Source organism: Bacillus sp. DX4.1 (assembly GCF_030348195.1).
Classification (GTDB): domain Bacteria; phylum Bacillota; class Bacilli; order Bacillales; family Bacillaceae_G; genus Bacillus_A.
In genome coordinates, this window is sequence record NZ_JAUCFT010000008.1 from 2,232,832 (window position 1) to 2,694,204 (window position 461,373).

Annotated in this window: 448 protein-coding genes, 32 pseudogenes, 2 riboswitches and 5 other annotated features (2 of these 487 cut by a window edge); of the genes and pseudogenes, 337 read left to right on the forward strand and 143 right to left on the reverse strand. The window is 35.6% G+C overall.

The window, feature by feature from the left end; genetic code table 11:
* From QUF99_RS14275 to QUF99_RS14295, 5 genes and pseudogenes are all read left to right on the forward strand, one after another.
* Window positions 1–196: the end of a hypothetical protein gene (locus QUF99_RS14275; RefSeq protein ID WP_289370878.1), read on the forward strand. The gene continues 443 nt to the left of window position 1, outside the view; 196 of the gene's 639 nt are visible here — the last part of the coding sequence; the start codon falls outside the window, past its left edge; it ends in the stop codon at window positions 194–196.
* Between the two features lie 136 nt (window positions 197–332).
* Window positions 333–501: pseudogene (locus QUF99_RS14280) on the forward strand (pre-toxin TG domain-containing protein); the annotation flags it as partial.
* Window positions 480–851: a hypothetical protein gene (locus tag QUF99_RS14285; RefSeq protein WP_289370879.1), complete on the forward strand. Its 372-nt coding sequence runs from the start codon at window positions 480–482 to the stop codon at window positions 849–851. The pseudogene QUF99_RS14280 and the gene QUF99_RS14285, both read left to right, overlap by 22 nt.
* A 74-nt stretch (window positions 852–925) precedes the next feature.
* Window positions 926–1,175: a binding site (T-box leader), on the forward strand.
* A 117-nt stretch (window positions 1,176–1,292) separates the two neighbouring features.
* Window positions 1,293–2,633 carry a sodium-dependent transporter gene (locus tag QUF99_RS14290; RefSeq protein ID WP_289370880.1) on the forward strand — a complete coding sequence of 447 codons (1,341 nt, stop codon included), beginning with the start codon at window positions 1,293–1,295 and terminating at the stop codon, window positions 2,631–2,633.
* A 126-nt stretch (window positions 2,634–2,759) separates the two neighbouring features.
* Complete coding sequence (locus QUF99_RS14295; RefSeq protein WP_289370881.1) at window positions 2,760–3,689, forward strand: alpha/beta fold hydrolase; 930 nt, start codon at window positions 2,760–2,762, stop codon at window positions 3,687–3,689.
* A 71-nt stretch (window positions 3,690–3,760) separates the two neighbouring features.
* Here QUF99_RS14295 and QUF99_RS14300 read toward each other — a convergent pair whose 3' ends face one another.
* Genes QUF99_RS14300 through QUF99_RS14310 form a run of 3 tightly spaced genes read right to left on the reverse strand, consistent with a single transcriptional unit; the run spans window position 3,761 to window position 5,484 of the window.
* Window positions 3,761–4,336, reverse strand: coding sequence for a nucleotidyltransferase family protein (locus tag QUF99_RS14300; RefSeq protein WP_289370882.1), 576 nt, complete (start codon window positions 4,334–4,336; stop codon window positions 3,761–3,763).
* 2 nt (window positions 4,337–4,338) lie between these two features.
* Window positions 4,339–4,626, reverse strand: coding sequence for a hypothetical protein (locus tag QUF99_RS14305; protein WP_289370883.1), 288 nt, complete (start codon window positions 4,624–4,626; stop codon window positions 4,339–4,341).
* A 60-nt stretch (window positions 4,627–4,686) separates the two neighbouring features.
* On the reverse strand, window positions 4,687–5,484 hold the full coding sequence (locus QUF99_RS14310) for a lipid II flippase Amj family protein (protein ID WP_289370884.1): 798 nt from the start codon (window positions 5,482–5,484) through the stop codon (window positions 4,687–4,689).
* Between the two features lie 574 nt (window positions 5,485–6,058).
* Between QUF99_RS14310 and QUF99_RS14315 the strand changes: the two genes are divergently transcribed.
* The 5 genes from QUF99_RS14315 to QUF99_RS14335 all read left to right on the forward strand — a co-directional run bounded on the left by QUF99_RS14315 (window position 6,059) and on the right by QUF99_RS14335 (window position 11,442).
* Window positions 6,059–7,498: a GntP family permease gene (locus QUF99_RS14315; RefSeq protein ID WP_289370885.1), complete on the forward strand. Its 1,440-nt coding sequence runs from the start codon at window positions 6,059–6,061 to the stop codon at window positions 7,496–7,498.
* 126 nt (window positions 7,499–7,624) lie between these two features.
* Window positions 7,625–8,821: an iron-containing alcohol dehydrogenase gene (locus QUF99_RS14320; RefSeq protein WP_289370886.1), complete on the forward strand. Its 1,197-nt coding sequence runs from the start codon at window positions 7,625–7,627 to the stop codon at window positions 8,819–8,821.
* Between the two features lie 133 nt (window positions 8,822–8,954).
* The gene (locus QUF99_RS14325) at window positions 8,955–10,394 is read left to right on the forward strand and encodes a GntP family permease (protein WP_289370888.1); all 1,440 of its coding nucleotides are present in this window, start codon (window positions 8,955–8,957) and stop codon (window positions 10,392–10,394) included.
* Window positions 10,395–10,531: 137 nt separating this feature from the next.
* Window positions 10,532–11,005: an SAM-dependent methyltransferase gene (locus tag QUF99_RS14330; RefSeq protein WP_289370890.1), complete on the forward strand. Its 474-nt coding sequence runs from the start codon at window positions 10,532–10,534 to the stop codon at window positions 11,003–11,005.
* The gene (locus QUF99_RS14335) at window positions 11,002–11,442 is read left to right on the forward strand and encodes a GNAT family N-acetyltransferase (RefSeq protein WP_289370892.1); all 441 of its coding nucleotides are present in this window, start codon (window positions 11,002–11,004) and stop codon (window positions 11,440–11,442) included. The genes QUF99_RS14330 and QUF99_RS14335 overlap by 4 nt, the downstream gene beginning before the upstream one ends.
* Window positions 11,443–11,829: 387 nt before the next feature.
* Here the strand turns inward: QUF99_RS14335 and QUF99_RS14340 are convergent, their stop codons facing one another.
* Window positions 11,830–12,369 carry an HAD-IIIA family hydrolase gene (locus QUF99_RS14340; RefSeq protein ID WP_289374647.1) on the reverse strand — a complete coding sequence of 180 codons (540 nt, stop codon included), beginning with the start codon at window positions 12,367–12,369 and terminating at the stop codon, window positions 11,830–11,832.
* 35 nt (window positions 12,370–12,404) lie between these two features.
* Complete coding sequence (locus tag QUF99_RS14345; RefSeq protein WP_289370893.1) at window positions 12,405–12,836, reverse strand: GNAT family N-acetyltransferase; 432 nt, start codon at window positions 12,834–12,836, stop codon at window positions 12,405–12,407.
* Window positions 12,837–13,221: 385 nt separating this feature from the next.
* On the opposite strand from QUF99_RS14345, the gene QUF99_RS14350 reads away from it, so the two are divergent.
* From QUF99_RS14350 to QUF99_RS14365, 4 genes and pseudogenes are all read left to right on the forward strand, one after another.
* Window positions 13,222–13,947, forward strand: a complete 726-nt coding sequence (locus QUF99_RS14350; RefSeq protein ID WP_289370896.1) for an ABC transporter ATP-binding protein — start codon at window positions 13,222–13,224, stop codon at window positions 13,945–13,947.
* Window positions 13,925–15,121 carry an ABC transporter permease gene (locus tag QUF99_RS14355; protein ID WP_289370897.1) on the forward strand — a complete coding sequence of 399 codons (1,197 nt, stop codon included), beginning with the start codon at window positions 13,925–13,927 and terminating at the stop codon, window positions 15,119–15,121. The genes QUF99_RS14350 and QUF99_RS14355 overlap by 23 nt, the downstream gene beginning before the upstream one ends.
* Window positions 15,122–15,400: 279 nt before the next feature.
* Window positions 15,401–15,976: a YpjP family protein gene (locus QUF99_RS14360; protein WP_289370898.1), complete on the forward strand. Its 576-nt coding sequence runs from the start codon at window positions 15,401–15,403 to the stop codon at window positions 15,974–15,976.
* A gap of 110 nt (window positions 15,977–16,086) precedes the next feature.
* A pseudogene (locus QUF99_RS14365) lies at window positions 16,087–16,203 on the forward strand (aminoglycoside phosphotransferase family protein); the annotation flags it as partial.
* A 131-nt stretch (window positions 16,204–16,334) separates the two neighbouring features.
* Here the strand turns inward: QUF99_RS14365 and QUF99_RS14370 are convergent.
* On the reverse strand, window positions 16,335–17,792 hold the full coding sequence (locus tag QUF99_RS14370) for a serine hydrolase (protein ID WP_289370899.1): 1,458 nt from the start codon (window positions 17,790–17,792) through the stop codon (window positions 16,335–16,337).
* A gap of 409 nt (window positions 17,793–18,201) precedes the next feature.
* On the opposite strand from QUF99_RS14370, the gene QUF99_RS14375 reads away from it, so the two are divergent.
* From QUF99_RS14375 to QUF99_RS14395, 5 genes are all read left to right on the forward strand, one after another.
* The gene (locus QUF99_RS14375) at window positions 18,202–19,158 is read left to right on the forward strand and encodes a thymidylate synthase (protein ID WP_286124865.1); all 957 of its coding nucleotides are present in this window, start codon (window positions 18,202–18,204) and stop codon (window positions 19,156–19,158) included.
* A gap of 20 nt (window positions 19,159–19,178) precedes the next feature.
* Complete coding sequence (locus QUF99_RS14380; RefSeq protein WP_289370900.1) at window positions 19,179–19,667, forward strand: dihydrofolate reductase; 489 nt, start codon at window positions 19,179–19,181, stop codon at window positions 19,665–19,667.
* Window positions 19,668–19,845: 178 nt separating this feature from the next.
* Window positions 19,846–21,831 carry a penicillin-binding transpeptidase domain-containing protein gene (locus tag QUF99_RS14385; protein WP_289370901.1) on the forward strand — a complete coding sequence of 662 codons (1,986 nt, stop codon included), beginning with the start codon at window positions 19,846–19,848 and terminating at the stop codon, window positions 21,829–21,831.
* Between the two features lie 234 nt (window positions 21,832–22,065).
* Window positions 22,066–22,701, forward strand: a complete 636-nt coding sequence (locus QUF99_RS14390) for an FMN-dependent NADH-azoreductase (RefSeq protein ID WP_289370902.1) — start codon at window positions 22,066–22,068, stop codon at window positions 22,699–22,701.
* Between the two features lie 111 nt (window positions 22,702–22,812).
* Window positions 22,813–23,532 carry a lysophospholipid acyltransferase family protein gene (locus QUF99_RS14395; protein ID WP_289370904.1) on the forward strand — a complete coding sequence of 240 codons (720 nt, stop codon included), beginning with the start codon at window positions 22,813–22,815 and terminating at the stop codon, window positions 23,530–23,532.
* A gap of 37 nt (window positions 23,533–23,569) precedes the next feature.
* Here the strand turns inward: QUF99_RS14395 and trhA are convergent, their stop codons facing one another.
* Window positions 23,570–24,226 carry a PAQR family membrane homeostasis protein TrhA gene (gene trhA, locus QUF99_RS14400; RefSeq protein WP_289370906.1) on the reverse strand — a complete coding sequence of 219 codons (657 nt, stop codon included), beginning with the start codon at window positions 24,224–24,226 and terminating at the stop codon, window positions 23,570–23,572.
* A 192-nt stretch (window positions 24,227–24,418) separates the two neighbouring features.
* Here trhA and tatA point away from each other — a divergent pair, with 192 nt between their 5' ends.
* From tatA to QUF99_RS14420, 4 genes are all read left to right on the forward strand, one after another.
* Window positions 24,419–24,583, forward strand: a complete 165-nt coding sequence (gene tatA / locus QUF99_RS14405) for a twin-arginine translocase TatA/TatE family subunit (protein WP_289370907.1) — start codon at window positions 24,419–24,421, stop codon at window positions 24,581–24,583.
* 74 nt (window positions 24,584–24,657) lie between these two features.
* Window positions 24,658–25,386: a twin-arginine translocase subunit TatC gene (gene tatC, locus QUF99_RS14410; RefSeq protein WP_286125254.1), complete on the forward strand. Its 729-nt coding sequence runs from the start codon at window positions 24,658–24,660 to the stop codon at window positions 25,384–25,386.
* Window positions 25,387–25,540: 154 nt separating this feature from the next.
* On the forward strand, window positions 25,541–25,792 hold the full coding sequence (locus tag QUF99_RS14415; protein ID WP_289370908.1) for a DUF2535 family protein: 252 nt from the start codon (window positions 25,541–25,543) through the stop codon (window positions 25,790–25,792).
* 152 nt (window positions 25,793–25,944) lie between these two features.
* On the forward strand, window positions 25,945–26,787 hold the full coding sequence (locus QUF99_RS14420) for a DegV family protein (protein ID WP_289370909.1): 843 nt from the start codon (window positions 25,945–25,947) through the stop codon (window positions 26,785–26,787).
* A 68-nt stretch (window positions 26,788–26,855) separates the two neighbouring features.
* On the opposite strand, the gene QUF99_RS14425 is transcribed toward QUF99_RS14420, so the two are convergent.
* Entirely contained in the window at window positions 26,856–27,827 is a 972-nt protein-coding gene (locus QUF99_RS14425; protein ID WP_289370910.1) for an MBL fold metallo-hydrolase, read from the reverse strand.
* Between the two features lie 385 nt (window positions 27,828–28,212).
* On the opposite strand from QUF99_RS14425, the gene QUF99_RS14430 reads away from it, so the two are divergent.
* The gene (locus QUF99_RS14430; protein ID WP_289370911.1) at window positions 28,213–28,800 is read left to right on the forward strand and encodes an SCO family protein; all 588 of its coding nucleotides are present in this window, start codon (window positions 28,213–28,215) and stop codon (window positions 28,798–28,800) included.
* 401 nt (window positions 28,801–29,201) lie between these two features.
* Here QUF99_RS14430 and QUF99_RS14435 read toward each other — a convergent pair whose 3' ends face one another.
* Window positions 29,202–29,669, reverse strand: a complete 468-nt coding sequence (locus QUF99_RS14435) for an Hsp20/alpha crystallin family protein (RefSeq protein ID WP_289370912.1) — start codon at window positions 29,667–29,669, stop codon at window positions 29,202–29,204.
* Between the two features lie 217 nt (window positions 29,670–29,886).
* Between QUF99_RS14435 and asnB the strand changes: the two genes are divergently transcribed.
* The 15 genes and pseudogenes from asnB to QUF99_RS14510 all read left to right on the forward strand — a co-directional run.
* Window positions 29,887–31,788, forward strand: coding sequence for an asparagine synthase (glutamine-hydrolyzing) (asnB, locus tag QUF99_RS14440; protein WP_289370913.1), 1,902 nt, complete (start codon window positions 29,887–29,889; stop codon window positions 31,786–31,788).
* 93 nt (window positions 31,789–31,881) lie between these two features.
* Entirely contained in the window at window positions 31,882–32,241 is a 360-nt protein-coding gene (locus QUF99_RS14445; RefSeq protein ID WP_289370916.1) for a GNAT family N-acetyltransferase, read from the forward strand.
* A gap of 79 nt (window positions 32,242–32,320) precedes the next feature.
* A complete protein-coding gene (locus QUF99_RS14450; protein WP_289374648.1) occupies window positions 32,321–32,650 on the forward strand; it encodes a hypothetical protein in 330 nt (109 codons plus the stop codon).
* 102 nt (window positions 32,651–32,752) lie between these two features.
* Window positions 32,753–33,748, forward strand: a complete 996-nt coding sequence (locus tag QUF99_RS14455) for an N-acetylmuramoyl-L-alanine amidase (protein WP_289370917.1) — start codon at window positions 32,753–32,755, stop codon at window positions 33,746–33,748.
* Between the two features lie 384 nt (window positions 33,749–34,132).
* Window positions 34,133–35,095 (forward strand): ABC transporter substrate-binding protein, encoded by a 963-nt coding sequence (locus QUF99_RS14460; protein WP_289370918.1) that lies wholly within the window; start codon window positions 34,133–34,135, stop codon window positions 35,093–35,095.
* Window positions 35,096–35,395: 300 nt separating this feature from the next.
* Window positions 35,396–36,556: an RNA-guided endonuclease InsQ/TnpB family protein gene (locus tag QUF99_RS14465; protein WP_289370919.1), complete on the forward strand. Its 1,161-nt coding sequence runs from the start codon at window positions 35,396–35,398 to the stop codon at window positions 36,554–36,556.
* 167 nt (window positions 36,557–36,723) lie between these two features.
* Window positions 36,724–37,602, forward strand: coding sequence for a D-amino-acid transaminase (dat, locus tag QUF99_RS14470; protein WP_289370920.1), 879 nt, complete (start codon window positions 36,724–36,726; stop codon window positions 37,600–37,602).
* 102 nt (window positions 37,603–37,704) lie between these two features.
* Window positions 37,705–38,352 carry a nitroreductase family protein gene (locus QUF99_RS14475; RefSeq protein ID WP_289370921.1) on the forward strand — a complete coding sequence of 216 codons (648 nt, stop codon included), beginning with the start codon at window positions 37,705–37,707 and terminating at the stop codon, window positions 38,350–38,352.
* 388 nt (window positions 38,353–38,740) lie between these two features.
* Entirely contained in the window at window positions 38,741–39,229 is a 489-nt protein-coding gene (locus QUF99_RS14480; protein ID WP_289370923.1) for a hypothetical protein, read from the forward strand.
* 129 nt (window positions 39,230–39,358) lie between these two features.
* Complete coding sequence (locus tag QUF99_RS14485) at window positions 39,359–39,907, forward strand: cysteine hydrolase family protein (RefSeq protein ID WP_289370924.1); 549 nt, start codon at window positions 39,359–39,361, stop codon at window positions 39,905–39,907.
* Between the two features lie 753 nt (window positions 39,908–40,660).
* Window positions 40,661–40,900, forward strand: coding sequence for a D-alanine--poly(phosphoribitol) ligase subunit DltC (gene dltC / locus QUF99_RS14490; protein WP_289370925.1), 240 nt, complete (start codon window positions 40,661–40,663; stop codon window positions 40,898–40,900).
* 244 nt (window positions 40,901–41,144) lie between these two features.
* Window positions 41,145–41,756 carry a DedA family protein gene (locus QUF99_RS14495; protein ID WP_289374650.1) on the forward strand — a complete coding sequence of 204 codons (612 nt, stop codon included), beginning with the start codon at window positions 41,145–41,147 and terminating at the stop codon, window positions 41,754–41,756.
* A 192-nt stretch (window positions 41,757–41,948) separates the two neighbouring features.
* Window positions 41,949–42,092, forward strand: a pseudogene (locus tag QUF99_RS14500) (MFS transporter); the annotation flags it as partial.
* 300 nt (window positions 42,093–42,392) lie between these two features.
* Window positions 42,393–42,881, forward strand: a complete 489-nt coding sequence (locus tag QUF99_RS14505) for a DedA family protein (protein ID WP_289370926.1) — start codon at window positions 42,393–42,395, stop codon at window positions 42,879–42,881.
* A gap of 190 nt (window positions 42,882–43,071) precedes the next feature.
* Window positions 43,072–43,152, forward strand: a pseudogene (locus tag QUF99_RS14510) (SAM-dependent methyltransferase); the annotation flags it as partial.
* On the opposite strand, the pseudogene QUF99_RS14515 reads toward QUF99_RS14510, so the two are convergent.
* Both QUF99_RS14515 and QUF99_RS14520 read right to left on the reverse strand, forming a co-directional pair.
* Window positions 43,114–43,284 (reverse strand): annotated as a pseudogene (locus tag QUF99_RS14515) (DDE-type integrase/transposase/recombinase); the annotation flags it as partial. The pseudogenes QUF99_RS14510 and QUF99_RS14515 overlap by 39 nt on opposite strands.
* Before the next feature lie 161 nt (window positions 43,285–43,445).
* Window positions 43,446–44,678, reverse strand: a complete 1,233-nt coding sequence (locus QUF99_RS14520; protein WP_289370927.1) for a MerR family transcriptional regulator — start codon at window positions 44,676–44,678, stop codon at window positions 43,446–43,448.
* Between the two features lie 186 nt (window positions 44,679–44,864).
* Between QUF99_RS14520 and QUF99_RS14525 the strand changes: the two genes are divergently transcribed.
* The 17 genes from QUF99_RS14525 (at window position 44,865) to QUF99_RS14605 (ending at window position 62,579) form a co-directional block, all read left to right on the forward strand.
* Window positions 44,865–46,151 (forward strand): NAD(P)/FAD-dependent oxidoreductase, encoded by a 1,287-nt coding sequence (locus QUF99_RS14525; RefSeq protein WP_289370929.1) that lies wholly within the window; start codon window positions 44,865–44,867, stop codon window positions 46,149–46,151.
* Window positions 46,152–46,164: 13 nt separating this feature from the next.
* Window positions 46,165–47,637: an aldehyde dehydrogenase family protein gene (locus tag QUF99_RS14530; protein WP_289370931.1), complete on the forward strand. Its 1,473-nt coding sequence runs from the start codon at window positions 46,165–46,167 to the stop codon at window positions 47,635–47,637.
* Window positions 47,638–47,682: 45 nt separating this feature from the next.
* Window positions 47,683–49,101, forward strand: a complete 1,419-nt coding sequence (locus QUF99_RS14535; protein ID WP_289370932.1) for an MATE family efflux transporter — start codon at window positions 47,683–47,685, stop codon at window positions 49,099–49,101.
* Window positions 49,102–49,146: 45 nt separating this feature from the next.
* Window positions 49,147–49,428: a cupin domain-containing protein gene (locus tag QUF99_RS14540; RefSeq protein ID WP_289370934.1), complete on the forward strand. Its 282-nt coding sequence runs from the start codon at window positions 49,147–49,149 to the stop codon at window positions 49,426–49,428.
* A 219-nt stretch (window positions 49,429–49,647) separates the two neighbouring features.
* Entirely contained in the window at window positions 49,648–51,003 is a 1,356-nt protein-coding gene (locus tag QUF99_RS14545; RefSeq protein WP_289370935.1) for an aspartate aminotransferase family protein, read from the forward strand.
* Window positions 51,004–51,110: 107 nt separating this feature from the next.
* Window positions 51,111–52,730 (forward strand): amidohydrolase, encoded by a 1,620-nt coding sequence (locus tag QUF99_RS14550; RefSeq protein ID WP_289370937.1) that lies wholly within the window; start codon window positions 51,111–51,113, stop codon window positions 52,728–52,730.
* A gap of 392 nt (window positions 52,731–53,122) precedes the next feature.
* Window positions 53,123–53,560 (forward strand): Hsp20/alpha crystallin family protein, encoded by a 438-nt coding sequence (locus QUF99_RS14555; RefSeq protein WP_289370938.1) that lies wholly within the window; start codon window positions 53,123–53,125, stop codon window positions 53,558–53,560.
* 80 nt (window positions 53,561–53,640) lie between these two features.
* A complete protein-coding gene (locus tag QUF99_RS14560; RefSeq protein WP_483298632.1) occupies window positions 53,641–54,759 on the forward strand; it encodes a GAF domain-containing sensor histidine kinase in 1,119 nt (372 codons plus the stop codon).
* A 14-nt stretch (window positions 54,760–54,773) separates the two neighbouring features.
* Complete coding sequence (locus QUF99_RS14565) at window positions 54,774–55,415, forward strand: response regulator (protein WP_289370939.1); 642 nt, start codon at window positions 54,774–54,776, stop codon at window positions 55,413–55,415.
* 88 nt (window positions 55,416–55,503) lie between these two features.
* Window positions 55,504–56,358 (forward strand): MurR/RpiR family transcriptional regulator, encoded by an 855-nt coding sequence (locus tag QUF99_RS14570; RefSeq protein WP_289370940.1) that lies wholly within the window; start codon window positions 55,504–55,506, stop codon window positions 56,356–56,358.
* A 34-nt stretch (window positions 56,359–56,392) separates the two neighbouring features.
* A complete protein-coding gene (locus QUF99_RS14575; RefSeq protein WP_289374791.1) occupies window positions 56,393–56,626 on the forward strand; it encodes a hypothetical protein in 234 nt (77 codons plus the stop codon).
* A 152-nt stretch (window positions 56,627–56,778) separates the two neighbouring features.
* The gene (gntK, locus tag QUF99_RS14580) at window positions 56,779–58,317 is read left to right on the forward strand and encodes a gluconokinase (protein WP_289370941.1); all 1,539 of its coding nucleotides are present in this window, start codon (window positions 56,779–56,781) and stop codon (window positions 58,315–58,317) included.
* A 14-nt stretch (window positions 58,318–58,331) separates the two neighbouring features.
* Window positions 58,332–59,681, forward strand: a complete 1,350-nt coding sequence (locus tag QUF99_RS14585) for a GntP family permease (RefSeq protein WP_289370942.1) — start codon at window positions 58,332–58,334, stop codon at window positions 59,679–59,681.
* An 18-nt stretch (window positions 59,682–59,699) separates the two neighbouring features.
* The gene (gene gnd / locus QUF99_RS14590; protein ID WP_289370943.1) at window positions 59,700–60,599 is read left to right on the forward strand and encodes a phosphogluconate dehydrogenase (NAD(+)-dependent, decarboxylating); all 900 of its coding nucleotides are present in this window, start codon (window positions 59,700–59,702) and stop codon (window positions 60,597–60,599) included.
* 151 nt (window positions 60,600–60,750) lie between these two features.
* Window positions 60,751–61,287: an NADPH-dependent FMN reductase gene (locus QUF99_RS14595; protein WP_289370945.1), complete on the forward strand. Its 537-nt coding sequence runs from the start codon at window positions 60,751–60,753 to the stop codon at window positions 61,285–61,287.
* Between the two features lie 336 nt (window positions 61,288–61,623).
* On the forward strand, window positions 61,624–62,103 hold the full coding sequence (locus QUF99_RS14600) for an SRPBCC family protein (protein WP_483298601.1): 480 nt from the start codon (window positions 61,624–61,626) through the stop codon (window positions 62,101–62,103).
* Between the two features lie 41 nt (window positions 62,104–62,144).
* Window positions 62,145–62,579 (forward strand): SRPBCC family protein, encoded by a 435-nt coding sequence (locus QUF99_RS14605; RefSeq protein ID WP_289370946.1) that lies wholly within the window; start codon window positions 62,145–62,147, stop codon window positions 62,577–62,579.
* Window positions 62,580–62,704: 125 nt separating this feature from the next.
* Here QUF99_RS14605 and QUF99_RS14610 read toward each other — a convergent pair whose 3' ends face one another.
* Both QUF99_RS14610 and QUF99_RS14615 read right to left on the reverse strand, forming a co-directional pair.
* Window positions 62,705–63,127 (reverse strand): DUF1801 domain-containing protein, encoded by a 423-nt coding sequence (locus tag QUF99_RS14610; protein ID WP_289370947.1) that lies wholly within the window; start codon window positions 63,125–63,127, stop codon window positions 62,705–62,707.
* A 271-nt stretch (window positions 63,128–63,398) separates the two neighbouring features.
* On the reverse strand, window positions 63,399–64,172 hold the full coding sequence (locus QUF99_RS14615) for a Cof-type HAD-IIB family hydrolase (RefSeq protein WP_289370949.1): 774 nt from the start codon (window positions 64,170–64,172) through the stop codon (window positions 63,399–63,401).
* Window positions 64,173–64,817: 645 nt separating this feature from the next.
* Between QUF99_RS14615 and QUF99_RS14620 the strand changes: the two genes are divergently transcribed.
* The 3 genes from QUF99_RS14620 (at window position 64,818) to QUF99_RS14630 (ending at window position 66,940) form a co-directional block, all read left to right on the forward strand.
* On the forward strand, window positions 64,818–65,165 hold the full coding sequence (locus QUF99_RS14620; RefSeq protein ID WP_289370950.1) for a PadR family transcriptional regulator: 348 nt from the start codon (window positions 64,818–64,820) through the stop codon (window positions 65,163–65,165).
* Window positions 65,152–66,150: an HAAS signaling domain-containing protein gene (locus QUF99_RS14625; protein ID WP_289370951.1), complete on the forward strand. Its 999-nt coding sequence runs from the start codon at window positions 65,152–65,154 to the stop codon at window positions 66,148–66,150. The genes QUF99_RS14620 and QUF99_RS14625 overlap by 14 nt, the downstream gene beginning before the upstream one ends.
* 469 nt (window positions 66,151–66,619) lie before the next feature.
* On the forward strand, window positions 66,620–66,940 hold the full coding sequence (locus tag QUF99_RS14630; RefSeq protein ID WP_289370952.1) for a hypothetical protein: 321 nt from the start codon (window positions 66,620–66,622) through the stop codon (window positions 66,938–66,940).
* A gap of 92 nt (window positions 66,941–67,032) precedes the next feature.
* Here the strand turns inward: QUF99_RS14630 and QUF99_RS14635 are convergent, their stop codons facing one another.
* Window positions 67,033–67,308, reverse strand: coding sequence for a hypothetical protein (locus QUF99_RS14635; RefSeq protein WP_289370954.1), 276 nt, complete (start codon window positions 67,306–67,308; stop codon window positions 67,033–67,035).
* Between the two features lie 216 nt (window positions 67,309–67,524).
* Window positions 67,525–69,000, reverse strand: coding sequence for a protein adenylyltransferase SelO (locus QUF99_RS14640; protein WP_289370955.1), 1,476 nt, complete (start codon window positions 68,998–69,000; stop codon window positions 67,525–67,527).
* A 586-nt stretch (window positions 69,001–69,586) separates the two neighbouring features.
* On the opposite strand from QUF99_RS14640, the gene QUF99_RS14645 reads away from it, so the two are divergent.
* The 12 genes from QUF99_RS14645 to hcp all read left to right on the forward strand — a co-directional run bounded on the left by QUF99_RS14645 (window position 69,587) and on the right by hcp (window position 83,160).
* Window positions 69,587–70,009 (forward strand): YfmQ family protein, encoded by a 423-nt coding sequence (locus tag QUF99_RS14645; protein WP_289370956.1) that lies wholly within the window; start codon window positions 69,587–69,589, stop codon window positions 70,007–70,009.
* A gap of 223 nt (window positions 70,010–70,232) precedes the next feature.
* Window positions 70,233–70,367, forward strand: a complete 135-nt coding sequence (locus tag QUF99_RS14650) for a hypothetical protein (protein ID WP_289370957.1) — start codon at window positions 70,233–70,235, stop codon at window positions 70,365–70,367.
* Between the two features lie 13 nt (window positions 70,368–70,380).
* Complete coding sequence (locus tag QUF99_RS14655; protein ID WP_289370959.1) at window positions 70,381–70,602, forward strand: YdbC family protein; 222 nt, start codon at window positions 70,381–70,383, stop codon at window positions 70,600–70,602.
* A 502-nt stretch (window positions 70,603–71,104) separates the two neighbouring features.
* Window positions 71,105–71,662: a YdcF family protein gene (locus QUF99_RS14660; RefSeq protein ID WP_289370960.1), complete on the forward strand. Its 558-nt coding sequence runs from the start codon at window positions 71,105–71,107 to the stop codon at window positions 71,660–71,662.
* 298 nt (window positions 71,663–71,960) lie between these two features.
* Complete coding sequence (locus QUF99_RS14665; RefSeq protein WP_289370961.1) at window positions 71,961–72,914, forward strand: ABC transporter ATP-binding protein; 954 nt, start codon at window positions 71,961–71,963, stop codon at window positions 72,912–72,914.
* 3 nt (window positions 72,915–72,917) lie between these two features.
* A complete protein-coding gene (locus tag QUF99_RS14670; RefSeq protein ID WP_289370962.1) occupies window positions 72,918–74,429 on the forward strand; it encodes an ABC transporter permease/substrate-binding protein in 1,512 nt (503 codons plus the stop codon).
* 217 nt (window positions 74,430–74,646) lie between these two features.
* On the forward strand, window positions 74,647–76,074 hold the full coding sequence (arcD, locus tag QUF99_RS14675) for an arginine-ornithine antiporter (protein ID WP_289374654.1): 1,428 nt from the start codon (window positions 74,647–74,649) through the stop codon (window positions 76,072–76,074).
* A 207-nt stretch (window positions 76,075–76,281) separates the two neighbouring features.
* Window positions 76,282–76,542, forward strand: a complete 261-nt coding sequence (locus QUF99_RS14680; protein WP_289370964.1) for a LemA domain protein — start codon at window positions 76,282–76,284, stop codon at window positions 76,540–76,542.
* 249 nt (window positions 76,543–76,791) lie between these two features.
* Window positions 76,792–78,603 (forward strand): AAA family ATPase, encoded by a 1,812-nt coding sequence (locus QUF99_RS14685; RefSeq protein ID WP_289370965.1) that lies wholly within the window; start codon window positions 76,792–76,794, stop codon window positions 78,601–78,603.
* Window positions 78,593–80,443, forward strand: a complete 1,851-nt coding sequence (locus tag QUF99_RS14690; protein WP_289370967.1) for a hypothetical protein — start codon at window positions 78,593–78,595, stop codon at window positions 80,441–80,443. The genes QUF99_RS14685 and QUF99_RS14690 overlap by 11 nt, the downstream gene beginning before the upstream one ends.
* Before the next feature lie 728 nt (window positions 80,444–81,171).
* A complete protein-coding gene (locus tag QUF99_RS14695) occupies window positions 81,172–81,786 on the forward strand; it encodes a hypothetical protein (RefSeq protein ID WP_289370968.1) in 615 nt (204 codons plus the stop codon).
* An 87-nt stretch (window positions 81,787–81,873) separates the two neighbouring features.
* Window positions 81,874–83,160 (forward strand): hydroxylamine reductase, encoded by a 1,287-nt coding sequence (hcp, locus tag QUF99_RS14700; RefSeq protein ID WP_289370970.1) that lies wholly within the window; start codon window positions 81,874–81,876, stop codon window positions 83,158–83,160.
* A gap of 213 nt (window positions 83,161–83,373) precedes the next feature.
* On the opposite strand, the gene racA is transcribed toward hcp, so the two are convergent.
* Window positions 83,374–83,868 carry a chromosome-anchoring protein RacA gene (gene racA / locus QUF99_RS14705; protein ID WP_289370971.1) on the reverse strand — a complete coding sequence of 165 codons (495 nt, stop codon included), beginning with the start codon at window positions 83,866–83,868 and terminating at the stop codon, window positions 83,374–83,376.
* Between the two features lie 355 nt (window positions 83,869–84,223).
* Here racA and QUF99_RS14710 point away from each other — a divergent pair, with 355 nt between their 5' ends.
* Both QUF99_RS14710 and QUF99_RS14715 read left to right on the forward strand, forming a co-directional pair.
* Complete coding sequence (locus QUF99_RS14710) at window positions 84,224–85,579, forward strand: hemolysin family protein (protein ID WP_289370972.1); 1,356 nt, start codon at window positions 84,224–84,226, stop codon at window positions 85,577–85,579.
* A gap of 350 nt (window positions 85,580–85,929) precedes the next feature.
* Window positions 85,930–87,354: an aldehyde dehydrogenase family protein gene (locus QUF99_RS14715; protein ID WP_289370974.1), complete on the forward strand. Its 1,425-nt coding sequence runs from the start codon at window positions 85,930–85,932 to the stop codon at window positions 87,352–87,354.
* 49 nt (window positions 87,355–87,403) lie between these two features.
* On the opposite strand, the gene QUF99_RS14720 is transcribed toward QUF99_RS14715, so the two are convergent.
* The gene (locus QUF99_RS14720) at window positions 87,404–87,796 is read right to left on the reverse strand and encodes a YueI family protein (RefSeq protein ID WP_289370975.1); all 393 of its coding nucleotides are present in this window, start codon (window positions 87,794–87,796) and stop codon (window positions 87,404–87,406) included.
* 178 nt (window positions 87,797–87,974) lie between these two features.
* On the opposite strand from QUF99_RS14720, the gene QUF99_RS14725 reads away from it, so the two are divergent.
* Window positions 87,975–89,108: a BA2291 family sporulation histidine kinase gene (locus tag QUF99_RS14725; protein WP_353958400.1), complete on the forward strand. Its 1,134-nt coding sequence runs from the start codon at window positions 87,975–87,977 to the stop codon at window positions 89,106–89,108.
* A gap of 43 nt (window positions 89,109–89,151) precedes the next feature.
* Here QUF99_RS14725 and QUF99_RS14730 read toward each other — a convergent pair whose 3' ends face one another.
* Window positions 89,152–89,901, reverse strand: a complete 750-nt coding sequence (locus tag QUF99_RS14730; RefSeq protein WP_289370976.1) for a DUF4397 domain-containing protein — start codon at window positions 89,899–89,901, stop codon at window positions 89,152–89,154.
* Window positions 89,902–90,186: 285 nt separating this feature from the next.
* Between QUF99_RS14730 and QUF99_RS28540 the strand changes: the two genes are divergently transcribed.
* The 12 genes from QUF99_RS28540 to QUF99_RS14785 all read left to right on the forward strand — a co-directional run bounded on the left by QUF99_RS28540 (window position 90,187) and on the right by QUF99_RS14785 (window position 101,076).
* Window positions 90,187–90,651, forward strand: a complete 465-nt coding sequence (locus QUF99_RS28540) for an adenine deaminase C-terminal domain-containing protein (protein WP_483298633.1) — start codon at window positions 90,187–90,189, stop codon at window positions 90,649–90,651.
* A gap of 15 nt (window positions 90,652–90,666) precedes the next feature.
* Complete coding sequence (locus tag QUF99_RS14735) at window positions 90,667–90,810, forward strand: YjcZ family sporulation protein (RefSeq protein ID WP_289370977.1); 144 nt, start codon at window positions 90,667–90,669, stop codon at window positions 90,808–90,810.
* Window positions 90,811–91,561: 751 nt separating this feature from the next.
* Window positions 91,562–92,872 carry an aspartate aminotransferase family protein gene (locus QUF99_RS14740; protein ID WP_289370978.1) on the forward strand — a complete coding sequence of 437 codons (1,311 nt, stop codon included), beginning with the start codon at window positions 91,562–91,564 and terminating at the stop codon, window positions 92,870–92,872.
* Window positions 92,869–93,567 (forward strand): 3-oxoacid CoA-transferase subunit A, encoded by a 699-nt coding sequence (locus QUF99_RS14745; RefSeq protein ID WP_289370980.1) that lies wholly within the window; start codon window positions 92,869–92,871, stop codon window positions 93,565–93,567. The genes QUF99_RS14740 and QUF99_RS14745 overlap by 4 nt, the downstream gene beginning before the upstream one ends.
* The gene (locus QUF99_RS14750; protein WP_289370982.1) at window positions 93,552–94,214 is read left to right on the forward strand and encodes a CoA transferase subunit B; all 663 of its coding nucleotides are present in this window, start codon (window positions 93,552–93,554) and stop codon (window positions 94,212–94,214) included. The genes QUF99_RS14745 and QUF99_RS14750 overlap by 16 nt, the downstream gene beginning before the upstream one ends.
* Before the next feature lie 15 nt (window positions 94,215–94,229).
* Complete coding sequence (locus QUF99_RS14755; protein ID WP_289370983.1) at window positions 94,230–95,498, forward strand: peptidase; 1,269 nt, start codon at window positions 94,230–94,232, stop codon at window positions 95,496–95,498.
* Window positions 95,495–96,343, forward strand: a complete 849-nt coding sequence (ablB, locus tag QUF99_RS14760; RefSeq protein ID WP_289370984.1) for a putative beta-lysine N-acetyltransferase — start codon at window positions 95,495–95,497, stop codon at window positions 96,341–96,343. Before QUF99_RS14755 ends, ablB begins: the two co-directional genes overlap by 4 nt.
* A gap of 323 nt (window positions 96,344–96,666) precedes the next feature.
* Window positions 96,667–98,052 (forward strand): sigma-54 interaction domain-containing protein, encoded by a 1,386-nt coding sequence (locus QUF99_RS14765; protein WP_289370985.1) that lies wholly within the window; start codon window positions 96,667–96,669, stop codon window positions 98,050–98,052.
* Window positions 98,053–98,273: 221 nt separating this feature from the next.
* Entirely contained in the window at window positions 98,274–99,692 is a 1,419-nt protein-coding gene (gene kamA, locus QUF99_RS14770; RefSeq protein WP_289370986.1) for a lysine 2,3-aminomutase, read from the forward strand.
* Window positions 99,689–99,961 (forward strand): YokU family protein, encoded by a 273-nt coding sequence (locus QUF99_RS14775; protein ID WP_289370987.1) that lies wholly within the window; start codon window positions 99,689–99,691, stop codon window positions 99,959–99,961. Before kamA ends, QUF99_RS14775 begins: the two co-directional genes overlap by 4 nt.
* Window positions 99,962–100,033: 72 nt before the next feature.
* On the forward strand, window positions 100,034–100,249 hold the full coding sequence (locus QUF99_RS14780; protein ID WP_289370989.1) for a YozE family protein: 216 nt from the start codon (window positions 100,034–100,036) through the stop codon (window positions 100,247–100,249).
* Window positions 100,250–100,413: 164 nt separating this feature from the next.
* On the forward strand, window positions 100,414–101,076 hold the full coding sequence (locus tag QUF99_RS14785) for a hypothetical protein (protein ID WP_289370990.1): 663 nt from the start codon (window positions 100,414–100,416) through the stop codon (window positions 101,074–101,076).
* On the opposite strand, the gene QUF99_RS14790 is transcribed toward QUF99_RS14785, so the two are convergent.
* On the reverse strand, window positions 101,077–101,232 hold the full coding sequence (locus QUF99_RS14790) for a DUF3930 family protein (protein WP_289370991.1): 156 nt from the start codon (window positions 101,230–101,232) through the stop codon (window positions 101,077–101,079). It lies immediately after the preceding gene.
* 158 nt (window positions 101,233–101,390) lie between these two features.
* Here QUF99_RS14790 and QUF99_RS14795 point away from each other — a divergent pair, with 158 nt between their 5' ends.
* From QUF99_RS14795 to QUF99_RS14815, 5 genes are all read left to right on the forward strand, one after another.
* A complete protein-coding gene (locus QUF99_RS14795; protein ID WP_286124922.1) occupies window positions 101,391–101,570 on the forward strand; it encodes a YozD family protein in 180 nt (59 codons plus the stop codon).
* A gap of 129 nt (window positions 101,571–101,699) precedes the next feature.
* On the forward strand, window positions 101,700–101,891 hold the full coding sequence (locus tag QUF99_RS14800; RefSeq protein WP_289370994.1) for a hypothetical protein: 192 nt from the start codon (window positions 101,700–101,702) through the stop codon (window positions 101,889–101,891).
* Window positions 101,891–102,712: a serine/threonine protein kinase gene (locus QUF99_RS14805; RefSeq protein ID WP_289370995.1), complete on the forward strand. Its 822-nt coding sequence runs from the start codon at window positions 101,891–101,893 to the stop codon at window positions 102,710–102,712. Before QUF99_RS14800 ends, QUF99_RS14805 begins: the two co-directional genes overlap by 1 nt.
* Window positions 102,694–103,452, forward strand: a complete 759-nt coding sequence (locus QUF99_RS14810) for a sporulation protein (protein WP_289370996.1) — start codon at window positions 102,694–102,696, stop codon at window positions 103,450–103,452. The genes QUF99_RS14805 and QUF99_RS14810 overlap by 19 nt, the downstream gene beginning before the upstream one ends.
* A 74-nt stretch (window positions 103,453–103,526) precedes the next feature.
* Window positions 103,527–104,165 (forward strand): phosphatase PAP2 family protein, encoded by a 639-nt coding sequence (locus tag QUF99_RS14815; protein ID WP_289370998.1) that lies wholly within the window; start codon window positions 103,527–103,529, stop codon window positions 104,163–104,165.
* Here the strand turns inward: QUF99_RS14815 and QUF99_RS14820 are convergent.
* The 3 genes from QUF99_RS14820 to QUF99_RS14830 all read right to left on the reverse strand — a co-directional run bounded on the left by QUF99_RS14820 (window position 104,152) and on the right by QUF99_RS14830 (window position 106,220).
* On the reverse strand, window positions 104,152–105,033 hold the full coding sequence (locus tag QUF99_RS14820) for a cation diffusion facilitator family transporter (RefSeq protein ID WP_289370999.1): 882 nt from the start codon (window positions 105,031–105,033) through the stop codon (window positions 104,152–104,154). The genes QUF99_RS14815 and QUF99_RS14820 overlap by 14 nt on opposite strands.
* A gap of 227 nt (window positions 105,034–105,260) precedes the next feature.
* The gene (locus QUF99_RS14825; protein ID WP_289371000.1) at window positions 105,261–105,575 is read right to left on the reverse strand and encodes a thioredoxin family protein; all 315 of its coding nucleotides are present in this window, start codon (window positions 105,573–105,575) and stop codon (window positions 105,261–105,263) included.
* 42 nt (window positions 105,576–105,617) lie between these two features.
* The gene (locus QUF99_RS14830) at window positions 105,618–106,220 is read right to left on the reverse strand and encodes a site-specific integrase (protein WP_289374657.1); all 603 of its coding nucleotides are present in this window, start codon (window positions 106,218–106,220) and stop codon (window positions 105,618–105,620) included.
* A gap of 104 nt (window positions 106,221–106,324) precedes the next feature.
* On the opposite strand from QUF99_RS14830, the pseudogene QUF99_RS14835 reads away from it, so the two are divergent.
* Window positions 106,325–106,540 (forward strand): annotated as a pseudogene (locus tag QUF99_RS14835) (hypothetical protein).
* 16 nt (window positions 106,541–106,556) lie between these two features.
* Window positions 106,557–106,874, forward strand: coding sequence for a hypothetical protein (locus QUF99_RS14840; protein WP_289371001.1), 318 nt, complete (start codon window positions 106,557–106,559; stop codon window positions 106,872–106,874).
* Between the two features lie 253 nt (window positions 106,875–107,127).
* Here the strand turns inward: QUF99_RS14840 and QUF99_RS14845 are convergent, their stop codons facing one another.
* Both QUF99_RS14845 and QUF99_RS14850 read right to left on the reverse strand, forming a co-directional pair.
* Window positions 107,128–107,298 (reverse strand): flagellin, encoded by a 171-nt coding sequence (locus QUF99_RS14845; RefSeq protein WP_289371002.1) that lies wholly within the window; start codon window positions 107,296–107,298, stop codon window positions 107,128–107,130.
* Between the two features lie 278 nt (window positions 107,299–107,576).
* Window positions 107,577–107,771: a hypothetical protein gene (locus QUF99_RS14850; RefSeq protein ID WP_289371003.1), complete on the reverse strand. Its 195-nt coding sequence runs from the start codon at window positions 107,769–107,771 to the stop codon at window positions 107,577–107,579.
* Between the two features lie 430 nt (window positions 107,772–108,201).
* Here QUF99_RS14850 and QUF99_RS14855 point away from each other — a divergent pair, with 430 nt between their 5' ends.
* The 3 genes and pseudogenes from QUF99_RS14855 to QUF99_RS14865 all read left to right on the forward strand — a co-directional run bounded on the left by QUF99_RS14855 (window position 108,202) and on the right by QUF99_RS14865 (window position 109,898).
* A complete protein-coding gene (locus QUF99_RS14855; protein WP_289371004.1) occupies window positions 108,202–108,582 on the forward strand; it encodes a hypothetical protein in 381 nt (126 codons plus the stop codon).
* 311 nt (window positions 108,583–108,893) lie between these two features.
* On the forward strand, window positions 108,894–109,379 hold the full coding sequence (locus tag QUF99_RS14860) for an ArpU family phage packaging/lysis transcriptional regulator (RefSeq protein WP_289371005.1): 486 nt from the start codon (window positions 108,894–108,896) through the stop codon (window positions 109,377–109,379).
* Window positions 109,376–109,898 (forward strand): annotated as a pseudogene (locus QUF99_RS14865) (site-specific integrase). The gene QUF99_RS14860 and the pseudogene QUF99_RS14865 overlap by 4 nt, the downstream one beginning before the upstream one ends.
* A 248-nt stretch (window positions 109,899–110,146) precedes the next feature.
* On the opposite strand, the gene QUF99_RS14870 reads toward QUF99_RS14865, so the two are convergent.
* Complete coding sequence (locus tag QUF99_RS14870) at window positions 110,147–110,398, reverse strand: hypothetical protein (RefSeq protein ID WP_289371006.1); 252 nt, start codon at window positions 110,396–110,398, stop codon at window positions 110,147–110,149.
* A 489-nt stretch (window positions 110,399–110,887) separates the two neighbouring features.
* Entirely contained in the window at window positions 110,888–111,760 is an 873-nt protein-coding gene (locus QUF99_RS14875) for an excalibur calcium-binding domain-containing protein (protein WP_289371008.1), read from the reverse strand.
* A 701-nt stretch (window positions 111,761–112,461) separates the two neighbouring features.
* Here QUF99_RS14875 and QUF99_RS14880 point away from each other — a divergent pair.
* The gene (locus QUF99_RS14880) at window positions 112,462–114,549 is read left to right on the forward strand and encodes a right-handed parallel beta-helix repeat-containing protein (RefSeq protein WP_289371009.1); all 2,088 of its coding nucleotides are present in this window, start codon (window positions 112,462–112,464) and stop codon (window positions 114,547–114,549) included.
* 213 nt (window positions 114,550–114,762) lie between these two features.
* Here the strand turns inward: QUF99_RS14880 and QUF99_RS14885 are convergent, their stop codons facing one another.
* The 3 genes and pseudogenes from QUF99_RS14885 to QUF99_RS14895 all read right to left on the reverse strand — a co-directional run bounded on the left by QUF99_RS14885 (window position 114,763) and on the right by QUF99_RS14895 (window position 116,107).
* Window positions 114,763–114,978 carry a spore germination protein gene (locus QUF99_RS14885; protein WP_286124940.1) on the reverse strand — a complete coding sequence of 72 codons (216 nt, stop codon included), beginning with the start codon at window positions 114,976–114,978 and terminating at the stop codon, window positions 114,763–114,765.
* A 207-nt stretch (window positions 114,979–115,185) separates the two neighbouring features.
* Window positions 115,186–115,557: pseudogene (locus QUF99_RS14890) on the reverse strand (exosporium protein C); the annotation flags it as partial.
* A gap of 274 nt (window positions 115,558–115,831) precedes the next feature.
* Window positions 115,832–116,107, reverse strand: coding sequence for a stage V sporulation protein S (locus QUF99_RS14895; protein WP_289371011.1), 276 nt, complete (start codon window positions 116,105–116,107; stop codon window positions 115,832–115,834).
* Between the two features lie 512 nt (window positions 116,108–116,619).
* Here QUF99_RS14895 and QUF99_RS14900 point away from each other — a divergent pair.
* Complete coding sequence (locus tag QUF99_RS14900) at window positions 116,620–116,937, forward strand: hypothetical protein (RefSeq protein WP_289371012.1); 318 nt, start codon at window positions 116,620–116,622, stop codon at window positions 116,935–116,937.
* Between the two features lie 320 nt (window positions 116,938–117,257).
* Here QUF99_RS14900 and QUF99_RS14905 read toward each other — a convergent pair whose 3' ends face one another.
* A complete protein-coding gene (locus QUF99_RS14905) occupies window positions 117,258–117,461 on the reverse strand; it encodes a KTSC domain-containing protein (RefSeq protein ID WP_289374659.1) in 204 nt (67 codons plus the stop codon).
* Between the two features lie 102 nt (window positions 117,462–117,563).
* Between QUF99_RS14905 and QUF99_RS14910 the strand changes: the two genes are divergently transcribed.
* A complete protein-coding gene (locus QUF99_RS14910) occupies window positions 117,564–117,749 on the forward strand; it encodes a hypothetical protein (protein ID WP_289371013.1) in 186 nt (61 codons plus the stop codon).
* A 711-nt stretch (window positions 117,750–118,460) separates the two neighbouring features.
* Window positions 118,461–120,992: a transglycosylase domain-containing protein gene (locus tag QUF99_RS14915; RefSeq protein ID WP_289371014.1), complete on the forward strand. Its 2,532-nt coding sequence runs from the start codon at window positions 118,461–118,463 to the stop codon at window positions 120,990–120,992.
* A 486-nt stretch (window positions 120,993–121,478) separates the two neighbouring features.
* On the opposite strand, the gene QUF99_RS14920 is transcribed toward QUF99_RS14915, so the two are convergent.
* Entirely contained in the window at window positions 121,479–121,766 is a 288-nt protein-coding gene (locus QUF99_RS14920; protein WP_289371015.1) for a hypothetical protein, read from the reverse strand.
* A 761-nt stretch (window positions 121,767–122,527) separates the two neighbouring features.
* On the opposite strand from QUF99_RS14920, the gene mmgD reads away from it, so the two are divergent.
* From mmgD to QUF99_RS14955, 7 genes are all read left to right on the forward strand, one after another.
* The gene (gene mmgD, locus QUF99_RS14925; RefSeq protein ID WP_289371016.1) at window positions 122,528–123,646 is read left to right on the forward strand and encodes a citrate synthase; all 1,119 of its coding nucleotides are present in this window, start codon (window positions 122,528–122,530) and stop codon (window positions 123,644–123,646) included.
* 98 nt (window positions 123,647–123,744) lie between these two features.
* Window positions 123,745–125,181 (forward strand): 2-methylcitrate dehydratase, encoded by a 1,437-nt coding sequence (prpD, locus tag QUF99_RS14930; RefSeq protein ID WP_289371017.1) that lies wholly within the window; start codon window positions 123,745–123,747, stop codon window positions 125,179–125,181.
* A gap of 16 nt (window positions 125,182–125,197) precedes the next feature.
* Window positions 125,198–126,106: a methylisocitrate lyase gene (prpB, locus tag QUF99_RS14935; RefSeq protein ID WP_289371019.1), complete on the forward strand. Its 909-nt coding sequence runs from the start codon at window positions 125,198–125,200 to the stop codon at window positions 126,104–126,106.
* Between the two features lie 109 nt (window positions 126,107–126,215).
* Window positions 126,216–127,982 carry a sigma 54-interacting transcriptional regulator gene (locus QUF99_RS14940; protein WP_289371021.1) on the forward strand — a complete coding sequence of 589 codons (1,767 nt, stop codon included), beginning with the start codon at window positions 126,216–126,218 and terminating at the stop codon, window positions 127,980–127,982.
* 139 nt (window positions 127,983–128,121) lie between these two features.
* A complete protein-coding gene (locus QUF99_RS14945; protein ID WP_289371022.1) occupies window positions 128,122–129,837 on the forward strand; it encodes an acyl-CoA dehydrogenase family protein in 1,716 nt (571 codons plus the stop codon).
* 16 nt (window positions 129,838–129,853) lie between these two features.
* Window positions 129,854–130,744, forward strand: coding sequence for an NAD(P)-dependent oxidoreductase (locus tag QUF99_RS14950; protein WP_289371024.1), 891 nt, complete (start codon window positions 129,854–129,856; stop codon window positions 130,742–130,744).
* A gap of 45 nt (window positions 130,745–130,789) precedes the next feature.
* On the forward strand, window positions 130,790–132,250 hold the full coding sequence (locus QUF99_RS14955) for a CoA-acylating methylmalonate-semialdehyde dehydrogenase (protein ID WP_289371026.1): 1,461 nt from the start codon (window positions 130,790–130,792) through the stop codon (window positions 132,248–132,250).
* Between the two features lie 236 nt (window positions 132,251–132,486).
* Here QUF99_RS14955 and QUF99_RS14960 read toward each other — a convergent pair whose 3' ends face one another.
* A complete protein-coding gene (locus tag QUF99_RS14960) occupies window positions 132,487–133,089 on the reverse strand; it encodes a LysE family translocator (RefSeq protein ID WP_289374661.1) in 603 nt (200 codons plus the stop codon).
* A gap of 266 nt (window positions 133,090–133,355) precedes the next feature.
* On the opposite strand from QUF99_RS14960, the pseudogene QUF99_RS14965 reads away from it, so the two are divergent.
* Together QUF99_RS14965 and QUF99_RS14970 are read left to right on the forward strand one after the other, a co-directional pair.
* Window positions 133,356–133,592 (forward strand): annotated as a pseudogene (locus QUF99_RS14965) (IS1595 family transposase); the annotation flags it as partial.
* 123 nt (window positions 133,593–133,715) lie between these two features.
* Window positions 133,716–134,261, forward strand: coding sequence for a GNAT family N-acetyltransferase (locus QUF99_RS14970; RefSeq protein ID WP_289371027.1), 546 nt, complete (start codon window positions 133,716–133,718; stop codon window positions 134,259–134,261).
* Between the two features lie 220 nt (window positions 134,262–134,481).
* Here the strand turns inward: QUF99_RS14970 and QUF99_RS14975 are convergent, their stop codons facing one another.
* On the reverse strand, window positions 134,482–135,534 hold the full coding sequence (locus QUF99_RS14975; RefSeq protein WP_289371028.1) for an enoyl-CoA hydratase/isomerase family protein: 1,053 nt from the start codon (window positions 135,532–135,534) through the stop codon (window positions 134,482–134,484).
* A gap of 448 nt (window positions 135,535–135,982) precedes the next feature.
* Between QUF99_RS14975 and QUF99_RS14980 the strand changes: the two genes are divergently transcribed.
* The 4 genes from QUF99_RS14980 (at window position 135,983) to QUF99_RS14995 (ending at window position 140,941) form a co-directional block, all read left to right on the forward strand.
* Window positions 135,983–136,240 carry a hypothetical protein gene (locus tag QUF99_RS14980; RefSeq protein WP_289371030.1) on the forward strand — a complete coding sequence of 86 codons (258 nt, stop codon included), beginning with the start codon at window positions 135,983–135,985 and terminating at the stop codon, window positions 136,238–136,240.
* Between the two features lie 196 nt (window positions 136,241–136,436).
* Window positions 136,437–136,676, forward strand: coding sequence for a DUF2584 family protein (locus QUF99_RS14985; protein WP_289371031.1), 240 nt, complete (start codon window positions 136,437–136,439; stop codon window positions 136,674–136,676).
* A gap of 21 nt (window positions 136,677–136,697) precedes the next feature.
* Complete coding sequence (locus QUF99_RS14990) at window positions 136,698–137,855, forward strand: exonuclease SbcCD subunit D (protein ID WP_289371032.1); 1,158 nt, start codon at window positions 136,698–136,700, stop codon at window positions 137,853–137,855.
* A complete protein-coding gene (locus QUF99_RS14995) occupies window positions 137,852–140,941 on the forward strand; it encodes an AAA family ATPase (protein ID WP_289371034.1) in 3,090 nt (1,029 codons plus the stop codon). The genes QUF99_RS14990 and QUF99_RS14995 overlap by 4 nt, the downstream gene beginning before the upstream one ends.
* 58 nt (window positions 140,942–140,999) lie before the next feature.
* On the opposite strand, the gene QUF99_RS15000 is transcribed toward QUF99_RS14995, so the two are convergent.
* Complete coding sequence (locus QUF99_RS15000; RefSeq protein WP_289371035.1) at window positions 141,000–142,136, reverse strand: site-specific integrase; 1,137 nt, start codon at window positions 142,134–142,136, stop codon at window positions 141,000–141,002.
* 678 nt (window positions 142,137–142,814) lie between these two features.
* On the opposite strand from QUF99_RS15000, the gene QUF99_RS15005 reads away from it, so the two are divergent.
* The 5 genes and pseudogenes from QUF99_RS15005 to QUF99_RS15025 all read left to right on the forward strand — a co-directional run bounded on the left by QUF99_RS15005 (window position 142,815) and on the right by QUF99_RS15025 (window position 147,075).
* Window positions 142,815–143,009, forward strand: a complete 195-nt coding sequence (locus tag QUF99_RS15005) for a hypothetical protein (protein WP_289371036.1) — start codon at window positions 142,815–142,817, stop codon at window positions 143,007–143,009.
* A gap of 359 nt (window positions 143,010–143,368) precedes the next feature.
* Window positions 143,369–145,084, forward strand: a complete 1,716-nt coding sequence (locus QUF99_RS15010; protein ID WP_289371037.1) for a hypothetical protein — start codon at window positions 143,369–143,371, stop codon at window positions 145,082–145,084.
* Window positions 145,050–145,382: a hypothetical protein gene (locus QUF99_RS15015; protein ID WP_289371038.1), complete on the forward strand. Its 333-nt coding sequence runs from the start codon at window positions 145,050–145,052 to the stop codon at window positions 145,380–145,382. The genes QUF99_RS15010 and QUF99_RS15015 overlap by 35 nt, the downstream gene beginning before the upstream one ends.
* Window positions 145,383–145,459: 77 nt before the next feature.
* Window positions 145,460–146,607: pseudogene (locus tag QUF99_RS15020) on the forward strand (site-specific integrase).
* Between the two features lie 219 nt (window positions 146,608–146,826).
* Window positions 146,827–147,075, forward strand: a complete 249-nt coding sequence (locus QUF99_RS15025) for a hypothetical protein (RefSeq protein WP_289371039.1) — start codon at window positions 146,827–146,829, stop codon at window positions 147,073–147,075.
* Window positions 147,076–147,143: 68 nt separating this feature from the next.
* On the opposite strand, the gene QUF99_RS15030 is transcribed toward QUF99_RS15025, so the two are convergent.
* Genes QUF99_RS15030 through QUF99_RS15040 form a run of 3 tightly spaced genes read right to left on the reverse strand, consistent with a single transcriptional unit; the run spans window position 147,144 to window position 148,006 of the window.
* Window positions 147,144–147,401, reverse strand: coding sequence for a hypothetical protein (locus QUF99_RS15030; protein ID WP_289371040.1), 258 nt, complete (start codon window positions 147,399–147,401; stop codon window positions 147,144–147,146).
* Between the two features lie 33 nt (window positions 147,402–147,434).
* Window positions 147,435–147,692: a hypothetical protein gene (locus QUF99_RS15035; protein WP_289371041.1), complete on the reverse strand. Its 258-nt coding sequence runs from the start codon at window positions 147,690–147,692 to the stop codon at window positions 147,435–147,437.
* 41 nt (window positions 147,693–147,733) lie between these two features.
* The gene (locus QUF99_RS15040; RefSeq protein ID WP_289371042.1) at window positions 147,734–148,006 is read right to left on the reverse strand and encodes a hypothetical protein; all 273 of its coding nucleotides are present in this window, start codon (window positions 148,004–148,006) and stop codon (window positions 147,734–147,736) included.
* A 580-nt stretch (window positions 148,007–148,586) separates the two neighbouring features.
* Between QUF99_RS15040 and QUF99_RS15045 the strand changes: the two genes are divergently transcribed.
* On the forward strand, window positions 148,587–148,952 hold the full coding sequence (locus QUF99_RS15045; RefSeq protein WP_289371044.1) for a hypothetical protein: 366 nt from the start codon (window positions 148,587–148,589) through the stop codon (window positions 148,950–148,952).
* Window positions 148,953–149,002: 50 nt separating this feature from the next.
* On the opposite strand, the gene QUF99_RS15050 is transcribed toward QUF99_RS15045, so the two are convergent.
* A complete protein-coding gene (locus QUF99_RS15050) occupies window positions 149,003–149,470 on the reverse strand; it encodes a stress protein (RefSeq protein ID WP_289371046.1) in 468 nt (155 codons plus the stop codon).
* Window positions 149,471–149,674: 204 nt separating this feature from the next.
* On the reverse strand, window positions 149,675–149,905 hold the full coding sequence (locus QUF99_RS15055) for a helix-turn-helix domain-containing protein (RefSeq protein ID WP_289371047.1): 231 nt from the start codon (window positions 149,903–149,905) through the stop codon (window positions 149,675–149,677).
* Window positions 149,906–150,039: 134 nt separating this feature from the next.
* Here QUF99_RS15055 and QUF99_RS15060 point away from each other — a divergent pair, with 134 nt between their 5' ends.
* The 41 genes from QUF99_RS15060 (at window position 150,040) to QUF99_RS15255 (ending at window position 181,256) form a co-directional block, all read left to right on the forward strand.
* Window positions 150,040–150,345 (forward strand): hypothetical protein, encoded by a 306-nt coding sequence (locus QUF99_RS15060; RefSeq protein WP_289371048.1) that lies wholly within the window; start codon window positions 150,040–150,042, stop codon window positions 150,343–150,345.
* A 20-nt stretch (window positions 150,346–150,365) separates the two neighbouring features.
* Window positions 150,366–150,731 (forward strand): hypothetical protein, encoded by a 366-nt coding sequence (locus QUF99_RS15065; protein ID WP_289374793.1) that lies wholly within the window; start codon window positions 150,366–150,368, stop codon window positions 150,729–150,731.
* A 237-nt stretch (window positions 150,732–150,968) separates the two neighbouring features.
* Window positions 150,969–151,265: a hypothetical protein gene (locus QUF99_RS15070; protein ID WP_289371049.1), complete on the forward strand. Its 297-nt coding sequence runs from the start codon at window positions 150,969–150,971 to the stop codon at window positions 151,263–151,265.
* 698 nt (window positions 151,266–151,963) lie between these two features.
* Window positions 151,964–152,293 carry a helix-turn-helix domain-containing protein gene (locus tag QUF99_RS15075; RefSeq protein ID WP_289371050.1) on the forward strand — a complete coding sequence of 110 codons (330 nt, stop codon included), beginning with the start codon at window positions 151,964–151,966 and terminating at the stop codon, window positions 152,291–152,293.
* A complete protein-coding gene (locus QUF99_RS28545; protein ID WP_353958401.1) occupies window positions 152,290–152,661 on the forward strand; it encodes a helix-turn-helix domain-containing protein in 372 nt (123 codons plus the stop codon). The genes QUF99_RS15075 and QUF99_RS28545 overlap by 4 nt, the downstream gene beginning before the upstream one ends.
* A gap of 264 nt (window positions 152,662–152,925) precedes the next feature.
* Window positions 152,926–153,720, forward strand: coding sequence for a DUF3102 domain-containing protein (locus QUF99_RS15080; protein ID WP_289371051.1), 795 nt, complete (start codon window positions 152,926–152,928; stop codon window positions 153,718–153,720).
* 15 nt (window positions 153,721–153,735) lie between these two features.
* Entirely contained in the window at window positions 153,736–154,239 is a 504-nt protein-coding gene (locus QUF99_RS15085; protein ID WP_289371053.1) for a hypothetical protein, read from the forward strand.
* A gap of 96 nt (window positions 154,240–154,335) precedes the next feature.
* Window positions 154,336–154,503 (forward strand): hypothetical protein, encoded by a 168-nt coding sequence (locus QUF99_RS15090; RefSeq protein WP_289371054.1) that lies wholly within the window; start codon window positions 154,336–154,338, stop codon window positions 154,501–154,503.
* A gap of 429 nt (window positions 154,504–154,932) precedes the next feature.
* Window positions 154,933–155,052 carry a Fur-regulated basic protein FbpA gene (fbpA, locus tag QUF99_RS15095; protein WP_289371056.1) on the forward strand — a complete coding sequence of 40 codons (120 nt, stop codon included), beginning with the start codon at window positions 154,933–154,935 and terminating at the stop codon, window positions 155,050–155,052.
* A 146-nt stretch (window positions 155,053–155,198) separates the two neighbouring features.
* A complete protein-coding gene (locus QUF99_RS15100; RefSeq protein WP_289371057.1) occupies window positions 155,199–155,963 on the forward strand; it encodes a phage antirepressor in 765 nt (254 codons plus the stop codon).
* An 81-nt stretch (window positions 155,964–156,044) separates the two neighbouring features.
* Window positions 156,045–156,548, forward strand: a complete 504-nt coding sequence (locus QUF99_RS15105; protein ID WP_289371059.1) for a hypothetical protein — start codon at window positions 156,045–156,047, stop codon at window positions 156,546–156,548.
* Window positions 156,549–156,994: 446 nt separating this feature from the next.
* The gene (locus tag QUF99_RS15110; RefSeq protein ID WP_289371060.1) at window positions 156,995–157,327 is read left to right on the forward strand and encodes a hypothetical protein; all 333 of its coding nucleotides are present in this window, start codon (window positions 156,995–156,997) and stop codon (window positions 157,325–157,327) included.
* 64 nt (window positions 157,328–157,391) lie between these two features.
* Window positions 157,392–157,676, forward strand: coding sequence for a hypothetical protein (locus QUF99_RS15115; protein WP_289371061.1), 285 nt, complete (start codon window positions 157,392–157,394; stop codon window positions 157,674–157,676).
* 2 nt (window positions 157,677–157,678) lie between these two features.
* A complete protein-coding gene (locus QUF99_RS15120) occupies window positions 157,679–157,864 on the forward strand; it encodes a hypothetical protein (RefSeq protein ID WP_289371062.1) in 186 nt (61 codons plus the stop codon).
* A gap of 52 nt (window positions 157,865–157,916) precedes the next feature.
* A complete protein-coding gene (locus QUF99_RS15125; RefSeq protein WP_289371063.1) occupies window positions 157,917–158,402 on the forward strand; it encodes a hypothetical protein in 486 nt (161 codons plus the stop codon).
* Between the two features lie 719 nt (window positions 158,403–159,121).
* Window positions 159,122–159,685, forward strand: a complete 564-nt coding sequence (locus QUF99_RS15130) for a recombinase family protein (protein WP_289371064.1) — start codon at window positions 159,122–159,124, stop codon at window positions 159,683–159,685.
* A gap of 125 nt (window positions 159,686–159,810) precedes the next feature.
* Window positions 159,811–160,290 carry a phBC6A51 family helix-turn-helix protein gene (locus QUF99_RS15135; protein WP_289371065.1) on the forward strand — a complete coding sequence of 160 codons (480 nt, stop codon included), beginning with the start codon at window positions 159,811–159,813 and terminating at the stop codon, window positions 160,288–160,290.
* Window positions 160,290–161,996, forward strand: coding sequence for a phage terminase large subunit (gene terL / locus QUF99_RS15140; RefSeq protein ID WP_289371066.1), 1,707 nt, complete (start codon window positions 160,290–160,292; stop codon window positions 161,994–161,996). The genes QUF99_RS15135 and terL overlap by 1 nt, the downstream gene beginning before the upstream one ends.
* A 16-nt stretch (window positions 161,997–162,012) precedes the next feature.
* A complete protein-coding gene (locus QUF99_RS15145) occupies window positions 162,013–163,527 on the forward strand; it encodes a phage portal protein (RefSeq protein WP_289371067.1) in 1,515 nt (504 codons plus the stop codon).
* A gap of 85 nt (window positions 163,528–163,612) precedes the next feature.
* A complete protein-coding gene (locus QUF99_RS15150; protein ID WP_289371068.1) occupies window positions 163,613–164,266 on the forward strand; it encodes a phage scaffolding protein in 654 nt (217 codons plus the stop codon).
* 70 nt (window positions 164,267–164,336) lie between these two features.
* A complete protein-coding gene (locus QUF99_RS15155) occupies window positions 164,337–165,461 on the forward strand; it encodes an SU10 major capsid protein (RefSeq protein WP_289371069.1) in 1,125 nt (374 codons plus the stop codon).
* Between the two features lie 51 nt (window positions 165,462–165,512).
* Window positions 165,513–165,851, forward strand: coding sequence for a head fiber protein (locus QUF99_RS15160; protein WP_289371070.1), 339 nt, complete (start codon window positions 165,513–165,515; stop codon window positions 165,849–165,851).
* Window positions 165,851–166,060, forward strand: a complete 210-nt coding sequence (locus QUF99_RS15165) for a hypothetical protein (protein ID WP_289371071.1) — start codon at window positions 165,851–165,853, stop codon at window positions 166,058–166,060. The genes QUF99_RS15160 and QUF99_RS15165 overlap by 1 nt, the downstream gene beginning before the upstream one ends.
* Window positions 166,061–166,075: 15 nt before the next feature.
* The gene (locus tag QUF99_RS15170) at window positions 166,076–166,417 is read left to right on the forward strand and encodes a hypothetical protein (protein WP_289371072.1); all 342 of its coding nucleotides are present in this window, start codon (window positions 166,076–166,078) and stop codon (window positions 166,415–166,417) included.
* Window positions 166,418–166,421: 4 nt separating this feature from the next.
* Entirely contained in the window at window positions 166,422–167,228 is an 807-nt protein-coding gene (locus QUF99_RS15175) for a hypothetical protein (RefSeq protein WP_289371073.1), read from the forward strand.
* A 3-nt stretch (window positions 167,229–167,231) separates the two neighbouring features.
* The gene (locus tag QUF99_RS15180) at window positions 167,232–167,606 is read left to right on the forward strand and encodes a hypothetical protein (protein WP_289371074.1); all 375 of its coding nucleotides are present in this window, start codon (window positions 167,232–167,234) and stop codon (window positions 167,604–167,606) included.
* Window positions 167,606–167,965, forward strand: a complete 360-nt coding sequence (locus QUF99_RS15185; protein ID WP_289371075.1) for a hypothetical protein — start codon at window positions 167,606–167,608, stop codon at window positions 167,963–167,965. The genes QUF99_RS15180 and QUF99_RS15185 overlap by 1 nt, the downstream gene beginning before the upstream one ends.
* A gap of 2 nt (window positions 167,966–167,967) precedes the next feature.
* Complete coding sequence (locus tag QUF99_RS15190) at window positions 167,968–168,381, forward strand: hypothetical protein (RefSeq protein WP_289371076.1); 414 nt, start codon at window positions 167,968–167,970, stop codon at window positions 168,379–168,381.
* A 15-nt stretch (window positions 168,382–168,396) separates the two neighbouring features.
* Window positions 168,397–168,885: a phage major tail protein, TP901-1 family gene (locus tag QUF99_RS15195; RefSeq protein ID WP_289371077.1), complete on the forward strand. Its 489-nt coding sequence runs from the start codon at window positions 168,397–168,399 to the stop codon at window positions 168,883–168,885.
* Window positions 168,886–168,958: 73 nt separating this feature from the next.
* Window positions 168,959–169,333 (forward strand): tail assembly chaperone, encoded by a 375-nt coding sequence (locus tag QUF99_RS15200; RefSeq protein WP_289371078.1) that lies wholly within the window; start codon window positions 168,959–168,961, stop codon window positions 169,331–169,333.
* An 89-nt stretch (window positions 169,334–169,422) separates the two neighbouring features.
* Entirely contained in the window at window positions 169,423–169,677 is a 255-nt protein-coding gene (locus QUF99_RS15205; protein ID WP_289371079.1) for a hypothetical protein, read from the forward strand.
* 2 nt (window positions 169,678–169,679) lie between these two features.
* Window positions 169,680–173,081 carry a phage tail tape measure protein gene (locus tag QUF99_RS15210; protein WP_483298634.1) on the forward strand — a complete coding sequence of 1,134 codons (3,402 nt, stop codon included), beginning with the start codon at window positions 169,680–169,682 and terminating at the stop codon, window positions 173,079–173,081.
* The gene (locus QUF99_RS15215) at window positions 173,081–173,899 is read left to right on the forward strand and encodes a phage tail family protein (RefSeq protein ID WP_289371081.1); all 819 of its coding nucleotides are present in this window, start codon (window positions 173,081–173,083) and stop codon (window positions 173,897–173,899) included. The genes QUF99_RS15210 and QUF99_RS15215 overlap by 1 nt, the downstream gene beginning before the upstream one ends.
* Before the next feature lie 5 nt (window positions 173,900–173,904).
* Window positions 173,905–175,956, forward strand: a complete 2,052-nt coding sequence (locus QUF99_RS15220) for a phage tail protein (RefSeq protein ID WP_483298602.1) — start codon at window positions 173,905–173,907, stop codon at window positions 175,954–175,956.
* A 44-nt stretch (window positions 175,957–176,000) separates the two neighbouring features.
* Window positions 176,001–177,179 carry a BppU family phage baseplate upper protein gene (locus QUF99_RS15225; protein ID WP_289371082.1) on the forward strand — a complete coding sequence of 393 codons (1,179 nt, stop codon included), beginning with the start codon at window positions 176,001–176,003 and terminating at the stop codon, window positions 177,177–177,179.
* A gap of 22 nt (window positions 177,180–177,201) precedes the next feature.
* Window positions 177,202–177,510 carry a hypothetical protein gene (locus QUF99_RS15230; RefSeq protein ID WP_289371083.1) on the forward strand — a complete coding sequence of 103 codons (309 nt, stop codon included), beginning with the start codon at window positions 177,202–177,204 and terminating at the stop codon, window positions 177,508–177,510.
* Window positions 177,511–177,519: 9 nt separating this feature from the next.
* Window positions 177,520–177,699 (forward strand): XkdX family protein, encoded by a 180-nt coding sequence (locus QUF99_RS15235; RefSeq protein ID WP_289371084.1) that lies wholly within the window; start codon window positions 177,520–177,522, stop codon window positions 177,697–177,699.
* Between the two features lie 64 nt (window positions 177,700–177,763).
* The gene (locus QUF99_RS15240) at window positions 177,764–177,994 is read left to right on the forward strand and encodes a BhlA/UviB family holin-like peptide (protein WP_289374663.1); all 231 of its coding nucleotides are present in this window, start codon (window positions 177,764–177,766) and stop codon (window positions 177,992–177,994) included.
* Window positions 177,995–178,009: 15 nt separating this feature from the next.
* Window positions 178,010–179,875 carry a BppU family phage baseplate upper protein gene (locus QUF99_RS15245; protein ID WP_289371085.1) on the forward strand — a complete coding sequence of 622 codons (1,866 nt, stop codon included), beginning with the start codon at window positions 178,010–178,012 and terminating at the stop codon, window positions 179,873–179,875.
* An 80-nt stretch (window positions 179,876–179,955) separates the two neighbouring features.
* On the forward strand, window positions 179,956–180,171 hold the full coding sequence (locus tag QUF99_RS15250) for a phage holin (protein WP_289371086.1): 216 nt from the start codon (window positions 179,956–179,958) through the stop codon (window positions 180,169–180,171).
* Window positions 180,168–181,256 (forward strand): N-acetylmuramoyl-L-alanine amidase, encoded by a 1,089-nt coding sequence (locus tag QUF99_RS15255; RefSeq protein ID WP_289371087.1) that lies wholly within the window; start codon window positions 180,168–180,170, stop codon window positions 181,254–181,256. The genes QUF99_RS15250 and QUF99_RS15255 overlap by 4 nt, the downstream gene beginning before the upstream one ends.
* Before the next feature lie 134 nt (window positions 181,257–181,390).
* Here QUF99_RS15255 and QUF99_RS15260 read toward each other — a convergent pair whose 3' ends face one another.
* The gene (locus tag QUF99_RS15260; protein ID WP_289371088.1) at window positions 181,391–181,603 is read right to left on the reverse strand and encodes a helix-turn-helix domain-containing protein; all 213 of its coding nucleotides are present in this window, start codon (window positions 181,601–181,603) and stop codon (window positions 181,391–181,393) included.
* A gap of 1,138 nt (window positions 181,604–182,741) precedes the next feature.
* Here QUF99_RS15260 and QUF99_RS15265 point away from each other — a divergent pair.
* Window positions 182,742–183,092 (forward strand): annotated as a pseudogene (locus QUF99_RS15265) (SbcC/MukB-like Walker B domain-containing protein); the annotation flags it as partial.
* An 11-nt stretch (window positions 183,093–183,103) separates the two neighbouring features.
* Window positions 183,104–183,592: an amidase gene (locus tag QUF99_RS15270; RefSeq protein ID WP_289371089.1), complete on the forward strand. Its 489-nt coding sequence runs from the start codon at window positions 183,104–183,106 to the stop codon at window positions 183,590–183,592.
* A gap of 172 nt (window positions 183,593–183,764) precedes the next feature.
* Here the strand turns inward: QUF99_RS15270 and QUF99_RS15275 are convergent, their stop codons facing one another.
* The gene (locus tag QUF99_RS15275) at window positions 183,765–184,109 is read right to left on the reverse strand and encodes a hypothetical protein (protein WP_289371090.1); all 345 of its coding nucleotides are present in this window, start codon (window positions 184,107–184,109) and stop codon (window positions 183,765–183,767) included.
* 6 nt (window positions 184,110–184,115) lie between these two features.
* Window positions 184,116–185,267, reverse strand: a complete 1,152-nt coding sequence (locus tag QUF99_RS15280) for an SH3 domain-containing protein (protein WP_289371091.1) — start codon at window positions 185,265–185,267, stop codon at window positions 184,116–184,118.
* A 754-nt stretch (window positions 185,268–186,021) separates the two neighbouring features.
* Here QUF99_RS15280 and QUF99_RS15285 point away from each other — a divergent pair.
* The 8 genes from QUF99_RS15285 (at window position 186,022) to QUF99_RS15325 (ending at window position 197,706) form a co-directional block, all read left to right on the forward strand.
* A complete protein-coding gene (locus tag QUF99_RS15285; protein WP_289371092.1) occupies window positions 186,022–189,528 on the forward strand; it encodes a S8 family serine peptidase in 3,507 nt (1,168 codons plus the stop codon).
* Between the two features lie 508 nt (window positions 189,529–190,036).
* On the forward strand, window positions 190,037–191,035 hold the full coding sequence (locus tag QUF99_RS15295; protein WP_289371094.1) for a thiamine pyrophosphate-dependent dehydrogenase E1 component subunit alpha: 999 nt from the start codon (window positions 190,037–190,039) through the stop codon (window positions 191,033–191,035).
* Between the two features lie 17 nt (window positions 191,036–191,052).
* On the forward strand, window positions 191,053–192,087 hold the full coding sequence (locus QUF99_RS15300) for an alpha-ketoacid dehydrogenase subunit beta (RefSeq protein ID WP_289371095.1): 1,035 nt from the start codon (window positions 191,053–191,055) through the stop codon (window positions 192,085–192,087).
* 24 nt (window positions 192,088–192,111) lie between these two features.
* On the forward strand, window positions 192,112–193,317 hold the full coding sequence (locus QUF99_RS15305) for a dihydrolipoamide acetyltransferase family protein (RefSeq protein ID WP_289371096.1): 1,206 nt from the start codon (window positions 192,112–192,114) through the stop codon (window positions 193,315–193,317).
* A gap of 16 nt (window positions 193,318–193,333) precedes the next feature.
* Window positions 193,334–194,710, forward strand: coding sequence for a dihydrolipoyl dehydrogenase (lpdA, locus tag QUF99_RS15310; RefSeq protein WP_289371097.1), 1,377 nt, complete (start codon window positions 193,334–193,336; stop codon window positions 194,708–194,710).
* A gap of 153 nt (window positions 194,711–194,863) precedes the next feature.
* Window positions 194,864–195,043 (forward strand): hypothetical protein, encoded by a 180-nt coding sequence (locus tag QUF99_RS15315; RefSeq protein WP_289371098.1) that lies wholly within the window; start codon window positions 194,864–194,866, stop codon window positions 195,041–195,043.
* A 268-nt stretch (window positions 195,044–195,311) separates the two neighbouring features.
* Window positions 195,312–197,174 (forward strand): sigma-54-dependent Fis family transcriptional regulator, encoded by a 1,863-nt coding sequence (locus QUF99_RS15320; protein ID WP_289371099.1) that lies wholly within the window; start codon window positions 195,312–195,314, stop codon window positions 197,172–197,174.
* 292 nt (window positions 197,175–197,466) lie between these two features.
* Entirely contained in the window at window positions 197,467–197,706 is a 240-nt protein-coding gene (locus QUF99_RS15325) for a DUF3977 family protein (RefSeq protein ID WP_289371100.1), read from the forward strand.
* Between the two features lie 267 nt (window positions 197,707–197,973).
* Here the strand turns inward: QUF99_RS15325 and QUF99_RS15330 are convergent, their stop codons facing one another.
* Window positions 197,974–198,591: a TetR/AcrR family transcriptional regulator gene (locus QUF99_RS15330; RefSeq protein WP_289371101.1), complete on the reverse strand. Its 618-nt coding sequence runs from the start codon at window positions 198,589–198,591 to the stop codon at window positions 197,974–197,976.
* 160 nt (window positions 198,592–198,751) lie between these two features.
* On the opposite strand from QUF99_RS15330, the gene kynU reads away from it, so the two are divergent.
* The 5 genes from kynU to QUF99_RS15355 all read left to right on the forward strand — a co-directional run bounded on the left by kynU (window position 198,752) and on the right by QUF99_RS15355 (window position 203,559).
* On the forward strand, window positions 198,752–200,038 hold the full coding sequence (kynU, locus tag QUF99_RS15335; protein WP_289371102.1) for a kynureninase: 1,287 nt from the start codon (window positions 198,752–198,754) through the stop codon (window positions 200,036–200,038).
* A 3-nt stretch (window positions 200,039–200,041) separates the two neighbouring features.
* Entirely contained in the window at window positions 200,042–200,671 is a 630-nt protein-coding gene (gene kynB, locus QUF99_RS15340; protein ID WP_289371103.1) for an arylformamidase, read from the forward strand.
* A gap of 34 nt (window positions 200,672–200,705) precedes the next feature.
* Entirely contained in the window at window positions 200,706–201,545 is an 840-nt protein-coding gene (gene kynA, locus QUF99_RS15345) for a tryptophan 2,3-dioxygenase (RefSeq protein ID WP_289371104.1), read from the forward strand.
* A 104-nt stretch (window positions 201,546–201,649) separates the two neighbouring features.
* Window positions 201,650–202,558, forward strand: a complete 909-nt coding sequence (locus QUF99_RS15350; RefSeq protein ID WP_289371105.1) for a serine hydrolase domain-containing protein — start codon at window positions 201,650–201,652, stop codon at window positions 202,556–202,558.
* A 275-nt stretch (window positions 202,559–202,833) separates the two neighbouring features.
* The gene (locus QUF99_RS15355) at window positions 202,834–203,559 is read left to right on the forward strand and encodes a hypothetical protein (RefSeq protein WP_289371106.1); all 726 of its coding nucleotides are present in this window, start codon (window positions 202,834–202,836) and stop codon (window positions 203,557–203,559) included.
* A gap of 316 nt (window positions 203,560–203,875) precedes the next feature.
* Here QUF99_RS15355 and QUF99_RS15360 read toward each other — a convergent pair whose 3' ends face one another.
* Window positions 203,876–204,208 carry a DUF3889 domain-containing protein gene (locus QUF99_RS15360; protein WP_289371107.1) on the reverse strand — a complete coding sequence of 111 codons (333 nt, stop codon included), beginning with the start codon at window positions 204,206–204,208 and terminating at the stop codon, window positions 203,876–203,878.
* A 145-nt stretch (window positions 204,209–204,353) separates the two neighbouring features.
* On the opposite strand from QUF99_RS15360, the gene sleB reads away from it, so the two are divergent.
* The 8 genes from sleB (at window position 204,354) to QUF99_RS15400 (ending at window position 211,067) form a co-directional block, all read left to right on the forward strand.
* Window positions 204,354–205,091, forward strand: coding sequence for a spore cortex-lytic enzyme (gene sleB / locus QUF99_RS15365; RefSeq protein ID WP_289371108.1), 738 nt, complete (start codon window positions 204,354–204,356; stop codon window positions 205,089–205,091).
* A gap of 15 nt (window positions 205,092–205,106) precedes the next feature.
* Window positions 205,107–206,447, forward strand: a complete 1,341-nt coding sequence (gene ypeB, locus QUF99_RS15370; protein WP_289371109.1) for a germination protein YpeB — start codon at window positions 205,107–205,109, stop codon at window positions 206,445–206,447.
* Window positions 206,448–206,472: 25 nt separating this feature from the next.
* Window positions 206,473–207,069: a YhcN/YlaJ family sporulation lipoprotein gene (locus tag QUF99_RS15375; protein ID WP_289371110.1), complete on the forward strand. Its 597-nt coding sequence runs from the start codon at window positions 206,473–206,475 to the stop codon at window positions 207,067–207,069.
* 109 nt (window positions 207,070–207,178) lie between these two features.
* Window positions 207,179–207,544 (forward strand): DUF3862 domain-containing protein, encoded by a 366-nt coding sequence (locus QUF99_RS15380; protein WP_289371111.1) that lies wholly within the window; start codon window positions 207,179–207,181, stop codon window positions 207,542–207,544.
* A gap of 23 nt (window positions 207,545–207,567) precedes the next feature.
* Window positions 207,568–208,071, forward strand: coding sequence for a GNAT family N-acetyltransferase (locus tag QUF99_RS15385; RefSeq protein ID WP_289371112.1), 504 nt, complete (start codon window positions 207,568–207,570; stop codon window positions 208,069–208,071).
* 464 nt (window positions 208,072–208,535) lie between these two features.
* Complete coding sequence (locus QUF99_RS15390; protein WP_289371113.1) at window positions 208,536–209,078, forward strand: DUF1697 domain-containing protein; 543 nt, start codon at window positions 208,536–208,538, stop codon at window positions 209,076–209,078.
* 472 nt (window positions 209,079–209,550) lie between these two features.
* The gene (locus QUF99_RS15395; protein ID WP_289371114.1) at window positions 209,551–210,720 is read left to right on the forward strand and encodes a ParM/StbA family protein; all 1,170 of its coding nucleotides are present in this window, start codon (window positions 209,551–209,553) and stop codon (window positions 210,718–210,720) included.
* Window positions 210,721–210,731: 11 nt separating this feature from the next.
* Window positions 210,732–211,067 carry a hypothetical protein gene (locus tag QUF99_RS15400; RefSeq protein WP_289371115.1) on the forward strand — a complete coding sequence of 112 codons (336 nt, stop codon included), beginning with the start codon at window positions 210,732–210,734 and terminating at the stop codon, window positions 211,065–211,067.
* Window positions 211,068–211,806: 739 nt separating this feature from the next.
* Here QUF99_RS15400 and QUF99_RS15405 read toward each other — a convergent pair.
* A complete protein-coding gene (locus QUF99_RS15405; RefSeq protein ID WP_289371116.1) occupies window positions 211,807–212,364 on the reverse strand; it encodes a class I SAM-dependent methyltransferase in 558 nt (185 codons plus the stop codon).
* Between the two features lie 782 nt (window positions 212,365–213,146).
* The gene (locus tag QUF99_RS15410; protein ID WP_289371117.1) at window positions 213,147–213,575 is read right to left on the reverse strand and encodes a cell wall hydrolase; all 429 of its coding nucleotides are present in this window, start codon (window positions 213,573–213,575) and stop codon (window positions 213,147–213,149) included.
* A gap of 518 nt (window positions 213,576–214,093) precedes the next feature.
* Between QUF99_RS15410 and recQ the strand changes: the two genes are divergently transcribed.
* From recQ to QUF99_RS15470, 12 genes are all read left to right on the forward strand, one after another.
* Window positions 214,094–216,211 carry a DNA helicase RecQ gene (gene recQ / locus QUF99_RS15415; protein WP_289371118.1) on the forward strand — a complete coding sequence of 706 codons (2,118 nt, stop codon included), beginning with the start codon at window positions 214,094–214,096 and terminating at the stop codon, window positions 216,209–216,211.
* A 24-nt stretch (window positions 216,212–216,235) separates the two neighbouring features.
* Window positions 216,236–216,622, forward strand: coding sequence for a gamma-glutamylcyclotransferase family protein (locus tag QUF99_RS15420; protein WP_289371119.1), 387 nt, complete (start codon window positions 216,236–216,238; stop codon window positions 216,620–216,622).
* A 311-nt stretch (window positions 216,623–216,933) separates the two neighbouring features.
* Window positions 216,934–217,197: a CD3324 family protein gene (locus QUF99_RS15425; RefSeq protein ID WP_289371120.1), complete on the forward strand. Its 264-nt coding sequence runs from the start codon at window positions 216,934–216,936 to the stop codon at window positions 217,195–217,197.
* A 104-nt stretch (window positions 217,198–217,301) separates the two neighbouring features.
* Window positions 217,302–218,482 (forward strand): IS3 family transposase gene (locus QUF99_RS15430; protein ID WP_289368472.1). Its coding sequence is split into 2 segments (ribosomal slippage): window positions 217,302–217,593 and window positions 217,593–218,482, totalling 1,182 coding nucleotides; the frame shifts between segments, so codons are not numbered across the junction.
* Window positions 218,483–218,822: 340 nt separating this feature from the next.
* Window positions 218,823–219,461 (forward strand): FusB/FusC family EF-G-binding protein, encoded by a 639-nt coding sequence (locus tag QUF99_RS15435; protein WP_289371121.1) that lies wholly within the window; start codon window positions 218,823–218,825, stop codon window positions 219,459–219,461.
* Window positions 219,462–219,815: 354 nt separating this feature from the next.
* A complete protein-coding gene (locus QUF99_RS15440) occupies window positions 219,816–221,915 on the forward strand; it encodes a HelD family protein (protein ID WP_289371122.1) in 2,100 nt (699 codons plus the stop codon).
* Window positions 221,916–222,040: 125 nt separating this feature from the next.
* Entirely contained in the window at window positions 222,041–222,379 is a 339-nt protein-coding gene (locus QUF99_RS15445; RefSeq protein ID WP_289374665.1) for a DUF952 domain-containing protein, read from the forward strand.
* 381 nt (window positions 222,380–222,760) lie between these two features.
* On the forward strand, window positions 222,761–223,117 hold the full coding sequence (locus QUF99_RS15450) for an MmcQ/YjbR family DNA-binding protein (protein WP_289371123.1): 357 nt from the start codon (window positions 222,761–222,763) through the stop codon (window positions 223,115–223,117).
* Between the two features lie 68 nt (window positions 223,118–223,185).
* Window positions 223,186–223,815, forward strand: coding sequence for a DUF4241 domain-containing protein (locus QUF99_RS15455; RefSeq protein WP_289371124.1), 630 nt, complete (start codon window positions 223,186–223,188; stop codon window positions 223,813–223,815).
* 43 nt (window positions 223,816–223,858) lie between these two features.
* Entirely contained in the window at window positions 223,859–224,155 is a 297-nt protein-coding gene (locus QUF99_RS15460; protein ID WP_289371125.1) for a GNAT family N-acetyltransferase, read from the forward strand.
* A 25-nt stretch (window positions 224,156–224,180) separates the two neighbouring features.
* Window positions 224,181–224,573 (forward strand): ribosomal maturation YjgA family protein, encoded by a 393-nt coding sequence (locus QUF99_RS15465; RefSeq protein ID WP_289371126.1) that lies wholly within the window; start codon window positions 224,181–224,183, stop codon window positions 224,571–224,573.
* A gap of 38 nt (window positions 224,574–224,611) precedes the next feature.
* Window positions 224,612–225,013, forward strand: coding sequence for a hypothetical protein (locus QUF99_RS15470; RefSeq protein ID WP_289371127.1), 402 nt, complete (start codon window positions 224,612–224,614; stop codon window positions 225,011–225,013).
* A 102-nt stretch (window positions 225,014–225,115) separates the two neighbouring features.
* Here the strand turns inward: QUF99_RS15470 and rpiA are convergent, their stop codons facing one another.
* Both rpiA and QUF99_RS15480 read right to left on the reverse strand, forming a co-directional pair.
* Window positions 225,116–225,787, reverse strand: a complete 672-nt coding sequence (gene rpiA, locus QUF99_RS15475) for a ribose 5-phosphate isomerase A (RefSeq protein ID WP_289371128.1) — start codon at window positions 225,785–225,787, stop codon at window positions 225,116–225,118.
* 12 nt (window positions 225,788–225,799) lie between these two features.
* Window positions 225,800–226,123: a 2Fe-2S iron-sulfur cluster-binding protein gene (locus QUF99_RS15480; RefSeq protein WP_286120607.1), complete on the reverse strand. Its 324-nt coding sequence runs from the start codon at window positions 226,121–226,123 to the stop codon at window positions 225,800–225,802.
* Between the two features lie 295 nt (window positions 226,124–226,418).
* On the opposite strand from QUF99_RS15480, the gene QUF99_RS15485 reads away from it, so the two are divergent.
* Window positions 226,419–227,117, forward strand: coding sequence for an RNA polymerase subunit sigma-70 (locus QUF99_RS15485; RefSeq protein ID WP_289371129.1), 699 nt, complete (start codon window positions 226,419–226,421; stop codon window positions 227,115–227,117).
* 172 nt (window positions 227,118–227,289) lie between these two features.
* Complete coding sequence (clpP, locus tag QUF99_RS15490) at window positions 227,290–227,874, forward strand: ATP-dependent Clp endopeptidase proteolytic subunit ClpP (RefSeq protein WP_289371130.1); 585 nt, start codon at window positions 227,290–227,292, stop codon at window positions 227,872–227,874.
* Window positions 227,875–227,931: 57 nt separating this feature from the next.
* Here clpP and QUF99_RS15495 read toward each other — a convergent pair whose 3' ends face one another.
* Entirely contained in the window at window positions 227,932–228,789 is an 858-nt protein-coding gene (locus QUF99_RS15495; protein WP_289371131.1) for a glycine betaine ABC transporter substrate-binding protein, read from the reverse strand.
* A 266-nt stretch (window positions 228,790–229,055) separates the two neighbouring features.
* Between QUF99_RS15495 and QUF99_RS15500 the strand changes: the two genes are divergently transcribed.
* The 7 genes from QUF99_RS15500 (at window position 229,056) to QUF99_RS15530 (ending at window position 236,166) form a co-directional block, all read left to right on the forward strand.
* Window positions 229,056–230,261: a quaternary amine ABC transporter ATP-binding protein gene (locus tag QUF99_RS15500; protein WP_289371132.1), complete on the forward strand. Its 1,206-nt coding sequence runs from the start codon at window positions 229,056–229,058 to the stop codon at window positions 230,259–230,261.
* Complete coding sequence (locus QUF99_RS15505) at window positions 230,254–231,087, forward strand: ABC transporter permease (protein WP_289374666.1); 834 nt, start codon at window positions 230,254–230,256, stop codon at window positions 231,085–231,087. Before QUF99_RS15500 ends, QUF99_RS15505 begins: the two co-directional genes overlap by 8 nt.
* A 168-nt stretch (window positions 231,088–231,255) precedes the next feature.
* On the forward strand, window positions 231,256–233,466 hold the full coding sequence (locus QUF99_RS15510) for a bacteriocin-associated integral membrane family protein (RefSeq protein ID WP_289371133.1): 2,211 nt from the start codon (window positions 231,256–231,258) through the stop codon (window positions 233,464–233,466).
* A gap of 9 nt (window positions 233,467–233,475) precedes the next feature.
* Window positions 233,476–234,114, forward strand: coding sequence for an ABC transporter ATP-binding protein (locus tag QUF99_RS15515; RefSeq protein ID WP_289371134.1), 639 nt, complete (start codon window positions 233,476–233,478; stop codon window positions 234,112–234,114).
* A 361-nt stretch (window positions 234,115–234,475) separates the two neighbouring features.
* Entirely contained in the window at window positions 234,476–234,955 is a 480-nt protein-coding gene (locus QUF99_RS15520) for an HIT family protein (protein WP_289371135.1), read from the forward strand.
* The gene (locus tag QUF99_RS15525) at window positions 234,939–235,778 is read left to right on the forward strand and encodes a PP2C family serine/threonine-protein phosphatase (protein ID WP_289371136.1); all 840 of its coding nucleotides are present in this window, start codon (window positions 234,939–234,941) and stop codon (window positions 235,776–235,778) included. Before QUF99_RS15520 ends, QUF99_RS15525 begins: the two co-directional genes overlap by 17 nt.
* A 22-nt stretch (window positions 235,779–235,800) precedes the next feature.
* The gene (locus QUF99_RS15530; protein WP_289371137.1) at window positions 235,801–236,166 is read left to right on the forward strand and encodes a DUF4181 domain-containing protein; all 366 of its coding nucleotides are present in this window, start codon (window positions 235,801–235,803) and stop codon (window positions 236,164–236,166) included.
* 93 nt (window positions 236,167–236,259) lie between these two features.
* Here QUF99_RS15530 and QUF99_RS15535 read toward each other — a convergent pair whose 3' ends face one another.
* Window positions 236,260–237,105, reverse strand: a complete 846-nt coding sequence (locus tag QUF99_RS15535) for an oxidoreductase (RefSeq protein WP_289371138.1) — start codon at window positions 237,103–237,105, stop codon at window positions 236,260–236,262.
* A gap of 118 nt (window positions 237,106–237,223) precedes the next feature.
* Window positions 237,224–237,370: pseudogene (locus QUF99_RS28730) on the reverse strand (SF0329 family protein); the annotation flags it as partial.
* 340 nt (window positions 237,371–237,710) lie between these two features.
* Here QUF99_RS28730 and QUF99_RS15540 point away from each other — a divergent pair.
* From QUF99_RS15540 to QUF99_RS15545, 3 genes and pseudogenes are all read left to right on the forward strand, one after another.
* Window positions 237,711–238,256, forward strand: a complete 546-nt coding sequence (locus QUF99_RS15540; protein ID WP_289371139.1) for an NADPH-dependent FMN reductase — start codon at window positions 237,711–237,713, stop codon at window positions 238,254–238,256.
* A gap of 243 nt (window positions 238,257–238,499) precedes the next feature.
* Window positions 238,500–238,700, forward strand: a complete 201-nt coding sequence (locus QUF99_RS28735) for a transposase (protein WP_483298603.1) — start codon at window positions 238,500–238,502, stop codon at window positions 238,698–238,700.
* A pseudogene (locus tag QUF99_RS15545) lies at window positions 238,637–239,165 on the forward strand (IS3 family transposase); the annotation flags it as partial. The gene QUF99_RS28735 and the pseudogene QUF99_RS15545, both read left to right, overlap by 64 nt.
* A gap of 89 nt (window positions 239,166–239,254) precedes the next feature.
* On the opposite strand, the gene QUF99_RS15550 reads toward QUF99_RS15545, so the two are convergent.
* On the reverse strand, window positions 239,255–239,527 hold the full coding sequence (locus tag QUF99_RS15550) for an HU family DNA-binding protein (RefSeq protein ID WP_286124971.1): 273 nt from the start codon (window positions 239,525–239,527) through the stop codon (window positions 239,255–239,257).
* A 581-nt stretch (window positions 239,528–240,108) separates the two neighbouring features.
* Here QUF99_RS15550 and QUF99_RS15555 point away from each other — a divergent pair.
* Entirely contained in the window at window positions 240,109–240,873 is a 765-nt protein-coding gene (locus tag QUF99_RS15555; RefSeq protein WP_289371140.1) for a DUF3891 family protein, read from the forward strand.
* A gap of 141 nt (window positions 240,874–241,014) precedes the next feature.
* Here the strand turns inward: QUF99_RS15555 and QUF99_RS15560 are convergent, their stop codons facing one another.
* Entirely contained in the window at window positions 241,015–242,382 is a 1,368-nt protein-coding gene (locus QUF99_RS15560; RefSeq protein WP_289371141.1) for an alanine/glycine:cation symporter family protein, read from the reverse strand.
* A gap of 105 nt (window positions 242,383–242,487) precedes the next feature.
* Window positions 242,488–242,608: riboswitch (glycine riboswitch) on the reverse strand.
* Window positions 242,609–242,934: 326 nt separating this feature from the next.
* On the opposite strand from QUF99_RS15560, the gene tnpA reads away from it, so the two are divergent.
* From tnpA to QUF99_RS15590, 6 genes and pseudogenes are all read left to right on the forward strand, one after another.
* On the forward strand, window positions 242,935–243,255 hold the full coding sequence (gene tnpA, locus QUF99_RS15565) for an IS66 family insertion sequence element accessory protein TnpA (protein WP_289371142.1): 321 nt from the start codon (window positions 242,935–242,937) through the stop codon (window positions 243,253–243,255).
* Complete coding sequence (tnpB, locus tag QUF99_RS15570) at window positions 243,252–243,608, forward strand: IS66 family insertion sequence element accessory protein TnpB (protein WP_289371143.1); 357 nt, start codon at window positions 243,252–243,254, stop codon at window positions 243,606–243,608. The genes tnpA and tnpB overlap by 4 nt, the downstream gene beginning before the upstream one ends.
* Window positions 243,609–243,658: 50 nt before the next feature.
* Window positions 243,659–243,889: pseudogene (locus tag QUF99_RS15575) on the forward strand (transposase domain-containing protein); the annotation flags it as partial.
* Between the two features lie 187 nt (window positions 243,890–244,076).
* Window positions 244,077–244,349, forward strand: a complete 273-nt coding sequence (locus tag QUF99_RS15580; RefSeq protein WP_289371144.1) for a hypothetical protein — start codon at window positions 244,077–244,079, stop codon at window positions 244,347–244,349.
* 131 nt (window positions 244,350–244,480) lie between these two features.
* Window positions 244,481–245,178 (forward strand): annotated as a pseudogene (gene tnpC / locus QUF99_RS15585) (IS66 family transposase); the annotation flags it as partial.
* Window positions 245,171–245,603, forward strand: a pseudogene (locus tag QUF99_RS15590) (transposase); the annotation flags it as partial. The pseudogenes tnpC and QUF99_RS15590, both read left to right, overlap by 8 nt.
* Window positions 245,604–246,186: 583 nt before the next feature.
* Here QUF99_RS15590 and pssA read toward each other — a convergent pair.
* Complete coding sequence (gene pssA / locus QUF99_RS15595; protein ID WP_289371146.1) at window positions 246,187–246,678, reverse strand: CDP-diacylglycerol--serine O-phosphatidyltransferase; 492 nt, start codon at window positions 246,676–246,678, stop codon at window positions 246,187–246,189.
* Between the two features lie 255 nt (window positions 246,679–246,933).
* Window positions 246,934–247,074, reverse strand: a complete 141-nt coding sequence (locus tag QUF99_RS15600) for a hypothetical protein (RefSeq protein WP_289371147.1) — start codon at window positions 247,072–247,074, stop codon at window positions 246,934–246,936.
* Between the two features lie 67 nt (window positions 247,075–247,141).
* On the opposite strand from QUF99_RS15600, the gene QUF99_RS15605 reads away from it, so the two are divergent.
* From QUF99_RS15605 to thrS, 8 genes and pseudogenes are all read left to right on the forward strand, one after another.
* Window positions 247,142–247,609, forward strand: a complete 468-nt coding sequence (locus tag QUF99_RS15605) for a YxeA family protein (protein WP_289371148.1) — start codon at window positions 247,142–247,144, stop codon at window positions 247,607–247,609.
* Between the two features lie 947 nt (window positions 247,610–248,556).
* Window positions 248,557–249,102 (forward strand): GNAT family N-acetyltransferase, encoded by a 546-nt coding sequence (locus tag QUF99_RS15610; protein WP_289371149.1) that lies wholly within the window; start codon window positions 248,557–248,559, stop codon window positions 249,100–249,102.
* A gap of 331 nt (window positions 249,103–249,433) precedes the next feature.
* Window positions 249,434–250,375: an MBL fold metallo-hydrolase gene (locus QUF99_RS15615; RefSeq protein WP_289371150.1), complete on the forward strand. Its 942-nt coding sequence runs from the start codon at window positions 249,434–249,436 to the stop codon at window positions 250,373–250,375.
* Window positions 250,376–250,715: 340 nt separating this feature from the next.
* Complete coding sequence (locus QUF99_RS15620; RefSeq protein ID WP_289371152.1) at window positions 250,716–251,543, forward strand: nucleotidyltransferase; 828 nt, start codon at window positions 250,716–250,718, stop codon at window positions 251,541–251,543.
* A 71-nt stretch (window positions 251,544–251,614) separates the two neighbouring features.
* Window positions 251,615–252,489, forward strand: a pseudogene (locus QUF99_RS15625) (PhzF family phenazine biosynthesis protein).
* A gap of 21 nt (window positions 252,490–252,510) precedes the next feature.
* Window positions 252,511–253,143 carry a YdbC family protein gene (locus tag QUF99_RS15630; RefSeq protein ID WP_289371154.1) on the forward strand — a complete coding sequence of 211 codons (633 nt, stop codon included), beginning with the start codon at window positions 252,511–252,513 and terminating at the stop codon, window positions 253,141–253,143.
* Window positions 253,144–253,258: 115 nt separating this feature from the next.
* Window positions 253,259–253,363: pseudogene (locus QUF99_RS28555) on the forward strand (NUDIX hydrolase); the annotation flags it as partial.
* Between the two features lie 61 nt (window positions 253,364–253,424).
* Window positions 253,425–253,658, forward strand: a binding site (T-box leader).
* A 41-nt stretch (window positions 253,659–253,699) separates the two neighbouring features.
* Window positions 253,700–253,933, forward strand: a binding site (T-box leader).
* A 43-nt stretch (window positions 253,934–253,976) separates the two neighbouring features.
* Window positions 253,977–255,896 carry a threonine--tRNA ligase gene (thrS, locus tag QUF99_RS15635; protein WP_289371155.1) on the forward strand — a complete coding sequence of 640 codons (1,920 nt, stop codon included), beginning with the start codon at window positions 253,977–253,979 and terminating at the stop codon, window positions 255,894–255,896.
* Window positions 255,897–256,128: 232 nt separating this feature from the next.
* Here thrS and QUF99_RS15640 read toward each other — a convergent pair whose 3' ends face one another.
* Both QUF99_RS15640 and QUF99_RS15645 read right to left on the reverse strand, forming a co-directional pair.
* The gene (locus QUF99_RS15640; RefSeq protein ID WP_289371157.1) at window positions 256,129–257,829 is read right to left on the reverse strand and encodes a pyruvate oxidase; all 1,701 of its coding nucleotides are present in this window, start codon (window positions 257,827–257,829) and stop codon (window positions 256,129–256,131) included.
* A gap of 85 nt (window positions 257,830–257,914) precedes the next feature.
* A complete protein-coding gene (locus QUF99_RS15645; protein ID WP_289371158.1) occupies window positions 257,915–258,652 on the reverse strand; it encodes a ZIP family metal transporter in 738 nt (245 codons plus the stop codon).
* 169 nt (window positions 258,653–258,821) lie between these two features.
* Between QUF99_RS15645 and QUF99_RS15650 the strand changes: the two genes are divergently transcribed.
* Window positions 258,822–259,307 (forward strand): GNAT family N-acetyltransferase, encoded by a 486-nt coding sequence (locus QUF99_RS15650; protein WP_289371160.1) that lies wholly within the window; start codon window positions 258,822–258,824, stop codon window positions 259,305–259,307.
* A 103-nt stretch (window positions 259,308–259,410) separates the two neighbouring features.
* Here the strand turns inward: QUF99_RS15650 and QUF99_RS15655 are convergent, their stop codons facing one another.
* The gene (locus QUF99_RS15655) at window positions 259,411–260,040 is read right to left on the reverse strand and encodes a hypothetical protein (protein WP_289371162.1); all 630 of its coding nucleotides are present in this window, start codon (window positions 260,038–260,040) and stop codon (window positions 259,411–259,413) included.
* A 244-nt stretch (window positions 260,041–260,284) separates the two neighbouring features.
* Window positions 260,285–261,487, reverse strand: a complete 1,203-nt coding sequence (locus QUF99_RS15660; RefSeq protein ID WP_289371163.1) for a serine hydrolase domain-containing protein — start codon at window positions 261,485–261,487, stop codon at window positions 260,285–260,287.
* A 682-nt stretch (window positions 261,488–262,169) separates the two neighbouring features.
* Between QUF99_RS15660 and QUF99_RS15665 the strand changes: the two are divergent.
* The 7 genes and pseudogenes from QUF99_RS15665 to QUF99_RS15690 all read left to right on the forward strand — a co-directional run bounded on the left by QUF99_RS15665 (window position 262,170) and on the right by QUF99_RS15690 (window position 267,500).
* Window positions 262,170–262,685: pseudogene (locus tag QUF99_RS15665) on the forward strand (GNAT family N-acetyltransferase).
* A gap of 161 nt (window positions 262,686–262,846) precedes the next feature.
* Window positions 262,847–263,011, forward strand: a pseudogene (locus QUF99_RS28740) (IS110 family transposase); the annotation flags it as partial.
* 81 nt (window positions 263,012–263,092) lie between these two features.
* A complete protein-coding gene (locus tag QUF99_RS15670; protein ID WP_289371164.1) occupies window positions 263,093–263,974 on the forward strand; it encodes an aminoglycoside 6-adenylyltransferase in 882 nt (293 codons plus the stop codon).
* A 413-nt stretch (window positions 263,975–264,387) separates the two neighbouring features.
* Window positions 264,388–265,113 carry a MerR family transcriptional regulator gene (locus QUF99_RS15675; RefSeq protein WP_289371165.1) on the forward strand — a complete coding sequence of 242 codons (726 nt, stop codon included), beginning with the start codon at window positions 264,388–264,390 and terminating at the stop codon, window positions 265,111–265,113.
* Window positions 265,114–265,628: 515 nt separating this feature from the next.
* Entirely contained in the window at window positions 265,629–266,036 is a 408-nt protein-coding gene (locus tag QUF99_RS15680; RefSeq protein WP_289371166.1) for a VOC family protein, read from the forward strand.
* Between the two features lie 41 nt (window positions 266,037–266,077).
* On the forward strand, window positions 266,078–266,596 hold the full coding sequence (locus tag QUF99_RS15685; protein ID WP_289371168.1) for a hypothetical protein: 519 nt from the start codon (window positions 266,078–266,080) through the stop codon (window positions 266,594–266,596).
* A gap of 514 nt (window positions 266,597–267,110) precedes the next feature.
* Complete coding sequence (locus tag QUF99_RS15690) at window positions 267,111–267,500, forward strand: VOC family protein (protein ID WP_289371170.1); 390 nt, start codon at window positions 267,111–267,113, stop codon at window positions 267,498–267,500.
* A 194-nt stretch (window positions 267,501–267,694) separates the two neighbouring features.
* On the opposite strand, the gene QUF99_RS15695 is transcribed toward QUF99_RS15690, so the two are convergent.
* Both QUF99_RS15695 and QUF99_RS15700 read right to left on the reverse strand, forming a co-directional pair.
* Entirely contained in the window at window positions 267,695–268,252 is a 558-nt protein-coding gene (locus QUF99_RS15695; RefSeq protein WP_289371172.1) for a hypothetical protein, read from the reverse strand.
* 208 nt (window positions 268,253–268,460) lie between these two features.
* A complete protein-coding gene (locus tag QUF99_RS15700) occupies window positions 268,461–268,982 on the reverse strand; it encodes a hypothetical protein (RefSeq protein WP_289371173.1) in 522 nt (173 codons plus the stop codon).
* 279 nt (window positions 268,983–269,261) lie between these two features.
* On the opposite strand from QUF99_RS15700, the gene QUF99_RS15705 reads away from it, so the two are divergent.
* Complete coding sequence (locus QUF99_RS15705; protein WP_289371174.1) at window positions 269,262–269,816, forward strand: GNAT family N-acetyltransferase; 555 nt, start codon at window positions 269,262–269,264, stop codon at window positions 269,814–269,816.
* A gap of 90 nt (window positions 269,817–269,906) precedes the next feature.
* Here QUF99_RS15705 and QUF99_RS15710 read toward each other — a convergent pair whose 3' ends face one another.
* The gene (locus QUF99_RS15710; RefSeq protein ID WP_289371175.1) at window positions 269,907–270,092 is read right to left on the reverse strand and encodes a cold-shock protein; all 186 of its coding nucleotides are present in this window, start codon (window positions 270,090–270,092) and stop codon (window positions 269,907–269,909) included.
* Window positions 270,093–270,181: 89 nt separating this feature from the next.
* Complete coding sequence (cspD, locus tag QUF99_RS15715) at window positions 270,182–270,385, reverse strand: cold-shock protein CspD (RefSeq protein WP_000176365.1); 204 nt, start codon at window positions 270,383–270,385, stop codon at window positions 270,182–270,184.
* A 356-nt stretch (window positions 270,386–270,741) separates the two neighbouring features.
* Here cspD and QUF99_RS15720 point away from each other — a divergent pair, with 356 nt between their 5' ends.
* The 5 genes and pseudogenes from QUF99_RS15720 (at window position 270,742) to gnd (QUF99_RS15740) (ending at window position 274,743) form a co-directional block, all read left to right on the forward strand.
* Complete coding sequence (locus QUF99_RS15720) at window positions 270,742–271,617, forward strand: CPBP family intramembrane glutamic endopeptidase (RefSeq protein WP_289374668.1); 876 nt, start codon at window positions 270,742–270,744, stop codon at window positions 271,615–271,617.
* Window positions 271,618–272,185: 568 nt separating this feature from the next.
* Window positions 272,186–272,611 (forward strand): thiol-disulfide oxidoreductase DCC family protein, encoded by a 426-nt coding sequence (locus tag QUF99_RS15725; RefSeq protein ID WP_289371177.1) that lies wholly within the window; start codon window positions 272,186–272,188, stop codon window positions 272,609–272,611.
* Window positions 272,612–273,109 carry a hypothetical protein gene (locus QUF99_RS15730; protein WP_289371179.1) on the forward strand — a complete coding sequence of 166 codons (498 nt, stop codon included), beginning with the start codon at window positions 272,612–272,614 and terminating at the stop codon, window positions 273,107–273,109.
* Window positions 273,110–273,208: 99 nt separating this feature from the next.
* Window positions 273,209–273,466 (forward strand): annotated as a pseudogene (locus QUF99_RS15735) (3-alpha domain-containing protein); the annotation flags it as partial.
* 374 nt (window positions 273,467–273,840) lie between these two features.
* The gene (gene gnd, locus QUF99_RS15740; RefSeq protein ID WP_289371180.1) at window positions 273,841–274,743 is read left to right on the forward strand and encodes a phosphogluconate dehydrogenase (NAD(+)-dependent, decarboxylating); all 903 of its coding nucleotides are present in this window, start codon (window positions 273,841–273,843) and stop codon (window positions 274,741–274,743) included.
* A 96-nt stretch (window positions 274,744–274,839) separates the two neighbouring features.
* Here the strand turns inward: gnd (QUF99_RS15740) and QUF99_RS15745 are convergent.
* Both QUF99_RS15745 and zwf read right to left on the reverse strand, forming a co-directional pair.
* Window positions 274,840–275,170, reverse strand: a pseudogene (locus tag QUF99_RS15745) (cyclase family protein); the annotation flags it as partial.
* On the reverse strand, window positions 275,157–276,674 hold the full coding sequence (gene zwf / locus QUF99_RS15750) for a glucose-6-phosphate dehydrogenase (RefSeq protein ID WP_289371181.1): 1,518 nt from the start codon (window positions 276,672–276,674) through the stop codon (window positions 275,157–275,159). The gene zwf and the pseudogene QUF99_RS15745, both read right to left, overlap by 14 nt.
* 287 nt (window positions 276,675–276,961) lie before the next feature.
* Between zwf and QUF99_RS15755 the strand changes: the two genes are divergently transcribed.
* The 4 genes from QUF99_RS15755 to QUF99_RS15770 all read left to right on the forward strand — a co-directional run bounded on the left by QUF99_RS15755 (window position 276,962) and on the right by QUF99_RS15770 (window position 282,402).
* Window positions 276,962–277,846 carry a GNAT family N-acetyltransferase gene (locus QUF99_RS15755; protein ID WP_289371183.1) on the forward strand — a complete coding sequence of 295 codons (885 nt, stop codon included), beginning with the start codon at window positions 276,962–276,964 and terminating at the stop codon, window positions 277,844–277,846.
* Between the two features lie 136 nt (window positions 277,847–277,982).
* Window positions 277,983–278,585, forward strand: coding sequence for a DUF1349 domain-containing protein (locus QUF99_RS15760; protein WP_289371184.1), 603 nt, complete (start codon window positions 277,983–277,985; stop codon window positions 278,583–278,585).
* Window positions 278,586–278,858: 273 nt separating this feature from the next.
* Window positions 278,859–280,613 carry an ABC transporter ATP-binding protein gene (locus QUF99_RS15765; RefSeq protein WP_289371185.1) on the forward strand — a complete coding sequence of 585 codons (1,755 nt, stop codon included), beginning with the start codon at window positions 278,859–278,861 and terminating at the stop codon, window positions 280,611–280,613.
* Window positions 280,606–282,402: an ABC transporter ATP-binding protein gene (locus QUF99_RS15770; protein ID WP_289371186.1), complete on the forward strand. Its 1,797-nt coding sequence runs from the start codon at window positions 280,606–280,608 to the stop codon at window positions 282,400–282,402. Before QUF99_RS15765 ends, QUF99_RS15770 begins: the two co-directional genes overlap by 8 nt.
* Before the next feature lie 121 nt (window positions 282,403–282,523).
* Here QUF99_RS15770 and QUF99_RS15775 read toward each other — a convergent pair whose 3' ends face one another.
* Window positions 282,524–283,021, reverse strand: coding sequence for a YndM family protein (locus QUF99_RS15775; RefSeq protein WP_289371188.1), 498 nt, complete (start codon window positions 283,019–283,021; stop codon window positions 282,524–282,526).
* A 282-nt stretch (window positions 283,022–283,303) separates the two neighbouring features.
* Here QUF99_RS15775 and QUF99_RS15780 point away from each other — a divergent pair, with 282 nt between their 5' ends.
* From QUF99_RS15780 to QUF99_RS15800, 5 genes are all read left to right on the forward strand, one after another.
* Window positions 283,304–283,624, forward strand: a complete 321-nt coding sequence (locus tag QUF99_RS15780) for a luciferase domain-containing protein (protein ID WP_286125010.1) — start codon at window positions 283,304–283,306, stop codon at window positions 283,622–283,624.
* 760 nt (window positions 283,625–284,384) lie between these two features.
* On the forward strand, window positions 284,385–284,888 hold the full coding sequence (locus QUF99_RS15785) for a GNAT family N-acetyltransferase (protein WP_289371189.1): 504 nt from the start codon (window positions 284,385–284,387) through the stop codon (window positions 284,886–284,888).
* 251 nt (window positions 284,889–285,139) lie between these two features.
* Window positions 285,140–286,780: a family 14 glycosylhydrolase gene (locus QUF99_RS15790; protein ID WP_289371191.1), complete on the forward strand. Its 1,641-nt coding sequence runs from the start codon at window positions 285,140–285,142 to the stop codon at window positions 286,778–286,780.
* A 202-nt stretch (window positions 286,781–286,982) separates the two neighbouring features.
* The gene (locus QUF99_RS15795) at window positions 286,983–288,266 is read left to right on the forward strand and encodes a protoporphyrinogen/coproporphyrinogen oxidase (RefSeq protein ID WP_289371193.1); all 1,284 of its coding nucleotides are present in this window, start codon (window positions 286,983–286,985) and stop codon (window positions 288,264–288,266) included.
* A gap of 17 nt (window positions 288,267–288,283) precedes the next feature.
* Window positions 288,284–289,162 (forward strand): RNA polymerase sigma-70 factor, encoded by an 879-nt coding sequence (locus QUF99_RS15800; RefSeq protein WP_289371195.1) that lies wholly within the window; start codon window positions 288,284–288,286, stop codon window positions 289,160–289,162.
* A 320-nt stretch (window positions 289,163–289,482) separates the two neighbouring features.
* On the opposite strand, the gene QUF99_RS15805 is transcribed toward QUF99_RS15800, so the two are convergent.
* A complete protein-coding gene (locus tag QUF99_RS15805; RefSeq protein WP_289371197.1) occupies window positions 289,483–289,641 on the reverse strand; it encodes a hypothetical protein in 159 nt (52 codons plus the stop codon).
* Between the two features lie 360 nt (window positions 289,642–290,001).
* On the opposite strand from QUF99_RS15805, the gene QUF99_RS15810 reads away from it, so the two are divergent.
* The 3 genes from QUF99_RS15810 (at window position 290,002) to QUF99_RS15820 (ending at window position 292,792) form a co-directional block, all read left to right on the forward strand.
* The gene (locus QUF99_RS15810; protein WP_483298604.1) at window positions 290,002–290,604 is read left to right on the forward strand and encodes an O-methyltransferase; all 603 of its coding nucleotides are present in this window, start codon (window positions 290,002–290,004) and stop codon (window positions 290,602–290,604) included.
* A gap of 223 nt (window positions 290,605–290,827) precedes the next feature.
* Window positions 290,828–291,937: a toxic anion resistance protein gene (locus tag QUF99_RS15815; RefSeq protein ID WP_289371202.1), complete on the forward strand. Its 1,110-nt coding sequence runs from the start codon at window positions 290,828–290,830 to the stop codon at window positions 291,935–291,937.
* A gap of 24 nt (window positions 291,938–291,961) precedes the next feature.
* A complete protein-coding gene (locus tag QUF99_RS15820) occupies window positions 291,962–292,792 on the forward strand; it encodes a DUF3974 domain-containing protein (RefSeq protein WP_289371204.1) in 831 nt (276 codons plus the stop codon).
* Between the two features lie 274 nt (window positions 292,793–293,066).
* Here QUF99_RS15820 and QUF99_RS15825 read toward each other — a convergent pair whose 3' ends face one another.
* Window positions 293,067–294,626, reverse strand: coding sequence for a glycoside hydrolase family 10-like protein (locus QUF99_RS15825; protein ID WP_289371206.1), 1,560 nt, complete (start codon window positions 294,624–294,626; stop codon window positions 293,067–293,069).
* 247 nt (window positions 294,627–294,873) lie between these two features.
* On the opposite strand from QUF99_RS15825, the gene QUF99_RS15830 reads away from it, so the two are divergent.
* The 8 genes from QUF99_RS15830 to QUF99_RS15860 all read left to right on the forward strand — a co-directional run bounded on the left by QUF99_RS15830 (window position 294,874) and on the right by QUF99_RS15860 (window position 302,805).
* Window positions 294,874–295,179: a PTS sugar transporter subunit IIB gene (locus tag QUF99_RS15830; RefSeq protein WP_289371208.1), complete on the forward strand. Its 306-nt coding sequence runs from the start codon at window positions 294,874–294,876 to the stop codon at window positions 295,177–295,179.
* Window positions 295,180–295,190: 11 nt separating this feature from the next.
* Complete coding sequence (locus QUF99_RS15835) at window positions 295,191–296,480, forward strand: PTS sugar transporter subunit IIC (protein ID WP_289371209.1); 1,290 nt, start codon at window positions 295,191–295,193, stop codon at window positions 296,478–296,480.
* Between the two features lie 65 nt (window positions 296,481–296,545).
* Window positions 296,546–296,767, forward strand: coding sequence for a hypothetical protein (locus QUF99_RS28745; RefSeq protein ID WP_483298605.1), 222 nt, complete (start codon window positions 296,546–296,548; stop codon window positions 296,765–296,767).
* Between the two features lie 399 nt (window positions 296,768–297,166).
* Complete coding sequence (plsY, locus tag QUF99_RS15840; protein WP_289371210.1) at window positions 297,167–297,715, forward strand: glycerol-3-phosphate 1-O-acyltransferase PlsY; 549 nt, start codon at window positions 297,167–297,169, stop codon at window positions 297,713–297,715.
* A gap of 13 nt (window positions 297,716–297,728) precedes the next feature.
* Window positions 297,729–299,309, forward strand: a complete 1,581-nt coding sequence (locus tag QUF99_RS15845) for an aminotransferase class V-fold PLP-dependent enzyme (RefSeq protein ID WP_289371211.1) — start codon at window positions 297,729–297,731, stop codon at window positions 299,307–299,309.
* A gap of 102 nt (window positions 299,310–299,411) precedes the next feature.
* Window positions 299,412–299,681, forward strand: coding sequence for a hypothetical protein (locus QUF99_RS15850; RefSeq protein WP_289371212.1), 270 nt, complete (start codon window positions 299,412–299,414; stop codon window positions 299,679–299,681).
* Between the two features lie 74 nt (window positions 299,682–299,755).
* Window positions 299,756–301,054, forward strand: a complete 1,299-nt coding sequence (locus QUF99_RS15855) for a DEAD/DEAH box helicase (protein ID WP_289371214.1) — start codon at window positions 299,756–299,758, stop codon at window positions 301,052–301,054.
* A gap of 359 nt (window positions 301,055–301,413) precedes the next feature.
* Window positions 301,414–302,805: an FAD-binding oxidoreductase gene (locus QUF99_RS15860; protein WP_289371216.1), complete on the forward strand. Its 1,392-nt coding sequence runs from the start codon at window positions 301,414–301,416 to the stop codon at window positions 302,803–302,805.
* A gap of 120 nt (window positions 302,806–302,925) precedes the next feature.
* On the opposite strand, the gene QUF99_RS15865 is transcribed toward QUF99_RS15860, so the two are convergent.
* Window positions 302,926–304,605 (reverse strand): alpha-keto acid decarboxylase family protein, encoded by a 1,680-nt coding sequence (locus tag QUF99_RS15865; RefSeq protein ID WP_289371218.1) that lies wholly within the window; start codon window positions 304,603–304,605, stop codon window positions 302,926–302,928.
* Between the two features lie 110 nt (window positions 304,606–304,715).
* Between QUF99_RS15865 and QUF99_RS15870 the strand changes: the two genes are divergently transcribed.
* From QUF99_RS15870 to QUF99_RS15990, 25 genes are all read left to right on the forward strand, one after another.
* Window positions 304,716–305,198: a MarR family winged helix-turn-helix transcriptional regulator gene (locus QUF99_RS15870; RefSeq protein WP_289371220.1), complete on the forward strand. Its 483-nt coding sequence runs from the start codon at window positions 304,716–304,718 to the stop codon at window positions 305,196–305,198.
* A gap of 94 nt (window positions 305,199–305,292) precedes the next feature.
* Window positions 305,293–306,030 (forward strand): 2,3-diphosphoglycerate-dependent phosphoglycerate mutase, encoded by a 738-nt coding sequence (gpmA, locus tag QUF99_RS15875; RefSeq protein ID WP_289371222.1) that lies wholly within the window; start codon window positions 305,293–305,295, stop codon window positions 306,028–306,030.
* A gap of 199 nt (window positions 306,031–306,229) precedes the next feature.
* Entirely contained in the window at window positions 306,230–306,970 is a 741-nt protein-coding gene (locus QUF99_RS15880; RefSeq protein ID WP_289371223.1) for a type II toxin-antitoxin system SpoIISA family toxin, read from the forward strand.
* A gap of 124 nt (window positions 306,971–307,094) precedes the next feature.
* The gene (locus QUF99_RS15885) at window positions 307,095–307,223 is read left to right on the forward strand and encodes a D-alanyl-D-alanine carboxypeptidase (RefSeq protein ID WP_286125029.1); all 129 of its coding nucleotides are present in this window, start codon (window positions 307,095–307,097) and stop codon (window positions 307,221–307,223) included.
* A gap of 81 nt (window positions 307,224–307,304) precedes the next feature.
* Complete coding sequence (gene spoIISB, locus QUF99_RS15890; protein WP_289371224.1) at window positions 307,305–307,481, forward strand: stage II sporulation protein SB; 177 nt, start codon at window positions 307,305–307,307, stop codon at window positions 307,479–307,481.
* Window positions 307,482–307,673: 192 nt separating this feature from the next.
* Window positions 307,674–309,140, forward strand: coding sequence for an aminoacyl-histidine dipeptidase (locus QUF99_RS15895; protein ID WP_289371225.1), 1,467 nt, complete (start codon window positions 307,674–307,676; stop codon window positions 309,138–309,140).
* Window positions 309,141–309,607: 467 nt separating this feature from the next.
* Window positions 309,608–310,360: a sugar phosphate nucleotidyltransferase gene (locus QUF99_RS15900; RefSeq protein WP_289371227.1), complete on the forward strand. Its 753-nt coding sequence runs from the start codon at window positions 309,608–309,610 to the stop codon at window positions 310,358–310,360.
* Window positions 310,361–310,380: 20 nt separating this feature from the next.
* On the forward strand, window positions 310,381–312,477 hold the full coding sequence (locus QUF99_RS15905; RefSeq protein ID WP_289371229.1) for a glycosyltransferase family protein: 2,097 nt from the start codon (window positions 310,381–310,383) through the stop codon (window positions 312,475–312,477).
* 272 nt (window positions 312,478–312,749) lie between these two features.
* The gene (locus QUF99_RS15910; RefSeq protein ID WP_289371231.1) at window positions 312,750–313,715 is read left to right on the forward strand and encodes an NAD-dependent epimerase/dehydratase family protein; all 966 of its coding nucleotides are present in this window, start codon (window positions 312,750–312,752) and stop codon (window positions 313,713–313,715) included.
* 34 nt (window positions 313,716–313,749) lie between these two features.
* Complete coding sequence (rfbG, locus tag QUF99_RS15915; protein WP_289371233.1) at window positions 313,750–314,832, forward strand: CDP-glucose 4,6-dehydratase; 1,083 nt, start codon at window positions 313,750–313,752, stop codon at window positions 314,830–314,832.
* 301 nt (window positions 314,833–315,133) lie between these two features.
* The gene (locus QUF99_RS15920) at window positions 315,134–315,385 is read left to right on the forward strand and encodes a hypothetical protein (protein WP_289371234.1); all 252 of its coding nucleotides are present in this window, start codon (window positions 315,134–315,136) and stop codon (window positions 315,383–315,385) included.
* A gap of 349 nt (window positions 315,386–315,734) precedes the next feature.
* Window positions 315,735–316,982, forward strand: a complete 1,248-nt coding sequence (gene iscB, locus QUF99_RS15925) for an RNA-guided endonuclease IscB (RefSeq protein WP_289371236.1) — start codon at window positions 315,735–315,737, stop codon at window positions 316,980–316,982.
* Window positions 316,983–317,668: 686 nt separating this feature from the next.
* The gene (locus tag QUF99_RS15930) at window positions 317,669–318,394 is read left to right on the forward strand and encodes an ABC transporter ATP-binding protein (protein ID WP_289371239.1); all 726 of its coding nucleotides are present in this window, start codon (window positions 317,669–317,671) and stop codon (window positions 318,392–318,394) included.
* On the forward strand, window positions 318,391–319,410 hold the full coding sequence (locus QUF99_RS15935; RefSeq protein ID WP_289371240.1) for an ABC transporter permease: 1,020 nt from the start codon (window positions 318,391–318,393) through the stop codon (window positions 319,408–319,410). Before QUF99_RS15930 ends, QUF99_RS15935 begins: the two co-directional genes overlap by 4 nt.
* A gap of 24 nt (window positions 319,411–319,434) precedes the next feature.
* On the forward strand, window positions 319,435–320,088 hold the full coding sequence (locus QUF99_RS15940) for a TetR/AcrR family transcriptional regulator (RefSeq protein ID WP_289371241.1): 654 nt from the start codon (window positions 319,435–319,437) through the stop codon (window positions 320,086–320,088).
* A gap of 4 nt (window positions 320,089–320,092) precedes the next feature.
* Window positions 320,093–321,061: a YbgA family protein gene (locus QUF99_RS15945; RefSeq protein WP_289371242.1), complete on the forward strand. Its 969-nt coding sequence runs from the start codon at window positions 320,093–320,095 to the stop codon at window positions 321,059–321,061.
* 213 nt (window positions 321,062–321,274) lie between these two features.
* Window positions 321,275–322,420 carry an acyl-CoA dehydrogenase gene (locus QUF99_RS15950; RefSeq protein ID WP_286125043.1) on the forward strand — a complete coding sequence of 382 codons (1,146 nt, stop codon included), beginning with the start codon at window positions 321,275–321,277 and terminating at the stop codon, window positions 322,418–322,420.
* A gap of 14 nt (window positions 322,421–322,434) precedes the next feature.
* The gene (locus QUF99_RS15955; RefSeq protein ID WP_289371244.1) at window positions 322,435–323,772 is read left to right on the forward strand and encodes an acetyl-CoA carboxylase biotin carboxylase subunit; all 1,338 of its coding nucleotides are present in this window, start codon (window positions 322,435–322,437) and stop codon (window positions 323,770–323,772) included.
* 27 nt (window positions 323,773–323,799) lie between these two features.
* Window positions 323,800–324,015, forward strand: a complete 216-nt coding sequence (locus tag QUF99_RS15960) for an acetyl-CoA carboxylase biotin carboxyl carrier protein subunit (protein WP_286125045.1) — start codon at window positions 323,800–323,802, stop codon at window positions 324,013–324,015.
* Window positions 324,016–324,037: 22 nt separating this feature from the next.
* The gene (locus QUF99_RS15965; protein ID WP_289371246.1) at window positions 324,038–324,949 is read left to right on the forward strand and encodes a hydroxymethylglutaryl-CoA lyase; all 912 of its coding nucleotides are present in this window, start codon (window positions 324,038–324,040) and stop codon (window positions 324,947–324,949) included.
* A gap of 4 nt (window positions 324,950–324,953) precedes the next feature.
* Entirely contained in the window at window positions 324,954–325,742 is a 789-nt protein-coding gene (locus QUF99_RS15970) for an enoyl-CoA hydratase (protein WP_289371247.1), read from the forward strand.
* 2 nt (window positions 325,743–325,744) lie between these two features.
* Window positions 325,745–327,286, forward strand: a complete 1,542-nt coding sequence (locus QUF99_RS15975; RefSeq protein WP_286125048.1) for an acyl-CoA carboxylase subunit beta — start codon at window positions 325,745–325,747, stop codon at window positions 327,284–327,286.
* 48 nt (window positions 327,287–327,334) lie between these two features.
* Window positions 327,335–329,275, forward strand: coding sequence for an AMP-binding protein (locus tag QUF99_RS15980; protein ID WP_289371248.1), 1,941 nt, complete (start codon window positions 327,335–327,337; stop codon window positions 329,273–329,275).
* A 512-nt stretch (window positions 329,276–329,787) separates the two neighbouring features.
* A complete protein-coding gene (locus QUF99_RS15985; protein WP_289371249.1) occupies window positions 329,788–330,996 on the forward strand; it encodes an MFS transporter in 1,209 nt (402 codons plus the stop codon).
* 398 nt (window positions 330,997–331,394) lie between these two features.
* Window positions 331,395–331,775, forward strand: a complete 381-nt coding sequence (locus tag QUF99_RS15990) for a VOC family protein (RefSeq protein WP_289371252.1) — start codon at window positions 331,395–331,397, stop codon at window positions 331,773–331,775.
* A gap of 377 nt (window positions 331,776–332,152) precedes the next feature.
* On the opposite strand, the gene QUF99_RS15995 is transcribed toward QUF99_RS15990, so the two are convergent.
* Window positions 332,153–332,380 (reverse strand): hypothetical protein, encoded by a 228-nt coding sequence (locus tag QUF99_RS15995; protein WP_289371254.1) that lies wholly within the window; start codon window positions 332,378–332,380, stop codon window positions 332,153–332,155.
* A gap of 465 nt (window positions 332,381–332,845) precedes the next feature.
* Between QUF99_RS15995 and QUF99_RS16000 the strand changes: the two genes are divergently transcribed.
* Both QUF99_RS16000 and QUF99_RS16005 read left to right on the forward strand, forming a co-directional pair.
* A complete protein-coding gene (locus QUF99_RS16000; protein ID WP_289371255.1) occupies window positions 332,846–333,304 on the forward strand; it encodes a DinB family protein in 459 nt (152 codons plus the stop codon).
* Between the two features lie 115 nt (window positions 333,305–333,419).
* On the forward strand, window positions 333,420–333,956 hold the full coding sequence (locus tag QUF99_RS16005) for a GNAT family N-acetyltransferase (RefSeq protein ID WP_289371256.1): 537 nt from the start codon (window positions 333,420–333,422) through the stop codon (window positions 333,954–333,956).
* A gap of 130 nt (window positions 333,957–334,086) precedes the next feature.
* Here QUF99_RS16005 and QUF99_RS16010 read toward each other — a convergent pair whose 3' ends face one another.
* A complete protein-coding gene (locus tag QUF99_RS16010; RefSeq protein ID WP_289371257.1) occupies window positions 334,087–334,902 on the reverse strand; it encodes an alpha/beta fold hydrolase in 816 nt (271 codons plus the stop codon).
* A gap of 379 nt (window positions 334,903–335,281) precedes the next feature.
* Between QUF99_RS16010 and QUF99_RS16015 the strand changes: the two genes are divergently transcribed.
* Complete coding sequence (locus tag QUF99_RS16015) at window positions 335,282–336,067, forward strand: glycosyltransferase (protein ID WP_289371258.1); 786 nt, start codon at window positions 335,282–335,284, stop codon at window positions 336,065–336,067.
* A 63-nt stretch (window positions 336,068–336,130) separates the two neighbouring features.
* On the opposite strand, the gene QUF99_RS16020 is transcribed toward QUF99_RS16015, so the two are convergent.
* Window positions 336,131–337,144, reverse strand: coding sequence for a D-alanyl-D-alanine carboxypeptidase family protein (locus QUF99_RS16020; RefSeq protein ID WP_289371259.1), 1,014 nt, complete (start codon window positions 337,142–337,144; stop codon window positions 336,131–336,133).
* Window positions 337,145–337,587: 443 nt separating this feature from the next.
* Between QUF99_RS16020 and QUF99_RS16025 the strand changes: the two genes are divergently transcribed.
* The 4 genes and pseudogenes from QUF99_RS16025 to QUF99_RS16040 form a co-directional block, all read left to right on the forward strand.
* A complete protein-coding gene (locus QUF99_RS16025; RefSeq protein WP_289371260.1) occupies window positions 337,588–337,866 on the forward strand; it encodes an AbrB/MazE/SpoVT family DNA-binding domain-containing protein in 279 nt (92 codons plus the stop codon).
* 250 nt (window positions 337,867–338,116) lie between these two features.
* Window positions 338,117–338,218 (forward strand): annotated as a pseudogene (locus QUF99_RS16030) (LSm family protein); the annotation flags it as partial.
* Between the two features lie 996 nt (window positions 338,219–339,214).
* Entirely contained in the window at window positions 339,215–339,355 is a 141-nt protein-coding gene (locus QUF99_RS16035; protein ID WP_289371261.1) for a hypothetical protein, read from the forward strand.
* Between the two features lie 81 nt (window positions 339,356–339,436).
* Window positions 339,437–339,655, forward strand: a pseudogene (locus QUF99_RS16040) (LysR substrate-binding domain-containing protein); the annotation flags it as partial.
* Between the two features lie 123 nt (window positions 339,656–339,778).
* Here QUF99_RS16040 and QUF99_RS16045 read toward each other — a convergent pair.
* Complete coding sequence (locus QUF99_RS16045) at window positions 339,779–340,768, reverse strand: aldo/keto reductase family protein (protein WP_289371262.1); 990 nt, start codon at window positions 340,766–340,768, stop codon at window positions 339,779–339,781.
* A 549-nt stretch (window positions 340,769–341,317) separates the two neighbouring features.
* Between QUF99_RS16045 and QUF99_RS16050 the strand changes: the two genes are divergently transcribed.
* Window positions 341,318–341,620 carry a hypothetical protein gene (locus QUF99_RS16050; protein ID WP_289371263.1) on the forward strand — a complete coding sequence of 101 codons (303 nt, stop codon included), beginning with the start codon at window positions 341,318–341,320 and terminating at the stop codon, window positions 341,618–341,620.
* Between the two features lie 228 nt (window positions 341,621–341,848).
* Here QUF99_RS16050 and QUF99_RS16055 read toward each other — a convergent pair whose 3' ends face one another.
* Entirely contained in the window at window positions 341,849–342,064 is a 216-nt protein-coding gene (locus QUF99_RS16055) for an alpha/beta-type small acid-soluble spore protein (RefSeq protein ID WP_289371265.1), read from the reverse strand.
* Window positions 342,065–342,222: 158 nt separating this feature from the next.
* On the opposite strand from QUF99_RS16055, the pseudogene QUF99_RS16060 reads away from it, so the two are divergent.
* The 10 genes and pseudogenes from QUF99_RS16060 to QUF99_RS16105 form a co-directional block, all read left to right on the forward strand.
* Window positions 342,223–342,879: pseudogene (locus tag QUF99_RS16060) on the forward strand (MFS transporter); the annotation flags it as partial.
* Between the two features lie 114 nt (window positions 342,880–342,993).
* A pseudogene (locus QUF99_RS16065) lies at window positions 342,994–343,365 on the forward strand (IS4 family transposase); the annotation flags it as partial.
* A gap of 334 nt (window positions 343,366–343,699) precedes the next feature.
* The gene (locus QUF99_RS16070; protein WP_289371266.1) at window positions 343,700–344,548 is read left to right on the forward strand and encodes a HesA/MoeB/ThiF family protein; all 849 of its coding nucleotides are present in this window, start codon (window positions 343,700–343,702) and stop codon (window positions 344,546–344,548) included.
* Between the two features lie 13 nt (window positions 344,549–344,561).
* Window positions 344,562–345,428 carry a HesA/MoeB/ThiF family protein gene (locus QUF99_RS16075; RefSeq protein WP_289371268.1) on the forward strand — a complete coding sequence of 289 codons (867 nt, stop codon included), beginning with the start codon at window positions 344,562–344,564 and terminating at the stop codon, window positions 345,426–345,428.
* 15 nt (window positions 345,429–345,443) lie between these two features.
* Window positions 345,444–345,881 (forward strand): DUF441 family protein, encoded by a 438-nt coding sequence (locus QUF99_RS16080; protein WP_289371269.1) that lies wholly within the window; start codon window positions 345,444–345,446, stop codon window positions 345,879–345,881.
* 14 nt (window positions 345,882–345,895) lie between these two features.
* Window positions 345,896–346,960: an alpha/beta hydrolase gene (locus tag QUF99_RS16085; RefSeq protein WP_289371270.1), complete on the forward strand. Its 1,065-nt coding sequence runs from the start codon at window positions 345,896–345,898 to the stop codon at window positions 346,958–346,960.
* A complete protein-coding gene (locus QUF99_RS16090) occupies window positions 346,957–348,375 on the forward strand; it encodes a homocitrate synthase/isopropylmalate synthase family protein (RefSeq protein WP_289371271.1) in 1,419 nt (472 codons plus the stop codon). The genes QUF99_RS16085 and QUF99_RS16090 overlap by 4 nt, the downstream gene beginning before the upstream one ends.
* 610 nt (window positions 348,376–348,985) lie before the next feature.
* A complete protein-coding gene (locus QUF99_RS16095; protein ID WP_289371273.1) occupies window positions 348,986–349,915 on the forward strand; it encodes a GNAT family N-acetyltransferase in 930 nt (309 codons plus the stop codon).
* Between the two features lie 340 nt (window positions 349,916–350,255).
* On the forward strand, window positions 350,256–353,426 hold the full coding sequence (locus tag QUF99_RS16100; protein WP_289371275.1) for an ATP-binding cassette domain-containing protein: 3,171 nt from the start codon (window positions 350,256–350,258) through the stop codon (window positions 353,424–353,426).
* 677 nt (window positions 353,427–354,103) lie between these two features.
* Window positions 354,104–354,259 carry a hypothetical protein gene (locus QUF99_RS16105; protein WP_289371277.1) on the forward strand — a complete coding sequence of 52 codons (156 nt, stop codon included), beginning with the start codon at window positions 354,104–354,106 and terminating at the stop codon, window positions 354,257–354,259.
* 103 nt (window positions 354,260–354,362) lie between these two features.
* On the opposite strand, the gene QUF99_RS16110 is transcribed toward QUF99_RS16105, so the two are convergent.
* The 4 genes from QUF99_RS16110 to QUF99_RS16125 all read right to left on the reverse strand — a co-directional run bounded on the left by QUF99_RS16110 (window position 354,363) and on the right by QUF99_RS16125 (window position 357,987).
* Window positions 354,363–354,491: a Phr family secreted Rap phosphatase inhibitor gene (locus QUF99_RS16110; protein ID WP_289371279.1), complete on the reverse strand. Its 129-nt coding sequence runs from the start codon at window positions 354,489–354,491 to the stop codon at window positions 354,363–354,365.
* Entirely contained in the window at window positions 354,488–355,585 is a 1,098-nt protein-coding gene (locus QUF99_RS16115; protein WP_289371280.1) for a Rap family tetratricopeptide repeat protein, read from the reverse strand. Before QUF99_RS16115 ends, QUF99_RS16110 begins: the two co-directional genes overlap by 4 nt.
* A 559-nt stretch (window positions 355,586–356,144) precedes the next feature.
* Complete coding sequence (locus QUF99_RS16120) at window positions 356,145–357,302, reverse strand: sensor histidine kinase (protein WP_289371281.1); 1,158 nt, start codon at window positions 357,300–357,302, stop codon at window positions 356,145–356,147.
* Window positions 357,292–357,987: a response regulator transcription factor gene (locus tag QUF99_RS16125; protein ID WP_289371283.1), complete on the reverse strand. Its 696-nt coding sequence runs from the start codon at window positions 357,985–357,987 to the stop codon at window positions 357,292–357,294. Before QUF99_RS16125 ends, QUF99_RS16120 begins: the two co-directional genes overlap by 11 nt.
* A 331-nt stretch (window positions 357,988–358,318) precedes the next feature.
* Between QUF99_RS16125 and mtnN the strand changes: the two genes are divergently transcribed.
* The 8 genes and pseudogenes from mtnN to QUF99_RS28565 form a co-directional block, all read left to right on the forward strand.
* Window positions 358,319–359,026 (forward strand): 5'-methylthioadenosine/S-adenosylhomocysteine nucleosidase, encoded by a 708-nt coding sequence (mtnN, locus tag QUF99_RS16135; protein ID WP_289371285.1) that lies wholly within the window; start codon window positions 358,319–358,321, stop codon window positions 359,024–359,026.
* Window positions 359,027–359,072: 46 nt separating this feature from the next.
* Complete coding sequence (locus QUF99_RS16140; protein ID WP_289371286.1) at window positions 359,073–359,708, forward strand: NAD(P)-dependent oxidoreductase; 636 nt, start codon at window positions 359,073–359,075, stop codon at window positions 359,706–359,708.
* 88 nt (window positions 359,709–359,796) lie between these two features.
* Window positions 359,797–360,492 (forward strand): annotated as a pseudogene (locus QUF99_RS16145) (GNAT family N-acetyltransferase); the annotation flags it as partial.
* Between the two features lie 302 nt (window positions 360,493–360,794).
* Entirely contained in the window at window positions 360,795–361,283 is a 489-nt protein-coding gene (locus QUF99_RS16150) for an SRPBCC family protein (RefSeq protein WP_289371289.1), read from the forward strand.
* 120 nt (window positions 361,284–361,403) lie between these two features.
* Entirely contained in the window at window positions 361,404–361,913 is a 510-nt protein-coding gene (locus tag QUF99_RS16155; RefSeq protein ID WP_289371291.1) for an SRPBCC family protein, read from the forward strand.
* Window positions 361,914–361,961: 48 nt separating this feature from the next.
* The gene (locus QUF99_RS16160) at window positions 361,962–362,180 is read left to right on the forward strand and encodes a hypothetical protein (RefSeq protein ID WP_289371292.1); all 219 of its coding nucleotides are present in this window, start codon (window positions 361,962–361,964) and stop codon (window positions 362,178–362,180) included.
* Window positions 362,181–362,200: 20 nt separating this feature from the next.
* Complete coding sequence (locus tag QUF99_RS16165; protein WP_289371294.1) at window positions 362,201–362,362, forward strand: hypothetical protein; 162 nt, start codon at window positions 362,201–362,203, stop codon at window positions 362,360–362,362.
* Between the two features lie 216 nt (window positions 362,363–362,578).
* Window positions 362,579–362,767: pseudogene (locus tag QUF99_RS28565) on the forward strand (tyrosine-type recombinase/integrase); the annotation flags it as partial.
* 222 nt (window positions 362,768–362,989) lie between these two features.
* Here the strand turns inward: QUF99_RS28565 and QUF99_RS16170 are convergent.
* Window positions 362,990–363,376: a hypothetical protein gene (locus tag QUF99_RS16170; protein ID WP_289374670.1), complete on the reverse strand. Its 387-nt coding sequence runs from the start codon at window positions 363,374–363,376 to the stop codon at window positions 362,990–362,992.
* A 567-nt stretch (window positions 363,377–363,943) separates the two neighbouring features.
* Complete coding sequence (locus QUF99_RS16175; RefSeq protein ID WP_289371295.1) at window positions 363,944–364,720, reverse strand: hypothetical protein; 777 nt, start codon at window positions 364,718–364,720, stop codon at window positions 363,944–363,946.
* A 138-nt stretch (window positions 364,721–364,858) separates the two neighbouring features.
* Here QUF99_RS16175 and QUF99_RS16180 point away from each other — a divergent pair, with 138 nt between their 5' ends.
* Complete coding sequence (locus tag QUF99_RS16180) at window positions 364,859–365,386, forward strand: matrixin family metalloprotease (protein ID WP_289371296.1); 528 nt, start codon at window positions 364,859–364,861, stop codon at window positions 365,384–365,386.
* A gap of 23 nt (window positions 365,387–365,409) precedes the next feature.
* Window positions 365,410–366,183: a cardiolipin synthase gene (locus QUF99_RS16185; protein ID WP_289371297.1), complete on the forward strand. Its 774-nt coding sequence runs from the start codon at window positions 365,410–365,412 to the stop codon at window positions 366,181–366,183.
* Between the two features lie 436 nt (window positions 366,184–366,619).
* Here the strand turns inward: QUF99_RS16185 and QUF99_RS16190 are convergent, their stop codons facing one another.
* The 3 genes from QUF99_RS16190 to QUF99_RS16200 form a co-directional block, all read right to left on the reverse strand.
* Window positions 366,620–367,006 (reverse strand): DinB family protein, encoded by a 387-nt coding sequence (locus QUF99_RS16190; RefSeq protein ID WP_289374672.1) that lies wholly within the window; start codon window positions 367,004–367,006, stop codon window positions 366,620–366,622.
* 118 nt (window positions 367,007–367,124) lie between these two features.
* Window positions 367,125–367,556: an SRPBCC family protein gene (locus tag QUF99_RS16195; protein ID WP_289371298.1), complete on the reverse strand. Its 432-nt coding sequence runs from the start codon at window positions 367,554–367,556 to the stop codon at window positions 367,125–367,127.
* A 709-nt stretch (window positions 367,557–368,265) separates the two neighbouring features.
* On the reverse strand, window positions 368,266–369,216 hold the full coding sequence (locus tag QUF99_RS16200; protein ID WP_289371299.1) for a DMT family transporter: 951 nt from the start codon (window positions 369,214–369,216) through the stop codon (window positions 368,266–368,268).
* Between the two features lie 125 nt (window positions 369,217–369,341).
* Here QUF99_RS16200 and QUF99_RS16205 point away from each other — a divergent pair, with 125 nt between their 5' ends.
* Genes QUF99_RS16205 through QUF99_RS16215 form a run of 3 tightly spaced genes read left to right on the forward strand, consistent with a single transcriptional unit; the run spans window position 369,342 to window position 371,916 of the window.
* The gene (locus QUF99_RS16205) at window positions 369,342–370,715 is read left to right on the forward strand and encodes an aminotransferase-like domain-containing protein (protein ID WP_289371300.1); all 1,374 of its coding nucleotides are present in this window, start codon (window positions 369,342–369,344) and stop codon (window positions 370,713–370,715) included.
* A 16-nt stretch (window positions 370,716–370,731) separates the two neighbouring features.
* Entirely contained in the window at window positions 370,732–370,992 is a 261-nt protein-coding gene (locus QUF99_RS16210; protein ID WP_289374674.1) for a hypothetical protein, read from the forward strand.
* A gap of 45 nt (window positions 370,993–371,037) precedes the next feature.
* Window positions 371,038–371,916: an SDR family oxidoreductase gene (locus QUF99_RS16215; RefSeq protein ID WP_289371301.1), complete on the forward strand. Its 879-nt coding sequence runs from the start codon at window positions 371,038–371,040 to the stop codon at window positions 371,914–371,916.
* Between the two features lie 112 nt (window positions 371,917–372,028).
* Here QUF99_RS16215 and QUF99_RS16220 read toward each other — a convergent pair whose 3' ends face one another.
* Window positions 372,029–372,283: a GNAT family N-acetyltransferase gene (locus QUF99_RS16220; RefSeq protein WP_353958427.1), complete on the reverse strand. Its 255-nt coding sequence runs from the start codon at window positions 372,281–372,283 to the stop codon at window positions 372,029–372,031.
* A 254-nt stretch (window positions 372,284–372,537) separates the two neighbouring features.
* On the opposite strand from QUF99_RS16220, the gene QUF99_RS16225 reads away from it, so the two are divergent.
* Window positions 372,538–372,978 carry a CHRD domain-containing protein gene (locus QUF99_RS16225; RefSeq protein WP_289371303.1) on the forward strand — a complete coding sequence of 147 codons (441 nt, stop codon included), beginning with the start codon at window positions 372,538–372,540 and terminating at the stop codon, window positions 372,976–372,978.
* A 581-nt stretch (window positions 372,979–373,559) separates the two neighbouring features.
* On the forward strand, window positions 373,560–374,057 hold the full coding sequence (locus tag QUF99_RS16230; protein ID WP_289371305.1) for a DUF421 domain-containing protein: 498 nt from the start codon (window positions 373,560–373,562) through the stop codon (window positions 374,055–374,057).
* 33 nt (window positions 374,058–374,090) lie between these two features.
* On the opposite strand, the gene pdxR is transcribed toward QUF99_RS16230, so the two are convergent.
* Complete coding sequence (gene pdxR, locus QUF99_RS16235) at window positions 374,091–375,527, reverse strand: MocR-like pyridoxine biosynthesis transcription factor PdxR (protein WP_289371307.1); 1,437 nt, start codon at window positions 375,525–375,527, stop codon at window positions 374,091–374,093.
* Window positions 375,528–375,675: 148 nt separating this feature from the next.
* On the opposite strand from pdxR, the gene QUF99_RS16240 reads away from it, so the two are divergent.
* Entirely contained in the window at window positions 375,676–376,593 is a 918-nt protein-coding gene (locus tag QUF99_RS16240) for a DMT family transporter (protein ID WP_289371308.1), read from the forward strand.
* A 155-nt stretch (window positions 376,594–376,748) separates the two neighbouring features.
* Here QUF99_RS16240 and secY read toward each other — a convergent pair whose 3' ends face one another.
* The gene (gene secY / locus QUF99_RS16245) at window positions 376,749–378,053 is read right to left on the reverse strand and encodes a preprotein translocase subunit SecY (protein ID WP_289371309.1); all 1,305 of its coding nucleotides are present in this window, start codon (window positions 378,051–378,053) and stop codon (window positions 376,749–376,751) included.
* A gap of 418 nt (window positions 378,054–378,471) precedes the next feature.
* On the opposite strand from secY, the gene QUF99_RS16250 reads away from it, so the two are divergent.
* From QUF99_RS16250 to QUF99_RS16280, 7 genes are all read left to right on the forward strand, one after another.
* Window positions 378,472–379,125 (forward strand): YdeI/OmpD-associated family protein, encoded by a 654-nt coding sequence (locus QUF99_RS16250; protein WP_289371310.1) that lies wholly within the window; start codon window positions 378,472–378,474, stop codon window positions 379,123–379,125.
* A gap of 170 nt (window positions 379,126–379,295) precedes the next feature.
* Window positions 379,296–380,411, forward strand: coding sequence for an NAD(P)/FAD-dependent oxidoreductase (locus QUF99_RS16255; RefSeq protein WP_289371311.1), 1,116 nt, complete (start codon window positions 379,296–379,298; stop codon window positions 380,409–380,411).
* A gap of 66 nt (window positions 380,412–380,477) precedes the next feature.
* Window positions 380,478–380,852 (forward strand): nucleotide excision repair endonuclease, encoded by a 375-nt coding sequence (locus tag QUF99_RS16260; RefSeq protein ID WP_289371312.1) that lies wholly within the window; start codon window positions 380,478–380,480, stop codon window positions 380,850–380,852.
* Between the two features lie 257 nt (window positions 380,853–381,109).
* Complete coding sequence (locus QUF99_RS16265; protein WP_289371313.1) at window positions 381,110–381,889, forward strand: undecaprenyl-diphosphate phosphatase; 780 nt, start codon at window positions 381,110–381,112, stop codon at window positions 381,887–381,889.
* Between the two features lie 312 nt (window positions 381,890–382,201).
* Window positions 382,202–383,524, forward strand: a complete 1,323-nt coding sequence (locus tag QUF99_RS16270; protein WP_289371314.1) for an NAD(P)/FAD-dependent oxidoreductase — start codon at window positions 382,202–382,204, stop codon at window positions 383,522–383,524.
* Window positions 383,525–383,600: 76 nt separating this feature from the next.
* Window positions 383,601–384,116: a GNAT family N-acetyltransferase gene (locus QUF99_RS16275; RefSeq protein WP_289371315.1), complete on the forward strand. Its 516-nt coding sequence runs from the start codon at window positions 383,601–383,603 to the stop codon at window positions 384,114–384,116.
* A 22-nt stretch (window positions 384,117–384,138) separates the two neighbouring features.
* Window positions 384,139–384,660, forward strand: coding sequence for a YfiT family bacillithiol transferase (locus QUF99_RS16280; RefSeq protein WP_289374676.1), 522 nt, complete (start codon window positions 384,139–384,141; stop codon window positions 384,658–384,660).
* 133 nt (window positions 384,661–384,793) lie between these two features.
* Here QUF99_RS16280 and QUF99_RS16285 read toward each other — a convergent pair whose 3' ends face one another.
* Window positions 384,794–385,171, reverse strand: a complete 378-nt coding sequence (locus tag QUF99_RS16285; RefSeq protein WP_289371316.1) for a PH domain-containing protein — start codon at window positions 385,169–385,171, stop codon at window positions 384,794–384,796.
* 191 nt (window positions 385,172–385,362) lie between these two features.
* On the opposite strand from QUF99_RS16285, the gene QUF99_RS16290 reads away from it, so the two are divergent.
* From QUF99_RS16290 to QUF99_RS16310, 5 genes are all read left to right on the forward strand, one after another.
* A complete protein-coding gene (locus QUF99_RS16290; RefSeq protein WP_289371317.1) occupies window positions 385,363–386,214 on the forward strand; it encodes a patatin-like phospholipase family protein in 852 nt (283 codons plus the stop codon).
* An 11-nt stretch (window positions 386,215–386,225) separates the two neighbouring features.
* A complete protein-coding gene (locus tag QUF99_RS16295; RefSeq protein ID WP_289371318.1) occupies window positions 386,226–386,594 on the forward strand; it encodes a YxiJ family protein in 369 nt (122 codons plus the stop codon).
* Window positions 386,595–386,745: 151 nt separating this feature from the next.
* The gene (locus tag QUF99_RS16300) at window positions 386,746–387,939 is read left to right on the forward strand and encodes an alpha/beta hydrolase (protein WP_289371319.1); all 1,194 of its coding nucleotides are present in this window, start codon (window positions 386,746–386,748) and stop codon (window positions 387,937–387,939) included.
* Between the two features lie 21 nt (window positions 387,940–387,960).
* A complete protein-coding gene (locus tag QUF99_RS16305; protein ID WP_289371320.1) occupies window positions 387,961–388,368 on the forward strand; it encodes a DnaJ family domain-containing protein in 408 nt (135 codons plus the stop codon).
* Between the two features lie 72 nt (window positions 388,369–388,440).
* Window positions 388,441–389,247, forward strand: a complete 807-nt coding sequence (locus tag QUF99_RS16310; RefSeq protein WP_289371321.1) for a YwqG family protein — start codon at window positions 388,441–388,443, stop codon at window positions 389,245–389,247.
* Window positions 389,248–389,964: 717 nt separating this feature from the next.
* Here the strand turns inward: QUF99_RS16310 and QUF99_RS16315 are convergent.
* From QUF99_RS16315 to QUF99_RS16330, 4 genes and pseudogenes are all read right to left on the reverse strand, one after another.
* Window positions 389,965–390,111, reverse strand: a complete 147-nt coding sequence (locus QUF99_RS16315) for a hypothetical protein (RefSeq protein ID WP_289371322.1) — start codon at window positions 390,109–390,111, stop codon at window positions 389,965–389,967.
* 128 nt (window positions 390,112–390,239) lie between these two features.
* On the reverse strand, window positions 390,240–391,061 hold the full coding sequence (locus QUF99_RS16320; RefSeq protein WP_289371323.1) for a DUF2785 domain-containing protein: 822 nt from the start codon (window positions 391,059–391,061) through the stop codon (window positions 390,240–390,242).
* Between the two features lie 37 nt (window positions 391,062–391,098).
* A pseudogene (locus QUF99_RS16325) lies at window positions 391,099–391,325 on the reverse strand (DUF4158 domain-containing protein); the annotation flags it as partial.
* A gap of 180 nt (window positions 391,326–391,505) precedes the next feature.
* Entirely contained in the window at window positions 391,506–392,645 is a 1,140-nt protein-coding gene (locus QUF99_RS16330) for a YheC/YheD family protein (protein ID WP_289371324.1), read from the reverse strand.
* A gap of 412 nt (window positions 392,646–393,057) precedes the next feature.
* Here QUF99_RS16330 and QUF99_RS16335 point away from each other — a divergent pair, with 412 nt between their 5' ends.
* A complete protein-coding gene (locus QUF99_RS16335; protein WP_289371325.1) occupies window positions 393,058–394,194 on the forward strand; it encodes a YheC/YheD family endospore coat-associated protein in 1,137 nt (378 codons plus the stop codon).
* A 571-nt stretch (window positions 394,195–394,765) separates the two neighbouring features.
* On the opposite strand, the gene QUF99_RS16345 is transcribed toward QUF99_RS16335, so the two are convergent.
* Window positions 394,766–394,891, reverse strand: coding sequence for a hypothetical protein (locus QUF99_RS16345; RefSeq protein ID WP_289371326.1), 126 nt, complete (start codon window positions 394,889–394,891; stop codon window positions 394,766–394,768).
* Between the two features lie 210 nt (window positions 394,892–395,101).
* Here QUF99_RS16345 and QUF99_RS16350 point away from each other — a divergent pair, with 210 nt between their 5' ends.
* The gene (locus QUF99_RS16350) at window positions 395,102–395,257 is read left to right on the forward strand and encodes a hypothetical protein (protein WP_289371327.1); all 156 of its coding nucleotides are present in this window, start codon (window positions 395,102–395,104) and stop codon (window positions 395,255–395,257) included.
* Between the two features lie 440 nt (window positions 395,258–395,697).
* A complete protein-coding gene (locus QUF99_RS16355; protein ID WP_289371329.1) occupies window positions 395,698–396,021 on the forward strand; it encodes a hypothetical protein in 324 nt (107 codons plus the stop codon).
* A 526-nt stretch (window positions 396,022–396,547) separates the two neighbouring features.
* Here the strand turns inward: QUF99_RS16355 and QUF99_RS16360 are convergent.
* Window positions 396,548–397,051, reverse strand: coding sequence for a DinB family protein (locus tag QUF99_RS16360; protein WP_289371331.1), 504 nt, complete (start codon window positions 397,049–397,051; stop codon window positions 396,548–396,550).
* A 185-nt stretch (window positions 397,052–397,236) separates the two neighbouring features.
* Between QUF99_RS16360 and QUF99_RS16365 the strand changes: the two are divergent.
* A pseudogene (locus QUF99_RS16365) lies at window positions 397,237–397,440 on the forward strand (multidrug effflux MFS transporter); the annotation flags it as partial.
* A gap of 69 nt (window positions 397,441–397,509) precedes the next feature.
* On the opposite strand, the gene QUF99_RS16370 reads toward QUF99_RS16365, so the two are convergent.
* On the reverse strand, window positions 397,510–398,712 hold the full coding sequence (locus tag QUF99_RS16370; RefSeq protein WP_289371333.1) for an L-lactate MFS transporter: 1,203 nt from the start codon (window positions 398,710–398,712) through the stop codon (window positions 397,510–397,512).
* Window positions 398,713–398,978: 266 nt separating this feature from the next.
* Between QUF99_RS16370 and QUF99_RS16375 the strand changes: the two genes are divergently transcribed.
* The gene (locus tag QUF99_RS16375) at window positions 398,979–399,158 is read left to right on the forward strand and encodes a DUF4021 domain-containing protein (RefSeq protein WP_289371334.1); all 180 of its coding nucleotides are present in this window, start codon (window positions 398,979–398,981) and stop codon (window positions 399,156–399,158) included.
* Window positions 399,159–399,487: 329 nt separating this feature from the next.
* Here the strand turns inward: QUF99_RS16375 and QUF99_RS16380 are convergent, their stop codons facing one another.
* The 14 genes and pseudogenes from QUF99_RS16380 to QUF99_RS16445 all read right to left on the reverse strand — a co-directional run bounded on the left by QUF99_RS16380 (window position 399,488) and on the right by QUF99_RS16445 (window position 413,505).
* The gene (locus QUF99_RS16380; protein WP_286125139.1) at window positions 399,488–399,631 is read right to left on the reverse strand and encodes a hypothetical protein; all 144 of its coding nucleotides are present in this window, start codon (window positions 399,629–399,631) and stop codon (window positions 399,488–399,490) included.
* An 87-nt stretch (window positions 399,632–399,718) separates the two neighbouring features.
* The gene (locus QUF99_RS16385; RefSeq protein WP_289371335.1) at window positions 399,719–400,723 is read right to left on the reverse strand and encodes a serine hydrolase domain-containing protein; all 1,005 of its coding nucleotides are present in this window, start codon (window positions 400,721–400,723) and stop codon (window positions 399,719–399,721) included.
* 176 nt (window positions 400,724–400,899) lie between these two features.
* Window positions 400,900–401,721 (reverse strand): adenosylmethionine decarboxylase, encoded by an 822-nt coding sequence (gene speD, locus QUF99_RS16390; protein ID WP_289371336.1) that lies wholly within the window; start codon window positions 401,719–401,721, stop codon window positions 400,900–400,902.
* A gap of 326 nt (window positions 401,722–402,047) precedes the next feature.
* The gene (locus QUF99_RS16395; protein WP_289371337.1) at window positions 402,048–403,631 is read right to left on the reverse strand and encodes a SagB family peptide dehydrogenase; all 1,584 of its coding nucleotides are present in this window, start codon (window positions 403,629–403,631) and stop codon (window positions 402,048–402,050) included.
* 69 nt (window positions 403,632–403,700) lie between these two features.
* On the reverse strand, window positions 403,701–405,626 hold the full coding sequence (locus QUF99_RS16400; RefSeq protein ID WP_289371338.1) for a TOMM precursor leader peptide-binding protein: 1,926 nt from the start codon (window positions 405,624–405,626) through the stop codon (window positions 403,701–403,703).
* Window positions 405,623–407,569, reverse strand: coding sequence for a putative thiazole-containing bacteriocin maturation protein (locus QUF99_RS16405; RefSeq protein ID WP_289371339.1), 1,947 nt, complete (start codon window positions 407,567–407,569; stop codon window positions 405,623–405,625). Before QUF99_RS16405 ends, QUF99_RS16400 begins: the two co-directional genes overlap by 4 nt.
* A gap of 201 nt (window positions 407,570–407,770) precedes the next feature.
* On the reverse strand, window positions 407,771–408,022 hold the full coding sequence (locus QUF99_RS16410) for a heterocycloanthracin/sonorensin family bacteriocin (protein WP_289371341.1): 252 nt from the start codon (window positions 408,020–408,022) through the stop codon (window positions 407,771–407,773).
* Between the two features lie 287 nt (window positions 408,023–408,309).
* Window positions 408,310–408,522, reverse strand: a complete 213-nt coding sequence (locus QUF99_RS16415; protein ID WP_289371343.1) for a hypothetical protein — start codon at window positions 408,520–408,522, stop codon at window positions 408,310–408,312.
* Between the two features lie 92 nt (window positions 408,523–408,614).
* Window positions 408,615–409,073, reverse strand: a complete 459-nt coding sequence (locus tag QUF99_RS16420) for a GNAT family N-acetyltransferase (protein ID WP_289371344.1) — start codon at window positions 409,071–409,073, stop codon at window positions 408,615–408,617.
* Window positions 409,074–409,320: 247 nt separating this feature from the next.
* Window positions 409,321–410,136 (reverse strand): annotated as a pseudogene (locus QUF99_RS16425) (DMT family transporter); the annotation flags it as partial.
* 60 nt (window positions 410,137–410,196) lie between these two features.
* Window positions 410,197–410,721, reverse strand: coding sequence for a GrpB family protein (locus tag QUF99_RS16430; protein ID WP_289371346.1), 525 nt, complete (start codon window positions 410,719–410,721; stop codon window positions 410,197–410,199).
* 16 nt (window positions 410,722–410,737) lie between these two features.
* Window positions 410,738–410,968 (reverse strand): annotated as a pseudogene (locus QUF99_RS16435) (DUF4269 domain-containing protein); the annotation flags it as partial.
* 283 nt (window positions 410,969–411,251) lie between these two features.
* Window positions 411,252–412,160, reverse strand: a complete 909-nt coding sequence (locus tag QUF99_RS16440) for a glycerophosphodiester phosphodiesterase (RefSeq protein ID WP_289371347.1) — start codon at window positions 412,158–412,160, stop codon at window positions 411,252–411,254.
* Window positions 412,161–412,302: 142 nt separating this feature from the next.
* Window positions 412,303–413,505, reverse strand: a complete 1,203-nt coding sequence (locus QUF99_RS16445) for an MFS transporter (RefSeq protein WP_289371348.1) — start codon at window positions 413,503–413,505, stop codon at window positions 412,303–412,305.
* Between the two features lie 583 nt (window positions 413,506–414,088).
* Between QUF99_RS16445 and QUF99_RS16450 the strand changes: the two genes are divergently transcribed.
* Window positions 414,089–414,787, forward strand: a complete 699-nt coding sequence (locus QUF99_RS16450; protein ID WP_289371349.1) for a hypothetical protein — start codon at window positions 414,089–414,091, stop codon at window positions 414,785–414,787.
* Between the two features lie 34 nt (window positions 414,788–414,821).
* On the opposite strand, the gene QUF99_RS16455 is transcribed toward QUF99_RS16450, so the two are convergent.
* The 13 genes from QUF99_RS16455 to QUF99_RS16510 form a co-directional block, all read right to left on the reverse strand.
* Window positions 414,822–415,328, reverse strand: a complete 507-nt coding sequence (locus tag QUF99_RS16455) for a DUF3189 family protein (protein ID WP_289371350.1) — start codon at window positions 415,326–415,328, stop codon at window positions 414,822–414,824.
* A 342-nt stretch (window positions 415,329–415,670) separates the two neighbouring features.
* Window positions 415,671–416,462, reverse strand: coding sequence for a YrrS family protein (locus tag QUF99_RS16460; RefSeq protein WP_289371351.1), 792 nt, complete (start codon window positions 416,460–416,462; stop codon window positions 415,671–415,673).
* Window positions 416,463–417,042: 580 nt separating this feature from the next.
* Window positions 417,043–418,074 carry a serine hydrolase domain-containing protein gene (locus QUF99_RS16465; protein WP_289371352.1) on the reverse strand — a complete coding sequence of 344 codons (1,032 nt, stop codon included), beginning with the start codon at window positions 418,072–418,074 and terminating at the stop codon, window positions 417,043–417,045.
* Window positions 418,075–418,204: 130 nt separating this feature from the next.
* Window positions 418,205–419,455 (reverse strand): MFS transporter, encoded by a 1,251-nt coding sequence (locus tag QUF99_RS16470; protein WP_289371353.1) that lies wholly within the window; start codon window positions 419,453–419,455, stop codon window positions 418,205–418,207.
* A gap of 96 nt (window positions 419,456–419,551) precedes the next feature.
* Window positions 419,552–419,809: a binding site (T-box leader), on the reverse strand.
* A 324-nt stretch (window positions 419,810–420,133) separates the two neighbouring features.
* Complete coding sequence (locus QUF99_RS16475; RefSeq protein ID WP_289371355.1) at window positions 420,134–420,733, reverse strand: undecaprenyl-diphosphatase; 600 nt, start codon at window positions 420,731–420,733, stop codon at window positions 420,134–420,136.
* A 342-nt stretch (window positions 420,734–421,075) separates the two neighbouring features.
* Complete coding sequence (locus tag QUF99_RS16480) at window positions 421,076–422,065, reverse strand: zinc-binding dehydrogenase (protein WP_289371357.1); 990 nt, start codon at window positions 422,063–422,065, stop codon at window positions 421,076–421,078.
* Window positions 422,066–422,218: 153 nt separating this feature from the next.
* On the reverse strand, window positions 422,219–423,646 hold the full coding sequence (locus tag QUF99_RS16485) for a HAMP domain-containing sensor histidine kinase (protein WP_289371359.1): 1,428 nt from the start codon (window positions 423,644–423,646) through the stop codon (window positions 422,219–422,221).
* A complete protein-coding gene (locus QUF99_RS16490) occupies window positions 423,643–424,317 on the reverse strand; it encodes a response regulator transcription factor (protein ID WP_289371360.1) in 675 nt (224 codons plus the stop codon). The genes QUF99_RS16485 and QUF99_RS16490 overlap by 4 nt, the downstream gene beginning before the upstream one ends.
* Before the next feature lie 12 nt (window positions 424,318–424,329).
* Entirely contained in the window at window positions 424,330–424,860 is a 531-nt protein-coding gene (locus QUF99_RS16495) for a hypothetical protein (protein ID WP_289371361.1), read from the reverse strand.
* A 147-nt stretch (window positions 424,861–425,007) separates the two neighbouring features.
* The gene (locus QUF99_RS16500; RefSeq protein WP_289371363.1) at window positions 425,008–425,526 is read right to left on the reverse strand and encodes a GrpB family protein; all 519 of its coding nucleotides are present in this window, start codon (window positions 425,524–425,526) and stop codon (window positions 425,008–425,010) included.
* A 33-nt stretch (window positions 425,527–425,559) separates the two neighbouring features.
* Window positions 425,560–425,673, reverse strand: coding sequence for a DUF3238 domain-containing protein (locus QUF99_RS28570; RefSeq protein ID WP_353958402.1), 114 nt, complete (start codon window positions 425,671–425,673; stop codon window positions 425,560–425,562).
* A 100-nt stretch (window positions 425,674–425,773) separates the two neighbouring features.
* Window positions 425,774–427,048, reverse strand: a complete 1,275-nt coding sequence (locus QUF99_RS16505) for an MFS transporter (protein WP_289371365.1) — start codon at window positions 427,046–427,048, stop codon at window positions 425,774–425,776.
* A 732-nt stretch (window positions 427,049–427,780) separates the two neighbouring features.
* Window positions 427,781–431,962, reverse strand: a complete 4,182-nt coding sequence (locus QUF99_RS16510; protein WP_289371366.1) for a S8 family serine peptidase — start codon at window positions 431,960–431,962, stop codon at window positions 427,781–427,783.
* A 953-nt stretch (window positions 431,963–432,915) separates the two neighbouring features.
* Between QUF99_RS16510 and QUF99_RS16515 the strand changes: the two genes are divergently transcribed.
* On the forward strand, window positions 432,916–433,803 hold the full coding sequence (locus QUF99_RS16515) for an inosine/xanthosine triphosphatase (protein WP_289371367.1): 888 nt from the start codon (window positions 432,916–432,918) through the stop codon (window positions 433,801–433,803).
* Window positions 433,804–433,904: 101 nt separating this feature from the next.
* Window positions 433,905–435,161, forward strand: a complete 1,257-nt coding sequence (locus tag QUF99_RS16520; protein ID WP_289371368.1) for a sensor histidine kinase — start codon at window positions 433,905–433,907, stop codon at window positions 435,159–435,161.
* Between the two features lie 115 nt (window positions 435,162–435,276).
* Here the strand turns inward: QUF99_RS16520 and QUF99_RS16525 are convergent, their stop codons facing one another.
* The 4 genes from QUF99_RS16525 to QUF99_RS16540 all read right to left on the reverse strand — a co-directional run bounded on the left by QUF99_RS16525 (window position 435,277) and on the right by QUF99_RS16540 (window position 439,055).
* The gene (locus tag QUF99_RS16525; protein ID WP_289371369.1) at window positions 435,277–435,369 is read right to left on the reverse strand and encodes a YjcZ family sporulation protein; all 93 of its coding nucleotides are present in this window, start codon (window positions 435,367–435,369) and stop codon (window positions 435,277–435,279) included.
* Window positions 435,370–435,975: 606 nt separating this feature from the next.
* A complete protein-coding gene (locus QUF99_RS16530; RefSeq protein ID WP_289371370.1) occupies window positions 435,976–436,803 on the reverse strand; it encodes an energy-coupling factor transporter transmembrane component T family protein in 828 nt (275 codons plus the stop codon).
* Window positions 436,796–438,496, reverse strand: coding sequence for an energy-coupling factor transporter ATPase (locus QUF99_RS16535; protein WP_289371371.1), 1,701 nt, complete (start codon window positions 438,494–438,496; stop codon window positions 436,796–436,798). The genes QUF99_RS16530 and QUF99_RS16535 overlap by 8 nt, the downstream gene beginning before the upstream one ends.
* A 10-nt stretch (window positions 438,497–438,506) precedes the next feature.
* Window positions 438,507–439,055 carry an ECF-type riboflavin transporter substrate-binding protein gene (locus QUF99_RS16540; RefSeq protein WP_289371373.1) on the reverse strand — a complete coding sequence of 183 codons (549 nt, stop codon included), beginning with the start codon at window positions 439,053–439,055 and terminating at the stop codon, window positions 438,507–438,509.
* A 283-nt stretch (window positions 439,056–439,338) separates the two neighbouring features.
* Window positions 439,339–439,452, reverse strand: a riboswitch (SAM riboswitch).
* A gap of 160 nt (window positions 439,453–439,612) precedes the next feature.
* Between QUF99_RS16540 and QUF99_RS16545 the strand changes: the two genes are divergently transcribed.
* On the forward strand, window positions 439,613–440,293 hold the full coding sequence (locus QUF99_RS16545; RefSeq protein ID WP_289371374.1) for an aspartate/glutamate racemase family protein: 681 nt from the start codon (window positions 439,613–439,615) through the stop codon (window positions 440,291–440,293).
* A 350-nt stretch (window positions 440,294–440,643) separates the two neighbouring features.
* Here the strand turns inward: QUF99_RS16545 and QUF99_RS16550 are convergent, their stop codons facing one another.
* From QUF99_RS16550 to QUF99_RS16560, 3 genes are all read right to left on the reverse strand, one after another.
* Window positions 440,644–442,371: an ATP-binding protein gene (locus QUF99_RS16550; protein ID WP_289371376.1), complete on the reverse strand. Its 1,728-nt coding sequence runs from the start codon at window positions 442,369–442,371 to the stop codon at window positions 440,644–440,646.
* 310 nt (window positions 442,372–442,681) lie between these two features.
* The gene (locus QUF99_RS16555; RefSeq protein ID WP_289374679.1) at window positions 442,682–443,536 is read right to left on the reverse strand and encodes an HAD family hydrolase; all 855 of its coding nucleotides are present in this window, start codon (window positions 443,534–443,536) and stop codon (window positions 442,682–442,684) included.
* Between the two features lie 483 nt (window positions 443,537–444,019).
* Window positions 444,020–444,175, reverse strand: a complete 156-nt coding sequence (locus QUF99_RS16560) for a DUF1540 domain-containing protein (RefSeq protein ID WP_286120557.1) — start codon at window positions 444,173–444,175, stop codon at window positions 444,020–444,022.
* A gap of 189 nt (window positions 444,176–444,364) precedes the next feature.
* Here QUF99_RS16560 and QUF99_RS16565 point away from each other — a divergent pair, with 189 nt between their 5' ends.
* Complete coding sequence (locus QUF99_RS16565; protein WP_289371377.1) at window positions 444,365–444,751, forward strand: hypothetical protein; 387 nt, start codon at window positions 444,365–444,367, stop codon at window positions 444,749–444,751.
* Window positions 444,752–444,806: 55 nt separating this feature from the next.
* Here QUF99_RS16565 and QUF99_RS16570 read toward each other — a convergent pair whose 3' ends face one another.
* The 15 genes from QUF99_RS16570 to QUF99_RS16640 all read right to left on the reverse strand — a co-directional run.
* A complete protein-coding gene (locus QUF99_RS16570) occupies window positions 444,807–445,439 on the reverse strand; it encodes a Vat family streptogramin A O-acetyltransferase (protein WP_289371379.1) in 633 nt (210 codons plus the stop codon).
* Complete coding sequence (locus QUF99_RS16575; protein ID WP_289371380.1) at window positions 445,429–446,703, reverse strand: MFS transporter; 1,275 nt, start codon at window positions 446,701–446,703, stop codon at window positions 445,429–445,431. The genes QUF99_RS16570 and QUF99_RS16575 overlap by 11 nt, the downstream gene beginning before the upstream one ends.
* Before the next feature lie 268 nt (window positions 446,704–446,971).
* Window positions 446,972–448,207 (reverse strand): cytochrome P450 family protein, encoded by a 1,236-nt coding sequence (locus tag QUF99_RS16580; protein WP_289371381.1) that lies wholly within the window; start codon window positions 448,205–448,207, stop codon window positions 446,972–446,974.
* Between the two features lie 244 nt (window positions 448,208–448,451).
* Window positions 448,452–448,865: a hypothetical protein gene (locus QUF99_RS16585; protein ID WP_289371382.1), complete on the reverse strand. Its 414-nt coding sequence runs from the start codon at window positions 448,863–448,865 to the stop codon at window positions 448,452–448,454.
* Between the two features lie 484 nt (window positions 448,866–449,349).
* Window positions 449,350–450,363 (reverse strand): DUF1835 domain-containing protein, encoded by a 1,014-nt coding sequence (locus tag QUF99_RS16590; protein WP_289371383.1) that lies wholly within the window; start codon window positions 450,361–450,363, stop codon window positions 449,350–449,352.
* Window positions 450,364–450,654: 291 nt separating this feature from the next.
* On the reverse strand, window positions 450,655–451,845 hold the full coding sequence (trpB, locus tag QUF99_RS16595) for a tryptophan synthase subunit beta (protein ID WP_289371385.1): 1,191 nt from the start codon (window positions 451,843–451,845) through the stop codon (window positions 450,655–450,657).
* Between the two features lie 80 nt (window positions 451,846–451,925).
* Window positions 451,926–452,190 (reverse strand) — a binding site (T-box leader).
* A 408-nt stretch (window positions 452,191–452,598) separates the two neighbouring features.
* A complete protein-coding gene (locus QUF99_RS16600) occupies window positions 452,599–453,870 on the reverse strand; it encodes an RNA-guided endonuclease InsQ/TnpB family protein (protein ID WP_289371387.1) in 1,272 nt (423 codons plus the stop codon).
* Between the two features lie 394 nt (window positions 453,871–454,264).
* Window positions 454,265–454,447, reverse strand: coding sequence for a hypothetical protein (locus QUF99_RS16605; RefSeq protein ID WP_289371388.1), 183 nt, complete (start codon window positions 454,445–454,447; stop codon window positions 454,265–454,267).
* 277 nt (window positions 454,448–454,724) lie between these two features.
* On the reverse strand, window positions 454,725–455,495 hold the full coding sequence (locus QUF99_RS16610) for a CAP domain-containing protein (protein WP_289371389.1): 771 nt from the start codon (window positions 455,493–455,495) through the stop codon (window positions 454,725–454,727).
* A gap of 298 nt (window positions 455,496–455,793) precedes the next feature.
* Window positions 455,794–456,969 carry an McrC family protein gene (locus QUF99_RS16615; protein ID WP_353958428.1) on the reverse strand — a complete coding sequence of 392 codons (1,176 nt, stop codon included), beginning with the start codon at window positions 456,967–456,969 and terminating at the stop codon, window positions 455,794–455,796.
* Complete coding sequence (locus QUF99_RS16620; protein WP_289371390.1) at window positions 456,939–457,556, reverse strand: helix-turn-helix transcriptional regulator; 618 nt, start codon at window positions 457,554–457,556, stop codon at window positions 456,939–456,941. Before QUF99_RS16620 ends, QUF99_RS16615 begins: the two co-directional genes overlap by 31 nt.
* Before the next feature lie 161 nt (window positions 457,557–457,717).
* Window positions 457,718–458,473: a DUF3959 family protein gene (locus QUF99_RS16625; protein WP_289371391.1), complete on the reverse strand. Its 756-nt coding sequence runs from the start codon at window positions 458,471–458,473 to the stop codon at window positions 457,718–457,720.
* A 308-nt stretch (window positions 458,474–458,781) separates the two neighbouring features.
* A complete protein-coding gene (locus QUF99_RS16630; protein WP_289371392.1) occupies window positions 458,782–459,522 on the reverse strand; it encodes an MBL fold metallo-hydrolase in 741 nt (246 codons plus the stop codon).
* 242 nt (window positions 459,523–459,764) lie between these two features.
* Window positions 459,765–460,790, reverse strand: a complete 1,026-nt coding sequence (locus QUF99_RS16635) for a homoserine dehydrogenase (protein ID WP_289371394.1) — start codon at window positions 460,788–460,790, stop codon at window positions 459,765–459,767.
* A 188-nt stretch (window positions 460,791–460,978) separates the two neighbouring features.
* On the reverse strand, window positions 460,979–461,373 hold the 3' portion of the coding sequence (locus QUF99_RS16640; RefSeq protein WP_289374681.1) for an esterase/lipase family protein. 793 nt of this gene lie beyond the right edge of the window; only the last 395 of its 1,188 coding nucleotides appear in the window; the start codon falls outside the window, past its right edge — the gene reads right to left on this strand; the stop codon is at window positions 460,979–460,981.

Consider the following 461,373-nt stretch of genomic DNA (forward strand, 5'->3'; position numbering starts at 1 on the left):
AGCACACATTGATGCTGACAAGTATTGGGAAGAGGATTTAAAAGAAAATATTGAATTAGGGTTAAGCACCAAAGATGAGATAAGTGAGATTATAAGTAAATCTTACAAAACCGAAAAAATCAAACTTAACTATGGATATGACGTTCTTTATAAAGTAAACGTTGGGGATGTTTGGGTCGGAACGCTAAAAAGATGATAACCTAAAAAGGGAATGCCCTTAAAAGGGATGTTCCCAATTTTTTAATTAAATATCAACATTGAAATTTAACACAGCCATTATTTAAATAACTTAGAGGGGAAATTTACGGTGTATTACCCAAAAATTTCATCGAGCAGTTGAGTTCATCGGTATAAACGACGCTATCAGAGTATTTACAGGAAAAGACCCTGTCACAGGTAAAGAGCTATCCAAAAAAGAAAGACTCATTGCGGCAGGCTGGACGCTTCTAAACGTTATTCCAGTTGGGAAAGTCGTCAGTGTGATTGGCAAAGCAATTAAGCATGCCGGAAAAATGGAGAAGAAAGATTTAATTGACATTGACTGTACTATAGCTGAAGAAGGAATTCCTTTTTGGGCTGAATCTAAACTTCAGTATTTTCTGGATTCTATTAAAATTAATCGTTGGGAGCCAACTTATGTATCAAACCACGGAAAACATTGGATAACTTATATGGAGGTGGTATGGAGTGAATTAGAAGATTGGAAGTATTCTAATTTTGAATTGTATGATGAAAATGGTGAAGAGATTAATGAAGAATTGGAACAAGAGATCAATGACTTGTTTTATGAATTAATAAAATCATACTCGTATAAAATATACTATGCGAGGGTTTTACGAACTTTAAAATAAATATCTTGCTTGACAGTCATAAATATAACCTATATAATTCGTAGTAATTTCAAAAGAAGTTATATTCAGAATATTAGATTGCGTTGAATAGGAGTAGTAAGGTCATGTGTTTGTACAGAGAGCTATGGGTTGGTGTGACATAGTCAAATGACATCCTGAACTCGCCTAGGAGCAGTAAGATGGAACAGAAGTCTAATTCTTAGTAAATCTTAACGATTAACCTTCGATATCAGGTTTGTAATCAAACGATTACTACTAAGGTGGATTCGTAATGGAATCAATAAGGGTGGTACCGCGTTAAGTAAATGGCTTAGCGTCTCTTTATATAAAGAGATGCTAGGCCATTTTTTATTATATATAGGAAGAAATGGAGGTTTTATTTGGATTGGTCAATAATATTTGTTTATTAATATAAAATGATTTAATTAGGAGGAGAATACGATGAAACAGACAGAGCAATGGACTTCGAAATTAGGTTTTATAATGGCCGCAGCAGGATCAGCAATTGGACTTGGAGCAATATGGAAATTCCCTTATATTGCTGGGAAAAGCGGTGGGGGAGCATTCTTTTTAATCTTTTTACTATTTACTGTATTAATCGGACTTCCGTTATTGCTGGCCGAGTTTATGATCGGGCGTAGCACACAAAAGCAAGCAATTGGGGCATTTAAGAGCATTGCACCAAATACAGGCTGGCATTGGATTGGGCGTCTTGGTGTCGGAACCTGTTTTATATTACTATCGTTTTATAGCGTTGTTGGTGGTTGGGTATTAATTTATTTATTCCGAGGTGTAACAGGACAACTTATTACACCACATCAAAACTATAGTTCTCTATTTACAGAAACAATTGGAGATCCAGTTTGGGCAATTGTTGGACATTTTGCTTTTATGTTTATTACGATTTGGGTTGTATCAAAAGGGGTACAAAATGGAATTGAAAAAGCAAGTAAATATATGTTACCAGCACTGTTCGTTTTGTTTGTTGCACTAATTATTCGTTCGTTAACACTTGATGGTGCGATGCAAGGTGTGAAGTTTTTCTTACAGCCTGATTTCTCAAAAATTACATCAGAAAGTATTTTGTTTGCAATGGGGCAATCATTCTTTGCTATTAGCATTGGGATTTCTATCATGGTCACTTATAGTTCTTACTTAAATAAAAAAGAAAGTTTACCACGTTCAGCGGTAACAATTGTTGGACTAAACCTATTTGTTTCTCTATTTGCAGGACTTGCTATTTTTCCAGCAGTATTTTCACTAGGAATGGAGCCAACAGAAGGGCCAGGATTACTATTTATCGTCTTGCCAGCAGTCTTTAGTCAAATTCCATTTGGAAGTCTCTTCTTAACAGTATTTCTTGCACTATTCACTTTTGCGACTTTAACATCTGCATTTTCTCTACTTGAAACGGTTGTTTCAGCGCTAGCGAACGGCCAGCCAGAAAAAAGAAAGAAATTATCATGGGTGATTGGATTCTTAATTTTCATTATTGGTATTCCATCTGCTCTTTCATTTGGGGTATGGAGTGATATAACAATCTTCGGTAAAAATATCTTTGATGCAGTAGACTTCTTATCTAGTAATATCTTAATGCCACTTGGAGCACTATTTATTAGTATTTTCGTATCCTTTAAAATGGAGAGAAAAGTACTAGAAGCTGAATTCTTTGTAGGTGGTAACTACGGAAAATCATTATTTACTTGTTGGATTTTCTTGCTTCGGTTTGTTGCTCCAATTGCGATTATTATCGTCTTTTTGAATGTGATTGGGATTATTTAACTTAAAATGTTATAATATTCAGAAATAAGAGGTGTGGAAAATATACCATTTTATTACGGATATGTAACATGTTCTTATTCGTTCTCCTCCTATTTTAAAAATATAGATAGGATAAGGAGGAGACGAATGGAAACAAAACAAGATCTGTTATTACAGGGACAAATGATGAACATAAGAGGAAAAGAATTGTACGTTGAACTTCATGGTTCACCTGAAAATCCACCAGTACTGTATTTACATGGAGGGCCCGGAGAAAGTTGCTATGATTTTTCTTTTCATCAAGCCGAGCGATTAAGAGATTCCTTTTATCTTATTACACTAGATCAACGAGGGGTATGCCACTCAGAGGAAATTGCTGAGACAGAACCTTTTGGATTACAGGATCTTATTGAAGACTGCGAAGCCTTAAGAGAGAAATTGCAAGTTGATAGATGGTCAATTATTGGACATTCATTTGGTGGATTTCTCGCTTTGTTATATGCAACAACGTATCCGCAATCAATTCATAAGATCATTTTTGAAGGTCCTACATTTGATTTTGAGTTAACAACGAGGTCATTGTTGAAGAAAACGGGAGCATTATTGAAGAAGTATGGAAAAGAAGAACTTAGTAACCAATGTGTAATATTATCAGAAAGTAATGCTTCATCAAAAGAACTTCTTGAGGGATATTTAAAATTAAGCGATGAATTAGAAGAACAACGAATGGAAATTTATTGCCCTCCTCATGTTAGCGATGAAACGGATTATAATTTGTATAGTGAAGAAGAATGGGAAGTGTTTTATCATCGTTCAGGCATTCATTTCACAAGATTGCGAGAGGAAGGGAAGGTCTATCAATCTTTATTAGCAAAATTACAACAAGCGTCACAGCAAATGTTATTACTAATTGGCAAATATGATGCAGTAACCTGCGAAAAACAAATTGAAACGTTTTTACGAGATGTGAGAAATGGAAAAATAATCGTGTTTGAAGAGAGTGGTCATACGCCGCACTATGAAGCAGCGGATCAATTTGCCGAGACTGTAATTAGCTTTTTGAAAAGAAATAAGTAAAAGGAAAGGTTCTTCTTGAAAATAAGAAGAACCTTTTTGTGATATACTCTACTCGTCGCGGAAGTGATTTTTTACATCGTGGTATGGACAATTGTAATGTTAGGCCAAATATTCTTCCAATTCTTATTTCGTACTCGTTCCTCGTACAGATTAGCGCGTTCCATTGTTTCTGTAAAATGTGGCGATGGTTTTACTTGTAAAGTAAGAACATCCTCTATTCCACAAGGAGCTGTTAAAACGACATTGTTCATTTCATCTAACGTAACCCCAAGAGCAGTTGCTGTTTCGGGAAATTTGGAAATCGCATCTACTGAGGAAAAATAGGAAGGCATGTTATTAATGATATGCATTCTTGCCTGATTTTTTACTGACCATGGGATATTAGGATTCAATTTTTTTAGTAGCTCTTCTAGTTTTTTCTCTTCTAGTTCATTAATATTTGAACTGTCAAAATAAATGATGTCTATATCGGGCAAAGTTGTTCGTGCTTTAAAGTTATGAAGCACATCCCAAATCTTTGAACGAATAAACCCAGCGCAAACCCACCAATCAGGTAGATGTAATGATTTTGCTGTCTGTAATATTTCCATCATCCATGTATCATTTTGTATGAGTTGAATGATATCTTGTTCTGTTTTGATATGCATACCTATCCCGCCCTATTAAATGTACACTTTAACTTAGACATTCTTTGCTTAGTTAATTTAAAGTTAAAGTAGTTTAAGAATTTCTGAATATAATTTCTATTTTTTAGTGAAATCTTTTCTTTTACTTGTGGAGCGTGTAAACCAAGTTGATAAACTTCTTGACTAGTTTTAAATTCGTTATGTATGAAAGATTCATATATATAGGAATAAAATAATTTTAAAATGTGTTTTTCACCCCATATATACACTTCTGCAGTATTTCCTTCACCAATTTTTTCTTCTAGTACCATTTTAATGTCCCTACTTTCAAGAATACTATGCCTAGATCTATCACATGTAAAAAAAATGAATTAATTCATAACCTCAATAATCCATAAAATCCATTGTGCACCTGGTACAAACAATAACTGCGCCAGTAGTGTCCCGAGAAATCTTGAAATCATAAGCCATCCAAACATTTTACTCATTGTTTCAGATCCGTTTTCTGATTGCAGGGCACGCTCTGTTAATAAAGCGATACGTGGATCTAATAGTACAGTTAGTAAAATTGTTGCAAACCCGTTAACGAGACCAGAGGCTGTACTTGCATTCGTTGCATAAGTTGGATTTAAAAAAGACGCGTATAAAGCGGAGAGGACGCCTGCTGTATAGATTGCAGTAGCAAACATGTTAATGAGCATAATTCGCTTCGGGATGCCACCAATCCGCATCCGGTGGATCATTTCAAATTTAGGGAAACGTACATACTTTTTTGTGTATTTTAGTTTTTGTATGTTATTTGTTTTCATCATTTGAATGAAAGAACCATCTGTTTCAAAATTTTGAATGACATAGCCAAATAGTTTTGTGAGAGTTGGATATAAAAAGATTGCAAGTAATGTGCCGATAGAAGCCGCTAATAAAATAAGCCGAATGGTTCCTTCCATATCAATAGTAGTGTCTTGTTTGGCACGATCGACAATGCCGCCAAGTAAAAAAGCTTGTAGTAAGTTTGATGTTCTCGCAACGAGCAACACCATTCCAACTACGGATAACGCAACAGCGATCTTTTTTAAACGAACACCAGCAAGCCGAATACTATAAGAGCTTGTTTCGACTGCGTGAATTACAATTGTAAAAATCATAATGAAAATTAACTTTGTCGTCATAGTAAGTCACCATTTCTACCTTGTGGATGACCCCTCCTTAACATTCTAACGAGCTGTTTGAAGTTGGGGATTTTTGTTGGAGTACTGTTAAATTATTTCCATAATACATCATGAATAGATTTTTGTGTATAGGAATCTTTTGTACGAGTTCATATGAAGAACTAAAAAAGCAGCAACTACGTATATTGTGAAACATGTCGAAGATTTAAGATCTTTTTATACACGGAAAAATGAATGGAAACATGTGAAGTGAAAATGAAGATATTCTTTTGAAAATCCCTTGTTAACGAACATGATTTAAATACTGTTCGTTAACAAGGGATTTTTATGATGTAATAGAATATTAATAAATATGCTTTTTTTATTATTCATATTTTGTTAGAAAAGGAGGGAATCTGTCAGGATTTGAATGTAATGTGTACGCAAGAAACATATATTTCATTCGTTCGACAAATATTGTACATATGCAAGTTTGTTTATAAGAATGTATTAGAGATGAAGGGAAGAACAAAAAAGTTACGCTATAAAAAGATTGAATATTCAATAAAAATAAGCGCGAAAAGGGGGAAGACAATTGGAGTTAATCATTATTTTATTAGCACTGAGTATGCTCATGTTCGTTGCATACAGAGGGTTTTCCGTTATTCTATTTGCACCGATTTTTGCACTTTTCGCTGTGTTCTTAACAGAACCTAGTTTTGTGCTACCGTTCTTTTCAAATATTTTTATGGAGAAGATGGTAGGATTTATTAAGTTATATTTCCCTGTTTTCTTGCTCGGGGCGATTTTTGGTAAAGTAGTAGAAATGTCAGGTATTGCGGATTCAATTGCGAAAACAATTATTGAATTGGTGGGTGAAAAACGGACGATTTTGGCAATTGTATTGATGGGTGCTGTTTTAACGTATAGTGGTGTAAGTGTTTATGTTGTTGTGTTCGCTATTTATCCGTTTGCGGCAAAGCTGTTTCGCCAGGCGAATATTCCAAAACGTTTAATACCAGGAACTATTGTCCTTGGAGCTGTTACTTTTACGATGGATGCACTCCCTGGATCGCCGCAAATTCAAAATGTTATTCCGACAACGTTTTTTAAGACAGATATATATGCGGCGCCAATACTTGGGATACTAGGGGCGATTTTTGTTCTTACACTTGGTTTATTATATTTAGAAAGTCGTCGTAAGAAGGCGGAAGCGGCTGGGGAAGGATATTATGGATTTCAAGATGGAAATTCTGAAATGGCTGCAAGTATGGAGTTACAGCAAAACATAAAGTCCGAACGTCCAGCTGTTGAAATTACAAGAATACAGCAGGTTATAGCTTTTGTACCACTTATTTTAGTTGGAGTCATGAATAAATTTTTTACAATGGCAATTCCAACATGGTATCCAAATGGTTTTGATTTTTCTTTAATTGGAATGGAGGCATTTGGGAAGGTTGAACTGTCTGGAGTACTTGGTATATGGTCTGTAGAATTAGCGCTTATTATTGGTATTTTTACGACACTTTTATTATATTGGAAGCGGGTTGTGACAGGATTCCAAGCAGGGTTAAATACAAGTATTGGAGGAGCTTTGCTTGCAACAATGAATACAGGAGCAGAATTTGGATTTGGTGGAGTAATTGCAGCACTTCCAGGATTTGCGATTATCCGAGATAGTATTTCTACGACGTTTACAAATCCACTTGTGAACGGTGCTGTAACGACAAATATTCTTGCAGGTATTACAGGTTCAGCTTCAGGTGGGATGGGAATTGTTTTAAGTGCAATGGGAGATAAATTTATCGCTGCTGCAGACCAATATAATATTCCACTCGAAGTGATGCATCGCATTGTTTCTATGGCATCAGGAGGAATGGATACGTTGCCCCATAACGGAGCAATTATTACCATACTTACAGTTACAGGGCTAACGCATAAACAATCGTACCGTGACATATTTGCAGTTACGGTTTTAAAAACAATTGCTGTATTTTTAGTTATTGCATTTTATAGTATGACAGGAATTTATTAATAGGTTCCCCACATTTATTTTTTATGTAGAGAGGAAATTCCCGGTTAAAGTGGAATATTTATTGATAATTTATGATGTAAAATGTATACATCATAAAGGAGCATTAATATAGAAGGAGGGAATGTCTTGCAAGAAATAGCAGAGTTTCGTATGCCAAAGGTCGTATTATATGGAAGGAACTCACTTGAGAAATTAGGAGAACAAGCAATCCAGTATGGAAAGAAAGCTTTTATAATAAGCGATTCTATCATGGAGAAGCATGGTTATGTTGAAGCATGTGTGCAACAATTAAAAGCGAAGAAAATAGATGTCATCATATATGCAAATGTAAATGCAGAACCAACAAACATCCATATTTCGGAAGCGCTATCACTGTGTTTAAAAGGAGAATGTGATCTCATCATTGGCCTTGGCGGAGGAAGTTGTATTGATGCCGCAAAAGCTGTTGCTATGCTGTATACAAATGGGGGGGAGATTGAAGATTATACTCAAAATCAGATTATAGTAGAAAAATCTCCATTACCGCTTATTGCTATCCCAACAACTTCTGGTACAGGTTCAGAAGTTACAAGTGTCACTGTCATTACAAATACAGTGACAAATATAAAAATGATGATGAAACATCCATGTTTTACTCCACAAGTAGCGATTATCGATCCATTACTTACACGCTCTGTTCCACCTCATATGACTGCAGCAACAGGAATAGACGCATTATGTCATGCGATTGAAGCATATATTTCGCGGTTTGCACAGCCGCTTACGGATGTACTCGCACTTGCAGCAATTGGAACAATTATGAAATATCTTCGCATCGCATATGAAGATGGAGATCATATGGAAGCACGGGAAGCGATGATGATTGCTTCTTTGCAAGCAGGTGTAGCATTTACGAATGCATCCGTCACATTAGTTCACGGTATGTCTCGCCCGATTGGAGCGATGTTTCATGTTCCACATGGAATTTCAAATGCGATGTTACTACCTGCTATATTGGAATTTACGAAAGATTGTACAGTGAAGAGACTTGCAGAAATTGGTCGGGTGATCTGTCAAGATTTGAAAGCGTTGTCAGAAGAGGAGCTTGCAAATCTTGCGGTAAAAGAGGTAAAGCAACTCTGTTTCGATCTTCATATTCCTAATTTACGGGAATATGGGATACAGCAAACGGAATTTGAACATGTCATTTCGAAAATGGCAAAAGATGCACTTGCTAGTGGTAGTCCAAGTAATAACCCGCGGATTCCATCGTATCACGAAGTTATAAAGTTATATCGTATTTGTTATGATTATCGCTATGAAGATTCTACAAGCACTGTATAAGGAAGGAGGACAGTAAACAAAAAGATAGTGGCGTAGGGGGAGTTGCTTTGTTTCATGAACAAAGGGAAATAAGTTTGATTAAAATCAGAAAATTCTTTAAATATTTCCATGGAAATGAAAGGAGATAGAAAAGATGGAATTAGTCATCATTTTATTGGCACTTAGTATGCTTATGTTCGTTGCGTACAGAGGGTTTTCTGTTATTTTATTTGCTCCGATTTGCGCGCTGTTTGCCGTTTTATTAACAGAACCGAGTCATGTATTACCATTTTTCTCAAATATTTTTATGGAAAAAATGGTCGGCTTTATTAAATTATATTTTCCGGTTTTCTTGCTCGGTGCAATTTTTGGTAAAGTAGTAGAAATGTCAGGCATTGCAGAATCAATTGCGAAAACAATTATTCAAGTTGTTGGTGCGAAACGTTCTATGTTAGCGATTGTTCTGATGGGTGCAATTTTAACATATAGCGGTGTTAGCTTATTCGTTGTTGCCTTTGCAGTGTATCCATTTGCAGCTAATCTATTTCGGGAAGCAAATATTCCGAAGCGTCTTATTCCAGGAACAATTGCCCTTGGAGCGATGACGTTTACGATGGATGCACTTCCTGGAACACCACAAATTCAAAATGTTATTCCAACGCCATTTTTTAAAACAGATATTTATGCTGCTCCCTTTCTTGGAATTATTGGAGCAATCTTTGTTTTTCTTGTTGGTATATTGTACTTAGAAAGTCGTCGCCGAAAAGCGGAAGCAAGTGGAGAAGGGTATTACAGTTTTGAAGATGAAAATCCAGAAATGGCAGCATCAATTGAGTCAGAGCAACAAGTAAAGCAGTCTATTCAAGCTGCTGAAATTACGCCACTTCGTCAAGTGCTTGCTTTCGTACCGCTCGTTTTAGTAGGCGTTATGAATAAGGTGTTTACAGTGGCCATTCCAACGTGGTATCCAAATGGATTTGACTTTTCATCTATTGGATTAAAAACTTTTGGAAAAGTGGAACTGTCAGGTGTACTTGGTGTATGGTCTGTAGAACTAGCACTTTTAATGGGAATTATAACGACAATTATATTAAATTGGAAACGTTTATTCACAGGGTTTCAAGCGGGTTTAAATGCAAGCATTGGTGGTGCTCTGTTAGCAGCGATGAATACAGGAGCAGAATATGGTTTTGGTGGAGTAATCTCAGCACTTCCAGGATTTGGAGTGATTCGAGACAGTATTTCTACAACGTTTACAAATCCACTTGTAAACGGGGCTGTTACGACAAACGTTCTTGCGGGAATAACTGGATCAGCCTCAGGGGGGATGGGCATTGCGTTGAGTGCAATGTCAGAGAAGTATATTGCTGCAGCTGAGCAGTATAATATTCCATTTGAAGTCATGCATAGGGTTATTGCAATGGCATCTGGGGGAATGGATACATTACCGCATAACGGTGCAGTTATTACATTATTAGCGGTAACAGGATTAACACACAAACAATCGTATCGTGATATTTTTGCGATTACGATTATTAAAACAGTAGCTGTTTTCGTTGTGATTGGCGTGTATAGTTTGACAGGGCTTGTATAGAAAGTAAAAAGAAGAGAGAAAACTCTCTTCTTTTTTATGTTTACATAATATTATTATGTAAACAACGAAGGGTTATAGATAGAAAATGTTCAGAAAATATTTTATAATGTAAGTGGTTACAAAAAAGGGGGAGTATTATGTTTTCACTACAACCTATCGCCTTTGTACATAATGAAAGAATTACGCTAGAAGATGATTTATGGGGAGAGGTGCAATCTGTTATTGAGTTAACGGATTCTTTTGCAGAAGAAAGTATAGCTGGGATTGAAGGCTTTTCTCATATTGAAGTGATTTTTTATTTTCATAAAGTTACAGAGGAACAAATTCAATATATTGCTAGACATCCTCGAAATAATAATATGTATCCGAAAGTTGGTATTTTTGCACAAAGAGGAAAAAATCGTCCAAATAGATTAGGAGCGACGATTGTGAAAGTAGTAAGGCGAGAAGGAAAATGTATTGTGGTAGAAGGACTAGATGCAATTAATGGAACCCCTATTTTAGATATAAAGCCAGTTATGAAAGAATTTGTACCAACTGAAGAAATTATACAACCAGATTGGGCGACAGATCTTATGAAACAGTATTGGAAAGGGAGCGAAGAAAAGTGAAAATATATGAAGCAACGATTGAAGATTTAGAAGGAGTAGCATCCGCATTCAATAATTATCGTACATTTTATAGACAAGAATCGAATGTTGAAGCAGCAAAAACATTTTTACGTAAGCGTATAGAGCATAATGAATCAGTGATTTTTGTAGCCGTAGAAGATGGAGAGTACCTTGGATTTACGCAATTATATCCTTCTTTTTCTTCTATTTCAATGAAAGAACTATGGATATTGAATGATTTATTTGTACAAGAAGGTAATCGGGGATCAGGTATTGGAAAGAAACTATTAGAAGCAGCTAGGAATTTCGCCTTAGAAAATGGTGCAAAAGGATTGAAATTGCAGACAGAAATAGATAATATTGCAGCACAACGCTTATATGCTGAGAATGGTTATATGAGAGACAATCATTATTTTCATTATGAACTAACTTTCTAAAATCTATATAAATACAAATTAAAAAACCGACATAAAACCCTTCTTTTTAGGTGGGAGAGAGCATCTGGCCATGCATAGAAGCGGTCAGATCCTTTTCCTGCCCATGCCAAGTGAAAACAAAGAGAGAAAACGAGTGCAGGTCACCTATCCATAGCCACGGCTATATGTCGAAAAATCAAAATGGATTTATATATATCATATAAATAGAGGGAAGTATACAAACTGAACCCCATCATTCTTCATATAGGACTAGCGTGTAAGGCGAGGTATTTGCAATCTATTCATGTGAACCATTTAGATTTCTTCCGGTTATTGTACCGATTTCGAAAAATACGATGTACAATATTATTTGTGATTGCTAGTAGTAGAGAAAAAGCAATGCTATTTTTATAGCATTGCTTTTTCTTGTCGCAGTATCCAAGTAACAGCATCTTGAAAGTTCTCTGCGATATAATTTGGTTCAATATGTGCCCACTTGTCGCGATATGTATGTAATGCATCATGGCCAGCGCCAGTTTGAACTAATATTGTTGTCGCTTTAACATTGGCGCCAGCGACAATATCAGTCCACCGATCACCGATAACGATACAGTTTGTTAAGTCTAGATTATATTTTTCTGCTGCTTGCAAAAGCATACTAGTACTTGGTTTACGGCACTGACAGCCATCTCCATGTCGATGTGGGCAAAGATATATATCATCAAAACCAAATGTTTGTAACTCTTGTATAAAATCTTCTGCACTTGCTTTTCCATCGGCAATACCTGGTTGATTTGTAAAGGAGAAGAGCTTTATGTTCTGCTCTTTTAATGCATCTAACGCACCTTTTGTATAAGAGAACAGCTCGAATTCTCCTGGATAATGCACAGTTGCGTCTCCTCCAATTGTTCCATCACGGTCAATAAAAATAGCTTCTATGTTTTGTATATTTGTCATAGGGGAAGTTCCTTTCAGTGGGTCTGTTAAAAGTATTTTACAAATCGATATCCGTTTACTTCATAGCCTAATTTTTGATAGAAGGGATGAGCTTCTTTGCGTTGTGTACCACTAACAAGCCATGTCCCAATACAGCTTTGTTCCTTTGCTAATTGTTCTGCATAGTCCATTAAAATTTGTCCAATGCCTTTTCGGCGAGCTGTAGAATCAACGCTAATAATAGAAATCTCTCCATACCGCGTCACATCTTCGAGATTTTCACGTATTCGGAATCCAAGTAATCCAAATATAGAAGAATCTTCTTCATATACATAGAGGAAATCAAAAGGGCTAATTGCGACAAACTGCAAACGATTTTGCATATCAGCTTGTGAAATGTTTGAGCCTTTTAGCTCTTTTGTAAGGGAACATAGTGCTTCTATATCCTTTTCGGTTGCTGTTCGGATGTGTGGTGTCATAAAATCATCTCCATATGTAAAGGTATGTTTTCAATAACTCCAAACATTAAATATTCTGTTAAAATATATATTTTCCTGCAAATAAATAGTAATATTTATATAAATACAAATTAAAAAACCGGCATAAAACCCTTCTTTTTAGGTGGGAGAGAGCATCCGGCCATGCATAGAAGCGGTCAGATCCTTTTCCTGCTCCAGACATAGTGAAAACAAAGAGAGAAAACGAGTGCAGGTCACCTTTTGTTATCCATAGCCGCGGCTTATATGTCGAAAAATCAAAATGGATTTATATATTTAGCTGGATGTAAAAATGTTATTTTAGAAGAAAAATATGTTATGATTTTCCTGGTGATTATTGTAAGTGTTTAGAAAGCGAGGAATGAATTTGCTAGAAATAAATATTCGCTCAGCAGGCTATGACTCTGGTCAAACAACGATACAAAACATAGCATTTTCGGTTGGAAAAGGTGAGCTCGTTGCCCTTATAGGTGCGAATGGAGCAGGAAAGAGTACGACTATAAAATCCATATTAGGTCTGCTTGCTCATATGGATGGGACCGTTTCTTTCGGTGATAAAGAAAATCCGTATGCTTATGTGCCGGAAAATCCAACGTATTATGATTATTTAACGTTATGGGAGCATATTGAATTATTAATGGCTGCACGTGGTTGTGAAATAGGAACTTGGGAAGAGCGGGCAAGGGAGCTATTACATACATTTCGAATGGAAAAACATAAGCACGAATACTTATCGAAGTTTTCAAAAGGTATGAAACAAAAATCGATGTTAATTTTAGCTTTTTTAACAGAACCAGACTTTTATATTATTGATGAGCCGTTTATTGGATTAGATCCAGTTGCAACGCGGGAATTTTTAACTTTCCTATATAAAGAGAGGGAACGCGGGGCAGGTATTTTACTTTGTACGCACGTATTAGATACAGCAGAAAGAATATGTGAACGATTTTTACTCATTTCCGGAGGTGCGTTATTAGCAAACGGTAATTTACAGACGATTCAATCGTTAGCGGAAATGCCAGAAAGTTCATTATTAGATTGTTTTGATGCAATCGTAAGGCGGGAACAACATGATGAAACAACAATTTTATAAACGGTTATTTCACGAACTGCAAGGGAAGTGGAAATCGATTCGCTCCGTTACAGATTGGACAGTAGCATTATACTTTATTGTTCCTGCACTCGTATTTAGCGGCATATATTATCGTTCACTATGGATAAACGAGTTGTTTATTCAAGAAACGACATATTTTTTACTTGGCTTACTCGCTTTTTATTTTATTACATTTTCCAGAGGAACGCGCTCATTTTTTGAACAAGCAGATAGTTTGTTTTTAATTCAGCATCCTTCTCATATGAAAAAACTGATGAGGTATGGGACAATGTATACATTTGTTCGCATTAGCATAACAAATGTAATTGTGACAATGGCTATGCTACCTGTTTTTCTAAAAAACATGGATGCATCTATACTTCAAGTATTGTTATTTTGGCTATTTTTCACTGTTTTTCGATGTATGGTATCCCTATTGGTACGATATGCCGATGTGCGAATAGGGAAGCGCTGGGTGTTATGGATTGTAAAGAATGTATTATTTTTTAGCGGTTTAATTTGTTTTGGAAGTGGTATGTTATTTGTTTTCAAAAAGCCATTCTATACGATTCTATTTTTAATCGTTTTCGTTCTCATAAGTTTGCTACTGATAAAAGAAAAAATGAATTATCAGCGTTTCTTTTTCAAGGAAATTGAAAAGGAAAAGGCAGAAAGTATGCGTTGGACGATGGATATCATGAAGTTCAGTGGTCAAGTAACGAAACCGAGTAACAGTTCAAAGCCATGGCTTTTTCCGCGTTCGAAATATATACTTAGGAAAAATCCGGATTCACGTATCATTGAATCATTTTTAAAAGAATATTTTCGCTCAGGGTCTTCTTTAAGTTTTTATATCAAAATTATTTTTATTAGTGCAGCATCTGTAAAAATAGCTCCATGGTGGATTGCGCTTATTATCGTTGTTTTTTCTTGTGTCGCAATTGCTCGTTACTCTGGCGATCAGTGGAATGAGTTTGCGAAAAAAATGTTCCTTCAATTATATTGTGAACAAGGAAAGTTGTTATGGCTAAAAGGGAAAGCAGAGATGTATTTGTTTCTGCCGGCCCTTTTAACATATGGTACGGTTATACTTGCACAGTTTTATTTACTTCCGGCAATAATCATTGGGATCATATTGGTGATTCTAGTAGGATGGATTGTATTTATGCCCTAAAAAAAGAGCCATTGGGCTCTTTTTAGTCCGTAATCGATTGATGAATAAAATATAAGAGAACAACAATGCTCACGATGGAGTAAATAACATCAAGGCTCAACGAAATTCCTCCTCACTATACGTATGTTCCTATTATATGAAATCTTACTACTACGTATTCAAATGAAAAAAATGTGAACGTTAACAAATTTGTAAAGTGCAAAAATTAACATCATTTTGTATAATAGAAGAAACAACAACGGTTATGAAAATATAAGTAGTGAAAGAGGAGAGAATAAAATGCCAAATTGGTTTAAAAAGACGTTAGTCACATTAATTACCGTATTTACGTTTGGCTTAGTGACGCCTCCTTCTATTTTGCTTGATAATGCAAAAGCGGACAAGCCTACAAGACAGCAAAATCTAGAGCAGACGTCATATACGTATGAAGACAAAAACGAAGAGCTAACAGCGAATGATTTTCTCACCTATGCAATGCAGGAAGCTGAGAGACAATCGATGCAGAAATTTGGAACTAAAATCGGACCTGTAATTGAAGATGAATTTAAAGATATTATTTTACCCAAAATAGAAGAGGCAATTGAAGAACTTGCAACTGATGTACCAGAAGGTTCGTTACAATCATTAGCAATTTCACAAAGGCCAGCAGGTGGAAACAACGAAAAGATTTTTCACGTTTATGATACAAAAACAGGAAGCGACTTACTTCGTTTCCATGTAAGACGAGATCACCCACCGCAAGATGGATATTATTTTAATTTCCATTATCATCGTTACGATGATGGATATACAGGACATCACGAACTAGGAAATATTTATTGGAATACAAATATGCCGCCGCAATGGCTGTCTTAATGAAAAAGAACAAGGGAATTTTCCTTGTTCTTTTTTTGTAAAATACAGCACTTACTTAAGAGGTTATATGGGAAAGGACAAGAATGTGTAAAGCCTGTTTAGTTGTCATAGCAGCGCCACAAATATTGGGTGAAATGATAGAACGACTTTATGTTGTTTTAGAGGATCACAAAAATTTTGAATTACTCAAGCCGAAGTGGTTTCAACCAGAAATGGTGTTAGATTAATAGGGGAATGATGTTTTGTAAATGACCTTCAATAAACATTTATATAGCAGAAAGAGCACCAATTTGGTGCTCTTTCTTTGTAATAAGGATGCTATTCTTTCTTAGCGTATCTCAGATTGAAGATACGTTCCCTATTTAATCTTTGTAAATGTAAGAGGCTGTGTACTCAACATGACAGGTAAGTGTAATTGCACCTTTTCTAAGCTACCGTCTGTGCTCATTTCGTATGCAAGCATTACCTTTGGTTCATTTTGAAAGGCGTTCCAAGTTGTGCTGAACATATCATAGTGATAGTGATTCATTACAACATCAAACGATTCAAACCGTAAATGTAAATTATCATTTTGTTTATATACTTCAAGCGTTCCATATGCAGGATGTTGAAATGTCCCAGTGTAGTCTTCTAAGGAATGAGAAGGTTTTGTCTCCTTAATTTGCTCTGGAAGTGATTGGGTTATTCCTTTCATCATCTCTTTCATTTTAGCAGTGTCTTCTAGAGCGCGCTTATGCCAGTCAATGGTTTCTAATCCGAGGAGTTCGTCATAGATTTGATTTGCGAGATAACTAGGGAGTAATGTAGTTCCAGAGTTAGTTAATATGACAAGTCCTATATTTTCTTTTGGAATGAATGAGACAAATGCAGAAAATCCATCGATACCTCCGCTGTGATGAATCACTTTATAACCACGGTAGGCACTAATGAACCAACCAAGACCATAACTATTCAATGGTGATTCAGGTGTTGATAAAAGTGGCTGGTCAGGAATTGTGTTGTGTGGCGTATACATTTGTTGTAGTAATTCGGGAGATAGTAATTCATGCTCTCCGTTTTTTCCTTGATTAAGATGGAAAAGTACCCAATTTGCCATATCTTCAATTGTAGAATTAATGCATCCAGCAGCTCCTACTGTATCAAGGTTACGGAATGGTACTTCTTTTATTTTTCCATCGTTCTCAACGTAAGGCAATGCATAGTCATTCGTATTTTGTGAGTCTGTCACAGAGAAGTTTGTTTGTTCCATTTGAAGTGGTTCTAAAATATGTTCTTTTGCATATTGCTCCCATGTTTGATTTGTAATGTTTTCTACAATATAGCTAATTGTTGCATACATTAAGTTGTTATATAAGAAAGCCGTGCGAAATGGTGCATCAAGTGGTAAATGTTTTATTTTTTCAACAAGTTCTTTTCGAGTTAAGGAAGAATTATACCAAAGAGCATCATGGCGATTTACTCCAGAGCGGTGAGAAGCTAAATCCCGCGCTGTAATTTGCGAGCTTGCAAATACATCGGATAAAGAGAAGGAAGGGATATAAGATTGAACAGGAGTATCCCAATCAAACTTTTTTTGTTGTGCTAATAAGCTTAAAGAAAGTGTACCAAATGCTTTTGTGGCAGAGCCGATTGCAAAACGTGTTTGAGGTGTAACAAGTTCTTTCTTTTCTAAATTACGATAGCCAAATCCTTCTGAAACAATGACTTTTCCATCCTTTATAATTGCTACAGCAGCACCTGGAACGTGTAAATCTTCCATCATTTTTTCAATTGTTGTTTGGAATGTACTGACAAGGGGAGTTTCAATTTTAGACATGTTTCTAACCTCCAGATATGATTTATACTTCCGCACTATACTTTCTTGGAGAGGGAATGAAAAACCTTTCAAAGTATGAAAAGTTAAGAATTTTGTAAGGTTTATCCCGCATTAACGGGCAGTAATACCCTCGCCTCAAGATTCTAAGGAAACCAAAGAAGATAGGCGGGGGATAAACTGCCTGTAAAAGCCCGATTGGTGAAGGCTAATAATCAGTGGGGAATGAAGAAAACCCCCGCTGATTAAAGTTTCACTTTATTAATATTGATATTCCGCATTAGATTTTTGTTAATACTTACTATATTGAAATGTTTTTTAATAAAAGATATCAGGGATTTTGAATGCAGAATTATTTTTTGTATGATAAACTCCATATAGGAAAAAGATGCGAAAGAGGGTTTTCTTACATATGAAACATGCAGAATATGAATACTTAAATATGTGTCGTCACGTTATGGAACATGGTACAAAAAAGGAAGATCGTACAGGAACAGGTACTGTGTCTGTATTTGGATATCAAATGCGTTTTGATCTTAGCAAAGGGTTTCCGTTACTTACGACAAAACGTGTACCTTTTCGCCTTGTAGCGAGTGAATTGCTTTGGTTTATGAAAGGTGATACAAATATCCGCTATTTACTTCAAAATAACAATAATATTTGGAATGAATGGGCGTTTAAAAGCTGGGTAGAAAGCGATGCATATACAGGTCCGGATATGACAGACTTTGGACTTCGCTCTCAGCAAGATGAAGAATTTAAGAAGCAGTATGAAGAGCAAATGGAATTGTTTAAAAAGAGCGTATTAGAAGATGATGATTTTGCGAAGCAATATGGTTATTTAGGAGATGTGTACGGAAAACAGTGGCGTGCATGGAAAACGACAGCAGGAGAAACAATCGATCAGTTAAAAGATGTAATTGATATGATTAAGAAAACACCAGATTCTCGTCGTTTACTTGTATCCGCATGGAATCCTGAAGATGTACCAAGTATGGCTCTGCCTCCTTGTCATACATTATTCCAATTTTACGTAGCAGATGGAAAACTATCATGTCAGCTCTATCAACGTAGTGGTGACATTTTCCTTGGCATTCCTTTTAACATTGCAAGCTATTCGTTATTAACACATTTAATTGCACATGAATGTGGTTTAGAAGTTGGAGAATTTGTTCATACGATCGGAGACGCTCACATTTACACAAATCATTTTGAACAAGTGGAAAAGCAATTAGCGCGTGAACCACGTTCATTTCCAACGTTAACATTAAATCCAGATGTGAAATCTGTTTTTGATTTTGAAATGGATGACTTAGTATTAGAAGGATATGATCCGCATCCGGCAATTAAAGCGCCTGTTGCAGTATAATCGTAGAAGGAGGAGAAAAAATGATTATTTCATTTATGGTCGCAATGGATGAAAATCGTGTTATTGGTAAAGATAATGCGTTACCTTGGCGTTTACCAAGTGAGTTACAGTATGTTAAGAAAATAACAATGGGACACCCGCTTATTATGGGAAGAAAAAACTATGAGTCGATTGGAAGACCATTACCTGGTAGACGTAATATTATTGTAACGCGTGATACGAATTATCATGTGGAAGGCTGTGAAATTGCACATTCAGTCCAAGAAGTATTCGAGCTCTGTAAAAATGAAGAAGAAATTTTCATTTTTGGTGGGGAGCAAATTTATCAATTATTTTTACCGTATGCGGAACGGTTATATATTACAAAGATTCATTATGCGTTTGAAGGAGATACATTCTTCCCAGAAATCAATATGGAAGAGTGGAAGGAAGTATTTGTGGAAAAAGGAATTACCGATGAAAAGAATCCGTATACATACTACTACCACATATACGAAAAACAACAATAAATGAGAAGATTGGTATGCATTCATACCAATCTTTTTTTTGTTAGAAACTGTATATTAGGAACATGGGATGTTATACTGAGAAATGAATGTTGTAATGTGTTGAGTCGCTTTATAAACAATTCCACAAAAAAGAAAACTGTATTATAATTTCTTTGATAAGGTGAAGGAGGAGAATCAGTTGAAAAAAATATGGGGACTACTGCTTCTTTGTATCGCACTCGTTTTAGTCGGCTGCGGTAAAGAAGAAACGCCAGAGCAAGCATTTGATACATACACGAAAGCATGGAATAAACAAAAATTTGCAGAGATGTATAATCAGCTGTCAGAAAATGCGAAAAAATCTATTTCAAAGAAAGAGTTTACTGAGAAATATGAAAAGATTTATGCAGGAATTGAAGTCAAAAATTTGAAAGTCGAAGCAGAAAAAGTAAAAGAGGATACAAAAGAAAAAGGGCCAATCCCTTTTAAAGTTAGTATGGATACAGTAGGTGGGAAAATTTCATTTGCACAGGAAGCGAAGCTTGTGAAAGAAAAAGATGGAGATAAAGAATCTTGGAAAATAGATTGGACTCCTGAATTTATTTTCCCAGGTATGACAAAAGATAGTAAAATCCGTATGCAAACGTTCCAAGCAAAACGCGGTGAACTATATGATCGCAACGGAAATGGTTTAGCGACAAACGGAAAAGCATCTGAAATTGGAATTATTCCTGGTAAATTAGGAGATGCAGCGCCGCAAACGAAAGAAACAGTTGCTAAACTGCTCAATATGTCTGTAGAAGAGATTGATCAAAAACTTGCAGCAAAATGGGTGAAACCAGATTATTTCGTACCAATTGGGATTCTGCAAGATGGTGCAGCACAAAATGATTATCTTGCCATGGAGGGTGTTTCGACTCGACCAGTAACAGTGCGTACCTATCCATTAGGAGAAGCCGCAGCGCATTTAACAGGTTATGTTGGTAAAGTAAATGCGGAAGATTTGAAAACGCTCCAGAAAAAAGGTTATCAAGCAGATGATCCAGTTGGAAAAGCTGGTTTAGAGCAAGTGTTTGAAGACAAGCTACGCGGTGAAAAGGGTGGCCGTGTCTTTATGGAAGATGAAAAAGGGAGAGAAATAAAAAATTTAGCGAAAACAGAAGAGAAAGATGGAGAAAACATTACGCTAACAATTGATGGTACTCTACAAGAAAGAATCTTTAACGAAATGAAGGGTGAAGCAGGTTCAAGTGCAGCGATAAATCCACAAACAGGTGAAACATTAGCACTTGTAAGCAGCCCGGCCTATAATCCAAATGTGATAGTAAGGGGTGCTTCGAAAGCACAGCGTGAAGCATGGAGTAATGATCTGAAAAAACCAATGACGAACCGTTTTACACAAGCAACTGCTCCAGGATCTGTTTTCAAACCAATTACAGGTGCAATTGGTCTTGAAACGAAAGTAATTAATCCGAAAGAAGAATTGAAAATTGAAGGATTACAGTGGACAAAAGATTCTTCTTGGGGTAACTACTATGTGACACGGGTAAAAGATGCCAGCCCAATTGATTTTGATAAAGCAATGAAGTATTCAGATAATATTTACTTTGCACAAGAAGCATTAAAAATTGGAAAAGATAAATTTACAAGCGAAGCGAAGAAATTCGGATTTGATGAAAAATTACCAATCGAATATGGATTCCCTGTTTCAAAAATTGCAACAGATGGTATTAAAAATGATATTCAACTTGCTGATACGGGATATGGACAAGGTCAAGTTTTAATGACACCTCTTCATTTAGCTTTAACATATGCGCCGATTGTAAATGAAGGGAATATCCCTTCTCCTCATCTCCTAAAAGAGGAGAAACAAGCGAAACCTTGGAAAGAAAATGTCGTTTCTAAAGACAATCAAGATATATTAAAAAATGCGTTAATAAAGGTAATCAATGATCCAGAGGGTACAGGGAAAATTGCGAAGATTGATGGAATGACTCTTGCCGGTAAAACTGGAACCGCTGAATTAAAAGAATCAAAAGAAGCGAATGGAAAAGAGCTTGGTTGGTTTGCTGCTTTTGATGCGAATGCACCGAATATGGTTGTTACGATGATGATTGAAGATGTGAAAGGTAGAGGTGGAAGTAACATCCCTGCTGAAAAAGTAAAACATGTATTTCAAAAGTAATATTAAATAAGGAAGCTATCTCTATTAAAAAGAGATAGCTTTTTTCTATTATTAATAAAGGATAGAAACATATAACGTACATTTTTATTTACTTACGAAAAAAAAAGTAGCTATTTTTTATTGACAAAAAATAATTATTTTTATATCATTACTTACGTAAGGTAAGTAATTTACTTTTTAATAAATAATCTCAAAACAAAGATATTAACAACAAGAAAAAAGGGAGCGAATATAATGACTAAAGTACTATTTATTACAGCAAATCCAAATTCAGCAGAAGCATCATTCAGCGTAGCGGTAGGAGAAGCTTTTATCGAAGCTTACAAACAAGGAAATCCAACAGATGAAGTTGTAACAATTGATCTATTCAATACAACTGTACCAGCAATTGACGCTGAAGTACTTGCAGCATGGGGCAAATTTGCAGCAGGTGAAGGCTTTGAAACATTAAGTGAAAGCCAACAACAAAAAATTGCAGCAATGAACACAAACTTAGAAACATTTATGCATGCAGATCGTTATGTTTTCGTAACACCAATGTGGAACTTCAGCTACCCACCAGTAGTAAAAGCATACTTAGATAACTTATCTATCGCAGGTAAAACATTTAAATATACTGAAAATGGACCGGTTGGTTTACTAGAAGGCAAAAAAGCATTTCACATTCAAGCTACAGGCGGCGTTTACTCTGAAGGACCATACGCAGCGATGGACTTCGGCCGTAACCACTTAAAAGCATTACTAGGCTTTATGGGTGTATCTGATGTAGACTACCTTGCAATTGAAGGTATGAGCGCAAACCCTGAAAAAGCACCAGAAATTAAAGAAGCAGCAATTGAAAAAGCACGCGAACTAGCAAAACGCTTCTAATATAGAAAACTCAAAAATATCCAAACGTTTGTCGTTTGGATATTTTTTCTTTTTTTTCCTTCGCTTGTTTAGTATAATGAAGGACGGAATGAGAATAGGTGGGGGTTCTATATGATTCAAACATTTTTTAAAATCTTTTATTTAATCTTAATTGTAATTGGTATTACACCGCGGTTACGGCGTATAAAACGTAAAGCACATACAATTTCGCCACAAGAAAAAGATCGTCTTGTGTATAAAACAACGAACTGGTTTGGAAAGAAAATGGTTCGTGTAGCAGGCTCAACAGTACAAGTGAATGGACTTGAAAATGTACCACAAGATAAGCCAGTACTTGTTGTAAGTAACCACCAAAGTAATATGGATATTCCGGTCTTACTAGGTTATTTAAATAAGCCAATCGGATTCGTTTCGAAAGCGGAAATTAAAAAGTTTCCACTTGTACCAACGTGGATGGAATTGATGAATTGCGTGTTTATGGAGCGCAACAATCGCCGTCAATCCTTGCAAGCTATTAAAGATGGAATTGAATTACTCAAGAATGGTCATTCTATCGTTATTTTCCCAGAAGGAACCCGTAGCAAGGGTAATGAAATGGGAGAATTTAAAGCTGGAAGTTTTCACCTTGCTGTAAAAGCAGGTGTAGCAATTTTACCAGTAACAGTGAACGGGACATACAACATGTTTGAAGCGAACGGTAATCGAATGAAACCAGCTAATGCAACGGTAACGATTTCGAAACCAATTACAGCTGAGCAATATGAAAGTATGGATATTAAAGAATTAACAAAGTATACACAAGATGTTATTGCAGCTCAGTTACATAAGTAATAAAAAGGTCTCAGCTATGAAAAGCTGAGACCTTTTTTTATGCGACTGGTAATACGTAAAATAATACGCAGAAAAACAGCATAGTACTACCGCCTAGTACAAATAGATGCCAAATCGCATGGTTAAACGGAAGTTTCTCCCAAAGAAAGAAGATCGCTCCGACCGAGTATAAAATTCCACCGATTAAGAGGAGGGAAAATCCATGCCCTGCTAAATTTGCATACAGTGGTTTAATTGCAACGATAATAAGCCAGCCCATCAGGAGATAGAACAGTGTCGATAGTTTAATGAATCTGCGTACAAAAAATATTTTAAAGATAATTCCTGCAATTGCCAGCGTCCAAATAATTGCAAGTAATGTCCAGCCAAGAGGGCCGCGCAGTGTGATCAGTAAGAATGGTGTATATGTGCCAGCGATTAATAAATAAATGGCAGAATGATCTAAAATCGTAAATAACTTTTCTACTTTTGGATGATGAATGCTATGCAATAGCGTCGAAAATAAATAGAGTAGGAACATGCTAACACCGTACACTGTAAAGGCGACAATGGCTGATGCTGTCCCATGTTTTGAAGCATGAATAATTAAGATAATTAAAGCGGGAATACTTAAAATGGCACCAATGCCATGTGTAATCGCATTTGCAATTTCTTCTTTTACGAATTGTGTCATTCGTGTTAGTTTTTGAGTCATGATTCGACTCCCTTCTTGTTTGATGAAATAAGGCTCATTTTTCTTTTACCATATCATATTAAGAAGGGATAGAAAATGAAAATTGTTTAAATAGCATATTTTCTAATTTTTTCGATAAAAGATAACGGATACATTGACGTTTACAAACTTTTTTGACAAAATGAAATTAAGTGAGATTAAGGGGGAAGTCATATGCCAAACATTGGGGTTCCAGGTTTAATATTAATTTTAGTACTCGCTTTAATTATTTTCGGTCCTAAAAAGTTACCTGAAATCGGACGAGCATTGGGAGAAACGTTAAAAGAATTTAAAAAGTCTGCAAAAGGTTTACATGATGATACGGATGAAAAGAAATAAATTTCACTAGATTATTGTGTGTTTATGGCTTGTAGTGAGTAGGAAATGTGGTGATATGAGTGAACAATCAAGAAATGAGTGTAACAGAGCATCTTGGTGAGTTAAGAAAACGACTCATTATAACAGCACTGACGTTTCTGTTTTTTATTATCATTGGCTTTTCATTTACGAAAGAGATTTATAATTTTATCGTAAAAGATTTAACTATGAAATTAACAGTTTTAGGCCCGAGTGATATTTTATGGATTTATTTTGTAATTGCGGCGGTTTTTTCGATCGTATGCACAATACCAATTGCAGCATTGCAAATTTGGTTATTTGTAAAACCAGCACTACATCCGCATGAACGAAAAATGACGATTCTTTATATACCGGCATTATTTCTATTGTTTATTGGAGGGCTTTGCTTCGGTTATTTTCTAATTTTGCCATTTGTTTTACAATTTTTAATTAGTCTTGGTGATGAAATGTTTCAAACAATGTTTACGACGGAGAAGTATTTTTCATTTGTTATGAATATGACGGTGCCGTTTGCAGTGATTTTTGAACTCCCAGTCGTTGCAATGTTTTTAACAAGCATAGGTGTTCTTAATCCAATTGCACTACAAAAGGTGAGAAGGTATGCGTATTTTATTTTAATTGTTATCGCTGTTTGTATTACACCGCCAGACTTTATCTCTGATTTTTCAGTAGCAATTCCACTTCTTGTAATTTATGAATTAAGTATTACAGCTTCGAAGATCGTATATAAACGAAAAATGAAACGAGAAATGGAAACAGAATCAAAAAGTGCCTCATTATGAAGGCGCTTTTTTTATTTATTTGTTATACTATGCTTGTAAACGTATACAATATAAAGAAGAAAAAAATTATACAATCTCCAAAATTTAGACAAACTTTTCACCTTTGTCGGTTTATACTAATTTTATAAATCCAATAAAAAAGAGGATTGATATCGTGATTATGAAAAGTTTTTACTTCACTCATTCAACGGGGGCATGTGTCAAAATATTTGAGATCCCCGTCCTACAAACACAGCATCCATTAGCGTTTCTGATTCAGTCACGTCTTCAGCTATTCATTGCCAAAATTCAAAAACAAAAACAACCGAGATTTGCATATTCATTTCGAGAATATTTGCAAAGTTGCTTAAAGTGGAATGATTATTCGAATGTGTATAAAACAAATACGCTTGAAAAAAATGCGTAGTGGGAAATATGGACAGAGCAATGTGCTCTGTCATTTTCTTTTTTGACATAAAAACAAAAGATTTTTTCCGAAAATAGCGTCAAACTGTTGAAAGCGGTGTGAATACTAGTATAATAGCAGGGAGAGCGTATTGGAAAGGGAAGAAGTAAAATATGCAAAAAATTAAAATTGTTACAGACTCAACAGTGGATTTATCACAAGATGTGATTGAAAAATATGATATTCATGTTATCCCATTATCCATTTCTGTAAATGGAAGCACGTACTTAGATCGTGTTGATTTACAACCAGATGAATTTATTGAAGAAATGCAAAAGTCAGAAGAATTACCAAAAACATCACAACCAGCAGTCGGATCGTTTGTTGAAATGTATAATCGTTTAGGAGAGGACGGTAGTCAAGTCCTTTCAATCCACTTAACAAATGGTTTAAGCGGTTCGGTTGCAACAGCAAACACTGCAGCAACAATGACAGATACAAAAGTTACAGTAGTAGATTCATTGTTCATCTCGCATGCTTTAGCATACCAAGTAATCGAAGCAGCAAAGATGGCACACGAAGGAAGAGCTTTAGAGGATATTTTAAATCGTGTTGAAGAAGTACGAAAAAATACTCGTCTATTTGTAGTTGTTGATACGTTGGAAAATCTTGTAAAGGGTGGCCGGATCGGAAAAGGAAAAGCGATGATTGGTTCTTTACTAAATATTAAGCCAATTGCAGCTATTGAAGACGGTGTCTATAATCCAGTTGCAAAAGTACGTAGCCAAGGTCAAATTGTAAAAACATTAATGAAAATGTTTGAGGAAGATACGGCTGGTAAAACAGTAAAGGCAGTAGCTGTGCCACATGCAAAAGCGTTGCCATTAGCACAAAAAATGAAGGAAGCCGTTGAAAAAATAAGTGGTTTTACACAAACAGAAATTTTCTTTACAACACCTGTTATTAGTACACATACTGGTGTAGGCGCAATTGGATTTTCTTATTTTGCTGAATAATTGATTCATACAGATAACACCTTTCCCCTTTTGGTTTGATATATATCACGCACAAAAGGGGAAAGGTGTTATGCGTTTACGTGCTCTTTTTTCAACTCTTTTTTTTCAGAATGTGTATTGACCGGAATATATGTTTGACCAAGAAACAAAACATGAAGTTGTTCCCATGGTAACATGCGCAAATTCCAATTGTTGCGAAGGCGTGTAATCGCTTCTTTTGGCGTTTCATCTGCGAGTGCAAATGTACCGTAATGCATTGGAATAAAATGTGTTGCCTTTACATCTAGAAATGCTTGCACAGCTTCTTCTGGTGAAACATGAGATACTTTCATAAACCATTCCGGTTCATATGCACCGATGGGCATTAAAGCGATATCAATAGAAAAACGTTCTCCGATTTCTTTAAATCCTTTAAAATAGCCGCTATCACCACAGAAATAAATCGTTTCATTTGTTGTTTTATTATCAATAACCCATCCTCCCCAGTGGGAAGAATTCATATCAAATAACGATCTTCTCGTCCAATGCTGAGAAGGTACAAAGTGAAAGTGTACATCATCTATTTTTGTTGACTCCCACCAATTATATTCTTCTACTCGTATAAATTTTTTTCGTAAAAATAATTTTTTCAACCCAGCGGGTACTAAATATAAAACATCAGAACCGAGCTGACGGAGTGTAGAAAAGTCTAAATGGTCATAGTGACCGTGTGAAATGAGGACGACATCAATGTTGGGTAAATCTTGTAGTGTAAGCCCGGGCTCAGTAAGTCGTGGAACGAGCTTTATTTTCTTTGACCAAACTGGGTCTGTTAATATATTCAGTCCATTTGTTTGTATGAAAAAAGTTGAATGTCCTACCCATGTAACGGTTGTCTTATTATCATTATTTCGTAAAAAATCAGCTTGTTTGACAGGTGATTGTTCTACTAGGAAAGAAAAATCTTTCTGGTTTTGTTTTCGTTCTTTACGCCATCGTAAAAATGCACGAAGTGTTTTTTTTGTACTAACATTATCCATGTTCTCATAACGCTTTGCCATGAATATCACCCCACTTAAAATCTCTGTATTTGTATTGTACCGAAATGTTGTAAAGGAAAAAAGCGAGAAAAATTGATTAACTATTAAAAAAATGTAAAAAATAGCACGTATGTCTTTACAAAGTTAGATAAGGATTAATAATGGTTCGTGTGAGGAGAAACCATTCTTACCATCATGTAAAAAAGGTGAAGGAAATGAGTGAGGAGACTATATAATTATGAAGCATTGACTCGTTTGTCTAGTTATTGGCTCATCAGAACTGAGAAGGAGTCCTGAATTCGTACGATTTGGTGAACAAATGGGATAAACAATTTTCTCGTAGTGTTTACTTTTGTTATGATAAACATAAATCACATATTTAGAGAAAGAGAAAAGAGGTTTGAAAATGAAGCGTTATCAAAAGTTAATGGGTCTCTTAGTTATTTTTTGTTTTGTTGTATTAGCGGGATGTACTTCAGGTCCAAAATTACGAGATGCATTGAATTGGGATTTAGAAAGTTTTCAATACATAAATCAAGATGGTAAAAAATTTGGAACAAAAGATTTGAAAGGAAAAGTATGGGTCGCTAATTTTATGTTTACAAATTGCAAAACAGTATGTCCACCGATGACGGCAAATATGGCGCAATTGCAAAAAAGGGCGAAAGAACAAAAATTAGATGTTCAATTTGTTTCATTTAGCGTTGATCCAGAAGTTGATAAGCCAGAGAATTTAAAAGCTTTCATACAAAAATTCACAGAAGATACGAGTAATTGGAACTTGCTAACAGGATACTCATTGGAAGATATTAAAAAGTTTTCAAAGGAAAATTTCCAAGCGCTTGTTGATAAGCCTGATAATACGGATCAAGTTATGCATGGCACGTCATTTTATTTAATAGATCAAGATGGAAAAGTAATGAAGAAGTATAGCGGAATTAGTAATACACCATATGATGATATTCTGCGTGATATAAAACGATTAGAGCGATAAAAAGAAGGATGCCGGCAGCATCCTTCTTTTTGTTTCCTACAAATTTTAGGGTTTATTTTATTGTTGACGTATGTTCACTAAATTTATCCCGCATTAACGGGCTGTAAAACTCCCACCTCAAAACTTGAGGATTACAAAGAAGTTTAGGTGGGAGATAAACAGCCCGTAAAAGCCCGATTGGTTCAACTAATAATCAGTGGGGGATGAAGAAAACCCCCACTGATTAAAGTTTCACTTTATCCCGCTATTTGTGGGCAGTAATACTCCCACTTTAAAGTGCTGCAAGAAGCAAAGAAGTTAGGTGGGAGGGAACTGCCCGTAAAAGCCCGATTCGTTTAACTAATGGTCAGTGAGGATGAAGCCAAGCCCCCACTGATCAAAGTTTCACTTTATAAGAACCGTTAATCTATGGATAAAATATCATGTTGCTGTGGAAGTTTTGGTGCGCGAATTTCTAAAATGCCATTTTCATAGGAAGCTTTTGCAACTTTTTTATTAATTAAATACGGTAATTTGATCATACGAGAAGCTTCTGACATGGAGCGCTCACGACGATAGTAATTAGGGGATTCTTCCTCTTTTGCTTCTTCTAATATGTCTTCTTTTACCGAGATTTTTAAGTATTCGCTTTGTATTTCAATTTGAATTTGTTCTTTATGAATGCCTGGGAGTTCAGCTTTTATGACAAGGTCTTCATCCACTTCATATAAATCTACAGGGAATGTTAATAAACGATTCCCTTTTTGGAAAAAGTGATTCATATCAGCAATTACATCCCGAAGTGGTGTTTGCTCAAAAAAATCATCAATTTGTTTCAAGTAACTGCGGATGGGTGGACGCGATGAGGATTCTTTCTTTTCATCACTCATGATTTTTCCTCCTAGAAATCAATTTGAAATATCATATGACAAAAGTGTCTAAATGTGAGTGCCTATTTTTCTGGTTCAAAAGAAATTTCTGAGAGAAATGTGCGGGAGAGCGTTTTTTTTATTGTTTTTGTCGCCATATTGAGCTGATTATGCTAGTATAAATAGGGTTGATATAGTAGTATAGAATCAGAATGAGAACTGAAAGAGGGTAAGAAGTATGTGTGGTTTTGTAGGATGTTTATGTGAAAACCCTAGAGAGTTTTCAGCAGAAGAAAAACATCAATTTGAAAATATGAATACGATTATCTTTCACCGTGGTCCGGATGACGAAGGATATTTTCGTGATGAACATGTACAATTAGGCTTCCGCCGTTTAAGTATCATTGACTTAGAGGCAGGACATCAGCCGCTAACTTATGAAAATGATCGATATGTAATTATTTTTAATGGTGAAATTTACAACTATGTAGAATTACGTGAAATGTTACTTGAAAAAGGAGCAACGTTTGCAACGCAATCAGATACAGAAGTAATTATTGCTTTGTATGCTCATATGAAAGAAAAATGTGTAGATTATCTTCGTGGTATGTTTGCATTTATGATTTGGGACCGTGAAGAGAAGAAACTTTTCGGTGCACGTGACCATTTTGGTATTAAACCACTGTACATTGCACAGCAAGGTGATACAACATTCTTTGCATCTGAAAAGAAAAGTATTATGCACGTGATGCAAGATAAAGGAGTAAATCCAACTTCTCTGCAACATTACTTTACGTATCAATATGGGCCAGAACCTGAAACATTAACAGTTGATATTAACAAAATTGAGCCGGGTCATTATTTCGTAAAAGAAATCGGTAAAGAGATGGAAATTCATCGCTACTGGCAACCGTATTTCAATGCTTCAAGTGCAACGAAAGAAGAGCACATTCAAGCGATTCGCGACGTATTATATGATTCTGTAAAAGTGCATATGCGTAGTGACGTACCAGTAGGTTCATTCTTATCTGGTGGTATTGATTCTTCGATTATCGCGTCTATCGCAAGAGAGATGAATCCAAATCTTCTAACATTCTCTGTTGGTTTCGAGCGCCGCGGCTTCAGCGAAGTTGATGTAGCAAAAGAAACAGCAGAAAAACTAGGTGTAACAAACCATAGTGTCTTCATTACAGCGAAAGAATTCATGAATGAATTCCCGAAAATTATGTGGCATATGGATGATCCTTTAGCTGATCCAGCTGCTGTGCCATTATACTTTGTTGCGAAAGAAGCACGTAAGCATGTAACAGTTGTTCTTTCAGGTGAAGGTGCGGACGAGCTGTTTGGTGGATATAATATTTATCGTGAGCCAAACTCTCTAAAAATGTTCTCTTACATTCCTACGCCAGGAAAGAGCGTTTTAAAAGCATTAAGCGGTGCTTTAAAAGAAGGATTTAAAGGAAAAAGCTTCTTAGAGCGTGGATGTACGCCAATTGAAGAACGTTACTATGGAAATGCGAAAATCTTCCGCGAAGAAGAAAAAGCAGAATTAATGAAATACTACAATGAAAGTGTTAACTATATGGATATCACGAAGCCATTGTATAATGAAATTAAAGATTACGATGATGTAAGCAAGATGCAATACATCGATATGTTCACATGGCTGCGCGGCGACATTTTATTAAAAGCTGATAAAATGACGATGGCGAACTCATTAGAACTTCGTGTACCGTTCTTAGATAAAGAAGTGTTCGATGTTGCGTCTAAAATTCCAACAGAATTAAAAATCGCAAATGGAACAACAAAAGCAATTTTACGTGAAGCTGTGCGCGGAATCGTTCCAGATCACGTGTTAGACCGCAAAAAGCTTGGATTCCCAGTACCAATTCGTCATTGGTTAAAAGATGAAATGCATGATTGGGCTACTAACATTATTAAAGAAAGCAAAACAGAGCATTTAATCGACAAACAGTACGTATTAGACTTACTGGAAGCACATTGTGCAGATAAAGGCGATTATAGCCGTAAAATTTGGACAGTACTTGCATTTATGGTATGGCACCAAATTTATGTTGAGCATAAATACGACACAAATGAGTTTCATGAAGAAACAAAACGTGCTTATAGCTTAGTGTAAATAAGGAAACCTTAAGATCATATACGATCTTAAGGTTTTTTTCATAAATATGTATTGTGCTCGATACAATGATAATAAGAAGGTGGACAAAATATGATTACGTTTGAAAAAGTAACGGAAGAAACGAAAGCAGTTGTCGAAGAAATGTTTTCTTCCAATTGTTTAGAAGTGCAAGCAATTCAATATTGTATAAAAGTTGATGATACATATATTGGTTTAATCGACTATATGGTACAAGAAGAGAAAGCTAGATTATCTGTTTTAATTGTTCATAATGATTATCAAGGCTATGGTTATGGGACAAATGCTTATTTTACATTTGAAGAGATGATGAAACATAGAAATGTAACGCGTATAGAAATACTACAAAAGGATCTTACTGTACATGCAAAAGCTTTTATAGAAGGTCTCGGTTTTGAAGATAACAATGAAGTTTATATGAAGCACTTGTAAAAAAATAGATAGATAGAAATTCACAATATATATGAAATATAGGACTGAAAACGAAAGTGAGGCAGGTGGATGTATGGGGATGACGTCGGGACTTTTATTAGTGGGAGGCTGTTTTTTAGTAGCAGAGCTATGTCAAATACTCATCCGAAAAATAATGTATAAAAAACGCAAACCATATGAATGGCAATATGTACCAGTGTTTTCCATTTTGTTTATCACTTTGTATATGTTACAACGCGTGACACATTTCCCGCCCATGTTAAGTATCTTTTTGAAGTTTGGTTTACTATATAGCAGTTTTGGAATTTCTATTCTATTGTGTTTGTTTTGTATGCGACATGTTCATTACCAGTCGTATATATATATTCTAAATTGGTTAAAACGAGATGATGGAAACCGCCTTACATAAGGTGGTTTTTGTCTGTTCTTGTCACCAATCCTTTCTTTTTCACATAAAATAGGACGAGCATAAAAATACGTGCTCTAATTCAATAAAGAAAGGAAATGACAGATGAAGCTCGTTATAGATGCAGGTCACGGCGGAAATGATTCCGGTGCTGTTGGAAACGGTTTACTTGAAAAAAATCTAACACTTCAAATTGCACAGCGTGTTCGTAATATTTTACTGGCGAATTATGCAATAAATATAAAAATGACACGTGATAGTGACGTCTTTATCTTATTATCGGAACGTGCAAATATTGCTAATTCTTTTGGTGCAGATTATTTTATCTCATTTCATATTAACAGTGGCGGTGGAACAGGTTACGAAGATTATATTTATAATGGACTGTCAGATAGCAGTTCTGCAGCAGGCAAACAACAAAAGATGCATGCAGCGGTCAATCCAGTATTAACAAAGTATGGATTACGTGATCGCGGTGCAAAGAAAGCCAATTATGCAGTACTAAGAGAAGCAGCAATGAATGCATTATTAATAGAAACCGCTTTTATTGATACAACCTTCGATGCAAATTTATTAAAAAATCAGCAGTTTATAGAAGAGTTATGCCAAGCGTATGTAAGAGGGATTGCTGCTATATTAGGATTGGCGCCAAGCCCAAACTCGAATCCAGACCCAAATCTAAATCCAGCACCTCAAAAGAAAGGTGTGGCTTATATTCGCGGGACAAACGTGAATTTAAGAAGCGGTCCATCCATATCATCTTCGGTTATTCGAAAATTAAATGCACCAGAGTCATACGTTGTATATCAAGAGCGTAATGGCTGGCTAGATTTAGGGGCTGGTCAGTGGGTGTATAATGATCCATCTTATATACAGTATATCAAGTCTGAAAATAGTAATGGCAGTCCGATTGGGGTTGCAAATATTCGCGGGACGAACGTGAATTTAAGAAGTGGACCCTCCGCATCATCTTCGGTCATTCGTAAGTTAAATGCACCAGAGTCATACGTTGTATATAAAGAGAGTAATGGCTGGCTAAACTTAGGTGGTAGTCAATGGATTTACTATGATCCATCTTATATTCAGTATAATCAGTACTAACATACAATTGAAACTCCATTGTGTATTAGGCGCCAACGTACAGTGTGATATCCCCGCCTCGAAGTTCTGAAAATAAAGAAGGGAGAGGGGGGAGCTTTCTATAAAAATTTGATTGATGTGTCCTCAGTGTATGAAGATTCACTTTATTATCTTGATATTGTATTGGTGTGTATGTAAGAGAAAAGTATTTCATTTGATTGTTATGCTGTGTTTCTTTAAATACATTGTTATCCTTATAAAGGAGTATTTCAAAATTCCGCGACTGTTTACATATGATGATGTACATTCTATTTCAAAAAAGTTTTCTAAAATATGTTGACAATATATATCATATACATTAATCTTTTAAGTGATAATGATAACCGTTTTCAACGAGGAGGAAATATGTTTCAAAATAAAAAGATGTTTATGCTCTGCTTCTTACTTATCATTGCTATGATTGCAGGGTGTAGTAAAGAAGAAAAGAAAGATACAAATAAAACTGTGAAGGGGAAAGACTCGTATGTAATTAAACATGCGATGGGGGAAACGACAATAAATGGTACACCTAAAAAAGTTGTAGTATTAACAAATGAAGGAGCTGAAGCTCTTTTAGCGGTAGGTATTACACCAGTAGGTGCAACAAAGCCACGTGCTGGTGATTCATGGTATCCACACTTAAAAAAGGAATTAAAAGATACACAAGTAGTAGGAACAGAACGAGATGTAAACTTAGAGGCAATTATAAAATTAAAACCGGATTTAATTATCGGGAATAAAATGCGTCATGAAAAAGTATATGAACAGCTAAAAGCAATTGCACCAACTGTTTATGCTGAAACGTTGCGCGGGGATTGGAAAGAAAACTTTACGTTATATACAAAGGCAGTTAATAAAGAAAAAGAAGGGCAAGTAGCTCTTGATAACTATAAAAAACGTGTTGATGAATTAAAAGGAAAACTTGGAGATAAGGTAGAATCTAAAGTTTCGATGATTCGTTTCGTTCCAGGTGATGTTCGTATTTATCAAAAAAATTCATTCTCTGGCGCTGTTTTAGAAGATATCGGTTTTAAACGTCCACCACTTCAAGATAAAGATGGATTTGCAATACAAGGTATTACAAAAGAGCAAATTCCAAATATGGATGGAGATGTGTTATTCTATTTCACATCTGATAAAGATGCGGATAAAAATAATGAAGGACAAACAGTAGCGGAAGAATGGATTCAAGATCCACTATTCAAGCAACTACAAGCTTCTAAAAACAATAAAGTGCTTCGGGTAGATGAAGTGATTTGGAATACTGCAGGTGGTATAAAGGCTGCGAATCTTATGTTAGATGATATTGAAAAATACTTTTTAAAATAAAGTATTGAGTTATACCGATATGTGCGAAAAAACGAAGGCTTAGCCTTTGTTTTTTTTATGTGAATAAATATTTGAAAATTCTTTATTTTAACGGTACTCCAACAGAAGTTCCCTTCCTCAAGCACGTGCAGGGCATAGCCCAGGTGGTAGGGAGGGGAGGAATGTTGGTCGTGCATAGCACGAAATTTCTATTTCCTTTTTATGTCACATCATGTATGATAGTACTAGAAATAGGTGCGAACGTGCATTCTGTTTTGTGTTTAGGTATCTGAAACACTACAACGAAAAAAGAGGAAGGTGATGACAATGTTGCTGAGTCAAAAATACGAAATTTTCCCAACCAAAGAACAAAAAGAAATGTTAGAGCGTTGGCTACAATATTGTCGTCAAACCTATAATTCTGCTCTTTTAGACAAACAGAGAAAATATAAAGAAAACAAACAATCCTATACACGTTCTGATATGCAAAAGCAACAAACAATAGATAAGAAGACCTATCCTTTTCTAAAAGAAGTGCCATCACAGCCTTTACAAGAAGTATTTTTACGACTGAAAAAGGCATATGATGGCTTTTTTCGTGGGGATTCCAAATATCCAAAATTGAAAAAGTATAAAGAATATAACAGTCTCACTTTCACGCAATTTGGATTCAAACCGAATGGAAAACACCGTTTTGCAATGTCATTTGCGGATAACCGAAAATTATATAACAAACGACTAGGAGAAATCGATATCCTTCTTCATCGTCCGATAGAAGGAACCATCAAACAACTGATTATTAAACGCCAATCCAAGAGGTGGTACGCTATTTTTAGTGTCGAAAGACAAGCCACACCTTCTTCTATTGATATAGAACAGACAGTCGGTATAGATGTAGGGATAAACAAATACGCTGTTCTTTCAAATGAAACGGCATTTGAAAATCCAAGATTTCTCTGCCGAAAAGAAAAGCAACTTAAAAAAGCACAGCGTAATCTTTCAAAGAAAAAGAAAGGCTCTGCGAACTATATCAAACAAGTAGAACGGATTCGACACCTTCACGAAAAGGTAGCGAACCAAAGAAAAGATTTTTTACACAAATTAAGTTATTACCTTACCCAAGAATATTCGGTAATTTGTATGGAAAATCTCAATATCCGAAATATGGTGCGGAATCGAAAGGTAGCGAAGTCAATTTCTGATGCGGGGTGGGGTGCTTTTCGTAATATGCTGCTGTATAAGTGCGAGAAATTTGGAGGTCTACTTGTGAAAGTAGACCCAGCATACACATCGCAAGATTGTTCTAGCTGTGGGAATCGTGTGAAAAAATCGCTTTCGATTCGGACACATGTTTGTACAAAGTGTGGAACGGTATTAGACAGGGATTATAATGCGAGTCTAAATATTTTGCGAAAAGGGTTAGAGCAATTACTTGTGAGAACGACTGAAACTGTAGGGCAAGATTGTGTCCAAACAGTATAAATGACGCCTGTGGAGAGTATGTAAGACTGCTTGGGTACTCCCAAGCAGCAACGCTCTATGAAACAGGAAGCCCCTTCTTCAAACAACTCGTAAGAGTGTTAAGGAGGGGTCATTCACGTGCCGATGAGCTGTACAATGAAAGTAGTCATGTGGGAAGGAGTGGTAAAATGTCTCAAGGTACTCATAAAGGTTGGATTTTATTTAATGGACGTCTTGTAAATTCACAGGAAGAACAAGCAATGGTTCCGCTAGAAGAAAGAGGTTTACAGTTTGGTGATGGGATATATGAAGTATTCCGTCTATATAATGGAAAACCGCATTTACTAGATTTACATTTAGATCGCTTCTTTAAATCTATGAAGGAAATTGACCTTAACCCACCGTTTACAAAAGAAGAATTGATTGAACAGCTACAGCAATTAATTGAAAAAAATCAATTTCAAGAAGATGGAAATGTTTATATTCAAATTTCAAGGGGCGTACAACCAAGAAATCATGTGTATGAACCAAATCTTGAGCCGACTTATTTTGCAAATATCGTATCGTTTCCTAGACCGCTTTCTCTTATGAAAAAAGGGATAAAAGTAACAGTAGCAGAGGATATTCGCTGGAAGTTTTGTCATATAAAATCCCTTAATCTTCTCCCGAATATTATGATTAAGAACAAAATTAACAAAGAAGGATATACTGAAGCCATTTTAGTTCGTGATGGTATTGTAACAGAGGGATGTCATTCAAATTTCTTTATTATAAAAGATGATAAATTAATTACGCATCCAGCTGATCATTTCATTTTACATGGGATTACACGTCACTACGTAATTTCTTTAGCAAAAGTTTTACATATAGAAGTAGAAGAGCGAGAATTTTCGTTAGAAGAGGTATATGAGGCAGACGAATGCTTCTTTACAGCAACACCACTAGAAATTTTACCGGTTATTCAAATTGGAGAAAAACCTTTCGGTAAGGGAGAAATTGGACTAGTTACGAAGAATTTGCAAGCGGCGTATGAAGAAAGTATTGCAATGTTTAAAGTGACAACTTGAGCTAATGCATGAAGAAAATCTGGTATTCCTCCAGCTTCTCTTCATGTTATAATCAACTATATAAAGATTTTTGAAAACGCTGTAAAAGGGGATTTTGTTTATATGAATTATGATGCATTGAAAGAAGTGATTCACGGACGTCGTAGTGTTCGGAAATTTACAGAACAAGCGGTACCTGTAAATGAAATAGAAGAAATTATAGATTGTGCTCGCTATGCACCAAGTGATACAAATTCACAAACGTGGGAATTTCTCGTTATTATGAATCGTGATAAAATTAAAGAAGTAGAACAAATGACGTGGGATGCCCTGTATAAACAAGCGGAAGAAGCGAAAGAAAAAGGGGAAGAAAAGGCAAGTAAATTATTAACGCGTTCTTTTGGACCATATGCAACAGCTTTTTCTGATGCACCCGTATTGATCGTTTGTTTAGCAACACCATATCAATCAAAGTTTCGTGAAAAAATATTTGATCCAATTAACTTTGTTCCGGATGCAGTTTGGGAAGAAGAAGGGATTAAAAGCAGCTGCTTAGCAGCACAAAATTTAATGTTGGCAGCACATGCGCGCGGTCTTGGGACTTGTCCAATGACAGGACCTGTTTTATTAGCGCAGGATCAATTGCGACAATATCTACAAATTGAACCTGAAAAACAAATTAATATGGTTATTTCTCTAGGTTATCCGAAAGACAAGCCGAAAAAACTTGCTCGCAAAGAAGTAGCAGAAATTACGAAATTTATTTATTAATATGTTTATGAAAAAAATGAAAGAAACAAAAAGACATTGAATTTATCAATGTCTTTTTGTTATCTATTTTTGTATAGTAGAATGCATAAGAGGAATTTTTTGAGTGAAGTGAGTAGATTATTTATCATTAGTAAAAAAGAATATATATGAGTATTACAATAATATTTCCTGAAATGGAATATTTTTAACTAGAAATGGGTCAAAATGGTGAGGAAGAAGGATTTTTTAGTGATTACTATAAAAAATAATGGTGATAAAAAAGAAGAAAATATGTTACAGTTATGGTGAGCAGATACAATTGTTCACGGAAGTGTTAAAACGTGAATATAGAATGAAATGTTATTTCTGTATAATAAATTAAGAAATCAATTCACAGGGGGAATGAATTTTGAAAAAATTCATAATCGCTGGTTTGTCTGTTATGTTATTAGTAGGATGCGGTACACTGAAAGAAAAACAAGAAGTAGAGCCAAAGAAAGAAGAACAGGTTGTAAATGCAGGGCAAAAAAGTAAATATCTTTTTCCAGAGGGAGCAAATCCAATTGGGGAAGGAAAAGTAAAGGTAGTTACACCTGATGGTACTTCTGAAAATGGTAATGTGCCAACCGTATTTGTAAGAAAAGATACTCTTATTCAAAAAGTTGAAATAGAACTTGCAAATTTTCAAGGTGATAAAGAAACGTTTGTGTACGTGGATCACATATTTGAAGATACGTATCAAGTGAGTAGATCGACACAGACAACTGTCGAGTTAAAACAAGAAACGTTAGAACAAGGGAATCACACAGTAACAGCAATTCAGTTTGAAAATAATGATCCAAATGGGAAAGTCGTTAACTTTGTCCAGGCAAAGTTTGAAAATAAACCTGCATTGTAAAAAGAAATCTGCTTCCAAAGCAGATTTCTTTTTTGTAGGTATTTTGTTCGGAAGTGTCGAATAAGGTAAAGGGCGTCGTAATAACACGTTTTCTTTTGTTTAGTGTGAAACAAATAAGGAGGAGAGGCAATGAAACGTGCTCTTATTAATATTGATTATACATATGATTTCGTAGCTGAAGATGGTGCTTTAACATGCGGGAAACCAGGCCAAGATATTGAAGGACATCTTGTTGAAATAACAAAACAGTATATGGAAAATGGGGATTATGTTGTGTTTGCGATTGATAAACATGAAGAAAATGATTCCCATCATCCAGAAACAAAATTATTTCCTCCGCACAATTTAGCTGGAACGAAAGGAAGAGACTTGTACGGGGAATTACAAACCTTATACGAAAAACATGAAAATCACGAGAATGTATATTATATGGACAAAACGCGTTATAGTGCCTTTGCTGGGACGGATTTAGAAATGAAGCTACGTGAAAGGGGGATACAAGAAGTACATCTTGTCGGTGTTTGTACGGATATTTGCGTTCTCCATACAGCGGTGGATGCTTACAACAAAGGGTTTCATATCGTTGTACATGAGAAAGCAGTGGCCTCTTTTAATGAGAAAGGGCATGAGTTTGCACTGGGGCACTTTAAGTCTTGTTTGCATGCAGAAGTGCTGTAAAGATAATTGCCCCCACCTATCTTTACACGAGCTTGGGATGGGGAACTCTACTATTTCTGTCGAAATAAAAACATTTCCTCTCGATAAATTCGCACCAAAAACGCCATCCTTTCTGTATATTTCTACAAAAAGAATAGCGTTTTTTTCGTTATATGGATACAAATTTATATATTAGCTTCATAGCAATGTATTTCTACCTCTTTAGAAGAATCGTTTTTTGTATGATTAAAAAAGTTTGAGTATATCAAGAATGATATACTTTTGTGTAATTGTAAGAAAATTCCGCCCCGAAAGTATAACCACCAATTGATATATCCTTGATGGAAGACTATCACTATTAGATGTAATAGTGCTTAGTTTACTGAATTTCTTACAGATAATGATCCTGTGTAGGAATAAGAGAAAACTTTTCCTTTTTTATGTGTTCATAGATTTCTTATACCAGAACCGAATAATTTTTATATGGAAGCTTTTTTAGGATTCACATCCGTGTTTCCTATTGTGATACTCACTTCTCTTTAGTCAACTTCCTCATTATTTTCTATAAACATTTGAAATCGACAACGATAGGATTCTGTATTAAAGAAATCATGAAATAAATCCAATTCAATGCAACTCTTAATTTTTAAATTACTTTCTTGTTGACTCTCCCCTTAGAGGAGACAGTATTATCATAATAAGCCATTTATAATAATATATATCCATTTTAATTTTTTGAACTATAAATCGCTGGATATAAAGGAGATTTTAAAAATGGCTGAATTTAAAGATCAAGTATTAGATATTTTAGAAGAAGTATGTGAAAACAATACTGTAAAAGAAAAACCAGATGTACAATTATTTGAAGAAGGTATCCTTGATTCTTTCAGTACAGTATCTTTATTAGTGGGATTCCAAGAGGGTTTAGATATTGAAGTATTGATTTTTAATTTCGACTGTGATGAATGGGCAACACCAAATATGATTGTTAAGAAATTGGAAGACCTACGATGAAAAAGGAATCTTTGGACCAATGCTCTTAGCATTGGCCCTTTTTGCTGTATTCTTACTTATCCCAACACGCTTTCTACTTCCCCTTGTAAGTGATAAGAAAGTAGAACAAGCTGCAAGTTCTTTACAAGAAGAAAAAATGCAAAGTGTGATTTTACAGCAAAAAATATTAGATGATCCGATATACCTTCCGATGTATAGTGCATCCATATTTGTGTTTTCAGGAAAAGAGAGAAGGAGAAATGACATGGAATGGATTTATGAATTATTTCAACAATATGGATACTACGTTGTATTAATTGGATTACTGTTAGAATATATTGCTCTTCCATTTCCAGGGGAGCCAACATTAGTTTATGCAGGGTATTTAGCACATGCAGGAGACCTAAACTTACCGATATTAATTATACTATCGTTTATTGGGACAAGTGTTGGGATGACGATTCAGTACTTTCTAGGTAATAAACTTGGTATGCCGTTTGTACAAAAGTATGGAAAGTATGTGTTTTTAACACAGAGAAAAATCGATTTAACGAAAATGTGGTTTGATAAATATGGATACTTCCTGCTTTTTATTGGGTTCTTCATTCCAGGTGTACGTCATTTTACTGGATATTTTGTAGGAATAGTCAATTTATCATTTCGCCGTTTTGCAATACTAATTTATTCTGGTGCTTTGTTTTGGGTATCGTTCTTCTTAATTGGTGGTTACTGGTTAGGAGGGGGATTGCCTGATGTTTTTAGTATGATGGGGCAACACATCGGGAAAATCGTTTTTGGAGTTATTGTAATTGCAGCCATTACGTTAGGTGTTCGTTTCCGTAAACAATTGAAACGTTTATTCCACATTAACAGGTAGTAATACTGCCTGTTAATGTGGGATTGATGAGGGCTAATAATCAGCAGGGGAAGAAAATCCCCACTGATTAAAGTTTCACTTTATTTGTACAAAACACAAATTAATTTGGAATCCATTCTATGTGAAAAAATTAGAAGCCCCTTGGACAGTATTTTGGAGAGGTATTTCACATCAATGAAGGAGTGTTGATACATGAAGAAAACAATAAAAGAACAAAAGTCGATATTAATTATTCTCCTAAGTAATATATTCATTGCATTTCTCGGAATTGGTCTCATCATCCCCGTTATGCCATCTTTTATGAATATCATGCATTTATCAGGAAAAACGATGGGCGGAATACTATTTGACGTAAATGTCCACTATCCTTATCTTTTCGCTGCTGTTATTATGATCATTGGCCTCGGTATTACAGTCGTATGGAAAGAAAAACAATTGGCAGAAAACTTAGTGGGATAATTAGAAAAGTACGGGAAGCCTTCGAAACAATCAAAAAATAAAATTGTTCCTGTGATTATTCAAAGTAGCTTTTTTGTGGAGTTAGATAGTTCTCTACCTCGAAAAGTTGTACCTAGCATTATCGTTTACTTAAATACTTTTTAAAAGACTTATGGTTGAAAATTTAGGGGTGAGAAGATGGAAATAATTCAGGAATTAATTGCATGTTATGGGTATCCAGCGATTTTTTTAATGTTGGTTCTTGGAATTGTTGGATTGCCGATACCCGATGAAGTCATAATGACAATTGTCGGGTATTTTACAAATATTCATGTGCTGAATTATGAACTTGCTATTTTTATTAGTTTTGCAGGAGCGCTTATAGGGATGATGATCAGTTATCTGATTGGAAGAAAAGCGGGTCGTCCTTTAATAGACAAATATGGAAAATGGATTGGATTGAAAGAAAAGAGAGTGATGAAAGTAGAAAGGTGGATGAAGAAATATGGGTCGTATTCACTTATTTTTGGGTACTTCATTCCCGGCTTCAGACATGTAACCTGTTACTTTGCGGGAATCGGCAAAATGGAATTTAAAACATATATTACGTTTGCTGCGATTGGTGCTTTTTTATGGTGTTTTACTTTTATTACAATTGGAAAGGTCATTGGGATTATACATGACTAATTGAGCGTTCGACTGGGGTACTATTATCTACTAATGATAAAAAGAAAGAGAGTATCTGGCGCTATGATAATTGTTATAAAATGATCTTTTCAATAAACGGGTCTATGGATTATCAGATGAGAAGAAATGACTTGACTTGACTCTTTCTAAGGAACAATTCATGATTTTAAAGTGTTGCATTGGGGTTATTGTGAAAGAAATAATTAGTAGTTATGAAGATATGTTAGATTCATTATTGCGTGAACCAACTCAATTTTGGGATGATTTTTACCATATACATAGCTTCTATTCCAGAAATAATGAATGTAGCTGTGCGAAAGGATTTCAATCCTAACATCGAACGAACTCGCTTTTTAATAAACCGATGATCTTGTTCCACTATGTTATTGCGATATTTCACTTGCCCATAATTTGCTTAAGTAATAGCAAATAGATTAAATCGAAAATGGTAGCGCGGGTGCTTATGCCTGCGCTACCATTTTTCAGATTAACCATGATTTTAGCTACAAGGGAGCTGTCTCATCCGTGAACTAGCCTACTTTTCGGACAGCCTCTTTTTGTGTGCTATTTTTTCGTACTAGCCAAATACATTAGCATGTGGAATTTTTCGTCTATTACATGATAATCAAAATAAGGTCCTGGATCTGTACAGTAACCGATATTTTCACTTTGCGTGATTTGAAATCCGTTGACTGATAAATTTTCTTCTAAGTATTTTGGATATAAAATATGCTCGTGGGAATTTGGATATAAGGCTGAAATATTTTTCAAGGATTTGGCCGAGCTATCATAATAGGAGTACCCGCCGACAATTGTTGAACTGCTATGGAAATAGTTTTTTAGAACATGAATTGGAAACTGCGGATTGAGCAGTGAAAAATCAGTTGCTGTAAAACTATCCACAAAAATATCGATGCTAAGCGGTTTCAATGGCAGATTTAAATCAGAATTCAAAATATAAAGGACGTTTGGCTTCGGATTCATACGCTCAATTCTTTTTCTAACCTTCTTGAGCATCGCAAGCGAATAGCCACTGAATACATAGGACGCGCTCGTTTCAAGAACATCGATATATTTGGGTAGTGACACAAAAGCGTCAACGTTTGTTTCCACGATTAATTTGTTTTTCATATCTACATTTTGTAGAACTTTTTGAAACCAAAAATTACTTTTTTCAAATAAGTTAATCATTTTGGGATTGATCTCTTTAATCGTTTCTTTATCGTAAAAATAAGATGGATAAGGAGACGTCTCGTACAAGTTCGCGGTAATGATAATACCTTCCTCGATAGCTGCCTCGTATCCACAAGTACAAGTTAAACTCCCCGTTTGAATGTAGACTTTTTTAATCGTTACATCTTTCATTTCAAGTGGAATGTGGCACTTCGGACAATAGAGCAGATTTACAAAGGAAAGTGGGATCCCTGTAAGATTCTCTTCTTTGGATGAAGGCGAACTGGTTTGAACCGCTTTTTCAATCAATTGGATAGCTTTTGATATGTCTTCTTTTTTGTTGGTCAGCTGGTTCTTTTTATCAATGAGCAAGTTGTTGTAGTAGTCGATATCCTCATGGTCCGAGAAGTTTGTGACACGCTGATACGATAAAATTTGTTGAATTTCTAGCAGTGAAAAATGAAGTTTTTTCAGCTCAGTAATAAAAGCCATGTCGTCGAGGCACAATTGGTTCATTTGATACTGGGTGTTTTTTTTGTCTGGTATTAATAATCCCAGTTCAATGTAATAACGAACGGTATCAGTCGTAACATGAAAAAGCTTTGCAAATGTACCAATTTTCATAGATGCCCCCCAACGAAAAAAGTGGAGTTACTCCACTTTTTTCACAAAAATGAATTCAAAAAACTCTCAAATTGCTATTGACCTGGAGGAAACTCCACGTCATATGATGGACTTAAGAAGTGTGAATATTTCGAATAATTGTGACTGTATTGTAACATACATGTCACAAAAGGAGAAGGATTAGCTATGGATAAGATGGATCGAATGGATACTCTCTCACTGTGGACAGCGACTGCAACGAGCTATGAAAAAGGAAAACTTCTTGAAGGAAATGAAGAGGCGGATGTTGTCATTATTGGCGCAGGTTTCACAGGTCTTTCTTCTGCATATCATTTGCAAAAATTAGGGAAGAGTGTCATTGTCCTTGAGCAAGAAACAATCGGATATGGCGCAAGCGGTCGTAACGGAGGAATGGTATTGCCAGGCTATAAGCCAACGATGCAGGAGCTTGCCAAAAAGTATGGTGCCGACGAGGCGAGACAGCTTAACAATCTTTCTCTGCTTAGTGTTGAACTGGTTAAAAACATCATCGACGAGCATCAAATCAACTGTAACTTTAGAAAGACAGGTCACATTGTGGCGGCTTACAAAGCCAAGCATTTTGAAGGACTGAAACATGAAAGCGAATACTTAAACGAAAATTTCGGATACGAATCAAGCGTGCTTGATCGAAGTCAGTTGCATCAAGAGATCGATTCTCCACATTATTATGGCTGCTTAGTCGACAACTCGAGTTACTCGTTCCAGCCACTGAACTATGCAATTGGTTTGGGAGAAGCAGCTAAATCGATTGGTGCAAAAATCTTTGAGCATTCGAAAGCACTATCTATTGAGTACGGTCGAAACAGTGTGAAAGTTGTAACAGAAAAAGGTGCTGTTACTGCGAAAGACATTATTGTGGCTACAGATGGTTACTCTGGAAAAATCATGAATGAACTAAACAAAGGCGTACTGCCAATTTCGGCACGTATTATTGCTACTGAACAGCTTCCAGAATCACTGGTGAGTACCGTCATTCCTAAAGATCGCATGGTTTTTGATACAAGCAGTTTCCTTTACTATTTCCGACGTACACCAGATAATCGGATCGTATTTGGCGGTGGCGATGTTCGTCCAAACTTAGGCGATGCTGTTTATCAAAGTGTTTACGATGCCATGGTTAAAATAATGCCAAAACTAGCAGGAAGCAAGATTGATTTCCGTTGGGGTGGATTTATCGGGGTTACAATTGATACGTTCCCGGTTATCGGCAGATCCAAAGAAGGCGCATATTTCGCAACGGGTTATACGGGCCACGGCGCGTCTCTCTCGACATTGTTTGGTAAGTTATTGGCACAATGGATCGTTACGGGGAGTGCAGGTGGATATCGATTTGAAAAGGAACGCCTCAAATCATTCCCGTTCTATAATCAGAAAACGATGCTGGTCAATCTAGCACATATTGGTTTCAAACTGTTAGATATTATTGCGTAAAGGAGAGTTGTTTATGAAAATTAACATGTTCATTGACGGGAAATGGGTAGAAGCGTTATCCGGTGCTAGACGAAACATTATCAATCCTGCAACCGGAGAGGTGATTGCAACGTCTGCTTATGGATCAGCAGACGATGCGAAGGTAGCAATCAAGGCGGCTCGTAAAGCGTTTGACAGCGGGATCTGGTCGAATTTATCGGCTGATGAAAGAGCTGACTATCTATATAAGATTGCAGACCATCTTGAGGAGAAGACAGCTGAAATTGCACGTTTGGAAACTGCAAATAACGGTAAGGTTATTCGTGCAACCGCCTATGTGGATATTCCGGTATCGATTCAATGCTTCCGCTATTATGCTGACTTGATCAAAGGTATGAAAAAGGAATCTTACACTCGTGCTGATTCTTCGGAAACAATTATTATTCATGAACCGATTGGTGTTTGTGGACTTATTGTACCTTGGAACTTCCCGCTTATGTTAGCCGTTTGGCAAATTGCTCCTGCACTCGCCGCAGGGAATACAATTGTAATTAAGCCTGCTGATGTCACTCCTGTAAGCGTATTCAAATTATTTGAAATTATCGAAGAGGTTGGACTTCCGGACGGAGTGGCAAACTTGGTATTGGGACCTGGCTCAAAGGTTGGGAATGAGCTTGCCGAGAGCCATGATGTTGACAAAATTGCCTTTACCGGTGGAACAAAAACAGGTCAAAGCATTATGCGCGCAGCTGCGGGCAATATGAAAAAAATCACACTTGAACTGGGTGGTAAATCTCCACTTATTGTGTTCGACGATGTGGATTTTGAAACTGCAGTCGAGAATGCGATGTTTGGTATTTTCCACAATGCTGGGCAAGTTTGTTCAGCTGCATCTCGTTTGCTTGTACAAGAGACCATTTACGATAAGTTTGTTGAAAGATTGGCCGAGCGTGCGAGCAAAATTGTAGTTGGCAACGGGGAAAGCGAGAACATTGAAATGGGAGCCCTCACAAACGAGCCTCATATGAATGAAGTTTTACATTACATCAAGAGCGGAATCGAAGAAGGTGCAAAATTAGTTTGTGGTGGTAAGCGCTTAACAGAAAATGGGCTTGATCGAGGATTTTTTATTGCGCCAACGATCTTTGCTGATGTAAATGAGGATATGTGTATTGTTAAGGAAGAGATTTTTGGTCCAGTCCTTGTTGTACAGAAATTTATAGATGAGGAAGATGCCATCCAAAAAGCGAATGATTCCATTTATGGATTAGCCGGTGCTGTATTTACTGAAGATATGGATCGAGCAAAACGTGTCATTAGTAAATTGCGTGCGGGAATTACTTGGATTAATAGTTATCATCTCGCTTATGTTGAAGGTCCTTGGGGAGGATATAAGCAAAGTGGAATCGGCAGAGCGTTAGGTGCTGTTGGGCTGGAGCACTTTATGGAAACGAAGCAAATCAATATCCACCAGCATGCCAAGCCTGTAGGTTGGTATGCGAATTAATTGAGCTTAACTTGCTATATAAATTATTTATAGGGGGACATGCTCATGAAAATAGCAGACAACCGTCCGTCATCGAAGATAGAGCAACTAGAAGTAATGAATAAGCCGGCGTATGATTCAGTGCTGGGAACCAAAAGTATTCCGTTACTATATTTACGGTTTGCTTTGGCTGGAATTATGGCTAACGTGATTCTAGGAATTGTAGCGGTTGTCGATGGGTATTTCGTCAGTGGCTTTCAGGAGCTGGAAATCGAAGGAATCGGAATTGGATTTACGGTCATGGTTATTACCCGTATGCTTGGCATTCTTTTGGGTGTGGGAGCCGGAGCGGTCATTTCACTTCGACTTGGAAAAGGGAAGATCGAAGAAGCTAGAGGTATTATGGGACAAACTTTATGGTTTACTCTTTTCCTCTCCATTTTGTTAGCTGTACTTGGAGTGGTCTTTGAAAATAATATTATGACCTTATTCGGAGCAAGTGATGAAGCGCTTCCATATGCGGTACAATATAGCCGTCTGCTATGGATTTCATTGCCATTAACGATATTGGCTGTTGTATTAAGCATTTTAACCAATATCGATGAAAAACCTGTATTATCAATGAACAGTTGGTTAGTCGCAGCAGTTGTTGCTGGGATTATAGAATGGATTATGGTAACGAAGTATGACATGGGGATGATGGGTTCCTCATGGGCCAATACGATTTCGCAATCGATCCCTGTTTTCCTAATCTTTTATTTCTGGTTTGGTAAAACAAAACTTAAGCCAAAAATGAAAGATATGATGATTAATCTCAAGACGATCGGTGAAGTGGCTTGGACGGGCTTTGCATCTTTCTCGAGTCAGTTCATGATGTTTATTGCAATTATTTTTTTCAACAACTTACTGCAAAGCTACGGTGGTGGTCTGCACGTTGCCGCTTACACGATTCAAAACGGTTACATTACAAATCTGCTCGCCTTAGCAGCGCTCGGTGGGATGACAGGACTTCAACCGATCATTAGTTATAATTACGGTGCGGGCAACCTTGATCGTGTTAAACAAGCAATTAAGATGGGACTCATTTTTACGGTTGCCTTCTTTGTGATTGTGACAGCCATACTAATCATTTTTGCAGATCCAATTGTGTCATTTTTTTCCGGTGGTAATCCTGAATTGCAGAAACTGGGCATTTGGACGACAGTTGTATTCAATTCTTTGTTTACGCTTAATGCAGTCAGCTTGCTTATCTCCGGTTATTTCGAATCACAAGAGAGAAACTGGTCCGCAACGTTTATTAGTGTTAGCAAAATACTGTTGTTCATGTTACCGTTTCTATTTATTTTCCCGAAATTTTGGGGTGTAGAAGGTATATGGTACGCAGGTCCTGCTGCAGAACTTCCAGGCGTTCTCATTGCCATATACTTTATGAAAAAAGAGCTCAAACGTTTAAAAGATACAAATGTTAAGACAGTACGTTTATAGAACCTATTCCTTCAAAATTACCAATAAGAAAGAGAGAGGATCATCATGTTTTTTGCGAAAAAAATTACAGCAGAAGAAGCACAACAACTAGGTGTTGACACGTGGGAACCATGGGTAGGCGAACCGGATAAAGGAACGTGGCATCTAGAAGAACAGGAAGTTTTCTATGTGACAGACGGTGAAGTGTTTATTACTGCTGATGGAAAAAAGTATCATATTACAAAGGACTGGGTCGTTTCCTTGGCTAAGGACCTTGTCTGTGAATGGGATTGTCCAGTATTTTTGAAAAAGAATTATAAAATGAACCATGAGATCAATCTGAAATAATGTGAAATGGGGAGTGGGCAAATGCTAAGCAGATGACTGCTCCTGCGTATTTAATGGATAAGAAATTCAGAATAGTAAAGCGAAATGGAGATAAAGCCTAATGAAGCAAAAAGCCGACATTGTTCTCTCAAGTAATGTTGACGAAATGTTGTGCATGGTGCACATGACGTCGTTAATGGCATTCTTGATAATGAGAATGTGAAATTATAAAAGGATAGAATGGAGTTGGTGATTGTGAAAGCGACAGAACAAACACAAGATTTGAAAAAAGTAGATGAAAAGTACCTTTGGCATGCAATGAGAGGAGCAGCCCCTAGTCCAACGAATTTAATTATCACAAAAGCAGAAGGTGCATGGGTGACGGATATTGATGGAAACCGTTATTTAGACGGTATGTCCGGTCTTTGGTGCGTGAATGTTGGGTATGGTCGAAAAGAGCTTGCAAGAGCGGCTTTTGAACAGCTTGAAGAAATGCCGTACTTCCCTCTGACACAAAGTCATGTTCCTGCCATTAAATTAGCAGAAAAACTGAATGAATGGCTTGGTGACGAATACGTCATTTTCTTTTCTAACAGTGGATCGGAAGCGAATGAAACAGCGTTTAAAATTGCTCGTCAATATCATCAGCAAAAAGGTGATCATGGACGCTATAAGTTTATTTCACGCTATCGCGCTTACCACGGTAATTCAATGGGGGCTCTTGCAGCAACAGGTCAAGCACAACGAAAGTACAAATATGAACCATTGGGGCAAGGATTTCTGCATGTAGCACCGCCTGATACGTATCGCAATCCAGATGATGTTCATACACTGGCAAGTGCTGATGAAATCGATCGTGTCATGACATGGGAGTTAAGCCAAACAGTAGCCGGCGTGATTATGGAGCCGATTATTACCGGGGGCGGAATTTTAATGCCTCCTGATGGATATATGGCAAAAGTAAAAGAAATTTGCGAGAAGCACGGTGCGTTGCTCATTTGTGATGAAGTTATATGTGGATTTGGCCGGACAGGGAAGCCGTTTGGATTTATGAACTATGGCGTCAAACCAGATATCATTACAATGGCAAAAGGTATTACAAGTGCGTATCTTCCTTTGTCAGCAACAGCAGTCAGACGAGAGGTTTATGAGGCATACATAGGCAGTGAAGATTATGATCGCTTCCGCCATGTGAATACGTTCGGAGGAAATCCTGCTGCTTGCGCCCTGGCTTTGAAGAATTTGGAAATTATGGAGAATGAGAAACTCATTGAACGTTCCAAAGAATTGGGTGAACGACTGTTATATGAACTAGTGGATGTAAAAGAGCATCCAAACGTAGGAGATGTTCGCGGAAAAGGCCTTCTTTTAGGTATTGAACTAGTGGAAGATAAGCAAATAAAAGAACCGGCTGCCATTGAAAAGGTGAACAAAGTCATCAATGCTTGTAAAGAAAAAGGTCTAATTATTGGTAAAAATGGTGACACTGTTGCAGGTTACAATAATATTTTGCAGCTTGCTCCTCCATTAAGCATCACAGAAGAAGACTTTACTTTTATTGTTAAAACAATAAAAGAATGTTTATCTCAACTTTAACTAATTATTGATAAATCTTGTTAAAAAGCGGAATAGCATATCGAGAGATATAGCTTTAAATACTGAACTAATCACTCTAAAAGAGTAATTCCGAAAGGGCTGAGTTTATGAAAGCTGATGTTGTATTGATAAATGGAGAAGTTATTACAGTAGACCAAAAGAATACAGTAGTCGAAGCTGTAGCAATAAAAGATAATCGTATCGCAGTTGTTGGTTCAAATCAGGAGGTTAAGAGTTTTATAGGAGAAAAAACGGATGTAATTGACCTGCAAGGAAAAACGCTTCTTCCTGGATTCATTGATTCTCATATTCACCTCATTTCTCATGGGGTGAATCAGTTGGCGGTAAGTTGTAAAGCTGAACATATTGATTCTATCGAGGCTTTGTTAGATGACTTGAAAAAGAAAGCCTTAGAAACTCCTAAAGGTGAATGGATACGTGCTTGGGGCTTTAATGAAACCGCTGTGAAGGAAAAGCGTTATCCAACAATCGCTGAGCTGGATGAAATTTCAGTTGAACACCCCATTATTGTATCCCGTACTTGCAGCCATATAAGCGTGGTGAACAGCAAAGCATTAGAAATTGCGCAAATTAACGAGAACACACCGGATTCTAATGGGGGAGTTATTGAAAAGAATCAGGCAGGAAGGCTTACAGGAAAGTTAATTGAGACAGCAAATATGGGGATGAGCGAGGTTGCAAGTTATACAGAAAGTGAACTGATGAAGGCTGTGAAAATTGCATCAGATCATTTCGTTGCAGCGGGCATAACAAGTATACATGAGGCAGGTGGATATGGCCCTGAGAGTTACCGTTTACTGCAACAAGCTGTGAAGAGTAAGGATATTCGTGTCCGAATATATGCAATGATATGTCAGTTAAATAACTCCCATGAATTTGTTAATAAAATGGTCGAAGCTGGTGTGGTAACTGGTACCGGAGATGAGAGATTCAAAGTTGGACCAGCTAAATTGTTTACAGATGGAAGTAGCACCGGGCCTACAATTGCAACCCGTGAGTCGTACTCCAGTGACTCTAACAATTATGGCATTCTTTATTATAGTGAGGAAGAAATCTACCAGGTTTTAGGTGAAGCACATAAAAAAGGCTATCAAATCACTGTACATGCACAAGGTGATAAAGCCATTGAAATGTATTTAAATTGTGTAGAAAAGGCGTTGGAGGAATCACCAAGAAAAAACCACCGTCATCGGATTGAGCACGCGGGAATTTCTTCACCAGATTTACAAGAGAGAATGAAAAAACTCGAGGTGGTTCCTATTCCAAATCCTCCATTTCCATATGAATTCGGAGAGATATATGTCCAACACTATGGTGATCGTGTTAATCACATGTACGCTGTTCGTGATTTTATTGATCGTGGCATCATGGCAGCAGGTGGATCGGACGCGCCAGTTACTGACTATAATCCTTTATTAGGAATTCATGTTGCTGTCAATAGAAAAAGCCAGTCTGGAATGGAGTTTGGTGCTAATCAATCTATAAGCGTAATGGAAGCTATTAAACTATACACCTGGAATGGCGCTTATGCGAGTTTTGAAGAAGAGATAAAAGGAAGCATAGAGGTCGGAAAGTTGGCGGATTTAGTTATATTAAATGACAGCATTTTAAGTGTCAACCCAAACCAAATTAAAGATTTAAAAGTAGAAACAACTATTATTGATGGTGAAATTATCTATCAAGAAGAACAATCAGTGAAAATTTAATATATCATAGTTTGCATACCACGTAACCCTTGTAATGTTACGTGGTGTTTTATCCAAATAGGTACCCAAAATTAGTTGAAAGGAAGGTTCTGGTGCAAAAACTTTAAAATTGATGCAAGTAATCTCTAAAACTTAGACATACTAAAGTTCCAAATTATGTATTCGAGAATATATATGTAAAGGCATTCCTTCAGATAATTAGATTTTTTAGCACTTTGAAGAGGGAACAGTTCTGTAAATTTTTAAAATTTCACATACCATATTGGATTTATAGTGGAAAAAAATACATCATCAAAACATAAAACAAAAACTTTGACTTTTTTTGACCATTGGATATAATAGAGACAGAAAGAGATAATCTTTCATTCATATCTAATAAGGAGGAATAAAACATGCGTAATTTATTTCCAGAAAAAACAAATCGTCAAAATGGTGTTGCTCGGTTTGGACCTTCTTTATTTGAGGTGATGACAGATGCTTTCTTTACACCAATGAACATGAACAGTTTTAAGGTAGATGTTCAAGAGGATACTGATAAATATGTGGTACAAGTAGATTTACCAGGATTTCAAAAAGAAAACATTCAAGTCGACTTTGAAAAAGAGGTATTAACAATTCAAGCGACTCAAAATAATGAGGTAGAAGGAAAAAATGAAAATGGCACATATATTCGAAAAGAACGTTCTACAGGCTCATTCATCCGTCGTTTTACATTTGAACGTGTAGAAGAAGAGAACGTAAAGGCAAGTTTCAAAGATGGTGTTCTAACAATCATGTTACCGAAATCTGGAGAAGAAAAAGAAAATAGAAGAATAATTGATATAGAGTAAAGAAGCTGATATATTCAGCTTCTTTTTTGTTTATAGTATTTAGAAATTTCTTAATGTTATAATGGTAGTTGGTGATGAAGATGAATTATGATGAAAAGGAAATGCGGCGCCTAGAAGCATTAAAAGAAATTGCAGAATTATTAAATGAAGCAACAGATTTACAGGAAATGTTGGAGAAAGTATTACATACATTATTGCAAGTTATGAATTTACAAACAGGATGGGTGTTTTTTATTGACGAAAAAGGAACGCATCGTATGCTTGTTGATACCAATTTACCTCCAGCACTCACATGGCAGGAAAAGAAACCGATGTGTGAAGGAGATTGTTGGTGTGTGAATCGATTCGTGAATGGACGTTTAGAAAAGGCAACAAATATCATTGAGTGTAAACGGATTGAAGATGCGATTGAATATAACTGGGGAGAGACCGAGGAGATTACGCATCACGCGACGATTCCTCTTCGGGCTGGAGCAGAGAAGTTTGGATTGTTAAATGTTGCTTCACCTCATAAAACGCATTTTTCAGAGGAAGAACTGGCATTATTAGAAGCGATAGCATTCCAAATCGGAACAACAATACAACGAATTAGGTTAGTTGAGAAAGAACGCAAATATGTAGTTGTAGCGGAAAGGAATCGACTCGCACGTGATTTACATGATTCTGTGAAACAATTGCTATTTTCAATTATGTTAACTGCTAGAGGGACTCTTGATATGACGAAGAACAAAGAATTACAAGAAATGTTAAGTTACATAGGTGAATTATCACAAGAAGCATTGCAAGAGATGACGTTATTAATTTGGCAATTACGTCCGGAAGGATTAGAAAAAGGGCTTGCAGAAGCAGTGCAGAATTACGGGAAGCTATTAGGTATTCAAGTGGCAATTCGAATTGAAGGAGTTATTTCAATTGGCGATGAAATAGAAGAGGTTTTATGGCGTGTAAGCCAGGAAGCATTACATAATTGTAAAAAGCATGCTTCTTGTGAGAGGGTGTCTGTTAACTTAAAAATAGAAAATAGTAAGTTACGCTTTCAAATTGAAGATGACGGTATTGGGTTTGTGAAAGAGAAAGTAAGAGATTCAGCACTTGGTTTAACAAGTATGAAAGAACGAATTGAACTGATGAAAGGAACATTTCGAATAAGAACGGAGCCGGGGCAGGGGACAAAGATTGAGATTCAATTACCGGTTTGAAAGGGAGAAACGCGTTGAAAATTAAACTATTGCTTGTAGAAGATCATCATATTGTTCGGAGGGGGCTCGTATTCTTCTTAAACACGAAAGAGGAATTTGAAATTATAGGGGAAGCAGAGAATGGGGAAGAAGCGTTAGCGTTTGTTCAAAAAGAAAGACCAGATGTAGTATTAATAGATGTATCAATGCCGAAAATGGATGGGATTGAAGCGACAAAACGGTTGAAGCAATATGACGCTACAATTAAGATCCTTATGTTAAGTAGTTTTTCAGAACAAGATTACGTCTTGCCAGCACTGGAAGCTGGTGCGGATGGCTATCAACTAAAAGAAGTACAACCAGATCAACTTGTTGCTTCTATTATTGCGGTGTATCAAGGTAATACAAACTTTCATCCGAAAGTAACACCTACTTTATTAGGTCGATCAGTAGTGAAAGAGGAAAAGCAAGATAGTTTTTCTATGCTGACAAAAAGAGAAAAAGAAGTCCTTCGTGAAATTGCGAAAGGAAGAAGCAATAAAGAAATTGCAGCAGAACTTCATATTACAGAACAGACGGTGAAAACACATGTCTCAAATGTACTTGCTAAACTAGAAGTAGATGATCGGACGCAAGCGGCATTGTATGCTGTGAAGCATGGTATTGTAGAAAAATGAACGAAAATACATAACAATACCAAATAAAGGTTTTTCTTCTTTCAATAATTAGGTACAATAAAGCTACTATGGAAGGGGAAGATACATCATGCCTGGTACAAAAGCTGGAATAGGGAAGATTCAGGCTTCATTAAATGGTTTATCGCCGAAGCTTCGAAGTATTGCTGAACATATTATTAAGCATCCGCAAGATGTTGTACATAAATCGATTACGGAATTAGCTGAAGTCACGAGTAGTTCAGAAGCAACGATTTTTCGCTTATGTAAGCACCTTGGTTTTCAAGGCTTTCAAGATTTAAAAATTACATTAGCTCGTGAAATTGTGCACACACCCATGCAAAATATTCATGAGGAAGTGTCTGCAGAAGATGATATGGTAACCGTTGCTAAAAAAGTTTTTCATTCGCATATTACAGGGTTACAAGATACATTACATTTATTGAATGGTGCAGGGTTAGAAGAAGCAATAAGCCTACTACAAGCAGCTGAACGCATTGAGTTTTATGGAAATGGTGGCTCAGGTATTATCGCGATGGATGCTTATCATAAGTTTATGAGAACAGGGATTTCATGTATTGCTCATGTCGATTCGCATTTTCAAATTATGGGGGCAGGCTTGCTTACAAAGGATGCTGTCGTGATTGCGATTTCACATTCTGGTAGTAATAAAGGGTTACTGGAAGCCTTAGAAGTAGCAAAATCAAGAGGAGCATGTATCATTGCGATTACAAGTTATCAAAAATCAGCGCTGAGCCAATTAGCTGACATTACATTATACACTTCAACGCGTGAAACAGAATTCCGTACAGAAGCAAGTTCATCGCGGTTAGCGCAGCTCAGTTTATTAGATACTTTATATGTGGGATTGTCATTACAACGACAAGAGGAAACACTGCAAAATTTACAAAGTATACGAGAAACTATTTCAATGAAGCGAATATAAAGTGAAAGCAAATAATCCATGGGAATGAAGTCTCATGGATTATTTGCTTTCACCAATCGTTTTTTTTACGAACAGTGTAACTTCACATCATTTCCATGCTTTGTTACATATAGCTATTTTTTTATTTATTTTAGACACTTCAATCGCAATACCGATTCCTAAAGCAAGATTATCCGTAAGTAAACCGAAAGATACTCCTAACGCTGTTCCTATACCTATCCCAAGACTCATTGCGTCATTGTTCTTTTTATCATTAGCAATGTTTTAGTTTTTTAAAATCTCTGGATTTAGGATAGATGATGATAATAATGAAAAAAATTTTCTTTATATAACTTGATTTAAGGAAAAAAATTTTATATACTAATTCATGTAAACGGTTTACTAGATTATATTTTGCTAGAAACGAAGGGAAGATTCAGTATGAAAACAAGGGGGAGAGTTATCGGGATTGATATCGGCACAACAAGCACAAAAGCGGTTGTTTTTACAGAGAGAGGAAAGGTTGTTGCATCTCATGCAATTGATTATCCGATTATCCAACCGAATGTAGGATGGGCTGAGCAAGATCCTAATGTAATATGTTCTGCTGTATACAAAAGTGTAAGCGTTGCCATCGAAAAGGGTAATGTATTACAAAAAGACATTTCTTCAATTGGTATTAGTACAGCAATGCATTCGTTAATTGCTGTAGATAGAAATGGTGTCCCGCTTACTCGCTCTATTATTTGGGCTGACAATAGAAGTGTTGGGCAAGCAGAAAAATTACTGCAAGAGATGAATGGACATGATATTTATAAACGAACTGGGACCCCGATTCATCCAATGTCACCACTGTCTAAATTATTGTGGATGAAAGAAGAAGAACCGGAATTATTTTCAAGAACGTATAAATTCATTTCTATTAAAGAATATGTAATCTATCAGTTATTTTCGCAATATGTAGTTGATTACTCTATTGCGTCTGCTACCGGATTGTTTTGTTTAGAAACACTAGACTGGGATCAAGATGTATTAAAACTATTAAATCTGTCGTCAGAACAATTATCGAAGCCAGTACCAACGACTTACATATTAGAAGGTATGAAACCAGAATTAGCAAAAAGAATGGGGATTCATAATGAAACACCTGTTGTCATTGGAGCCAGTGATGGTGTTCTTGCAAATGTCGGTGTTGGGGCAGTTTCACCTGGAGAAGCGGCAATCACAATTGGAACAAGTGGTGCTGTTCGAACGATTTCTTCGAATGTAAACACAGATGAAAAAGGCAGAACGTTTTGTTATGCGCTTACGGATCAGCATTGGGTAATTGGTGGACCAACGAATAATGGTGGCATTCTACTGAGATGGTTACGTGATGAATTTGGAAGCCCGGAGCAAGAAGTGGCAAGGAAATTAGGTATTGATCCGTACGATTTATTAATTCAATATGCTGAACGTGTACCGGCTGGAGCAAATGGGTTGCTGTTTTTACCTTTCTTATCTGGAGAACGTGCTCCGTATTGGAATGCGAATGCTCGCGGGACATTTTTCGGTATCAATCTTCAGCATAAGCGAGAACATTTTATTCGAGCTGTAATGGAAGGGGTTTGCATGAGTGTCTTTTCAGTAGCACTCGCGATTCGAGATTCAACAGGTCCACTTTCTGAAATTCGTGTTTCAGGGGGCTTTGCGAAGTCAGCATTTTGGAGACAAATGTTGTCCGATATGATGGGGAAAGAATTACTTGTTCCTGAAAGTCATGAAGCATCTGCATTGGGAGCCGCAGTACTTGCTTTATACGCAACAGGAAAAATAGATTCGCTTGAAGAGGTAAAAGAATGGATTGAAATTGTACATCATCATGTACCAAATAAAGAAAATACGGCTTTGTATTTAGAGATGTTTTATATGTATGAACGGCTTTACACTCGTTTGAAAGATGAATTCGATGTAATTGCTGATTTCCAACGTAAACATTAGGGGGAATGGGAGAAATGGAAGTTGGAATAGTCTTAGCGGCTGTTGTCATATTACTCTTGCTTATTACAGTGGTAAAATGGCATCCGTTTGTCGCGTTAATTGTAACAGCAATCGGTGTAGGGCTAGCAATGGGGATGCCGCTTATTGCTACTTCACAAAAAGATCCTGGAATTATTGATTCCATTAAATTGGGTCTTGGAAATACATTAGGCTTTTTAGCAATCGTCTTAGCGTTAGGAACAATGCTTGGGAAAATGATGGCAGAGTCTGGCGGCGCAGAAAGAATTGCGAATACATTACTAGCACGTTTTGGAAAAAAACGCGTGCATTGGGCTATGATGGTTGTCGCATTTTTAGTTGGGATTCCAGTCTTTTTCCAAGTGGGCTTTGTTTTATTAATACCATTAGTTTTTACAATTGCGTTAGAAACAGGAGTTTCACTCATTACAATTGGGATACCACTTGTAGCAGGTCTTTCTGTTGTACATGGTCTTGTTCCACCGCATCCAGCTGCAATGGCTGCAGTTGGAATCTTTAAAGCAGACGTAGGGAAAACCATCTTATACGCTTTAATCGTCGGTCTTCCGACAGCTATCATTGCAGGACCACTCTATGGAAAATGGATTGGCGCCCGCATACATAAGAAGGTACCATTAGAGGTAGCAGAGCAGCTTGGAGAGCGTGATACAAAGAAAGAACTTCCGGGTTTTGGAAACACATTATTTACAATTTTACTGCCGGTATTATTAATGTTAAGTGCATCAATTGCTGAGGTGGCATTAGAAAAAACAAGTCAGCTTGCACAAATATTACATTTTATTGGAGATCCTGTCGTTGCATTATTAATTGCAACAATCTATTCATTCTTTAGTCTTGGATATGCAAAAGGATTTTCAAAAGATAAAGTTTTACAATTTACAAATGATTGTTTAGGACCAATTGCAAATATTTTACTAGTCATTGGTGCAGGTGGTGCATTCAATAAAGTGCTTCTTGATTCGGGAATTGGTACCACGATTGCTGAAATGGCAAAAGAATCTCACATTTCACCGATATTATTAGGGTGGGGGATTGCGGCACTGATTCGTATTGCAACAGGATCAGCCACTGTTTCGATGATGACAGCAGCAGGCATTGTAGCTCCAATTGCGGCAAGTATTCCTGGGGTAAATGTAGAATTGTTAGCACTTGCGACAGGAGCAGGATCACTCATTTTATCTCATGTGAATGATTCTGGATTTTGGATGATTAAAGAATACTTCGGAATGACGATTAAAGAAACATTATTAACATGGACGGCAATGGAGACGATTCTTTCTGTTGTTGCTCTTGGACTTATTTCGTTATTAAATCTCATTGTATAGAATAGGAGTTTGATGGATATGAAACTAGGTTTAGTAGGATTAGGAAAAATGGGCTTTCCATTAGCAGAGCACTTACACGAAGATCAGCATGAGGTTGTTGTATATGATGTAAACAAAGAGCTTGTTGAAAAAGCGCAGCAAACGGGCATATCTGCTCATTATACACTAAAAGACATGGTGTCAGCACTAGAGGCACCGCGTGCGATTTGGGTTATGGTACCAGCTGGAGAAATTGTGGATTCGGTACTAAGTGACTTATATCCACTGCTCGATCAAGGTGATATCGTAATTGAAGGAGGTAACTCTTTCTATAAAGATACACTGCGCCGTGCTGAAGATGCGAAAAGTTTCGGTCTTCACTATATGGACATTGGAACATCAGGTGGTGTAGAAGGTGCACGTCATGGTGCCTGTTTAATGATTGGTGGAGAAAAAGAAATCTTTGATAGATTAGAACCACTGTTTAAAGATTTATCGGTTGAAAATGGATATTCATACGCAGGGCGCGTTGGAAGTGGGCATTTCTTGAAAATGGTTCACAATGGTATTGAATATGGTATGATGCAAGCAATTGCAGAAGGGTTTGAAGTGCTAGATAAAAGTGATTTTGATTTTAATTATAAAGATGTAGCAAATGTATGGGCAAACGGATCTGTTATCCGAGGCTGGCTAATGGATTTAACAGAAAAAGCATTCTCTGAAGATCCAAAGCTAGAAGGCATTAAAGGTGTAATGAATTCTTCAGGAGAAGGAAAATGGACAGTGGAAACAGCGCTTGAATTGCAAGCTTCCGCTCCAGTTATTGCAATGTCATTGTTTATGCGCTACCGTTCTCAAGAAGAAGATACATTCCACGGGAAAGTTGTATCAGCCCTTCGTAATCAGTTTGGCGGACACGCTGTTGTGAAGAATGACTAATGGATATAAAAAGGAACTCATACGAAAGTATGAGTTTCTTTTTAATATTTTCATACTATTTTCTTAAAGCTTTTCCGACTTTTTATTGTTTTATATATAGAATTTTCTGGTAATATAGAAATTGAACTTAAAACAAAGGGGAGAAAATAACATGAAATTAGTTGTAATTAATGGAACACCACGTAAATTTGGTAGAACGCGTGTCATTGCAAAATATATTGCAGAGCAATTTCAGGGGGAATTATATGATTTAGCTGCGGAAGCACTACCTCTATATAATGGAGAAGAATCACAACGCGAATTAGAAGCGGTGACAAAATTAAAAACATTAGTAAAAGAAGCTGATGGTGTAGTTCTTTGCACACCTGAATATCATAATGCAATGAGTGGTGCACTTAAAAATGCGTTAGATTTCTTGAGTAGCAGTGAATTTGTTCATAAACCAGTAGCTCTATTAGCAGTTGCAGGTGGCGGAAAAGGCGGTATAAACGCGCTTAATAGCATGCGTATTGTCGCAAGGGGCGTATATGCGAATGCGATTCCAAAACAAGTTGTATTAGACGGTTTATACGTGCAAGATGGTGAGCTTAGTGAGGATGCAAAACCATTAATTCATGATCTTCTAAAAGAGTTAAAGGTTTATATGAGCGTATATAAAGAAGTGAAAAAGCAATTAGTGGTTGAGTGATAAGCATTCGTTTTGCTGTGAACCGGAGGATGAACTTTCAAGAGCTAATGGTCTATTATCCATTGGCTCTAAGATTAATATGAAAACGATTCCATCTGATGTAGTTCACAGAGTAGTAATGTGAACTAGCGAGAGGTTTTGAGAAAAATTATCGTGCTTATCGAAAATAAGGTGGGGAATGAAGATGATCACACATTTTACAGAGGTAAAAAACGATGAGGGTAAACAAAGTATTAAAATGTTCATTTAAACAAACGTACGTTCTTGTTTTTCATTTGAGTTTCGTTGATAATAATACATATAGAAAACGATTTGTATGAAATGGAGGGATTTATAATGATACCTATTACAATACCTGATCTTTCGTCAAGGCCGTTTCATCTGAAGGTTGAACGCCTGATGGATGCATCGCCAGGCGTGCTTTTCCGAGCTTGGACGAAACAATTTGACCATTGGTTTGCAGAACCTGGAACGATGTTAATGAAGGGGGAAGTCAATACGGTCTTCTTTTTTGAGACAGTTTACAAACCCGAAACGCATAGTGAGGCACAGCGTCATCCCCATTACGGACGATTTCTGAGACTTAAGCAAGACTGTCTCGTCGAAATGACGTGGGTTACTGGTGCTGGGGGAACAAAGGGAGCTGAGACCGTTGTCACAGTTGAACTTGGACCTTTTGGCAATGGCACAAAACTACACCTTACGCACGCAGGATTTCCAGACGAGGAGTCAAAGAACCAGCACGAACAGGCATGGCCAATTGTGCTTGAACAGCTAGACAGGTGTATGAGAGAACGGGCCAAATTTCATAAATAATAAGAGATTCATTACATACATCGAAAGGGAGTAATTTAGGTATGAATAACCTTACGAAATTTAAAATATTAAAGCCAGCTAATGAAGTATTTGAAGCCTTCGTAGATCCTGCAAAAATCGGGAACTTTTGGTTCTCTTCGAGTTCTGAAAGATGGGAACAAGGTAAAACCGTTACCCTGAAATATGATGAATACAATGCTCAAATAGATATAGAAGTAATGGAAGTCGAGATGAACAAGAAAATCGTGTTTAAGTGGGGTGCAAATGGGGACGGACATATTGTTACGATTTCGCTAAAAGAGTTGGAAAATTCGATTACACTTATTGAAGTTAATGAAGAAGGTTTCAATGAAAATGATGATAATTTAATAAATCAATTGCTAGATAACAAAGAAGGTTGGGTTTTCATGTTGACCTGTTTGAAGTGTTATTTGGAGAATGGCATTAATAATTTAAGAATAGGGTTAGTTAAATAACATGTTGTCTAAAAGGAGCCTTTGGGCTCTTTTTATTATATCTTTGCACCAGAACCCTAAAAACAGGTATTTTGACATGTATTCAAAATACCTGTTGCTTCATTCATTCGATTGCTGTACACACATTATTGATTTGGATACGTTTCTTTTAAAAAACTTATAGATTGTTTGATTAGTGCTTTTAGAACGTCAATATCAATGTCTTCCACTTTATTGATGTATACACACGATTTTCCAGACGTATATTTTCCAAAGTCCTTTAATAGTTCTTCACGTTTAGGGTCACCAGTTGCAAAATATAAGCTAATTTTGGCTTTTCGGGGTGAAAAGCCTACTAATGGTGCATCACCTTCATGACCGGATGCATATTTATAATGGTATGTACCAAATCCAATAATACTCGGTCCCCACATCTTTGCTGTATAACCTGTTGTTTCAGTAAATATATCTAATAATTGATATGCGTCTTCCCGTTTTTTAAGGCTGTCAACATTTTCAATAAACTCAATTACACTATTGTTGGTTTCTGTTGTTTTGAGTTTGTACATAATAGAGTCGCTCCTTTTTAGATACAAGTTTATCACATACGTAATTATAATACAGAGTGTGAATCAAAGTCACAGAACCTCAGGCAGGGTTTGAAAAATGAATGTAAACTTTTACATATTAGTTTACATTCAAATCCCCTTAATCATTGACTTTATCTCGATACCCCTAATATCCTCAAAATTAGCAAGAAAAATATACATTCAAACCACTATAGTTATAGAATTAATTAAAATGAAAAGAGTTCCTTATAAAAAACTCCTTAGGTAATGGTTAAATTATCCCATACCTTTTTAATGCAAACTCGATTCCGTCTTCACTTGACTTTTTAGTTACGAAATCTGCTACTATTTTTAATTTTTCATTCCCATTCCCCATGGCTACACCAAGTCCTACTAATTCCAACATGTCTATGTCATTCTCTCCATCACCAAATGCAATAGCCTCTGATTTATCAATGTCAAAATACTGTAAAACTTTTATTATAGCTAAAGATTTAGATACCTCTTCTTGTAATACATTCAATACAAAAGGATGCCATCTTTTAAATGTTAGATGCGGAAATTTATGAATGTATTTCTCAACCGTTTCGTCAGTAGCATACAAACACATTAAGTATACCTCTTGATTATAAATCAGTTGATTTATTGCAGGATAATCATTCAATGACAATGTTTCCTTCAATGCATTTAATATTTTAGTATCTTTTACACCGTTCATGCTAAAATCTTCAGTGAAAAATGATAGGCCGTGATTCTCTGTGTACGCAAACTCAAACACTTCTTGAATTATATTTGTATCTATCGGCACTTTATGAATCACCTTTTGATTATGTTTCACGTACGCTCCATTTGCTGTGATGAAAGTATCTACTCCTAATTTTCTTATTTCTTCGCACATAGATAACGGTCTTCCTGTTGCTGCTACCACTCTTAGACCTTTGTTTTTTAATGCTTTTATTGCTTCTTTGGTATTATTTGAAATACTACCATCTTCATGGTGCGTAATAGTTCCATCAACATCGAAAAATACAATTTTGTAATCCATAAAAATCCTCCTTAGAAAAATCGGATGAAAAACGATTATAGGAAAGTTTGCACCTTAAAATAATGCCCATTAACAAAATTCTAGTTTATTTACTGGTATAATCATCAAAACAAGAAAAATATTCCTATATTTTAATACTTTAAACTTGAATATAATATCACGCAATACTTCTAAAGATTATCCCAGTAAAGTACCTGAATAGAACTACTTCTGGACTATAAGTAGTTTTCCTTAACTAGTGGGTAGGCGACGACAAGAAGGAGGTCTTCCCATGAGAATTATAAGGACAGTCAGGTAGACAGAGTTAGCGTATTCTATGATCTTATGGACAACTAAGTTAAGTCAGTAAAATGTGCTTACAGAGGATTGTCCGTAATGAAACAAAATTTTAATGAAGAATTTAAAACAATGGAACAAAGTAAATGAAATATAGCCTTCTGAAAAGGTAAAACAAAATAATGAAATGATAGAAAAAACAACGTATGAATACAAACGTTGTTTTTTTGTGTACTTTCTTACTAATTTTCCTGTTATTTCTTAAAAGATTATTTAATTTCAAATGATGTTGTAACAATAATGGTGTATGATGCATAGTATAAGTTGTATACTGTATGACATATAGCAAATGAAAAATGAGGTGGGTGAATGAGTACATTATTGAATTCATTAACGACAGAGCTTAGGAGAGGAACGTTGACACTAGCTGTTTTAAGTCAATTACGAACACCCCAGTATGGATATTCACTTGTTCAGTTATTGGAGGAATCGGGCATAATCATTGATCAAAGTACCTTATATCCATTACTTCGCCGATTAGAAAAACAGGAGTTAGTGACGAGTAGTTGGGATACATCTGAGAGTAGACCACGTAAGTATTATATTTTAAGTGAATACGGGTTAGATATTTTTTTGCAGTTAAAAAGGGAATGGATTACGAATTCAAAAAAGCTCTATAGCTTATTAAAAGGGGAGGAAGACGATGAATCTGATTGAGATTTATATTCAAGAAGTTACTCGGAGGCTGCCTGAAAAAAATCGTGAGGATATTGCTCTTGAGTTACGGTCAACAATAGAGGATATGCTACCTGATAATTACAGCGAAGAAGATGTAAAGACGGTCCTTGAAAAATTAGGGAATCCAGCAACGTTAGCTAGTGAATATCGAGATCAGCCAATGCACCTCATTGGTCCTCGCTATTTTGATGTATATGTTACGTTATTAAAGATGATTTTACCCATTGCCGCTGTTATTTCATTGATATCGATGATTGCTGAATATTTGATTGGGTATGGTGGAGAGGAAGCATTAATTAATGTTGTATTGACTATTATGGGCGAAGGAATCGGGAGAATCATTGAAGCAGGGATCCAAGTCTTTTTTTGGCTAACACTTGTTTTTGCCATTATGGAACGAACAGATAAAGGGAAAGATGGTAAACCATATAATATAAAGTTTACCAAATGGACACCTGATGATTTGAAAAACATCCTTTATATTCCTAAGAAAAAAGCTATTACGAAGTTTGAAGTATTTGGAAGTTTAATGTGGACTGCGATATGGGCAACTCTTTATTTTTATGCGAATCATCTCGTAGGTGTATATGAGGGAGGCGGAAACAGACTTGAATTCGTGACTCCAGCTTTAAATCCGGAAGTTTTACTTTGGTATTGGCCAATCGTTCTTGTTGTGATCGGTTTCGAAATAGCATTAGCTCTTTATAAATTAATAAAGGGACAATGGACGAAAAGAATGGCAATATGTAATACTGCCCTCCAGCTAATTGGAACCATTGTATTCATTGTCATATTAAAAAATCCGAATGTAATGAACCAGGATTTTATTACGTATATGACTGATTTATTTACTATTACCGCGAAGCAATTTGAAACGCGGATAGTTGGCGGTGGAATTTTTATCTTTATGTTTTCTGCAGCCATCAATATATTTGATGGCTTCCGCAAGGCTAGAATTCGTTAATTGGTACTTGCTTATTAAAGTAACGGGGGCATTATTGGAATAAGAAAGAAAAAATAATCGAAATTTTTTATAAAAAAATTATTCAATTGAAAACAGAGCATGTTTTAATCCAGCTTTTTTCTAAAACATGCTCTTTCTGTTTGCTCTTATATCAAGGTTATTAGCGTTAATTTAATCAAACTTTATTTCAAAGCTACAGCAACGTCAAAAATGTTTTTTCATATCATTGATACAGTTGCTGAATGGGAACGTACGATAAAGCAAATTTGCAATATTACACAAGTGAGTCGTTCAGTGTTATATTGTGAGATTAATAAGAGGAATTTGAAAATGAATAAATAATGTGTCTATGAATTAATTAACGAATAAAATTTATAAAACAGTGGAGCATGTCACACTATAAAAAATTACTTGGGTGAATATTGATGATGATTTTTGATGAACATTCTTGAAAAGGGAGTAATTTTATATGAATTCGATAAATGTAAATGGAAATATCTATTATATTGAATGTGTTCCTTTCGAAGATAAGAGTGAGCAGGACAAGGAGGGATACTATGAATATTTTTACAAAGGAATCCATATATCGTTTCACTCCGACAAAGAAATAATAAAAGCCACAATCTATGACGGAGAAGACGAAATATATTTCTTAAGAAACCCGATTCTTGCTTTTGGTGAAGATTTTGAAGCGATAAAAGTATATGTAATTAAAAAATTTGGTGTAAATAGATTTAAGTTTCTGGGTGGGGAAAAAGGCTATACGGAGTTATACAAATTTAATTTATAATAAACACACCAAATAAGTTGGTTCATAATTTTATGAGCCAACTTATTTTAAATATTATTAATAGAAATTTTTCTCTTCTTGCATTCTTCAATCTATGGCTTATTCCATAACAATGGCATTACCATGTAAAAAACTACAATTAAACCAAGTAAAGAACCACAACTAAAAAGAGTTATTTGTCCAAACTTATTATTTCTACTAAAGAAAGCCAAGATAAAAGATAAAATAAACGTAATTCCAAAAGCAAATATCAGAATCTCATCATTTATAACACTATTTCCAGCAAAAAGATAAACTCCTAAAGTAACTATACTCATTACAAATATTGTAAATGACAATATACCAAAATCACTTCTTTTTTCTTTCAAAATAACACACTCTTGAAGTACTTCTAAAAATTTATATAACTTTTGAATCATAGGGCATTTAAATGTTAGTTATGCTTGAAGATGGGGACTTCTTTCGGGAAGTACGTTAAACTATGTTCTTAAAATGTATCTATAAACTAAAATAATGCTACCTCCAGTAAAGGAGTAGCATTATCTTGTACTGAAGCAGAAAGAACCATCCCTAATGCCTTTATATCATGTACCGCAAAAGGTTCGGTAAGGACGGGTTGATTGCACAGGCAGTGTGGCGTAATCAGCCTGTTCGGGGGAATGCGCGTAGGGGCTTGAAAGAACATCAAGAAGCCGCTCCATCACGCTGTAATCTCCTTGTTTCACTGCGGCTTCTAGAGCAGCTTCTACCCGGTGGTTCCGAGGGATTAGCGCAGGATTGCTGTTTCGCATCAACTGATGCGAGGAGGCTTTCGATTCCTGCTGCCTGCCTAGTCTCGCATGCCACTGCTCATGCCACTGAGCAAATTCTGGGGTCCCAAACAGGACCGTATCATCCGGCGTATCGAAAGTTAATGCGCGGAAGGTATTGGTATAGTCCGCACGATACTTCTGCATCATACTGAGAAGGTCTTCAATAAGGGATTCATCCTGCACTTCTTCGTTAAATATTCCTAATTTGGCTCTCATTCCCGCGAGCCAATTAGAGTGATACAACTTAGTGAAGTCTGAAATCGCATCTTGGGCCCGTTTGACAGCTTGCGTCTGATCTACATGTAGCAGCGGCAATAGGGTTTCAGCAAATCGCGCGAGATTCCACCCGGCAATATGCGGCTGATTGCCATAGGCATAGCGGCCTTGAATGTCAATGGAACTGAATACCGTTGCCGGATCATAGGTATCCATGAAGGCGCAAGGACCATAATCAATGGTTTCTCCACTAATGGCCACGTTGTCGGTGTTCATCACTCCGTGAATAAAGCCAACAAGTTGCCATTTGGCAATCAGCACGGCCTGACGCTTAATCACTTCCTGAAGTAGGAAAAGATAGCGGTTCGGGGCAGCGTCAACATCTGGGTAATGTCGTTGCAATGTATAATCAGCCAGGACCCGGAGATCCTGAACGGTGCCCCATTTTGAAACATATTGAAAGGTGCCGACGCGCAAATGACTTGCAGCTACACGGGTCAGAATTGCACCAGGCTGGTCAGTTTCACGGATAATTGATTCACCGGTTGTCACTACCGCTAGGCTACGGGTAGTAGCAATACCAAGCGCATGCATTGCTTCGCTGATGATGTATTCGCGCAGCATCGGTCCAAGTGCCGCTCGACCATCACCCCGGCGGGAGTATGGAGTTTTACCAGAACCTTTGAGCTGAATATCAACTCTCTCATCTAGGGGAGTGATCTGCTCGCCAAGTAGCAGAGCCCGGCCGTCCCCTAACAAGTTAAAACGCCCAAATTGATGCCCCGCGTAAGCTTGAGCAAGAGGCAAAGCACCTTCGGGAATCTGGTTGCCAGCAAGCACTGCTACGCCATCTTCGCTTTGCAGCGCCTGGACGTTCAACCCCAGGGATGTTGCCAACGGATAATTGAGAATGATCAACTTGGGTGAGCGTACAGGGGTTGGGCTCTGGCTGGTAAAAAATGATTTCGGCAGACGGGCATAACTGTTGTCTAAGTTCCATCCTGTTTCTATTATTTCTTTTCTCTTTGTCATCGTATCTCCTTTTCTTCTTTTGTCTTTTTATCCCGCTATTTGCGGGCAGTAATACCTCCATCTCAAACTTCGGTGAAAACAAAGAAGATAGGTGGAGGATAAAACTGCCTGTAAAAATCCGATTCGTTCAACTAATAATCAGTGGGGGATGAAAAAATCACTGATTAAAGTTTCACTTTATACCCTTGTTTTTTCTTTTACATAAAACAAAATTTGTTATGAAAAGATCTTAAAACAGGTCCTCTTCTCTTGTCTCTTAGCCATATTTTAAGGAAAAAGATCAAAATTATACTCAAATCGCTTAGAGTAGTAAAATCAATTTTTTACCATGCCGAATTTTTCTTAGCATATGTTTTTGTTAAAATGATATTAATTCTCATAATTTAATATGAAAAATGTATACTTTTGTTTTGGAGCACTTGCTTAACCTTAGCTTGATGGATGTGTGGCGGGACCCCGATTTACCGTTGACACTTCCTTATAACTTTACCAAATTTCACATAATGTTCAAAAATTAACTAATTGCACTATGATAATATGAGTTATGTAATAATATTATTTTAGAACGGAATGGAGATGATAAAATATGACGACCTGGTTAATACTTTCGTTGATTCTTATGGGTTGTATTAAAATAATAGTGACGTGTCTTCCAACCTCTGTTGTGAACTCGTTTGTCAGCAAATTTGAATTGCATCCAAAACTTAATGACGCGACTGTCACCGTAACTATCGACGGAAAACGCTTGGAAGGTGAAGATAAAATTCAAGTTATTAATCATTTTAACCAAGCGATATTTTTAGAGAGACATTATTTTCCTCCAAAGAGCAGTGGGACTCCATTGGTTATTGATACTAAGAGGGGCAAAAACGATGTTAGGTTTTCTGTGTACAGTTACAACGATCACGTTGATGTAGTCAAACAGTACAAGAAGAAAGTAGTCGCGTATAGTCTGCGTTCCAATAGCCTTCAAAAACGTTCTATGTTAGTAACGGGAGATTTAGTTTAAAAGGATCGTCAAAGAGACGGTCTTTTTTTACAAACTCATTATAAATACTGATAACTGGTACTCTTTTTCCATAGAAATGTAATGTTTGTGAACATAGAAAAAAGTAAACAAAAGCCAGCTCGCATGAATTGACTTTTGTTAGTTTATAGGGCTTCTTGAAAACATTATTGAACAGTGACAAACTTTTTGAAGAATGCTGTACGCGCAGATTTGTTGTATACGTATGGATTGGAGGTATTTACTCTACCTGGCGGGGAAGTATGTTATTGAACGAACGGATACTTTAATTGAAGAAGAACTACATCTCGATGTAAACTTAGAGAATGTAGCAGAACAAAATGGTCAATATATACTGTAAGGGGGTAATAAAAGTGGCGGAAATCAAATTTGATATAAAAGAAACCTTAGGTGCTTTATCACAGTCCCCTAAAGGCTGGAATAAAGAACTTAACTTAATTAGCTGGAATGGTAAAGAGCCAAAATATGATCTACGTGATTGGGCACCGGAGCATGACAAAATGGGAAAAGGTGTAACATTGACGGCTGAAGAGTTAAAAGTGTTAAGGGATATCTTAAACGGTATGGAACTATAAAAGTATATCGGCACTTAAGGTACAGTCATAGTCTGTGCCTTTTTTAGTACATATTATCCATTGATTTGTTGGAAATTCACCTTTTCAATAAATTCAATGACTTTCTCATTTGGGCTATAAAAGAAAAAATCATTATTATTATGTAACGAAAAGTTTGCTGCAATACGCTTATTTTTAAGTATAGATTTAATTTTGGTAACATGGCCGCTTTTTATGTGAAACAAAATGTAAAAAAGGCGGAGAAACTTCCAGTAAATCCATCGTATGACGAGAGCCAAAATACAAAATCTATAAGGGAATCATATAAAAGAGGGTGTGAAACAATATGGGAAAAACGAAAGCGTTAGGATCAGCGAAACATAAAGGAAATCAGACGCAGTGCCATACGTCTTCTAAAAAAGCACGTAATCCTCAAAACGCAGGACAACGTAGTCACTAAAAAGTACTTCTGACTCCCTTTCTTTTTCTATATAATATAAAGAAAGGGAGTGTAAACTTATATATGAACAAATGGATTCTACTTTTTATTTTATTATTACCACCATTATACATTCTGTATATGACATATCGCATGAAAAAAGTTGCTTATGAGAAAGTAAGTAATTGCGCTCCGTATGTATTAATTTTAGGTGCAAAATTATTTGGAGATAAACCTTCTTTATCTCTTAAAAATCGATTGGACGTAGCTTTAATGTATTTGAATTCTCATCCAGAAACAAAAGTAATTGTATCAGGAGGACAAGGGGAAGATGAGGATATTCCAGAAGCTCACAGCATGCGAAAGTACTTAATGAACCATGACATTAAAGAGAGTCGTATTTTAATTGAGGATCGTTCGACAAGTACATATGAAAATATAAGGTTTAGCATGGATTTATATAACGTAACGCACGCAGTAGTTGTGAGTAATACATATCATCTATATCGAACAAAAATTATTGCTAAGCGTTTAGGAATGCAAATGGAGCCGCTCGCTGCCCCAACGCCAAGGCGCTCAAAGAAAAAAGCGTATATACGCGAATATGCAGCAATTATAAAATCAATAGTATTCGATCATTAGAGCTCAAGCACGGGCTCTTTTTTCATATATATAAATACAAATTAAAAAAACAACATAAAACCCTTCTTTTTAGGTGGGAGAGAGCATCCATTCATGCATAGAAGCGGTCAGATCCTTTTCCTGCCCCAGACACAGTGAAAACAAAGAGAGAAACCGAGTGCAGGTCACCTTTTGTTATCCATAGCCGCGGCTTATATGTCGGAAAATCAAAATGGATTTATATAGAACAAGCGTATCATTTGAAAATAAGACACGTTTCCATCAGAATGGAAGAAACAACAGTAAGGGAGTTGTATTTGTGATTCGATTTGAACACGTTTCAAAGAAGTATGATGATGGAACGAAGGCGGTAGACTCGTTACATTTAGAAATAAAAAAAGGAGAGTTTTTTGTTCTCATTGGACCGAGTGGTTGCGGAAAAACAACAACGATGAAAATGATTAATCGTTTAATTGAAACGACGGAAGGGTCCATTTCCATTGACGGAAAAGATATTAAAGATTATAACATTCATGAACTGCGCTGGGATATCGGTTACGTATTGCAACAAATTGCGTTGTTTCCTCATATGACAATTGCTGAAAATATTGCGGTGGTACCTGAGATGAGAAAATGGGACAAAGAGAAAATCCGAAAACGCGTCGATGAATTGCTGGATATGGTAGGGTTAGAGCCGAAGGTATATCGCGACCGTATGCCCGATGAATTATCAGGTGGACAAAAGCAACGTGTTGGAGTTGTAAGAGCATTAGCGGCCAATCCAAAGATTGTATTAATGGATGAACCATTCAGTGCGTTAGATCCATTAAGCCGTGAACAACTGCAACAAGATATTGTAAAACTTCAGAAAAAAATTCAAAAGACGATTGTTTTTGTAACACATGATATGCAAGAAGCGTTATCACTTGGTGATCGCATTTGTATGATGAGACAAGGGAAAATTGTGCAGCTCGATACACCAGAAGCAATCTTACATAATCCGGAAAATGATTTCGTAGAAGAGTTTATCGGAAATCGGGGCCGTCCATGGTATGAGGGGAAAATCATAAAAGATATATTGCCGCTTGAAAAAATAGAAGATGAACCAATAGGTGTTACTCCTCTTTCCTCACAATCATCGTTACAGGAGGCCCTGCTTCGTTTACAGACAGATAGGGCTGTGCCAATTGAACAGGATGGAAGTTATGTTGGAACATTAACAAGCCACCATATTGTCGCGTACATAGTCGGGGAAATGAAGGAGAGGGGCTAAACAGTGTCAGCATTATTACAAACTTTTCAAGAACGAAAACAAGAACTACTAAACGCACTTTTTGAGCACCTTCAAATTTCACTAATCTCTTTATTTTTGGCGGTGATTATTGCAGTGCCGCTTGGAATTATTTTAACAAGGCGTGAGCGAATTGCTGAATTTATTATTGGAACATCAGCTGTCATGCAAACCATTCCTTCGTTAGCATTACTCGGTCTTTTAATACCACTAGTTGGAATTGGAAAAATACCAGCAATTATCGCGTTAGTTGTGTATGCTTTATTACCGATTTTACGAAATACATATACGGGAATCCATAAGTTAGACGCATCGCTGATAGAAGCAGCAAGGGCGATGGGAATGAACGGGTGGAAACGGTTATGGAAAGTAGAGCTTCCGCTCGCACTACCAATTATTATGGCAGGTATTCGTACAGCGATGGTATTAATTGTCGGCACAGCAACTTTAGCCGCTTTAATCGGGGCTGGGGGACTTGGAAAACTCATTTTACTTGGTATTGATCGGAATGATCATGCTCTCATCGTGTTAGGGGCTGTACCAGCCGCATTGTTAGCTTTATTCTTTGATGGGGTACTTCGCACGTTTGAAAGCACGAGACGCTCTCCTAAGCGTGCCGTATTGGCAATTGGTATCGCAGTAGTTATTATCGCAGCACCATTTCTGTGGAATACGCAAAAGAAAGATATCGTGATTGCAGGAAAGCTTGGATCTGAGCCTGAAATTTTAATCCAAATGTATAAGCAGCTTATTGAACAAGATACCGATTTAGAAGTTGAGTTGAAACCAGGACTTGGGAAAACGGCTTTCGTATTTGAAGCATTAAAAGCAGGAGAAATTGACATCTATCCCGAATTTTCAGGAACTGCTTTATCTACCTTTGTGAAAGAAGAGCCGAAAAGCACAGACGGGAAAGCCGTATATGAACAAGCTCGCAAAGGCATGGAACAAAAATATAATATGTCCATGTTAAAGCCGATGGAATATAACAATACGTATGCGCTCGCAATGCCGAAAAAAGTTGCAGAACAATATAACGTGAAAACAATTTCGGATTTACGAAATGTTGCTGCAAGTGTAAAGACTGGATTTACATTAGAGTTTGCGGACAGGGAAGATGGCTATAAAGGGATACAAAAGCTGTATAATTTCCAATTTGCAAACGTAAAAACGATGGAACCAAAGTTACGCTATAGTGCAATAGAGTCAGGAGATGTCAATGTAATTGATGCGTATTCAACTGACAGTGAATTAGAGCAATACGGACTCCAAGTGCTTGAAGATGATAAAGGACTATTCCCACCTTATCAAGGAGCTCCCTTGCTGAAAAAAGAGACGCTACAAAAATATCCTGAGCTTGAAAAAATATTAAATAAACTGGCTGGGAAAATTTCGGATGAAGAAATGAGAAAAATGAATTATGAAGTTAATGTAAATGGTAAAAGTGCAGAAAAAGTAGCACAACAATATTTACAAAAAGAAAAGCTTATACGTTGAATTTTGCAAAAAATATACAAATAAATGGCTGAAAAAAAACCGTTCATCATAAAATGAATGGTTTTTTGTGCATACTTATACATTTTTTCAAAAAAGTATTCCCTTTTTGCTCATTTTCTTTTAGAATAAGTAATGTTTTCCTGAAAAAATATAATAGAAGCGTCTATTAGAGAAAAAGGTGACTTTAATAGTTGAACGGATGAACATAACACCTAGAATGACAGATGGGGTGATACCAATAGAAAAGAAATTAGGATTTTTTCCATTAATCGCACTGGTAGTAGGAACAATGGTTGGCGGTGGTGTTTTTAGTTTACCGCATGATTTAGCAGTAGGAGCAAATAGTGGTGCGACATTACTAGGTTGGTGTGTTACAGCGCTAGGGATGATTCCGCTTGCACTTGTATATCAATCGTTAGCACAGCAAAAGCCAGAGCTTGAAGGCGGCATTTATAGCTATGCGCGCGCAGGGTTTGGTGAATATATTGGTTTTAATAGCGCGTGGGGATATTGGCTTGCAGGTATTTTAGGGAACGTAGCAACGATTATGCTATTATTTAGTACGCTTGGATATTTCTTCCCTATTTTCAAAGGAGGAAATAACGTTGCTTCTATCGTAGGCGCATCTCTTTTATTATGGACACTGCATTTTCTTATATTAATTGGGATTCGTGAAGCATCCATTATGAACTTTATTGCGACAATCGGAAAGCTTGTTCCGATTTTATTATTTATTGTAATGATGGTTACTGCGTTTCGCTGGGATACATTTACACATGATTTTTGGGGAGAGGGAACAGTCACTGTTTCTTCTGTACTCGATCAAGTGAAAAATACGATGCTTGTTACACTTTGGGTATTTATTGGTGTGGAAGGGGCAGTCGTGTTATCTGGGAGAGCAAAAAATAGCCGTGATGTAGGAAAAGCAACAGTTTTTGGCTTAATTTCAGTTATGTCCATTTATATTTTAATTTCTGTCCTTTCAATGGGAGCTATGACAAGACAAGAACTTTCTGTTTTAGAAACGCCTTCGATGGGACATGTATTAGAGCATGCTGTTGGATCTTGGGGCGCATTTGCCATTAACATTGGACTAGTTGCTTCACTTATTGGAACATTAATTGGTTGGTTTTTACTCGTATCGGAAATTTCTCACGTAGCAGGAAAAGACGGTGTGTTCCCGAAAGTCTTTACGAAGACAAATAAAAAGCAGACACCACATGCTGCATTATGGATTTCGAATGGTGTCGCACAAACATTGTTTATTATCGTTCTATTTTCTGAATCAACGTATCAAATCATGTATTTTATCGCGTCTACATCGATTTTACTTCCGTACTTATTATCAGCTCTTTATCAGCTGAAATTAGTTGTGACGAAGGAACTGAAACATGCGAGGCTGAAAAATGGAATACTTGCTTTAATCGCATCTCTATATTCCGTTTGGCTTATCTACGCAGCAGGTTTAAAAAATTTATTGCTCGTTTCCATCGTGTATGGCATCGGACTTCTTGTTTATATGTTTGCTCGAAAGGAAAAGGGGAATCGATGCTTTACTGGTATGGAGAGATATGTCATGGTCGTGATTGTGATTGCAGCGATAGTGTCTCTATATATGCTTTTAACAGGTTATATAAAAATGTAAAAAAGTCCTTTAAAAAGGACTTTTTTATTTTGTAATGGATTTGAAAAGTGTCATCATATCAAATGTAGCGAGTAGTAATGAAAAAATAAATAGAATTGCTAATATTGTGTATGAAATGATATGTGGAGCATATTTCTTATGGTACTACAAGGAGTTTTGCTTCATTTGCAGAATATCTAATATATAAGATATTCAGGAGGGATGAGCATGGAAGAAAAAGAGCAGTTGTTACGAGTTATCGAACTGGCAAGTGATGTGCGGAAGGTATTAGTACAAGAATCGTTTTTTAACCATCATCCCGAATTAAGAGGGGCCATTGAAAACTTAGCTTGTTCTGTGGAGACGTTAGCAAATTTGCAATATAATCAAGATGAAAGCGCTGAGGATACGCTGCGCTATGTATTAGCTAAGATGAAAATTGCTCATAATGCCATTATGAAAGAGAGAAAAGCGTTCCCCTCGTACTAATGTGAATTTCGCTTTATCCCGCATTAACGGATAGTAAAATCACCATCTTAAGGTTCTGTAGGTTAGGTGCGGGATAAACTACTGATGAGTGCTTGATTGTTTCAACTAATTTTCAGTAGGGATGAAGGGAACCCCGACTGAGAAAAGTTTCACTTTATGTAACCTGACGGAGAACGTCAGGTTTTTTGTTTCTAGTTTTCTTTTGCGGTTCATACAATAAGAATAGTATGAAAAAAGAAGGTGAGTTAGTTGAAGCTACATAAAGCTCTTCATCCAAGTTTTATGAAACGAATGCACCATATGAGATTTATTGGAAAGTTTGTTGAAGGTGAGCAGAAGAAAGAAGCAGATACTTTTTTTGTTCAGTGTCTTTCCCCAGTGCCTTCTATATTGGCATCATTATTTGAAGGGGAACCATTTTTGTTTCAAGGGTTATATAACAATAAAAAAAACGAGAAAATTTTTGCGGATATGAAGAAAAGGAAGTTAGAAAAACAATTAGTTTTGTTTCGACTTTATTATGAGAGAGGGAGTCTGTACGTTGAAGTAATTTGTGCACAGCAGGGAGAAATTGCTGATGCATATAAAATTATCCCATCCCCGAGAATACCTGAATTAAAAAAGAGAGAAGCGTTTGAACGTAAACTTGGCAAAGGATATTTGTCTTTCCTTCTTCCAAAATTTCCGCATGATTTTGAAGTGCCAGAGTTGTTATGGTGTGAAGGAAGATTGTATGGGAATTTATCATTAAAATCTTCTATCAGTGCAATTGCCTATTGTGAGAACAAAAAAGAGAGTAAATATATAGAAATCGATAATTGGTCTAAGTATATCGAAACGGATGTAGATCATCATTTGTATTTTGTGCGTACAAATGTATATGAGCAACTAGTCAAGCGAATTGCAGAAGAGGGAAAGCAAATTGAAGTGATGGAGATAAGGAATCAGAAGGAAGATCAGGAATGGAATGAACGAGAATCTTCTTTTTTAAAGTATGTGCAGCAATTGGTTCATGAGAAAGGCTTATACTTAGATGAAACAGATATCTTTAATTTTCATATTAGTGTCAAAACAAATATGTTAACAATCATCGGCGGGATTCCGGGGATTGGAAAATCTCGTTTCGTGCAAGCGTATGCAGAAGCGCTAGGATTAACATTCGGGGAAGAGCTTGTATGGATTCCAATTTCACCATCTTATCAAGAACCACATGATATACTTGGATATCTTCATCCGAACGGAACATACATTGAAAGCGAAACAAAATTGATACGAACGCTACTAAAAGCAAAAGAGAATCCAAATCAGCTGTATATGATTGTTTTTGATGAAATGAACATGTCACATATTGAACATTGGTTTACACCATTTTTATCAATTCTTCAATTAGAGAAGAAGCATCGTGTTCTTTCCTTATACGAGACGGTTGCTGAAACGGAACAACACATTCCAGCAAAGATTGAAATTGGCGAAAATGTTATATTTGTTGGCACAGTGAATTTTGATGAGACAACGAAAGAGCTATCTGATCGCCTATTAGATCGAACAAACTTAATTACACTTCAAAAAATTCCATTTTGTGAAATCAATATGGAGCGGGGAAAAAATGTACAGAGTCCTTTTCCTATTACTACAGCAGAGTTCCGCAATCATTGGCTTCGTCATAAACCAATGATTGATGTTTTTTCTGAAGAAGAACTAGAGCTGTTAGATAAACTGCATGGAGTACTATATTCATACGATGCCTCAAAAGGAGTCTCATTTCGGTGCGCGACTGCGATTGCTACTTATTTACAAAATATACCTCTTCAAGACAATCAGTCCTATATGATAAGTCGAGAAGAAGGGTTTGACTTGCAGGTAAAGCAACGTATATTAACGAGGTTACGTGGAACAGAAATGACAATCGGTCCACTTCTTCGTGAAGATGGGAAGAAAGGAGCAGAGCTTGTCACATTGTTGAAATCACCACTTGCAAATTGTGTCTCTGCATTTGAACATTCCCTTGCGTATATAAAACAAAAGCGGCGTGAATTGGAGTTGTATGGGTATGCGAAATGAGGAGCAGTATGAGACGGAAATAATAGGGGCAAATGAGAATCTTCCATTTGTATTGAAATTAATCGTAGGTACAGAAGCAAAAGGAGATTTTATTTTCTTGAATCATCTTTGTACATCAACAAATGAAATGTCACAGTGTGTATATAAAGTACAGGAATTAAAACCTCTACGCCTTCATTTACATTGTCAGAAACCAGTTCGCGTCACATTTGTATGGAATAAAGTGTATGAGAGACAAAAAGACACGAAAGAATGGAAATATGAATTACATGAAAAACAGTATAGGGTATTACTATATGAACATGGAAAAACAGATCTTTTTTATCCATGGCGCTGTGGACTCTATCATTTTGAAGTACAAGTGGAAGAAGACATATATTATGGTGCTTTTCAAATCGTTCCGAAAAACTTTTTTGATGATCAGTTTGAAGCCATTCAAAATTCTGTGAAGTCGATTCTAAATGAAATCATTTTAGATCGAGGCTACTATAAAAAGACATTCTCAGCACTCACTGATATTGAAGATTCCTCTTATTTAGTATTACTTCGAATGCTCCCGCAAAAAATGAAAAAAATAAAGCAGTTATTTGATGAGGTTGAGGAGAGGACAAAATATAACTATGTATATCAATGGGAGATAAGAGAACGGAAAACAACGAGAAAAAGTGTGATGATGAGTGAGAAGAAGCCGTATGAAAAACATTATAATCGCAGATTTATGGAACAAAAGGATACCTTGGAGAATGCCTTTTTAAAATATAAAATGAGAAAATTTCATGACACATTACTAGAAGTACACTCTTTTTTACAAAAAACGATTGAAAAATTAGAGGGTGCTAGAGATACAAAGAAAGAGGAACACCAAGCTGTAAAAACGATTATGCAAACCATTGAAAAAAATGGGTCTGTAACGGATCGAGATAAACAAAAATATCGGAATATACATTTGTTGAAAGAAGCCGATTTGCGAAAAATCTCTGTGAAAATACAAGAGTATAAAATACTTTATAGTATTTTATATCAAGCACTGCAGTATTTTCAAAGTCTATTATATTCACCATTTTGGAGAGATATCTCCGAAAAGACATATATAACTGCATATGCTTTACATGCTCCACATCGGCAATTGTTACATCACTTAGAAATTTTGCCGCATCATAATCCACAATCTCCATCTTTTTTATTTGTATATAAACCAACGTTTTTAGTCTATGAATATTACGCATTTTTTACTGTCATTTCCGTATTGCAGAAATTAGGGTTTAAAGATGAAATCCCGCTATCTGAGCAAATTCAAACGTACTTTTATTTAGATGGTTTACAAGATGGCACGACGGTTACTTTAGATCGTGAAAATATTAGGATACACGTTGCGTTTAATGAGCTCATTGAAACGCATCCCCTAATTGCACTTAGTAAAGGCAGTCATTTTTATAACGGGGAAGATACAAAGAAACCTGATATCCGCTTAGACTGCTATGTGAAAACGGGGGAGAAATACAAATATCAATCATCTATCATTATCGAAGTAAAATATAGTCCCATGTATAATATTTTTCAGTCAATTGGCAATACGAAAGCAACAGAACAGATGTACAAATATTGGTCAATCAAATATGTAGAAGAACAAGATGGAAAACGAATTTTTTACCGAAGGGCGATTTATGAAGTGATATGTGTATATCCAGGTAGTCATATGCACGGGAAAAAGATTGAAGCTGGCTGCGGTGTCTTTTTGCAATTATATCCATATAAAACAAAGCAAGGAGAAGAAAAATTGGCTGGAAAGCACGGACTTGTACAAATATTTGAGAGATGGTTAAAAAGTACAATGTTATAGTGCTTATTCAAAAAGGAGGAGAAAGAGAGCAGAGTAGTTCGAGGCGCGGAAGCCAGGAGGATATGGAGTGTAGATTGAACTACATGAGTACCGGAGTGGCCGACATAACGAAGAAATAGGGCAGCTATCTTTACCAGACTTTTTAAATATTTCCTTATAACAAAGAAAGCCAGCTCATATGATTTCTTCTCCAAATAAAATTTTATTCGGAAGTAAAATTCAGAAAAAATTAAACTTTCTCTCTTGTGTACTACTTATATAAAAGTAGACATATACTCTTTTGGTAAAGAGGAAGTTAGACCAATGTGAGGTACTACATAAAAGTAGAGCTCCTTAAAACGAGGTAAATTCTTGTTTGTCCCGCTATTCGCGGGCAGTAATACCCCCATCTCAGAATTCGACAAGAAGCAAAGAAGTTAGATGGGTGATAAACTGTCTGTAAAAGCCTAATTGGTGAGGGCTAATGATCAGTGGGGGATGAAGAAGACCCCCGCTGATCAAAGTTTTACTTTGTAAAGGAATACTTCATATAGAAAATGGAAGAGAATTTGAATTTCTACTAGCTATTATAAAACTTTATATAAATATAAAAATAGAATAGGAATTTGTTTCCTTTTATAGAATGTATAGATAGTAAATAGTTTTAGTTGCATACCAAGATTTGTTTTTATATGATAGATGGTGAAAGCGTTATCAAAAAAGAACGGCGATGGGAAAGGCGGGGAAATATGTTCCAGCGTGTTCAAACGAAGGAAGAACATTTTTGGTTCGAGCAACTTTGGGGAGATTTTTGTGAAGAACGAGATTTAATGTTTGTAGAGCGAAATTTAAATCCATCACGATTTTTATTAATAGAAGATCAAAACTACATCGGCACGGTTGAATGTATACGATATACGACACCTGAGCAATCTAATTCTGAGTTTTTCTATCCGTTTTCTAAAAATGAATTGGTGAAGGATCTGAAAAATGTATATGAAATAGGAAAGTTAAGCATTGTGAAAACATCTCGTGGTCGGGGCCATTTTAAAAGATTGACGGCTATTTTATTTATGCACGCTTTGGAAACGAAAGCGGAATGGTATATAGCTGTCGTAACGAAACGGATGTATATGTATTTGCTTACACTAGGCTTTCCGATTGAGCCAATTGATGAGGCATTTGCTTTTCATGATACACTGCAAGGGGTACCTGTCCGAATTCATGCTCGAAAAGGGTTGACGCATTTGTATTCTTTAAAAGAATTTCGCGATATTATTCAAGGAAATGCTCATGCACAGTCGCTCATTAAAGGGAACAGTAAAAATATTATGTTAACAAAACGACATGTCACAAAGTTTTAAAAATTATTGTGATAGACATCACATCTCTTTTTCACAATGTATATTACACTTAATTGGTAATGATTGCTTGAGAAGGGACGGGATGATATGTTTTGCTATCAATGTGAACAAACGCCAACTGGTGGATGTAAAGTAATCGGTGTTTGTGGAAAGAATGAAACAATTGCAAGTTTACAAGATACAATCGTGTTTGGGCTGAAAGGAATTGCTGCTTATCGTACACATGCTGCACAGCTCGGTTATACGGATTCTTTTGTAGATGCTACAACTCATGAAGCATTATATATGACACTAACTAATTCTAACTTTAATGAGCAAGAACATATTGATATGGCTATGAAAGTAGGGAAATCTGCTTTACGCGTGATGGAGCTGTTGGATAAGGCACATACGGACCATTTTGGTGTTCCTGAGCCGGTCCGCATTACACAAAATCGTGTAGAAGGAAAGGCAATTGTTGTTACAGGTCATAACTTATTTGCATTAGAAGAATTATTGAAGCAAACAGAAGGAAAAGGAATCAATATTTATACACATTCTGAAATGCTACCAGCACACGGCTATCCGCAATTGAAAAAATATAAACATTTAAAAGGGAACATCGGGAAGGCATGGTATGATCAACGACGTCTCTTTGAAAAGTTTACAGGAACGATTTTAGCCACAACGAACTGTGTGATGCCTATTAAAGGAACGTACTCTGATCGCTTCTTTTCATATGATATTGCCGGACTAGAGGGTGTAGAAAAAATTGAAAACAATGATTTTACACCGCTGATTGAAAAAACATTAGAGCTTTCAGATGTACATATGGAGTCAGATGAACAACTTGTAACTGGTTTTCATCACAATACAGTATTATCACTAGCCCCTGAAATAATCGAGGCAGTACGAGCGGGGAAAATCAAGAGATTTTTCGTCATTGCAGGGTGTGATGCCCCTGGAAAAGGCGGAGAGTATTATCGAGAATTAGCAACTTCACTTCCACCAGAAGCAGTTATTTTAACGACTTCTTGCGGGAAATTCCGCTTTAATGATGTGGATTATGGGGTTGTACCAGGTACCGAGATTCCGCGTTATATAGATTTAGGTCAGTGCAATAACTCGATTTCAACGGTGAAAATAGCTGCGGCTTTAGCGGATGCATTTCAGTGCGAAGTGAATGAATTACCAGTCAGTATCGTTTTATCTTGGTTTGAACAAAAGGCGGTTGCCATATTACTTGGATTATTTAGTCTTGGTATTCAAGATATTCGCATCGGTCCAAAAGCACCAGAATTCATTTCCCCTGGTGTACTTGAAGTATTACAAGAAACATTCGGTTTAAAATTGATTACAACTGCAGCTGAAGATATGAATACAATGTTATCATAAAGAAAAGGATGTCTCGAAACGAGACATCCTTTTGTATAAGTAAAAAGTGTATAACAATTGGCCAGGGGGAGTCAATTGCTATACACGGAACACACGATAGGATAAAGTGACACTTTGATCAGTGGGGGGCTTCATCCACCACCTAACATCTTTGCTTCCCACCGAACTTTGAGGTAGGGGTATTACTGCCCGCGAATAGCGGGATAAAAAGAACTAAAAACCAAATATACTTAAAATCATTTTACGGCGTTTTGGTTTTTCTTCTCGTTCATATATTGGTGGAGAATCTGGTGTAATGTAAAGAGGTTCTTTTTTCTCGAGAGCGACTTCTAATTTTTGAATTCTTTCCAGCATTTCTTCCATTTCTCTACGATGTTGCAGCAATTGATAGCTGACAACATCATCTGCCTTATCTTGCATCTTTTCTTCCATACGATCTAGACGTTGTGTGATGGCATTCAATTGTTTGGCAAATTGTTCGAATTCAGATGATGACTTAGCTTCAGAATTTTGTGATGAAGGTGGTGCTGGAGTTTGTTCTAAACTAGAGCGTTGAAATTCTAGCATTTGATCTAAGTCTTTTTGGGTAAAGATAAAATGGCCGTATTTATTTTTTTCTATGTTCAATTCTAATTGTTGAGCAATCCGGACAACAGCCTTTGGGCTAACACCTAATTTTTTTGCCATAAAGGGTGTTTTATATTCCAAGGTAATCCCTCCTATATATATCCTGTTGAATAATTTCGTGAGATATAGCTCGTTCCCTCCAAGGGTGACAAAAGAAGTGGGAAATCGGCAAAGAAAGTGTATTTTCACGAAAAGCAGTTTTTTAGTATATAAATCTTTCGAAAAAGAGAAAAAAATGTCTGATTTTTACAAAACATCCTATTTGACGGAAATAATCTAATTCGATTATCATAAGTATAAATATCTTCTTTATGTATGCATATAATGTATAAAAAAGGTGATTACGAATGTAGAAACTTGTAAGTGTACTTATTTCGATAGAATAAAATAATTAGGAGGTGGCTTCCTTACTTACAGCGTGAGTAAGGAAACGTATTTGGACATATATAGTATAAGTATGGTGATTGTTTTAATTGCCTTAACTGCATTTTTCGTTGCGTCAGAATTTGCAATTGTGAAAGTGAGAAGTTCACGCATCGATTTTCTTATTGCAGAAGGGAATAAACGTGCAATTCCTGTGAAAACAGTCATTACAAACTTAGACGAGTATTTATCAGCTTGTCAATTAGGAATTACAGTGACAGCTCTTGGACTTGGGTGGTTAGGAAAACCAGCGATTAAGCACATGTTTGATTCACTTTTCGCAAGATGGGAAGTGCCTCCCTCGCTCGCTGACGTCTTATCTGTTATTCTAGTGTTTATGTTCATTACCTTTTTCCACGTTGTCGTGGGAGAATTAGCACCAAAAACATTAGCAATTCAAAAAGCAGAACAAGTTAGTTTACTTGTGGCAAGACCACTTATTTTCTTTTATCGTTTTGCTTTTCCATTTATTTGGATGTTAAATGGATCAGCTCGGTTTGTAACGAGAATGTTTGGTTTACAACCGGCAAAAGAGCATGAAGAAGTACACTCAGAAGAAGAATTACGAATGCTTGTTTCAGAAAGTTATAAAAATGGTGAAATTAATCAGTCTGAGTTTAAATATGTAAATAAAATTTTTGAATTTGATGATCGTATTGCAAAAGAAATTATGGTACCCCGGACAGAGATGTATATTTTAGATAAGGATATTCCTGTAAGGGAAGCATTGCAAAGAATGGCAAATGAGAGATATACAAGATACCCAATTATTGATGGAGACAAAGATCATGTTATTGGTTTTGTAAACTTTAAAGATATTTTCACAGATTTTGTGAACCATGACGGTGTTAGTAAAGAAACAGTTCAGCAGTATATACGTCCTATTATTCTCGTAATTGAATCCATTGCGATTCATGATTTGTTTTTAAAAATGCAACGAGAACGGACGCATATTGCAATTTTAATTGATGAATATGGCGGGACATCAGGCATTGTAACGGTTGAAGATATATTAGAAGAAATCGTCGGTGATATTCAGGATGAGTTTGATACAGACGAACAGCCGGAAATCCAACATATCAGTGAAACGAAAACGATTCTAGAAGGAAAAGTGCTTGTTAATGAAGTAAATGCGTTATTAGGTTTGTCAATCGATGATGAAGACGTTGATACGATTGGCGGCTGGATTTTAACAAAGCATCTGGAAATTGAAGAGGGTGATATTGTTGAAATTGAAAATTATAAGTTTTGTATCAAGGAACTGGATGGTCACTATATAAAGCATATAGAAGTGACGAAGCAACCAGCACCCATTCGGTTTTCAGAGACTGAAAAGCCAATCTCATTGCAAGAACAAGTAAGCTCGTAAACTCTGCATATAGCAGAGTTTTTTTCGTTGGCAAGCAAAATGGTTTTTGATGTAATGAGACCATGTTACAATAAAAAGGTCATACCTTTAACTAGGTGAATTATTTATCCCGCATTAACGGGCAGTAAATACCCCCACCTCAAAGTTCTGCAAGAAGCAAAGAAGTTAGATGGGGGATAAACTGCCCGTAAAAGCCCGATTCGTTCAACTAATGATCAGTAGGGGATGAAGAAAACCCCCACTGATCAAAGTTTCACTTTATAAAAAAAGAATATGTGTATCATTGAAGGGATTAGAAATTGCTTCATGAAAGTTTGTAAGTAGTGCAAAAATGAGAGAGGGGAAAGAAAATGAAGAAGGATTTATACATAAATGGAGTATGGCAAGAGGCACCAGCGTATAAGACGTTGCATGCACCATATTCGGAGGAAGTGCTGGCAGAAATTGCACAGGGAACAGAAAAGGAAGCCCGGGAAGCTATTGCTGCAGCAAAGAAGGCAACGAAAGAAATGGCAGCGTTGTCTGCATTTGACAGGGCGTCTATTTTAGAAATAGTTGCTAAAAAAATGGACGAACGTAGAGAAGAATTTGCTCAAATTATAGCGAAAGAAGCTGCGAAACCTATTCGTGCAGCGAGAGGAGAAGTCGATCGTACGGTGCAAACATATAAGTTTGCAGCGGAAGAGGCAAAGCGTATTTATGGGGAGACATTGCCATTAGATGCAGCACCAGGAGCGGCTGGACGTATTGCGTATACAGTTCGTAAACCAATCGGTGTAATTGGAGCGATTACTCCGTTCAATTTTCCACTGAACTTAGTTGCACATAAAGTAGGTCCTGCAATTGCGGCTGGTAACACGATTGTATTAAAACCAGCTGATCAAACACCGCTATCTTCCTATGCACTTGTTGAATTATTTGAAGAAGCTGGTTTGCCAAAAGGTGCCTTCAATATTGTATCGGGGCGTGGCTCGATTGTTGGAGAAGCATTGGTAAAAGATGACCGTGTTGCTTCTATTACGTTCACAGGAAGTCCGCAAGTTGGCATTGGTATTAAAGCCAAGGCTGGATTAAAACGTGTTACATTAGAACTCGGTTCAAACGCTGCAGTTGTCATTGATGAAAATGTAGAATTAACGGATGAAATCATCGAACGTGTGAAATGGGGAGCATTCGTTAATAACGGACAAGTTTGTATTTCTGTACAACGCGTATTTGTCCATGAAAATAAAATAGAAGAATTCGTTGAAAAATTAACAAAGGCAATGGATAAAGTAGTAGTGGGGGATCCGCTTGATGAAGAGACAGACGTTTCTGCCCTTATTTCAAAAGGTGATGTGGATCGTATTGATACGTGGGTACAAGAAGCAGTGAAAGAGGGAGCGAAAGTTGTGTATGGTGGTAAAAAACGCGATGCACGTATTTTTGAACCTACTGTATTAACAAATGTTCCAGATCACGTTTCTGTGCAGTGTCAGGAAGTGTTTGGACCAGTTGTTACTGTAAATGCATTTCGAACATTTGATGAAGCGTTAGAAAAGGTAAATAACTCACGCTATGGCTTGCAAGCCGGTGTGTTTACAAATGATTTAATGAAAGCAATGCGGGCGATTGATGAATTAGAAGTAGGTGGCGTGATGATTAATGACATTCCAACGTTCCGAGTTGATCATATGCCTTACGGTGGTGTAAAAGAAAGCGGTACGGGCCGTGAAGGAATTAAATATGCAATTGAAGAAATGACAGAGATGAAACTTGTTTGTATTAAAAAATAACGATAAAAACGTACACCTGGTTCGAAATTAGGTGTACGCTTTTTGTACTTTAATTCATTTCTTGTTTATAAATAGCATCTTCGACATATATTTGTTCTTTATCTACCGCTACACTATGTGCAAGAACTAAACCAATCGGTGTATGGATACCTTTATTTTGAACAATTGTAAATGGTACTTGTTTTTCATTTGCTAATTTAATGTATTTTGATAAATGTGAGTAAGTGATGCTGCCATTTACATATAAGTGTAAGGATTGAGAAGGGCGCATGCTATTTGCTACTTCTGTATAAGTATTGCTTTTCATCACTTGACCGATTGTTAAAGCGACTTCTACACGTTCACGCAATGTACTTAAAAACATATTACGTTCTTCTGGTTTGTTTTGTTTTTGGCCATGAATGCCTTCCTGTAGATAATCTTCCACATTTTTATTTGCCATATTTTTCACACCTTTCCTTCTTCTATTGTACGCAAGAAATAAAAAGGATGCAAAATAATAATTTCACATACTGTATTAAAATTAATTTTATCAACATAAATTAACAAAATGTGACAAAAACATCTTAACGAAACATCTTTTTTGTGTTAATATTCAAAATATAGATGGTGTTTGTCGCATGGATATGGAGGGAATGGGGGTTTTTCCAATCGATAAGGATATTAAAGAAGTATTTTGTTCGCACTTGAAAAACAATGGGCACCAATTCGTAGAGAACTGGAAAAACAAAATGATAGTTTCCGAAAAAGATCCATTTAAGCAAGAAATCGCTCAGAATGGAGAGAATTTATTAGAACTAATCATTGAACTTACTATGGGGGAAAAGGATATAGCCCACCTACAACCGCTATGCGAGAAAATTGCAATCGAACGTGCAGGGGCAGATGCGAACATTGGAGATTTTGTCTATAACGCGAATGTAGGAAGAAATGAATTATTTGAAGCAATGTGCGAATTAGATGTTAGTGCTCGTGAATTAAAACCAATTATGACACAAATACATACTTTCTTTGACAAATTAATTTATTATACGGTTTTAAAGTATTCGGAAATTATATCGAGAAATTTAGAAGAAAAACAACAATATATCAATGAAACACATAAAGAAAGATTAACGATTTTAGGCCAAATGTCAGCTAGTTTCGTTCATGAGTTTAGAAATCCATTAACGTCAATTATGGGATTTGTTAAATTATTAAAAGCGGATCATCCCAATTTGTCTTATTTGGATATCATTTCACATGAACTGGATCAATTAAACTTTCGTATTTCGCAATTTTTACTTGTTTCAAAAAAAGAAATGTGGAATGAATCAGAACATTTTTGGCTAAATGATTTGTTTCAGGATATTATTCATTTCTTATATCCGAGTTTAGTAAATACAAATGTTTCTATTGAAAAAAACTTACCGCACCCTATACCATTTGTTGGATATCGTAGTGAAGTAAGACAAGTTTTTTTAAATGTTTTAATGAACTCAATTGATGCCCTAGAAGTGGTGAAAGAAAGTCGTAAAATTATTATCGATGCATGTGAAGATGAAGAACTCATTCATATTAAAATTAAAAATAATGGACCAATGATTCCTCCAGAAAGTATTGAAACGATTTTCGAACCATTCGTCACTACTAAAAAATTAGGAACAGGAATTGGTTTATTTGTGTGTAAACAAATTGTTGAAAAGCATAATGGATCTATCATGTGCCGATCTAATTCAGAATGGACAGAATTTCATATGTCTTTTCAAAAATGAAGATGAAGAAAGTCTACACCTTCCGTTAAGGTGTAGACTTTCTTTAGTTTGTCAGAACTAACGCTTCTAATTTTGGTGATTGATTAGAATAGCCGATTACTGTAATTGTATAAATTGTATTTGGTTCAACTTTTAGACTTGGAATGGTTGCAAGTACTTTTTTGGTATCAGCTAGTGAAATATCAATATCAGCTGTTCCAGGACTTACTTGTAAGTAGTCTGTAGTTTTTTTAAATGGGACATTTTCAAATAAATGATCGCCATTCTTTAATGAAACAGAAACAGCTGGTGTATCGGACGACAGGTGTACAAATCTTATCTTGGCTTGACCCGATTGTAGAGGAGTGTTATCAAGAATCGGTAACAATTGCATTTGTGTATCATTACCAATCGCTGCAAGTGTATAAGAATGATTTCCCATCATGGGAACAAGTGCTGAAAATATCGATGTTTCACTATCAACAGGTATGATGTCAACACGATATTGTCCTTGCGTTAAAGATAAGTAGGGGCTATATTGTTTAAACGAAATGTTTTTCACTACTTTTTGTCCGTTAATTAAAATATCAACTGGTCGTGTATGAGGAGATGCGTGAAAAATCCTCACGTAGGATGGTTGTGTTGCTTCTTGTGAGACACGTTCTTCATAAGCATGTGCAAGCTTAGTAATTGCATGGTGATGCTTAATATATAATTCCATATATTTTTGCGGATTACTATATTTATAATAGTGCGCAAGCTGTTCGTACATGGCAGCTTCTTGTCCATATTTTTCAATTTCAGACTGAGACAAATAAATTCCTCCTTTCCCATCACTACAACTATATGCATATGTGAAAAGGGGTTATGCAAAAAAACTTACTTTTCCAAAAGTAAAGCGTTAAACTATTAAAAAATTAATCTGAAAACATCTCGTATAATATATAAATACAATTAAAAAACCGACATAAAATCCTTCTTTTTAGGTGGGAGAGAGCATCCGGCCATCCATAGCTGCGGCTTATATGTCGAAAAATCAAAATAGATTTATACAATTGGAGTTGGAATTGTAAAGGGCTTTGGTTTTCAGACTGGCGCCATCGCAACAACGGTAGCGCACGATTCACATAATTTAATCGCTGTCGGAACAAATGATGATGACATGTTAACTGCAATTGAAACGATTCAAAGGGTACAGGGCGGCATGGTAATAATCAATAATGGTGAAGTGCTTGCAGAAATATCACTGAACATTGCAGGATTAATATTAGAACAATGTTCGGAATTGGTTTATAAACAAATAACAAAAATCAATATAGGTTTACAAAGTATTAGTTCGAATACTACATTTAATCCGTTTTTAACATTATCTTTTTTATTTTTACCAGTTATTCCGAATATCAAAATGACTTATTTGATGTTACGAATTTCACACATATTCCAGTTCCACTTTTTCAAAATCTCTAGCATAGCTAGGGATTTTTTTATTTCTAGGCAAACACACATACAAAGTGATAGTTGTCCTACATATTTTATAAATGTAAACCAATTTCAAGAGATGTAGGGAGTGGAACAAACCATGTGGGGTTACGGATATTCTGGTAGTGATTGTGGTTACGGGTATGGTGGATACGGCGGGGGGGGTGGTTTTGGTTCTGGATTTGCGTTAATAGTTGTATTGTTTATTTTGCTAATTATTATTGGGGCTTGCTGGGTGGGTTAATAATTGAAAAAGAGCGTCATGCTGAACTGGTTAATTATAGTTAATCGGTTCTTTCTTTTTCTCATGGATGTTTCACAAACTGAAAGAAATGACATGGTTGTAAAAAGGGATAAAAAGAATAGAAACCATGTGATTTTTTTCTTGCAGGTGTTGGGAGAATGAAGGTGCTGTGTAAGAGATACAATCTCGCATAGAGAATTAACATAATTCGTGGGATATTAAATCATTCGATCATCTGATGTACGAGAAAAATATGATTGTGCAATGTGACACAATCATATCCAATTCATGGCAATAAATAGATATAGAGGGTCTAAAAACAAATATTTGAAAGTAAAATTTCTATGGTCACTCGATCATAGGAGTTTTACTTTGTGAGAAATTTGTCTAATTTTGTTTAAAAATATGACGGATAAAGTGGATAAATAGGAAGGGAATTGACGGGAGTTTCGTCGAAGTTTACTCACTATCAGCAATTTAGAGAGGCTGATATTATGTTAGGAAAAAGAATCGTCTTTTTTTGTTTAGAGTTCATTTATGATGGAGAGGAGGATTGTTTGAAAGAAGAGGAGATTCAGTTTAAGTTTTTATTTCTAAATTTTCCTTTTTAAATTTTGGTTTTTAGCACTTATTTGTATATTTTATAATAGTTTTTTCATAGATTCACTGTATCTGCAGAGAATTCTTTTTTATGAAAGAAACGTCAATTTTCTTCATATATATATACAAATTGGAGAAATGGGGGAGCGCTATGCGCGATTACTTAATTAAGCCACTTGTTGGTCAGCCGTATCCAATGATTTCACATGGAAAAGGTGTGTATTTATATGACCAAAATGGAAATAAATATTTTGATGGTTCGTCTGGCGCGATTACGGCAGGTATTGGCCATGGTGTAACGGAGATTGCGGATGTGATCAAAAGGCAGGCGGAGGAGATTGCCTTTGTCTATCGCTCACAGTTTACGAGTGAGCCAGCTGAGAATTTGGCAAAGAAGTTGAGTGATTTAACTACAGGAGATTTGAACTGGAGTTTTTTCGTGAATAGTGGTACAGAAGCGAATGAAACGGCTATGAAAATTGCAATTCAACATTTTCAAGAGCGTGGCATTCAAGGGAAACACAAAATTTTATCGCGCTGGATGAGTTATCATGGCATTACGATGGGGGCTTTATCGATGTCTGGGCATCCACTTCGCCGGCAACGATTTGTTTCTATTTTGGAAGATTATCCAACTGTTCCAGCTCCGTATTGTTTCCGTTGTCCTGTGCAAAAAGTATATCCGACATGTCAGCTTTCTTGTGCGACAGAATTAGAACGGGCAATTGAACGAATTGGTGCCGAACATATTGCAGCTTTTATTGCAGAGCCAATTATTGGAGCAGCTGGCGGAGCGATTGTGCCGCCAAAAGATTACTATAAAGTCATTAAAGATATATGCAGTCATTACGATATTCTATTTATTGCGGATGAAGTAATGACGGGTTTAGGGCGCACTGGTTCTTGGTTTGCCATGGATCACTGGGGGGTGGAACCTGATATAATGACGCTTGGCAAAGGGCTAGGCGCTGGCTATACTCCGATGGCGGCAACTATTGTAAGTGACCGTGTGATGGAGCCGATTTTACGTGGATCTCGGTCTGTGATGAGTGGGCATACACTAAGTGCGAATCCACTGTCTGCCGCAACAGCTTTAGCGGTTATTGAATATATGGAGAAGCATCATTTACCAGAGAAAACGGCAGAAAAAGGGGAGTATTTAATAAAAGGATTACAAAAAGTTCAACAACAATCGACAATTATTGCCGATGTGCGGGGAAAAGGATTCCTGATTGGAGTAGAATTGCAACCGTTTACAAAAGCATCTGAACTCATTTCGGTTGCGTCAAAAAATGGGCTTCTTTTATATCAAGCCGTATCAGGCCAAGCGGGGAAAGAGGATAGTGCACTGCTTGTCGCACCTCCGCTGACAACTACATATTCGGAGTTAGATGAATTACTTTCTATTTTTACGAAAAGTGTAGAAGAGATGATGCAAAAAGGGGGGCATAGTATCGCATGAAAACTGTTACAAATACATTCGGTAAATTAAAAGCAGTAGAAGAAATTATGTCGTATTTTCATGATGATATGACGTTAATGTTTGGTGGATTTGGTGGCATTGGATCTCCGCCATCATTGATACAGGCAATTGTAGAAAAAGAGATTAGTGGTTTACACTTAATTGGAAATGATACAGGTTTTCCGGACGTAGGGATTGGGCGTCTTGTGACAAATGAACGAGTGAAATCACTTATTACATCACATATCGGTTCAAATCCGAATGCAGGAAGACAGTTAAACGAGGGGAGATTACATATTGAATTTTCTCCGCAAGGCACGTTAGCAGAACGGATTCGTGCTGGAGGAGTTGGTTTAGGTGGAATACTTGTTGATGTCGGGGTCGATACCATTGTGGAAGAAGGAAAACAAACAGTTGAAATGAACGGGAAAACATTTTTAGTAGAGACAGCTTTAACAGCAGAAGTGGCAATTGTATATGCAAAAAAGGCAGATCCGTTTGGAAACCTTGTGTTTGATAAAAGCGCGCGCAATATGAATCCTCATGTTGCTATGGCTGGAGACGTCACGATTGTTGAAGCAGAAGAAATTGTACCGCTTGGAAGTTTAGATCCGGAAGAAATTGTTGTTCCAGGAGTTTTTGTAGATTATATCGTGCAATCAGAAGGGGTGAATTGGAAATGGGTATGGGAGTAGAAATACGAGATAAGATTGCGAAACGGGCCGCAAAAGAAATTCAAAATGGGATGATTGTCAATCTAGGAATTGGTATTCCATCCCTTGTTCCGAATCACTTACCAGAGGATATGCATGTTATGTTTCATGCGGAAAATGGTATCGTTGGTATGGGACCAACACCGAATAAAGGAAGTGAAGATGAAAACTTATGTAATGCGGCGGGATTACCGACGTCTCTTATTACAGGAGCAAGCTATTTTGATAGCTGTACAGCGTTTGGGATCATTCGGAAAGGTTTACTAGATTTAACGATACTTGGTTCTTTGCAAGTGAGCGAGCATGGTGACTTAGCGAACTGGATTGTTCCCGGAAAACGAGTTCCTGGTATTGGCGGAGCGATGGACTTAGCGCAAAAAGCAAAGCGTGTTGTCGTTGTAATGAATCACGTTGATAAATATGGAAATGCAAAAATTGTTTCAGCATGTACACTGCCTTTAACATCAAAAAAATGTGTGGATGTCATTATTACAGATATGGCTGTAATGGAAGTAACACCTGAAGGTTTAGTACTTCAAGAGTTAATGAGTCCTTATACAGTAGAAGATGTAAAACAACATACGGAGGCATCTTTCCGTGTAAGTTCTTCTTTACTAGTAATTGACTGAGAGGAGTTGCAAAATATGGAGCAATTAAAAAAACAAGTATGTGATTATATTGAAAGTCATGAAGTAGAAAGTGTGAAGCTACTAAAGAGATTAATCCAAGAAAAGAGTGTATCTGGGGATGAAAGTGGTGCACAAGCCATTGTCATTGAAAAACTACGTGAATTAGGTTTAGACCTTGATATTTGGGAGCCATCTTTTACGAAAATGAAAGATCATCCTTGCTTTGTTTCACCGAGAACCAATTTTTCTGATAGCCCGAACATTGTTGCTACGTTAAAAGGGAGCGGCGATGGAAAATCGATGATTTTAAACGGGCATATTGATGTTGTGCCAGAAGGTGATGTGAATCAGTGGGAACATCATCCATATAGTGGTGAAAAGATAGGGAATCGTATATACGGCCGGGGTACAACGGATATGAAGGGCGGCAACGTTGCACTTATGCTGGCGATGGAAGCGATTGTGGAACTGGACATCTCATTAAAAGGAGATGTTCATTTTCAAAGTGTTATAGAAGAAGAAAGCGGCGGTGCTGGAACGCTTGCGGCGATTTTACGAGGCTACAAGGCAGATGGAGTTATTATTCCAGAACCGACAAATATGAAATTTTTCCCGAAACAACAAGGTTCTATGTGGTTTCGCTTGCATGTGAAAGGAAAGGCAGCACATGGTGGTACACGTTATGAAGGTGTTAGTGCAATTGAGAAAAGTATGTTTGTCGTTGATCATGTAAGCAAGCTAGAAGAAAAGAGAAACGCTCGAATTACGGATCCATTATATAAAGGAATTCCAATCCCAATTCCGATTAATATCGGGAGAATTGAAGGAGGCAGCTGGCCGAGTTCTGTTCCGGATTCATTAATTTTAGAAGGAAGATGCGGAGTTGCGCCGAATGAGACTATAGAGGCGGCTAAAGAAGAGTTTGAAAATTGGATGCTACAATTAAAGACAGTAGACCCATGGTTTGAGGAACACCCAGTAGAAGTGGAATGGTTTGGAGCAAGGTGGGTACCTGGCGAATTGGATGAGAATCACGCACTTATTTCAACATTACAAGATAATTTTGTTGAAATTGAAGGGAGAAAGCCAATTGTTGAAGCGTCACCTTGGGGAACTGATGGAGGCTTATTTACACAAATCATAGGCGTACCAACAATTGTTTTTGGACCAGGTGAAACGAAAGTTGCTCATTATCCAAATGAGTACATTGAAGTTGATAAAATGATTGCTGCAGCAAAAATTATTGCATGTACATTACTAGACTGGTGTGAGGTGAAGAAATGAAATATTATGAAGAATTTGCAGAACAGACGAACCAATATACAGTAGAAGGGGCTTTAGATTATTTTAATAAGCGTATCAGGGTAGATCATTATACTGGGAATGTACAAAGTATTGTACAAAAAATAGAAGAATTAGCAGAGAAACATTCTTTCACCAAATGTATTATAAAAGGAAAGGGAGAGCATGTTTCGACATGGCTCTCTTTTGGTTTTTTATTAGAAGCAACTATTCCTCATTATTTTCAAGGTCATGATGCGTATTTTATGGTGAAATATCGCAATGACGAGCGACGAAACAGTGTACAATGGGCGAATGAAGATAGTGCCGTTAGCGGTGTGAAAGCAAAAGAAGTGAAAGAAAAACATATTCCAGAGAGGTTCGTATTGCGAAAAGCGACAGAGGAAGATGCAGAAGAGCTTGCGAGTGTATTTGGGAAAGTGTTTGAAATTTATCCAACGCCGTTAAATGAAAAAGACTATATTGTAAAAACAATGCAAGAGGATACGATTTATTACGTGTATGAATCAGAAGGACATATTATTAGTACTGCTTCTGCAGAGATGAACGTGAAAGAAGGAAATGCTGAACTAACAAATTGTGCAACCCTTCCTGAATACCGAACACATGGTTTTATGAAAAGTTTACTCACTAAATTAGAAGAAGAGCTGCAAGGACGCTCCATTTTTTGTTCTTACACAATTGCTCGTGCTCTTTCGTTTGGTATGAATGCAGCTTTTCATCAGCTTGGGTATACATATACAGGTAGGCTCGCAAATAATTGCTATATTTTTGATAAGTTAGAAGATATGAATGTGTGGGTAAAAGATTTATCAAAATCTATATAAATACAAATTAAAAAACCGACATAAACCCCTTCTTTTTAGGTGGGAGAGAGCATCCGGCCATGCATAGAAGCGGTTAGATCCTTTTCCTGCCCCAGACATGGTGAAAACAAAGAGAGAAAACGAGTGCAGGTCACCTTTTGTTATCCATAGCCGCGGCTATATGTCGAAAAATCAAAATGGATTTATATAATGCATAGTAATACCGTGTGTAAAGAAGATTCTATCTTATGAAAAAGAGAGTTTGGTATGAAAGTGCTTACAATCGCATGCAGAGATGCCGAAAATTCGGCATGTAATTTGCTGGATTTTCGGCAAGAGGGGGGATGACATTGCTGGCAGTTTCTACACAAGAAGTCATTGAAGCGATTTTGGGCAGTATTGATGAAGCCATTCATGCAGTGGATGAGAATGGAATTACTATTTTTTATAATACAGTTGCTGCAAAACATGATGGATCAAAAATAGAACATGTACTAGGTAAACACTTATTAGAGGCATTCCCTTCTTTATCAAGAGAGACAAGTACACTTATGAACGTATTAGATACAAAGAAGCCAATTTTACATCAAGTACAACGTTATCAAAATTTAAACGGTGAAGATGTTTGTACTGTAAATACGACGTTACCTATTTTAATAGAAGGAAAAATTGCGGGAGCTGTTGAAATCGCCAAAGATTATTCAACGATTCAAAAATTAACGGATACAATTGTTGATTTGCAATCACAAATGAAGCGTTCATCCAGTAAGAAAACGGCGAAAAAACATGTCGCGTTTAATACAATCGTGACGAATGACTCACGTTTTTTACAAACAAAAGAATTGGCGCAAAAAGTAGCCCCTACAGATGCAAATGTATTGATATATGGGGAAACTGGAACAGGGAAAGAACTATTTGTACAAGCGATTCATGAGGCTTCGAAGCGGAAAAATAAACCGTTTATTGCACAAAACTGTGCAGCGCTGCCAGAGTCTCTTTTAGAGAGCTTGTTGTTTGGTACGACAAAAGGAAGTTACACAGGGGCGATTGAACGTGCAGGATTATTTGAGCTTGCAGATGGCGGGACATTATTTTTAGATGAATTAAATTCGATGCCCCTTGACCTGCAAGCAAAGATGCTACGCGCGTTAGAAGATGGGGTGATTCGCCGCATTGGTGATAGTAAGACACGAAAGGTTGATGTTCGTGTAATTACTGCGATGAATCAGCCACCAGAGATATGTTTACGTGAAAATAAAATCCGAACCGATTTATATTATCGGCTAAATGTATTTTCGTTATATATTCCACCGCTTCGTGAACGGAAAGAAGATGTATTACTGTTGGCCCCTTATTTTTTAAAGGGTTATAATAAAGAATATAAAAAACATGTTCTGCATATAGATAGTGAAACAAAAGAACGGCTCATGCAGTACCATTGGCCTGGCAATGTAAGAGAACTGAAACATACAATTGAACACGCTATGATTGTTGCAGAAGGAAATTCGTTAACGGTAGCTTGTTTACCAAGTACATTTCGAAAGGTATCAGCTCCAAAAAAGAAAGCAATTATACCACTGCGTGAAGCATTGCATCAAACAGAACAAGAATTTATTGATCGAGCGATGACGGAGACAAAAGGAAATATCCTACAAGCTGCTAAATTACTAGGAATTCCAAGGCAGACACTACAGTATAAATTGAATAAGTATGACAAAACCGCCGAATAATTGGCGGTTTTTGTGTGTTTGCACCAATAAAAGAGCGGTTACATATATAAGAAGTAGTGAAATGCTCCTCTTTATCATGCTGATAATCTCCAAGAAAAATATTTTTTGACGGACACCTTCCTTATATACGGAGGTTTTTCTGCATTTGTTATATATAGAAAGATAAAGTTGGCACAGAGTTTGCTTATATAAAGGATGAGCGTACAAAAGGGGGAATGGCAATGTTACACGATGTATATAAACCAAGTCGTCATTGGAAAGAGATTGAGTTATGGGAAAATGTAACTGATGAGCAATGGAATGATTGGGTTTGGCAATTAACGAATACGATTAAAACGTTAGATGATTTGAAGAAAGTTATCAATTTAACACCGGAAGAAGAAGCAGGTGTTAAAATTTCAACGAAAACGATTCCGTTAAATATTACACCGTACTATGCTTCTCTTATGAATCCAGATGATCCGCGCTGTCCGATTCGGATGCAATCTGTACCGATTTCGGAAGAATTATATAAAACAAAATATGATTTAGAAGACCCGCTCCATGAAGATGAAGATTCACCAGTTCCTGGCTTAACACATCGTTATCCTGACCGCGTATTATTTTTAGTAACGAACCAATGTTCAATGTATTGTAGATACTGTACAAGACGTCGTTTTAGTGGACAGATTGGAATGGGCGTACCGAAAAAACAATTAGACGATGCAATTTCGTATATTCGTGAAACACCACAGGTGCGTGATGTTTTAATCTCTGGTGGTGATGGTCTTCTAATTAATGATACGATTTTAGAATATGTTTTAAAGAACTTACGAGCAATTCCGCATGTGGAAATTATCCGCATCGGAACGAGAGCCCCAGTTGTGTTTCCACAACGTATTACAGAAAACCTATGCAATATTATTAAAAAATATCACCCAGTGTGGTTAAATACACACTTTAACACTTCAATTGAAATTACAGAAGAATCAAAACTAGCTTGTGAAATGCTTGCAAATGCAGGTGTTCCAATTGGAAACCAAGCGGTTATTTTAGCTGGCATTAATGACAGTGTCCCAATTATGAAAAAACTGATGCACGATTTAGTAAAAATTCGTGTTCGCCCGTACTATATTTATCAATGTGATTTATCCGAAGGTATCGGTCATTTCCGTGCCCCAGTTTCTAAAGGGCTTGAAATTATTGAAGGATTACGCGGACATACGTCTGGTTATGCAGTGCCAACATTTGTTGTTGATGCACCAGGCGGAGGTGGGAAAATTGCGCTTCAGCCAAACTATTTAATTTCGCAAAGTGCGGATAAAGTTGTTCTTCGTAACTTTGAAGGCGTTATCACAACGTATCCAGAGCCAGAAAATTATGTGCCAGGTAGAGCAGAAGGCTACTTTAAGGAAATTTATCCAACATACGAAGAAAAGCGTTCTGACATTGGTGTAGCGGGATTAATGAGCGATAAGAAGTTTAATCTTGTTCCAGATGACCTGCAGCGCATGAACCGCCGGAAAGATTATGAAACAAATGAAACACATGCTTCACTGAAAGATAAGCGTGATAAACGTGATCAATTGAAAGATAAAAAATATCAAGCGCAAATGAAGAAGTTGGAAGAAGATAAAAAGCCTGAGGATGACGCGGTATGAAGTGTGTCTGGTGTGACAGTGCAGAAGCGAAAGAAAGTATAAATACAGTATACTGGGAATTACCAGATGGAACAAAGGCAATTGAAATTCAAAAGACGCCTTGCATTACATGTTCAGCATGTGGAATTGACTATCAGCCAGATCATATTGTAAAAGAAATTGAAGATCAATTGTTTCTTATTTATACGAAAGACTTACCAAAACAAGTTACGTATGAAGAGTTAATGGAACGCCCGCGTCTATTAAAACGAAATTATTTTGACTTTTAACCAGCAATTATGCTGGTTTTTTTCTTTCCTCCCTTGTATAATGTAGCCAAGTTAGAAAGGTAGGGAATATGTTTGAAAAAGTCATTTTACCATTATATGATGAAGCATCGTGCTTCTTTAAAACAAAATAAAATATCCGACTTAGCTGAAGCGATGTATGAAGATTTAAGTTTTCCAAAGCAATCAGAGGATTATGATGCAATTAGTTCTTATTTAGAATTAAGTGGATTACTGGCAAGTATGTCTATTTTTGATGAGGCATGGGAGTTATACATACAAGAAAGATAATAAGTGTAAGCATTTATGCGGACAAAAAGCACACCCATTTCGGTGTGTTTTTTTTATGGAAAAAAATTTTGATTATGTGCACATGTGATAAGCGTTTTCGTATCGGCCGCATATACTGTTAGCGTCACATACTTAAAATCACGACTTCAAAAGGAGAGAGGAATATGTCGAGAAAAAACCAACCTAAATATAATGTAGGAGATATAGTCGTGATTACGTTATATGGAACTGTAGGTAAAATTACAAACATGAAAATATTAGATGGTGTGTATGTATATGAAGTGAATAATCACGATGGATTTTATGTTGAACAAACGCTGCAGCACGTTACAGAACAAGAAATGAAAAATGGTGAAACAGAATGGATTGAGCTGCGTTATAAATTTACATTTGGTGATCTTGTGCAAGTTACGGGGTATGACAAAGATGTATTTCGTATTGTTGGTTTTCGTACGGAAGTGTGGCGTTATAAAAATGATGCATGGGAAGATACAATTTACGAGTTATCGAGAATTACAGATGGTGAATGGTTAGAAGCGGATGAATCAGATTTAACACTACTTGCGAATGCCCAAACAGCAAATGCAATTTTAAAGAAATTGAAACAAGATAAAGCCGGGATGAATAAATTAGATTTAGGAAAATTAAAGTCTATTAACAATTCAAAAAAAGTAAGCATAAAAACAAATCGACAAGAAATTATTGATGGGTTACTAGATATTTATAACGACTATCAATTACTATTTGAAACATTTCAAGATGAAGAATACAAAATTGTGATGGATGTTGTTCATAATTATTTGGTGAAATTAACTGAGAAAAAATAGCTAGAAAGAGAGAAGAAATTGAACGAAAATATACGCTGTGTAGGGTATGCCTACAATTGTTAAAAAAACAATAAGCCATTTAATGATAGAGTCTGCCCATTTATCCTCATGCATGAACTCTTCTTTTCTCTGCTCTGTTTCATAATGATATGCCATTTCCATTTCCCCCTTTATATAGCTTGTACTACATCGTATGCCGGGATATTAGGCAATATGACTAGCATGTTTTTTAAGAAAAAGAAAAAATGTTTTTCTAATCTCATATACATAATTTTGAAATTCCTTCATAAAACAGAATTAAAGGAGTGATGCTCATGAAGGAAATAGAAGTCGTAATTGATACGGAAGAAATTGCGGAGTTTTTTTATGAGCAACTGATTGCGAGAGGTTATGTACCAAAGAGAGAAGAGATTGAGGATCTCGCTGACATTACGTTTGAGTATTTACTAGAAAAATGTATGATTGATGAAGTATTTGACGAAGATGAAGAGTGAAAGTAACGGCGGGATAGACTCGTCGTTTTTTGCACTCCAAAAGGTTATCTCTCTTTACAAACTTGCCACAAATAGAGAAGGCAATTGTTGGTATAATAAAAGAAAAAATTTCAAACAAGAGGTGAAGGGATGTTCAAAAAAATTATTGATTCTTTATTAGGAAAAAAAAGTAGACATCGTTCCTATTCAAGTAGTGATTATCGTCATAGAAATCGCTCTTATTCAAGTAGCGACTATAAAAGGGATCGATCCTCGCATGGTTATGGCCATCAGCACTATAAACGTAAACGTAAAAGTCGTAGCTTCTTTTCAAGTAGTTGATGAAATGGCGAGATATCCTTGCTTGGTTTGATAGACCGCTGCGCTTAGGAACAATAGTCGCACAGCGCTATAGAATTGAATCAGTAATTGGTATGGGCAGCTATGGATTTACATACATCGTTAACGACTTGCAACTGCAAGAGAAGAAAGTCTTGAAACAATTAAGACAAAGCAAACAAAGGTATTCATCAGGAAGGAAATCATTTGCGTATGAACAAATGATTTTAAAGCAGCTAGAGCATAGGGAAATACCGAGCCTATATGATCAATTTATCTGGAAGAAACAGCCGTTTTTTGTGATGGAGCATATGCCAGGAAAGAATTTTGAAGATTTTATTTTCATAGAGGGACATGTTTATGAAGAACGAGAGGTTTTTCGTATTTTATATAAAGTACTTGAGCTTGTTGGCTATTTTCATAGTAAAGGCATCATCCATCGGGACTTACGTATTCCGAACATATTAATGCAGGATGATCGTATCTTTATTATTGATTTTGGCTTAGCAAGGCCTATGGGTGAAAAAGATGAACGAGCCTCGTTCTATGAAGGTGAACAAGCACATATGCGAGAAATTCATTATCGCAGTGATTTTTATGCACTTGGTCACTTCGTTCTCTTTTTATTGTATTCTGGTTATGATTCTGCTGAAATAGAAGAAAAGCCATGGTATGAAGAGTTACAGTTAGAGGAATATAGCTGCGAAGTGATTTTGCGAATGTTACAGATGAAGCAGCCATATTATGAGAATGTACAAGATGTTATGAAAGACGTTCGTCATGTACTAGAAAAGGTGGGGGATCCATGTTTCAAAAGTTTTTAGCAAGCGTAGGAATTGGAAATGCAAAAGTTGATACTGTACTTGAAAAAGAAGACTATTTAGTTGGAGAAGAAATAGCAGGCATCGTTCATATTACAGGCGGATCAGTTGCACAGCAAATTGAAAGCATTTACTTAACATTATCGACAACATATATCCGAGAAGTAGACGATAAAAAAACAAGTGCAACATATGACTTAGAACGAATGCGTTTAACGGAGCCAGTTACAGTCCAGCCGAATGAAAAGTTGGAAATCTCATTTTCATTCCCGATGCCAATTGAAGCACCGCTCACATTTGGCATGAAAACCGTCTGGATTCATACAGGGCTTGATATTAAACGAAGCATTGATCCAAGTGATCGAGATTATATTCAAGTATTACCAAACGCATTATTAAACAGTGTGTTAGATGGAGTAAAACAATTAGGATTTAGACTCCGCCAAGCAGAGTGTGAAGAATTACCACGTCGTTTGCGTACCAATATCCCATTTGCGCAAGAATTTGAGTTTATCCCAGTTTCCGGACAGTATTATGGTAAATTGGATGAGTTAGAATTATTGATTTTACCACGTGCTTATGATCGATTGGATATTGTTATGGAAGTGGATAGAAAAGCACGTGGGTTAGCAGGGTTATTTTCAGAAGTCTTAGACTTGGACGAAAAAGTCATTCGCTTTACTGTAACACGTGAAGATATCCCAACAATGCAGCAAAAAATTAACAGTTATATTTCTCGATAAATAATGCATAAAAAAAGAAATGGAGAGGGAAACTAAAACACCCGCTCCATTTTTTGTATAGTGAGGTTATGTATGTGAAACGATATCGACATTTATACATGTTAAGTTGTACGTTACTCATTTGTTTTGTCGTATTATCACTTTCGTATCATACCGCTTGTGTTGAGAAATTTGATGATGTTATTAGCGAATTCATTCAAAGCTTTCGGAACGATTATTTGACATCATACTTCGTGTGGATGTCTTACATCGGTTCAAAAAAAATATATTTTCCATTACTGCTCATAGTCGCAATGTACTATTTCGTTCGAACGAAGCTGTTAAGTGCGTTATTTTTACTGATTAATTATTACGGATCACGTTATCTCAACAGTATGCTAAAACTATGGTATGAACGACCAAGACCGGATGTATCGCAGCTTGTAACAGCGACTGGATATAGCTTTCCAAGCGGTCATACAATGAATGCAACGGCGTTTCTAGGGTTTATTGCGTATGTAACAATTACTGAGCACCGTATTTCGTTGCACAAAAAGGTGTTGCTCATTTTTATCACATGCTTCATTATTTTCTCTATCTCTGTTAGCCGTGTTTATCTCGGTGTTCATTATCCATCCGATATTTTAGCGGGTTGGGCAGCGGGTGGAAGTTGGCTCATTTTATGTATTATATTTCACCGAGCATTCATTAAAAAAGAACCTATGTCATCATAGGTTCTTTTTGCATGGGTTCCACATGAATATGTGTATGCAAAATCCCAAATTTTTGTTCCAGCATATCTTCAATTGTATCGGTAATATGATGGCTTTTACTCACATCCATATGAGCATCTACTTCAATTGTAATATCTACATATGTTTGGTTCCCATACATGCGTGCACGAATATCGACGATATGTTCTACACCTGAAACCAATTGAACTGCTTGCGCGTATTCTTCCATCTTATCCGGATCAATGCCGTCTGTTAACATATGAGAAGCTTCTGAGAAAATGTCCCATGCTGTTTTACAAATAATAAAACCAACTAGCAAAGCGGCAATTGGATCGAGAATCGGCATATGAAACTGTGCTGCCAAAATACCAACAACCGTACCGATACTAACAAGTGCATCCGATAAATTATCCTTCGCAGCCGCCTCTAGCGCTTTGCTTTTTGTGCGTTTGGCAATCCCATTATTATATACATACACGCCATACATGACGACAGCACAAAATAAAGCAACCCAAGCTGCCATTACGTTTGGCGCAGTTTGCTGAGGATTGAGGAAGGAACGAACCGCACTTACGATAACCTCTAAACCAACTGTTGCCATAATAAAAGAGGCAACAAGTGAAGCGATTTGTTCTGCGCGAGAATGACCATATGGATGATCAGGATCACGAGGTTTGCGAGAAATTTTAAGCCCGATCAAAATGGCTACCGAAGCACCAATATCGGTTAAGTTATTTAAACCATCCGCACGTAACGCACTGGAAAGGGCGATATAGCTAATCACAATTTTCAGTGTTGCTAAAAATATGTAGGCGATAATGCTGACAATGGCTCCTTTATCAGCTTCTTTATTAGAAAGTGAATTCATAACGATCACTCACCTTTCTGTTAGGAATTTCTTTCTATACATAGAGTATCAAATACAAGTCGAGTGGGTCTATACAAACATTGTTGACGTTTTATAGCTTTTTAAGTAGGGGATAACAATGTTTCGCAAAGGAAAAATATGTTGAAAAGTACAAAGTGAAAACAGGATAAAATCACCATTAAAAAAGCTGCCCTGAAAGTTTATACTTCAAGGGCAGCTTTTCTATTTTAATATGCTTCTAAAAACTCAGTAACTTGCTCTTCTGTTTTTGCGTTGGCACTATGTAAATGACCTAGTTTTTCACTATTTTGATACACTAATAAGCTTGGAATTCCCATTACTTGATACTCTTCAGCAATGTGTGGAAACTCATCTTTATTAATAGAGTACCATTCAAATTTATTGAACTCTTCCATTACATCTCCAATGAAGTTATCCATACGCACGCAATCTGGGCACCATGTTGTGAAGAACTTTATAACTACGGGCTCCTCGCTTGCGATAATGTCTTTAAACTCTTGCTCTGTTTTGATTTCTTTCATGTTTTTTGCTCCTTTCAATGTCATACGAATTTGCTAGTATTTTTATACAAAATCCTCAACCGCTTTTTCTTGTAGGCCTGGAACAACATGGGAGTAGGTGTCTAATGTGATGCCTATTCTTTTATGTCCTAAACGCTCACTTACAATCTTCGGATGAATACCTTGTTTCAACATTAAAGTTGTATAGGTATGCCTTAGATCGTGGAAGCGAATATCAGGAACCCCACTTTTCTTTATAAGCTTTTTCCAGAGCTGTGTCAAACTTCTGAAATTGCAAGGATTACCGTTAAAGGTAGGGCAAACTAAATCATAGTTGTTATATTCACTACCGTATCGTTCTTTTTCTATATTTATTCGTTCATGATGTACTTCCAAAGCATGTAACGTAATTTCCGGAAGTACAATTAATCGTTTTCCTGAAGAAGTTTTAGGTTCATGAAATTCTTTTGTAATATGAGAAAGGGAACGGTTGACTGAGATGGTTCTTCTTTCAAAATCAATATCTTTCCATTGCAATCCTAAAATTTCTCCTTTACGCATAACACACGTAATAGCAAGTAAATACACAATATAATAACGACTTTCTTTAGCGTGTTCTAAGAATCGTAGTACTTCCTCTTCAGTCCATGTATTAACTGTTTTGATTTTAGATTGAGCAGATAAATATAAGATTTAAATGCGCTTTATGGGATTAGCAAAAACGAATGTTAATCTAATAAAATAACAGAAGCAACGTGGATTACCTTTGAATATATATAGCATTAGAGTAAGTAAACTTTCTTTGGGATGAAAGAGACGTGATTCGCTTTCATGAAATGTGGAACAGTGGTGCTAGCTTTACAGAAATAGTAAGGAATTTAAGAAGGTATCATATTGAAATTGCTGTGCTAATACTGAATCAATCAATCGGATTTGGAAAATATGTCGAGTGGAATATTGAAAAAATAAACGGAAAAGTACCATAACGAAAGGGGGAAAACGATGAGGATATTTAGAATGTTGGGCATTGATTTTGTTTGCGCAGAGACAGTCGAACAAGCGATTAAATTTTATGCGAAGGATACTGGGCTTGAAATAGAAGAAATAGAAACTGAACTTTTAGAAGTTAGTTTACAAAATAGAATGCTTATACCTGTTGAGGATTTACCACCTGAAGAACAGACACAGAGACAAGCAGTGAAAAGTATTGGGGGAACTTTATTTACTATGATGCCGTTTGAATGGGTGATTAAGCATGAAAATATTAAAAACCCTTGCATCATTGCTTCAACGGAAGTTTTAACAAAAGCGTTATTTTAATACAAATTGAATTTTATTAAGAAATGGAGAATTGAAAATGAGAAAACGTGAAGATTGGGATGTATTATGAGGTTCGACCAAGGTTTATGTAGATTTGGAACGTAGTCTTCAGTATTTTTAGTTATGACTAATTTTACAATTATCTTGGCTGAACCTTTTATAAGGACGAAAGTGGTTTTAAGGATTTTTAAGAAAAATAAAAGGACAGCCGATATTTGCGACTGACCCTTTTTTATAAAAATCTTTATTTATCTTAAAGAGATTTCAGAACGCTAGATGGAAGCTGATTAGTTGGAGCTAATACAGATTCTTCACTTGCTGGTTGAAGCGATTGTAGTTTTAGGATCACACCTGCCTCTGTAGCAATTTCGTCCTCTTTTGCTCGACGGCTTGATTTAGATGCATTTTCATTCACTTTCTCCACTTTACATCCCTCCTTATTACATGTAGGTATACAAGCAACATAATTATTAAAAATTACTAAAGTGTTTTTTAGTATTGTACTGATTATGCATAAAATGTATTGAAAAATATTTTAGTAATAAATGCTGTTGTAACAATAGTATGGGGTAGATTTGAAATATTATGCTGGATAGGAAGAGAGAGGGAAATTAAACAAAATCGTTATTTGGATAAGAAACGCCAGCTGAAATGTTCAGTAGATATACCTAGCATTTCAGCTGGTACTAAATGTTTTAAGTTTTAGAAACCTATTTTTTTAAACATCTTAGTATATGTTATTACAAGTACAGCTTGTGCAATTACGAATAGTGAACCAGTCAATAATTTTAGGTTATGATCTAATGCACCTAATATTGCCATAATTAATCCGATTAAGATAAAAAGTACGCTTAGGAAAGGTGTAATTTTCATTAATATCTTAAGTCTTTTATTCATATATTGACCTCCTATTTTCAATGTATTGTAATTATTAAATACATTTTACTACATTTGATTTTTAAAATATAGAGGAGAAGCAAAGGATTAACAGTATAAAACTAAACAAAAACGCTATTTTAGTAGGAAGTGAGGATGAAAGATGACAGATTATGATTGAGGTTTTACGAGAATTAGAACTTCACCCTTCTCCGCATTAACGGCTTTGAATAACGCTTTTTACAATCAAGGAAATGACATGTATGTAGTAAACACGTTAGCCGAAGCGATCGGACGTATGGAGGAAATTGAAGATGATAACGAGGGTTTAGAATAAAAACTTTTTTTGTATTAAAAAGAGCAGACTTTAGCCTATACATAAAGGTTCTGGAATTGTTCTAAAGGGGGGGATATCTGAAATATAAATATAATTGAGGGGAGTGAACTAATAATGGAAACTAGTACTTTTTTAGGACTGTTTTGGGGATGGATGACGGTTATCGTATCGGGAATACTTTTCGTCCGTCCGTCGGTACTACGTGAATTGAAAAAATTAGTGGTTGAAGATAGAGGATTTGGTATTATGTATGGTTTTCTATCGATTTTCCTAGGGTTAGGTACTGTTATCCTACATAATGTATGGGTATTTAACTGGCGGGGGTTCGTAACGGTTATTGCATGGCTTGCATTATTAAAGGGAATTTACGTAATTGCATATCCTGAACCCTCCAAGAAAATAGACTTTGAAGTAAGGGTACTATCTACGCGTATAGCGCTCGCTATCGTTGGCGCCTTGGCTTTATGGATGCTTATAGTAATCTATATAAAATAATCCTTTGAATATAGTCCGGCTAGAAAACTAGAGGACATCAATTCATTAGAGCAGTAACAATTGCTGCACTATTGATTGGTGTCCTTTTTATTTTATAAAAGGGAGATGTGGGGAATGAAAGCATTAAAAGATCAATTACGTGAATGGAAAAAACAATCTAAATAAGCAAAAAAGAAACATAAGAAAAAATGAAAAGAGAAGTTGAGCACACGTGATATCGAGGATTTAATGGGGACTCGTGGACCACGTTATGAACGTAGACGCGGTGCAATTAGACAAAAGTAATTAATCATAAAAAGGAGTGGTCTTACATGACTAAACAATTAACTTTCTTATCAAAAATTGACCGTAAAGCAACACAAGAGGAATTAGAAAAGGTTCTTGAAGAAGTACGTATTTATAGACAGTTTGGAATGATTCGCCAAGAAATGAAAGTCACTCCTTCTTATGAAGTTAGATATCATGGCCCTACAAATGTAGTTGGTAATCCTTTAGAAGATGTAGCCTTAGAAAATGTAAAACGAAGTGAACGTGAAGGGTTTCTTAAGGATATGTCTTTTCGAATTGATCAAACGTTAATTCGTTTTGGGAACGGTCGTGCAGGGAAGATTCAAAGAGACATTATTAAAAAGCGTTATTTAGAAGAAGAGGATATGTGTGACTATATGGTTTATAACGAAATCGGTATGAGCGAACGTACTTATCGTCGTTGGAAGTCTAAGGCATTTTATACTCTTGCTTTTGCTCTTAGATTAGAAGTTTACGAGCAAGAACAATCTGGAGGTGATGAGCAATGAATTTTGTTCAACCTATTCGTGATACAGAGCAAATACAGCAAATAAAAGAGTATTTAAAAGAAAAGAATGAGCGTAATTATCTTTTGTTCATCATGGGAATTAATACAGGTTTACGAATCAGTGATATTTTAAAATTGAAGGTAGGTGATGTGAAAGGGAGCCATATATCTATGCGAGAAAAGAAAACAGGTAAACAGAAACGGATTCAAATCACTGCAGCACTAAAGAGGGAGCTCCGCTGGTTCAATGAAGATAGAGAAGATGATGAGTACTTATTACAAAGTAGACAAGGAAAGAATCGTCCGATTGGTCGAAGTATGGCATATAAGATATTGAGTGGAACCGCAGCAGAGTACACATACTTTAAGAAAGACCTACGGATACCATATGTACATGCAAACAAAGAACATTGCTTTACTTATGGAGATATTTAATCATTCATCGGAGAAGGTAACGCTTCGTTATATAGGTGTAAATCAAGATGCAATGGATAAAGCGATGAAAAGATTTAAAATCTAATCATTGCTTTTTCTTTTTTTATTTGGCTCTGTTAAAGAATATTGTTGATTTTCTTGTTAAACTAAAAGGGCAATTTAGTTTAATTTTTAGATTTAAATCCTGTGATACGATTAGAATTGGAATTTATCAGAACTTGGACCCAAAGAATATTAACTACGATGATTTTTAGAGTATGTAGATTTAGGCAAGCCCATATTTTAAACATAACTAACATGGGCTTGTCTTTCTAAAGTATTAGGATCACTTAGTTAGTTTTCGTCATCGTCAGCATAAACCAATGTAAATCTTTCAAATCCTGGAAACGAAGGAACTAGTTTATGACATTCTCCACAGTTAGCAACAAGAGGAGTAACCACTGGAATAATAGGAAGGATTTCTTGACCATGTTGAATCTCGGTTGTACATATTTCATTAGCCTTACCACATTTTACAACAATATGACCGTTGGAAGTAGGGCCGTAGAAGCAGCATATTGTATCATCCAACTTAACTTTTGCCATAATTTTCACCTCCTAAATCAATCTCAATAATATAAGATTCAAGGAAGGATAAAACTGCTTGGACACCGGCCTTTTAAAAGCCACTTTTGGTAGCTTTTTTTTCGGTTGAAAGAATTGACAACGACGCTTTTCATAGTAACAGGACAATCTTATTCTTCACAAAAGGCAGCTTTTATTAAGGCAGAAGGATTGTGAATAAATGTACTTAAAGTAACGGGTGCGTTAGTACAATAAGATGTACAAGAAGACCGAGCTAAATCGGTCTTTTTATTTGGCTAAAAATCAACAATAAAATTTAACAGAGCCTTTTATTTTATACAGTTACTCATATTTTTCGTGTTGTGTAACTCAAAATAAAAAGTCTTATGAAATTAAGCACAGCAAGGGATTCAGAGTTTCCGTCAGTTACACACAATATAAGATATGGGTAAGCGGTGAAAAAGCATAGGTAAGTATAGAAAAAAAGGAACCTATGTAGGCTCCTTACTATTATTTATCACAAGCTAGTCCGTCACCGTCTCTATCTAACTTAGAGGAATACGCAGGGTGGTCTTTTGTGATATTTGAGAATCCAGCAGCTTTGGCTTCTTTACAGCTTTTAAAATTATAGTTTCCTTGAGGGAGATCATTGTTTGGTTGTTGCTGTACGCTTTGTTTTTGCTGAGCTTGTTGTTCTTGCTGTTTTTGCATCTCCTCTTGCTTCTTTTTTTCTTCTTGTTGCCTTTTTAATTCTTCCTGCTTACGTTGCTCCTCTTGTTTCTTTTGTTCTTCTTGTTTACGCTGCTCGTCAAGCTTCTGTTGCTCTTCATCTTTTTTAGCAGCATCTGTATTTACAACTTTTGTTGCTGGGGCTGCTTCTTTTTCATTTTTATTATCTATCATTCCGCTAATTCCAGCTGTGAGAATAAATAAATATATTATACATGCCACAACCATTTTCCATTTTGTATTAGAACGGAAACCAAGAATTTTACTATACCATTTACGATGTACCTTATGTATTTCAATGGATGTGTTATTTTCAATAAAGCGCTCGATGTCTTTTCCTTGCTCCGTTGGGATAAAACGAAACGGCGTTCCCAATCCTTCAAACTCGAATACGGACTTAATAGCAAAATAATCTACTAGAACAGTGGAATAATCACTAAAATAGTATTTAGCAATGCTGACAACATCATTTACATCTTTATTGTACTTGAATAGCTGAATATGGTCTGGTGCTACAGCGGCATAACCAGTTTGCATCTTTTCTATGTTTGTAGAAACGATAATGGGTGTACTTCCATATTCTTTTTGATACTTTTTAGCAATTGCTTGTTTAGCAAGAGCAGATTCACTAGGTTTTTTCTTTTTCTTACTCATAATTTAGATCTCCTCTCGCATTTTACATAATAGCTAATATATGTATTATCAAAATGTAAGATTAATTTCAGTATAAATAATAGTAATCTCAAAATTAAAAAGACACCTAAATGAGTGTCTTTTTGTTGTTTTTACCGATAAAAAGGGAGAGGTTTTCGGGGTTTTTCAAAACAGAATTGATGCTTCTCAGTAAAAAAGGAAGACGTTTCTTAGTTTATATATAAGGTGCATAATTAACTATATTTATTGTGTTTTCTACCTGTATTTTTACGTTCTATCAGGACACATCCTTTCAAAGTACATTTTAGTAACTTAACTTAGATGTGTCCACAGAACTATACTAACGCCAGTTTTTGTTTTACTTGGCTTTGTTCTTGAAGTGTCTCAATTACATTACAAATGTGTTTTTTAAATTTAATAATATCTTGATCTTGCAAAATCATTTTAACGCCTCCTATTTTAAAATTATAGAGGAAAGGGAAAATTTGTGAATATAAAAATATACAAATGAAAATAAAAATTATGTTCTGTGAAATAACTATTGAGTGAAAGTACTGTAGATTAAGTATAGCGAAATTCTGTGTTACAGGTAACGAAGCCTATGTACATGTGAAGTAATGTTAAAAGTTGTGTCCTTTGCGGAGACGACTTTTTATGTTAATGAATATACTATTTTAAGAAAATGAAGAGGTGATAGAAACATGGATTATTTACTCGAATTAAATCGTTGGGGAATAACAGAAGGATTACCCCAAAAACCTTATGTAGATGCAGATTATATACAAGCTGATAAGAATATCCAAGGGATAAACAGCGCATTACAATATGCATCAGCTAACAATTATTCTGGAGTTGTTCTTCCAGCAGGTAATTATGCTATATGTTACCCTCGTGAAATTACTATGGTTTCAAATTTGGACTTAAATTTAAATGGATCAACACTAAAAGTAATATACGATTCTAATAAAAAATCACCATTTGATAATAGAACAACAACAGATTATTACAACTTCAAAGGGAACAGTATCATATTTAGCAAAGTCACCAATTCTCATTTATTTGGTGGAACTATTATTGGATGTAGGGATGACAGAAGCTTTTCCAATCCTTTAGAAGTGGCGATGGAGCATACGTATGGAGTCCTTTTTCAGAAAAGCTCTAGCTACTGCTCAATAGATCATTGTATTGTTAGAGATTATATGGGTGATAACATTTCGTTCAGCTCAGATAGTATTTTTAACTACAGTGAGTTTGACCAAGGATTAACCCTAAATGCATTAGATTACAATACAGGACAACCAATCCCCTCAACTAATACACTCACAACTAAACTACTAAACATACCTCAAAATTTAACTCCAAAGATAAATTCCCTACTTATATCTGGTTCAGGATATGCTAGGATAACTAATTTAAACAACAAAGATTTCGATATCTTCTTTTATGACAATAACAACAAATTCATTGGAGCTATGAAGAAGAGAAGAATCTATACAGACATTTCAATTCCTATAAACGCAACGAAATTTAGACTACAGTTTTATAATGAAAATAATCCAAGTAAGAATATGCAAATAACGATTATGTTTGGTGGTATACCTCATCATAATGTCGTTGAGTACAATGAAATTTTCAATGGGCATAGGGGAGGAATCACTTTAGGCGGTAACTATAATGTTATTCAACACAATACAATCCGTGATAATGGAAAAGGATTAGTTAGGTTTTTGGATGGAAAGCCTATCTTCAATGATCCAACAAGGTATTCTATTAACATGGAAGATTCTTATGGTGCGAATTGTAAAATTAGAGACAATCATATATACGGTAGCTATCATGGTATTTTAACTGGATGCTTTGACGTTGCGATTGAAAATAACCATATATACAATATAGACTTCATAGCTATTAATCTGTATTCTTTAACACATGCTACAATTAAAGGTAACTTTTTATATAACTGTCAGAACAATATTGGGTTAATGACATCAAATTTCAGTTCTGCTTTCGTTAACATTACAGACAATCATTTCTCTGGCGGGAAAATGGACTTGAATAGCCTATACTATAGAGTAATGTTGTCAAACAACCATTACGTGAACCCAGAGTTTGTTGTAGGTGGTGATAATTGTACATTCAAGGATAACTACGTTATTTATACTGATGATCCACCTTCTGCTCCTAGAATGCAACTTAATAAGATGTCTGGATGTACGTTTAAGTCTGTAGGATTACAAAGAGAGGTTACTTTCAAAGTACGTGAGTATAACAACTGTACTTTTGATAATTTGAAAGTACGTTCCGAAAATCCAACTCCAACAGTACCAGTAAATTGTGAGTTCAATCGTTCTGAGTTTATCGGTTGCGAGTTGAGAAACCATATCTACAACTACATTCCTATGAATATAGTTATATCCAAATCGAAGTTAACTGATACAACCGTTGAAGTAGGGATAACGAACGTGGATAATCAAAACCCTAACACCTCACTAGAAGATTGTATTGTAAATATTAATACAAAAAATAACTTATTCCTATCTGATACCAACAGACCATACACAACTTATAAAGCGGAAAGATGTAGAGTTACTATAAGTAATCCGGCGTTTGCTTCACTTTTGGCTTCTGGTTCAGCTGCTGTAGCAAATGAATTAATCTTAAAGGATAGCGATTTTGTTTATACAGGAACAACACCACTTTCTCTGAAGTATTACACAAATAAGAATCACATTCGCAATTTCACTTCTTCAGATAACACTTTTGTAAATATTAACTTACCAACAAATTAATGATGGGACATTAAAGTAGAAATGAAATTGAAAGCCGGCTCTTATGAGTCGGCTTTTTATATTGCAAAGAAGTATATAAGAACTAAGCAATGTATGAAAGGAATTCTTTGTGTAATTCACTTTCTTTGTGCCCTCTAAATTGTATTGTTTTATCTCGCTATTCGTGAGTAATAAGGCAATAGAGAATTAATATGTCAGGCTGAAAACGGCAATTTAGGCTGTTCCGACTTGATTTTGGTCTGCAACATCAGAATCGAATGTGTTTGTTGCACTAACGCCGTTAAAGGTATTGGTAACAAAAGCAACATTGGATGATCCTGAACCATTATAAGCTTTCGTATTCTCTTTTGGAGAAACGTTGTAAAAATCACCTAAGTTGAAAGAACCGTTACTATTTTGTACGACAAGATTTGCGACAACAGATGGCATAATCTTCACCTACTTTGTCAGGGATTGTTTACATCACTATATGATTCATTTTTCAAAAGGTTCAGCTGTAATTTATGTAAAAGTAAAAAATCAAACAAAAAGTGCACTTTAGTAGAAAGTAGAGAAGGACGTAAATCATATGAAATGATGAGCAAGAACCTAGAAATTAGTTCTTGCTTATCTCAAGCGTACTACAAAAAGCTAGTCCTAATAATCGCAATCATGATTTTGTCCAATAGCTAGGCCACTAAAAGAAATAGGTCCAACAACGTCTGCGCGTGCATTAGGAGTAAGGTTCTCGACAGTTAATGTATAAACATGAGATCCAGATCTTAAATTTGTATCTATGGCTTGAAATGTTATAGCGTAGAACTGCTCAGAATCAGTAGATTCAATTCCTACTTGTGTGTTGAAAATTTCTCTGTCATCACGAAAAATCCTAAACAAAATTTGTGATATTTCACTTATTCCTTTAACACCAACTGTAGCGATTAATTTTACTTTATTATCACGTGAATTTCTTCTAGGGATTCTTAATTGAATGGATGCTAGATCTCTTTTTGTTGGAGAGTGCGAAATAATCCTTTTTTAAGATCTAGTGATACGTATTTGATGTAAATAAAGATCTTTATTTGACATATAGTTTTTTTTATTAGGCGCTGTTAATCTGTAGTGTTGATTTAGTACAAAAAGAAAAAGACCGATTTTTATCGGTCCCTCCATATATCTTATTCAACTATCGCCACCTGTTAGTTCAAAAAACTAATGTAACCATGAAAGAATGGTTTTCAAATAATTCTTATATCGATGGTCTCAACGAAAATCTACCATTTTGTTCTAGGACCTAATTTTTCTAGGACCTAATTTTTCTAGGACCTATAATTAATTTGATTGCTGTGCTTTTCTCATTATTGATTAAAATATCTGTAAATGCCGGAACAAGCACCAAATCAACACCGCTAGGAGCTACGAATCCTCTTGCAATAGCAATGGCTTTAATCGCTTGATTTAAAGCGCCAGCTCCAATCACTTGAATTTCTGTATTACCCTTTTCTCTTAATACGCCTGCAATTGCACCTGCAACTGAATTGGGATTCGATTTTGATGATACTTTTAATATATTATCCATATAAGTTGCTCCTCCTATTATTTAATTGTCTTGTTCGGTTACTGAAAAGGAATGTAATTACCGTATCTTTAACTAATATTCATATCCAAATCAAACAGAACTATTGAACTTATTCATTCGATACTTTTTGAGCTATTCCTGCCCGTTAGCGTAAATAAAGAAGTGATTGCCTTATGAAACAAGCGTCGCCCGTTAATTGAAGGAGGGCATAATTCATAAAAAATCAACATTTAAATTTAATGTTTTCATTCGTTTTTCTTACTTTTACTGAAGTGGTTGATTTGTACATCATTTATGAACTAACCACATAATGAGCATTGTTCAACAAATGAACGGTGCTTATTTATTATAAAAACATTAAAAGCCTTTATTGTTAATGATCAATAATCCTCAATATATTTTTTCTATTGAAAGAATCCCATAACCACAAAAGCGCACGAATGAATGCTTTTGATTTTGTAGGGTTTCCCGTCTTTATGTCGAATATCTAAGGTAAATAAGGAGGGAATCATATGGCACAGTTTGAACTAGAGAAAATCACTTATTTAGGGGATATGAAAGAAGAAATTGAATTTAGTGTAGCTTATGTAAGGATTGATAACTATTTAGACTGGGAAGTCATTATCCGTGGATTTAATAGTAAAGATCAGCTTTTTATTGAAATCATGAAGAGAAACGAGCAACCAAAATTTGAATTTTTGACTACTGGAGGAGAAGTTCTACAAGGGACAGCAAAAATAGTAAAATTCACTCCTAGTTTGGTCGATACAGAAGTGGATTTATCTGGTATTGGAAAATTAAATGGTTATGAAGCCTTAAGCATCCAATAGGATGCTTTTTTTTTAGATCGTGAACGATAAAAAGCTCATAAGCGGCATTGGAATCAAGAAGAGATTGTAGGTGTGTTTTTAAAGGGGGCATTTTTGTAGAATTGCGTTTAGTGATTATTCTGTTCTTATCGGTATTTATTTTAGTCTATGGTGGGTTGTGACAGGGATTAGTGACATGTAAGATTGATGTTAAGACTACCTTGTATGTATTTGACTATTGTTGGTGGATTGTAGCCTATGTTTTGCGCCATAGGTGAATGAATTACACGAATAAAAAAATAAGAGAAGCATACAACAACTTCTCTAGAATAGTTATACTTTTATCCAATTTTAGTATAGCGATAAGAATTTTTTATGTGTGTTGCATGATAGGTGCCTTTCGATGGTGCACTCATTAAGCTACTGTAAATACTTTCTGGTACATTGTAGTAGTCATATGTACCATTTTTAAATTGAATGCGTAATATCATAGATGGCGAATTATAACCTACTGCGACTAAATGTTTAGAAATTACCGGATACATTGTCAAATGAATTCATCTCCTTACTTTAATATATTTATATATTGACGAAGGGAAAAATTCCTATTTTGTCGAAGTATGAGTATTGGAAAGGAGGGATAGATTATGAACGAACAAGAGTTTATTGATATTGTACTTGAAGAGAATGATTCTCTTGCATTTGTTTTAAAGCAAATTGTTGAACAAAAAAAAGAGGAAACGGGTTCTTATAACATAGCTGTTCAAAACGTTATTCCTGTAAGGAAAAATCATTTCACAGTTATTCTACATAAGGTTGTATCAAATTTTTAAGCTTAATGAAGAAAGAAGTTGCTAAGAGCACAAAATAAAAACATCCAAATGGGTGTTTTTTTATTTGATATATAATGTACTCACCTTCAAACTATACGGGAAGTAAAGGGAAAGGTGCTGTAGGGACCCGATTAGCGCAGAAATTCTTAAAGCGGAATGGTATAAAATTTCAGGATAATGTAGTATATTAAATTTTGTTAGAGAACTTCTGCTTATTTTTGTTTATATGAGAGGAATTAGAAAAAATTCGTCTGACTTTGATAAACGGAGGATATATATGCATTCACCTATTTTTATACGACGTGAATGGAACATTTTTATTATTATTTTAAGATGATGAGGCACACTGGTTTAACTTTACTTTGCTGATTGGCAGGGCTTTTTGGCAAGTTCACACGAAATTAACATAAATGTGATATTTTTATTGAATCATAGGAAAGTTTTTTACGGTGTGGTTTCATTTTGAAGAGGAAAGAAGGTAAAAAAACAGTAGGGAAATTATCTATCTATTAACAAATTAAATAAGGTGTGAGTTGTATGATTATTGAGTAATAAGAGATTGCAAATTTGCTGTGCTGTGTATATTATGAAAATTCAGGTGAATGGGCATAAGTTAACACGATACTGATCAATTTCTTTTCTTGTAATCGTGTTAATAAGAAGGCACATGAATCGATTTTTTCGGAGAAATGAAAGGCAGGAGAAAGCAACATGTCAGAAAACTATCGTTCTCGAGAAGAGCGAAGACAAGTTCAAAAGAAGAAACAACCAAGCACAACTAAAGAAAAAACGAAGGGGAAAAAGTCCCTTTTTCGTAAATTTTTAATAGGATGCTTAATACTTGGAATCGTGACACTCGTAGCTGGAATTACTACTTTTTTCATTATGATAAAGGATGCTCCAAAACTTGATAAAGCAAAACTTGTTAACCCTTTATCGGCAAAAATCTATGATAAAGATGAAAAATTGATATATGAATACGGTAAAGAAAAACGAACAAATATCACTTATGATCAAGTTCCAAAATTAGTAGAAAATGCATTTTTAGCAACAGAAGATGCCCGTTTTTATGAGCATAATGGGATTGACTTTAAAGGGACTTCACGTGCAGTTTTAGTCAGTCTTACGGGGGAATATGGTTCACAAGGTGGTAGTACAATTACGCAACAGGTTATCAAAAACTACTTTCTTTCGATGGAAAAAACATCAAAGCGTAAAGTACAAGAAATATATTTAGCGTATAAACTAGAGCAACAATATTCAAAACATGAAATACTAGAAATGTATTTAAACAAGATTAATCTAGGTAATCGCTCTTACGGTATTGCAACAGCAGCAGAAAATTACTATGGAAAAGAGTTAAAAGACTTAACTTTACCAGAGGCGGCGATGCTTGCAGGACTACCAAAAGGACCTAGTATTTATGATCCAACAAAACAACAAAATGTAGAGCGAGCAAAAGAACGTCGTGATGTTGTGTTGCATTTAATGAATCGACATGGATATATTTCTAAAAAACAAATGGAAGAAGCGCAAAAAGTGCCTGTAACAGAAGGGCTCCTTCCACCTAAAGAAGTAACAGAGATGCCATATCCTGCCTTTTTAGATGCTGTGGTGAAAGAAATTGAAACAGAAATGCCGGATGTGAATATCGGTGCTGATGGATTATCAATTTACACAACATTAGATACAAAGGCACAACAATTTGCAGATAATCTTCTAAACGAGAATATTATTGATTATCCAAACGATAAATTCCAAGGTGCATTTACATTTATGGATACAAAAACGGGAGAAGTTCGTGCGATCGGTAGTGGTCGTGGTGAAAGTAAAGCAACATTTAAAGGGTATAATATGGCTATTGAACTGGAACGTCCAGTAGGTTCAACAATGAAACCAATCTTTGATTATGGTCCAGCAATTGAATACTTAAAATGGTCAACGAATCATCAAGTTGATGATTCTGCATATAAATATTCATCAGGACAACAGGTTCAAAATGCTGATAAAACATACAAAGGTGCTATGACGATGCGCGATGCTCTTAAAATGTCTCGTAACGTACCAGCTATCAAAACAGCGAAAGAAGTAGGACTAAGTAAATCGCAAAGCTTCGCAGAAAGTCTTGGTCTTACATTCGGTAAAGACGGTGCAGTAGAATCAAGTGCAATTGGTACTAATGAGGCTTCGCCATTAGATGTTGCAGGCGCTTATGCTGCTTTTGGTAATGATGGTAAATACAATAAACCACACTTTGTAAGAAAAGTAGTTTTTTCTGATGGAAAAGAAAAAAGTTTTAAACCAAAACAAAAACGAGTAATGGAAGATTATACAGCTTATATGGTTACAGATATGCTGCGATCGGTTGTCAATTCTGGTACAGGTACGAAGGCAAATGTGAGTTCATTAGACGTTGCCGGTAAAACTGGAACCACAAACTATGACGCTAAAGACTTAGCGAAATATGATATACCTGCATCGGCATCTCCTGATAGTTGGTTTGCTGGTTATACACCGCAATATACAATGGCAGTATGGACAGGATATAATAACAAAGGGGACGGTTATCTTAATGCCAACTCAACCCCTATCGCACAACGTATGTTTAAAGAGATGATGAGTGAGTTTGGAACAAGTACAGCACGTTTTAAACAACCAAGTAGCGTTATTCAAGAAGGTGATGAATTACGTGTGAAAGGTGCAAAACGCGATTCTTCTTCCAGTGTGAAAGTTCCAAGTACGAACTCAACTGAGAAAAAGAAAACGGATGACCAAAACAAACAGCAAGAAGAGCAACAACAAACGGAAGATAGTAATAAACAACAAGAGCAAAATCAACAGGGTAATAATCAAGATAACAATGCAAACAATCAAAATGGCCAAGGAAACACACCGAACACCGGAAACGGAAATGGCCAAGGAAACACACCAAACACCGGAAACGGAAATGGCCAAGGAAGCACTCCAGGCACTGGAAACGGAGATGGTCAAGGAAGCACCCCAGGAACTGGAAACGGAAATGGTCAAGGAAGCACCCCGGGAACTGGAAACGGAAATGGTCAAGGAAGCACCCCAGGCACTGGAAACGGGGACGGTCAAGGAAGCACCCCAGGCACTGGAAACGGAAATGGCCAAGGAAGCACCCCAGGCACTGGAAACGGAAGTGGTCAAGGTAGTACCCCGGGAACTGGAAATGGGGATGGTCAAGGTAATACAAACTCTAATCAAAATGGTGGTCAATAATAGAGGTGGTACCCAGCATTTATATTAGTAAAAATAGTATAGATAAAAACACTTATGATATCGTATTTAATTCGGTATCATAAGTGTTTTTTTACATTATCTCAACACATTTGTTATACAAAAACAGTCGCTATTTCATGTTGTAGTAATGAGAGTGCAGCTTGTCCTCTACTCGGATATGAAAATAAAGTATAAGAGAGGGAAGTTTATGGGATCTGGATGTAAAAAGAAGCATAAGTCTTCTTTTGATAGTTGGAAATGGAGAAGTGTTTGTGGTTGTTGCAAACCAATATATTTTATACCTTGTCCTTCAATGCAATCATCAAAACATAATCATTATAGTTGTAAGTCTAGTTGTAATAGTCATAAATGCTGTTAGAATAATTGCTCAAGCTGTTAAAAGGAAAGGTACAGTGATAAAAGTCCATTTTTTAAATCGGCTTTTATTAGATTTAAAGATTTCCTATTCAAGTTGTTATTCAGATTTTAGATATTAAAAGTCCCATAAAAATTTTGAAAATAAATGGATGGGAAATGATAAAAAAATTGAGGAGCAGCATATGTGGGATAGTGGGGATAAGTATGAGAAGGATAGGTGCTTCCAGGGGGCGTTCCGTGATGCCAAAAAGAAGGAGTCTGACCAGATAATTGATATGGTTGCCACACAGCAGGGAGTTGGACCCCGACATCAGAGCTTGCGGTATGGACAGGGGCAATATGGACTGAAGGAGCAGCGGGAGCTACAACAGCAATCCTTGAGAAGAATGGATACATAATAGAATCACTCCTAAATCGATTGATACAGCAGTATATTCTTGTACGTGCTATATATGTGCATACATGTTTTCTATAGGATGGTGTGTCGATTGTGAATGTTGTAATATGCTTAAAAAACTAAGAAATCAGGTTATTCTTTAGGATTAGCCCTTGAGCAGCCAGAAGATGTAGCAGCATTTATTGAAAAAGATGGTATCTTATTTTTCGTAGATTTCGATGACATTTGGTACTTTCAAGAATATGATTTAGGTGTGGGTTATAATACCACTATCGATGAAATTGAATTTAACTATGTAAAATAATCACTTTATTACTAGCAGAAATATTTTATAGAACAATTGTATTTCAATAATAGTAGAATATGAATCGTTTAAGCGAATTGCATATGTATGCAACTCGCTTTTTCTTGTGAATTGAGAAAAATACAGACCATATGGCACCTAAATAAAATGGTTCAATGGATTGTGAAATAAAGGGACATATAAGTTTTAACAAATAAAAAATCCTTAAAGGTACAGGTAGAAAAGCTTTTGGAGTGAGAGGTGTATAAATCTCACTCCTTTTTTGATAGGAAAATTAAATTGCTATTCTCAAAAAATAGTAAAGTTTGGGTGAGAAAAGTATAGCAAACTTATAAATATAAAATAAATTGAAATCTTCTAAAAACTCTGATACATTGAAATGGAGATATATTTTCATAATCTTGAAAAGGCTTACAAGCATGTGCACGAAGATCGATTAGGATTGGAGGAAACAAAATGAAAGCTGAAGAAAAATTTTCCCCAGGATTAGATGGTGTAGTCGCAGCGGAGACGAAGATTTCGTTTCTAGATACGGTAAAAGGTGAAATTGTTATTCAAGGATATGACTTAATTGAGTTATCAAAGACAAAAAGTTATTTAGAAATTGTGCACCTTTTATTAGAGGAACGTCTACCGAATGAGGATGAAAAAGCAACACTTGAAAAGAAATTAAAGCAAGAGTATGAGGTGCCAGAAGGTGTTTTCGATGTTTTAAAAGCATTGCCAAAACAGACGCATCCAATGGATGGGTTACGTACGGGCGTATCTGCATTAGCTGGATACGATGATGACATTGAGAATCGTTCACTAGAAGTGAACAAAAGCCGTGGTTATAAACTGTTAAGTAAGGTGCCTAACATTGTGGCGAACAGTTATCATATTTTAAATAATGAAGAGCCGGTTCATCCACTGCAAGAGTTATCATATAGTGCAAACTTCTTCTATATGTTGACAGGTAAAAAGCCGTCTGAACTTGAAGAAAAGATCTTTGACCGCTCTCTCGTTTTATATAGCGAACACGAAATGCCAAACTCTACATTTACGGCTCGCGTTATCGCATCCACGCAATCTGATTTATATGGTGCTTTAACAGGAGCAGTTGCTTCTTTAAAAGGAAGTCTACACGGCGGTGCCAATGAAGCAGTTATGTACATGCTTTTGGAAGCAGGTAGCGTTGAAAAGTTTGAAGAGTTATTACAAAAGAAACTATATAACAAAGAAAAAATCATGGGATTTGGTCATCGTGTTTATATGAAGAAGATCGATCCAAGAGCACTTATGATGAAAGAAGCTTTAAAGCAACTATGTGAGGTAAAAGGTGATCATACGTTATATGAAATGTGTGAAGCTGGGGAAAAAATTATGGAGAAGGAAAAAGGAATTTATCCGAATCTAGATTACTATGCAGCTCCAGTATATTGGATGCTAGGTATTCCAATTCAATTGTACACACCAATCTTTTTCAGCTCAAGAACAGTCGGATTGTGCGCACATGTTATTGAACAACATGCAAACAATCGCTTGTTCCGCCCACGTGTAAATTATATCGGCGAGCGACATGCATTTAGTAAATAAAAACAACTGGGGAGTTGTTAAGGCCGCCCGCCAGATGGGTGTTTGACCGACACCCATCCTTAATAATAACGAAATTTCGACAGAAAGGGAAGGATAGCATGATAAAAACAAACGAAATCAAAAAAAGAGATGCATTATTAGAGGAAATTACGGATTATGTACTAGATAAAGAGGTGACAAGTTCAGAAGCATTTAGCACAGCTCGCTATGTGTTATTAGATACACTTGGATGTGGTATTTTAGCATTACAATATCCAGAATGTACGAAGTTACTTGGACCGATTGTACCAGGAACTGTTGTGCCAAATGGTACACGTGTACCAGGGACTTCATTTGTTCTCGATCCAGTTCGCGGTGCTTTTAATATTGGCTGTATGATCCGTTGGCTTGATTATAACGATACATGGCTTGCAGCAGAATGGGGCCATCCGTCCGATAACTTAGGTGGTATTTTAGCAGTTGCTGATTACGTGAGCCGTGTTCGTATTTCGGAAGGAAAAGAGCCATTAAAGGTGCGCGATGTATTAGAAATGATGATTAAAGCTCATGAAATTCAAGGTGTACTTGCGTTAGAAAATAGTTTAAACCGCGTTGGTCTTGACCATGTGTTATATGTAAAAGTAGCAACAACAGCAGTTGTTACAAAAATGTTAGGTGGTACGCGAGAAGAAATTAATAATGCATTGTCTCATGCATGGATTGATAATTCTAGTTTACGTACATATCGTCATGCTCCAAATACAGGGTCTCGTAAATCATGGGCCGCTGGAGATGCAACGAGCCGTGGTGTTCATCTTGCACTTATGGCACTAAAAGGTGAAATGGGTTATCCAACAGCATTATCTGCGCCAGGTTGGGGATTCCAAGACGTATTATTTAATAAACAAGAGCTGAAGTTAGCAAGATCTTTAGATTCTTATGTAATGGAAAACGTGTTGTTTAAAGTATCATACCCAGCAGAATTCCATGCACAAACAGCTGCAGAATGTGCTGTGAAACTGCATCCAGTAATCAAAGATCGTTTAGACGAAATTGACCGTATTACAATTACGACGCATGAATCAGCAGTTCGTATTATTGATAAAGAAGGCCCGCTTAACAATCCGGCTGACCGTGATCATTGCTTACAATATATTACTGCAATTGGTCTATTAAAAGGCGATATCGTTGCGGATGACTATGAAAACGAAGTGGCACTTGATCCTCGAGTAGACGACTTACGGGATAAGATGGTTGTTGTAGAAAATAAACAGTACAGTCTTGATTATCTTGATCCGAACAAGCGCTCAATCGCCAACGCAGTTCAAGTTCATTTTAAAGATGGTACAGTAACAGAAAATGTAGAGTGTGAGTATCCACTTGGTCATCGTTTCCGCAGAGAAGAAGCGATTCCGAAAGTCGTACAAAAGTTTACAGCGAACATTGCTGTTCATTATTCAAATAAACAACAGGAACAGATTCATGAAGCTTGTTTGAATGAAGAAAAATTAGAAAATATGAATGTAAACGAATTTGTAGATCTTTTCTTAATTTAAGTGAGGAGGAATAGGCATGGCTTGGATTGTGAAACAACAGTCAACGCAAGAAGAGTTGGCTAATCGCTTTCGAACTTTAGTAGAAGCACCTGAAATTTTACAAATTCCTGGTGCACATGATGCAATGGCTGCCCTTGTTGCGAAAAATGCTGGTTTTTCAGCTCTCTATTTATCGGGAGCTGCTTATACAGCGAGCAAGGGTTTACCAGACTTAGGAATTGTGACGTCTACTGAAGTGGCTGAAAGAGCAAGAGACCTTGTACGAGCAACAGATTTACCTGTTCTCGTTGACATTGATACAGGATTTGGCGGGGTGCTAAATGTAGCACGTACTGCGATGGAAATGTTAGAAGCAAATGTAGCAGCCGTTCAAATTGAAGATCAACAATTGCCGAAGAAATGCGGCCATTTAAATGGGAAAAAACTCGTCTCTACTGAAGAGCTGGTACAAAAGATTAAAGCGATTAAAGAAGTTGCGCCAACATTGGTTGTTGTTGCACGTACCGATGCTCGCGGGGTAGAAGGTTTAGATGCAGCGATTGAAAGAGCGGTTGCTTACGTAAACGCAGGTGCAGATGCTGTATTCCCAGAAGCACTTCAATCTGAAGAAGAATTTCGTTTATTTACAAATAAAGTAAATGTTCCACTGCTTGCAAATATGACCGAATTTGGGAAAACACCATATTATAGTGCAGAAGAATTTGCAAATATGGGATTCCAAATGGTCATCTATCCAGTAACATCACTTCGCGTAGCCGCGAAAGCATATGAGCGTGTATTCCAATTAATTAAGGAGACAGGCTCTCAAAAAGAAGGACTTTCCAATATGCAAACGAGAAGTGAATTATATGAAACAATTTCATATCATGATTTCGAGGAATTAGATAACGGAATTGCAAAAACAGTTTTATCTGACGATCAATAGAACAAAGAAGAAAGGCGATGATGATACATCTTTGGCGAATACAGCTGCTTGATGTGGAAATTCATCGTCTTTTTATATCAGTGAAGTGTTTTGCTTAAGGGGTGAAAATATGATTTCAACAGAAGATTACTCCGTAAGAAAGTGGATGAATCAAGATTTTCAGTTTGTGGGAATAAACGATACGATTTCTGACGCAGTCCGACTGTCTATTGCATCAGAAAGAAATGAACTTCCTGTGCTAGAAGGGAAGCGAATGGTTGGAATTGTGAAATTACTAGATTGTGTTCAGTGGCAAGAAAAACATGGAAATGGGGATGCACCAGTCAAGATGATAGTGAATCATCTTTTTGAACGGGGCAGTGTATCTGTTTCTATGCAAGAGTTAGAGCGTATCCCGTTCTATGTAAGGAACGAACATGATGGGATACTGGAAGGAATAATAGAACAGCATGAACTTTTTTCCTTTCAAAGATATATAGAACAACAATTAAATGAGGCACAACATATGATTGAATGGTTAAAGTTATCTTTTGACACTGCCTATGAAGGGATTACGATTGTTGACGAACATGGCGTCATTCAAATGTTTAATGAAACGTATAGTCGCTTTGTTGGGGTGACAAAAGAAGAAGCAATTGGTCAGCTCGTTGAAAATGTAATTGATAATACGCGGCTTCCAGTTGTATTGAAAACAGGTGTTCCAGAGCGAAATCAAGTGCACCGTTTGCAAGGACAAAACTTAGTTGTGCATCGCATGCCAATATGGAAGAAAGGAAGAGTGATTGGTGCTGTTGGGATGCTCATACATGAAGGGATTTCGGATATTTATAAAATATTAGAGCGTTTTGATCAAAATGATAGTGCAATAAAACCATTGTTTGCTAAACCGAAAAAGAAACAACGTCTTGTTCGATTTGAAGATATTCTTGGAGAAAGTCCGGCCATTTCAGAAACGAAAAAAATTGCTCGGAAAGCAGCACAATCAAAAGCATCTGTTTTGATTACAGGTGAAAGTGGTGTTGGGAAAGAGCAATTTGCACGGGCTATTCATGATACTGGGGTAACAAAGGATGGTCCATTCGTCAGTGTAAACTGTGCGGCAATTCCAGATAATTTATTAGAATCTGAGTTGTTTGGTTATGCTGAAGGAGCCTTTACAGGTGCAAAAAAGAATGGAAAAACAGGGAAATTTGAACTTGCACATAATGGAACGTTATTTTTAGATGAGATTGGCGATATGTCCTTATTAACACAAGTGAAGATTTTGCGTGTTTTACAAGAACGAGAAATTGAAAGAATTGGTGGTACACATCCGATTCATGTTGATTTTCGGTTGATTGCAGCGACGAATAAAGATTTAAAACAGATGGTGAGAGATGGAGAATTTCGAGAGGATTTATACCATCGTCTCCATGTGATTCCAATTGATATTCCACCGCTTCGTTATCGTAAGCAAGATATTCCGCTTATTGTTGAAGAATATATACAAAAACTTTGTCAAATTTACGGTGCCGAAGAGAAAACACTCGATAAGGAAGTATTAAGGCTTATGTTTCATTACAATTGGCCTGGCAATGTGCGTGAATTGATCAATGTGTTAGAAAGACTATATGCTCTATCAGATGATACGCATATACGAGCTAAGGATTTGCCAGAAGAGTTCTTTTACCGAGACATGGAACAGAAAAAGTTAGTACCAATGATTCACTCTTTACCAGAGCGGAAACAAGCAATGAAAGTGGTTCGCGAAGAAGAAGAGCGTGGATTAATCGAACGTATTTTAAAAGAAGCGAATGGAAATAAATCGAAAGCTGCGGCATTGTTAGGAATTTCTAGAGCTACTCTTTATAACAAACTGTCGCGTTTCAAAATCTAAACAGATTGTTTTGAAAGGTGTAAAACTGTCTAGACAGTTTTACGTTTTGTTCTCAATTCGACTTATTTCTATCAAGGTTTTAGTTTGGCACAGATTTTGCATATAAAGAAATGAAGACCGAATAGATAGGAGGATACATATGGGGAAAACAAAATTGCAATGGAATGAATTTTTTTCGCTGAACACGGTTGTAAATACAAGTCTTTTTACACCTGAAGATTTTTCAGGTGATGAAGATTTAATTGCAAAAACGACAGAGCAATTTGTAAAGCAGGAGATTGTCCCACAAATCGAAAATATTGAACAGCACAATTATCCGGTTTCTCGTCAATTATTTCAAAAAGCTGGAGAGCTCGGGCTACTAAGTATTGAGGTTCCAGAAGAATATGGTGGATTTGAATTAGGAAAAACCGTTTCCGGACTTGTTGCGGAAAAGATGGGATATGCAGGAGCATTCAGTGTTTCATTTAATATTCATGCTGGCGTAGGGACGTTGCCGTATGTTTATTTTGGAACAGAGGAGCAAAAGGAAAAGTACTTACCTAAACTTGCATCAGGTGAGTGGATTGGTGCCTATGCTTTAACAGAGCCTAACGCTGGTTCAGACGCTTTGAGTGCAAAAACGAGTGCTGTATTAAACGAAGATGGAACCGCGTGGAAATTAAATGGGGAAAAGCAATGGATCACAAATGCTCACATGGCCGATGTATATGTCGTTTTTGCGAAAACAAATAAAGGAATGACAGCATTTATTGTCGAAAGAACATGTGAGGGCGTTTCGATTGGCTTAGAGGAAAAGAAGATGGGGATTAAAGGATCTTCGACTGCAACTCTTATTTTAGAGGATGTTATGATTCCTGCTGAGAATGTATTAGGTGAAGTGGGGAAAGGTCATCACGTCGCACTCAACATTCTCAACTTTGCCCGTTTGAAACTCGCTTTCGGAAATATTGGAACAGCAAAGCAAGCAATTGGTTTGTCCGTTCAATACGGAAAAGAGCGAAGACAGTTCCAAACAGAATTGGTTGATTTTACGATGATTCAAGAAAAGATTGCAAATATGATCATCGCTACATATGGTGCAGAAAGTGCTGCTTACCGAACAGCGGGGGTGATTGATGAGGCGATTCATGAAACAGCCAAAGATGATAGCAGCATTCAAAAGATGTCCCAATATGCAATGGAATGTGCAATTAATAAAGTGAATGCTTCAGAAATGCTTGGGAATATTGTTGATGAAGCTGTACAAATTCATGGTGGTTATGGATATATGCAAGAGTATGAGGTAGAACGATTATATCGCGATGCTAGAATTAGTCGTATTTTTGAAGGAACGAATGAAATTAATCGATTAACAGTTGCAAAAATGTTATTGAAACAAATGCAGCAATTAGAACCGCAGGCCGATGAAATGATCGGTGAAAATGTAGAAAGAAATCATCGCTACCTTTTATTATCGAAACAATTATTAAAGCAATCTTTGAAAACGCTATCTCAATCTCCTGATCTAAAAATTGAACAAGAGCAAGAATACTCACGTGTATTAGCTGACATGATGAAAGATGTATACGTAATGGAATCGGCATTTTTACGTACGAAAAAAGCAGTAAGTAAAAATGGTGAGGAAAAAGAACGTACAAAGCAATTCGTAACAGATGTCATTTGTGAAGAAGGGTATCGTCAAATAGAAGCAGCGGCAATTAGTCTTTTATCTGCGGCTGAACAAGACGAACAAAATAGAAGCGTTTTATTAGACGAAATTCGCAATCTATCCGTACCGCTTTATACGAATTTGTTCACGAAAAAGAGAGAAATTGCAAAAGCTATTATAAACCGTGCTAAGTATATTGTTTAAATAGGAGGAGAAGGGTATGAAAAAGGTTGGTTTTATCGGTTTGGGGAATATGGGTCTTCCGATGTCTAAAAATTTAGTAGATTCTAATTTCAGTGTATATGGAGTCGATTTGAATACAGAAGCTGAAGCTTCTTTTGAGCAAGCAGGCGGCATCATCGGTTTGTCGATTGCGAAATTAGCAGAAACATGTGACTTGATTTTTACAAGTTTACCATCTTCACGAGCAGTTGAAGCTGTCTATTTTGGGGAAGAAGGACTGATTGAAAATAGTCATCCGAATGTTGTTTTAATTGATACAAGTACAGTAGCGCCGCAGCTCAATAAAAAACTTGCTGAAGCTGCAAGTGATAAGAAAATTGACTTTTTAGCAGCTCCAGTAAGCGGCGGGGTTATCGGGGCTGAAAATCGCACACTTACTTTTATGGTTGGTGGTCAAAAAGAAGTGTTTGAAAAAGGATTACCAGCTATGAAGGTGCTCGGCGCAAATGTTTTTCATGTGAGTGAGCAAATTGACAGTGGAACAACTGTGAAACTGATTAACAACTTGTTAATCGGCTTCTATACAGCAGGGGTCAGTGAAGCGCTTACGTTAGCAAAGAAAAACAATATGGACCTAGACAAAATGTTTGATATATTAAACGTTAGTTATGGCCAAAGCCGAATTTATGAGCGCAATTATAAAAGCTTTATCGCGCCTGAAAACTATGAGCCTGGTTTTACAGTGAATCTTTTAAAGAAAGATTTAGGATTTGCGATTGATTTAGCAAAAGAGAACGAACTTCATCTACCAATTAGTGAAATGCTATTGAATTTGTATGATGAAGCAGGAAAAGCTGGATATGGAGAAAAAGATATGTCTGCATTATATAAGAAGGTAAGTGAACAATTGATATCTAGTCATGAATAATGGGTGATGATAGCATTTTTATAAAATGAAAAAGGAGCGAATACAATGATTACAACAGATATTAAACGAGTGAAAAATCATATTAATGGTGAATGGGTAGAATCTACTGGTACAGAAGTGGAAGCAGTTCCGAATCCTGCGACTGGGAAAATTATCGCTTACGTTCCACTATCTCCAAAAGAAGATGTCGATCGCGCTGTTGAAGCAGCAAAAGCTGCTTATGAAACATGGTCTCAAGTACCGGTTCCAAACCGAGCTAGACAACTCTATAAATATTTACAGCTTCTACAAGAAAACAAAGATGAATTAGCGAAAATTATTACGTTAGAAAATGGAAAGACATTAAAAGATGCAAGCGGAGAAGTACAGCGCGGTATTGAGGCTGTGGAACTTGCAACATCCACACCGAATTTAATGATGGGACAAGCACTTCCAAATATTGCTGGTGGTATTGACGGTTCAATTTGGCGTTATCCAATTGGGGTTGTTGCAGGAATTACACCATTCAACTTCCCAATGATGATTCCACTTTGGATGTTCCCACTTGCGATTGCTTGCGGTAATACATTCGTTTTAAAAACATCTGAAAGAACACCACTTTTAGCAGAGAGACTTGTAGAGTTATTCTATGAAGCTGGTTTCCCAAAAGGTGTTTTAAATTTAGTACAAGGCGGAAAAGACGTTGTAAATAGCATTCTAGAAAACAAAGACATTCAAGCAGTTTCTTTCGTTGGATCTGAGCCAGTTGCGAAATACGTATATGAAACAGGAACGAAACATGGCAAACGCGTACAAGCACTTGCTGGAGCGAAAAACCATGCGATTGTTATGCCTGACTGCAACCTTGAAAAAACAGTGCAAGGCATAATTGGTTCGGCATTTGCGAGTAGTGGAGAGCGCTGCATGGCATGCTCTGTTGTAGCGGTAGTGGATGAGATTGCTGATGAATTGATTGATGTTCTTGTCTCAGAAACACGCAAGTTAAAAGTAGGCGATGGTTTTCATGAAGACAATTATGTAGGACCATTAATTCGTGATACGCATAAAGAACGTGTACTCGGCTATATTAATAGCGGTGTAGCGGAAGGGGCTACATTATTAGTAGATGGTCGTAAAATTAAAGAAGATGTTGGAGAAGGGTATTTTGTAGGAGCGACAATCTTTGATGGAGTAAATCAAGATATGAAGATTTGGCAAGATGAGATCTTTGCTCCAGTGTTAAGTATTGTAAGAGTAAAAGATCTTGAAGAGGGAATTAAACTTACAAATCAATCGAAATTTGCAAATGGTGCCGTTATTTATACTTCAAGCGGTAAACATGCGCAAACGTTCCGCGATAACATCGATGCAGGCATGATCGGTGTGAACGTAAACGTTCCTGCACCAATGGCGTTCTTCGCATTTGCTGGAAATAAAGCTTCCTTCTACGGCGATCTTGGAACGAATGGAACAGATGGTGTTCAATTTTATACACGTAAAAAAGTTGTGACAGAGCGCTGGTTTTAATCAAAAGAATAAATGAAACATATGTGTAACATGTTACACATATAGTATTATCGGTACATCACTTTTTGAAGAGTGGTGTACTTTTTTATTAATTTGTTTGATAGCTTTATATAAAGGTAAAGTCATCGCAATCTATAGGTAAAATAAAACAGCCCCAATACTTCGAATACGAATGAGTGGGGCTGTTTTATTTTGTAGATTCGCTGTACATATCATCTATATGTTTTTACTAGTGTTTAGCTATGTTTTTCGAAAGCTAACTTTATTCCAAATCCTATAAGAATAAACCCGGTAATTCCTTGAATATATCGATGTGTAGAAGGCTTTTTCATAAAAATACTAATTTTATCAATTAATACTATATAAAAAGCAAACCATATTGCGGTTAATACGAGATAGGTAAGACCCATGATTAGGAATTGAATAAGTGTATTATGGTTAGGAGTTAAAAATTGCGGTAAAAAGGTCAAAAAGAATACAGCAACTTTTGGATTTAAAAGATTAGTAAGAAACCCTTGTCGAAAGCAAGACGTGTTTTCGTATGCATTTTTTGTCGGCAAATCATTAGCAGTTGCGGTGTTTTTGTTTTTTAAAGATAAAAGTGCTTTTATGCCTAGGTAGACCAGATAAATGGCACCAACATATTTAAAAATAGAAAATAAAAAGGCAGATTTAACAATAATAGCTGAAAGACCAATTACAGCAGCAAAAGTATGAATAAGAAGAGCGGTACATGTGCCTAAAACGGTTTTAAGGCCTCCGATTTTTCCTTGGGCGAGGGTATTTTTCGTAGCCATAGCGGTGTCAGGCCCAGGTAAAATAATAAGACAAATAGACATGATAACAAAAAGAAAATAGTTTCCCACTTTATTCTCCACCTTTCTAGATTTAGTTGTATTTGAGTGAATTAAAGATATTTTAACACAATTTCACTTTGTATATAGGGAATAGTGTGAAAATTCTTTTATGTATGAAACATAAATAGGAGAATCTATATATAACCAAGATACTATTATGTAATAAGCTCTATATAAATACAAATTAAAAAACCGACATAAAGCCTTTCTTTTTAGGTGGGAGAGAGCATCCGGCCATGCATAGAAGCGGTCTATATCGTATTCAAAACGTAAATAACTATCACAGTCGTCTTAAAGGCTGGATTGACCGTTTCAATGGAGTGGTAAATAAATACCTTGACTACTATTTGAGTTGGTTTCAATTCTTAGATGTTATCAAACACCAAAATAACGATACAACAGTAAGTAAGATGGTTGTAGATAGCTGCTTATTCACAACTGATGCGATCTATGATAGGTTAAGATTATCAATATTTACCATTTAGGAAAATATCTTATTGAACAAACGGGGACAGGTTATTTGATTGGGACTGCAGAAAATTATAATATTACAACGCCTTTCCCTTGTTTTATTTTTCTAAATCAACTTAATAGGAATGGAGTATATCATGATAATTAACAAACAAGAATTTTATGTTAATGGGCTAAATTATACTGTTAGATCTGCAATCGATAAAGATGCAAAAGATTTGTCTGAATTAAGATTACAGATTGATGGAGAGACGGAAAATTTGGACAGAGAAAAAGGGGAGGCGTTCATAGATATACCAGGATTTGAACAGATTATAAAAACGGACACTGTGAATCCAAGAAACTTATTTTTAGTTGCTGTAGTTCATGGTCGAATCGTCGGGTTTTCAAGATGCGAAGGAATTTATTTAAATAGATTCTCTCATAAAGTAGAATTTGGAGTATGCGTATTAAAGGACTTTTGGGGATATGGTATTGGGAAAAATCTTTTAAAAGAATCTATTTCTTGGGCTGACTCCAATGGCATTAAAAAAATTTCTTTGAATGTTTTAGAAACAAACGATAAAGCCATTAAACTGTATAAAAGGCTTGGCTTTGAAATCGAAGGTGTATTAAAAAACGACAAAATTCTTGCCGACGATAAATACTATAACACCATTATTATGGGAAGATTTAACGAATGATATCTTATAAAACTGTATGTTCATAAATTCGCATGCAAGTAAGATAATTTAAATATATGAATCTCCTATGCTATATCCTAAAATCAATATAGATGTTTAATATAGCCTAAAAAATAAAAGGGTTGGCAGAATAATAGAGGTTAGCAACAAAGAGTTAAAATACTAGTAAAGAGGGACTTTCGTATTTGGAAGTCCCTCTTTGTTAATACGATTCTTTACATTATGCATTAAGAAGATTAAAGAAGCGATTTACAGCTTCATCTGAAACGTCATCTAATTGTTTATATTTATATTGAGGATTTTGATCTTTATCAACCACAACGGAACGTACACCTTCAAAGAAATCTTCATGTCTCATGAAGTTTTTTGCAAGGACGAGATCTGTCGCAAAACATTGTTCCAATGATTTTTCTTCTCCGTCCATGAGTTGTTTTAATGTTACTTTTAAAGAAAATGGTGATTTTGATAAGAGTGTTTCTTTTGTTTTCAGCGCGAAAGGACTACTATCTTTTTCTAAAGAAGTGATGATTTCTTCTAGTGTATGAAGAGAAAAATGTGTATCAATTTCTTCTTGCACAGAAGCAAGTTCACTTTCTGTAGAAGGAGATGTTGCAAATGTATCAAGTAGCTCTTTTAAAGACGTATGTATGTTTTGCTGATGCCAATTTACTTTTTCAATTTCAGCAAGAAAAGTAGGTAATGTTTCAGATGACATATAACGATCTGCAGCATTTATATACAATACATCAGAGGCTTTCAGGACAGATGCTGTTAAAGCTACATAACGACCTGTATGCCCAGGAGCTTTATTTAGGAAATAAGCTGCTCCGACATCTGGGAAAAATCCAATGTTCATCTCAGGCATCGCCCATTTGGTCCGTTCCGTTACAATTCTATGACTTGCTCCGTTTGTGAGGCCAACTCCTCCGCCCATTACAATCCCATCTAAACATGCGATAATTGGTTTTGAGAATTTGTAAATAAAAGTATCTATTTCGTATTCTTCTTCAAAAAATTGCTCTGCTTTTTGTAATGCAGTTTCATTTGAACGTGCTTCATATAATGTTTTAATATCACCACCAGCACAAAATCCTTTTGTACCAGCACCCTCCATAATTACGATTGCAATACGATCATCGTTTTCCCATTCTTTTAGTTTTTGACCAATAGGTTGTAACATATCATAAGATAATGAGTTAAGCGCCTTCGGACGGTTTAATGTAATTGAAGCGATGCCATTTTCGCTCACAGAAAATAAAACATGATCAGTCATTTTGAATCCTCCTTATATATATCGTTCAGTTCTTATTTCTCGATAATAGTTGAAATGTCCTTTATAATATTCATCTAATACTTATGCAAGTATTATGCCAGGTTAAGAGATGGCTTATTTACAAGGAATACTCGTAAAAAGGTGTCTAACTGTCTAAACATATTGACATATAGAAACGATACATGAGGGGGTGTTTTTCAATACCTTCGCATTTTTTGGCGAGTTATTTTTGCAGGATTTCAATAATGGAAAAGGAATATTAAAACATCAGTTACTCGAAAAAAATGATTTCTATTGTTTTAAAATTGAAAAATCAGGAAATGATATTTTGATGATTAGTAAGATTCGATTGGAACCTTGATAAGTGTTTTTTCTTTTATCGAATTGTCTAACTTTTAACAGTGTGAGAGTTTGTATATAATAAGAAATAGAGAAAGGGGAGATCGGAATGCCAGGGCCTTTACTATTATCGGCTATTATTTTGTTTGCTCTCATGATAGGAATAACGCAGTATTTTCATCAAAAAGATACGACAGAAGAAATCAAAGATAAAGTACGTCTCGTGTTTCCGGTTTTTATATTATCTATTTCACTTTGTTTTGTGTTAAATAAAGACGGATATGCTGCAGTAGTATTCTCCTTTTTTATAGCAAGTGTGTTAGTGACGGTCTTGTATTTCGTTATGAAAGATTATTTACAAAAATGAAAGTGCTGAAGAGGCATTTTTATTTTTGTAAGAGATTAACAATTTCACATACCGTATTATAATAAAAAAAGTAAATCAAACATTTTAAAAAATATAGCGAATCTAAAAGTAGATTCTTCATCATGTATTCACTTGTCAATCTAGAATAGTCGCTATACTATTAAAGTATAGAGAATAAAAAAGGGGTTGTAGTCATATGAAATTTGAAATGCATACAAAGATTATTTCAAATGAAAAAGAAACGAGATTACATATAGAAGAAAATGTTTTTCAATTAATACTAGATGGCTATCATTTATTTGCAATTCATGAAATATTGCCTTTATATAAAACGGAACAAGAAAAGACAGGAAGTGCGATGGTACATAAAATAGAGTGGGAAAATGAAAAAACTACATTACACTATCAACTTGTATCGTTACACTCGGTAAATTAAAGGAGAGAAAGGAAGGAAAAGATGAAGTTTTTTCATACAGCGGATTGGCACTTAGGAAAACTCGTTCACGGCGTATATATGACTGAAGATCAACGGATTGTTTTAGATCAGTTTGTGCAAGCAGTGCAAGAAGAAAAGCCAGATGCCGTAATCATTGCGGGAGATTTATATGATCGTGCAATTCCCCCAACAGAAGCAGTAGATTTATTAAATGATGTATTAAAAAAAATAGTAATTGATTTACAAACACCAGTGCTTGCGGTGGCAGGAAATCATGATAGCCCAGATCGCATTCATTTTGGCAGTAGTTTAATGAAGAAACAAGGTTTGCATATTGTAGGACAATTTCAATATCCATACGAACCAGTTGTGTTACATGATGAGCACGGGTCAGTACATTTTCACTTAATCCCATATGCAGATCCTAGTATTGTAAGACATGTTATCCAAAATGAAGACATCCGTTCGCATGATGATGCGATGCGTATCTTTATGAATGAACTATCGGAAACGATGGATCAAGAAGCACGACACGTTTTTGTGGGACATGCATTTATCACATCTTCAGGAGAAGCTGAAGAGAATACAAGTGACGCGGAGCGTCCACTTTCAATTGGTGGTGCGGAATATGTGAACAGCCATTATTTTGATAAGTTTCATTACACAGCGCTTGGGCATTTACATCAAGCTCATTTTGTGCGAAATGAAACAATTCGCTATTCTGGATCACCACTTGCTTACTCGATTTCTGAAGAGCATCATAAAAAAGGGTATTATGTGGTTGAATTGGATGAAGAAGGACAAACAACAATTGAAAAACGATTGTTTACACCACGTCGTAACATGCGAACAGTAGAAGCAAAAATAGATGAGTTACTGCAGTATTCAACAAGTGAGGATTATGTATTCGTAAAGCTGTTAGATGAAAATCCAGTACTGCAGCCAATGGAAAAAATTCGTTCTGTTTACCCAAATGCTATGCACGTGGAGCGTTCTATCCAAAGACGTGAATTTACAGATGCAAATGAATCGGTTATTTCTAGACATAAAACTGATGATCTATCTCTTTTGAAAGCTTTTTATAAAGAAATGAAGGGTTCGGACTTATCAGAAGAGAAAGAACGTCTTTTCTTAGAAGTATTACAAACAGTGCATGAACGGGAAGGTGAACAAGGATGAGACCGCTTCAGCTTACAATGACCGCATTTGGTCCTTACAAGCAACGTGAAATCATAAATTTCAACGATCTTGGCGACCATCGTATTTTTGCTATTTCAGGAAATACAGGTGCAGGGAAAACGACGATATTTGATGCGATTTGTTATGCGTTATATGGAGAAGCAAGTGGAGAAGAACGAAGTGACACGAGTATGCTCCGCAGCCAATTTGCTGACGATAATGTATATACAAGTGTAGAGCTGCAATTTCAATTAAAGGGAAAAATATATGAAATAAAAAGGCAGCTCGGTCATAAAAAACAAGGAAATAAAACAGTTACAGGACACGCTGTCGAATTCTATGAAATTGTAGATGATCAGCAAATTCCTTGTGTCGATCGCTTTCATGTAACGGATGTGAATAAGAAAGCGGAAGATTTAATTGGGCTCAGCAAGCACCAATTTAGTCAAATTGTTATGCTTCCACAAGGGGAGTTTCGAAAGCTATTAACATCTGAAACAGAAAATAAAGAAGAAATTTTACGACGTATCTTTAAAACTGATCGTTATAAGTTAATGCGTGAATTGTTAGATCAAAAGCGTAAACAGTGGAAAAATGTGCTACAAGAAAAGCAAAAAGAGAGAGAATTATATTTCCGCAATGTCTTTAAGTTGCCAGTTCGTGATGGTTCATTACTAGAAGGATTAGCCCAGCAAGAGCATGTGAATACACATCAAGTTGTAGAAGCGCTAGAGCAAGAAACATCGTGCTATGAGGCTGAGGTAAAACAATTAGAAACGCAGCAAGTCCTGCAAACAAAACAATTAAAAGAAGCAGATACTCGCTTTCATGAAGCGAAGTCTATTAATGATAAGCTGCAAGACTTACAGCGAAAAGAGCAGCAACAAGCAGCTTTGCAAGCAGAAAGGCCGTTAATAGAGACACAAGAGCAACAATTTAAACGTGCGGAACAAGCAAGCCGATTATTGCCATTTGAACAATGGCACGAAGAAGCATTGCAAAGTGAACAAAAGGCTGAACAATTTTTGCAACAACTATCCTTTAAGAAAGAACAAACAGTACGTGCATTTGGGCTGGCTCAGGAACAATATGAAGAAATAAAAGGCAAGGAATCCGTGCGTGAAGAAGCGAAACGAAACGTACAGAAGTTAGAAGAATTGCAACCGATTATTGCTTCATTAGCAGAGAAGAAGACAAAATTGCAAGAGGCAGAGCAACAGAGTGCGAAGCTGAAATTAGAAGTTACCAAGCTAGAACAACAACAAGGAATGCATCAAGTTCAAAAGCAAGAGATAGCTGGAGAATTAAAACAGTTGGAAGAGGATCTCACGCAGTATGTAACAAAATTAGAAGAATTAAGTGGTATGCGAGATGATGCAAAAGTATTAAAACAAGCATATGATGTTTGGCAAGAAGTACAAAAATATGAACAGGGCAAAGAAGCTGCACTTGAAAAGATGAGAGTAGCTCTTCAAGCTTATGAAGAAGTAGAGCAGCGCTGGTTAAATGAACAAGCAGGAGTGCTGGCCCTTCATTTACACGATGGAGAATCTTGTCCGGTATGTGGTAGTATGTCTCATCCGAATAAGGCAACTGAACGAGGAACTTCTATTGATGAAAAGCAACTTAATGCACTTCGGGAAAGCAAAATAGCAGCAGAAAAGGTTCATTTCCAAATAGAAGAAAAGTGGAATTTCTATCGCTCGCAATATGAACAAGCTATAGCAGAAGTAATGAATCGTGGATATCGTGCAGAAGGATTGGCTGAAGCATATCGAACATTAGTACAAAGTGGAAAGCAATTAGCTGCTGAAGTCAATGAGTTAAAAGCAAGTGAAGAAAAGCGTAAAAGGCTAGCACCACAGTTGAAGCAGTTGGAAGAGCAAGTAGACAGATTAGAAAAACAAAAACGTGAAGTTGAAATGACGCAACACCGCACCGAAATGGAATGCATGCAGTTACGTACGTCATATGAGTATGATCAGCAAAAAATTCCAGACAACTTACAAACGTTAGAAGCGTGGACACAACAATTTGAAACAGCTGTTTCTACACTTCGTCACATGGAGGAGGCATGGAAGAAAGTACAAGAAGCGTATCAGCATTGGCAAAATGAAAATGTTCGTATGCAAGCAGAGTACGACGGTGCAGTGAAACAAGTTACAGGGGCGAAGGAGAAGAAAGAAGAAGCTTTCGCACGCTTTATGACAGAGCTGGAGCAAAGTGGTTTTGCAGATCAACAAACATATAAAGAAGCAAAATTATCTGAAGCAGAAAAAATAAATCTACAGCATAAAATTCAAAACTATTATTCGTCCCTTGAAGTGTTAACAAAACAAATCGAAGAGTTAGCAAATCAATTGAACGGGAAAGAATGGGCGGATATTACGGCGTTAGAAGAGCAGTTAAAAGAATTAGAAATTCAGCTTGATATTATAAAAGAAAAACGTCAGCGTGCGAACAATGCTGCCGAGTACATTTCAGATTTACACGAAAATATTAGACGGATTGATGAACAAATTCATGAAGAAGAAACTGCCTACCAAGAACTTGTTGATTTATATGAAGTCATGAAAGGTGATAATGAAAGTCGCATCTCCTTTGAACGCTACATTTTAATTGAATATCTAGAACAAATCGTTCAAATTGCAAATGAACGCCTTCGTAAATTATCAAACGGACAATTTTATTTAAAACGAAGTGAACGAGTGGAAAAACGCAATCGCCAAAGTGGATTAGGTTTGGATGTGTATGATGCGTATACTGGTCAAACACGTGATGTGAAAACATTATCTGGCGGCGAAAAATTCAATGCGTCACTTTGTTTAGCGCTTGGTATGGCTGATGTGATTCAGTCCTATGAAGGCGGTATTTCCATTGAAACGATGTTTATTGATGAAGGCTTTGGCTCACTAGATGAAGAGTCATTAACAAAAGCAGTTGATGCTTTAATTGATTTACAAAAATCAGGTCGCTTCATCGGTGTGATTTCACACGTACAGGAATTAAAAATTGCGATGCCAGCAGTGTTAGAAGTAACGAAGCAAAAAGATGGTTGTAGTCAAACTCGATTTGTGGTGAAATAACCTATCGAAAAGGTCCAAGTCATCCATCGTTTCGAACGTTTTTTAGGTCCGAGTCACACTAGCGGTCACACTTTTCGAATACTTCGTCTAGTTTTTCTGCTACTGAGCGTTGCATATCAGGTAACACGTGACTGTACGTATTTAGCGTAGTACCTATATCAGAGTGACCTAATCGTTCTGAGATTAATTTTACATTAACGTTTTGTTGAATTAATAGAGTAGCATGCGTATGGCGTAAATCATGGAATCGTATTTTCGGTAATTCGAGTTTTTCGGTTACATTATAAAACGATCTACGTATGCTACGAGAATCCAACGGTTTCCCATATTTTGAAGGAAGAACTAAGTCTAAGTCGGTGTATTTATCGCCGGCTTTTTCTTTTTCGTATTCAACAAACTTACAATGAGATTTTAACTCCTCTACTAAAATATTCGGAATATGAATCGTACGTATACTCGTTTTATTCTTCGCTCCATATTTTAATTCCCCGCGCTCAGATAACGTTTGTCTGATATAAATTAAGTTATTCTCCAAATCAATATCTTTCCATCGCAACCCCAAAATTTCACCTTGGCGCATACCGGTTAATATTGCTATTGAAAAGCTAATGTGAAATCTTGTAGTGTTCTTCATTTTCTTGCTTTCTCTTAGAAAATAATTTACCTGATTTAAAGTCCACACTTCCATTTCGGTTTTAGCTATTCTAGGTAATACAACATCCACTGCTGGGTTATTCTTTATAAGTTTAAGTATTTTCGCTCTCTTTAATGATGTTCTTATAAAGCTAAATGTTAAATTGATTGTTCCTTTAGAGTAATGACCTTCCTCAATCAATGTATTAATATAGTATTGGAGATGCATAGTTGTGATTTCTTGCATTTTTAAATGACCAAGACGAGGTTTTATGATATTTAAGTAATGCGTGTAATTTGCTCGAAATGTAGATTTCTGGAGTTGATTTTCCCTTTCCTTAAACCACTGTTCCATAAATACTTCGTATGACATGTGTGATAGTTTAAGAAAATCATCGTTAAGATACTCTGCTTTCAACAATGTCATTTCTTCATTTGCTTCACGTCTAGAAGCGAAACCTCTACGGCGTATCTGTTTACGCTTTCCTGTCATTGGGTCTTTAATAGCGAAGACAAAATCCCATTTACCTGTATCCTTATTTTTACTTACTGTACCACTCAATCTTATGTCCTCCTTTAAAAAGTCACAAGAAAGAGGTTGTATCTTCCATTAACTGTATTCTAAAGCTAAAGTCACAAATTGTATAGGGGTATAAAAAGTAGAAAGCGTGAATTAGGTCATTTTGTCTTTGAGAAAGTACACAGCAATGGGAGAATACGGTTTATACGATTCTACCGATTAGCCAGCTAGTGATATTTAATAACGAACCGGAGACATTAGAGCCAAGTGACGTCTAACCACACATGGCGACTTCCACACATGGTTGTAGTTCACACTAACAAGAACTAACTCTTAACAAGAACTATCTTTTAACAAGAAAAAGATTAAGAGACCAAACCTTGAAGTCTATTTCTAACGAAATACCCTTCCATCATTAATGTATTCGGCGGTAATTACTTATATAAAAGAACGCCGCTAATAGATGATGAGATACGATGAACGAAGTAAAATCCGTTAGGGGTTACCTGAATTAGGAACTGAAAGTAAATAGTCGCCCTATCAATTATGTATCTAATACCTATGTATTATTGCGGTATGTTACGGAGTGGTGCGGTGGTATACAAATTATTTCCGTACTAATAACCTTACGTATTTATAGGTCTTAAAAAGTAACAGAATCGTGCGGGTAAAAACGAAGAAATATAAATTTAATTGCGGAGACACAGCGGAGAGGTTTCGATGAAGGTAGCGGAGGAATACGGTGTTGACCGTCGCAACTATAAGCCTCCAGTGCGGAGGAAGCGTACGATTAATGAAATGCTACGAAGTGATACTACAAAGTCAAGGAATAAGGAACGTGTGGCGAAGTACAGGGAGTTTATACGGGTACAGCCTATTATGAATTATGTTGTTAGGGAGGAAATTGTAAAATAGTCTTAGGTACGGCCACAGAAAAGATGCACAGGACCGCTTATATTGCGGTCTTTTTTGATTACATCAGCTTATATGGACAAACGACAAAATAAGACTTAAAATAAAAAATACAATATTATCCTAATTAAATAATATGATAGATTCTAGGTGAACATTGGATTTGAATATCAGATCAAGTGTTTTTCTATAAAGAGAGAGAGGGATATAAACTGGGGAAGTATCAAAAAATAAAGCGCAAGATGAGAGACATAAAAAACTTTTTCCGAAAAGTATATTTTAAGGTAGAAGGGAAGATAAGATACCCAATAACCTATTCTTTGTTTACCTTTGTCAGGTATATAGAAATAGGAATAGTCTTATTGATAATTTTGACATTGTTACAAAAAATTAGGATTTTGAATTGGGGATGGTTAGAGGGGATTTTGAGTCCAATCCCTACTATATCTGATGAAACACTAAATCGACAATTTTTGTTTTCACAAATAAGTACCACCTTTCTTATTTTGTCTTTGTTTTCATTAATAACAAATTTAAAAAAAGAAAAAGTTTTTGGAATTTCTATTTATAAAATTGCCTTTGCTAAGTCTGTTTTAGGGAATATTATATTTATAAGTATTTCTGTGTTTTGCCTTTTGTTTACTAATATTTGGATATATATTACCGACAGTTCTTCTAGTATAATTTTTTATGTGTTTCTAATAACTTTGTTTTTGTTAACTTTGTTTGTTATCAAAATTATTCTTTATTCCAATAGCCAAACGTTAAGTGTTAATAAGGTTGCTAGTATGTATTACACGGAAAATATAAAGATAGTACGTAAACCGAGAATAAAGATAGGGGCACAGGGGGATTTTTCAGAGTATCTATTTGATTTAAATGAAGATGCTATAGAAAAAATTCTAAAGGGAGATATAGAATATCGAAGGAATTTTTACATATACGAGAGAATAGCGAATTTATCGTTGGTAAATTATAAAAATAAAGTTCAAGAAAATTATACTGAAATTTCAAGCAAACCTGATATCATATTAATGTGGGTTTCAGCTATTGAAGAGTTGGTTAAAAATGAGCTATATACAGAAGCCCTTACTCAATACAATAGAATGATTAGTTTGTTCGTTATACACGAAGTTTATTTATCTTCATTTCGAATCAACAAATTTCTAGAACAAATATTGATAAGTATTTCTGCGACAGATAGTAAAGTAATCATTGAACAGAATGAAGAATTAATATTAAATTCCATAGAAGTTACAATGAAATATGGTTACTTCGGATTTAACAATGATTTCTCCTACACACGATTAGGAAAAACGAGAAACTTGCTTTATTTACAACCTTTATACGGTAATTTTATGTTGGATTGTTATAACCTGATTGATAAAAATAAAAATTTTAATGACTTAGAAAAATCAAGAAAAATTTATGAGTATTTCGAAGAACTTAGAATGATGCCGTGGAGTATAACAAAATATATAACAGTTGAGATAAAATATTTAGAAGTGAGTAGAGAGCTTAAAAAATATAATGAAGATGTATATTTAGCAGGGATTCCACTAAGTAATTTGTTGCTATTATTGATACAGGAAGATAAGAAAGGGAGATTACTGTATTTTTTAAATGATTATAGAGATAATTCGATATACCTGGCTTGTTTGATAGTTGCTTCTAAGTTGGCAACCTTATATGTAAGAACTAAGGACGATGAGAGAGAGAAAAAACTTATCGGAGAATATTTAGTATGGGTATTGTCTAAGATAGTCGAATTAGACGAGCAGAAAATAAAATATTATTGTTACATTATAAAGCGGACAATGGGGATAGGAACGACTAACTTATATAGTGAAGTTTACTTAACAACGAGAAATGAAGAAATTTTAAACAGCGTTAAACAAACTATTATGCTTAAGAAGAAAGGAATTGATGTGGAGGATATAGTTTTTTCTAATCAGGAGTTGAGTGAAATAGTAAAGCTATTTTTCGCTAAATATGATAAAAATCTTTTGAAAGATAAACAAGTGGAAGCAGATCAGAAAATTAATGAAAAATTTGGTTTGTTGGTCAATTTATTATAGTCCACGTATGTTTATCTATCGTTTAACTACTCATTTTTATACGTTCTGTATCCTATTAAATGACGTCCATCAAGGGCGTCTTTTTACGTACTATAATCGAAGAGAAGACGATAATATGGTATGTAACTACGCGATTGAAATTAAGGATAATTTGGAAGATAAAACGTATTTACTTTGCGAAGAAGGTAAATACGAAGTATTAACGTTCGCTACATACGAAGAAGCAGGCGATTACAATTACGAATTTGAAGATGCATTATCCGACGCCCCTAATATAGAGGCGTTTTATTTTGCGTAAAAAGGAGGACCTGGTCTTTTCTCTAAGAGGAAAAAACGGTAAAATAATGCGAAAGTAATATAGGGGAGGGATATTAGATGGGACGTAGACAGACGAATGGTACAGTAAGTAAAGATAAAGAAACAGGTAAATGGATGTTTGTTTTCAATATCGCAAAAGATTCAATAACGGGGAAGCGAAGGCAAATACGGCGCAGGGGATTTAAAACAAAACGAGAGGCACACGATGCCTTGTTAAAATTAAAAGCGGAAATGTTAGGCGGTGAGCATTCAGATTTATCGAAACTATCGTACGCTACATTTGTTGAAGAGTGGATGAAAGAGCGATCGTTTTACTTACAAGAGTCCACTTTTGAAATACATAAAATGTACTTAGAGAACGTGATTAAACCGAGGATAGGTCATTTTCAATTGCGGCAGATTGAACCAATACATATGCAAAAGTTTGTTAATGACTTAGTTATCGATATAGGTTACGCGCCAACTACAGTTCATCTTATTTATAGAGTGATAAGTGCTTCGTTGAAAAAAGCTAAAGTTTTAAAACTAATTAACGAGAATCCTACGATAGGAATTACATTACCGAAGATAAGAAAATCGGAAATAAATATATGGACGTCAGAGCAAGTGAATCATTTTCTAAGCGAGGGGAAAAGTGTTTACCGGCCTACTCGTTTTTATATAGCCTGTGTAATTGCGGTTCTAACAGGTATGCGACAAGGTGAGATCATGGGTTTGCGATGGAGCGATATCGATTTTAATGAACGAATTATTTACATAAGGCAAACGTTAACTCAAGCGGGAGAAATTAAAGTAGGCGCTAAAAACAATGCGAGTATACGCAATGTACATATTCCGGTGAAATTAATCGAAGAGTTAAAGTTACACTATGAAACGATAATGAAAGAACGTCAGTATTACGGTAAAAACTACGATGGTCACGATTTAGTAATATGTGCACGTAAAGGTAATCCGTTGATACCGAGGAATTGCCGTAGAGAATTCTACCAATTAACGGAGAAACTCGGCTTACCTAAAATCCGTTTCCACGACCTACGTCACACACACACGCGACTATGTTGATACAGCAGAACGTCAATGTAAAGCTGATATCAGAACGATTAGGGCATACGGATATACAGACGACGCTTAATACGTATAGTCATGTGCTTCCGACTATGCAGCGGTCGGTGGCGGATAAATTGGACGAGATTTTTGGAGAATAGGAGAGTACGGAGTGATTGAACGGAAAGAAACGATCCGTACAGAAGGTAAATTACGGGGCGGAATAATCGTTGCTTGCTCCCGTATATTTAGAAGTCGAATAATATTCCACGATGGGGTTCATTACGTATAAGTGACTGAGCGAGCAATTTAGTAGTATTTACGATAAATGCTATAATTAACGCATACATATAAATCTATTTAAACGCGAGGTATCTGCCATGAATAACCAAGAAATCGCCCATATCAGAAAGTTGTACGAAGAATTTGAAGCTAAATGTAACGATGAAAACGTAAAAGTAGTAGAATTGACGCTGTTAGCGACTACTTTAGCGAAACATGTACCTAATTTATTAGCTCAATTAGAAGCAAGTCAAGAACTGTTACAAATGACGATTGATACTTTTCCAGATGTTAAAAAGGGCTATGGCCAGATCATCGAGCATTTCGAAGGAAAAAATAAAGCATAGAAATAGCCACCATCCGTATATTACTCGTCCTTCTGCGTCGTAATATACGGATGGTGCTTCTCTCGTAATCATTTGTATAAATTAAGTGCCCTAAGAATGTCTTCCTTTTTTAAAATTAATTCGCACAACTTTCTTTCCTTACCGTCTATATTCTCAGTCATTACATCTACTGGAATTAACTCTAAATCTTCAACAATATCATGGAACTGTAACCACCTATTAGATACTTCACACTCTACATAGCCTTCCCCACGCTCATTAATTCTTCTCTGCTTCCTACTAATTGGTATACGTATCACTTTTTCTTCTGTATTATCTGACTTCACGATTTCATAACTCCTTTGTATGAAATATTCACCTTATTTTACTTCATTAATAATTTTTTCTAATTTAGATAAAGACGCTTCTAATTCACGGATACGTTTGTTTAATCGTTCAATTGTTTCTGTATCTTCTATTCTAAAATTTACTTTCACACCGTTTTCCAGGCCTCGCTGAATAAGACGTTTTACATATGTAGAGAAGGCACTATGCTTCATTGCATGATTAAGGTATTGCATTTCAATCTTATCTGCTTTGGAAAAAGCAACAGATTTAACGATTTTATTACTAGACATGGGTTCCCTCCATCTTTAAAACTTATTTATATCTTCAAATTTTAAAATCCTATGTATTCAAATGGTTCCACTTTTAAGTAAACAATCTCATTTACCTTAACGGCCTCATTACCAACTAACAGAAACTCATCTTTATTTACTTCGTTTTCTATAAATGTAACTAATTCTTTTTGAATTTGTTCTTCTATATTAGAATCTATTAAATCAATATGGGATTTTAATTCAATGTTTCTTTTGCTATGTATATAGATGTAATATTGGATCTTCGGATTATCCGCTTGTTTGAATGATATTATATCTGCTAACTTTTTCATTTTACATACCCCTTTATATAAATATAGTTTTTATTAATTGCTTCATTTGTATCTAGGTTTAAGAATATACATTTATATTATTACATAATTATACCATGTGAGTAATATACAGGAAAGAGAGCCTTCCAGACAAATGTCCTTTCGGTCCTCCTCTACATTGTAGACTTTTATAGCTTGCATCCTCGTAAACTCTCGCTAAATAGAATGACGTTATACGGTTATCAGCCGACCGCTTGTGACGGACATCCACTTGTCGAAAACATGCGCACAGTATTTTTTATACACGGGGCTTGAAATCGCCAGTATATTCGTTGTGTTTCCCACGTTCTACTCCTTCCCTATGTATTACTACTATTCCGCATACATACCGCTAAATTCCTAGACAATTCCCTCAAAAAATAGCCTTAAAATGGATGTTAGCGCTTCGGAAAGGTTCAGTTTAGGCCGCATATTCCTTATTCGTGGACGCTAATTCGTAAATTCATAACGAAAATTCACCCTAGCTTTACACCACGTTAATATTTCGATGTTAAAATTTTACACGTAGTAACTAAATTAACGTAAAGGGGACGAAGCAAAAATGGTACAGGCACAGTCAAACTTATACGAAATTTCGATGTCGGGCGGTCAAGAGTTAATGTGGTACCATGCGGACGTAAAGCGAGGCAATAACGTATTTATCTTCGAAATCTATCAAGCAAGCGATACGGTGTCAGTGTTCTTTGTCGATAAAGGTGAACGACTACTATCAATTGCAAGTACCGAAGAGATGATGACAATGCTAGCGTTCGACGAGGACAAGCGACGGTATAGAAACATCGTAAAAGATGCGGAGTGGGTATTACTCGATGGCATTGCTTCACAACGAGGAATGACGAAGGAAGAGGAATCGGCGTTTCTTTACTTGAAGGAGAACGTATTAGAAGAAATGGCAGCGAGTTTATAGGTATAAAAGCGTAAACTAAAACCGCCCTTGTAGGCGGCTTCTTTTTTCGTTTATTTCACTAGTTTATCCATTACGTCTTTATATTTTACGAACTCCTCGTCCTTCATATCGCCGTTCATTTGTAACAGGAAGTTACCTTTTGCGTATGTATGCGAAAAGAACATCGGACCAGAGTTCCCTAATTTATCGTAGTATTTCTTCGCTTTTTCTAACTCTTCTTTTTTAGTAAATTCGTATAGTCTACCGCCTTTATCTTCGCCAAGTGCTGGTATCACGATACGCTTACCTTCCTTACGGATGTTACCGAACTCTTTTTGCGGTAGATCAGTAGGATTTTCGGCTTGTAACCCTGCGTTCTTAAATTCGGTAATAAGTGAATCTACTGTTATCTTCGTTTCTTTCTTTTCTTTTTTGGCTTCTTGTTTAGGCTCAGCGGATGATTTTTCGCCACCATTACCGCACGCAGCTAAAGAAGCGAGAGATAAACATAACGCCCCAACAATTAATGTCTTTTTCAAATTGACCCCTCCCTAAAATACATTACGCATTTAATTATAACAATAAATGTCTATATTTACCTGGGAATATTCGGTGTTTTTCACGGAGTTAGTTTAGGTAAGGTATTTAGATTACTTCGTAAATGCGAAACTGATTACGCTGATTCTTCTCTCGAAAATTGACCGTAGAATGCACGTTATCACCGTAAATAAAAAAGAACGCCATTATTCAGCGTCCTGTTGATCCGTTTCCTCTAAAATTATGAGTTCGTTAATATCTACTATACGTAATTCAGCGACGATTTTCTCGATAGCCTTTATAGGTAGTTGTTTACTTTTATTGTGGTAAAGGTCATGGATAGTTGCCGCTCTAATTCCAGTAGCTTCTGAAAGTTCCTTTTGTGTCAGTCCTCGTTTCTCTAGTTGTTCCTTTAGTAATACCTTAATTCCCATCATTTGAAAAACTCCTTTTTATTTTAAGTATAAATTAAATTACGAAAATCGTAAAATAACACTTGTAAATTACGAAAATCGGAATTATACTAAGGTTGTGATTACGAAAATCGGAATTATAAAAGGGGATAAACGAAATGAACTTAAAAAATGTTGAACAAGTAAACGTAAAAATCGTACTAGAAGCCGGCAACGGTACAACTGTCGAATGCATCGAAAAAGGCGTAAAAATTAGCAATTCATTAATTCTAAGCGTATATGAAAACGGCGTTGCACTCAACGAATTTCATCATGATCAAACAGGCAGTATCGTACTAGACGATGAAATCCTGGACTTACAAGGCGTAGTAAATGACTCCTCAATTGACCTTGAAGAAATCGGTAACATGAGCGCTCTAGGCTTCTTGTTAAAAATCGCAGCTATCAAACGGGACTTACATTAATTCGAAAGGGGATAACGAAAATGAGATATTCACCAAGTGTTATACAAATGCAGGGGTTACCGGTTAAATTGCAATCGGCAATTACAAACGAATTCATTGATGAACCAATTACCGCATTTAACGTGAGAAAATCGCATTCTATATATACGGCAGTGATTGAAACTAAAAATTGGCGAAATACTATCGAATTTGACGGTAGGGCAAACGAAGTAAAACAAAGAGACATTGAACCACTTGGCAAGTGCGTTGATTTCTACATCGTTTTTACAAAGCTAGATGATTTCTTCGGATTAGGTAGCGTATCGGACCGCAGATGGTTCTTCGGAACATTCGTTATTGGTTTTACGTTATTTCTTATTAATATGTTTATTGCATTCGTACTGTAATCGGAAGAGAGCAGTAACGAAGGATAAGCTGGCGCCTTATCTAGTGAGTTCAAAATAGTTTGATTAGAAACAAAAGGTAAAACGTTGCGTTCGCGCGCTTTAGGCAGGCGTGTGAGCCTCGTTTTGAAATGATGACACGAGGTGGTATGAAGCCGTATGTGTTGGCAGCACTTACGTTTGTGTACTATTTCGGCACAAGCTCATCGGCCTATTAAATTAAGGGGGAGGAAACGAATTATGGAATTAAAAGCAGGCGATGTATTTCGCATGGAAAGACGATTTCCAATCGATGATCGGTACGAAACTTGTACGTTAGAGGGCATGATGCTAAACGATGAACTGTTCTTAACGGCAGAGGACTACATTATAGGCGTATATGACCTTCAAACGTTTTTAGAAACGAAAGACTTGAGTGATAACTATTTGCAGATTCACGTTTTTAGTAAGCGTCCATTATCTATTAAAGATGTCAGTCAGTTTAAGGACGAAAGTTTAATTGATTTCCTATTATATTACGTGAAACAGAATAATTAATTGAAGTGAGCATCGTTTTTGGCGGACGGTGTTCTTTTTTTTGTTTTTTTTTTTCATGAACTTGTCGTTTTTGAGACCTGGGCGACGCTATTTAAAGTAGAGAGATAATTTTTCTGTAAAGTGTCCGATTTAATATGTGAGCAGCATTATATAAGTGAGGACATAAAAAGTTTCTGTAAACATGTCGTTTTTGATACTTCTTCGGAACTATTACAAGTGAGGAGGTAATTTTTTACGGAAAAAGTGTCGTTTTCTAATAAAATTCACCATTATTTAAGTGAAGGCGTTAAAAGTTTCATTGAAAAGTGTGCGAAAAGGAAAACTGATGCATTACATATAGCATGGGACGAAAAAATTTTGCGGAAAAGTGCGCGGTTTTCCAATCTCACGCATCATACATAGTAGGAACGAAAAAAAATTGCGAAATATGTGCGCGAGTTTGACAGCTCGTGCGACTTAGTAAGTGTGAGCGAAAAAAAATTTCGAGATTTCTGCGCGAAAAGGGAAAGTCATGCGTCCTATATAGTAGGGGGTTAAAAAGTCATAAAAAAATTTGCGGAAAAAGTGCGCGAGGTTACAATGTGACACGTCAAACGTTGTGTAAGACGAAAATATTTTAAAAAGTTTCCGCAAAAGTGTCGTTTTTGAAAGGTTAGCGGCATTATGTAAGTGAAGGCGTTATTCCAGGAGGTGTTACCTTGTTACATTTCAAAGTAGTAATCGATGATACTCGTCATATAACGAAGCCAATCGATAAATTAATCTATACGATTTTATATACCGGTACAAGCAACGATACAAACTCACTTAGTCCAAGCGTATCTGAAATCGCAGAGAAAGCGAGATGCTCCGAACGTACGGTACGCAGATCCCTACGAACATTACAATCTCTTAAACTTATCGATATTAAACCACGCTTTGATAATTACGGGCAGTCTACGAATCTCTATACGATACTAGACATTCCGAATTATTTCATAGACGGGTTGCCAAATCGTAATAAGGATTCAAAGGAGGGCGTAGCATGAGCGACAATAGAGACCGCGTAGTTAACCTTAATAGCCGAAAATACGTAAATATCGATTACGGCGTATTGCATGATACGAAAGTCTTCAGAAAGGTCTACGAGAAAATAGTCTACGTCATTCTATGTAAATACGCAGACTATGAAACGAAAACTTCGTATCCAAGCGTAAGTCGAATCGCTAAAGAGTGTATGTGCTCGGAAAATACGGTTAGGACAGCGATTAGGAAATTGGAAGAGTTACGGTTAGTGAAAGTGGAAAAACGCGTCAGAGACGACGGTAAGGGGCAGACATCGAATCTGTATACGTTGTTACCAATACCGGAGGAGTTCCCGAAATTATACCGCCCATCGATGCTTATAGAGGACTAAACTCATGACATGAAGGGGGACTACTTCAAGCTATGAAGAGGGGTACTTCATGAGCTGAAGACGAATTACTAGTTACTTATATATCAGTTATTTTATATATCAATTGTAAGACCAAAACCTTGAAGTCTATTTCTAACAAAATATCCTTCCGTCATTAATATATCGACGGTAATCTCTTATAAAAAGAGCGCCGCTAATAGATGATGAGATACAACGAGCGGTAGCGAAGTTGTAAGGTTTTAGATAAATAAGGAGGTGTTATTAATGAGTAATAATTTAGTAGAGTTATCCAACGATATTAATGTAATCACCGCAGAAATAAACACATACCAGCAAGTAGCGGGCGAAGCTATTTTCGAAATAGGTAGAAGGTTAAAGCACGTTAGAGAAACGATCTTTACAGAAATTGGGCATTTGTCAGGGGAGTGGTCTCGGTGGTGTGAGCGCGTAAATTTAGATGTGACAACAGCGAAGCGTTTTATACGTATTTATGAAGAGCTAAACGGAAAGCGTGACACGTGTCACGGGTTGAGTATGCGTGTTTTATATGAAATTTCAACTATAAAGCCTGAACAACGAGATAAACCGCACACAATCCCATCAACCGGAGTTACAAAAACGGTAGATGAAATGACGGTACGTGAATTACGCGAAGTAAAAAAAGCACTACGCCAAGCAAACGAAGATAAACAAGTTCTCGGTCAACTATTAACGGAAGAACGCAACAAACAACCGGAAGTCGAATACGTTATTGATCCCGCTACTGAAACGAAATTAAAACGGTATGAGGAGTTATTCGGCGACCAAGGTATTTATGACGGTGACACAACTAGAGTAACGGATGGGGACGCAATTACTTATGCGGTATTTGAATTTTCGGAAGATATGCGAAAGGTAATTGAAAAATACAGTTATTTAACTAACTATGCACACGAATTTAATCAAATGATTGACGAAGGTAAGGAAAAGTACATGCAGTCTATACACGCGATGTTCTCTTTTCTTAATTCGATAGAACGAAATATTAACAGCCAAGACGCTGTGATAATAAACGGATAATAGGGGGAATTAACTATGTTAAGTATGAGAGTCGAAGGCAACAGTATAATTTACGTTTTTGAGAAAGAGTTGGCGGAACAAGCAAAACAATTATACCCATTAGTAGCAGCAAAAATACTAAATGTTTCTCCAAGTGACTTCGGATTTATAGGGACGGAAAAACAAAATAAGAAACCAACTAAAACATTAGATAGTATTCAGAAAAAAGTAGGAGGAAAAGAAGTCAAGCTTACGTTAAATACTCCTCGAACGTCAAGAGTAGGTATAGAGGATTTATATCGACAAAAAGAAGAGATAAGAAGTTTAGTTGCAGAGATGTGCTCTAGATACGGATTGCAATACGGGAATGCGTGGAAGAAGGCTTATAGGATATTACGTTTAGAAGATGGGTATGACGTGAAAAAACTAGGTGAATGTAGATTAACAGGTAAAGATAGTAAATCATTATTAGCTCGGGTTTTACTTGATGGAAAAGGTAACCGATTGATTCAGTTACTTTCGGATGTTGTAGATAGATGATTACTCAATAAATAACCTCGATTGGTATAGGCAGTCAATCGAAAAAGGGTAACAATTTATATAAATAAAACGAATTAATAAACGGAGGTGTCTACGATGAAAGATATAACGGCAGGTAGATTACAGCGACTTCTAGCGAATCTCAACAAGGAGATAGCACCGTTAGAAGCGGTATTTAACGAAGTCGACCGTAAGTATCATATCAGAAAACTAGACGGAGACTTCGAAGTGCTCGCGGATTGTATCGTCAGCAAAAAGAAGTAGATAACGTAAGTCACTAACGTAAGTTCTACACTCAAATAACGAGATTATTGTCTAGGAATATACGGATGTAATTAGCGGTGAGTGTTATCGGTATGGCAAGCGTTATGTAGTGAAAAAGCATAGAAAAAAGAACCCCTGTAGCAACAGAGATTCATACGGGAAGAAAGTATATGTCTTGTGTGATTAGACATATCGAGTAATGTCGGCTCGATAAACAAATGATAACACGAATCTTCCGAAACTATTAGCGGTAAATGTACCCAAATAAGATAAGCCCTAGCTAGGTGTAAAGCTAGAGCCTGTGAGGTGTTAGAGTTTCGAATACATCCTTACTGCTACGATAACATACAGTTTTGAGAATTTTAATAAATAAATTTTACAAAATAATGAACGATTACAAACGCAATATTGAGGAGGACTAACAAACAAATGCAGCTACACGATTTATTACTGAAAGAAATCTACATCGAGGCGCTAATCCGGCGCAACGTATTCAAAACGGAAGACGGTCGTGACTTATGGCAGGCGTCTAACGAGGAATTACATTAATATGTCATTTCTAAAAGAGATTTATAACATAGGAAGAAAGAACCCACCCTGAATTGTCTTTTGAAACCGAATCGTTTCTTGGGTAAAAGTTTTTCTGAGGTAGTGATTTATAAAAAAGAACAATAAATTAAACTGGAGGCGTTAAAATGAATACTTTACAAGTATTTAGTAACGAAGAATTCGGACAAGTTCGTACAGTGATACGAGGTGAAGATGTTTGGTTCGTAGCGAAAGACGTTTGTGAAGCACTGGAAATCAGAAATACGACACAAGCGATGCAGAAGTTAGAAGAAGACGAGCGGGCTATGTTTAACATAGGGCGTCAAAGTAATATAAATATCATTAATGAAAGCGGCCTTTACACATTAATCATGACAAGCCGTAAACCACAAGCGAGAGTATTCAAAAAATGGGTAACAAGCGAAGTTCTCCCAACAATTCGCAAACACGGGGCATATATGACAGATCAAATACTGGAGCAAGCAGTAAGTAACCCAGACTTTGCAATCGGGCTTCTTACTAAATTAAAGGTAGAAAAAGAAAAGCTTACAGCGGTGCAACAACAACTTGTACAGCAACAACCGCTCGTTACGTTCGCAGAAGCGTGTATGCAATCAGATCAATCGTTGAAAGTTAGCGAAGTTGCAAAGCTAGCAACAAAGCAAGGAATCAAGATTGGCCAAAAACGATTATTCGAAAAAATTCGAGAATGGGGATTCATGTTTAAACAATCTACAGAGCCAACACAAAAAGGTGCAGAGAGAGGATTCTTTGAGGTAGTTCAAAGTGTTAAGCAAAGACCGGGTAAGGACCCATTCACATGGACAACAACTTACGTAACCCCAAAAGGACAAGCATACATTATTAATAGATTAATAGAGGATATGGATAAAGAGACTGTGACTACGTAAGTTCATTAATGTAGATGTATATAAGGAATTTAAATAAATGGAATTCGATGGATAATTATAATTGATAAAAGGAGTGGGCAAATGCAAATGTTAAATTACCGACAACCTGGCGATGGAGCAATCGAGTTTACCGAACAATTTACGGAGGGTTTGACGAGAGAACGTGCAGTACATGTAGTTAAACGTCTCTTAAAGGGAAAGTTACACGACAGAACGGACCAGCGAATTAAACGGTGTGCGTATTGTAAATATTACTACCGAGATAAGACGAGACCTAACAATAGTAATACCTGTTGCCGTGAATGTAAAATCGCATACGATACGATGAACAGAGCGAAGAAACGAAGTACTGTATCGAGACCGAAAAAGGAAACAAAACGTGACCAATACTACGTCTGGTGGCTTGAGTATCCGTTTTGGATTAAGGAGTACGAAATGATAAAGAAAGGATGGAAAACTGACGCTCCTTATTCGCCTGAAAAACTAGAGTTAATCAGAGCGGCAAAACGACGAGATGAAATGATGGGAGGCAAGCGGGAACCTAGACGGGCAGTACCGTATTCGGGTAGAGACGATGAAAGTTAGCTGCAGTGCTGAAGTATATAGGGAAGATAAATTTCCGAAAAAAAGTTGACTATAATACTAGCACAAAATGGTGTTTTAGACGCCTATAGTGTGGTAGAGAATTTTTTTCCGAATAACTACAAACTTATTATCAATTTTGTATCTGGATATATGAGAAGTATACTACTGATTTGACGGGTCTGACTTTCATCAAGAGTGGAAAATATGAAGAAATTTATCAAAAGTAGCGATAATTTATGTCTTTAGTTATCTATGCATTATAAGGAAGTCCAAATAAACAGTTTTATTATATAAATTTTATCGAAGACTACTGTATTTTACCCCTTTAGTTACCTATACCTTATAGAGGGGCATTTTACTTAATGTCTGTTTTTCAAGGGAAACGAATGAGACGGTTAAGCAATTATCACCGTCCACCCTTCGTATTTATTTTATTTTGAAAGGAATTGTTTATATTGCTAAAAGAGAAAATAACTTACAAGTATAGTAATGGAAATCACTATAACTGGGAAGTTACTAGTGGGTTATTTATTATTGCTAAGTCGCTGTATAAGAAGGTCAAATTTTATCCATTTGTATTTGATATTTATGGGGAAATTAATGAAATTGAGAATCACGCCATTGAAAGACTATGTGGTACGCACAGTAGGGCGAATGGGTGTATACTGGCTTACTATAACGATGAGATTAGTGTTGATGAACTATTAGACGTACTTACAGTACCTTCTGAATATGCAGACGAAGTTAGCGCACAGGAATTATTAAACAAATACAAATAACTATAGCAGGCGGACTAAAAAGTCCGTTTTTTATTTACTTTAATTTAACGGAGGTTTTAATTTAATGAAGTTTACAGAGCGAGAACGACATTTAACTAAGATGCTATTACTTATGGATAAATCATGCAGCAAGCTTTCGGACAAGTTAACTAGCTTATTTGGCGGTGATTCGTACGTATCTATTGAGTTAGTAAACGATGATTTTATCTTTGAAGCATTAGAGATAGGGACGTCTGATGCAGCGGTAAATATCGTAATGGACTACACAAATGGAAAACTAACATTAGATCAAGCTGTCGACGAAATCGAAGAGCTACTAACACAATTCGAAGAAGAGGACGTGATTTAACCATGAGTAAACAAAACGAATTTTTCTATTGCTATTCACCTGTGTTACACGTCTTCCTAAAGGAACGGGGACAACGGTATATATGTGCGGGACTTAATGAAAATACGTTACGTAAGTTCTGGCAGTATTACCGTACAGAGGAGTTAGATGGTCTGTTAACGGAATGGCAAGCGAATAAGCCTAAGTAATTTAACTTTACGTTTACTTTATGTTGAATACCTATAAGCGGAGGACGATATTATGGAAGAATTAACAAAACTACCTAGTGATAAACAAGCGTTACTAGACGTAAAGAATTACGAAGTGTACAACCGTGATGTAATACGTAAGGTATTTCCACGAATCATTAAAGATATACGTGAACTAAAACCGAAACTTAAGATAGGTGATATAATACCTTTCTATATCGTATTACTGACGTACATTGATGGTAATGTATATCGAAAAGATGGAACGCCTAACAATAGATTTGGCGCCTGTTTTCTAAGTCGGGATGCAATCGCTGATCATACGGGAATAGATAAGAAACGGCACGCATTTCTATCGAAAATATTAGAGGTTAACGGACTAATTACTACGAAATCCCATTACGAAGGTACGAATCGATACAAATGGTATTTTCCTTCGTTTTGTCCACAGGTTACAGACGAAGGTTATGTCGTTAACACTGACGGTGAAGTTATCGTACCTAATTATAGTGACGTTAAATTCCCTTCGTACCGATAACGGAACGACCGTAAGTACCGATAACGGAACGATGGATAGGTGCTATAACGGTACTGTAAAAATAGAAAGTAATAAAATAGCAAGTTGTAAAATAGAAACAAAAGACTAAGAGATTAAAACGTTAAAAAATATTCGGTAAGTATTCACAAACGTTCATACTTACCGGTAATCCTTTTCTTCGAAAAGAATTACTATCTTATATATTATCGACTAAATAAATATATAAAAGATACTCCGCTAAATAGTAATAAAGATAAAACATAAGTGTATTGGTGGGACGTTTACGGCGTATTCTCCGACGTCAATGTGAGGTAAAGACGCTTTCTACTTTATGGAGTATCTACGGTGTATTATTACATTTTCGGAAGTCATCGCAACATCAATGAATCATTGCCTATATAATAGAAAAAACTCGGTTGAGATACCGTTATCTAAGCGCAATTTACTGCCGATACACTACGTCATTTACCAGTCCGTCCGCTCATGGGACGTGCGCCTCGAAAACATCGGGTCTAACTTTTATTTGTAGACAATGATCTGGTAAATTGACGCTTATAAACCGTCTATAAAACGAAGGAATAAATGAACGATATTTTACTAGGTTATTTACCGCTTAAACATAGGTAAAACCGTTTATAAACTCGTCTATAAATTAAAGTTGACAATGACATACGTTTTGTATACTATTTAAGTAACGAATATAAAAAGGGGCGTTACTTATGAAAATAGGATATGCAAGGGTGTCGACGAAAGACCAACGTTTGGATTCACAGTTAGATAAGCTAAATGAAGCGGGTGTAGAACGTATATATCAAGAGAAAGAGTCAGGCGGTAAATGGGACAGAGTAGAGTTAGATCGTTGTTTAGACGCATTACGTGAAGGGGATACGCTAGTCGTCTATAAACTAGACCGATTAGCACGTAGCGCAAAACAGCTATATGAGATTGCGGATAGATTGAGTTCTATCGGCGTTGAGTTAGTTAGTATTAAAGAACAGATAGATACATCGACACCGATGGGACGTGCAATGTTTGGTATGATCGGAGTAATGGCGGAGCTAGAGCGCGATATGATAAGAGAGCGTACGGTAGCTGGGCTTGAGGCAGCACGAGCAAGAGGACGTAAAGGTGGACGCAAGCCAGCCGATCAAGGCAAGATACGTAAAGCATTAGCGTTATATGATAGTAAGCAATATAGTATCGCTGAGATAACGAAGGAAACAGGCGTTAAGAAAGCAACGATATACAAATATTTGAAAGAACGCAAGGAGTCGGATAAATAAACCGGCTCTTTTTTGCGTTTAAAAAGGGGCGCGGGCATATTTTTAATTATTTCGTACACCAAGTGCCCAACGATTTCTTACAAAATTTAAAACCTCAAGTCTATTAATCGAAAGGAGGACGTAAAATGAGTGATAAAAAACGGAGTCTTGAAGCGCAGTTAACCCGCGAGCAAGTAATGTCGGCTACATTATTATCGATAAATAAATTCTTACCAAAAGCCAGTACGTTTACTACACCCGGAGCATTAGAAGAAGCAAAAGAAAACGGACAAGTACGACTGTCCCTCGAAGAAATTGCCGAGCAATCGGGAATTAGTGTAAGACAGCTTTATACTTGGCGCCATCACGAGAGTAATTTCATTGATTACGTAAACTTACTATCGTCCGATGCATTTATGTCGCATTTACCTGACGTTATGCAAAAACACCTCGATATGATGCTAAAAGGGCAAGGGTCAATGAAGGGTATTGAGTTATTCTACAAATTCGGTGGCTTATTAGTCGATAAACAAGAAGTTAAAACGGAAAATGTAGATGGAAACTTGTCAATGGAAGATCGAATTAAACGTTTACGCGCTCGTACTCGTAATGAGGATATAGAGTAATGGCCTGGTTAAACGGAAAATGGTTAAATCGTAAAGAACGTGAACAGGCGATAGAAGATCGTTTACTACTTCGTCGAGAGTACGAGACCTTAGAAGTAAAAGGCGAGTTATTAGAGTTCGATTTAACTCAGTGGGAGATGCTAGAAGACGAATTAGAAAAATTACAGCGAGTACATGCCTGTGAGCACGACGTACTCCGTTTTACTTATGAATATTTCTCAACGGAAGGTAATCCTGTTAATGAATCTAACTTAATTCCTAAAGGACAGGCTTACGAAAATGCAGCCGACTTTCACGTCACTCTTTGTTCGTTACTGGACGATATCACCGAAGGAACGACGAAGAGTAACGTAGGATGGTCGGTAGGGAGACGCCATGCAAAAACAGCATATCTCTCTAACTCGTACCTATGCCACCAAGTCGTCTATCGATTACAGAAATATATCGTAGAGGTTTCGGAAACGACGGACGTAGCAGGCGATTTTATTAAATGGACGGTAAATCAACTGAAATTTAATGAAAAGCTACGTGAGGATTTCGGACCGTTGTTACACCCAAAACCATCAATGAATGAAGTCGATAATAAATACGAATTTATTACGTCCTTTGGTACGAAGGTCGAGGCGAAAGGTATCGGAACACAGATGCGTGGGTTACGTCATTTATCTGATCGTCCTGGCTTATTTATCCTCGACGATTTAGAAAGTGGCGAAAATACTAATACGCCTGAGTTACGAGCTAAGAACTTACATTGGTTCCGTTCTGAGATGCTTGAAGCATTAGGGTTCGGTGGTATTTGTGTTTACATGGGTACTATCGTTCACTACGATTCGTTACTAAACCACGTGTTAACTAAACGTAAGGATTTTATATCACGTAAGTTCCCGGCAATACTATCGTGGTCAGAACGTGAGGATTTATGGGAAGAATGGCGCAAGATATATAGCGCTGATGAAAAGGACGCAAAAGAGAAATCAGATGCGTTTTATGAAGCAAACAAAGACGAAATGTTACGCGGTACTAAAGTATTGTGGCCGCAAGCATACGACTATAAATACTTCATGGAAAAGCGAGAGACAATGGGGGCGAAAGCCTTCAACCAAGAGTATCTCGGAAATCCTGTCGATGAGGAATCTCAGGTATTCAAACTTGAAGATTTCACATACTGGACTGAAAGTGAACTAAAAGATAAAGAACTAGATTACTATTGCGGAATTGACTTCGCAATGGGTAAAGAAAAAGGGGACTATTCCGTAATCATGACCGTTGGGCGCTCACCTAACGGTATTTTTTATGTCATTGATGCTTTTATAGAGCGTGTACATCCTGACATTTTACTAAAAAAAGCGGTAGAAAAGTCGCTTGAATATCAATATTCAGGTATCGCAGTAGAGGCGCAACAAGCACAAGAATGGTTCGCCGATAAGTTATCTGAAGCGTTACGAAAAGCGGGTTATCCGGCTCTTACACGTATGAAGCAAATAAAACAAAGAACTCGTAAAGCATTACGTATTGAATCATTATTGCCGGATATCCAAGCCGGTCGTATCCGATTTAAACGAGATCAGCGTTTATTGTTAGAAATGCTCGAAATGTACCCAAACCATAATCATGATGACGGACCCGATGCTTTGCATATGGCGTTTTCAGCAGGAGGTTCACGTACTAAGCGTAAAGCTGGAAACGCAGGTAACTATCGATACTAAAGAAAGGAGGTAACTTATGCGAATTTTCCCTGATAGGAATCTAATGAATCCAGTCGAATATGTCGTCCCTATACGTACAGCACTAGGGGATAGCGAATGGCAAAGAATCCTTGATGAAATTAGGCTATATCGACGATATGATGGCGATTTAAATGTTTGGTCTGATTATACGAAACCATCACAACTCGACTATGAGCCTACGAAATTAGAACTAAACTATCCACGTAAGATAGTCGATACAATCGCGGCATGGCAATTTGAGAAAGAGCCGAAAGTAACGGTCCCACCTGATATTATTGATGATCCAGCGTTAATGATTCAACCGGGGTATGCTCCAAGTGAAGAACAGCACGTGGAGAATAGTCGAGCGAAAGCAAAAGAGAGATTATTAACGTGGGTTTGGGACGATAATCGAATGCATGAAAAGTTACTAGCCGCAGCGAAAGATCGTTCAATTTCGAGAACAGGTGTGTATGCACGTATTCATTACGATAACCGACGTGGTGAGTTGAAAATCATCTGGCACCCATCAACTGAAGTAATTGCGGTACACAACGAATGGAATAAGGATCAGTTAGACGCAGTACATTTTATCGCATGGCTTGACGATGAGCAAACTCGTCTATGGAAACTCTCGTATTACCTAGTTTGGCATGAAGAAGCTGGGAAATACGATTGTGAAATTGAAGAGGCTGTTCATGACGGAGACTTAAGTGTGCGGGAATCAAGAGTTGAACGATCGTCTATGGGACTAGATTTTATTCCGGTAGTACACGTTCCTACTGAGAAACTAAGTGGTCGAACTACCGGTTACAGTGAGTTGGAGAAAACGATTGAGTTATCGGATGAAATTGACCGTAAGATGTCGGATTACTCGGATGCAATTCGTTTTGAGATGTTCGCTATCAATCTACTTGTTAACGTGGATGAGGACCCGAAAAATCCGTTGCAAATTGCTCCAGGTGCGAAATGGAATCTCGGTGATGGAGACAAAGAAAATGGAGTACCTAACGCAAGTAAGTTAGAAAGCGGCTTTAAGTTTAAAGAAACGATTGAAGCGTACCTTGACCGCTTGCAAAAACGATTACACGAAAAAGCGGAAGTGCCAATCGTAAATACAGCCGACATGAACACTGGAGGTATCAACGATATGGCCGTTCAGCTTATGTTTAGCGCGATTATATCGAAAACTCAACGTTCTTGGGTAATATGGCAATCGCGTTTGCAAACTTTAAACGAGTACATTCTTCGATATATGAAGGCGAGACAAGAGCACCCAAGATTTAAGTACGATAAGGAAATGCTTGCGAAGGTAGATAACTATTATTCTAGCGAGATTATTTTCGGATTACCTTTACCGCAAGATCAAAAAGCGTTAATAGAACAGTTAGGTGAAGAAATATCTAACGAGATTGAATCTATTAAAGGCGCAATTACGCGAAGTGGTAAAGAGAACGCGGAGCAGAAGTTTATGGAGATTATTCAAGAACGTCAATTAAAAAGACAGACACAAGACCCTTATAAAGAATGACATAATTATGCCTTACGAAATGGCATTAAACTTTCGGATAGATTAAATTACAGCCGACGGGCTTAAAACGGTTGGAGGCAATCGCATGAGTGAAGTAGTAAAAGAAGATGTTGTGGTAACTGACCCAAAAGACGAAACGAAAATTCTTACTCAAGAACAAGTCGACGAAGTAGTTGCTAAACGACTTGAGCGTGAGCGCAAAAAATACGAAGACTATGATGACATTAAAGCGAAATTAGTCGAGTTTCAAAAAGCGGAAGAAGAGCGAAAGAAACAAGAAATGTCGGAAGTTGAACGCTTGCAAGCCGAAAAAGAGGAAGAAGCTAAGAAGGCGCTAGAAGCTTCGGAATTAGCACAAAAAGCGCATGAACAAGCGAATACACGTATTTTAAATACGGAAATCAAAAGCGTTGCCCGTGCTTTAAATGCGAATGACCCTAACGATGTTTTAGCGTTATTGGACAAGTCAGATATTAAAATCGATGAAGAAGGCAGCGTACAAGGTGTGGAATCAGCAGTTGAAGCGCTAAAAGCGAGCAAGCCGTGGATGTTTAAGCAAGTTATCGGTGTAGACGCATCAGGTGGGTCTAATCCAAAGACTAATCCTAAAGCTAACGAATTAACAGCGTTAGAGAAAGAGTTAGCAGAAACGAAAACCGAAGCATTAAGAAACCCTAAACTCGCTGGAAAGGTTACACAATTATATAACAAGATACTCGAATTAAGATCAAGGAATTAAATCAGTCGCTTATTAATGTAAGCGGCTTTTTTATATGAAAAAATTTAAAACACATAGGAGGCTATTTAATATGGCAGTAGCAAATACTTATAATTTCCAACAACAAGTACGTCAGATGGCGGCAAACGTAGACTTAATCCTTCAGAAAGCACCAGTATTATTCAGTTTAATTGGCGAAGGAGATACGCTTACACAAACGAAATTTGAATGGCAGAATGATTATTTAAATAGCGACACAGGTATCGTCAAGACAGCAGCGGCCGCAGACGCAACGGAAGTAGTATTAGCAGACGGTGAAGCGCGCAAATTTACGGAAAACGCGTTAGTACAAAACGGTCTTGAGGTGTTACGCGTTGTATCAGTTGATGAGTTAGCGAATAAAATCACTATCCAACGTGGGTATGACGCAACAACTCCGGAAGCAATTACAGCAGGAGCAGAGTTAAAAGTAATCGCGAGACCACGCCCTGAGGGTGAGGATGTTTTTCGTAAGAATGAGATTAATGACCGTCTAGTGTCATTTAACTTCTCTCAAATCTTCTCTCGATACGCGTCTGTATCTCGTACACAACAACAAGTTAACACTTACGGCGTAGAGGATGAACTAGATCACCAAGTCAACCTACGCTTACAAGAATTGATTCGTGAAGCCAATAACTCATTAATTTATGGCCGCAAATATATCGGATCAGGACAACAACCACGTTCAACAGGCGGTTTATTCGCATTTGCTAGTGAACATGGTTCGCACGTCCAAAACTTTGGGAACAAAGAAATTGACGCTAAATCGTTAAATGACGCAGTTGAGCAGGTATTTGTTCGAGGTGGTTCAGTGAATACGATTCTTTGTGCGCCGAATGTCGCTCGTCAAATCACGAAATTAGGCGGCGATACTATTCGTACAACTCGCCAAGATACAGCGGCTGGTTACCAAATCTTATCGTTCGTATCTGATTTACCAGGTGGAGCAATTACTAGTGTAGTAGTTGACCAAAATATGCCGAAAGATCGTGCTTTGCTATTAAATACTGATAATATCAAAGCTCGTTACTTAACACCTATTTACGATCAAGATGCAACATTACCTGGCGGAGACTATTTCTCACGTGTAATTCGCGGTGAGCTTGGATTCGAAATCAAAAACGCGAAAGAGTCCATCGCAGTTCTTAGCGGTATTTCTAAGACAGTTGCTTAATTACGGGTGGTTTATAACCGCCTTTTTATTTACTTGAAAGGAGTACAATAAATGCCTATTTCAGAAAGCGAAGTGAAGCGTCTAAATGTATCGATGCCAGTCGCTAATGACGTTAAGTTGGGTGAAATCATAAAGGCTTTACAAGAGTCTTCGGGTGGTACAATAACTGTCGCGTGGTCAGATATCGACGGTAAACCGAGTACATTTTCACCTTCTACTCATACTCACACAATCGCTAACGTGACGAATCTACAGACTTCACTTGACGCAAAACTAACAGCAATTAAAGCAGCACCTCAAGCGAATAGTACCGCAACGGATATAGCTGGTCTTGTAACGGATTTTAACGCGTTACTTGCGAAACTTAAAACTGCGGGGGTGATGAGTTAATGGCTAAATACAAGACGTTACCAAACTATGAAGTGATTCGTCCGAAACTTCATATTCAGTTCGACTCACAGGGATTTTACGTAACATACGACGAATCAGAGATCGAATACTTGGACGAAAAAACTCCTTTTATCGAACGTGTGGATGTACAGGTAGAAAACTCAAAACCTAAACCACGAGGTAAGTCGACAGTTAAAAAGTCAGAATAACGGAGGTGACGCCAAATGACGGTGTCAGAACGATTACAGTCTCGTTTATCAAAGGTTCCAGGCGTTACGTCGGCTGACATCTACGATTGGCTAGCCGAAGCTATAACTGAATCGGATTTTACGGAAGAAGAAAATGCTAATGCGATATTTTATCTTGCACTTACATTCGCCTATGAAGCTATCGCGGCAGACGCAGCACGTTACTTCTCATACACTGACGGAGAAGAAGCTGTCGACAAATCTATGATCTTCGCAAATTATCAAAGACTAGCAGCAGACGCACGTAAACAATATCGAAAATATAGACGGGGCAAAGGCGCTAGTCAAACATTTGCTAAGAGAGCGGATTGGAGGTAGTTTCATGAGTGAATTACAGAACGAGTTTGACGACGCACTCGATAAGATTTCGCATCAATACGAAAAAGAAAACGAAAAACAAGTAGAAGAGACGGTTAAGGAAATCCTCCTAATCCGTCTTTTTCTTATGGACTTAATTAACGACTATCAAAAAGACGATGTAATTAAACGAGGAAGATTAAACGCTTTATTACGAGATTTAGAGCATTATGAAAAGGTATTTCGCAAGCAGGCGGAGGCGTCATTCGAAAAAGTAATCGATGATACCGCGAAATGGACAACTTCGAAGCTTGCAGAAACTAGCCTTGGCGTAACGGCTTTAGATTCCGTAAATAAACACGTTGTGCAATACAGGCTTAAACAAGCAGGAACGGACGGTTTAATACTGTCTGACCGAGTGTGGAATCTAGCGGGTGATGTACGTGCCGAGTTAACGAAGGTAATACGTTCCTCCGTTATTAAAGGCGAAAGTGTCAGTAAAATCTCTCAGAAAATACGTGAAGTACACGATAACGAGAAATGGAAAATCGAACGTGTAGCGGTAAGTGAGAGCAATAATACGCACAGAGCAGCCACTATCTATAACGGAGACGAAAGCGATATTGTTACAGGTTACAAAATTATCGATAACGGACATCGCCACCGATACCACTCGAAGCATATGTGTTACAAATTGGCGAGACGTGATGCTTACGGACTAGGTCCCGGTAGATATCCGAAAAAGATTCCGGAAAGTCTAATGGCACAATTAATCAGCCCGCATCCGTCTTGTTCTTCTCGTTTAAATTACATTATTGGTGAGGAGGTGTAACGAGTGTTAACCGAAAAAGACGTTGAACAAATCCGAGCTAATCGAGAGTTAATCGAACAAATGAGACGTGAGCCTATTATGATATGGCGTAAAGGTGTTTCGGAGGATGATCCGATTACAGGCGAAGTAATTGGCGGTGAAAGTACGAAAGAAACGGTACAAGTCGTTTGGAAGAAATTCACGCTTGAAGATAATGTGAAATTCGCAGGTACTGACGTAAAGGAAGGTGAAGCGCTCGTTACTTTTCGCCTTGACATCGATTTGAACAACGTCGAATACCTCGAAAGAAACGACATTAAATACGTAATTATGTTAATTGACGAACGAGGATTAGGTGGAATCAACCGTCGAGAAGTAGTCGTGAAGAGGGTGATTTAATGAAGGTCAGCGTAAGAATTAAGGGAATGGACGGTATCCAACGAATGAATAATTCGGATCGATACAAAACCCCGATTGCAAATACAGTAGAAAAACACGCAAGACTACAAGCGAATACGGCTTCGAATAGAGCGCCAGTAGACACAGGACTTTTAGCAGGCAGTATTCCGCCAAGTGTAAAACCGATTAAGGAAGATAAAACGGGATGGTCTTACGGATCACCTGTCGAATACGCAGCCGTTCAAGAATATACGCACAAAACGAAAAAAGGTTTCATGCGTAAAACAGCGTTTGAAGGCGAACAACCATTAGTATCCGATTTAGAAAAAACGGTACAACGAACAGCGAGAGGTTTATAACGATGTATACGGTAAATGACGTAATGTATTCGTTAAGAAAAGCGTTAGAGGAATTCGCACCTACTACATGGGTATATGATGGTGTTTCATTAACTGGAAAAGCAAAGCCGTTTCTTACGATTGAATCTCTAACGGGGACAGTCGACAGATACTCGAAAGACAATTACGCACGCAATCACTTAATCCAAATCGGAGTCTATTCCGATACGGTATCTAACCGAAATGAAATACAAGATAGAATTATCGACCGACTAGAAAGGCGCTCTATCGACTTGTACGACACAAGTTCGAAAATGCCTAATCTAGTCGGTTTTTTATATGCGGAAGTTTCATCGTTCGAATCTGTTCCGCAGGAAGACATAACGCAACTAACGGCGAAATATCGCAGTTTCATCACGATAACGATACGAAAATAACGAGGAGGAATACGGATGGCAGGAACAGCGGCAGCACCGGAATTTAAAGGGAAAGAGACGTTGTATTTAATTGACATTCCACAAGCAGCAGGCGAAAGTAAAACAGTTCGTTTGTATAACCAAACTTCGGGATCACGCTCTATTGAAGCGGGTGAAATCGAATTAAAGACAAAGGATAAGAGCGGTAGCGACTACGGAGATGTAACGCAATCAGTTTCTATCGAGGGCGTAAATACGGAAGGTGACGAAGGTTTAGATTACATCGAAGAAGCGATCACGAATAAGGTACTCGTTAAAATCCACGAGGTTTCATTACGTAGTGCTACAACGACGTCATTTAAGACGAAAAGCGGAACGTTTATGTTAAGTAGCGTTGAGCTTTCGCATGAAAACGAAGAGTTCTCGAAATACTCTATCGAAGCGAAATTAAACGGTGGTTTAACAGTAGGTACGATTACAACGATTCCTGCAGGAGCGCCAGACGGTGATATTGTTCAACCTTAACTATAGTGGTTTGTGGGCGGGGGGAAACCTCGCCTTTTTAATTTCGAAAATAAAAATAACGGAGGTTTTATAAATGGCTAAATCATTTACACGTTTTGAAGTAAAGGGAAAAGAGTACGAACTTAAATACGGTTTCGAGGCGATTAAATTAATCGATGGAAACGGTGGGCCATTCGAGTTTGTTCAGAAAGCGATGCAAGGCGGCATCTCTGATTTCATTGATGTCGTTTATTATGCACTAATTCATACAGAAGAAGGAATTACTCGTAAGGATGTCGAGGCAGAGATTGAGCGCCAATTATCCTCCGAAGAATTATCCTTCGACGACATTTTAAAGGTGAATAAGGCGGTCGTTCTCAACAGTTTTTTCTTCAAGAAGACAGTGAACAAGTTACTAGTGGGGATGGAAGAGAGTCAGAAGAAAGCGTTCGAGAGTCTGTACGAATAAACGTCGATGACTTACAAGCTGATTGCTTTCGTTATTTCGGAATGACAACGCTAGAGTCCAAACGTTTAAGTATCAAGGAGTACCACATCATGCTTACCGGCTATCGCGAACGGAAGCTCGATACTTACGAAGATGCTAGTATTCAAGCGTTGTTTAATCGAAATGCTCAAAGCGAAAAGGTTAAGTCATTAGACGATATATATAAACGTCCTGAAAATGCTCGAATGGTCGAGGCGAAAGCAAAAGAACGTGAACGAATCGTAGACAAACTCCAAACTAATGAAGCGTTCTTCGACAATATCGAACGAGCATTACGAAGTCAAAACGGAAATGGCGGTGAGTAACAATTAGTCAAAACAAAGTGGAAGTACAGTTACTTGCGGACATAACAAATTTACAACGGAATTTGCAACAGGCGACACGTGCGTGGGACGAATTTTTCCGTCATATTAGTAGACCACCGCCACCACCACCGCCTCCTCCTGTTCCGCCAGGTCCACCGCCACCACCGCCACCACCACCGCCAGATTATTCGAGTTGGCAACGGAGTTTTCAAAACGTAGGTAACGGAGTGCAGGAGATGGGACGTAGGGTTCAAGCGGTAGGACAGGGTATGACGACGGCATTTGCCCCAGCAGCCGCCGCTTCGGGATTTTTCCTTGGCAAGATGATCCAAGATGCGAGGGAGTTCGAAAGCCAAACTCGTAGGGCAGCCGTACTCACAGGCGGATCATATAACCAAGTAAAATCCGACATTCTAGCTATGGCGAAAAGCTCCGTGTACTCAACCAGTCAAGTAGCCGCCGCCTTCGCAGAAATGGGCGCAAAAGGTTTCGACGCAGCTCAAGCGACTGACGCATTACCAGGCGTATTAAGTGCCGCCGCAGCATCAGGCGAAGACTTAGGTTTAGTTGCCGATACAATCACAAGTGCGCTTAATGCCTTCGGAATGGAAGCATCGAAAAGTGGACATGTAGCTGACGTGCTCGCCCAGGCGGCGAATCAGAGTGCGGCGGGTGTAATAGATCTCCAGTATGCCTTTAAGTACGCTTCAGGACCAGCGGCACAACTAGGAATTTCGATGGAAGAATTAGCGGCTTCCGTTGGGATCATGAGTGATTCTGGTATCCGTGGAGAAACGGCTGGTACAGCTTTAAGATCGGCAATGCTACGTTTAGTTAAACCACCGAAAGCAGCCGCTAACATGTTGAAAGAGCTTGGAGTTACTACAACTGATAGTAGCGGTAACATGAAGTCGCTCTCCCAAATTGTCGGTGAGCTTTCGAAAGGTATGGAAGGCATGACAAACGCTCAAAAAGGTGCGGCGTTAGCTACCATTTTCGGTACGGAAGCAGTCTCCGGTATGATGGCGCTTGTTTCAGCTGGACCGGAAAAGATTAATGAAATGACAAAAGCGCTCGAAAACTCCGGTGGTGCTAGTAAAAAGGCAGCCGACGAAATGCTCAAAGGATGGGCTGGCGCATTAAAGATGATGGAATCTGCTATAGATTCTACCTCTAAGGAGTTTGTAGACGCCCTCGGGCCTGCTATAGAAGCGGTCGCCAATTCCGTAATTGGATTGGTAAATTGGTTCTCTAACTTATCAAAACCGATGCAAAGTGTAGTTGCTATTACGGCGGCCTCTGTAACAGCGTTTTTAGTTCTCGGAACAGTTGTAGGTATAATGGCAAGCGCGATTGGTACTACGCTTATTCCTCTTGGCATGTTTATCGGATGGCTCGGGAAAAGCGCTGCGGTTGCGAAATTAGCAAGCGTGTCAATGATTGCTCTTCGAGCCGCCTTCGCATTCCTAACGGGTCCTATCGGTATAGTAATTATGGCATTAACAGCGATGGGCGTAGCGTTAGTTCAGTTATACCAACGTAATGAAGCGTTCCGAAACGGAGTTAATAGCGCCTGGGATTCTATTAAATCGAAAGTCACCGAATTAGCTTCGGCGTTTATGAACTTTGCAGGTCCGGCAATCGACGCAGTAGTCGCAGGTTTCAATCGTTTAAAAACGGCTATTATGTCAGCGTTTAGTGGAGACTTTAGTCAATTAGGTGAGATATTTAAAACGATTGGACCATCTATCGCGGCTGCTATTATCGGGGGTATTCCAGGGGTAATTATCTCAGTATCGCGTTTCTTACCTGCGATTGCAGAGTACCTTAACGCTAACAAAGGGATTATCGTAGAGGCGATTACGAATGTATTTAATTCAGTAGCGAGTTTCTTAACGGGTACATTACCGCAGTTAATCGAAACTGGATCGCAAATTATTACGTCTCTCGTAAACGGACTAGTCCAAGCCGCACCTTTAATACTAGAAGCGATGGTCGGCGTAATCAATACGGTGATGCAGTCGATTGCAACGAATCTACCGATTCTTATAGAAGCCGGTATGCAAATCATCCAATCGTTAGTTACCGGAATTACACAGGTACTACCTACGATTATTGAAACCGGATTACAGCTTATCATGACGTTGATTACGGGAATCGTTCAAATGATTCCGCAATTGATTCCTGTAGCCGTAACGATTATCCAGACTATCATCGAAGGGATAATGACGGTATTACCTACGCTAATTGAGATGGGAATTAACCTACTAATCTCGTTAATAACAGGTATAACACAAGCGCTTCCAATGGTTGCATTAGCTATTATTACGGTTATCACTACGTTGATTGACGCAATCACTGCGAATTTACCTGCGATTATTACAGCTGGTATTTCGATATTGACGACGCTGATTGACGGTATTGTACAGATGCTACCGCAATTAATCGACTTAGCGGTTAATTTGATAATGAAAGTTGCTGATACGATTCTAGCGAATTTACCTGCGATTATAGAAGCGGGGGTTAAGATACTGATGGCGTTAATCGACGGTATCGTTAAGATACTGCCTCAGTTAATTAATGCAGCGTTAGACCTCATCACCAAAATAGTTGCTACTCTAGACCAAAACTTACCGAAAATTATTGACGCTGGTGTGAAAATCTTAATGGCTCTAATCGCCGGTATCGTCAAGATAATTCCTCAATTGATTATGGCGGCATTGAATTTAATTGTCACAATCGTAGGTGAGTTAATTAAGAATCTACCGAAAATACTCGAAGCAGGTGTTAAGTTAATTGAAGCGTTAATCAAAGGTATCCTATCGCTTTTAGGACAGTTAGGAAGTGCCGCGCTAGAAATAGGCGGAAAGATAATAGATACGCTTAAAGATGTCGACTTATTAGGAATAGGTAAAGATATTATCCAAGGTCTTATTAACGGTATCGGTTCGATGGCAGGCGCGGTATGGAACAAGGTAAAAGAGATAGCGGGCGGGATTAAAGAGTCGATAATGGGCGCGATGCAGATGCACTCACCTTCGCGTTGGATGCGCGATATGGCAGGTAAAAATATCGGTAAGGGTTTAATAATCGGTATGGATAGCATGAAATCTTCCGTTCAATCCGCAGCGGCTAATATGGCTGACTGGGTAAAGCCGGAAATGCTTGCGGTTGATACTGACTACAGTAACGTGAACTTAGCTAAAGCTGTTTCACCTTCGGCGTATGCGACGGATAGCGGGCGTAAAGGTACCGTAGATAATACGCAGTCAAATCGTAATCTTGTAATTGAAAACGTAATGGTTATGGATGGGTACGAAGTTGCAAGAGTGACTCAACCATACATTGACGATATGCAAAGCGATAAAATATCAATTAAATCTTATATGAGAGGGGGGCGCTGATGAATACGATTGTCGAAAGACTGAGTGGAGAAAGATACGATCTCGAAGAACTAGGCATTGTCACAAGAGACTTCCTTGTATCTGCCCCCTCTTATCGTCATACAACTGAATCGATGGAATCAAGACCAGGAGCGATTGATCTAGGCACAACTTACGACGTGCGAAAAATCAGTTGCTCTTTTTATTTAAAGGCGCAGGATATGGATACTTACGCTATAGAGCGTGGTGAAGTATTCAATATATTCCGAAGTGAAGAAGAGTTTTATATAACCGATACCAGGCTGCCATATAAACGTTGGAAGGTCAAATGTAACAATGCATACGATATGGATCAACAACGATATTACGGTTTCTTTGATGTTGAATTTACAGCTTCATTGCCGTTCTCAATCTCAACATTAAATACATTAATGCCAGACTTCGAAGTGTATGCGCAAGATGCCTATTATGGTTTGGGTTTAGATTGGAGCAATGAATTGAAATACATTCATAACACTACCTCATTTAAGATTCTGAACGCAGGTAAGGTTGCTGTGAATCCAAGGTATATACCCTTAACAATTCAATATAAAGGGGCTTCGAATAGCTTATCTATAAAGAATAAAACGACTGGCGATGTTTGGTCATATACGAAGACAACAAGTGCGAATGACACCTTATTACTTTCTTCTGTGAGAAGCACAAAGAACAGCTTAAGTATTTTCAGAGATACAAATAGAAAGCTAATCACATTAGCACCTGGATGGAATGAATTCGAACTAACAGGAGCTACAGTCCCATTCGAAATACAATTCGATTTCAATTTTTATTATCTATAAGGCAGGTGATATGTATCTTAACAGTAACTGATTTGGCAGGTAATTCAGAGCCCCTGGTAGGTTTTAAAGGGCTAACAAGACAGCGAACAATTAATGGCGAGAAGATATTGAGTTTCTCGCTTTTTCCATGCAAAGAAAACGAGTTTTCATTTTCGATGGTAGAAGAAGAAAGTAAAGTTGAGTTCGATGGAGAAACGTACGTTATCAAATCGTTGAAGGAAAGAAACGTCGGGCTTACTTACTACAAGCAAGTCGAGTGTATTCATGAATTTTTCGTTAAAATGACTGAAAAACAAAAGTACGAATCGCATTCCGGCAGCATGACTTTCCTAGCTGCACTTGATTTCATTTTCGATGGCACAGGATATCAAACGGCAGCAATAGACGCTTTTTATTCAAGAGACTTTGAAAATTTCGGTGAAGATAACCGCTTATCTTTATTGAAGAAAGCACTCGAACGGTATAAAGCTGAGATGTCACTTAGCGGCAACTTAGTTAAGTTCAGAACACGGATTGGTGAAGATACAGATTTTCAGTTTCGGTATAACTTCAATGTTAAAACATTTGAGCGTAATGTCGATACGAAGTCACTTCGCACTTATATTCGTGGATATGGTAAAGACGGATTGATGAGGGAGTACACGAGTCCAAACGTAAACGTATTCGGTTTTAAGGAAGCTCCAGCTGTCAGAGATGACCGTTACACGACAGTCGAAGGATTAGACGAGCGGTTAAAAAGCGATTTGCAAGATGTTCCGTTCATTAGTATTTCACTAGATTTCGTTGATTTACGGAAGGCTGGATATCCTTACATTATTCCATCTGAGGGAGATCGAGTCTTTCTTATTTATGAACCAATGGGTGTCGATATCGAAACGAGAATACTAGAAATCGTAGAAGAATTCGATGCGAATTTGGATCCGATAGCGACTAAAGTAACATTATCGAATAGAAAAGAGGATTTTGCTGGTACATTCTTTTCCTATATTGATAATTCGTTTTCGCAAATCGTAAACGAAGACGGAAAAGTTAGATACAACGTGCTTGATGATGGTGTGAAACGTGCTACAGAGGCGATAACATCAGCAGAAACGGAATTAACTTTCGAAAATGGTATTTTAGCAGTAGATCCGAATAATCCGAATAACCTCGTTGCATTTAATAGTGCTGGTATTGGGATAAGTCGAGACGGTGGTCACACCTTCAAAAATGCTCTCACTTATGAAGGTTTAGTAGCAGATGCAGGTTTTGTTGGTTTTCTTAGCGCTAATAACATTCGTGCCGGCATTTTGAAGGCAATTAACAACCGTTTCGGCATCAATCTTGATGAATCATCGATTGAATTTTATAGCTTAAATGGTTCTCCGGCTTCTACGATTTCACAAGCAATAGGTCCAGATGGGCGGGAAATCACATATTGGACAATCGAGAGAGTCAGGAACCCGAAGGCATCATTATCAATAGGTGTTAGAAACAGCGATGGCTCAGTAGGTAACAACATCTTTATAGACGGGCAGACCGGTAACGTAGCGATTAATGGACCGTTTTTCGAAGTGCATGCATATGGGAAATTCTTCGGTTGGGTTGATTTTTCAGGACCGATTAACTTTACGCCGTCGTCTTACTTTAACTCGCAGTTACAAGGAACAAGCTGGACGATTGATAATATCGGTGGTCATAACGGGGCTATTTTTGCTCCTAAGACTTCCGGAACAGGATCGCTTGGAACGACTACTTGGACATGGGCTGAAATATGGGCAGCTAAATGGAACGGGGTAGCTTTCAGTGATTTTACCACTAAGGGAGTTTTTGATGCGCGGGTAAAAGTAGTTGATGCTGCTCTACAAAAGATACGAGATGACCTAGCAGCAACGGACACTGTTGCAAAAGCAGCAGTAACGACAGGGACGTTTAATACTCGTGTGACAGCAGTGGATAGAGCGTTTGATGATGTCCGGAAAACTCATAACGATAGAGTTACGGTTGTAGACGGTGCATTTGATGATGTTCGAAGACGTTTAGATGCTTTAGAGGCACGACCTCTGCCACCAGTATAAAAATAGGATGATCAAAACTATACATCATGAAAGGAGAGGATACATTGAGAAACGAAACGATAATAATTGATTTAGCGAATCCTGTTTCTACAAAGACGATCTACTCTCGTCAAAATGATAAAAGTGGATTAAAAGTAACTGTGTACTTAAAAGAGAAAGGACAAGCGATTAACCTTACGGGATACGTTGTAAAATACGAAGCAGCAAACAAAGACGGGAACTTCATTCGAGATGATGCAATAGTCATCGATGCTTTAAAGGGAGTATTCGAGTACACTTTTTCAGCAGAAGCTGTTTCTACTCCTAACGTATGGGCAGCGTATTTCGTGTGGGAAAAAGGTACGACAGAACGAGTCAGTACGCAAGATTTAAAAGTCATCTTAGGTCGTGATGTGAAGCAAGGGAAGATACAGGTTGAAAATTATCTTTCTGATTTTGACAAAGCTCTTGAAATTGTACAAGGATATCAACAAGAAATAACCGCTACGAAACAAAAAATCGATGAGTTAACGACGTTGATTAACGCGAAGAACGTGCAGATACCAAAAATAACAAAAGATGATGGTTCGCAAACTATATCCGTTAGTGATACAAGTAAAAATATCCTCGATGAGATTTTAGCTAAAGGCGCAGGCATGAACACTATTTATTGTGCTGCGGCTGTGCAGGGAACTACACCTGAAAATATTGCTTGGCGCGGAATTTCTTATTTTACCCAAACTAACATTGGCTTTATCATGGCAAAAGATTATCGGGGTAAATTTTGGACGAACTATATGAATGGCGTAAACGGTTGGATAGGTTGGGCAGAACATGTCAACTCTACTCAAGTCGTCCTGAAGACAGGTGGAAATTTTACAGGTGACGTCACTTTTGATAAACCTGTAAAACTCCCTAACGACACCGATTGGACAACCATCACTCCACTGAATGGGGTTACAAACCAAACAGGTAAGACATCAAAAGTGAAACGAACAAACAATACAGTGTGTCTTAATATGAATGTAATTGGTGTGAAGAACAATCACATTATCGCTACACTTCCGGCTAACTTCCGTCCGGTTAGTGACCTAGGCTTTTCAGCAACATATATTCTCAATGATCTGAATGCAAGCAACGGTATTATTACAATCCGTGCAGATGGTTCTGTCCACTGCGAATGGATCGCTGAAGGAACAAATCCTCTGAAATTTTGGTCGTTCACTTTGACTTACATGATTTAAAGAAATCTAAGGAGATGGGCTTATGAAACTAGTACACTTATATAGCAAAGAAACAGGAGCTTATCTGGAGGATATCCTTGTGTTTCCTCGTTATGAAGAATCAGAAGAAGTCTATGACATCCCTGAAAACTCTACAGAAATCCCTTTATATCAGCCGAACTGGAAGCCTGTTTTTGGAAATGAGAAGTGGGTAGAAACAATCACGCAAGAAGAACTGGATGAATGGAACAAACCAAAACCACAAGAACCATCTGAATTCGAAGAGTTACAAGAAAGAGTTGAGTTTTTAGCAAAACAAGTAGCTGATCTAGAACTAGAAAAGTTAGAGTAGGTGAATAAGATGCCAAGTAAGTATTATGAAAAATGGAGAATGTTTTGGCTTTGTGGTGTTACTGTAAATCAAATGTTAAGAGCTGTAAGAGTTAAATATATTACGATTGCGGAATTCGAAGAGATTACAAGTTTGAATTTCCAAGAAGAATTAGAAAAGGATGGGACAGTCATTATCGACTGGCTATAAAGAAACGTAAAGACTTAACTGATAAGTCTTTTTTATTTTGCCTAAAAGGAGATGAGCGATGTTTATGACGGAAGAAATCTTTAAATTAGCGTTATCACAAGGACTCTTAGCAGTCCTTTTTGTTTGGCTATTTTTCGATTCACGTAAGGAGAGTAAGGAGCGCGAAGGTAAATACCAGTTTGTTATCGAGAAGAACCAAGAGGTAATCGAAGAACAGGCGAAAGCCTTCGGTTCGTTATCGAAAGATGTAACGGAGATTAAGCAAATTCTTCATATTAAGGAAGACGGAAAGTAATAGGAGGGCGATAGCATGGCCGAAATACAAGAGCGATTTAAGCCGTTCCATCTAAGCGTAGATACGAAAAAAGAGCTTATCTCCGAGAAGATTAAAGTTTCACAGAATGATTTGAACTCCGCTAAGTTATTTATCGATGTTACGCAAGACGGAAATCCGTTACCGCTAACAAATGCGAGCGTTAAAGCCGCGTTTAAAAAGCCGGACGGCAAACTAGTATTCCAAGATCAAAAAGTCGAAGTAGTAGACGCAACAACAGGACGTATTTCTATCGTCCTTACTACGCAAACCGTAGCGGTTGTCGGTGACGTAATCGGCGAGATTCATATCGAAGAGTTAGACAAACGAATCGTAACATCGAAGTTTAGATTCTACGTTGAGGAATCGTTTATGTCGGATAGCTCGCTAGAGTCAACGAATGAGTTTCCGATGTTTGAAAAAGTTATGGATGCCGCGGAACAACTTGACGGAGTAGACGTTCCGGCTTTAGTTGCGTCTAAAGAGACGGCGGAAACAGCACTAGCTAAAACAACGGAAAATACCACTCAAATTGGGATTTTGTCTGAAAATCTAAATGATAAGACAACTTTTGCTAAACCTAAAAGTATTGTTTTTAACAATTCCGTAAAGAAAAAACCATTCGCAACGATTATCGACGACGATGGACGTATTGAGGCTCTTACAAAGTTAAAACCTCTTCTAGATTCTAAAGGGGTAAAAGGAAATGCCGCGATCGTTACAAGTTACATGTTGGGTGCGAGTAGTCTTTACATGCGCAAAACAGAAGTAGACCAATTAAAGGGCGCAGGTTGGGATATCATGTCACACACTGTTTCCCATCAACATTTATCGACTCTTACAGACGCGCAAATCCTAAGTGAAATTAAGGATTCAAAAACAATCTTAGAATCAAACGGATATGATGTAGACGCGATTGTTTACCCATACGGGGACGCTAATAAACCATATATTCACGCATTAGCAAAGGAAAACTATAAATACGGTTTTTCTGATTTCGGGGTCCAGGATATACCGATGCGCAGCACGGGGATAAAAAGAATTACGCTAGGTTCCGATGAGGCGTTGACATTGGACTATTTCAAAGGTCATGTAAACACCGCAAAAGCCAATAACAGTTGGTTAGTTATTTGTACACATATCGGAACGACAAGCGCAGCGCAGTTTCAGATACTATCTGATTTGATTGATTACATCCAATCGCAAGGAATCGAAATTGTAACGGCATCAGAAGCGATAAAAACATTTGGAAACGTTCTTGAAAATTATAACGACGAGACAGGCGAAAACTTGACAGTTCCAATTATTGGCGGCGTCTATTCTGATAAAATAAACAATGCGTTCCAAACGAAAATAAACACAGGGTTCACGGCATCCACTCCTATTACATCATTTGAAAAAGGGAAATTAACGAGCACTAGATTTTTAGTGGCCGACAATTCCGGATTTCCGTCGTCAAATGGTACGGGTACACTAGAAACGTATCGAGACATAGAGAAGGAAGAATTTTCGTTTCAAAAGTTTTACTCATTAAATTTGCGTACTGTATATTATAGGGCGTGGGATAAAACTAATAGTATTTGGGCAGCGTGGAACACATTCACGACACGAGACACAGTAAAAACCACTGTAAATGTAGTAGCAAAAACTATTCCCGCACATAGTACGATAGATGTGTTATTGCCGGTGGCATCATTAAGCACAACGCGCGAAATGAATGTGTATCCTTTTTCACCTTTAGAGGCGGGAGTAGGTTTTTGTTATTTTTACGGAAATAGTACCAACGTAAAGTTAAGACTCATGAATTTGACAGCTGCCGATATAACAACAGCGGCGAGAGATTGGACGGTTATCATTTCTTAATTTTGAATAAAATACGGCATTGATAGATAGAGAGGTTAACCGCCTCTCTTTTTATTTTGCCTTGAAAGGAGGCGAACACAATGCGTAAATACGACGTAGCAACAATCGGACGATATGTTCTACTAATAATCGCTGTAATTAACAGCGTTCTGAATCTCGTAGGCTATCAAACGATAAGCAATGAATTAGCAAACGATATCGTCGCAGCAATCACTGGTATCTACACGCTATACGTCGGTGGTAAAGGGTTCGAAGGATTACGGAAAGCACGTAAAATAAAGGAGGACGTAAAATGAAACGTTTAACTAAATTATTTATTTCGATGGCTACCGTAATGGTAGTCTTTTTTTCGTTCATGGGCGGCGCTTTAGCGGATTCAATTAACCGCATGCTTATTCCGGATTTACCGAAGATTCAATATCGTTACGGCGCATACGAAGGCGTCGTAGCTCACTCGACCGCTACGCCCGAAGCGCCCGCTATTAATATCCGAAACTATGAAGCGAGAACTTGGCGTAATGCATTCGTCCACTTCGCAACGGACTGGAACGAAACGATTCAAATAGCGGACACTAGATACATTGCTTACGGGGCAGGTCCAGCGGCAAATAAACGGTTCGTTCACGTTGAATTATCCGAAACTAGCAATCCGGCTAAGTTTAAGTCATCGTACGAACGCTACGTTAAATTACTAGCGAAGATTCTAAAGGACGGTAACTTATCCGTTGAAAAAGGCCTATGGACGCACAGTGATGTAACGCATACTTTAGGCGGTACAGATCACGAAGACCCACGCACATACTTAGCTTCTCATGGCATATCTATCGCTCAGTTCCGTGCAGATGTTAAGAGAGCATATGATAACGGTGAAGGTCCTTCTGTAGTGAATCCTTCGAACCCTACACCAAGTAAGCCGGAAGAACCTAGCGAAGTAACGCCAGTAAACGGTGTCGCATACATCGAAGGAACTAACGTTAACTTACGTAAAGGTCCAGGTGCTGACTACTCTAAAATCCGTAAGTTAAATAAGCCGGAAGCGTACAAAGTATTCGCTGAAAAAGACAACTGGCTTAACTTAGGTGGCGACCAATGGGTTAAAAACGATCCGTCTTACATTCGTTATGATAAGGGTAATACGAATGTAGGGAACGAGAATAGTAACGTAGTAGGTAAACGTGTAGTATCGAAAGTAAATAATTTAAACTTCTATACGAAAGCAACGTGGGACAAGTCGTATTTAGCCGGTACTGTCGATCCTGATTTCGGATTTACTATCGATGCTAAAGTTGACGTGAATGGTTCTCCGCAGTATAAAGTACACAATTCGAAAGGAACTACGTTCTACATTACGGCTAGTAAAGCGTATGTGGATGTACGTTAGTTAGACGAAGAAAAGACCGCCTTTTACGGGCGGTCGATTTTTTTTTGCGTTATTTCCATTCGATTAGAGTTAGCTTCTTACAACTTCCGCATACAAACTGCCCCGCGCCTTGCTTTCGATTGTAGTTTGGACATTCAATCATTTACAATCGTAATTAACTCATTTATATCAGTTATATTTAATGCCGTTATTATTTTATCGATATGCTCTCTATTTAGAGATTTTCGTTGATTATTATATAACTCGCTAATAGCAGCAGGTCTAATACCTGTTAACTCCGCAAGTTCTTTTTGAGTTTTGCCTTTCTTTTTTAAAACGTCATCTAAAGTAACATGCACTTTCGGCATAGTTATCCTCCTCGTTAAAGTTCAAACAAATGTAATAACAAAAGTAATTACTATAATTATAAGTTTTCATAAGAAATTACGCAATAACGGAAAAATTAATTGTTGACAATTACGAAATAACGTAATTATAATATAGTTATAAATTACGCAATAACGGAATTGCGAAAGGGAGAGATGTTAATAGAAACATAGTTAACGAAGTATCAGTATTTAAAATACGCAAATTAAACAATTTATACGTGAATCACGTATTTGGTCGACAAATGAATAACGGAAATTAACCGTCTAGTCTCCTGCGAATATTCGTTTTAAAAAGCGGATTTCAAGAGGCTTAGTTTCCTATTGTCTTTTTTAGGGAAGGGCGTGGGGATTTCCGAACGAGGAACGACCTAACACTCGTTAAACTTGAACAGGTGAGCCTAGCCAATGTCGGAAAGTAAGGCGTTACACAACCAACGCATAACCCTTCCGTGCGTGTGTAAGTCTAGGTGGTCGCTACCATAAAAGGCGAGGAGTGGACGAGCTTTGTTACTGCGGTAACAGGGTTCTCGGTAAGATACGTATTGTGGGAAGCTCTGCGATATAGAAAGACCGAGAGGCGAGAGATCGCCGAAGTCGGAAGGGGCATACTCGGAAACCTCAGCCAACGACTGACGCTAGTATTGTACTTTACCTCTTACGCGCTTTACTAATCTTAGTATCGCGCCGTAGGGGTAAACTCTGCGCCACGTTTCCTAGACCGTCCTCCTTCTGCTAGCAAAAAGCGTCAAGACCGTCAAGTAGACGGGTATGACGATTAATTTAGGCGGGGAAGAGAACGGAAGAAAGAGATAACGTCGATTCTAAGCGTAAATAATGAGACAGTACGTTGATAAATCGGAGGGGGATGGGTGAATGGGAGTTACGGTAATGGGACGAAAGTTAACGTGGATTAATGAGAGTACAATCGGTAAATAAGAAGGAGGGGACTTCGGTGACCAAAATAAAAAGCGCAGGAAGCCCTACGCTAAGTTAATGGGAGGTATAAACCCTTGTCTTGTAACAGTTTATTATATAAATTTTACTGTGCTAGCGGTCACACTATCGGTCACACTTTGTGCGAAAATCCTTACGAAATACCCTTCCTAAAGCCTTTTATATAGCAGTTTCCGTGTATGATGCGTATACTGGTCAAACACGTGATGTGAAAACATTATCTGGCGGCGAAAAATTCAATGCGTCACTTTGTTTAGCGCTTGGTATGGCTGATGTGATTCAGTCCTATGAAGGCGGTATTTCCATTGAAACGATGTTTATTGATGAAGGCTTTGGCTCACTAGATGAAGAGTCATTAACAAAAGCAGTTGATGCTTTAATTGATTTACAAAAATCAGGTCGCTTCATCGGTGTGATTTCACACGTACAGGAATTAAAAATTGCGATGCCAGCAGTGTTAGAAGTAACGAAGCAAAAAGATGGTTGTAGTCAAACTCGATTTGTGGTGAAATAGTAGATGCCCAATTGGATTTTTCTCCAGGGGATTATTTTACAGTTTCTATCTATGAGTTTAAAGCTGGTATAAACTATTATCTCTCTACTGTTAGAGGGCATACTAAAATAAATACACTAAGTGATATTATCGAGTTTAATAAAAGCAATCCTGAAACTTGCTTAAGGTATGGGCAAGAAATGTTAGAAATGGCAGAAGCAACATCGGGTACTCTAACGGAAGATAAATATTTACTTGCTAGAAAAGAAAATCTGTATCTAACAAGAACGTTAGGGTTAGACAAAACTCTGAATGATTGGAATTTAGATGGAATTATGACAACAGAAATTTTAAGCCTCTCTGCAGTTGCAGGTTATCCAAGTATAACTGTTCCGGCAGGTAATAATTCCGAAATACCTGAAAGTATAATTTTTATGGGGAAACCATTTTCAGAAGATACATTGTTATCATTTACCTATACCTATGAACAGGAAATCAAGTGGAGAAAAGCCCCTTTTTAGATAAGAATTTTTTATTCTAAAGCAACAGTAAAAACTAAATACGTTGTGAAGTAAAAAACCAATTTTGAATAGTTATTTCAAAATTGGTTTTTTATATTATATATGATGTGGATTTCAGCGTACTTCCCTTTACCACTTGATGTATGTATATGTAAGAATGGGTCTATAAACATCATCCGACCTTTATTGCTCCATCTTCTTTTTTCTGATATTTTGGCTTATAAATATATTGAGATACGATAAGTAAAACAGCAATAAAAAATACTGGAAATATACTCGATACATCTAGACCGTTATACATCAGAGTTGTAATGAAACTACTTAGGATAAATAGTGCTGTATACACATGAGAAACTTGTTTTTTTAATCGAATTTTGAATACTTCCATCAATGTTTCGCATGTTACAAATAGGATAAGAATACTTAAAAATATCACATTTGTATCATAAATGATTAAACAACAGATTAGGCCGAAAAAAGCTAGATATTCAATGAGTAATGGAATATTGCGTGGCATAAGATATTACCGCACTAAGTAAGGCAGTGGATCAACTGCATTTGTTTTTTCAAAATTCCATTCTCCATTATGTAATTCAAAATGAAGATGTTGCCCAGTTGAGTGTCCTGTATTTCCCATTTGACCTAAAACTTGTCCAGTTTGAACACGATCTCCCACTTGTACAGCACGATTTTTCATATGTGCATACACAGTTGTATATAATTTCCCTTTTATAGAATGGGTGACAAATACGACGTTCCCATAGCTGCTAGAATAGTAGGATTTAATAACCTTTCCTGCAGCTACAGCATGAATAGAAATATCCCCAGTTGCTGTAAAATCGACACCATAATGCATTTGGCCCCATCTGATTTCAAAGGGCGAGCTAACTCGTCCTTGTGTTGGAAATGTAAAAACGGCAGGTATAGAAGGGGGAGTAGACGTTTCTTGTGGTTTATTTTGTACTACATAATGCTGTGCTACATATCCATACCCCGAGCCAAAACGAATTTTATACCATGTACCTACTGTACCTACAACTTGTATTTGCGTCCCGTTTTGCAATGAACCAATAACAGCAGTATTTGTTCCCGCCCCGCTGCGTACTCTTAATGTAGGGGCTGCAACATGATAAGAAGCATTACCTTGTATGGTGATTCCTTTGACTAATGGTTGTGAGCCATTCGATACAAATTCTTTTTTTACATATCCCACTTTTCCGTTGTGAGAGATGAGATACCAGTCATCATGTGTTTCTTGAACAGAAATAAATGTTCCATTTGGTAATACGTCAAGGATTGAGGATTGTATATTTGGTTCTGAACGAACATTTAAAGCACTTGCATGTACAATATGTTGGTTATGGAGCTGATTTAATTTTGTTAAAGATAGATCTGATTTATGTATGTAACCAATTTTATTTTGGGCGTTTACCTTATACCAGTCACTTGTTGTTTCAAGAATGATAACAGGTGTGTTGTATGAAATACTTCCAATGGAATCACTATTCGTTGTCGTACTTTGGTACAGCTGTACAGTATCAAGCTTTACGTATCCAATTTTTGTGTTGTTTTTTTGCTCCGCGGCAGCTGTTTGCAAGCCTTCTTCAGCTATGGATGGGAGAAGGGTAGCGACTGCGACAGTTGCTGCTGTCAATGCTGTAGCTTTCATATTCATCGTATAATAGGCCTCCTTGTAGTGTTTGTTACAAAATTTAGAATTATATTAAAATGATAACAGATTTATCAATATTATGGAAATAAATGAGAGGTAATTTTATTTTTCTCAACATATGAGTTGTTTGTACAAAGGATCAGTAATATTGACAAATAAGAGATAACAGTTAACTATATTTCTCTGAAAGAAGCTGCTTTTTTCATTCGGGGATAGGCAATAACACTTACGGTAGGAGTGTAATAAATTGGGGATAAGTGTTTTTTTAAGTAAGACTTGCGCTATTAACAGATAAAGTGAATGAAAAAACATAGCTTTTTAGTATTTGGTGATACCCGTATTTTCAGTCAGAGGGATCTTTCTTTAATATTTCAATGTTCGCTAATACTTATGAGAGTCCTTGGTTTCATTACTACAAAATCCCTTAATCCTTTTGAAAATAAAATGTCATCATTAATTTATCCTCTATGTAATTCAAATAAACTTCTATATGTGAAAGGGATTTTCCAAAGTTTAAAAACATACAATATTCGCGAGTTTTGCGTGTGTTTGTTAGTTTTGTAGAGAAGATTAACTTGCAAAGTACAAAATCCAGCTCTAAATAATCTTTATTTTCCCAATTAACATATTTTTCCGCCTTTCGTATAATTAGATTACAAAAAAAGAACAGATTACCCGCGGTACTATGGGTAGAAAGTTCGTTACTTGTAGAAGCATTCTTTTTTGATTGTACTCTAACAAACATGGGGGGAAGAAGATGAAAAGAAAATCAAAAGTTCCACACAAGGTAATAGCAACGGCAGTAATGTCTGCAATGTTGTTTACGACAACAGCATTTGCCGAAAACGAGACGAACAGTAAGGAACAGCAAGAAAATGTAGAACAAATTGTAAAGCAGGGGCAACAAATCTTCTTGGACGAGAAAAAGAAAGAAGCACAAGAAGTAAAGGACAAACTTGGATATGAAAAGGCAAAGAAGGAAATTCCGCCATACGCACCTTCAGAAAAAGTGAGAGTTATTGTGGAGGTTCAACAACCTTCAGATGTAAAGTCAAAGTCTATTGGAGACAAGAAATCAAGCTACAAGGCGGTTCAAGATCGAGTAATTGCTCAAATCCAAAAAGCAAAATCTAATGTAAAAGTGAAGCACCGTTTTTATGAAGGGTTCAATGGTTTCAGTATGGATACAGAATTCCAAAATGTAAAAAATATGAAAGATATTCCTGGTGTCACAAATGTACATATTGCAAAAACCTTCCAGCCTTCTATGGGATCAAGTAAAGAATTGGTCCAAGCGCAAAAGGTTTGGGAACAGTATGGATATGAAGGGGAAGGATTGCTTGTAGCAGTTGTGGACTCTGGCATTGATCATACTCATCAGGATATGAAGCTAACAGAAAAAGGACAACAAAAAGAGAAATGGAAACAAGAAAATATTCAAGAAAAATTTGCCGAAACAACAGTCAATGACGTTTGGTACAGTGATAAGGTTCCAACGGGATACGATTGGGCAGATGAAGATACAGACGTTATTCCGCATAGAGATCCGCATGGTATGCATGTTGCTGGTACAGTAGGCGCAAATGGAAATGAAGAAGCTGATGGAGTAAAGGGCATTGCGCCTGGGGTACAGTTGCTTGCTGAAAAAGTATTTTCAGATAAGGGCGGCGGTGCTTATGAGGATGACATCATTGCAGGTATTGAACATGCAGTGACAATGGAAGCAGATGTCATCAACATGAGCCTAGGTTCGGATGCAGGGTTTGTTGGAGAAGAAAATGATCCGATTCAAAAAACAATTCGTCAAGCGACGGAACAAGGTACATTAGTAGTTGTTGCCGGAGGAAATTCAGCGTACAGCACAAAGAATAGTCTTTTGCCTACCTCCAAACAACCGTATGCGGAAAACGCTGATATAGGAACAGTAGGAGAACCAGGTGTAAGTCCGTATGCTTTATCAGTCGCTTCCTATGAAAATCCGAAAATACATATGGGATCCATGAAGAGCGAAGATGGATTTGAGCTCCCGTATAAAGATCAAACGCAGTATAATTCCAAACTTTCAAAGACTTTATCAGAGAATGAAAGCTATGAAATGGTGTATGTGGGCGAAGGGAGAGCGGAAGACTTTTCTGGTAAAGATGTAAACGGAAAAATCGTCGTTGCAAAACCGAAGCAGCCTTATGCGTTTTATTCGTACATTCAAAACGAAGCAAAAAAGAAAGGGGCAAAAGCGGTTATCGTAGTACCGCCTTCAATGATAGAAGATTATCCGTATTTAAATTTTAGTCCTATCTTTATTCCAGCAGTAACAACTAGTAAAGCGGTAGGAGATGAGTTAATTGCAAAGCTTACAAGCGGAAAAGTTGTCAAGATGAAGCTGACAGGGAGTACTTGGGTAGAAAATGCAGATAAGAATACAATATCTGATTTTTCGTCATTCGGAGCACCACATACATTAGATTTTAAACCAGAGCTTTCTGCACCGGGCGGCAATATTTATTCTACTGTGCCTGGTAACGAATATGAAGTGATGAGTGGAACATCGATGGCGGCTCCGCACGTAGCTGGTGGTTCAACGTTGCTACTACAAGCTCTTTACGAAAAAGGACTTTCTCATTCTAAAGACACAGCGTTAAAAGCGAAACTCGCATTGATGAATACGACGGCGATTGTTATGGACCCGAAAACGAATGGACAAGTTCCTTATTCACCGCGTATACAAGGATCCGGATTAATGCAAATTCAAAATGCGATCAATACGCCTGTACTTGTATCCAACAAGGGTGCTTCGCTTGAACAAGCAGGAGCGGTGGCATTGAAGGAAATAAAAGGACAAACAGCACGTTTTGATTTGAATCTAGAGGCTTTAAGTGAAAACGTGCCTGAAGAAATGGAATATACCGTATATGTAGATGTGCTGACTGACGATATAGAAACGAAAGAGTTTGATTTAAATAATGATAATAAGACAGATGTTTCTAAGAAATATTTAACACTAACAAGCAAGAGAGTGAAAGGCGCATATTCACTTATTAACGGAAAAAAAGTCACAGAATCAAAAGGAACTACTATCAAAATAAAACGCGGTCAAACGAGTAGTTTACAAGTGAATCTACTGCTTCCGAAAGAGTTGCAGAAAAATACTTTTGTAGAAGGGTATGTTCGACTTATTCCTACAGGTGCGAACAAAGATAAGAGCGTGCCGCTAACTGTACCATATATGGGTTTTTATGGGGAATGGGATTCTATGAAAAACCTTGATCCAGTTGCATGGGATGAAAATGTATTCTTAGGATATACAGTGTTATGGGATGATGTGTCAGATCTTCCATTGGGATATGATCCGAAAACTGGTAAATTTAACGAGGAGCGAATAGCTGTCTCAACTCGTTCGATTCCGCCTGGTATTTTTTCAAGCTTTACAACGCTTCGTAATTTAGCAAAAACAGAGATGTATGTAGAAAATTCAAAAGGAGAACGTATTAAATGGCTAGGAGATTTTAGCGAGTACACAGGAGAACCATGGAAATTCCGAAAGAATATTATGGCGTATAGAAACTTCAGCAACCAAGGCTATTTATGGGAAGTTAAGGATGAAAATGGACAGCCAGTACCAGATGGAACTTACAATTATGTTATTAAAACAACATTAGATTACCAAAATGCTAAGCCACAAGAAGTAAAGATTCCGGTTAACGTGGATTCAGTTGCACCTGTAGTATCAGACATTCAAGTACAACCTAAAAATAATGGAGAATACGAAATTTCCTTTAAAGCAGAAGATAATGAAAGAGGAAGTGGCTATAATGGTGCCATCGTTTGGTATAACGGGAAATACAAATCATTACAACCTGGGCAAAAATCGTTAACTGTTAAAGAAGAAGTGAAGGGTGTAGTCGTAATGTCAGCGGATTACGCATACAATCAAGGTTACACTGTATGGGGAGACCCTTCTTATATCAATAGTGAAATGCTCATAAGCTTTTTCAACGTATATCCAAACAAAGATGTAAATGCAAACACCCCTGTTCAAATTACGGGATATACCTCCAATCGTGTGGATTGGAAAGTGTATATCAAAGATGAAAAGGGTAATATAGTTGATACAATTACAAAAGAAGATGAGCATACTTTACGCATTTCTTGGACACCGAAACCGGAGCTTCCAAACGGTACGTATACGGTTGTGGCTGATGCTGTGAATGATGGTGGTTTTAAGGTTACGACAGAACCAAAAACATTTACGGTTCTACAGCAATAATTGGGATGAGAATTTTCTTATATTAGTGGAAGAGGGAGGGGGGTCCCAAAAGTGGAGCGGCTACACTTAGTTGGACAGAAAACTTAAGGTCAAGTAGACTACAGATCATAACACTTGAGGAGAATCTACGATGACTAAAAGAGAACGTCGAACATTTACTGATGAATTTAAAAATCAAATCGTTCAATTATATCAAAACGGTAAAAATATATTATTTTCATAATTAAAATCACCAATTATATCTTGAATTTTACAGATTACCCTGGTGTTTTTTGTTTCTTTCTTTATTAGCTTATGTATTGGAATGAGTTTGAAAAAGAGGTTAAAGAAAGTTCAGTATCTGTAGAACAGTAAATGGCATGAACAAAAGTGGACACAATGAGACAACCGTCTCGTTATGTCCACTTTTGTTTGTATGAAAAAGAAACAAACCGCTTCATGACAAGGGATCTATTTTGGCACGTTACTTGCATTATAAAAGACGTACAAAAAAATGGGAGGGCTGAACATGTTAAAAACAACTGAAAATAAAGGGAATGAAATTACAAAAGAACAAGCTAGTTGGATGTACGAAAAAATGTTAGAGATTCGTAAATTTGAAGATAAGGTGCACGAATTATTTGCACAAGGTGTTTTACCAGGTTTCGTTCATTTATATGCAGGGGAAGAAGCAGTCGCAGTTGGTGTATGTGCCCATTTAACAGATAGTGATAGTATTACAAGTACACATAGAGGACATGGACATTGTATCGCGAAAGGCTGCGATTTAGATGGCATGATGGCCGAGCTTTTTGGAAAAGCAACTGGATTATGTAAAGGAAAAGGCGGTTCTATGCATATTGCCGATTTAGATAAAGGAATGCTTGGTGCGAACGGAATTGTATGCGGAGGATTTCCACTTGTATGCGGTTCGGCCTTAACAGCTAAGTATAGAAAGACAAAAGATGTAAGCGTTTGTTTCTTTGGGGATGGTGCAAATAATGAAGGCACGTTCCATGAAGGAGTGAACTTAGCAGCTATTTGGAAGTTACCAGTTATCTTTATAGCTGAAAATAATGGATACGGTGAAGCAACTACATTCGAATATGCTTCTAGCTGTGATTCAATTGCGGATCGTGCGAAAGCTTACAATATTCCTGGTGTTCGTGTAGACGGAAAAGATCTGTTAGCGGTGTATAAAGCAGCAGAGGAAGCAATAGAGCGAGCAAGAAACGGCGAAGGACCAACAATAATTGAATGTATGACATATCGAAATTACGGACATTTTGAAGGCGAAGCACAAACATATAAAACAGCAGATGAACGAGAAGAGCATTTAAATGAGAAAGATGCGATTGTGAATTTCAGAAAACATTTAATTAACAAAGGATTACTTTCAGAATCAGAGCTTGTGGAAATGGAAAATGCAGTGGATGAAGCAGTACAAAAAGCAATCGAGTTTAGTGAAAATAGTCCGTATCCAAAGGATGAAGAACTATTAACAGACGTATATGTTTCTTATAAATAAGAGGAGGGTGAAAGAAAATGACTAGAAATATTAGTATGTCCAGTTCAATTAATGAAGCGATGAAGTTGGCAATGCGCCGTGATGAAGATGTAATTTTAATAGGCGAAGATGTTGCTGGCGGTGCACAAGTTGATCACCTGCAAGATGATGAAGCGTGGGGCGGTGTACTTGGTGTTACAAAAGGGCTCGTACAAGAATTTGGTCGTGATCGAATTTTGGATACACCGATTTCAGAGGCTGGTTATATGGGAGCAGCAATGGCTGCAGCTGCGACTGGTTTACGTCCAATTGCTGAATTAATGTTTAATGACTTTATTGGTAGCTGTCTTGACCAAGTGTTGAACCAAGGTGCGAAATTCCGTTATATGTTTGGTGGAAAAGCAAAAGTACCAGTAACGATTCGTACAACACACGGAGCAGGATTTAGCGCAGCAGCTCAGCATTCACAAAGTTTATATGCATTGTTTACAAGTATTCCTGGGATTAAAGTGGTAGTCCCATCAACACCATATGATGCAAAAGGTTTACTTTTAGCATCCATCGAAGATGATGATCCGGTTATCTTTTTTGAAGATAAGACGCTCTACAATATGAAAGGTGAAGTTCCTGAAGACTATTACACAATTCCATTAGGAAAAGCAGATGTAAAACGTGAAGGATCGGATGTAACAATCGTAGCAATTGGTAAACAAGTGCATACAGCACTGCAAGCGGCAGAAAAGCTGGCGAAAAAAGGATTTGAAGTAGAAGTAATTGACCCACGTTGCTTATCACCACTTGATGAAGAGACGATTCTTGCATCTGTTGAAAAAACAAATCGTCTTATCGTCATTGATGAAGCAAATCCAAGATGTAGCATCGCAACTGATATTGCAGCAATTGTTGCGGATAAAGGCTTTGATTTACTAGATGCACCAATTAAACGAATTACAGCACCGCATACGCCTGTGCCGTTCTCACCGCCACTTGAAAAGTTATACTTACCAACACCTGAAAAAGTAATTGAAACAGTTTCTGAACTTATTGGAGACCGCTCATTATTAAACGTTTAACGATACAAGAAGGGAGAGAGAAGCATGGCTGTTGAAGTTGTAATGCCAAAACTAGGGATGGCGATGAAAGAAGGAATCGTAACAGCTTGGAATATAAAAGCAGGAGACAGTGTGACGAAAGGTGAATCACTCGCTAGCATTAACTCAGAAAAAATTGAAATGGAAATTGAAGCGCCAGCTGATGGAACTGTTTTAGATATTGCAGTAGCGGAAGATCAAGGTGTTCCGCCAGGTACTATTATTTGTTATATCGGAAAGCCAAATGAAGCTGTGCCGATCCATGAGGAGCAACCTAAACCTCAAGATTCGGCTCCAAAAGTAGAAGTGTCAACAGAGGAAGTACAACATACAGAACCAATTGCGAAAGAAACAACAAAACATCGAATTAAAATTTCTCCTGTTGCTAGAAAAATAGCAAAAGCTGAAAATGTTGATATTTCAAAATTGGAGGGAACAGGACCAGGAGGAAGAATTACGAAAGCAGATGTTTTAAAGGCGTTAGAAACAAAGGTAGCAATACCAGAAGTAGCAGCACAAGAACAAAGTAAGCAGATCCCTGTTTCCGGTATGCGTAAAGCAATCGCGACTCGTATGTATGCAAGCTTACAAAATAGTGCGCAGTTAACGTTAACGATGAAAGTAGATGTAACAGATTTATTGGCGCTCCATAAACAAATGGCGGATGTCGTACAAAAACGATATGAAAATAAGCTAACTATTCCCGATTTTGTTTCCCGTGCTGTCGTATTAGCACTACAAGAGCATCAACAAATGAATAGTGCTTATATTGATGAAACGATTTATCAATTTGAACATGTTCATTTAGGAATGGCAGTCGCTTTAGAAAACGGATTAGTTGTACCAGCAATTCGTTTTGCAAACAATTTATCACTTGTTCAATTATCAAAGGAAATTAAGTCTGTTGCGGCAAAAGCGAGAGAGGGCAGCTTAAGCGGTGATGATATGCAAGGTACAACATTCACAATTAGTAATTTAGGCTCTTATGGAATCGAACATTTTACACCAGTATTAAATACGCCTGAAGCTGGAATTCTTGGTGTAGGGGCAATTGAACATGCGCCTGTGTACCGAGGAGAAGAATTACAAAAAGGAAGCATTTTACCATTAAGTTTAACATTCGATCATCGTGTATTAGACGGTGCACCTGCAGGAGCATTTTTACGTACCATTAAACAATATTTAGAAGAGCCCGTAACAATTCTTTTATAAAAGAAGGTGAGATAGAATGAGTAAATTAGTCATAATCGGCGGTGGACCAGCTGGATATGTAGCGGCAATTACTACTGCTCAGCAGGGGGAAGAGGTCGTTCTAATTGACGAGAATGAACTTGGTGGTACGTGTTTAAATGTAGGGTGTATGCCGACAAAATCGTTATTAGAAAGTGCGGAAGTGCACGATATTGTGAAACAAGCGAAGGACTTTGGTGTAAAACTTCCGCAAGATGAAGTTGTCATTGACTGGGAACAAATGCAGGGCCGGAAAAATAAAATTGTGACCCAGCTTGTGGAAGGGATTCAATATTTAATGAAGAAAAATAAAATTAAAGTGATAAAAGGAAAAGCGAGTTTTCTAACAGACCATCGCTTGCGCATCGTGGGTGGTAAAGAAGAAACAGTAGACGGGGATCAAATTATTATCGCTTCAGGGTCAGAACCTGATGAGTTGCCTTTCGCACCGTTTGATGGAGAATGGATTTTAAATAGTAGTCATGCGATGGCACTTAAAAAAATCCCATCTTCTTTATTAATCGTTGGTGGTGGAGTCATTGGGTGCGAGTTTGCTAGTATTTATAGTCGTTTAGGAACGAAAGTCACAATCGTGGAAATGGCACCGCAGCTTCTTCCTGGTGAAGATGAAGATATCGCTACTATTTTACAAAAGAAATTGGAAAGCGATGGTGTTCAAATCCATACTGGAACAGCTTTAAAAGGTTTAAATATTGATAAAAAGCAAGCGTTGTTTGAAAATAAAAGTGAAACGCATCAGCTAAAGCCAGATCATGTACTCGTTTCCATTGGCAGAAAACCACGTGTAAACGAATTAGGTCTTGAAAAGGCTGGAATTGAGTTTTCGAACAAAGGAATTTCTGTAAATGAACATATGCAGACGAACGTACCACATATTTATGCTGCAGGCGATATTATTGGGGGAATTCAACTAGCTCATGTTGCATTTCATGAAGGTGCCACCGCAGCTCTTCATGCATGTGGTGAAGAAGTAAAAGTAAATTATCATGCGGTTCCGCGTTGTATTTATACATCTCCAGAAATTGCAAGTGTTGGTTTGACAGAGAAGGACGCACGTGAACAATATGGGGATGTTCTCATTGGTGAATTTCCTTTTGCTGCAAATGGAAAGGCGCTTATTTTAGGAGAACAAATTGGGAAAGTAAAAGTAATTGTAGAACCTAAATATCAAGAAATTGTCGGGATTTCAATTATTGGCCCGCGTGCAACAGAACTAATTGGACAAGGAACAGTCATGCTGCATACAGAAGTAACGGCCGATGTAATGAGAGATTTTATCGCAGCTCATCCAACATTATCAGAAGCAATTCATGAAGCGCTGTTGCAAACGATAGGACACGCGGTACATGTTTAAAAAAGGACAAGTTGCTATGCAACTTGTCCTTTTTTATTGTAATTTAGTAGAAGGGGTTATGAATGTCATTGAAGAAAAATGATATAAGTATCGTTATAATGATATTTAAATAAATAATAAAAGAGATAAATTACTTCGTTTTAAAAGGAGCGGATGACTTTGCAAATCAAAACAAAATTATTCATCAGTATTATTTCATCGATTCTATTAATTATTGGAAGTACAATGTTGTATATGGAAGATCATTCAATGAAATGGTTATGGATTTTTATTGCTGCTTCATGTATAGTACAAAGCTTCATGTTATATAAGAAACGAAAAGAAGTGAATTAATAACAGATTGTGTCATCTTTCTGATTATATTGAAAACGATTTTATTGCGTTTTATAATAGAAATACATTTTCTTTTTGAGACTCTTAAGCATAAAGTAAATTAGGAGTTTTATCCCGCATTAACGGGCAGTAATATCCCCACCTCAAAATTTTGCAAGAAAGAAGTTAGGTGGGGGATAAAGAAACTCCTACTGCCACTGATCAAAGTTTCACTTTATAGTACGTTAGAGAGAAATATCTCCAAAATGAGAAAAAGGGAGATGATACGATGTTAACTTCACCGTTTTACTTACATACTTGGAAAAAGTTTGTGGATGAGGGTGTACTTGATTCTACACGTATGAATAAAAGAATTTCAGAATCGTGGCATCGGAGTAAACAAGCCCATGTCAATCCCCATATGAACAAGGGTCAGAAAATTCTAACATTAGATGAATTTCATGAACAAAAACAGAAAAGTGCAATCTTCCTTGATATAGCATTACCACATCTTCAAAATATGCAAAAAACAATTGATGAATTACAAATGATGGCGCTTTTAATAGATCCAGATGGATATGTACTTTCTTTAACAGGAAATAAACAGACGTTACAGCAAGCAAAACATATTAATTTTATTGAAGGTGTGAAATGGACGGAGGCAGCAGTCGGTACAAATGCGATTGGTACGGCACTTGCAATTGAAGAAGCGATCATGATAAGTGGTACAGAACATTATTCCGTCGCATCTCACAGTTGGAGCTGTGCAGCAGCACCAATTCATAATGACGATGGAAAATTAATTGGTATCCTTGATATGTCATGTCCGATGGAATTCTCTCATCCGTATATGCTTGGAATGGTAACATCAATTGCACATGCGATTGAACGTGAATGCAGTATACGTGTACACCAGCATGAATTGGAGTTAATTCATCGTTTTTTAGAGGTGATTGATAGCGAGGAACCATTGTTAATTTGTAATCACAGGCAAGTTGTTATTTCTGCGAGTAAGCCTGTCAGGGAACAAGTGCCCAATTGGTCACGTATGAAAGTCAGTAATCTAATGCAATATGGATTTCTTAGCCGAATGGAAATCCCCGTGTATTCGAATGAGCGCCTAATTGGAAAATGTATTTATTTATTAAAAAATGTATTGGATCATCCAAAGGTTTACGGTGCTATACAAATGTCTCAGCCTGTACATTTTCCTGGCGTTGTTGGAACAAGTTCTACTTTTCAGCACACATTAGAAGAAATTAAGCTCGTTTCACCGACTGATGCAAGTGTTTATGTTTGCGGAGAAACTGGGGTTGGAAAAGAGTACGTGGCCCGGGCAATTCATGAAAATAGTCCAAGAAAGAATGGCCCGTTTATTGCGGTTAATTGCGGGGCACTTCCAAAAGAATTAATGGAAAGTGAATTATTCGGTTATGTAGAAGGGGCTTTTACTGGAGCGCGTCGCCAAGGATATAAAGGGAAGTTTGAACAAGCAAGTGGCGGAACCATCTTTCTTGATGAAATAGGAGAAGTACCGCCAGAAATGCAAGTAGCACTTTTGCGTGTCCTACAGGAACGTAAGGTTACACCAATTGGGAGTGCGAAGGAAGTACCTGTAGATATTCGAGTCATTACCGCAACGCATCGAGATTTATTGCAGCTTGTTGACGAAGGAGAGTTCCGCCAAGACTTATATTATCGGTTGCCCGTTTATCCAATTTATGTGCCCTCTTTGTGTGAACGGAAAGAGGATATTCCATATTTTATTCAAGATTTTTGTGCAAGAAAAAATTGGGATGTTCAGTTTCCTTCGAATATATGTGATCAACTTCTTCAACACGAATGGCCAGGAAATATTCGTGAATTGTTAAACGTGCTAGAGCGTATATATATACTCTCACAAGGTAGGGAAATATGTGATAAGCAAATTTCATTCTTACTACATACGATGAATGTAAAAAGTAAACAGCTCAAATTAGAAGGAAAAGAAAAGAAGAATCATGAGCATACATTAACATTTAGAGAAAAGGTTCAGCGAGATGGAATGATAGAAGCGTTGCAAAAAACAAATGGAAATGTCTCACTAGCGGCAAAACTATTAGATGTACCGCGTAGTACATTTTATAAAAGAATGCAGCGATTTGAGCTGTAGTAAGCAGGTGTTTCATAGCCTGCTTATTTGTATTCCAGCGCATGAAATGTCGGAACCTGCGCTTGCCGGGGAAATAAAAAAACATGGGGAAAGAATCATTTCCTAATAGGAGAGATAATCCTTTCCCCATGTTTTTATAAAGCGAAACTTTAATCAGAGGGGGCTTTCCCCCCTCTGATTATTAGCCCTCACCAATCGGGCGTTTAAGGGCAGTTTATCCTCCACCTAACCTTGAGGTGGGGGGTACTGCGCATTAATGCGAGATAAAAGTACTATAAAAGGAGAGTCGTAATTGAAATACATAGAAATTGGATTAGGAAATAGATGGCTGATCCGGACTGAAACGGAACGTGAAGATCGAACTGAATTTGAGCAAAAAGGGATTGTTAAACCCATTATTTTGGAGTCTGTTTATTTACGAGTTTGGATAAGGAAAACTTGTTTTATTTTAGATTCAAAAGAAGGGTTTAAGAAAACAAGGAAGCGCCGTAATAAGTATAAGTTTATTTTGGGGATTGTTAGTAAGTTATAGTAAATAAAGTGATTTTTATATCCGGGAGGGGAACATTGGAGTCTTCCGGTTGAAGCAATTGGTCCTGGTGAAATGCCAGAAGAAGCTGTTATTCACGAGCTTTGTGAAAAAAACAGGTTTACAAGCAATAACCAAAACAAATACATGGTTGTGGTGTAAAAGGAATTTTAAATAAAACGATTCGAAAGTCATAGCAAAAAGAAATGAAAATGCATATAGCACGCATCCGTTATAACCCAAATCATGATGCTTGAGGGGAAAAGCGTGCTATTCATTTTTATATAACCCTGTGGTATACATTTCTGTTAGTGTATATACAACTTCGTCTAAAGATATTTCCCTTTTGTTCCGAACAATTTCCCATAGGAACATTTCATTCATGTAAAACCAACCACGTGCTACAATCGTTTTGTCTATATCATTTTTTGCCAAACCATTTTGTTGAGAATAGGCTATATCTTGAATAATTCGATTTATAAAGCGTTCACGAATATCACTCCATTTTTGACGAACTTCGATTGAAGTACCAATTGCTTCTTCAAAAATTTGCAACATCGTTCTTTCTTTTTCAGCCATTTGTAAAAAAGCTCGTACTTGATTTTGGATCATCATGTGAGCTTCTTTTTTTGTTTTAGGACAAAAGGAACGTTCAGCAATACTGTAAAACTGATTCATTACATCTTCCATAAGAACAATTAAAATATCATCTTTATTTTTAAAGTATACGTATGCAGTACCATAGCCGGTTGCTGCTTTTTTTATAATTTGTGAGATTGTTGTTTTTTGAAAACTGTGTTCTATAAAAACTTCCCGGCCAGCTTCTAATAATTTTTTTCTTGTTTCTACTGATCGTTTTTGTCTTGTTGAAAGAAGACTTTTTTCCAAACATACCACCTCTTTATACTGAAAAATCTGAAAATATAACTTTATTTTAGGTGAAGGTAGCGTAAAATGTCAACTGACATAATATCATTGACGTTATGTCAGTTTTGATGATATATTTCAATTAATTAGAATTAAAAGAAAATTAAGAGAAGGTGAGAGAATGTATCAAAAACCATTTGAACCATCTTATGAATATGCAATTGAATGTGATAAACATGATGAACTTGCATCATTTCAACAAGAATTTTATAAGAAAGAAGGAACAATCTATTTAGACGGCAATTCACTTGGACTTCTATCAAAACGAGCGGAACAATCTTTACTTACTATGTTAGATTCATGGAAACAATACGGGATTGATGGATGGACAGAAGGGAAACACCCTTGGTTTTTTCTATCAGAACAATTAGGAGAGTTAACAGCTCCACTTGTGGGAGCTTTACCCGAAGAAGTAATTGTAACCGGTTCCACGACGACGAATATTCATCAAGTGATTGCAACATTTTATGAACCGAAAGGAGCACGTACAAAGATTCTTGCGGATGATCTTACTTTCCCATCTGATATTTATGCACTGCAAAGCCAACTTCGTTTAAAGGGACTCGATCCAAATGAACATCTTGTTCAAGTCAAGAGCCATGATGGCCGAACGTTACTGGAAGAAGATATCATTGCAGCGATGACTGATGATATTGCTTTAATTTTGTTACCTGCAGTGTTGTATCGAAGTGGACAAATTCTTGATATGAAGCGACTAACTGCAGAAGCCCATAAACGAGGCATTCATATCGGTTTTGATTTATGTCATTCGATTGGATCGATACCACATGATTTCCAAGGATGGGATGTTGATTTCGCTGTATGGTGTAATTATAAATATTTAAATGCAGGACCTGGTGGTGTTGCCGGATTATATGTAAACAAAAAGTATTTCGATCGTCTTCCGGGACTGTCCGGTTGGTTTAGCTCACGAAAAGATAAGCAGTTTGATATGGAGCATGAATTAACAGTAGCTGAACATGCAGGTGCGTATCAAATTGGTACACCGCACGTATTAAGTACTGCACCATTAATTGGATCACTTGAGATTTTTAAAGAAGCAGGACTGGAACGATTACGAAAAAAATCATTACATATTACGCGCTATATGCTTGATTTAATCGATTATGAACTGAAAGATATGGGGTTTACGATTGGTAATCCGCTAGAAGATGAAAAACGTGGGGGACATATTTATTTAGAACACCCAGAAGCGGCACGGATCTGTAAGGCGTTAAAAGCAAATGGTGTCATTCCGGATTTTCGTGCACCAAATGGAGTTCGTCTTGCACCTGTGGCTTTATATAACACGTACGAAGAAGTATGGAAGTCTGTACAAATTTTGAAAAAGATTATGACCGAAGAGCAATATAAACAATTTGAAAATACACGAGAGGTTGTGGCATAAAACATGAAAGAAAGCAACTGGATTGACATCTCACAACCATTAAATAATGATATTGCAACTTGGCCAGGAGATACACCATTTTCGTATGAAGTTTCATGGTCCAAAGAACAAAGTGGATCTGTGAATGTTGGGAAGCTGACGATGAGTATTCATACTGGCACGCATATCGATGCACCGTTTCATTTTGATAATGATGGAAAAAAGGTACTAGATTTAGACGTTGAAGTTTATATTGGTCCAGCTCGTATTATTGATGTATCAGGTATGGAGAGTATTGGTGCGGAAGAATTAGAAAGATTTCATTTAGAAGGTGTAGAGCGGGTATTATTGCGAACTTCTTCGCATGGGAATCCGCTTGCATTTCCAGAAAAAATCCCATATTTACGTGCTGATATTGCACCGTTTCTTTCAGAAAAGGGAATCCGTTTAATCGGTGTGGACGTACCTTCTGTAGACCCACTTGATGATAAAGAGTTAGCAGCACATCATAAATTATTTAAACATGGTATTCACATTTTAGAAAATATCGTATTAGACAGAGTACAAGACGGAGATTATGAACTCATTGCCTTACCGCTAGCGTTAGTGGATGGGGATGGAAGTCCTGTACGTGCTGTAATTAGACCGCTATAAGAGAAGACATAGGGATAGAAGGGGTGTTCCATTTATGAAAGAGAATGAAAAAGTAATTATGGAAAAGGGTATTCATACTGATTTTAGAGAGAATATGACGTACGGTGAGTACTTACAGTTAGATAGTTTGCTAGGCAGTCAGAAGAGACTATCAGATCATCATGATGAAATGTTATTTATTGTGATTCATCAAGCAAGTGAGCTTTGGATGAAACTGATTTTACATGAGTTGAATGCTGCGATTGAATCAATTAAAAATGATAAATTAGCACCAGCTTTTAAAATGCTTGCGCGCGTTTCAAAAATCCAATCCCAAATTATTCAATCGTGGGATATTCTTGCGACGCTTACACCAGCTGAATATATTGAGTTTCGTGATTCGCTCGGTCAAGCATCAGGATTTCAATCCTATCAATACCGTATGATAGAGTACGCACTTGGCTACAAAACGCCTCACGCTTTAAAAATTTATGAAAAAGATCCAGAATTACATGCCCGTTTGCTTAAAGCACTACATGCACCAAGCCTTTATGATGTGGCGATTCAAGCGCTTGTAAAAGAAGGTTTCCCAATCAATCCAAATCTTCTCCAGCGCGATTTAACGCAGCCTTATGAAGAAGATGCAACAGTTGAAGCGGCATGGGTGGAAGTGTATTCAGATGTTAAGAAATATTGGGATTTATATCAGCTCGCTGAAAAGCTTATTGATATTGAAGACTGGCTACAACAGTGGCGTTTCCGTCATATGAAAACGGTTGAACGTATTATCGGACATAAAATGGGCACAGGTGGTTCATCAGGCGTGTCTTATTTAAAACGTGTCCTCGATCAATGCTTTTTCCCAGAGCTTTGGAATGTGCGGACGAAATTATAAAAAAAGTCAGTAGCTCTTTCAGCTACTGGCTTTTTCTTTTGGATTGGTATTTCGTGATATAGTAAAGACTACTAGTAAAAAGTAATTTTTTGGAGGAACATACATTGGATTTTTATGCTTTAGAAAATATCTTTAAAAAGAAGAAAATAAATTCATTTCTCATATTTCAACATGGTGAACTTACTACAAATTACTACAAAACAGAAGAATGTGCACAGACTTTATACAAAATTAATTCTATCACAAAAAGTATCGTATCAATTTTAATCGGTATTGCCATTGATAAAGAGTATATAAATGATATACATACACCTATAACAAAATGGATTCCGAATGTACCAAAGGAAAAGGCGGAACTGACCATATATCATTTGTTAACGATGACAACTGGTGAAGATTGGAAGGAGTTTGGAAACGGAGTTGTATTTCCAAATGATTTTGTGGAGTCAAGAAATTGGATGGACTATATTTTAAGGACACCAGTGATTGACGAACCAGGAACAAAAATGAACTATAATTCAGGTTCTTCGCATCTGTTAAGTTATATTTTACAAGCTGCCACAGGGATGACGACAGAACAATTTGCAAAAACATATCTATTTGAACCATTACATATTTTCGATTATGAATGGCAACAAGATCCACAAGGAATTTACGTTGGCGGGTTTGGTATGAAAATGAAGTCAGAAGACCTGTTGAAATTAGGCCTATTATGTTTGCAAAATGGAGACTGGGATGGAAAACAACTTGTATCTTCAAGTTGGATTGAGCAATCTCATTTGCCTCGATTTACAACCTATGAACACGTAGGATCATATGGTTTTCACTGGTGGGTGTTAGATCAACAAACATGTAACATGCCATACCATACATATTTTGCGATGGGGTATGGGGGACAGTATATTTTGATTGTGCCACAATTAGAGCTTGTTGCAGTAATAAGTAGTCAAATGCCGAAGCGTGGGTTAGTACCGTTAAAGTTATTTATTCAGCACTTACAAGAGTTTGCATAAACTCTTGTTTTTTTATATGAATATAAAGTTAAATGAATATAAGGAGAGGAAATTGTAGAAGTGAAACCTCCATATTTCTTTATCCTGCTATTCGCGGGCAGTAATACCCCCACCTCAGAATTCAGCAAAAAGCAAAGAGGCTTGATGGGGGGAAAACGGCCCATAAAATCCTGATTGGTTCAACTAATAATTAGCGGCGGATGCCCCCGCTTTTATTTAATGTTGGGGATTTGGCTCGAAAATAAAGTCAGAATATTTATTGAAAGAGGTGTGATATGAAGAAATTGAAATATTTGATAGGGTTACTTTCCATCTTACTATTAACATCATGTGACATATCAAATGAAGAAATTGAAAAGAAAGCGCAAGCATATATGAAGTCTCAATATGGAATCCCTATTAAACTAGTAGATGTTGAAATAGTAGGGGATGTAAAAGAGATGTTTGGTCCAAGTTTAAGGGAAGCGACAGTTCAACAAACAGAAGCGCCGCATATTCAGTTTAAACTTTTTGTTGAAGGAGAATTTTCTCCTGCAGTAACAAATGATAATTATAAAATTAAAAAAGATGCTTATGAAATACAAGAACAATTTAAAGAATATGCAGCGAAAAATGTAAATAGTAGTTTATTTACATTTGAAAAAATAGACTCTAGTGATGTTCTGTTGGACAAAGAAACTGTATCAACTGCAAAAAAGAAAAATCCCAATAGCTTTTTAAACATCGTATTAAAAAGTAACGAATTGCTAGACTTTAATAATTCGGTTCATATGGAAGAATTAGCGGCAATGGCACAACAGACTAAAAGCTTTAATCAAACGATAAAACAAAGCAATTTTATTATTGAAGACATGAACATTATTTTACCAGGTGTTGATGACGACCTATTAAATCATCTTGTAGTAGACTATTTATTAACTGCTGAAGATGCGAAAAAGACTCTTGAAAAAAGAGAGGACTACATGAGAATTTTACAAAACGTTAAACAAAATGAAAAATAATGGATTAAAAGAGACATTTATTTTGGTTTGAATTTCCTTCAGCTTTTGAACTTACTTTTAAATTCTTCACCTAATAAACGCAATTCTTTTTGTGTTATATCATCGAGTTTAGACATAAAATGGGTCATCCTTCCATGCTTTATGCATGGAAGGATGACCCATTTAGGTGGAAATTATTCATTTTCTTAAGTTGATGGCTATGAGCTCTAAGCTGGCTTTTTTTTACATTTATCTGACTTTTGAAAGAACAAAACTGAATTATATATTAAATATACAATTTGTCCACTATTTTATGAGTGATATCCAATTTAACATTTCATCTTGATGTTTTCTGAAACGTAATTTTTAAAAAACGCTCCGTCTTCGTATCAAACTCCACATCCACAAAAACACCGTACTCTTTTCCGTTTTCTCGTAACCATAACTTAAACTTTTCGGTTGTTATACTTACCGTTTTCGGTTTTCTTCCTATATGAAGATAATCAATAATTTGTGCCTTTGGGTATTTTTCTTTCGTTTTTTCTACTGCAAGTTTTCCCCATTTTGCATATGGCGGTTGGGCATGAACGATGGGTGGTTGTGTATATAAACTGAAATATGCTGTAAGAAATGTGAATCCTAATAAGAAACATGTAAGAAAACGCTTCATAATAAACTCCTTTTACCATTTTCTCGTAGTGTTTACATGATGCTCAAATCATATAAGTTTGGATTTTTTTGTCTTCCTTACATAAAATCGCTTTATTTACAAAAAATAACCGAGAAATCATTGCTGGATCTAAGGAGGTAAATGTATGCGTCGTAAAACAGTTTTCAAAGTACCGATTTTACTCGTTTTAATCGGGTTATCTTTGATCGTAAGTAGTGGGCAAATACAAAATGTACAAGCGTTTTCCAATCAAGTCATTCAAAGAGGAGCTTCTGGAGAAGATGTCATTGAATTACAATCTCGGCTGAAATATAACGGATATTATAAAGGAAAAGTAGACGGGGTATTCGGCTGGGGTACATATTGGGCACTGCGCAACTTTCAACAAAGGTTTGGTTTGCCTGTCGATGGATTAGCGGGTACAAAGACAAAACAAATGCTTGTTAAAGCAACAAAATATGAGAAACCGACTGGTGGACAAAGTAATAAGCCACCCCAAAATACAGGTTCAAATGTACCGAATGGTTATTCACAAAATGACATTCGATTAATAGCGAACGCTGTGTATGGTGAATCACGTGGTGAACCGTATATTGGACAAGTTGCCGTGGCGGCAGTTATTTTAAATCGTGTTACAAGTCCGTCTTTTCCAAATACAATATCGGGCGTTATTTTTGAACCACGTGCGTTCACGGCGGTAGCAGATGGGCAAATATATTTGACCCCGAATGAATCTGCAAAAAAAGCAGTGTTAGATGCGATAAATGGCTGGGATCCAACAGGAAATGCCATTTATTATTTCAATCCAGATACTGCAACTAGTAAATGGATTTGGAGTCGTCCCCAAATTAAAAAAATCGGTAAACATATTTTCTGTAAATAGAGTGGAGGTGAAAAAATGTTACGAGGTATTGTAATTGTATTGTTAACAATTGGTGTAGTTGGAACAGGTTATTGGGGTTATAAAGAGCATCAGGAAAAAAATGCGGTGCTGATTCGAGCAGAGAATACCTATCAGCGTGCATTTCACGATTTAACATATGAAGTAGATTTACTGCATGATAAAATTGGAACAACTTTGGCGATGAATTCACGTACGTCTTTATCACCAGCACTAGCAGATGTATGGCGTTTAACATCGGAGGCTCGTTCTGATGTTGGTCAATTACCTTTAACATTAATGCCGTTTAATAAAACCGAGGAATTTTTAGCGAACATCGGTGATTTTAGTTATCGAGCTGCAATCCGTGATTTAGAGAAAGAACCGTTAAATGATCAAGAGTATAAATCGCTGCAAACTTTATATTCCAATGCAGCTAATATTCAAGATGAACTCAGAAAAGTACAGCATAGTGTTTTAAAAAACAATTTACGCTGGATGGATGTAGAGCTAGCGCTAGCATCAAATCGTGATCCGGCAGATAACACCATTATTGATGGGTTTAAAACCGTTGAAAAAAATGTAACGTCCTACGCTTCCAAAGATTTTGGCCCGACCTTTACAAGCTTACAAAAAGAGAAAAAAGGTGGATTTGAAGCAACAGGAAAACAGATTTCAAAAGATGAAGCAGCCAATATTGCTAAATCCTTTTTAAATTTAAAAGGCAAGGAAAAAGTAGAAGTCAAGAAAAGTGGAAAAGGAGCAAAAGAATCCTTTTACAGTGTGACAATTCAAGATCCAGAAACAAAAAATGAAATTCACATGGATATTACAGGAAAAGGCGGATATCCAATTTGGGTTATGAATAATCGGGAAATTAAAGAACAAAAAATTAGTTTAAATGATGCAGGAAATAAAGGATTGGCTTTCTTAAAAGAACATAAGTTTACCAATATGGAGCTATACGATAGTTCACAATATGATAACATCGGTGTATTTACGTATGTTGTGAATGAAAACAACGTACGCATTTATCCAGAAGCAATTCAAATGAAAATAGCTTTAGATGATGGATCAATTGTTGGTTTTTCTGCGAAAGAATATTTAGCGTCGCATCAAAAACGAACCATTCCAACTGCAAAATTGTCTGTTTCTGATGCGAGAACGAAAATTAATCATGATGTGAAAGTGATGGAAGAGCGGCAGGCCATAATTGTCAATGACTTGCATAAAGAAGTGCTATGCTATGAATTTGTTGGCACATTAGGAAAAGATACGTACCAAATCTTTATCAATGCAAATGATGGAAGAGAAGAAAAAGTGAAAAAGATGCAATCGGTAGAAAAAATTTATGATTAAACACAATGATAAAGTGGTGAGAATGATGAAATTTCTTATATACATGGTAATGCTTTGCTTGGCGATGACAGGTTGTAGCGTAGGTAAAAAAAATAATGATACGGAAAACGCGCAACAAAAAAATGTTTCCATGAAAAATGTCGGTTATACAAATGAAAAAACGAAACCGAATGAAAAAGTTGCTGACCATTTAGCTGATATCGCTTCTAGAATACCAGGCGTAAGAGATGCGACGGCGGTAGTGGTAGGTAAATATGCGGTTGTAGGCATTGATGTAAAAGCAAAACTGGATCGTACTCGTGTAGAATCTATTAAGTATTCTGTCGCGGAAAGTTTAAAACACGATCCAAAGGGTGCCAATGCAGTTGTTGTGGCTGACGTTGATACGTATGAGCGATTAAAGCAGATAGGAAAACAAATTAGACATGGAAAAACCGGTGAAGGCATTCTTGATGAACTTGCTGCAATTGTTGGTCGTGTAATGCCGCAAGTACCAAATGATATGATAGAAAATAAAGAAACAAATCCATTAAAAGAAAATGATAAACAACTGCCTAAAGGTGAAGAAAATGAATTGAAAAAAGAGCAAGAGGATCAATCAAATAAGCATCTTCAAAGATAAAAAATGTCCCGTGTTGCATAGCACGGGATGTTTTTTTTTATTGTAAATATTCAGTTTATTAAAAAGGAAATATATGGTTTAATTATACTTATGGAGGGAAGTTTTAATTATGAAAAATAATAAATTTCTCATCGTTTGTTGTTTGGGTATGAGCTTATTAATTGGTATGACAGCTTGTGATCAGAAGAAAGAAGTAAAGAAACAAACAGCAACTTCGTCAACTGTAATGGAAAAAAAGGGGACAACCCCAATTAATATAAAATTGTTTTCTCAAATAAATGAGGGAATGTCATATAACGAAGTTAAAGAACTAGTGGGGTGTGAAGGAGACTTACTAACAGAATATGGAGAGAAAAATGCCGCTAATTATCAACAAACTTTTGCTTGGAAAGGCAATGCCCCGCAATCATTTGCCGAGATTACTTTTTCAAAAGGAAAAGTGCGTTCTAAAACGCAGAGAGGTTTAGCGTCATAATGAGAAGAAATGGGGAAATGAAAATGAAATCACATATAGAAAACCTTCAATTAGTTCCTTACGAGGAAAAATATAAAGAAATGATACAAGCATTTACTTTACCTAGTGAACAAGTACAATTTACAGCAAACCCAAGTGAGTTACTAAAAAAAGCAAAAGAAGATTCTACTCACAATGTTGTTGTAATTTTAGCAAATGATAAACCTGTAGGGATTTTTGCACTACAATGTGGTGAAAGGGTGAACGAGTACACAAATAATGGGAATGCTTTACTCTTAGTTGCTTTTTCCATCAATTACGATGAACAAGGAAAAGGATATGCTAAACAAGGATTAACGTTACTACATAATTTTGTAGCGTCTTATTTTCCAGAGAAAAATGAAGTTGTATTAGCGGTGAATGAGAGAAATATTCCTGCTCAGAAATTATATTTAAAAGTGGGATTTGAAGATAGAGGACAACGGAGAATGGGACCGATTGGACGGCAACTTGTTTTATATTTACCTTTGAAAAAAATAAGGGGGTAGTTTGTTCAGCCACTAGTGTGGATTGTTTTATTATCAACACCTAAATTCAAAAAAACTTTTAAAGTAAAAGGCGGCACATGTTTCACTTTATATGAAGTGTTATCCATTCATGACATGCTAGAAGAATTAGAACGCGTATGTGAAAAATACGAAACCGAAAAAGAAAGCATTTTATCATAATTTTATTGAAATGCCTTAGTAGAACCAATAATATACGTAAAACAATATACTAGTTATAATGATAAATATTTTGTAGTGAGTAGAAAGATATAGATGAAAGCGACGTTTTTTGCTTTAATCTATCTTTTTTACTACAACAAGCATTGATAAAATCTTATTCAATGACATGGGCAGTTTAGTTGAATGGTGAAAAATAGTAAAATTAAGTATGTATCATAGTATTTACTGAGATTTACGCAACAACAAATAAAAATCCATTTCATTCGAATAAGAGAGGTGCAAAAATGACTATTTATTTTGCATTATTACGAGGTATCAACGTAGGAGGACATAAATTAATTAAAATGGCGGAATTAAGAAATTTATTTGAAACGATAGGCTTAGGAAGTGTACAAACATATATTCAAAGTGGGAATGTCTTGTTTGAATCAGAAGAGTCAGCAGACTTGTTGAGCCAAAGAATAGAGCATGAGATTAGCAGGGTTTTCGGTTTTACAGTTCCTGTTATTCTAAGAACAGAAATGGAACTGGCACAGATTATTAGGAATTGTCCATTCCAGGCAGGCGCATTGTTGGAAGGAGAGAGCGTGCACATAGCTTTTTTAGCTGAAGCGCCTTCCCAAGAAGGAATTAACCATGTACTTAGCTTTAGGAGTGAAGTGGAAGAGTGTCGTATTGAAGGTAAAGAGGTATACCTCTTTTTCCGTCAAAGTATCCGGAATTCCAAGTTAGCGGCTCATCTCCAAAAGTTGAATGTCCCGGCAACATTACGTAACTGGAGAACAATCAATAAGCTTAGTACAATGGCGCAGGCAATGAGAGATTGATGTAACAAAGATGAGCAATGCAAGAAAGTATATTTTTAGGGGAAGTAAGCAATTCTGAAACTGTAGGGCAAGGTTGTGTCCAAACAGTATAAATGACGCCTGTGGAGAGTATGTAAGACTGCTTGGGTAACCCCCAAGCAGCAACACTCTATGAAACAGGAAGCCCCTTCGTCAAACAACTCGTAAGAGTGTTAAGGAGGGGTCATTCACGAGTAAACCCCACATTTGATGATCGAGAACCATTATATGCTTATGTATTTTCTATAGGATGTACGTTGTATGTACCACCTAAGTTTATGTCAAACATATTTTATAAAAGAATGAGTAATTCATGTTAGTACATATAAATATTGTTATTTTTCTACTGCATCTAACGTATCATTTACTAAAAGGATTTTATGCTGCATTGAATTTTCAGGTTATGATTCGCATATATTTGGAACGAATGTCAGATAAATTCAGGGGGGTAAATATGTCCGTAATTTTAAAAGCTGGTGCAGACGCTGGGAATAATGGATTAAAGTTAATGGTAAAAGGGCAAAAACCTATTTATATTCCAAGTATTTATTCACTATATATTGGAGAATCAACAGGGTTATTAGATGAAGAAGATGTTTTAATTTCTGAATTAGAAAAAAACATTGATGTAACAATCAGTTCCCCATCATTAATGTTAAATAACATCCGTTATATTGTGGGAGAGAAGGTAATTCATGATCAGTTGAAAGGAACAGAAATAGAGAAGAAATCCAACAAATCTACGGATGAACTCATGGTTCTTACAATTTTATCTGGATTGGCTGTTAGTGCTATGCGACATAATCCAAATTCGAATCATATCAATATTCGATACGATTTATCAGTAGCACTCCCAATGCAGATTATCACACCAGAAATAGCAGGAGAAAATGCGAAGCGTTATATGGGAAGTCATAAAGTCATTTTTCATTATCCAAACGGCAGAGATGTAACAGTTAATATTACAGTGGAGTTTTGTAAATGTTTGCCGGAGGGAGCATCTGGTACGTGGGGAATTGTATATGACGAAGATGGTAATGCGGTTAAACATAAAGTGGAAGATGCAAAAGATAAAGTTACTGAAATTGATTTTGTTGAAAAAACATTATTATCTTTTGATATAGGTGCGGGTACAACGGAAGAAGTTGTTTCATATGGAATTAATTTTAAGCCGCAATTAAGTAAAGGTTTATCATACGGGGTAAAAGAACCGTTATTACAAATCATTACAAGATGGAACCGGAAAAATCCGACTAAAACGATAGATAGTATTACGGAATTTAATGAAATTTATTTGAATCCGAAGCATCCACGACATGATATGCTAGTAGAAGAATCGCAACAAGCTCTTCTAGGCTTAGCTGCGCGAGTCGCTACGGATATTATAAATAAAATTGATGATATGAAGGATGATCCTTACGTATTTATATATGGTGGAGGAGCAGTTATGCTAAAAAATAGCCTGCAACTCATATTAAAGCAAAAAGGCCGTTTAAAAAATGTAAAGTTCTTAGATGATCCATTATTTACAAATGCGCGTGGTTTATTAGTTTATACATGTTCTCCTCGATATAGAGAGCATAAGCAAAAAGAACTAGGATTTACGAATTTAACAATTAGTTAGTTGGTGTAAGTATGCGACGTAAACGGTATAAACGTGGTGATAGGATAAAGATTAATTTAAATAAATATGCTTCTCCTGAACTCATTTCCTGGATTAATAACCAATCAGATATAACAAAGCTCTTTTTATATGGGATTCAACAATTGTATAAACAAGTGGGAGACATAGATGTCGCTAAAGTTTTGCCGAACAACCATGTTTTTTCCTTACATGTTGAAACAGCTTCTTTACTGAAAATTGAAGTGAATCCTTTAAAAGAATTCAAATCTATTGAGAAAGGATCTTCTAAGTTATTGGAACAAAAGGTTTGGAAGACCCTTGATCGGATAGACTGTCCATATTTTTAGAAATATACGAGAGAATTTCCCTGCGGACTACTCACCATTTTAAGCAAGTTAAATGGTGAGTAGTTTTACAAATTTGAATTCAGTTTAAAGGAAAAGTATTTCCAATCTAAATGTAAGGAATCTACATCTATTTATTATTACATAAAAATATATGAAAATAGATGTTTGTTACATACAAATGAATGGAAGGAATGTTATGGAGTTAATGTTTTATTATTTGTAAAAATGATTGTGTATTTATTAGTATAGAATACAAGGGAGGGATAAAACTTGAAGGCAATAATAATCGATCAATATGGTGGAATAGAACAAGTCAACTATCCCCACTTAAACGCTAACGCGTTTTGAAGTGGGGGCTTGTAAAAAAGCCCTGGTTGTCTAGCCTCAGCCTTTTGTAGACTACGTTCGTAGGTTACATACCCAAGAATAATTCCCTAGTTCTTGGCTCTATGGTGGCGCTGTAACAGTTCTGGTTGGGAAGGAACGGTCAACCACAAGCCTTCTTTTATAAGAAGTTACTAACACCTACAAACAAGGTGAAAGCGTTTGGACAAATAGGATTCGTGACAGGATTTACAGGGAAGATAGGGACTTCTTTCGGGAAGTACGTTAAAGTAAGATAAAAAAAGATAATTAGGACATCCTTTAATCCCAGTTTTAAATTAGAAAAATTTTCAGACGTGGCGGTTCACTCCTAGAATTGTGACCATACTCGTACTTCGGTTGAACCCCCATCATCTTACATAAAGCAAGTAAATACAAAAGCTGGTGGAACATTCCAATTCGTTTTTTTTACCTCAATATTTGTAAAGAAAGAGCGGAAAAATTGTTGTTTAAGACGTGTATATTGGAAAGTAATAAATTTTCCATCCTTCCCTAACACTTCTTTTGTTACCTGTAATATCTTTTTAGAAGTATCCAGGGATAAACTGGTAAAGGGTAATCCGGAAATAATATAATCTACTTGGGTAATCTTATATTGCTGAACATACTTTTCCGTATATTCGGCAGAATCATGAATAATGTACACATTTTTCATGCCCGCATATTTGTCTTGAAGTATATGGTGAAATTGTTCATTATTCTCAATGATTAGCAATACTGTTTCATTATTTTTATGTTGAATGAGCTGTTCCGTAAACACTCCGGTTCCTGGTCCATACTCAATAATGCATTTTGCTTGTTCAAAATTAATAGGAGATACCATTTGTTTTGCAAGTTGCTTAGAACTTGACAATACTGCTCCTACAGTTCGTGGATGTTTTATATATTCGCTTAAAAAATGTAGTACATGCATAGTTTTCTTCCTCTTTCCTTGTAGGATACAAGGTATACTCTACTAAAAAAATATTAAAATACGATGAGAAAAATATAAGATATTCTTAATGTCCCCCTAAATACAAAAAAACTTATCCCAAAAAATACATTTTTTAATACCGAATGCAACATAATGTTTATTATGTTGCATTAAGAAGCCTTGGATTTTATAGAATCCAAGGCTTCTTAATGGTTGATAATGATGTCTTATGTTAAGTAGATAGGGGAGGCTGAGATAATGGTACAATTATTGATAAATCCAATGTTTTTGGTTTTAATTCTTTTTCCGGTTCGGGTGCAAAAAATCTCTGAAACTTGGACATAATGATATGATTATCCTACAAAAGGTGTGTAATCAGTATGTCTGAAGAAAATTTATTTAACACTCTATCCGAAAGAATTCTCCTTCCTCAAGCGTGTGCAGGGCGATAGCCCAACGTTAGGTGGGAGATGAATTTGGGTTTGGCACAACCAAAAGATTTTTGATAAACTAGACACATGAAGTTCTTTGATAACTTGATATATAAGGTTGCAGGAAGAAAACACAGTGCGAAAACCAAGCCGTTCGGTTCCTGCGTAAAATATCAACCGTAAAAAAGAACGTCCAAGCGTTGGACATCTAGGGGTGGAATAACCCGAAGTAACGCTCAGGGAGACGAAAGGTTGCTTTCGTCGTGGAACTGAGAAGCTCCCACTTCAAAATTCATTAGAATTTAAGTGGGGGTAGTTCACACGGAAACATTATCAACCTTTTATCATTGTTTAAAATGTGTTATAAACTTGTTCACAGGTTGCGGTTGTTGGTTGAAAAAAACAGTGTTTTTTATAACGTCCTACAAAAGGCTGATTATACCACTGTTGAGGACAATCACCTGGTGGCCTAAAATACCACAAACTAAATTTTCCAGGCCAGTGTCTCTCTCCCTTGATAGCTCGACGGGCTAAGCGTTTTTCACTTTCCCTTGCTCTTTGATAGAAATAACCATGCGTAACAGCTTCAAATGCATGTTCTTGGAAAACCATTTGTCGAATGGTACGAAGTCCTTTAAAATCCGAACAATTTGCTCTTACTCGATTAATTCCTACATTCCCGACGAGCAACATACCCTGAGTCCCTTCTCCTTCGGCTTCCGCCCTGAGTAATCTTGCTAAGAGCGCGATATCTGCATCCGTAGCATTAACAACTGCCATGACTTCACCTCCATTATATTTTCCCCTCGATAATATTGATTGTTAGTTAGGATAATGACCTTTTTACATAATATGGGTTATATCTACGGAGTATGAAAGAAAAGTTAATAGCTTATTACCATGAATTGGGATAAATGATGATAAAAAATAATAAAAGCACAGTAACAATTTGTTTCTGTACTTTTTAATGGGACTACCTCCAGATATGTCCAAGGTATTGAGATTGTTGATAAAATTGCACATAAAACATTTTTTCATACAAGCTGAAAGACAAGCGTCTTTTGCTGATGGCAGGAGAGGAAAGCAACGGCTGCACATATCAGTACATAAATGGATGGTACTATAATGACCCTGGATATAATCTCAAGTTTTATCTCTCCAAAATTGAAAATTACACGAGTTTTTAATAATTATTCGTAAGCATGCGAAGAGATGGAGAGAAGTAGAGAGTACAATGATTTTTAACTAATGATATAATATTAGTAGATGAAAGACTAAGAAAAGCAGGTGAATCTTTTTTGTTTACAAAAGCACAAGAATTTTTAGCGTCCTATTTTGGTTACTCATCATTCCGCAGAGGACAGGATGAGACAATTAAAAATGTATTGGATGGAAAAGATACCGTTTGTATTATGCCAACAGGCGGTGGTAAATCGATTTGTTATCAAATTCCAGCATTAGTATTTGAGGGGACGACATTAGTTATCTCGCCACTCATTTCACTTATGAAGGATCAAGTGGATACGTTAGTACAAAATGGTATTTCAGCTACTTATATTAATAGTTCTATATCGATTACAGAAGCAAATCAACGTATTCAATTAGCGAAGCAAGGTCATTATAAATTGTTATATATTGCACCAGAGCGTTTAGATTCAATTGATTTTATCGATCAATTAATCGATATGAACATTCCAATGATTGCGATTGATGAAGCACATTGTATTTCACAATGGGGTCATGATTTCCGCCCGAGTTATTTACATATCCATCGAATTTTAGATTATCTTCCAACGAAACCGCTTGTTCTTGCATTAACTGCAACAGCAACACCGCAAGTGCGTGAAGATATTTGTAGTACGCTAGAAATCGATCAAAGCAATACAATTATGACGACCTTTGAACGAGAAAATCTATCTTTTTCTGTTGTAAAAGGACAAGATCGCCATTCTTTTTTAGCGGACTATATTCGCCAAAATAAAAAGGAATCCGGGATCATTTATGCAGCGACTCGAAAAGTTGTCGATCAGCTGTATGAAGATTTATATAAAGCGGATGTATCGGTCGCGCGTTATCACGCGGGCATGAATGATCATGATCGTAATGAACAGCAAGAGCTATTTTTACGTGATGAAGTAAGTGTTATGGTAGCTACATCAGCTTTCGGTATGGGGATTGATAAATCGAATATTCGTTATGTTATTCATTATCAGCTTCCTAAAAATATGGAAAGTTATTATCAAGAGGCAGGCCGTGCTGGTCGTGACGGATTAGATAGTGAATGTATTTTGCTGTATGCTTCACAAGACGTGCAGGTGCAGCGCTTTTTAATTGATCAATCTACAGGAGAATCAAGGTTTTCTAATGAACTAGAAAAGCTGCAAAACATGACGGATTACTGTCATACGGAACAATGCTTACAATCATTCATCTTGCAATATTTTGGTGAAGAGCCGAAAGAAGACTGCGGACGCTGCGGCAATTGTACAGATGAACGTGAAAGCATTGATGTAACGAGAGAATCACAAATGGTATTATCTTGTATGATTCGAACAAATCAACGTTTTGGGAAACAAATGATTGCCCAAGTATTAACAGGATCTAAAAATAAGAAAGTGATTGAATTTAACTTTCACACATTACCAACTTACGGTCTTTTATCGAATCGTAGTGTAAAAGAGGTCAGTGAGTTTATTGAGTTTTTAATTTCAGAAGAACTCATTGCGGTAGAGCATGGAACATATCCAACGTTAAAAGTAACCGCAAAAGGAAAAAGTGCATTGCTTGGTAATGAAGCAGTCCTACGAAAAGAAAGAGTGGAAACGAGACAAATTGTGGGAGATCATCCATTATTTGAAGAGCTGCGCAATGTTCGTAAAGAAATTGCACAAGGAGAAGGTGTACCACCGTTTGTTATTTTCTCTGATCAGACGTTAAAAGATATGTGTGCGAAAATGCCACAAAGTGATGGCGAGTTACTACAAGTAAAAGGGATTGGGGAACATAAGCTTGCCAAATATGGCTCTCAATTTTTACAAGCAGTAATCGACTTTATTGAAAAAAATCCGGATTATGCGGAAAATCTTAAGACAGAAATTGTAACGGAACGAAAGCAGTCAGCAAAAGCATCGAAAAATTCTCATCTTGAAACGTATGAAATGTACAAAAAAGGCGAAGAGCTTGATGCGATTGCGAAAGAAAGAGGACTGTCTCGTCAAACAGTTGAAAATCATTTGATTCGAAGCTTTGAAGAAGGAATGGAAGTAGATTGGGCAAGCTTTGTGCCAAAAGAATATGAATCTCTCATTGAAGCAGCTGTGAAAAATACAGAAGGTGGCTTAAAGTCCATGAAGGAACAACTTCCCGGTGCTGTGAGTTATTTTATGATCCGAGCTTATTTGCAAATACGAAAATAAGAAAGTGTTAAGGGGATAGGGGATATGCACTATGTTTTTGTGTATGGCACACTAAGAAAAAATGAAACAAATGCTCATTATTTGCAAGACTCAACATGTATCGCAGCAGAAGCATGGACTTATGGAAAACTATTTGATACGAACGATTATTATCCCGCAATGATTCTGTCTAGAGATGAAAAAGTATATGGAGAAGTGTATGAAGTAAGCGATATTATACTAAAAGTATTAGATGAACTAGAAGAGTATACAGGAAACCCAGAAGAGGATTTATACGACCGAATTACACAATCGGTTTATTTAGAAAATAGAAGTATCATGGCATATGTATATGTAGCTCAGGGAGAGGGAATGTTACAACATCATATTATTTCTGGTGATTGGGTGAGTTACCGGAAATCCTCTAATTAAAACAAATCAAGTCGGTTCATTTACAATATGGATGTTAGAAAAGTAACAAGATGCAAAAAGGAAAATTTTATTTTATAATAATTGAGAATTAAAAGTATAGATCATAAAGGTGTTAGGAGGTGTAAGTATGGCAAGTAAGATTAGATTGCCAGAATCTGCAGCGTCTCATGCAAAGCCTAGTATTAGAAAGGCGATACTTTGCATGGGGTAGACTATAATTCAAAATAAATCGCCCAAATAAGCTTATATCATTTCTAATATTTGGCTTTGCACCTTATTTCCATGAAAAAAAGAATAAGGGGCTAGCAGAAATGAAATATGTAAAAGCAACGACTATTTTACCCGAAAAGCTAATAATAGAAATTCAAAGATATGTTCAAGGAGAAACAATTTATATTCCTAAAACAGAAACAGCGTATCATAAATGGGGTACACGTTCTGGAGGAAGAAAGTTAATTGATGACAGAAATAAGGCCATTAAAAGTGCATTTAAAAATGGTGTAACGATTCATCAATTAGCTGAGGACTATTTCCTCTCCTTAGAAACAATTAAGAAAATCGTTTATTCTAAATAAATAAGACTGAGGACTGTAGTGGTATTATCCCTTTTAAGTAGACAGTGTAAAAAGACTACATTCTTAATGTGGAATGTTACACTATACTTGGAGGGGATATTTTTATGGCGAAAAAAGGAACAACATTCCGAAAATATACAGAGGCGTTTAAATTGAAAGCTGTACATTTGTATGAAAATGGCGGACGGAGTTATGATGCAATTGCTGAAGAACTAGGAATGACAAGTGCTACACCATTGAAAATGTGGGTAAAGCAAATTCGTAATGGTGAATCTGTTACAGATAAAAGAAACACATATCTTTTGAGTACTAATGGTTGCTCACAACAGAAGTTTCAAAGTGTAGAAGAAGAGCGTGATTATTTAAAAGCACAAGTAGATTATTTAAAAAAGCAGTATCCAAATCTACATGGGGAGGGAAAATATCAAAAGTAAATCGTTTTCGTATACTTCATAAGCTACGTAAGATATATCCATTCAGGTGGCTAATTGAAATCGCGCAGGTATCCCGTTCGGGATATTATAAATGGTGTCGTACACACCAAAAACGCAAGATTCGTAAACAACAAGAACACATTTTAAAGGAACATATCATGGCGATTCATCGATCCTATCCTTTTTATGGTTATCTTCGCATACAAGTAGCACTTAGAAAAGAAGGGGTTTGTGTGAATCATAAACGTGTATATCGTTTAATGAGAGAACTAGGTATCAAATCTGTAATCCGAATCAAACGACGTTACTTTGGTACGAAGCCATCCGTTTTATATCCAAACCATGTAAATCGAAAATTTAAAACTGATAGACCTAACCGTATTTTTGTTACGGATATTACTTATTTATCCTGTCAAAATCGATTTTATTATTTATCTGTTATCCAAGATCTTTACAATAATGAGATTGTATCTTGGAAATTGTCTCATCGACATGATGTCTCTTTAGTTATAAATACAATAGATGAACTTGCACGGAAAAGGCCGATCCAAGACGCTATCCTGCATTCTGATCAGGGTTTTCAATACACTTCTAAGAACTATTCCCAATGTATAAAGGCTTACAATATGATAGGAAGTCATTCCCGTAAGGGAAATTGTTTAGATAATGCTTGTATCGAATCTTTCTTTTCTCATTTAAAAACAGAGACATCTTATTTTTCAGGGTGCCATTCAAAAGAACAATTGATCCAAGCTATTGAAAAATATATATGGTTCTACAATAATAAACGATTTCAAAAGAAATTAAACCAGTGTGCCCCGATTGAATATCGAAACACACTGGTAGCTTAGTCTTTTTCTGACTGTCTACTTGACAGGGGTAAGACCAGTAGCACTGATAATCTTATACATTATCAGTGCTTTTTATATGTAGAGTTTGTTTCTAACTCATCTTCTACATTTCATAAAATTACCTAATCGTATAAAGTGAAAAGGAATGAACAATACCGTTTGGAGTGAATGTGCTATTCTTCAGTTTGGGATAAGCGGCTACAAAATATTTTCATTCACAGCAGTTTCTAGAATGAATACTTCAGTGATAGTTCAAAGCGGTGATATCAATTGGATACTGCAACATATATATTCCACTATATATGATGGAAAATAAGAATTCTTACGAGGAGTGATAAAAATGAAACCCTTTATCAGAAGTGATCAGTATAACTTTATAAAGTTTCAAACACAAATTCTAATAAATGGTCACGCAACTTCGAACGATATGGATGTGATTCAAGCACTCAAATCTCTTGCAATAGAAAAAGTATTACATTTGTTTGAAGACATCAGCGATGAGCAAAAACAGTTAATAAACAGCATCCTTACAGTACAAAATAGAGAGGATGCGGAGGCATTTCTATCGCAACTAAGTCCGTATGTAATTCCTTTTCAAGAAGTCACACAGCAAACGTTAAAAAAATTATTCCCTAAAGCAAAGAAACTAAAGCTTCCCTTATTAGAAGACATGAATCTGAAAGAGATTTCTTACTTGAGCTGGATTGATATGGGATCAAGTAGAAAATATATTATAGCTCAGCACGGAAATAAGCTTACAGGTTTACACGGTACGTTTCAAAGTATCAACAAAAAAGGAATTTGCGCACTGTGTAACGGTCATGAAGAAGTGGGAATGTTCATGTCTGAAATAAAAGGTGCTGTACAAGGTACGTTTATTAAAAGAGGGAACTATATTTGTCAAGATAGTGAAGCATGTAATCATAACATAATCAAACTCGATAAATTACATGATTTCATGGAGCGACTTAGAAAGTAAGAGGTTGTTAAAGACTTATATATTGAAACAGCGGGGACAAAGTGTAACAAAAAAGGAAGCCATTCTGTAGAGTAGCTTCCTTTTTTACATTTTCCATTACTGAAGTTTCCTGAAACGTTCATCACTGACAGAACGTCGGCTGTTGATACTTTCATATTGTTCCAATGAGAAAGAATACGTTTTTTCGATGATTGTAATATCATTCGTTGTGTACAGTTCCTTCATTAAGAAGATAACACTCTCTGCCTTTTTGTTATGGTTTAGAAAACTCTTATCTATTGACTTTACAATTGTATTTTTTATAAAATTATAGTTCGACTGAAAATTTCGAGCGAATAGGAGGGAATCATCGAAATGAACAGCATATATGAACAAGAGCTACAGCGAATGAATGATACTTTATCTAAAATGGATGAGCAATTAGAAAAACTGGAGAAAGTCCCGATCTATTACGGAGAAGATATAAAAGAGCAAGCACTTGAAAGCATGAGAGAGTCAAGTCGGAAAAATCTTCGCATTGGCGTGCAGGAACCATACTTTGGTCGCTTAGATTTTGAAGAAGACGGACAGTTAGAACCAAATCCTATTTACATTGGTAAGGTCGGCGTTTCCGATGAAGATACAATGAAGCCGATTGTTATTGACTGGCGTGCACCTGTTGCTAGTATGTTCTATTCATTTACCGGTGGTGAGGAGCCAGCCTTTTATCATTCACCAGATGGATTAATTGAAGGGAATATTTATTTAAAAAGAAACATTGCTATTCGCAGACGAGAGCTAGAACGTGTTGTTGATACATATGTAAAAGGGAGCAACGATCTATCGCTTGCAGATGATTTTCTTCTGTATCGATTAGGTGAAAATAAAGATAACAAGTTAAAAGATATCGTTTCGACGATTCAAGCGGAACAAAATGATATCATTCGAGCGGAAAAAAATATGCCACTTATAATTCAAGGGGTTGCAGGAAGCGGAAAAACAACGATCGCTTTACATCGCCTTGCTTTTTTAATTTATGAATACCGGGAACAATTGAAAGCGGAAAGAATGATTGTATTTGCACCAAACAGTTTATTCCTTGATTACATTTCTAGTGTCCTTCCAGAGCTTGGTGTAGGTGATATTAGCCAAACGACATTTCAGGACTGGGCACTGCAGACACTGAATGATCCAGTGAAAGTGAAAAGTACGGAAACACAATTGGAACAAGCTTTTTCAATAAATCGTGATGAGAAAAAGGTGCTGCTTGGTAAATTAAAAGGAACGATGAAATTCAAATCGTTCATTCAAGAAAGCTGTATTCATTTTGAAAAGAATCTTTTGCCAACAACAGATTTTGAGGCTTGGGACCGAGCGGTTATTAAGATGGATGAAATTAAGAAATGGATTCAAATAGAATATAAACATTATCCGGTGGCAAAAAGACGAGAACGTGTTATCGGACGAATGAAGCGCTGGATTGAAATGGAATTGAAAAAGTTTGAAGGAACGAACGAGAAAAAATTACTGAAAAAAGAAGCAACAAAGAGATTGAATGCTTATATGAAATATTGGCCGAAAATGAGTGCACTGTCATTTTACAGTATGCTTATGAAACAAGAAGATTTGTTAGAAATCTTACCAACGGAACTTGTTCAAGAAACAGCGAAAAACTGCAGAAAAAAAGAAGTTCAATTAGAAGATTTAGCACCGCTTATTTATATTCATCATCATTTAGAAGGAATTAAACTAGGACAGAAATTTCATCATGTTGTCATTGATGAAGCGCAAGACTTCTCTCCATTTCAATTATTCATATTAAAAGAAATGACGCTTGGAAATTCCTTTACGATTTTAGGGGATTTATCCCAGGCCATTTACGATTATCAAGGCATTGAGGATTGGGATGACTTTAAGCAAGTATTTCCAGAATCGGGATACTACGAGTTGACGCGAAGTTACCGTTCTACAAAAGAAATCATTCAGTTTGCAAATGAAGTGATCCGAAGCGCTAAAATACCAGTGGGCCTTGCGACACCTGTTTTCCGTAGCGGTGAGAAAGTGAAAATCGTGTCAGCTGAGAATCAATTTGAATCTATTCTCTCTACACTACAAAAAATGCAAAAAGATAACGTCAAAACTGTAGCGGTTGTAGGAAGAACTGATGCAGAGTGCCGTGATATGTATGAAAAGCTTACAAAGGCGGGTATCTCTGTTAATGTGATAGAAGCCAATCAAAGCAAATATGAGGGCGGTATTTCAGTTGTTCCTGTTTACCTGGCGAAGGGACTAGAATTTGATGCGGTATTGCTTGTAGATGTGGATGAAGCGCATTATAAAGATACGAAGCACGATGCCAAATTATTATATGTAGGATGTACGAGATCCTTGCATGACTTATGGATTTTTTATTCTGGAGAGCGTTCACCGTTACTTCAGAAAATTCCGGATGATTTATATGAGGCTAGAATATAGAAATAGATATATGAATCAAGGGGATTTTCATCGTAATGCATGGGAAAGGCCTCTTGATTTTTTCTTTTATATACTGTTGATTTTGAATATGTACAATAACGGAAAGGAAGAAAAAGCGAATGGATATCATCACAAAAGTTATGAATCAAAAAGATTGGGAAAAAGGAAAACAGACAGGTGAAATCATTGAAGATTCTCTTAGAGAGGAAGGGTTTATTCATTGCTCAAGTTTAGAGCAATCTACTGAAGTTGCAAAGAAATATTTTAGTAATGAGGCGGAAGTAGTACTATTAGTAATCGAGCCAGACCTTGTTAAGGCGGAGATAAAATATGAAGTGGCTTCCAACGGACAGAAGTATCCGCATATTTACGGTGTATTAAATGTAGATGCTGTGGTGAATGTTATAGCATTTCGTAAAGAAAATGGAGCTTTTGTTTTACCAGCTACACTAGATTATAAGTAGAAGAGTAATTTATATAAATACAAATTAAAAAACCGACATAAAACCCTTCTTTTTAGGTGGAAGAGAGCATCCGGCCATGCATAGAAGCGGTCAGATCCTTTTCCTGCCCCATGCCAAGTGAAAACAAAAAGAGAAAACGAGTGCACGTCACCTCTTGTTATCCATAGCCGCGGCTATATGTCGAAAAATCAAAATGGATTTATATAGTTAACCTAATAAAAGGAATTTTGATTTCAGTTATAGAAATATTGAGGGTGGGAAAATGGGATCGAAAAGAGAAGATTTTTATCCATATTACACAGCGATTTGATCGGAAAGATAGCTTCTGATACATCGACTATGTAAAATAGAAGTGTGTATACATAAAAGGAGACAAAATAAATGTTTAAAACAACACGTTCGTATTGTCTATCAAAAAGAAAAGCGACTGAAGATTCTCCAGAGGGGTGGAATGCTACCTGTATGAGAATCAATGATAAAATATTTGCGATTTTAAATAATGAAAAGGAGGATCATGCCTCTATAACATTAAAATGCAATCCAGAGATTGCGCTGCAAGTAAGAGAAGAATACCCTAAGACAATACTACCAGGTTATCATATGAATAAAAAACATTGGAATACTATTTATTTTGACGGGGAGTTAAATCAAGAAGAAATAAACAAAATGATCGATTGGTCTTATGAATTAATATTGCAATCTTTTTCAAAAAAGAAGCAGAAAGAAATTTTGGATTAAAAATAATAAACTCAATTTTTTTCTAACAATCTTGGCGCGACTAAGAAAACGAAAGGAAGATAATAAACATGTCAAAGTTATTACATGAATTATCCAAAACCGGTGGCGGAACGCTCCGTCCTGAAATGTTGGAGCAGGTAAAAATTGTTTCTGGAAAAATTGTCGCTTGCGACCCGCTTATTTTTAATAACAAACCATTTGAGCGGACGATCCAGCCAGGCGCATATCCGGTCGTTGTTTGGTGGCACGAGGAAGAAGAACGGATAGCGGCAGCCGAACTGAAATTATCCAATGCCCAGCCGATTCGTTGGGAGATGGCGATCAAGCTGGGACAGAACGTGAACGAACTGGAAGAGGGGCATATATTCGGTTATCCGGTCGATACGGGGCTAGGCTGTTTCGCTGATGTGGAAGCGATCAATAAGATGGACGAAATGGAAGCAAGATTGGCACGAGAGCTTGGAAATGATTTTATCAGCTTATATGACAACGTTATAGATGATCTGTTGACCGAACATGACGACGTATGGGGAAATTGTATCGTTTGTGAGGATACAGGACTTAATGTGATTATGTTCAGCTCTGGTTACGGTGACGGTTTCTATGCTTCTTATTGGGGGATGGATGAAGAAGGACAGATTGTTTCCCTTGTCACCGATTTTAATGTGTTGTACGAAAAAGAAGAGGATGAAGCTTGAAAATCGGTGAACTTTGAACACTCATAAATAAACAACGCATACTTTGGTTGCAGAGGATGAAGGTAGAGTCATAGGAATGATCGGTTTATATACAGGTATCCTTTATAATAAAGATGAGACATATGCTCGTATCATTGCGCTAATTGTGGACAATCATTCTCGTAATAAAGGCATTGGAAAGCAACTTATACAAGAAGCGGAAAGATGGGAAATTCATAAAGGAGCTAATTCCATTGGATTAAACAGAGGAAATCGTTCTAAGAGAAAAGATGCTCATGAGTTTTATAAGGGTATGGGATGTGAAGAAAAAAGTACGGGGTTTGCGAAAATTTTATTGTAAAAAAAGTATTGTGTGAGGTTTTAGCATGAATGATAAACGGAATAGAGTAATATATGCGATTTTAATAATAGTTGTAATAATTTTAGGATTAAGCTCAAGAAAGATGGCAAATCTGCTCCCAGATGTATTGAATGCATATGTAGGTGACGCTCTGTGGGCGTTAATGATTTTCAGTGGCTTTGGCTTTGTTTTTAGAAGGATGGAGGCAAAGAAAGTAGCTTTAATAAGTATAGTGTTTTGCTATTTAATTGAATTAAGTCAACTGTATCATGCGAATTGGATCGATAATATTAGAGAAACAACATTAGGTGGATTAGTATTAGGATATGGGTTTTTATGGAGTGATTTATTAGCGTATGCGATTGGAATTGGAACAGGTTTAGTAATTGAGCTTTTATTCCGTATTAAACGGAAGTAAAATAATGTGTAATTACTTTTTTTATAGGATGGTTTTTGATGAAATATATAGAAAAAGAATTTACCATACATTTGAAAGAAAAGATAACCAATATAGAGCAAAAATTACAGCATGTTTCTGCTTTCTTGTTGCAAACTTATACACCATTATTTTCTGAAAAAAATATGGAACTTTTTATTGAATTTGAAAAAAAGAATAATAACCCTTTCGATATAGGTTATGAATCTTTAATATTACTAGAAGTAACTGATGAGAATGGAGATATGATTGATTTTTATCAAATTCCAATTTGGGAATGTAAAATGTATTTTTTAGGTCTGCCAATTTCAGTGAAAATTCCTGGAAGCAAGGTCATTGGAGAACTCATTGATGAATCAGAACAAGAAATAGAATTGGAACTTGAGAACCACCTAGAAGAAGTTTTATCGATTTCAGCATGAAAAAGGGGTTGCTGTTTGACTGATGTATTTTAGGGTGTATATATATTTAATATTAAGAAAGGATCAGCTTTGACATACCGAAAGTTGATCCTTTAGTGTATTTTAGTTTGGAAATAATCGTTTAACGCCTTCCTTTGTCCCAATAATTGCATTATGAACCATATTAATAAACAAACCAGTTTCAATTACACCTGTAATTTCTTTTAACAATTGATGTGTTTTAACTGGATTTGTTAAAGGGCTAGGAAAAACACAGTCTAAAATCAAATTCCCATTGTCTGTTATAAAGGGTTCATCATTCTGCAGACGTAATGTAGGTTTGCACCCTAATAATTGAACTCTTTTTACTGTGTGCTCCCAAGCAAACGGCACAATTTCGACTGGAAGGGGAAAGGTACCTAAATCGGAAACAAGTTTTGATTCATCTGCAATGATTATCAATTTTTCGGACGAAGCGGCGACTAATTTTTCGCGAAGAAGAGCACCACCCCCGCCTTTAATTAGCTGTAAGTGAGTGTCAATTTCATCTGCTCCATCAATTGTGAGGTCAAGTTTGTCAACTTTAGATAAGGAAATTAACGGAATAGACAGTTGTTTTGCCAGATTTGCTGTTCTTATAGATGTAGGAACAGCTTGAATAGATAATCCATCCTTCATCAGCTGACCTAATTTTTGTATCGTCCAATATACTGTAGAACCTGTGCCGAGTCCAATTGTCATGCCATCTTTTACATAATTGGCAGCATATTCACCAGCTAAACGTTTTAAGTCCATCGGTATTTCTCCTTATGATTCTGCAGGCCTTGGTCCGGCATCTAACCCTGAGTTTTCCACAGTTAAGATAGGGCGAACTGTTAAATCTGTTTGTACACGCATTTGGCAGGATAACCGTAAATGATCTTCAATTCCTTTTTCAGTAATAGCGTTCTTTTCGACATGAGTAGGTTCGCAAAAATCGCCTGCTACTATTTCAACTCGGCATGTTGTACAGCGAGCTTTTCCTCCGCAACGATGAAGAATATGTACACCATTGTCTTCAAGTGCTAATACTAATTTCGTTCCTTCTTTCACATCAAATGTTCCTACACCTAACACCGTTAAATTTGGCATTTTGTTACCTCCTCCTATAAAGTGAAACTTTCATCAGTGGAGCGTTTTATTCTTCACTGATGATTAGCCCTCACTAATTGGGCCTTTACGGGCAGTTATTCCCAAAATGTTTTTTTATATTTTAAAAAAATTTGAGATGAGGGATTACTGTCCGTTAATGCGGGATAAAATTCTACATAACATATTTATGACCTGACTTTTATTAACATAAACATTATAAAAAAAAATTATAGACCCGTAACTTTTTTATGCATTGAATCGTTTATTAAGTAAGCGCTGAAAAGGAGTGGTTATTTTGTGCACAAAAGTAAAGAAATTCCTGGAATCTCATGTTGATATGAATCATTCAAATATAAATTTCCTCATAGAGCATTATGCAGAGTTAAAGAGGTACTGTACGTTTTTAACAAAGGACAAATGGGACGGAGAAGACCTTGCTCAAGAAACGATATGTAAAGTACTGCAGAAGTATGTTCATAAAATAGAGGTGCGAGACATATGTATCACACTCTTATACAAAGTAGCTCGAAATCAGTGGTTAGATCAAATAAAAGCAAAATCATCTCAAGTGAAAATAGAGCCACTTTTATATGAAGAGCCGCACGAAAAGATTGCTGATTTGCATGAAATGGTTGAAAAGGTATTGTCTTCTTTAAATGTACAACAATCAGTTATTTTTATATTAAAAGAAGTCTTTCAATATAGTTTATCTGATATTGCAAAGGTGTGTTCGATATCAGAAGGTGCGGTAAAAGCTTCGTTATTTCGTAGTCGGAATAAGATTAAAAAGATAAATGATGAAGATGTTTTTGAAGTTGCTGACCAAGAGGGTGAAGTTGAAATAATTGTGACAGCCATACAGCAACAGAGACCAGAATTATTAACTAAACTACTTCCAACATTACAATTTACACACTTCTCCTTCCAGCAACCGGTACTGTTATTCAACAAGAAAATGTCGTCTTCTCACGGCTATATGTTATGTGCGGCATAAAGTGAAACTTCCATCAGTTGGGGGCTTCATCCTCCAACTGATGGTTAGTTGAACGAATCGGGCTTTTATGGGCAGTTTATCCTCCGCTAAGCTTTGGTGCTTGCTGCAGAACTTTAAGGAAGGATATTACTGCTCGTTAATACAGGATAAAAGAATAGATGGAGGGATTTTTATGAATGCAATTCCTTATGTTGTTGAGCAAACAAAGCTCGGAGAACGTTCGTATGATATTTATTCAAGGTTGCTCAAAGATCGAATCATTATGATTGGATCAGAAATTAATGAGCAAGTAGCGAGCAGTGTCGTTGCGCAGTTATTATTTTTAGAAGCTGAGGATGCTGAGAAAGATATTTTCCTTTATATCAATAGCCCTGGTGGCTCTACTTCAGCAGGATTTGCGATTTTAGACACGATGAATTATATTAAGCCAGATGTTCAAACGCTTTGTATGGGCCTCGCGGCATCATTTGGGGCTTTATTGCTACTGGCTGGGGCAAAAGGGAAACGTTTTGCATTGCCAAACAGTGAAATTATGATCCATCAACCACTTGGCGGGGTACAGGGGCAAGCAACTGAAATTGAAATATCAGCAAAGCGCATTCTAAAACTAAAACAAGATATTAATCAAATTATTGCTGATCAAACAGGGCAGCCAATTGAAAAAATTGCACATGATACAGAACGAGATTATTTCATGACTGCAGAAGAAGCGAAGAAGTATGGAATTGTAGATGCTGTTATTCAAAAAATTAAATAGCATTGAAACAGGTTGTTGAACAATGTCGTTCAACAGCCTGTTTTTGTTTCCTTATAGTTAATCTTTGATCCAAGAATCGACTACTTGTTGATTGTTCTTAATCCAGTCCCTAGCAGCTTGTTCAGGATCTTTTGTTTTATTCAGCATGACCATTAGCGTTCCAAGTTGCTCATCGGTCATTTTCCATTTCTCGAAGTATTTGATGACTTCAGGATAATCTTTTTCGAACCCTTTTCGTACAGAGTAATAAATATCATCTTTTTCACCATATACTTTCTTAGGGTCTTTTAAATATTTCAAATCAAATTCTGAAAAGCCCCAGTGTGGATTCCATAGTGTGACAACGATTGGTTTCTTGTTACTGTAGGCTTTCTTTAACTCACTCATCATCGCAGCTTCTGAAGATTGGACAAGTTTAAGCTCGATGCCATATTCTTTCATGGCTTTATCGGTTAAATTCATCAGACTGCTTCCAGGTTCGATACCAATAATTTTATTGTTCAATTCGTCCTTATGAGCATTTAAGTCTTCGATGCTGTTGATGTTTGTCATATAAGAAGGAACAACTAAACCTAGCCCAGTTCCTTCATACCATTTTGATTTTATTACAAGGTTGTCTTTATATTTTTCATAAAGTGGTTTGTCAGTAACAGGGAGCCAAACTTCTAGATTTGCATCTACATCTCCTCGGGCTACACCGGTCCAAACTGCAGCTTTTTCTAAATACATTAATTCAACTTTATATCCTTTTTGTTCTAATAACACTTTCCACATATTTGCCGTAGCAATGTTTTCTTTCCAGCTTGTTACACCAAGTTTAATTTTCCCTTTTGTATTCGCATTGGTTGTGTTACAAGAGGTAACAATCATACTGATTAAAAATAAAATGCTTATCATCCATATTTTGCGCTTCATTGGAATCCTCCTATTTCTATAGCTGACAACAGTAATTGGTATATTTTTCATCAGAAAATTTATGCTGATGAAAAGTTTACTTTATGTACAGAAGTGTGTTTGTTATTGTAAGGCAAACTTATTTATAAGCAAAACTTTACGTAAGTAATCTTATTATGAACGGAAACGCAGATTTTAAAAAACTCTTATCTAAAAGATTTCGATGTAATATTTCTGATTAAAATCGCTACACTATGTGAATAGATGAGTAGAAAAGGAGTAGTGGCATGGAAAATACAAAGGTTCGTGTTGAAAACGTGACAAAAGTATTTGGAAAAAATCCATTAAGAGGCGTTGCTTTATTAAAAGAAGGAAAAAGCAAGGCGGAAATTTTAAAAGAAACTGGAATGAATGTCGGAGTAAAAAAAGCAAGTTTTGAAGTGTATACAGGAGAAATTTTTGTCATTATGGGGTTATCAGGAAGTGGGAAGTCTACGCTTGTTCGTATGTTAAATCAATTGATTAAACCCACTGCTGGACATATATACATAGACGGAGAAGATATTGCGACGATGGGGAAGGAAGCCTTGCGGAAAGTAAGAAGAACGAAAATGAGCATGGTCTTTCAAAAGTTTGCGTTATTTCCTCATCGTACCGTCTTACAAAATGTAGCATATGGATTAGAAGTGCAAGGAATACCGGTAGAGGAAAGAGAAGAAAAAGCACTGGAATCGCTTAAATTAGTAGGATTAGAACATAATAAAGATAGTTACCCAGGACAGTTAAGTGGTGGTATGCAGCAGCGCGTTGGTATCGCAAGAGCGTTAACAAATGATCCGGATGTTCTTCTCATGGACGAATCATTTAGTGCATTAGATCCACTCATCCGAAAAGAAATGCAAGATGAGTTATTAGAACTGCAAGATAAAATGGAAAAAACGATTATTTTTATTACACATGACTTAGATGAGGCGCTGCGAATTGGTGATCGCATTGCACTAATGAAAGATGGAGAAATTGTTCAAATTGGAACGCCAGAAGAAATTATGATGAGCCCTGCCAATGAATTTGTAGAGAGATTTGTGGCAGATGTAAATTTAGGGAAAGTCATCACTGCCGAATCCATCATGAGAAGACCAGAAACGTTATTGATTGATCGAGGCCCACGAGTGGCGCTGCAAATTATGAGAAATGCCAGTGTATCCACCGTATATGTAGTGAATAAAAAGCATGAATTTCTAGGCGTTTTAACTGCTGATGATGCAAGTAAAGCAGTTCAAAAGCAATGGCCAATCGCTGATTTATTACTAAAAGATATCTCTCACGTATATTTAGATACGTTACTCGAAGAAATGTATGCAAAAATGGCAGAAATGAAGCTACCCTTACCGGTTATCGATGATAAGAAAAGGTTAAGAGGGATTATAAAACGTGAAAGTGTCATTCAAGCTCTAGCAGGAAATATAGAGGAAGTGGTGAATGACAATGAATAATATTCCGCGTATTCCTTTAGGAGAATGGGTCGATTCATTTGTGGCAGGTTTATATGAGCATTTTGAAGGGCTTTTCAAAGGGTTTTCTTTTGTCATTGGAGGATTTGTAGAATTACTTACAAATTTTTTAATGATGATCCCCACTTTTTTATTTATCATTATCATATGTTTTCTCGTTTGGTATACGACCCGTAAAATATCGTTAGTTATTTTTTCATTAATCGGATTGCTTTTTATCCTAAATATTGAGTATTGGGCACAAACGATGCAAACATTATCACTCGTTCTGACATCTGTAATTATTTCTATTCTTGTTGGTATTCCCATTGGAATTTTAGCATCTCAAAATGAACGATTTTCAAAAATTTTAAAACCCACTTTAGATTTCATGCAAACAATGCCAGCCTTTGTTTATCTCATTCCAGCTATTACATTCTTCGGTGTAGGCGTCGTACCAGGCATTATTGCATCAGTTATTTTTGCGATGCCCCCAACGATTCGTTTTACTGATTTAGGAATCAGACAAGTACCAGAAGACTTAATCGAGGCCGCAAATGCATTTGGTTCAACCGCATCTCAAAAGCTATTCAAAGTACAGCTGCCACTTGCAACAGGAACGATTATGGCCGGCGTAAACCAAAGTATTATGCTTTCATTATCAATGGTTGTAACCGCTTCCCTTGTAGGTGCACCAGGGCTAGGTGTCGATGTGTATCGATCTGTTACACAAGTAAATATTGGTATGGGCTTTGAAGCTGGACTAGCTATTGTAGTGATTGCGATTGTGTTAGACAGAATTACGCAAGGGTTTCATAAGAAAAAATAAAATTGTTTTAATAAACTAAAGCAACACGCTCCGTATGTTAAGAATCTAATTACGGGGCGTGTTTTTATGCAATCTCATAGAATGTTTGCATTTTGTTATAAAAACATATCTCGCTTTATCGTTTCAATTTTCAGGAAAATAAGCTAAAATATGACAGGGAGGTTAGCCATGAAAAAAGTTATCGTTTTATTTCTCATTGTAGCATCTATACTATCAGGTTTTATTACATTTCAACAAACGGATCATGAGGAATTAGAAAAAATGGAAAAGATAGAGCAACAGATTGGTAAGGAGTTTATAATTCCGGATGCACTTTTATTTTCCAATCCAAATGAAATGTATCCTATTTTATTTGATACAGCAAAGGAATCAAAAATCAATATTTTTCGTTCCAATATTAGCTATAACTCAGATGATAACGTAGAAATTTCGAAATATGTATTACTAACAAGTGATACGGTATTTTTTGATGCCTTTCATTTGAGTAGTGGCAATGTGTTAAGTACGAAAGACACACAAGAAGGTGATGTTTTTCTATCTACGGCAAGCACGAAAGATACAAAACAGATAGGGGTTATAAAAGATTTTGGTGATAATAATACGATTACAATTAAATCTCTTCAATCCGCTTATACCCATTTACCTGTGGCAGGGCGATATTTCGTAGAAACTGTAGACGATAAAACATACAATACCTTTTTGAAAAAATTTTCGAAAAAGCTGAATCAGCATTTTAAACCGAAACAGTATATTATCGCTGATGATTTTAAGCGTAGTAAAAGTAGTAACGAAGTGGCTTTTGGTTCATCGATAAACAGCTTGAACTATATTTATTATATGGTGTTTATCATTCTTTTATTTTTTCTAATCTATTACATTTTCAATGAATCTAAAAGAATTGGTATCATAAAAATGCACGGTATATCTAATATTCGGTTGTGGTTTATCGTCATAGGTAGACTCATTGCTAGTATGTTTGCTTTATCATTATTCATGTCAGTACTTCTAGCAGCATTCGTAAAAAATACAACTTCTACGTTCATTTACACCATTGTTTTTGATCAGTTTAAAACGTATCTCATCATTACAATACTATCGCTCGTTACTTACCTATACATTTCCAAAATCAAAGTCAGTCAAATTATTAAAAATAGAAAAGATACAAAGGGTATTTTTATATTAAATATGGTATTGAAAATAACTTGTTCTATTATATTTGTTTTAATGAGTACTTCTATTTTGAGTCAGTATATTACGGTAAGTGAAAAGCAAATAAATTTAAAAAATTGGGAACGGAGCAAAGATTACGGTGTCTTCTATCCACTTTCTGTAGGGAACGAAGAAGACGAGAGTGCAAATGGATTAACCAAAACGGGATCAGCTATAGAGGGGGATCTTTATCCCATTCTGAATAAAATGGGAGCGTTATTAGTTGATTCAAAGGATTACGAAGAAATGGACCTTATAATAAATAAGGATTATAACGGAATACGGTCAGTCACAGTGAACAACAATTATCTTCGAGAGTTTCCTCTATATGATATACATAATAATCGTGTTCAAGTATCAGAGGATACGGAAAACTGGATTTTATTAGTACCTGAAAAAAATCGAGACAGGGAAAAAGAGATAATTCGTTTCTTTGAAGAAACAACAAAGCCCAGTATTGAATATGAAGAAAAAAGGTTGCACAGAGAGGTTCCCAATCATTTACGTAATCGAACAATAGAAATTATCTGGCTAAAAAACAATCAAGAGATTTTTAGTTTTAATCCAGAAGTATATAAATCTGAACATAATAAGATTAAAGATGAGATCATAGAGGTGATGACAGAGAAAAACAGCCTTGTTGGAGAGAGAGATACGATATTAGGCGGAGGAGCGACTGACCCGTTAAAGATTAAGTTAATCGACAGAGATACAGGGTTGACTTATAAAAAACTGGAATCAGATTTGAAAAGGTTGGGACTGGATGATAACTTGAAACATCTTATAACGGTTGATCAATATATTTTAGAAAATATATACGATCTACAAAGTATATTGAAAATGCTTTCGGTCATCAGCATTGGATTGATAGTGGGTATATTATCCCTTATCACACAAAATATCATTGTGTATTTCAATAAAAACCAACAGAAAATTGTAGTGTATCGCTTATTTGGCGTAGGTTTTTTTAGAACGTATAAGGGGTACATGTTGTTATTTTCATTCACATGGGTATTCCAATTGTTGATTTGCTTTATGATAAAAAAAGAATTCGATAGTAAGTTACTTGTAGCGGTGGTCGCGCTTATCCTGATTGAACTTGTTGCTTCTATCATTGCACTGATAACTATGGAACGAAAAAATAAGAAAAAGGTTATAAAGGGAGGGTAATCAGATCGTATGAAACATATATATGAACTCATAGATGTCAGCAAAAGCTATGCCGATCACGTTATTTTAGATAATTTAAATATGAAAATCTGTGAAGGGGAAATGGTCGCTATTACAGGGAAAAGTGGTTCCGGCAAAACAACGATTCTTAATATTATGGGAATGCTGGAAAATCCAGATAGTGGAATTGTTAAACTGTTTGGAGAGGAAAGTCCTCGCATGGGTTCTGCTAAAGCAAATAAACTTCTTAGAACAAGACTTTCCTATCTATTTCAGAACTATGCACTGATTGACAATGGTACTGTAAATGAAAACTTGGAAATACCGCTCATCTATTCGAAAAGAACAAAAAAGGAAAAGAAAGAACTGAAAATAGAAGTGCTTGAAAAGGTAGGTCTGAGTATATCTCTAAACCAGAAAATACATGAACTGTCAGGAGGAGAACAACAGAGGGTTGCGATAGCAAGAACACTTTTAAAGCCTTGTGAATTAATACTTGCTGATGAACCGACAGGCTCTCTAGATGATGAAAACAGAAACGAAATCATACGAATTTTAGAAGGTCTAAATAAGGAAGGAAAGACAATCATCATCGTTACTCATGATCCATATGTAGCGAATGCATGTGATAGAATTATAGACTTATGAAATTGTGTTGAAGACTAGAAGCAATATGGATTGAATAATATAGACATGCGAGTAAGGAGGAATTTTTATTTTAACACCGTTCGAATTTTCGAACGGTGTTAAAATATTGCAAATACAAAAATGAAATGAATTTATCTCGTAAAAGGGTGATTAGTGTGGGGAAAATTATCAGTAGGGGGAAGGAATTCATTACTAATGAAAATTAAACGGTATTAAAAATGATTGGAATTAATGGAATGATTCTTTTAGCTGAATAAACAACGAGTTAAAATCCGGTATTTCTGAATAGTGAAACTATATGTATGCTTTTTATGATATTATATATTTTAAATTTAAATTTAAATTATTAGGGGGCGGATATATGTCTGCACATCATCAAACGGAAGATAACTGTTTTATTTGCCAAAAACATAAAGGGAAAATTTCTGTACCTGGCGAAGCAATTTATGAAGATGACCTTGTGTATGTAGGACATGTGTATTGGGAAGAAAGCGAGACGTATTTAGGATATCTTATGATTGATGTGAAAAGACACACGCCTGGTCTAGCAGACTTAAATAAGGAAGAAGCACAAGCTTTTGGATTAATCACAAGTAGAGTAAGCCGTGCGCTAAAAGAATGTGAAGGTGCGGAACATATTTATGCATTTGTATCAGGTAATGGTGTACCACATATGCATATGCACATTATTCCGCGTTATCCGAATACACCGAGGGAATATTGGTCTCCAACAAAGGTAGCGGATTGGGAAGGAGCACCTTATGGAGGAGCGGAAGAAATTCAAAAACTATGTAAAAAAATTGAAAGTTATATGGTGAACGAGTATGCATATAACAAATAATACAAAGCAATATTCATGGGTTGGTAGTGATGAAATGTGTTTAGGGGAAATTTCAGTTAAGCAATGCGGTAATGTAGTCATTGGACGATATGGTGGCAATACAAGTGCAGGAGCTCGGAAAAATGAAGATGGTGCATTAATTTGGTCGCATGATGATTGGGAGTTTGCGATGATATTAGATGCACACTATAGTGCAGAAAGTACAGCTTTGTTAGTCAATACAGTGCAAAATGAATATGAACATGTAAAGGTTTTACTAGAGGAACCAATTGAAACGGTATTCCGTTCCATTGAAAAGCATATACTATCACTTTTTCAATCAGAGTCAGTTAAGCAATCTTGCCAGCAAGTCAAAGGTGAAACAGCTTGCTTAATCTGTGTCCGAAAAGAAAACTATATTTGGTGGTTTTCGGTAGGAGATTGTCTGGTCTACTTATTGCACGAAGAGTTACATAAATTAGGACAATATATGCTGAATCAAAGGCACTTTTATGAATGGATTGGACATATAAATACATTTTCACTACCAGTTCCATGTTATTCATCTGGTATTCGAGAATTACGTACAGGAAAAAATAGAATAGTAATGGTTACAGATGGTGTATTAGAGTGCGGAGAACGTCGTTATGACAAGCCATTTCATTTGTATAAAGACCTGTATCAAAATAAAGGAAAGTTAACGGAATGTGTTCAGAATGTACTAGAACATGTCCATCATCAGCTTGGAAGAGATAGCGCAACAATGATTAGTTGGGATTATGCAAATCAGGATTATTCCACTTATCCAAGTGATCAGCCTGAAAAAATGCGTCCTACAAGGTGAAAAAGGGTGTAGGAGTGAGCGTATGTTTTATACAAAAGTCATTGTATTAATTCTATTAGTTGTTCTCTTTTATTTTTCAGAAAAATTAGTGAGGAAAAAATTAAATATACCTCGTCAAAATGGTTTTATTTATGAGCATGTTAATCATGTTCATAAATGGGGGGAGCGAATCATTCTCCTAACTTATCTAGTTGTAAGTTTTATATGTATTTTTAGCTTCAACGATATAAATCTTGCGTATCTCATATGGTCTTACTTTTTTGTATTATGTCTTTTTCGGGCATGGATGGAATGGAAATATGAAAGAGAATCTAAAGAGTACTTCATTTCTATTGGTACGCTTATCGTTTTTGTTATTACAGTAATTTTATTGAATTTTCTATTTTAAAACCTTTAATATTTCAAATTTAAACCATAGTTGCAGAAAGATACTCTGCAAAATAAATCTTTCTGCAACTACAAAACGTAATAAAGCTTTACATCATTTCTTCTTAAAACTCCTCAAAACAAGAAACTCCCACCATCTCCACGGAAGAATTTTTTTAGCAACCATCATCAGCCTTACACCTTTTCCAATCGGATATCGTAGCGCTGTATGTTTTGCTTCTGCAATAGATACAATTTTTTCAGCAACGTCTATTGGATTACCAAAAGTATCACTACCACTGTTGATGTGATTTTGTATTTTGTCCATATATTCTTTATAAGGAGATTCGGAGTTAGAATTACTTTGTGCAAGCTGTTGTCCAACTTCCCAAATATTTGTGTTATAGGAACCAGGTTCTACTAATGAAACTTCAATACCAAACGGTTTTACTTCTAAACGAAGTGATTCGCTCCATCCTTCAAGTGCATGTTTAGAAGAAACGTAAGGGGAGAGGCCCGGGAATCCAATTTTCCCACTAATGCTGCTGACATTAATGATTTTCCCACTTTGTTGTTTACGCATAAAAGGGAGTACGAGTTGTGTTATTGCAATTGCCCCAAATACGTTTGTTTCAAATTGTCTTCGGTATTCTTCAATCGAAATTTCTTCAACAAATCCACCGCTTGCATATCCTGCGTTGTTCACAAGGACATCTACTTGATCAAGCTGTTTTAAAAATAATTGAAATCTAGTAATAGATTCTTGATTGGTTACATCTAGTTGATGTGTCTGGATATTTTGTTCTAACTGCAATGTTATTGCTTGGGAAAGTAAACTCGTTTGTTTTTCAAGGTTTCTCATCGTTGCAATGACATAAAATCCTTTTTTCGCGAGTTCAAGGGAAGTTAAAAGTCCAAAACCACTCGATGCCCCGGTTACAATGGCAATTTTTTTATTCATTTTTTCACACTCTCTATTCATAAGAATGATGGCTTGAAGCTTTAAAAGCTAAAAAATCTGATATATCCATAGTTTCTGTTGTGAGTCTAGTAAATGTATGTATGAATTAATACAATCATTATTCATTCACATTTAGAGACTCAAGTAATTCTCTTTCTTTTCTGAATTTCACCATTGCACCTTTAATCGAACACATACTAAAAACTTCTTCTTTATCAACAGTTATGTATGCTCGTCCTAGTTGATCATGTGCTTTTCTATAATTAGTGACAAAAAAATCAACACGTCCTTTAAGAGATTCACATGTTAAACTTTCTAAGTTTTTTTACCTTACTCCATTTTCTTTGTATATATCCTCCATTCATAACAACCTTCTTAGTATGAAAATATTTCTAAAGCTTACTCCTTTTTAGTCTAATACAGTATTTTTAAAAAATCTATTGGAGAGGACCCTAATGAATAGTACGGATGAAGAAATTCCCACTAATAGAAATTACAAATGTAGTTGTTACATTTACAATAAAGTCGTTGGATTTTCGTTAAATAGTTCAATATCTTTGATTCTTCTGTAGTTGAACAAGTATTCTATTCGTAGAGGTGATAATATGATCAAACGAAAAAAGATAGTAGCTATTTCAGGAAGCATTAGAGAAGGTTCATCCAATACAAATATATTAAAAGCTTTAGCAGCTTTTATTCCCGACGGTATTGATTATACTATTTATAACGGAATAAAAGAACTTCCCCATTTCAACCCAGATATGGATCGAATGAAACCACCAGCTATTGTTGAGAATTTTCGGAAGATGCTAGATGAATCGCATGCGCTTATTATCTGTACGCCAGAGTATGCACAAGGTGTACCAGGAGTCTTAAAAAATGCGTTAGAGTGGCTGGTCTCATCAGCTGAACTTTATAAAAAACCAGTGGCTGTTATAACGGCTTCTCCATCGATTACCGGGGGAGACAAAGCGCATGAATCTTTACTGCTTACGCTGGGTATGTTGGATACTACTGTTGTTAAAAGTGGATCGTTGCTAGTTCCATCTGTCCGAACCAAATTTAATGATGATGCTACAGTAACAGACGAGAGCACCAAGCAAGCCCTTATCGCTCTAATTAATAGTATAGTGGACGAGATAAATAATTGACTTACGTTATAATTCGTATGTTAAAAGGCTTTATTGTTACTCATTATGAATGTAATAAGTACAGATCGAAGAGCTTTAATCAACTATCTTAAAAACCGTTCGAATTTTCGAACGGTTTTATGCATGATAAGGATTGTAAAATGAAACAACTTTATTGTAATTGAATGGATCAGCTACACTTAGTTGGACAGAAAACTTAAGGTCAAGTAGACTACAGATCATAACACTTGAGGAGAATCTACGATGGCTAAAAGAGAACGTCGAACATTTACTGATGAATTTAAAAATCAAATCGTTCAATTATATCAAAGCGGTAAACCGAGAAAAGACATTATTCGCGAGTATGATCTGACTCCTTCTTCTCTCGATAAGTGGATAAATCAGAGTCAGAACAGACAAATGAATTGGATCGGAAATTTAATCAAAACGAAGCGTTATCAGTAATTGTAAGTGATTTGACATATGTAAGAGTCAATAAAAAATGGCATTATATATGTGTATTTGTTGATCTCTTTAATCGGGAAATCATTGGCTACAGTGCTGGTCCAAATAAAGATGCATTATTGGTTTACCGAGCATTTGCATCGATACAAACGGACCTACACAACATTCAGCTTTTCCATACGGATCGAGTTCAAAAACAAGCTCATCGATGAAGCATTAGAAACATTTAACATCCAACGTTCATTAAGTATGAAGGGATGTCCATACGATAACGCAGTCGCTGAAGCTACATTTAAGATCATTAAGACTGAGTTTGTCAAAGGTCGTCATTTCGATAGCCTGGAAGATTTGACAAGGGAATTACATGACTATGTTCACTGGTTTAATCACATTCGTATTCACGGGACACTTGGGTATTTAAGCCCAATCGAATATAAACTTGAACACCTTAAAAAAGTTGTCTAGTTTAGTGTTGACAATCCAACATCCTTTTTATTGAAATTAAGTTTAAATAGAAATAATACAAACCAGCCTTAAATTAAGGCTGGTTTGTATTATTTCACAGCTTCTTTTAATTCTTTACCTGCTTTAAATGCAGGTACTTTTCCAGCAGCAATTTGAATTTCTTCACCTGTTTGTGGATTACGTCCTGTACGAGCAGATCGTTCGCGTACTTCAAACGTGCCAAATCCGATAAGCTGTACCTTGTCACCAGTTTGCAAAGCATTTGTAATCGAATCAAATACGGATTGCACGGCTACAGTGGCTTCCTTTTGTGAAATTTCAGCTGTTTGGGCAACATGTTTAATTAATTCTGTTTTATTCATGTTTTCACCTCGTATATAAATTTTTGATATAAATACTATCATAGTGCATAAAAGAATAGAGACAGGTTTTTCTAACTTTAAGAAAGCAATGATAACAGCGATATTACTCTAATTTCGGTGAAAGTTGGTAAATCCCTGCTAACTCTAGCTGAATTTCTTTTTTACGGTATTTCTTAATTCATATGTATATAAATACAAATTAAAAAACCGACATAAACCCCTTCTTTTTAGGTGGAAGAGAGCATCCGGCCATGCATAGAAGCGGTCAGATCCTTTTCATGCCCCATGCGAAGTGAAAACAAAGAGAGAAAACGAGTGCAGGTCACCTTTTGTTATCCATAGCCGCGGCTATACGTCGAAAAATCAAAATAGATTTATATAGTTGAGTAAAAGCCCGATTGGTGAGGGCTTTTACTCAGTGGAGATGAAGAAAAACCCCATTGATTAGAGTTTCACTTTATAAAATCCCTATGTAAAAGTAGTGTGGAAAGCTTCTATTAAGCACTTATACAATTTATCTATGAAAATGTGTTACAGTGGTTCTTACATATATAAGATATAATAGAGAGGAGTAAGTGATTATGATCATTCGTAAAAGAAAAGAAGAACTGATACTGATTCGGCAACATGATCATGGATTTCTGTCAGGAGAAATAGCAAAACATTTTACGACTCGTTTTTTTGCAAGTAAGGTTTATCTGAAAGAGTCTATCGCTGCTATTTATGAGCATGACCGTGGCTGGATTGGATTAGATAAAACTCCGATTTGGAATGATGCAAAAGAATTACCATATTCTTTTATGGATTGTCCGAGTTCATTACGGTTTGTTTTTTATACATTAGGGCTTGATGAGATTGAAACTACGAATCTATATGGAGCACTACTTTGCAGTAAGCACTTTACTTCATTTCCTCTTAATCAAGAAGATACTGAAATGGTTCGTTTTTATAAACAAGAATTGGATCGTCAAAAGAAAATTTTGAAAACGTTAACAAAATTTCAGAAAGCTATTTTTGAGAAACATTATAAACTTCTGAAGTTCTGTGATGAATTGTCTCTCTATACATGTATGAATGAACCTGGTGTAAAGAAAAATGAAGAAATTGATTTATTTAAAGAAGGATTTGAAGGGGCGGAAATATTCACTCGATATAGTGATAGTCCTATAATAGCTGAATGGATAGATGAAGAAAAGATTCGAGTTACACCATTTCCTTTTGCAACGGAATTTAAAACCCATATAAGATTTAAGTCTTTACATAAGAATGAAATAGAAAAGAGTGGGATAGTTCAAGCAGATAAGAACGTAGAATTCCAAAAACAAGAAATTCGTTTTATCAGTTGAAAGTATGTGAATGATACCCATTTTCATTATTTGTCGCATATGTCCAGTTATATATAAATTTCAAAAGGCTAATGAAAAAGGACTGACTCATAAAGAGATGAGGCAGCCCCTGTTCTGTTATATTAAGATTCTATATGATGATTAACTTGCAATCTGCTTATCGGATGCTTTTAACTTTTCAGCTTGCAAGAATCGATTTGTTTCAGTGACAACAACACCGCTCAATCCAATGAGACCAATTAAGTTTGGAATAGCCATGAGTCCATTTGCAATATCAGCAAAAGTCCAAACGATACCTAGTTTTAAGTTTGCACCAAGGGCAATGATTACAATAAAAATAAAACGATAATATCGGACTGCTTTACGGCCGAATAAATATTCTACACATTTTTCACCGTAATAGGACCACCCTAAAATCGTTGAGTAAGCGAATAAGATAATTGCGATACCAAGAATCATACTACCAGTGTTACCAAATACAGATTGGAAAGCTAGAGTCGTTGCTTCGACACCGGTTTTCCCTGATTTCCAAGCCCCTGTTGTAATAAGTACTAGACCTGTAATTGTACACACGATAAATGTATCAAGGAAAGTCCCTGTCATAGAGACAAGTGCTTGTTTAGCAGGTATATCTGTTTTGGCAGCTGCGGCTGCAATTGGTGCACTTCCTAGTCCAGCTTCATTTGCAAACACGCCTCGTGCCATTCCGATTTGGATTGCCGATGCAATGGTTGCCCCAATAAATCCACCAGTAGCTGCTGTTCCATTAAAGGCACCAGAGAAAATAAGTGAGAATGCTTCTGGAATTTGATCCCAGTGATAAAAAATAATAATGAGTCCGGCAATCACATAAAAGAAAGCTTTAATGGGAACGAAAAATCCTGTGACTTTCCCAATTTTTTTCACACCACCTAAAATGACAATGGCAATAAAGAAAGCCATTAAAATACCGGTTAGGGCAGGTGGGAAAGAAAAGTTAATTCTCATTGCTTCTGCAACTGAATTAGACTGTACCATATTACCAATTCCGAAAGAGGCAGTTGTACCAAAAATAGCAAATAGAATAGCGAGCCATCTCTTTCCTAAACCTCGTTCTAAATAATACATTGGGCCACCGGAGTATTCACCATTAGGACCATTCACTCGATATTTTACGGCAAGAATGGCTTCTGCATATTTCGTTGCCATGCCAAACAGGGCAGTAATCCACATCCAAAAAATTGCACCAGGACCTCCAATCGATACTGCAGTTGCAACACCAGCTATATTTCCCATTCCAATTGTAGCAGCCATAGCAGTCATTAATGCTTGGAAATGACTAATATCTCCAGAAGAGGATTTGTCTTCGGATTTTCCAAATGCTAGTTTATGTGCATACAAAAGTTTAGCAAACTGCAAACCTCTTAGGCGCACTGTGAGAATGATTCCAGTTCCTACAAGAAGGAACAAGGTAGGTAATCCCCATACGTAATGATTAATCTCTTCTAATACTTGACTTACTGTCTCCATCTCTATTCTCCTTTTAGAAAAAATAAAAACCATTTCACATGAATGAAATGGTCTCTGGAGAAACAAGGGATAGAAAAATAAACCGATGTAAATCGGCATTTTCTGTCGCTTGTCTCTGTCCTTTTACCTGAGAGATTATCCGTCAGTTTGACGGATTTGCTCCTTCGGTGCTCTGTTTCCTCCGTGTTGCTGTACAACAGGAGGGAGTCTCTCCAGAGATTCGTCCCCATGCAGTTCTACTTGTAACCAAGACCTGAGAGTTTCAAAGCTAATTCATCAACTTTTTGCCCCGTCGGTAGATCGATTGATCTTCTCCTGAATGGTTCATCCGAATTATGTGATTAATAGAAGCTAATTTAGTCAGTTTAATTGAATAAAATCCAATATTAATATGACACAGCTTCTAGATAATAACTAGCAACAATTATATGACGCTTGCAAACAAATTGCAAATATTAATTATCTGAAGGTAATCGTCAAATATTCCCCACCTACAATTTGTAAATAACCCATGAGATAATCTCCTTACATACTACATGTGGAGGTTTTTTTATGAAAAAACAGCTAGTAAAGAAAGAATGGGAAGCTTATATTCAAGACTATAAAAACAGTGGATTATCAAAAGTTGCTTGGTGTCAAAAACAGAACCTACCGGTTCATCGGCTTTATTACTGGCTGAAAAAATTATCACCTGAAACTGAAGATCAAAATAAAAATGAGCGTGTGAATTGGATTTCTATGAATGTCCCTGTCGTAGAAGAAAACATACATGCCACCATTCGAATTCACATTCAAGAAGCAGCCATTGAATTAGATGTACCTTTTACTCCACAAGTGCTCCTACAAGTGATGCAGGCGGTGAAACAACAATGATATCAGAAATCGCAATTGAAAAAGTATATCTTGCACAAGGGGCAACAGATTTACGTAAATCAATTGATGGACTAGCGGCTATTGTAAAAGAAGAATTTGAGTTAGACCCCTTTTCTTCTTGTTTATTTGTTTTTTGTAATCGCTCACGCGATAAACTAAAAATTCTTGTTTGGGAACATAATGGTTTCTGGTTGCATTATCGCAGATTGGAAAAGGGAACGTTTTACTGGCCAACTAAACATCCAAGTGTGCCACTTACCATATCAAAGCGACAATTGAGATGGCTTCTTGATGGATTTGCTTTTCACCAAAAACAAGGGCATCAAGCTGTACATGCGAGAACCATTTTATAAAAATCATATATGAAAAGGAATTTGAATGATTTTGTCGAATTTATTTATCTATGAAAACGACACTTTCCCATTCAAATCAACCCACAATCGAATCACCTCAAGCTCAAGTAGAGGAACTCACGGCAAAAGTGAGATGGTATGAAGAACAATTTCGTCTTAGTCAACAAAAACGGTTTGGTACGTCTAGCGAAAAAACACCTAATAATCAACTCGCTTTAGAACTGTTTAATGAGGCTGAGAAAGAAAGTGATTCTGAAACAACCAAACCAGCTGTTGAAACGTAAACGTCAAGTAACTTCAAAAATATGCAATAAAGATTGATTTTAGAGTTGCTTGACGTTTACGTTTTTGGTTAGATATTACGAATATATATAATCATGAATACGACTATGAAAACTAACAATAGAAAGTTATTTACCCCCCACAAAAGTATGAATAGTCATTATGGTCGAAAGGAATGGAATAGCTATGTTCGATAAAGGTAAGAATCAAACTAACGATATAATTTTTTCATATGATGTTAAGAAAGACGATAAGGTGCTTATTTATTGGTATGATAAGCTTATAAAAGTACTTTCAGGTGAAAATGCAAAGAAATTTTTATATAAAATCGAAGGTGCAGATGATGCAGAATCCCAGTTCATTATGGCTAAGCTTACCAGAAACCTTAAGCGTGGAAAGGACGAAAACACAAATACTATTGTAATAAGAGGAACTCATTATACTAGAAATAGGAATTAAGACTACTCATAAATAGATTTTAAATAAAATTACAAAAGATGTTAAATCTCCTTAAGTACATAAATACTTGGAGGAGATTATCTCATCATTAATTGAATATTAAAATGTGGGGACAATTTGACGCATACGTTGAAACGATCACCTATCGTCGCAAAAAGAAACGTGGTCATAGGGATGAGTCTGTCCAAAACCTTCCGATTGAAACGGTTGAATATCGTTTACTTGATGAGGAACAGGTTTGTTCGTGCTGTGGTGGTGCTTTGCATGAGATGAGTGAGAAGTCCGAAAGGAACTAACGATTGTCCCTGCAGAAGTAAAGGTGACGGAACATAAGAGGTATGTATACGCTTGTCGTAAGTGTGAATTAGATGAGGTATCCACACCAATTGTGACGGCTAAGATGCCAGCCCATGCCTTTCCTAAAAGTATCGCTTCCCCATCAATTATGGCGTATATTATGGCACGAAAATATGTTGAAGGATTACCTCTTTATCGTCAGGAAAAGCATTTTGAACGAATGGGGATCTTCTTATCACGACAAACGATGGGAAATTGGTTATTATATGGGACTGATCGATGGTTAGTGGTTTTGTATGAAAGGATGCATGAACATCTACTTACTCGAACCATCCTTCATGCGGATGAAACAACCTTCCAAGTCTTACGCGAACCTGGTCGAGCCGCAACAACCCAGTCCTATCTGTGGTTATACCGTACAGGGCGAGAGGATATCCATATTGTTCTCTATAATTATCAACCCACAAGAGCAGGGGAACATCCGAAACGTTTTTTAACTGGTTTTCAAGGGTATTTACAAGTAGATGGATATGGAAGAGCTTAAGGAGGGGATTCAACCAGGTGAAACATATGAGATACCCCAGGTTTACATAGGTCAATATCAGAAGTTACCGACTCGGGTTATTATTCATCGGTTGACAGAAGAACAAACACAAAAACGTTGGAAAGATCAGGCTATAAAAGAAAAGAAAAAAGGCATTGTATTCTCAGAACGAAGTAAACGGTTAAGCGCTATGAATGTTTATATCACGAACATCTCTTCCGAAAATGTACCGATGGAAGATATTCATTCTCTGTATTCGTTACGGTGGCAAATAGAGATTCTATTCAAAATCTGGAAATCATTCTTTGGAATCGACCATTGTAAAGGTATTAAAAAAAGAGCGTCTGGAATGCCATCTGTATGGGCAATTAATTGGCATCCTTATCTATTCACTAAAGACACTGAAGATACGATTAAGGCGCATGCCAATATAGTTAAAAACAGCTTTAAATACGGTTTGTAGTAGGAGAAAAATTTTTTAACTGGAAAACTCATGATTTACCCCTTTTTAGTGTTTTTGGAATGACACATATAAGGGAGTACAGCGTTTACATTTAAGAAAGTGTTCCACCCTTATATATTTTTACGGTTTGAATCTTCACGTTTTTCATGTAAATTGCCTCCTTGTTATTTGATATTATCATTGTAAATTGTTTACTAATTATTGAACAGAATATTTTATTAATTTTCTATAATTGGAATAAATGAGAATACAAAAAAAGTGCCCTTTTTCTTTTTGATGAATTATCAACGGTATTGTTTAACATAGCAAAAAATAAAAGCTTTTAACTTTCGCTTTCAAACAGATTCACTCGCCGAATAAGAAACAAGCGATTTAGTGAAAAACTCTTTTAAACGATATTTGTCTGCAGTACTAAGTTTTTCAATTTCTTTAATAATCTCCTTGAAATCATACTTACTCTTTAATATTTCTATAGCCTTACTCAAATAAACGATATTCCATAAAGTCTTGATGGCAATGTGGCGGGGCCCAAATTAAAGTTTTTTAAACCTAATTGGACTTACCATTAAGAGAGCGAGGATTAAGGTAATCCATGCATTGCTATATGAAAACAATCCCATGCCAGCCAATGGTAATCCAGCAGCTGGAATAGGTAATCCCTTAAAATATCCAATGGTTGGTTTAACACTAAATTTAGCTAATCTTAAAGCACCCATCGTTGGAAAAAGGATAAATGCCAAAGAAGTTAAAATAGATGGTGCTGCTATTGAATGAAATAGAAGTGCAGGAGCAACTCCAAAACTAACAATATCAGCTAAAGAATCCAATTCTACGCCAAACTCACTATTCACTTTTAATTTTCTCGCAATCCTTCCATCAAGAAGATCTAAAACAGCCGAAAAGAAAATAAAAATGGGGGCTACTTCCAAAAAGCCACTCATATTCAAGGTAATTGAAAAAACACCGCACAATAAATTTCCGAGCGTAAATAAATTAGGTATAGCTTTTACTATCCGATTGAACAAGGTTGTCCCCCCTAAGTTGATCAAACTTCCCATTTATGTAGCATTTTCTATATATTCTTCCGTTATTCTTAAAAATACATGACCACTGTACGCTAAGCAAATTTCGACAAGAAAAAAGCCGATTTCCTGTACGTTAAGGAAAATCGGCTTTTCATTATTCTAAAGGAAGATCGAGCTTATTTCATTTTTTATCGTATTTTCATCATTAATGAAAATCATCTTACTCTACTTACAGCTTCCCTTACAAACATATGTTTAATTTTGTTTATAAACATCTGCCGCTAACTCTTGTAGTAAAGGCTCGTCTATTACTTCAAAATAACTTTCCTTCTTTTCCAACACTCCTTTATCACAAAGAATATTTAACGTTCGCATCTGAAGATAGTTTTTTAACATTTCGACTACTTATTCTTCAACCTCAGTTTATTGATATGTATTATTACAAAAGTGTAAGGTTTTTGTAATGAAAATAGATAATTTGAATGTAGTGCTTGTGATAGTATACGAAATATCAAATTACAAAAATCTAAAGGTGAAAAATATGAAAAAATTATTCGTATCGATCGTAGCAATAGCCCTTGTTTCAATTGTCTATATAGGAATTGCTGAAAAAAATGATTTACTTGATATTAAAAAATGGGGAACAAAAGAATACTATGTTCAAATTACTGAAGATGGTAAAGAAGAAATGTCTGAAGCAGATGATGGAACAACAGTTAAGCTGTATTGGTATACATTGAAAGCATATAATAAAAAAGGCGATGAAATAACCGTAAAATTTTTCGCAAATAAAAACTTGAAGTTAAATGCGTTTCTACGTGTTGATGTAGGTGGTAAATATAAAGATAAAACTTACGGAATTGACAGTTATGAAGAAGTCAAATCAGACGACATACCTAAAAAAGCAAGAGAACAGATAGATAAAAAATAATATATAGTTCGGATAGAAAACTAGAGGACACCAATTCTTTAGAACAGCTCAAGCAGCTGTTTAAGAATCTGGTGTCCTTTTTATTTTGCAAAGGGAGATGTGAAGTATGAAGCTATTAAGAGATCAATTACGTGAATGGAGTAAGCAGAAGAAACAAGCAAAGAAGGGAAAGATAAGCCACTTAGCAAACATGACATTAAACTAGCAAAACGTTACTCGGTTGAAGCAAAGGCTAGCGAAGATAAGGTTTTACAAAAAACATAAGATATGGATAAATAATAGATAAAATATTCATAGTGAAATCTATAGATATTATATAATGATTTCTATGATGAAAAGTGCTGTATACTTTGCTTTTAAGTTGTTAAAAACTTATAGATAAGGGCTTATTAGGAATGTAAGATTCAGTTAGCATAAATCCGAAGTCAAACAAGAGAGGAATTTAAAATGTCACTTCTAAAAAACAAGGTAACAAAGGTATTAGTTCGAAAATTATAACCATATTTTTAGGGTTAATAGGGACGATACTATTTAAAAAAAAGAATAGTGACAACATTTATTCGAGTTCTTTTTTTATTGCACCATTTTAATAGAACAAGCATATATTATAGTGTGAGACAAGCATAGGTCGCTTATTTCACGCTCATCAGAAAACTCCTTAACACGAAAGGGCACCTAGTGGCGTGGTGCTCTTTTTTTATTGAACGAAATGGACACCAAAAAAAGAGACAAGCATATATTATAGTAACTCATTAACTTTAATTGCTTTAACTTTCGTTAATGAGAAATCTCAAAATCCCTTAAAAGAGTGCTCGCGGAAACGAGTGCTCTTTTTTATCGGACAAATCGCAAATCTATGATTTATTTAAATTTAGTGCACTTCAATTAAAAAATGTATGTATTATAAACTTAGTCATTACTTGTACAGTTAGAAAGGAGGAAAAGAAATGCAATATCCAATGTTCTTATCTAAGAGATTAACAATACGCTCGTTTCAGTTAGATGATGCTCCTAAAGTTCAAGAATTAGCAGGAGATAAAGATGTGGCAAAAACTACTACAATTATTCCTCATCCTTATCTAGATGGCTACGCAGAAGAGTGGATTACATCTACTCATAAAGCTATGGATAAGGGTGACAGTTTTCACTTTGCAATGGTTAATGAGCAAAATATGCTCATGGGTTGTATATACCTTTTTATTAATAAAAAACACAATAAAGGAGAACTGGGCTACTGGGTAGGTAAATCATATTGGGGTAAGGGGTACTGTACAGAAGCGGGACAAGTCATCGTTAAATATGCATTTGAAGAATTAAGGCTAAATCGTATTTATGCTGATGCTTTCACTAAAAACCCTGCCTCTTCTAAAGTAATGCAAAAATTAGGATTGAAATACGAAGGAACATTTAAACAGAGTTGTTTGTACTGGGGAGTTTATGAAGATACGGTTGTTTATGGCTTAACGGAGTCTGATTATTGCAAAAGTAAATGACTTTCCCTTTCTTCTTTCAGCGAATAATGATAACACTAAGGTTTTATTTCTTTACTTCCGCCTTCGGGATTTATGTGAACTAAAGGAGACAATATATGGTTAAAGATAAAATTGTAGCATTAATTGAAGAGTATAATCAAAAGGATACTTTCTAGATAGATTGTATCCCTATAATTGTAGTTATGTAAACTACGAATGTATGGAGTAAACAATTTACGTTTCTCATTCTTTAATCAAATTACATAATAAAATAAGATAAAAAGGAATCGTACAGAGAAATGAGGAAATTAAAGAAATAAGTATGAATCAGATTATTTAGAGGTGATTAACTATGGAAATTATTAAAGCAACATCCTCCTATTTTTTAATAGAAAAACTTTCTGAAGGTATATATGCTGCAATCGCTAAGAAAGGTGAAGGGGCAATGAGTAATGCTGGTTTCATTGATTTAGGGGATGAAACTCTTATATTTGATACATTCACAACTCCTAACGCCGCTAGAGATTTACGAAAAGTAGCAGAAGAAATTACTCAAAAAGAAATTAAATATGTTTTTAATAGCCATTATCACGGAGATCACACTTTTGGTAATCAAATTTTTGAAGACGTAACGATCATTTCAACTTCAATTACAAGAGATTTACATGCACAGACGAACGTTATTGGGGATTTAAATAAGGAACAAGTAGATATGCAGCTATACTTAGGTCAGTTGGAGCAAAGAATGATGACTGAAAGTGATCCAGTCTTACTGGAAAGTCTTGATAGTCAGTTTAAGGAAATATCGAAAGTAAGCGCAGCATTACCTGAGTTACGAATCGTACTTCCGAATTTGACCTTTGAAGATAAGCTTGTCATTCACGGTACATGCCGAACAGTTGAGTTATATTGCTATGGGGGTGGTCATACTCCAAGTGATGCTTTTCTGTATTTACCAGAGGAAAAAATTGCATTTATGGGCGACCTAGTGTTAGATAATCTACATCCTCCTATTTTTAATTCCCAGCAATTTATTGACAATTTATCTAAAGTTGATGCAATTGATATTCAAAGAATAGTTCCTGGTCACGGTAATATGGTGACAAAAAATCAAATTCAGGTTATGTTGCAATATTTGAAGCACCTTAACCTGAAAGTAGCTTCTTCTTTAGAAAAGGGAGAATCCTTAGAGAAACTGTTATTAACTGATACTTCTAAAGAATATACCAATTGGACAGGTGTCGACGGGTACAAGCGAAATCTTACTGTTGTATACAATGAACATAAAGAATAACAGTATTAAATCGCTGAAAACAAAGTTTAGGAGAAATATCGTTATTGTACAAGAATAAAAAGACATAAAAAAATGAATTCCGAGAACTGGACTTATGTAAAAAGCTAGCATGTATCTAGCTTTTTCTTTTTTGTTCATGGATGTTCTAATCTCTTTATTTGTCATATTTTGAATAAAATGAGTGTAGTGCGATAAATTCAATAGAATCAAAGGAATGAATGCAAACAAACATATAAAGGTTTACATCCGCGTACTGAATTAATTTTCTGATATTTTTGATTTATTTGTTTTCTCGCTGTAATATGAAAGCATCAGGTTAAATTGAAACGAGGGAGATAGATTGACGGTAATTAAAAAAATAGGTCGTTTTTGCTCAGTTGATCATGATGGTTATATGATTAATGATTCACATATGAATAAAGTTCAACCAGCTTTTTTTGAGGTTATACAGGAAGTGAAGGATACTTGTATCCGCTTTTTAAAGAATGATTTACATAGTATTTATATTAGAGGATCTATTCCGAGGGGGATAGGAATAGAGGGAATCGCAGATATAGATACAATCGTCTTAGTTGGGAAAGATCCTAAGGTGATAGATTTGGGCTGGAGAGAAAATGTAGAGAAAGAAATTCTAAGAAACTTTCATTGTGTATCTGGAGTGGAATTCAGTTTTTATCATGTGGAAGATGTGCTAGATTCTACTAACTTTTCATTTGTTAGCTTTATGATTCAGACTCATAGCATATGCGTATTTGGTGAAGATGTAAGGCATCAGTTGCCAAAATATAAAGTAAGTATAGAGTTAGCAAATGAGCATCTTATTCATTTACAAAAGCAAATAGAACAAGCGCGTGAAGAGCTTATTCATAATAATGATAGTGATGATATACAGGACTGTTGCCGCTGGATTATGAAAATTATTGTTAGGGCGGGACTAGCACTGACAATTGGTAGGGAGGCATTATATTCAAGAGATTTATATCCGGCTTATGAATTATTCAGTAAGCATTTTCCTGACCAAGAACAACAAATGAGAAAAGCACTCCAATATGCGATTGCTCCTTCGGAAAATGCACAAGAAATTTTAGCGTTTTTGGATGGCTTTGGAGATTGGATGATGAAAGAATCTGATCAATGGTTAACTACTAATGATTTTTATAAACTATAATCATGTTATGTAAACAGTGTTTTTTCTTGAATAATATAGAATCATGTACGGAGAGGCGGGAGTTGAAAAGCATGGATTTTTATATTGTTGATGTTTTTTCACAAGGTAAATATACAGGCAATCAACTTGCTGTTTTTACAGGCGCTTATCAAATTTCGGGTGAGGAAATGCAGCAAATTGCCAAAGAGATAAACTATGCTGAAACAACGTTTATTGTATCTAAGGAGGAGATAGACAAAGGATATAGTGTACGTATTTTCACACCAAACGAAGAAGTACCTTTTGCGGGACACCCGGCGTTAGGAACAGCTTTTATATTAAAGAGTGAAATCATTCGAAAAATAATCTTGATGAAATTCTATTACACTTTCAAGGAGGTTCAGTACCGGTCACTTTTCATCATGAAACAAATGTCGTATGGATGAAACAAAATGACCCTACGTTTGGGAAGGTTTTAGATAGAAAAGAAGTAGCGGAGGTATTGAATATTGATGCTTCACATATCGATAATCAATATCCGATTCAAGAAGTATCAACAGGATTGCCAGTTATTCTTGTTCCTTTAAAATCGTTAGCTGCGGTTAAGAATGTAAAAATAAATAAAGAAAAGTATTTTCAACTGATTGCACAAACAGAAGCAAAGGCGATTATGGTATTTACTTCTGAAACGTATAAGGAGGAAAATCACCTTAATGTTCGTGATTTTGCGGAGTATTATGGTATTCCAGAAGATGCAGCAACTGGGAGTTCAAATGGTTGTTTAGCAGCATATGTAACAAAGCACCGCTATTTTTGTTAAGAAAAAATAAATTTACATATCGAACAAGGATATGAGATGAATCGTCCTTCTTTATTACATGTTCGTGCGGAAGAAAAAAATCATTTGATTGAGATTTTTGTAGGCGGAGAAGTAACAAGCATTGCTAAAGGGAAATGGAACGCATAATACAAATAAAGGGGGATCTATATGATTTTAAAATCAATTTTTTGTCATGTAGAAAAAGAGCAAAAAGAGTTATTTTCAACGGCTCAAGAAAAGTGGAGAGAATTAACGAAACTAGAAGGATTCCATGGACAATTTGGTGGATGGAATGAGGAAACAGCTTGCGTATTTGCTGCTTGGGAAAATATGAACACATACCAGCAATTTATGAATGAAACGCATGACACAATCTTTTATAATAGCAATCAAAAGGATACATATACACTCTGTGAAACAGAATTATATCAATCTTTATTTGATATGACAGAGACTTCATTTACAGAAGTAATTCCAAATAGTTCTTTTGCAAGAATCGCAATATGCGATGTGAAAAATGGAGATGATCAGCAGTTTTTACATGTGCAAGAAACGGTTTGGAATATAGGTATGGAAAGATCAGAAGGAATGTTAGGAGGCGTTGTTGGAAGATCTCTTACAAAGCCGAATCGTTATCTCGTTCTTTCTTTATGGAAAGACGAAGAATCACATCGATATTATGTGGAAGAAATTTTTCCAGCGTTATATGAATTAGCAAATGTATCAGCGTATGTGTCAAATGTAAATGGGAAACAGGTTACATACGTCGATGAGTGGTCTGTATGCCCCGCATATTTCTAATAAAAAGAGTGGATACATGATGTCATATCTAAGATATATTATTTTAGCCGCAACAGTTGTCCTGCATGAGAAGAATGAAATTTTGGTGCTAAAAAGTCCGAAATGAGGATGGGGAATTCCTGGTGGCTCAGTAGAAGAAGGGGAAGCAATTCGTCAAGATGTAATAAGAGAAGCGAAAGAAAAAACAAGGATTGATATTGAAATTATCAAATTTATATTTTTAAACACTTGCAAAAACAATTTGAATATTGTATATTTTATAGCAATAAGTGAATGCTATTTCAAAAGCAATGAAAAGGACACGAGTTATTTTTACGGTTATACAGAGAAGGAAGGAAAGCTGAGAACTTCCTAACGCAGGAAAATGACTTACCACCTTAGAGCTGTATTGGGGAAAATAAGTATCTAATACCGTATAGCCACGTTACGGCAAAGGAAGCTATCAAAATCCTTTATAGAAAAGGTGCGATAGGAATCTGGGTGGAACCACGGATATAAGCATATTCGTCCCTATTATTAGGGATGAGTATGCTTTTTTGTTTTTTAAATTCATAGATGATAAGCAATGAAAAGGACACGAATGATTCTTTACGGTTATACAGAGAGGGAAGGAAAGCTGAGAACTTCCTAACGCAGGAGAATCATTTACCACCTTAGAGCTGCACTGGGGAAATCTTAGTATCGAGTGCCGTATAAGCGACGTTACCGCAAAAGAAGCCATCGTGTTATTAGGAAAAGATGCGATGGGAATCTGGGTGGAACCACGGGTAAAAGCACACTCGTCCCTACTATAGGGATGAGTGTGCTTTTTATTATGAAATGGAGTGGTAAAGATGAGTGAACAAGTAATTCGAATTATTTTTCCAGATGGCAGTGAAAAAGAATATGTAAAAGGCATTACTTTAGAAGCGATTGCAGCATCGATTAGCTCGAGCTTAAAAAAGAAAGCTGTAGCTGGGCAGGTAAACGGTCAATTATTTGATTTACGCCGAAACATTAATCACGATGCGAAAATTGAAATTATAACTGTAGATTCGGAAGAAGGAATACAAATCGGAAAGCACACTGCTGCGCATGTGTTAGCACAAGCGGTAAAAAGATTATATCGCAATGTGAAATTAGGAGTAGGGCCAGTTATTGAAAATGGATTTTATTATGATATGGATCTTCCTAATAGTATGACTGTTGAAGAATTATCTCAAATAGAAAATGAAATGCAGAACATTATAAACGAAGATTTAGAAATGGAACGAATGGAAGTTACTAGGGATGAAGCGAAAAAGATTTTTCAAGACTTGAATGACCACTTAAAGTTAGAGCTCTTAGATGATATTCCAGCTCATGAAATTGTAACAATTTATAAGCAAGGGGAATTTTTAGATTTATGCCGCGGGCCACATTTACCGTCAACTGGATATATGAAAGCATTCAAGTTGACTCACGTTTCTGGTGCATATTGGCGCGGTGATAGTAATAATCAAGTTCTTCAACGGATATATGGTGTTGCTTTTTCTTCACAAAAGGAATTAGAAAATCACTTGCAGTTTGTAGAAGAAGCGGCGAAGAGAAATCATCGCAAGCTTGGCAATGAACTTGAATTATTTATGTTCTCTGAAGAAGCACCAGGAATGCCTTTTTATTTACCGAAAGGGCAAATCATACGAAATGAATTAGAATCTTTTCTAAGAGAATTGCAACAGAAACATGATTACCAAGAAGTTCGTACTCCTTTTATGATGAATCAAGAGCTATGGGAACAATCAGGACACTGGGATCATTATAAAGATAATATGTATTTTTCAGAGGTCGATCATAAAAGCTTCGCGTTAAAACCGATGAATTGCCCTGGACACATGCTAATATTTAAAAATAAATTGCATTCCTATCGTGATTTACCAATTAGAATGTGTGAATTTGGTCAAGTGCATCGACATGAATTTAGCGGTGCACTGAACGGGCTATTAAGAGTACGTACATTTTGTCAAGACGATGCACATATATTCGTTACACCGGAACAAATTGAAAGTGAGATACAATCGGTAATCAAACAAATCGATTTTGTTTATCGTACATTTGGTTTTGAATATGAAATAGAACTTTCGACAAGACCAGAAGATTCAATGGGAGAGGATGAATTATGGAGAGAGGCAGAAGATGCTCTTGAAAATGTACTGAAATCATTGAATTATAACTATAAAGTTAATGAAGGAGATGGCGCATTTTACGGACCGAAAATTGATTTTCATATTAAGGATGTGCTAAAAAGAAGTCATCAATGTGCAACAGTTCAACTTGATTTCCAAATGCCTGAGAAATTCAACTTACATTATATTGATGATAAAAATGAGAAAAAACGACCTGTCGTCATTCACCGTGCTGTATTAGGATCACTTGATCGATTCTTAGGTATATTAATTGAACATTTTGGTGGAGCCTTTCCAACATGGTTAGCCCCTGTTCAAGTAAAGGTGATTCCTGTTTCAGTAGAAGTACATGAAGGGTACGCGAAAGAGATGGAGGAGAAGCTGAGACATGCTGGTATACGAGCTGAGCTAGACGTTCGTAGTGAAAAACTTGGATATAAAATACGAGAAGCACAAATGAAAAAGACTCCTTATATTCTTGTAATCGGGGATAAAGAAATTGAGAATGAAGCTGTAAATGTTCGCAAATATGGGGAAGAGAGCTCTGAAGTTGTTTCGTTTGCTGCATTTATGGAAGGGATTCAGCATGAGATTCATAATAAAAAGTAATGTAGAATGATAAAGGTATCAGGAATCATTTATGAAAGAGAGACAACGAGTGATAATATTCATAAAAATATTCTAAATAAAATGTTATACATTATATGGTTGTTGGTACATCACTTTTGATAAGTGGTGTACTTTTTATTTGTTAAACAAATGGATGATAGTTGCGTTGTAGTAAATGAAAAAAGGATAGATGAAAACGATCTGTTTTCATCTATCCTTTATTTGTTATATTTTATAAAGGGGGTAAATCAATCTTTCCTTCTTCAAATAATTCTTTAATCATATGCTTCGTATAGCCAGCAGCCTGAGCAAATGTGATTTTCGCAGGCATTGGGGCTTCGTTTACATCGACCACAACATCGATAATACACGGTTTATCTTGCTTTACTGCGTTTTCAAAAGCAGGGAGTAATTCATCAATATGTTCGACACGGTAACCAACTCCGCCGCATGCTTCTGCATATTTTGCAAAATCAGGATTTGTTAAGTCTGTACCAAATTCAATATTTCCCATCACTTCTTGTTCGAACTTAATCATAGCGATTTTGTGGTTGTTTAAGACAACGACAACAATAGGTAGTTTATATTTAACGGCTGTGACAAAGTCGTTCATTGTCATACCAAATCCACCATCACCGCATATTGCGAAGACTTGTTTATCCGGATACGCAATTTGTCCAGCTAGCGCTCCAGGTAGTCCGCAGCCGAGTGTCGCGAGCCAGCTAGAGATGATAAATTGCTGGTTCGTCATTCGAAAATGACGTGCAGCCCACACTGTTACATTTCCGACATCAACGGATAAAATCGCATCATCATTTGCTACGTGCTGCAGTGCATGCATGACTCTTTGTGGTTTGATTGGAGTAGAAGAGTCTTCTTCTTGATTATGCAATTCTTCTTCCCATTTTTTCATGAGTTCTTGATGATGTTCTAAGAAAGAACGATCTGTATGCTTTTCAACATTTTGTGTGAACCATTTCAACGTTTTATCGGCGTCTCCAGCCAGCCCGATATCAGTTGGATAACGTTTTCCGATTTGTGCAGGATCCGTATCGATATGAAGTGTTTTTGCTTTTTCTGGTAAGAACCCTGTGAAAGGATAAGAAGTACCGACCATGATTAGTGTATCCGCATGCTGCATTGCTTCATAGGCAGGTTTTGTTCCGATTAATCCTAGCCCACCGATACAAAGAGGGTGTTCATCTGGAATGATACCTTTTGCTGGAAGTGTTAAGACGATTGGTGCACCAATATGCTCGGCAAATGTCAGTAAAGATTCTTTCGCATGTTTTGCTCCTTTACCAGCTAAAATAACAGGTTTCTTTGCCTCGTTTAATGCTAATGAGGCTAATTTTAAATCCTGTTCTTGCGGAAATAGTTCAGGTAATGTAAAAGAAGAACTTGTTACACGTGCGCCAGCTTCCACTTCAAACTTCGGCACATCATCTGGAATTGTAAGAACAGATACACCTTTTTTCGTATAGGCCATACGAATGGCTTGGTTTACAACGGCTGGAAGTTGCTCGGCTGACATGATGCGTTGGTTATATACAGCTACATCATCAAACATTCTTTCTAAATTTACTTCTTGGAAAAATCCGGTACCGAGTAAATCAGATTCAATTTGACCCGTAATCGCAAGAACAGGTGCTTGATCTAGTTTTGCATCATATAATCCATTCAATAAGTGAATGGCCCCAGGCCCAGCAATCGCCATGCATACCCCAAGTTTTCCTGTTAATTTTGCATAAGAAGCAGCTGCTAAAGCACCAGCTTCTTCATGACGAACTTGAATGAATTTTATTTTATCTTGTGCTTTGCGAAGCGGTTCAATAATGGAATTAATTGAATCGCCAGGCATGCCATATACGTGGTCAACACCCCACTCAATTAATAAATCAACAAGAACTTCACCGGCAGTTTTTCGAAACATGACAGTTCCTCCTTACATATTGAGATACTATTATGTTTCGGAAAAAAGGATAAAATATACAAATAATAAATGGAGTTCTTTTCCTTTAGTGCTGACCCGCAAATAGTGTGAAAATCGTAATAAGTAAAAATCCGAAAAGAGTCCAAGAAAGAAAAGGGAGTATCGATAAGCGTTTCTTCGCTTTCAAAAGCATTTCATGTATTGTTACATATCCTAAAGATCCGATGGCACTTCCCATTATTAGGCCTTGTAAATGAACTGCTTTGCCGTTCATCATTATACCGAATACGGTGCCGACACCAAGGATGACCGATAATAAAAGAATCGTTAAGATAAAAGAAATGGATTTATGCTGTGTGAATAAGAAAGGGATCATTAAAGCTAAACCTTCAGGGATGTGGTGAATAATAATGGCCAGTAAGAAGGGAATAGCAGATTCGTTATGGCTTGCGAAGGCCGCTCCTAATGCAAATCCACTCGGCATATTGTGAATAAAAATCGCGAACGAAAGAAATAAAAAAGTTTGCCATGCTTGCTGATCTTTTTTATGTATCACAGGATGGTGACAATAGTTATCCATTAACATCATTAATAAAGCTCCAAGTGAAATCCCTAGTATAGGACCGATCACCTCAAAGCTTGAAAATGTTTCGGGAATAATTTCTAACAATAACAACCCAAGTAAAATGCCGCCGCAAAGTGCATATAAGCGATACATTTTTTCTTCAATGAGTTGTTTTGTTGCAAGGCCGACTACTCCTCCCAGCAATAAACCACCAAATGAAAATAACGTAACGATCATCGGAATCCATAATCGTTCCATCGAATCACACTCCAATTTTGTAACCTTCTTATTAACTTACTATGAAAGAATAAAGATTAGTCCAAGTTATTTAGTGATCAATCTGGTTATTTGTTGTGATTTATATATTCAATTTAAATAAAAATAGTAAGAACTTTAATTTAAATAAAAGGCAGTTTGGAGGGATAATATGCATCAACTAAACCATAAAAAATTTGAAGCAATAGATTTTAAGGATTACTTCCAACTAGTATCGAATGAACAAGTTATGGCACAAATTACAGAACGAGCGATTCCGTTAGAAGAAGCTCAAGTAAACTATCGGAAATTATTAGAACGTAATGAAAAATATGAGATATATGGCTCATATAAGGTTTACGATAGTGTAACGGATAAATTTATTGGTCTCGGACATTTAACATTAAATGAAAATGAAACCGAAGAAGCTGAAATTGGTTATATGATATTACCTGAATATTGGGGTAAAGGATATGGTAGTACGATTGCAAAACAATTAATTGAACTAGCTAAGCAAACAAAATTGAACATACTGAAAGCAGTTATTGATCCAGAAAATATACCCTCTAAAAAAATTTTAATAAAGCAAGGATTTACATCAGAGAAGGTTTGTGAAATCGATGGGTTACCTGGAGAAATTTTAAGTAGGTTTATATAGGAGGCAAAAGTGGAAGATTCGATAATCGTATTAATTAACTTTATAATAAGGAGTTTTTAACAATTTTTCAGAGACAGCCTCTTTTTTATGGTTAAGTATAAAATTAATGACACTTTGTTTCCTTATCCTTATTAAATAAAGGAGTTTTGAACACGATTTTATCAGCTAATTCTTCTGTCGATATCAAAGAATGTACTTTTTTTAAGTATAGGAAATGTTCGTCATTACTTGTTGTTTGTTCATAAGAAAAGTCAGGGTCTGTATGTACTCTTTCAAGTAGATTGGAAGAGATACATACCGCTACCGTTACTGTGTTTGAAATAGAATTTAAATTAATGTTAAACCCAGCAAAGGCAGAGTACTTTATATTTTTCATTGTTTGAACGATGTGCTCTAACTTTTCAATTGTAGTCTCTATTACAATTAGTGGGGAACAAATCTGATTTAGTTCTTTGATGTGTTTTCTAGATTTATAATCATATACAAAGTAAAAATGTCTAGCTATTGGAAGGGTTTGTATATGTTTGGTTAATGAATAATACTGATCTGTCATCCCTGCAGTTAGATTATTTTTTGTTTCTTCTAGAATAAGAGTATAAGTGAGATTATTCTCCACTTGAATTTCCTGTTTACTGAAATTTATATTAGACAAATGATTTGGAATGAATTGCTTATTTAAGCTAATTTCACAAGCATGACCTTTGTAAATCCCAATTAAATATTGATTGTTCATATAGTGCCTCCTAAATTGTTTTATAATTGTATAGTGCATATAGCTTAAAAATTTTTATTGGTAGCTTTTAGTTAAGATAAGGATATTTTTTCTTAAAATACTATGTTTTTGTTAGGAGCAATTTTTTATATAACGTAGATCTGGTAATTGTGATGTATTTAATAAAAGTTCAAATTCCTTTAAGGTCAATCTATTTAGCCACATCACATATCACTGTCAATAAGGCGTTGGGGTATTTTAGGAATTATGAAATGGTTTCATAAAATGCTTTGCGAATAGCAGTTTCTCTGGGGTCATCAAACATTTGCATCCCAACACGTGTCATGGCATAAGCGAATCCAACTTGATTTATGGGATCTGCGAAACATAAAGAGCCTCCTGCGCCTGGATGACCGAAACATGAAGAATTGCCATAGTGAGAACCAGTTTTCAGCGGTTTGAAAAAACCTAATGAAAAAGCAGTATCTACCGTTTGGACAGCATCATGCCATCCATTATTCGTTCGTGAAGGTGGTTGCGATAGTTCATCCAATGTATGTGGATTTAAATGTAAAATAGGACCACCGTTAGCAAATTCACTATAGATTTTCGCCATGTCACGTACTACACCGATACCGTTTTCAGATGGGAATTCTACTTCTCGTAGTTCTCTTTTGTTAAAATTATCATGTGCTAGTAATCCCTTTGGATCTACCATACTGCGTTTTGCTAAAGACTTTGGATTCATAAATGCCCATAGTAAACTTTTTGGGAAGGAGCCAAAGCTTTTAAATATATCAAAGATAGATTGAACTCCCTTGATAGTCGCAATTCGTTCATCAGGAAGAGAATTGGGTATACCAATATACATTTCTGTTTGTAAAGGTTTTGCAATTTCTTCACTAAAAAATTGAGTTAAGTTTCGTCCTTGTGGATCTACATGACGAATTAACTCACTTATAAACCAGCCGATTGTCCCTGTGTGATATCCGTGTTTAGTACCAGGTTCCCAAGCTGGTTGCATTTGTTCTAAATAAGGAGCAACGTGCTTCGTATCAAAATCACGAAGTGTATGTAATGGTAATTTGTTAATACAACATAACCCCGCTTGGTGTCCAAACAGTTGCCGAACTGTGATGTTTTCTTTACCATTTACTCCGAATTCTTTCCAATAAGTAGATACTTTCTCTTCGTAATCTATATAACCTTTTGAATGTGCTAAGGCCAATGCGAGAGCAGCAAATCCTTTTGTTCCAGAAAAAATGAGAACTGCTGTATCTTCTTGCCATAGTTCTTTTGTATGATGATCACGATATCCACCCCATAGATCAACAACACATTCACCTTTGTAATAAATGCAACAAGCTGCACCTAATTCTTCACGAGATGTAAAATTTTCTGTAAATGCATGTTTTACTTGTTCAAATCCAGGCCTGACGAAACCGTCAATATGAATAGTTTGTTCCATTTGTACAGCCCCTTATTATTTAAAATGTAACATTTTAAAATATTAATATATATAACAATACTACACCAATATATGTAAATCCTGCTTTTCATTTAATAGGGGAAAGGGATAACAGCTTTCAACGACAAAGCTGCATATATATTCAGAGAGACTTTCAAGCTAAACAGAAATATAATGAATAGTAGCGTTAAATTTTGTCACATAGATTGAAAATTGAAGAAAATCCAGCAACACCTCTTTTGGTAACAAATAAAAAAGTTGCAACCTATATATGCGGATTTACGACGAAAGCATCAAATGGGTTAATTAACGGCTTGTTTGAGAAAACGAATGTGAAGATTCTTAATGCCATCGCTCTAACACGTAATATATCCTCGAATAGGATCATTGAAAAAGTGGGTTTAATTTCATAAGTAGTATTGAAATTGAAAACGAGGAATACCACTATTACGAACTAAGCAAGAGCGAATGAGAGCGTAAATATAAATAAAAGGATAAAATTGTAGACGGCTTTCGAACTGTCTATTTTATTATGAAAAAGAGTGACATATGCAGTGTTTTAACGATAATTTTGTTTTTTGGAGAAGCTGAAAAAAGATGGGTTTTATGTAATCTCTTCCGTACTCTAGATAGGAATTTTTGTATAGTATATAGAATTTTCTAAAGTGGTCTTATCTATTTAATTGTAAAGGAAGTTACTATTCGTGCTGTGCAAATACATGATGCTAAAGCAATTCATCGTATCTGTACACAAGATGCTGTTTTACCGTATATGATTTTTCTTCCTAGTATGCGAGTGGATGCTATGGAAAATAGGATTCGCAACTTGGGACATAATCAATTTGAATTTGTTGCGGAGTTTGATGGTACCGTTGTTGGATTTGTAGGTTTAACCCAAGGACAAGGTCGAAGGTCGCATTCGGGAGATATATTCATTGGCGTAGATAGCGAATATCATAAAAAAGGAATTGGGAAAGCGTTACTTACGAAAATACTTGATCTTGCAGACAATTGGCTAATGCTTGAAAGAGTGGAACTTGGCATTCTCGTAACAAATCCTGGTGCATAAGCGCTATATGAAAAGTTTGGATTTTCAGAAGAAGGAAAAAAGAAAGGTAGTTTAAAAGCTCACGGTAGATTTATTGATGAAATAATGATGAGTCGCCTCCATCCAAACGGTCTTCTCATACATACTTAACTTTTGTGTAATTACAACAAAGTCGTGGACTCTACAAGAAAGTAGTAGACTTTATATAGTTATGGACGCTACAACAAAATTGTAGACTGAAATGTAATTACAGTTGGAAAGTGATAAGAAAGTTGCACATTGAAAAATGAAACTTCTTATTAAATTATATAAAAAAAGAAATTGGTCATCTTTGTGGTAAAATAGCTAATCTTATATATACGATTCTAAAAAATGGCGTGAAATATGATCCTAAAATACATGCAGTAGCTTGGGGAATAGAGTGGGATGAAGCGTATAAATTAGAAGAAAAACAAGAACCTGTGCTATTAAACTAAAGGTGCAGGATACTTTAACAATAACTATAAAGAAAAGTTGCAAAATAGCAATAAAGAAACAGGAATTCGAGGTGAATAGCAATGAGAAGTGAAAAAGAAATACTTGATTTAATAATAGGAATAGCTAAAAAAGATGAACGAATTCGAGCAGTCTATATGAACGGTTCAAGAACAAATCATAATGCTCCAAAAGATATTTTTCAGGATTACGATATTGTTTATGTAGTGACAGAAACAGCATCTTTTATAAAGGATAAGACATGGATTAATACTTTTGGAGATTTACTTATGATACAAGAGCCTGATAGAAATAATAAATCAGTTGGTATGGATATGAATTTTGATAAGTCTTATGGGTATTTAATGCTCTTTACAGATGGAAATCGTATAGACCTTCATATCGAAACTAAAGATACAATGATTGAGGGATATGTCAATGATAAACTTACAGTTCCATTATTAGATAAGGACAACATTCTACCACTCATTCCTGCTCCCACAGATATTGATTATTATGTGAAAGAGCCAACAGAACCTATGTTTATGAGTTGTTGTAATGATTTTTGGTGGTGTCTACAAAACGTTGCAAAAGGAATCTGGCGTGATGAATTGCCATATGCAAAGCAAATGTTTGAATATGTAATAAGAGTTAGATTGGATGAGATGGTTTCTTGGTGGGTCGGCATAAAATACGACTTCCAAGTTTCTACGGGAAAAATGGGGAAGTATTTCAAAAAGTATCTTTCTGAATCATATTGGGAGATGTATGAAAAAACTTATTCTGACAATAACTATGAGAATTTTTGGAATTCTATATTTGTCACTTGTGAATTGTTTAGAGCTTTAGCAGAAGATGTTGCAGATAAATTATTGTTCACATATTCAATTGATGACGATACAAACATGACGAAATATCTTAAACATGTAAGAAATTTACCTTCTGATGCAAAGGAAATACTTTAAATAAATCTATATGTAAGTTATAAATTTTTCCGGAAAAATATTCAACCAACAGGGGCTTTTCTTGAATAAACAACAATTTTTTATTCATTTCCCCAAGTCTATTAAAATGCCATAAATCCCTGCTTTTTTAGCTGAAAGTAGGGATTATTTTTTGGTGAAAGATCTGTCTTTTTTCTCAAAGCACTACACTACATGTAAAAACACAAGTTGTATGGTATCAGTTTGATCAAACTTTATTCTAGAAGTTCTTCCACAATCGGGCGCTATTCTTAAATCAGAAGGCGTCTTTTTTTAATGAAAATTGTTATTAATATAAACAACCAAAAAAAGTTTTAAAGGGGTACTTGAACCTAACACTATGTCAGGTTGTATAGTAATGTTGCCGGCTAAAATAATTCGTACGAAATGAGGGGTTGATTCTGAATAAAAAAACTTGGAAAGTTGGAGAATTAGCTAAGCAAACCGGGCTTACGATACGGATGCTCCATCATTATGACAAAATTGGATTGTTTTCTCCTTCGCAGTCTTCTGATAAGGGACATAGGATTTACACTGAAACAGATATTGCCAAGTTGCAACAAATTATGTCACTTAAGCAGTTAGGTTTTGCTTTGGGTGAGATTAAAGAGATGATGGGAAATCCAAATTTGAACCCGGTCGAAGTTATAAAAATACAGCTAGAAAATGTAAAAGAGCACATTCGGAGACAAGAACAATTGTGCAGTCGGTTGGAAAGAATATACGAGTTACTTAACAGTCAACAAGAAGTGAGCGCAGAACAATTTATAAATTTAATTGAGGTGATTAATATGAGTAAAGATAAATATTTTACCCAAGAGCAACAGGAAAAGATGTTCAAACAGATTGGACTAGAGAAAAGAAAGCAATATGTAAGTGAGTGGTCTGAAATAACTGCAAAGATACGTGTGGAATATGAGAAAGGGACACCACCTGAAAACCTAGACGTAACACAATTGGCAAAACGATGGAATGAATTCCTCAATAAGTTGACCTTTAGGGATCCTGAGATATCCAAAGCAGCTGAACGTTATTATAAAGAGAATCCTAAAATAGGAGAGAAATTTGGGATAGATAATCAGCTTTCTGACTATATCAAGAAGGCTATGTCACACAGTTGAATTCATTTTTATTATTACAGAAAAAGTCGTGAGCATTTGTTATAGCCACGACTTTTTCTTTTTAAGCAATCGGACGCAATTGTTGAATAACGCCTTAGACTTAAACGACCTTATTGTTACATATTTTAGGTGTGCCAAAAACAACACATCCACCAGCCCTTAAAAACCTTGATATTACTTACTTTTTATATTTTTTCTATCTCATGATTAATGGATAGCTTGGAGAAAAATGATAAGAAGTAGATGTGAAGGGATAAAGAGGAAAAGGGAACGTGAATATTTGTAGAGGTACAGCAAGAAGATATTTAATTATTTGTTTTTTTTAGTAAAGATTAAAAGGTAAGAATAGAATAATTATGATGTTATGTGGCATATATATAGTCTGGTTGACCTAACTATAAACAAAAAAGCCATATCAGTAACACTTGCATGTTAGAGGAAAGGCATGCAAGTGTTACTGATATAGGTCAATATATTTATTTCTGTATAATCATTGTTTAAAAGGAGATGAGTGAATGAGGTTGAATCATTTGAATCTATGTGTTGATGATTTATCAAAAGCTAGACATTTCTTTGAAACATTTTTTGATTTTCAATTTTTGGAACAAAAAGGAAAAGCCCTTGTAGTGATGAGTGATAAGAATGGATTTATTCTCGTGTTAAGTGATCCAAAAGCATTTAAGGGGAAAAAGGACGTTAGATATCCTGAAGCTTTTCATATTGGTTTTTTGGTGGAAACTTCAAGTGAAGTTGATCAAGCATATGATCGTTTAGTAGCTGGGGGTATTGAAATAGACAAGGAACCTTATACAATGAGAGGTAGTAGTTATGGTTTCTATTTCACAGTATTTAATGATTTATTAATTGAAGTTTCTTGCCTCGACTATAGAGAGGGTAAAAAAGTTTCAAAACTCAATATTTGAAAACCGTACACTATTTAAAGACAAAAACTCAAGGAGTTGGTTTGGAATTTTCGGGCTTAGCTGATATTACTGGTGATGGTATAAAAGAATATTTATTCGGTGTTACAATTGGTGCAGCAGCAGGGAACAAACCAGAAATTTTCCAGTGGAATGATAATTCTTTTAAAAAGATTGCAGATGTTCCTTATCATAAAATTGACATTTTGAACGAAAATCAAAAAGTAGGTTTAGCAGTTTGGCAATGGTATATTGGTGATAGTTATTTTGTGGATGTATTAAAATGGAATGGTAAAAAATTAGTTTTTGATGAAGAATTATATTCTAAATACTATCCTATAATTGAAAAATTCTATAACGATAAAATTTCAGAAATGAATGCCTGGTTTTATTGGTATTGCCTCGCAGATGCTCAAATAAAAGCAAATTTATTGGAAAAATCTTCTGAATCCATTCAAAAAGGGCGTTTGTTAGCAAAAAAATTATCGATGCCAGATGTAGTTCAAAACTTTAACGAATTAAGTGGAAAACTTGAAGAAAAGAAAAGAAGCTTCCCCAACTAAAGGGTGCATTAGCTAAAAAATAAAGGAAGACCCATATTAGTTATGTATAATATGAGTCCTCCTTTATTTTTTCATTATAGTATATTTAGCGTTTCATTAGCTTTTTGTGCCAAGTTTTCATGAATCGCAGGAATTTTCTAAGGTCAAATCAGCAAAACATACATTTTACCAATAGGTCTTTTTAGTATGTTTTTCAAGAAGACCCAAATGGGATGCGCACTTTCGTTTTGTTCCATTCACTTTGTCGGTAAGCATATACAGGTAAACCTTGTAGGTATTGAGAAGTTATGAAATTATGATAAAAAGCTTTCCGAATAGCGGTTTCTCTTGGATTATCAAACATTTGCATGCCAACTTAAGGTAAGGTTAAAAGCAATACAAAAGACTTATATACTATGAACCTCTAAGTCTTTTGTACTACTTCATTCTTATACTAATAAGGGATGTAACGAAACATAGGACTACTCTATACTAATAGGTGAAAGCGCTCTTAAATCTATAAGGAGGGAATTATATGAAAAAGTGGGTTCAGTTTAGAATAGCAAGACCGACAGATAAATTTGAAGAAGTTATAAAATTTTATGAAGAAGGTTTAGGTTTAAAGCGTATAGGTGAGTTTCAAAATCATGAAGGTTATGATGGGGTAATGTTTGGAATACCTGATGTAGAGTATCATTTAGAGTTTACAAAGCATATTAACGGAAGCCCATGTCCTGCTCCAACAAAAGATAACTTACTTGTATTTTATATACCTGATAAAGCTGAAATTGAAAAAATAAATAATAGACTAAATGCAATGGGGTATTATGAAGTTGAACCTGAAAACCCTTATTGGAAAGAAAAAGGTACTACAATAGAAGACCCTGATGGGTGGAGAATTGTACTAATGAATACAGATGGGTAAAGAGAACTGCTGTATAGTATAGAGACAGTTCATTTCAGTTTTAAGCTAATAGCTATGTTTTATAAAGAAATGATTCCAGTACACATAATTAGAGTCTATTTTTTCAAAAACAGGCTCTTTTTAGTATACTTAGATCGATTGCTAAGAATCCTCATCTCATTTCATATTTTCTTCAACTTGAAGTGCAGTTACTTCTAATGAACCTTGATAGAAAGCTTAGCGATTGTATGTTCATTTTCTTTAATCGTTAATATAACATTTCCGTTCTCGTTAAACGTATGAGATGAAAGCTGATAAAGCTCTTGTATCTTAAATTTTTCTTTGATTTTTTTTGCAGATTCACTTTTTATTAAAGATAAACTAGGTTTCCAAATCTCTTCTTTACCAGAAGGATAACTTACAATGATTTGGCCAGCTTTTAGATTCAGTTCTTCCCAAGAAGCTAAATAAAGTTCAGTTTCTTGTCCGTTTTTTATTAACTGTTTCGAAAAATATCCTAATTCACCGATATCGCCCAAAATAGTATATTGTGTGTTATCTATTTTTATATCTAGAAAGGGAGGTTGATATGTGAAAGAGTGGTATATTCCATAAGAAAGAGATAAAACCGAAGCAAATGTAAGTCCAATGATAAACTTCTTAAAGCTTTTCCCTCTAAAACTGGTCATCATGATCGAGTTCGGTGTAAACTTCTGCGCTAATAAAAAAACAATCAGGATCACAATGAGAGAAATACCTATGAAAATATACATACTCATAACCCTCCTCTTTATTTTGCACCAAATGCTCATTTGATAAATGTAGATGGAATTTGTGACAACTTCTTCTGAATGTTTTTAGTAAAATAAGTTTATATTGTTACTAATATATTAACATAAATATCCAATTATCCTTCTGGATGTTACAAAAGATTTTAGATGAATTTCAGTTGTCAGATATTGATAGAGAGGAAGGAAGCTCTTACTTATAATATTTAGTTACTTCTTTTTTCATTCTCCATATTCCATATGAAAGTAGCCCTCCAATAATTAAAACCATAATGATTGCAGTTATCATTAGATTAGTAAACATTAGATCTTTATAATGGGTGGTTTTTCCGGTTATGATTAAAAAAACTTGATTAAGTTGGATTTGATTTATATAACTACTTAACAAAATTAACAGAACTAAACAAATTTGATTGATCATACTTCCTAGTTTTGAACAGCGATTGCGCAATAAGAGACTTGAATCTTTAAATGATTCGGAAGCATCATAAGCTAATCGATTTAGCTTTCTAGCTTGTAGTGAGGTGAAAAAACCAACTAATAAACCACTTACTGTAATTGTCCATGGTGTTGTAGTTAATAATAAACCACAGAGAGAGCCGATATTTATTACAGATAATGGACGATGACGACTGAACTGGTGAATCATTCTGTTGCCTAGAAATAAAGACAATATAATGCCAAGTCCGTATGGTAGATAGATGCCATAGATCATAAAATTTATGCTTTGTTGAGATAAAGCATAAAGCGAACCCCTTTTTATTTAATATTTTTCTCTGAAATTTTCTGGGGATTTGTATGTGAAACATTGAGCAAGATTGCTTGCAATAGTTATTGTTCGCAATAAGTTGTTTCCATCATAACCTAAAGAAGGAGATGCAATCAAAGGAGGCGAAATGGTTAAATGGTATAGATATAAATATTTAAGATGCAAATCAAAAAGAAGAAGGTTTTTCTGATATAATAAATCAATAGACAGAGAAGGAGGGGTTCAATGGCATTTCCTATTTTAGAAACAAAAAGGTTACATTTAATTGAGATTGAACAATTACATTGTCAAAAGATATATGATATTTTTTCACTTGAAGAGGTAACACGTTATTATGGTATGAACTCCCTTACAAAGTTCGGACAAGCTTCTCGAATGATTGAATCTTTTTCGAAAAATTATTTTGAAAAAAGTGCGATTCGTTGGGGAATTGTTGTGAAAGAAACAGGTGCATTTATAGGAACAGCTGGTTTAAATAATTTACAACTTTGGAGTAAACGATCTGAAATTGGATACGAGTTACACCCTTCTTACTGGGGAAAAGGATATGCATCTGAAGCTGTTCAACAAATAGTAACATACAGTTTTCAGGAACTAGGTTTATTCCGCATTGGGGCAATTACATACCCTGAAAACGTAGCATCTTCGAGTATGTTATCCAAACTAGGATTTCAAAAAGAAGGATTATTAAGAGGATATATTAATCAAGGTAACCGGCAACGAGATGCTTTTATATATTCTATGTTACTAACTGACTGGGAAAAGAGTTATGGAATGTAACTTACAAGGCTCTTTCCTATGCTACTGTTAATCAGATACAGGAACATAAAGAACCCCTCTTACAAAAATGTAAGAGGGGTAACGAAAGTATTAACCTAATTTAGGTAATAAACGTTCTCCGCTTTTCATGTTACTTTTACATAAAGGGCATTTTGGCTCTTCTTCAAATGAAAAGTTTTTTCTCATCCATCCTAAACAATCTTTAGATTCACATTCCCATACAGGGGTTTCCTCTGGTGGTACTTCTGCTACGTCGTTCTTTCTATTTCGATACATGGGACCACTCCTTTTATGTAAAATATTTTGTTTATATAAGTAAAAAGGTTGTTAACCGTTCGATGTTAACAACCCTTTTATTGTTTAAATTATAGCTTTACAACGTTTTTCGCTTGAGGTCCGCGGTTGCCGTCTTCAACTTCAAAGCTAACTTCTTGACCTTCGTCAAGAGATTTGAAGCCGTCGCCAGTGATAGCTGAGAAGTGAACGAATACGTCGTTACCGTCTGCAACTTCGATGAAACCGAAACCTTTTTCGCTGTTAAACCATTTTACTTTACCTGTTAATGTCATGGTAAATGCCTCCTAAAAATAAGAAAAATGAATTGCAATATGATCCGTCTTATTTCATTGAAAATAAAAATTCACATATTATCAAAAACCCATAAGGAATGTATGTTATCCCTAATTGATGCTTGATAATATGTAAAGTAAACTATTTGTGTATTTATCCTACAACATATCTTACAACAAATGGAGAGAAATAGCAAGTGTTGGAAGGATTAGGGATTTTATATCATTTACGTTATTGTAAATAAACCTGTAAAAGTAGGAGAAATAACAAATAAAGTGTAAAATAAGCAATAGTTATTACGAAATTAGAAATTAATAACAAAGGAGGAACTATTTTGAATAAAGGCCCATTTACAATGATCGAAGCAGCACGAGAAGGACGAAAGAAAGTACATCCCATTTTTGCAGTTATTCTAGCCATTTTATTTTTATCATTCAGTGGAGTATTTATGTTATTTATAATATTTTTACCAAAAGTGGAAACTACATTCATGAAAGGTATCTATGACAATTTAAGAATGTTATTAACGTTTGGAGGAACCATTCTATTCGTATTTTTATGGGTTCGCTTTGTTGAAAAGAGACCATTTTCATCAATTGGCTTTTGGAAAGATGAAGCTTGGAAGAAATATTTACGCGGCGCTCTGTTAGGTTTTGTTCTCATATCAATTCCAGTTTTATTACTTGTTATTACAGGATTTGTAACGCTACAGATGCAACACATTACGAGTACGTTTATTTTAGGTGTATTAGGTTCTTTAGTTGCCTTTTTAGTACAAGGTGCTGCAGAAGAAATTGTTGTACGTGGTTGGTTATTCCCAATCATTTCTGTAAGAAGTCGTATATGGGTTGGGATTGTGGTTACATCGTTTTTATTTGGTTTTCTTCATTTGTTTAATCCTGGAATTACAGTTCTCTCTATATTAAATATTATTTTTGTTGGCGTATTTGCAGCACTTTATGCATTAAAGGAAAATAGTTTATGGGGCATTTGTGCTTGGCATTCCATTTGGAACTGGGCTCAGTATAATATATACGGATTTGCAGTAAGTGGGACGACTATTTATTCTACACCGTTGTTTAAATCAACGATCACTGGCTCAGAGAAATTAAATGGTGGTGCATTTGGAATCGAAGGAAGTATCATTACTACGCTTATGCTTGCAATTGCTTCATTTGTTTTATGGAGACAAATATGGGGAAGAAAAGCTAAAAAACGTATAAATGGTTAAGATATGCTGAAAGAAATAAGAGATTGGTTAGAACAGAATTGAGCATAGTGATTCATTATGAAACTAAGTGATGGGGTGCATCTAGTTCCGATTAACTGAATAAAGTGAAACATTAATCAGTGGGGGTTTTCTTCATCCCACACTGATTAAAAAGTGCTTTAACCTCCATTTGTTGCTTGCTTATTGCAATTTTAAATCTATTGGCATATTGGCTCAGCTTTGTAGGCATTTTAAGTTGGTTATTGTCAATAAGTTTACTGCTAGTAGGTGCTTATTTTACAAAATATATTCCGATATCTAAGAAGGTACATTAATGAAATAGAGGAAACGTTGGATATGTAACATACATATTATCAAATTCAGTTTAATAATGTAAGCTCCATCATATGAAGGGGCTAGTCTAAAAAATCGCTATCCAATGATTTTTTAGATTAGCCTCTTTTATATTTAAATAGTTAAATGACGTTTTTGTAAGTTTCGTTCATAAATTGTAAGGGAAATCGATGTAAAAAAACGAAAATGAATTTTAAAATTTAAATAGAAGTTACGGAAAGCAGAGGTGAAATGAGTGAATCAAGCAAACTTTTCGACCAATCCCATTATTCTTTTTGATGGCGTTTGTAATTTATGTAACTTTTGGGTGCAGTTTGTTATTGAAAGGGATCCGAAAGCGGTATTTAAGTTTGCTTCGTTACAATCAGAAATAGCGAAAGGTTTAATCATGAAATATGGAAAAGAATACAAAAGAGAAGACTCTATCATTTTATTTGAGGAAGGAAAACTTTATACAAAATCAACAGCAGTTTTAAAAATTCTTCGGAAATTGAGAGGACCAATAAAAGTATTATACATATTTATTTTTATCCCAAAATTTATTCGAGATAAGATATACGATATTGTTGCTCAAAACCGGTATCGTTGGTTTGGGAAACAGAGATTTTGTATGATTTCAACGCAGGGTGTACAGAATCGTTTTTTGGAAGAGGATATCTAAATGAAAGAAGGGATTCGAATGGAAAAAAGGATTGTAAGAATAAAGCTGAAAAAGAGTGTGATTACATCTTTTAGGTGGTTTTTAGCAATTATGTTTATCATATATGGCATTGCAAAAATTTATCCAGGTCAATTCTCAACTGGAGATTTTATTTTTGATTCAACAAAGGATTCACCGATGAAACTAGCATGGTATTTCTTTGGGTATTCTAATTTTTATAATTTATTTATTGCCTTTGGTGAGTTAACAGCTGCACTTCTATTACTTATCCCACGAACAGCAACAGCAGGGAATATCATTTACTTGCCGATCACTGTTAATATTACAGTTTTAAATTACTGTTTTGATATCCCAGCACTTCCTATCAGTATTATGTTAACGTCATTAAGTATTTTTTTACTTTTACTTGAGTATTCAAAATTGAAAAGAGTGTTTTTTGAAAACGGAGTTGTAGATAAGCAGGGAGATACAAAAGAAAGGTGGATGAATGTAAGATGACAATCTTTAATATAATTCTTTTATCCTTTATTTTTGTGATTTCTTGTTGTTATTACTTTTTTATAGATAAGAAAAGTGAATAATAGAAAATGTAAAAATACAGGGTTTTATTTTCGCGTTTTGAAAGAGGGAAGGGTATCACCAACAGATACCCTTATACAACTTGAGTCACATAGTAATGGAATAACAATTGCTTTTGCAAACTGTATGATGCATAAAGAGAAACGTAACTTTGAAGGAGTACGAAGAATTCTAGAAGTAGAGGCACTTTCCACAAGTTGGAGAAAAACATTTGAAAAACGATTGGAAGGGCGAGAAGTAGATCCGAAAGCACGATTAGAAGGAATTAGTGAATAATGGCTATATAGATGGTTTACATGGTAATGGAGTTCAGCTCATTGTATAAATCATCAGTCGATAATAATGGAGAATGAAGAAAAAGGTGTTTTTGAAGGAGCTATTTAGCTACTTTAGGAACACTTTTTTTATAACGAAAATATAGCTCTTTTCTCATATAGCTCACTGTGTTCGAATGGAAGTTACTTATAATCCTAAGTTACAAATGTTAAGAGTGACTTTCATGCATCTACCTGGATGGATTCGTGCAAAATATATTTGTAGTGAAAAATAAAATTTTGGATAAATATCGGCTGTTTGTAAGAAGAAAGATAAATAGCATAGTTCTCATACCAAAATTTTGTTTATAAAGGTACGTTTAGGAGGAAATAAAGATGAAAATTGGGTTGATTGGTTTAGGGAAAATGGGATTAAATTTAGGACAAAATTTAATTGATAAAAACCATGAAGTAGTGGCGTTTGATTTGAATGTAGATGCTGTGAAAGAAATAAAAGAATATGGAGCGGAAGGTACATCCAGTCTCAGTGAACTTATCCAATCATTAGAAAAACCGAGAGTGCTTTGGATTATGGTTCCACATGCGGTTGTAGATTCTGTTATTAGTGACATTACACCACTTTTAAGTGAGGGAGATATTGTGATTGAAGCGGGTAATTCGCATTATAAAGAATCGACACGTCGCTACAACGAGTTCAAGGAATCTGGCGTGCATTTTATGGATGCTGGAACATCTGGTGGAACAGAAGGGGCGCGTCATGGAGCTTGTTATATGATTGGGGGAGATCCCGAAGCCTGGGACATCGTAGAACCTGTGTTTCGAGATACAGCGGTAGAAAATGGATATTTATATGCTGGAAAAGCAGGAAGCGGCCACTTTTTAAAGATGGTTCATAATGGAATTGAATATGGAATGATGGCTGCAATTGGTGAAGGTTTTGAAGTATTAGAGAAAAGTGAATTTGATTATGACTATGAAAAAGTAGCAAAAGTGTGGAATAATGGTTCCGTTATTCGTTCATGGCTCATGGATTTAACGGAACGTGCATTCTCAAAAGATGCAAAATTAGATGAAATTAAAGGGATTATGCATTCTTCTGGTGAAGGGAAATGGACGGTTGAAACGGCTCTTGATTTACAAGCAGCGACTCCGGTTATTGCTTTGTCCTTATTAATGCGATATCGTTCATTAGAAAATGATACCTTTACAGGGAAAGTAGTAGCGGCACTGCGTAATGAATTTGGTGGACATGCGGTAGAAAAAAGCGAAAAAAACTAAATCGTCATCATGATTGAAAAGCTTTTTAGTATGAAAGCAAAATAAACAACCCTGTTCACATGAAAACGGGGTTGTTTATTTATTATTTAAATTTTAAAAAATAAATTCATAATTAAAGTCATCTTCAAAAGAATTCCGTGTTTTAAATATAATAAAATCATTTTCTGGAATATCAAGTTTTTCTAAATATATTTTTGAAATCCAATCTTCAATGGTTGTTAGGTCAAAAATTTTAGCAGGTCCAACTAATTTCTCTAACGGAATACTTTCAAACGTTTCTCCGTCATTGATCATATGTAAAGGTGCATCAATATGCGTACCTTGTATGTGCATTTGGTGTCCTTGAAAACTTTGGTTGTTTTTCAGGTTTATTTTTGTAAACGGTCATTCCTTCAAAAACAGGTGCTGTTATATCATATATTTTCATTCGTATTTTCTCCTTTTAAATGAGCAGTTACCGTTGGCCACCAATGAAAACCATTATTTTCTAGTAAAGCATCTGATTCTTTAGGGCCCATTGATCCCGACTCATAGTTAGGAAAATGTTTAGCGCTTTTGTTATTCCAAGCATTTGAGATAACATCAACAAATTGCCAAGAAAGGGATACTTCATCCCAATGTGTAAAGTTAGTTGAATCACCACGCATACAATCATAAAGAAGAACCTCGTATGCTTCAGGTGTGTTCATTTTATCCGTACAATTATTACAATAACTTAATTGAATGGGTGTCGAAGCAGTTCCATTCTCCGTTTTTTTTGCATTTAAATGTAGTGTAATTCCTTCTTCGGGCTGAATATGAATTACCAGCAAACTAGGGTGAACTTTGTTTTCATTATTAAAATATAAATTCATTGGTAAGTCTTTAAATTGTATGACGATTTCAGTGCATTTTTCCTGCATCCGTTTTCCTGTTCGAATATAGAAAGGGACTCCTGACCACCTGAAATCTTCAATCATTAGCTTTCCAGCAACAAATGTTTCTGTATTTGATTCTGGATCTACTGCATTTTCTTCACGATAGCCGATTACTTTGTTTTCAGCTACAATACCTGGTCCATACTGTCCGCGGACAAAATCACGATCCACTGTATCTTCTGAAAGAGGTTTTAAAGCACGAAGGACCTTTACCTTCTCACTTCTGATTTCCTCTGCCGTCAGTTTAATTGGCGGTTCCATTGCAAGGAGAGCCACCATTTGTAACATATGATTTTGCACCATGTCACGTAGTGCCCCTGAATCTTCGTAATAGCGCCCACGATCTTCTACTCCTAATACCTCACTTGAAGTGATTTGGACGTTAGCGATATATTGATTGTTCCAAAGAGGTTCAAAAATAGCATTCGCAAAGCGAATAACTTTAATATTTTGAACCATCTCTTTTCCTAAATAGTGATCAATACGATAAATTTCGTCTTCTGTGAAGGCGTGGCGAATTTGATTATTTAACACTTGTGCAGATTCATAATCATGGCCAAATGGTTTTTCAATGACTAAGCGAATCCAGCCTTCCGTAGAAGTTAATCCTTCTGATTTTAAATGAGTAGCAATTGTACCGAAGAAATCAGGAGCCATCGCTAAATAAAACATACGATTTCCTTCTGTATGATAATTCCCATCAAGATCCGTTAACAAACTTTTAAGCTCCTGATAAGAAGATATATTTGTGACATCGAAAGGATGATAATAGAAATGTGAAGCAAATGTATCAGGACTCATATCCTCTTTGTGAAAGTCACGAATAGACGTTTTTACGTTTTCACGAAAATCGTCATTCGACAAAGGTCTCCTTGCTACGCCAACTACGGCAAAGTCTTCAGAGATTTTCCCTTTTCGAAATAGCCTGTAAAGAGAAGGGAATAATTTGCGCTTCGCTAAATCACCTGTTGCACCAAAAATAACGATAATACATTTAGGAGTATGAATTTTCATGGTTAAATAGCCCTCACTTTATCCGAAATTAGTTCCCACTTAGTATGTTAATTATTTAATAATACATGTAAGAGCGACATGAAATAATTTTATAACTTATACAAACAGACATACTTAAATCCTAATATCACCTTAGTTATAATTATTTTAAAATTCAATAAACCCGAAAATAAATTACACCCTTTTTAATATTTTATGATACTATGTTGAATTGTAAGAATTATTCTCTCATTTATAGATTATGGAATCCGATTAAATGATTAGAGATAAATTAATGGAGGACCAACATGGGGAACCTTACTCTTTCTGAAAGTTTTATTTTGGAAGAACCAAAAAAGGAACAGTTATATCAATTATTCGAAGATGTATTTGGCATTCCTGTTCAAACGCTACAAAATTTTGAGGCAAGGGGATTTTGGGATTGTACATATAGATCTTTTGCATATTTGAAAGATGAGCAAGCAATTGCAAATGTGTCGATGTTTTCGCTTCCGATGCTTGTGAATGGAGAGCGGATAAAGGCCGCTGGAATTCAATCTGTCATGACACATCCGGATTATCAGAGAAAAGGTTTGATGAAACAAATTTTCAACGAAGTGTTAAAAGAAATAGATGAACAATATGAATGTGCCGTGCTATTTACTGAACATCCAGAGTTATACACGCCATTTGGTTTTCGCGTTGTGCAAGAGCATCTGATGACATTATCGTATGAAGATACTCAAAATGAAACGACGTCTCTACGAAAATTAGATTTCTATGATGAAACAGATATGCAGTTAGTGAAGGGAATCTTAGACAACGGACAATCGCTTTCTCAAGAATTTACAACCTTAAATTACCAATCTTCTTTTTATTTTAATATGTATGATGCGAGATGGAATGATAAGCTATATTATTCAGAGAAGTTGGATGCAGTTATTGTATATGAAGTGAAAGATCAAGTATTGAAATTATTTGGTGTTTTTGCACCAATTATTCCAATATTAGATGAAGTGTGTGCCGAAATACATGAATCATTTGTAGAGATTGAGTTTTACTTTTATCCCGATGAGTTAGGGGTTGAAGATGCAAAGCATAAAGAGTATCAATCTAAAAAGCATTTGATGATTCGCGGGGACGATAATATTGAGTTTAAAGGATATAAGTTCCCAATTCTAGCTGAGTTTTAAATGAAAAAATATATGTGGAAAGCAGCTTGTGAAAGCTGCTTTTTTTTGTTTGTAAGCAGGAAATAATTGATGAATGAAGAAGAAGTGTTGGATATATGGAATTTGAAGAATAATCCTATTATTAAATGGAGGCACTATGAAAACATCTTACATACCAAATTATACACAGCAACTTACCATCATGAACGAACCTAAACATTGGGACGTGAAAGAAAGTACTTTTATTGTCCATTCAAAAGAAGAGACTGATTTTTGGTTAAAGACACATTACGGCTTTGAAGTGATGAATGGTCATGTGTTTTACGAGGAAATTTCTACAGACTTTGAAGCAAAGGTTTCGTTAAGTATGAATCCAAAATCAACATACGATCAAGCTGGTCTTTTTATCATGGTATCCCAGGGATGTTGGCTAAAAACATCTCTTGAATATATACCAAATGGATTGTCTCATTTAGGAGCTGTTGTGACGAATGCTGGATATTCAGATTGGTCAACACAGAATTTTCCGAATGAACTTGTTACTCGGAAATTACATTTTCGTATTATTCGAAAGAATGGTGATTATACTATCTATGTAAAAACAGAACAATTGCACAATGAATGGGAACAGATTCGGATTGCGCATCTCATTGAAGATCATGGTAATAGGCCTATAAAAGTAGGATTTTATACATGTAGCCCAACAAAAAATAACGGTTTTGAAACGACTTTTTATGATTTTTCTATTGAAATCAAATAAACTATCTCATCAATCCTATTCCTTTTAGCAATCTGTATAATCATTTTTCATGAAAAACCGCATTTTGAAATAAAAGAATGCGGTTTTATACATATGATAGTAAAGCACATTTGTTGACGGAAATATTGAGGTTGGTTATCATTTAATAATGTTAAATATTAATATGTGGAATAGAATAAAATAAAATCATGATGACAATGTTTCATGAGTAAATAAAAAGGAGGAAGAGTTTTAATTTACATATGACAACTACATAAGAAAAGGAGACAATGTATGAAATCATTTCGCAAATTGTTACAGTTTTTAAAACCATACATGTTCTTCGCTATAATTGGACCACTGTTTATGGTACTTGAGGTTGCGATGGATTTAATTCAGCCAACCATTATGCAGCATATCATTGATGTTGGGATTACAAACCAAGATTTGAATTATGTAATCAAAATGGGACTTCTAATGATTGGAGCAGCAGCGCTAGGGTTGATTGGTGGACTTGGGTGTATGATGTATTCCACGAAAGCTGCTGTTAACTTTGCGACAGATATAAGAAAAGAAGTCTTTACAAAAATCGAGACTTTTTCTGGAAAGAACCGTGATGCGTTTGGAACAGGAAAATTGCTTACAATCGTGACAAATGATGTTACGTCCATTCAAGCTGCAATGACAATGACACTGCGCGTTCTTGTTCGCGGACCTTTATTATTTATAGGAAGTATTGTAATTGTATTTGTAACAGCAAGAGACTTATTTTCTATTTTACTTGTGGTAGTACCTATTTTATTAGTAGCGATTGTTCTGATTGCAGGTCAAGCGAGTGGGTCCTTTAAGAGGGTGCAAGAAGCGCTAGATAAAGTAAACACAAAGCTACAAGAAAACTTATCTGGTGTGCGTGTGGTAAAAGCGTATGTAAGGCAAGATCATGAAATTTCCCAATTTGAAAAAGTTAATAAAAACTTAACAGGAATCAACATTCATGCGGTGCAAATTATTTCATTGATGATGCCAATCATTATGCTTGTCGTAAATGGTGGTATTGTAGCTACATTATGGATAGGGGGCGTAAAAGTCTTTAATGGAACACTTCAAGTTGGTGCGATTTTAGCATTCATTAACTATTTAAATATTATTTTAATGTCACTCATGTCCATCAGTATGGTATTTATCCAAATTGCTCGTGCTTTCCCATCTGCTGATCGCGTACAAAATGTACTGGAAACAGAAGTGGATATTACAAATGAAGTAGAAGCGTATAAACCAGAGCAAATGAACGGAAAAGTTGAATTTAAAAATGTAAGCTACAGCTACAGTAAAAATGATGAGTACGTTCTAAAAAACATTTCATTTACCGCAAGGGAAGGTGAAAAAATAGGCATCATCGGTTCTACAGGAAGCGGGAAGTCTACAATGGTTAAATTGCTTCCACGCCTGTATGACGTTGATCATGGCGATATTTTTATTGATGGTGTAAATGTGAAAGAGTACGATTTACAAACATTGCGTTCTTCGATTGGGTTCGTACCACAAAAGGCTTTATTATTCTCAGGAAGTATAGAAGAGAATATGCGATATGGAAAAGAAGAGGCTACGCTTGGTGAAATTGAAACAGCATCTGAAGCAGCATGTGCGATGGAATTCATTAAAAAGCTTGAAGATACATACCAGTATAATTTAACGCAAGGCGCAACGAATCTTTCCGGTGGACAAAAACAGCGTCTTTCTATCGCAAGAGCACTTGTACGAAAACCATCTATTCTTGTTTTAGATGACTCTACATCGGCAGTAGATGCAGAATCAGAAGCAATTATCCAAGGAGCATTGAAAGAGGAATATACAGGAACGACAACATTTCTGATTGCCTCTAAAATTTCATCGATTTTGGATGCGGATCAAATTCTCGTTCTTGATAACGGTGAGCTAGTTGGAGCTGGTAAGCATGAAGAACTTTTAGAAACTTGCAGTGTGTACCAAGAAATTTATCTTTCCCAAGGTGGAAGCTTGCATCGAGAAGGAGGGAGAGAACATGCGTAATTTTCAAGGACAGTTTGGGAATAAAAACGGACGTAACAATTCAAGAACGGGAAAAACAAAAGATACAAAAGGAACAGTAATGCGGGTTTGGAACTATATGGGTTACCAAAAAGCAGCACTTATTTTTGTTATTGTTCTTGTATTTGTAACGACGCTACTTGGGTTACTTGGTCCCTATTATATGGGAGTTATTATTGATGAGTACATTATACCAAGAGACTTAAATGGAACGGCAAGAATGTGTATGCTGCTCATTGGTATCTACGGTGTTACAGTATTATTAACGTGGTTACAAACGTACGTAATGGTAAACGTTGCATTAAAAACGATACAAAAAATACGACAAGACATTTTTGAGAAAATCCAAACTCTTTCCCTTCGCTTTTTTGATGTTCGCTCACAAGGAGATTTAATGAGCCGTGTGACAAATGATATTGACAGTTTAAATCAAGCGCTGACGCAAAGTGTTGTGCAAATTATTTCTTCTGCTTTAACATTTGTCGGTGTAACAATTGCGATGTTTTCATTAGATTGGATTTTAGCAATCGTAACATTAATTACGGTACCGATTATGTTTATCGTTACGAAAAAACTAGTTGCGTATAGTAGTAAAAATTTTGCGAAGCGGCAAAAAGATTTAGGAGAATTGAACGGTTTTATTGAAGAAGCCATTACAGGTGCAGATGTCATAACGTTATATGGAAAAGAAAAAGAGACTGTAAATAAGTTTCATGTGATTAATGAACAGCTGAGAAGCTCTGCAACGAAGGCAGATACATTTTCTGCTTTTGTTTTCCCAAGTATGAACTTTATTAATAACTTAGGAATGGGACTTGTAATTGGAACAGGTGCAGTTATGGTGTTGAACGGTATGACAACGGTTGGGGTCATCGCTGCATTTATTAACTACTCTCGTCAATTTTCAAGGCCACTTAGCCAATTTGCAACGCTTATGAATACAATCCAAGCGGCGGTTGCTGGTGGAGAGCGTGTTTTTGAAATTATGGATGAAGTACCAGAAATTCAAAACAAAAAAGATGCGGCTGTAGCGGAGAAATTGCAAGGGAATGTCGAGTTTCAACATGTATCTTTTGGGTATACGAAAGAAAAAGAAATTTTAAAAGATGTAAACTTACATGCAAGTCCAGGAGAAACCATTGCACTTGTTGGACCAACTGGTTCAGGAAAAACAACAGTTATTAATTTGTTAACACGTTTTTATGATATTCAAAAAGGACAAATTATGATTGATGGGAAAGACATAAAAGATTACGAGGTTAGCTCGTTACGAAGTAAAATCGGCGTAGTCCTGCAGGATACGTACTTGTTCGCTGGAACGATTATGGATAACATTCGTTATGGCCGATTAGAGGCGACAGATGAAGAAGTAATTGCTGCAGCGAAAGCGGCCTCTGCTCACTCCTTTATTAAACATTTGCCAAAGCAATATGAAACAAAAATTGCTTCAGAAGGATCTAATTTAAGCCAAGGACAAAAGCAATTACTTGCGATTGCAAGAGCCATTTTAGCGGATGCAGATATACTGATTCTTGATGAGGCAACTTCTAACATTGATACGAGAACAGAGCTGCAAATTCAAGCGGGATTAAACAACTTAATGAAGGGCCGCACAAGCTTTGTCATTGCCCACCGTTTAAAAACGATTGAAAAAGCAGATCAAATTCTTGTCATTCAAAATGGAGAAATTATTGAGAGAGGAAACCATGACTCTCTTATGGAGAACATTGGTTTTTATTACGGTCTGTACACAAGTCAATTTAAGATTTAAGGAAGAGAGGTCTTGTGATCTCTCTTTTTTTATCCCGCATTAATGGGCAGTAAAAAATCTGATTGGTGGGGCGAATGATGAGTAGGGATGAAGAATCCCCACTGATTTAAGTTTCACTTTATCATTTTGCATTGTCTATTCTATCTTTTGATTTTAATTCTTTATTTGTTTCATTTTCATTTTTTATATGTGTAAAATCCGTATGCTCTTCCGAGAATTCTGTCGCATATCTGTTATGATTAAGGGTTGAAAATTTCGTTTTTTCAGTAGTGTGATTTAAAACAAGCTTCTTCATATAAATATGAAACAGTATTTCAACTACTCCAATGATTGCTGCTGAAAAGAATGCTGCTGCTGCAATGTTACGAGTTGTGTCTATTAGCAGATAGGTTAAAACCCAAATCCCTAAAAAGTTCATCCCAAAGTCTGTGATTGTTGCAATGGTATTTCCATACCGAGGTAAGATAAACAGGTCTCCAACTACATACGCTGCGCCTGTAATTAATAATGAAATTAATAATATTCTCGGAATAGTTGCATCTCCCAAAATACCTAAGATAAAAAGTAATACGGCACTAATTGCAGTGTATTTAATTAATAGTGCAACAAGATGGCTCATTATTATCCCTCCATTTTAACTCATGTCATTTTACTTATGATTTCATTTTTTTATTTCCTTATTAGACTGTCTGAATGTATGTGAAGAATTCAGGAAATTGTATCCAAAACTTTAATACATCAGTTTTCTTTCATGTCATAAGCATTTATTCTTCTTCAGCAGAATTTACATTCCGGCTTTCAAACTATTTCCGGATATGCACTCATACTTTTGATTGATGTAACTGTTAAGAAAAAAAGGTATTCTATCTTTACATCCATGATTATAAAGGAGTGAGTTGTTTTGTCGCTTAGTGAAATGATTAGAAAAGAAATTCTAAGCTGGGAAGGTGTGTCTGAAAAGCCGCATCGATTTGGTGGGATTGAATTGAATTATAAAAATAAAGAACTAGGTCATCTTCATGGAGATACGTTAGCTGATCTTCCATTTCCAAAATCAACAAGGGATGAAATAATAAAACAAGGATTAGCCCAACCACATCATGTATTACCTGATTCGGGATGGATTAGTTATCATATGAAAAGTGAAGCTGATCTTCCTTTGCTCATTCAACTTTTTCGTATGCAATATGATAGATTCGTAAAAAAATTAGAAAAAAGATGAAGTTGATACTTCACTTAGATACAAAGAACTAGGTATATATACCTAGTTCTTTTGTGAATTATAGAGGATTTCTTACTATTTTGGAGTAGCTTTTTTTAAAACAGTGCAACTTTATTTTAAAACGACAGCTGTCGATAACGGGAATTATGTGAACTACAAAACCCTCCATTTGAAAATAATGGAGGGTTTAATCATGAAGTATTCTTACTTAAATACTAACCTTTTCATTTAGTTCTATAATAAAGGTAATCAAATCCGTTTCAGATAAATATCTAAAACATGTTTTCCAATTAATCTGTTTTATAACCAGTTTAACTTTATTTGACACTCCCACGGCTAAAGCCGCAAGCTGACTAACGTCAGTGGGATTCTTGCTACCAAAGGCGAAGTCCATTTCTGGTATCGCTGACGTGCAAGATTGCGGTGTGTCATCACCACTCCCATGACAGACCGTATAGGTTCATGGGCTACGGTACTGTTACCATACCGTACAGATCTTTGGGTTCTCCATTATGTTTTAACGTCTTGTTCTTGACGACACATATTGTTTTACACACGAAATGAAATTGATTCGTGCAACCTCATACAATATTCGTTTTTCAGAGAACATAATCGTTTTAGAGTCTTTTGCATGACTATAAATAAATTTTAATATGTTTTGCGATGCAAAAGCGATACTTCCATCCCATGCCTAAAGGCGGACTAAAGTCCTGCAGGGGCTTTCTCGTATCGCAAAATGACCAAGGAGTGTGAGTTGTTTATGGAAGTGGATATTAAGGTTAGAGACGCCAAAATGAGTGATTTATCTAATATAGTAGATATATATAATTCAACTATTTCAAGTAGGATGGTCACTGCTGATACAGAGTCTGTCACAGTTATGAGTAGAGAGCAATGGTTTTATGAGCATTCACCTTCTTTTAGACCTTTATGGGTGATAGAAGACCAAGGAGAAATATGTGGGTGGGTCAGCTTTCAATCATTTTATGGTCGACCAGCTTATAATGGGACAGCTGAAATAAGTATATATATTCATCAAGATTTTAGAGGTAAGGGAGTAGGTAAATATATAATGCAACAAGTGATAGATACGTGTCCTAGGCTTGGAATTAAAACCTTACTGGCATTTATATTTGCTCATAATGAAATGAGTCTTCATCTGTTTTCTAGTTTTCGTTTTGAAAAATGGGCACATCTTCCTAAAGTTGCAGAGCTAGATGGAATTGAGAGAGATTTAATCATTCTTGGAAAAAGGATTTCCTAATACTTTAATAAAATTATATAATAGCAGGTTGAACAAGATCCGTAAAAACCCGATTGATGAGGGCTCATGATCAGTGAGGGATTGAAGAAAACCCTCACTGATCAAAGCTTCACTTTATGTGAAAGCAAGTAGTATGTAATAAAATTTTAAAATATGCACTATTGCATGCAAACGATTGCGTTCGCTACCTTATAATGAAAACGGATACATAAATGTTTTAATAAACTAATAAAATGAAATGGGGAGAAGAGATGAAGCGACAGTTTCAATATTTTAGTATTGTTACCATATCTATAATTGTGTTATGTGTATTATTTTTATTCCCTCAAGCAAGCTTTGCAGCTGTAAACGGGAAGGCAATGAATCCAGATTACAAAGCGTATATAATGGCACCGTTAAAGAAAATTCCAGAAGTGACAAATTGGGAAACGTTTGAAAATGACTTGCGGTGGGCAAAGCAAAATGGCTTTTATGCAATTACTGTTGATTTTTGGTGGGGAGATATGGAAAAGGAAGGAGATCAGCAATTTGATTTTTCGTATGCACAGCGTTTTGCTCAATCTGTAAAAAATGCAGGCATGAAGATGGTTCCCATTCTTTCAACCCATCAGTGCGGTGGGAATGTTGGCGATGATTGTAATGTACCAATTCCCTCGTGGGTTTGGAAGCAAAAATCAGATGATAGTTTGTATTTTAAATCTGAGACAGGAACCATTAATAAAGAAACATTAAATCCACTAGCTTCTGATGTGATTCAAAAGGAATATAGCGAATTATATACAGCATTTGCAGCAGCAATGGAACCGTATAAAGATGTGATTGCAAAAATTTATTTATCCGGAGGACCAGCTGGTGAGATGCGATACCCTTCTTATACATCTGCTGATGGAACTGGTTATCCATCACGTGGAAAGTTCCAAGCGTATACAGAATTCGCAAAATCAAAATTTCGTTCTTGGGCATTAAATAAATACAACTCTCTAGCAGGAGTGAATCAAGCGTGGGGTACAAAACTTACTTCAGTTTTAGAGATTCTACCGCCTAGTGATGGACAACCGTTTCTTATGAATGGATATAAATCTTCATACGGAAAAGATTATTTAGAATGGTATCAGGGTGTATTAGAAAGTCATACAAAGTTAATTGGTAAATTGGCACATAACGCGTTTGATACAACTTTCAACGTGCCGATTGGTGCGAAAGTAGCAGGAGTACACTGGCAATACAACAATCCTACCATACCTCATGGAGCTGAAAAACCAGCAGGGTATAATGATTATAGTCGTTTATTAGATGCTTTCAAAAGTGCAAATTTAGACTTAACATTTACTTGTTTAGAAATGACAGACAAAGGTGGTTATCCAGAATATTCGATGCCCAAAACATTGGTACAAGAAATTGCAAAGCTAGCCAATGCAAAGGGAATTGTATTAAACGGAGAGAACGCTCTAAGTATTGGGAATGAGACGGAGTACGAACGAGTTGCAGAAATGGCCTTTAATTATAATTTCGCTGGATTTACGCTACTTCGTTATCAAGATGTCATATATAACAATTCTTTAATGGGAAAATTTAAGGACTTATTAGGAGTGAATCCTATCGTACAAACCATTGTTGTGAAAAATGCTCCTACGACAATGGGGGATGCAGTTTATATTTCAGGAGATCGCGCGGAATTAGGGAAGTGGGATACTAGGCAATATCCAATTCGATTATCTTATGATGCATTAAATAATGACTGGAGAGGGAATATTGTTTTACCAGTCCAAAGGAATATTCAATTTAAGGCATTTATCAAAAATGCAGAGGGAACGGTTAAATCATGGCAACAAAATCAACAAAATTGGACGCCGGTACCACCGAATTCTACAGTGTATACAAGTTGGTGGTAATGTTATCATTTGTGATTAACGATAGTGTAGATTGTTAATTGGAAGGGAAAGACCCTCTTCTACTATGTAAAAGGGGGTCTTTTTAAGTTATCGTTTTTGAAAAAAATCACGAACTATCAAAAAGTTTTAATTATTCTCTTGCGAATGTCACAAAATTCCCTCCTTATTCGTCTTGTTTGTAGAACGATAGGGAGGGATTTACATGAAAAAATTTGATGTAGCAGTTATTGGTGGAGGACTTGCTGGATTGACAGCAGCAATTTATTTGGCTAGGGAAAATAAAAAGGTTGTGGTTCTAGAAAAATCGAACCGTTTTGGCGGAAGATCCATTACAACAAATAAGAATGGTGTTCTCATGAACCTTGGGGCGCATGCCCTATATCGCGGAGGAGAAGCGCTATCGATTTTTGATGAGCTTGGAATAAAAATTGAAGGGGCAATACCTACAACAGAGGCGCAAGGAATTTGGAAAAATCATGTGTATACAATACCGACCGATTTTCGTTCTATTTTATCATCCATATTGCTTTCTTGGTCAGGTAAAATACAGTTCTCTCATTTAATATTAAAACTCGGAAAAATTGACTTGGGTACAATACCAGCTATTAGCTTGAGTGAATGGGCTGAGAAAGAGATAAGGGATCCAATGGTAAGGCATGTGTTTTATGCATTGTGCAGAACAACGACGTACACATATGCTCCTAACTTACAGTTGGCACGTCCTGTATTGAAACAGATACAAAGATCAATGAAAGAGGGGGTATTCTATGTAGATGGCGGCTGGGAGACCGTTATTACTAAGTTAAGAAAAGAGACAGCGGATGCCGGAGTGGAATTACTTCAGAATAAAAATATTATTGAAATTGAGCATAGCGGTAGTTTTCAGAGAATACGTTGCTCCGATGGAGAATTATTCGAAGCTCAGGCTACGATTGTAACGGTACCACCGAAAGAAGCTTGCAAATTGGTTAAAGGGGCTGAAGAAACTTCTTTGCATATATGGAAGGAACAGTCACTGCCAGTTACTGCCGCTTGTCTCGATCTAGGATTGAGACAGTTACCTAATCCAGTACATCAATTCGTATTAGGGCTTGATCAACCTTTGTTTTTCACGAATCAGTCAAGAGCTGCAAAATTGAGCGAGGACGGAACAACCGTAGTAGGATTGATAAAATATCATGATCCTGTCCTTAACACTAGCGATCCACATGCTGACAAAGTCCAACTAGAACATACAATGGATCTACTCCATCCTGGTTGGCAAAGGGAGTTGACGGAACAACAATATTTACCGAAAATAACGGTCGTGTATGATTTTCCGCACATAGGACGGATTGAAAAAACAGGACCATGTGTTCCGCAAATGCAAGGGGTATATGTTGCAGGAGATTGGGCGGGACATGATGAACTACTTGCTGATGCTGCGGTTGCTAGTGGTAAACGAGCTGCACTACACATTTTGGAGACAAATAAAGTTGCAAATTGAAAGGGGGGCAAATGAGCGTGGACACTGAACACATGTATCAAGAATATAAACCTTTGTTATTTTCTTTAGCATATCGCATGCTTGGGAGTATTATGGATGCAGAAGATATCGTTCATGACGCTTTTCTTACATTAAATCATGTAGAAAACCCAGAATCTATTGATAACGTGAAAGCATATTTATGTAAAATTGTTACGAATCGTACAATTGATAAACTGCGTTCATCGGCTCAACAACGTAATGTATACGTTGGAACGTGGTTACCTGAACCACTCATCGAGGAAAGTAGTGATCCTTCCAGTACCTATCTCATCAAAGAGTCAATTTCTACTGCTTATCTTCTATTATTGCAACAGTTATCTGAAGTAGAGCGTGCTGTGTTCATTTTACGCGAGGTGTTTCAATATGATTATGATGAAATTGCCTCTATTGTCAATAAAAGCAGTACGAACTGCCGGCAAATTTTCCATCGAGCAAGAAAAAGTATTCTGGACCAACCAAAAAATTCTATATTGGATATTGAGCATATGACTGCTTGTGTTGAACAATTTGCTTTGGCCTTGCAGCGAGGGGATATTAGTGAAATGCTAGATTCTTTAAAAGTAGATGCTGTATTTAAGTCAGACGGTGGAGGGAAAGTCACAACTGCTCTTAAACCGATTTATACTGCTGAACGTATTGTACGTTTGTTCCTAAGTGTAATAAAAAAGCTTCCTGAAGGATATTCTTTCAAGTTTAGAAAGGTAAATGGGGGACCCGGCATTGTTGTATATATTGGTAAACAAGCTGCATATGTGCTTTCTTTTGAGTTTGAAGAGAAGAAAATCACCTCGATTTATATGATGGCTAATCCAGAAAAGCTCGTTCATTTAAACAGAAATACATCAGAAAAATAGAATAATTGGTTTGTCTAGACCGTTTTTCTGGATAATTGAAGGGGCAAATGAATTTGAGACAGTATATAAATCGAGGTAACAAAATCAACAAAGTTGGAGTCCCATCCCTCGCAGTTGGTGCAATCGACTGTGAGGGATTTATTCCGTTTGATATAACATAATAACTAAGATTGTTTTTTGTGTGCAGTAATACCCCCACCTCAAAATTCAGCAGGAAGTTAAGAAGTTAGGTGAGGGATAAACTGCTCGTAAAAGCCCGATTGGTGAGGGCTAATAATCAGTGGAGGATGAAGAAATCCCCCACTGATTAAAGTGTCACTTTATTTTTCTAACATTTCCAGAGGGACATCTTTTTCCCCTAATACCTCGAATTCAATTTCTCCGTTCTCTTGGTAAATTCTTTTAATTATCGGTATAGTTATCATGTGAGTTTTTTGCTGCTTTCGTTTTCTAGCAGCTTCTAGATCAATCACGTTCATGTTTTAGCATCCTTTCTGAATATGGTTATAAACAAAAGAAAATGCGTCCATAAAGGGCGCGCTTCTTCGACTTGCAATACCGATAAATAGGATGAAAAATCCTAAGTCCATGTAATGATTATCTGACTATATTAACCTTATGATTTCATTCGGAAAATGAAATGGTGTATTGTTGTTAATTATCACGTAGAAATTAACTTTACCAAAAAATAAAACGAAGTGCTACAAAAATTTTAATAGTTCTTTTTATTACAGGAAAAAAACCCTTCCTTAGCATATAATTGTAAGTAGACATACATAATCAACTTTCTCACCAATTATGATTTTTTATGAAAATTTGTTGGAAAGGTGATGAACAAAATGAGTGATATAGAAATGCTTTTGTTAGAATTAGAAAAACATGGAATTAATTATGATCGAACAAAGGAAAACCGTGAAGACAGGCTACGAAATATCTCGCGTGAAATGGGCCAATTTTTATCTATCCTAGTAAAGGGGTGTAACGCACAAAGAGTATTAGAAGTAGGTACGTCAAATGGTTTCTCTACATTATGGCTGGCCTATGCAGTGCAAGAAACAAATGGTATGGTAACAACCATCGAAATTTCTACTGAACGCGTTTCACAAGCGCTTGAAAATTTTAGAAAAGCAAATCTCATGAATCGAATTGATATTCATAACCAAGAAGCTGGAGCGTTTTTAGATGCGCAAATTGATCGTTCATTTGATTTTATTTTCTTAGATTCAGATCGGACGCAGTATATGTGGTGGTGGGAAAATATAAAGCGTATTTTAGAACCAGCAGGGTTTCTTGTAATTGATAATGCAACTTCACATGCGGAAGAATTAAAAAACTTTATTCAGCTGATTGAAGAAGATTCTAAATATGAAACAGTGTTACTTGCATTTAATAGTGGTGCTTTCGTTGCTCGGAAAAGGGAAGAATCGGCCTTGAGCACGTAGCCTTCTAGGTCTTAAGTCCGAGGAAAATAATAGGTAGAACAGGTATACTTATAGTAAGAAACAGGGAATGACTGCATTAGCAGGGATTCAATGAAATGTAACATACTCAAAACAATTGAATCCTCTAACATGGTTGGTCCATTTTGAATATGTTAGATAGAATGTATAAGATACGAAATATAGTGCATATGATTTCGCACATATAAATAAGGGAGCGATTTTGTTGACTGAATTACAAAAAAAAGAAACCGTATCCGGATCACAAGATAATATGCAAGTTGTAGTGGATACAGTGATTAAAGATGAAGAACTTGTAGAGTTGAATAAAGAAGCTGATTTATATGTACAAAAGTTAAATAGTGAACAAAATATGGATCTTTCGAAAGTATTATCACAGCTTGGTGATTTAGGAGATAAAGAACAGCGCGATGCAGGACAAACATTGTCAGCATTAAAGAGACCGGTTACAGCAATGATGAACGGAAAAAATGAAGATATTCCAAATACATTATTAGATTTGCGTAAAGTTGTATCAGAGTTAGATCCAAACTCGTTAAAAGCAACGGGAATGAAGAAGATTATGTATAAAGTGTTTAAGAAAAATCCAATGGAAACATATGTCCATAAATATCAATCCATTGATAAGCAAATTGAAGAAATTATTCGATCGTTACTTGTTGGCCGTGATAATCTACAAGAAGATACTGTGGGCTTAGAAATGTTAAAAGAGCAATCGTATAATAAAATTCATGGACTAGATAAACAAGTATATCTTGGAAGAAAACTTGCTGGGATGCTTGAGGTTGAAAAGCAAAATCCTGAGCGCCAAAAAGATATTCCGTTAATAAACGATGCATTAGAAAAAATTCTTGTACGTACGCGCAATATGCAGCAAGCAAAAAGCGTCTTACTACAATCTATTGCATCTGTTGATATCATTAAGAAAAATAATGAAAAGTTAACAGAAGCGATTCGTAATGCTATTACAATGACACAAAACGTTGTGACTGTTTCTGCCGCAATTCAGCTTGCATTAACGAATCAACGTAAAACAATCGATGCGGTTAATGCTACAAATGAGGCAATTGAATCTATGGTGTTAAGTAATTCACAAGCTTTAAAACAAAATACTGAAGAAACAACAAAATTGCTTGAAAATCCAGCAATTGGTATGGATAAGCTTCGTGAATCATTCCAAAACGTCTTTGCTGCAATTGAAGCATCTGAAAAATCATCAGAGCGTATCATCGAGTCTAGTAAAAAGTTTGTAATCGAACTTGATACATTTAACGATGAAATGAAGCAGAAGCTCATTCAGCGTCCAACGAAATAATGAATTATTAGAGGAGGTGAAGATATGGGTTTCTTTGAATTTATTTTAATGCTTGTTGGAATCGTGCTTTTAGTAGGATTCACAGCAGTGGTTTTACTTGTTTACTTCGGGCGGAAATTCTTTTTATCATGGACGAAGCCATATAAACGAGCGAACGAATCGATTGAGAAATTGTCAAACAAATCAACGCCATTTTTACAAGAATTTACGCAACACCCTCTATATTATCGCTGGATTCGTACGGAAGGGAAAAAGGAACAAAAAGCATTTAACACTCTTTTCTGTGCGGCAGACCAACGAACAAGGGAACAAGTTTTCTCAATGCTGCCGAAAGAAAAACAGAAAAAAGTGCATGCTGTTGCGAAAACGACAAAGCAGATTACAAATGAAGATATTGACGTAGCAGCGATGAAAGTAAAAGACTTCTTACGACAAGAGTCACAACAATCATCGAAGCCGACGGATCTGTCGTTCTACAAATTGTATTTTTATGATCGTTACCCCGATGCATTAAAAACGATCGAAGCGTACAAACGATCAGTCAATCCTTCGTTACAAAAAACGATTAATGATATTACAATTTCTGTATTAAACGCAATTCCGTATTATCAAGAGCATCGCATGTTTGAACAACAACACAAACTGGAAACGTTCTTAATGAAAGATTTGACGGACATGTTGTCGTTAATCGCACAACTGCCGCCATCACAGCGCCCAGAAAAAGAAGAAGAACTAACGGTCTACTTACGAAACTTCAAAAAAGAAATGGAAGCAGTAGAACGTAACATTCGCGATTCTATCGATCATGATTTAAATGTGAAGATGAGAGCGGCGAAGGAGAAGTTTAAGAGTTGAAAGAAGCTGCCTTTTAAAAGGTAGCTTCTTTTTTTGAGTTTTCTCTTTCTGTGATTTCAATTTAAACAAGCGTTTTGATTCTGTATAAACTTGATTTGTCGTTTATAGCTAAGAATACTTTAGTGAAAGAAATGGATTCATTAACTTACACTTAAGGATAAGGCTACCATAAAAGTAAAATTTAGGGTACCCTCTATGTTTATCGTGCATTAATGAGCAGTAACACCCCACAAGTAAACAAAATAAATGAGGAAGTTGTTTTATAAAGAAACTATTATTTTCCTCTAGCTACAACCTTCCCAGACCCCACACTTTCGTTATGCAATCGATCCAAAGCAGTTACCACATATGTATACGTCTCACCAGGCTTTGCAGTATTATCTACAAATATTTCCCCAGATTGCGTTTTCCGTACAGTTGTTAATAAATTCTCTGCTTTTTGAATATCCACGTCGTTCTTTCCAGTGATTCGATAGATTGCATAATACGTAGAATCATTGTTTATATCATCTACGATTCCTAAAGAGATTCCATCGTTTCTTGGTATGGATCCTTTTAAAGTGGGCTGTTTAGGTGGTTCATTGTCTAGCCATGGCATAGATGGAATTAAAGCAGGTTGTTTATAAATGTCATTTTGTAGGCGATCTTTAATTCCAAGCGGATTACGATCAATATCTTTTAAGCTAAAGTGCATGCTACCTTTTATTTGTGAATATTGATGGTTTAATGCAATTTGTCTTGGGTATTCTTCAGGATCTGACCAGGCGGGAACCGAGTTGTTGTTTATTTTGTAGGCAGCTTGTCCGATGTATAAGTGAATTGGTTTGTCTGCCGTTTCTTTTACCCACCAATCAAGTAAAATGTCATAAGCTGCAGGAGCAAAGCCAATATTCCAATAGATTTGCGGAGTAATATAGTCAATATATCCTTTTTGAATCCATTCTCGTGTGTCAGCATATAAATCGTCATAGTTTGTTTGTCCAGCAGTCGTATTGGAACCGGTCGGATCATTTGCTATATTTCGCCATACACCAAAAGGGCTAATGCCAAACTTCACATAAGATTTTTCCTGTTTAATTGCGGCGTTCAAGTCACGTACGAGTTGATTGACATTATCACGACGCCAATCTTCAATGGTAGGGAATTTTCCGTTATTGTATGTTTCATAAGTGTTTTGATCTGGAAATGTTTCTCCAGCAACTTTATATGGATAAAAGTAATCGTCCATATGAACCCCATCAATATCATAATTTTTTACAACCTCTAATACACCATCCGTTATAAAGTTTTTCACTTCTCGAATACCAGGATTATAGTACAGTTTTCCGCCATAGGAGACTACCCAATCAGGGTGTTTTTTAGCGGGATGATTGTCAGCTAAGCGGTTTGAGTCTGTATGATTCATTGTAATTCTGTAAGGGTTAAACCAAGCGTGAAATTCAAGATTTCGTTTATGTGCTTCTTCAACCATAAATGCAAGTGGATCATAGCCGGGGTCTTTTCCTTGTACACCAGTAAGATATTCGGACCAAGGACCATATTCGGAAGGATAAAAAGCGTCAGCGGTAGGTTTGATTTGGACAAGAACTGCATTCATTCCTAATTTTTTTACATCATCTAGTAAACTGATAAATTCTTGTTTTTGTTGCTCAATAGATAAGGCCGGTTTGGATGGCCAATCAATATTTAGGACGGATGCAATCCATGAGGCACGGAGTTCTCGCTTTTGATAAGAGGTAGACACTTCGGCATGTACAGACTTAGAGGAAGTGAAAAGTAAAGGAATAAAAAAGATGACACTACAACAACCAATTAATATTTTTCGTAAAATCATCATAAGCCTCCTTACTTAATCTATTATCGGAACTAATATAACATGGAGATACTAGGTTAACAATTAAGAAAACAGAATATTTAAGCCTTTATTCAGTGTAAAAATATATTTATTGGAATTTCACTTCACGAGAACTATTATGCCTGCATTCTTCATATTATTTTTAATAAAGGAAAATTTCAACTAGTGAAGTTTTATTCCCTGTTAGAGCCCTAGTACATATTGAAACAGTTAGGAGGATTGAGAGATGAGAGTATTGTTCGTCTGTTCTGGAGGAATGTCCAGTTCCATTGTTGTAAACGCTTTAAAAAAGGAAGCGGAAAAGAAAGGTATGAATATGGATGTGCTAGCGATTGGCACAAGTGAAGTGGAAGAAGAAGTGAAAAAGGGCTGGGATGTTGTAATGGTTGCGCCGCAAATTAGGCACAGGTTTGAATCTGTGAAAAAAGCAGCGGATCAAGAGTCCATTCCATGTGGTACCATTCCGCCGCAAGCGTATACACCACTTGGAGGTCCAACGTTATTAAAAGCAGTGAAAGAATTGATAGAATAGGAGGATGCTCTATGAATAAGTTTATCTCATTTCTTGAGAATAACTTATCTGGACCAATGGCAAGGTTGTCCGAACAAAGACATTTGCAAGCCATTCGTGATGGTGTCATTTCAGCATTGCCATTTATTATTGTAGGTAGTTTCTTTTTAATATTCGCGTTTCCACCCGTTCCAAAGGATAGTTTTATTGCGGAGTGGGCAGCGAAAAACATAACAAGTATTTTAATACCATATCGCTTAACGATGTTTATTATGTCACTTTATATAGCCTTTGGTATTGGATATAATTTAGCGAAAAGTTATAAATTAGATGCGCTGTCAGGCGCACAAATTGCAGTGTGTTCATTGCTTTTGACGTTAACACCTGAATTAATTAAGGATAAAGGATTCATGCTTCCAATGACAAACCTTGGCGGACACGGATTATTTGTGGCCATGATTGTTTCCATACTATCAGTCGAAATTTTAAGATTTTGTAAGACGAAAAATGTGATAATCAAGATGCCAGAACAAGTACCACCGTCTGTATCTCGTTCGTTTGAGGCCCTTATACCTGTTGCTTTCGTTATTATTCTTATGAGCATCATTTCCGTTGTATTTCGCATTGATTTACATCATGTAGTGGATCAAGTGGCTGCACCGTTAGTGAAAGCTGGAGATAGTTATTTGGGTGTTATCATTCCAGTGTTTTTAATTACCTTTTTTTGGTCTTTTGGAATCCACGGTGTATCGGTAGTTGGCACAGTTGCTCGTCCATTATGGGAAGTATATTTAGGGGAAAATGCCGAAGCGGTTGCGGATGGTGCGAGTAGTATTCCTTTTATAGCGCCAGAACCGTTATACCAATGGTTTATTTGGATTGGCGGTTCAGGAGCAACGCTAGGACTTGTATTAGCCATGATTGTTTTTGGTAGATCAAAATATTCTAAAGCATTATCAAGAGCGTGTATTGTTCCTGGTATTTTTAATATTAACGAGCCGGTTATATTTGGATTACCAATTGTCTTAAATCCGATTCTTATTATTCCATTTATTATTACGCCACTAGTTACTGCTACAATAGCTTACACTGCAACAGCAATGGGTCTCGTTTCTCCAACCTATATTATGCCGCCATGGACATTACCAGCCCCAATTGGTGCCTATTTAGCAACAGGTGGGGACTGGAGGGCTGTTGTATTAGTCTTTATTAATATTGCAATCTCATTCTGTATCTATCTTCCTTTCTTTAAAATGTATGATAGAAACATGGTTGAAGTTGAAAAGAGCGGTGATGGAGACCAGGATTCTGTAACTGTGTAATTAAAAAGTGGGGTCATTTTGATGATCCCACTTTTTTCATAACATGATATAGAAGGTGAAAATATATGAGCATAAAACTTAGTTATAAAGGCGTATTTTTATTACTATTTGGAGTGGTTTTTTCAAATCTTATTTTCACTCCACTGTTGCGTACGTTTCAAATATCTCCTCAACAAAGTATTTGGATCGTCACAAGTATTTCCGCAAGTATAATGTTGACAATTGTTGTTTCTTTTATATATAAATCCATTTTGATTTTTCGACATATAAGCCGCGGCTATGGATAACAAAAGGCGACCTGCACTCGTTTTCTCTCTTTGTTTTTACTTGGCATGGGGCAGGAAAAGGATCTGACCGCTTCTATGTATGACCGGATGCTCTCTCCCACCTAAAAAGAAGGGTTTTATGTCGGTTTTTTAATTTGTATTTATATAGATGGAACTTATACATCCAAATGGAAATTATTGACGAGATTGTTATTCTTTTTAACAAGTTGCACACTTCTTACGTATATTCTTATATTTTAATGGTAAAAAATAATTCCTTTTTGAATAGAAATACGTATTTACCGCTGTTAATAAAGGGATATTGTAAACAATGTTGAAAATAAGAATATAGAAAGGGGGGGAAGAAAGAGAAATGGTAGAAAGTAATAAAATACTTATTCTGAGAAAGTGATTGAGAGCATGATAAGTATAAATCAATTCATGTACCTAATAGGTGCATATGCAATAGGTAGTATATTAACTGCATATATCCTTACAAAGTGGAAATACGATTTGGATATTCGTGAAGCAGGTAGTGGGAATCCGGGTGCAAGGAATATGGGGCGCCTTTATGGAAAAGGTTTTTTTGTGGCCACATTTTTAGGTGATGCGCTAAAGGGAGCGATCATTGTTTATATAGCAGATCTTTTGTTTAAAGATCCTAGTTATCTATTACTTTCGCTGCTTGTTGTTATTGTAGGACATTTATATCCCATTTGGTTCCGCTTTAAAGGTGGAAAAGGGATATCGACATTTATCGGAGGATTACTTGTATTTAACCCTTTGATAGCGCTTTCTCTCGTTGGGGTGTTTATTTTGTTTTATGTGATTTTTAAAAGTTTCACCAAAGCAGGTTTAATAGCAATCGCTTGTTTACCTCTTTGTATGTTTTTGTTTTCTTACACCATGGGAGCGATTGTGTTAAGTGTTCTTATCATTGGACTTATTTTATACGCACATAGAAAATAAAGGGGATTGCAGCATGGGATTAATATATAAAGTCGCAGATCAAGCTTGGGAATTTGAAAGTATACACAAACTGAATTACAAAACGTTCGTAGAAGAGATTCCGCAGCATGAGCAAACAGAAGAACGAATACGAATAGATGCGTTTCATGAACAGAATACGTATTTAATTTGTTTAGATGATGATAAGTTAGCTGGTATGGTTGCGGTGCGAGGACAGCAACCATTTTCTTTAGATGATAAAATACCTAATTTGAGTCAATGTTTACCAAAACATGGTGATACGATATATGAGATTCGTTTATTAGCTGTTGAGCAAGAGTACCGAAACGGAAGAGCTTTGTTAGGGTTAGTCCGATTTTTACATCGTTATTTGCTTCTAAATGGATATGACATGGCAATCATTTCAGGGACAACGCGGCAGCTTTCTGTTTATGAACAAATGGGCTTTCGTTCTTTTTATAAACTTATTGGAACAGAAGAAGCAGCCTATCAACCGATGTATTTGACGCCGACGTTATTTGAACAATCTAGAATTGCGAGTATCGTTACAAAAGAATATACGTTTCTACCAGGACCTGTTGAGATTGCAGCCAATGTACACCAAGTATTTTGTTCGAATCCGATTTCTCATCGGTCGAATCAATTTAAAGTAACGATGACAAATGTCAAAAAGAGATTGTTACAGATGACGAAAGCGAAGCATGTACAAATTATGCTCGGAACAGGGACGTTAGCAAATGATTCAATTGCTTTGCAGCTAAGCTTGTTAAAAGGACGAGGACTTATCTTAACAAATGGAGAGTTTGGAAATCGTTTAGTTCAGCATGGTATTCGGGCAGGATTATCGTTCGATACGTATGAAAGAGAAATGGGGAGTCCTTTTCTATATGACGAAATAGAAGAGTTACTGACTAATCAAACGTATGAATGGCTATGGTTTGTTCATCATGAAACATCCACTGGTATGCTGAATGATATGGAGAAGATAGTCCGGATATGTAAGCAGTATCATATAAAACTATGCGTAGATTGTATTAGCTCTATAGGAGCATGTCCTATCTACTTGCAAGATGTATACTTTGCGAGTGGTGTAAGTGGAAAAGCGATTGGAGCATATACGGGGTTATCGTTTGTTTTCTACAATCACACTATTGAACCAAATGAAAAATTGCCAAGATACATGGATATAGGAATGTATGAGTTGAATGAGAGTGTACCATATTCTCAGTCTTGGAATTTAATTCGTGCACTGCAGGAAGCGTTAAAGAAGTTTGAAGACGACCGTGTATATGAGAAGGTATGTGAGACTCACTCATTTATAGAGAACGCCATTATAAACATGGGGCTACAAATTGTTACACCGAAGGAACATGCTTCGTCAATTATCATTACAATCGCATTACATAAAGAGCTTTGTTCTAAACATATAGGAAATGCATTAGCCCTACAAGGGTTTATCTTACATTATGAATCTACTTATTTACAAAAAAATAATTGGATTCAAATCTCTTGTATCAATCATTACAAAGAAAGGGAAATGAATAGCATGCTGAATTGTTTGCGAATGTATACGGAAAGTGTACATGCATATTGAAAAAAGACGGTTCATAAGCCGTCTTTTTTTAATTGCAGAAAACATAAGATTCATATTCTTTCATACAAATAAGGAAAAGAATGACGTTTTAGGGGGAGTAAAATGGTGTCTTTCATCGAAATGATTTCAAATATAATCTTGCTATATCCAAGAGCTGATCTGAAATTGAGGCATCATATTGCAATGTTAAGCGAAGAAGCGTGGTTTCGAGCGTTGCATGAAGACGCAAGATTCACAAGTCTTATATGGAATAATAGGCGAATAAAGAAGTTTCTTTTATTATCTTCTAATATGGAATTGTTAACAAAATCAAAAAGTAAGCAACAAGAACTGACTCAATTAATACATAGCGAGTATGAAAGGAGGAGATAAGAATTTTCTTATTTTTCATATTTAGGCGAACAAATGGTACAATAAAAACTTAATGTGAAAAATAAGGAAAAGAAGTGATACGTTTGAAAGATTTTTTAGAATTAGGAATTAGTGAAACGTTTAATGATACATTACGTGAAAACGGTATTGCAGAAGCGACGCCAATACAAGAGAAAGCAATCCCAGTCGTATTGTCTGGAAAAGATATAATTGGGCAAGCGAAAACAGGAACTGGAAAGACGTTGGCGTTTGTATTGCCGATTTTAGAGAAGATCGATCCAGATTCAAGCGATGTACAAGCTTTAATTGTTGCACCAACGCGGGAATTAGCACTACAAATTACAAGTGAAATTGAAAAAATGCTTGTTCATAAAGAAGATATCAATGTTCTTGCAGTATATGGTGGGCAAGATGTTGCGCAGCAAATGAGAAAGTTAAAAGGAAACACACATATTGTTGTGGCGACACCAGGTCGCTTATTAGATCATTTACGCCGTGAAACAATTGAACTGTCAAATGTTTCGATGCTTGTATTAGATGAGGCAGATCAAATGCTTCATTTTGGCTTTTTATATGATATAGAAGAAATTTTAGAAGCAACACCAGAGAGTAGACAGACGATGCTATTTTCAGCAACGATGCCAAAGGAAATTAAAAAGCTTGCAAAGCGATATATGCAAGGACCAGAGGTTATTCAAATTCAAAGCGCTGAAGTGACAGTAAACAACATTGAACAACGTGTTGTTGAAACAACCGATCGAGCAAAACAGGACGCATTACGTCAATTAATGGAACAAAATCAGCCGTTTCTAGCAATTATATTCTGTCGTACAAAGCGTAGAGCGAGTACTTTATATGCAGCACTAAAAGGATATGGCTATAATTGCGATGAACTTCATGGTGATTTATCACAGGGGAAACGTGAACGTGTTATGAAAAGCTTCCGTGATGCAAAAATCCAATATTTAATTGCAACAGATGTAGCCGCTCGAGGATTAGATGTGGAAGGTGTAACACATGTATTTAACTACGATATCCCAGAAGATGTAGAGAGCTATATTCACCGTATCGGCCGAACTGGACGTGCTGGTGGAACTGGACTTGCGATCACATTCGTGGCACCAAAAGATGAAATGTATTTGAAAGACATTGAAAAAGGGATTGGCGCAACATTACAAAGACAAGTGTTAGAACAATCAGAAGCTACAAAGAGTGAACAAAAACAGAAACAACATACGAAGACACCGAAAAAAACAAGTAATTACGGACAGAAAGACAAACGAGACGGAACAAAGAATTCCAAACAACGTTCATTTGATCCAAGTAGAAAGAAACGCAGTGCAAATTCAGGTCAGCAGAAACGCGGCCGATAAAATAGAATCGTTTTTGATGTGATAGGCCGTTTTCCTTTAGAAGAGGAAGCGGCTTTTCTTATGTTTGCAGGATTTTTTTGCGAAGATAGTAAATAGAGTAAATTATATAAACTGATGGATATGAAGAAAATAGAAATCCCATTGCAATTATTGAACTTTTCAGATTCTTATGTATAATTAGAAAGAATTATATAAATTGTTGAATGTAAGAATAACTAAAATTATGGATATGATTGATTTTTAATTTTGGATTTCTTGTGTAATCGTGTAGATAGATGTTACATCAGGTAATCCTACTGTTACATCTTAAAGAGAGTTTCTAAGTAGTAACGGAATCGTAGAAAAAGGGAGAGAGCAGAATGGAAATAGGGAACGAAAGTCTAGTAAATGCTCTAAAAGGTGTGCTTTCAGAAAGTCAGGTAACGGTAAATCTGACGGTAAGAGAGCAGCGTGGTAAGGATGAATCGTACCATGCTGTCAGTCTACCAGATGTTGTCGTTTTTCCAGCAACCACAAAAGAAGTGAGTGATGTAATGAAAATAGCAAACAAGTACCAAGTTCCAGTTGTACCGTTTGGATTGGGATCTAGTTTGGAAGGTCACGTTATTCCATATGAAAAAGGGATTACAATTGATTTTTCGCTCATGAATAAAGTGTTAGAGGTAAGGGAGAATGACTTTCTTGCTAAAGTGCAACCTGGAGTGACTCGTTTACAGCTAAATAAAGAGCTAAAGAAGTACGGTTTGTTTTTCTCTGTGGATCCAGGAGCTGACGCTACACTAGGTGGAATGGCGGCTACGAATGCGAGTGGAACGACGTCAGTAAAATATGGTGTCATGCGTGATCAAGTTCGTGATCTAGAAACAGTTCTTGCGGATGGAACGGTTATTCATACAGGGAATTTAGCCGAAAAATCTTCATCCGGTTATCATTTAAATGGCCTTTTTGTAGGATCAGAGGGGACGCTGGGTTGCTTTACTGAATTGACGCTAAGAGTATACGGGATACCCGAGCACATTATGGCAGCAAGAGCATCATTTCCAACAGTAAATCATGCAGTGGAAGCCGTCATCGCTATTTTACAAGCTGGTATTCCAATCGCAAGGATTGAACTCGTTGATGAGCCCTCAATGAAACAGGTTAATCATTTTAGCGAAACTAACTATAACGAAAAACCAACACTGTTTTTAGAATTTCACGGAAATGAAGCCGGACTGAAGCAAGACATTGAATTCACGAAAGAAATTGTAGGAGATAATCAGTGTGAAGGCATTGAGTTTGAGACAGATAATGCGGCTAGAAACAAGCTATGGGAGGCTAGGCACAATTTAGCTTATGCCTATGTCCATGGATATCCTGGGAAAAAGCTGATGGTTACAGATGTTTGTCTGCCAATTTCGGAGTTAGCTGGTGCGATTCGTCATGCGAGGGAGACGCTTGACTCTTTAGGCCTTAACGGCGGAATTGTTGGCCACGTAGGTGATGGGAACTTTCATGCTCTCTTGATGATTGATACGAATGATAAACAAGAGATTAACAAGGCTGAACAATTAAATGAACAGATTGTTATGTATGCTCTTGCACGCGGCGGAACATGTACAGGTGAACATGGAGTAGGCATTGGTAAACAAAAATATCAGGAGAAAGAACACGGAGATGCACTGCTTGTTATGGAAAAGATTAAACAAGCACTTGATCCACATAATCTTCTTAATCCAAATAAAATTTTAAAATCAAAACATAAAGTGTGATTGTATGCAGATTTTAGAAAGAAGTCGTAGTCTTTAGGAACGACATGAATCACAGTTTTTTCATAATAAATCATAGGATCAACGAGAGTAAAAAGCGCACGCTTTTTGTTTTATAGAGTATTAAGAATTTTGTTTTGCAAATCGCTGTGCAAGTTTTGCTAACAATTCTGGTTTATCATCACGGTCGATAACGACTTCAATGAAGATAAGGTGTTTTGTATCGTGAGCGACTTTCGTTAAAACGTCTTCAAATTCAATTTCATTTTTGATTTTAAAGGAAAGGCTGTTTTCTTCAGGGCCAAGAACGGAAGGTAATTTATGATATTTCCACATTTGAATATCATTGTAAGATTGATTTTCACCATGTATTGCACGTTCTACTGTATATCCATTGTTATTAATTAAGAAAATAATTGGTTTAATGTTTTGTCGCAACATAGTTGATAATTCTTGACCTGTCAGTTGGAAAGAACCATCTCCAATAATTAAAACATTTCGGCGCGTTTGATCAGCAATTTGTGTTCCTAATAGGGCAGGGAGTGTGTAACCAATTGAGCCCCATAACGGTTGGCTCACAAAGGTTACTTTGCTTGGTAATGGCATAGTGGTTGCGCCAAAAAATGGTGTACCTTGTTCAGCGAGTAATACGTCACCTTCTTGTAAAAAGTGATGCATACGTTGCCAAAAACGTTTTTGCGTTAATAATGTATTTGGCTCAGCTGTGAATTTTTCGGTAAATGAAGGGGATTCAGAGACGAACGGACGAATGTCTAGTTCTTCTACATCACGGTGGTGTAAATATGTACTTAATTGTTGTAATACGTCCTTCATAACGACTGGTGCATATTTTTTGTTTTGGACTTTCACCGTAAAAGGATGAATTTCAATCACTTGATTTTCAGAAAAACCTTGAGAAAATCCACCTGTAATCAAATCTGTTAGTTTTACACCAATGCTAATGATGCAGTCTGAATCATCTATCCGTCTTTGAATATAAGGAGAGCTAACATCCCCATTATAAACACCAATAAATTGTGAATGTGTTTCAGGAAAGACACCTTTCCCCATGCTTAATGATGCGACAGGAAAGCCTGTTTTTTCTGCAAATTCATATAGAGTTGGCTCAGCGTGATAACGATTAACTTCATAGTCTGCTAAAATAATTGGTTTTTTTGCTGCTTCAATCATCGAAATAATATGTTGAAGCAGCTCGGTCATTGCTTCTGCATTACTTGTAATTGGTTCATCTAGTAATGGTTTTGTCGGTTTGTTAATTGGTTTGTTGTACACATCGATTGGCAAATTAATATGGACAGGGCGTTTTTCATTCCAACAAGAAAGTAAGACACGATCAATTTCTCCAGCGGCGTGTTCAACTGTTAAAAACGTTTGAGCAACTGTTACTTCTTGAAACATGTTTGCGAAGTGATCAAATTTTCCGTCTCCTAATGTGTGATGTACATATAGTCCGTTTTCCATAACGTTTGTAGTTGGTGTGCTAGTAATTTTTACGACAGGTACGTTTTCAGCATAAGAGCCGGCGATCCCATTAATAGCACTTAATTCCCCAACACCGAATGTTGTGGCAAGTGCTGAAATTCCATTTATACGAGCATATCCATCTGCTGCGTATGCAGCATTGAGTTCATTACAGTTTCCAATCCATTCTAAACCTTCGTAATTGATAATATCGTCTAAAAAGGTGAGATTATAATCACCTGGTACGCCGAATATGTGCTGGATTCCCAATTCGTAAAGACGGTCTAATAAATAGTTGCTTACTGTGTATTGAGTATTCAAATGAATCACCTTCCTCTATTTTTAGGTTGATACGTCTAATTAGGTCAAATATATTGACTTAATTACTTGAGAATGAAATGTGGTATAATTTACATATAGGGGGAAAGAAGATGACTCAACATAAAGAAGAGCAGATGAATCAAGCACTTGCTTTGTTTTATTTTGCATATAAAACATTTACAGAAAAACCAGATCAAATTATTAAAGAATACGGTATTCAGCGTGTGCATCATCGTATTTTATTTTTTATCGCTCGTTTCCCGGGAATAAGTATAAATGAATTATTGTCCTTATTAGAAATAAGTAAACAAGCTCTTCATGGACCACTGCGTCAGCTTCTTGAAAAGGGGCTTATTGAAAGCAAAGAAGCAGAGCATGATCGCCGCGTGAAACAGCTTGTTTTGACTAAAGAAGGAACAGAATTAGAAAAGAAACTAAGTGACGTGCAAAGACAACAAATGGGAAGTATTTTCACGCAATTTGGTGAATCCTATGAGGGAAATTGGCTGCAAGTCATGACAGAGTTAGCAAATAGTCGTTTAGGATTTGATGCATGGTCTTCAAAGCGGGAAGAAAAATCAGACCAAGAATAGTCCCCGTTTGTTTATAGAATTTGAAATAACGCTCATTTTTATCCAGCTATAATTCATCAAAAGTGGAAATATCATTTTCAGAAAGGGGATTACAATGATTAAGCTTGTACTCATTCGTCACGGCCAAAGTGTATGGAATCTTGAAAATCGTTTTACAGGATGGACAGATGTGGACTTATCGGAAAATGGTTTGAATGAAGCAAGGGAAGCGGGTGTAATCTTAAAGAAAAATGGATATACGTTTGATGTTGCCTATACTTCTGTATTAAAATGTGCAATTCGAACTTTATGGATTATTCTTCATGAAATGGATCTCGCGTGGGTTCCTATACATAAATCATGGAAGTTAAATGAAAGACATTACGGAGCACTGCAAGGCTTAAATAAAGATGAAACAGCAAAAAAATATGGTGATGAGCAAGTCCATATTTGGAGAAGAAGTATAAACGTAAGACCACCAGCACTTACGGAGACAGACCCACGATATGAGGCTGCTGATCCAAGATATAAGGGACTAGAAAAAGGTGAATTCCCGCTTAGTGAATGCTTAGAGGACACTGGAAAAAGAGTGTTGAACTACTGGCATCAAGAAATCCTATCAACGCTGAAATCTGGTGAAAAAGTCATTATTTCTTCGCATGGTAATACGATTCGGTCGCTCGTGAAATATTTAGACAATCTATCAAATGATGGAGTTATGACATTGAATATTCCGACAAGTATTCCGCTCGTATATGAATTAGATGATAATTTAAAACCAATTCGTCACTATTATTTAAGCATGGACGGAGAAGTTCCAGAAGGGGTAATACCGAAACATATCTCTCTTTAAAAAATATGTTTGAAAATTTGAAATGACGGCTTGTCTACATATACAATAAAATTTCACTCGTGGTTAAAGACGTGGCTTCCTTCTCAGTATATGCTGTGTGACTGATTTTAGAAGGTTGTCCATGTCTTTTGTCATAATGAAATCAAAACAAGCATGTAATAATGTATCGTGAGATGTTTTTGAATGGAGGGTGAGGCGATTGACAGTCTCGAACATTCGAATTGGTCTATTTCTCCTCGTGGTAGCTTTTTTATTTCTCATTTTATTTTATTGGAAAAATGAAGAACTGTACGAAGAAAAAAAGCAGCTAATTCGGAAAACATGGTATGGTGTGTTTATTTCGACAGTCACTGTGTATTTTATGGTAAAAGGAATTGATTTGACCCTCTGGAAAAACATATTAATGTTCGTGGCAATGGTAATTTTTGTTGATATCGCGTTTATTTTAACACCAAATATTTCAGAAATATGGGGTGCTAAATTTAGCGATATCGGAAAGACCGTGCAATCAATTAAAAGATCTCTTATCGCTTCGAAGGCACGTGGAGAAATCTATACGACACTCATTCAAAACGTAAATCCAGCAGCATTTGGAAGGATGGAATGGGAAACAGAAGTAGAATATGCTGAAAATTTAAATGCCTTTCTAGATACCTATGCCGAAAAAATTGGAGCAAAGGTCGTTGTATTTGTTGCTTCAGATGAATTAAACACAAACTTTCGTGGCGTACGTTCCCAATTTAGCATCATGTTACCGCCAGAACATATAGAGAAATTAAATGAACAGAAAGCAGTTCAAGTTGAAAACGTCGGGATCATCCCAGTGAAAATTTTAAAAGATGTCTTTATTGTAATTGACGGTCAAAAGAACAATTTGCAAGATCGTGACTTTGAAAATGTATATAATTTAACGATTCATCATAGTTATTTTAGTAAATAAGAGGACAGAATCAAGATTTCTGTCCTTTCCTTCATACATAAATTTGGACAAAGTTCGTGAAAATGAAACAAAATTGAATAAAATAGGACAATCACCCCAACAATAGTACGTAGAGGTGATTGTAGTGGAAAAACAATATGACAACGATTTTTTCAAAGAAGAGAAGGATGATGCGACGGATTTCTCTTTAATAAAAGGAGATACGATGCAGCAAGTAGAAGACTTAGAAGAAGAGTTAAAAAGAAAAGGATAAAAATGCACGCTGCCTATTTCTGATATATAATAAAGATAGATAAAGAAAGTTCGCATCTATTAACAAGAAGGGGGAGTAGAAATGAAAGAGATACAGCAACAAAACTATTCTTTTTTTAAGGAAAAGAAAGAAGAACCAAATACAGACTTCTCTCTTGTAAAAGGTGCTTTGACAGAAAATATAAATCGTTTAGAAAAATTAATGAATAATAGTTCCTCTAAATATATACAAGGGAAAAAATTAAAAGAAAATGCATAGAGGCATTTTCTTTTTTTATTTTCTTAATTATTTCTTAAAACCCGTTCTAATAGAGGCATGGAAATATTGCTATTAATTTAAATAAATAGTTAAAGGCACAAGCATGGTATAATGATATGGAACAGTAAGTTTTCTGATTACAACTAAGAATTTGATATCCTAGAAATTTATAATTTCGAAAGGGGCATTAGTATGTATACTAATCTAGAACAACTAACAAAACATCCTGTATTTCATCATTTTGCAGAAATTTCAAAGATTCCAAGAGGGTCTGGTAATGAGCAAGAAATTAGTGATTATTTAGTGAAGTTTGCACAAGAGCGAAATTTAGAAGTTGTGCAAGATAAAGCCTTAAACGTGATTATAAAAAAAACAGCAACTGCTGGTTATGAGAATGTGCCTGCTATTATTATTCAAGGTCATATGGATATGGTTTGTGAAAAGAACCAAGCAACGGTTCATGATTTTGAGAAGGACCCGATTCAATTACGAATAGTTGGAGATATGTTGTATGCAAACCAAACAACATTAGGTGCTGACAATGGGATTGCAGTTGGTTATGCGTTAGCATTGTTAGACGCAAAAGACATTCCGCATCCAGCTCTTGAGGTTGTCATTACTACAGAGGAAGAAACAACAATGGGTGGTGCTTTTGCGGTTGACCCGAAACACTTTGATGGAAAAATCTTTATTAATATCGATTCTGAAGAAGATCATAAATTGTTAGTGAGCAGTGCGGGCGGAGCAAAAGCAGTTGAAACAATTCCAGTCGTATGGGAGGAAGCACCTGCTGATGCGGCAGCATATCGTTTATACGTTGGTGGCCTAAAAGGTGGTCATTCCGGTATGGAAATTGATAAAGAACGCGGAAATGCTAATAAAGTACTAGGTAGAGTGCTTCATGATTTATCAAATGAAATCTCATTTGATATCAGTGAAATTCATGGGGGATTAAAAACAAATGCAATTCCACGTGAAAGTATCGCGACAATTTTACTTTCTACAGGTGATGTGCAAAAGGTAGAAGAGAAAGTAGAAGAATGGACACGCGTTTTACAAGAAGAACTACGTGCCGTTGATCCAGATGTTCATGTTTCTCTTACAAAGTTAGAAGAAATTGCGGAAACAGTATTTGCAAAAGAAACACAAAAACAGCTTATTTCTTCTTTATTCTTAATTCCAAATGGTATTCAAAGCATGAGCATGGATATTAAAGGACTTGTTGTAAGTTCTACAAACTTAGGTGTTGTCGAAACGTTACATAATGAAATCAAGTTAAGAAGCGAAGTAAGAAGTTCTGTAAGTAGCTTAAAACAACATATTGTAGATGAAATTAAGCACATTGCAGAATTAGTTGGTGCGCAGTTCGAGAAGGAATCTGAGTATCCAGAATGGCCGTATAATCCAAATTCACCAATTCGTGATTTATTTGAAAAGGTGCATAAAGAAAAATATAATAAAGATGCTGAAATCTTTGCGGTACATGCGGGCATTGAATGTGGTGTGTTTGTCCAAAAAATGCATGGATTAGATGCAATTTCACTCGGACCAGACATTTTTAACGTTCATACACCAGATGAACATATTAGTATTTCGTCTGTAATCAATAACTGGGAATACTTTATCGAAGTAATGCGAGAAACAAAATCACTTGTTTAATAGCTCGAAAAAACTGTCTAAGATTTTCTTAGGCAGTTTTTTCGTTTTAAAAATAGTAAATAATTGATGGATTCAACTCATTATGTGGCAAAAAGGTGTGTTGTTAAATATGAGATGGCTATTATAAAGGAACAAATGGAAACGAGTATATTACGTATATGAATTTTTGGCACGGAGATCACCATAATTATAATTTTCATTCGTTTTTGTATAATAAATGTCTTTATAGTTCATATGTGTATACAGTTCATGGATTGTCTGCATAACTTACAATAGTCATATATAAAGTGAAACTTTTATTAGCGAGGGGGTTCTTCATCCCCAATTGATCATTAGCCCTCACCAATCGGGCTTTTACGAGCAGTTTATCTTCCACCTAACTTCTTTGCTTCCTGCCGAACTTTGAGGTGGGGGTGTGACTGCCTGTTAATACGGGAGAAAAATAGAAGTGTGACAGGAGAGATATTATGAAAGTCATAATTTTGTGTGGAGGGAAAGGGTTAAGAATGAGGGGAATTCTAGAGGATGTGCCTAAACCATTGGTGCGAGTCCAAGGAAAACCAATCATTTGGCATATTATGGACTGGTATAGTAAATTTGGCCATGAAGAATTTATTTTACCATTAGGATATAAGGGAGAAAAAATTAAAGAATATTTCATGGATTATAACTGGAAAGAACATGATTTTATGCTAGATTCCTCGAAAAATCAATATCAATTATTAGAGAAAATGGAGCAGTGGAATATAACGTTCATTGATACAGGAATAGAAACCATGACTGGAGCAAGGGTGAAAAAAATTGAAAAGTACGTAGATGATGAGATGTTTTTATTAACTTATGGGGATGGATTAGCTCATATAGATATTAATGAACTTATAAAATTCCATAAGGAAAAGGGGAAAATTGCAACATTAACTGGAATCAAGAAGAATAGTCAGTATGGTGTATTAGAGGTTGAAAATGGAATTGCAAAAGATTTTAAGGAAAAGCCAATACTTGATGCTTTAATAAATGGAGGATTTTTTGTATTCAATAAAGAGATATTTACTTATTTAAGCGATGAGAATGAGTGTATTCTTGAAGAAGAACCCTTACGTAATTTAATAAAAAATAATGAACTAGCAGTTTTTGAATATGATGGATTCTGGATTGGAATTGATACACCGAAAGATCTTAAAGATGCGAATGAAAGATGGGTTCCTGACAGAAGAAATTAGTTGAAAGGAGCGAATAGACATTGAATTTCAAACATGAAAAAGAGTTTTTACCAGATATTTATATTCCTTCTGAAGTAAAAAAAGATATTCAACCATCTCAAGACCATCCAATAACAAATCAAATAAAAAACCATGTAGTGAATAAAAGCACTCAATTAGCTCGTAATAATCAACCCAAACAAGGAAATCATTTTTGTGTCATAGTAGGAAAAGAATATGTATTGAAGGTAATTGCATTACAGCAATCCCTAATACAGAACACAAAAGAGTTTACATTGTGGATTTGTTGTATAGATTCATTTGCGTATTCAATATTGGTAAAATTAAATTTAAATAATGTTATTCTCTTGCAAGTAGAAGAATTGGAGGATGAACGACTAAAAAATGTTAAGAAAAATAGAAAAGTAAATGAATATTGTTGGACTCTAAAGGCTGTGCTTATTGAGTATTTGTTGGTAAATTATAACTTATCATCTGTTCTTTATTGTGATGGAGATTTATTTTTCTTCGCTGATCCTTCACCTATATTTGATGAATGGGGAGATAATTCGGTTTTTCTTTGTCCTCAAAGGGACCGTGATTGGGTAGAACAAAAATATGGGAAATACCAAGCGGGATTAATAGGGTTTAAAAATGATGTATATGGGTTAAAGAGTGTAAGGTGGTGGAAAGAAAAATGTCTAGATTGGTGCAGTGCTGAACCTAATAGGGGAAGATTTGGAGATCAAAAGTATCTAGATTATATTCCTATTTATTTTCCAAAAGTAAAGATATCAAGAAATCTAGGAATAAACGCAGCTCCATGGAATTGTATTTATAATAACGATTATAATATTTCTAAAAATCTTAATGAAGTATATATCGAGACAGATAAATTAGTTGTTTATCATTTTGCATGCATCACAATTTTTAGCGAAAATGATTTTGATCTTTGGTCCTTAGGAGAAATCTCAATACCTAATAATATATTGGATTGTATTTATACTCCTTATTTAAATCAAATCCAGTTAATTCTTGAAGAATTAAAACCAAAAATTGGTGAACAAACAAGGGAACTCTTAAGTACAAAAGAGGTACAAGAAGCGCAAACTTTATATAAAGATTCTCAATTAAGAAGAAAAATGAATCAATGGGGGGAATTCTTGAACTTTTCATTAATTATAAGTCGAGAATATTTAATTAAAGGATTAACTTGTTACTATTCACTAGAAAAACAAGGGAAAAACTTTAATGTTTGGATTTGTTGTATGGATGATCTAACTTATCGAATTTTAACAGAAATGGAATTAAAAAATGCCATACTCATTCACGTGAAAGAAATAGAAAATAAAGAACTCTTAGATATAAAGGATGAAAGAAGCTTACAAGAGTACTGTTGGACGTTAAAAGCTCCTTTATGTCTTCATATTTTTAATTATTATTCTGAGGTTGATCATATTATATATTGTGATGCAGATATGTACTTTTTCTCAAATCCTAATGTAATTCTAGATGAATGGTGGAAGTATTCCGTTTTTCTATGTCCACAGAGAGGCACAACAGAACTTGAAAGTGTACACGGTATGTATCAAGCTGGGTTAATTGGATTTAAAAATGATAAAAATAGTAAGGATATTCTAAACTGGTGGAAGGACAAGTGTCTAGAATATTGTCGAGATATATATGATGTTGAATTTAATAGATGGGGAGATCAAAAATATTTAAATCATATTCCTGATTTATTTTCTAATATTAAAATCATGAATCACAAAGGAATTGATGCTGCACCGTGGAATTTGATTTTGAATAATCATGATTATGTAAGAAGAGAAGACAACAAGGTTTTTGTGGATAATGATGAATTAGTTGCTTTTCACTTTGGGAGCATGCAAATTTTTAATACAGATGAATTTGATTTATGGAAACAGGAAGCTATAGAAATTGATCAATCAATTTTAGAAAATATTTATATTCCTTATATTGAAAAGATAAGAAATACATGTCACATACTTCGTAATACTTTTAGAAGCCCTCTTACTCCTTTATATGTAGAAATATCAGATAACCCCCCAGCGAAAAACTATGTTAGGTATCCATCCTTCCGTTTAAAACAGAATTCATTTTTCAGTTTTGTTTAAAAATTAGTAAGGTTTATTCTTCGTTTTTAACATCCTAACTAAATCAACAGGATTTGTTCGAATAGTAGGAAGCATGCAAATATATTAAAAGAGAAAAATAATAATTTTCAATTCAATCGTATAGTTTATCCCGCTATTCGCGGGCAGTAATACTCCCCACCTCAAAGTTTCACTTTATATTTTATACAAAAAAATTCACAAATGAGATTGTTATTTTCTCGCATGCTTAGTTTGAGGGTAATTAAATAGGTGTGGAAAAAGGATGAAATTAAATGTTGACGACTGCCCCTTTTAAAGATAAAAAGGTAATTGTTACGGGTGGATACGGATTTGTTGGTTCCCATTTAGTACAGAGATTATTAAAACAACAGGCAAAAGTAGCTGTTTTAACAAGAGAAACATCAAATCCTTGGCGCCTTAAAGAAGTATTGAGAAGTATTGAACTATATAAGATAGATATACGAGATAAAATGCAAGTTCAAAATGCCATAAAAAAATTTAATCCAGATTACATTTTTCATCTTGCGGCATATGGAGTAAATTCATCTAATACAGACTACATGAGTGCTGTTGAAACGAATGTTATAGGTACCATTAATATCATTCAGGCTGCAAAACTAGTAGATTGCAAAAAAATTATTAATATTGGAAGTAGCTCGGAATATGGAAATAAGACAGAACTGATTCATGAAAATATGGTATTAACACCTGTAGATATTTATGGAAGTAGTAAAGCATCGGCCACAATAATAGCTCATCAAATTGCCTCTGAAAATAATATTAATATTATAACTCTCAGACCTTTTGGGATATTTGGTGAAGGTGAAGAACCACATAAGTTATTTTGCCATATCATTTTACATGTATTGCACAAGAAAGACGTAAATTTAACGTTATGTAATCAATTGAGGGATTACTGCTATGTTGAAAATATCATAGATGTTTGTATGTTAGCAGTTGAAAAGGAATCTGTGCAGAATGATATTTTTAATATTGGAAGTGGTGAAATCTATCCATTAAAGTACTATGTGGAATTACTCTTTAAATACTTGCAGACAGATAAAAAACCGAATTATGGTGTATTGCCGTATAGAGACAACGAAAGGTGGGTTCCTAAACCAAATATTAATAAAGCTAAAAAGATGCTTTCCTGGGAGCCGAAAATAGCTATTGAAGAAGGGATAATCAGAACTATTAATTGGTATAAACATAATAAGCATTTGTATCCAAATGTATAAAAATAGAAAATTACAGTCAAAAGGTGTGAATCACTTGTTAAACAATGGCTTTAATAATGTATTTAAAGGAAAGAGGGTTTTAATTACAGGTCACACAGGCTTCAAGGGTTCTTGGTTATCGATATGGCTGAAAGAATTGGGAGCGACCGTTATTGGATATTCTTTGGATCCTGAAAATAAAAATGATAATTTTGTTTTAACGAATATCCAAAATGAAATGATTGATATTCGCGGAGATATTAGAGATTTTAATAAGTTGAATGAAGTTTTTAGTCAATATAAACCTGAAATTGTATTTCATTTGGCTGCACAATCACTTGTTAAATATTCATATCATCATCCAAAATATACGTATGAAGTAAATGTTATGGGAACGATGAATGTATTGGAAGCAATCAGATTACATGAATCAGTTAAAGTTGGAATTATGGTTACAAGTGACAAATGTTATGAGAATAAGGAATGGGTTTGGGGATACCGGGAAAATGACCCTATGGGCGGGCATGATCCATATAGTTCTAGCAAAGGGTGCTGTGAACTTTTAGTTTCTTCTTACCGAAATTCCTACTTTCAAGAAAAAAAATATGAGCACCATCAAAAGGTAATTGCTAGTGTTAGAGCTGGTAATGTAATTGGTGGGGGGGATTGGTCAGTAGACAGAATTATTCCCGATTGTATACGAGCATTGGAAACAAATAAAGAAATTATTATTAGAAATCCCAATACCGTAAGACCCTGGCAACATGTACTGGAACCTTTAAGTGGTTATTTACTTCTAACGGAAAAAATTTTGAAAGAAGGGACTCATTTTTCAGGAGCATGGAATTTTGGTCCAAAACCAAGTAGCATCGTTACTGTAGAAGAAATTGTTACTCGGATGATAAAGATTTGGGGATCAGGAAATTGGATAGAATCAAATGTACAACAGGGAGAATTACATGAGGCTACATTATTGAATCTTGATATTAGTAAATCTAAATTTAAACTTAATTGGGAGCCAAAGTGGTCCCTTCAACAAGCATTAGAGAGCACAGTAGAATGGTATAAGATTTATAATAAGAATACAAATGTTAGAGAGATATGTGTCAATCAAATTAAAAAATATTGTAACTGTTAAACAAAGAGAAGAGAGATTTTTATAGCTTAAAGTAGTCATCAATATACATTGGTGGCTATTTGGTTTACTAATGAAACCTCAAGCTTTCAAACAGCTTTATATTATGTATGTTAGTCAACTTTCCATCCTAAAAAATACAAGTATTCATTACAATTATGTTAAATTCGCTCAGCGTTACATAAACTAACAAATTTTGACTCGTCGATCTTGGTATAGTAGTAATAATTAAAATAATCAGTTTTTAGCCAATTGAAATGTAAATGGTTTAACAACATAAAAAATATATAAAGGAGAATCCCCTATGCGAAAAGAATTTGAAATAGATGAATATATTTCTATTGAAGAACAAATCAATTATTACAGACAATGTTTATTAGTTAATAATCCAGAACAAGTGTTAAAGTACTTAGAAAAAAGGTTAGAAAAATATACAGAGACTTTGAAAAATGCAGATTTATATCCTGAAAAGGTCATTTTACCCATACAGCATCTCATTCTGGAATATTCTTTAGATATTGCCATCATAAAAAATTATTTAGATATAAAGAACTAATGTATTGAAATCATATGAAAATGAAGAGTAAAGTGTATGTATTTTTATTGAAGTACTGTTAGAAACAAAAGCATTTGTGTAAACATGTAAGTCAACTACCCACCACTTAAACGCTAACGCGTTTTGAAGTGGGGGCTTGTAAAAAGCCCTGGTTGTCTAGTCTCAGCCTTTTGTAGACTACGTTCGTAGGTTGCATACCCAAGAATGATTCCCTGGTTTTTGGCTCTATGGTGGCTCTGTAACAGTTCTGGTTGGGAAGGAACGGTCAACCACAAGCCTTCTTTCATAAGAAGTTGCTAACACCTACAAACATTGGCGAAGGGAAACAAACTCTTAGGAGGGACAAAACATGCGTGTATTTGTCAAGAATTTACGAGGAGAACCGCTCATGCCTTGCAGTACTCGTAAGGCACGGCTTCTTCTCAAACAAGGGAAAGCAAAAATTATAGGTTACACACCGTTTACCATTCAATTGCAATATGCGACTGGTGAAACAGTACAACCTGTTACAATCGGTGTCGATAGCGGTGCAAAATATGTGGGGATCGCAATTACAACAGAGGAAAAAGTACTAGCGAAAGGAACCATTGAATTGCGTCAAGATGTCAAAGAAAATCTCAAGCTTAGAGCCACACTACGTAGAAGCAGAAGACAACGTAAAACCCGTTACCGAAAAGCGCGCTTTCTCAATCGAAAAAAGAAAGATGGCTGGCTTCCCCCATCGATTCAAAGCCGAACCGATAACATCATTCATTGGATTGAAACATTCAAATTACTATTACCTTCTCCAAAAGTCATTGTAGAAGTCGGCAAGTTTGATGTACAAAAACTAAAGAACCCTGATATACAAGGGAAAGAATATCAACAAGGAGACGCATTTGGCTTTTGGAATATAAGATACTATGTGTTTGCGAGAGACCATTATACATGTCAAATCTGTAAGAAAAAAGGTGGCATTTTGCACACGCACCATATAATTGAGCGACATAAGGGTGGTTCAGATATGGCAGAGAACCTCGTGACAGTACATGAAGATTGCCATGAAAAATTCCATCAAGGAAAAATTAAGCACGTTTTTAAGGAACCAAAACAGTATAAAGAGACCGCCTTTATGAATATTTTGCGGCTTCAAATCATGAAGCGTTTAGATTGTGAGATCACGTATGGCAGTTACACAACACCGAAGCGAAAAGAATTAAGATTATCAAAAACACACTATAACGATGCCATTGCGATTACCAATCCGAAACAATTACAAGAATATCAGCAAAGTGGTGAGTTTCGCATCAAACAATTTAGAAAGAAAAAGCGTTCTCTTCATGAAGCAACGGCAAGAAAAGGAAGAAAAATGAAAAATAGAACAGCGAAAAGAAATAATAAAAATACACCGTACGTAGGCACAATGTATCTAGGTGATAAGGTGAAAGCGTTTGGACAAATAGGATTCGTGACAGGATTTACAGGGAAGATGGTGTATGTGCAAGATTTGGACGGCCATTATATACAAAATCCTGCTAAATCTTATAAACAAGTGAATATATCGGATATTGAATGTATGCACCACAATCATAATTGGTTATTCTTACAAGTCAGTTAGGCGATGCCTAATCGAAATTCATCCCCACCTTATCGCTTGGCTATCGCCCGTCACGCGCTTGAAGATGGGGACTTCTTTCGGGAAGTACGTTAAAAAACTGTCTAAGAAAGTCTTAGACAGTTTTTTTTAATTGTGATATATACTTATTTAATGTTTTGGATGTGAACCAAGGGATGTATCATATAAAAAAGAATTCTTGGAAGAGGAATACCCGCGCAAGAAGGAAAATCAAATGACATATGCTCGTGTTGAAAGATAAAGGTTATTTACATTAGAAATTATATAATTTCATGTACTGTATTAATAGTTAAAATAAAAAGAATATATAAAAACAAGAAATAAAATCATTTATTAAAGTAAATAGAAAAAGAGTCTACGAAGAGAATTATATTTATTCGTAGACTCTTTTTACTTATACTTTTCCATACTCCTACAATAAAAGTTATTGTTTGTTTTATGTACCAATATAGGATGAGAAGCCTAAGGATACTAAAAGATATTTGTATGATTACTTCCTCGTTCATTTTACACAAATCTTCTTCATTAGGATGCTAGTTTTATTTTTGCGCAATTTCCATTTTATCCAATAGACAAAGTATGCGAAAAATAAAAATTGACATATAGTATTTCAAGTGCAAAAATAAAGTGAGTACTCACTCATTTTTTATAGAAGGAGGAGGTTTCTTTTGTATCAATCTGCTGTAATTTTACATGATGTATCAAAGCGTTTTGGAAAAAAAGAAGTGCTTCATCACATTTCACTGAATGTAGCGGAAGCAGAGATTTTTGGTTTAGTAGGTCCTTCTGGTTCAGGTAAAACAACCCTTATTAAAATGATTGCTGGTATTAGCGAGGCAACGACAGGGAGTGTAACAGCTTTACAAACAAAAATGCCTAACTTAATTGGGATGAAGCGAATTGGTTATATGGCGCAAGCGGATGCTCTTTATGAAGAACTATCAGCTTATGAAAACGCAGATTTTATGGCAACGATGTATGGTTTGAAAGGCAAGCATAAGAAAAAGAGAATCGAAGAAGTTTTCGCTTTAGTTCAGCTTTCCCAGCATATGAAAAAGCAAGTACAGCATTTTTCAGGTGGTATGAAGAAGCGTTTATCGCTTGCAATGGCACTTTTGCATGAACCGAAACTTTTAATTTTAGATGAGCCAACTGTTGGGATTGATCCTGTACTGCGAAAATCAATTTGGGAAAAGTTTTATGAGTTAAAAAAACAAGGAACAACGATTATTGTGACAACACATATAATGGACGAAGCTGAATTTTGTGAACGTCTAGGTTTAATTCGAGAGGGAAAGTTAATTGCAACAGGTACACCAAATGAGTTAAAGAAACGAACTTCATCAGGACGGATTGAAGATGTTTTTTTACTGGAAGGAGCGATTGAATTATGAGAGTAGGTGGTGTTGTCCTCCGTATTATTCGTCAATTTTTCCGAGATAAACGGTCGCTTGCGATGATGTTTGGGGCACCGATGTTACTTCTGTGGCTACTATCGCTTGTATTTACACAAGGAGATTATAAACCGTATATTGCATTGGTAGATGTACCTTCTCCTATTGCCGAATCTATGAAAAAACAAGATGCTACGATTTATGAGTATGATAAAGAAAAAGCACATACTAAACTGGAAGATCAACAAATAGATGCCACACTCACTCTAGAAAATGGGAAAATGAAAGTAACGTTAGAAGGCAGTGACTCTTCAAAAAATCGTGCAGTATTACAAGTACTACAAAAGAGTACTGAGAAAAAAGAAATGACAGCAATGAAACCTGAAGTTGATTATTTACATGGCTCAGCGGATTTTTCGATGTTTGATGGACTAGGTCCAGTATTAATTGGATTTTTTACATTTTTCTTTGTCTTTATTTTATCAGGTGTATCCTTTGTACGTGAGCGGTTAAGCGGAACGCTAGAAAGATTGTTATCAACTCCAGTGCGGCGCTGGGAAATTGTTGCCGGGTATATTATTGGGTTTGGTATATTTGCATTTTTACAATCTGTTTTAATTGTAAGCTTTTCTGTCTATATTCTTGATTTATATGTTGCGGGATCACTGTGGCTTACGTTGTTGATTACATGTATGCTCTCATTAACTGCATTAACGCTAGGAACATTTTTATCAGCATACGCAAATAATGAATTCCAAATGATTCAGTTTATCCCGCTTGTCATTGTTCCGCAAATTTTCTTTTCTGGTTTATTTCCAATTGAATCTATGAATAAGTGGCTACAAACACTTGGGAAGTTATTCCCACTCACATATGGTGCTGATGCAATGAGGCAAGTGATGATTCGTAACCAAGGGTTTAGTGAAATTGCAAGTGATCTTGGAATCCTACTTCTTTTTGCAGTTTTATTTGTAGTTGGAAATGTATTTGCTTTGAAAAAACATCGCAGAATATAATAGATACAAAAAGGAGCTTTTTAAATGAAAGAAGATTGGCTAGAAGAATTAATCGCTGCTACTGATACAGACAAACGTAATGAACGGCAAATGCGTATATTAGAAGCGGCGGTTGATATGTTTGGAGAAAAAGGCTATGCATCGACTTCAACGAGTGAAATTGCAAAGCGTGCTGGCGTAGCGGAAGGAACCATCTTCCGCTACTATAAAACAAAAAAAGATTTACTATTTGCAGTTGTGATGCCAACTTTAACGAAATTTGCTGCACCATTTTTTGTACAATCTTTTGCGAAAGAGATATTTGAAGACACGTATGAATCTTATGAAGACTTTTTACGTGCAGCGATTCGTAATCGTTTTGCTTTTGCGAAAACGCATTTTCCTATGTTGAAAATTTTAATGCAAGAAGTGCCATTTCAACCTGAGTTAAAAAATGAAATTCAACAGTTGTTAGCGAAAGAAATTTTTTCACGATTTGAAAAGATCGTCGTACATTTTCAAAAACAGGGACAAATTATGGAAGTACCCACACCTACTGTATTACGTTTTACATTATCTTCTGTTTTAGGATTTATCTTAACGCGATTTTTACTTTTACCTGAAGAAAAGTGGGATGATGAAGCGGAAATAGAACATACCATTCAATTTATATTGTACGGATTAACGCCTCGGAGGTAATTGGATGAGACAATTTGCAACACCAATAGTTGTTGTAAGTAAGTGTTTAGAATTTGAAGCATGTCGTTATAACGGTGACAAAATCCCTGACCTTACGATTCGGAATTTACAGCCTTTTGTTACATTTATTCCGGTTTGTCCTGAAGTAGAAATTGGTTTAGGCATTCCGCGTGAGACAATTCGGATTGTAGAGGAAGATGGTGTTCAAAAACTAGTGCAGCCTTCAACAAAAGAAGATGTGACAGAGAAAATGAAACATTTTTCTGAGGAGTTTCTTTCTTCATTACCTGATGTAGATGGGTTTATCCTAAAAAATCGTTCTCCAAGCTGCGGGACTAGAGATGTGAAAATTTATACAGGATTTGAAAAAGCACCAGCAAAAGGAAAAGGTGCTGGCCTGTTTGGTGGTACTGTTTTAGAAAAATTTTCGCACGTTGCAGTGGAAGAAGAAGGTAGATTGTCGAATTTTATTATTCGTGAACATTTCTTTACAAGATTGTTTACAATTGCTCATTTTAAAACATTAAAGGAAAATAAAAGTATGGAAGAGCTTGTTTCCTTTCAATCGGATCACAAGTATTTATTTATGGCATATAATCAGACAAAACAAAAAGAATTGGGCCGCATAATTGCAAATCTAGCAAAGGCTCCCCATGAGGAAGTATTTGAAAACTATGAGAAAACATTATGTGAATTATTAGAGCGTACACCCCGCTATACATCAAATGTAAACGTATGTCAGCATATTTTTGGATACTTTAAAAAGGATTTAAAAGAAGAAGAAAAGGAACATTTTTTATCACTCCTTCATAAATATGTGGAGAAAAAAATTCCACTTAGTAATTTGCTTGCGCTTTTAAAATCATGGGCTCTTCGGTTTGAAGAAGACTATTTATTGCGACAGACATACTTTGAACCGTATCCAGAAGCACTAGTAGAAATTTCAGATTCTGGAAAAGGAAGAGATTATTAAACAAAAAACTACATAATTCGACTTTTTTATTCCTATGTTGTTGTAGAACAATGTAGGAATTTTTTTGTGCATGAGTACAGAATCTGTTTTAAAATTAAATTATGACAGAATTATAGAAATTATCTAACTAATAGTCGCGCTTTAGACATGTAATGTTTGTAGTACAGACTCGCACGCTGTCGAAATCCGAAATTCGATAAGGGGTGTGGCGGAATGGAATTTACTCTTACTAGAGAAAAACAAATGATCAAAGAAATGGTACGCGACTTTGCTGAAAAGGAAATCGCTCCAAAAGCTGTGTATTATGACAAAACAGCAGAATTCCCATATGAAACATTTCAAAAGATGGGCGAACTAGGCTTATTAGGAATCCCATTCCCAGAAGAATATGGTGGATCTGGCGGCGATACATTATCGTACGCGTTAGCGGTTGAAGAAATTGGACGAGCTTGTGGTGGGACAGGATTAAGCTATGCCGCAACAATCTCACTAGGTGCTTCGCCAATCTATTACTTTGGTACAGAAGAACAAAAACAAAAATATTTAGTTCCGATGGCATCAGGAAAAACGCTCGGCGCTTTTGGTTTAACAGAACCGAATGCAGGGTCTGATGCAGGTGGTACACAAACGAAAGCCATTTTAGATGGTGATGAGTATGTAATTAGTGGTGAGAAATGTTGGATTACAAATGCTGAGTATGCAAATACAATCATTGTAACCGCTGTCAATGGTGTTGAAGAAAATGGTAAAAAACGTATCTCTGCTTTTATAGTACCGACAAATAGTGAAGGTTTAACGATTACAAGTCCGTACGATAAAATGGGCGTTCGTGCTTCAAACACATGTGAAATCGTACTTGATAGTGTGCGTGTTCCAAAGGAGAACATTCTTGGTGATGTGAATAAAGGATTTAAGCAATTTTTATATACGCTTGATGGTGGTCGTATTTCGATTGCGGCATTAGCTGTCGGAATTGCACAATCCGCGTTTGAACGTGCACTTCAATATGCGAAGGAACGCCAACAATTTGGTCGACCGATTTCTAATTTCCAGGCGATTCAATTTAAATTGGCTGATATGGCAACTGAAGTGGAATTAGCACGTAATCTAGTACATAAAGCAGCTTGGTTAAAAGATCATGATAAACCGTTTGGAAAAGAAGCAGCAATGGCAAAACTCTTTGCGTCAGAAGCAGCAAGTCGTATTTCCAATCAAGCGGTGCAAATTCATGGTGGATATGGCTATATGCGCGAATATGAAGTAGAGCGCCATATTCGTGATGCGAAGCTTTTAGAAATTGGTGAAGGTACTTCTGAAATTCAACGTCTCGTAATTGCAAGACATTTAGGTTGTAGATAAAAGGGGGACTCACTATGTTTCAAAAAATATTGATTGCCAATCGCGGTGAAATTGCAGTTCGGATTATAAAAACGTGTCAAAAACTTGGCATTCGTACTGTCGCAATTTACTCAGAAGCAGATGAAAACGCGCTTCATGTAAAGCTTGCGAATGAAGCTTATGTAGTAGGCGGACCACGTGTTCAAGAGAGTTATTTAAATCTCGAAAAGATTATTGAAATCGCCAAGAAAACGAATGCTGAAGCAATTCATCCTGGTTATGGATTATTATCAGAAAATCCTTCCTTTGCGATTCGCTGTAAGGAAGAAGGAATTGTATTTATCGGTCCGTCTGAAGAAGTCATTGCCAGAATGGGGAGTAAGATTGAATCTCGCCACGCAATGCAAGAAGCAAATGTTCCAGTTGTACCAGGAATTACATCAAACATTGAAACTGCTCAAGAAGCAATTGAAATTGCAAATCAAATTGGTTATCCATTAATGCTGAAGGCATCCGCTGGCGGCGGAGGCATTGGAATGCAATTGATGGAAACTGAGCAAACGCTCACCAAAGCGTTTGAAAGTAATAAAACACGGGCACAAAACTTTTTTGGTAATGGTGAAATGTATTTAGAGCGATATATCGCAGATGCGCATCATATCGAAATTCAGCTTCTTGCAGATACACATGGAAACACAGTGTATTTATGGGAACGTGAATGTTCTGTGCAGCGCCGAAATCAAAAGGTAATTGAAGAAGCACCGTCCCCATTTCTAGATGAAGAAACGCGTAAGGCAATGGGAGAAGTTGCAGTACAAGCGGCAAAAGCGCTTGGCTATACAAATGCAGGTACAGTTGAGTTTCTCGTTGATGATGAGAAAAACTTTTATTTCTTAGAAATGAATACGAGATTACAAGTGGAACATCCAGTCACAGAAGAAATTACAGGCCTTGACTTAGTAGAGCAGCAACTTTTTATTGCATCAGGGGAGAAACTTGCATTTACGCAAGCTGAAGTAAACCGTAGTGGTCATGCCATTGAAGCACGTATTTATGCAGAAGACCCAAAAACATTTTTTCCATCTCCAGGGAAGATTACGGGACTATCACTTCCAGCTACCGTTCGGATTGACCACTTTTTAGAAGACAATGTAACAATCACACCATTTTACGATCCAATGATTGCGAAAGTAATCGCTCATGGAGAAACGCGTGAAGAAGCAATTGCTAAGCTGCAAGATGCGCTTAGGGAATTAAAAGTAGAAGGTATTAAAACAAATACACCGATGCTTCTACAAGTGTTAGAAGATGAAGTGTTCCAAGGTGGTATTTACACAACAGGTTTTGTTACAAAACAGCTTGTAAAAAAATAAGGTTTATGAATATTAAAGGGGGAATAAATGATGACGAAAGTGTATGCATCGATGGCAGGAAATGTTTGGAAAATTGTTGTAGGAGTAGGAGATACAGTAGAGGAAGAGCAGGATGTCGTCATTTTGGAATCTATGAAAATGGAAATTCCGATTGTATCAGAAGAAGCTGGGACAGTCATGAAAATTAATGTGCAAGAAGGCGATTTTGTTAATGAGGGAGATGTATTAGTAGAGGTTGAATAGGGAGAAGAAGGGGTGAAATGAATTGAAGCTACCTACTTTTGCTGTCATTAAAGAAGTGGGACCACGTGATGGTTTGCAAAATGAAAAGAAAATTGTTGACACAAAAGATAAAGTGAAATGGATTCATTTACTTTCAGAAGCGGGTCTTTCTTATATTGAAGTTTCCTCTTTCGTTCACCCGAAATGGGTTCCTGCTTTAGCTGATGCAAGCGATGTGTTTGCAGAGTTAGAGCGGAAACCAGATGTTACATATGCTGCGCTTGTTCCAAATCAAAATGGTTTGGAACGAGCTCTTTTGCAGCCTGTAGATGAGGTGAATGTTTTTTTATCAGCGAGTGAAGCTCATAATAAAAGCAACATAAATAAGTCTATTACAGAAGCGCTATCTGTTATTCAAGATATTACAAAACAAGCACATTTTGCGGGTAAAAGAGTAAGAGGTTATGTATCTACTGTATTTGGGTGCCCTTATGAAGGAGACGTTAGTATTGATGCTGTCGATGAGTTATGTAATCAACTCTTCTCATATGGCATTTATGAAGTCTCACTAGGGGATACAATTGGTGTTGCCAATCCTGCACAAGTGGAGCGTATATTGGAACATTTACTTAGAAAATATGATGCTTCTCAATTTGCGATGCATTTTCATAATACGTACGGCATGGCACTTGCTAATGTTGTCAAATCATTAGAATGCGGCGTAACGACATTTGATAGTTCATGTGGTGGTCTTGGTGGTTGTCCCTATGCACCGGGAGCATCAGGAAATGTTGCGACTGACGATTTAGTGCATATGCTCCATCAAATGGGTGTACAAACAAATATAGATGAAGAAAAATTACTACAGGCGAGTCAATTTATTCAAAGTAAGCTGAATATTCCATTGCCAAGTAATGTGTATCGTGCACTCCAACATAAAACAATAAGTAGGTGATAAAATGCTAAAACTACAAAATATTTCAGTCGACTATGTAACAGCACATATCGTAAAACTAACTTTAAATCGTGAACGTCAAGCAAACTCACTATCTCTTGCACTTTTAGAAGAATTACAAGCCATATTAAGCAACATAAATGAAGAAAATGATGTCCGCGTTGTAATTTTAACAGGAGCTGGTGAAAAAGCATTTTGTGCTGGTGCGGATTTAAAAGAACGTGCCAATATGAATGAAGAACAAGTACGTCACGCCGTTGGGATGATTCGGTCAACGATGGATATGATCGAACAATTGTCACAGCCTGTAATTGCTGCCATTAACGGAATCGCACTTGGTGGTGGAACGGAGTTAAGTTTAGCATGTGATTTTCGACTTGCTTCCGAAAAGGCAAGTCTTGGCTTAACAGAAACGTCGCTTGCGATTATCCCAGGAGCTGGTGGTACACAGCGTCTTCCACGTCTTATCGGCGTTGGTAGAGCGAAGGAATTAATTTACACAGCACGTAGAATTTCTGCAGCTGAGGCAAAGGATTATGGATTGGTTGAATATGTCGTTCCTTCTGACATGCTAGAAGAAAAAACAATTGAAATTGCAGAGCGAATTGCTAGCAATGGTCCAATTGCTGTTCGGTTTGCAAAAGAAGCAATTACAAACGGGATACAAGCTGATTTACATACTGGATTACAAATGGAAAAACAGGCGTATGAAGGTGTGATTCATACGAAAGATCGTCTTGAAGGGTTACAAGCATTTCAAGAAAAACGTAAGCCAATTTATAAGGGGGAGTAGTTGTGCTAGATCAGAAACAGCAATCTCGTACGTTTGAAGAACGTGTTGAAGAAATTAAACAAGGCGGTGCACCGAAGTATCACGAGCAAAATAAAGCAAAAGGAAAAATCTTTGTTCGTGATAGACTCGCTCTTTTATTTGATAATGGTGAATATGTTGAAGATGCCTTATTTGCAAATTGTGAACAAACAGGATTACCAGCTGATGGTGTTGTAACAGCTACTGGTAAAGTACATGGACGCACTGTATGTGTAATGGCAAATGATTCGACAGTAAAAGCTGGATCATGGGGTTCACGTACAGTTGAGAAAATCTTACGTATTCAAGAAACAGCAGAAAAATTACGAGTACCTCTCTTTTATCTTGTCGATTCCGCTGGTGCGCGTATTACAGATCAAGTTGAAATGTTCCCAGGTCGCCGCGGTGCAGGACGTATTTTTTATAACCAAGTAAAGTTATCAGGTAAAGTGCCGCAAATTTGTTTATTATTTGGTCCATCGGCAGCTGGTGGTGCTTATATTCCTGCTTTCTGTGACGTTGTCATGATGGTCGAAGGAAATGCATCGATGTATTTAGGTTCACCGCGTATGGCTGAAATGGTCATTGGTGAAAAAGTAACGCTTGAAGAAATGGGCGGTGCCCGTATGCATTGCTCCGTATCAGGATGCGGTGATGTTCTATGTAAAACGGAAGAAGAAGCAATTGCAGGGGCGAGACAATATATATCCTACTTCCCAAGTAACTATTTAGAAAATGCTCCTACGATTGAACCACAAGAACCGAAACAATTTGAAAAAACATTAGAACAGATCATACCAGAAAATCAAAATGCTCCTTTCAATATGAAAGATCTTATTAACCGTATTATTGATGAAGGCTCTTTCTTTGAAGTGAAAAAATTATTTGCTCAAGAACTAATTACAGGATTAGGACGTATCAATGGAAAGCCAGTCGGTATTATTGCAAATCAGCCGCGTATGAAAGGCGGCGTATTATTCCACGATTCTGCTGATAAAGCGGCAAAGTTTATTAATTTATGTGATGCATATCATATTCCGTTACTATTCCTTGCGGATGTACCTGGATTTATGATTGGTACAAAGGTAGAGCGTGCAGGTATTATTCGTCACGGTGCTAAAATGATTTCCGCAATGAGTGAAGCGACAGTACCGAAAATTTCCATAGTTGTAAGAAAAGCTTACGGTGCCGGTTTATATGCGATGGCAGGCCCTGCATTTGAGCCGGATTGCTGCTTAGCATTGCCGACAGCTTCTATTGCTGTTATGGGACCAGAAGCTGCCGTAAATGCCGTTTATGCGAATAAAATCGCCGCTTTGCCAGAAGAAGAGCGTGCAAGCTTTATTGCAGAAAAACGCGAAGAATACAAACAAGACATTGATATTTATCGTCTTGCATCAGAAATGGTCATTGACGGTATTGTTCATCCAAATGATTTGAGAGAAGAGCTAAAGAAACGTTTTGATATGTATATGAGTAAATATCAAGTATTTACAGATCGAAAACATCCAGTTTATCCAGTATAAAAGCCCTTTATAGGGCTTTCTTGTTTGAAAAATAGGGAGGGAAAAACATTGAAACAAGCCGTTTGGTTTCCAACTGAAGAATATAAAGAAAAAACACGCTTATATGAATGGATGACAGCGCTTGGATACGAAGACTATGAAACATTTTACAAAAAATCAATTGAAGACACTGCCTGGTTTTGGGGGGAAGCGGAACGTGCCGTCGGCTATCAATGGATGAAACCGTATACAGAAGTATTGGATTTAGAGAACGGTACTCCATTTGCACAGTGGTATACTGAAGGAACATGTAATGTTGTAGAATCTGTTTTATCTCGCTGGCTTGCAGACGAAGAAACAAGAAAACAACCTGCATTAATGTATGAAGGGGAGAATGGAACGACAAAGTCGTTCACATATGAAGAACTTGATCTTTGGGTAAGCCGCGTCGCCAATGGATTGAAGCAGTCTGGAATTGAAAAAGGTGACCGTGTAACAATTTACATGCCAATGATTCCAGAAACGGTTGTTGCTATGCTAGCAGTTATGAAAATTGGTGCGATTATTTCCCCGATTTTCTCAGGATTTGCGGCAGATGCAGTCATGACACGTGTACAAGCCGCAGGATCAAAAATGATTATTACAGCAGATGGGTTTTCACGCCGTGGTAAAATCGTTTCTTTAAAAGATGAGGTTGATAAAGCATGTGAGCATTGCCCATCTGTTGAAAAGGTTGTAATCGTTCGTCATGCAGGAAATGATTTTACACCTCATCATTATGATCTTTCATGGAGTACGCTGGAAAAAGAGAAACCATTTACGCATGCAGAAGAAATGAAAAGCGATGATCCCCTTATGTTAATCTATACATCAGGAACAACTGGAAAACCAAAAGGAACTGTACACACGCATGCTGGTTTTCCGTTAAAAGCAGCATTTGATGCGGGATTTGGCATGAATATTAAACAAGGTGACCGTGTGTTATGGGTTACAGATATGGGCTGGATGATGGGGCCGTTTTTACTGTTTGGCTCTCTTGTAAACGGCGCAACAATGGTAATGTATGAAGGGGTACCTGATTATCCAGAAGCTGATCGGTTATGGGAAACGGTTGATCGATACCAAATTACACATCTGGGTATTTCGCCTACATTAATTCGGGCATTAATGGCAAAAGGTGATGACTTTGTAAAAAAACATTCTCTGCAAAGTTTAGAAGTTTTCGCATCAACAGGAGAGCCATGGAACCCAGACCCATGGATGTGGCTTTTTGAGACGGTTGGAAAAGGAAAAGTGCCAATTTGTAACTATTCAGGAGGAACGGAAATTTCCGGTGGTATATTTGGAAACGTTCTTATTAAACCAATTGCACCAATTAGTTTTAACGCATCATTACCAGGAATGGCAGCTGTTGTATTAGATGAAAAAGGTGTGCCAATTCGAGATGAAGTTGGCGAGCTATGTTTAGAAAAACCATGGGTTGGAATGACAAAAAGTTTCTGGGAAGATGACGAGCGGTATGTAAATACATATTGGTCTCGTTTTGAAAATAAATGGGTGCATGGTGATTGGGTCATCTACGATGGAGAGCAATACATTATTACAGGTCGTTCTGATGATACGTTAAATATCGCAGGAAAACGAATTGGTCCAGCTGAATATGAATCTATTCTTGTAAAACACAATGATGTAGTAGAAGCAGCTGCAATTGGTGTGCCCGATGAAGTAAAAGGGGAAGTATGTCACTGCTTTGTGGTTTTACGCGAAGGCACATCATTTACACCTGAACTTAAAAAAGAATTAATGGGTCTAGTAAATTCTCATATTGGGAAAGCGTTATGTCCAAAAGACGTTCACGTCGTAGAAGATTTACCGAAGACGCGTAATTCTAAGGTAATGAGACGAGTAATTAAAGCGGCATACTTAGGAAAAGAATTAGGAGATTTATCTTCTCTAGTTAATCCAGAAGTTGTCACATATATTCAAGGATTACAATCTCAACAAATATAAACGGATGAAGCGAACTCTTTATAAAAAGAGTTCGCTTTTTATCTTTTTGAGAATCGATATAGAATAGGACAAGCTTAGTGCCTGTGTTTGGAAAGGAGTCATTTATAAAAATGGCTCCTTTCATTCGAATTTAGGAAAAAACTGCATCTAAACTTGAAGGCGAGCGGACGGTATTATGATAGATAAAGTGAAACTTTAATCAGTGGAGGGTTTCTTCATCCCACACTGATTATTAGCCCTCACCAATCGGGCTTTTACGGACAGTTTATCCCCCACCTATCTTCTTTGGTTTCCTTAGAATCTTGAGGTCGGGGTATTACTGCCCGTTAATGCGGGATAAATTATGAGGCTCAGCTGCAGAAGATAAATTGAGGAATCCTTTCTTTCTCGTTGACAAATATGCAGGTCTCATTATAACGTAGAGATCGTGTCAAAATATTTTATAATGTGAATGGATAATGGCAAACATGCTGTCATTTTAAAATTTCATAAAGAAAGGGAGGCTGTTCCATATGTCAACAGAACAACGTAAAAAGATGATCATTTTGATGATCAATATGTTTATTGCAATTGGAAGCTTCGGAATTATTATTCCAATCTTACCAGCATACTTAGAGTCTATTAATCAAGGAGGAACAGCTGCAGGTTTAATGATTGCTATCTTCGCAGGAGCTCAACTCATCTTTTCTCCAATTGCGGGGAAATGGGCGGATCAATATGGCCGTAGAAAGATGATTATATATGGACTGACAGGCTTAACGATTTCCATGTTTGTTTTTTATGGTTTTGATTCCATTTGGTGGCTGTATGCTTCTCGTGTTATTGGAGGAATTGGAGCAGCATTACTTATACCAGCTATTTTTGCGTATGTAGCAGATATTACTACGTTCGATCAACGAGCAAAAGGGAATAGTTTTGTATCAGCTTCTATGTCACTTGGAATTGTCATAGGACCTGGAATTGGCGGGTTTCTAGCAGATTTTGGTTTGAAAATACCATTTTTGATTTCTGCGATTGTATCACTTATTGCTGTAGTATTTTCTATTGTTGTTCTTGAGGAAAGCGGAACAAAGCAGACTTCCGTAGCAATGGATATGCCAAAAGAAGACGAGTCAATGGCTAGAAAAATAGTTCGCTCTGTTCAAATGCCATATTTCATTCCACTCGTTATTACACTTGTGATGAGTTTCGGTTTAATGGCATATGAATCAGTACTTGGCCTTTTTGTCGATAATCAGTTTGGGGCAGCTCCTCAGCAAATTGCACTTATGATTACATCTACTGGTATTATTAGTGTCATTGTACAGCTTTTTGTTGTTGACCGTGTCGTTCGACGTTTTGGAGAAGGAACTGTTTTAAATATCTTTTTAGGAGTAGCAGCGATTGGCTTCCTTCTTTCGCTATTTGCTTCTAGCTATGGGGTGTTCTTTGGGGTAACTCTGTTAATATTCCTTGCAACGTCTATACTTCGCCCGGTGTTGAACACCCTAATCTCTAAGATGGCTGGTGAAGAACAAGGTTTCGCCATGGGTATGAATAATGCGTATATGAGTATTGGAAATGTGTTAGGACCAACACTTGCTGGTATGTTATACGATGTTCAAATTATCTATCCTTTCATGCTAGGTCTCATCCTCTTAATAGTGACTTTATTAACTACTATTGTTTGGCAAAAGCGTTCTCGAAAGCAGCATATGCATGTGAAAACAGAACAAGTATAGAAAAATATAAAAAAAGAAGCGGTAAATAAATCCCGCTTCTTTTTTTGTTTCCATAAATTTGAAAACATAAGTTTCTCAAACTTTAGACAATAACAAAAAACTATCCTCCAATATACATGTTTATTTTAGAGGAATTATTGTCATATCTATTAAAAAGAAGAACAAATAGATCAACATATATGGCTAACGGAGCAGATTTTTAAAACAAACAATTGTAGTTACTTAACTTTATTTGTTCATCTTCAAGGAAGATTATAAATTGAACCATGAAAAAATTGTTTAGGCCTTACATTTGATATAATCATTAAGCAGTTATATGATGTTAATGCTAAAGCATAATGAAATGTTTAAAAGAAAAAATCAATATTAACTGAACTAGAAGAAAGGGAGAGAAGCAAATGATTAATAAAGTCGGTCAAATTATGCTATATGTAAATAACCAAGATGAGGCATTGCAATTTTGGACAGAAAAAGTAGGGTTTAGTGTAGTTTCTGAAGAAGATAACGGCCAAGGATTTAGATGGATTGAAATTGCTCCAACAAAGGAAGCAGGAACGAGTATCATTCTCCACAATAAGGAATTAATTGCTAAAATGCAACCTGAATTAAATCTTAATACACCTTCGATGATGTTTTTCTCGGAAAATCTCGATAAGTTATATAAAGACTTTTCGGATAAAAAAATCACAGTCGGAGAAATTGTAAGCATGCCTTCTGGTAGAGTATTTAACTTTGCTGATAATGAAAAAAATTACTTTGCAGTCATGGAAAAAAAGTAAATCACAAAATTAAAGAAGAAACAAACATCAAAATGAATTTTAGTCGTTTTGATGTTTAGTGACAGTATTGAGGAATCCATTTTGATAAATCTTTTTTCAAAATGGATTCTTTAATTTTGTCGTAAAATGCAAGTTTACGTAAATTTTTTGGTCAAACTTTATTCAAAATCTACAGATGGCTTGGACATCAATGAGATGTATTTTTTTGTTCATGAGTTTTCTAACCTATATGTTTACAGTGTTTTGAATGTATACTTTTTTCACTAAATTTAAGGATATCAGGAGACTTGGCTTGAGGTTAATATTTTCAGGGATTTGAATGTAAACTAATATAGTAAAGTTTATATTTATGAAATTAAGAAAAGAGTCTTGAATAATTAGGACTCTTTTTCCTTTTCGTCTTCACCTTTTATTGTTTTTAAAAGATTATGATGATGATGTAGTCTATAAATTACGTATGCCCAAATATACCAATCTAAGTTCTGTTTTATATTTGCTAATTCATTAAACCCATCAAAGAAATTACCTTTTCCTAAGCAAAAAGAAAGAATAATAATGATGATAGTTGTCATCCAAAATTCAATACTAATTAGGAAACGAATCATTTGTATTTGTACCTACCTTTTCTAAAAATTATTCTGTCATCCACATTGATAAAGTATGTTGTAAGAATGGATTCTATTAGTAGAATATGTAATATAATAGAAAGAGGCTTGTACTATTTGTTTGATAAAGAAAAAATATATGAGATTCTGCCAACAAAGCACGAATTTCGTACGCTAAGAGTTTCTGAAAACGTTTTCTAATGTTTTTAGGAATGAGTTTTGGAACTGGATTCTAGTAGTATTTTTTTATTTGAGTAGAAATAAAGGGATTTCAATAAACGGTCGTTTTCGGTTCTTATATTGAGGTCCCTTGTGTATCAAGAATTTCAGCCTTAGCGTACAGAACCTGTAATATTTTTTGTCATCTGTCGTCAATAATGTAACATTCCGTTAAGCTTTTAGGTGTATTTCGTGATTGTTTCTGGTACATTAAAATAAAAAGTGCATAAGAAAGGAAACGATAGAATGAATAAAACGGTAGGTTTAAAACAATTTGAATTAACTCGTGGGGCATTAGTTAAATTTATGCAAACGTTGGATACTAAAACTGCGGATAAGCAGCCGGAGGGCTTCAACAACACAATTCGCTGGCATATCGGTCACGTGTTAACTGCGGCAGAGTCGTTCATGTTTGGCAAAGAGTTTAAGCATTTGCCAAGCGAGTATCCGAGCCTTTTCGGATTTGGCACAAGACCATCTGAATGGAAAACAGAAGGTCCTTCATTAGAAGTGTTAATGTCCCAATTACAAGAACAAGCACAGCGCATTAAAGTAATTCCGGCAGAATCATTTGAAAAGAAGCTTTCGGAGCCGTTCTTAGGATTGGAAACGGTAGGTGAGCTTTACGGTATGATGCTGTACCATGAAGCGGACCATATCGGTCAAATGAAGGCAATGAAACGTATTGTAGAAGCGGAAAAGTAACGAAATAAGAATAAGGCTGTACAGTGTACAGCCTTATTTAATTACAATCCTGGAACAAAAATGAAGTGTGTAGTGTGAATTTTCATTTAAAAAGTAATAAAAGGAGAAATATACGATGATTCAACTCGAATTTTTTGAAAGAAAAGATTTTACACAGCTTATTGAATGGATTGATTCGGAAAAATTTTTATTACAATGGGGAGGACCAGCGTTTACGTTTCCATTACAAGATCAACAATTAGAAAATTATATGGAAAATGCGAACCATAATGAGGCAAATACTTTCGTTTATAAAGTTATCTACAAAGAAACTGGAAAAGTCATAGGACATATATCACTTGGAAAAATCGATAGAGTAAATCGTTCCGCAAGAATTGGTAAAGTATTAGTTGGTGATACGAGTATGAGAGGGAAATCAATCGGGAAAGAAATGATAGAAGAAGTGCTTAAAGTAGCGTTTGAAGAATTGAAATTGCATAGAGTAAGTCTTGGTGTATTTGATTTTAATACGTCTGCTATTACATGCTATGAAAAGGTAGGGTTTGTAAAAGAGGGATTGCAACGAGATGCGAGAAAAATAGGGAGTGAATATTGGAGTTTATGGGAAATGAGCATATTGGAAAATGAATGGTTGGATAAAAAACAAGGTTAATAAGAAGGCATCAATTGATTATATAGAAAAAGGAAGAATCATACTAAAATTAAAAGAGGATAGTATGTTCGTTGTAAGTGTCTATATCCTCTTTTAATATACAGAATAATATATCATTTAGATTACAAAGTTATTTATTTTCTGTAACCCTATCTAACCATTCGTTTATTAAAGAATTAAATAATGTTTGTTGTTCAATTTGTAAATTATGTCCGGCCTTGTCCAAAACTGCAAATGTAGCCCGGGGATATTTATCTAGTAACTCAAAAGCATCCTTATATCCTACGACGTAATCCTGTTTTCCTAAAAGAAAAACACTTGGGGATTCAAATAATATATTATCTATTTCAAAAGTAAAACTATATTTCTCTTTAATTTTGGATAAAAAATTTTCATCAGCTATTTCACAGCCAATTAAAATTTCATTTTTATACCGTTGCCAAGTATACTCATTAAGTACTACCGAATTAGAACTGAAAGCATCTCTTTCTTCTTTATTTAGCTTCTCTAAAAAGTTTTCATCTTTAAAAATAATTAAATGTTCAGGAAGGTTTCTTTTACCCATCTCAGGGATAATCATTGGACAAATAAAAGCAGCACCAGCTATCTTTTCTTTACTTTTTGCAATAATGCCTCGTGCTAAATAGCTGCCATACGATTCACCGACAACTAAAAAAGATTGGTTTGGTATGATTGCTTCAATAAAGTCGATAACAATTTCTAACATGTCATTAGAGTTTTTAATACTTTGATAATTTTTTGTTTTCCCCATACCTGGAAGATCAAGATAAATTCTTTTAAATCCTTCTCGTTCTTTAAAAATTGGTTCCATACAACCTATCATTAATCTTGAATCAGGAGAGAAGCCATGGATCATAATTATGGGCTTCCCTGAACCAAACACTTCATAATTAATTTTTATATCCCTTATTAAGCACTCTGACATCATTTTTCCTCCTAAAATAATTATTCATTCATTCTAATCTAGCGTATTATAGATGTTGATTATTAAGAGTCGTCGTCTTAATTCAGCCACATCATACTTTCTAGATTCATTTTCATATTCCTTTATTTATATCTATTTTATATGAGTGATGAATTATGTAGAAAAGAAGGGGAATAAAGATGAAAAAGGAGAATTAGTAGACTGAGGCTAATTTAATTGGAAAAGGTTTGCTTGAAGACATAAAGAAATGATGAGTAGTTATTATCATGAATTTCAATGTTTATTGTCTAGGACAATAAAATTAGCGAGTTCTATAACAACTTTGCTATAAATATAATGGGATGGATTTGTTTGAAAAATGTTATAGGAGAGATGAGATATGGACAAAGACGATTGTTTTGTCGGAATAGACAGCGAACAGCATGTTAAGTTTTCTATTATCATCCCTGCACATAATGAAGAAAAGTATATTGGTAGGTGCCTAGATTCAATTGTAGCTGCATCAACACCGTATAAAGATCAAGTGGAAGTCATTGTTGTACTAAATCGCTGTAATGACCGTACGGAAGAAATCGCAAAATCGTATCATTGTGTAACACTGCAAAATGAGAATAAAAACCTTTCAAAAATCAGAAATGCTGGAGCGGAAGTAGCCAGAGGGGAAATTATTGTTACAATAGATGCTGATAGTTGGATGAGTGGCAATATGTTGAGTGAAATAGAACAGCACTTGATAACAGGAAAGTACATTGGTGGTGGAGTTAGTGGAAAGTATGAACGTGTTTCGTTAGGAATCATTGTATCAGGATTACTATTAATTATCCCGCTTATTTTTAAATACGGCCTAGTATCAGTCGGGATGTTTTGGTGCTATAAAAAAGACTTTGATGCAATCGGCGGATTTAACGAAAATATGTTAATGGCTGAAGACGCTGAGTTTGCAATGCGGTTAAAAAAGCATGGCAAAACATGTGGTAAAAGGTTTGCCACTATAAAGAAAGCGTATATGACAACTTCTTGTAGAAAATTTGATGAACATGGAGATTGGACATTATTAAAGAGACCACAAATTATTTTTGCATACTTGAAAGGAACAAATACGAAATATGCAGACGAGTTATATTATGAAAAAGAAAAAGAAAAAGAAAAAGAAAAAGAAAAATAAAATAAACCGACTCGTTTCGGAAGATACAAGTCGGTTTATTTGTATATGAAAGAGAGTTTTAAATTAAAAATCCTCTGTATTTTTCATACGTGTATGAAGGAAAAGCAAACCTAATATAATGACCAAAAACGTTATAATTTGCAAAAATAAATTTTTAAATTGAAGCAAGCATGTCCATGATTCCACAAAATCCTTTAAAGATTGAAGAGAAGGATTTTGTGAAGGCTTGAATCCATAAGTAAATAATTTTTTTGTTTCAATAAACATACTATTTTCTCCGCTTGTCCCCATCACGACAGAAATGAGTCTTTTATTTCCTTGTTTGGCTGTTCCTGTGAAACTATATCCTGCAGCATTTGTGAAGCTAGTTTGTAAACCCTCGACTCCTTTAAACTTTACTTTTTTATCAAGTGAATACAACATTTTATTTGTATTGAAAACATGTATATCTTTGAAAGTGAATTTGTAAGAGGTTAATTGAGTCATTTCCAATATGAATGGATAGTCTTTTATTACATGATGAGCTAATTTTGAGGCATCTAAAGCAGTCATTTTGGATTCTTTATTTTGTTCATTTGTAAGTCCAGTTGCATTTATAAAATAAGAGTCGCTAGATAATTGTAGCTGTTTCGCTTTTTCATTCATTAATCCTGTAAAACGTTGTTCATTTTTAGAAATATGTTCTGCTAAGGAAACTGTCGCAATGTTGTCAGATGCAAGTAGCATCGCATGAAACAAGTCACGAACTGTTATACGATCTCTGGTTGTTATATCGATGTTTTCTCCTGCTGTATGTAAAGCATTTTCGCTGATTTTCACACGATCATCCCATTTTATCGTACCTTTATGTATATGCTCTAACACAATATATTCTGTCATCATTTTTGATAGACTGACCGAGGGAAGAGGGATATCCTCATTTTTTTTATATACAATTTCTCCTGATGCTGCATCTATTAGAATAGCTGATTGTGCTTTAACTGTAGGTCCGTTTACATAGAAATAAAAATAAAAAACAATAATGGCCGTGATAAGAAAAGATATGAGAAGAATCATTGTTTTCTTAAAAAAGTGCATATGCTATCCCCCTTATACATCTATATGAATAGTTTAGAATTAATATTTTAATTAGGAGAAAAGAAAAGGTAAAGAATTTCTAAAGAATTATAAGGAAAACATTAAGATAACGAGTATATAAAATCTATACACGATCCCCTTGTGCTTTCAATGAGGGTAAAAAGTGAAATTTGAATCTTAAAACAGCTCTTTCCAGGAGATAGATTTATTAAATATGTCCTCGGAAAGAGCTACACTACATTAAAAAATAGTTGTAGACTGAAAAGAGATATGAAAGAGAAAAAAGAGGATGTCACGGTTTTCTCTTTACAAGGTAAAAACAGATAGTGATGCCGATAGCAAATTTCTGGATTGTGATGTTTTTCATATTCGATGAAAGCTTGTTATAATAAAATAGAATTATATTGGGTACAAAAGATAATGAAAAGGGGGAAAGAAGTTAAATGAAATCAACAGGAATAACTCGAAAAGTAGATGGATTAGGTCGTGTAGTTATCCCAAAAGAACTGAGAGATATTCTCGACCTCAAAGAAAAATCATCATTAGAGATCTTTGTAGATAAAGAAACAATTGTTTTGCAGAAGTATCAAGCTGGTGGGGCTTGTGTGGTAACAGGTGAGATTTCAGAACGTAATATGTCATTAGCAAATGGAAAGATTACGGTAAGTCCAGAAGGTGCAGAATACCTGGTTAAACAGTTGCAACAATACCAAGTTAAATAAGAGATTAGGATACAATCAAAAACGAAAGGCTCCTACATATAGGGAGCTTTTTTAGTATATATTAAATAATTTCACATACCGTATTATTTAATAAAACATATATAACCAAACAATAGTATACATTTAATTCTGGTGAGTCTTGGGGGTCTTTTTGATTATAAGTGGCGTATGAAACATTTCTTTTGGATAGATGCAAATAACTCCTTCTAATCTAAATATGGTACGATTATTATAAAGAGGGAAAAAAACAATGAATAATTCACAAGAAGAATTGTATGAACAAATGAAAGAGAAAAAAGAGGATGTCACGGTATTCTTAAAAAATGGTGTAAGAATGCTTGGTCGGATTGTTTATTGTGAGGCCTAAAGGGCGTATTTCTGTAAAAGGAATTAAGGCTTACGTCCGAAAGCTAGACACAGTGTTTCGAAATCTTATAAAGTTATAGGAGATAATCTAACCTTAGGACGTGAGTTTTTTGCAAGAAATTAAATCAACTCTGAAGTATATGCTACGAAGTATCGTTTTCCTTCTGTACTTCCCTGTTTATCTTTCTCTTCAAATTTTAAAATTCAGTGGGACCTATTTAATCATCCTACCGTTTCAATGGCTATGGGACAGATTGTTTTATCCTATTCTTCAGTATCTCTGGGGATCGCTCCTGAGGCCAATTTGGCAATACCTATTTCATGTTCCTTTTCGCTGGCTATGTCTCTATGTTCTATTTCCTGCGTGTATGTATACTTGGAATAAGGTTCTAGTTCCACTTGTCCGTATTTTTTGGTTTAATCTGTTATACCCTTTTTTATACTATATAATTTACTATCCTTTATTTTTATTATGGAGATATGGACTACGCTGGTTTTATAAAGAGATTATTATTCTGGTTCTACACTACTGCAGAATTGCAGCAAACACTCTGTTTAAAGGGCTCCGATGGATGTGGATTTATCTTGTGTTTTACCCTGCCCGCTGGCTTTGGATGCTTTTAATATACTTGCCTATCCGTTGGATTTATGTAGAAATCATTAAACCAATCATACACTGGTTGAGAAACCTCTTTTCTTGAGCAATTAAAGCTCAAGACTCGTATATATCAGAAAAACCAAGAACCTGAATACTTTCAGAATGGAATGATAAAAAATATTTTGGGTACATCCAGCTAGATATGGAGCAGTTTATTGGAGAAAAAATCTAAAGTACTTCTTAAAATGGATATGGTATAATTTAGAAAATGGAATCAATTTACAAAACCAAGGTGTGGATTATAGATAGAAAAGTATAATTATTTAATAAAAGGTACTTGCTTTCTTATGCAAATAGAGTATCTAGTAAAAGGGGAATTGACTTATGTTAATAAAACTTTTTTACGGTATCTTTTTAAGTAGTTTTTTTATAATTTTAGGGGCGTTAATATGGAAAAAAGAAAGGGTAACATTTTTTGCAGGAATCACTGAAGGTACAGTCAACTACCCACCACTTAAACGCTAACGCGTTTTGAAGTGGGGGCTTGTAAAAAGCCCTGGTTGTCTAGCCTCAGCCTTTTGTAGACTACGTTCGTAGGTTGCATACGTTAATTTGGTTGCAGCAGAAATGGGAGTTTCTATCGTTCCATCATCGGTGGAAAGTTATAAACGCTCAGGGGTTATCTATAAAGAAATCCAAGAGACTACACCAAAAGTAAATCTATATGTCGGATGGAGACAAGATGAAAAATCTGCAGTATTAGATCATTTTTTAACAGTTGTTAGAGAAGTTTATTCGATTTCACAACTTGATCACAAAGAATAAAAACCCATCTTGATGGGATGGGAAATAAAATATTACAAAGGAAGAATTCTAACTTAACTTAAACTTTAAAGTAAGACTACAAAGATTTTGTGTATATTTCTGGTTAAGTAACGTGCTAAAATCTTAGCCTGTTTTACTCGAATCATACTCAACGAAACCTTCTAGTACTTCATCAATCTGATTCATTATTTCAGATTCCAGTTTGACACCAGAAGCGAATGCATTCTCCCTTACCTGTTCCGGACTTGAGGCGCCGATAATTGCTGAAGAAACATTTTGATTTTGCAGTACCCAAGCTATTGCGAGCTGAGCGAGGGTAAGGTCAATCTCTTGTGCGATGGGTTCGAGATTCTGGATAGCAGTGAGTACATTGTCATTCATCCAACGTTGTGCAAGTTTATGAAAAAATGGTTTGCCAGCAGGCGAATTAGCACGTGATTGAGTTGGTACTGGTTTACCGGGTTGATATTTTCCGGTGAGAACACCTTGTGCAACAGGGGACCATACTACTTGCCCAAGTCCCTCACGTTGACAGGTTGGTATCACATCAGTTTCGATAACTCGCCACAACATCGAGTACTGAGGCTGGCTAGCGATGAGCGGAATATTCAATTCTCGTGCAAGTGCTGCCCCGCGGGTGATTTGTTCTGCTGTCCACTCACTTACACCGATATAAAGCACTTTACCCTGCCTTACAAGATCTGCGAAAGCTAGCATCGTTTCTTCAAGAGGAGTAGTTGGGTCAAATCTGTGTGCATAATAGACATCAATGTAGTCGGTCTGTAACCGACGCAAAGATGCATTACAATTTTCTAGAATATGTTTTCGTGATAAACCGTTATCGTTTTGCCCAGTTCCAGTCGGATGACACACCTTTGTACATAGTTCAATGCCCTCCCGTCGTATACCTTGTAAAGACCGGCCGAGTACTTCTTCAGCTTTAGTGTCTGAATAAACATCAGCAGTATCAAACGTTGTTATACCGACATCTAGTGCAGCTTTAACACACTCATTTGCAGTATCCTCATCTACTTTACCCCCATGATTTATCCAGTTCCCGTATGCAATCTTGCTTATTGTTAATCCGCTATTGCCAAGTTTACTAAACTCCATTCCAGTTACCTCCTTTTAAAAGTGATATCTTCAGTATAAAGACCGGATTTTAATATGCATAATATATTATTATTAATAAATTTATATAAAATTTATATAAGACTACAGTGTCCCTCTGTGTACTCAGAAGTTTGCAAGGCTGTGAAATCTATAGTCAGTAGCGTATAAAAACGTTAAAATGTTGTCTGTTCCCTATCAACATCAAGCTAAGTATGACTACTAAACTAAAGTGAAACATTTGATAAAGTAAGGAAAATGTATTTTAATAGGACAGAAAGAATGTTTTATAATTTAGAACATGCTCCAGTAGATTCAGAATCAATGAGAAAGTATTAGTTCAATTGTGCATGTACTAGAATTTTACGTTGTATCAAAAATATTTAAATGAAGCATGTGAAATTTTTAATAGAACAGGAACGTATAAAAGGTAAATAGAGTGATAGAAAAAAGGGTTTGTTCTTTGTCTTGAAAAGGGATGAATCTTTTGTTTTACTTCCGCAAACGTGAATTATGTTAACTGGGAAGGAAAACGTTTAGTAGGAGAGTATAATGACAATTTATTATTTTACGTTTGAGGCTATACCATGTTCAGATAATCCAGAAAAAGATGGCTGTGAAGGTGCATTTATAAATTGTTGGGTTGACTCAATAGATGTGAACTCAGCATTAACTAAAGCAAGTAACTATATTAACGATGAAGGCTGGGAAGTAATAAGTATTGAAGATCAATTTATTGCAAACCGAAAGCAGTACGAAGGGGATTATAAATTAAAGGAATCACTTGAATGCTTTGATCAAGCTATGAGCGATGGAATCGCTGTAATCTTTTACACTTGGTTTTATGATGATTAGATTTAACTTTGTAAGCTAACGGGAGCCAATGTTTTAGGCGTAATATATTTACTTACACTGATTATGTGAATGAAAAGCCCCTTCATTTTCTGAAGGGGCTTTTCTAGGTTTCTAGATAGATTGAACACCGATAAATGGAAAAAAGAATACTACAATGGTAATTCATTCATGATTTCAAAATAAAAAAACACTCCCTTGAGTGTTTTTTTATCTTCAGAAAGACATATTTTAGTGAGTTGTATAGCGGCCAGATAACTGTTCTTCGCTCATACGAACTAAACGTTTTGTGATTTCTCCTCCAACAGAGCCATTTGCACGTGCTGTAGTGTCTGGACCAAGTGTAACACCAAGTTCACGAGCGATTTCATATTTCATTTGCTCAATAGCAGTAGCAGCAACATTTATCAAAAGTTCATTTGAATTTTGGCTTGCACGAGTTTTCATATAAATCACCTCCTATTTGATTATGTATAGGATTCGCTTTTTTTCCATAAATATGTATACATAAAATTGGTATATACGATGAAAGGACTATCGTGTTTGAACAGCACCTTCTTGACTATGAATACATTGATATAGAACATTTAGAAATGGAGGGAGATTTTTCATTTCATTATCTATTTCTTCTATGCACAGCATTAGCAATTATTGCATTAATATTTGCACTTGGTACAAAAATACCAGCGATTCAAAATACATCAAAAAAACCAATATCATTTTTTGAAAAAACAGTCTTACCAACAGCTATTGTTACATTTTTCCTATCCATTACTTTTGGCGGTATTACAACATTTTTACCACTGTTTGCAGCAAAAATCCAAGTTAATGTTAGTACTTTTTTCTTAGTTTATGCTATCACACTTACAGTAATTAGACCGCTTGCAGGGAAGATATCTGATAAACATGGGTAAGGATTCATTATTGTCCCTGCACTTTTTACACTGATAAGTCGCACTATTAGTCCTAACAATGACAAAAGGGCTTGTTGGACTAGTTATTACAGCTATCTTGTACGGAATTGGATTCGGATCAGCACAACCTGCTCTTCAAATAGCAACTATACGATTAGCCCCACCAGAGAAAAGAGGTGTAGCGAACGACACGTTCTTTACTGCTTTTGATTTAGGAATTGGTTTAGGCGCTATTATTCTAGGATTTGTTTCACAGCTCATGGGATATCACATGCTATTCTTTGTGCTGTATCTGGGTTTATTAGTCTGCTAATTTTTATGTTGTTTGTAAAAAAGACATTAAAATAACTTTTTAATTAAGGAGATGCTACAACCTTGGTAGCACCTCCTTTGTGCTTTTAAGAGTAAAATTAAAGGACTTTATTACTTCTACACAACGTAGACAAAAGGATTTAGCATCTAAAGAACATCAAAACTTTCTTTCAAATTGACAAGTGCAAAGGGATCAAGAAAGAACGCTTAGAATGTCATTTATATGGGTAACTCATTAGTATTTTACTCTGTTCATCGACAATGTTTAAAATGCGTGCATTACTCTTAGAAAAGAAAGAGTTAAGTGAGTACACATCCATTTATATGGTAAAGAATTATTATCTACTGTTTTACCAAGGATTAAAAAAGGACATCCAAGAATTATTAAAAGTTTTTCTGCGTTTATTTTATCTTTTAGAGAAAAACGGACGAAAATCTCACCGTTACGAAAAGAAAACAGTCTTTGATATCTTAGGCGTTGTGTATGATTGTACGCTTTCACAAAGTTTCAAAGTTGCATAATATTTTTAAAAACACCTATTTAATAGGTTTATTTGTTATGCACATCTTTAGTGTAGTCGTAGAAATTTCAAAAAAACACTCACATATACTCTCTTGGCACCTTTAGCTTGATGGCGATGTGGCGATACCCCTATATTAAGTTTAATAAGTTAACGGAAGACATCTTCTGTTAACTAAAAAGAAATAAGAGATAAAACATTAAGAATAGAAAGTTTTTTGTTTTTTTACAAATAGCACACAAAAATGACATACTTCTATCTTACCTTTATATATAAGAATTATTTTGTAAGTCATATGACTTGAAATAGTTCCTACATATAAAGGAGGTTTTAAAATGGATGTTGATTCCTATTATTGGGAAATGGTTAAGAAGAATATTGGTGTGTATTCTAAACAGGAACAAGAATACCTTAGAAATAAGAAGGTTATTATTTTTGGATTAGGAGGTGTAGGTGGATATGAAGCAATTCTCTTTTCTCGGATGGGGATTGGGCATATTACAGGCGTTGACCCAGATGAATTTGAAATATCTAATATTAACAGACAAATGTTAGCACTTTCTAGTGTTATAGGTGAACCAAAAGCAAAAGTTGCAGAACAGGTTGTAAAAGATATACATCCCTATATATCAACAAACTTTATACAAACAAGAGTAGATGAAGATAATGTAATCGAGCTTATAAAAGGGCACGATATTGTAGTAGAAGCCGTAGATGATATGCCTTCAAGAGTTATTATACATAGAACAGCTAGAGAATTAGGTATACCAAGTGTGGGGATGTCAGGTAGTCCTCCCACAAGAGGATTTGTTTCTACATTTTTTCCAACTGGAATTCCTTATGAGGAAGCATTGAATGTATCTATTGTAGGAGGCAAATTAACAAATCACGAATTAAGACAACAAATTGCGGATATAAAGAAAAGTCGAGCTTGGTATTCTGTAGAAAAAGGAGCACCAAAAGAGTGGGCGCAAGATTTTTGTGATGGAAAAGCAGGCTGGATTATCACGCCGATGCGTGCCCATCTATTGTCACTATTTAGCTTTCATGAAGCAATCCAAGTGTTAACTGGTCGTGAACCGTTAGCGAGAGCTCCAAAAGGAATTGTTATTGATATAAATAGCCAGAACCCCGTCCAAGTAAAAAATGCACCAAAAGATGGTTGGGATTATACAACACTGTAAGGAGGAAAATAATTTGCTAACAAAAAATAAAAATACGCAAAATATATATGAAGAAAGTTTCACGCGAAATATTGGCGTCATTTCTGTAGAGGAGCAAGAAAAATTAAAAAATGCTCGCGTTACTGTAGTTGGAGCAGGGGGAGTAGGAGGAATTACACTCATTCAATTGGCGCGAATGGGTGTAGGTTCTTTACATGTTATTGATCAAGATGTATTTGAAGCAAGCAATATCAATCGACAAATGCTAAGTTCCACCAGTAAATTAGGACAGCAAAAAGCAGAGGTCGCTTTAGAAGTTTTGCAAGACATTAATCCATTATTACAAGTAGAGATAACAAAAGAATTTGTTATCGAGGACAATGCATTAGAACTTCTAACGAATACAGATGTCATTATAGATGCAACTGATAATTTAGTAGCGAGAGTAATTATCCATCGTACAGCTCAGAAACTAGGAATCCCTTCTATTTGGATTGCAGTTACCCCACCTTTTAGAGGTGGCGTCATGTCTTTAACTCCTAACTCTATGCCCTATGAAATTGCGTTAGGATATCCATCTTATCAACAAGAGCTAACACCAGAAATGCAGAATAAAATTCATGAGTTAAAAGATGGACGTGCTCTTCATTCTGTCAAGCATGGTGCGGATGAGAAATGGGCAAATAGTTATGTACAAAAAGATCGCCCATGGGCTGTACTGTCTCCTGTTGCGAATATCATAGGCATTCTAGCAAGCTTTGAAGCATTTAAATTTATAATAAATCGAGAAGAATTAAAACCTGTAATAAGTCCAAATTTAATACAAATTAACCTTGCAAATCAAAATATGGTACATGTGTCTGTACCTGAAAATGATAGTTGGGATTATACAACATTATAGATGAGGTAAGAGAATATGCTTCCTTTTTTGTTACTGGGGATTATTGTTACACTCGCTCTGCTTGTTAAGGATTATGCGCTAGCTGGTGCGGCTTGTTTATTAGGAGCTTTACTTGCTGTTGGACAAAAAACTTTATTACATCTTATTCAACAATATTCTTTTCCAATTGGTATTTCCTTTCTGATGTTATTCCTTTTAGTACCAATTACATCTGGAAAGATTACAAGTGAAAACGTAATAAAATTAATTACCTCTCCTATCGGATTAGGATCTATTCTAGCAGGTTTTACTGTGTCATACATAGGAGGAAAAGGTGTAGGAGTTCTACCTATGAATCCTACGATATTGTTAGGTGTCTTAATAGGTACTCTTATTGCCGTATTATTTACAAAAGGGTTACCAGCTGGATTAATTATTGCGGCTGGAATCATAGCTATTATTTCTATGAAATGAAAGGAATATTCTAAATGAAGATAAAATGGACACATATTAGTTTAATAGGGATTTTTTTGATAATACTTATGTCTAGTTGTTCTAACATCAAAGAAACTTCTCAAAATGATCAAACTTCTAAAGTGGTAAAACAAGAATTAGAAATTCAGCAAGGAGAAGAAAAATTATTTTTACTTCATAAAAACTTAAATAATAAAAAACAGTATACATCTGATGAAGTTGTCTTGTTTTTAGAACCATTTAGTGTACCTACAGCGAAAGCATTTGATGTGCCAAAATATTCGTGGATGGATGAGTATGCCAGAAAAGGCTATGATACTTGGGCCATGGATTTTCGAGGGTTTGGTCATTCTTCTCGCCCTAAAGAAATGTCAGATCCTCCTTCTCAAAACCGTCCAGTTATTCATTTAAATGATGCCACAAAAGATTTGGAAACGATTGTAGATTGGATCAAAAAGAAAAGAAACGTAAAAAAAATTCATATTGTTGGATGGTCATATGGAGGCGTTGTGGCTGGAAATTATGCGATATCCCATCCACAAGATATTAATAAACTGATTTTATACGGATATATGCATGGATTCACGCTTCCTATGATGACAAAACCTCTTGAAAATCCATTACAACCTAATCAATTTAATCCTGAGGCATCAGCCTATCAAATGGTGGACTTTGATAAAGGAATGCATCATTGGCATATGATGATGGGAAATAAAAAAATTGTTACAAACGAAGCAATGGATGCCGTAAAACAAGTTTTTATTGATTCAGATCCTATGAGTAAGAAAAATAATCAAACGATTCGTCGACCAGTTGGTCCACTTGAAGATTTATTTTATATTTGGAAAAATCAGCCTCTATATGATGTATCTAAAATTACTGTCCCAGTACTTGTTATTTATGGTGAAGATGACATATTTGCAGACCGAAATATGATGTCAAAATTAACAAGTACAAAACAAAAAAAAGAAGTGATAATCCCTGATGCAACGCACTGGGCTGTTTATGAAAAGAATCGTAATACTCTATTTGAACAAACATTAAACTTTATAGAAGGGAAAGAAGGAAAAAAGGAATGAAAAATGGCATAACAATATTAGATGCTACCTTACGTGAAGGAGAACAACAATGTGGTATTCGTTTCTCCAAGGAAGATAAAATTTCATTACTGCATATGTTAGAGAATTTTGGAGTAACTCTTATTGAGGTTGGACATCCAGGTATTTCTGAAGAAGAAGAGGAGGTTTGCCGAGAAGTTGCAGCCTCTGCAAAGTGCGCTGAAATACTTATGCATGCTCGGGCGAAAAAAGAAGAAGTTCATGCGGCTTATCGTGCTGGTGCCGATTGGATAGGGATCTGGGCGTCTATTAATCCTATTTCTTTACAAACAAAGTATACCAATCGATCAAAAGATTATGTTATTAATCAGGTGAAACAAGCTATTGAAGAAGCAAAATCTTTAGGAATGAAAATTCGTTTTACTATTGAAGATGCTTCACGAACGGAATGGGAAGATATCGCCTACATTGGACAGATTGCACATATAGCTGGAGCAGATCGAATCAGTTTAGCAGACACTGTAGGAATTTGGGAGCCAGGTCAGTGTGCGACAATCGTGAAGAAATCTGTTGAGACATTCCCTTGTGAGATTGAAGTTCATCTTCATAATGATTTAGGATTAGCCATGGCAAATGCTCTTGCCGCAATCGATTCAGGGGCATCTGTCATTGATACTACATTGTGCGGAATAGGTGAACGTGCTGGGATTGTTGATTTGCTAAATTTATCAGTATTTTTATCTCAAAAGCGTAATCTACAGTGCTTTAAACTACAGATGATTCCTGAATTAACCCAATCTCTTCAATTAGCAACCGGTTGTAAAGTAGATCATTGGAGGCCGATTATTGGAAAGAATATATTTACTCATACTGCGCCCTATCATATAAAAGCTGTTCAGCAGAATTACTCAGCATACGAGGGTATTCAACCTGAAATGATAGGAAGAGTAAGGAACATACAACAAAAACGTATAGAAAGAAAAGGGCCTCGGCTTTCAAAGTCTCTCCGAGTTAGTAAACCATTTGTAAAAGGAGCATCTGAGCTGTTATATCATCGTGATGGTCCAGGAGAGCGTTGGGTACAGATGGATTATAGAACTGATGAACGTGCTTCATTTTATGTCATACAGCGTGTATTTTACGACGCCCATATGGATGAGAACTTAGAAGGACATGTAGATACTCACGCACATCATTGTGATAGTGCCTTTATTTTCTGGGGGAATAGAATAGATGGTACAGGTCTCATATGTGAAGTGGAAATTGAAGGAGAATTGCAAATAATTGAAAGTCCAGCATCTGTTTTTATTCCATCGGGGTTAAAACATAGGTACAAATACCTTTCAGGGACAGGAACATATACAAACATCGTACTAGCACCTAATTATAATTCTAGTTTGTTAGAGGAAAACTCATCAAAAGTATTTGTATATTAATTAAATATAAAAAAGTTTTTATTTCTGTTATGATGATGTTTTAGTAAACCATCTGACTGATAAGAGTATAAGCAGTCTCAATGTTCTTTATGTGAAAAAATAAAAAACAGATAGAATTCAATATGTTCTTTGAATTCTATCTGTTTTTTGAATGGCCCCAAAAAGAAAGAATCGTTGCCGTGCCCCTTGTAGGTGGTTATTGCATTTCTAGGGTTAAAATTAAACGAGACAAAAATTATAAAAAAAAACAGTAAAATAAGTAGCCGGTTCCTTAACGTACATTAATTAGAGTATTATGAAGAGAGGATTGTTCGTTCAATATAGAGACGAATATCCTCTCTTTTTATAGATGTTAGAAATATAAACAGTAGCTTACATATTTAGTCTAGTTCGTTTATTATGTAGCTACAACGCTGGGAACAAGCAATTACGTGAGCAATTAAAGGTTGCTTACGCAGATATTTATAAGCATATATAACTCACTCTTAGGGGCTAGTTTAGTATAGCTTCTTAAACTATTGAAGTAGCCCAGTTGAAAAATTAAACCAGTTCAGATATGGTGATATAAGGGTTAAAGGTACCCAACGCTAAGTTTAAAGGGGACGTCTAAATGTCAACGATAAGGATCGAGAAAGCATCTATTACGGATGCTGAAAAGTTAACAGAAATTAAGAAAAGAACTTTTGATGAAGAAGCAAAAAAATGGCTTCCAAATCAAGAGAATATAATTGACTATAATATTCAGCCACCAGGGTACTCCTCGATTGAAATGACTAAGTATATGATTAAGGAGTTAAATTACTTCAAGGTTATATACAACAAAACAATTGTGGGTGGAATTATTGTCACGATTTCCGGTAAATCTTTCGGAAGAATAGACCGTATTTTTGTAGACCCTGACTCTCAAGGTAAAGGCATAGGCTCAAAGGTCATAGATTTGATAGAAAAAGAGTTTCCGAATGTGCGAGCCTGGGATCTTGAAACATCTAGTAGACAGCTAAACAATCACTACTTTTATGAAAAAATGGGATATCAAGCAACCTTTAAAACCGAAGATGAATATTGTTATATAAAGAGAATAGAAACCCCATTAGGGATAGAAAAATCAGTTGAAAATGAGGACATTTCAGGTACTCAATATGAAAACTGTAATATGGCTAAAACGGAGTGTTATCAAGTAACTTTAGAGGGTAGTTCTTTTAGCAATAGTAACTTGATGAGCAGCCACATTAATAATTGTAATCTTAGTCATTCAAAGTTCCACAATATAAATTTTAGAAATACATTGTTTGCCGATCTAAATTTTTCTAATAGTGAAATGGCTTTGGTGACTTTAGATGGGGTTCGTTTCGTTGATACAAGTCTTGGAGATGAAGGTAATCCAATCACATTTGAAAGGTGTGACCTTAAAGGTAGTAAAATAAATAATAGTAACCTTAGGAACGTGGAAATACAGCAGAGTGATATAACGGGTATGAAAATAAATAACATTCCTGTGGCAGACCTTCTCGAACTATACTATCATGTGAATAAAAAGTAAACAATCAGTGCTTCCCTTCAAAATTGGCTCTTTTAAATAATGGATTCATTTTTGAATGATGACCTCTAAATTAAAGAAGCTTACATATTAGATATGTCTAATATGTAAGCTCCTTTATTTTTCAAGGGTTCTCAGAATTTAGGTCTTGATAACGTACAATTTTCTTTTTTTGATATGAAATTGTTTCTTCAAAACGGTATAAGTGAATATATAACAAGAAATTTAGAAATCTTCGTCTACAATTAGTATGAGTTTGTCGATTCGAAAAAAACACAACAAATTCATTTGAAGTTTTACTAACATGGCAATCCTAAATTTAGAGAATGGAGAGGATATCACTATGAAAATAAATCAATTAATTGCGAACAATATTAACAAATTAGATGCAGTACTACCAGTAGATAAATCGTTAGGAATTGCTGGTTTGTCTGGATCTGGTAAAACAACTTTTTGTCAAACAATTGGTGAAGAATCTAAGAAGCGTCTCGTTTCCTTATTGCCAAAGGCTGAATATCAGTATTTATTTCCTGATATTATGGAAACAAATTTCAGTGCCATTAATATGGAAGAAATGCCTTTAGTGCTTTTTCTTGGAAGATCATCAATTTCTTCTAATCCACGTTCAACAATTGGCACGCATACTGGCGTATTTACAGAGATTCGTGTAAGACTCGCTGAAAAATACGATCTTTCTCCAGAAGTCTTTTCATTTAATAATGAATTAGGCTGGTGTCCTAAGTGTAAAGGCCGCGGTACTAATAAAAATGTCGAATGCCCTAAGTGTAATGGAAGGCGTTATAACGAGGAAGTTGAGCAATATACAATCGATTTATTTGGTAAGCCGCATAGTATATCAGAAATTAACAACTTAAGTATTGAAACTATTCTTTCGCTATCAGAAGATTTAAATATTAGTGAAGAAAAACAGCATATACTTAAAAACATTATCAATATGAATATGGGTTACTTAACATTAAACAGAATTATGGGTACATTGTCTGGTGGAGAATTAACTCGACTTTACCTGGCAGAATTCATGGCTGTAAGTGAAAATACTGTCATTATCATTGATGAAATATCAGTCGGTATTGATCACGAAACATTACTTAAAATTTTAGAACAAGTTAAACAATTAGGCAATAAGAATCAAATTTGGTTTATTGACCATTCTGACACAGTGCTCGATACAACAGATGACCAAGTATTCTTTGGACCTGGCAGTGGTAAATATGGCGGGAAAATCGTGGATGAATCACCGCGTCCAAAACCAGTTCACTTAGAACGAAATGAGGAAGAGCCAACAGATTACTATCAATTTCATGATTTATATTGCCGTAATATTCAAATTGCTGAAATTAAAATATCAAAAAATAGACTTGTAACCATTACCGGAGAGTCTGGATGTGGTAAATCTACACTTGTCAACGAATGTATTGCCAAAGATTTTCAGAAGCAATACAAAAACGATAAACTCGTTATGGTTGGACAAGATCGAAACCAATCCATTACGAGTCGGTCAACTGTTGCGACTTTTCTTAATATTAAAAAGAAAATCACAAAATATAGTGAAGCAATTGATGATATTTTCGATCGCTCAATTGAAGATATCATTGATGAACTTCCAAATGAAGATATCGCACATAAACGTTTGAGCTTATTGATCAAACTTGGACTAGGTTATTTGACTTTAAATAGAAAAACGCAAACATTATCGACTGGTGAATTTCAATGTGTGCATTTAGTCTCGGAACTGTTTGCAAATTCTAGAAATCCTAATACACTTTTCATTTTTGACGAACCTTCAAAAGGTTTATCACAAAATATTTTAAATCAATTCATTGATAGTATCAGGGGCATTCTACAAGATGAATCAGTTTCAATCATGATGATTGAACATAATGCCTATATGATGGAAAGTTCTGATTTTATCGTTGATTTTGGTAAAAGAAAGAATGAACCTGTCACGCATCTTGATGTTGTTAGTCATCATGAATATTATGAGACTAAAAATAGGGAAGATATCGCGCTACCATCGCCTATTTTGTCTACACTCAAATCACAAAATGGCATTACGTATTTAAAAGAAAATCATATCGACTATTTTAAAAATGCAGAAAATGTCTATAAGGGCGGTATTTTAAAAAGCTTATCATCAATGGCCCGTTTGATTTATGGTGAATACGATTCTAATACAATTGCACCTGTCATTGCCATTGATCTTGAAAGACATTTGTATAGTCAATATAGTTTCCTTTATGAAATTGGTGGCATGATTAACCATATTATAGCGTCGCATCCGACCAATAAAGATACGAGAAGCTTTGATTTCTTTTCTCAGGACAATCATTGTCCATCATGCTCGGGACGTGTTGAGATTGAAATATTTGATAAAGATCTTGTGATTCAAGACAAAAATCTTCCATTCTGGGATGGTCTATTCTATCCAGAAGTAATGGAAGTATTAAAATTTTATCAATACCCAAAATTAGAATTTCTATTTGAAGAAATTAAGAATGAGCTTGGTCATGACCTGACGAAAAGCTATAATGAGATGTCAGATGAAGAAAAGCATACATTTTGGTACGGGTATTTTGAAAAGTCATTTTATGATAAGAAAGGCAAGGCACGTAGAACATGGGTAGGTTTTAATACCATCGTTGGTGGGTATATTTTCGTTTCAAAATCAATTATTAAAGAGCAAATTAAAGCTTCTAAAGAAATGATTACATGTCCAATTTGTGAGGGTACTGTTTTAAACCACCATAAACCGCTTAAATTTGGAGACACAGATATTCGTGGAATTATCAATCAGCCGATTGACCAAGTATTGAAAATAGTAGGTGATTTACCTGCACTCGTCAAACTGAAATCTATTGTAGGTGGCGATATGATTTTGACAGAAGATGTCTCTTTACTGCCTAGAAAAACACAAGTCTCACTGAAAATGTTTGAATTAGAACAAGCAAGCTTTATGGGTTATGAAATGGTATTACAAAATGTCTTACCATTCTGGGACACAATCAAAGACAATATCGAATCCATTAGCAACAATAATCAAGTGACCATCTGTGATTTTCCTAATATCAATGAAACAAGAGAAACTATCATAGATAAGTATTTCACAAATGGAAAATACAAAAAACTAACATATGTTTATGAAGCATTTGGTTACAAAAAATTAGTTACCCAAATTAATAAAATTAAAAAAAGCCATCCATGTCCATTCTGTAAAGGAAAGAAAGTTATATCAGAAGATAATCTGCATGATGGCGTGTTTAAATTAACAATTCCATGTGTAAGTTGTTATGCAAGTGGCATCAATGATGATGGCCTTAAGGAACTTGTTGAAGGCATACAAGTAAGAACATGGTTAACTGGAACAGTAAGTGATGTTGTTGCTGAAAGCTTAAATATTGAGGCTGTTGCAGATATTCCAATTTTCAATCGTATTCGTGAGTTAAATAAACGAGATATGATGGCGGTTTATCAATGTCTTGAGCATAATGATTAAAATATACTGGCATTATAGTTCTCCGGCGTAAATTCCGGGATTGGGTATAATAATTGAAATAGGTGATTTTATTTGGTAGAATTCAGTAGAACGTTTGTTCTAACATTTATAATGCTACATAATATGGAAAATAGTAAGAAATGTTGACTGAGCTTTCTAAAAAAGAATGATCATCACTAAAATCATAAACAGCAGTACCAAGTATTTGCAACAGAAACAATGACTAAATGGCCTGAACTACGTTTATTTAATTTGATACCTTCTTAACTATGAATTCAACAACACATTATGTAGACATTTGGAAATGAAAGGAGAAAGAATTTGAACAATCATTAAATATTAAGATCTCCAACAATCGGGCGCTTTTCTGGAGTAACGAAAAAATCCCAATTTCTCAATTTTAATACTGAGAAATTGGGATTTTTAATATTGTAATTTCCTTAACGTTGTAAATCCGCATTTTCCTGACGCTACCCCAATACATTGATATAGAGCATGTAGAAATGGAGGGAGATATTGATTTTTACCAAAAAAATACAATGTGTCTTTTATACCAAGAGAAAACTCTAACATCTATGTATGATGAACATCTACATTGGATTAGATATTGCTTGTGTTGTGACCATAGAGAAGAAAAATAAATATATAGTCCATATACTAGTGAGGGAAGAATTTGTATGTTTCAACATAAAGCAGGAGGATTTACTGAATTTGAAGACAAGTTCCCAGTAGAATTATTAGAAAGAGGACATGATTGGTCGGATCTAAACGATTGGATACTTTCTAGTGAAATAGAATACTCGAAGAATGGGAAGAGGTTAGTAATTGCTTAATGCCATGCTTTATAGTAGTATTTTGTGTTGCATCGAATTATCATAAAAAAGACCTGATGAGGTATTACTCTCAGGTCTTTTTTGTTTAATGTCCTCTAAAAAATCATCCAGTATGTCCATGTGTGTATTGAATAATATCAGTAGTATTTTGAATTTCTTGTGAAGTTGGAGAACCAAAAGTTAAAGTTAAAGCAGTTACAATTCCAAATAGGCCAAATATTACTTTTTTCATTTTAACGCCTCCTTTTCAAAGAGTTTTTCTCTAGCCTTGCTGCTTAAATAAAAATATTGACTTGCTTTTGAGTGGTTATCCTCATGATAAAACTTTATGGCTAATTTTTCATTGTACTCATGAATATATTCATAGAGTTCTTCTCTTTCAAAATAGGTTAATCCCTCAATAACGACCTGTTCTAATTCTTTTGTTGAAACATTATTATTTAGATTTTTTAAGATATTGAAATGAAGTATATAACCTTCATTATTTAACCCATGGCAAATCGATAAACCTTTTTCAATAAGTTCAGCAGCTATTTGTGTTTCTCCTAATTTAGAATGCTCCCTAGCTTCAATGAAAATTGCTTTATAGTTACTTGGCATTTTTTGATTCACTTCAGATAAATAACGAATAGCTAAACTAGATAAGTTCTGAGTTGCATACATGAATCCAAGGTTATGACGGATAATCATAGTGAAATGCTCTTCGTTTTTCTTTTGGAATGATTCTATTGCAGCAATATAATGTTCTTCAGCTAGTTCAAATTCTTTTAATTGAGTATAAGCTAATCCATAGAGGTTATTACAAAAAGCAACTTTCATTTCGTATCCGCTGCCATTATTAGAAAATATGTCTTTTGATTTTTGTAAATAGTTTATTGTGATAATGGGTTTTTGTATATGGCAGTAGAATATCGCTAACTCATAATAGAATTCTGCATTCTCAATCTCATCCGGTATTTTCTTTAATAACAATTCTGCTTTATCGTAATGTTTTTTAGCTAAAGTGTGATTACCGGTTATGTTAAAATGAATGGCTTTAAAGAAATGCAAAAAGTATGATAAAAAATTATCAGTTGGTTCTTCAAAAGAATCTATTTTTTTAAAGCTGTTTTTTGAAATGCTTAAACTATCTATTAGGTATTGGTGTCTGAAATCAAGTAGTGAATAGTATAAAAGTAAATTTTGATCTTCTTCTATGCTATGAATCATTGTATCAATTTCAGCTTTTAGTCGCTGTGCGTTAGTAACATGCCTCGCACGAATTTCGAAATACCATTCATTTAAAAGCCTCGTAATCTGCTCATTCCCCTTCACCGAAACGTTCATAGTATCCTCCTCGTTATATCTATTCTTGTAAGAATAGGATAACAGAATTTATCTATAAGATAGAAGTTATATTATATTTCTCAAATGTTTTTTGAATATTCAGTTTTTTTATTATTGGAAATGAAACATGATGTGACTTTTGCTCAAAAAAGTATGTAATCAGTATGGTTTTCTCGTTTTGGATCGTCCACTCGAAAAAAGCGAAAACAAAGGACTACGAACAAAACATCGATATGATATGTTAAGACATTTCTAGGAAAATCGGTTCTTCTGTATGTATTTAATTAATAGACTCCAAAGGGAGCCATCCACATTCTAACGAAAATATACGCTAACCAAACTTCCAGATAAAACGAGCCGAATTTTTTATAGATTAGTTAGTTGACACTCAGCTAATAGCTAATATGCACTTTAATGAGGTAGGGACAAACTAATTATTAGGCAAAAAGGTAGTGTTAGTTGAATATAGGCCAAAATAAAAGTCGATTCCGTTACGTACAAGAAATCGACTTTTTAGATTGAATTTCACTTGCTCTAAGTAAAGGGAATACAAACTTTTTTACTGTATATACGGAATAAGTTTTACTGCAAAAGTAGTTTTTTCTGCATCGCTATATACTTCAATTGTACCATCATGAATTTCAACAATACTTTTGGCAATTGCTAAGCCGAGTCCTGATCCACCTGTATATGCAGAACGTGATTTTTCAACGCGGTAGAAGCGTTCAAAAATATGCGGTAAATCTGTGCTCGGGATGGGTTGTCCATAGTTTGTAATTTCAACAGCAACCATGTATTCGTCTTGATATGCAGAAATATCAATATATTTTCCATCATTTCCATAAGCCATTGCGTTCATTATTAAGTTTTCAAATACACGTACTAGCTTATCACCATCGGCAAGTACCATCAGTTTTTGAGATGGAAAAGAGGGTCTGCATTCTATATTTGCTTCTTGAAACTGCATGCGAAATTGAACGGTTAATTGGCCAAGAAGTTCGATGATATCAATTGGTCCGTTATTTAGTTGAATACCTTTATTTTGCACACGTGTATATTCAAATAGATCATTCATTAACATGTTTAAGCGAATGACTTTATCGTAAATCACTTGAATATAGTAGCGTAATTCTACTTCGTCTCTGTAATTATCATGATGAATGAGACTAACATAGCCAACAATTGAAGTTAAAGGTGTCCGCAAGTCATGGGATACATTCGTAATCAGTTCACTTTTTGCTTGCTCTGTTTGACGCTCTTCTTCAACAGAAACCTTTAATTGTTCCACAATGTGATTAACTCCAGTTGCTAAGTCTTCTAAGTAATCATGTTGTAAAATAGAGATTTTATGATTGAAATTTCCATTCGCAATGTAACGGATCTCTTCAATCATTTGTTTTATACATGCTTCATAATATAATTTTTTTTCGTGAAGATAGAAGATATATACATAGAATGAAAAAATAGAAAACAAAAATAAATAAGACAGCATGATAGCCCAAAGAGATTCTTTTAAACCATTGTATTTTTGGTAACCGACGATTCTTACAAATTCTTCACCTAATGCCGTCAATGTAAGGGAACTATCAACGACACTTGTAATTAGCCGGTATACTACAACCTCAGTAATGGGTGTTAGTAAAATAGCTAACAGGAACCAAAACGTAATCTTCCATTTTGGAATTACTTTTAATATATCAAACGTTTCATTTTTCAATTTTATAACCTACTCCCCAAACAGTATGGATGAGTTTTTCTCCATTCGTTCCTGTTTCAAGCTTATCTCTCAAGTTACTAATATGGACCATTACCGTTTTATTAGATCCATATCCATCTTCATCCCAAACGCGTTCAAATATTTCTTCTGAACTAAATACTCTACCAGTATTGCTTGCAAGCAAATATAAAATATCAAATTCAATGGATGTGAGCTTTATATGTTTCCCATGTACGTTAACCGTGTGATTATGTTTATTTATCTCAACAGAGCGGATCCGGATAATTCCATCTTCTTTTATTTGTGATGCTGCATACTGGAAAGACGCTCTACGTAATAAGGCTTTTACTCTTGCAATTAGCTCTAACGGGTTAAATGGTTTAATCATATAATCATCAGCACCGGTCATAAGTCCGAGGATCTTATCCATATCTTCAGCTTTTGCACTTAACATCAGGATAGGTACTGTGCTTTCTTCCCTCACATGTTGACATACTTCTAATCCATTTCGTTTTGGCATCATAATATCTAATATCATAAGATCAACTTGATGCTGGGAGAGCATATGTATAGCTTCATCGCCATCATAGGCTTTATAAATCGTGTAGCCTTCGTTTCGTAAATAAACTGCCAATAACTCTACAATTTCTTTATCATCATCAATAATTAAAATAGTTCTATTCATAAAATACGCAATTCCTTTCTTGCTATTTCCTCATAGTTAATATAATACCAACATTTGAGCCTTTTTTGTTTATTCATTTTATATTTAGATTACTACAAATATAAAATTTCAAGTAACGTAATACAAAGGATTTAAAAACATATACCACGAATAACAAATAAGGTCACCTTTTATTATCCATAGCCGCGGCTTATATGTCGAAAAATCAAAATGGATTTATATATACGACCTTTCTATGAAAAGTATAAAAGATGGATTCCAGATTATGACCGTCAAAAAATAGATTCATATTTCACATCAATATAGATAGCTTAAGAAAGGAGAGATTTCCATGAAACGAATTGCAATCGTGGCAGCGTGGGAACCAGAGCTTACATACTTACATCAACATTATCCCAGTCATCGTATAGAAAAACTTGCTGCTTGGGAGTTCCATTTTCATCATATTAATGAATTAGAAATTATATCTGTTATTACTGGTGTTGGAAAAGTAAATTGTGCAAGCTGTGTACAGCTGTTGATTAGTGAATTTCAACCTGAACAATTATTTATGACGGGAATATGCGGGAGTCTATCCGAAAAAGTGAAGAATGGTCATATCGTAGTCGCATTGAAAACATTACAACATGATGTAACAGCCGCAGGAACAGGTGTGGATTCTTTTGATTTATATACAGGTCGCACAGCCATAATTGAAACGACGAAATACCTTGTAAAACAAATGAAAAAAATACGTTCTTATGATCCTGTACATTATGGCATTTTTATTTCAGGAGATCAGCGTATTCGTAGCACAGAAACGAGATATTTACTACAAACTGTATATGGTGCGCTTGCTGTAGATCAAGAAGTAGCAGCTTTTGCATATGTATGTCACGTAAATGATAAGCCGTTCCTTTGTTTGAAAGCAGTATCTGATCAAGCAAATGACAAAACAATAGAAGAACAAAAAGTGTTCAAAATGTTAGCTTGTGAACAATCTTGTAAATACTTAATTGCTTTTCTACGTACATATGAAGCATTTGCAACTCGTCTATAAACTTGTCATAGTAACATAATCGTTTGGAAGGAGATTATTTGAAACAATGCAGAACAAAAATAAAATAGCAATCATTGGAGCGAGTGGAAAGGTTGGCCGTTTTCTTGTAAAACAAGCATTACAAGACGGCTATCAAATCCGTATTCTTACAAGAAGTCCAGAAAAAATCAAACGATCTCATAAAAACCTTGAAGTTGTTCAAGGAGATGCACGAGATATAACGGCGATTCGTAATTTACTTAAAGGGTGTATCGCCGTGATTAATGCAGTTGGCCAACCAAAAAATGAACCGTATATGTTTAGTACTGTCACCAATCATATTTTAGTAGCAATGAAAGAACATGGAATTAAGCGATACATTCTCGTTTCTGGTGGTTCTTTAGATGTTTCGGGAGATCAGAAACGTATGATGAATAAATTAGGTGCCAAACTGTTTCGTATGTTCCTGTCAAAGATGATGAAAGACAAATATAAAGAACTGCAGACGATACAGAATAGTAATGTCGATTGGACAATTGTAAGATTACCTTTTGTTGTAGAGGGAGAAGGTACAGGGCAATTAAAAGAAGGTGTAAAAGATATGCCAGGGTTGAAAATTCAAAATGGAGACATTGCTCCTTTTCTTATTAATCAAGTTAACAACCCTACCTATATAAGAAAATGCCCGTTTATATCGAATTAATGGTTTATACAGTCTTGATTTGTTAAAAGAAAGGAAGTGAATGGATAAGTAGATTTGGGAAGAAATATGAAATCTACTTATTTTACATATGGTTCATTATAAAACATGTACCGAAGCAGACATAGATTGGATGTATGAAGCTTTCCAAGTTGGCTTCTCGGATTACATTATTAAGATGGATATTTCGAAAGAGGATTTTATAAAGCGATTTCTTGGAATTGAAGGGAATCGGTTAGAGCATTCTTTTATAGCGTTAAACGAACATGAACCAATCGGAATCATTATGGGGGGGATTAAAGATTACGAAGGTATAAAAACGATGCGATGTGGAACACTCGCAATCCATCCTGATTTTCGTGGGAAAGGTGTTAGTCATAAACTTTTTGAACTCCATAAGGAAGAAGCTATACAAAACGGATGCCAACAACTCTTTCTCGAAGTCATTGTCGGTAATGATAGGGTGATTCAATTTTATAATAAGTTAGGATATGAAAAAATATAGGATTTGTCCTATTATAATTTGAATGATATATCCCAATTAACAGTAAAAAATATTGAAAATATAGAAATAAAGCAAATTCAATTTCATGAATTTCAAGATGGCGTAAAAAAATGGCTGAATTTCCATATAAATTGGCAAAATGATATGGATTATATGGAGAAAACAGAAAATAATACGTATTATGGAGCATATTTTAATAATAAATTACAAGCATGTATATGTATTAATGCAGCTGGAAAAATCAGCTTTTTATTTGTCGATAAAGAATACCGAAGAAGAGGAACTGCAGTTTTGAAAAGAGTTCGTTGACTCAGTATGAAATGTATCTTGTGCTGTAATTTTGTTAGTGGAAGTTTAATATCAAATTTAACCGTATATGACATCTCTCATCTTCATCTAAAGCAGAAGGAGAGGGATGTCTGTTTGTCGTATATAGTGTGAAGTTTTTATTTCCTTTTTGTTGTATTTCGTGTAATATTGTACTAGAAATAAAAACCGAACGTATGTTCATATTTTTGTTTTTAACTCACTTTACTAAAAAGAAAATTAATTAAAAGGGAAGTTTTAAAAAAGGAGGAATAACTATGTTAGCTGTAATAGAGAAAGTAGAGAATGGGTATGTAGCTCAATATAATCGTCCATTAAGTAATTCAGTAGAAAAAGTGTGGGCTGCATTAACAGAGAATGATAAGTTAGCAAGATGGATGCCAAACCTCCAAGTAGAGGATCTTCGAAAAGGAGGCACCATAAAATTTGATATGATGGATGGTTCTGGAACATTTATGGATATCGAGATTTTAGATTGCCATTTAAATTCTGTATTGGAATTCACATGGGGGAACAATCGAGTTCGATTTGAATTATACCGAGAATCCGATGGCTGTCTATTAACATTGAAGGAATTTATTAACACAATAAATGATCACACACCAAAAGACTTAGCTGGATGGCATATATGTCTAGATGTTTTATCTGCTTTATTGGATGGCTGCTATATGGAATTCCCAAAAGAAGAATGGGAAAGATGGTATAAAAAGTATGATTTAGCAGTCAAACAAATGAAAAATGACTAACAAGTGGATTGTCCATATTCTCTTATTTAATTCAAGGGAATGAATAAGTTATTATATAATAATTATATAATAACTTAAGGTTTAAAGGTGTTAAACAAAATGATATTGGAGGAATTGTAAGTGAATGAAAAACATATAGAAGAGAGTAAACTCATTATTACACGCATATTCGATGCGCCGCGTGATTTAGTTTTTAAAATGTGGACTGATTCTGAACACCTTAAACATTGGTGGGGACCAAAGGGATTAACAATGCATATTGCTAAATTAGATCTTCGCTCAGATGGAGTCTTTCACTACAGCATGAAATCCCCCGATGGCCAAGAAATGTGGGGGAAGTTTGTTTATCGTGAAATCAGTGTACCGGATAAACTTGTATTCATCAATTCTTTTTCTGATGAGGAAGGCAATACAGTTCGTGCCCCATTTAGCCCAACGTGGCCTCTTGAAATCCAAAATACATTGATGTTCTCTGAAGAGGAAGGAAAAACAAAATTAATTATGCAAGGAACTCCTGTATCTGCGACCGAGGAGAAACACAAAACTTTCCAGGCAGCGCATGATGGAGTTAAGCAGGGGTTTACTGGAACACTTGATCAATTGGCTGATTATATCAAGCAGGTTAAATAATAATTATCAATTTTCAAATTGCTAACGTTGAAAGGACTGAACAAATACATGCTTGCTGTCAAAAACTATCCTCAAAAATATATAGATGAATGCCGCTCTAAAGTTAATTTAGTGCTATCAACTTATGAAGACTTGGTTAAAATATCAAGAGAGCAAGTTGGGGCTAATAATGAGCAACTTAACTCTGCAATTGAATCTTTTGAACCTAATTTCTTCAATAATATGGTTTTAGCTTTAAATGATTATTTTGGTCATAGAATGAAGTGAGGATTTTGTGTGATTCAATAATGAATAACAATAATATTTTAACTCCAGATAATACGATTAAATACAAAGCTGATAAATCAGTCTTAGGGTATGAGTATGGTGATAATATCAAGCTTTCTCAAGAAGATTTTGAAAAACTATCTGAAGCATTTTTCGCTGAAATTGAGAAGAAATTTTTATAATTAGAAGATGTTTATGAAGATGTAATTAGGGTTCAAGGTAAAAGTAAGGTAAGATTCGTACCTATATCACTTATTTTAAAGAAGCTGAAGTATATGAGAGTTCGTAACAACGTTTCTAAAGCTGAAAACTGTCCCTATTTACTGTTTTCTACACAAGGGGCTTCATATGATACACCTTTACGCTTACTTAAATAAGCAGGAAATGCATGTAATACAGAGGTAAGGTTACCGGTACATTTTCTAAGAAGATTCTATGCCCAAACAATGCTAGACAATACCGATTTGTATACCGTAAGCAGGTTACTAGGACATAGTGATATTAAGATGACTGAAGTATATGTACAATCTACTGAAGATAAGACAATTATTGAACGTGGTATGAAATCACCTTTAAGTAATATGTAGGCAAAAAGAAGCAGGAAGCAGAGGGATGGATTCACCAGTAACAAACCTATACAGACAGTAAGATAAGGGGGTAGCTGATACTCATTTTTTACTAACGGGGCAGGTTAGTTCAATAAAAATTAGACCTTAGATTAAGACTCACACTAAACAATAAAGCCTATGTAGGATTCCTACATAAGCTTAAATAGATATAATAAGGAAGTACAGTACCCACCTAGACTTTTATAACCTTTCCTCATTTTCAGCATATTCTTTTAATAGTACATATTCAAATTTGGTGGCATCTAAAATATCTTTAATATACTCCTCTTGTTTTTCCTCTCCAGTGACTAAATCCAGCTTATTAAAAAAAATTATCCAATTAATATTCTTGCTTTCAAACTTGTACTTTCCTTCTAGGTCATTGTTTGGGTGAATTTCTAAATATACTCTCTTTTCCTTATTTAAGTTAAAGTAAATGTACTTATAAATATTGGGAAAGCGGGCTTCGAGTACACTTTTATTTTTATTTTTTGACAATGTCCTATTCATAGATGATAAAAAATTCTCAACATTTTTTATCATTAATTTTTCATCTTTTTCACTACTTACAATTCCGTATTCAAACATATTGCCCACTGGTATCCCCCTAATTGGTCTTAATAAACCTTTAAAGTATTTTTTATATTTATTTTAACAGATTATTGCATTAAGTCTAGAAAACAGGAGAGAAGCAAAAATAATAAAAACACAGGAAGCCCTTCTTCTTCAACTAACGGGTGCTTTAGTTTAACAAGGCATACAAAAAAACTGATTGGTTTCGGGCTTTTTCCTTTGGTTAAAAATCAAACCTTGTACATAACCGTAACAGGTTCCATACAGGAAACCTTAATCACCTTCGCCAGCAAGGTGAAAAATTTGTTATTCCCCAAAACGAAATTTTCACTTTACCACAGTGGTCTATGAGAATTCAGCTCATTCTTTTCGATTTGGAGAACAATGAATTTCTTAAGAAATTGGATAGGTTACACTATATTATTGAGATATCTAACTTGCCTTATCTGTATGACTTCATGCATCGTTATGTGAACAATTGATAATTCTCTTTCCTCCATCATTTCCACCAGATTACAGAATATAAGAAAGATCTTGGAACCATATTTTCCATTTAATTTAGAAATATAGCCTGTCATGTTGTTATTTTTTCTTTTGTGTTTTCTTCACAATACTCTTAATTTCATTTAATTTTTTTTCACTAATATTATCTTTGATAGTAGTATGAATTTCATTAACAATATAAAAAGTTCTCTTGTTAACCTTTGTTTCAAATTTAAGTTTAGTTTTATCTAAATTTATCAGATTACTTTTTAGCTGAGCGACATCATTTGAATCAAACTGAATCATAAAAGGTTCTAACGCTGGATAAAAATGGCAAAGCTTGGGGTTTTCTTTTAAGAAAACCATGTAAGTCTCACCGGATGTTGGTTTTATATACAGCGGATCTTTATTTTCTACTTTTTTTGTAAACACTTTAGTAGCGCCTTTAAGAATGATTCCATTCTCATCAATAACTTCATTACTGTCCTCTAATATAAGGATTTCTGAGTACCTATGATTTATTAAGATTTTATTTTCTACAGGATCCCCTTTTAAAATTTCCTTGACATGAAATTTAAACAAATGGCCCTCCACATACTCGTTTTGACTCTCGTGTAATGAATCCCTTGCCATATTCCACTTAGAGTCCAGACCTTCATATTCACCCAATATAACAACACTTGCTTCGTCGGCCATTTCACTTAAATAATTCGTAGTTTTGAATGCCTTACTTAAAACTATAGTTTCAGGGTTCAAAGAAAAGTTAGAAATTCCTTCTATGTCTTTATTTGACAGAATTGTCCTGCCTACAATAATCAATAAAGTAGGTATTAATAAATATAAAAACCATTTCTTTATTTTATATTTATACTTCATAATATCGTCTCCTTAAGGAATATATATCATAATTATTTATTAATATACAATTTATTTAAAATTTTCTAAAAATAATCATACATATTATTAAAATGGTGATATAATTCAATTGTTAAAAATAACATTTGGAGGGATAATATGTCTTTTAAAAAAGGGGTTACTGCACTCTTATTAGGAAGTGTGATGGTTTTTTCAAGTGTGGGGATTTCAGAAGCCTATGTAAAAGAAGGATGGAAGCTACCTTCGAAATCAGCTACATATAAGTGGGGAGACCGATTAGACGATGGTTCTAGTATAATAAAATCAGGTTGGCAAGCTGCAGATTCAGCTTGGTACACTGCTTCTCGTATTAACTTTACAGTTTCTTCTTCTTCTGTAAATACATTAAATTCTTGGTTTGAAAGTTCGTCTACTTATTATGGAAGAATGAAAACATCTTATAATACGTCCACTAAAAAAGTAACAAAATTTGCTGGTGATATTAACGCAGGGAATACAAATATTACAAAATCTAATGTTGCTAAAAGTACAGGAGTTCATGAGTTTGGTCATGCGATAGGAATAGGTCACAACAGTGGTACTTCAATTATGAACAGCAATCGTAATCGTACTACTATGCACGTTCCGCAAACTGACGACAAAAATGGTGTAAATGCAATCTACTAAGGAAAAGAGGAGAGGATTTCTTAATGCTAAATAAAAAAGCAAAAACTATGGTAATTGCAATTCCTTTGGCTGCAGTGATCGGTTTTGGAGGATATTCAGCATTTATGGGTCAGTTTCCTAGTCTTGCTGGTGAAGATAAAAATCCCGAAACCGTCATACTCAGTAAGGATTTCCCTGCTACAAGTGATTTAAATCAAATGATTAATGAAGCAGATGTTGTTGTAATTGGCGAATATGAAGGTCTAGACTCTAAGTGGAATATGGCACGTAATCCAAATAATCCATTGGAGGAAGATAAAGAAAATTACGTTGAAGGACATCTATATAATTTCAATATTTCAGAAACTATTAAAGGTACGACTGAAAATAAAAAAATCAAAATCAATCATCGTTTTGCCGAAACTGTGAAGCTTGAAGATTCTGATGCAGTAGTAGCACCAGATGGTACAATTAAGAAAGAGGCAACTAAGGTAGTTACTAAGGACGTTGAAAACAAGGATCCTTTATATATCGAACCTAAAATTAGTAAAAAATATATGATGTTTTTGAAGAAAGATCAGTTGTTTGGAAACTACTACGGAGCAATTGAACCATTCGCAATCACTTTTGATGAAAATAACAAAGCAGAACTTCAAACAAACATAGAAACTATTAATGAAAAGAATATGACTTCAAAGGCACAATTTGCAGGAAAAACAGTTGTATTGAAAAATGAAATACATGAAACTATTACTGATAATATTAGTGGTAAGACCCTTAATGAAGTAAAGGAACAAGTGAAACAGAACGTTAAATAATAATACTATGACGTATATAAAATCTTGAAACACTTGAGAAATAAGTTGAAGATAGTTTTGATAGGGTACCACTAGCAAAACGCAGATTTACAAAGTTAAGGATATCCGGATACAAAAATGGCTGATTTTCACCACGATAAGGGTGTAACCGGCTGTATCGCTATCCTTGGTTTAACAGTCACTTTTTCCTAAACAAAAAGCTGAAATTCCTTAGAGAAGGAATTTCAGCTTGTCTATTCATGTTCGGAGTGGTCGTAATGAATGTAACATAGTTACTTGTTTTATATTAAATGTATATTCACCCAGAAAGTTGATATGCTGATATCCCAGTGGAGAGATGTGATGTAGTAATCCCTCTTGCAACACGTTATTTTCCTTTGTAGACCAATTTCTTAATTAAAACAAAATAGCCATTTGTTTATTAAATAGAAGGAAATTAAATAGCAGTCACAGCTCGTGTTAGCCCATTGATTACACCTTGATGTAATCCTTCATGCCATATACAGAATATTAATGCATCGCGTATGGTTTCGAGTTTATACACTCCAGAAATATCAAATAGTTGCATCAACTTTTCATCAAGTGAATTTTGGAAAGTCTCAACAATTAATTTTCCTTGTTTTTCAAGCTCCGCGGCAATTTCCTCTAGTGAGGGAGCTTCAATCGTCCACTCACTTGGTCTGGTACCTTGACTAAAAAGTTCCATGTATTTTGGATCTAGCTTACTTCCTTTTCCAGAAAGTTGAAACGCTAATCCTTCATAAGCCGTTAAAATATGGGCATAGTTCCAACGAAGTGTGTTGCTAAAACCAGTTGGTTGTATGTCAGCATGTTTTTTTCTAGCTTTTGTAAATTGTTTAAAGTAAACTCACGAAAAAATTGAAGTTGTTCAAAGACTTTGTCCATTATTATTCCTCCATAACCATTTTTATTATCAATAATTATGCCTGATGCCATGCACCTGGGTTTTTGCCTTCCACATATTGCTTCAGAATGTACATAAGTGTACCCCAAGTTGTATTAATCATCGCATATGGACCCTCCATGGACTCCCATCCGGAATGGTTAAAGCTTACAATTGTTGCTCCGTTTTCATTGACATTCAAATCGAAACGAATTTGTGTACCTTTCCATCCTGGCATATCATGCTGAGCCGTCCAAGCTACCAGCTTACCTGGTTCAAGCTGATCAATGTGCATTTGGAAGACGGCTTGACGATTGTAAAAACCAAATTCAGCAATGCTTCCTATTTGAGGTTCAGCTTTAGCATCTGTTGTCCACCAACCCTTAAATCCTTCTGTTGTAGTGATGGCTTCGTATACTTTCTCAGAAGTTGCGTTGATTATGATTTGATGCGGCATGTTTATCATCATATACTCCTCTTTTCTTCAACATATAGTTTTATAATTAGTTCTGAGCTTGAGCTTTATTCCACCATTTGGTGTTTTATGTTACAAAAAGGTCACATTTATTTTTATTGCTTTATTCATGGGAGAAGGGAGGTTTGTTTATACTACATGATGATGGAAAACGAAACATTAGTAAATATGTTTAGGCATTGGCTCATCCCATGCGAATCGAAATTAAGAATAAAAATTGTTTTTTCTATTCTTCCCATCTCACGTAAGGACGTGGCTAAAATACAGGTTTTTCTTTTTGGATCGTATTAATATGGAAAGAAAATAAATTTGTTTAAAAACACCATCTGTGTTATTCCACTAAAGGGCTTTTTATATTGGAATTTCCTTAACGTTGTAAATCCGCATTTTCCTGACGCTACCCCAAATTGAGCAAGAAATTATACTGTTGAATATCTACTCGTGTTAGATGCGTAAAATTACCACCATTTCGAGAAAGCCATAATACTATTATGGTTAACTTGTTTACGGTTTGTTAATATTATAATCTTTCTAATAAAGCAAGCTCTTTCTCTACAAAATCTACAATTTCTTTTATCGTCTTATTCGAAAAATCAAACCGGATTCCAGCAGCTTCATATGCTTCTTTTAGGGATTTTGAACTACCTAATATCTAAAGTATCAGTGTGCTGCATAATGTAATCCCTCGCTTTTTTATTTGCTATTAGAGGGGTTTTTCATTATTATATGAATTCCTTTTTATGAATTTCTTCTTTTCTTTTTTACCTAAAAAGTTTGTTCCTAATATACCGAGTACAATCATGACTGCTCCAATCATATGATAGTATACAATTTGTTCATTTAAGAACAGAACACCTGCGATAATTGTAAGTAACGTTGAAAGATTGCTGAACACGCTCATTTTAGATGCTTCTATATATGTTAATGCATAGTTTGATAAAAACGCTGTAAGAAGGGAAGAAAGCACCCCTAAATATAGAATTGATATGAGAAATGCCCCGTTTGTAAATGGTTGAAAATATAGGTTTATTGTTCCTGTACGTATGTGATTGACAATTGCAATCATATTAAAACAAAGGAAACCAATTGCTGTCATCATATACGTTAAGTCAATGAGTCTGAATGTCTTTGTCATTTTCCGGGCTAATATGTTATATCCAGCCGATGCCAATGCTGATAAAAGAATGAAAATAATTCCTGTGAAGCTAGTAGCCTGCGTTCCAAGATCTTTCATTACAAAAATATAAACGACACCTGCCACAGATAGTAATACAGATAGTTTTTGCCACATATTTGTATGTTCTTTTAAAAAATAAGAAGCCAAGACCATTGTAAAGATCGGAATAGATGCTTGAATAATGCCTGCTTCAGATGATGATGTATACACTAATCCAAATGCTTGAAAAGCAAAGAACAATGCTGGATAAAATAAAGCTAATGGCAAAATAGATAACATGTTTTTGAAGGAAATATTCAATTTAATAAAACCGAAAATGACAGGTATCATCGCTACTAAAAATGCTACTGTAAATCGATGAGCAAGTATATCAAGTGGCCCTGTAACTGCTAATGTTAATTTCACAAACATAAATGAAAATCCGATAATAAAGGCGTATAGCAAAGCTGCAATATACGCTTTTTTTGTATTCTCCATATTTCCACCTCATATCGTCAATTTGTTACTGGCCAGTATATATACATGGTAATATTTTGTAGTCAGTGCTACAATGTGAAGAAATATAAACTGTACCGGTACAACTTAGACATGGTGGTGAAGTGATGTATAAGTATTTAATGGTTCTAAATGATTTAGAGAATATGATTCAAAAGGGACAAATAAAAGAAGGGAAGAAGTTACCGTCTATCAGGTCTCTTGTCTCACAGTATCAATGCAATAAAGCAACAATCATACGTGCACTTCACGAGTTAGAAAAACGACATATTATTTATTCGGTACCGAAAAGCGGATATTATGTTGTGAAGAAAAGGAGTGATGATGGAGAGAATGATGCAACAAGTATTAATTTTGCATCATCTGCGCCTGATCCAGATGTATTTCCATATTTAGATTTTCAGCATTGTATTAACAAAGCAATTGATACATATAAGAACGATCTATTTATTTATGGTACGCCAAAAGGATTACCATCATTAATTTCAGTCGTGCAAAAACAACTCGCAAACTATCAAGTATTTGCAAATGAAGAGAATATTTTTATTACATCTGGTGTTCAGCAAGCTTTAGCTGTATTAACGTCTATACCATTTCCAAATAGAAAGGAAACCGTGTTAATTGAACAACCGAGCTATCATTTGTTTATTGAATATCTAGAAACACACAATATTCCTGTGATTGGAATAAAACGAACTTCTGAAGGAATTGACTTAGCTGAGCTAGAAAAAATCTTTCAAACAGAAGAGATTAAGTTCTTTTATACCATTCCAAGATTCCATCATCCGTTAGGAACTTCATATTCCAAAAAAGAAAAAGAAGCAATCGTTGCTTTAGCTAAGAAATACAACGTGTTTATAGTAGAAGATGATTATTTAGCAGATTTAGAACGTGATGCAAAAGCAGATCCACTGTATAGCTACGATGACTCTTCTCATGTGATTTATGTAAAAAGTTACTCGAAAATCATTTTCCCTGGATTACGTGTTGGAGTTGCGGTCATTCCGTCATGTATAACAGAAATGTTCCACAAATATAAGAAATTACTAGATATTGATAGTTCGATGATATCGCAAGCTGCTTTAGAGATTTATATAAAAAGTGGTATGTTTGAAAGACACAAGCGAAAAATTCGTTCATCTTACTTCGCAAGAGCAGAGACGTTATCTGCAACATTACAAAAGGTTGATAAAGAAAATCAACAACTGTTCTCGTATAATTTCGTAAACAAATCTGGAATTCATACTTGCGTATCATTACATAAAAATATCGCTGTTAAAACGCTTATTCAAAACTTAAGACAAAAACAAATATTTGTAGAATCTATCGAGAAAAACTATTTATCTTCTTTTCCAAAAGAAAAACTTTTGAAATTAAATGTTTCAAATGTAAAAGAAGATATAATTGAGATAGGAATTCATAGCATGATTGAAGAAATGAAACGTGTAAATTACGTAGCTATTCACTTTAAGGAGGACTGAGGTGGGTTCGCTGAGGATTCAATGGAAGAATGAAGAAATTATTTTTGAGTCAGTTCGTGAAGCTGAAGTATGGGCAGATTCGATCTCAAATGAAATTTACGGTCGAAGTATTGATGGGTACAGCACTCCTGATTATAAAATTGCATATGCTTTAACTTTTATGTTAGCCACTGTACCATTTTTCAGAGTTCACACAAAAAAATATTTTTTAGGCAATGCAGAAATGTATAAAGTTTGGGTAACAGATTTAAGACCTATAAATGAAAAGAATATGTAAGAAAGAAAACTCAAATGCATCTAATATTATAAAAAGGAGAATCATATGAAACCATTACAAGGAAAAATTGCAGTTGTAGCAGGTGCTACACGTGGCGCTGGCCGAGGCATCGCAATGATGCTCGGTGAAGCAGGCGCTACTGTATATGTAACAGGAAGAAGTACAAAAGGAAACTTATCATCGATGGGAAGAACAGAAACGATTGAAGAAACAGCCGAACTTGTAACAAAACAGGGCGGAAAAGGAATTGCTGTCCGCGTTGATCATACGGTTGAAGAAGATATAAAAGCGTTGTTTGAAAGAATTAAAAAAGAACAAAATGGTCAACTTGATATTTTGGTAAACGATGTATGGGGCGGTGACCCGCTTACAGAATGGGGCACACCATTTTGGGAGCATAACCTACATAACGGACTATTAATGCAACAACGTGCGGTGCAGTCACATATGATGACAAGTTATTATGGTGTACCTCTTATGGTGAAAAACAAGAAGGGTCTTGTGATTGAAATTACAGATGGTGTTGACTACCAATATCGAGGAAACTTATATTATAGTCTAGCTAAAATCTCAACGATTCACTTGGCAGAAGCGATGGCTAAAGATTTGGAAAAACATCATATTACTGCTGTTGCGGTAAGTCCGGGATTTTTACGCTCTGAGGCAATGTTAGATTTATTTGGTGTGACAGAAGATAATTGGCAAGAAGGCGCAAAGAAAGATCCTCATTTTATCGCATCGGAAACACCTTTCTTTATCGGAAGAGCAATTGCTGCCTTAGCAAGTGATCCAAATGTTCGTAATAAGACTGGAAAAGCTCTTAGTTCATGGGAACTAGCAAGAGAATACGGATTTAAAGACATTGACGGAAGACAACCTGATTGGGGGAAGTATTTTGAAGAGAATGTTTTAAATGAAAAGTAATAGATTGGTGCTGTTTTAAAATAAACTTTGATCAAAATAAATACTTTGGTTTACATAAAATATAGGGGCTTATTTTTAAAAATAAGCCCCTATATTTTATGGGGTTTTGTTTCTACTCTGCTGCTTTTACATAGATTTTTATAGAATCACCACTAACACCATATCCTTCGGTTAAGTGAGTCCATCCATTTTTTTCGTAATAACCATTCAAGTCAGTGCTTAAATAAAGATTTTCATACCCTTTTTTTGAAGTCTCTTCAATGGCGTGTTGTAGTAATTGGGAACCAATTTTATTCCCTCTATATTCAGGAGAAACATACAAACACGCAAGCCTTTGTAAAACAACATATGTGAACGTGTCTTTTATTTGTTTTCTATATGGAAATTAAATTACCTTTTTCTATGAAAATTAGATTGTGAAATACAAAAGCACAACCTTTTTATATACGTCTTTATCAATAGAATAGCGTGTTTTCTATGTGTTGAATTATTAGCTTGATAGACATGAAGTGGTCGCCCCTATAAGTTATTCCTTGAAGGAAATTGTACGTTTACATACTATTTAATAGTCAAAATGAACAAGCTATTTTCTATCAAATGAATAGGGAAGTGGCTCATATTATGTCTAAATGTTTTTTTGCTAGATTAACAGGTCGGGAGGAAGTACCTCCTGTAAGAACAGATGCTTTTGGTTTAGCACAATTTAGATTTAACAATGATTTTACGAGACTTCGATTTAAATTGGTGGTCAATGATATAGAAAAGTTGACCGCTGCTCATATTCATTTAGGAATAAGGGGAGAAAACGGTCCGGTTGTCGCATTTCTTTTTGGACCGATAACGCGTGGGATCAGTGTCAATAGAGGAGTGGTAACGGGGATCATTACAGAAAGTGATCTAGTCGGTCCTTTACAAGGTATGTCTTTATTAGAACTAGCAAGAAGAATGGAAGCAGGCAATACTTATGTAAACGCTCATACGGAAAAACATCCAAATGGAGAAATTCGAGGTCAAATAAAAAAATCCATCATTCTTAACAATTTAGACAATATGCTTCTTTGAAAAGCATATTGTCTTTTTAATCATTTATTTAGAGTATATTACGCCTGAAAATTTCTAAGGACTTGATCTACGTAATCTGATTTCATATTTTCATTTCTGGTAAGTATGATTATAGCAACCTTTAGCCATAATTATGACTAAAGGTTTTTTGTTATTAAAAATTGAACAGACTTTAAACAAATCTCATAAGGGAGAAAAGTTCATGATTGAAAATAAAAACTTAATAATCCTTTTTATTATTTTAGCTTTAGCTTTAATGTTAGTAATTGGAGGCATGGTATATGAATTATGGGGGCCATTTTGAATTGTAGGAGTTACTTATATTTTAACTTGAAGATATATCTCACTCAATGATTTGAGAAATGAATGAATTAACCTTCTCAAATGCACGTTACATGTTTTTTTCTTTATTTCTGAAATGATATTTATATATCATTTCAGAAATAAAGGAGAGCATCGGTATGAATTATGAGATGTCTAAGGTTATTAACCGTCTCGTTGATCAATTTGCTTCTTTTGCTTTGTGGAGTATAGCAAGAAAATCCATAAATTGAAAACTCCTTTAAAGGACTGGATTATTAATGAATATTCTTTTTGAAAGCTTAATACTAATCGTTACAGGTATCCTTGTCTTAAAATTAACGGGGAGTAAATCGATCAGTCAGATGACAAGAGCTGAAATCATTATCGTTGTATCCATTGGACGCATTATTGTAGAACCAGTGCTAAGTAGAAAAGTAGGACCTTCTATTCTCGCTGCGTGTATATTTTCTGGTGTTTTACTTATTATTCATTATTTAGAGATGAAATCACGAAAGGTGGAACAATTCCTAGACGGTAATAGCATCATTATTATTGAAGAAGGAAAAGTTTTAAAGAGTAATTTAAGACGTGCCAAAATGACAGAACAGCAATTGTTTATGTGTTTAAGGGAACAAGGAATTCATGATATTAAAACATTACAACAAGTAACAGCAGAGCCAAACGGTCGCATTGGGTATCAACTAACAGCTCAGGCACAGCCAATTACTCGTGAAGTGTTAGAAAAGATACTGCGTCAGTACACTTTTAAAGAATAGTTAATATGTAACTATATTAGACCCCTTTCAAAGCTATTTTTGAAAAGTGAATATTACATCACGGAGCTTTTGTAATCCAATCACTAAATCTTGTTCACTTAACATAGAATAGCTAATACGCAAATAATTATGTTTTGATTCATGGACAAAACAAGCTGTTCCAGGTAAAAAGCAAATGTCAGCTTCATTTGCTTTTTCAAGTAATGCAGATGAATTCATTGAATCTGAAAGAGAAATCCATAAATTAAAACCACCCTGTGGTATTTGAAAATAAATTGTATCTGTTAAAGGAGAAAGTATTTCTACTGCGGTGTCACGTCGTATTTGTAATGCAGTCCGTAGTTTTTCTAAATGATTTTTCATTCTTTCAGTCCGTAAAAAAGGTAGAATGGCTTTTTGTGTTAACAGTGGACTACCTATATCCATTAAAGCTTTCACAGCATATAACCAGTCAAATACAGGTCCTTGCGCTAGCAATGCTGCGATGCGAAGTCCTGGCGCTAACGTTTTACTGAATCCTTTTAAATAAATGACATGACCATTTTTATCATAATGTTTAAGAGGAGCCGGAAGTTCAATTTCATCAAAGTAAATCTCACCAAAAGAATCATCTTCAATAATAAAAAAATGATACAGTTCTGCTAGTTCTATAAGCTCGATTCGTCTTTGTTCACTCATTACGATTCCGGTCGGGTTATGAAAAGCGGGATTCACGTATAACAAAACTGGCTTCTTTTTTTGACAAATCTCATCTAATAAATCAGAGCGAATACCTTGTTTATCAAGCTCCACGGGAATTACACAAATTCCTTTATTAACAAATACATCAATGGCAGCGCCGTAGCATGGACTTTCTACTATTACTGTGTCCCCAGGCTTTAATAATGTTTGAGCAATTAAGTCAATTCCTTGTTGTGCACCACTTGTAATTAATAAATGAGCAGGGTTTACAGTTAACCCTTGATAGTCTTTTAAGTATTTAGTAATTTCTACGCGAAGCTCTTCATCGCCTTGTACAGGGCCGTAAGTGGCTAATATCATTTGATCTTTGTTTAATAGTTTTTGCATTTCTTCTGATAGAAATGGATTCGGTAAAAGACGAGGGTAGAGAATTGCCTGAGAAAAATCATAATACTTTTTTTGACGATTACTTACATATCGAGACCTTACAACATTAACAGCTTTCATATGCTGCCAATCATATGGTTCCTGTACTTGCAGGGCACCATCTCTTTTTCCTCTTATGTAAACTCCTTTTCCTGGTTCTATATGTACATAGCCTTTTGTTTCGAGCCATTTATACGCTTTGCGAACCGTTAATACACTTACTTTTAAATCATCTGCCATGGTACGTAGAGAAGGGAGGAGTTCACCACCTGCTAACATTCCACTTTGGATACGCTGGACAATTTGTGCACAGATTTGTTGATAGAATGGTATATTAGATTCCTTGCGTAGTACAATCTTCATAATTTCACCTGAGTTTCTTTTTATCTTCATTAAAACTGAAAAAACGCCTACAATCAACTGAAAATTCATGCAACTGTTATATGCCGTGATGTACTGTTATACATCTTTTCCTCTATACTCATTTCAAGAGTAAAAAGGAGGAAATTATATGGTTATTTTCAGCTATGTTCTCATTTGTATTATTTTCGGAACGACATTTTTAACAATTAAAATCGGGATTGAGGCCGGCACACCGCCTCTTTTTTCAGCTGGTATCCGTTTCTTTATAGCAGGTGTGATTGTCATAACGTTTTTTATTGTGAAACGTAAACATGTCATGTCATACCTTTTATCTAAACGAATTATGTATGCTGGTTTTTGTCTTACCTTTATGACCTTTTCGACTTTATATTGGGCAGAGCAGCATATTTCTTCCGGTTTGGCCGCTGTTCTTTCTGCTACAGGTCCGATGATGATTTTACTGCTTCAAGTAAAACGAAATAAAACCAAATTGAGAAAGGAACAACTTTTTGCTTTAGTAGTCGCTCTTATGGGAGTGGTTTGTATTTCCTTGCCAGGATTTCAACAACAAGTTTCTTATGTATGGAGTATCGCCTGTCTTGTTATATTAGTAGGAGAGTTTTTCTACGGAATGGGTACGATTCATTCGAAGGAGATTTTATCGGATCTACCGAAAGTATCGCCGTTTTTAGTGAATGGAATTCAAATGTTTTATGGGGGATTATTACTGATTGTTTGTTCTATCTTTATAGAAGCTCCAAATCTGTCTGTATTAACATCATGGAGCGTTCAATGGCCTATTCTCTATTTGATCTTTATCGGTTCTATCGGTGGACACGGATTGTATTACTGGCTCTTATCAAAAACCAACCCAGTGTTTCCTTCTACGTGGCTTTATGTTTCACCTTTAATCGCTGTAATGACAGGCTATTTATTTTTAGGAGAACCGATCAAACCAGTCATGGGAGTGGGAGCTTGTTTCATCTTAATAGGTGTATTTATGGCGAATCGATCGACACTTGAATTGTATTGGAAACAAGGGAAGTTATTAAAAAAAGAGATGTAATCTCCTTACAATGGTAATGTTAAACTTTTACGCTACGTTAGGCTCAAGACCTTTTTATTTTTCAAATGATAAATAAAAAACTTCTCGTATATAGTCGCAGAATTAAAACTGCAAAATAGTACGAGAAGCTTTCTTGTGTGTTTATGTATTGATAATTAATTTACTTTTTTTATAAATCCTTTGTAATGACGTTTAACAAGTTGACTTTCTAGCGTTTTCATTGTTTCTAACGCAACACCCACAATGATCAGTAAACTTGTGCCACCAATTTGTGCAGAAGGGGGAAGGTTACCGAACTTTGTAAATACGATTGGCAGAACAGAAATAGCACCTAAGAAAATTGCACCGATAAAAGTTAAGCGATACAAGATTTTTGTTACATATTTCTCAGTCATTTTCCCTGGTCGAATACCTGGAACATATCCATTTTGCTTTTTTAAGTTTTCTGCCATTTGTTCAGGGTTTACTTGAACAAATGCATAAAAGTATGTAAATGCAATAATGAGTCCAACGTATAGGATCATTCCAATTGGATGTGTAAAGTCAAGATTTGTACTTAGCCATTTCGACACTTCAGAATTAGGGAATAGTTGCGCGATTGTACGCGGCGTCATTAGAAATGCAGAAGCAAAGATAACTGGAATTACACCTGCGCTATTTACCTTAAGAGGTAAATGCGTATTTTTTGCTCCTTGATAGTTATTATTCCCTGTAACAGCTTTTGCATATTGAATTGGTATTTTACGAATAGCTTGTTGAATGTAAATCACACCAACAATAACAACTAAAATAACTAAGCCAATTAATGCAACCTTTACGATATGCATAAAGAGTTGATCACCGACATTTTGGAATTGTTGTAAATATACTTGGTTTACCACATTTGGAATCGCTGCAACAAGACCGGCAAAGATAAGCATAGAAATACCGTTACCTACTCCGTTTGCGGTAATTTGCTCACCTAACCACATTAAAAATGCAGTACCAGCAGTTAATACCGTAGCGATAAATAAATAGGTTGTCCATCCTGGATTTGAAATTAATTGTCCGCCTGCTATATTGTTAAAGCCAAAAGACATTCCTAAGGCTTGAATGAATGCAAGAATGATTGTAAAGTATCGGGTAAATTGAGCTGACTTTTTCCGGCCCATTTCACCTTGTTTTGCCCACTCTGTAAATTTAGGAACAACATCCATCTGTAATAATTGTACAATGATGGAAGCTGTAATATAAGGAGTGATACCTACAGCAAAGATTGAGAAGTTTTGCAGGGCTCCTCCGCCAAAAATATTAAGCATTCCTAAAACATTGGCTTGATCTTGTACTTTTAGTACCTCTGCATTTGTATGAGGTACTGGGATAAACGTGCCGATCCGAAATACGATTAACATTGCTAACGTATAAAGGATTTTACTTCTAATCTCAGCTACTCTCATAAAGTTTGAAATTGTACGAAACATCATGTCGCCTCCTGTATTTTTGTCAGTTGTCTAAATGAAAGAAAACTGATCCTTATATCCCGATGAATAAACCACAAACCTCCTTCCGTGTAGAATTCATTTGACAAATGGATTTTTAAAAATTTTGCAGTTTTGTCATGGATATAAAAATACAAATATAAGCGATAGATTGATTTTCGTAATCATTCAATAACCATAATATAACTAATAAATAAAAAATTGTATATAGAAAAGGCGGAAAAGAGCGAAAATAACAGCTATTTCATAGTTTTTTCTAGATAAATAGTTGAATTTGTAAATTATTAACATGGAGCAAAATTATTCTCCTTTGCAGTTATATAACCTTGTAGTAATATTATGCTATGAAAACAACAATGAATATAATGGAAACTCTAATTCAAAAAAGAAGGGGCCTGTTATGACAATTATCGACAAATTAAATCTTAATAAATATACAAATATGGCAATAGTCAACCAACCAAACGACTATGATGTCTTTACTGAACAAACGACTACCCTTTCCAAAGATCATGATGCTATTTTTATTTTTGTAGAAACAATTGATGAGATGGTTACGCATACACAACTTATCCTTAATAATGAACAACTATTACTTGAGAAAGGTTATGTATTTTTCGCTTACCCGAAAAAAGGTAACACTCGTTATGAAACTTTTGTTCACAGAGATGAAATATTTCCAGCAATGAAAGTTGGAGAGGATGGATATGTAGGTAATAACGATATCAAGTTCGCGCGTATGGTGAGTATGGATGATGTCTTTACTGTTGTAGGTTTAAAACGTGAAAAAAAGAAAGTTAAGAAAACTTCTCCTGCTAGCCAATGTGTTGCGGATTATGAGGATAATGTTAAGGATGTTGAAGCATTATTAGCCGATCATCCCACTGAACTTAAGTTTTATCAAAGCTTAACACCGGGATATCAAAAAGATTGGGCGCGTCACATATTCTCGGCAAAGCAGCAACGAACTCATGAAAAGCGTCAACAACAAATGATTGAAATCCTTTCGCAAGAGTACAAGTCACTCGATTTATTCCGTCGGAAGAAGAAATAAAGCAGTGTCAGCGTGCCAGACGTAGAACGTGAGCATGACAAGATGACTTGTACTTTTTAAAAGAGTGTGGTTTCGATGTACCATTAATATTAGGTACTGTCTATAATGAATTTGAACCACCTTAGAGCATATAAGAAATAAAAGAATTAAAATGAAAAAGGTGTATTTTAATGAAATCGTATATTGTAGTTGGAGCTGGAATTCTAGGAGCATCTACTGCTTATCACCTCGCAAAGGCAGGGGCTAATGTTACATTAGTTGACCGTCAAGATTTAGGGCAGGCGACGGATGCGGCAGCTGGAATTGTGTGTCCTTGGCTTTCGCAGCGTCGTAATCAAGCTTGGTACAAAATCGCAAAAGGTGGAGCTCGTTACTACGCTTCTTTAATTCAACAATTAGAAGAGGATGGCGAGACGGATACAGGTTATAACCGAGTAGGTGCTATTAGCTTACATACAGAGGGTAAAAAGTTAGATCAAATGGAGGAACGAGCGTATAAACGACGTGAGGATGCTCCGGAAATAGGTGAAATTACTCGCTTATCATCGATTGAAACGAAACGTTTATTTCCGCCTTTATCAGAAGAATATGGCGCTATACATATAAGTGGTGCTGCTCGTGTTAACGGAAGAGCCCTTCGTCAATCTCTTGTAAATGCTGCTAAAAAACATGGTGCTACCTTTATAAAGGGAGACGCAGTTTTAATTCATGAAAACAAGCATGTTACAGGTGTTAGAGTAAACGGTAAAGCGTTAACGGCAGATCAAGTTATTGTAACTGCTGGTGCATGGGCAAACGAGTTACTAAAGCCGCTTGGCATTAACTTTCTAGTGACTTTCCAAAAAGCACAAATTGTTCATTTACACATGCCAAATACGGATACCAAAAGTTGGCCAGTAGTTATGCCACCAAATGATCAGTATATCCTAACTTTCGAAGATGGCCGAGTAGTTGTAGGTGCAACACACGAAAATGATACGGGTCTTGATTACCGAGTTACAGCAGGTGGTTTACATGAAGTGTTTGATAAAGCATTGTCAGTTGCTCCAGGTCTGGCAAATAGCACGATGCTTGAAACAAGAGTAGGATTTAGACCGTTCACACCAGGTTTTCTTCCTATAATTGGTTCATTACCTAACTTTGAAGGCATACTTGTTGCTAATGGATTAGGCGCTTCTGGATTAACAGCAGGTCCATACTTAGGTTCAGAACTCGCAAAACTTGCTTTAGGACAGCCGATAGAACTGGACCTTAGTCATTATGATGTTGCTGGAGCAATTGAGTAAATAATAGCTTTTCTTACATATTTGTGCTATTATTTACCTTTATACCAAAAGAGGACGTGACGTAACTTGATTAAAATTGATATACCTGCAGTTGATATTTCTATAACAGAACGAAAACAAGTAATAAAAGGTGATGAACCAATAATAACTCCTATTCATGGGTTCATCGATTTCCACCTGATTCCAAGAGATAAAGGCGGAATTTTTATGTTTTATAACATAAATGACGAACTTCTTTTTGTTGGGAAAGCAAGAAAAATAAGACAAAGAATTAAAAAGCATTTTGAAGACAATGTTTCACCAATTAAAGCACACAGAGATGAAGTGTATCGAATTGATGTATGTGTAGTAGAGGACCAATTGGAAAGAGAAATTTACGAAACATATATCATTAATGAACTTCAGTCAAAATATAATGTAGATAAAGTGTTTTTTAAATAAAAAGCATTGTAGTTTGTCTATTATAAAATCCCCCCAGTATTGTGCTGGGGGGATTTTATTTGAACACCATTGTTGTACACTTTTACTTTTCAATGACACATCATTTTTTCATTGTTTATTTATAAATCTGCATCGAACCCTCTTTCTTTATGACACGCTTATGTATTCAATATAAGAATCTCCTAAAAATGAACAACTTTACATAACAAGAAAAAACAAACATATAATGGTACAAGCAAACTAGAAAGGAGACAATCATGAACTGGTTAGAAGCCTTTATTTTAGGGATTATTCAAGGATTAACCGAATTCTTGCCTATTAGTAGTACTGGCCATTTGTATTTAGGAAGACATCTGTTTAGTTTAGATGAAGCAGGACTTTTTTTAGATACGATGCTTCATATCGGAACGTTACTTGCAGTGTTTATTTACTATAAGAAAGAGTTTATCTATTTAATTAAAAATCCGTTTTCGAAGCTCACATTTTTACTCATTGTTGGAACAATTCCTGCTGTTATTATTGGTCTATTATTTAAAGATTTTTTTGAAGATATTTCAAAGACAGGTGTCACAATCGGTTGGGAATTTTTAGTGACGGGTTTGTTTCTATATATGGCAGAGAAACAAACAAATGGACGGAAAAAGATGGATGATATTACATATCAAGATGCTTTAATTATTGGTTCGTTTCAAGCATTTGCTATCTTTCCAGCAATCTCTCGTTCTGGCATGACGATTGTCGCTGCACTTTGGAGAAAGCTAGACCGTGAAACAGCAGCATATTTTTCCTTTTTATTATCGACACCTGCTATTGTTGGAGCAATCATTTTGCAGTCTATTGATGTCTTTCAAGGGAAAGCAGAAGCAATCTCTAGTACGTCTTTAATTATTGGTACATTATCTGCGGCATTCTTTGGTTATATCGCAGTGTCCTGGATGATTCAGTATTTAAAACATCATTCTTTAAAGGTATTTGCGTACTACGTATGGGCTCTCGGAATCTTAATTTTAACTTTACAATTCACTGGCATATTTTAGGAGGATAGAGTATAAAAAATCTGGTTAAGCAGTCGGATTATTTTATGGAGGATTTTTTATGCTTGGTTTAGCAAGTGGAACTTTATTAGAGAAGCCGAACATTGGTATTTTTATTGGGATTGCTTGTGGATTGTTTGCACATGCAGTACTTATGATAAGAGGAAACGGTGAATAACGTTGATGAGAAAATCCTGTGTCGCATTTATACAACAGGATTTTTTATTTTATAATTCTATTAACATGTTTGGAAAATGAATGGGACTATAAAAATTTAGATTTTAGTATAGGTATCATGAGATGGGAGGCAGAAAAATGTTTGGAAAAGCGATCGTTATTGGCGGGAGCATTGCTGGGAAACTAGCAGCGAAAGCTTTATCTCAGTCCTTTCAAGAAGTCATCATTTTAGAAGCTGGTGAAGAGTGGAGTGAAAAAAGTCCTAGAAAAAGAGTGCCACAAAGCCATCATCCCCATGTGTTATTAAAAGGAGGAGCAGAAGCAATTGAGAAATTATTTCCTAATATTACGGTGCAATTAATAGAAGATGGAGGTATTGTAAATAACTTTACTGGTGATTTAAGGTGGCATCACTTTGGCTTGTGGAAGCAATCCTTTGCTGGAGAATTGAAAATGGTCCAACAGAGTCGTCCTATGCTGGAGTGGCATTTACAAAGACGGATCAATCAATCTTCTAATATTATAACGAAATATGAAACAATGGCGGATCAGTTGCTAATAAATCAGCAGCATAACAAAATCTCCGGAGTAAAAGTACGATGTTTGAAGACAGGAATAGAAGAGGAACTTCATGCAGATGTAGTTGTTGATACAAGTGGATTTGGTTCCAAGAATATAGATTGGTTACAAACGTATGGCATAAAGGTGAAGGAAGAAAAAATATGGATTCAGCTATTTTATGCAACTAGATTATTTTGTCTAAAACAGAAAGAACGTCTTGACTGGTGTAACTTACTTATTTCCCCTAGTTTTCCTGAAAACCCTTATGGCGCATTCATTCAAACGATTGAAGACAATCGTTATTTTGTGACTTTTAGTGGTTACGCCAATGAGCGTGCGCCTCAAACTGACGAAGAATTTCTTGCCTTCGCTCATAAGTTACCTATTCCAGATGTACTTCATTTTCTTGAACAGGCAGAATCCATTACAGATATAAAAGTACATAAGATTCCTTACCAAGTACGTCGGCGTTTTGATTTAGTAAGAAATATTCCAGAAGGTTTCCTAGTAATTGGAGATGCTCACTGTCGTTTTGATCCTGTATTTGGACAAGGAATTTCTGTCGCAGCGATGGAAGCAGCAGAATTGCAAAAGTGTCTCCAGCAAGGTAGTTCGCTAGAAAAAGGGTTCACTAGAAAGTTTTATAAGCGAATTTCTAAGATTATTGCAACGCCGTGGGAAATGGTTACTACAGAATCTTTTCGTCATCCTATGATTAAAGGAGACAAGGCTTTTATGCAGCTATTTCAACAATGGTATACGAAAAAAATATATCAACTTTCCGCAAGTAATTCAGAAATTTATACTCGGTTGGTTAGAGTTATGAATCTTATACGTACCCCTTTGCACCTTTTTCATCCAAAAGTATTGCTTGCTATATTTATGAGTCGATGGAAATAGTCTTTCTCCGGCAGGAATTCGCGACTAAATAGCAAATTTATATAGTTAATTGATTTTGAAAAGGGCTGGTTAACACATGGAAGTATACCTAGAAAAGTTAAAGGCACAAGATGCAGAGGAATTGTTTGCTTTTGAATGTAGTAACAGAGTTTTTTTTGAAAAGATGGTGCCTAGTCGTGGAGATGATTACTATACATATGAAACGTTTCAAAAGATACTCTATGAATTATTAAAAGAACAATTCGAAGGTATTTCATATTTTCACCTCATAAGAAATGATGAAGGGATAATTGTCGGGCGAATCAATTTAGTGGACATTGAGAAAGACAAAAAATTAGGATATCTTGGTTATCGAATAGGAGAAGAGTATGTTGGAAGAGGTATTGCAGCTAAGGGTGTGAAAATCCTCTTAGATGAAGCAGTAAACTATCATGTTACTGAAATTCATGCAAAAACAACAAATAATAATATCGCTTCTCAAAAAGTATTAGAAAAGAACTATTTTTCACGTATCTCAATTGATGAAACAGCAGCAGAGTTATACGGCCAAAAAATTGATTTCATCCATTATATTTGGAGACATACTAACTAAAACAAAAAAGGGGAGCAATACAATTATGGACTTACGTTATCCGATTGGTCATTTTACTTATGAAGAAAACATTACGCAAGATACAATAAAAAATTGGATAAAAGAAATTGAAAATCTTCCTGCAGAATTAACAAAGGCGATAAAAGGCTTGCAAGAAGATCAGCTTGATACGCCATATCGTACCGGTGGATGGACAGTGCGTCAGGTTATTCATCATGTTGTCGATAGTCATATGAATAGTTATATTCGTTTTAAATTAGCCCTTACAGAAAACAATCCTACGATTAAACCGTACATGGAAGAAAAATGGGCAGAACTTCCTGATTCAAAGCTACCAGTAGATGTATCCCTAGTGTTATTAGAAGCATTACATAAAAGGTGGGTAAATTTATTACGTTCTTTAGGACCTGCGGATCTTGATAAAACGTTCAATCATCCGGAAACGGGTAAGAATAAACTTGCTGTTGCAATTGGACTTTATGCATGGCATGGTCGTCATCATACAGCACACATTGTATCTTTACGGAAAAGGTTAGGTTGGTAATCTATAAGACTTCATACAAAAAGACTATCTGTAAATTAGATAGTCTTTTTGTATATTTAAAAGAAAACAGCGCATTTTGTTCCAAAATATACGGGGTTAATACTTTTATTTTTGCATAAACATACATTTATCGTTATTTTGTTGTGTATGTGACTAATGCTTTTTGGATGTTATAAATACTATCATCCTTTTTGAATTCTTTCGTAATCGGATTGTCCATACTAGAAATCCAAATTTTAAGTTCTGCATCTAAATCGAAATGACCAGCAGTCTCAATGCTATACTGTGTAATACTTTTATAAGGAATAGAATGATATTCTGTTTTCTTACCAGTCATCCCTTGCTTATCAACTAAAATGAGACGGCGATTTGTAAATACGATTAAATCGCGAATCAATTTATATGCATGTTCAACTTGTTCATCTTCAAGCATAATCTTTTCTAAATCACGTTCCACGCTATCCGTATTCGTGTCAGAAGCGTTTCCTAAAATCCCACTAAATAAACCCATATAAAATTCCTCCTTTATTATGAATGGAATGAGTTACTTACATTGTATCACGTTATGTAGGAAGAGATTCTTACATAATGTAAAGAGGTTTTATTACTCATTGCAATGAATTTGTTAACACTTCCTCCTAATATCTTATGCTAAAATGAAGTTGATAATAAAATCAATTAATGATAGCAGAGGGAGTATAGATGAAAAATATCGGTTTAGTATTAGAAGGCGGAGGGATGAAAGGCTTATATACAGCAGGAGTCCTAGAGTACTTTATGGAGAATGATTTATTTTTTCCGTACGTAGTCGGTGTTTCGGCAGGTGCATGTATGGGGGCTACTTATCTGTCTCGCCAAAAAGGGAGAAATAAAAAAGTAAATACAGAATTAGTTTCTGATCATCGTTACATATCCTATCGGAATTTATTATGGAAACGAGAACTATTTGGCATGGACTTCCTTTTTGATGAAGTTCCGAATAAACTTGAGCCGTTTGATTTTCAAACATTTTTAAACGGAAATGAGCAGTTTGTTATAGGAACAACGGATTGTGAATCAGGACAAGCTATTTATTATAATAAGCAGGAGCATGGAAATGACATTTTAAAAATTATTCGTGCATCGAGTTCTGTACCGTTTATCGCTCCAACTGTGGACTATGATGGGAAAAAGCTATTAGACGGAGGAATCATTGATCCTATTCCAATTCGAAAGGCACAATACGATGGATTTCGAAAAAATATAGTCATTATGACAAAACCAGAAGGATATGAGAAACAACGGAATAAGTTTTCACCTATGGCGAAATTTATATATCGGCGTTATCCTAAAATATCGGAGCTATTAGTAAATCATTATCACTTTTATAATGAAACCGTTTCTTACATGTATTCTGCAGCGCAACGAGAGAACTTCTTTGTGATTCAACCAAGTGTACAGCTACCTATAAGCGGTATAGAACGCAATAAAGAGAAACTCGTTAATTTATATAACCTTGGGTATAACGATGCAAAGACGCAGCATGAGAAGTTATTAGAGTGGATGAACAAATAAGGAGTGATCGATTGATACTAGGAAAAAAGACGATTTTTGAAGAGCTAAAGAAGTTACATCATCATTTAACTCAGCCATTTCCATATCGTGATACGCGCAAAATATATCAAGATTTTAAGGAAAGTTTTTCTGAGGAAGATTGTTTAAATGCTGATTTGAATACGTATTGGATGTACATTGCAGGGAGTTTAAGCTATGTTTTAAATGGTAAAGCAAATAAAACCCCGAAAAATCAAATTGAGCGGATTCACTTGTCGTTTTTTGATATTTTTAAACAGTATCGGTTTTTAGAGAATCGTATAGAAAAGTACCCAACATTTTATAAAGAATATATGTATTATGAAAGAGCTCGTAAACTATTAATTTATTATCTTTCCTAAGAGATCATAAACACACAGACAGCAGCATGGTTTGTGTGTTTTTTATTTGTTCATAAAATATACAACATAGTCACGGTATTTATATAGGAATTTGCACATGAGAAACGAAAATAAATATAGAGAATATTTATGCTATGAAAGGAGAATAGAAATGAACTCTATTTTAAGTCCCCTGATAAATGAACTTGCGGAACAATTACAAAATGAAAATGAACAAACGTTAAATCAGTTTCTAGATGAAATGAAAACAAATGAGACACCTCTTATAGAGATTTGTCCTATGAACGAAGAGTATCGTCTTATTACTTATATTTGGTTAGGGGATGAAGAAACAGAAAATGTATATGTATTTGGTAGTTATCCTGGTTGGGATCTTACTTCAAATAAACTAGACAAGCTATCACATACAAATCTATGGTATAAAACATTTCGAACGAATAAAAAATTTGTTTCAACATATTATTTTTCTGTTAATGATCATTTTGAACATGATTGGGTAAAACGCAGTGAACATTACCAATTGGATAAATTTAATAGTAAAACATTTGGTACTAATCCCGATAAAGCGTCTTTTTTAGAACTAGGAACAGCAATCCAATATGATAAAACGTATCTTCAAAATCATATTCCTCATGGAGAAATCGAAACATATTCGTTTTACAGTTCAGCTTTAGGGAACGCAAGGAAGCTTACCATTTACACACCTCGCGATTACTCTCGTACATCAACGCCTCAAGACCTTCTTATTACATTTGATGGCAGTTCATTTATGCGAAATCTTTCTGCAACTACTACGCTTGATAACCTAATTTACAAAAAGGAAATTCCTTCGTGTATTGTAGTTGGAATGGATCATGTAGATCGATTTGCTGAGCTTATTTATAGCGATAAAATGAACTCATTTTTAAAAGATGAGTTACTTCCTTGGATTCAAACGAAATATCATGTACAAAAGGATCCAGCTCATATAACGATTGCCGGTCTAAGTCTAGGTGGTCTAGCAGCATTTTATACAGCACTGCAGTATCCTCATGTTTTTGGTAATGTGTTGTCACTTTCAGGTTCCGTTCATCGAAAAAAAGATGGTTATGAAGATACGATTCCATGGATTGAACAGAAATTTTTAACAAGCAGCAGCAAATACCCATTTCATACGTACATGGCAGCCGGAACGTTTGAGAACAAATCGCTTTTAGAAGCAAATAGAAGCCTATATAAGACTCTTAAAGAAAACGAATACCAAATTACCTATTTTGAATTTACGGGCGGTCACGATGAAATTTGGTGGCGTGAACAGTTTGCTGAAGGTTTACTAACGCTAAATAATTCTAAAACGATCGTTTAAAGAGAAGGGAAGAGGTAAGCTATGAACAAAAAAGATTTGGACAAAGCGCTAAAGAAACAAGAAATCTTAGTAAAGGATGAGAAGGTTTGGTCTTTTACGTATGAAGATCATATAGATTCTATTATTAAGCGTGCAGAAAAAGAAGGAGCTTTTAATGATTTATCAGGAAAGGGAAAACCCCTTAACATTGATAAGAATCTCTCTTATAACCCTGAAAAACAACTTTATAAAACATTGAAAGATAATCATGTTTTACCAAGATGGGTAGAACTTTCTAAAGAAATTGATATATTAAAAGAAAAATTGAAGGAATATACAAATCCGGAGGAAGCAGCAAAGGTAGTTCGACATATTAATAAAAAGATTTTAGAACATAACTTAATTTGTCCGCGAGCAGCGCAAAAGATGAGAGTGAAAGCGGATTTTTAATAGTTGTCTGTTCGCGTAAACCACGTTATATAATATGCATGTACTTCATTTATAAGCTTGGGGGAATATCGAATGTCAAAAACATATCATTTGCAAGTTCCGAAGCAATTAGAAAAACATAGAGACCTACTAGAGAATACTGTACAGCCTTTTATAAAGGTTACAGGAGAACTCGGTAAAACGACTTTATATCAAAGTAAGTTTGGTGGTTACCCATATTTACCGACTCATGCTGAGCATCCAAAAGATACAAACGGCAAACCAATGGTGCTGCTTGCGCAATTAAACTTTGAAGAGATTCCACATATTGAAAACATGCCAACAAAGGGACTATTACAGTTTTTTGTGAATGGGGAAGATGATCTTGTTGGTGCAAGCTTTGATAACCCGACAAAACAAGAGAATTTCCGAATTGTTTATCACCGAGAAATCATTCATGATGAATCAAAATTAGTTACAGACTTTAGTTATTTGAATGAACTAGATTTAGAATATTTTGTTATTCCAGATGAGGCGAAACTATTAGTTGAGCAAAGTTATCAGCCTGTTACCGTGGGAGACTATCGATTTGAAACATTACAAATTGACCTAGATGAAGTCATTGATGCTGAAAATGAAGTGGAAATGTGGGATATTTATGAAGAATATTTTGGCGGACAAGGTCATAAAATTGGCGGTTATCCATTTTTTACACAATCCGACCCAAGAGAATGGGAAGAAACCTATCAAGAACACAACATTTTATTGCTACAAATCGATACAGATGATGATTTAGGTATTATGTGGGGAGATTGCGGCATTGCAAACTTCTTTATTACAAAAGAAAATTTACTAAACTTAGATTTCTCAAACGTACTGTATAATTGGGATTGTTGTTAAGATGAAAAAGCCTTTTTCTGGAGATTGGTTCAGTGAGAGGCTTTTTGTAAGTCATATACGTTATGAAAAGATATGAATGTTTCCAATAAAGAACTTGAAACAAAAACAGCATTCTTAACAAATAATGATGGAATAAATATATTATGTTAACTAAAATGAAAAAATGGTAAATCAAGAATGATAATAGGTTAAGAAAAGCATTTTAATTGATAGAACCATTATTTGGATATATTTAATAAAATAGATGTAAATATACGAATCAATACAGCAAACAGAATTGATGATAAAAAAACAATCTATAACTAAAATGAAATTTAAATGCTCGCTCTAAAAAATATTATTGTCAGCGTTAAAAATAATCTGCTGTGATGAAACAAATATAAATTACACACAAACATATACAAATATAAAGAAATGATATATGAATCAAATTTCATTAAAAATTTCCATTTCATCTCAAAATGTATAGTTTACTTGCTTATAGAGACACAGAGCTCCTTTCTTTATATAACTTCCTATAATAAGTATTATGTTAACTAAACAAAATAAATTTACTTACCGATTGTTCGTTGGCACTCCCCGCTCTTTTACCTTTTATAATGTTAGCGTCAAATCAGTTAGCTTGCTTGTTGTGGAATTTAGCTTATTAACTGGTTTGACGCTAATTATTAAAGTGTGTTTGTTAATAGAATTATTTTTGTTGAGACTCAAAAATAATTATTTCTTCTGTTGAAAAATTTCATATTTTCTTTGTAAAAACAATTCTTTATCTTTATAAATCCATTCGGAAAAATGTTTAATTGTTTTATTAGCTAACTTTCCAATGTCTGATGTACTATACCATTCTAAATATAGCTTGATCATTTCGGACTTTTCCATCGCACATTTAGAATTTAAAAAAGCTGCTGAATTTATATATTCAATAGCTTTCGAGCTTAATGTATACCCACTTTATACTCAGAGACAGTATATTTCTGGCTACTCAGTCTTACTTATCTCTTCAATTCTTTCAAAGTCTCCAGCACAGCAATCGTAAACGCAGAGTTTGCTTCTTTCTCTAAAGTTCGGAAATACAAGCTTCTTAAGAACGTTCTAATATTTTGTACTAAAATATCATTTTGAGGAGATGGATCTGCTTCAATTATCGTAAAGCTGTGAAGCCAGTTTTTCCATTCTTCTTCAACCAATGTATTCTGGGTCCATAAAGACATTACTGCAGTCACTAATCTCTCATCTTCAAAGTTTATGTACAAGTAATCGCGCAGACAAACCTTATGACGAACAGCAACAAGTATTGCATGAGCGAATTCACGATTTCGTATAGTACGGGCCAGAGCATTTAGGGCATCTGCGACATGCGCAGTGGAATGAGCCCACCCTTTCCCTTCTACATACCCCCTTACATCCTGTTCAAGATACACATACTCAAGAACTTGTTCTGCGACGCTGTATAGCTGTTCTTCAGATAAGAACGGTTCTCTTTCATGAACAGATAAAACGAGTGGCGGGATCAAAATAGAAAAAGCACGCTTAAAAACAGAGTCCGTTCCTTTATCACCGATTTTGTAAAACAAATAATCGGGACTCAGTGCCTGCAGCAGTAGTCCGCGTAGCTCCTTCTGCCTAAATACTTCGCCTGTAATCCATCGTGACAGCGTACTGTAAATCAGTTTATCGCGCAGTTCGGCATCAGGTGATCCGATATAGTCAAGCATCCATTGTGCATATGGATATGCGTCCACATCTTCCGGGACGGAGTAATTGTTATTTTTGATGCGTTGTAGCTCTTGTTTCAATTCGTATTGGTCCATCATAATATTTTCTGTCCTCTCTTTTAAAGTTTTTATGACTAGGAATATGTTCGATATCCGATAAAGTCCAACCTAAATACCGTAAAACACTTAATTGTATAGCAAAACCCAGTCGATTATAATCCCTCCGATGGCGATTAATGATTTTTTTATCATGCTGACTGAAGGTAAAGTATGTAATTAATGTCCATTCGTTGAATCAGAGGGGATTTGCATATATCGCTTTCGTTCTTCTGCTGTAAGAAGTTCTCGTACCCTTACATATATAAGAATCCCTCCCCTTTTATTGGTTATAAAACCATAATTTTTTATTTTAATTTTTGTAGGTAGTACGATTGTATTGTCTCATAATTTCTAAGATATAGGAATTATAAGGGATTAACCCTAAGAGAATTTCTATGAACTAAAAAAAGTCTCAAAAACTTCTGTTTTTGAGACTTAGATGAGTTATACGTATAAATTCTTCTCCTCCAACACGCTACCGTTCAATTTATCCTGGGTCAACCACTTTATATATTCCAGAACATTAGAGAACGCTTTAGAGACGCTTTCTGAACCACATCCACGATATAGCGAAGTACGTCCTGGGGTAGCGTTACTTTCAAGCAGGTACAACTCGTGGTATTTGTCTAACATTATATCAATACCCATTTCAACGAAAGTTCCGTATTTTTCTTCTAAAGTTAGAAAAACTGCTTTTACTAATGTAGTTAATTCCCGTTGTAAACTTTGCAACTCTTTTCTTGAATAATCCAGTTGTTCCGAAAAGAAATTTTCTAAATTATATATCGTTGGCTGAGAACGTGTATTTAGGATAGGAACTTTTTTATCCCCAACACGGACGGCTGCTCCGACAATTTCAATATTATTGTATTTATTTCTTTGTATCTCTACTCTCAAATCAACTTTTCTATTTAGCGATTCAATTTTTTTCTGGATGATTGCTTCTTTTCCATTTAATATTTTTTTTAATCTTTCTATAACTTCGACCAGACTATCAGTAGTATATGTTATTAATTCACTTTCGTAATATCTGCACTGAAATTTATTATCAAGGGTTTGGGTAACTTGGATTACATGTCTGCCTTGTCCACTCCTAGTACCCTTTACATAAACCTCTTTGTACCTGTTAAACATTGTCCTTAAATTTTCTTCTGAAAAAGAGACTGTGTCAGGAAGATATTTTTTAAGGGTATGATTTTCGTTAAAAATCTTATACTGGTCCCATTTATCTAAACGTCCGACTGGATTTAATAAGATAACCTTCTCTTTTCGAAAACTATCTCTAATATACTTGTATTTCTCATTGTCCATTGTCACATTTCTATTATATACAACATCAGGATATGGAAAAACCTTTTGAATCCATTGGCCACTTTCTTTGTCATAAATATAACCATTAATGAGTTTCCTAGCTATGTCAACATTTTTTCTTGCAAAAAAATATAAAGTAGCCTTAGTACGTTCATTTGCTTTAGTTAGTAAATTGTGACTGTTAAGGGTACCTTTTTTTAATAGTTTATTCTTAGATTGCATAAAAACACCAATTATCGGTTTTGGAAGGTTTTCTATTTGAGGTTCATACATTTTTTTAAACATCCTTTCACAAATTTTTTATATAAATAGTCTATTCTGAGAAATCATAAAAACACCAATTATCAGTTTTGGGAGGTTTTCTATTTGAGGTTCATACATTTTTTAAACATCCTTTCACAAATTTTTTTATATATTATGTAAAAGGGAGAGTGAAATTTCCATAAATACAAAAAAGCACTTAATAGGAGCTGCTGCGGATCAAAAGAATTATTTCTTTTTAGTTGGGCAAGTGCCGTTGCGGTTTAAAGTAACAACTATAATATAAACTCAGAGATCAAACGATAAGAAGGTAATAAATATGGAAGTGAATGAATATGAGTCAGATAACAACTCCCCTCCCCTTTTATTGGCGTACATGTTAAATGGAGTATCATAAACTTATTAAAATAAGCAGGTGATAAATATGGAAGTGAATAAATATGAGTCAGATAACAACTCCCCTTTTATTGGCGTACATGTTAAATGGAGTGTCATAAACTTATTAAAAGAACAAAAAGTAGGCCGCAATATTGACAGACTCCAAAAAATGAATAATATAGCCAAAACAAACCTGTATTTTTTTTCAAAAAGAGATGTGGAATATAACAAAAATAAAATTAAAGGGGTCTATTATAATACTAAAACAAGCAAGTGGACTGTTGCTGAATTCCCATTTCCTGATGTATATTACAACCGGAGCGGAGAATCCAAAGATGATAAAGATGTACAAAAAGTCAGGGAAACGATCGAAAAAATGAGTATAACAAAAATAAACTCTAATTATTTTTATAATAAATGGTATTCCTGCCAAGAATTATATAAATATGAAGAAATACATCCTCATCTGCCTGAAACAATATTGTATAAAAATGAAAGTGATATAGTTAATATGTTAAAAGATACTTCAAGTCTTTATTTAAAATCATTCAGACAAAATAATGGAAAAGGGATAATAAGCGTAACCAAGAAAACTAACTGCTATGAATATAAATATTTTATAAAAAGAAGGTTAAAGGAAGGGACTGCAAGTACATTAGAAGAATTGATACAGATCATACATTCATTCTATGCAGGTAAGGAGTTTATTGTCCAAAAGTCGATTGATTTATTACAATATAAACACAGCACTTTAGACTTAAGGTGTGATGTCCAACGAAACGGAAAGGGTGAATTAGAATGTGTGTCCCATGCGGTCCGTGTCAGTGCAAAAAACTCACATATTACGAACACAAAGACAAAGTCATCTATTTACCCATTTGAGGAATTCTTTCGTGAAAAATTAGGATTTTCGGATAAAGAAATACGTAGTTTGAAAACTAGATTAGAGAGATTACTTTTCAACATTTTTGAAAAGCTTGAATTGACCTATGGCAGCTATGGAGAAATGGGCATTGATATTGGGATTGATAAAGAAGGTTCTTTATGGCTTTTTGAATGTAATATGAAGCCAGGAAAGAAGTCATTATGGGCTTGTGATGAACAAACGATTGACCGGGCATTCCTTAATCCATTAGAGTATGCAAAATTCCTATCTTCTAGCCAACCAGAAAGGAGCAACTAGAATTACGTTGCGATCTTTTTATGGCGGTCCTGTCCAATAATCACTTCCCCCTAAAGTTCAGCAGCTTAGTAGAAATATTTGAATAATAAACAGGAATGAGGATAAATGAAATCTCGTAAATATGTTGTAAAGCGATCCTTAAAAATTAAAAACGCTTCTGTCATCATCTTTTCTTCTACATTTTCGCTATATAGATATGCGATATAATTACTGAATTCTTGAATGGTTTTTTAAAAGTATTCCAACGTATCCTTCCAAATTTGATAGCATACATCCTGTTCGGTTTTCCTTTTATCTACAAATTTTTCTGCATTTAAATACGATGTTTCAATAATTGGTTTCATCACTGATTCATTCATGCTATCTTATTCAGTCTCTTTTGATTGATTATTTGTATGTAAGTCTATAGTATCACCGATTGGAGTGTTATTTGGAACAAACCTTACTAGACCAACAAAAAAACGAAATGATGCGCAAACTAATATCAGCTTGCACGTCATTTCGTTTTTTCTATGCTTTAGATTAGTTAAGTATTAAATTGTCCTCAATTAGATGTCCCTAACTTAAAACATTATTTATTTAAATCTTTTTTCGTTACTTCACTTCTAATATTTACATCTTTTGAGAATTCAGTATCGTTTTTCGGATTATTAGGATATTTATTTTTACGTTCTCGAGTATCGTTTCGATTCGTCATAAATTGTCCTCCTCTTATTAAGATTTGTACCTATTTTGTACTAAAGGAACAATTTCATACAGATTAAATTTTTATTTTATCTCGAAGTAAATACACTATGAACTGAGGATGTTTACAACTTCTCCTTCCACTTTTTGTGAATTTTCTTTTCGACAAAATACTTTCTTGTTGGCACATACTAGGCTTATTGGAGTATTGGAGGTGACAATCATGGGACACAATCAAGACCCGTTCACAACAAAGAAGCGTAATGCTAACGGTCAATACGATAAGGAACCACACAGCATCGACAGCCATGGCAATTTTGTACCTAACACACCAACGAATGACGCTGTTCTTCGTGCTGAAAGACCAAAGAAGAAATGAAAAAAGCCCTGGAATTCTCTCCTGGGCTTTTTTCTTGACGAGTAAGTAACATTATCTTTTTGCTGGCTCACCAAGAATACTTACTACCTCTGCTTCTGTATGATCATCCCTCTCTTCTATCAGCATTAGCAGTTACTGCTCGAGTATCAACTGCATCTGGAAGAACCGATTTTTACTACTAGAGACGGTAATAAGATGAATCCAAGAAGCTTACACGTTATGTTTAAAGATATTCTAGATAAAGCTGGATTACCGTCCATACGTTTCTCCCTGCTTCACCAGATCTCTTGGGTTTACATAAACCTTTTTCTTAGAAGTGATATAGTCCGCAAGCTTCTGTTCAGCTTGCACAATTACGCTTCGAGTTTTATCCAATTTGACACAATACATTCAATATATTTCCAAGCTATCTGGACATGATAAAGGATGAGGTGACTGTCATGAAGGATGAGATATTAGAATTAGTACCAGGATCGGTAAAGAAATTACTCCAGAAAGAAGTTAAAGATGGGAACCGATGCCTCATTGATTTGGTTGTCGATGATGCAACTACTTATGGATTTGAGCCGGAGCAAGTAGTTCCCTGCATCATGGCGGGTTATTATGTTTACGAATCCACGGCCTACCCCAGTGAAATGGAGGAAGAATGGAAGCTGAGCTTGGTTTTTCACGCGGCCAATCGGTCGGCAATGAAGCTTCTGTCTTATGGTAAGTATAAGGCGAAACGATCAGAGAGTGGATGGATGAGGTATACAAATTCATAAAGTTTACTTAACGTTCGCTAATTGGCTTGATAGACATGGAGTACCGTCAGCAAAAAAGGAAATTTATCACATTAAGCAAATTCGATATGAAAAAGTCCGATTTTAACCTTGTTAAGGTTGCATCTATCTGAAGAACAAGTATTAAAAGGAATTAAAAAAGCTGTGGAATTTACACATTCAACAGCTTTTTTAATGAATATGACTTAAATGAGCTATTCTCTAAGGGTTGATTTTAATTGGTATACCCAATACAGCAGCTGAGAAGAATTCATTTAAGGGTTGGCCTGCAAAGTTTTATGTTACATATTATCCGATTAGAAATTACATCATTTCTCTCATACATTTGCTACACTATCGTTGTAACACCGATTTCTGGTCTCCAAGAAGCTGGTAAATCAGATTCGAATTTAATTTTTTGTCTCTTTAAATCTAATTTGCCAGCGGAATAATCAAGTGTTTCCAACACAGTAAAACGATGTCCGAGTTAACAACAAGGTTAGAGATACGAAGAACGAGTTAACCAGTTTTATCTTGCATACCAAAAAAGGCCATAATCTGTCATAACAGAGGCGTGGCCCATTTGATGCAACATGGCCGTAATATTGCCACGGTGATACGTTCCATGATTCACAACGTGTAGGACCACTTCAGAAAAACTAGTTTCCCGTAGCCCAGCATATGGATTATCAAGCACTAGCGTCTTTTCCAAATCTTCTTGTTGATTGAAAAACGATGTATACTGCTCAGATAAGTCGAAAAACATCGTTTCAATTTCCTCGATACTTTTCGTTTCAGTCTGTTCTTTCAAATGATCTGCAAATGCCAATGCTTCCTTCATGCTTTTACCAGAAAGAATGTTTAACCAACAGTAATCGGTGAGGTAAATGTGCGAAACTGTCTTTGATACGGATGGAAACACGCTTTGAATTTTCTTATGGTAAATGTCCCGTGGAAGTTCTTTTAACCGATCAAAAATTGTTTTATTCGCCCATACGTGGTAGTCATACAGGTTTAATGCATGATGCGTCATATTAAATCCCCTCCTTTTTCCACTATTCTTAATTATTCTTTTGATATGTGTTTTATTCTGTTTCTATCTAACTAATCCCTCTTCCGCTCACCTGCTCAGTTAGGATTAGTTAGTTTGCTCATGCTATTGATAAAATGCAGACCTTCCCTTAAAATTCACAGGTGACTTCAATATTATGTACGGTTAATACTATCGGGACAGCTGGCGCCTTATTTAGCTTAGGGTACTATTTAGTGGTGAGTATGATTACATGGGGAATGAGTTTACTTCATACAGGTTCCTTACTAACAATGCCACTGTATTTTCTTGTGCTTGTCATCATTATGGCTATTACTTGCAGGATTTTTATTTATACTTCTAATATTAAAGAATTCAAGTGTTTGATTTAAAACGAAAAGAGACTCATCATAATGAGTCTCTTTTTTAGAATGTAATAAAATTTAAACATGTTAACATGCTCACGCTACTCCGCGATAAATCTTTTGCTTTTCCTGTTGCCGATTAGGTGGTCGAATCAAAATAGCGATGATAAATGATACAACACACAATGCGCCAATTACAATAAAAGTTGGCTTAAATCCACCTAGAAATGCACCAATAAAAGAACCTGCGAGTGCTCCAAAACCAAAACCTTGATACACGATACCGTAGTTTTTACTATGATTTTTTAGACCAAAGAAATCACCAACAATAGCTGGAAAAATGGTGATATTTCCACCGAAACAAAAAGCAACGCTTGCTACACAGACGAAATAGATACCATAATTTAAGTCCACAAAACTAAGAACAAAAACAGACATAGCTATAACGACAAAAGTTGCTGCAACAATTTTCAAACGGCCGATTTTATCTGACAACGACCCCAGAATGATTCGACCAATCGTATTAAAGATAGCAATCATAGCGACAGCGTTAGCTGCTGTTGCCGCGCTAAGCCCTACGAGTTGAACACCAATATCCTTTACCATGCCAATTAAATATAAACCACTCATACATGATGTAAATAGCATGATAAATAACAGATAAACTTCTTTTGTACGTAGCATTTCCCTTGTTGTATAATCATGACTCATTGTTTCATGAACTGTATCACGTTCAGTGGCTTTATGTATAAAACACGCGCCTATAACCACCATAATTGCAACAATTACGCCCCAATATAAAAACGCTTGTGATACGCCAACTGAATCAATTAGCTTTCCATTAATGTACTTAAAAATTAGGCTGCCCGTGCCGTATGAAGATGCAGAAATACCAGCAATTAAACCTTTACGCTCCGGAAACCACTTTATTAAATTGGATAGTGAAGTGATATAGGCTGTACCATCTGCGTAACCTACAACAACACCTGCTAGTACATAGAGCATTGGTAATGAGGAAACCTGCGAGCTAAGCATCAAGCCAATTCCTAGAGCTAATCCTGCTATAATAATGAGTTTGCGAATTCCCCATTTTTCTTGTAATTTACTCGCAAACAAAGTTGAAAATGCTAAAGAAAAGCTAGTGATTGAGAAGGTTATAGCAACAGAGTTAAGATCCCAACCAAATTTACTCACTAACGGCTGATTGAATAAGCTCCATGTATAAATCGTTCCAAGGCCCATTTGTACAATGATTGTACCGAGGACAACAATCCACGGATTAACAGATGAATGTTTCATACCATCTTTTCCTCTCTTTTCTTACTTCAATTCTTTTCAATCATTGTCTAACGATGTTTATTATAACCACAATGCTACTCGAGATACGGATATTGAAATAAAAATTAAGATGTATTAATACGTAATACGTATTAATACACTTCATATAAACAAATGTTTCACCACAATAGATATGTGAAAATTCTCATTTCAAATCGTTACAGCATTACGTTAAATTGGAATGATTATTTCATTTTTAGAGACTCTAAAAACGGGAGGTGCTATAAATGAATAACCCATACTCTAGAAAAGAAGACAAAAATGATAATAAGAATAAAAACCTGTATAAAAATGATGATGTTATTGGTCTTGATGCAGATGAACAAGCTATGAACGGATTGTACGGAATGCCAAAAACTGAGCTGGAAGATAGTGATCACCACGAAAAAGAAACTTCAAAAAAATAAAATGGAAAATAGGTAATTTGCGTTCTTTTTACACAACTTTATTATCACAATTTTTATTACTCACCTTGTTAGTTACCTATAGCGGTATGATGCGTATTTACGTATCCAAAACGAAATGACTTTATTATTTTTTAACAACAAAAAGACACTTACCAATGAAGTGTCTTTTTGTTGTTTAGATATATACGATTTTATTGCAGTAAAGCTGTGTTAAGATAAGGCATCTTCTAATGCTTATGTACATATCATATCAAACAATGTGATTATTTAGATGGGACTTCAGATGTATTTTTCTGTCCTTAAAAAGTCTTATGGAGAATAAAAACAGATTAATATTCAATTTCATCGTAGTCTTTTGGCTGCGGCACAGTTTGCATATTCGCAGCATCTTTCGGATCACTGTAGATTGCATTTTGTTCTGTGCTCATGTCTTTCAAGTTTTGTTTTTTATTGTTATTAGGTTGTTTTTTCATCAGAATTCACTCCTTTTCTTTTCAAAAGTAGTTATGCCCTAATTTAGGTACTTTTACTTATGGTAACAGTTTGTATGAACGAAGGGTTTATTGAGCAAATGTATCAGCCACTAAATTGCTAAAGTCTCTTAAATATTGAAGATAGTTGTCTCCTCCATAGTTATATCTTTTGTTATACATCTTTGCGACAACGACATTATATTCAGGAATAACTAAAATTGTCGGCCCTGTCACACCTAATATTTGATAAGATCCTTTTGGAACTCTTTCACCTATTTCACTTTGTAATGCTGGTGTATTCTGAACAAACCAAAATAATCCATTTTGTGGTAAATCTGTATTTTTATAATGAGGACAATGAACTTGTGTTGCAATTTCAATGACTTCTTTCGGTACGATTTGTTTTCCATTGATATATCCTTTATTCAAATGTAGATTACCCCAATAAGCAAATTCTCTTGCAGAGACAAAAAGGTTCGTTTCTGTTCCGTCATCATCTTTCCCTACATGAGAAATTGCTTTTTCATGTGGATTCATAACTACTTTAACTAAATTCTCATTTTCTTTTGTTTGCCAAGCAGTTTCCTTAAATCCCGCAGGTATAAAGACTCGTTCCTTTAGTAACTCTGGAAAGCTTTTGTTATATAGCTTATTTATGAGCTTTGTCATCATTAATACATTGATGCCTCTGTATGCCCATCCTTGTCCAGGTTCGAATTCTCGATACATTGTTCCATTCTCTTTCGTGTTTAAACCATGTGAATGTGTTACTAAATGTCTTATGGTTGTTTTACCGAGTATGTCTTTATCATAATCTTCGAAGTAGTCCGCTGCATAATCATCAATGCACTTTATTTTACCTTCATAAAGTGCATTGGCGATTGTGAGCCCTAAATAGCTTTTTCTTGCAGAAGCGACATGAAACTGTGAAGATGCTGTGATTGGAGAGCTATCGATCGTATTAGAATGATTTCCACTATAGTGTTCTAGTACAACTTCATTATCTTTCAGAATAAATAGTGCTGCGGCAGAGCTATGATTCCGTTCTTTTATATCTTCAACCCATGAAATTAATTCCGCGTATTTATCCATTTTTCAATTCCTTTCATTATCAAATTACATGTATCGAATCCTAAATTCGACAAAAAACTTAAAACCCCTTCGTATAACCTATTTGAAATGAAAAAGAGCTTAATTTCTTTTGTTTCAAGAAATTAAGCTCTTCGTTTGTTTAGATAAATTAAGACAAAATCCCAGATTCACTTAAATCATTCTATTAGACCAGAATTCATGTTTTTCCCATAAAATATTTCATCCGTTTCCGTTGTTAATTTCCTTGTAATTTCTTCTTGTTCTTTTGCGGTTAATTTTTCTTTTGTATAACCAAATAGATAGTTGTTTAAATCAAATTCTTTTAGTTTACATTTTGTATGAAAAATATGTTCTTGATATACATTGACATCAATCATGTCATACAAACTTTTTACGTTTTCTGGAATGTAATTTTGGATAGAATTTATCTCGTGGTCGATAAATAGTTTATGCCCTGTTATATCTCTTGTAAATCCACGAACACGGTAATCAATTGTCATAATATCTGTATCAAATGAATGAATAAGGTAATTTAGCGCTTTAAGAGGTGAGATTTCCCCACATGTAGATACATCAATATCCGCTCTAAAAGTACTGATACCCTCATTTGGATGAAATTCCGGATACGTATGGACCGTAATATGACTTTTATCTAGCTGCATGACAACTGAATCAGGAAGTGGTCCAGGTGATTCAGTGAATGATTCGGTTGGAACTTCTACGATTGGACCTTCTGAAACCAATATAGTTACGCTTGCCCCTTGTGGAATATAATCCTGTTTGGCGATGTTTAATACATGCGCGCCTATAATGTCAGATACATTTTGTAAAATCTTTGTTAATCTGTCTGCGTTGTATTGTTCATCTATGTATTCTATATACGCTTCCCGTTCTTCTTTTGTTTTTGTGTAACAAATGTCATACATATTAAAGCTTAATGATTTTGTGAGATTATTAAATCCATGCAATTGAATACGCTGCTCTGGTGTTAGTTTCATGATTGATTTCCCCTTATACTGTAATATTCATTGATTATTTATAAATACCATATAAAATATGGTTCCATACTACAATTTTTTAATGCATGGTTCTTTTTAACGATATTGAGATATGTGTTTAAAACATTGCATGTGTGTTATTGTTTTTTTTATTTTTAATATTTTTGTAAAAATACGGTAAATGAAATTCTTTTTTTTTTGTTTTTATCCCATAAACAGTGTTTGTTATTGTAATATGGAGCATAATTGAGATTTTGTTGTATATAAAAAGAACTTGGATTCAATTGGATCCAAGTTCTTTTTATATACCTGATCTATTCATATTTCTAACTGTGTAAACTTCCTTTCAACCAAGAGCGTGGTCGATAGAAACCGATTGGAATTTGGATGAGACTTGTTTTCCCTTGTGAATCTGCCCTGTAGATTTCATCACACAAGTTTGTATCGAATCCAAGAAGCGGGTGTCCTCCTAGTCCCATGCTAGAAGCTACCAATAATAACTTTTGTACAAGTATCCCTGCCGCCATCTGTTGAATGCGATATCCTCTATACCCAAGTGTTGTTTTGAGATGATCCTTATCCCCTAACACATGGAGACAAATCGGCACTTGGAACAGATTTACATTGTGCATTGTCATCCCATTTTGCAGCGAGAGTCGATGATCTCCAAGAGATATTTGCCGTAGCATATGATTTGCGCTGTCATAAGAATAAGCTCCATCTGGGATACCTTCAACACCAGACAAACAGACATTTAAGGAAACACAATCTGCAAGTTCTTTATGCGTTTCATCTAGATCACTTTGATAGGCAAAAGAAGCTATTGTCTCATGTAGTAAGTTCGTTACTTGTTTTCGATTAATCTTTTCGTTAACAAAATCCATTTCTGGTGAATATCGTTTTCGGCACGCTGCTGCGAAATCGTATGACACTTTCTCACCCTTGGCTAGAACTATCGCCTGACCATCACGATTCATGTTCTGTTTTCTTTTCATTTTTTGAAACGATTGCGTTGATTCAAGTAGAGATGCTTCATTCATTTGAATGAGCATCGGATATTCTGTGATTTTTCGTGATCGAACATAATGGTTATGATGAAGCACTGGTAACTCTTGGCATAATTCAATAGCAGAGATATCCTTATTCATTACATCATCCCCATTATGAAACCATGTTGTTGTGGGTTTTACTGATAGCGGGATAACTGCATACGTACTTTCCTCTTGTGCAGATAAACCAAGTAAGTGATTAATAGCCCGGTCAAGGAATTGGAAATATACGCCTGATGTGAAATCAAATCGCCTTGCTACTTCTTGTAATTGTCCGATTAACACGCCTGCATCTAATCCTTGCAGGCGGTAAGAAAAATTATTGTATTTAAAGAAATTTTTCCAAAACATTGTTGATACAAAAACCAGACCGAAACAAACGGATGTATCACAGCGATCGCCAAGAGAACAATCTAGATACGAATCAAAATTCCCTTCTCTAAGTAACACTAAACGGTGATGTGCTACATCATAGTGATATACTCCGGTAGGTAAATGATCTATCTTTAAATACATATATAATTCATTGGGATATAAACCTCCGCCCGAAGGAGCAAATCGCCGATACGACTGCATGAAAGCTATTTCTTGTTCAATAAAATCGGAGGACGTGGTTAATTGACAACATTGAGTAAGACCAAATACGTACCAAAGAAAATGACCGATCTCGCGAAGATCTGGCTTTTGGGATGCTTCTAAATTTTCAAGTGTTAATGGTATTTCTGGGCATAACGGAATGGTAGGTAAACCACGATACAATTTATAAGAAAGGGGCTTGTCGTCCCAATCAGCTTCCCAATTCGGTGGTGTAACTTTCTCTGTATTGAAATGTAAATTATGCAAAAATGTATCTAAACTCATCCTGCTCCCCCTTCGTTACCATTTATACAGCCCCATCAGTGAGAATAAGCTCCTACTGCTGGAGGATTTTTATGGAAATGGATGTGGATGTGGGTTAAGATCATCAAATGATAATGGCTGTTTTGTATACCCAAGCTCCATGGGCACTTTCAAGACTCTTTTTAATCCCGTTAAACGAGTAAGTTGGTATCCAAATGTCATTGGTAGCATCCCTGGAATTAGCACTTTCACACAGTGTAATCCATTACGAGCGATTTCTGGCGTTGTTTGATTGACAACAATGACGTCAAGATTTCGTCTGTGAAGTACTTCAAGCATATCTTTTAAGTCATCGGTTAAGTCCGCATGTTTGACTCGTTCTTTAAATTCTTCATTAAACTTTCGAAGTGGACGTGTATCATCCAATAAAAACTGGAAACGCTCCTCTGCTTCCTGTAAACCGTATAACATCGAATGATCATCCATTTGTTTTACTAAGTACGGATCGGAGAGCATTTTCTTATATTTCTCTTTGTGTTTCTCAAATTTCGGATCAAGTGTTAACATCATTCCCGCCAATTCATACACAGCACTCTTAATCGCACGAATTGGATCTAGATGAGCTCCTGAAGCACAAAGAAGGTTCATACCGTGTTCTTTTCTATTTTTCGCTATAACCCAAACGCTTGGAATTCCATGCTCCATCGTTGAGTTGAAAATGTGTAAATCATAACCTGCTACTGCTTTCACACGATGAATCATTAATTGTAATTCTTCGTCGTGAATAGAAGAAAGATCAAGATGCGGTAGAGGAAGTTGTGCATACCAGGTTAACAAAAATGAATCCCGTTCAATTACTTCTAGCATGCCGTGAAAAATGGCTTCTTCTAAGCTGCCACCTAGTGCACAACCATTAGAGGTTTCATAAACAAACCCTTCACTATTTAAGCTGTAATAAGCAAGACGTTCCGGAACCAAAATCGGTTGCTCTTGTAAAAATGAATAGCCCCAAACCCAGTTCATTGGACGATTTGGGTGAAATAATTTGAATGGGAAATTAGGCTGCATATATTTTTCTTTGGCGTGTATACCTACGTCAAGAGGATTAAGTGCTTGATCAGCTAAGTTATAAAAGGTGTCATGAATAACAGTTTGTTTTCCCTGAGGTTCGAGACCACAGTATCTCTCTAGCCCTTCTAAAATAGCAGTTAACTCACTTTCCTCATAAGAATGGGTTCGTCCTGCTGTTCCTTCATCTCCAAAGATAAATGGAAGATTTACACTTACATCCGCAAAAGGTGGTGTCATATCATATGCCTTATCATTTAAAAAACCAGTTTGATGATCTAAGTAATCTTTGACTAACACTGTACTCAGTTCAGACATGGAACGACAGCGAAAAGTGTTCATATGAAGCTTCTTACTTGGTTGCAATGAAATTTCAGCTAGTGCTGAGGAATCGTTTGGTAATGAGCTACAAACAGGACAAAGCGGATGAGGAAGGAAGAAATGATAAGAACTTTTTAATGTTTTTAGGTTAACGAAAAGCATATGTTCTTCTAACAGGCTGCTATCACCTTGCATGATACAATGCACTTCTTTTACAAGATGATGCATCAGCTGTAATAAACCGTTATTCGATGCCGAAATGTCACGTTGCATTTCTTGTTTGTATGCTAGGATTTGTTGTATGTTCCACATTTCTTTTGAATCATTTCCTGCTAATATACGCCGAGTATCTGCACATTGAGAACACCCTGGTATACCTGGACGTACAAAAGGACCGATAATAGCTTCTCCAAATGAAACAAAAGCTCGTAACCAAGGAATCCGAATGGTTTCTGCTTGTTTATGAATAGAAGGATTCCAATTGTCATGTAATACGAGAACTAAATCTGTTTCTTTTGGTATTAGTTTTTCAAAATCGGTATATTGATTGACTTTATATTGTGAGGATAGTTCTTTATACACGTAATCTGCCAATAATCCCTCGCCCACAATTACAACAGCACTCAACTGGATTCCTCCTTTCTTATCAATACACCTACTATGTCTGTTGAATTTTCTTTCCAGACCTCTTCTAATTGTATCTCTAATACTACAAGCTGTTGTCTATTTTCTATTAAGAGTTGTTCGGCGGATTGTAAAACCTCTAATTCTGTAATGCTTGCACTAGACGGAATGATTACATGTAGTGGCTCTTTTTCTTGTAATACAACTGACGAAATTTCTCTTGCTTGTGATGCAGAAGAATCAACTTGATTTTGCACGTCTGAAAGTGCTTGTTGTAAAGCTCTTCGTAATGCGAAAGTGATATTTAAATCTACACTTCCATACCAGTGATTATTCGTACCTACCCACATTACAGGAAAACCTAATATTGTTTTTCCCACGCCAATTATTGGTGTTTCTTGCATCGTAGCAAGAGATTGTAAATAAAAAAGGCAATGTTCATCTTCTATGCTATCTAACTGTATTTGAGAAACAGGGATTTGTTTGTTCATCTGATTCTTACTAAATTCTTCATGTAAACACTTTTGTAATCCCCGGCAAATACTTTCTGTCATCGTTGTACCTACACCAATTCCTATAAAGTGTTCTGAAATATTCTCTCGTTCTGGAATCTGTGAAAAGAGTAAGTCAGCCATTCGTGATACGTAGGATTCGATTCCAGATAAGCCAGCTTCATATCGCGCCTCCATATGTGTTAAACCCATACTTATCATGCTCGGTAACAATTCAGTTGGTCCATCTGATAAGGGATCAACTGCTTGCATACGACACTGTGCTAAAGGAAGTTGTTTTAAGTCTCCTTCTTCCCAAACATGAAAAATTCCAGCTTCCTTGGAAATTAAATGATGTAAGTTAAGAATAGGTGGATTCGATTCACTTTTATTAGAACTTTGTTCGTTTTTTGCGCTGATGTCTTGCAACCATTCGATATTTATATTTCCTCTTACTAAAGGATGAGGCAAAAAAGAATGCCAGTTTCCTTCTAACGTTTCTAAATTGAGCAAGAAAAATTGATTTGTGTCTGTGGGTTTCGTAACTCCTGTAACCTTTTTGAATAATTCAAACACGGCTACATTTGCTAGCATAGCTTCAGCTGTAGAAGAAGGTGTATGTTCTAGGAGATTTTCAGGAAATACGGATTTGTGTATGCGACGCCAAGCTGATTCCCAACAAGCATCACTGTCTGGATGTACGAGTGGTCCAGTTAATCCGATTCCTTGTATGCTTATAGCAGGAAGGAACATCTTTTTTTCTTCTTTACAAATTTTATGAAAAATTTTGAGTTCCTCTATATCTTCTTTTTGAGAAACATACACAATTGCGTCAAATGGTTGTATAGCCTTTTTTAGAAGAGCTATATTTTCTTTTTGATAAAAAATTTCTTCAACGGATACTTCTGCATCTGTTTGTTGTGCATGGTTAATAAATTCATGTATTCGTTTTTTATTGGTGGCTTCTGTATTCGTAATCATCATATGAAACTGAGGTAATCCGGATTCAAGTAACGTAGAAACGAGGGAAAGAAAAAAAGAATCTGATCCTATAGCTAGCACTTTGCATTGACGATAGGATTGAAAATGATACGCACCAGAATGACCGAAGCTATCTAAAAATTCAATTTGAGAAGCAAATTTTTGAAGAATTGCTTTTGATAATTCATGTGGACGATCTTGACTTATATCTACTGCAAACTCATTTTGATATAGTATTTCTGCTATTTCATAGACTCGTCTTTTATATGGATCAGGTAACCCATCTGTCAAATGCCCTAACGTATATTCGCCATTGAACATAGGAAACAACTTTTCAATCCATTGATTAATAGATTTCCCTTCCATTTGAAACGAGCTTGTGTTATTTCGAAAATACACATTTCCTTTTTGATCAGGTAGAAAAAAAGTATCTTTTTTCATTTTCAAACGTGTAGAAGTGTTTAAGCTTGGCATGTTACTCCTCCTTACCCCTTCATTTACTTAAATAGGTATAATAACTTCCATCATAACGATTGTATGCCTTCTGTTTTTTTCTTATGTCTAACGGCAAGGAAGAAAGTTTTTTATAATAAGAAAAGAAAAGTGTTTCTACAATCAAAATCACGTAGGAACACTTTTCTTTTGCGAATAAGCGATCAACTCCATAAAAGGGAATTAAATGAACCACCAGAAGCAACTGAAACAACTGAAACATCCACCACATCCACCACATCCGCCGCAACGGCCAAATCCGCCGCAACGGCCAAAACCACCACATCCACCACATCGACCGCATCCACCGCAACGACGTGCATCATCTTCCATGGCATAGTATGGGGAGATGTTTTGGTGATCCCAATACACGACATTCCCAGATTGATAATCATTCAGGTTTAAGGATTGTAATTCTTGTTGAAATTCATTCATTTTTATAACCTCCGTATATAAAGTGAAATTTCCATTGACTGATGGTTAGTTGAACTAACCGGTCTCTAACGAACAGTTATTCCAAACATTCTCTAAATTCCACTGTCCGTAAGAGCTTGATAACAATAGCAAATAACAACTTATAAGAAATAGAACTATAAACCAATTCCGATGCGTACAACAACAAAATATGACCTTTCTTTAGGTGATGTACCTTGTTCGGATGCCTATTTTAAATGAATATATAATTTCACAAGCCATTTATGTAAACTGAAAAAACATATAAATCATAACTCTCCAATTCTATTTGCAATCTTATTTATACCAGCCTGATTATTTAACAAAAAAGAGACTTCTATATGAGTAGAAATCTCTTTTTTGTTAAATATGACTTGTAGGCCGAGTGAACCATATAACACTGGTACGATTTGTAACTCTTTATTGAAGACATGTGCTACTTCGATGAATTTTGTATATAGTTGATGTTCATTTATTTCCAAGTGGATACTCTCCAAAGTTATTACATTTGGCCAAAATAGTCATTTACTAGTGGATAACATAATTTGATTCCTCACTTGTTTTTCAATAATCATTAAACAAATAACTGAAATACCTGTTCATCATCATATACTTGACCAAGATCCGTAAAACCACAGTTTTCATATAATGTTCTAGCCGTTTTGTTTTCTTTATGAACTGTTAAGCGAACTTCTTTGCACTGAGAAAACTTATTTGTAATCCAATGAATCATTTCCGCTAAAGCGGCCTTTCCATATCCTTTGCCTTGATATCTTTCATCGATTATAAATCCGTTAATCCAGTACATATTCGAAGTACCTTTTTCAAAAGCGTGCATAATGAATCCAACCATTTTGTCTTTGTCATAAATAGCAAACGGAATATACTCAACATTGTCACCATCTGGCTTTATATATACTTTCGCAAGTGATGTAGCTACTGTTGGAACGAATCTATTTTGTTTTTCTGATACTTTTAATTTCAGGGCTTCTTCCCAATTTTCTCTAGTAACAATTTTTAATTGTATGTTCATCATGCTTTACTCCTTATCGAATGAAAGTTTAATATAAAACATCCCATTTACCTCTTTTTTATATTCAGCAGCGTATAGGAATTTCCTTTAATTTTTAAACTTATTTCAGATTAACTTCCATGCAAAAAAGAGTATGGAATCCCCTACTCTTTTTTGTATAACTTTATCAAGTTTACTAGGGAAACAAAGCCGATTTTCCAGTTTACACGTTTGTGAGTGTTTTATAGTAGATAGGAGTAACGGCTCATTACATATTTGTTCTTATAATTTCATTTTGTTTTTTACCTATTTTTATATTCGTAAGTATAACACCAATTATTGTAATCACTCCGCCTGTTATAGATAGCAAAGTTGGTACCTCACCAAGCCAGATCCAGGCAATGACGAATGCAAATGCTGGTGTTAAATAAAGTGAACTTGTTGCTTCAGATGCTCCTACATGAGATGTTATGTATGCTAAAGCTATATACGGAAGTACAGTTGGAAATAGACCTAAATATACAACACTTAGAGTTACTTCAAGTGGAGCTGCTGTCATTTCCTGACCAAGTCCAGGAAGAAAGACTAACATAAATAGAGTGCCTGCCCATAATGTATATGCTGTAAAAGTAAGAAATCCATATTTTTTTAAATATGACTTTTGAAAAACAAAGAATATACTTTCTGAAAATGCTGCAAGGAGTATAAATAGCACGCCATAATTGAATTGTAGTGTGTCTCCAGTACCTAGTGATATGAATACGATCCCTATAAAACTAACACTCCCTCCTATCCATCCCCATAGTTTCAATCGTTCCTGAAAAAATATAAAAGCAAGAATTGCAGTAAAGATAGGAGTGATTGATACAATAAGGCTTGCTGATCCTGCATTAACACTTTTCTCTCCATAATTTAAGGCGATATGATAAACAGTAAAACCTAAACCTCCTAGCAGCAAGATTGCTGGTATATCACTTAGTTCTGGTGTACGCATACCACTTATGAACGCAAAAATGAGTAGAGCCAATGAGGCTAACAGCATCCGTAATAGAGTAAGATGTTCAGGAGATTTCACCTTTGTACCAGATGCGAAATCAGTATAATAAATTTCATATGGAGCATTACCAGTTACACCAAATGCACCTTATTCACTGTAAATCGTTTTATTCAAAATCCTTCTCACAAATTCTGTTTTCGCATCACAATAATTTTCTATATCAAAACGATACATTTCAGCCAATCGATATTTCAATTCCTCATATTCTTTACGCGCAGTTTCATTAGCAGATAGATAATCACGTAAAGCAATATGCTCTAAATAGCCTTTACCATCTTTCGGACAAACATAAAGATGATACTTCATGAAACCATCTACATAAATTCTTTGAAATGCTTCACGTCCTTCAACACCCAAATTCCCTTGATGTTGATAGCCTTCTTTAGCTAACCGTTCTATTATATGAGGGAAAATATCATAACTATCTATAACTACATCAAGATCAATAATCGGTTTTGCTGCTAAGCCTTCAACAGAAGTACTTCCAACATGCTCTACTTTTAAAATTAAATCACCTATATAACCATGTATCATCTTTTTAATTTTTTTAAATTCCTTTTTCCATTCAGGGTTATACGGAATTATTTCTGTAACTCTTGTTTGATCAGTCATAATTATAATTCCTCCTTTCATAACGACCATATAAAGACTGTATTGTCCTTTCAAAAGCATCAAAATCATGAACTTCCATCACAATATCTAAATCAAAACTAGTGGTATCTACCTCTATTGGAATCGTTCCACAGAGTACTGGATTATAGGACTCTAAATCATTCATAATTTCAAGTTTGTGAATTATTTCAAACACTATCCGCTGTTTCGTACTTACAGATTGTAAATACGATAAAGATGTAAACATTGTATTCCCCACCTTTACAAATAAAGAAGAATCTCTATTTATTGTTCAATAGAGATTCTCTTCAAATCATTTGCTTTTTTAACATCCCTTCTAAATCAGAACTGTTACAGAGCCACCATAGAGCCAAAAACTTTGGATATGCAACCTACGAACATAGTTCATAAAAAAAAGAGGCTAGGCCAACCAATTTTTTTTTTACAAGTTCCCACTTCAAAATGTGTTAGCGTTTAAATGAAGGCTCGATAACCATGTAACGAATATAAGTCTATCATTTCATTATACTTTACCTTTCATTGGCGACAGTAGGTGAAAGGTTTGAAATCACATCTTGCAATCGATCCGGGTAATTTGTAAACATACCTGTCACACCCCAATCAATCAACCTTTTCATATCTTCTTTTTTATCAACTGTAAATGGATGAATCACTAGTCCCTGTTCACGTACTTTTTGAACATATGCTGCGTCAATATATTTATAGTTCATACCAAGACCAATACAGTAGGATTTATATTCTTCTAATTCTGAATGTGTTACAGACGCTTTGTTTTGATAAGCTAACAGCTGTATAAGTGGAATGTTTGAATTAAGACTATGAATCTTTTTTAAGCTTTCCTTACTAAATGACTGGATGATAACTTTTCCTTTTACAACCGTAGGATCTGTTAGCTGATAGTGATTGAGTATTTCTAACAGCTTTTCTTCCATTCCAGGATACTCTTCCGGTGATTTCGTTTCAATATAATAACGAGCATTCAGTCCAAATGTTTGAATCACTTCTTCAAGTGTCGGTACCTTAGTATTCTTAAACTCATCCTTTGCTAAGTTTGGATACTTTTTATTAAAAGAAATTCCAGCATCAAGCTTTTTTATTTCTTCTAATGTATAGTCTTTGATGGGACCATATCCATTTGTCGTTCGATTTAACGTTTCATCATGCATGGCAATCAACTGTCCATCTTTTGTCATTTGAAGGTCAATTTCGATATAATCCCCTTTTAGCTGTTGACCAAGTTCGTAAGCAGTAATCGTATGTTCTGGAGCATAAGCAGATGCTCCTCTATGAGCGATTGTTATAATGTTTTCCGCCTGATTACTAGCTTTTGTATACTTCGTTTCTATTGTTTGCTGAAATATGGTAATGCTTATTCCTATAAAAATACATATAGTTGTAACGATAAATAATTTTTTCATACTTTTTTAAGCTCCTAATCTAACTCTCTATTACTTATAGATTATAAGGTAGAATTTAAGCGCATATAAACATATCATTAAGAATTTATAACAAAACAATGCAGTCTACAAAATTAGTATAGACTGCATTCTATATGTTCTATTAGTTTATTCGCTTCTGTACTTCACTTACTCCCTTAATTGGTAAACATGCACCTACCACTGCAACCACGGCACAGCCGATAAACATAAAAGATAGCCCATAGCCAGCGACCAAGGATAGCGTACCAAAAACAATTAAATCTAAAACGGAATCTACAACAGATAATAATGAAATCGTCGTTGCACGTACATGCGACGGAATAATATCATTACTGAGTTGTGAATAAATTGGATATCTTATAGCGCCTACGAATCGCAATATGATAAACGCGCCTAAAACAATCCATAATGTGTCTCCAAAACATGCTGATAATAATAAACCGCCGACAGCCAAGGCTCCAGAAATGTTCATCAGTAATATGCGAGAGAATTTTTTCGTTAACCATCCTATAGAAATTGATGCAAAATAACCACCTATTGCTGCCAACGCATACAAGATACCAATTGCAAATACAGGCATCCCCGCATTTTTTAAGAGTAGTTGGTCATAGTTATTAAAAACTGCACTCGCTGGAATAAATACAAGTGATACATTTAAAAACATAACAAGTAATTGCGGTGCTTTTCGGATTACTTGTATCCCTTCTATCACTTGTGAATAAGACGCTTCGCTATATGCAAAGACTGCTGAGGGATTCTTTATGAACAGGAGCAAAATTAATTCCACTAAGTGAAAAAGAAGTCCTAATGAAATTAATAATGTAAATTGTTCTTCCTTTAAGTCTTTAGCTAAATAAGAGCCGATAATAACAGCAATTAACATAGAAATAAAGCCTGCTGATTGGATTTTCCCCATCGCTTTATCCATAAGATGATGTTCGCCAGTTTCTTTTAATGATTCATAAATTAAAGCTTCATCAGCACCAGAGAAAAATGTAACTGATAAGCCATTTAGTAGGCTATATAAACAAAAAATCCATATATTGTCTGCGAAGAATAAAACAGAAATGCTTGCGATCTTTATGAAAGCACCTGTTAAAAATGAGATTTTCACCCCATACCGATCGGCAAAAACGCCTGCCGGTACTTCTCCAATCAGAACGGCTCCACTCCAGCACATTAATACAATGAAAATATTTGAGGTAGTTAATCCTCTTTCCACATAAAATAATGTCATAACTGCCTGTAAGAAACTAATTGTTCCAAAAAAATGCACCCAAAATAAAATAGAAATATTATGAGATGCAATCGTATGTTTTTTCAAACGTTCTCCTACTTTCCATCGTTCGTATTTTTCGTACTCGGAAGCAGGAGTGTTATGCTAGCTTAGTTGCTATTCACTCCTCTTCCTTTGTTTGGGAATGTTTTTAGCGTTTTTGACATGTTAATTCCTCCTTAAAAATAATTAAAATAATCATAACAAATATTCTTAATATTAACAAAATAATCTTATAATCCCGATAAGATTGTCGTAATGAGAAAAGTGGTATATAATAAGCAATAACATTACTAGTAATTATTTTAGGTATTCCTAGAATAAAGGAGCGATACATATGAAAATTACTATTTATTTCGGAAGTCATGAAGATCAAGATGTACGTACAATGGACTGTCATTTAGATGTAGAAGATGCAGAAGAACTTGGCTCTGTTTCTTAATATAAATTATTAATAAATCGGGTTGATTTCTCTTCCCTATCTTCTTGAAGACACCTTATAAAAGGTGTCTTTTTTATTGTTTTTTCGAGATAAATCCTTTACTTTAGGGCTATTGCGTAGTAAAATATAAATATACGAACAAATGTTCTTTTATTATTTTTGATTGGTATTTGAAAGGATGGTTTTACAATGGCTCAAAACAAACGCAGAGGAAGAAAAAAGCATACACCTACAATTTCAAATACAGGCTTTATCGGTTCTGTGTTTATTGATACATTGGAACTGCAAAAGAAATCTTATTATTTCGCTCGTAAAAAGCTACAAATTGTCCACCATGTATTAGATGGCCTTTCTGGCGCTACAAGTTCCTTATTCTCAGAACATAATATAGCCGCACATATGTCATGTGTGTATTTACATAAACAGAAGAAAATCGGGTTTGTCCTCTCAACAAAACCATTTGAACAAGCAGATGGCGTTGCTTATTTTAAAAATTACTTAATTGAAAAGAATTTCTACCATGATCATGATACAGAATATCAAGAAGTTTTTAATACGGGTTTTATCGGTGTTGTCTTCGCGGATTTATCTAGCATTGACCGTTTTAACTTTGATTTTGAAATGAGTATGTTATCGAAATTGATGAAAGATATGATTATTCCGGTGAAAGAACTCTTTTTACGTCATAATATCCCGGCTTATATCTCTACTTCTCATTTAGAAGAACAAAATAAATTAGGTTTTGTGTTGTCAGTGAAACCTTATGATGAACGTGCAGAAGCTGATTTGTACTTTGAGATGTATTTGAAAGAACGCGGTTTATTTATCGGGGATGAAGAAGAAGATATTGATAAAATTGTCATTCGAAAAAAAGTTGAAATGCTATAGAAAAAATGCAGGATACATTGCTATCCTGCATTTTTTATTTAAAGGTTTCATTGTCTAATATAACAACATAATCATTTGTCATATTAGCAGCCTCTTTTGTATAATCAACCAGTCGTTTTATATTATCACAGCAAAGCTTTGCTCCGAATACTAATAACGGTACACCAATAAAATCAATATGTAACCTTCTTGAAAATAAACCACCAAGTGTCATAGGGAGCGGAACTGTTGGGGACGTATTTGAAAAAATGATTTTTTCATTTCTTTGATACTGATGTTGAAGGATTTCTCCTAAGTTTTTCATAGCTGGTACGACTACTTTTGATGCCCCGTGCCCTACTGTGTATACTGGATTTCCTCCCTCGTCTCGTCCATGAAAAATAATTTTCCCCATATCAGAAGTTTTGAGTTTATTGAAATAGTCCACATTTAATATTTCTTCTTTTGTTAATTTTCGATCGGTCGGTAGTTTGTTTAAATGGTATGCTGCCGCTAATGAAGTCGTATGTGTTCCGCCAAAATCCGTGTATATATAAATCATCGTATCATCCCTTGTCTTTTTTGTTCAATGTTTATTAGTATCACCATTTCATTGTTTACTAATCAAAGTAACTTCCAATTAAATGTTGGTAATAGTAATATATATTCATTTCTTTATATACAATGCATACAAAATTAGATATGTTTTCCTGATGATAAAAGAAGAGTCAAACAAAAAAACGCCATTCTTTTGTATAATTCAACAAAAAATAGCGTTTTTCTTGTTGATGAGAAATGATTTCCCATCAATCTGATAGTGATATTGACACAAATTATTTTTAACTGGATAATGATAAATTAATCCTATTATATTGAAAGAGGATAAAATTTAACTGTCTCTTATTTATTTTGCCGCTTGAACAGATACCGGTTTCCAGCCCTTATTTTCTACCCAATCAATATGTACTGTATACTTTTTATTATTTTGCTTATCCCGTACATTACCGTAGGCTTTATTAGTCCCATTATTCCCAATAAAATCATAAATTAGTTGGCTTTCAGGAACATCCACCGCATAGGAAATTGCTTTTTTCATCTCACTCCAATCTGTTGTTCCTTCTTTAAATTTCATTTCAGGCTTTGCACCTTGTTCTGTACCAATTGGCTTCCATGAAGGATTCGTTTGAGTATTCTTTCCTGTATCTTCCGTATTTTCTTCCTTTTTATTTTCATTATTGTTTGTTTTTACTACTTCTGATTTGTTCTCCTGCTCTTCTAATTTTGTTCCGTCAGTCTCTTGTTTCTTTTGTTCTTGTATCTTTTGTTCTTGTATCTTTTGTTCTTGTATCTTTTGTTCTTGTATCTTTTGTTCTTGTATCTTTGCCGCTTCAGTCTCTTGTTTTTTTTGCTCTTCTAACCCTGTTGTCTCTGTTTTTTTATTTTTCTGCTCTTCTAATTTTGTTCCGTCAGTCTTTTCGTTATGATTTCCTTCCGATTTTGTCGTTTTTTTATCTTTAGATGCTAATTGAGACACCTTTATTTCTTGAGAACTCTCTTTTCCTTTTGTATTAGAAGTAAAAAATAGCTGATATGATATCATACTAACTGTCAATAATACAAAACTAAATCCAATATTGACTATACTGCGTTGACGACGCATTTGTTGTTTTTCTTGAAATCTATTTTCTTTTTCCATTCTTAAAACCTCCATGTGGATTTTTACATTGAACCTGTATATATCTTTTCTATAAACTCTAACTTCTGAATTAAATAATATAAAAATTAGGACTTAGGGTTCTACTCGGAAACACTTCACATATGTACGGTCTTTATTACCCTCCTTCATTTCCTAGATAAATCTATATTTTAGAAATATTTTATTTGTCTAAAATACTTGTATTAATAGGCATACTTTTCTATGTTACATTTTAATATTTAGAATTTCAATAATTAATTTGTATATTTTTAAGGGAATTAGCTGAGATGCGTGTAAAAATGGGCCATAGTCTAGTTTTTATTTCCAATATATATATTTTGGGGGACGGAAACGATTAGAGGAATGAGGGGAGATTCTGGCGTTTTATTACAAATAAAAGAGTAGAATTAACTTCTACTCTTTAGTAAATGATTGTAATGTTGTATTCCTTTGATTATTGAACGTAGAAAAAGACGTGCAATCTTAGCAGCACATCTTTTTTATTTTTCTACAATGAAGTTGTTTCACGCTTATTGCACAAACCTATGCTCATAACAAAAGTATTCATGGTTTCATATAGTTATACCAACAGATTATCTTCTATTACTTTCGTGATGTCTTTTGGACCAAGTCCTGTATTTGAAGGGATAACCAATTTAATTCCCAATGCAGGATATACGGATGAGCAAAAACTGACACCAGGATCATATCCCATAACGTGGTATTTGAAGATTTCTTTATTTCTTGTGCTTATCCATATTCCATAACCGTAATAATCATCATCTTTTACACAGATGTGTGGATGTAAAAGTATATTCGTATATTCTTCACTTAATAGTTTATGGCTAAATAGCCCGTCCCAAACTTTCATCATATCTTGTGCTGTGACAAATGCACCTCCATCAGCCCCACCTTTAATAGGTATGGAATATACATTCGTTCTCCAGGTTTGATTCCCTTCATTGTCTATATATCCATAAGCTGTATTTTGAGGAAGATTATCTAAAAAAAAGTATCCCGAATTTACCATGCCTATTGGTTTAAATACATGTGACTCTATATAATCTGTAAAACTAAGACCTGTATGCTGTTCTATGATTAATCCTAATACGATGAAACCTGCATTGTTATAATGAAATTTCCCCCCTGGTGCAAACATCATTTTACTGTTTTGAAATAAAGGTAAAAAGTCTTGTAAACTCTTTAAAAGATACATCGGTGTTTTTTTCCAAAGGTCTTCAAAATCATCCATGATGCTTTCATCAAAATAGTCCGGGATTCCAGAGCTATGTGTTAAAAGATGATGAATCGTTATGCTGTCATCAAAATTTGGGAATTCGATATCCAAACAGTCTTGTAGCCGAGTATTAAAAGATAATATGCCTTTTTCAACAAGCTGACAGATTCCAATCGCTGTAAATAATTTGCAACCGGATGCGATTCCAAATCGTGTATGAATATTATTTAACAGTTCTTCAGTTCTATTTGCGTACCCAAATGCTGATTCGAAAACAACTTCATTGCTGTCTTTCATCAATACTACACCTGAAAATTCTATCTTGCTGCTGATTTCTTTCACAATCTTGCTAATTTCTTTTCTCGTTTTTAACATGACATCATCCCCAGTTTTGTTTTTACAGAAAATTACATAACTTATACGTTTCTATATCGAAATGCAAACACCTTTATTTTTTTACTGTTCTTGACTCTATCCGTACATTTAATAAAGTTTTATAAAAATTTTATATTTCTTGTGAATCTACTATTACAGTTGAATAAAACTTCGCCTTCGATGGTAGTAAATTGAATGCACATAACACAATGGTTATTAGCATCATTGCCAATGCCCCTACAATAACAACAATTTGAATCGAGATCATTTGTGCCGCCACTCCAAAAATAATCGTTGCTATAATGGTTAAAATAGCCTCGAATAATTTATATACGCTCCCAACTCTCCCCATCACATCCACAGGAATATTGTTTTGGTAAAAGGTATAAAAACCTGTATTTGCAAAAGCAAGAGAGAAAGATAGAATAAAGAAGCCTGTAGCTGCCATGTAAAAGGTATTTGAAAAAGCATAAATCATATAACCTATTGAAATGAATAAAGATCCAATGCCAATTAAAAAAGAAGTCGCTAATTTTTTCGTGAAAATGGTATTAACAAGAGCTCCAACAACAATACCAGCTCCAGCAACACTTACAAGAAATCCATATTTACTATCTGATAAAGAGAGCACTTCTTTAGAAAAAGATAATTCAAGTGAGTCCATAGCTGTTGCTAATACCATCATTCCACTAAATAAAAAATAAATTAAAGCGATATACCCATATCGGCGACTAAAGTTAAAAACAATCCTCCAATCTTTTTCCAATAGATCAAGAGAAAGCTTGTTATTCGGTATATCCGTGAAACTTTGTTTTTCAAGGTTAGGCATAAGCATTGTTACGATTCCTGATAAAAACAAAGCAATAGCATTCATGTTTATCGCAAAATTTGGTGTTCCTATTATTAATAGTGTCCCTGCTATAGCTGGACCAATCAAGAAAGTACCTGAGCCAATTAAACTACGAAGTGAGTTAAAGCGTTGTCTTTGTGCAGATGGAATTAATTTTGTCATATACGTCATAGATGTCGGTTCATACATAGAACTAGCCATACTAATGAAAAAGACAAGCATGTAGATTAACCAAATAGAAGATAGAAATGGTAAAACAGCAATTAATATTGCCCGGCATATATCGAGATTAACCATTAAATTCCGTTTATTCAAACGGTCTATCATACTCCCTGCCCAAATATTTGTAAATAAGGTAGCCAACGGTTTAATTACATACAGAGCGGCTACTGCTAAAGGTGATCCACCCATGTTATATACCATTACATTAAGCGCAATTAAATAAATCCAAGCACCAAGATTTGCAACACCAATTCCGAACAATAGAAGAGCTGGATATTTCCAAGATTCTAATCTCTTTTTTACTTTCATTTGGTTTTCCCCTTTCATATTCTCGAAATTCTTAAGCACATTTATTTAAATTCTCTTTTTATACAACAAAAAAATCCCACCCCCAAGACTTAAAGTCTTAGGGACGAGATTTATCATCGCGGTGCCACCCTAGTTTATTAATATGTCACCATATTAACCTTATCAGGTACGGCATTACAATGAATGCTTATACCCTAGCTCTATAACGGGAGCTCCCGTCACACCATCCTCTTCTAAAAGGTTCCGATGTGATGCTCAGAGGCTTGGTTCAATAAAGAATTCTTGCTCCTTTTCAGCTACTGAAGCTCTCTGTAAAGAATTCATTTTATCTACTCTTCTCTTCATCGCATATGATTTTTTATATGTTATCATTGATTCCTATTATTGTAAATGTAATTAATTGCAATTTAAAGAAAAATTAGTTTTTTAAATTAAAATACGCTCACCTTTGTGAAAATTTTATATTTAGTAACCACTTTAATAGAAAATACATGAAATTATGTAAAACCTTAGGCTCATTTGCTTTATTACATTGAAATGAAAATTCATGTAAACTTATCGATATATTTTTTGATTTTTTAAATAATTACGGTATGTGAAATTAGCTATGTGTAGCTGGTTATAAAAAAGAACCTACGTTAAATCATAGGCTCTTCGCGGATAATGCATCGTATTCATCTAAGCTGTATGATTATACTTCGATAACAAAGGAATTCGTTTCGATACCAATGCGTAAATTCGAAATACAATTCGTGTTAGTGGTTCTAATTTATTTGTACATTGCATAACTAAACCGCATGTTATAAATGAAAGGAGCGCCCCACCGATTATATCTGCCGGATAATGGACACCAACGTAAATACGTGAAATCCCGACTAAAACAGCCCAAAGTAACGCGATATATTTTAATCGTTCGCCTCTCAATAACAGTGTAAATGCGATTGAAAATACGAGTACAGAATGATCACTTACAAATGATGAATCTGCTGCATGTGGTACTAATTGATGAACATGATAAGTTACAAATGGTCGTGCATGGTAATATACTGCATGAATCAAAACATTTAAAAGTAATGCACCCCCAATTGTAAGAACAGTGTATAAAACGGTGTATTGTTTTCGAATAGCTACTTCTTTTTTAGCGTTACTAAACCATAAAATAAGCATGAAAAGAATCGCTACATATGGTGCACTATTTGTAATTGTAATCATCAGCTTATCTAGAAATATAGAGGATCCTGCCAAACCGTTAATCCATTGAAATACTGTGTAGTTCATATTCATTCTCTCCTTATTTTCATTACATATGTGTGAAATGAGATGAAAATATTATCCTTTCATCGTTATACACCCTTTTATCTGTACTTGAAATATAAGTACAAGTTCTTTCGCTTTACACAGTATACAACAGTAATATGAGAAGTCCCTTAAACTTTTCTCATCTGTTTTTCATTTTCTTTTACAGCTATACTACATTCTTTATCCTATTTTGAGTCAAAAAACACATATAACACCGCTCAAAACAAAGAGCGGTGTTATACAATAGGTATTTTCATTTTTTATCGCATGATGTTATACATAACAAATTAGTAGCAATAAAGTTATTAAAAAATAATATTTCTATTCTATGTAAAGACCGATATTTCCAAATTGTTCGCCTTGATTCATTCTATTTAAAGCTTGAGCTGTTTCAGATAACGGATAAACTTTATCGATAACTGGTTTAATTGCATGCTGCTCCATAAAATGAATCATTTTATTAAATTCTTCACGACTGCCCATTGATGTCCCGAGAATACTAATTTGTTGATAAAAGAGAGCACGTAAAGGTAGTTCAATCGTACTTCCCGAACTTGCTCCAAAATTTACGATACGGCCATTCGGATTTAATATATCAAAATACTTCATGAACGTTGCAGGACCGATACTATCGAGAATGATATCGGCCCTTTCTCCCTGCATAATTTCCTCCCAATTACCATGACTATCAAACGCTCCATCAGCTCCGTATTTTATTGCTGTTTTTCTTTTCTCTTCCATTCGTGATGTAACACTTACTTTTGCACCGATTGCTTTCGCAAAAAATAAAGCATAAGTTGCTACGCCTCCGCCAATTCCAGGGATTAGAATATGTTCGCCCTTCTTCAGCTGTCCTTTCGTAAAAAGAGCTCTATAAGCTGTAAGAGCTGATAATGACAAAACACCTGCTTCTTCCCATGAAAGATAAGACGGCTTTTTCACTACATTTTTTGCTGGAACTATTACATATTCTGAGAATGTACCGTCTGATGGACCACCTAAAACTTGAGGAATCACCGGAAGATCATGTGCGAACTCCCAGTCAATACTTGGATTTATAATGACCTCTGAATTGATAGTAACGTTTGAAACACCTTCACCTACTTCTTCTATTATGCCTGCACCATCAGATCCAGGAATGAAAGTTGGATCTTCCTCCTTTCTATTATTCATAATAAATAAGTCACGATGATTTAATCCTGCGACTTTTAATTTCACCTTCACTTCACCATAACCAGGACTTTTGCTCGATACCTCTTCATATTTCAGTCCTTTTATACCCCTTTTACCATGATGTACGATTGCTTTCATAACATCGCCTCCTTATGATTCTAATGTACTAGAAATATCGAAATTTATAAAATAATTTGTCTTGTTGAAATATATAAATAAAAGCAGGAGATACAATTTGTACCTCCCGCTTTTATTTATCCCGCTATTTGCGGGCAGTAATACCCCAACTGATCAAAGCTTCACTTTATGTGAAACACAAGGAAATGATATCATAACTGCTGTACCTTCTTTTTCTTCACTTTCTAACATAATGTTGCCATTATATTTTTCTACAAGCCGTTTTGCGATGGAAAGTCCAAGTCCATTTCCTCCCTGTTTACGACTTCTTGCTTTATCTACTCTATAAAAACGATTCAATACATATGGTAAATCTGATTCTGGTATTCCGACACCATGATCTATTATGCGAATCATAATGTTTTCCTTTTGTATATGTGTTTGTATACAAATGTATTTGTCATTTTCTTTTGCATATTTAATTGCGTTATCAAGTAGGATCATAATAATTTGCTCTAAGTAAGACGCCGGTATAGAAACATACGCCTCTTCAGCATATAGTTGCATATCAAATTGAAATTCAGTTTGAAGAACTTCAAAGTTTTGGATTACTTGTTTTAACGCTGTATTTACATGAACCGGCTCAGTAGCTAGTGGATTCATTTGTTCAGATTCTGCCCGGGATAACTCTAATAATTCTGAGACTAACTCATTCAATCTATCCACCTCTTTCAAACTAGATTGAAGTGATTTTTGTAGAACAGCTGGATCATCCTTACCCCATCTGTTTAGCATAGATAAATGCCCTTGAATGATTGTAAGTGGTGTTCGAAGCTCATGTGATGCATCTTCAACAAACTGCTTTTGCTGGGAAAAAGATGTTTCTACATCATCCATTAACTCATTAAAAAGGATACCTAGTTTTGCAAGCTCATCATTATTTTCTCGTATTGGAACTCTTTCTTTTAACCCATTTTTTTTAATTCGATTCATCGTATCTGTTACATTCTGTACGCTCGATAGAAGTTGTTTGGCAATGATTGTTCCTCCTAAAAAGCTAAGCACAAGTCCACCAATTCCTGCCGCTATCATCACAACAAAGATAATTTTCAACAAATAATCGAACGTTTCCAAATTTTGACCAATTTCAATCGTTCCTGTAAAGGTTTTTGTTTGAATCGGCATTCGTTCAACTAAGATTCTATCTTCTAAATGTCTCTTTATGTCAGTTTCAGGTTGAGTGACATGCTTAGGAGAAGCCCACTTTGGATTAAAATCACGAGAAACTGAGACAATTGGTTTTCCATCTTTATCTAAAATTCGAATGAGTTGATGCTTATCATTCATATTATTAAGAAAATCTTTACTGTTTTCAAAAGTTTGTTTTGAAATATTTTCATTTTTATCATGAAAATATGCCACAATTTCTTTTGCTTGTCTGTTTATTTGTTTCTTTTCATAGTTAACTGTCCATTGATTAATCACAGCAAACTGTAAAATATTATATAAAGCGAATAATATAAATAATAACGTAGTTGACCAAAGCGTTAACTTCCATTTTATCGGAAGGTTTCGAATGCGATGTGCTATTTTTCTGATCATCTCATTACATATCCAACACCTCTAACGGTTTGAATATAATCCTCCTTATCTACACCGTGTAACTTATTTCGTAAATAACGAACATACACATCAACAATATTTGTTTCAACAATTGCATCGTATCCCCATACTTGCTCTAATAGTATATCTCGTGTGAGTACTCGGTTAATATTTCTCATAAACATTAGTAATAACTCAAATTCTGTGTTCGTTAATTCAATGATTTCCTCATCTTTTTTAAGTGTTCTTGATTCTACATGTAGCTGTAAATTTTTAAAAGTAAGCAAAAGTGTCGACTGATGTTCCTCTTTCTGTTCCCGTCTAAATATAACACGCATTCGTGCGAGTAGTTCTTCAATTGCAAACGGCTTTGGTAAATAATCATCAGCGCCACTGTCTAACCCTGTAACCCGATCCATAATACTATCGCGAGCTGTTAACATAATGATCGGTGTATTCTTTGTCACACGCAATCTACGACATACTTCAATTCCATTCAGTCCCGGTAACATTAAATCAAGGAGTATAATATCATAGTTCTTCTCACGAGCCGCTTCTAATCCTGTTCGCCCATCATATTGAACTTCTACTGTATATCCTTCATACTTTAATTCTAACTCTAAAAATTCAGCTAAGCTTTCTTCATCTTCTATTATTAATATATGATGCAATAATAATTCCCCCTATACCATCAGATGAATTATCAATCCTAATCCGAATAGAATCGCAATCATTTGATGAATTTTTCGATAGGATACCGATTTTTTTTGACTTTTAAACATTTGCAAAAGAATTCCAGCAACAGCTAACAATAATAAGCACACGAAAGTGAAAATACCGCTGTAAATACGAATGATAGGATGGCTTCCTTTTATGAAAAAGTAAATTCCATGTGTTGTTGTAACTGCCAGTACAGCGTATCCGATAAACGTATGATATTTTTTCAATACCATATACAATTCTTTCAAATACTTTGATCCGATTCTTTTATTTTTGTGCACATATAGCCAAGTATGACGTAAAAACCAAAGTGTTGCCGCTGCAATTGATCCATATTCACCAAGAGATCCTAAATCTTTATTGAGACTTTTCAATCCAATTTGGTCTCCTACCATAAAATTCACTAGTAATATTGTAACACTAAATGCAATTATACAAGCCCAAACTGTCTTTATACATACATGGAACACTTGATTTCCAGTCGTCTTCTCCATTTTGCATCTCTCTTTCTGTTTCTAAACATCAATGTATTTCAAATTGTAGCAATCAAAAAGAAAAAAAGAATGAAAGAAAGATTAAAATGAGATGAGAAATTATATATTCAAACAAAAAAGAAATAATGAGTGATCAAAGTCTCTTTTTTATTTGGTTGAATCCTGTTGTGATAATGCAATGATTTGTTGAATAAAAGGTGCCTTTTCATTTGTATACGCCACTCGATCAAATGGATATTTCGCGGCAAGCACTTGTTTTAATTGTCTATATTTTATCTGTGCCCATTCATTTGTTTTTATATAATCGCGAAATAATAAGTTGTTATTCCACTCTTCACTATTATAAATATAAACATGTAAATGATGGGTACCTGCTCTCCATTTCCCTTTTCTAAAAAAGCGTCGATTTGGTATATTTTTATGAAATACATGTTCATAACCTATCTTTTGTAACGGTTCAAGCCATTGTTCAACTTGTTTTAAGTCATCTACACCAATCATCATGTCGATAAGTGGTTTTGCTCCTAAACCTTCGACTGATGTACTTCCGATATGTTCAATTGCCACGATATCATTATTGAATAATGACATAAATTTCTCTTTCTCTTGAATGAATTCCGTATGCCAATTTGGATTATATGGTTCAATAATTATTTGTTTATCCATGTGTCTCTCCTTTTATCATTGAAAAATATATATCTATTTTACCGTTAACAGGTAATCTGTTTGACCAACTTTGTTAACATGTACAATTAATAGGTAGTCAACAGAAGGCGCATATAAATCTAAAGGGTTACTAGTTGCATGCAACACGCTAAGCAATTTTCTACATAAAGAGAGCCGTTTTTTCTACTCTAAGAAAAAACAGCTCTCTCATTATATATTAGCAACACTTTCTGGACTTCTATTTTATTTAATGTTCTTTATCTTTTCGAGACCATATCACAACAGGAATGAGCAATAAGGCTAAAGCCCCTCCAGCTAATGATAATGATGTATAACTTGAATTAGCTACCACCATGCCGGACATTGCTCCACCAGAAGCCCCTGCCAACGCAATAAAAACATCTACTTTCCCTTGTGTCTTTGCCCGTGTCGAAGGTTCTGTTGAATCAACAATTTGAGCAGTACCACTTATTAAACCAAAATTCCACCCTAATCCAAGTAAAGAAAGAGCAACGACCAGGAGTACTAAAGAATCGCTTGGTGCAATGGCAGCTAACACACCCGCAATAAGTAGTATAGCTCCGGACGCAATGCTCATTGCCGTTCGACCAAGCTTATCAACAAGGATTCCTGTAACGAGTGATGGAAGATACATTGCACCTACATGAAACCCGATGACAAGACCCACTTCACTTAATCCATGACCATGGTGTTCCATATGTACTGGAGTCATAGTCATAATAGCAACCATGACAACTTGAGTAAGTATCATAACGATTGCCCCAACTGTAACGCCTCTTTTATTTGTTATTGATTTCGTAGATATTGAATGCTCTTTATATTTATGTTCCTGTTTATATGTTTCTATCGTATTCGCTATAATTAATGGATCTGGACGAAGCATAACGAAAAGTACGAGACCTGCTAAAAAAAATGCGGCTCCTGATAATATGAACGGACCAGCAAGTTTAGGAATACCAATAGAAAGAGCAAAACTCCCCATTGTACCCACTAAGTTTGGTCCTGCAACCGCACCAAAGGTCGTCATAACCATTGTAATACTAATAGCAGTTGCCCGCTGCTTCTTATTCGCTAAGTCCGTACCGGCATAACGAGCTTGTAAATTTGTAGCTGTACCCGCACCATAAATCAGTAAGGAAGCAAGTAAGAGAATAATACTATTTGTTAAAGCGGCAATTACCACACCAATAGACCCAAGCCCTCCTACCATAAATCCTGTCGCGAGTCCTATCCGACGTCCATAACTTTGAGAAAGCCTTCCTACTATTAAAGCGGCTCCTGCAGACCCCATTGTAAATATAGCAGTTGGCAATCCTGCGAATGCATCTGTTCCAAGCATTTGCTGTGCAAGAAGTGCACCTACCGTAATTCCAGCAGCTAACCCCGCACCACCAAACATTTGTGAAATACTTACGATTACTAACGTCCGTTTATATAACATTTTTCGTTCTTCTACTGTATACATATGACTCCTTATTGAATCATCAGCTTTATCAAGCATTTTCACACCTTCTTTATGAAAAATTTCCTCTTTTTTAAATGTACTATGATTAATGTTTCGTATTCAATAGTTTTTCCATCCGTTCTTTTAGTTTTCAAAGAGAAAAACTCTCTACACCAAATTGATTATTTAAAATCAAACCATGTGTTCAAAGAGTTCCGTGTAATGCAGAGTATATTAATTGGCTAGTTTTTATCCCGCATTAACGGGCAGTAATACCCCCACCTCAAAGTTCTGCAAGGAGCAAAGAAGTTAGGTGGGGGATAAACTGTCCGTAAAATCCCGATTCGTTCAACTAATGATCAGTGGGGGATGAAGAAAACCCCCACTGATCAAAGTTTCACTTTATTACAATTCCATTTTTAGCTTTAATAGATTTTAGTTTAATTACTTTGGTTATGTTATTCACAAGAAAGAATAAAAACTAACTAAAAAAAGATTGCCCAAAATCTTTGATTTAGGACAGTCTTTTTCTTGGGCGCAAATATTTTTTATTTATAAAACTGAAGTTTTATAACTTATTCGCAAACCCTACATATCACATTGGAGATATAAAGTAATAAAACCTCCTAAGCAAAAAAGCACTTGCAAATCAAGCGTACTAAAGAAAAACGTTGATTTTACAAGTGCTTTTTTTATTTATAAAGAACGAATGAACCCGAACAACAGCGCTTTTTTTAGCGCCTGTTATTCGGGTTATGATTCAAAGTGATGGAGTTACTCTTTCTATTATTACTTACCTTCTAATTCTTTTTTAATACTTTCTAATGTCTTCCCTTTATACTTATCTTGCGGTTTTGGAGGATTCGTTGCAGTTTTATTCACCGCTAAGAAATTCTTTTCGATAAACGCAAAGTCTTTCATATCAACTGTACCATCAAAGTTGATGTCCGCGCTGCGTTTATTAGTTTTCCAGTTTTCTTCCATGAATACTACATCCATGATATCGATGACTTGGTCTCCGTTGACATCACCGGCTACTAACGCTGTACTAGCCTTCATATCATTTTCTCCTCGGATCGTTTCTCCATCTTGTTTAAAAACAGTAAATGGTCTGCTAGCTTCAAAGTGGCCAGGTACGTGAAGATGATACATAAGCTCTTCAGAAGTTACCGGTAACTTAGAAATAGTTGCATATAGATAGCCTGAACTATTCGTGACTGTGCCTTTATAGTGTTTGTTGTTCTTATCTGTAACAGTTACAGTTGCACCTGCTTTCGTATAATCTGTTGTTGTAGAAAGTCCTTCAGCTTGAGTTCCCACTAGTACTTCCGAAAATGTTGGGATTACATATGACTCAACAGATAGACTCGGAACAGAGATTGTTTCATGTTCAGTATTGATATACGATGATGTTAGGTTTTTCAGGTCTAGTTCACCATCATAATATCGGTTATCCTTCACTTTCAGTGTTACATCTACTGCTGGAATAGTCCCATCAATACCTTGGTCAGCATCCTTTACGGATACATGAATACTATGCTTTTTCAGTGTTTCGTTTCCTGATAATTCTTCATGTTTCAATTCTACATTTGCTTTTTTCTGAAGCTCTGGATGGACAGTTACACTTTCAATGTCAAAGTAATCATTCAGATAATCGAACGTAAACGTTTGTTCTTTTAGTTTATTAGCATTGTTCATTGTTAATGTGTAGGTAACCGATTCACCTAGTTTTGGTTCTTGCTTATTTGGTGTAGCCGCTACATATTGTGTACCCTTTTTTACAAAATAAGTTGTCGGCATTTTTGGATAATTTCCTGCTGTTGATACAGTATGACCATAGAAACGAACAGGAAGAATTGAGATGGATTCATCCATTGGTATTTCACTTGCAAACGTTCCATCTGGATTAAGAGAGATGTTACCGTTTGGCTTCCATTGCGGTAAATAAGCCATATCTGTTGGGCCCGGCTTAGGTTTGTTGTAATAATACACAACTTTATTGGCAGCTTGAGAAATATTGAAACCGGCAGTCTTCATATCATTAATACTCTCGTCGGAAATAGATCCTGAAACGGGAACCGTTTTTTGACCTGCTTCATACTCGTACACTCCGTGTGGAAGAGAAAGCTTAAATTCTGGTGCCGTATTATCTATAAATAGATACTCATCTTCTGATGTAATGGTTTTTCCTTGCTCAGTCGTCATAATGGCTCTTACCTTATAATTTCCATGTGGTATAAACTCTGCATTATCAGAAAAAGAAGAGTTTAAATATTCTGGATCAGTAGAAAATGGTTTATCTGGATCTCCAATAAACGGTGTATACATCCCAAATCCAAGAAGAGTATAATCTTGATTTCCATTCAAGTTTGAATTAAAGCCGAGAGACCCAACATATTTGTTTGTTTTGGCATCTACAAGCATGAAATCAACCCTCTTTGTATTCGACTTCACCTTTAAAGACGTATAGAGACCGTAAGTCGAAAATGGGTTTGGTGCTGATTGAGATGTCGTTGTTAGTGCCTTTGTTAGCACTGTGAAATTTTCAAATCCATCTTCTACATAATTGATACCAAATGGGACTTGATACGTTTCAGATGGATTGTCTTTGTTTGTATACACCACATATCCTTCATAGATTCCCTTTTCTGCTGTTTTTGGAATCAAAATCCCAAAGTTGGTCTTCTTTTCACTGCCGCCCTCGAGTGTAATTGAATGACTTGTCATCGCCTTTACGCCGTTTTTCTTTGCGTCCTTTGATCCCCTTGCATCTGTTTGGAATTCCACTTTTACATCAAATGTTTTCGTTGCTTTCCCTTTGTTGCTAAGCATCAAGGAGCGTATGTCTTTAATGTCCTCGCCTGTAGAAGAATGTGTGCCAAAGCTGATGCCACCTGTTTGCTCTTTGATAAGTTTTTCCTTGCCGTTTTCAATCATTGGTGTCTTGTCATTCACTGTAATTTTTACATCAGAATGGATAGCTTCATATGGATCGACGCGTCCTGCACCGACTTCAAATACGCTGTAAGGTTTGCTGAGTGGATCTGCTGTATTCATTAAAATAGTCTTCACATCTTCTGGCTGTAATTTAGGATTTGCTTGCAGTAAGAGTGCAGCGATACCGGCAACATGCGGGGATGCCATCGATGTTCCAGACATGCGCTGGTATGCATATTGATAATTGTCTTCTTTATCACGATTGATTACATCTGAAGCAACCGTAGAGAATACTGCTACACCTGGTGCTGTTACTTCTGGTTTGACATCAGAATTGACACGTGATGGTCCGCGAGAGCTAAAACCTGCCAATTGATCTCCTTCTGTTTTCGATTCTGTCATCTCTCCAAATGTGAAGTTTGTGTGCCCCTCTTCTACCTTTTGTTTCAAAGCTAACCCTTCTGCATTGGATAAAGAGAATGTCGGGATATAATCTATTCCCTCTGCTAAGTAAGCAGGAATATGCCCTTCTTCTGCCTTGTCATTGAATAAAAGTACCGCAGCTACACCATTTTTCTTGGCAAACTTAATTTTATCAGCCAATGCCATGTTATTCCCGCGACTCACTAAAGCAATCTTCCCTTTTACATCTTTCCCCGTAAAATCAGCCTCGCTGCCCATACCAGCATCGACAATCGGAAGCGTCTGGTCTTTTAGCTTCGTAATGTCATCTCCATACCCGAGTGCTAATAGACGTAAATCTGCAGATACTTTGTCTTGTCCCGCCGCAAGTGAGCCTTTATAGTTTACAAGTTTAATAGGAACATCGCTTGCCCCTACAGTGATCGCGAGTGCTGCTGCACCTGGAGATCCTAACGTGTACATTTTATCTCCTGTGTTTCCGGCAGATACTGCTGCTGTGACTCCGCTTAAAACGGCGTTATTTACAGCCATACTTGTGGGATACATCGGATTATTTAGGGCTGCACCGAGCGACAGATTGATAACGTCCATGCCATCTTCGACCGCTTTATCAATTCCGGCAATGACCCCTGAAGTGAATCCTGACCCATAAGGTCCTAGAACACGGTACGCGTGCAGTTCAGCGTCTGGAGCGACTCCAGTGGTTGCATGCTCACTAGCATTGGTTCCTTGTCCAGCAATCGTACCTGAGACATGTGTTCCGTGCGTGGTGTAATAAGTTGAGCCTGAGACTTCTGGCTTACCTGATTTTTCCCAATCCTCATACGTCGTTTCCATCGGATCTGTGTCATTATCGACAAAGTCATATCCACCTTTAAAAGCGGCTTTTAAATCTGGATGGTTATAGTCAATTCCTGTATCTATCACTCCTACTTTAATGCCTTTTCCTGTATATCCCTCTTGATGAAGCTTGTCCACTTGAAGGTAGGAGAGCTCATCTGCCATTCCCTTACTAAGGGTACCGATTGCAGGCTCTTCTTCTTTTACAGGCGGTTCAGCTTGTACCTGCACATCACTGTATACGGCTTTGACTTCCTTTGATTGTAAGAGGGATTGAACTTGGTTTGCCGGCAGCTTCATAGCGACACCATTGAAAGCGTTTTTATAAGAGTGTTTCACTTGGAAAGAAGGTGCTTTTTTCTCCCCTTTTGACGTAAAGATCGTTTTTAAATCTTTTTTAAAGGTATCATGGGAAGCATCTACTTGTTTTTTCGCTTCTGCGACAGACAATTTTTTTCCTTCTGCCGCTGCTTCTAATACAGCTACTTGATGTGGCCTTTGTTTAAATTCAACAATAACAGAAATTTCGTCTGTACTCTCCACATTTACCTCTGGTGCTAAATGCAAACCAGTTTCATTTATTGTTTGCAGCTTCGTAAGAGCTTCACGTTGTTCCGGAGTAAGATTAGCTAGTATTTCCTTTGGTGTTCCTTTCTCTTCTGCATGTGCAACCGCCGGAGAGAAAGAATTTGGTAAGAGTCCAGAGAATTGTGATAAAACGAGAGCGCTGGAAAGACCGATTACCGCAAATTGTTTTTTGATGTTGTTCATTCAATATACACCTACTTATTATTATATTTTTATAAATCTCTATAAACTTCTATAAATCCAACTAGAGTCTTTAACACGGTTACCGTCCTTCACTTCGGTATACTACTGAAAGTAGAACGAAAAAAGGAGTAGGTGGAGGTGTTGGGAAAATGTTGAAAATTTAATTTGGATTTATATACTGCCAAATCATAACGTTCATTCAGAAATCGCTTACATGAATTGAAGTGAATGCAGAGTCATAGAAGTTATTACCTCTTTTTGTTTGTACTTTTAATCCCATGAATCCTAAGAGCGCTGAAGGTATAGAAAACTATACGTATCATGTCATCGTATGTATTTGTTTTACGATCCGTTTGCGCACTGACAATTTTGACTTGCTCACCTACTAATCTCGTAACTTGATCTTCTACTTGTGATGAAGGTGAAATTTTACAATATTTTACTTACTTAATCTTTTAGCATGAAATAGTGCAGTTGACACGTTTGTTGATTCACAGCAAATGTAGCTATTATTGGTCATAATCTTCCAAATAAAACAAATAAAGCCGGTATAACAAATATTTCTACTTATTACTCATTTTTTCTAGTGTTTCTTTTTTAATCCTCCTTTCTTCGGAATTTAATGTCGAATTAATTATAATTATTCAGAAAATTACAATTTAAGTCAACCGTTTGTAGTACAATGTATGTTGGGAAAATTCTACGTTGTTTTGTAAGAGAAATATCTCAATTTGAACTTTTCGGTAATTCTGTATAACAAATCAAGTACGTGAAATTCAAACAAAGGTTGCAATATAAATTTTTTAAAAAAACCTTTTATATACAGTTTTTTTGAAAAATATATCTATTTTATCATTAACAGGTAATCTATATGACCCATTGGACAGGATTTTTATATAGTCATCACGAATATATTAGCGTTTAATTTATTTATATAAAATAGGAGGTATATAATGAGCGAATTTCTAGTCACACTTACTATTGATGATGTATCTTTCAAATTGAAAGAATACCAAGATTTTGAATGGCTTATTCGTCTTGGTAAGGTATTTTGTGTGTTTGACCAACAAGATTCAGGGAACATTTGCTTTGGAATTGAAAAAGATGGGGAGAAAAAGTTTGTCAAATATGCCGGTGCAAAAACGATGGAGTATTCAGGACAACCGCAAGATGCAATTGTGCGGTTACAAGAAGCGATTGTTCTCTATGAGGAATTAAAACATGAGAATTTAATAAAATTAATTGATCATTTTGACGTGGAACATGGCTATGTTGCAATTTTTGATTGGTTTGATGGTGAATGCCTTCATCCTCATTGGACTTTTCCACCACCAGCAAAATATAATCATCCAGATTCTCCGTTTTTCCGATATAAACAATTACCAATTGAATATCGCCTCGCTTCGCTAGATCGAATTTTTTCTTTCCATGTTTATATTGAAAAGAAAAATTATGTCGCTGTTGATTTTTACGATGGTAGCATCTTGTATAACTTTAATACAAATCGTACAAAAATATGTGATATAGACTTCTATCAGAAAAAAACATATATCAATACAATGGGAAGACTTTGGGGCTCCTCAAGATTTATGTCCCCAGAAGAATTTGAACTTGGTGCAGTCATAGATGAAAGAACAAATGTATTTAACATGGGGGCAATTGCATTTGGACTGTTAGGTGGCGAACTTGATCGTTCATTTTCAAAATGGGATGCAGGAAAAAAACTGTACGAAGTAGCCTCTCGCGCTGTAGAAAAAAATAGGAATCAACGTTATGCATCGGTTGCGGAATTTTACTTAGCATGGGAATCCGCCCGCAGCAACATACTGATTTCAAAGTAATAACCTTTATTAGCATAACAAGATAATTAATAGATGAAGAAATTTCGTTTTTTTTGTATAATACTTGTAGTATTGAAAATTATGATAATGAGGCATGCTAGATGAATTTTGTATACAGCGATCAAAACGTTTTAAATAATCTTCTTTACATTTTAAGTAGTATATTTGTCTATTATTTTATATATGACAATGGGGAATTGTTCAAAAAACACAAAAAGCTTCTAATGATTATTTGTACTAGTCTCCCTCTTATTTTATGTATGAAATTTCCTATTTACATTGATCTAGAGCGTATTCATGATTTGCGACAAATTCCATTTTTGATTGGGACACTTTATGGTGGTCCACTAATTGGGATTGTTTTATTGGGCATTATGTTACTTTTTCGGGTTATTTTTTATGGTGTCAACTTTTTAATAGTCATTGTCTACATAACGATGCTTATCGTCGCTGCTTTTTCTTCTTCTAAATTTAAAAATTTAAATAGAAGAAAAAAGCTTATCATGTCTATGCTTTTAACTGTTTTTCTTGGTTTACTGACAACTGTTATTATTGTCATCCTAGCAGATTTTCAAATTAATACCTCGTATATCATTGATTTTATTCTTCTCCCACCTATTGTGATGTTATTTGTCGTCTATATTATTGAAATTTTAAACGACGCAATTATGATGAGATCTAAATTAGTAAAAGTGGAGAAAATGGAGATTGTAAGTCAACTTGCTGCAAGTATTTCACATGAAGTGAAAAATCCATTAACTGTAGTGAAAGGGTTTACTCAGCTACTTAAAACACCTGATTTATCACAAGAGTCTAGAGAGCTATATATTAAACATATTATTGAAGAGCTGAACCATGCGCAGGCAATCATTGATGATTATTTAACATTTGCAAAACCGGCATCACAAAAAATCGATACTATTGTAATTGATCAAGAATTACGAAGAGTAATGAGTATGATGATGCCATTATGTAATATGAATTCGGTAAACATATCCGAAAATTTAGTAACAGGCAGTATCACTGGGAATACGCAACACTTTCATCAATGTTTTTTAAATCTAATAAAGAATAGTATTGAAGCAATGCCAACTGGTGGAATACTGAATATCAGTTCATCTATCAGTGAAAATAAAATCATCATTATGATTAAAGATAGTGGCATTGGTATGACCAAGGATCAAATAAATCGATTTGGCGAACCATATTTTAGTACGAAATCAAAAGGGACAGGCTTAGGTACTATGGTTGCGGTAAAAATCATTGAAACGATGAATGGGACATTGAATATAAAAAGTGTTGTGAGTAAAGGAACAACTTTAACAGTTACATTTCAACGAAGTAATGAGCAAGCTTAAGATTACATTTTCCCAGGAAAAAGGAAGAAGGAAAAGGCATCCAAATGGGTGCCTTTTATGTTTTTTGTAATTACTTAGTGCATTGAAATACAAGTAATAGAAGCTTGTACGGCCTTTAGTATCCGCCTCCACCCCAACAACTGCATCCAACAATGATTAACAGGATAAATAATACAACTAGTAGAGCGAACCCTCCACCAAAACTCATATTTTTTCCCCCTTTTTAGGAGTTCAAACTAATGGGTAATAGATATTTTTAACGGCTTCGTATTATATATTATGTTTGTATGTAATTTGTGAGCACGTCTTTTTGAAAATACAAAGGGTACTCATACGAGTGACCTATCGTTCATGTATATAAATCCATTTTGATTTTTCGACATATAAGCCGCGGCTATGGATAACAAAAGGTGACCTGCACTCGTTTTCTCTCTTTGTTTTCACTTGGTACGGGGCAGGAAAAGGATCTGACCGCTTCTATGCATGGCCAGATGCTCTCTTCCACCTAAAAGGAAGGGTTTTATGTCGGTTTTTTAATTTGTATTTATCCCGTATTAACGGGCAGTAAGACCCCCACCTCAAGATTCAGAGAGAAGCAAGGAAGATAGGTGGGGGATAACTGCCCGTAAAAGCCCGATTGGTTCAACTAACCATCAGTGGGGGATGAAGAAAACCCCCACTGATGGAAGTTTCACTTTATATAGATACAGAAACTGGGTTTTTAGAAAAAAGGAAAAGTAGATTTATTACACAAAGGATACCGTTTTTCTCGTTTTCTTATCCTAGTGAGCATGTACCGAGCCTTTTTACGATTTCAAAAAGGATACCAAAAATCTTGAAACATCGTTAGTTTTAAATAGATTGCAAGTAATAAAGTAATGATACCAATTAGAAGCACTATATAATCATTTTTCTTCGCCTTTGTTGCAAAATACCACGTTCGCTTTTCTTTTTTACCGAATCCTCGTAAATCCATTGCATTTGAAATGGTATCAATTCGATCTAATGAATGAATGACAAGTGGCCAAAAGATTGTTACCCTATTTTTAATACGTTGAAATAGTCTTGCTTCTCCTTTCTCAAACGGAACACCCCTTGCCTCTTGTGCATGCTTAATGAGTGTATATTCCTCTTGTATATTTGGAATATAACGAAGCGCAATATTAATCGCATAGGTAATCTTATACGGTAAGCCAATTTTATGAAGGCTGCTAGCAAACTGACTTGGATGTGTTGTATAGATGAAAATAAGTGTAAATGGCAATAATGTAAAATACTTTAATGATAGCGTAAGTGCATAAAAGAGTGTTTCGAATGTAATTGTTGCATACCCAATATAGAAAAAAGGTGTAATCGTTCCAGTTAACTCAGAACCATGCGTTGGCGTAATGAGTAAAATCATAATAGAATTTAGCATACTGAATGTAAAGATGACACTAAAAACAATTATTATTTTACGAATGGGAATTTTAGCGACAGCTAAGCCAATGCAACCGATAAGAAACAAAGATAGTAAAATACGAAAATCAAAAAATAAAAATGTGAGAATCATCCAAACCATAAATAATAGCAGTTTCATCGTACCATCCATTCGATGAAAATATGTATCATTTTCTATATAGAGTAAACCTAATTTACTCATAATCCCCCCTCCTCTTCGCTTCCATATACATTTGCACAAATACTTGCGGGAAAGGAATTTTGCTTAACCTGGCTAATGTTGTTAATGAGCTCTCTTGCAAGTTTGCTTGCTGTAAAACAGAGTGATTTGCGAGTACAACTGCGACAGTATCATCGACAAGTATTTCTCCATTGTGAAGTACAACGGCACGATCAGCGTATTCTAAAGCTAAATTCATATCATGTGTAATGAACATAAAGGAAATTCCTTGTGCTGCTAATTGTTGTATACAAGACATAAACTGTTTGTAGTGAAAATAATCTTGTCCTGCAGTTGGTTCATCTAAGATTACAAGCTTTGGATTATTAGTTAAAACCGCAGCAATTGTCAGCCTCTTTTTTTGTCCATAGCTTAGTGCTTGTACGGGCCAGTTACGAAATGGATATAATCCACAAATACGCAATGCATCTTCTACACGTTTTTGTATTTCATTTGGATGAAGCTTTTTAAGTTGTAATGAGAAGGCTGCTTCCTCCCAAACAGTAGACTGTGTAATCATATGATTCGGATTTTGCATGACGTATGAAATTGCTTCTCCTCGCTTACGAATCGACCATGGGATAATATTTTCACCGTCTAATACAATTTTTCCATTCTGTGCTTTTTGCATCCCGGTCAGAATTTGAGCAAGTGTGGATTTCCCTGCACCATTATGTCCTAATAATGCGAGAATTTCCCCCTCATATAAGGATAGTGATATATCTTTTAAAGCGAAATTTGTATATGGATATGAAAAAGAAAGATTCTTTACCTGACATACGATTTCTTTTTGTGTATGTTTTCTATAAGGAGGACACTTCCCCATCCACTGCGTTACTATGTCATTTAAATTTTCACAATTTATAGCTTCGATCGGATAAACTGGCTTATTCGAAAAAGGAAACTGCAAATTTTTAAGCGCTTCTACATATACAGGTTCTCTTAACCCTATTTTTTGTAGTATATCTGTCTGTAATATCTTTACTGGTGAATCAATCGCAACAATTCGTCCATTCTCTACTAAGATAATTTTATCTAGATCGAGTTTTAATATCTCTTCTATTCGATGCTCAATGATAACAATCGTTTTATTCGATTGTTGATGTATCTCTTGAATAAGTTCTACTGTTTTCAGGCTACTTGTAGGATCTAAATTGGCTAATGGTTCATCAAATAACAATACTTCAGCATCTGTCGTTAACAGCCCTGCCAGTGAGACAGTTTGTTTCTGTCCTCCAGATAATTGGTGAGGACTTTGTGAATGAAAGGGGTGCATCTGTACTTTATGTAAAGAATCCATAACAACTTCCTTCATTTTCTTCTGCTCTACACAATCATTTTCCATTGAAAAAGCAACATCTTCTCCTACTGTTAAACCAATAAATTGTGAATCTTGATCTTGTAAAATGGTTCCTACATGTTTACTTTGTTCAAAAATACTACCTTCCCGAGGATCTTTCCCACAAATTGAAAGGGTTCCTGTACTTGATCCTTCATAAGAAAAAGGGATCAGCCCATTGATACAATGAGCCAATGTTGATTTTCCAGATCCGCTTCGGCCAGCAATCAGTACTTTTTCCCCTGGATAAATATGAAACGTAATATCCTGCAAAGTTGGTTCTGTTACGTGTTGATATTGAAAGGTAAATTGTTCAAAAGAAATTATGGGTTTCATCGTAATATCCCTACTTTTCAATCTTTAATTGTGTATGTTTCTTATTGTTTTTTGCTAATCCAAGTGTAATTGGTAAACCAAGAAGTAAAAATACAAGAACATCTGCGATGGTTGCACCAAATACTTGAATGACAATTTTATCGAAAGGCTCTCCCATAACGGCAATATCGAAGGAACCTGCAAATATAATTGCAATGATAATACCTATTACACCTGTTATAGCAAAATACGAAACATCGCGATTTCGATATGTCCCATTTTTCACACTAAAATTTTCTCGCTTTTGAACAAGTCCCATAGTAAATCCAATAATACCAGAGCTTAGGACCCATCCCCACCAAATGCCCCAACCAGCAATGGTATCTGTTACTGTATGACCGATAAGTCCGATCAATAATCCTGCGAATGGACCAAAAACCGCCCCGAAAATGGTAAGTATTGCAAGCGCTGGTTTAATAAAAGTATTCGGAGCAATGGAAAATCCCCAAAGACCTAATACACCATAAATTGCAGAGCCAATACCGATTGCTACAACTAGTTTTGTAGATAATTTATTCATATGATTTCTCCTCTCATCCTATTTAGTTACTATTAGTCCTATATGCAAAAGAAAAATGAATTATACGTTCCCACTTCCTTTCTTTTTCAATAAACTGAAACTTTAATCAATGGGTATTTTCTTCATCCTCCTCTGATTATTAGCCCTTACCAATTAGGCTTTTACGGGCAGTTTATCCCCCGGCCTAACTTCTTGGCTTTCTGTCGAACTTGAGGTGCTCGTTCATGCGGGATAAAAAAATGACCTCTTATATAAGAGGTCATTTTTGTTTACGTGTATGATCCTCTTATCTTCCAAAAGACAATATGTCCTTTGCGGAATTAGCACCTTCCTACACATATAAATAGGGGTTGCTGAGGTTTCGCAGGGCCGTTCCCTCTACCTCTCTGGATAAGTATTCGTTTGTTTGTAATTTGTATTATTGCACCATTAACTAACAATTACAACATTTTTCTTAATATTTTTATTTTTATATAAAACGAGCAATTAAATCATTGTATTCTTATCGGAATTGTGTGATGATTAAATAACAAAAACAGTTATCGGGAGGAATGAAAATGAAAGTAATTGGACTAATTGGTGGATTAAGCTGGGAATCAACCTCTCTTTATTATAAACATATCAACACACTGACTCTGTCCCAGTATGATCATAATGCAAAACTTGTACTATATAGCATGGATTTTGGAGAAGTGACCACGTTATTACAAAATCATCAATATGAAGAAGTTCAAAACGAACTTGTTGCAGTAGCAAAGAAAGTAGAAAATTCCGGTGCCGATTGTATACTCATGTGTTCAAATACCGTACATCAATTTGCAGAAGAAGTACAACAAGCTGTATCTATTCCACTTCTCCATATTGGCGATGTGAGTGCAGAAGAAATTGTAGGGCACGATGTGAAACGAATAGGTCTTCTTGGGACAAAACAAACGATGGAACAAGACTTTTATAAAACTAGATTAGACAATTATGGAATTGAAACAATTATACCGCAAGGTGATGAACGGAAATTTATTCATCATGTGATTCTTCATGAGTTAAGTAAAGGCATACTTTCACAGCAATCAAAAGAACGATTCTTACAAATCATTGCAAAGCTCATTGAAAATGGCGCGGAAGGAATTTTATTAGGCTGCACAGAAATACCGCTACTTATTTCACAGAAGGACCTTTCTATCCCTGTATTTGATACTGCTTTTTTACATGCCAAAACTGCAGTGCAATTTGCTGGATAATAACTCATGTTTATGAGTTATTTTTTTATATGTTAAAATGCATAAATTTTTATATATAAAATCCTTTATAATACATTCAAACCTTCTACATTAATATTAAGTACCTCAAGAAAGGAAGTAATCATATGCAAATAGCAATTGAAGCTTTACAGTTTATTGGCGGAGTAATCCCATATGTAATAAAATTATTACAAGCATTATCTTAATCTTTTCGTATAGTATTAGACAATTATTTTTTTATAATCATATGTACAAAAACGATCCTCTAATTTTATAGAAGATCGTTTTTCCTTATGTTATTATGTTAATTTTTCATAAACAACATTTTTTCGTGTCTTACTTTCAGACTGCTAAGAGAGTGGGAAATAGAGTGTAACCATCGTACCCACTCCAACTTCACTCATAATACAGATTCTTCCTTGATGACTTTCAATAATTTTATAACTAAGCATAAGTCCGATTCCAGTTCCTTTTTCCTTTGTGCTGTAAAAAGGTTCACCCAGCCTTTTGATTCTCTCTTGCGGAATTCCTATCCCTTCATCAGCAATACAAATAATAACCTCATTGCTATCATCCTTTTTTACTGTAATAGCAATCTTACCACCATCTGGCATTGCTTCAATCGAGTTTTGCATAATATTAATAAATACTTGTTTTAATTGATTTTCATAGCAATCAATAAATAAATTCTGTGAATCTATTTGCAATTCAATTTGAATATTTGCCATGATAGCCTTTGGATTTATTAAAGAAACGACATTTTTTAATATTGAACAGAGGTTTTTCTTTTCATTTGGAATAACATCCGTCTTTGCGATTGATAAAAATTCATGAAGAATGGTTTCAATTCTTTCAATTTCTGAAAGCATGAGATCAAAATATTCTCCATGATCTTTCTTGTTTGTTTGAAATAATTGAATAAATCCTTTAATTACAGTAAGTGGATTTCGAACTTCATGAGCTACACCAGCAGCTAATTGCCCAATCGCCGCAAGTGTATCTGATTTATTAAGTAATTCCTCAGTCTTTTTCCGCTCTGTAATATCCCGGACAAGAATCATCACTTTATCTTTTAACAGCGGTAAACATCTAGCTTCAAAGAAACTAATACTACCCTTCATTGTTAGCGAGTATTCAACTATAACCATGGATTCCTTTTGCTGTACTTGTTTAATAGCGTCGATAAATTGCTCAGCTACTTGTGAAGGCAACACTTCATAAAACTTTTTCCCCATAAATAATTCTACAGGTACATAAAACTTATCTGTAGAACCAGCTTTATAATCTACAATTGTTCCATCACCATCTGTTAAGAAACATAAATCTGGGAGTGCTTGAAAAATGAGTTCTAATTCTGAGGATTGTTGCTTTAATTGCTGCTCTATCCCTTTTCGCTGTGTAATATCCACACCAACTGCCCAATAACTATAGTCACGAACTGGAGATTGTTCAGAGATATTCGACCACATAATCGTTTTGATTTCTCCATTTTTACAAGTAAGGTTCATTTCCCAATCCCGAAAGCTTCTCCCACGAATAGAAAATTTCTTTTGTATTTGTTTACGATATTTTTCATCAGGATATAACAGTTCTAGTGCCTTTGGATTCCCAATAATCTCTTCTGCTGTATAGCCAGTTACAAGCTCGCATTCACGATTCCATAAAATAAAATCACCATTTTTATCTAATGCGTCTACCATGATCGGCATCTTTTTTAATATCGTATGAAGTTGTTTTTCTTTTTGAAAGAGTATGTTGACATTTTGACTTTGCTGCTGAAGTTGATTCATTGCCCTATCGACAATGAGATTGGCAAGCTTTTCGAAGTATGTTTGACAAGCAATCACATTATTCTGTATTGGAGAGACAACAAATTTCCCTACATGTTGCTCCTTTAATACTATTGGAATTTCAATCTTTGTAAGTTGTATATTATCTTCTTGATTCATTCCAAATGAAAAAAGACATTCGTTATTATGATCAAGAAGTTGATGTGAAATGTTTGTTAATAAATAAAACTGTTCTGCCATGGTTGCTATTGTTTTCACATCAATAATTTCCATAAGCCGCGCATTCATTTTCTATCCACCTCTATATGTAAAATTAATACTAATTTTAAATCATGCTTCTCCATTATACGTATTATGACCTCATAGGTATAGAGGACGAACACAATTATTCAAATAAATTTTATTTTTCAGCAAAATTACACTATGTATCCACCATTAATCGTATATTCATAAAATATACACAAAATATTCAAAAATTTTATTTAATTCTCCCGATATTTTCTATATAATAAAAACTAATAAGGCTTCTATATATCTCATAGAACACCTTACCCCTAATAAAAAGTAAAAAGAATCCATAAAGGATTCTTTTTACTTTTTATTCCATTATATAATGATGCAGCGCATGTGCAACTCCATGCTCTTCGTTTGAAAGTGTTTCATAGCGACATATTTGCTTAATTTCTTCTACTGCATTGCCCATCGCAATCGATATATGTGCCTTCTCCATCATAGAAACATCATTAAGGCCATCACCGATTGCAACGGTATTTTCAACTGGGATGTTAAGATGTTTTGCTAATGTGTATAGGCCATTTCCCTTTTGAGCATCACGATGATTAATCTCTACGTTATGCCAATACGAAGCTGTAATAGCTAATTCCGCATTATGCTGAAACTGTTCTTTTAGCTTTTGTAATTTCTCGATATCATATGAGAACGGTAAAAGTTTATGAACATACAACGATTCTTCTAGTATCGGTTTACAGCTTTCTGTAGTGTGAAACGCAGTATGCTCTAGGTATAGTGCTGCGATATTTTCTAGTTCTTGTAGATCAATATCTTTATTCGAATTTTTAATTTCATCGATTTCAAGATACACACTTTCTTCACCATACTTTGGAACGTATACTCCTCTATCTGTATACAGTTGGTAATACATTCTATTTTCCTCTAGATACTCCACAATTTCGAATGCATGTGTGTTTTGAATTGGATATCTCTTCATCATTTGTTGATCTATAAAAATAAGAGCTCCATTTTCTGCGATAATCGGACATTGTAAATCAGCTTCTAGTAAAAGACGCTCGATATCTACAATGGAACGTCCTGTACAAATCGCCACAACATGCCCTTGCTCTTGGCATTTGCGGATTGCTGCCGCATTTTCTTTACTAATCATTTTATTTCCTGAAAGAAGAGTACCATCTAAATCAATTGCGATAAGTTTCATCATCCTGTCACCACTTTCTCTGTATAAACCCACGGTTCATTAGAAGTATAGATGAAAACAAGGTATCGTTTTCACACTTACTCCATTAAGTACCCTTTAGTTATAATTTATGAAAAGCGTTTCAGGTCAAGAAATATTTTCATCTCGTTCAAAATTCCCAGTTGAAATATGAACAATATATTACAAAAAGGAAGTTCTAATACATCCTTCTTATATATGAAAAAAGAACTATTAACAACTTGTCAAAAAGTCCCTCATAAACAATTCATGTCCATTCAAACTTTAGGTGAAACAACAGTTTTTGTTTCTGAAGTTGTTCAATATAGTAAATCCCGCATTGAACATGAGCTAGCTTGGATTTCAACACTTATGAAAAAAATATAAAAACTGACAAGAAAAGTAAAAAACACGGATGAAAATGAAATTTATTATCAATACTATAATTAATAAAAGGGCAACCACCATATGGTTACCCTTTATCGTTTAAGCTTCTGGTGTAAATGTTTTGCAATCTGTTTCTTCCGTTGTAGACGCATGCTTTCCTTTATGACTGACTACATAAATTGCATCTGCGTTACATTTGTTTCCATTGCCCCAATAGTGACAGTTGTTTACTTCACAAAGAACATCTTGTGCCATAAGTATCACACCTCCTTATTTCTTTAGCATTAACAGTTTTAGGAGGTATGATACTTCTATTTCTTATTTGTATCGATACTCCTCTTCCTAGCTATCATACAAAATTCAATAAAGAAAACAATTTTCCCCAATCTTTTTTTGTTATATACTTTTATTTATTATTTATTAAATAATAAAGGGGATTATATAATGAAGGATCCTTGGAATCCTACAAAAAAAGAAATCATTGAATGGGCTTATAAGGAACGTGCCTTTCTTCCTGAGCAAGACTGGGATTTAGCGATATGTACTAATTTTGTGGAAACTATATTGAATATTGCAAGTGATGAAAATTGTCCAAATCAAGATTTTTTTCTTCATTGTTTATATCTATTAGTTGGGGATGCTATACGTACACACGGAAATACATATAATATAGAATCTCTGCAAAATATCTTACAAAGTGCAGCAAATTCAACGAATACAGATATTTTAAAATGGGTAGAGCGCTCCCGGACTCTTCTATCTAGGCCAGAAACATTTTGCTATGATTTATGGTGCGATGGTGGCTTCGTTTTTAAAATTGATAAAAAATAAAAGAAGAGAACTAAGTCATCTAAAATTAGTCCTCTTTTTTGTATATTTTCTATTATTAAGATGATTTCACTTTTCGCAATGCTCCTATATCTCCACTTACAATTATATCAATACTTGCAGAAATTGTTTTAATATCAAAGTCCCACCATTTTATTTCTAACAGTTCATTTATGACATCATCCGGAAATCTTTTTTTAATCTCTATAGCAGGATTTCCTCCGACAATTGTATACGGAGGAACATCTTTTGTAATAACGGAATTAGCCGCAATAATAGCTCCGTCACCTATCGTTATTCCTGGCATAATCGTTGCATCCATACCAATCCAAACATCATTCCCAATTATGGTATCGCCTTTTAAAGGCAAATCAGAAAGTGAAGGAGTGTACTTTTCCCAGCCGTGGCCAAAAATATTGAATGGGTACGCTGTAAATCCGTCCATTCGATAGTTTGCACCATTCATAATAAACGTAACACCAGGTGCCACACAGCAAAATTTCCCCATTATGAATCGATTACCGATGACTTCATAATGATATAGAACTTGATTTTCGAATGTCTCTCCATGTTTTGAATCATAATAAGAATAATTGCCTACAATAATATTTGGCTTCGTAATTGTATTTTTAATAAAATGAACACTCTTATTTCCTTCTATCGGATATTTCACATTTGGATTAGGATTCATGCTGGATAGTACCTCTTTCATTTGAAGCAGCGGCAACTGGTTTTAGGTTATATATTGGCAAAATAAATAATAATCCAATAATAAATAGTAATGCTGTTCCTTCATACATTGTACTGAGTGAAAATGCTTCTTTTAATGAACCAGCTATACTCATCGTTAATACCATTGAGCCTGTAAATAAAGGACTCAAAATCCCATTTACCCGTCCGATAAAGTCTGTATCTGAGTTTTGAATAATAAGTGTATTTATCCCAATTTGGATACAAGGAAGAGCTAGACCACTGAAAAACTGAGCGATAAGTGTGATCCATAAATTTGTAGAGAATCCAATAATACTAATCCCAATAGCTTGTGCAAACATTCCTAGAATTAACATCTTTTGCGGAGCAACGTTTTTCGCAAATACCATTGCTAAAGCTCCACCAATAATCATTCCTGCACCATTTACAGTTAATAACCATTGTAAGCTTTCTTTCGATAAACCTAATTGTTCTGTCACGATAAAAATCCCTAGCGGTTGGATGAGACCGATGCCTAATCCTGCTGCCATAAAACATAGCCCAAGTAATGTTAATGTTTTCTTTGATTTAACATACCTTATACCGTCCGCCATTTCTTGCAATAAGCCAATTTTTTTCTTTTCTTCCTGTTCTTCTAGGTCTTTTGGAAGAAAGAGTAATACGAAAGCCGCAAGTAAAAATACACTACCTGTTACGACAATCGAAATATAAATTCCAAAGCTTTGAAACACAAACGTACCAAGTATAGGTCCTAACACCATAAATATTGCGAAAATCGTTTGATACAACGACATCCCTATTTGCATTTCCTCTGTAGACAAATGCTGTTTAAACAGTTTCATACCTGAAGGCTGTGAAAACTGTGAAAGTATCGCAGAAATAAGTGTAACGAAAAAAACCACTTTCCACGTTCCAAATATAAGTGTGAGCAATACCGCGAAGACTGATAATGAACTTAAAACCTCACACCAAATCATCGTCTTTTTCGGTCGCCACCTATCAGCAAATGTCCCACCAATAAAGGAAAAGATAAATATCGGTGCAAATTCAGCAACTGAAATCATGGAAATCGCGAATGGATCACCATTCGTCATTTCCATTACATAAAGTAGTACAGCAAAATTCCGAACCCAAATCCCTACCTGCAAGCATAATGCTGAAGCAAGAATTGCTTGCACAAATCGATTTTTTAATACTTCTGATACACTACTACTCTTTTGTTTCATTTCCACTTTCCCTGACATAAAAAGCCCCCTATTTTACATTCTGAACAGGAGGCAGCACAATCATATTAAAAAGACAGTATATTCGCAGCGCGAAGACACTTCTCTTTTACATAAAAATGTACAGACTAATCCTATTCAGAAGAATATTTCGTTTTATAACGAATGTCTCTTTGAAAATAGAATTAGTTAATCATTGGATGTCTTCACCCTTCCGTTTCGATTTTAAATTACACATACATACTCTATGTGAACAAAATAATATGTATGCATGTCTCAAATACCTATTCTAGAAAATTAACGGTAATTCCTCTAAAGAACGCATTAAATAATTGCCCTGCCATTTGATTTTTTCTCGCTCACCTTTTATTTGTACTGTAGGCATACGTCTTAGCAAAGTTGAAATTGCAATTTTCGCCTCTAAGCGTGCAAGTGGTGCTCCTAAACAAAAATGACTTCCATGACCAAAGGCAATGTGTCGATTATTTTCCCTTGTAATATCGAACATTTCTGGATTAACAAAGACATTCTCATCACGATTTGCTGAAGCTAATGAAATAATTATCACATCTCCTTTTTGAATTTCTTGATCATGAATAACGAAAGGTTCAGCTGCCCAGCGTGCAGTTGTAATTTCAACTGGAGAGTAATAGCGTAGTCCTTCTTCAATTGCTGAATCAATAAGCTCTGGTTTTTCTTTTAGTAATTGAAGCTGTTTTGGATTCTCAAGTAACGCCAATACTGTATTTGTAATAAGATTTACAGTTGTTTCATGTCCAGCTACAATGAGTAACATAATCATCGAATAAAGCTCTGGCGCACTTAACTTACTCCCTTCACTTTCTGCTTGAATTAATGCGCTAACTAAGTCTTCCTTCGGCTCCTTTCTTTTCATATCAACTAAATATTGAAGATATGTAATAAACTCAGATAATTTCACTTCATTTTCTTTTATCTCTTCAGGAGTTTCAGGTGAAGCAATTACCGCATGAGACCACACTCTAAATTTTTCTTGATCTTCTGTTGGTATACCAAGCATTTCACTAATGACATTGATTGGTAATGGGAATGCATAGTCGTTTACGAGGTTCATAGATTGTTGCTGCTGTACGTTATCTAATAAATAATCGGCAATCTTTTGAATGCGCCCTTCTAATTGCGAAATCATATGAGGTGTAAATGCTTTTTGAACAAGTAATCGTAACCGGCTATGATCAGGCGGATCTGAATTTAACATATGCTTCGTTAAATGATCTCCGTTTTCTATTGATAGAAATGGTTTGAGCTCATCTTTTGAAAATACATTTTCAGGATTTTTCTTTAAGCGGGAATCTTTTAATAGTGGTAATGCATCTTCGTATCTTGTTATGAGCCATTCTGTACCCAGTTCACCCTTATATACAAACAAAATAGGTTGCAATTCACGTGATTTCTTATAAATCTCATAAGCATCTTCTTTAAACGACGCAGAAGCTAACTGAATACCACCTTCTATTTCTCGGCCAACTTTGTTTTTTAAAGACATTGCACTCCCTCACTCTCATCTATTTGTGGAAATCACTTCCATACATGCATTATAATGCAATTAAAATGAGAAAATTGTAAATATTTCGTTGTGATCTTACTTTATATATTGAAAAATAATAACGCGATGCACATTTTCAAAAAACAGCAGGAAAGTAGAAAAATATATTTTCTACTCTCCTGCTTAAACTTGAAAAAAACCTCAATCATAGGTGGAAAATTCTTTTTGTTCGTTGGGTTTGTTTCTAGGCAAAACACATAAAATTACTGATTTGTTGGTATCTATAACTTACTTTCCGGCGACGCCCGCCTTGCCAAGTGTATCCAGATACTCCATTTCTTCTAACTTCAGTTGGAAAAAACCATAAATCTCTTCCAAAAGGTCCTGGTCGATGTAAACGTAAGTATCCCCATCTCCCTAAACAGTTACACATCAACGCTCTCGTATTGCCACTTGGTATAGGGGTAGCGAATGTTGATGGTAACGACGGAGCATGTGATGGAGGGGGTGATGTTGGAGCATCTTCAGCATCGTCAGGTCGATATTCTTCATGCTCAGTTTCTCTTATTTCACTAGATGATTCATACCCAGGATGTTGTGGGTTATAATATGGTGTTTGACCATAACCTACTCCTGGATATATTGGTTGATTATACATATAAAAGATCACCTTCTTCTTATTTATAACTTCAAAACATTAATATGTGATATCTCTCTTATAGGAAGCTTATGTATAGCCCAAATTCTTCTTTCTTAATTTCGTTTATACAAATAATTTGTTTTATAAAACAAATTAGAATATGTGAATGATCCTTTTGACTAACAATTCGCGAAACAAATATAGCCCTTATTTTTGAGAAGCCTTCCTTCAAAAATAAGAGCTATATAAAAATCTATTTTGATTTTTCGACATATAAGCCACGGCTATGGATAACAAAAGGTGACCTGCCGTCGTTTTCTCTCTTTGTTTTCACTTGGCATGGGACAGGAAAAGGATCTGACCGCTTCTATGCATAGCCGGATGCTCTCTCCCACCTAAAAAGAAGGGTTTATGTCGTTTTTTTAATTTTCATTTATATATTTAGTAGTATAAATATATAATTTCATTAAAATCTATCGGTTTATTTTTCTAAATCCTATCATTATTTATTCAACTTGACACTATAATAGCGCATCGCTTTTAATGTACCTTCCATTTCAAAAACACCTTGCTGGATTAACATACGTAATCGGTATTCGATAAAGTCATCACCGATGTATTGCTCTCCATTACCAAGTACCTCACCAACTAATCTTGCTGATTTGTAGAAAGTATCTTCAGTTTTTTCTAACTCAAGTTTTGTTGCACATTCAATAATGAAAGAGTCCAAGTAATCTTCTTGTACAGAATGAACTTTATTATCTTTCCAAATTCGTAATAAGTCCGTAGTTTCGGAGAATGTTTCCCATTCTTTTTCAAGTTTTTTTCGCGCCTTTTCGGTTAATAATGAGCCTTTTCCATACTTTTCGCGAATAACCGCTAGCTTCTCTGGCGGTAATTCTCCTGTTGCACGAAAGCTATAATCTTTTGAAAACAACTCTTTATGAGCTTCTGACGTATTAATTACACGGATATTATTTTGTTCTTGTAACTGCGCAAGTGTAAAACAAAGTCCGATATGTTCATGGGCATTGTCTGCCTTCCAGATTGTAATTGGGATATCTTTCGGGATGGATTGTAATTGTTCCATTGTTTCTAAAAAGCTTGGTAAATACTCTTCTTCAAAATAAAGATCATAAGAATTTAAATTTCTCGATAACCATTGTTGGCGTGCTGCTTGTCCAGATTGCAAGTCCAATTGATGAATTGGACCGATAGAGAAAGCATCTGAGAATGAAATAACATACTCTTGACGTAAACCTGCCTGGCTGAGCATGTGCTTTAAACAACCTGCTGGCGAGTCACCGAATGCAATATGTACATGCTTACTGTCTTTAATATTTAGTTTTGGTTTTTGCGATTCAATCAATTGCTTTGGTATTTCTGCTAACATCTTGATTGTTTCTTCATCTATATTATTTTCAATTAATTCAAATTGGAGTAGAATGTGATGGAGTAACGATTTCGCCTCATCTTCTAGCATATTATCAATTACTTTACTTAATTTGTCAGTCATGTATTTCCCTCTCATTTCTTTACTAATGTAATTTATAGTGTACCATATATTACTTACCCTGCTACATTTTAAAAACATACTCTTAGCCTAGCTCTATACTCACTAAAAGAAATGAAAAAGATACCAAACTATACAGTATGGTATTATCCCCTTTAAATAGACGGAAAAAAGAGTCCACTTGGTATGATGGACTCAGTACTGTTTATCAATTAACTATATGTTAAAAAGCAAGGCTACCTTAAAGTAGCCACTATTTAAAACTATTCTCCATTTATATTAATAAAACGTCACTTATTTTTGGTTAATCATTTCAAATACTTGTTGTACGTCTTTGTCACCGCGCCCTGATAAATTGACAATAATATTTTGATCGTTTGGTAAGGTTGCAGCTAACTTTATCGCATATGCTACTGCATGAGAACTTTCTAATGCAGGAATAATACCTTCAACACGAGACAATTTATGAAAAGCTTCCATCGCTTCATCATCAGTAATGGCCACATATTGTGCACGTCCAGTTTCTTTATAATAACTATGCTCTGGTCCGACACCTTGGTAGTCTAGTCCTGCAGCAATAGAGTGTGCCTCTGCAATTTCTCCATTTTCGTCTTTCATCATATAGCACTTAAATCCGTGGATGATACCAGGCTCTCCTGCTGTAAGAGGCGCTGCATGCATACCTGTTTCAATCCCTTTACCACCTGGTTCAACACCTACCATTTTTACTTCTTTATCGTTATAAAATGGAGCAAATAATCCAATTGCATTACTCCCTCCACCTACACAAGCAACCAAATAGTCAGGTAGACGTTGTTCTTTTTCAATGTGTTGTGCTCTTGCTTCTCTTCCAATTACAGCTTGGAAATGACGAACAATCGTTGGATACGGATGTGGTCCCAGTGCAGAACCTAATAAATAAAATGTGCCTTCATAGTTTTGAGCGTAATCTTCAAGTGCCGCATCTACTGCTTCTTTAAGAGTACGTCCCCCTTCTTGAACAGCAATTACCTTCGCTCCTAGTAATTCCATACGAAATACATTTAATTGTTGACGTTCTGTATCCATTCCACCCATATAAATCGTACAATCTATTCCGAACATCGCACATGCGGTAGCCGTAGCAACCCCATGTTGCCCTGCTCCTGTTTCTGCAATGATACGTTTTGCTCCCATTCTCTTGGCAAGCAAAATTTGCCCCAATACATTGTTAATTTTATGAGCTCCTGTATGATTAAGATCTTCTCTTTTTAGGTAGATTTTTGCACCACCTATCTCTTCACTCAAACGCTTCGCATAATACAATGGATTTGGACGCCCTACATATTCTTTAAGATAGTATTCATATTCTTCTATAAACTCTTGATCATCTTTGTATTGATTAAATGCGCTCTCCAAGTGAAGTAAAGCCTCTTGGAGTTGTTCTGGTACAAAACTACCCCCAAATTCTCCAAAATATCCATTTTCCGCTTGTAATAAATTCATGTTAATTCCTCCTTGTAATTTTTAAATATTGAATGAAAAAAGTAAAAAAATGCAAAAAGCCCCCTACATGCATAAAGCATGTAGAGGGCGATATATACGATTATACCGTGGTGCCACCTCTTTTAGTTCCTTGTCACATAGACGAAGAACCCTCTCGTTTTTGGATACGGAATAATACATTCGATATCCTCATCCTTGTAACGGCGGAACCCGGGTCGCATACTCCTAACGTTTCAGCGTACCTCTCCTAAGTCCATTCAGCATAATCTATCGTACTGGGTCGCACCAATTCCAGCTCTCTGAAACGCATCAATTATACCTACTCTTCTTAGTCAACGATTTTTTATTATGAAGATTTAAGTATGATATTACATAACTATTTTTATTTTGTCAATAATAAAAAATTAAAAGTTTTAAACATCATTCCAGCGAGTTACTAAAGACAATATGGGCATGTTCTGTCTAAAAGGTAATGAATATGTTTAATACTTCTTCTCTTTTTTCAGTAACATATATTATAATGCGATTCATTTTCTTGTAGCAGTTAAAAGAGCATTACGGTATGCTGTGGGGGTTATACCAATTCGTGACTTAAACACTTTACTAAATTGACCACTCCCACGGCTGAAGCCATGGGATTCTTTTTCGCAAACATCTCACTTACTATGTTCCAAAGAAACAAGCAGAGGCGAGACTTGGGCGAACAACTCTCGATAGAAAAACACGCTAACAAGAGGGCAAGGTCTGTGCCAACTACGCCATCCGACAGGCGATACTTTTTTTCAAAAACCTTTTATACCAAACTGGTTGTTTATATACAACCGATACGATTGGTTGTACGTCCATCTCATGCAATTTACGCGCAATGTTTTGTGCGCCATTTACATCTCTATGGATTTCTGTTTTGTGAACAGAACATGTAAAACGACGTCCGTTTGCTTTGTGTCTCCCGCCACAAAACGGACAGTCTTGTGACGTATAGACTTCTTCTGTTTCTTCCACTTTGATACCTTTTAGCTTTGCTTTATACGTTAACTTTTGTTTGATCTTGCCTTGATTCCAAAGCGATAATTGTTGTCTTCTTTTTTTGTTGTTTTTTTGTTTCTTTTTTACATCTTGTTTTGTGTTTTTTTCAATTCCTGCTACATTTCCAATCACAAAATGTGTCACTTGTTCTTGTTCTAGAAATTGAACTACTTCTTTTGTTGTTTTATGTTCTAAATGTTCCATTTGATTTTTACTTTTTTGACGGATTCGATTTCGTGCTGTTTTGTATTTTTTCCATTGACGAGAACCTTTTTTACACCGAGACATTTTTTTACTCAGGTCTGCTAATGCTTTGGCGCGAAATTGTGAAATACTACGTATGGCTCTTCCAGAAACTAATAAGGCTTTGTCCTTTGTTGCGACCGTTACTGCATGGATTTCACCTAGATCTCCGCCCGCAACTTTTTTCTTATACTGAGATATATCTTTTTCTGAAACAGCAACTGAATAACAAAACCAATACGCACCGTTACGCCAAACAATCTCTGCATAATTACAATCTTTTACATCATCGATTGCTAAGTTTGGGATGGATACCGCATTGTTTTTCTTTGCAATCGATTCGTTCCAATTTTTCTTCTTCTTTTTTGTTAATAAATTAACAAGGTTAACTTCATACTTCACACGTTTAATTTGAATTGTCGTATCTGTGATTTTCATACTTGCCTTTTTTAACGGAATACAATAATAATATTTTTTTCGCCATGGATACTTTGCTTTTTTATCCGTTTTTCTTAATTTGCGAATCGTTTCATATTTGTCCGCAATTGCCTGTACAGTTTGAGAATGTAGGTTGTACGTTTGTTTGCGAACAGCTTGGATTTCAGACTTACTTAACCATTTTTTCCACGTGAAATAATAGCTCGTCGCTTCACGAACAATATCATTCCAAACCGTAGCTGTTTCTCTTTGCATGTTACGAAGTTCTTCGTATAATTCTTTTTCAAATGGAATTTGAAACGCATGTGTGACAAACATATTGCATCCTCCTTTCTTCTTGATTTTTCCTTACGTTCAATATAACAAATACATGTGTCTTTTTATATTCGCTTTCATCCCACGGCTGAAGCACATGGGCTTTCCCGCTCATAAATTCTGTAATCATTAAAATCTATTGCTTCAAATTTCTTAAGGTTTAGCATTTGCCTAAGTTTCATATAAACTTCCCTCATTTTAAATAATAGATTTATGTATTAACTCCATAATCTCTTAACTTTAATTAAACTTTCATTTTTAAACTCTAATCTATAAATATCAGGCTTTGATGTACTTTTCCAGAAATCATATCCATAACGATCATCGAAGTAATTCATAATTATTGTCATAATGTTCCCATGTGTTCCAATAACAATATTCTTTCCTTCATAATCTTTTAACAAATTCTTGATGATTGGGATTGATCTAGCTTGCCTGGTTCAAGACTTTCAATTTCAGGAAATAGCCCATGATTTGTTGCGATTAAGTAGTCTAGTTTTGCTTTTTTTACTGCTTTAACTCCGTCATACGTTCCAACTAAAGCTGCCTCTCCATTTGCATCCGCTAAAAGTAAATTCATATTCGTTCCCACAGGCATGTTTTTCACAGCATAAACGGCTTCCTCAATATTTTTGAGTGAATAAATGATAGTTTTTTTAATTAATGAGGATTAAAGCATGAACAAGTTGTGATTAGAAACTTAATGTAAACTAGTTTTATACAAATTTGCATGTATTGTTTATTATTTTCGGTTCTGATGCAAAACTTCAAGATATTTGTACCAGAACCTATTAGAGAATACAGACCGACCAAATATTTCCTAAAAGATTCGTAGATGGCTTGTTTTGAATAGCATGCTAGCTACTGAAAATCACTGACCAATAACGCCTTCCATCTTGTGATACAGCAGTCCCCACACCGAAGCGATTAAAATTTGAGTTCAAAATGTTCTCTCTGTGCCCATAGGTGCTGATATTCATCCACCAGTTCACTGCTTCGGAAACAGTTCCAGGTTGCCCGCAATAAATAATCCAACCGAAATTCGCTGCTGTAATACCTGCATTCTTTAACATGGTACCCTCGTCTCCACCAAAGGTAGGACTATAATGTTCAGCAGGACAACGCCCAATAGTAGCCATGTCCCTTGCTTTTGCATAGGCTACATTAGTTAAACGTTGATCTATAGATAAACCATGTTTCCCAGCTTTTTGTCTTTCACTATTAATACTGTTTATCATTTGCCGTTCATTCATAAAAAGGATATAATATGGTTTTGGAATTATCCCATAAGGGCTTTGTCTTCTATACATCTCACATGCAGGGGCGCATTCATAAGAATACCCTCCTCCAGCTTGGCAATCTGACATACATTGGTCATAGGTATAACTCGAAGGTACTGTTGCCATAGATGCTTGAGTTATTCCATAAGGTACTGCTGACATAGGTGCTTGATTTAGTCCATAGGGTACTGTTGCTATAGGTGCTTGGGATGTTCCATAAGGTACTGTATACCAAGAGTGTGTTTTATACTTCTTACACATATGATTACATTCATAATAATCCCCTCCATCAGATCCGTATTGGCAATTAAACATACATTGGTCATACGTATAATATGGTTGATACAAAGACAATCACTCCTTATCTTAATCTTAGCTTTTTAGCTATTATATTTAGCTGGTTACTTTTTGAGCGATTGTCCCTGTATAATTGGGTGAACTGCCAAACAAAAAGACGAATTTCCTACGTTAGAGAATCGCCCAGGAACGAAATGAAATTTAGTTTTATGTATAGTTGTCCTTTTACCTCGGTAAAAGTCACGACATCGCCATCTTAAACCTGTTCATTTTAACATCAATTCCCAGTAAATTAGGAATTGTATTCATCAAATTACCTAAAGTAAAAAGATATCTTTGTTAACCTCATCTATGACATTCTTATTGAAAGTGTCCGCGCTGCTACATCAAATAAATAGTCATTATTTTTGTGCTTAATTTCTTCTATTAACTTCTCCACCGGAACTGCCCTCACAAACAACCGTCCCGCATAATCTGTCCCAGGTAGCAATTCAATTACTTCCTCTTTCGCATCCTCCCCAGTATATCGTGGATACAAAATCATCGCTCGATAAGGTTTATTTTCTTTCTGTAGAAACTGTCCATAAAATGCTAATTGATAAATGTCGCTATTAGACACTTTCTTGTTTCCATAATTTTTATATTTTGTATCTATTACTAGAGCTGGCTCATTTGGTGTTTCTATAATGATGTCTGGCTTTATGTTATGATAGCTTGTTTCATTTGATATCATTGCTTTTTTAAAAAACTTTTGTAAGTGTACTTTCGTAGTTGGTGGTGTATATTGTTCTAGCCATTTCCCTACGAATGCTTCAAATAGCTCATTCATATCAATGAAAAAAGAGAAATGACTGTCACTGGAAAATTGGTACATTTGGTTTGTATATTGCTGTTGCCAAATGTAATAACCAAGTTTATGGGCATACTCATAATGCTGGTTTAATCGATTGTATGTAAACCTTGGCCATTCTGTATGATGAAATAAATCTGTGAGATTAGTAAACTCATGAAGTAATTGTTGTACACGCCTTGCTGTTGATTTTGTTAAAGGTAAACGACGTGCTACTTCTAGTACGCTTCTTAACACTTGGTTATCAAGAATGTTTGTTTCCAGTTCATCGTAATGACAATATATCTTAGTTGGTCTGCTGTAATTCAACTGTAATTGCTTCCGCATGTTAAGTCTGCCGCGCAGTACATTTAAGTTATTTTCTTCATTGATATATTCTTTTGTTACTCCACGCTCTAAAATCATTTCAACTTGCTTAATGTAAAGACGTACAAGCAATTCATATAATGATTCTGCATCATGTCCTCCTTTTGTATCATGTTCGATACTAAGTGGAATGTCTTCTGTAAATAAAACCATTTGAATGACGTCATGAAACCCATTATGAAATTTAGGTTTCACGACGATGCGGCATGAATCAAGTTCCAGTACACCAACTGAACTAAAAAATTCAAATCGAATCTCTTGTTTTAGCTCATACCAATTTAAAATTGGTGCACGTGAAGTAGCTTGAATATACGATACTCCTTTTTCAAATCACACATTGCAATGCAGTAAAAAAATTCATTGTAGTGTACAAATGCGTAAGGAGAGATAATCCTTTCCTTTATCTCACCGGTTGATACTGTATGATATGTAATTTTCACTTTTCTTTTATTATGTAGTGCGGATAGTAATTTTATATATTTATGATTTTCATTCAATACTTCATTATTAGGAATAGAGCGATTCACAAAATAAACATGTTTATCATAATCATCTTCCATTTTCTTTACTGCTTTTAATTTGTCCATGGCTTGTTTTAAATTACTCGAATGAACCTTACTTCCTTTTGAACGAATATGATCAACGGCAAACCCTAAAGCTTCTAATTCTTCTAAAGATAGATTTTTAACTGGAAACATCGTATGTTTTGATATAGAATATCCACCATTTCGGCCTTGTGTACTTTCAATCATAATACCTGCTTTTTCAAGATTATTTTTATAAAGTTGAATCATTCTTTCTTTGACTTCTAATTCTTCAGCCAATTCTCGAATTTTCATTTTCCCTCTTGCTTGTAATAATTCAATCATTCTTAAGCAGTTAATTAATTTACTCATAGTAGTCCTTTCTTATCGTTAATCACATATTTTCTTCTATATGAAACTTTCGATAATTAAGATATTTAATATGTTAATTATTATACAGCGAAAAAACCCGTAATGCCCCTTCAATTGCATGAAGGGCATTGCGGGTTTAGATGCTTGCACAAGAATATTCTCTATGCATTATGACGGGTTTTTCTTCGTTCCATTCTTGTTTGGCCTTGTGTTGTTCCAGTTTGGTTATGCTGCTCTATATGATCAGTTGTTGTTCTTTCTTCACGATTTGGTTCATACGTACGCATTTCTTTTGATTTGGAAGATTTTCTACCAAATTTTATCATCTTAATTTTAAATTTCGGAAGACTCGGAATACGAATTTTAAATTTAGGTTTGATTCGTTTCTTGTTTTGTTTAAATAGGTTTGTTTTTTCTTGTTTTTCGTTACGATTCCCACGATGTAGTGCATTTGCAAGTAAACCTCCAAGTAAACAGCCCGCTACTAAAATGAGTAAATATAAACGTTCTGTTGTCAGTAAGTTCATGACACGGCCAAGAACTGTTAATGATTGGATTTGTTTTATATCCCACAATAAAGCTCCCCATAATGAGAGTAAACCTAAAGTAATCGCATACGTGCGGAATCGGAATAATAACGGAATCACAGCAATACATGCAGCAATTTTTGCATTTGCTATTAAAGAGCTAGTTGTTACGTATTGATTCCAAATTGCCAGCAAGAATGTGATAAATATAGTATAAGCCATCCAACTAAATATTCGTGAGTGCATTCGTTTTGCATAATAACTTCCCAAACTAGTTAAAAACAATAATCCGCCTATAAACAATGACAATTCTAGAGGGATTTGTTTCATAATACCTGCAATTGGGAACAGGCAGCTGAGCACCATTAACAGCACATCAAGTTTCTTCACAATTCTCCATCCCTTTCAGCTTTCTTTCTAGCTTCTATATATTAAAGCAAATTTTGTTGTTTTTCTACCTATCATTTTCCTTGCTTCTAAAAAAATCATAGCATACAGGTATTTTGCATCAAATTATAACATTCTTAAAAAATATCTTAATCCTACTAGTGCTGAAAAGTAAACAAAAAAACAAAACTATAATTGACAATAGATAACTACATTTGGATACAGAAATGACAAATCCCGCTCTTTATAAATCAGCGGGATTTTCAAATTATTGTATTAGAAAAATTACATATTATGCAATTTAAAAAGCATTATCCTTTTATATCATTTACTTGAGCCATCTCTATAATTCTCTCAAGCTGTTCCCTCACATCTACATTACAAATACCACCGTGATAACAAATAACGGTTTCAATATCAAGCTCTAAAAACTTTTTCAGTGAATGGAAGGCTGTTTCCATATCGGGGGTTGTTTGCGGTACAGGTCCTCGTAAGTTCCCATCTACACATATCATCGCATCTCCTGCGATTAGTGTTTTGCTATTTTCGATATACAAGCTAATGTGCCCAGGAGCATGTCCTGGTGTGAAAACAACTTGAATCCCGCCGCAAAATGGTAGCTTTTGTCCATCTTCTAATGTTTGGTTCACTTTCGCTGTAGGAGGATTTTTATATAAAAATTGCATAGGCTTAGGAAGTGCCATCCACTGTTCATTACTCATTTGATTTGGATCAGTTTTCATGAGATGTAATACACCTTCAATATAAGGTTTATCAAGTTCGTGTGCGTACACCTCAATAGGATGATTTGATTCTGCTTGTATTTCAGGTAGACTTCCGATATGATCTAAATCTTGGTGCGTTACAATGACTGCTTGCAATCGATCAAAAGGTACTCCGGCATCATTCATAACGCTGCGGATTTGTTCCAATTGTCCTGGCATACCCGTATCAATTAAGATGGCTGTTTCTTCATCCCATATAAGCGTTGGGTTTAAAACGAAACCTTGAATTTGTAATTCCAGCATAGCTAGTCCGTTTGAAATCTTCATTCCTATCATCCTCCTCAATACTTACTTGCATATTAGTCATTACATGATACTTATTCAGTTGTATCACGCTCGTAAGCATCGAGTCAACATTAAAATATTCTATTATAACACAAATAAAATATTTTGTCAATAGTTATTTATTTTTGTTTTGTAAGAGCTACCATCCCAGCTGTATACACTCATACGGGTAATTACGAATATATTCTCTTCAATGCATCTGATACAGCCTTTTAATAAAAATTTTATATATCTTTTCGATACAGATTAATCACATCTTTTAAGGCTGCCGCCGCTGCTCCTCTTGGATTTGATGCCCCACCAATTGACGTAACATTGCCCATCGTATCTGTTTGAAAAGTTACTCCTTTTTCTGTCCCAGTAACGCTAGCAAGCGGATGATTATTGTCAATTTCACATGGACTTACTTCTAATTGTATGTTTCCAGAAGTATCTTTGTATGCTTTCGCCATAAGTTTTAGCGATTTACCCTTTTCTTTTGCGGTTTGTATATCATGCTTTGTAATACTCTCGATTCCTTTTACAGTTATTTGGTCCAGTGAATATTCTACGCCAAACAAACTATTCGCTAGCAATAATAGTTTACAAGCGCTATCCATTCCGCTCACATCTAATGACGGATTTGTTTCAGCAATTCCTTTTCGCTGCGCTTGTTGCAATGCTTGTTGGAACGTTAAATCTTCTTTATACATTTTTGTAAGGATGTAATTCGTAGTTCCATTTAAAACACCTTCAATTTTTTCAATCTGACATCCCGCTAAACTAAATTGACCGATATCTAATGTAGGTAATGCCGCTGCTGTTGCACCGCTATAACGAATGCGAACGTTTGCTAATTTTGCTGCTTCTTTTATTTCCTTCCATGTAGTTACAAGTGCCCCTTTAGAAATAGCCACCACGTCCATGTGATTTTGAATTGCGGTTTCAATATATCGTTTCCCGGGTTCTCCATGTTGAATATTCGTAGGAGTGGATTCTATTAATACATCTCCAGTTAGATAATCTTCTCCTCTATCCATTGGATAACTTTCTATATATTTTACTAATGCATGCGAACCCGTACCATACATTAGTAACTCATCTATATGTAAACCATTCTCGTTATATATTCTTACTGTTCGTCCTATAATCCCAGTAATTACGAGATCTATTCCGTATACTTCTTTTATGTATATACCTTTCTCATGTACCAATCTCACAAATTCTTTTCCAACAGTGCCATAGCCCGATAATATCACTTTGATTCTCATATCATCACCTCAAATATTATGCTATTTATTTTTGAATCCATATGTTTATCTTAGTACTCTTTTTGTGACATTTCACTATTTTTCAAAACTAAAAATCAGAAAGAATGATCTGGTTCATCAACTAAAAAATCCCTCCATTTAAAAAATGGGAGGGATTTTTGCGATTTGCAAAATCAACATGCATCTATTTATTTCGGTAAGTTTGCTAGTCTTTCAGCAACTGTTCGATAAAAAGCATGAATATCAGAAAATCCTAATGAATCAGAGACACTCAGTCCAACCATATCAAGATGATCCCAGTTTTGTTTTGTTTCTATATGGTTCCATTTTCCCGCTTGAGGTGCACCATTATAATTTATAACCTCATCAGTTGATGGCCCTATCATAGAGTTTGTATTTACGACTCCATCATTTTGCCACCAAGACGAATCAATTACTGGTCGATTTTCTTCATATCTTGCATATGAACCTAGAAAAATAGCATTTCCCATTAATGTTTTATTCATTGTTACGTGCGGAAGATGTAGACCTGTAATAGGTGTCGCTTTTGTCGCATGCCCACTATAGGAGAAATAATATACAT

Excerpts from the sequence above, each read along its gene's own strand:
- QUF99_RS14290 (WP_289370880.1), top strand. The coding sequence starts at position 1,293 with ATGAAACAGACAGAGCAATGGACTTCGAAATTAGGTTTTATAATGGCC.
- QUF99_RS14295 (WP_289370881.1), top strand. The coding sequence starts at position 2,760 with ATGGAAACAAAACAAGATCTGTTATTACAGGGACAAATGATGAACATA.
- QUF99_RS14300 (WP_289370882.1), bottom strand. The coding sequence starts at position 4,336 with ATGCATATCAAAACAGAACAAGATATCATTCAACTCATACAAAATGAT.
- QUF99_RS14305 (WP_289370883.1), bottom strand. The coding sequence starts at position 4,626 with ATGGTACTAGAAGAAAAAATTGGTGAAGGAAATACTGCAGAAGTGTAT.
- QUF99_RS14310 (WP_289370884.1), bottom strand. The coding sequence starts at position 5,484 with ATGACGACAAAGTTAATTTTCATTATGATTTTTACAATTGTAATTCAC.
- QUF99_RS14325 (WP_289370888.1), top strand. The coding sequence starts at position 8,955 with ATGGAATTAGTCATCATTTTATTGGCACTTAGTATGCTTATGTTCGTT.
- QUF99_RS14330 (WP_289370890.1), top strand. The coding sequence starts at position 10,532 with ATGTTTTCACTACAACCTATCGCCTTTGTACATAATGAAAGAATTACG.
- QUF99_RS14345 (WP_289370893.1), bottom strand. The coding sequence starts at position 12,836 with ATGACACCACACATCCGAACAGCAACCGAAAAGGATATAGAAGCACTA.
- QUF99_RS14355 (WP_289370897.1), top strand. The coding sequence starts at position 13,925 with ATGATGAAACAACAATTTTATAAACGGTTATTTCACGAACTGCAAGGG.
- QUF99_RS14360 (WP_289370898.1), top strand. The coding sequence starts at position 15,401 with ATGCCAAATTGGTTTAAAAAGACGTTAGTCACATTAATTACCGTATTT.
- QUF99_RS14370 (WP_289370899.1), bottom strand. The coding sequence starts at position 17,792 with ATGTCTAAAATTGAAACTCCCCTTGTCAGTACATTCCAAACAACAATT.
- QUF99_RS14375 (WP_286124865.1), top strand. The coding sequence starts at position 18,202 with ATGAAACATGCAGAATATGAATACTTAAATATGTGTCGTCACGTTATG.
- QUF99_RS14380 (WP_289370900.1), top strand. The coding sequence starts at position 19,179 with ATGATTATTTCATTTATGGTCGCAATGGATGAAAATCGTGTTATTGGT.
- QUF99_RS14390 (WP_289370902.1), top strand. The coding sequence starts at position 22,066 with ATGACTAAAGTACTATTTATTACAGCAAATCCAAATTCAGCAGAAGCA.
- QUF99_RS14395 (WP_289370904.1), top strand. The coding sequence starts at position 22,813 with ATGATTCAAACATTTTTTAAAATCTTTTATTTAATCTTAATTGTAATT.
- trhA (WP_289370906.1), bottom strand. The coding sequence starts at position 24,226 with ATGACTCAAAAACTAACACGAATGACACAATTCGTAAAAGAAGAAATT.
- tatA (WP_289370907.1), top strand. The coding sequence starts at position 24,419 with ATGCCAAACATTGGGGTTCCAGGTTTAATATTAATTTTAGTACTCGCT.
- tatC (WP_286125254.1), top strand. The coding sequence starts at position 24,658 with ATGAGTGTAACAGAGCATCTTGGTGAGTTAAGAAAACGACTCATTATA.
- QUF99_RS14420 (WP_289370909.1), top strand. The coding sequence starts at position 25,945 with ATGCAAAAAATTAAAATTGTTACAGACTCAACAGTGGATTTATCACAA.
- QUF99_RS14425 (WP_289370910.1), bottom strand. The coding sequence starts at position 27,827 with ATGGCAAAGCGTTATGAGAACATGGATAATGTTAGTACAAAAAAAACA.
- QUF99_RS14430 (WP_289370911.1), top strand. The coding sequence starts at position 28,213 with ATGAAGCGTTATCAAAAGTTAATGGGTCTCTTAGTTATTTTTTGTTTT.
- QUF99_RS14435 (WP_289370912.1), bottom strand. The coding sequence starts at position 29,669 with ATGAGTGATGAAAAGAAAGAATCCTCATCGCGTCCACCCATCCGCAGT.
- asnB (WP_289370913.1), top strand. The coding sequence starts at position 29,887 with ATGTGTGGTTTTGTAGGATGTTTATGTGAAAACCCTAGAGAGTTTTCA.
- QUF99_RS14445 (WP_289370916.1), top strand. The coding sequence starts at position 31,882 with ATGATTACGTTTGAAAAAGTAACGGAAGAAACGAAAGCAGTTGTCGAA.
- QUF99_RS14450 (WP_289374648.1), top strand. The coding sequence starts at position 32,321 with ATGACGTCGGGACTTTTATTAGTGGGAGGCTGTTTTTTAGTAGCAGAG.
- QUF99_RS14455 (WP_289370917.1), top strand. The coding sequence starts at position 32,753 with ATGAAGCTCGTTATAGATGCAGGTCACGGCGGAAATGATTCCGGTGCT.
- QUF99_RS14460 (WP_289370918.1), top strand. The coding sequence starts at position 34,133 with ATGTTTCAAAATAAAAAGATGTTTATGCTCTGCTTCTTACTTATCATT.
- QUF99_RS14465 (WP_289370919.1), top strand. The coding sequence starts at position 35,396 with ATGACAATGTTGCTGAGTCAAAAATACGAAATTTTCCCAACCAAAGAA.
- dat (WP_289370920.1), top strand. The coding sequence starts at position 36,724 with ATGTCTCAAGGTACTCATAAAGGTTGGATTTTATTTAATGGACGTCTT.
- QUF99_RS14475 (WP_289370921.1), top strand. The coding sequence starts at position 37,705 with ATGAATTATGATGCATTGAAAGAAGTGATTCACGGACGTCGTAGTGTT.
- QUF99_RS14485 (WP_289370924.1), top strand. The coding sequence starts at position 39,359 with ATGAAACGTGCTCTTATTAATATTGATTATACATATGATTTCGTAGCT.
- dltC (WP_289370925.1), top strand. The coding sequence starts at position 40,661 with ATGGCTGAATTTAAAGATCAAGTATTAGATATTTTAGAAGAAGTATGT.
- QUF99_RS14495 (WP_289374650.1), top strand. The coding sequence starts at position 41,145 with ATGGAATGGATTTATGAATTATTTCAACAATATGGATACTACGTTGTA.
- QUF99_RS14505 (WP_289370926.1), top strand. The coding sequence starts at position 42,393 with ATGGAAATAATTCAGGAATTAATTGCATGTTATGGGTATCCAGCGATT.
- QUF99_RS14520 (WP_289370927.1), bottom strand. The coding sequence starts at position 44,678 with ATGAAAATTGGTACATTTGCAAAGCTTTTTCATGTTACGACTGATACC.
- QUF99_RS14525 (WP_289370929.1), top strand. The coding sequence starts at position 44,865 with ATGGATAAGATGGATCGAATGGATACTCTCTCACTGTGGACAGCGACT.
- QUF99_RS14530 (WP_289370931.1), top strand. The coding sequence starts at position 46,165 with ATGAAAATTAACATGTTCATTGACGGGAAATGGGTAGAAGCGTTATCC.
- QUF99_RS14535 (WP_289370932.1), top strand. The coding sequence starts at position 47,683 with ATGAAAATAGCAGACAACCGTCCGTCATCGAAGATAGAGCAACTAGAA.
- QUF99_RS14540 (WP_289370934.1), top strand. The coding sequence starts at position 49,147 with ATGTTTTTTGCGAAAAAAATTACAGCAGAAGAAGCACAACAACTAGGT.
- QUF99_RS14545 (WP_289370935.1), top strand. The coding sequence starts at position 49,648 with ATGGAGTTGGTGATTGTGAAAGCGACAGAACAAACACAAGATTTGAAA.
- QUF99_RS14550 (WP_289370937.1), top strand. The coding sequence starts at position 51,111 with ATGAAAGCTGATGTTGTATTGATAAATGGAGAAGTTATTACAGTAGAC.
- QUF99_RS14555 (WP_289370938.1), top strand. The coding sequence starts at position 53,123 with ATGCGTAATTTATTTCCAGAAAAAACAAATCGTCAAAATGGTGTTGCT.
- QUF99_RS14560 (WP_483298632.1), top strand. The coding sequence starts at position 53,641 with ATGAATTATGATGAAAAGGAAATGCGGCGCCTAGAAGCATTAAAAGAA.
- QUF99_RS14570 (WP_289370940.1), top strand. The coding sequence starts at position 55,504 with ATGCCTGGTACAAAAGCTGGAATAGGGAAGATTCAGGCTTCATTAAAT.
- QUF99_RS14575 (WP_289374791.1), top strand. The coding sequence starts at position 56,393 with ATGGATTATTTGCTTTCACCAATCGTTTTTTTTACGAACAGTGTAACT.
- gntK (WP_289370941.1), top strand. The coding sequence starts at position 56,779 with ATGAAAACAAGGGGGAGAGTTATCGGGATTGATATCGGCACAACAAGC.
- QUF99_RS14585 (WP_289370942.1), top strand. The coding sequence starts at position 58,332 with ATGGAAGTTGGAATAGTCTTAGCGGCTGTTGTCATATTACTCTTGCTT.
- gnd (WP_289370943.1), top strand. The coding sequence starts at position 59,700 with ATGAAACTAGGTTTAGTAGGATTAGGAAAAATGGGCTTTCCATTAGCA.
- QUF99_RS14595 (WP_289370945.1), top strand. The coding sequence starts at position 60,751 with ATGAAATTAGTTGTAATTAATGGAACACCACGTAAATTTGGTAGAACG.
- QUF99_RS14600 (WP_483298601.1), top strand. The coding sequence starts at position 61,624 with ATGATACCTATTACAATACCTGATCTTTCGTCAAGGCCGTTTCATCTG.
- QUF99_RS14605 (WP_289370946.1), top strand. The coding sequence starts at position 62,145 with ATGAATAACCTTACGAAATTTAAAATATTAAAGCCAGCTAATGAAGTA.
- QUF99_RS14610 (WP_289370947.1), bottom strand. The coding sequence starts at position 63,127 with ATGTACAAACTCAAAACAACAGAAACCAACAATAGTGTAATTGAGTTT.
- QUF99_RS14615 (WP_289370949.1), bottom strand. The coding sequence starts at position 64,172 with ATGGATTACAAAATTGTATTTTTCGATGTTGATGGAACTATTACGCAC.
- QUF99_RS14620 (WP_289370950.1), top strand. The coding sequence starts at position 64,818 with ATGAGTACATTATTGAATTCATTAACGACAGAGCTTAGGAGAGGAACG.
- QUF99_RS14625 (WP_289370951.1), top strand. The coding sequence starts at position 65,152 with ATGAATCTGATTGAGATTTATATTCAAGAAGTTACTCGGAGGCTGCCT.
- QUF99_RS14630 (WP_289370952.1), top strand. The coding sequence starts at position 66,620 with ATGAATTCGATAAATGTAAATGGAAATATCTATTATATTGAATGTGTT.
- QUF99_RS14640 (WP_289370955.1), bottom strand. The coding sequence starts at position 69,000 with ATGACAAAGAGAAAAGAAATAATAGAAACAGGATGGAACTTAGACAAC.
- QUF99_RS14645 (WP_289370956.1), top strand. The coding sequence starts at position 69,587 with ATGACGACCTGGTTAATACTTTCGTTGATTCTTATGGGTTGTATTAAA.
- QUF99_RS14650 (WP_289370957.1), top strand. The coding sequence starts at position 70,233 with ATGGATTGGAGGTATTTACTCTACCTGGCGGGGAAGTATGTTATTGAA.
- QUF99_RS14660 (WP_289370960.1), top strand. The coding sequence starts at position 71,105 with ATGAACAAATGGATTCTACTTTTTATTTTATTATTACCACCATTATAC.
- arcD (WP_289374654.1), top strand. The coding sequence starts at position 74,647 with ATGACAGATGGGGTGATACCAATAGAAAAGAAATTAGGATTTTTTCCA.
- QUF99_RS14680 (WP_289370964.1), top strand. The coding sequence starts at position 76,282 with ATGGAAGAAAAAGAGCAGTTGTTACGAGTTATCGAACTGGCAAGTGAT.
- QUF99_RS14690 (WP_289370967.1), top strand. The coding sequence starts at position 78,593 with ATGCGAAATGAGGAGCAGTATGAGACGGAAATAATAGGGGCAAATGAG.
- QUF99_RS14695 (WP_289370968.1), top strand. The coding sequence starts at position 81,172 with ATGTTCCAGCGTGTTCAAACGAAGGAAGAACATTTTTGGTTCGAGCAA.
- hcp (WP_289370970.1), top strand. The coding sequence starts at position 81,874 with ATGTTTTGCTATCAATGTGAACAAACGCCAACTGGTGGATGTAAAGTA.
- QUF99_RS14715 (WP_289370974.1), top strand. The coding sequence starts at position 85,930 with ATGAAGAAGGATTTATACATAAATGGAGTATGGCAAGAGGCACCAGCG.
- QUF99_RS14720 (WP_289370975.1), bottom strand. The coding sequence starts at position 87,796 with ATGGCAAATAAAAATGTGGAAGATTATCTACAGGAAGGCATTCATGGC.
- QUF99_RS14725 (WP_353958400.1), top strand. The coding sequence starts at position 87,975 with ATGGATATGGAGGGAATGGGGGTTTTTCCAATCGATAAGGATATTAAA.
- QUF99_RS14735 (WP_289370977.1), top strand. The coding sequence starts at position 90,667 with ATGTGGGGTTACGGATATTCTGGTAGTGATTGTGGTTACGGGTATGGT.
- QUF99_RS14740 (WP_289370978.1), top strand. The coding sequence starts at position 91,562 with ATGCGCGATTACTTAATTAAGCCACTTGTTGGTCAGCCGTATCCAATG.
- QUF99_RS14745 (WP_289370980.1), top strand. The coding sequence starts at position 92,869 with ATGAAAACTGTTACAAATACATTCGGTAAATTAAAAGCAGTAGAAGAA.
- QUF99_RS14750 (WP_289370982.1), top strand. The coding sequence starts at position 93,552 with ATGGGTATGGGAGTAGAAATACGAGATAAGATTGCGAAACGGGCCGCA.
- QUF99_RS14755 (WP_289370983.1), top strand. The coding sequence starts at position 94,230 with ATGGAGCAATTAAAAAAACAAGTATGTGATTATATTGAAAGTCATGAA.
- ablB (WP_289370984.1), top strand. The coding sequence starts at position 95,495 with ATGAAATATTATGAAGAATTTGCAGAACAGACGAACCAATATACAGTA.
- QUF99_RS14765 (WP_289370985.1), top strand. The coding sequence starts at position 96,667 with ATGACATTGCTGGCAGTTTCTACACAAGAAGTCATTGAAGCGATTTTG.
- kamA (WP_289370986.1), top strand. The coding sequence starts at position 98,274 with ATGTTACACGATGTATATAAACCAAGTCGTCATTGGAAAGAGATTGAG.
- QUF99_RS14775 (WP_289370987.1), top strand. The coding sequence starts at position 99,689 with ATGAAGTGTGTCTGGTGTGACAGTGCAGAAGCGAAAGAAAGTATAAAT.
- QUF99_RS14785 (WP_289370990.1), top strand. The coding sequence starts at position 100,414 with ATGTCGAGAAAAAACCAACCTAAATATAATGTAGGAGATATAGTCGTG.
- QUF99_RS14790 (WP_289370991.1), bottom strand. The coding sequence starts at position 101,232 with ATGGCATATCATTATGAAACAGAGCAGAGAAAAGAAGAGTTCATGCAT.
- QUF99_RS14795 (WP_286124922.1), top strand. The coding sequence starts at position 101,391 with ATGAAGGAAATAGAAGTCGTAATTGATACGGAAGAAATTGCGGAGTTT.
- QUF99_RS14800 (WP_289370994.1), top strand. The coding sequence starts at position 101,700 with ATGTTCAAAAAAATTATTGATTCTTTATTAGGAAAAAAAAGTAGACAT.
- QUF99_RS14805 (WP_289370995.1), top strand. The coding sequence starts at position 101,891 with ATGAAATGGCGAGATATCCTTGCTTGGTTTGATAGACCGCTGCGCTTA.
- QUF99_RS14810 (WP_289370996.1), top strand. The coding sequence starts at position 102,694 with ATGTTTCAAAAGTTTTTAGCAAGCGTAGGAATTGGAAATGCAAAAGTT.
- QUF99_RS14820 (WP_289370999.1), bottom strand. The coding sequence starts at position 105,033 with ATGAATTCACTTTCTAATAAAGAAGCTGATAAAGGAGCCATTGTCAGC.
- QUF99_RS14825 (WP_289371000.1), bottom strand. The coding sequence starts at position 105,575 with ATGAAAGAAATCAAAACAGAGCAAGAGTTTAAAGACATTATCGCAAGC.
- QUF99_RS14840 (WP_289371001.1), top strand. The coding sequence starts at position 106,557 with ATGAGGATATTTAGAATGTTGGGCATTGATTTTGTTTGCGCAGAGACA.
- QUF99_RS14850 (WP_289371003.1), bottom strand. The coding sequence starts at position 107,771 with ATGAATAAAAGACTTAAGATATTAATGAAAATTACACCTTTCCTAAGC.
- QUF99_RS14855 (WP_289371004.1), top strand. The coding sequence starts at position 108,202 with ATGGAAACTAGTACTTTTTTAGGACTGTTTTGGGGATGGATGACGGTT.
- QUF99_RS14860 (WP_289371005.1), top strand. The coding sequence starts at position 108,894 with ATGACTAAACAATTAACTTTCTTATCAAAAATTGACCGTAAAGCAACA.
- QUF99_RS14870 (WP_289371006.1), bottom strand. The coding sequence starts at position 110,398 with ATGGCAAAAGTTAAGTTGGATGATACAATATGCTGCTTCTACGGCCCT.
- QUF99_RS14875 (WP_289371008.1), bottom strand. The coding sequence starts at position 111,760 with ATGAGTAAGAAAAAGAAAAAACCTAGTGAATCTGCTCTTGCTAAACAA.
- QUF99_RS14880 (WP_289371009.1), top strand. The coding sequence starts at position 112,462 with ATGGATTATTTACTCGAATTAAATCGTTGGGGAATAACAGAAGGATTA.
- QUF99_RS14885 (WP_286124940.1), bottom strand. The coding sequence starts at position 114,978 with ATGCCATCTGTTGTCGCAAATCTTGTCGTACAAAATAGTAACGGTTCT.
- QUF99_RS14895 (WP_289371011.1), bottom strand. The coding sequence starts at position 116,107 with ATGGATAATATATTAAAAGTATCATCAAAATCGAATCCCAATTCAGTT.
- QUF99_RS14900 (WP_289371012.1), top strand. The coding sequence starts at position 116,620 with ATGGCACAGTTTGAACTAGAGAAAATCACTTATTTAGGGGATATGAAA.
- QUF99_RS14905 (WP_289374659.1), bottom strand. The coding sequence starts at position 117,461 with ATGTATCCGGTAATTTCTAAACATTTAGTCGCAGTAGGTTATAATTCG.
- QUF99_RS14910 (WP_289371013.1), top strand. The coding sequence starts at position 117,564 with ATGAACGAACAAGAGTTTATTGATATTGTACTTGAAGAGAATGATTCT.
- QUF99_RS14915 (WP_289371014.1), top strand. The coding sequence starts at position 118,461 with ATGTCAGAAAACTATCGTTCTCGAGAAGAGCGAAGACAAGTTCAAAAG.
- QUF99_RS14920 (WP_289371015.1), bottom strand. The coding sequence starts at position 121,766 with ATGTATCCATTCTTCTCAAGGATTGCTGTTGTAGCTCCCGCTGCTCCT.
- mmgD (WP_289371016.1), top strand. The coding sequence starts at position 122,528 with ATGAAAGCTGAAGAAAAATTTTCCCCAGGATTAGATGGTGTAGTCGCA.
- prpD (WP_289371017.1), top strand. The coding sequence starts at position 123,745 with ATGATAAAAACAAACGAAATCAAAAAAAGAGATGCATTATTAGAGGAA.
- prpB (WP_289371019.1), top strand. The coding sequence starts at position 125,198 with ATGGCTTGGATTGTGAAACAACAGTCAACGCAAGAAGAGTTGGCTAAT.
- QUF99_RS14940 (WP_289371021.1), top strand. The coding sequence starts at position 126,216 with ATGATTTCAACAGAAGATTACTCCGTAAGAAAGTGGATGAATCAAGAT.
- QUF99_RS14945 (WP_289371022.1), top strand. The coding sequence starts at position 128,122 with ATGGGGAAAACAAAATTGCAATGGAATGAATTTTTTTCGCTGAACACG.
- QUF99_RS14950 (WP_289371024.1), top strand. The coding sequence starts at position 129,854 with ATGAAAAAGGTTGGTTTTATCGGTTTGGGGAATATGGGTCTTCCGATG.
- QUF99_RS14955 (WP_289371026.1), top strand. The coding sequence starts at position 130,790 with ATGATTACAACAGATATTAAACGAGTGAAAAATCATATTAATGGTGAA.
- QUF99_RS14960 (WP_289374661.1), bottom strand. The coding sequence starts at position 133,089 with ATGTCTATTTGTCTTATTATTTTACCTGGGCCTGACACCGCTATGGCT.
- QUF99_RS14970 (WP_289371027.1), top strand. The coding sequence starts at position 133,716 with ATGATAATTAACAAACAAGAATTTTATGTTAATGGGCTAAATTATACT.
- QUF99_RS14975 (WP_289371028.1), bottom strand. The coding sequence starts at position 135,534 with ATGACTGATCATGTTTTATTTTCTGTGAGCGAAAATGGCATCGCTTCA.
- QUF99_RS14980 (WP_289371030.1), top strand. The coding sequence starts at position 135,983 with ATGCCAGGGCCTTTACTATTATCGGCTATTATTTTGTTTGCTCTCATG.
- QUF99_RS14985 (WP_289371031.1), top strand. The coding sequence starts at position 136,437 with ATGAAATTTGAAATGCATACAAAGATTATTTCAAATGAAAAAGAAACG.
- QUF99_RS14990 (WP_289371032.1), top strand. The coding sequence starts at position 136,698 with ATGAAGTTTTTTCATACAGCGGATTGGCACTTAGGAAAACTCGTTCAC.
- QUF99_RS14995 (WP_289371034.1), top strand. The coding sequence starts at position 137,852 with ATGAGACCGCTTCAGCTTACAATGACCGCATTTGGTCCTTACAAGCAA.
- QUF99_RS15005 (WP_289371036.1), top strand. The coding sequence starts at position 142,815 with ATGAAGGTAGCGGAGGAATACGGTGTTGACCGTCGCAACTATAAGCCT.
- QUF99_RS15015 (WP_289371038.1), top strand. The coding sequence starts at position 145,050 with ATGAAAAATTTGGTTTGTTGGTCAATTTATTATAGTCCACGTATGTTT.
- QUF99_RS15025 (WP_289371039.1), top strand. The coding sequence starts at position 146,827 with ATGAATAACCAAGAAATCGCCCATATCAGAAAGTTGTACGAAGAATTT.
- QUF99_RS15035 (WP_289371041.1), bottom strand. The coding sequence starts at position 147,692 with ATGTCTAGTAATAAAATCGTTAAATCTGTTGCTTTTTCCAAAGCAGAT.
- QUF99_RS15040 (WP_289371042.1), bottom strand. The coding sequence starts at position 148,006 with ATGAAAAAGTTAGCAGATATAATATCATTCAAACAAGCGGATAATCCG.
- QUF99_RS15045 (WP_289371044.1), top strand. The coding sequence starts at position 148,587 with ATGGTACAGGCACAGTCAAACTTATACGAAATTTCGATGTCGGGCGGT.
- QUF99_RS15055 (WP_289371047.1), bottom strand. The coding sequence starts at position 149,905 with ATGATGGGAATTAAGGTATTACTAAAGGAACAACTAGAGAAACGAGGA.
- QUF99_RS15060 (WP_289371048.1), top strand. The coding sequence starts at position 150,040 with ATGAACTTAAAAAATGTTGAACAAGTAAACGTAAAAATCGTACTAGAA.
- QUF99_RS15065 (WP_289374793.1), top strand. The coding sequence starts at position 150,366 with ATGAGATATTCACCAAGTGTTATACAAATGCAGGGGTTACCGGTTAAA.
- QUF99_RS15070 (WP_289371049.1), top strand. The coding sequence starts at position 150,969 with ATGGAATTAAAAGCAGGCGATGTATTTCGCATGGAAAGACGATTTCCA.
- QUF99_RS28545 (WP_353958401.1), top strand. The coding sequence starts at position 152,290 with ATGAGCGACAATAGAGACCGCGTAGTTAACCTTAATAGCCGAAAATAC.
- QUF99_RS15080 (WP_289371051.1), top strand. The coding sequence starts at position 152,926 with ATGAGTAATAATTTAGTAGAGTTATCCAACGATATTAATGTAATCACC.
- QUF99_RS15085 (WP_289371053.1), top strand. The coding sequence starts at position 153,736 with ATGTTAAGTATGAGAGTCGAAGGCAACAGTATAATTTACGTTTTTGAG.
- QUF99_RS15090 (WP_289371054.1), top strand. The coding sequence starts at position 154,336 with ATGAAAGATATAACGGCAGGTAGATTACAGCGACTTCTAGCGAATCTC.
- fbpA (WP_289371056.1), top strand. The coding sequence starts at position 154,933 with ATGCAGCTACACGATTTATTACTGAAAGAAATCTACATCGAGGCGCTA.
- QUF99_RS15100 (WP_289371057.1), top strand. The coding sequence starts at position 155,199 with ATGAATACTTTACAAGTATTTAGTAACGAAGAATTCGGACAAGTTCGT.
- QUF99_RS15105 (WP_289371059.1), top strand. The coding sequence starts at position 156,045 with ATGCAAATGTTAAATTACCGACAACCTGGCGATGGAGCAATCGAGTTT.
- QUF99_RS15115 (WP_289371061.1), top strand. The coding sequence starts at position 157,392 with ATGAAGTTTACAGAGCGAGAACGACATTTAACTAAGATGCTATTACTT.
- QUF99_RS15120 (WP_289371062.1), top strand. The coding sequence starts at position 157,679 with ATGAGTAAACAAAACGAATTTTTCTATTGCTATTCACCTGTGTTACAC.
- QUF99_RS15125 (WP_289371063.1), top strand. The coding sequence starts at position 157,917 with ATGGAAGAATTAACAAAACTACCTAGTGATAAACAAGCGTTACTAGAC.
- QUF99_RS15130 (WP_289371064.1), top strand. The coding sequence starts at position 159,122 with ATGAAAATAGGATATGCAAGGGTGTCGACGAAAGACCAACGTTTGGAT.
- QUF99_RS15135 (WP_289371065.1), top strand. The coding sequence starts at position 159,811 with ATGAGTGATAAAAAACGGAGTCTTGAAGCGCAGTTAACCCGCGAGCAA.
- terL (WP_289371066.1), top strand. The coding sequence starts at position 160,290 with ATGGCCTGGTTAAACGGAAAATGGTTAAATCGTAAAGAACGTGAACAG.
- QUF99_RS15145 (WP_289371067.1), top strand. The coding sequence starts at position 162,013 with ATGCGAATTTTCCCTGATAGGAATCTAATGAATCCAGTCGAATATGTC.
- QUF99_RS15150 (WP_289371068.1), top strand. The coding sequence starts at position 163,613 with ATGAGTGAAGTAGTAAAAGAAGATGTTGTGGTAACTGACCCAAAAGAC.
- QUF99_RS15155 (WP_289371069.1), top strand. The coding sequence starts at position 164,337 with ATGGCAGTAGCAAATACTTATAATTTCCAACAACAAGTACGTCAGATG.
- QUF99_RS15160 (WP_289371070.1), top strand. The coding sequence starts at position 165,513 with ATGCCTATTTCAGAAAGCGAAGTGAAGCGTCTAAATGTATCGATGCCA.
- QUF99_RS15165 (WP_289371071.1), top strand. The coding sequence starts at position 165,851 with ATGGCTAAATACAAGACGTTACCAAACTATGAAGTGATTCGTCCGAAA.
- QUF99_RS15170 (WP_289371072.1), top strand. The coding sequence starts at position 166,076 with ATGACGGTGTCAGAACGATTACAGTCTCGTTTATCAAAGGTTCCAGGC.
- QUF99_RS15175 (WP_289371073.1), top strand. The coding sequence starts at position 166,422 with ATGAGTGAATTACAGAACGAGTTTGACGACGCACTCGATAAGATTTCG.
- QUF99_RS15185 (WP_289371075.1), top strand. The coding sequence starts at position 167,606 with ATGAAGGTCAGCGTAAGAATTAAGGGAATGGACGGTATCCAACGAATG.
- QUF99_RS15190 (WP_289371076.1), top strand. The coding sequence starts at position 167,968 with ATGTATACGGTAAATGACGTAATGTATTCGTTAAGAAAAGCGTTAGAG.
- QUF99_RS15195 (WP_289371077.1), top strand. The coding sequence starts at position 168,397 with ATGGCAGGAACAGCGGCAGCACCGGAATTTAAAGGGAAAGAGACGTTG.
- QUF99_RS15200 (WP_289371078.1), top strand. The coding sequence starts at position 168,959 with ATGGCTAAATCATTTACACGTTTTGAAGTAAAGGGAAAAGAGTACGAA.
- QUF99_RS15205 (WP_289371079.1), top strand. The coding sequence starts at position 169,423 with ATGCTTACCGGCTATCGCGAACGGAAGCTCGATACTTACGAAGATGCT.
- QUF99_RS15215 (WP_289371081.1), top strand. The coding sequence starts at position 173,081 with ATGAATACGATTGTCGAAAGACTGAGTGGAGAAAGATACGATCTCGAA.
- QUF99_RS15230 (WP_289371083.1), top strand. The coding sequence starts at position 177,202 with ATGAAACTAGTACACTTATATAGCAAAGAAACAGGAGCTTATCTGGAG.
- QUF99_RS15235 (WP_289371084.1), top strand. The coding sequence starts at position 177,520 with ATGCCAAGTAAGTATTATGAAAAATGGAGAATGTTTTGGCTTTGTGGT.
- QUF99_RS15240 (WP_289374663.1), top strand. The coding sequence starts at position 177,764 with ATGACGGAAGAAATCTTTAAATTAGCGTTATCACAAGGACTCTTAGCA.
- QUF99_RS15245 (WP_289371085.1), top strand. The coding sequence starts at position 178,010 with ATGGCCGAAATACAAGAGCGATTTAAGCCGTTCCATCTAAGCGTAGAT.
- QUF99_RS15250 (WP_289371086.1), top strand. The coding sequence starts at position 179,956 with ATGCGTAAATACGACGTAGCAACAATCGGACGATATGTTCTACTAATA.
- QUF99_RS15255 (WP_289371087.1), top strand. The coding sequence starts at position 180,168 with ATGAAACGTTTAACTAAATTATTTATTTCGATGGCTACCGTAATGGTA.
- QUF99_RS15260 (WP_289371088.1), bottom strand. The coding sequence starts at position 181,603 with ATGCCGAAAGTGCATGTTACTTTAGATGACGTTTTAAAAAAGAAAGGC.
- QUF99_RS15275 (WP_289371090.1), bottom strand. The coding sequence starts at position 184,109 with ATGCCACGCAATATTCCATTACTCATTGAATATCTAGCTTTTTTCGGC.
- QUF99_RS15280 (WP_289371091.1), bottom strand. The coding sequence starts at position 185,267 with ATGAATATGAAAGCTACAGCATTGACAGCAGCAACTGTCGCAGTCGCT.
- QUF99_RS15285 (WP_289371092.1), top strand. The coding sequence starts at position 186,022 with ATGAAAAGAAAATCAAAAGTTCCACACAAGGTAATAGCAACGGCAGTA.
- QUF99_RS15295 (WP_289371094.1), top strand. The coding sequence starts at position 190,037 with ATGTTAAAAACAACTGAAAATAAAGGGAATGAAATTACAAAAGAACAA.
- QUF99_RS15300 (WP_289371095.1), top strand. The coding sequence starts at position 191,053 with ATGACTAGAAATATTAGTATGTCCAGTTCAATTAATGAAGCGATGAAG.
- QUF99_RS15305 (WP_289371096.1), top strand. The coding sequence starts at position 192,112 with ATGGCTGTTGAAGTTGTAATGCCAAAACTAGGGATGGCGATGAAAGAA.
- lpdA (WP_289371097.1), top strand. The coding sequence starts at position 193,334 with ATGAGTAAATTAGTCATAATCGGCGGTGGACCAGCTGGATATGTAGCG.
- QUF99_RS15315 (WP_289371098.1), top strand. The coding sequence starts at position 194,864 with ATGACTTTGCAAATCAAAACAAAATTATTCATCAGTATTATTTCATCG.
- QUF99_RS15320 (WP_289371099.1), top strand. The coding sequence starts at position 195,312 with ATGTTAACTTCACCGTTTTACTTACATACTTGGAAAAAGTTTGTGGAT.
- kynU (WP_289371102.1), top strand. The coding sequence starts at position 198,752 with ATGTATCAAAAACCATTTGAACCATCTTATGAATATGCAATTGAATGT.
- kynB (WP_289371103.1), top strand. The coding sequence starts at position 200,042 with ATGAAAGAAAGCAACTGGATTGACATCTCACAACCATTAAATAATGAT.
- kynA (WP_289371104.1), top strand. The coding sequence starts at position 200,706 with ATGAAAGAGAATGAAAAAGTAATTATGGAAAAGGGTATTCATACTGAT.
- QUF99_RS15355 (WP_289371106.1), top strand. The coding sequence starts at position 202,834 with ATGAAGAAATTGAAATATTTGATAGGGTTACTTTCCATCTTACTATTA.
- QUF99_RS15360 (WP_289371107.1), bottom strand. The coding sequence starts at position 204,208 with ATGAAGCGTTTTCTTACATGTTTCTTATTAGGATTCACATTTCTTACA.
- sleB (WP_289371108.1), top strand. The coding sequence starts at position 204,354 with ATGCGTCGTAAAACAGTTTTCAAAGTACCGATTTTACTCGTTTTAATC.
- ypeB (WP_289371109.1), top strand. The coding sequence starts at position 205,107 with ATGTTACGAGGTATTGTAATTGTATTGTTAACAATTGGTGTAGTTGGA.
- QUF99_RS15375 (WP_289371110.1), top strand. The coding sequence starts at position 206,473 with ATGAAATTTCTTATATACATGGTAATGCTTTGCTTGGCGATGACAGGT.
- QUF99_RS15380 (WP_289371111.1), top strand. The coding sequence starts at position 207,179 with ATGAAAAATAATAAATTTCTCATCGTTTGTTGTTTGGGTATGAGCTTA.
- QUF99_RS15385 (WP_289371112.1), top strand. The coding sequence starts at position 207,568 with ATGAAATCACATATAGAAAACCTTCAATTAGTTCCTTACGAGGAAAAA.
- QUF99_RS15390 (WP_289371113.1), top strand. The coding sequence starts at position 208,536 with ATGACTATTTATTTTGCATTATTACGAGGTATCAACGTAGGAGGACAT.
- QUF99_RS15395 (WP_289371114.1), top strand. The coding sequence starts at position 209,551 with ATGTCCGTAATTTTAAAAGCTGGTGCAGACGCTGGGAATAATGGATTA.
- QUF99_RS15400 (WP_289371115.1), top strand. The coding sequence starts at position 210,732 with ATGCGACGTAAACGGTATAAACGTGGTGATAGGATAAAGATTAATTTA.
- QUF99_RS15405 (WP_289371116.1), bottom strand. The coding sequence starts at position 212,364 with ATGCATGTACTACATTTTTTAAGCGAATATATAAAACATCCACGAACT.
- QUF99_RS15410 (WP_289371117.1), bottom strand. The coding sequence starts at position 213,575 with ATGGCAGTTGTTAATGCTACGGATGCAGATATCGCGCTCTTAGCAAGA.
- QUF99_RS15420 (WP_289371119.1), top strand. The coding sequence starts at position 216,236 with ATGCACTATGTTTTTGTGTATGGCACACTAAGAAAAAATGAAACAAAT.
- QUF99_RS15425 (WP_289371120.1), top strand. The coding sequence starts at position 216,934 with ATGAAATATGTAAAAGCAACGACTATTTTACCCGAAAAGCTAATAATA.
- QUF99_RS15435 (WP_289371121.1), top strand. The coding sequence starts at position 218,823 with ATGAAACCCTTTATCAGAAGTGATCAGTATAACTTTATAAAGTTTCAA.
- QUF99_RS15440 (WP_289371122.1), top strand. The coding sequence starts at position 219,816 with ATGAACAGCATATATGAACAAGAGCTACAGCGAATGAATGATACTTTA.
- QUF99_RS15450 (WP_289371123.1), top strand. The coding sequence starts at position 222,761 with ATGTTTAAAACAACACGTTCGTATTGTCTATCAAAAAGAAAAGCGACT.
- QUF99_RS15455 (WP_289371124.1), top strand. The coding sequence starts at position 223,186 with ATGTCAAAGTTATTACATGAATTATCCAAAACCGGTGGCGGAACGCTC.
- QUF99_RS15465 (WP_289371126.1), top strand. The coding sequence starts at position 224,181 with ATGAATGATAAACGGAATAGAGTAATATATGCGATTTTAATAATAGTT.
- QUF99_RS15470 (WP_289371127.1), top strand. The coding sequence starts at position 224,612 with ATGAAATATATAGAAAAAGAATTTACCATACATTTGAAAGAAAAGATA.
- rpiA (WP_289371128.1), bottom strand. The coding sequence starts at position 225,787 with ATGGACTTAAAACGTTTAGCTGGTGAATATGCTGCCAATTATGTAAAA.
- QUF99_RS15480 (WP_286120607.1), bottom strand. The coding sequence starts at position 226,123 with ATGCCAAATTTAACGGTGTTAGGTGTAGGAACATTTGATGTGAAAGAA.
- clpP (WP_289371130.1), top strand. The coding sequence starts at position 227,290 with ATGAATGCAATTCCTTATGTTGTTGAGCAAACAAAGCTCGGAGAACGT.
- QUF99_RS15495 (WP_289371131.1), bottom strand. The coding sequence starts at position 228,789 with ATGAAGCGCAAAATATGGATGATAAGCATTTTATTTTTAATCAGTATG.
- QUF99_RS15500 (WP_289371132.1), top strand. The coding sequence starts at position 229,056 with ATGGAAAATACAAAGGTTCGTGTTGAAAACGTGACAAAAGTATTTGGA.
- QUF99_RS15505 (WP_289374666.1), top strand. The coding sequence starts at position 230,254 with ATGAATAATATTCCGCGTATTCCTTTAGGAGAATGGGTCGATTCATTT.
- QUF99_RS15510 (WP_289371133.1), top strand. The coding sequence starts at position 231,256 with ATGAAAAAAGTTATCGTTTTATTTCTCATTGTAGCATCTATACTATCA.
- QUF99_RS15515 (WP_289371134.1), top strand. The coding sequence starts at position 233,476 with ATGAAACATATATATGAACTCATAGATGTCAGCAAAAGCTATGCCGAT.
- QUF99_RS15520 (WP_289371135.1), top strand. The coding sequence starts at position 234,476 with ATGTCTGCACATCATCAAACGGAAGATAACTGTTTTATTTGCCAAAAA.
- QUF99_RS15525 (WP_289371136.1), top strand. The coding sequence starts at position 234,939 with ATGCATATAACAAATAATACAAAGCAATATTCATGGGTTGGTAGTGAT.
- QUF99_RS15530 (WP_289371137.1), top strand. The coding sequence starts at position 235,801 with ATGTTTTATACAAAAGTCATTGTATTAATTCTATTAGTTGTTCTCTTT.
- QUF99_RS15535 (WP_289371138.1), bottom strand. The coding sequence starts at position 237,105 with ATGAATAAAAAAATTGCCATTGTAACCGGGGCATCGAGTGGTTTTGGA.
- QUF99_RS15540 (WP_289371139.1), top strand. The coding sequence starts at position 237,711 with ATGATCAAACGAAAAAAGATAGTAGCTATTTCAGGAAGCATTAGAGAA.
- QUF99_RS28735 (WP_483298603.1), top strand. The coding sequence starts at position 238,500 with ATGGCTAAAAGAGAACGTCGAACATTTACTGATGAATTTAAAAATCAA.
- QUF99_RS15550 (WP_286124971.1), bottom strand. The coding sequence starts at position 239,527 with ATGAATAAAACAGAATTAATTAAACATGTTGCCCAAACAGCTGAAATT.
- QUF99_RS15555 (WP_289371140.1), top strand. The coding sequence starts at position 240,109 with ATGATCATTCGTAAAAGAAAAGAAGAACTGATACTGATTCGGCAACAT.
- QUF99_RS15560 (WP_289371141.1), bottom strand. The coding sequence starts at position 242,382 with ATGGAGACAGTAAGTCAAGTATTAGAAGAGATTAATCATTACGTATGG.
- tnpA (WP_289371142.1), top strand. The coding sequence starts at position 242,935 with ATGAAAAAACAGCTAGTAAAGAAAGAATGGGAAGCTTATATTCAAGAC.
- tnpB (WP_289371143.1), top strand. The coding sequence starts at position 243,252 with ATGATATCAGAAATCGCAATTGAAAAAGTATATCTTGCACAAGGGGCA.
- QUF99_RS15580 (WP_289371144.1), top strand. The coding sequence starts at position 244,077 with ATGTTCGATAAAGGTAAGAATCAAACTAACGATATAATTTTTTCATAT.
- QUF99_RS15600 (WP_289371147.1), bottom strand. The coding sequence starts at position 247,074 with ATGTTAAAAAACTATCTTCAGATGCGAACGTTAAATATTCTTTGTGAT.
- QUF99_RS15605 (WP_289371148.1), top strand. The coding sequence starts at position 247,142 with ATGAAAATAGATAATTTGAATGTAGTGCTTGTGATAGTATACGAAATA.
- QUF99_RS15610 (WP_289371149.1), top strand. The coding sequence starts at position 248,557 with ATGCAATATCCAATGTTCTTATCTAAGAGATTAACAATACGCTCGTTT.
- QUF99_RS15615 (WP_289371150.1), top strand. The coding sequence starts at position 249,434 with ATGGAAATTATTAAAGCAACATCCTCCTATTTTTTAATAGAAAAACTT.
- QUF99_RS15630 (WP_289371154.1), top strand. The coding sequence starts at position 252,511 with ATGATTTTAAAATCAATTTTTTGTCATGTAGAAAAAGAGCAAAAAGAG.
- thrS (WP_289371155.1), top strand. The coding sequence starts at position 253,977 with ATGAGTGAACAAGTAATTCGAATTATTTTTCCAGATGGCAGTGAAAAA.
- QUF99_RS15640 (WP_289371157.1), bottom strand. The coding sequence starts at position 257,829 with ATGTTTCGAAAAACTGCCGGTGAAGTTCTTGTTGATTTATTAATTGAG.
- QUF99_RS15645 (WP_289371158.1), bottom strand. The coding sequence starts at position 258,652 with ATGGAACGATTATGGATTCCGATGATCGTTACGTTATTTTCATTTGGT.
- QUF99_RS15650 (WP_289371160.1), top strand. The coding sequence starts at position 258,822 with ATGCATCAACTAAACCATAAAAAATTTGAAGCAATAGATTTTAAGGAT.
- QUF99_RS15655 (WP_289371162.1), bottom strand. The coding sequence starts at position 260,040 with ATGAACAATCAATATTTAATTGGGATTTACAAAGGTCATGCTTGTGAA.
- QUF99_RS15660 (WP_289371163.1), bottom strand. The coding sequence starts at position 261,487 with ATGGAACAAACTATTCATATTGACGGTTTCGTCAGGCCTGGATTTGAA.
- QUF99_RS15670 (WP_289371164.1), top strand. The coding sequence starts at position 263,093 with ATGAGAAGTGAAAAAGAAATACTTGATTTAATAATAGGAATAGCTAAA.
- QUF99_RS15680 (WP_289371166.1), top strand. The coding sequence starts at position 265,629 with ATGAGGTTGAATCATTTGAATCTATGTGTTGATGATTTATCAAAAGCT.
- QUF99_RS15690 (WP_289371170.1), top strand. The coding sequence starts at position 267,111 with ATGAAAAAGTGGGTTCAGTTTAGAATAGCAAGACCGACAGATAAATTT.
- QUF99_RS15695 (WP_289371172.1), bottom strand. The coding sequence starts at position 268,252 with ATGTATATTTTCATAGGTATTTCTCTCATTGTGATCCTGATTGTTTTT.
- QUF99_RS15700 (WP_289371173.1), bottom strand. The coding sequence starts at position 268,982 with ATGATCTATGGCATCTATCTACCATACGGACTTGGCATTATATTGTCT.
- QUF99_RS15705 (WP_289371174.1), top strand. The coding sequence starts at position 269,262 with ATGGCATTTCCTATTTTAGAAACAAAAAGGTTACATTTAATTGAGATT.
- QUF99_RS15710 (WP_289371175.1), bottom strand. The coding sequence starts at position 270,092 with ATGTATCGAAATAGAAAGAACGACGTAGCAGAAGTACCACCAGAGGAA.
- cspD (WP_000176365.1), bottom strand. The coding sequence starts at position 270,385 with ATGACATTAACAGGTAAAGTAAAATGGTTTAACAGCGAAAAAGGTTTC.
- QUF99_RS15720 (WP_289374668.1), top strand. The coding sequence starts at position 270,742 with ATGATCGAAGCAGCACGAGAAGGACGAAAGAAAGTACATCCCATTTTT.
- QUF99_RS15730 (WP_289371179.1), top strand. The coding sequence starts at position 272,612 with ATGAAAGAAGGGATTCGAATGGAAAAAAGGATTGTAAGAATAAAGCTG.
- gnd (WP_289371180.1), top strand. The coding sequence starts at position 273,841 with ATGAAAATTGGGTTGATTGGTTTAGGGAAAATGGGATTAAATTTAGGA.
- zwf (WP_289371181.1), bottom strand. The coding sequence starts at position 276,674 with ATGAAAATTCATACTCCTAAATGTATTATCGTTATTTTTGGTGCAACA.
- QUF99_RS15755 (WP_289371183.1), top strand. The coding sequence starts at position 276,962 with ATGGGGAACCTTACTCTTTCTGAAAGTTTTATTTTGGAAGAACCAAAA.
- QUF99_RS15760 (WP_289371184.1), top strand. The coding sequence starts at position 277,983 with ATGAAAACATCTTACATACCAAATTATACACAGCAACTTACCATCATG.
- QUF99_RS15765 (WP_289371185.1), top strand. The coding sequence starts at position 278,859 with ATGAAATCATTTCGCAAATTGTTACAGTTTTTAAAACCATACATGTTC.
- QUF99_RS15770 (WP_289371186.1), top strand. The coding sequence starts at position 280,606 with ATGCGTAATTTTCAAGGACAGTTTGGGAATAAAAACGGACGTAACAAT.
- QUF99_RS15775 (WP_289371188.1), bottom strand. The coding sequence starts at position 283,021 with ATGAGCCATCTTGTTGCACTATTAATTAAATACACTGCAATTAGTGCC.
- QUF99_RS15785 (WP_289371189.1), top strand. The coding sequence starts at position 284,385 with ATGGAAGTGGATATTAAGGTTAGAGACGCCAAAATGAGTGATTTATCT.
- QUF99_RS15790 (WP_289371191.1), top strand. The coding sequence starts at position 285,140 with ATGAAGCGACAGTTTCAATATTTTAGTATTGTTACCATATCTATAATT.
- QUF99_RS15795 (WP_289371193.1), top strand. The coding sequence starts at position 286,983 with ATGAAAAAATTTGATGTAGCAGTTATTGGTGGAGGACTTGCTGGATTG.
- QUF99_RS15805 (WP_289371197.1), bottom strand. The coding sequence starts at position 289,641 with ATGAACGTGATTGATCTAGAAGCTGCTAGAAAACGAAAGCAGCAAAAA.
- QUF99_RS15810 (WP_483298604.1), top strand. The coding sequence starts at position 290,002 with ATGAGTGATATAGAAATGCTTTTGTTAGAATTAGAAAAACATGGAATT.
- QUF99_RS15820 (WP_289371204.1), top strand. The coding sequence starts at position 291,962 with ATGGGTTTCTTTGAATTTATTTTAATGCTTGTTGGAATCGTGCTTTTA.
- QUF99_RS15825 (WP_289371206.1), bottom strand. The coding sequence starts at position 294,626 with ATGATTTTACGAAAAATATTAATTGGTTGTTGTAGTGTCATCTTTTTT.
- QUF99_RS15830 (WP_289371208.1), top strand. The coding sequence starts at position 294,874 with ATGAGAGTATTGTTCGTCTGTTCTGGAGGAATGTCCAGTTCCATTGTT.
- QUF99_RS15835 (WP_289371209.1), top strand. The coding sequence starts at position 295,191 with ATGAATAAGTTTATCTCATTTCTTGAGAATAACTTATCTGGACCAATG.
- QUF99_RS28745 (WP_483298605.1), top strand. The coding sequence starts at position 296,546 with ATGAGCATAAAACTTAGTTATAAAGGCGTATTTTTATTACTATTTGGA.
- plsY (WP_289371210.1), top strand. The coding sequence starts at position 297,167 with ATGATAAGTATAAATCAATTCATGTACCTAATAGGTGCATATGCAATA.
- QUF99_RS15845 (WP_289371211.1), top strand. The coding sequence starts at position 297,729 with ATGGGATTAATATATAAAGTCGCAGATCAAGCTTGGGAATTTGAAAGT.
- QUF99_RS15850 (WP_289371212.1), top strand. The coding sequence starts at position 299,412 with ATGGTGTCTTTCATCGAAATGATTTCAAATATAATCTTGCTATATCCA.
- QUF99_RS15860 (WP_289371216.1), top strand. The coding sequence starts at position 301,414 with ATGGAAATAGGGAACGAAAGTCTAGTAAATGCTCTAAAAGGTGTGCTT.
- QUF99_RS15870 (WP_289371220.1), top strand. The coding sequence starts at position 304,716 with ATGACTCAACATAAAGAAGAGCAGATGAATCAAGCACTTGCTTTGTTT.
- gpmA (WP_289371222.1), top strand. The coding sequence starts at position 305,293 with ATGATTAAGCTTGTACTCATTCGTCACGGCCAAAGTGTATGGAATCTT.
- spoIISB (WP_289371224.1), top strand. The coding sequence starts at position 307,305 with ATGAAAGAGATACAGCAACAAAACTATTCTTTTTTTAAGGAAAAGAAA.
- QUF99_RS15895 (WP_289371225.1), top strand. The coding sequence starts at position 307,674 with ATGTATACTAATCTAGAACAACTAACAAAACATCCTGTATTTCATCAT.
- QUF99_RS15900 (WP_289371227.1), top strand. The coding sequence starts at position 309,608 with ATGAAAGTCATAATTTTGTGTGGAGGGAAAGGGTTAAGAATGAGGGGA.
- QUF99_RS15910 (WP_289371231.1), top strand. The coding sequence starts at position 312,750 with ATGTTGACGACTGCCCCTTTTAAAGATAAAAAGGTAATTGTTACGGGT.
- QUF99_RS15920 (WP_289371234.1), top strand. The coding sequence starts at position 315,134 with ATGCGAAAAGAATTTGAAATAGATGAATATATTTCTATTGAAGAACAA.
- iscB (WP_289371236.1), top strand. The coding sequence starts at position 315,735 with ATGCGTGTATTTGTCAAGAATTTACGAGGAGAACCGCTCATGCCTTGC.
- QUF99_RS15935 (WP_289371240.1), top strand. The coding sequence starts at position 318,391 with ATGAGAGTAGGTGGTGTTGTCCTCCGTATTATTCGTCAATTTTTCCGA.
- QUF99_RS15940 (WP_289371241.1), top strand. The coding sequence starts at position 319,435 with ATGAAAGAAGATTGGCTAGAAGAATTAATCGCTGCTACTGATACAGAC.
- QUF99_RS15945 (WP_289371242.1), top strand. The coding sequence starts at position 320,093 with ATGAGACAATTTGCAACACCAATAGTTGTTGTAAGTAAGTGTTTAGAA.
- QUF99_RS15950 (WP_286125043.1), top strand. The coding sequence starts at position 321,275 with ATGGAATTTACTCTTACTAGAGAAAAACAAATGATCAAAGAAATGGTA.
- QUF99_RS15955 (WP_289371244.1), top strand. The coding sequence starts at position 322,435 with ATGTTTCAAAAAATATTGATTGCCAATCGCGGTGAAATTGCAGTTCGG.
- QUF99_RS15960 (WP_286125045.1), top strand. The coding sequence starts at position 323,800 with ATGATGACGAAAGTGTATGCATCGATGGCAGGAAATGTTTGGAAAATT.
- QUF99_RS15970 (WP_289371247.1), top strand. The coding sequence starts at position 324,954 with ATGCTAAAACTACAAAATATTTCAGTCGACTATGTAACAGCACATATC.
- QUF99_RS15985 (WP_289371249.1), top strand. The coding sequence starts at position 329,788 with ATGTCAACAGAACAACGTAAAAAGATGATCATTTTGATGATCAATATG.
- QUF99_RS15990 (WP_289371252.1), top strand. The coding sequence starts at position 331,395 with ATGATTAATAAAGTCGGTCAAATTATGCTATATGTAAATAACCAAGAT.
- QUF99_RS15995 (WP_289371254.1), bottom strand. The coding sequence starts at position 332,380 with ATGATTCGTTTCCTAATTAGTATTGAATTTTGGATGACAACTATCATC.
- QUF99_RS16000 (WP_289371255.1), top strand. The coding sequence starts at position 332,846 with ATGAATAAAACGGTAGGTTTAAAACAATTTGAATTAACTCGTGGGGCA.
- QUF99_RS16005 (WP_289371256.1), top strand. The coding sequence starts at position 333,420 with ATGATTCAACTCGAATTTTTTGAAAGAAAAGATTTTACACAGCTTATT.
- QUF99_RS16010 (WP_289371257.1), bottom strand. The coding sequence starts at position 334,902 with ATGTCAGAGTGCTTAATAAGGGATATAAAAATTAATTATGAAGTGTTT.
- QUF99_RS16015 (WP_289371258.1), top strand. The coding sequence starts at position 335,282 with ATGGACAAAGACGATTGTTTTGTCGGAATAGACAGCGAACAGCATGTT.
- QUF99_RS16020 (WP_289371259.1), bottom strand. The coding sequence starts at position 337,144 with ATGCACTTTTTTAAGAAAACAATGATTCTTCTCATATCTTTTCTTATC.
- QUF99_RS16025 (WP_289371260.1), top strand. The coding sequence starts at position 337,588 with ATGAAATCAACAGGAATAACTCGAAAAGTAGATGGATTAGGTCGTGTA.
- QUF99_RS16035 (WP_289371261.1), top strand. The coding sequence starts at position 339,215 with ATGTTAATAAAACTTTTTTACGGTATCTTTTTAAGTAGTTTTTTTATA.
- QUF99_RS16045 (WP_289371262.1), bottom strand. The coding sequence starts at position 340,768 with ATGGAGTTTAGTAAACTTGGCAATAGCGGATTAACAATAAGCAAGATT.
- QUF99_RS16050 (WP_289371263.1), top strand. The coding sequence starts at position 341,318 with ATGACAATTTATTATTTTACGTTTGAGGCTATACCATGTTCAGATAAT.
- QUF99_RS16055 (WP_289371265.1), bottom strand. The coding sequence starts at position 342,064 with ATGAAAACTCGTGCAAGCCAAAATTCAAATGAACTTTTGATAAATGTT.
- QUF99_RS16070 (WP_289371266.1), top strand. The coding sequence starts at position 343,700 with ATGGATGTTGATTCCTATTATTGGGAAATGGTTAAGAAGAATATTGGT.
- QUF99_RS16080 (WP_289371269.1), top strand. The coding sequence starts at position 345,444 with ATGCTTCCTTTTTTGTTACTGGGGATTATTGTTACACTCGCTCTGCTT.
- QUF99_RS16085 (WP_289371270.1), top strand. The coding sequence starts at position 345,896 with ATGAAGATAAAATGGACACATATTAGTTTAATAGGGATTTTTTTGATA.
- QUF99_RS16090 (WP_289371271.1), top strand. The coding sequence starts at position 346,957 with ATGAAAAATGGCATAACAATATTAGATGCTACCTTACGTGAAGGAGAA.
- QUF99_RS16095 (WP_289371273.1), top strand. The coding sequence starts at position 348,986 with ATGTCAACGATAAGGATCGAGAAAGCATCTATTACGGATGCTGAAAAG.
- QUF99_RS16100 (WP_289371275.1), top strand. The coding sequence starts at position 350,256 with ATGAAAATAAATCAATTAATTGCGAACAATATTAACAAATTAGATGCA.
- QUF99_RS16105 (WP_289371277.1), top strand. The coding sequence starts at position 354,104 with ATGTTTCAACATAAAGCAGGAGGATTTACTGAATTTGAAGACAAGTTC.
- QUF99_RS16110 (WP_289371279.1), bottom strand. The coding sequence starts at position 354,491 with ATGAAAAAAGTAATATTTGGCCTATTTGGAATTGTAACTGCTTTAACT.
- QUF99_RS16115 (WP_289371280.1), bottom strand. The coding sequence starts at position 355,585 with ATGAACGTTTCGGTGAAGGGGAATGAGCAGATTACGAGGCTTTTAAAT.
- QUF99_RS16125 (WP_289371283.1), bottom strand. The coding sequence starts at position 357,987 with ATGAATAGAACTATTTTAATTATTGATGATGATAAAGAAATTGTAGAG.
- mtnN (WP_289371285.1), top strand. The coding sequence starts at position 358,319 with ATGAAACGAATTGCAATCGTGGCAGCGTGGGAACCAGAGCTTACATAC.
- QUF99_RS16140 (WP_289371286.1), top strand. The coding sequence starts at position 359,073 with ATGCAGAACAAAAATAAAATAGCAATCATTGGAGCGAGTGGAAAGGTT.
- QUF99_RS16150 (WP_289371289.1), top strand. The coding sequence starts at position 360,795 with ATGTTAGCTGTAATAGAGAAAGTAGAGAATGGGTATGTAGCTCAATAT.
- QUF99_RS16160 (WP_289371292.1), top strand. The coding sequence starts at position 361,962 with ATGCTTGCTGTCAAAAACTATCCTCAAAAATATATAGATGAATGCCGC.
- QUF99_RS16165 (WP_289371294.1), top strand. The coding sequence starts at position 362,201 with ATGAATAACAATAATATTTTAACTCCAGATAATACGATTAAATACAAA.
- QUF99_RS16170 (WP_289374670.1), bottom strand. The coding sequence starts at position 363,376 with ATGTTTGAATACGGAATTGTAAGTAGTGAAAAAGATGAAAAATTAATG.
- QUF99_RS16175 (WP_289371295.1), bottom strand. The coding sequence starts at position 364,720 with ATGAAGTATAAATATAAAATAAAGAAATGGTTTTTATATTTATTAATA.
- QUF99_RS16180 (WP_289371296.1), top strand. The coding sequence starts at position 364,859 with ATGTCTTTTAAAAAAGGGGTTACTGCACTCTTATTAGGAAGTGTGATG.
- QUF99_RS16185 (WP_289371297.1), top strand. The coding sequence starts at position 365,410 with ATGCTAAATAAAAAAGCAAAAACTATGGTAATTGCAATTCCTTTGGCT.
- QUF99_RS16195 (WP_289371298.1), bottom strand. The coding sequence starts at position 367,556 with ATGATGATAAACATGCCGCATCAAATCATAATCAACGCAACTTCTGAG.
- QUF99_RS16200 (WP_289371299.1), bottom strand. The coding sequence starts at position 369,216 with ATGGAGAATACAAAAAAAGCGTATATTGCAGCTTTGCTATACGCCTTT.
- QUF99_RS16205 (WP_289371300.1), top strand. The coding sequence starts at position 369,342 with ATGTATAAGTATTTAATGGTTCTAAATGATTTAGAGAATATGATTCAA.
- QUF99_RS16215 (WP_289371301.1), top strand. The coding sequence starts at position 371,038 with ATGAAACCATTACAAGGAAAAATTGCAGTTGTAGCAGGTGCTACACGT.
- QUF99_RS16225 (WP_289371303.1), top strand. The coding sequence starts at position 372,538 with ATGTCTAAATGTTTTTTTGCTAGATTAACAGGTCGGGAGGAAGTACCT.
- QUF99_RS16230 (WP_289371305.1), top strand. The coding sequence starts at position 373,560 with ATGAATATTCTTTTTGAAAGCTTAATACTAATCGTTACAGGTATCCTT.
- pdxR (WP_289371307.1), bottom strand. The coding sequence starts at position 375,527 with ATGAAGATTGTACTACGCAAGGAATCTAATATACCATTCTATCAACAA.
- QUF99_RS16240 (WP_289371308.1), top strand. The coding sequence starts at position 375,676 with ATGGTTATTTTCAGCTATGTTCTCATTTGTATTATTTTCGGAACGACA.
- secY (WP_289371309.1), bottom strand. The coding sequence starts at position 378,053 with ATGTTTCGTACAATTTCAAACTTTATGAGAGTAGCTGAGATTAGAAGT.
- QUF99_RS16250 (WP_289371310.1), top strand. The coding sequence starts at position 378,472 with ATGACAATTATCGACAAATTAAATCTTAATAAATATACAAATATGGCA.
- QUF99_RS16255 (WP_289371311.1), top strand. The coding sequence starts at position 379,296 with ATGAAATCGTATATTGTAGTTGGAGCTGGAATTCTAGGAGCATCTACT.
- QUF99_RS16265 (WP_289371313.1), top strand. The coding sequence starts at position 381,110 with ATGAACTGGTTAGAAGCCTTTATTTTAGGGATTATTCAAGGATTAACC.
- QUF99_RS16270 (WP_289371314.1), top strand. The coding sequence starts at position 382,202 with ATGTTTGGAAAAGCGATCGTTATTGGCGGGAGCATTGCTGGGAAACTA.
- QUF99_RS16275 (WP_289371315.1), top strand. The coding sequence starts at position 383,601 with ATGGAAGTATACCTAGAAAAGTTAAAGGCACAAGATGCAGAGGAATTG.
- QUF99_RS16285 (WP_289371316.1), bottom strand. The coding sequence starts at position 385,171 with ATGGGTTTATTTAGTGGGATTTTAGGAAACGCTTCTGACACGAATACG.
- QUF99_RS16290 (WP_289371317.1), top strand. The coding sequence starts at position 385,363 with ATGAAAAATATCGGTTTAGTATTAGAAGGCGGAGGGATGAAAGGCTTA.
- QUF99_RS16300 (WP_289371319.1), top strand. The coding sequence starts at position 386,746 with ATGAACTCTATTTTAAGTCCCCTGATAAATGAACTTGCGGAACAATTA.
- QUF99_RS16305 (WP_289371320.1), top strand. The coding sequence starts at position 387,961 with ATGAACAAAAAAGATTTGGACAAAGCGCTAAAGAAACAAGAAATCTTA.
- QUF99_RS16310 (WP_289371321.1), top strand. The coding sequence starts at position 388,441 with ATGTCAAAAACATATCATTTGCAAGTTCCGAAGCAATTAGAAAAACAT.
- QUF99_RS16315 (WP_289371322.1), bottom strand. The coding sequence starts at position 390,111 with ATGATCAAGCTATATTTAGAATGGTATAGTACATCAGACATTGGAAAG.
- QUF99_RS16320 (WP_289371323.1), bottom strand. The coding sequence starts at position 391,061 with ATGATGGACCAATACGAATTGAAACAAGAGCTACAACGCATCAAAAAT.
- QUF99_RS16330 (WP_289371324.1), bottom strand. The coding sequence starts at position 392,645 with ATGTATGAACCTCAAATAGAAAACCTTCCAAAACCGATAATTGGTGTT.
- QUF99_RS16335 (WP_289371325.1), top strand. The coding sequence starts at position 393,058 with ATGGAAGTGAATAAATATGAGTCAGATAACAACTCCCCTTTTATTGGC.
- QUF99_RS16345 (WP_289371326.1), bottom strand. The coding sequence starts at position 394,891 with ATGACGAATCGAAACGATACTCGAGAACGTAAAAATAAATATCCTAAT.
- QUF99_RS16350 (WP_289371327.1), top strand. The coding sequence starts at position 395,102 with ATGGGACACAATCAAGACCCGTTCACAACAAAGAAGCGTAATGCTAAC.
- QUF99_RS16355 (WP_289371329.1), top strand. The coding sequence starts at position 395,698 with ATGAAGGATGAGATATTAGAATTAGTACCAGGATCGGTAAAGAAATTA.
- QUF99_RS16360 (WP_289371331.1), bottom strand. The coding sequence starts at position 397,051 with ATGACGCATCATGCATTAAACCTGTATGACTACCACGTATGGGCGAAT.
- QUF99_RS16370 (WP_289371333.1), bottom strand. The coding sequence starts at position 398,712 with ATGAAACATTCATCTGTTAATCCGTGGATTGTTGTCCTCGGTACAATC.
- QUF99_RS16375 (WP_289371334.1), top strand. The coding sequence starts at position 398,979 with ATGAATAACCCATACTCTAGAAAAGAAGACAAAAATGATAATAAGAAT.
- QUF99_RS16380 (WP_286125139.1), bottom strand. The coding sequence starts at position 399,631 with ATGAAAAAACAACCTAATAACAATAAAAAACAAAACTTGAAAGACATG.
- QUF99_RS16385 (WP_289371335.1), bottom strand. The coding sequence starts at position 400,723 with ATGGATAAATACGCGGAATTAATTTCATGGGTTGAAGATATAAAAGAA.
- speD (WP_289371336.1), bottom strand. The coding sequence starts at position 401,721 with ATGAAACTAACACCAGAGCAGCGTATTCAATTGCATGGATTTAATAAT.
- QUF99_RS16395 (WP_289371337.1), bottom strand. The coding sequence starts at position 403,631 with ATGAGTTTAGATACATTTTTGCATAATTTACATTTCAATACAGAGAAA.
- QUF99_RS16405 (WP_289371339.1), bottom strand. The coding sequence starts at position 407,569 with ATGCCAAGCTTAAACACTTCTACACGTTTGAAAATGAAAAAAGATACT.
- QUF99_RS16410 (WP_289371341.1), bottom strand. The coding sequence starts at position 408,022 with ATGAATGAATTTCAACAAGAATTACAATCCTTAAACCTGAATGATTAT.
- QUF99_RS16420 (WP_289371344.1), bottom strand. The coding sequence starts at position 409,073 with ATGAACATACAATTAAAAATTGTTACTAGAGAAAATTGGGAAGAAGCC.
- QUF99_RS16430 (WP_289371346.1), bottom strand. The coding sequence starts at position 410,721 with ATGACTGATCAAACAAGAGTTACAGAAATAATTCCGTATAACCCTGAA.
- QUF99_RS16440 (WP_289371347.1), bottom strand. The coding sequence starts at position 412,160 with ATGAAAAAATTATTTATCGTTACAACTATATGTATTTTTATAGGAATA.
- QUF99_RS16450 (WP_289371349.1), top strand. The coding sequence starts at position 414,089 with ATGGCTCAAAACAAACGCAGAGGAAGAAAAAAGCATACACCTACAATT.
- QUF99_RS16455 (WP_289371350.1), bottom strand. The coding sequence starts at position 415,328 with ATGATTTATATATACACGGATTTTGGCGGAACACATACGACTTCATTA.
- QUF99_RS16460 (WP_289371351.1), bottom strand. The coding sequence starts at position 416,462 with ATGGAAAAAGAAAATAGATTTCAAGAAAAACAACAAATGCGTCGTCAA.
- QUF99_RS16465 (WP_289371352.1), bottom strand. The coding sequence starts at position 418,074 with ATGTTAAAAACGAGAAAAGAAATTAGCAAGATTGTGAAAGAAATCAGC.
- QUF99_RS16470 (WP_289371353.1), bottom strand. The coding sequence starts at position 419,455 with ATGAAAGTAAAAAAGAGATTAGAATCTTGGAAATATCCAGCTCTTCTA.
- QUF99_RS16475 (WP_289371355.1), bottom strand. The coding sequence starts at position 420,733 with ATGAACTACACAGTATTTCAATGGATTAACGGTTTGGCAGGATCCTCT.
- QUF99_RS16480 (WP_289371357.1), bottom strand. The coding sequence starts at position 422,065 with ATGAAAGCAATCGTACATCATGGTAAAAGGGGTATAAAAGGACTGAAA.
- QUF99_RS16485 (WP_289371359.1), bottom strand. The coding sequence starts at position 423,646 with ATGATCAGAAAAATAGCACATCGCATTCGAAACCTTCCGATAAAATGG.
- QUF99_RS16495 (WP_289371361.1), bottom strand. The coding sequence starts at position 424,860 with ATGGAGAAGACGACTGGAAATCAAGTGTTCCATGTATGTATAAAGACA.
- QUF99_RS16500 (WP_289371363.1), bottom strand. The coding sequence starts at position 425,526 with ATGGATAAACAAATAATTATTGAACCATATAATCCAAATTGGCATACG.
- QUF99_RS16505 (WP_289371365.1), bottom strand. The coding sequence starts at position 427,048 with ATGCTTGATAAAGCTGATGATTCAATAAGGAGTCATATGTATACAGTA.
- QUF99_RS16510 (WP_289371366.1), bottom strand. The coding sequence starts at position 431,962 with ATGAACAACATCAAAAAACAATTTGCGGTAATCGGTCTTTCCAGCGCT.
- QUF99_RS16515 (WP_289371367.1), top strand. The coding sequence starts at position 432,916 with ATGAGCGAATTTCTAGTCACACTTACTATTGATGATGTATCTTTCAAA.
- QUF99_RS16520 (WP_289371368.1), top strand. The coding sequence starts at position 433,905 with ATGAATTTTGTATACAGCGATCAAAACGTTTTAAATAATCTTCTTTAC.
- QUF99_RS16525 (WP_289371369.1), bottom strand. The coding sequence starts at position 435,369 with ATGAGTTTTGGTGGAGGGTTCGCTCTACTAGTTGTATTATTTATCCTG.
- QUF99_RS16530 (WP_289371370.1), bottom strand. The coding sequence starts at position 436,803 with ATGAGTAAATTAGGTTTACTCTATATAGAAAATGATACATATTTTCAT.
- QUF99_RS16535 (WP_289371371.1), bottom strand. The coding sequence starts at position 438,496 with ATGAAACCCATAATTTCTTTTGAACAATTTACCTTTCAATATCAACAC.
- QUF99_RS16540 (WP_289371373.1), bottom strand. The coding sequence starts at position 439,055 with ATGAATAAATTATCTACAAAACTAGTTGTAGCAATCGGTATTGGCTCT.
- QUF99_RS16545 (WP_289371374.1), top strand. The coding sequence starts at position 439,613 with ATGAAAGTAATTGGACTAATTGGTGGATTAAGCTGGGAATCAACCTCT.
- QUF99_RS16550 (WP_289371376.1), bottom strand. The coding sequence starts at position 442,371 with ATGAATGCGCGGCTTATGGAAATTATTGATGTGAAAACAATAGCAACC.
- QUF99_RS16555 (WP_289374679.1), bottom strand. The coding sequence starts at position 443,536 with ATGAAACTTATCGCAATTGATTTAGATGGTACTCTTCTTTCAGGAAAT.
- QUF99_RS16560 (WP_286120557.1), bottom strand. The coding sequence starts at position 444,175 with ATGGCACAAGATGTTCTTTGTGAAGTAAACAACTGTCACTATTGGGGC.
- QUF99_RS16565 (WP_289371377.1), top strand. The coding sequence starts at position 444,365 with ATGAAGGATCCTTGGAATCCTACAAAAAAAGAAATCATTGAATGGGCT.
- QUF99_RS16570 (WP_289371379.1), bottom strand. The coding sequence starts at position 445,439 with ATGAATCCTAATCCAAATGTGAAATATCCGATAGAAGGAAATAAGAGT.
- QUF99_RS16575 (WP_289371380.1), bottom strand. The coding sequence starts at position 446,703 with ATGTCAGGGAAAGTGGAAATGAAACAAAAGAGTAGTAGTGTATCAGAA.
- QUF99_RS16580 (WP_289371381.1), bottom strand. The coding sequence starts at position 448,207 with ATGTCTTTAAAAAACAAAGTTGGCCGAGAAATAGAAGGTGGTATTCAG.
- QUF99_RS16585 (WP_289371382.1), bottom strand. The coding sequence starts at position 448,865 with ATGTATAATCAACCAATATATCCAGGAGTAGGTTATGGTCAAACACCA.
- QUF99_RS16590 (WP_289371383.1), bottom strand. The coding sequence starts at position 450,363 with ATGACTGACAAATTAAGTAAAGTAATTGATAATATGCTAGAAGATGAG.
- trpB (WP_289371385.1), bottom strand. The coding sequence starts at position 451,845 with ATGAATTTATTACAAGCGGAAAATGGATATTTTGGAGAATTTGGGGGT.
- QUF99_RS16600 (WP_289371387.1), bottom strand. The coding sequence starts at position 453,870 with ATGTTTGTCACACATGCGTTTCAAATTCCATTTGAAAAAGAATTATAC.
- QUF99_RS16605 (WP_289371388.1), bottom strand. The coding sequence starts at position 454,447 with ATGAATTTACTTTTAGCGGATGCAAATGGAGAGGCAGCTTTAGTTGGA.
- QUF99_RS16620 (WP_289371390.1), bottom strand. The coding sequence starts at position 457,556 with ATGAGTAAATTAATTAACTGCTTAAGAATGATTGAATTATTACAAGCA.
- QUF99_RS16630 (WP_289371392.1), bottom strand. The coding sequence starts at position 459,522 with ATGAAGATTTCAAACGGACTAGCTATGCTGGAATTACAAATTCAAGGT.
- QUF99_RS16635 (WP_289371394.1), bottom strand. The coding sequence starts at position 460,790 with ATGAGAATCAAAGTGATATTATCGGGCTATGGCACTGTTGGAAAAGAA.